362 protein-coding genes, 7 tRNA genes, 6 pseudogenes, 2 CRISPR repeat arrays and 1 riboswitch (2 of these 378 only partly in view) are annotated in these 461,373 nt (G+C 56.5%); of the genes and pseudogenes, 165 read left to right on the forward strand and 210 right to left on the reverse strand.

Features of this window, described 5'->3' with window-relative positions:
- On the forward strand, positions 1 to 717 hold the 3' portion of the coding sequence (locus ACI0FJ_RS16120) for a tetratricopeptide repeat protein (protein WP_424305017.1). Its footprint begins 57 nt before the window's first position; 717 of the gene's 774 nt are visible here — the last part of the coding sequence; the start codon falls outside the window, past its left edge; the stop codon is at positions 715 to 717.
- 648 nt (positions 718 to 1,365) lie between these two features.
- On the opposite strand, the gene ACI0FJ_RS16125 is transcribed toward ACI0FJ_RS16120, so the two are convergent.
- Positions 1,366 to 2,310, reverse strand: a complete 945-nt coding sequence (locus ACI0FJ_RS16125) for a hypothetical protein (protein WP_424305019.1) — start codon at positions 2,308 to 2,310, stop codon at positions 1,366 to 1,368.
- A gap of 306 nt (positions 2,311 to 2,616) precedes the next feature.
- A pseudogene (locus ACI0FJ_RS16130) lies at positions 2,617 to 3,831 on the reverse strand (IS5 family transposase); the annotation flags it as partial.
- Positions 3,832 to 4,292: 461 nt separating this feature from the next.
- Here ACI0FJ_RS16130 and ACI0FJ_RS16135 point away from each other — a divergent pair.
- Both ACI0FJ_RS16135 and ACI0FJ_RS16140 read left to right on the forward strand, forming a co-directional pair.
- Positions 4,293 to 4,901, forward strand: a complete 609-nt coding sequence (locus tag ACI0FJ_RS16135) for a TetR/AcrR family transcriptional regulator (protein ID WP_424305021.1) — start codon at positions 4,293 to 4,295, stop codon at positions 4,899 to 4,901.
- Entirely contained in the window at positions 4,898 to 6,268 is a 1,371-nt protein-coding gene (locus ACI0FJ_RS16140) for an MATE family efflux transporter (RefSeq protein WP_424305023.1), read from the forward strand. Before ACI0FJ_RS16135 ends, ACI0FJ_RS16140 begins: the two co-directional genes overlap by 4 nt.
- 62 nt (positions 6,269 to 6,330) lie before the next feature.
- Here the strand turns inward: ACI0FJ_RS16140 and ACI0FJ_RS16145 are convergent, their stop codons facing one another.
- A complete protein-coding gene (locus ACI0FJ_RS16145) occupies positions 6,331 to 7,461 on the reverse strand; it encodes an AAA family ATPase (RefSeq protein ID WP_424305025.1) in 1,131 nt (376 codons plus the stop codon).
- Between the two features lie 437 nt (positions 7,462 to 7,898).
- Between ACI0FJ_RS16145 and ACI0FJ_RS16150 the strand changes: the two genes are divergently transcribed.
- Positions 7,899 to 8,780 (forward strand): alpha/beta fold hydrolase, encoded by an 882-nt coding sequence (locus tag ACI0FJ_RS16150; RefSeq protein WP_424305027.1) that lies wholly within the window; start codon positions 7,899 to 7,901, stop codon positions 8,778 to 8,780.
- 239 nt (positions 8,781 to 9,019) lie between these two features.
- Here the strand turns inward: ACI0FJ_RS16150 and mdoH are convergent, their stop codons facing one another.
- From mdoH to ACI0FJ_RS16180, 6 genes are all read right to left on the reverse strand, one after another.
- A complete protein-coding gene (mdoH, locus tag ACI0FJ_RS16155; RefSeq protein WP_424305029.1) occupies positions 9,020 to 11,152 on the reverse strand; it encodes a glucans biosynthesis glucosyltransferase MdoH in 2,133 nt (710 codons plus the stop codon).
- Complete coding sequence (locus ACI0FJ_RS16160; protein ID WP_424305031.1) at positions 11,142 to 11,549, reverse strand: hypothetical protein; 408 nt, start codon at positions 11,547 to 11,549, stop codon at positions 11,142 to 11,144. The genes mdoH and ACI0FJ_RS16160 overlap by 11 nt, the downstream gene beginning before the upstream one ends.
- A 22-nt stretch (positions 11,550 to 11,571) precedes the next feature.
- A complete protein-coding gene (locus ACI0FJ_RS16165; protein WP_424305033.1) occupies positions 11,572 to 13,158 on the reverse strand; it encodes a glucan biosynthesis protein in 1,587 nt (528 codons plus the stop codon).
- A gap of 14 nt (positions 13,159 to 13,172) precedes the next feature.
- Positions 13,173 to 14,795 carry a glucan biosynthesis protein gene (locus ACI0FJ_RS16170; RefSeq protein ID WP_424305035.1) on the reverse strand — a complete coding sequence of 541 codons (1,623 nt, stop codon included), beginning with the start codon at positions 14,793 to 14,795 and terminating at the stop codon, positions 13,173 to 13,175.
- A 488-nt stretch (positions 14,796 to 15,283) separates the two neighbouring features.
- Positions 15,284 to 17,095 (reverse strand): methyl-accepting chemotaxis protein, encoded by a 1,812-nt coding sequence (locus tag ACI0FJ_RS16175; RefSeq protein WP_424305037.1) that lies wholly within the window; start codon positions 17,093 to 17,095, stop codon positions 15,284 to 15,286.
- 466 nt (positions 17,096 to 17,561) lie between these two features.
- A complete protein-coding gene (locus tag ACI0FJ_RS16180; protein WP_424305039.1) occupies positions 17,562 to 18,149 on the reverse strand; it encodes a hypothetical protein in 588 nt (195 codons plus the stop codon).
- Between the two features lie 289 nt (positions 18,150 to 18,438).
- On the opposite strand from ACI0FJ_RS16180, the gene ACI0FJ_RS16185 reads away from it, so the two are divergent.
- Together ACI0FJ_RS16185 and ACI0FJ_RS16190 are read left to right on the forward strand one after the other, a co-directional pair.
- Positions 18,439 to 19,263 carry a helix-turn-helix domain-containing protein gene (locus ACI0FJ_RS16185; RefSeq protein WP_424305041.1) on the forward strand — a complete coding sequence of 275 codons (825 nt, stop codon included), beginning with the start codon at positions 18,439 to 18,441 and terminating at the stop codon, positions 19,261 to 19,263.
- A 71-nt stretch (positions 19,264 to 19,334) separates the two neighbouring features.
- On the forward strand, positions 19,335 to 19,673 hold the full coding sequence (locus ACI0FJ_RS16190) for a tRNA-binding protein (RefSeq protein WP_424305043.1): 339 nt from the start codon (positions 19,335 to 19,337) through the stop codon (positions 19,671 to 19,673).
- A 64-nt stretch (positions 19,674 to 19,737) separates the two neighbouring features.
- On the opposite strand, the gene ACI0FJ_RS16195 is transcribed toward ACI0FJ_RS16190, so the two are convergent.
- From ACI0FJ_RS16195 to ACI0FJ_RS16245, 11 genes are all read right to left on the reverse strand, one after another.
- Positions 19,738 to 20,391 (reverse strand): nitrite reductase, encoded by a 654-nt coding sequence (locus tag ACI0FJ_RS16195; RefSeq protein ID WP_424305045.1) that lies wholly within the window; start codon positions 20,389 to 20,391, stop codon positions 19,738 to 19,740.
- 276 nt (positions 20,392 to 20,667) lie between these two features.
- The gene (locus tag ACI0FJ_RS16200) at positions 20,668 to 21,699 is read right to left on the reverse strand and encodes a hypothetical protein (RefSeq protein WP_424305047.1); all 1,032 of its coding nucleotides are present in this window, start codon (positions 21,697 to 21,699) and stop codon (positions 20,668 to 20,670) included.
- Positions 21,700 to 21,730: 31 nt separating this feature from the next.
- Complete coding sequence (locus tag ACI0FJ_RS16205) at positions 21,731 to 22,162, reverse strand: helix-turn-helix domain-containing protein (protein WP_424305049.1); 432 nt, start codon at positions 22,160 to 22,162, stop codon at positions 21,731 to 21,733.
- 2 nt (positions 22,163 to 22,164) lie between these two features.
- Entirely contained in the window at positions 22,165 to 23,892 is a 1,728-nt protein-coding gene (locus ACI0FJ_RS16210) for an ABC transporter ATP-binding protein (RefSeq protein ID WP_424305051.1), read from the reverse strand.
- Positions 23,876 to 25,789, reverse strand: coding sequence for an ABC transporter ATP-binding protein (locus tag ACI0FJ_RS16215; RefSeq protein ID WP_424305053.1), 1,914 nt, complete (start codon positions 25,787 to 25,789; stop codon positions 23,876 to 23,878). Before ACI0FJ_RS16215 ends, ACI0FJ_RS16210 begins: the two co-directional genes overlap by 17 nt.
- A gap of 49 nt (positions 25,790 to 25,838) precedes the next feature.
- Positions 25,839 to 27,200 (reverse strand): hypothetical protein, encoded by a 1,362-nt coding sequence (locus tag ACI0FJ_RS16220; RefSeq protein WP_424305055.1) that lies wholly within the window; start codon positions 27,198 to 27,200, stop codon positions 25,839 to 25,841.
- A 143-nt stretch (positions 27,201 to 27,343) separates the two neighbouring features.
- Positions 27,344 to 28,141: an outer membrane lipoprotein-sorting protein gene (locus ACI0FJ_RS16225; protein WP_424305057.1), complete on the reverse strand. Its 798-nt coding sequence runs from the start codon at positions 28,139 to 28,141 to the stop codon at positions 27,344 to 27,346.
- A gap of 74 nt (positions 28,142 to 28,215) precedes the next feature.
- Positions 28,216 to 29,133: a helix-turn-helix transcriptional regulator gene (locus ACI0FJ_RS16230; protein ID WP_424305059.1), complete on the reverse strand. Its 918-nt coding sequence runs from the start codon at positions 29,131 to 29,133 to the stop codon at positions 28,216 to 28,218.
- A gap of 315 nt (positions 29,134 to 29,448) precedes the next feature.
- Complete coding sequence (locus ACI0FJ_RS16235; protein WP_424305061.1) at positions 29,449 to 31,773, reverse strand: efflux RND transporter permease subunit; 2,325 nt, start codon at positions 31,771 to 31,773, stop codon at positions 29,449 to 29,451.
- Between the two features lie 93 nt (positions 31,774 to 31,866).
- Positions 31,867 to 33,882: a TonB-dependent receptor gene (locus ACI0FJ_RS16240; protein ID WP_424305063.1), complete on the reverse strand. Its 2,016-nt coding sequence runs from the start codon at positions 33,880 to 33,882 to the stop codon at positions 31,867 to 31,869.
- A 471-nt stretch (positions 33,883 to 34,353) separates the two neighbouring features.
- Positions 34,354 to 39,165, reverse strand: coding sequence for an AAA family ATPase (locus ACI0FJ_RS16245; RefSeq protein WP_424305065.1), 4,812 nt, complete (start codon positions 39,163 to 39,165; stop codon positions 34,354 to 34,356).
- A 310-nt stretch (positions 39,166 to 39,475) separates the two neighbouring features.
- On the opposite strand from ACI0FJ_RS16245, the gene ACI0FJ_RS16250 reads away from it, so the two are divergent.
- The gene (locus tag ACI0FJ_RS16250) at positions 39,476 to 39,820 is read left to right on the forward strand and encodes an MGMT family protein (RefSeq protein ID WP_424305067.1); all 345 of its coding nucleotides are present in this window, start codon (positions 39,476 to 39,478) and stop codon (positions 39,818 to 39,820) included.
- A gap of 9 nt (positions 39,821 to 39,829) precedes the next feature.
- Here ACI0FJ_RS16250 and ACI0FJ_RS16255 read toward each other — a convergent pair whose 3' ends face one another.
- From ACI0FJ_RS16255 to ACI0FJ_RS16265, 3 genes are all read right to left on the reverse strand, one after another.
- Positions 39,830 to 40,444, reverse strand: coding sequence for a LysE family translocator (locus ACI0FJ_RS16255; protein ID WP_424305069.1), 615 nt, complete (start codon positions 40,442 to 40,444; stop codon positions 39,830 to 39,832).
- A gap of 5 nt (positions 40,445 to 40,449) precedes the next feature.
- A complete protein-coding gene (locus tag ACI0FJ_RS16260; RefSeq protein WP_424305071.1) occupies positions 40,450 to 41,277 on the reverse strand; it encodes an AraC family ligand binding domain-containing protein in 828 nt (275 codons plus the stop codon).
- A 208-nt stretch (positions 41,278 to 41,485) separates the two neighbouring features.
- On the reverse strand, positions 41,486 to 42,643 hold the full coding sequence (locus ACI0FJ_RS16265; RefSeq protein ID WP_424305073.1) for an MFS transporter: 1,158 nt from the start codon (positions 42,641 to 42,643) through the stop codon (positions 41,486 to 41,488).
- A gap of 418 nt (positions 42,644 to 43,061) precedes the next feature.
- Here ACI0FJ_RS16265 and ACI0FJ_RS16270 point away from each other — a divergent pair, with 418 nt between their 5' ends.
- Positions 43,062 to 44,039 (forward strand): AraC family transcriptional regulator N-terminal domain-containing protein, encoded by a 978-nt coding sequence (locus ACI0FJ_RS16270; RefSeq protein WP_424305075.1) that lies wholly within the window; start codon positions 43,062 to 43,064, stop codon positions 44,037 to 44,039.
- A 24-nt stretch (positions 44,040 to 44,063) separates the two neighbouring features.
- On the opposite strand, the gene ACI0FJ_RS16275 is transcribed toward ACI0FJ_RS16270, so the two are convergent.
- Complete coding sequence (locus tag ACI0FJ_RS16275) at positions 44,064 to 45,071, reverse strand: BMP family ABC transporter substrate-binding protein (RefSeq protein ID WP_424305077.1); 1,008 nt, start codon at positions 45,069 to 45,071, stop codon at positions 44,064 to 44,066.
- Positions 45,072 to 45,344: 273 nt separating this feature from the next.
- Between ACI0FJ_RS16275 and ACI0FJ_RS16280 the strand changes: the two genes are divergently transcribed.
- The 5 genes from ACI0FJ_RS16280 to ACI0FJ_RS16300 are packed head-to-tail and all read left to right on the forward strand — an operon-like array spanning position 45,345 to position 49,560.
- Positions 45,345 to 46,424, forward strand: coding sequence for a phosphotransferase family protein (locus tag ACI0FJ_RS16280; RefSeq protein ID WP_424305079.1), 1,080 nt, complete (start codon positions 45,345 to 45,347; stop codon positions 46,422 to 46,424).
- Positions 46,425 to 46,433: 9 nt separating this feature from the next.
- Entirely contained in the window at positions 46,434 to 47,009 is a 576-nt protein-coding gene (locus tag ACI0FJ_RS16285) for an adenylyl-sulfate kinase (RefSeq protein ID WP_424305081.1), read from the forward strand.
- A 57-nt stretch (positions 47,010 to 47,066) separates the two neighbouring features.
- Positions 47,067 to 48,413 (forward strand): tRNA (N6-isopentenyl adenosine(37)-C2)-methylthiotransferase MiaB, encoded by a 1,347-nt coding sequence (gene miaB / locus ACI0FJ_RS16290; protein ID WP_424305083.1) that lies wholly within the window; start codon positions 47,067 to 47,069, stop codon positions 48,411 to 48,413.
- A complete protein-coding gene (locus ACI0FJ_RS16295; RefSeq protein ID WP_424305085.1) occupies positions 48,410 to 48,901 on the forward strand; it encodes a bifunctional nuclease family protein in 492 nt (163 codons plus the stop codon). Before miaB ends, ACI0FJ_RS16295 begins: the two co-directional genes overlap by 4 nt.
- Positions 48,902 to 48,903: 2 nt before the next feature.
- The gene (locus tag ACI0FJ_RS16300; protein WP_424305087.1) at positions 48,904 to 49,560 is read left to right on the forward strand and encodes a histidinol phosphate phosphatase domain-containing protein; all 657 of its coding nucleotides are present in this window, start codon (positions 48,904 to 48,906) and stop codon (positions 49,558 to 49,560) included.
- Positions 49,561 to 49,823: 263 nt separating this feature from the next.
- Here the strand turns inward: ACI0FJ_RS16300 and ACI0FJ_RS16305 are convergent, their stop codons facing one another.
- The 17 genes from ACI0FJ_RS16305 to ACI0FJ_RS16385 all read right to left on the reverse strand — a co-directional run bounded on the left by ACI0FJ_RS16305 (position 49,824) and on the right by ACI0FJ_RS16385 (position 66,993).
- A complete protein-coding gene (locus ACI0FJ_RS16305; protein ID WP_424305089.1) occupies positions 49,824 to 50,603 on the reverse strand; it encodes a hypothetical protein in 780 nt (259 codons plus the stop codon).
- Positions 50,600 to 52,729, reverse strand: a complete 2,130-nt coding sequence (locus ACI0FJ_RS16310) for a YjbH domain-containing protein (RefSeq protein WP_424305091.1) — start codon at positions 52,727 to 52,729, stop codon at positions 50,600 to 50,602. The genes ACI0FJ_RS16305 and ACI0FJ_RS16310 overlap by 4 nt, the downstream gene beginning before the upstream one ends.
- The gene (locus tag ACI0FJ_RS16315; RefSeq protein WP_424305092.1) at positions 52,726 to 53,757 is read right to left on the reverse strand and encodes a hypothetical protein; all 1,032 of its coding nucleotides are present in this window, start codon (positions 53,755 to 53,757) and stop codon (positions 52,726 to 52,728) included. Before ACI0FJ_RS16315 ends, ACI0FJ_RS16310 begins: the two co-directional genes overlap by 4 nt.
- A gap of 29 nt (positions 53,758 to 53,786) precedes the next feature.
- A complete protein-coding gene (locus ACI0FJ_RS16320; RefSeq protein WP_424305094.1) occupies positions 53,787 to 56,444 on the reverse strand; it encodes an SLBB domain-containing protein in 2,658 nt (885 codons plus the stop codon).
- A 4-nt stretch (positions 56,445 to 56,448) separates the two neighbouring features.
- Complete coding sequence (locus ACI0FJ_RS16325) at positions 56,449 to 56,856, reverse strand: hypothetical protein (protein ID WP_424305095.1); 408 nt, start codon at positions 56,854 to 56,856, stop codon at positions 56,449 to 56,451.
- Between the two features lie 54 nt (positions 56,857 to 56,910).
- Positions 56,911 to 58,215, reverse strand: coding sequence for a WcaI family glycosyltransferase (locus ACI0FJ_RS16330; RefSeq protein ID WP_424305096.1), 1,305 nt, complete (start codon positions 58,213 to 58,215; stop codon positions 56,911 to 56,913).
- Positions 58,215 to 59,057 carry a glycosyltransferase family 2 protein gene (locus tag ACI0FJ_RS16335; protein WP_424305097.1) on the reverse strand — a complete coding sequence of 281 codons (843 nt, stop codon included), beginning with the start codon at positions 59,055 to 59,057 and terminating at the stop codon, positions 58,215 to 58,217. Before ACI0FJ_RS16335 ends, ACI0FJ_RS16330 begins: the two co-directional genes overlap by 1 nt.
- A gap of 101 nt (positions 59,058 to 59,158) precedes the next feature.
- Entirely contained in the window at positions 59,159 to 60,355 is a 1,197-nt protein-coding gene (locus tag ACI0FJ_RS16340; RefSeq protein ID WP_424305098.1) for an MFS transporter, read from the reverse strand.
- Positions 60,356 to 60,396: 41 nt separating this feature from the next.
- Entirely contained in the window at positions 60,397 to 61,815 is a 1,419-nt protein-coding gene (locus ACI0FJ_RS16345) for a sensor histidine kinase (protein ID WP_424305100.1), read from the reverse strand.
- Complete coding sequence (locus ACI0FJ_RS16350) at positions 61,812 to 62,492, reverse strand: response regulator transcription factor (protein WP_424305102.1); 681 nt, start codon at positions 62,490 to 62,492, stop codon at positions 61,812 to 61,814. The genes ACI0FJ_RS16345 and ACI0FJ_RS16350 overlap by 4 nt, the downstream gene beginning before the upstream one ends.
- Positions 62,493 to 62,556: 64 nt before the next feature.
- A complete protein-coding gene (locus ACI0FJ_RS16355) occupies positions 62,557 to 63,186 on the reverse strand; it encodes a DedA family protein (RefSeq protein ID WP_424305104.1) in 630 nt (209 codons plus the stop codon).
- A gap of 29 nt (positions 63,187 to 63,215) precedes the next feature.
- Positions 63,216 to 63,608: a hypothetical protein gene (locus ACI0FJ_RS16360; RefSeq protein WP_424305106.1), complete on the reverse strand. Its 393-nt coding sequence runs from the start codon at positions 63,606 to 63,608 to the stop codon at positions 63,216 to 63,218.
- A 1-nt stretch (position 63,609) separates the two neighbouring features.
- Complete coding sequence (locus tag ACI0FJ_RS16365) at positions 63,610 to 64,215, reverse strand: tyrosine-protein phosphatase (protein ID WP_424305107.1); 606 nt, start codon at positions 64,213 to 64,215, stop codon at positions 63,610 to 63,612.
- 48 nt (positions 64,216 to 64,263) lie between these two features.
- Complete coding sequence (locus tag ACI0FJ_RS16370) at positions 64,264 to 64,806, reverse strand: hypothetical protein (protein WP_424305109.1); 543 nt, start codon at positions 64,804 to 64,806, stop codon at positions 64,264 to 64,266.
- Positions 64,807 to 64,819: 13 nt separating this feature from the next.
- Positions 64,820 to 65,572, reverse strand: coding sequence for an ABC transporter permease (locus tag ACI0FJ_RS16375; RefSeq protein WP_424305111.1), 753 nt, complete (start codon positions 65,570 to 65,572; stop codon positions 64,820 to 64,822).
- Complete coding sequence (locus ACI0FJ_RS16380) at positions 65,569 to 66,495, reverse strand: ABC transporter ATP-binding protein (RefSeq protein ID WP_424305113.1); 927 nt, start codon at positions 66,493 to 66,495, stop codon at positions 65,569 to 65,571. Before ACI0FJ_RS16380 ends, ACI0FJ_RS16375 begins: the two co-directional genes overlap by 4 nt.
- An 81-nt stretch (positions 66,496 to 66,576) precedes the next feature.
- A complete protein-coding gene (locus ACI0FJ_RS16385) occupies positions 66,577 to 66,993 on the reverse strand; it encodes a PepSY domain-containing protein (RefSeq protein ID WP_424305115.1) in 417 nt (138 codons plus the stop codon).
- Positions 66,994 to 67,457: 464 nt separating this feature from the next.
- Here ACI0FJ_RS16385 and recA point away from each other — a divergent pair, with 464 nt between their 5' ends.
- The gene (gene recA / locus ACI0FJ_RS16390; protein ID WP_424305117.1) at positions 67,458 to 68,546 is read left to right on the forward strand and encodes a recombinase RecA; all 1,089 of its coding nucleotides are present in this window, start codon (positions 67,458 to 67,460) and stop codon (positions 68,544 to 68,546) included.
- Between the two features lie 101 nt (positions 68,547 to 68,647).
- Entirely contained in the window at positions 68,648 to 71,296 is a 2,649-nt protein-coding gene (gene alaS / locus ACI0FJ_RS16395) for an alanine--tRNA ligase (RefSeq protein WP_424305119.1), read from the forward strand.
- 444 nt (positions 71,297 to 71,740) lie between these two features.
- Here the strand turns inward: alaS and ACI0FJ_RS16400 are convergent, their stop codons facing one another.
- From ACI0FJ_RS16400 to ACI0FJ_RS16420, 5 genes are all read right to left on the reverse strand, one after another.
- Positions 71,741 to 74,380, reverse strand: coding sequence for a PEP/pyruvate-binding domain-containing protein (locus ACI0FJ_RS16400; protein WP_424305120.1), 2,640 nt, complete (start codon positions 74,378 to 74,380; stop codon positions 71,741 to 71,743).
- A gap of 174 nt (positions 74,381 to 74,554) precedes the next feature.
- On the reverse strand, positions 74,555 to 75,265 hold the full coding sequence (locus ACI0FJ_RS16405; protein ID WP_424305122.1) for a hypothetical protein: 711 nt from the start codon (positions 75,263 to 75,265) through the stop codon (positions 74,555 to 74,557).
- 3 nt (positions 75,266 to 75,268) lie between these two features.
- Positions 75,269 to 76,528 carry a sulfite exporter TauE/SafE family protein gene (locus ACI0FJ_RS16410; RefSeq protein ID WP_424305124.1) on the reverse strand — a complete coding sequence of 420 codons (1,260 nt, stop codon included), beginning with the start codon at positions 76,526 to 76,528 and terminating at the stop codon, positions 75,269 to 75,271.
- A 66-nt stretch (positions 76,529 to 76,594) separates the two neighbouring features.
- Positions 76,595 to 77,008 carry a response regulator gene (locus ACI0FJ_RS16415; protein WP_424305126.1) on the reverse strand — a complete coding sequence of 138 codons (414 nt, stop codon included), beginning with the start codon at positions 77,006 to 77,008 and terminating at the stop codon, positions 76,595 to 76,597.
- Between the two features lie 302 nt (positions 77,009 to 77,310).
- A complete protein-coding gene (locus ACI0FJ_RS16420) occupies positions 77,311 to 77,724 on the reverse strand; it encodes a response regulator (RefSeq protein WP_424305128.1) in 414 nt (137 codons plus the stop codon).
- A 27-nt stretch (positions 77,725 to 77,751) separates the two neighbouring features.
- Between ACI0FJ_RS16420 and ACI0FJ_RS16425 the strand changes: the two genes are divergently transcribed.
- From ACI0FJ_RS16425 to ACI0FJ_RS16485, 13 genes are all read left to right on the forward strand, one after another.
- Positions 77,752 to 78,075, forward strand: a complete 324-nt coding sequence (locus tag ACI0FJ_RS16425) for a hypothetical protein (protein ID WP_424305130.1) — start codon at positions 77,752 to 77,754, stop codon at positions 78,073 to 78,075.
- A 121-nt stretch (positions 78,076 to 78,196) separates the two neighbouring features.
- A complete protein-coding gene (locus ACI0FJ_RS16430; protein ID WP_424305132.1) occupies positions 78,197 to 80,458 on the forward strand; it encodes a heavy metal translocating P-type ATPase in 2,262 nt (753 codons plus the stop codon).
- 240 nt (positions 80,459 to 80,698) lie between these two features.
- Positions 80,699 to 80,968, forward strand: coding sequence for a cysteine-rich small domain-containing protein (locus tag ACI0FJ_RS16435; RefSeq protein WP_424305134.1), 270 nt, complete (start codon positions 80,699 to 80,701; stop codon positions 80,966 to 80,968).
- Positions 80,969 to 81,077: 109 nt separating this feature from the next.
- Positions 81,078 to 81,440, forward strand: a complete 363-nt coding sequence (locus tag ACI0FJ_RS16440) for an Hpt domain-containing protein (protein WP_424305136.1) — start codon at positions 81,078 to 81,080, stop codon at positions 81,438 to 81,440.
- 449 nt (positions 81,441 to 81,889) lie between these two features.
- Positions 81,890 to 83,890 carry a diguanylate cyclase domain-containing protein gene (locus tag ACI0FJ_RS16445; protein ID WP_424305138.1) on the forward strand — a complete coding sequence of 667 codons (2,001 nt, stop codon included), beginning with the start codon at positions 81,890 to 81,892 and terminating at the stop codon, positions 83,888 to 83,890.
- Positions 83,891 to 84,029: 139 nt separating this feature from the next.
- On the forward strand, positions 84,030 to 84,341 hold the full coding sequence (gene rplU / locus ACI0FJ_RS16450; RefSeq protein WP_424305140.1) for a 50S ribosomal protein L21: 312 nt from the start codon (positions 84,030 to 84,032) through the stop codon (positions 84,339 to 84,341).
- A gap of 17 nt (positions 84,342 to 84,358) precedes the next feature.
- The gene (gene rpmA, locus ACI0FJ_RS16455) at positions 84,359 to 84,628 is read left to right on the forward strand and encodes a 50S ribosomal protein L27 (RefSeq protein ID WP_424305141.1); all 270 of its coding nucleotides are present in this window, start codon (positions 84,359 to 84,361) and stop codon (positions 84,626 to 84,628) included.
- A gap of 267 nt (positions 84,629 to 84,895) precedes the next feature.
- Complete coding sequence (locus tag ACI0FJ_RS16460) at positions 84,896 to 85,495, forward strand: NAD(P)H-dependent oxidoreductase (protein ID WP_424305143.1); 600 nt, start codon at positions 84,896 to 84,898, stop codon at positions 85,493 to 85,495.
- Positions 85,496 to 85,734: 239 nt separating this feature from the next.
- Positions 85,735 to 86,916 (forward strand): GTPase ObgE, encoded by a 1,182-nt coding sequence (gene obgE / locus ACI0FJ_RS16465; RefSeq protein ID WP_424305145.1) that lies wholly within the window; start codon positions 85,735 to 85,737, stop codon positions 86,914 to 86,916.
- Positions 86,917 to 87,171: 255 nt separating this feature from the next.
- A complete protein-coding gene (locus ACI0FJ_RS16470; RefSeq protein ID WP_424305147.1) occupies positions 87,172 to 88,221 on the forward strand; it encodes a class I fructose-bisphosphate aldolase in 1,050 nt (349 codons plus the stop codon).
- A 9-nt stretch (positions 88,222 to 88,230) separates the two neighbouring features.
- The gene (locus ACI0FJ_RS16475) at positions 88,231 to 89,061 is read left to right on the forward strand and encodes a DUF362 domain-containing protein (protein ID WP_424305149.1); all 831 of its coding nucleotides are present in this window, start codon (positions 88,231 to 88,233) and stop codon (positions 89,059 to 89,061) included.
- A 1-nt stretch (position 89,062) separates the two neighbouring features.
- Entirely contained in the window at positions 89,063 to 89,881 is an 819-nt protein-coding gene (zupT, locus tag ACI0FJ_RS16480) for a zinc transporter ZupT (RefSeq protein ID WP_424305151.1), read from the forward strand.
- Between the two features lie 79 nt (positions 89,882 to 89,960).
- Positions 89,961 to 91,337, forward strand: a complete 1,377-nt coding sequence (locus ACI0FJ_RS16485; protein WP_424305153.1) for an MBL fold metallo-hydrolase — start codon at positions 89,961 to 89,963, stop codon at positions 91,335 to 91,337.
- A gap of 107 nt (positions 91,338 to 91,444) precedes the next feature.
- On the opposite strand, the gene tmk is transcribed toward ACI0FJ_RS16485, so the two are convergent.
- From tmk to ACI0FJ_RS16500, 3 genes are read right to left on the reverse strand one after another with little or no spacing between them, the layout of a single operon-like run.
- Entirely contained in the window at positions 91,445 to 92,080 is a 636-nt protein-coding gene (gene tmk / locus ACI0FJ_RS16490) for a dTMP kinase (RefSeq protein WP_424305155.1), read from the reverse strand.
- Positions 92,056 to 93,084 (reverse strand): 3'-5' exoribonuclease YhaM family protein, encoded by a 1,029-nt coding sequence (locus ACI0FJ_RS16495; RefSeq protein ID WP_424305157.1) that lies wholly within the window; start codon positions 93,082 to 93,084, stop codon positions 92,056 to 92,058. The genes tmk and ACI0FJ_RS16495 overlap by 25 nt, the downstream gene beginning before the upstream one ends.
- A 53-nt stretch (positions 93,085 to 93,137) precedes the next feature.
- Positions 93,138 to 94,865 carry a uracil-xanthine permease family protein gene (locus ACI0FJ_RS16500; protein ID WP_424305159.1) on the reverse strand — a complete coding sequence of 576 codons (1,728 nt, stop codon included), beginning with the start codon at positions 94,863 to 94,865 and terminating at the stop codon, positions 93,138 to 93,140.
- Positions 94,866 to 95,061: 196 nt separating this feature from the next.
- On the opposite strand from ACI0FJ_RS16500, the gene ACI0FJ_RS16505 reads away from it, so the two are divergent.
- From ACI0FJ_RS16505 to ACI0FJ_RS16515, 3 genes are read left to right on the forward strand one after another with little or no spacing between them, the layout of a single operon-like run.
- Positions 95,062 to 95,844, forward strand: coding sequence for an amino acid ABC transporter permease (locus ACI0FJ_RS16505; protein ID WP_424305161.1), 783 nt, complete (start codon positions 95,062 to 95,064; stop codon positions 95,842 to 95,844).
- An 11-nt stretch (positions 95,845 to 95,855) separates the two neighbouring features.
- Positions 95,856 to 96,617: an amino acid ABC transporter ATP-binding protein gene (locus tag ACI0FJ_RS16510; protein ID WP_424305163.1), complete on the forward strand. Its 762-nt coding sequence runs from the start codon at positions 95,856 to 95,858 to the stop codon at positions 96,615 to 96,617.
- An 18-nt stretch (positions 96,618 to 96,635) separates the two neighbouring features.
- On the forward strand, positions 96,636 to 97,463 hold the full coding sequence (locus ACI0FJ_RS16515) for a transporter substrate-binding domain-containing protein (RefSeq protein WP_424305165.1): 828 nt from the start codon (positions 96,636 to 96,638) through the stop codon (positions 97,461 to 97,463).
- 239 nt (positions 97,464 to 97,702) lie between these two features.
- Here the strand turns inward: ACI0FJ_RS16515 and ACI0FJ_RS16520 are convergent, their stop codons facing one another.
- The 5 genes from ACI0FJ_RS16520 to ACI0FJ_RS16540 form a co-directional block, all read right to left on the reverse strand.
- A complete protein-coding gene (locus tag ACI0FJ_RS16520) occupies positions 97,703 to 101,395 on the reverse strand; it encodes a hypothetical protein (protein ID WP_424305167.1) in 3,693 nt (1,230 codons plus the stop codon).
- 250 nt (positions 101,396 to 101,645) lie between these two features.
- Positions 101,646 to 102,884: a hypothetical protein gene (locus tag ACI0FJ_RS16525; protein ID WP_424305169.1), complete on the reverse strand. Its 1,239-nt coding sequence runs from the start codon at positions 102,882 to 102,884 to the stop codon at positions 101,646 to 101,648.
- A gap of 137 nt (positions 102,885 to 103,021) precedes the next feature.
- Positions 103,022 to 104,314 carry a serine dehydratase subunit alpha family protein gene (locus tag ACI0FJ_RS16530; protein WP_424305171.1) on the reverse strand — a complete coding sequence of 431 codons (1,293 nt, stop codon included), beginning with the start codon at positions 104,312 to 104,314 and terminating at the stop codon, positions 103,022 to 103,024.
- A 274-nt stretch (positions 104,315 to 104,588) separates the two neighbouring features.
- Positions 104,589 to 105,428, reverse strand: coding sequence for a restriction endonuclease (locus ACI0FJ_RS16535; protein ID WP_424305173.1), 840 nt, complete (start codon positions 105,426 to 105,428; stop codon positions 104,589 to 104,591).
- Between the two features lie 308 nt (positions 105,429 to 105,736).
- Positions 105,737 to 106,789 carry a YeiH family protein gene (locus ACI0FJ_RS16540; protein WP_424305175.1) on the reverse strand — a complete coding sequence of 351 codons (1,053 nt, stop codon included), beginning with the start codon at positions 106,787 to 106,789 and terminating at the stop codon, positions 105,737 to 105,739.
- Positions 106,790 to 106,899: 110 nt separating this feature from the next.
- On the opposite strand from ACI0FJ_RS16540, the gene ACI0FJ_RS16545 reads away from it, so the two are divergent.
- Positions 106,900 to 107,787, forward strand: coding sequence for a LysR family transcriptional regulator (locus ACI0FJ_RS16545; RefSeq protein ID WP_424305177.1), 888 nt, complete (start codon positions 106,900 to 106,902; stop codon positions 107,785 to 107,787).
- A gap of 72 nt (positions 107,788 to 107,859) precedes the next feature.
- Here the strand turns inward: ACI0FJ_RS16545 and ACI0FJ_RS16550 are convergent, their stop codons facing one another.
- The 5 genes from ACI0FJ_RS16550 to ACI0FJ_RS16570 form a co-directional block, all read right to left on the reverse strand.
- The gene (locus ACI0FJ_RS16550; protein ID WP_424305179.1) at positions 107,860 to 110,202 is read right to left on the reverse strand and encodes a pyruvate formate lyase family protein; all 2,343 of its coding nucleotides are present in this window, start codon (positions 110,200 to 110,202) and stop codon (positions 107,860 to 107,862) included.
- A 60-nt stretch (positions 110,203 to 110,262) separates the two neighbouring features.
- On the reverse strand, positions 110,263 to 111,180 hold the full coding sequence (locus tag ACI0FJ_RS16555; RefSeq protein WP_424305181.1) for a glycyl-radical enzyme activating protein: 918 nt from the start codon (positions 111,178 to 111,180) through the stop codon (positions 110,263 to 110,265).
- Positions 111,181 to 111,367: 187 nt separating this feature from the next.
- Entirely contained in the window at positions 111,368 to 112,648 is a 1,281-nt protein-coding gene (locus ACI0FJ_RS16560; protein ID WP_424305182.1) for a TRAP transporter large permease, read from the reverse strand.
- A 144-nt stretch (positions 112,649 to 112,792) separates the two neighbouring features.
- Positions 112,793 to 113,308 carry a TRAP transporter small permease gene (locus tag ACI0FJ_RS16565; protein WP_424305184.1) on the reverse strand — a complete coding sequence of 172 codons (516 nt, stop codon included), beginning with the start codon at positions 113,306 to 113,308 and terminating at the stop codon, positions 112,793 to 112,795.
- A gap of 139 nt (positions 113,309 to 113,447) precedes the next feature.
- Positions 113,448 to 114,488, reverse strand: a complete 1,041-nt coding sequence (locus ACI0FJ_RS16570) for a TRAP transporter substrate-binding protein (protein WP_424305186.1) — start codon at positions 114,486 to 114,488, stop codon at positions 113,448 to 113,450.
- A gap of 2 nt (positions 114,489 to 114,490) precedes the next feature.
- Between ACI0FJ_RS16570 and ACI0FJ_RS16575 the strand changes: the two genes are divergently transcribed.
- The 7 genes from ACI0FJ_RS16575 (at position 114,491) to ACI0FJ_RS16605 (ending at position 120,714) form a co-directional block, all read left to right on the forward strand.
- On the forward strand, positions 114,491 to 114,844 hold the full coding sequence (locus ACI0FJ_RS16575; protein ID WP_424305188.1) for a hypothetical protein: 354 nt from the start codon (positions 114,491 to 114,493) through the stop codon (positions 114,842 to 114,844).
- A 503-nt stretch (positions 114,845 to 115,347) separates the two neighbouring features.
- Complete coding sequence (locus ACI0FJ_RS16580; protein WP_424305190.1) at positions 115,348 to 116,001, forward strand: GntR family transcriptional regulator; 654 nt, start codon at positions 115,348 to 115,350, stop codon at positions 115,999 to 116,001.
- 623 nt (positions 116,002 to 116,624) lie between these two features.
- Entirely contained in the window at positions 116,625 to 117,710 is a 1,086-nt protein-coding gene (gmd, locus tag ACI0FJ_RS16585) for a GDP-mannose 4,6-dehydratase (protein ID WP_424305192.1), read from the forward strand.
- A 29-nt stretch (positions 117,711 to 117,739) separates the two neighbouring features.
- Positions 117,740 to 118,669, forward strand: coding sequence for a GDP-L-fucose synthase family protein (locus tag ACI0FJ_RS16590; protein ID WP_424305194.1), 930 nt, complete (start codon positions 117,740 to 117,742; stop codon positions 118,667 to 118,669).
- A 7-nt stretch (positions 118,670 to 118,676) separates the two neighbouring features.
- Positions 118,677 to 118,895 (forward strand): glycosyltransferase family 2 protein, encoded by a 219-nt coding sequence (locus ACI0FJ_RS16595; protein ID WP_424305196.1) that lies wholly within the window; start codon positions 118,677 to 118,679, stop codon positions 118,893 to 118,895.
- A 102-nt stretch (positions 118,896 to 118,997) separates the two neighbouring features.
- Positions 118,998 to 119,777, forward strand: coding sequence for a class I SAM-dependent DNA methyltransferase (locus tag ACI0FJ_RS16600; protein WP_424305198.1), 780 nt, complete (start codon positions 118,998 to 119,000; stop codon positions 119,775 to 119,777).
- 634 nt (positions 119,778 to 120,411) lie between these two features.
- Positions 120,412 to 120,714 (forward strand): helix-turn-helix transcriptional regulator, encoded by a 303-nt coding sequence (locus ACI0FJ_RS16605; protein ID WP_424305200.1) that lies wholly within the window; start codon positions 120,412 to 120,414, stop codon positions 120,712 to 120,714.
- A gap of 193 nt (positions 120,715 to 120,907) precedes the next feature.
- On the opposite strand, the gene ACI0FJ_RS16610 is transcribed toward ACI0FJ_RS16605, so the two are convergent.
- A complete protein-coding gene (locus ACI0FJ_RS16610) occupies positions 120,908 to 121,318 on the reverse strand; it encodes a hypothetical protein (RefSeq protein WP_424305202.1) in 411 nt (136 codons plus the stop codon).
- Positions 121,319 to 121,434: 116 nt separating this feature from the next.
- Positions 121,435 to 121,510, reverse strand: a tRNA-Val gene (locus tag ACI0FJ_RS16615).
- 139 nt (positions 121,511 to 121,649) lie between these two features.
- Between ACI0FJ_RS16615 and rfbB the strand changes: the two genes are divergently transcribed.
- Together rfbB and rfbD are read left to right on the forward strand one after the other, a co-directional pair.
- On the forward strand, positions 121,650 to 122,666 hold the full coding sequence (rfbB, locus tag ACI0FJ_RS16620; RefSeq protein ID WP_424305204.1) for a dTDP-glucose 4,6-dehydratase: 1,017 nt from the start codon (positions 121,650 to 121,652) through the stop codon (positions 122,664 to 122,666).
- Positions 122,667 to 122,669: 3 nt separating this feature from the next.
- Positions 122,670 to 123,542, forward strand: a complete 873-nt coding sequence (gene rfbD / locus ACI0FJ_RS16625; RefSeq protein WP_424305206.1) for a dTDP-4-dehydrorhamnose reductase — start codon at positions 122,670 to 122,672, stop codon at positions 123,540 to 123,542.
- A 311-nt stretch (positions 123,543 to 123,853) separates the two neighbouring features.
- On the opposite strand, the gene ACI0FJ_RS16630 is transcribed toward rfbD, so the two are convergent.
- Positions 123,854 to 124,717: a YitT family protein gene (locus ACI0FJ_RS16630; protein WP_424305207.1), complete on the reverse strand. Its 864-nt coding sequence runs from the start codon at positions 124,715 to 124,717 to the stop codon at positions 123,854 to 123,856.
- 224 nt (positions 124,718 to 124,941) lie between these two features.
- Positions 124,942 to 125,018, reverse strand: a tRNA-Met gene (locus ACI0FJ_RS16635).
- A 420-nt stretch (positions 125,019 to 125,438) separates the two neighbouring features.
- Between ACI0FJ_RS16635 and ACI0FJ_RS16640 the strand changes: the two genes are divergently transcribed.
- The 3 genes from ACI0FJ_RS16640 to ACI0FJ_RS16650 all read left to right on the forward strand — a co-directional run bounded on the left by ACI0FJ_RS16640 (position 125,439) and on the right by ACI0FJ_RS16650 (position 128,767).
- Positions 125,439 to 126,254, forward strand: coding sequence for a helix-turn-helix transcriptional regulator (locus ACI0FJ_RS16640; protein ID WP_424305209.1), 816 nt, complete (start codon positions 125,439 to 125,441; stop codon positions 126,252 to 126,254).
- 218 nt (positions 126,255 to 126,472) lie between these two features.
- Positions 126,473 to 127,552, forward strand: a complete 1,080-nt coding sequence (locus tag ACI0FJ_RS16645) for an MBL fold metallo-hydrolase (RefSeq protein ID WP_424305211.1) — start codon at positions 126,473 to 126,475, stop codon at positions 127,550 to 127,552.
- Positions 127,553 to 127,564: 12 nt separating this feature from the next.
- The gene (locus tag ACI0FJ_RS16650; RefSeq protein ID WP_424305213.1) at positions 127,565 to 128,767 is read left to right on the forward strand and encodes an MFS transporter; all 1,203 of its coding nucleotides are present in this window, start codon (positions 127,565 to 127,567) and stop codon (positions 128,765 to 128,767) included.
- A 747-nt stretch (positions 128,768 to 129,514) separates the two neighbouring features.
- Here the strand turns inward: ACI0FJ_RS16650 and ACI0FJ_RS16655 are convergent.
- The 7 genes from ACI0FJ_RS16655 to ACI0FJ_RS16685 form a co-directional block, all read right to left on the reverse strand.
- Positions 129,515 to 130,651, reverse strand: coding sequence for an ABC transporter permease (locus ACI0FJ_RS16655; RefSeq protein WP_424305214.1), 1,137 nt, complete (start codon positions 130,649 to 130,651; stop codon positions 129,515 to 129,517).
- A 6-nt stretch (positions 130,652 to 130,657) separates the two neighbouring features.
- On the reverse strand, positions 130,658 to 131,788 hold the full coding sequence (locus tag ACI0FJ_RS16660) for an ABC transporter permease (RefSeq protein ID WP_424305216.1): 1,131 nt from the start codon (positions 131,786 to 131,788) through the stop codon (positions 130,658 to 130,660).
- Complete coding sequence (locus ACI0FJ_RS16665) at positions 131,788 to 133,872, reverse strand: ATP-binding cassette domain-containing protein (protein WP_424305217.1); 2,085 nt, start codon at positions 133,870 to 133,872, stop codon at positions 131,788 to 131,790. The genes ACI0FJ_RS16660 and ACI0FJ_RS16665 overlap by 1 nt, the downstream gene beginning before the upstream one ends.
- A 2-nt stretch (positions 133,873 to 133,874) precedes the next feature.
- Complete coding sequence (locus tag ACI0FJ_RS16670; protein WP_424305219.1) at positions 133,875 to 134,951, reverse strand: HlyD family secretion protein; 1,077 nt, start codon at positions 134,949 to 134,951, stop codon at positions 133,875 to 133,877.
- Positions 134,948 to 135,640 (reverse strand): TetR/AcrR family transcriptional regulator, encoded by a 693-nt coding sequence (locus ACI0FJ_RS16675; protein ID WP_424305221.1) that lies wholly within the window; start codon positions 135,638 to 135,640, stop codon positions 134,948 to 134,950. The genes ACI0FJ_RS16670 and ACI0FJ_RS16675 overlap by 4 nt, the downstream gene beginning before the upstream one ends.
- Positions 135,641 to 137,090: 1,450 nt before the next feature.
- Positions 137,091 to 137,954 (reverse strand): hypothetical protein, encoded by an 864-nt coding sequence (locus ACI0FJ_RS16680; protein WP_424305223.1) that lies wholly within the window; start codon positions 137,952 to 137,954, stop codon positions 137,091 to 137,093.
- Positions 137,955 to 138,220: 266 nt separating this feature from the next.
- Positions 138,221 to 138,520, reverse strand: coding sequence for a late competence development ComFB family protein (locus ACI0FJ_RS16685; protein WP_424305224.1), 300 nt, complete (start codon positions 138,518 to 138,520; stop codon positions 138,221 to 138,223).
- Positions 138,521 to 139,353: 833 nt separating this feature from the next.
- On the opposite strand from ACI0FJ_RS16685, the gene ACI0FJ_RS16690 reads away from it, so the two are divergent.
- The 4 genes from ACI0FJ_RS16690 to ACI0FJ_RS16705 all read left to right on the forward strand — a co-directional run bounded on the left by ACI0FJ_RS16690 (position 139,354) and on the right by ACI0FJ_RS16705 (position 144,036).
- Complete coding sequence (locus ACI0FJ_RS16690) at positions 139,354 to 140,493, forward strand: DUF362 domain-containing protein (protein ID WP_424305226.1); 1,140 nt, start codon at positions 139,354 to 139,356, stop codon at positions 140,491 to 140,493.
- A 471-nt stretch (positions 140,494 to 140,964) separates the two neighbouring features.
- Positions 140,965 to 141,399 carry a cytochrome c3 family protein gene (locus ACI0FJ_RS16695; RefSeq protein WP_424305228.1) on the forward strand — a complete coding sequence of 145 codons (435 nt, stop codon included), beginning with the start codon at positions 140,965 to 140,967 and terminating at the stop codon, positions 141,397 to 141,399.
- Positions 141,383 to 142,351 (forward strand): hydrogenase small subunit, encoded by a 969-nt coding sequence (locus ACI0FJ_RS16700; protein ID WP_424305230.1) that lies wholly within the window; start codon positions 141,383 to 141,385, stop codon positions 142,349 to 142,351. Before ACI0FJ_RS16695 ends, ACI0FJ_RS16700 begins: the two co-directional genes overlap by 17 nt.
- A gap of 29 nt (positions 142,352 to 142,380) precedes the next feature.
- Positions 142,381 to 144,036 carry a nickel-dependent hydrogenase large subunit gene (locus ACI0FJ_RS16705; protein ID WP_424305232.1) on the forward strand — a complete coding sequence of 552 codons (1,656 nt, stop codon included), beginning with the start codon at positions 142,381 to 142,383 and terminating at the stop codon, positions 144,034 to 144,036.
- A 117-nt stretch (positions 144,037 to 144,153) separates the two neighbouring features.
- Here ACI0FJ_RS16705 and ACI0FJ_RS16710 read toward each other — a convergent pair whose 3' ends face one another.
- The 4 genes from ACI0FJ_RS16710 to ACI0FJ_RS16725 all read right to left on the reverse strand — a co-directional run bounded on the left by ACI0FJ_RS16710 (position 144,154) and on the right by ACI0FJ_RS16725 (position 149,411).
- Entirely contained in the window at positions 144,154 to 144,783 is a 630-nt protein-coding gene (locus ACI0FJ_RS16710) for a CatB-related O-acetyltransferase (protein ID WP_424305233.1), read from the reverse strand.
- A gap of 503 nt (positions 144,784 to 145,286) precedes the next feature.
- Complete coding sequence (locus ACI0FJ_RS16715) at positions 145,287 to 146,606, reverse strand: HlyD family type I secretion periplasmic adaptor subunit (protein WP_424305235.1); 1,320 nt, start codon at positions 146,604 to 146,606, stop codon at positions 145,287 to 145,289.
- On the reverse strand, positions 146,603 to 148,750 hold the full coding sequence (locus ACI0FJ_RS16720; RefSeq protein WP_424305237.1) for a peptidase domain-containing ABC transporter: 2,148 nt from the start codon (positions 148,748 to 148,750) through the stop codon (positions 146,603 to 146,605). The genes ACI0FJ_RS16715 and ACI0FJ_RS16720 overlap by 4 nt, the downstream gene beginning before the upstream one ends.
- 124 nt (positions 148,751 to 148,874) lie before the next feature.
- On the reverse strand, positions 148,875 to 149,411 hold the full coding sequence (locus ACI0FJ_RS16725; protein WP_424305239.1) for a hypothetical protein: 537 nt from the start codon (positions 149,409 to 149,411) through the stop codon (positions 148,875 to 148,877).
- A 411-nt stretch (positions 149,412 to 149,822) separates the two neighbouring features.
- On the opposite strand from ACI0FJ_RS16725, the gene ACI0FJ_RS16730 reads away from it, so the two are divergent.
- The 4 genes from ACI0FJ_RS16730 to ACI0FJ_RS16745 all read left to right on the forward strand — a co-directional run bounded on the left by ACI0FJ_RS16730 (position 149,823) and on the right by ACI0FJ_RS16745 (position 156,980).
- The gene (locus ACI0FJ_RS16730) at positions 149,823 to 151,358 is read left to right on the forward strand and encodes a sigma-54-dependent Fis family transcriptional regulator (protein WP_424305241.1); all 1,536 of its coding nucleotides are present in this window, start codon (positions 149,823 to 149,825) and stop codon (positions 151,356 to 151,358) included.
- 528 nt (positions 151,359 to 151,886) lie between these two features.
- The gene (locus ACI0FJ_RS16735; protein WP_424305243.1) at positions 151,887 to 152,756 is read left to right on the forward strand and encodes a YkgJ family cysteine cluster protein; all 870 of its coding nucleotides are present in this window, start codon (positions 151,887 to 151,889) and stop codon (positions 152,754 to 152,756) included.
- A gap of 748 nt (positions 152,757 to 153,504) precedes the next feature.
- The gene (locus tag ACI0FJ_RS16740) at positions 153,505 to 155,628 is read left to right on the forward strand and encodes a diguanylate cyclase (RefSeq protein ID WP_424306586.1); all 2,124 of its coding nucleotides are present in this window, start codon (positions 153,505 to 153,507) and stop codon (positions 155,626 to 155,628) included.
- A gap of 299 nt (positions 155,629 to 155,927) precedes the next feature.
- Positions 155,928 to 156,980: an alpha/beta hydrolase gene (locus ACI0FJ_RS16745; RefSeq protein WP_424305245.1), complete on the forward strand. Its 1,053-nt coding sequence runs from the start codon at positions 155,928 to 155,930 to the stop codon at positions 156,978 to 156,980.
- Positions 156,981 to 157,006: 26 nt separating this feature from the next.
- Here the strand turns inward: ACI0FJ_RS16745 and ACI0FJ_RS16750 are convergent, their stop codons facing one another.
- Entirely contained in the window at positions 157,007 to 157,156 is a 150-nt protein-coding gene (locus tag ACI0FJ_RS16750; RefSeq protein ID WP_424306588.1) for a helix-turn-helix domain-containing protein, read from the reverse strand.
- A 587-nt stretch (positions 157,157 to 157,743) separates the two neighbouring features.
- Between ACI0FJ_RS16750 and ACI0FJ_RS16755 the strand changes: the two genes are divergently transcribed.
- Together ACI0FJ_RS16755 and ACI0FJ_RS16760 are read left to right on the forward strand one after the other, a co-directional pair.
- On the forward strand, positions 157,744 to 158,280 hold the full coding sequence (locus ACI0FJ_RS16755; RefSeq protein WP_424305247.1) for an AAA family ATPase: 537 nt from the start codon (positions 157,744 to 157,746) through the stop codon (positions 158,278 to 158,280).
- Between the two features lie 154 nt (positions 158,281 to 158,434).
- Positions 158,435 to 158,962 carry an N-acetyltransferase family protein gene (locus ACI0FJ_RS16760; protein WP_424305249.1) on the forward strand — a complete coding sequence of 176 codons (528 nt, stop codon included), beginning with the start codon at positions 158,435 to 158,437 and terminating at the stop codon, positions 158,960 to 158,962.
- Between the two features lie 25 nt (positions 158,963 to 158,987).
- Here the strand turns inward: ACI0FJ_RS16760 and ACI0FJ_RS16765 are convergent, their stop codons facing one another.
- The 3 genes from ACI0FJ_RS16765 to ACI0FJ_RS16775 form a co-directional block, all read right to left on the reverse strand.
- Positions 158,988 to 160,304 carry a sensor histidine kinase gene (locus ACI0FJ_RS16765; RefSeq protein ID WP_424305251.1) on the reverse strand — a complete coding sequence of 439 codons (1,317 nt, stop codon included), beginning with the start codon at positions 160,302 to 160,304 and terminating at the stop codon, positions 158,988 to 158,990.
- Positions 160,297 to 160,992 carry a response regulator transcription factor gene (locus ACI0FJ_RS16770; protein WP_424305253.1) on the reverse strand — a complete coding sequence of 232 codons (696 nt, stop codon included), beginning with the start codon at positions 160,990 to 160,992 and terminating at the stop codon, positions 160,297 to 160,299. Before ACI0FJ_RS16770 ends, ACI0FJ_RS16765 begins: the two co-directional genes overlap by 8 nt.
- A 63-nt stretch (positions 160,993 to 161,055) precedes the next feature.
- A complete protein-coding gene (locus tag ACI0FJ_RS16775) occupies positions 161,056 to 161,514 on the reverse strand; it encodes a Spy/CpxP family protein refolding chaperone (RefSeq protein WP_424305255.1) in 459 nt (152 codons plus the stop codon).
- 587 nt (positions 161,515 to 162,101) lie between these two features.
- Between ACI0FJ_RS16775 and ccsA the strand changes: the two genes are divergently transcribed.
- From ccsA to ACI0FJ_RS16795, 4 genes and pseudogenes are all read left to right on the forward strand, one after another.
- Positions 162,102 to 162,539 carry a cytochrome c biogenesis protein CcsA gene (ccsA, locus tag ACI0FJ_RS16780; RefSeq protein WP_424305257.1) on the forward strand — a complete coding sequence of 146 codons (438 nt, stop codon included), beginning with the start codon at positions 162,102 to 162,104 and terminating at the stop codon, positions 162,537 to 162,539.
- 90 nt (positions 162,540 to 162,629) lie between these two features.
- The gene (locus ACI0FJ_RS16785) at positions 162,630 to 162,992 is read left to right on the forward strand and encodes a hypothetical protein (RefSeq protein ID WP_424305259.1); all 363 of its coding nucleotides are present in this window, start codon (positions 162,630 to 162,632) and stop codon (positions 162,990 to 162,992) included.
- 62 nt (positions 162,993 to 163,054) lie between these two features.
- Positions 163,055 to 163,387 carry a hypothetical protein gene (locus tag ACI0FJ_RS16790; protein ID WP_424305261.1) on the forward strand — a complete coding sequence of 111 codons (333 nt, stop codon included), beginning with the start codon at positions 163,055 to 163,057 and terminating at the stop codon, positions 163,385 to 163,387.
- Positions 163,388 to 163,399: 12 nt separating this feature from the next.
- Positions 163,400 to 163,717 (forward strand): annotated as a pseudogene (locus ACI0FJ_RS16795) (peroxiredoxin family protein); the annotation flags it as partial.
- Positions 163,718 to 163,797: 80 nt separating this feature from the next.
- On the opposite strand, the gene ACI0FJ_RS16800 reads toward ACI0FJ_RS16795, so the two are convergent.
- The 4 genes from ACI0FJ_RS16800 to ACI0FJ_RS16815 form a co-directional block, all read right to left on the reverse strand.
- Positions 163,798 to 164,679 (reverse strand): methylated-DNA--[protein]-cysteine S-methyltransferase, encoded by an 882-nt coding sequence (locus ACI0FJ_RS16800; RefSeq protein ID WP_424305263.1) that lies wholly within the window; start codon positions 164,677 to 164,679, stop codon positions 163,798 to 163,800.
- A gap of 323 nt (positions 164,680 to 165,002) precedes the next feature.
- Positions 165,003 to 165,191 (reverse strand): hypothetical protein, encoded by a 189-nt coding sequence (locus ACI0FJ_RS16805; protein WP_424305265.1) that lies wholly within the window; start codon positions 165,189 to 165,191, stop codon positions 165,003 to 165,005.
- Between the two features lie 280 nt (positions 165,192 to 165,471).
- Positions 165,472 to 166,305, reverse strand: coding sequence for an alpha/beta hydrolase family protein (locus ACI0FJ_RS16810; protein WP_424306590.1), 834 nt, complete (start codon positions 166,303 to 166,305; stop codon positions 165,472 to 165,474).
- Between the two features lie 344 nt (positions 166,306 to 166,649).
- A tRNA-Ala gene (locus tag ACI0FJ_RS16815) sits at positions 166,650 to 166,725 on the reverse strand.
- Positions 166,726 to 166,958: 233 nt separating this feature from the next.
- Here ACI0FJ_RS16815 and ACI0FJ_RS16820 point away from each other — a divergent pair.
- Positions 166,959 to 167,048: transfer RNA gene (locus ACI0FJ_RS16820), tRNA-Ser, on the forward strand.
- Between the two features lie 640 nt (positions 167,049 to 167,688).
- Positions 167,689 to 169,162: a CRISPR direct-repeat array (repeat unit 28 nt; unit sequence TTTCTAAGCTGCCTACTCGGCAGTGAAC).
- A gap of 129 nt (positions 169,163 to 169,291) precedes the next feature.
- On the opposite strand, the gene cas6f is transcribed toward ACI0FJ_RS16820, so the two are convergent.
- The 7 genes from cas6f to ACI0FJ_RS16855 all read right to left on the reverse strand — a co-directional run bounded on the left by cas6f (position 169,292) and on the right by ACI0FJ_RS16855 (position 181,151).
- Complete coding sequence (cas6f, locus tag ACI0FJ_RS16825; RefSeq protein WP_424305267.1) at positions 169,292 to 169,855, reverse strand: type I-F CRISPR-associated endoribonuclease Cas6/Csy4; 564 nt, start codon at positions 169,853 to 169,855, stop codon at positions 169,292 to 169,294.
- 2 nt (positions 169,856 to 169,857) lie between these two features.
- Positions 169,858 to 170,883, reverse strand: coding sequence for a type I-F CRISPR-associated protein Csy3 (gene csy3 / locus ACI0FJ_RS16830; RefSeq protein ID WP_424305268.1), 1,026 nt, complete (start codon positions 170,881 to 170,883; stop codon positions 169,858 to 169,860).
- Positions 170,883 to 171,890, reverse strand: a complete 1,008-nt coding sequence (gene csy2 / locus ACI0FJ_RS16835; RefSeq protein WP_424305270.1) for a type I-F CRISPR-associated protein Csy2 — start codon at positions 171,888 to 171,890, stop codon at positions 170,883 to 170,885. The genes csy3 and csy2 overlap by 1 nt, the downstream gene beginning before the upstream one ends.
- Complete coding sequence (gene csy1 / locus ACI0FJ_RS16840; RefSeq protein WP_424305272.1) at positions 171,883 to 173,238, reverse strand: type I-F CRISPR-associated protein Csy1; 1,356 nt, start codon at positions 173,236 to 173,238, stop codon at positions 171,883 to 171,885. The genes csy2 and csy1 overlap by 8 nt, the downstream gene beginning before the upstream one ends.
- A gap of 33 nt (positions 173,239 to 173,271) precedes the next feature.
- Positions 173,272 to 176,565, reverse strand: a complete 3,294-nt coding sequence (gene cas3f, locus ACI0FJ_RS16845) for a type I-F CRISPR-associated helicase Cas3f (RefSeq protein ID WP_424305273.1) — start codon at positions 176,563 to 176,565, stop codon at positions 173,272 to 173,274.
- The gene (gene cas1f, locus ACI0FJ_RS16850; RefSeq protein ID WP_424305275.1) at positions 176,562 to 177,554 is read right to left on the reverse strand and encodes a type I-F CRISPR-associated endonuclease Cas1f; all 993 of its coding nucleotides are present in this window, start codon (positions 177,552 to 177,554) and stop codon (positions 176,562 to 176,564) included. Before cas1f ends, cas3f begins: the two co-directional genes overlap by 4 nt.
- A 359-nt stretch (positions 177,555 to 177,913) precedes the next feature.
- Positions 177,914 to 180,174: a CRISPR direct-repeat array (repeat unit 28 nt; unit sequence TTTCTAAGCTGCCTATGCGGCAGTGAAC).
- A gap of 794 nt (positions 180,175 to 180,968) precedes the next feature.
- Positions 180,969 to 181,151, reverse strand: coding sequence for a Fic family protein (locus tag ACI0FJ_RS16855; protein ID WP_424306592.1), 183 nt, complete (start codon positions 181,149 to 181,151; stop codon positions 180,969 to 180,971).
- A 423-nt stretch (positions 181,152 to 181,574) separates the two neighbouring features.
- On the opposite strand from ACI0FJ_RS16855, the pseudogene ACI0FJ_RS16860 reads away from it, so the two are divergent.
- Positions 181,575 to 182,789: pseudogene (locus tag ACI0FJ_RS16860) on the forward strand (IS5 family transposase); the annotation flags it as partial.
- Between the two features lie 111 nt (positions 182,790 to 182,900).
- On the opposite strand, the gene ACI0FJ_RS16865 reads toward ACI0FJ_RS16860, so the two are convergent.
- Complete coding sequence (locus ACI0FJ_RS16865) at positions 182,901 to 183,992, reverse strand: NADH:flavin oxidoreductase (protein WP_424305277.1); 1,092 nt, start codon at positions 183,990 to 183,992, stop codon at positions 182,901 to 182,903.
- Between the two features lie 309 nt (positions 183,993 to 184,301).
- Between ACI0FJ_RS16865 and ACI0FJ_RS16870 the strand changes: the two genes are divergently transcribed.
- From ACI0FJ_RS16870 to ACI0FJ_RS16890, 5 genes are all read left to right on the forward strand, one after another.
- Positions 184,302 to 185,681 carry a sigma-54 interaction domain-containing protein gene (locus ACI0FJ_RS16870; protein WP_424305279.1) on the forward strand — a complete coding sequence of 460 codons (1,380 nt, stop codon included), beginning with the start codon at positions 184,302 to 184,304 and terminating at the stop codon, positions 185,679 to 185,681.
- A 265-nt stretch (positions 185,682 to 185,946) separates the two neighbouring features.
- The gene (locus tag ACI0FJ_RS16875) at positions 185,947 to 186,288 is read left to right on the forward strand and encodes a hypothetical protein (protein ID WP_424305281.1); all 342 of its coding nucleotides are present in this window, start codon (positions 185,947 to 185,949) and stop codon (positions 186,286 to 186,288) included.
- Between the two features lie 77 nt (positions 186,289 to 186,365).
- Positions 186,366 to 187,940, forward strand: a complete 1,575-nt coding sequence (locus tag ACI0FJ_RS16880; RefSeq protein ID WP_424305283.1) for a flavocytochrome c — start codon at positions 186,366 to 186,368, stop codon at positions 187,938 to 187,940.
- 29 nt (positions 187,941 to 187,969) lie between these two features.
- Positions 187,970 to 188,443 (forward strand): cytochrome c3 family protein, encoded by a 474-nt coding sequence (locus tag ACI0FJ_RS16885; protein ID WP_424305285.1) that lies wholly within the window; start codon positions 187,970 to 187,972, stop codon positions 188,441 to 188,443.
- A 23-nt stretch (positions 188,444 to 188,466) separates the two neighbouring features.
- Positions 188,467 to 190,134 (forward strand): cytochrome b/b6 domain-containing protein, encoded by a 1,668-nt coding sequence (locus tag ACI0FJ_RS16890; protein ID WP_424305286.1) that lies wholly within the window; start codon positions 188,467 to 188,469, stop codon positions 190,132 to 190,134.
- A 298-nt stretch (positions 190,135 to 190,432) separates the two neighbouring features.
- Here the strand turns inward: ACI0FJ_RS16890 and ACI0FJ_RS16895 are convergent, their stop codons facing one another.
- Positions 190,433 to 190,684 (reverse strand): aldo/keto reductase, encoded by a 252-nt coding sequence (locus tag ACI0FJ_RS16895; protein WP_424306594.1) that lies wholly within the window; start codon positions 190,682 to 190,684, stop codon positions 190,433 to 190,435.
- A gap of 287 nt (positions 190,685 to 190,971) precedes the next feature.
- Here ACI0FJ_RS16895 and ACI0FJ_RS16900 point away from each other — a divergent pair, with 287 nt between their 5' ends.
- Positions 190,972 to 191,715, forward strand: coding sequence for an IclR family transcriptional regulator (locus ACI0FJ_RS16900; protein ID WP_424305288.1), 744 nt, complete (start codon positions 190,972 to 190,974; stop codon positions 191,713 to 191,715).
- 84 nt (positions 191,716 to 191,799) lie between these two features.
- Here ACI0FJ_RS16900 and ACI0FJ_RS16905 read toward each other — a convergent pair whose 3' ends face one another.
- The 3 genes from ACI0FJ_RS16905 to ACI0FJ_RS16915 form a co-directional block, all read right to left on the reverse strand.
- Positions 191,800 to 192,705: a dihydrodipicolinate synthase family protein gene (locus tag ACI0FJ_RS16905; protein ID WP_424305290.1), complete on the reverse strand. Its 906-nt coding sequence runs from the start codon at positions 192,703 to 192,705 to the stop codon at positions 191,800 to 191,802.
- An 84-nt stretch (positions 192,706 to 192,789) separates the two neighbouring features.
- Positions 192,790 to 193,677: a fumarylacetoacetate hydrolase family protein gene (locus ACI0FJ_RS16910; protein WP_424305292.1), complete on the reverse strand. Its 888-nt coding sequence runs from the start codon at positions 193,675 to 193,677 to the stop codon at positions 192,790 to 192,792.
- On the reverse strand, positions 193,652 to 193,831 hold the full coding sequence (locus ACI0FJ_RS16915) for a hypothetical protein (protein WP_424305294.1): 180 nt from the start codon (positions 193,829 to 193,831) through the stop codon (positions 193,652 to 193,654). Before ACI0FJ_RS16915 ends, ACI0FJ_RS16910 begins: the two co-directional genes overlap by 26 nt.
- Positions 193,832 to 194,340: 509 nt before the next feature.
- Here ACI0FJ_RS16915 and ACI0FJ_RS16920 point away from each other — a divergent pair.
- From ACI0FJ_RS16920 to ACI0FJ_RS16930, 3 genes and pseudogenes are all read left to right on the forward strand, one after another.
- Positions 194,341 to 194,569: pseudogene (locus ACI0FJ_RS16920) on the forward strand (IS481 family transposase); the annotation flags it as partial.
- Positions 194,570 to 194,643: 74 nt separating this feature from the next.
- Complete coding sequence (locus ACI0FJ_RS16925) at positions 194,644 to 194,919, forward strand: transposase (RefSeq protein ID WP_424306476.1); 276 nt, start codon at positions 194,644 to 194,646, stop codon at positions 194,917 to 194,919.
- An 11-nt stretch (positions 194,920 to 194,930) separates the two neighbouring features.
- Complete coding sequence (locus ACI0FJ_RS16930; protein WP_424306474.1) at positions 194,931 to 195,797, forward strand: IS3 family transposase; 867 nt, start codon at positions 194,931 to 194,933, stop codon at positions 195,795 to 195,797.
- Positions 195,798 to 195,967: 170 nt separating this feature from the next.
- On the opposite strand, the gene ACI0FJ_RS16935 is transcribed toward ACI0FJ_RS16930, so the two are convergent.
- The 5 genes from ACI0FJ_RS16935 to ACI0FJ_RS16955 form a co-directional block, all read right to left on the reverse strand.
- Entirely contained in the window at positions 195,968 to 196,759 is a 792-nt protein-coding gene (locus tag ACI0FJ_RS16935; RefSeq protein ID WP_424305296.1) for a dimethyl sulfoxide reductase anchor subunit family protein, read from the reverse strand.
- 2 nt (positions 196,760 to 196,761) lie between these two features.
- Positions 196,762 to 197,322, reverse strand: coding sequence for a 4Fe-4S dicluster domain-containing protein (locus ACI0FJ_RS16940; protein WP_424305297.1), 561 nt, complete (start codon positions 197,320 to 197,322; stop codon positions 196,762 to 196,764).
- 11 nt (positions 197,323 to 197,333) lie between these two features.
- Positions 197,334 to 199,580 carry a molybdopterin-dependent oxidoreductase gene (locus ACI0FJ_RS16945; RefSeq protein ID WP_424305299.1) on the reverse strand — a complete coding sequence of 749 codons (2,247 nt, stop codon included), beginning with the start codon at positions 199,578 to 199,580 and terminating at the stop codon, positions 197,334 to 197,336.
- A 35-nt stretch (positions 199,581 to 199,615) separates the two neighbouring features.
- Positions 199,616 to 200,170, reverse strand: a complete 555-nt coding sequence (locus tag ACI0FJ_RS16950) for a TorD/DmsD family molecular chaperone (RefSeq protein ID WP_424305300.1) — start codon at positions 200,168 to 200,170, stop codon at positions 199,616 to 199,618.
- A 117-nt stretch (positions 200,171 to 200,287) separates the two neighbouring features.
- Positions 200,288 to 201,622 carry a LuxR C-terminal-related transcriptional regulator gene (locus ACI0FJ_RS16955; RefSeq protein ID WP_424305302.1) on the reverse strand — a complete coding sequence of 445 codons (1,335 nt, stop codon included), beginning with the start codon at positions 201,620 to 201,622 and terminating at the stop codon, positions 200,288 to 200,290.
- A 72-nt stretch (positions 201,623 to 201,694) separates the two neighbouring features.
- Between ACI0FJ_RS16955 and ACI0FJ_RS16960 the strand changes: the two genes are divergently transcribed.
- Positions 201,695 to 202,114 carry a hypothetical protein gene (locus ACI0FJ_RS16960; RefSeq protein WP_424305304.1) on the forward strand — a complete coding sequence of 140 codons (420 nt, stop codon included), beginning with the start codon at positions 201,695 to 201,697 and terminating at the stop codon, positions 202,112 to 202,114.
- Positions 202,115 to 202,189: 75 nt separating this feature from the next.
- Here ACI0FJ_RS16960 and ACI0FJ_RS16965 read toward each other — a convergent pair whose 3' ends face one another.
- From ACI0FJ_RS16965 to ACI0FJ_RS16975, 3 genes are all read right to left on the reverse strand, one after another.
- On the reverse strand, positions 202,190 to 203,200 hold the full coding sequence (locus tag ACI0FJ_RS16965; RefSeq protein ID WP_424305306.1) for a GDP-mannose 4,6-dehydratase: 1,011 nt from the start codon (positions 203,198 to 203,200) through the stop codon (positions 202,190 to 202,192).
- Positions 203,201 to 203,393: 193 nt separating this feature from the next.
- The gene (locus ACI0FJ_RS16970; RefSeq protein ID WP_424306596.1) at positions 203,394 to 204,008 is read right to left on the reverse strand and encodes a transposase; all 615 of its coding nucleotides are present in this window, start codon (positions 204,006 to 204,008) and stop codon (positions 203,394 to 203,396) included.
- A 563-nt stretch (positions 204,009 to 204,571) separates the two neighbouring features.
- On the reverse strand, positions 204,572 to 205,471 hold the full coding sequence (locus tag ACI0FJ_RS16975) for a helix-turn-helix domain-containing protein (protein ID WP_424305308.1): 900 nt from the start codon (positions 205,469 to 205,471) through the stop codon (positions 204,572 to 204,574).
- A 144-nt stretch (positions 205,472 to 205,615) separates the two neighbouring features.
- On the opposite strand from ACI0FJ_RS16975, the gene ACI0FJ_RS16980 reads away from it, so the two are divergent.
- The 6 genes from ACI0FJ_RS16980 to ACI0FJ_RS17005 all read left to right on the forward strand — a co-directional run bounded on the left by ACI0FJ_RS16980 (position 205,616) and on the right by ACI0FJ_RS17005 (position 211,699).
- The gene (locus ACI0FJ_RS16980; protein WP_424305310.1) at positions 205,616 to 206,644 is read left to right on the forward strand and encodes a TRAP transporter substrate-binding protein; all 1,029 of its coding nucleotides are present in this window, start codon (positions 205,616 to 205,618) and stop codon (positions 206,642 to 206,644) included.
- A 63-nt stretch (positions 206,645 to 206,707) separates the two neighbouring features.
- Positions 206,708 to 207,211, forward strand: coding sequence for a TRAP transporter small permease (locus tag ACI0FJ_RS16985; protein ID WP_424305312.1), 504 nt, complete (start codon positions 206,708 to 206,710; stop codon positions 207,209 to 207,211).
- A complete protein-coding gene (locus tag ACI0FJ_RS16990; RefSeq protein WP_424305314.1) occupies positions 207,211 to 208,491 on the forward strand; it encodes a TRAP transporter large permease in 1,281 nt (426 codons plus the stop codon). Before ACI0FJ_RS16985 ends, ACI0FJ_RS16990 begins: the two co-directional genes overlap by 1 nt.
- 131 nt (positions 208,492 to 208,622) lie before the next feature.
- Positions 208,623 to 209,891: a Zn-dependent hydrolase gene (locus ACI0FJ_RS16995; RefSeq protein ID WP_424305316.1), complete on the forward strand. Its 1,269-nt coding sequence runs from the start codon at positions 208,623 to 208,625 to the stop codon at positions 209,889 to 209,891.
- Positions 209,888 to 210,961, forward strand: a complete 1,074-nt coding sequence (pyrC, locus tag ACI0FJ_RS17000; RefSeq protein WP_424305318.1) for a dihydroorotase — start codon at positions 209,888 to 209,890, stop codon at positions 210,959 to 210,961. The genes ACI0FJ_RS16995 and pyrC overlap by 4 nt, the downstream gene beginning before the upstream one ends.
- Positions 210,962 to 211,003: 42 nt before the next feature.
- Positions 211,004 to 211,699 (forward strand): orotate phosphoribosyltransferase, encoded by a 696-nt coding sequence (locus ACI0FJ_RS17005; protein ID WP_424305320.1) that lies wholly within the window; start codon positions 211,004 to 211,006, stop codon positions 211,697 to 211,699.
- A gap of 163 nt (positions 211,700 to 211,862) precedes the next feature.
- Here the strand turns inward: ACI0FJ_RS17005 and ACI0FJ_RS17010 are convergent, their stop codons facing one another.
- The gene (locus ACI0FJ_RS17010; RefSeq protein WP_424305322.1) at positions 211,863 to 213,050 is read right to left on the reverse strand and encodes an iron-containing alcohol dehydrogenase; all 1,188 of its coding nucleotides are present in this window, start codon (positions 213,048 to 213,050) and stop codon (positions 211,863 to 211,865) included.
- A 439-nt stretch (positions 213,051 to 213,489) separates the two neighbouring features.
- Between ACI0FJ_RS17010 and ACI0FJ_RS17015 the strand changes: the two genes are divergently transcribed.
- Positions 213,490 to 214,932: a DNA integrity scanning protein DisA nucleotide-binding domain protein gene (locus ACI0FJ_RS17015; protein WP_424305324.1), complete on the forward strand. Its 1,443-nt coding sequence runs from the start codon at positions 213,490 to 213,492 to the stop codon at positions 214,930 to 214,932.
- Between the two features lie 414 nt (positions 214,933 to 215,346).
- On the opposite strand, the gene ACI0FJ_RS17020 is transcribed toward ACI0FJ_RS17015, so the two are convergent.
- The 16 genes from ACI0FJ_RS17020 to ACI0FJ_RS17095 form a co-directional block, all read right to left on the reverse strand.
- Positions 215,347 to 215,919 (reverse strand): flavin reductase family protein, encoded by a 573-nt coding sequence (locus ACI0FJ_RS17020; RefSeq protein WP_424305326.1) that lies wholly within the window; start codon positions 215,917 to 215,919, stop codon positions 215,347 to 215,349.
- Positions 215,920 to 216,131: 212 nt separating this feature from the next.
- Complete coding sequence (locus ACI0FJ_RS17025; RefSeq protein ID WP_424305328.1) at positions 216,132 to 216,788, reverse strand: response regulator; 657 nt, start codon at positions 216,786 to 216,788, stop codon at positions 216,132 to 216,134.
- A complete protein-coding gene (locus tag ACI0FJ_RS17030; RefSeq protein WP_424305330.1) occupies positions 216,785 to 218,875 on the reverse strand; it encodes a GAF domain-containing protein in 2,091 nt (696 codons plus the stop codon). The genes ACI0FJ_RS17025 and ACI0FJ_RS17030 overlap by 4 nt, the downstream gene beginning before the upstream one ends.
- Positions 218,876 to 219,030: 155 nt before the next feature.
- A complete protein-coding gene (locus ACI0FJ_RS17035; RefSeq protein ID WP_424305332.1) occupies positions 219,031 to 219,570 on the reverse strand; it encodes a hypothetical protein in 540 nt (179 codons plus the stop codon).
- Between the two features lie 194 nt (positions 219,571 to 219,764).
- A tRNA-Phe gene (locus ACI0FJ_RS17040) sits at positions 219,765 to 219,840 on the reverse strand.
- A 123-nt stretch (positions 219,841 to 219,963) separates the two neighbouring features.
- A tRNA-Phe gene (locus ACI0FJ_RS17045) sits at positions 219,964 to 220,039 on the reverse strand.
- A gap of 65 nt (positions 220,040 to 220,104) precedes the next feature.
- Positions 220,105 to 221,025: a response regulator gene (locus ACI0FJ_RS17050; protein WP_424305334.1), complete on the reverse strand. Its 921-nt coding sequence runs from the start codon at positions 221,023 to 221,025 to the stop codon at positions 220,105 to 220,107.
- A gap of 231 nt (positions 221,026 to 221,256) precedes the next feature.
- Positions 221,257 to 222,177, reverse strand: coding sequence for a CBS domain-containing protein (locus ACI0FJ_RS17055; protein WP_424305336.1), 921 nt, complete (start codon positions 222,175 to 222,177; stop codon positions 221,257 to 221,259).
- Between the two features lie 97 nt (positions 222,178 to 222,274).
- Positions 222,275 to 223,354, reverse strand: coding sequence for an FAD:protein FMN transferase (locus ACI0FJ_RS17060; RefSeq protein WP_424305338.1), 1,080 nt, complete (start codon positions 223,352 to 223,354; stop codon positions 222,275 to 222,277).
- Positions 223,351 to 225,543, reverse strand: a complete 2,193-nt coding sequence (locus tag ACI0FJ_RS17065) for an RnfABCDGE type electron transport complex subunit B (protein WP_424305340.1) — start codon at positions 225,541 to 225,543, stop codon at positions 223,351 to 223,353. The genes ACI0FJ_RS17060 and ACI0FJ_RS17065 overlap by 4 nt, the downstream gene beginning before the upstream one ends.
- Before the next feature lie 27 nt (positions 225,544 to 225,570).
- Entirely contained in the window at positions 225,571 to 226,146 is a 576-nt protein-coding gene (locus ACI0FJ_RS17070) for an electron transport complex protein RnfA (protein ID WP_424305342.1), read from the reverse strand.
- 12 nt (positions 226,147 to 226,158) lie between these two features.
- Positions 226,159 to 226,875 carry an electron transport complex subunit RsxE gene (gene rsxE, locus ACI0FJ_RS17075; RefSeq protein ID WP_424305344.1) on the reverse strand — a complete coding sequence of 239 codons (717 nt, stop codon included), beginning with the start codon at positions 226,873 to 226,875 and terminating at the stop codon, positions 226,159 to 226,161.
- Positions 226,872 to 227,462, reverse strand: coding sequence for an RnfABCDGE type electron transport complex subunit G (gene rnfG, locus ACI0FJ_RS17080; RefSeq protein ID WP_424305346.1), 591 nt, complete (start codon positions 227,460 to 227,462; stop codon positions 226,872 to 226,874). Before rnfG ends, rsxE begins: the two co-directional genes overlap by 4 nt.
- Positions 227,455 to 228,441: an RnfABCDGE type electron transport complex subunit D gene (locus tag ACI0FJ_RS17085; RefSeq protein WP_424305348.1), complete on the reverse strand. Its 987-nt coding sequence runs from the start codon at positions 228,439 to 228,441 to the stop codon at positions 227,455 to 227,457. Before ACI0FJ_RS17085 ends, rnfG begins: the two co-directional genes overlap by 8 nt.
- An 8-nt stretch (positions 228,442 to 228,449) precedes the next feature.
- Positions 228,450 to 229,616 (reverse strand): 4Fe-4S dicluster domain-containing protein, encoded by a 1,167-nt coding sequence (locus ACI0FJ_RS17090; protein ID WP_424305350.1) that lies wholly within the window; start codon positions 229,614 to 229,616, stop codon positions 228,450 to 228,452.
- Positions 229,617 to 229,627: 11 nt separating this feature from the next.
- Positions 229,628 to 230,149, reverse strand: coding sequence for a cytochrome c3 family protein (locus ACI0FJ_RS17095; protein ID WP_424305352.1), 522 nt, complete (start codon positions 230,147 to 230,149; stop codon positions 229,628 to 229,630).
- Between the two features lie 747 nt (positions 230,150 to 230,896).
- Between ACI0FJ_RS17095 and ACI0FJ_RS17100 the strand changes: the two genes are divergently transcribed.
- Positions 230,897 to 231,025 carry a hypothetical protein gene (locus tag ACI0FJ_RS17100; RefSeq protein ID WP_424305354.1) on the forward strand — a complete coding sequence of 43 codons (129 nt, stop codon included), beginning with the start codon at positions 230,897 to 230,899 and terminating at the stop codon, positions 231,023 to 231,025.
- Positions 231,026 to 231,336: 311 nt separating this feature from the next.
- Here the strand turns inward: ACI0FJ_RS17100 and ACI0FJ_RS17105 are convergent, their stop codons facing one another.
- The 8 genes from ACI0FJ_RS17105 to ACI0FJ_RS17140 all read right to left on the reverse strand — a co-directional run bounded on the left by ACI0FJ_RS17105 (position 231,337) and on the right by ACI0FJ_RS17140 (position 243,697).
- Positions 231,337 to 231,615 (reverse strand): hypothetical protein, encoded by a 279-nt coding sequence (locus ACI0FJ_RS17105; RefSeq protein ID WP_424305356.1) that lies wholly within the window; start codon positions 231,613 to 231,615, stop codon positions 231,337 to 231,339.
- Positions 231,616 to 231,707: 92 nt separating this feature from the next.
- Positions 231,708 to 233,111: a tRNA uridine-5-carboxymethylaminomethyl(34) synthesis GTPase MnmE gene (mnmE, locus tag ACI0FJ_RS17110; protein ID WP_424305358.1), complete on the reverse strand. Its 1,404-nt coding sequence runs from the start codon at positions 233,109 to 233,111 to the stop codon at positions 231,708 to 231,710.
- Positions 233,112 to 233,261: 150 nt separating this feature from the next.
- A complete protein-coding gene (locus tag ACI0FJ_RS17115) occupies positions 233,262 to 234,263 on the reverse strand; it encodes a DUF4384 domain-containing protein (RefSeq protein ID WP_424305360.1) in 1,002 nt (333 codons plus the stop codon).
- Positions 234,264 to 234,274: 11 nt separating this feature from the next.
- Positions 234,275 to 234,784: a hypothetical protein gene (locus tag ACI0FJ_RS17120; protein ID WP_424305362.1), complete on the reverse strand. Its 510-nt coding sequence runs from the start codon at positions 234,782 to 234,784 to the stop codon at positions 234,275 to 234,277.
- Positions 234,785 to 234,982: 198 nt separating this feature from the next.
- A complete protein-coding gene (locus tag ACI0FJ_RS17125; protein WP_424305364.1) occupies positions 234,983 to 236,275 on the reverse strand; it encodes an HD-GYP domain-containing protein in 1,293 nt (430 codons plus the stop codon).
- Positions 236,276 to 236,415: 140 nt separating this feature from the next.
- A complete protein-coding gene (locus ACI0FJ_RS17130) occupies positions 236,416 to 238,329 on the reverse strand; it encodes a polysaccharide biosynthesis protein (protein ID WP_424305366.1) in 1,914 nt (637 codons plus the stop codon).
- A gap of 1,005 nt (positions 238,330 to 239,334) precedes the next feature.
- Positions 239,335 to 243,261 carry a DUF748 domain-containing protein gene (locus ACI0FJ_RS17135; protein WP_424305368.1) on the reverse strand — a complete coding sequence of 1,309 codons (3,927 nt, stop codon included), beginning with the start codon at positions 243,259 to 243,261 and terminating at the stop codon, positions 239,335 to 239,337.
- Between the two features lie 121 nt (positions 243,262 to 243,382).
- Positions 243,383 to 243,697 carry a hypothetical protein gene (locus ACI0FJ_RS17140; RefSeq protein WP_424305370.1) on the reverse strand — a complete coding sequence of 105 codons (315 nt, stop codon included), beginning with the start codon at positions 243,695 to 243,697 and terminating at the stop codon, positions 243,383 to 243,385.
- An 89-nt stretch (positions 243,698 to 243,786) separates the two neighbouring features.
- Between ACI0FJ_RS17140 and rlmD the strand changes: the two genes are divergently transcribed.
- Positions 243,787 to 245,154 (forward strand): 23S rRNA (uracil(1939)-C(5))-methyltransferase RlmD, encoded by a 1,368-nt coding sequence (gene rlmD, locus ACI0FJ_RS17145; protein ID WP_424305372.1) that lies wholly within the window; start codon positions 243,787 to 243,789, stop codon positions 245,152 to 245,154.
- A 730-nt stretch (positions 245,155 to 245,884) separates the two neighbouring features.
- On the opposite strand, the gene ACI0FJ_RS17150 is transcribed toward rlmD, so the two are convergent.
- Positions 245,885 to 247,171 (reverse strand): aminotransferase class V-fold PLP-dependent enzyme, encoded by a 1,287-nt coding sequence (locus tag ACI0FJ_RS17150; protein ID WP_424305374.1) that lies wholly within the window; start codon positions 247,169 to 247,171, stop codon positions 245,885 to 245,887.
- 23 nt (positions 247,172 to 247,194) lie between these two features.
- Positions 247,195 to 248,442, reverse strand: coding sequence for a dicarboxylate/amino acid:cation symporter (locus tag ACI0FJ_RS17155; RefSeq protein WP_424305376.1), 1,248 nt, complete (start codon positions 248,440 to 248,442; stop codon positions 247,195 to 247,197).
- A gap of 714 nt (positions 248,443 to 249,156) precedes the next feature.
- Here ACI0FJ_RS17155 and ACI0FJ_RS17160 point away from each other — a divergent pair.
- The gene (locus tag ACI0FJ_RS17160; protein ID WP_424305378.1) at positions 249,157 to 250,002 is read left to right on the forward strand and encodes a MurR/RpiR family transcriptional regulator; all 846 of its coding nucleotides are present in this window, start codon (positions 249,157 to 249,159) and stop codon (positions 250,000 to 250,002) included.
- A 278-nt stretch (positions 250,003 to 250,280) separates the two neighbouring features.
- Entirely contained in the window at positions 250,281 to 251,744 is a 1,464-nt protein-coding gene (locus tag ACI0FJ_RS17165) for a KAP family P-loop NTPase fold protein (RefSeq protein ID WP_424305380.1), read from the forward strand.
- 479 nt (positions 251,745 to 252,223) lie between these two features.
- On the opposite strand, the gene ACI0FJ_RS17170 is transcribed toward ACI0FJ_RS17165, so the two are convergent.
- Both ACI0FJ_RS17170 and ACI0FJ_RS17175 read right to left on the reverse strand, forming a co-directional pair.
- Complete coding sequence (locus ACI0FJ_RS17170) at positions 252,224 to 254,920, reverse strand: ABC transporter permease (RefSeq protein WP_424305382.1); 2,697 nt, start codon at positions 254,918 to 254,920, stop codon at positions 252,224 to 252,226.
- Positions 254,917 to 255,627, reverse strand: a complete 711-nt coding sequence (locus tag ACI0FJ_RS17175; protein ID WP_424305384.1) for an ABC transporter ATP-binding protein — start codon at positions 255,625 to 255,627, stop codon at positions 254,917 to 254,919. Before ACI0FJ_RS17175 ends, ACI0FJ_RS17170 begins: the two co-directional genes overlap by 4 nt.
- A 25-nt stretch (positions 255,628 to 255,652) precedes the next feature.
- On the opposite strand from ACI0FJ_RS17175, the gene ACI0FJ_RS17180 reads away from it, so the two are divergent.
- Together ACI0FJ_RS17180 and ACI0FJ_RS17185 are read left to right on the forward strand one after the other, a co-directional pair.
- Positions 255,653 to 256,327, forward strand: a complete 675-nt coding sequence (locus ACI0FJ_RS17180) for an arylesterase (protein WP_424305386.1) — start codon at positions 255,653 to 255,655, stop codon at positions 256,325 to 256,327.
- 27 nt (positions 256,328 to 256,354) lie between these two features.
- A complete protein-coding gene (locus ACI0FJ_RS17185) occupies positions 256,355 to 257,383 on the forward strand; it encodes a patatin-like phospholipase family protein (protein ID WP_424305388.1) in 1,029 nt (342 codons plus the stop codon).
- Positions 257,384 to 257,530: 147 nt separating this feature from the next.
- Here the strand turns inward: ACI0FJ_RS17185 and ACI0FJ_RS17190 are convergent, their stop codons facing one another.
- Both ACI0FJ_RS17190 and ACI0FJ_RS17195 read right to left on the reverse strand, forming a co-directional pair.
- On the reverse strand, positions 257,531 to 261,757 hold the full coding sequence (locus ACI0FJ_RS17190) for a PAS domain S-box protein (RefSeq protein WP_424305390.1): 4,227 nt from the start codon (positions 261,755 to 261,757) through the stop codon (positions 257,531 to 257,533).
- Between the two features lie 178 nt (positions 261,758 to 261,935).
- The gene (locus ACI0FJ_RS17195; RefSeq protein ID WP_424305391.1) at positions 261,936 to 262,454 is read right to left on the reverse strand and encodes a hypothetical protein; all 519 of its coding nucleotides are present in this window, start codon (positions 262,452 to 262,454) and stop codon (positions 261,936 to 261,938) included.
- A gap of 210 nt (positions 262,455 to 262,664) precedes the next feature.
- Here ACI0FJ_RS17195 and tpx point away from each other — a divergent pair, with 210 nt between their 5' ends.
- Complete coding sequence (tpx, locus tag ACI0FJ_RS17200; protein ID WP_424305393.1) at positions 262,665 to 263,177, forward strand: thiol peroxidase; 513 nt, start codon at positions 262,665 to 262,667, stop codon at positions 263,175 to 263,177.
- Positions 263,178 to 263,484: 307 nt separating this feature from the next.
- Here tpx and ACI0FJ_RS17205 read toward each other — a convergent pair whose 3' ends face one another.
- Together ACI0FJ_RS17205 and ACI0FJ_RS17210 are read right to left on the reverse strand one after the other, a co-directional pair.
- Entirely contained in the window at positions 263,485 to 265,407 is a 1,923-nt protein-coding gene (locus ACI0FJ_RS17205; protein WP_424305395.1) for a response regulator, read from the reverse strand.
- A 219-nt stretch (positions 265,408 to 265,626) separates the two neighbouring features.
- Positions 265,627 to 265,836, reverse strand: a complete 210-nt coding sequence (locus ACI0FJ_RS17210; RefSeq protein ID WP_424305397.1) for a helix-turn-helix domain-containing protein — start codon at positions 265,834 to 265,836, stop codon at positions 265,627 to 265,629.
- A 241-nt stretch (positions 265,837 to 266,077) separates the two neighbouring features.
- Between ACI0FJ_RS17210 and ACI0FJ_RS17215 the strand changes: the two genes are divergently transcribed.
- The 8 genes from ACI0FJ_RS17215 (at position 266,078) to fliS (ending at position 278,409) form a co-directional block, all read left to right on the forward strand.
- Positions 266,078 to 268,138 carry an acyl-CoA dehydrogenase family protein gene (locus ACI0FJ_RS17215; protein WP_424305399.1) on the forward strand — a complete coding sequence of 687 codons (2,061 nt, stop codon included), beginning with the start codon at positions 266,078 to 266,080 and terminating at the stop codon, positions 268,136 to 268,138.
- Positions 268,139 to 268,874: 736 nt separating this feature from the next.
- Complete coding sequence (locus tag ACI0FJ_RS17220) at positions 268,875 to 270,722, forward strand: 4Fe-4S ferredoxin (protein ID WP_424305401.1); 1,848 nt, start codon at positions 268,875 to 268,877, stop codon at positions 270,720 to 270,722.
- A gap of 349 nt (positions 270,723 to 271,071) precedes the next feature.
- Positions 271,072 to 271,875, forward strand: coding sequence for an electron transfer flavoprotein subunit beta/FixA family protein (locus ACI0FJ_RS17225; RefSeq protein ID WP_424305403.1), 804 nt, complete (start codon positions 271,072 to 271,074; stop codon positions 271,873 to 271,875).
- Between the two features lie 15 nt (positions 271,876 to 271,890).
- Positions 271,891 to 272,919, forward strand: a complete 1,029-nt coding sequence (locus ACI0FJ_RS17230; protein ID WP_424305405.1) for an electron transfer flavoprotein subunit alpha/FixB family protein — start codon at positions 271,891 to 271,893, stop codon at positions 272,917 to 272,919.
- A gap of 548 nt (positions 272,920 to 273,467) precedes the next feature.
- On the forward strand, positions 273,468 to 274,181 hold the full coding sequence (locus ACI0FJ_RS17235) for a LexA family transcriptional regulator (RefSeq protein WP_424305407.1): 714 nt from the start codon (positions 273,468 to 273,470) through the stop codon (positions 274,179 to 274,181).
- Between the two features lie 383 nt (positions 274,182 to 274,564).
- Entirely contained in the window at positions 274,565 to 275,440 is an 876-nt protein-coding gene (locus tag ACI0FJ_RS17240) for a flagellin (RefSeq protein WP_424305409.1), read from the forward strand.
- Between the two features lie 499 nt (positions 275,441 to 275,939).
- Positions 275,940 to 277,628: a flagellar filament capping protein FliD gene (gene fliD / locus ACI0FJ_RS17245; protein ID WP_424305411.1), complete on the forward strand. Its 1,689-nt coding sequence runs from the start codon at positions 275,940 to 275,942 to the stop codon at positions 277,626 to 277,628.
- A gap of 16 nt (positions 277,629 to 277,644) precedes the next feature.
- On the forward strand, positions 277,645 to 278,409 hold the full coding sequence (fliS, locus tag ACI0FJ_RS17250; RefSeq protein ID WP_424305413.1) for a flagellar export chaperone FliS: 765 nt from the start codon (positions 277,645 to 277,647) through the stop codon (positions 278,407 to 278,409).
- A 332-nt stretch (positions 278,410 to 278,741) separates the two neighbouring features.
- On the opposite strand, the gene ACI0FJ_RS17255 is transcribed toward fliS, so the two are convergent.
- The gene (locus ACI0FJ_RS17255; RefSeq protein WP_424305415.1) at positions 278,742 to 280,394 is read right to left on the reverse strand and encodes a SidJ-related pseudokinase; all 1,653 of its coding nucleotides are present in this window, start codon (positions 280,392 to 280,394) and stop codon (positions 278,742 to 278,744) included.
- A gap of 186 nt (positions 280,395 to 280,580) precedes the next feature.
- On the opposite strand from ACI0FJ_RS17255, the gene ACI0FJ_RS17260 reads away from it, so the two are divergent.
- Together ACI0FJ_RS17260 and ACI0FJ_RS17265 are read left to right on the forward strand one after the other, a co-directional pair.
- Positions 280,581 to 282,722: a methyl-accepting chemotaxis protein gene (locus tag ACI0FJ_RS17260; protein ID WP_424305417.1), complete on the forward strand. Its 2,142-nt coding sequence runs from the start codon at positions 280,581 to 280,583 to the stop codon at positions 282,720 to 282,722.
- 321 nt (positions 282,723 to 283,043) lie between these two features.
- Entirely contained in the window at positions 283,044 to 285,188 is a 2,145-nt protein-coding gene (locus tag ACI0FJ_RS17265; RefSeq protein ID WP_424305419.1) for a methyl-accepting chemotaxis protein, read from the forward strand.
- 99 nt (positions 285,189 to 285,287) lie between these two features.
- Here the strand turns inward: ACI0FJ_RS17265 and ACI0FJ_RS17270 are convergent, their stop codons facing one another.
- Positions 285,288 to 286,163 (reverse strand): flagellin, encoded by an 876-nt coding sequence (locus ACI0FJ_RS17270; protein ID WP_424305420.1) that lies wholly within the window; start codon positions 286,161 to 286,163, stop codon positions 285,288 to 285,290.
- Between the two features lie 350 nt (positions 286,164 to 286,513).
- Here ACI0FJ_RS17270 and ACI0FJ_RS17275 point away from each other — a divergent pair, with 350 nt between their 5' ends.
- The 6 genes from ACI0FJ_RS17275 (at position 286,514) to ACI0FJ_RS17300 (ending at position 292,962) form a co-directional block, all read left to right on the forward strand.
- Entirely contained in the window at positions 286,514 to 287,389 is an 876-nt protein-coding gene (locus tag ACI0FJ_RS17275) for a nitrilase-related carbon-nitrogen hydrolase (RefSeq protein ID WP_424305422.1), read from the forward strand.
- A 248-nt stretch (positions 287,390 to 287,637) separates the two neighbouring features.
- Positions 287,638 to 289,146: a YIP1 family protein gene (locus ACI0FJ_RS17280; protein WP_424305424.1), complete on the forward strand. Its 1,509-nt coding sequence runs from the start codon at positions 287,638 to 287,640 to the stop codon at positions 289,144 to 289,146.
- A gap of 108 nt (positions 289,147 to 289,254) precedes the next feature.
- Positions 289,255 to 289,563, forward strand: coding sequence for a hypothetical protein (locus ACI0FJ_RS17285; protein ID WP_424305426.1), 309 nt, complete (start codon positions 289,255 to 289,257; stop codon positions 289,561 to 289,563).
- Between the two features lie 33 nt (positions 289,564 to 289,596).
- Positions 289,597 to 290,394, forward strand: a complete 798-nt coding sequence (locus ACI0FJ_RS17290) for a hypothetical protein (RefSeq protein WP_424305428.1) — start codon at positions 289,597 to 289,599, stop codon at positions 290,392 to 290,394.
- Between the two features lie 413 nt (positions 290,395 to 290,807).
- Complete coding sequence (locus ACI0FJ_RS17295; protein ID WP_424305430.1) at positions 290,808 to 292,115, forward strand: EAL and HDOD domain-containing protein; 1,308 nt, start codon at positions 290,808 to 290,810, stop codon at positions 292,113 to 292,115.
- Between the two features lie 55 nt (positions 292,116 to 292,170).
- Complete coding sequence (locus tag ACI0FJ_RS17300) at positions 292,171 to 292,962, forward strand: 4Fe-4S binding protein (RefSeq protein WP_424305432.1); 792 nt, start codon at positions 292,171 to 292,173, stop codon at positions 292,960 to 292,962.
- A 168-nt stretch (positions 292,963 to 293,130) separates the two neighbouring features.
- Here the strand turns inward: ACI0FJ_RS17300 and ACI0FJ_RS17305 are convergent, their stop codons facing one another.
- Positions 293,131 to 293,688, reverse strand: coding sequence for a type I restriction enzyme HsdR N-terminal domain-containing protein (locus ACI0FJ_RS17305; RefSeq protein ID WP_424305434.1), 558 nt, complete (start codon positions 293,686 to 293,688; stop codon positions 293,131 to 293,133).
- 113 nt (positions 293,689 to 293,801) lie between these two features.
- Between ACI0FJ_RS17305 and ACI0FJ_RS17310 the strand changes: the two genes are divergently transcribed.
- The 3 genes from ACI0FJ_RS17310 to ACI0FJ_RS17320 all read left to right on the forward strand — a co-directional run bounded on the left by ACI0FJ_RS17310 (position 293,802) and on the right by ACI0FJ_RS17320 (position 295,366).
- Positions 293,802 to 293,878: transfer RNA gene (locus ACI0FJ_RS17310), tRNA-Pro, on the forward strand.
- Between the two features lie 211 nt (positions 293,879 to 294,089).
- Entirely contained in the window at positions 294,090 to 294,500 is a 411-nt protein-coding gene (locus ACI0FJ_RS17315; RefSeq protein WP_424305435.1) for a MarR family winged helix-turn-helix transcriptional regulator, read from the forward strand.
- Between the two features lie 215 nt (positions 294,501 to 294,715).
- The gene (locus ACI0FJ_RS17320; protein ID WP_424305437.1) at positions 294,716 to 295,366 is read left to right on the forward strand and encodes a CatB-related O-acetyltransferase; all 651 of its coding nucleotides are present in this window, start codon (positions 294,716 to 294,718) and stop codon (positions 295,364 to 295,366) included.
- 288 nt (positions 295,367 to 295,654) lie between these two features.
- On the opposite strand, the gene ACI0FJ_RS17325 is transcribed toward ACI0FJ_RS17320, so the two are convergent.
- The 8 genes from ACI0FJ_RS17325 to ACI0FJ_RS17360 all read right to left on the reverse strand — a co-directional run bounded on the left by ACI0FJ_RS17325 (position 295,655) and on the right by ACI0FJ_RS17360 (position 305,793).
- Positions 295,655 to 296,443 (reverse strand): hypothetical protein, encoded by a 789-nt coding sequence (locus tag ACI0FJ_RS17325; RefSeq protein ID WP_424305439.1) that lies wholly within the window; start codon positions 296,441 to 296,443, stop codon positions 295,655 to 295,657.
- Between the two features lie 156 nt (positions 296,444 to 296,599).
- Positions 296,600 to 298,657 (reverse strand): methyl-accepting chemotaxis protein, encoded by a 2,058-nt coding sequence (locus ACI0FJ_RS17330; protein WP_424305441.1) that lies wholly within the window; start codon positions 298,655 to 298,657, stop codon positions 296,600 to 296,602.
- An 834-nt stretch (positions 298,658 to 299,491) separates the two neighbouring features.
- The gene (locus tag ACI0FJ_RS17335; protein WP_424305443.1) at positions 299,492 to 300,352 is read right to left on the reverse strand and encodes a hypothetical protein; all 861 of its coding nucleotides are present in this window, start codon (positions 300,350 to 300,352) and stop codon (positions 299,492 to 299,494) included.
- 69 nt (positions 300,353 to 300,421) lie between these two features.
- Positions 300,422 to 301,870, reverse strand: coding sequence for an inorganic phosphate transporter (locus tag ACI0FJ_RS17340; protein ID WP_424305445.1), 1,449 nt, complete (start codon positions 301,868 to 301,870; stop codon positions 300,422 to 300,424).
- A gap of 12 nt (positions 301,871 to 301,882) precedes the next feature.
- Entirely contained in the window at positions 301,883 to 302,533 is a 651-nt protein-coding gene (locus ACI0FJ_RS17345) for a DUF47 domain-containing protein (RefSeq protein WP_424305447.1), read from the reverse strand.
- Between the two features lie 161 nt (positions 302,534 to 302,694).
- Positions 302,695 to 304,278 carry an SLC13 family permease gene (locus tag ACI0FJ_RS17350; RefSeq protein ID WP_424305449.1) on the reverse strand — a complete coding sequence of 528 codons (1,584 nt, stop codon included), beginning with the start codon at positions 304,276 to 304,278 and terminating at the stop codon, positions 302,695 to 302,697.
- Between the two features lie 389 nt (positions 304,279 to 304,667).
- Positions 304,668 to 305,303 (reverse strand): hypothetical protein, encoded by a 636-nt coding sequence (locus ACI0FJ_RS17355; protein WP_424305451.1) that lies wholly within the window; start codon positions 305,301 to 305,303, stop codon positions 304,668 to 304,670.
- 25 nt (positions 305,304 to 305,328) lie between these two features.
- On the reverse strand, positions 305,329 to 305,793 hold the full coding sequence (locus ACI0FJ_RS17360) for a CYTH domain-containing protein (RefSeq protein WP_424305453.1): 465 nt from the start codon (positions 305,791 to 305,793) through the stop codon (positions 305,329 to 305,331).
- Between the two features lie 116 nt (positions 305,794 to 305,909).
- Here ACI0FJ_RS17360 and ACI0FJ_RS17365 point away from each other — a divergent pair, with 116 nt between their 5' ends.
- The 4 genes from ACI0FJ_RS17365 (at position 305,910) to ACI0FJ_RS17380 (ending at position 310,562) form a co-directional block, all read left to right on the forward strand.
- Entirely contained in the window at positions 305,910 to 306,839 is a 930-nt protein-coding gene (locus tag ACI0FJ_RS17365; protein WP_424305455.1) for a LysR family transcriptional regulator, read from the forward strand.
- Positions 306,840 to 307,581: 742 nt separating this feature from the next.
- Positions 307,582 to 308,583: an N-acetyltransferase DgcN gene (gene dgcN / locus ACI0FJ_RS17370; protein ID WP_424305457.1), complete on the forward strand. Its 1,002-nt coding sequence runs from the start codon at positions 307,582 to 307,584 to the stop codon at positions 308,581 to 308,583.
- A gap of 99 nt (positions 308,584 to 308,682) precedes the next feature.
- On the forward strand, positions 308,683 to 309,660 hold the full coding sequence (gene dgcA, locus ACI0FJ_RS17375; RefSeq protein ID WP_424305459.1) for an N-acetyl-D-Glu racemase DgcA: 978 nt from the start codon (positions 308,683 to 308,685) through the stop codon (positions 309,658 to 309,660).
- A gap of 56 nt (positions 309,661 to 309,716) precedes the next feature.
- Entirely contained in the window at positions 309,717 to 310,562 is an 846-nt protein-coding gene (locus ACI0FJ_RS17380; protein ID WP_424305461.1) for a D-amino-acid transaminase, read from the forward strand.
- 123 nt (positions 310,563 to 310,685) lie between these two features.
- On the opposite strand, the gene ACI0FJ_RS17385 is transcribed toward ACI0FJ_RS17380, so the two are convergent.
- The 3 genes and pseudogenes from ACI0FJ_RS17385 to ACI0FJ_RS17395 all read right to left on the reverse strand — a co-directional run bounded on the left by ACI0FJ_RS17385 (position 310,686) and on the right by ACI0FJ_RS17395 (position 313,474).
- Positions 310,686 to 311,696 (reverse strand): calcium-binding protein, encoded by a 1,011-nt coding sequence (locus ACI0FJ_RS17385; RefSeq protein ID WP_424305463.1) that lies wholly within the window; start codon positions 311,694 to 311,696, stop codon positions 310,686 to 310,688.
- Positions 311,687 to 312,901 (reverse strand): annotated as a pseudogene (locus tag ACI0FJ_RS17390) (IS5 family transposase); the annotation flags it as partial. The pseudogene ACI0FJ_RS17390 and the gene ACI0FJ_RS17385, both read right to left, overlap by 10 nt.
- Before the next feature lie 123 nt (positions 312,902 to 313,024).
- Positions 313,025 to 313,474 (reverse strand): aspartate 1-decarboxylase, encoded by a 450-nt coding sequence (locus tag ACI0FJ_RS17395; protein ID WP_424305465.1) that lies wholly within the window; start codon positions 313,472 to 313,474, stop codon positions 313,025 to 313,027.
- 618 nt (positions 313,475 to 314,092) lie between these two features.
- Here ACI0FJ_RS17395 and ACI0FJ_RS17400 point away from each other — a divergent pair.
- The gene (locus ACI0FJ_RS17400; protein ID WP_424305467.1) at positions 314,093 to 315,235 is read left to right on the forward strand and encodes a tyrosine-type recombinase/integrase; all 1,143 of its coding nucleotides are present in this window, start codon (positions 314,093 to 314,095) and stop codon (positions 315,233 to 315,235) included.
- Between the two features lie 115 nt (positions 315,236 to 315,350).
- The gene (locus ACI0FJ_RS17405) at positions 315,351 to 316,373 is read left to right on the forward strand and encodes a virulence RhuM family protein (RefSeq protein WP_424305469.1); all 1,023 of its coding nucleotides are present in this window, start codon (positions 315,351 to 315,353) and stop codon (positions 316,371 to 316,373) included.
- 500 nt (positions 316,374 to 316,873) lie between these two features.
- Here the strand turns inward: ACI0FJ_RS17405 and ACI0FJ_RS17410 are convergent, their stop codons facing one another.
- From ACI0FJ_RS17410 to ACI0FJ_RS17455, 10 genes and pseudogenes are all read right to left on the reverse strand, one after another.
- Positions 316,874 to 319,999 (reverse strand): AAA family ATPase, encoded by a 3,126-nt coding sequence (locus tag ACI0FJ_RS17410; RefSeq protein WP_424305471.1) that lies wholly within the window; start codon positions 319,997 to 319,999, stop codon positions 316,874 to 316,876.
- A 349-nt stretch (positions 320,000 to 320,348) separates the two neighbouring features.
- Positions 320,349 to 321,563 (reverse strand): annotated as a pseudogene (locus ACI0FJ_RS17415) (IS5 family transposase); the annotation flags it as partial.
- A 104-nt stretch (positions 321,564 to 321,667) separates the two neighbouring features.
- On the reverse strand, positions 321,668 to 322,594 hold the full coding sequence (locus ACI0FJ_RS17420; RefSeq protein ID WP_424305473.1) for a hypothetical protein: 927 nt from the start codon (positions 322,592 to 322,594) through the stop codon (positions 321,668 to 321,670).
- 452 nt (positions 322,595 to 323,046) lie between these two features.
- Complete coding sequence (locus ACI0FJ_RS17425; RefSeq protein ID WP_424305475.1) at positions 323,047 to 324,705, reverse strand: hypothetical protein; 1,659 nt, start codon at positions 324,703 to 324,705, stop codon at positions 323,047 to 323,049.
- Positions 324,706 to 324,903: 198 nt separating this feature from the next.
- Entirely contained in the window at positions 324,904 to 325,722 is an 819-nt protein-coding gene (locus tag ACI0FJ_RS17430) for a LytTR family DNA-binding domain-containing protein (RefSeq protein ID WP_424305477.1), read from the reverse strand.
- A gap of 543 nt (positions 325,723 to 326,265) precedes the next feature.
- A complete protein-coding gene (locus ACI0FJ_RS17435) occupies positions 326,266 to 327,279 on the reverse strand; it encodes an ABC transporter ATP-binding protein (protein ID WP_424305479.1) in 1,014 nt (337 codons plus the stop codon).
- Positions 327,280 to 327,282: 3 nt separating this feature from the next.
- Positions 327,283 to 328,245, reverse strand: coding sequence for an ABC transporter ATP-binding protein (locus ACI0FJ_RS17440; protein WP_424305481.1), 963 nt, complete (start codon positions 328,243 to 328,245; stop codon positions 327,283 to 327,285).
- A 6-nt stretch (positions 328,246 to 328,251) separates the two neighbouring features.
- Positions 328,252 to 329,163: an ABC transporter permease gene (locus ACI0FJ_RS17445; protein WP_424305483.1), complete on the reverse strand. Its 912-nt coding sequence runs from the start codon at positions 329,161 to 329,163 to the stop codon at positions 328,252 to 328,254.
- Position 329,164: 1 nt separating this feature from the next.
- Positions 329,165 to 330,142 carry an ABC transporter permease gene (locus ACI0FJ_RS17450; RefSeq protein ID WP_424305485.1) on the reverse strand — a complete coding sequence of 326 codons (978 nt, stop codon included), beginning with the start codon at positions 330,140 to 330,142 and terminating at the stop codon, positions 329,165 to 329,167.
- 90 nt (positions 330,143 to 330,232) lie between these two features.
- Positions 330,233 to 331,855: an ABC transporter substrate-binding protein gene (locus tag ACI0FJ_RS17455; protein WP_424305487.1), complete on the reverse strand. Its 1,623-nt coding sequence runs from the start codon at positions 331,853 to 331,855 to the stop codon at positions 330,233 to 330,235.
- Between the two features lie 291 nt (positions 331,856 to 332,146).
- On the opposite strand from ACI0FJ_RS17455, the gene thrB reads away from it, so the two are divergent.
- The gene (thrB, locus tag ACI0FJ_RS17460) at positions 332,147 to 332,659 is read left to right on the forward strand and encodes a homoserine kinase (protein WP_424305489.1); all 513 of its coding nucleotides are present in this window, start codon (positions 332,147 to 332,149) and stop codon (positions 332,657 to 332,659) included.
- Positions 332,656 to 333,258, forward strand: a complete 603-nt coding sequence (locus tag ACI0FJ_RS17465) for a hypothetical protein (protein WP_424305491.1) — start codon at positions 332,656 to 332,658, stop codon at positions 333,256 to 333,258. The genes thrB and ACI0FJ_RS17465 overlap by 4 nt, the downstream gene beginning before the upstream one ends.
- Before the next feature lie 209 nt (positions 333,259 to 333,467).
- On the opposite strand, the gene ACI0FJ_RS17470 is transcribed toward ACI0FJ_RS17465, so the two are convergent.
- Positions 333,468 to 334,013, reverse strand: a complete 546-nt coding sequence (locus tag ACI0FJ_RS17470) for an NYN domain-containing protein (protein ID WP_424305492.1) — start codon at positions 334,011 to 334,013, stop codon at positions 333,468 to 333,470.
- A 327-nt stretch (positions 334,014 to 334,340) separates the two neighbouring features.
- Here ACI0FJ_RS17470 and ACI0FJ_RS17475 point away from each other — a divergent pair, with 327 nt between their 5' ends.
- Together ACI0FJ_RS17475 and ACI0FJ_RS17480 are read left to right on the forward strand one after the other, a co-directional pair.
- The gene (locus ACI0FJ_RS17475; RefSeq protein WP_424305494.1) at positions 334,341 to 334,847 is read left to right on the forward strand and encodes a cache domain-containing protein; all 507 of its coding nucleotides are present in this window, start codon (positions 334,341 to 334,343) and stop codon (positions 334,845 to 334,847) included.
- A gap of 521 nt (positions 334,848 to 335,368) precedes the next feature.
- Positions 335,369 to 335,932 carry a GNAT family N-acetyltransferase gene (locus ACI0FJ_RS17480; RefSeq protein WP_424305496.1) on the forward strand — a complete coding sequence of 188 codons (564 nt, stop codon included), beginning with the start codon at positions 335,369 to 335,371 and terminating at the stop codon, positions 335,930 to 335,932.
- Here ACI0FJ_RS17480 and ACI0FJ_RS17485 read toward each other — a convergent pair.
- Positions 335,847 to 336,986, reverse strand: a complete 1,140-nt coding sequence (locus ACI0FJ_RS17485) for a glycosyltransferase (protein WP_424305498.1) — start codon at positions 336,984 to 336,986, stop codon at positions 335,847 to 335,849. The two genes, ACI0FJ_RS17480 and ACI0FJ_RS17485, sit on opposite strands and share 86 nt — an antisense overlap.
- Positions 336,987 to 337,189: 203 nt before the next feature.
- On the opposite strand from ACI0FJ_RS17485, the gene ACI0FJ_RS17490 reads away from it, so the two are divergent.
- Positions 337,190 to 338,773: a glycosyltransferase family 2 protein gene (locus ACI0FJ_RS17490; RefSeq protein WP_424305500.1), complete on the forward strand. Its 1,584-nt coding sequence runs from the start codon at positions 337,190 to 337,192 to the stop codon at positions 338,771 to 338,773.
- Positions 338,774 to 339,234: 461 nt separating this feature from the next.
- Here ACI0FJ_RS17490 and ACI0FJ_RS17495 read toward each other — a convergent pair whose 3' ends face one another.
- The gene (locus ACI0FJ_RS17495) at positions 339,235 to 339,396 is read right to left on the reverse strand and encodes a hypothetical protein (protein ID WP_424305502.1); all 162 of its coding nucleotides are present in this window, start codon (positions 339,394 to 339,396) and stop codon (positions 339,235 to 339,237) included.
- A gap of 252 nt (positions 339,397 to 339,648) precedes the next feature.
- Between ACI0FJ_RS17495 and ACI0FJ_RS17500 the strand changes: the two genes are divergently transcribed.
- Positions 339,649 to 339,966 (forward strand): hypothetical protein, encoded by a 318-nt coding sequence (locus ACI0FJ_RS17500; RefSeq protein ID WP_424305504.1) that lies wholly within the window; start codon positions 339,649 to 339,651, stop codon positions 339,964 to 339,966.
- Between the two features lie 115 nt (positions 339,967 to 340,081).
- Here the strand turns inward: ACI0FJ_RS17500 and ACI0FJ_RS17505 are convergent, their stop codons facing one another.
- The 5 genes from ACI0FJ_RS17505 to ACI0FJ_RS17525 form a co-directional block, all read right to left on the reverse strand.
- Complete coding sequence (locus ACI0FJ_RS17505) at positions 340,082 to 340,357, reverse strand: DUF4911 domain-containing protein (RefSeq protein ID WP_424305506.1); 276 nt, start codon at positions 340,355 to 340,357, stop codon at positions 340,082 to 340,084.
- Positions 340,354 to 341,424 (reverse strand): M24 family metallopeptidase, encoded by a 1,071-nt coding sequence (locus ACI0FJ_RS17510; protein WP_424305507.1) that lies wholly within the window; start codon positions 341,422 to 341,424, stop codon positions 340,354 to 340,356. Before ACI0FJ_RS17510 ends, ACI0FJ_RS17505 begins: the two co-directional genes overlap by 4 nt.
- Positions 341,425 to 341,629: 205 nt before the next feature.
- Positions 341,630 to 342,712, reverse strand: coding sequence for a glycosyltransferase family 4 protein (locus ACI0FJ_RS17515; RefSeq protein ID WP_424305509.1), 1,083 nt, complete (start codon positions 342,710 to 342,712; stop codon positions 341,630 to 341,632).
- Complete coding sequence (locus tag ACI0FJ_RS17520; protein WP_424305511.1) at positions 342,709 to 343,317, reverse strand: phosphatase PAP2 family protein; 609 nt, start codon at positions 343,315 to 343,317, stop codon at positions 342,709 to 342,711. The genes ACI0FJ_RS17515 and ACI0FJ_RS17520 overlap by 4 nt, the downstream gene beginning before the upstream one ends.
- A gap of 73 nt (positions 343,318 to 343,390) precedes the next feature.
- On the reverse strand, positions 343,391 to 344,494 hold the full coding sequence (locus tag ACI0FJ_RS17525; RefSeq protein WP_424305513.1) for a glycosyltransferase: 1,104 nt from the start codon (positions 344,492 to 344,494) through the stop codon (positions 343,391 to 343,393).
- Between the two features lie 51 nt (positions 344,495 to 344,545).
- Here ACI0FJ_RS17525 and ACI0FJ_RS17530 point away from each other — a divergent pair, with 51 nt between their 5' ends.
- From ACI0FJ_RS17530 to ACI0FJ_RS17550, 5 genes are all read left to right on the forward strand, one after another.
- Positions 344,546 to 344,758, forward strand: coding sequence for a hypothetical protein (locus ACI0FJ_RS17530; protein WP_424305515.1), 213 nt, complete (start codon positions 344,546 to 344,548; stop codon positions 344,756 to 344,758).
- Positions 344,759 to 345,145: 387 nt separating this feature from the next.
- On the forward strand, positions 345,146 to 347,125 hold the full coding sequence (locus tag ACI0FJ_RS17535) for a HAMP domain-containing methyl-accepting chemotaxis protein (protein WP_424305517.1): 1,980 nt from the start codon (positions 345,146 to 345,148) through the stop codon (positions 347,123 to 347,125).
- A complete protein-coding gene (locus ACI0FJ_RS17540) occupies positions 347,100 to 347,648 on the forward strand; it encodes a chemotaxis protein CheW (RefSeq protein WP_424305519.1) in 549 nt (182 codons plus the stop codon). Before ACI0FJ_RS17535 ends, ACI0FJ_RS17540 begins: the two co-directional genes overlap by 26 nt.
- 139 nt (positions 347,649 to 347,787) lie before the next feature.
- Positions 347,788 to 349,185 carry a sigma 54-interacting transcriptional regulator gene (locus tag ACI0FJ_RS17545; protein ID WP_424305521.1) on the forward strand — a complete coding sequence of 466 codons (1,398 nt, stop codon included), beginning with the start codon at positions 347,788 to 347,790 and terminating at the stop codon, positions 349,183 to 349,185.
- Positions 349,186 to 349,555: 370 nt separating this feature from the next.
- Positions 349,556 to 351,967, forward strand: a complete 2,412-nt coding sequence (locus ACI0FJ_RS17550) for an acetate--CoA ligase family protein (protein WP_424305523.1) — start codon at positions 349,556 to 349,558, stop codon at positions 351,965 to 351,967.
- 195 nt (positions 351,968 to 352,162) lie between these two features.
- Here ACI0FJ_RS17550 and ACI0FJ_RS17555 read toward each other — a convergent pair whose 3' ends face one another.
- Positions 352,163 to 353,356, reverse strand: coding sequence for a pyridoxal phosphate-dependent aminotransferase (locus ACI0FJ_RS17555; RefSeq protein WP_424305525.1), 1,194 nt, complete (start codon positions 353,354 to 353,356; stop codon positions 352,163 to 352,165).
- A gap of 687 nt (positions 353,357 to 354,043) precedes the next feature.
- On the opposite strand from ACI0FJ_RS17555, the gene argF reads away from it, so the two are divergent.
- From argF to ACI0FJ_RS17580, 5 genes are all read left to right on the forward strand, one after another.
- Positions 354,044 to 355,063 (forward strand): ornithine carbamoyltransferase, encoded by a 1,020-nt coding sequence (gene argF / locus ACI0FJ_RS17560; RefSeq protein WP_424305527.1) that lies wholly within the window; start codon positions 354,044 to 354,046, stop codon positions 355,061 to 355,063.
- Between the two features lie 191 nt (positions 355,064 to 355,254).
- Positions 355,255 to 356,628 carry an APC family permease gene (locus ACI0FJ_RS17565; RefSeq protein WP_424305529.1) on the forward strand — a complete coding sequence of 458 codons (1,374 nt, stop codon included), beginning with the start codon at positions 355,255 to 355,257 and terminating at the stop codon, positions 356,626 to 356,628.
- A gap of 59 nt (positions 356,629 to 356,687) precedes the next feature.
- On the forward strand, positions 356,688 to 357,791 hold the full coding sequence (gene aguA, locus ACI0FJ_RS17570) for an agmatine deiminase (protein ID WP_424305531.1): 1,104 nt from the start codon (positions 356,688 to 356,690) through the stop codon (positions 357,789 to 357,791).
- Positions 357,792 to 357,804: 13 nt separating this feature from the next.
- Positions 357,805 to 358,743 (forward strand): carbamate kinase, encoded by a 939-nt coding sequence (arcC, locus tag ACI0FJ_RS17575; protein ID WP_424305532.1) that lies wholly within the window; start codon positions 357,805 to 357,807, stop codon positions 358,741 to 358,743.
- Between the two features lie 233 nt (positions 358,744 to 358,976).
- Entirely contained in the window at positions 358,977 to 360,026 is a 1,050-nt protein-coding gene (locus ACI0FJ_RS17580) for an AraC family transcriptional regulator (protein WP_424305534.1), read from the forward strand.
- 159 nt (positions 360,027 to 360,185) lie between these two features.
- On the opposite strand, the gene ACI0FJ_RS17585 is transcribed toward ACI0FJ_RS17580, so the two are convergent.
- The 5 genes from ACI0FJ_RS17585 to dctP all read right to left on the reverse strand — a co-directional run bounded on the left by ACI0FJ_RS17585 (position 360,186) and on the right by dctP (position 364,807).
- Positions 360,186 to 360,896 (reverse strand): Mpv17/PMP22 family protein, encoded by a 711-nt coding sequence (locus ACI0FJ_RS17585; RefSeq protein ID WP_424305536.1) that lies wholly within the window; start codon positions 360,894 to 360,896, stop codon positions 360,186 to 360,188.
- Between the two features lie 3 nt (positions 360,897 to 360,899).
- Positions 360,900 to 361,646 (reverse strand): FadR/GntR family transcriptional regulator, encoded by a 747-nt coding sequence (locus tag ACI0FJ_RS17590; RefSeq protein ID WP_424305538.1) that lies wholly within the window; start codon positions 361,644 to 361,646, stop codon positions 360,900 to 360,902.
- An 81-nt stretch (positions 361,647 to 361,727) separates the two neighbouring features.
- Positions 361,728 to 363,002 carry a TRAP transporter large permease gene (locus ACI0FJ_RS17595; protein WP_424305540.1) on the reverse strand — a complete coding sequence of 425 codons (1,275 nt, stop codon included), beginning with the start codon at positions 363,000 to 363,002 and terminating at the stop codon, positions 361,728 to 361,730.
- A gap of 9 nt (positions 363,003 to 363,011) precedes the next feature.
- Positions 363,012 to 363,503 carry a TRAP transporter small permease gene (locus ACI0FJ_RS17600; RefSeq protein ID WP_424305542.1) on the reverse strand — a complete coding sequence of 164 codons (492 nt, stop codon included), beginning with the start codon at positions 363,501 to 363,503 and terminating at the stop codon, positions 363,012 to 363,014.
- 245 nt (positions 363,504 to 363,748) lie between these two features.
- Positions 363,749 to 364,807 carry a TRAP transporter substrate-binding protein DctP gene (dctP, locus tag ACI0FJ_RS17605; RefSeq protein ID WP_424305544.1) on the reverse strand — a complete coding sequence of 353 codons (1,059 nt, stop codon included), beginning with the start codon at positions 364,805 to 364,807 and terminating at the stop codon, positions 363,749 to 363,751.
- Between the two features lie 174 nt (positions 364,808 to 364,981).
- Between dctP and ACI0FJ_RS17610 the strand changes: the two genes are divergently transcribed.
- From ACI0FJ_RS17610 to ACI0FJ_RS17630, 5 genes are all read left to right on the forward strand, one after another.
- Positions 364,982 to 365,212 carry a hypothetical protein gene (locus ACI0FJ_RS17610; RefSeq protein ID WP_424305546.1) on the forward strand — a complete coding sequence of 77 codons (231 nt, stop codon included), beginning with the start codon at positions 364,982 to 364,984 and terminating at the stop codon, positions 365,210 to 365,212.
- Positions 365,213 to 365,505: 293 nt separating this feature from the next.
- Positions 365,506 to 366,489: a phosphoglycerate dehydrogenase gene (locus ACI0FJ_RS17615; protein ID WP_424305548.1), complete on the forward strand. Its 984-nt coding sequence runs from the start codon at positions 365,506 to 365,508 to the stop codon at positions 366,487 to 366,489.
- Between the two features lie 50 nt (positions 366,490 to 366,539).
- Positions 366,540 to 369,035, forward strand: a complete 2,496-nt coding sequence (locus ACI0FJ_RS17620; RefSeq protein WP_424305550.1) for a 2-oxoacid:acceptor oxidoreductase family protein — start codon at positions 366,540 to 366,542, stop codon at positions 369,033 to 369,035.
- 116 nt (positions 369,036 to 369,151) lie between these two features.
- A complete protein-coding gene (locus ACI0FJ_RS17625) occupies positions 369,152 to 371,215 on the forward strand; it encodes an acetate--CoA ligase family protein (protein ID WP_424305552.1) in 2,064 nt (687 codons plus the stop codon).
- 367 nt (positions 371,216 to 371,582) lie between these two features.
- Complete coding sequence (locus ACI0FJ_RS17630) at positions 371,583 to 372,467, forward strand: universal stress protein (RefSeq protein ID WP_424305554.1); 885 nt, start codon at positions 371,583 to 371,585, stop codon at positions 372,465 to 372,467.
- A gap of 94 nt (positions 372,468 to 372,561) precedes the next feature.
- On the opposite strand, the gene ACI0FJ_RS17635 is transcribed toward ACI0FJ_RS17630, so the two are convergent.
- Positions 372,562 to 374,028, reverse strand: a complete 1,467-nt coding sequence (locus tag ACI0FJ_RS17635) for a 30S ribosomal protein S1 (RefSeq protein WP_424305556.1) — start codon at positions 374,026 to 374,028, stop codon at positions 372,562 to 372,564.
- A 116-nt stretch (positions 374,029 to 374,144) separates the two neighbouring features.
- On the reverse strand, positions 374,145 to 374,912 hold the full coding sequence (locus ACI0FJ_RS17640; RefSeq protein ID WP_424305558.1) for a sensor histidine kinase: 768 nt from the start codon (positions 374,910 to 374,912) through the stop codon (positions 374,145 to 374,147).
- 217 nt (positions 374,913 to 375,129) lie between these two features.
- On the opposite strand from ACI0FJ_RS17640, the gene thpR reads away from it, so the two are divergent.
- Positions 375,130 to 375,765 carry an RNA 2',3'-cyclic phosphodiesterase gene (gene thpR, locus ACI0FJ_RS17645; RefSeq protein WP_424305560.1) on the forward strand — a complete coding sequence of 212 codons (636 nt, stop codon included), beginning with the start codon at positions 375,130 to 375,132 and terminating at the stop codon, positions 375,763 to 375,765.
- Here the strand turns inward: thpR and ACI0FJ_RS17650 are convergent.
- Positions 375,743 to 376,222: a flagellar assembly protein FliX gene (locus ACI0FJ_RS17650; RefSeq protein ID WP_424305562.1), complete on the reverse strand. Its 480-nt coding sequence runs from the start codon at positions 376,220 to 376,222 to the stop codon at positions 375,743 to 375,745. The genes thpR and ACI0FJ_RS17650 overlap by 23 nt on opposite strands.
- Before the next feature lie 347 nt (positions 376,223 to 376,569).
- On the opposite strand from ACI0FJ_RS17650, the gene ACI0FJ_RS17655 reads away from it, so the two are divergent.
- Positions 376,570 to 377,016, forward strand: a complete 447-nt coding sequence (locus ACI0FJ_RS17655; RefSeq protein WP_424305564.1) for a universal stress protein — start codon at positions 376,570 to 376,572, stop codon at positions 377,014 to 377,016.
- 257 nt (positions 377,017 to 377,273) lie between these two features.
- A complete protein-coding gene (locus tag ACI0FJ_RS17660) occupies positions 377,274 to 377,915 on the forward strand; it encodes a flavodoxin family protein (protein ID WP_424305566.1) in 642 nt (213 codons plus the stop codon).
- 221 nt (positions 377,916 to 378,136) lie between these two features.
- On the opposite strand, the gene ACI0FJ_RS17665 is transcribed toward ACI0FJ_RS17660, so the two are convergent.
- The 9 genes from ACI0FJ_RS17665 to ACI0FJ_RS17705 all read right to left on the reverse strand — a co-directional run bounded on the left by ACI0FJ_RS17665 (position 378,137) and on the right by ACI0FJ_RS17705 (position 389,766).
- Positions 378,137 to 378,808 carry an ATP-binding cassette domain-containing protein gene (locus tag ACI0FJ_RS17665; protein WP_424305568.1) on the reverse strand — a complete coding sequence of 224 codons (672 nt, stop codon included), beginning with the start codon at positions 378,806 to 378,808 and terminating at the stop codon, positions 378,137 to 378,139.
- Entirely contained in the window at positions 378,805 to 379,560 is a 756-nt protein-coding gene (locus ACI0FJ_RS17670; RefSeq protein WP_424305570.1) for an ABC transporter permease, read from the reverse strand. The genes ACI0FJ_RS17665 and ACI0FJ_RS17670 overlap by 4 nt, the downstream gene beginning before the upstream one ends.
- Positions 379,557 to 380,615, reverse strand: coding sequence for a hypothetical protein (locus tag ACI0FJ_RS17675; RefSeq protein ID WP_424305572.1), 1,059 nt, complete (start codon positions 380,613 to 380,615; stop codon positions 379,557 to 379,559). The genes ACI0FJ_RS17670 and ACI0FJ_RS17675 overlap by 4 nt, the downstream gene beginning before the upstream one ends.
- Before the next feature lie 31 nt (positions 380,616 to 380,646).
- Positions 380,647 to 382,686, reverse strand: coding sequence for a TonB-dependent receptor (locus ACI0FJ_RS17680; RefSeq protein ID WP_424305573.1), 2,040 nt, complete (start codon positions 382,684 to 382,686; stop codon positions 380,647 to 380,649).
- Between the two features lie 14 nt (positions 382,687 to 382,700).
- Positions 382,701 to 383,594 (reverse strand): ABC transporter substrate-binding protein, encoded by an 894-nt coding sequence (locus ACI0FJ_RS17685; protein ID WP_424305575.1) that lies wholly within the window; start codon positions 383,592 to 383,594, stop codon positions 382,701 to 382,703.
- Positions 383,591 to 384,349, reverse strand: coding sequence for an ATP-binding cassette domain-containing protein (locus ACI0FJ_RS17690; RefSeq protein WP_424305577.1), 759 nt, complete (start codon positions 384,347 to 384,349; stop codon positions 383,591 to 383,593). Before ACI0FJ_RS17690 ends, ACI0FJ_RS17685 begins: the two co-directional genes overlap by 4 nt.
- Positions 384,346 to 385,056, reverse strand: coding sequence for a GTP-binding protein (locus tag ACI0FJ_RS17695; RefSeq protein WP_424305579.1), 711 nt, complete (start codon positions 385,054 to 385,056; stop codon positions 384,346 to 384,348). The genes ACI0FJ_RS17690 and ACI0FJ_RS17695 overlap by 4 nt, the downstream gene beginning before the upstream one ends.
- Positions 385,057 to 385,489: 433 nt before the next feature.
- On the reverse strand, positions 385,490 to 386,470 hold the full coding sequence (locus ACI0FJ_RS17700; protein WP_424305581.1) for a helix-turn-helix transcriptional regulator: 981 nt from the start codon (positions 386,468 to 386,470) through the stop codon (positions 385,490 to 385,492).
- Between the two features lie 209 nt (positions 386,471 to 386,679).
- Complete coding sequence (locus tag ACI0FJ_RS17705; RefSeq protein WP_424305583.1) at positions 386,680 to 389,766, reverse strand: MASE3 domain-containing protein; 3,087 nt, start codon at positions 389,764 to 389,766, stop codon at positions 386,680 to 386,682.
- A gap of 456 nt (positions 389,767 to 390,222) precedes the next feature.
- Here ACI0FJ_RS17705 and hisC point away from each other — a divergent pair, with 456 nt between their 5' ends.
- The 6 genes from hisC (at position 390,223) to ACI0FJ_RS17735 (ending at position 395,993) form a co-directional block, all read left to right on the forward strand.
- Positions 390,223 to 391,323 carry a histidinol-phosphate transaminase gene (gene hisC / locus ACI0FJ_RS17710; protein WP_424305585.1) on the forward strand — a complete coding sequence of 367 codons (1,101 nt, stop codon included), beginning with the start codon at positions 390,223 to 390,225 and terminating at the stop codon, positions 391,321 to 391,323.
- The gene (gene cmk, locus ACI0FJ_RS17715; RefSeq protein WP_424305587.1) at positions 391,320 to 391,997 is read left to right on the forward strand and encodes a (d)CMP kinase; all 678 of its coding nucleotides are present in this window, start codon (positions 391,320 to 391,322) and stop codon (positions 391,995 to 391,997) included. The genes hisC and cmk overlap by 4 nt, the downstream gene beginning before the upstream one ends.
- A gap of 50 nt (positions 391,998 to 392,047) precedes the next feature.
- The gene (locus ACI0FJ_RS17720) at positions 392,048 to 392,335 is read left to right on the forward strand and encodes a DUF1844 domain-containing protein (protein WP_424305589.1); all 288 of its coding nucleotides are present in this window, start codon (positions 392,048 to 392,050) and stop codon (positions 392,333 to 392,335) included.
- A gap of 126 nt (positions 392,336 to 392,461) precedes the next feature.
- Complete coding sequence (gene argC / locus ACI0FJ_RS17725) at positions 392,462 to 393,514, forward strand: N-acetyl-gamma-glutamyl-phosphate reductase (protein ID WP_424305591.1); 1,053 nt, start codon at positions 392,462 to 392,464, stop codon at positions 393,512 to 393,514.
- Positions 393,515 to 393,523: 9 nt separating this feature from the next.
- Positions 393,524 to 394,777 (forward strand): EAL and HDOD domain-containing protein, encoded by a 1,254-nt coding sequence (locus ACI0FJ_RS17730; protein ID WP_424305593.1) that lies wholly within the window; start codon positions 393,524 to 393,526, stop codon positions 394,775 to 394,777.
- Between the two features lie 163 nt (positions 394,778 to 394,940).
- A complete protein-coding gene (locus tag ACI0FJ_RS17735) occupies positions 394,941 to 395,993 on the forward strand; it encodes a hypothetical protein (protein WP_424305595.1) in 1,053 nt (350 codons plus the stop codon).
- 221 nt (positions 395,994 to 396,214) lie between these two features.
- Here the strand turns inward: ACI0FJ_RS17735 and ACI0FJ_RS17740 are convergent, their stop codons facing one another.
- Entirely contained in the window at positions 396,215 to 396,880 is a 666-nt protein-coding gene (locus ACI0FJ_RS17740; protein WP_424305597.1) for an NAD(P)/FAD-dependent oxidoreductase, read from the reverse strand.
- 633 nt (positions 396,881 to 397,513) lie between these two features.
- Between ACI0FJ_RS17740 and ACI0FJ_RS17745 the strand changes: the two genes are divergently transcribed.
- The 10 genes from ACI0FJ_RS17745 (at position 397,514) to ACI0FJ_RS17790 (ending at position 408,204) form a co-directional block, all read left to right on the forward strand.
- Complete coding sequence (locus ACI0FJ_RS17745; RefSeq protein WP_424305599.1) at positions 397,514 to 398,380, forward strand: hypothetical protein; 867 nt, start codon at positions 397,514 to 397,516, stop codon at positions 398,378 to 398,380.
- A 231-nt stretch (positions 398,381 to 398,611) separates the two neighbouring features.
- Entirely contained in the window at positions 398,612 to 399,343 is a 732-nt protein-coding gene (locus tag ACI0FJ_RS17750; RefSeq protein ID WP_424305600.1) for a Tfp pilus assembly protein PilF, read from the forward strand.
- Between the two features lie 141 nt (positions 399,344 to 399,484).
- Entirely contained in the window at positions 399,485 to 402,427 is a 2,943-nt protein-coding gene (locus ACI0FJ_RS17755) for an NAD-glutamate dehydrogenase domain-containing protein (protein WP_424305602.1), read from the forward strand.
- Between the two features lie 87 nt (positions 402,428 to 402,514).
- Complete coding sequence (locus tag ACI0FJ_RS17760; RefSeq protein WP_424305604.1) at positions 402,515 to 403,606, forward strand: hypothetical protein; 1,092 nt, start codon at positions 402,515 to 402,517, stop codon at positions 403,604 to 403,606.
- 47 nt (positions 403,607 to 403,653) lie between these two features.
- Positions 403,654 to 403,992, forward strand: coding sequence for a cupin domain-containing protein (locus ACI0FJ_RS17765; protein ID WP_424305606.1), 339 nt, complete (start codon positions 403,654 to 403,656; stop codon positions 403,990 to 403,992).
- A 49-nt stretch (positions 403,993 to 404,041) separates the two neighbouring features.
- Positions 404,042 to 405,232, forward strand: a complete 1,191-nt coding sequence (locus tag ACI0FJ_RS17770) for a substrate-binding domain-containing protein (protein WP_424305608.1) — start codon at positions 404,042 to 404,044, stop codon at positions 405,230 to 405,232.
- A gap of 9 nt (positions 405,233 to 405,241) precedes the next feature.
- Complete coding sequence (locus ACI0FJ_RS17775; RefSeq protein WP_424305610.1) at positions 405,242 to 405,532, forward strand: hypothetical protein; 291 nt, start codon at positions 405,242 to 405,244, stop codon at positions 405,530 to 405,532.
- A 247-nt stretch (positions 405,533 to 405,779) separates the two neighbouring features.
- Positions 405,780 to 406,409 carry a hypothetical protein gene (locus tag ACI0FJ_RS17780; protein WP_424305611.1) on the forward strand — a complete coding sequence of 210 codons (630 nt, stop codon included), beginning with the start codon at positions 405,780 to 405,782 and terminating at the stop codon, positions 406,407 to 406,409.
- 233 nt (positions 406,410 to 406,642) lie between these two features.
- Positions 406,643 to 407,776: a pyridoxal-phosphate-dependent aminotransferase family protein gene (locus tag ACI0FJ_RS17785; protein ID WP_424305613.1), complete on the forward strand. Its 1,134-nt coding sequence runs from the start codon at positions 406,643 to 406,645 to the stop codon at positions 407,774 to 407,776.
- A 77-nt stretch (positions 407,777 to 407,853) separates the two neighbouring features.
- Positions 407,854 to 408,204 carry an STAS domain-containing protein gene (locus ACI0FJ_RS17790; protein ID WP_424305615.1) on the forward strand — a complete coding sequence of 117 codons (351 nt, stop codon included), beginning with the start codon at positions 407,854 to 407,856 and terminating at the stop codon, positions 408,202 to 408,204.
- Between the two features lie 3 nt (positions 408,205 to 408,207).
- Here the strand turns inward: ACI0FJ_RS17790 and ACI0FJ_RS17795 are convergent, their stop codons facing one another.
- Positions 408,208 to 409,437, reverse strand: coding sequence for a PP2C family protein-serine/threonine phosphatase (locus tag ACI0FJ_RS17795; RefSeq protein WP_424305617.1), 1,230 nt, complete (start codon positions 409,435 to 409,437; stop codon positions 408,208 to 408,210).
- 199 nt (positions 409,438 to 409,636) lie between these two features.
- On the opposite strand from ACI0FJ_RS17795, the gene ACI0FJ_RS17800 reads away from it, so the two are divergent.
- Together ACI0FJ_RS17800 and ACI0FJ_RS17805 are read left to right on the forward strand one after the other, a co-directional pair.
- The gene (locus tag ACI0FJ_RS17800) at positions 409,637 to 410,227 is read left to right on the forward strand and encodes a peptidylprolyl isomerase (RefSeq protein WP_424305619.1); all 591 of its coding nucleotides are present in this window, start codon (positions 409,637 to 409,639) and stop codon (positions 410,225 to 410,227) included.
- Positions 410,224 to 410,886 carry a histidine phosphatase family protein gene (locus tag ACI0FJ_RS17805; protein ID WP_424305621.1) on the forward strand — a complete coding sequence of 221 codons (663 nt, stop codon included), beginning with the start codon at positions 410,224 to 410,226 and terminating at the stop codon, positions 410,884 to 410,886. The genes ACI0FJ_RS17800 and ACI0FJ_RS17805 overlap by 4 nt, the downstream gene beginning before the upstream one ends.
- 149 nt (positions 410,887 to 411,035) lie before the next feature.
- Here ACI0FJ_RS17805 and nhaA read toward each other — a convergent pair whose 3' ends face one another.
- Positions 411,036 to 412,397 carry a Na+/H+ antiporter NhaA gene (gene nhaA, locus ACI0FJ_RS17810; protein WP_424305623.1) on the reverse strand — a complete coding sequence of 454 codons (1,362 nt, stop codon included), beginning with the start codon at positions 412,395 to 412,397 and terminating at the stop codon, positions 411,036 to 411,038.
- Positions 412,398 to 412,768: 371 nt separating this feature from the next.
- Here nhaA and ACI0FJ_RS17815 point away from each other — a divergent pair, with 371 nt between their 5' ends.
- Positions 412,769 to 413,614 carry a hypothetical protein gene (locus tag ACI0FJ_RS17815; RefSeq protein WP_424305625.1) on the forward strand — a complete coding sequence of 282 codons (846 nt, stop codon included), beginning with the start codon at positions 412,769 to 412,771 and terminating at the stop codon, positions 413,612 to 413,614.
- A 111-nt stretch (positions 413,615 to 413,725) separates the two neighbouring features.
- Here the strand turns inward: ACI0FJ_RS17815 and ACI0FJ_RS17820 are convergent, their stop codons facing one another.
- Positions 413,726 to 414,730: a M20/M25/M40 family metallo-hydrolase gene (locus tag ACI0FJ_RS17820; protein WP_424305627.1), complete on the reverse strand. Its 1,005-nt coding sequence runs from the start codon at positions 414,728 to 414,730 to the stop codon at positions 413,726 to 413,728.
- 254 nt (positions 414,731 to 414,984) lie between these two features.
- Between ACI0FJ_RS17820 and ACI0FJ_RS17825 the strand changes: the two genes are divergently transcribed.
- From ACI0FJ_RS17825 to ACI0FJ_RS17840, 4 genes are all read left to right on the forward strand, one after another.
- The gene (locus ACI0FJ_RS17825; protein ID WP_424305629.1) at positions 414,985 to 415,713 is read left to right on the forward strand and encodes a CerR family C-terminal domain-containing protein; all 729 of its coding nucleotides are present in this window, start codon (positions 414,985 to 414,987) and stop codon (positions 415,711 to 415,713) included.
- Positions 415,714 to 415,779: 66 nt separating this feature from the next.
- The gene (locus ACI0FJ_RS17830) at positions 415,780 to 418,272 is read left to right on the forward strand and encodes a TolC family protein (protein ID WP_424305631.1); all 2,493 of its coding nucleotides are present in this window, start codon (positions 415,780 to 415,782) and stop codon (positions 418,270 to 418,272) included.
- Positions 418,265 to 419,419: an efflux RND transporter periplasmic adaptor subunit gene (locus ACI0FJ_RS17835; protein ID WP_424305633.1), complete on the forward strand. Its 1,155-nt coding sequence runs from the start codon at positions 418,265 to 418,267 to the stop codon at positions 419,417 to 419,419. The genes ACI0FJ_RS17830 and ACI0FJ_RS17835 overlap by 8 nt, the downstream gene beginning before the upstream one ends.
- Positions 419,416 to 422,460 (forward strand): efflux RND transporter permease subunit, encoded by a 3,045-nt coding sequence (locus ACI0FJ_RS17840; protein ID WP_424305635.1) that lies wholly within the window; start codon positions 419,416 to 419,418, stop codon positions 422,458 to 422,460. The genes ACI0FJ_RS17835 and ACI0FJ_RS17840 overlap by 4 nt, the downstream gene beginning before the upstream one ends.
- A gap of 72 nt (positions 422,461 to 422,532) precedes the next feature.
- On the opposite strand, the gene ACI0FJ_RS17845 is transcribed toward ACI0FJ_RS17840, so the two are convergent.
- The 9 genes from ACI0FJ_RS17845 to ACI0FJ_RS17885 all read right to left on the reverse strand — a co-directional run bounded on the left by ACI0FJ_RS17845 (position 422,533) and on the right by ACI0FJ_RS17885 (position 433,158).
- Positions 422,533 to 423,764 (reverse strand): IS3 family transposase gene (locus ACI0FJ_RS17845; protein ID WP_424297970.1). Its coding sequence is split into 2 segments (ribosomal slippage): positions 422,533 to 423,410 and positions 423,410 to 423,764, totalling 1,233 coding nucleotides; the frame shifts between segments, so codons are not numbered across the junction.
- Between the two features lie 147 nt (positions 423,765 to 423,911).
- On the reverse strand, positions 423,912 to 424,505 hold the full coding sequence (locus ACI0FJ_RS17850; protein ID WP_424305637.1) for a redoxin domain-containing protein: 594 nt from the start codon (positions 424,503 to 424,505) through the stop codon (positions 423,912 to 423,914).
- 4 nt (positions 424,506 to 424,509) lie between these two features.
- Positions 424,510 to 425,160 (reverse strand): TlpA family protein disulfide reductase, encoded by a 651-nt coding sequence (locus ACI0FJ_RS17855; RefSeq protein WP_424305638.1) that lies wholly within the window; start codon positions 425,158 to 425,160, stop codon positions 424,510 to 424,512.
- Positions 425,153 to 426,001, reverse strand: a complete 849-nt coding sequence (locus tag ACI0FJ_RS17860) for a 2-oxoacid:ferredoxin oxidoreductase subunit beta (RefSeq protein ID WP_424305640.1) — start codon at positions 425,999 to 426,001, stop codon at positions 425,153 to 425,155. Before ACI0FJ_RS17860 ends, ACI0FJ_RS17855 begins: the two co-directional genes overlap by 8 nt.
- 9 nt (positions 426,002 to 426,010) lie before the next feature.
- The gene (locus ACI0FJ_RS17865) at positions 426,011 to 427,735 is read right to left on the reverse strand and encodes a 2-oxoacid:acceptor oxidoreductase subunit alpha (RefSeq protein ID WP_424305642.1); all 1,725 of its coding nucleotides are present in this window, start codon (positions 427,733 to 427,735) and stop codon (positions 426,011 to 426,013) included.
- 301 nt (positions 427,736 to 428,036) lie between these two features.
- Positions 428,037 to 428,549, reverse strand: a complete 513-nt coding sequence (locus ACI0FJ_RS17870) for a ferritin (RefSeq protein WP_424305644.1) — start codon at positions 428,547 to 428,549, stop codon at positions 428,037 to 428,039.
- 499 nt (positions 428,550 to 429,048) lie between these two features.
- A complete protein-coding gene (gene nhaB, locus ACI0FJ_RS17875; RefSeq protein WP_424305646.1) occupies positions 429,049 to 430,671 on the reverse strand; it encodes a sodium/proton antiporter NhaB in 1,623 nt (540 codons plus the stop codon).
- Positions 430,672 to 430,850: 179 nt separating this feature from the next.
- Complete coding sequence (locus tag ACI0FJ_RS17880) at positions 430,851 to 432,650, reverse strand: SLC13 family permease (RefSeq protein ID WP_424305648.1); 1,800 nt, start codon at positions 432,648 to 432,650, stop codon at positions 430,851 to 430,853.
- A 46-nt stretch (positions 432,651 to 432,696) separates the two neighbouring features.
- A complete protein-coding gene (locus tag ACI0FJ_RS17885; protein ID WP_424305650.1) occupies positions 432,697 to 433,158 on the reverse strand; it encodes a universal stress protein in 462 nt (153 codons plus the stop codon).
- 936 nt (positions 433,159 to 434,094) lie between these two features.
- On the opposite strand from ACI0FJ_RS17885, the gene ACI0FJ_RS17890 reads away from it, so the two are divergent.
- Positions 434,095 to 436,182: a S16 family serine protease gene (locus ACI0FJ_RS17890; RefSeq protein WP_424305652.1), complete on the forward strand. Its 2,088-nt coding sequence runs from the start codon at positions 434,095 to 434,097 to the stop codon at positions 436,180 to 436,182.
- A gap of 78 nt (positions 436,183 to 436,260) precedes the next feature.
- Here ACI0FJ_RS17890 and ACI0FJ_RS17895 read toward each other — a convergent pair whose 3' ends face one another.
- The 7 genes from ACI0FJ_RS17895 to ahbC all read right to left on the reverse strand — a co-directional run bounded on the left by ACI0FJ_RS17895 (position 436,261) and on the right by ahbC (position 443,949).
- On the reverse strand, positions 436,261 to 437,592 hold the full coding sequence (locus ACI0FJ_RS17895) for a sigma-54-dependent transcriptional regulator (RefSeq protein WP_424305654.1): 1,332 nt from the start codon (positions 437,590 to 437,592) through the stop codon (positions 436,261 to 436,263).
- Positions 437,589 to 439,007, reverse strand: coding sequence for a sensor histidine kinase (locus tag ACI0FJ_RS17900; RefSeq protein ID WP_424305656.1), 1,419 nt, complete (start codon positions 439,005 to 439,007; stop codon positions 437,589 to 437,591). Before ACI0FJ_RS17900 ends, ACI0FJ_RS17895 begins: the two co-directional genes overlap by 4 nt.
- Before the next feature lie 217 nt (positions 439,008 to 439,224).
- Positions 439,225 to 439,911 carry a ribulose-phosphate 3-epimerase gene (rpe, locus tag ACI0FJ_RS17905; protein ID WP_424305658.1) on the reverse strand — a complete coding sequence of 229 codons (687 nt, stop codon included), beginning with the start codon at positions 439,909 to 439,911 and terminating at the stop codon, positions 439,225 to 439,227.
- A gap of 31 nt (positions 439,912 to 439,942) precedes the next feature.
- Complete coding sequence (locus ACI0FJ_RS17910; RefSeq protein WP_424305660.1) at positions 439,943 to 440,401, reverse strand: AsnC family transcriptional regulator; 459 nt, start codon at positions 440,399 to 440,401, stop codon at positions 439,943 to 439,945.
- Positions 440,402 to 441,595, reverse strand: coding sequence for a heme b synthase (gene ahbD, locus ACI0FJ_RS17915; RefSeq protein WP_424305662.1), 1,194 nt, complete (start codon positions 441,593 to 441,595; stop codon positions 440,402 to 440,404).
- A gap of 71 nt (positions 441,596 to 441,666) precedes the next feature.
- Positions 441,667 to 442,644: a porphobilinogen synthase gene (gene hemB / locus ACI0FJ_RS17920; RefSeq protein WP_424305664.1), complete on the reverse strand. Its 978-nt coding sequence runs from the start codon at positions 442,642 to 442,644 to the stop codon at positions 441,667 to 441,669.
- A gap of 69 nt (positions 442,645 to 442,713) precedes the next feature.
- Complete coding sequence (gene ahbC, locus ACI0FJ_RS17925; protein ID WP_424305666.1) at positions 442,714 to 443,949, reverse strand: 12,18-didecarboxysiroheme deacetylase; 1,236 nt, start codon at positions 443,947 to 443,949, stop codon at positions 442,714 to 442,716.
- A gap of 604 nt (positions 443,950 to 444,553) precedes the next feature.
- Here ahbC and ACI0FJ_RS17930 point away from each other — a divergent pair.
- Positions 444,554 to 447,298, forward strand: coding sequence for a molybdopterin-dependent aldehyde oxidoreductase (locus ACI0FJ_RS17930; protein WP_424305668.1), 2,745 nt, complete (start codon positions 444,554 to 444,556; stop codon positions 447,296 to 447,298).
- 102 nt (positions 447,299 to 447,400) lie between these two features.
- Complete coding sequence (locus ACI0FJ_RS17935) at positions 447,401 to 448,564, forward strand: iron-containing alcohol dehydrogenase (RefSeq protein WP_424305670.1); 1,164 nt, start codon at positions 447,401 to 447,403, stop codon at positions 448,562 to 448,564.
- A 33-nt stretch (positions 448,565 to 448,597) separates the two neighbouring features.
- Here ACI0FJ_RS17935 and ACI0FJ_RS17940 read toward each other — a convergent pair whose 3' ends face one another.
- Positions 448,598 to 448,795: a hypothetical protein gene (locus ACI0FJ_RS17940; protein WP_424305672.1), complete on the reverse strand. Its 198-nt coding sequence runs from the start codon at positions 448,793 to 448,795 to the stop codon at positions 448,598 to 448,600.
- A 407-nt stretch (positions 448,796 to 449,202) separates the two neighbouring features.
- Between ACI0FJ_RS17940 and ACI0FJ_RS17945 the strand changes: the two genes are divergently transcribed.
- Positions 449,203 to 451,431, forward strand: coding sequence for a sigma-54-dependent Fis family transcriptional regulator (locus ACI0FJ_RS17945; protein ID WP_424305674.1), 2,229 nt, complete (start codon positions 449,203 to 449,205; stop codon positions 451,429 to 451,431).
- 36 nt (positions 451,432 to 451,467) lie between these two features.
- Here the strand turns inward: ACI0FJ_RS17945 and ACI0FJ_RS17950 are convergent, their stop codons facing one another.
- Entirely contained in the window at positions 451,468 to 452,577 is a 1,110-nt protein-coding gene (locus ACI0FJ_RS17950) for a sirohydrochlorin cobaltochelatase (protein WP_424305676.1), read from the reverse strand.
- 178 nt (positions 452,578 to 452,755) lie between these two features.
- A riboswitch (cobalamin riboswitch) is annotated at positions 452,756 to 452,938 on the reverse strand.
- 244 nt (positions 452,939 to 453,182) lie between these two features.
- Here ACI0FJ_RS17950 and ACI0FJ_RS17955 point away from each other — a divergent pair.
- Both ACI0FJ_RS17955 and ACI0FJ_RS17960 read left to right on the forward strand, forming a co-directional pair.
- Positions 453,183 to 453,743: a cysteine hydrolase family protein gene (locus tag ACI0FJ_RS17955; RefSeq protein ID WP_424305678.1), complete on the forward strand. Its 561-nt coding sequence runs from the start codon at positions 453,183 to 453,185 to the stop codon at positions 453,741 to 453,743.
- Positions 453,744 to 453,954: 211 nt separating this feature from the next.
- Positions 453,955 to 455,775 (forward strand): S1C family serine protease, encoded by a 1,821-nt coding sequence (locus tag ACI0FJ_RS17960; RefSeq protein ID WP_424305680.1) that lies wholly within the window; start codon positions 453,955 to 453,957, stop codon positions 455,773 to 455,775.
- Here ACI0FJ_RS17960 and ACI0FJ_RS17965 read toward each other — a convergent pair.
- The gene (locus ACI0FJ_RS17965) at positions 455,753 to 456,283 is read right to left on the reverse strand and encodes a DUF2269 family protein (protein WP_424305682.1); all 531 of its coding nucleotides are present in this window, start codon (positions 456,281 to 456,283) and stop codon (positions 455,753 to 455,755) included. The genes ACI0FJ_RS17960 and ACI0FJ_RS17965 overlap by 23 nt on opposite strands.
- 153 nt (positions 456,284 to 456,436) lie before the next feature.
- Here ACI0FJ_RS17965 and ACI0FJ_RS17970 point away from each other — a divergent pair, with 153 nt between their 5' ends.
- Both ACI0FJ_RS17970 and ACI0FJ_RS17975 read left to right on the forward strand, forming a co-directional pair.
- On the forward strand, positions 456,437 to 457,450 hold the full coding sequence (locus ACI0FJ_RS17970) for a MerR family transcriptional regulator (protein ID WP_424305684.1): 1,014 nt from the start codon (positions 456,437 to 456,439) through the stop codon (positions 457,448 to 457,450).
- A gap of 94 nt (positions 457,451 to 457,544) precedes the next feature.
- Positions 457,545 to 458,186 (forward strand): lytic transglycosylase domain-containing protein, encoded by a 642-nt coding sequence (locus ACI0FJ_RS17975; RefSeq protein WP_424305686.1) that lies wholly within the window; start codon positions 457,545 to 457,547, stop codon positions 458,184 to 458,186.
- 35 nt (positions 458,187 to 458,221) lie between these two features.
- Here the strand turns inward: ACI0FJ_RS17975 and ACI0FJ_RS17980 are convergent, their stop codons facing one another.
- Positions 458,222 to 458,917: a TVP38/TMEM64 family protein gene (locus ACI0FJ_RS17980; protein ID WP_424305688.1), complete on the reverse strand. Its 696-nt coding sequence runs from the start codon at positions 458,915 to 458,917 to the stop codon at positions 458,222 to 458,224.
- Between the two features lie 162 nt (positions 458,918 to 459,079).
- Here ACI0FJ_RS17980 and ACI0FJ_RS17985 point away from each other — a divergent pair, with 162 nt between their 5' ends.
- Positions 459,080 to 461,050, forward strand: a complete 1,971-nt coding sequence (locus ACI0FJ_RS17985; RefSeq protein ID WP_424305690.1) for a molybdopterin biosynthesis protein — start codon at positions 459,080 to 459,082, stop codon at positions 461,048 to 461,050.
- A gap of 117 nt (positions 461,051 to 461,167) precedes the next feature.
- On the opposite strand, the gene ACI0FJ_RS17990 is transcribed toward ACI0FJ_RS17985, so the two are convergent.
- Positions 461,168 to 461,373 carry the end of a carbohydrate kinase family protein gene (locus tag ACI0FJ_RS17990; RefSeq protein WP_424305692.1) on the reverse strand. 724 nt of this gene lie beyond the right edge of the window, so only the last 206 of its 930 coding nucleotides appear in the window; its start codon lies off the right edge, out of view; it ends in the stop codon at positions 461,168 to 461,170.

Raw genomic sequence — 461,373 nt, forward strand, 5'->3', positions numbered from 1 at the left:
ATAGGAATTATCTGGGGATTTAGAAAGGAACTAAAAAATCTTCTTGAATCTTTAGGTCGGGTTGAAGTTGCTGGTGCTGCTTTCCAATTTGGCGATAAGAAAGACACTCTCCGCTCGTATATGCTATTGTCTGGTACTTTGGTAGATGTTTTATCCCAAACTGAAAGAATAGAACATCTGGCCAAGCTTTTGACTTCTGTTCAAGTGGAGTACTTGGGGCAATTTGCTTTGAAATACACAAAAGAGTTGCCGCAAAGTGAGTGGAATGAAGAACTTTTAAAGAATATAGCATTTTTATTGTTGCGGTTTGGCAGGTATCCGCAGGCAGTTCATATATGCGATATCCTTTTAAAGGAAAGACCTGATAATTTAGAATTGCTGAATATAAGAGGATTAGCACTCATGACTTCAAGGTCAGATGGGCCTATTCTACAAGCAAGAGAATTGTTTAAAAAGCTTGTTTCTAGGTATCCAGAGTTACCATATATCAGGTTTAATTATTCTCTTGCATTGTCATTGGCTGGAGATATAGACATGTCTTTGCGAGAAATGGAACGTGTAATTAATGATGGGTATTGGAAAGAGAAAGGAGATTTACTTTCTGACCCTTTATTTCTTCCTGTAAAAGAAAAGAAGCCTGATGAAGTAATAGAGTTAAGTGGTTATATCAATAAACTAAAGGAGAAGTACTTTTCTGAAATGAGTGGGTCCGTATAATTATTTTTGACTTTCTACAATTATTTGTAATGAATTTTGTATTTGTTAAGTTAGTGCAGTTTGTCTTTTTGAATATTACATATTAATCCTCCTCCCATTCGCCACGTCCAGCAGGGCGTGGCGCACCTGCTGCTCACAAGTTGCAATGCAGCCTGCAAGCCTATGGCGCAAGGGCGTTACCTCACCTGCCTTGGTTCGAAAAGGCGGCAAAGACTTCTTTTGAGATACCTGCGGCCCCTTCGTGCCGGAGGGGGAGGGGAAGGTGCCGGAAACAAGCGGGGGAACCGGGCGCGTTGACCGGGTTCCCCCACTGTTTCTGGCGAAATATCAAAACCTAGACTTGGCAACTGGGTAAAGGGATACCACGACTTCTATTTTTCCCACATCCTCCTTACTCTTCAATGCGCGTTCGCGCATTGTGCTTGTGCCTCTCTCTACCTGCCGCAGTAACGCAGTTAGCACAGAGTTTTCATCGCCCTGACGCAGGAAGCAGGCACGTTACCGAACTTGCCCAATAGAGTTTCTTGCAAAACACTAATTTATAATATGGGAATAAAAGATAGAATAGATCGTTATCTGAACTGGAGAAGTTCTGCTCAATACCGTCCCGGTATTCCTACGGACGAAATGAATTTACCGGACGGGCTACTAAACAAAAATATCAATGCTGGGAGCAGCACTACCAGATTCTGCAGCGCCTGAAGCCTCGCCCTGATGTGCCCCCGCTGTGGCTGTAGCTCCAGTTGTTCCAGATGCTCCCGATACTCCAGATACTGAATTCGACTGCGCAGAAGCGGCATTCTCGGAAACAGCTTTCTGCTGGGCGGCAATGGTGCCGTCGGCTGGGGCTGGCGCCTTCTCTCCAGAAGCAGCTCCCTGCACGGAGGTATTATCGCCGCTTTGTTGTTCGCCGGACCCACTTTTGCCTTGGTTGTTCTTCTCCTTAGTGGCTTCAGCCATTTTATCGATGGCTTCCTGCACCGTTGCCTGTGCACTATCCGCAGACGATTCCTCGGTGCCTTCGGCTTTTTTTTCGTTCTTTTCTTCTGTTTCCTCTTCAGCCTTGTCCAGCTCTTCCTTGGCATCTTTGCTGATTTTCTTTGAGACGACGTGGTCTAACTTGCTTTCTATCTGCCGGGCGACCGCTTCCAAAGGTTGGCCTGCTCTCAGGCTGTAGATTGAGTTTACAAGCACACCTTGCATTTGCGTTGCAAACTCGTTCTGCATCTTGAGGCTGTCGAGCTGGCCCTTCAAATATTTGGATTGTTCTTTGGCTTGATCTGCGAAAAGATTCGAAATGAGGCTGCTGTCTTTGTCTGCATAAGCACCGATCAGCGCTTCTTGGAGCGCTCCCGCGGTGGTTTGCGAATAATCCGGAACGCATGAATGGAGCAGCGCTGGGAGCGAAACCGTTAATGTGTTCCTCTTTCCTGATGATTCGTCTGTATTCGAGGGGAGGTTTTCAGATTTCCGGGCCGGTGCGTTTTTTTCAACACCATCCTCAGCCTGCGCTTTCTGGCCAGGTATATTGAAAGTGAATGCAGAGCTGCTCGATGCTCCGAATGTAATTCCACTGGCTTGGGAAATTGACATCAATATCCTTTCGCATAAAGCGCGTGATGCTAGGCCAAGTTGGGCTGTGTCAGTATAATATATCGGACATGTATTCTGGAAACTTTATGCTTTTTTATATATTTTCTGTTAATATCTTGCAGAAAAAAATGCTTCTTTTGTAGAGAAATTGGTAACGAAGGCAGGCGGTTAAACAACATTTAGATTGTTATTTAGTCAGGCCTGAAAAACCCGTTTCAGCTTCTACGCCACATTTTCCGCCAGCCGTCGGCTTGAGTCTTTGCCGAGGAGCAGAAACGCCAAGAGCGCAAAAAACTCTCCGATTTTCCGCATCCACTTCCTGAAGTTGAACGCCGCTGCGGCCATAAACAAGTTAATGGCGTCGCCGACCGCGCCCTTGAGATAGCTCCGGGCCATGCGGTGATCGTGTTTGAGATGGCCGATCACCGGCTCGATAGCCGCCCGACGGCGGAAGCGGAGCCGCGCCATAAGGCGCTGGTACGGTGTGTCCTTCTTCTTCGGAGGCTTTGGGATGAGGATTTGCGTGTCACCGACCTGATTCAGGCCCCTGTAGCCTCGGTCGCAGATCGCCATGGACGGACAGACCCCGGTGACCTCCCAACACTGTTCGAGGACATCCGGCAACGTATGGCCGTCGTAGACGTTCTCGTTGAACGACATCGCGCCGACGATGATACCCGTAGTTTTTGTGACCGCGATGGACGCCTTGCGCCCGAACTCGTACTGCTTGTGCGCTTTACCCTTGGAGATGCAGAGAATATCGGGTTCGTGTAGGCTGTAGACCTTATTCTTGTCGCTTCGTTTCTGGTCCTTGACCCGCTCGTACAGGTCAAGTCGCTCCTGGTGGCGGCCCAGGGCTTCGCCCGGCAATTTGCGCCGGAGTTCACGGATCAAGGCACCAGCCATTGTCCGCATCTTCCTCGCCTTTTTGGCCATCTTCATCCGTTTCAGCCGAAGCTTGGGGAGCGTGCGCTTGAAGCTGCGGCGTAGACCGACGCCTTCGCTGTCCGCGATCTTACGGCAGCCCTCGATGACTTTGGTCAAAAGCTTCAGGTCGGTAGGAAAGGTTACGTTCTTTTCCTGGACCGTGGTATCCACCGTGATCTCTCGTTCTTTGGCGTCATCACCGTGCAGTTCCACGGAGACCTCGAAAATCAGTCGTGCCCCGTCCTCGCCAATGCGCTTGCGGAAATAGATCAAATCCGTGGGATCGCAAGGCAGCTTCCACTGGAACTCGGTCATACCGCAAAACGCCTGGTAGTAGGGATTTTGCGTCCATGCCTCCACGACCCGTTCGTCGCTCAGATTCTCCAACTGCTTGAGCAGCATCAGCCCGACCATTAGCCGGGGCGGCTTGGCTGGCCGACCTTGGTCGCTGTAGAGTCCGGCGAACTCCTCCTCGAATCGCCCCCAGGGAATTCTCCTCGCCAATTGAAGGAGCGGAGCCTTCGGATTGAGCTGGTCCAGAAGGTCTGGGTAAAGGAACGTACCCTGCGGCTGTTTTTTGGGTTTTGCCCTCATGATTCTCCCGCCATTCGCTGCATCATTTCGACCGGTTTTATACGAATTCACAACGTTCTCTGGTCGAAAATACTACATTGTACAAGGAGAATTGTTAATAAAAATCAATCCACTAGAGATATTTCAGGCCCGACTATTTAGCCGGTCAAAGGCTCACTCTGCACTTTTCTCCAATTTTCGTCGCAAGCAACCTCAACATTTTTCCCACTCGCCACGTTCCCGGAATTGAGCGGCGTGGCTGCGGCGGACAAGGTGCAACACAGCTTGCGATTCCGTGGCGCAAAGCCATTTCCTCCCATCACTCTTCGATTTCATTTTTCAGGATAACCTCGGGTTCCCCCCTTACCACGCGTTTCGGCATCCTTTTGCTGCTTATCGGCCTTCACTCCTTTTTATCTGGACAGGGGATGCATAAAATCATATTTACCTAGCGGTCGCTAGCTAGTTTTTTAGGAGGCATCATGTCGGAACTCTCTGGAACCAAATTGCGAATTGTGGATTGCTCCATCGAGCTTTTTGCACACAATGGCTATGGTGGTGTATCCGTGCGAGATATCGCCGCTGCTGTGGGTATCAAGGATGCCTCTATTTACAGCCATTTTGCCAGCAAGGGCGAAATACTGACCACCATCTACAATATGATGCGCGAAGTGTATCTTGTGGACAATCCCGATGCAGAGGCTCTGGACAGGATTCTCGTCCAATGCTCTCCTCTCCGCTTTACGGAAATTGGATTCCAACGCTTCAAAAAACGGCTGTCCGATCCCAAACAGGCCAATATCTTTTTGATTTTGCAACGCGAAAAATACAACGACTCCCGCGTGGCCTCTGTGTGGCGCGAGTATTTGACATACTGCATCGAATATATGGCCATGGTCTTTTCCAAGATGATCGAGAAAGGCTGGATAAGATCTTTGGATACAAGGCAGATGGGTGCGTCGTACATGCTTGCCGAAATGATGCTGCGCGAAGAATATGCCCATTGTCTTGCTTTGGGGCAAAGCACTGCTCCGACGGAAAAGCGTATCAAAGAGCATAATGAGTTTTTTCTGGGGTTGGTCTCACAATGAACGATTCTCGTACGCAAAGGCTGTGTGAAGAAAGGATCGGTTCTCTGCTGGTTCAGTACGCGGGACCGGCTATTGCAGGCCTGGTGGTTTTCGGCATCCAGACTTTGGTGGGCAATATCCTGGTGGGCCGATACCTGGGAACATTGGCCCTGGCGGGGTACACGGTTGCCAATTCCGTTGCCATGGTTGTGCTGGCCTGTGGGCTGTTGCTGGGCACCGGATCTTCAATCCATATTGCAATGCACCTGGGGGCGGGAAGAAAGGCTGCTGCCCAGGACATTTTTTCAGCGGCCTGCTTCTTGTGCGTGTTGGGTGGGGGCGGGCTGAGCCTTTTGGGGCTGCTTTTTCTGAGGCCCATGCTTATTGCATTTGGTGGTGCTGGCGACGTGTTGGCAGCGGCAACGGATTTCACCTGGGTGTTTCTGCTGGGCTGCTGCCCCTTTCTGCTGAATATGGTTTTTGGCCATGCGTTGCGGGCCACGGGCTATCCAATGAAAGCCCTTGTTGCGAACTATCTGAGCCTTCTTTTGAACATCGGCCTCATGCTCCTGTTTGTCTTCGTCTTTTCCCTGGGGCTGGAAGGCATTGCCGGTGCAAATATTCTGTCCTCCCTGGTGATATTCCTCTGGCTGACCGGACATTTTTGGGGGCGGGGAACCGTGGTCCGTATACTGTTGAACGGATTTCGGCAAAAGGGGCAAAGCATCCGGGCCATATTGAAAACCGGTTTTCCCACGTTTGCCCGGCAAATTCTCATGCCGGTAGTCGCCATCCTTTCCAACCATATTGCCATGTCTCTTGGAGGCGAGGCCGCTGTGGCCGTGAAAGGGGTGGTGGTGACGACCTATTTTTTCCTCATTATGCCGGTCCAGGGGATTGGAATGGGTATGCAGCCCATCGTCAGCTACAATTTTGGGGCGGGAAAAATAGCAAGAGTTCTGCGTGTCGTCCGGCTGGGGCTTGTGGGCAGTTGCGCCATCTGTTTGGTGGAAATGCTTCTGGTGCTTCCTTTTCGTGAGCGCATCGCGGGCTTCTTTTTGGCCGGGCAGTCTGGGCTGACGGCATCGGCCGGCCTGGGGATACTTCTTGCCCTGAGTGTGTTCCCCATTGCAGGCGTTCAGTATATCGGCATCAATGCCTTCCAATCCATGGGGCGGGAATCCCTGGCCTTGGCGGCCAGTATTTCCCGTTCCTTATTGTCCGCCGTGCTTATTGTCGTCCTTTCCTCTTTTTGGGGGATGAACGGTCTGTTCGCTGGCGGGGCTGTATGCGATCTTGTCATGGCTGTGGTCATAGGCGGGCTGCTTTGGGTGCAACACAGGAAGGCCCGTTCTTCCGGCCCGGCCGTCTGCCCGCAACGGACCTGAACAATGAGCCTGGCGTGCTCCGGCCAATGCCATAGCGGCCTGTATCAGGAGAGTGGGGCAGCTTAGAACGTCCGAACCAACCACTCCCGGAACACCGGATCAACCAACCTCCATTCCCCCTGCTCATCCTGCTCAATAATATCCTGGTTCGCCAGGTGCTTGCGGGCCGCCTGCACCCCGCCGAGCGAGAGGCCGTGCGCTTGCAGAAAAGCACTCGCCGTTATCTGGGCGGTTGCTTCCTTTGCAATCCCGCGCAGCAACTTCAGCTGCCCGGTGCTGATCCCCTGAATTATGGCCTGATACCCATAGCGTTCGTTGGCGAGCAGGGATTCGTAGGCTGTCGCCATATCCTCGACAGTGCAATTGTCTTGGCACTGCTCAAAGGCCCGGTAGGCCAAGGCCTGAAGATAATAGGGATAGCATTCGATTTTGCGGACAATGGCGAGGGCGGCATCTTGGGAGCACTGCTTCCCGGCCCTGCGGAACTGCTGTACGACAAAATCCACGCACTCGCCTTCGGGCAGGGGAGCAAGTTCCATCATGGTTGCGCTTTGATAGAACGGCCTGCCCTTGTTGGTGAAAATATCCAGCAGCACGCGCCGTCGGCTCCCCAGAAAAATATACGAGGCCTTGTGCCGCTGGATGTGTTCGCGCAGCATTGCCTCAACGCGGGGCTCCTTGATGTCCACAATGTCCTGAAATTCATCCAGGGCAATGCAGACCAGAAAATCCTCTTTTTCCAGGAACGCGCCAACCTCTTCCAGAACTTCTTCCAGCGCTTCGAGGGGAGGGATGTTGGCCCTGACCAGTTGCACGCCGATGGAAATCGACCCCGTGGCCGAATCAATGGACAGGTTGACCTGCAGGGAGGGGAAATGGGCCAGCCACCGTTTGCCCTTGTCGAGCAGGGACTCGTGTTCGTGCAGGCCGGTGATAATGGCTTTGGCCAGCCTGTGGACCATGTCCTCCACCGAGACAAGGCGCATGAACTGCGCGTAGATGACGCAGATGCCTTCGGCCCGTATCTGATGCTGCACCCGGGTTACCAGCGAGGTCTTTCCGTAGCGCCTGGGCGCGAAAAGGACGACGTTCATACCGTTGCGGGCATGCCCGGCCAGTTCCCTGAGTTCGCGGGCACGATTGCAAAACGGCTGGTCCGGCTCCAAGGTGTCTGTATGAAAAGGATTTCTCATGGTTATTGTTTTTAAATTATTGAAAAACAATAGTCAATGGAGAAGCAGGTCGAGGTCGAACAAACGCTCCCAGGGGGAAGGGCCTTGCGGGCGCGGAAATCCAGCTTTGGCTTGTGGTTGGGGGGGCAGCACCATGTGCGCCTGAAATTAAAGTTATTGCATTCCAATTATTAAAGGAGAACAGTTAGTTCCGATTTGTATGCCGGTTAAACAAGCGTCCGCGGGCGCTCTCTTTATTGTAGAATGCCAAAGAAATATGGGAATAGGCTGAATTGTAGGGATGTTGGGAGCAGGTTTTCCTCAGAGAGGATTCTTTGAGACCCTGCTGGGCGGCGAGTTGGTTATTTTTCTTTTCATTTTATCCATCTGTTCCAGCTGGCGAATTGCCGAAGCTGTGTTTGCGAAATGTGGATGCTTTTTGAAAAGGAGTTTTATCCATGGCTCAGGTGAAAGCGAATGGAATTGAGATTGAATACGAGACCTTTGGCGATATCTCGTCATCTCCTATTTTGCTGATAATGGGAGGCGGAAGCCAGCTGATTTATTGGGATGCCGGATTTTGCGAAGAGCTGGCGGAGAAAGGGCATTTGGTGATTCGGTTCGACAACCGTGATGTTGGCCTGTCGACCAAGTTCGAAGAAGCAGGCGTTCCCGACATGATGGCGGCAATGAACGGCGGGGCTGTGGGGCCTGCGTACACACTGGAGGACATGGCAGACGATGCCGTCGGTCTGCTCGATGCCCTTGGTATTGAGAAGGCGCATATCTGTGGGGCTTCCATAGGCGGGATGGTGGCACAGACTGTGGCGTATCGGCACCCAAAACGCGTTCTGAGCCTGACCTCCATCATGTCCAGCACGGGAAATCCTGACCTCCCGCAAATAAAGCCGGAAATTCTGGCCGAAGTATACAAGCCCGTTCCCGATGATCGCGAGGCGTATATCGAACATCAGGTGACCATGTGGCGAAAGATCTGGAGCCCCGGTTTTCCTTTTGAGGAAGATCGGTTGCGCACCCTGGTGGCCGAAAGCTACGATCGTTCGTACTATCCGCAAGGCCTGGCCCGTCAAGGTGCGGCAGTCCTTGCCCATGGCTATCAAAAGGACGCAATTGCCTCCATCACTGCTCCGACGCTTGTTATCCACGGCGATATGGATCCGTTCATGCCCGTGGAAGGAGGCAGGGAGACTGCGCAGCTGATAGCCGGGGCGAAGTTGTTGATAATCAATGGAATGGGGCACGACGTTCCCCAGGATGTCTGGCCGAAAATAGCCGCGGCCATGGCCGAGCACACACAGCAGGTTGATGCTACAATCTGATAGGTATTTTCTGAATGCGCGGAGTTTTCAACGCCCTGACGCGGGAAGCGGGCGTGTTGCCCGAGTTCCCCCACTGTTTCTGGCATAACGATGCGCGTTCGCGCATTGCGCGTGCCTTTCACAACCTGCCGTACTAACGCCACCCGCACGAAATCTTTAAGTTGGCATTCCACTATTGCCTTTCAATTATTGAAATTCAATAGCCAGCTTCCAAAGCTTATTTCCAACGTCATTCCCCGCTAAAACCGCACACCCCACTGCCGCACCAGCTCCACTTCAGGCAATCCCCATACCTCCCGATGCAGCGTGCGCATCCTGGCCGGATCACCCAGCAACACCAGTTTTTCCTCGCTGCCCAGGGCATCCGGGCCTTTCTGCAAAGCGCGCTCAACCAGTCTGTCGCGTTGTTCGGCAATGGCTGGGGCAAGAGAGCGCTCCGTGCCAAGGCCCCGGCAATGCAGGGCGTTCAGACCGGGATCGACCACGGCGCGGGCAAACCCGTGTTCACGTACCATACCCAGCGGCACAGGCATGTTTTCCAGTTCTTGGGCAAAGGCGGTAACGTCGCGGATTTCCTTTTCCGGCACGGTCTCCTCGGGTATGAGTAGCATTTTGTGCCGTCGCAGCCACAGGCCGATGCTCCGGCGGCTGGTGATGACGGAGATGGGTGCAGACAGCACCACGGGCAGAACAATGGGCGAAATCCACCAGAAAAAGGTCGGGGCATATACCCAGGTCGAGCCGCCCCACAGCAGGCCAAAAAACATGCTTCCGCCGTGATAGCGCAGGGCATCGCCCCAGGTGGTGCTGCTGTCGTCGCGTTGCTGCGATCCCCAGCCGATCTGCCTGCCCAGCATGGTGATGAATACGAACTTGCTGTGCGAAAGCATGCGGATGGGGGCCAGAAACGCCGAGACCACGACTTCCAGCAGAATGCTGAGAAACAGGCGTATGGGCCCGCCGAAATGCCGGGACTGCCTAGTTTTGCAGACCAGCAGCAGGTAGCTGAGAATCTTCGGGAAAAAAAGCAGCACTGCCGTGGTGCCCAGCAGGGCCATGGCCCACATGGGCTCCCACACGGGCCAGACCGGAAAGAGCGACTTGGTGGCGGAAAAATAGACCGGCTCGCTCAGGGCCAGCAGCAGGGCTTCGGCCGTGGACAGGGCCAAAAACAGAAACCACAGCAGGGCCGAGGCATAGCTCATGGCCCCGTTGAGGAAAAGCACCCGGTGGGCCGGAAAAAGGCCTTCGGTAAAGAGCAGGCGCAGGTGTTGCAGGTTGCCCTGGCACCAGCGGCGGTCGCGCTTGAGTTCGGCCAGCAGGTTGGGCGGGGCTTCCTCCCAGCTGCCGTCCAGGTCAAAGGCCAGCCATACGCCCCAGCCTGCGCGCCGCATCAGCGCGGCTTCCACAAAGTCGTGGCTCAGGATGTCGCCGCCTAGGGGGGGCTTGCCCGGCAGTCGCGGCAGACCGCAATGCTCCATAAAGGGCTTGATGCGGATGAGCGCATTGTGGCCCCAATACTGGGCGTCGTTGAATTGCCAAAAGTGCAGCCCGGCCGCGAACATGGGGCCGTACACGCGGTTGGCGAACTGTTGCACCCGCCCCAGAAAGGTGTCCCGTCCAAAACAGGACGGCGCGGTCTGCAGAATGCCCACATCGGGACGGCGCTGCATGATGTCGACCATGCGGGTCAGGGTGGCCCCCTTCATCACGCTGTCCGCGTCAAACACCGCCATGTATTCGTAGTCGGCCCCGTGCCTGCGGCAGAAGTCGGCCACGTTGCCGCTCTTGCGCTTCAGGTTCACCTTGCGCCGGCGGTAGAAAATCTGCTCTTGCGCGCCCAGTTCGCGCACCAATTCGGCCCAGGCCGCTTCTTCTTCCAGCCATTTGTCCGGGCCGTGCGAGTCGCTCAGAATGAAAATGGCGAATTCGGATGCGCGTCCGGTTTCGAGCAAAGACAGGTACGTGGCCTTGATACCGGCCATGACGCGCGGAGTTTCCTCGTTGCAGATGGGAAAGAGCACGGCTGTTCGGGCCGGGGGAATATCGCCCGGTTCGGCTCCAAGCGTCGCCCGGCTGACCGCGAAACGGTCGTAGCGGCGCAGCAGGCTCAGCCCGCCCATGAGCGCGGTCCAGAATCCCACGGAGATCCAGGCGAACAGAATGGAGTAGACCAGCACTATGGCGGTTTCCAGCGGCGTGCCGCCCTGGTGCGGCAGCACCGAGCCCACGTAGGCGGCGGCCGCGGCGGCAGGCACCACGATGAGCAGGGTCAGCAGGGCCCGCCGCTTGCGCAGGGAGCGCTTCCAGGGCTTTTTGTACGGCGTTTCCGGCGGGGTGACGTACGAGGCGTTGCTGCGGCTATGCGACATAGTCTGCGCCCCATTGCGCGGCCAGGGAGAAGAACAGGGTCAGGGCCAGCAGCGCGGCCAGAAGAAGCAGGAAAAGCGCCTGGCTCCAGCGGGATGCGCTCCGCGCCTTGGCGTGCGACTCGGTCTGGGGGCGGCCCAGAACGGCAGTCGGCATGTGTGCCCTGCACAGTTCGGGATGCAGAGGCGGAAACAGGCTGGTGTCCGGCTCGGGCAGACGGGAGTGCAGCAGGGCCAGCGCCTGTTCGGTTCCAACACCTTCCGCTCCTTCGGCATCGTCTTCGGGCAGATCGCGCAGTACGGAAAGGGCCAGCTCCAGCCGCTGTTTTGCACCCATGGGGTATTGGCGCAGGTAGTCGTACAAGCGGTCGGCTATCTGCTCCTGGCCCTGTCGTGTCATGTCCGGGCCTGTGCCGGATGGCTTATTGCGGGATAAAGGCATAGTTCCATGTTTCCGTCAGAACTTTGTCGTTGATGCGCAAAAAGGCGCGCAGGGTCACGGGGGCTATTTTCTTGGGCAGCACAAAATCCATGGGAGTGGAGGCTGCCTCGCTCCTGACCGTGAAGGTCAGCCGCCAGCCACCGCTTTCCGGGTTCTTGACCACTTGCAGGTCGGTAACCGAAACACCGGGGCCGCTGGTGACCACGGCCTCCACCTTGGCAGGTGGCTGGAGCAGGTGCAGGGCCTTGCCCATGAAGTCGATGACGTAGCGCTGTGTTCCGCGGGCGGGCCGCATGGCGCGCGTGGCGGCCACATACCCCAGGGGCGGATGCTGGTTGGGCCGTCCGCTCCACTCCAGCGTGTATTCATAGTGCATGGGCTGGCCCACGGGCCACGCCTTGGACGGGGTCCAGAACACCACGATGTTGTCGTGAATGTCTTTGTTCGATGGAATTTCTATAAGTTCCAGATGGCCTTTGCCCCAGCGTCCCTTGGGGGTGACCCACAAGTCGGGCCGCTGCCCGAAGCGGGATTCCAGGTCTTCATAGTGATGGAAGTCGTCATCCCGCTGGATAAGGCCGAATCCCTTTGGGTCGTCAGCCGCAAAGGTGGCGATGCGCAGCGTATCCGGGTTTTCCAGAGGCCGCCAAAGCCAGTGATTTTCGTCTTCGGCTATGAGCAGTCCGTCCGAGTCGTGCACTTCGGGGCGGTAGTCGTCTATGGGGCGCGGGCTGGTGTTCTCTCCGTACAGGAACATGCTGGTCAGCGGTGCCAGCCCCGGTTTGGCAACGGAGGTGCGCAGAAACAGGGTGGCCGTCACGTCCATGGTGGTGGGGCTGCCGGGGCGGAGCACGAACTTGTAGGCCCCGGTCAGGCTTTTGCTGTCGAGCAGGGCGTGGATGGTCAGGGTCGTGCTTTTCCGGGCCGGGTGTTCAATCCAGAATTCGCGAAAGTAGGGAAACTCTTCCCCGTCGGGGTGGCCCGTGTTCAGGGCCAGGCCGCGTGCGGACAGGCCGTAGCGTTGCCCTTTGGCCACGGCCCGGAAGTAGGTGGCGCCCAAAAAGGCGGCCACTTCGTCGGAGTAGCGGTCGGAATTGAGATGCGACATGACCCGGAAACCGGCATAGCCCATCTGGGGCGTCATCTGCCCGATAATGTTGTGGTTCCTGCCGTAGTCGAAGTTGTTCACATCAAAGGGCAGTTTCTGCACCTCTCCGCCGGAGACCAGATTGATGGTTACCGGAGTGTTGTAGAGCATGCCCGGATGGAACAGCTGGATCTTGAACGGCAGGTTGCCTTTGGCCCAGATGGTCCGTTCCTTTTTGAAGGTGATGTCCTGCCACTCCTCCTGGCTCAGCTTGCCCAGGGCCTCGGGAAAAGGCTGGGGCGGCTGAAAGGGCTGCTTGCTCAGTTCCTTTGCCTTGTTCTGCACCACGGAGGCCGAGAACGTCGCCGCCAAAGCCGCGGCAGGCAAAAGAAGAAGGCAGGACAAGATCAGCGCCGCAAACCCGATAACCTGGCGCGGACGCGGCTTCTTGGGGGAAAGCGCGTGTACGGATATATTCATGATACTCCGGTGATCTATTGCAAGTGTCCCGCATTGAACAGCTGGCGCTGGTCGGGAGCGGGCGGTGCCCACTGGTACAACCATGTTTCGGTCAGGGGCTTGCCGTCGGCTTCCAGACGCAGGCGCAGGTTCAGCGGCGTGCGGCTGTTGTCGGGCGGCACGATGTCGAACTGCACCCTGTACCCGTCGGATTGGGGCTGGGGACGCACGGAGGCCATTTCCACCTGTCCAGCGGAAGCGTCGATGACGGCCTTCACCTCGGTGTTGGAGGCAAGGTCGGGCAACGGGCCGCCCGTAAAGTCCACCACAAAGCGCCTGCTGTAGTGGGTGCGCTTTTTACCCATTTCGCCGCCCAGTCCCGTGTAGGTATTCACCACATAGGCAAGGTCGCCGGGCAGGGGCGGCCGGGTGCCCCAGGAGAGGTTGTAGCTGTAAAGCAGCTCCTGGCCGGGCCGGACGGGTTTGTCCGGATGCCAGAAAGCCACGATGTTGTCGAATGTTTCGTCCAGGGCCGGTATTTCCACCAGCTGCACAGCGCCCTTGCCCCAGTCGCCCAATGGTTCAATCCACAGGCCGGGCCGTTTTTCGTAAAACAGGTTCAGGTCCTGGTAGTGGTCGAAGTGCATGTCGCGCTGGAGCAGCCCGAATCCCCTGGGATTGTCGTTGCGGTAGGCATTGAAGGCCAGTCTGTCCGGGTTGGCCAAAGGCCGCCAGACCCATTCGCCGTTTCCGGCGTGCATGGCAAGCCCGTCCGAGTCGTGGATTTCCGGCCGCCAGTCGTAGTCGATGCGGCGGTCGTTTTCCCCCACCATGAACATGCTGGTCAGCGGGGCCACACCAATCCGCTCTATGGCCTTGCGCGGATAGACAGCGGCATCGACCTTCATACGCAGGGTCTTGCCGTAAAAGATGTCGAACTTGTAGGCACCGGCAACGCTGGGCGAATCCATAAGCGCGTACAGCGTCATGGAGTCGCTGCCGGGGGCCGGTTGCTCGAGCCAGAAATGGGAAAAGCGCGGGAACTCCTCGGGCCTGGGCAGGCCGGAATCCACGGCCAGGCCACGTGCGGAAAGGCCGTACTGCATGGTGTCGCCCACGGCGCGAAAATAGGTGCCCCCCAGAAAGGAGACCACGTCGCGGGTCCAGTCGTTCTTGAAGTACAGGCGAAAACCGGCATAGCCCAGGTTGGCGGGCAGGCTGGCTCCGTCCACTCCGGAGTCTCCGTAGCGGAACATGGTCGGATCGTAGGACAGGTCGCTCACCGTGCCGTTCTGCACCAGGGAAATGGCCACCGGCGTCAGAAAATAGCCGCCGCGGTGAAACAGCTCCACCCGGTAGGCGGATTGTTCGTTTGTCCACACGGCCCGGCTGCGGTCGAAGGTGATCTGCTGGTATTTGTACCAGCTCAGATCGCTCAGGGAAGCGGGCAGTTTGGTGGATGGCTTTTGATAGGGGACGGATGCCAGATGACGGGCGTATCCCTTGAGCCGGGCGAAATCAAAGCCCGGAGCGTTCAGGCCGGATGTTTTGGCAAAAGAGGGAGTACCGGTGCCGATGGTGGCCGACACCGTCAAAAGAAGCAGGAGAAAAAGTCCGACGGATCGCGCCAGGCGTTGGTTCGAATACAGAGGGGGCATATTTTTTTTCCTTCAATAAGGGTGTTGCGGGAAAAATCCCGGCATGTTTCGCGACCAGCTTCATATCCCCCTCGTGCAGCGACAGCGGCTTGCATGAATGCAGATGGTCGTCGGAAATCATGGAGCACCTTTTGAGTTTACTATAACAGCAGAAAAATAACATTCTGCTCAACAAATATTAAAGAATACGCTTTTTGGTTTTCAAATACGAAACGGAAGATTTGTCAACTACGGTGCCTTTGTTGCATTTATCCGGTTTTTGAATGTGTATTCTGCGACTTTGAACGGCTTGCATGTTTTTTGTGCCTGCATAAGATTGTTAGTGATTATGTACGCTTGCAGGAATCATGCATCCAGGCTTTTTGTCGGGAAAAAAACGGGGCGGCGCACCCGAAATCGGGATGCGGCCCGAACGGATGCGGTCTGGACGGGAAGGGGAAGACCGGCCCTTCCGCGGGGAACGGAAGGGCCGGGGAAAGAGGCGTGGATCAGGCGCTGTAGGACTTCATTTCCTTGATAAGGCCTTTCAGTGCCTGGATCTGGCGGGTCAGTTCCATGACTTCGGCGCTCGAAAGCTTCATGGCATCGGCGGTTTCCGAGGATATCCTGTTGATGCTGCTGACACTGTCGCTGATCTGCTCGCTGGCTGCGGACTGCTCTTCGGAGGCAGTGGCAATGGACATCACCTGCGAGGTGGCCGTTCCCACCAGGGAGACGATTTCCCGCAGGACATCGCCGGATTCGTTGGCCAGCTTGGTGGCCTGTTCAATGTTTTCCGTCGTATGCTCCACATTGCGGATATTCTTGTGCGTGCCTTCCTGGATGGCGCTGATGGCGTGTCCGACCTCGTTGGTGGCGGACATGGTCTTTTCCGCCAGCTTGCGCACTTCGTCGGCAACAACGGCAAAACCGCGTCCGGCGTCGCCTGCCCGGGCCGCTTCAATGGCGGCGTTGAGCGCCAGCAGGTTGGTCTGGTCGGCAATATCGGAGATGACGTTCATAATCTGTCCAATGCCCTCGGCCTGCTGTCCCAACTGCCCCATGTCTTCCTTGATGGTGTGGGATTGGCGGGAGATTTCGTTGATGCTGGCAACGGCCCTGCTGACCACTTCCGCACCGCCTTCGGCCTTTTCCCGGGCCTGATCCACGGCGCTGGATGCATGGCTGGCGTTTTGGGCCACTTCCAGCACGGTGGCGTTCATCTGCTCCATGGCTGTGGCGGTTTCAGCCACCTGGCGGGCTTGTTCCTCGGCACCGGCACTTGATTGGTTGATCTGTACCGAAATATCTTCCGAGGCCGCGGTAACGGTTTCGACCACAAGGGCAAGCTGGTCGGCCACCTTGAGGATTTCGTTCGTCATTTCACGGGAATGGGTATTGGCTTCTTCTGCCTTGCGGGTGGCTTCCTCGGCTTCGTGCGCCTTGTTGCGGGCGTCCGTCTCCTTTTGCGAAAGAGAGACGAGGTTTTCCTTGAGCGCGGCGGCCATATGGGAAAGCGACCGTTTCAGATTGCTGAGCTCGTCTGTTCCGTTGGCAACCAGTTGGACGTCCAGGTTGCCGGAGGCAATGCTTTCGGCCGCATCAGTGGTTTCGCGCACCCGTCTGACGATGCTGCGCGAGATGACAAGGCTGATGGGCAGGAGAAGCGCCAGAAACAGCAGAACAGCCACAACGCCTTCCACGATGATGGCCATATCGCCCTTGGAGCGCATTATGTCCTCAATCCCCTTGGCCTTTTCATCCAGGTTGTCCACATAGACGCCGGTTCCCAGCCAGTAGTTGGTGCCGGGAATCATCGTGGCATACCCTATCTTGGGCACGGGGTTCGACTTGCCGGGCTTGTCCCATTCAAAGCTGACAAAGCCTCCGCCGTTTTGGGCCGCCCTGGCCAGTTCGCGGACAGAGTAGACTCCGTCCTTGCCATGCAGGTTTTTCATATTTTTGCCCTGCATGGATGGGTTGGTGGGGTGGGCGACATTGATGGTGCCGTCGTAGATGAAAAAGTAGCCCGAGGAATCGTCCTCGAAAAAGATATTTTTGATGGATTTGCGCAGGATATCTGCCTGCTGGGCTTTGTCGGAGACACCCTGCACGGATATTGCCAGTGCCTGCGCCAGCGAGTCCGTAGTGACTTTGATTTTTGTCCTTTCGGCGTCAACCATCAGCTTGCTGGCTTCCTGAACCCCCGTGCTGGTGAGTTCGTACGAGGAATATATCCCCGTGGCAAAGATGATGGCGGCGGCAAACGTGGAAATGAAAAAAAGCAAAAGTAGCTTGGCTCTGATTGACAACGTGCTCATGGAACCCCTCCCTGCCATGCCTGATATCAGCGTGGCTTTCGAGCAGATATTATACTATTTTTATGGACAATAGCGTGTTGGTTATCACGTCGCTTGGGAACAACAACCTGAGGATGGTAAGAGTTTAAGAAGGTTCCTACTAAGTCCGGTTTCTTGACTTGGCAAGAGCGAAATTGAGGAAAACTTTTTATAATATACCAACTGATGATGTATTTAAAGTATATTTATTGGGGTGAGTCGAGTGGGAAGAATCCTTTAATAAAAAGGACCTTACAGCAACACTATTCTTGGGATAGCTTTTGTTTTTTCAGTATGTTGCAAATTCAGTAGGTAAAAATGAGAGCCGCCATGGCGGATGACTGTGCCGGAGCCGGGAACAACCCGTTTGGACAGCATTGCGGCATGTCTTTTAGGCCTTGGGAGGGAAGGCGGCTGGCGTTTCTAGTGGCAAAGAATGACCGATGGCCTACGGCATCCACTCCACGATGGCGCTGGCTGGGCGGCTGGCCTTCCACTGCATAAACTCCTTGGTGTCCCGCACACCGTAGGCAATGACGGCCTGGTAGACCTCTATGCCCAGGACCTGCGCGTCGGCGGGCAGTTCATGCTTGATGGTCAGGATGGCTCGGCGTGTTTCCGGCGTCAGGACTGCCGCAATGCGGTCGGCCACCTTTTCGAAATATCCATCGTATTGCGAGCCTCTGAGGATGTGGATTAGGTCGATCTGCCATTCCCGGTCGTCCCTGTCCTTGTACCAGGCATGCCATTCCAGACATTTTTCATCGGTTTCCAGCAGATTGGCGTATTGTATCCGCAATATGCGCGGGTTTTCGGCCATGCGGGCCATGGCGGCGAAGCTGTCCGCCAAAACAAAGTTGTCGGAATAGATGTGAAAGTCGATGTCCAGGCGGTCCATGAAGAGGCCGGTCCGCAGGGAGCCGACCAGATTCGCCGTGGCTCCGAACTGCTGCCAGATTTTTTCGATAGCAAGCTCCCGAATGATTTCCCGGGCCATACGCTGGTTTTGTTCGGAAATGGCAAGGAGGTCCTGCATCGGCTTTTTCTCCTGGTGACGTCGACAAGTTGTGGAATATGGCAACAGTACGATCAATCCCGCTAAGTTATTCGGCACAAAATGTCCAGAAAACAAAAAAAGCGTCGCCAGATACGGGCTGTACAGCCGGTGTGGACGAAGCAGGGCATCTGGTGCACCATGGCTCATGGTCCTGTTGCCACGCTTGGGAACGCCCGGCGCGACCTTGCAATCGGGCAATCGGGCGACCTTGCGAATGGGCAACCTTGCAAATGGGTAAACTGCATCTGCCGGACACTGCGGTGATGTTATGACTATCGTCTATCCACCTTCTTTTGCGCCGGGGCTGGATATCCTCTCCTGCCGTGACGGCCACGGGTTCGACCCGCATCTGCACGAGGGCTACGTGCTCTGGCTCAATTCCGAGGCCGGGGAGCAGTTCAGCGTACGGGGCCATTCCGATATTCTCCAGCCGGGCAGCATCAGCCTTATCGAACCGGGTGTCGTCCACTCCAACCAGCCCTGCGATCCGTCCCGTCGTCATTTGCGCAGTTTTTATTTTGGCAGCGAATTTCTGGACGCCCTGGCCGGGCGCATGGTGGAGGGCGACGGCCTGCCCCTGCTGCGCCCCGGAGTGTGCAGGGACGCGCGATTGACCGCGCGGCTCGAACGGCTGCACGAGCACCTTTTGCCGCAGCCGGGAGGTGTTCCGCCGGAAAGTGCCGAAGAGGATGTTCTGGCTGTTTTCGCTGAATTGTTCGCGCGCACGGCTGGGCTGTCCGTGCCCACCGAGCCCACGGCAAAGGACTGGCGTCTGCACCGGGTGGAAACATACCTGCGCGACACCCTGGACCGTCCGGTCCGACTGGCAGTTTTGGCCGAACTGGCCGGATGTACGGAATTTCATCTTATCCGCCTGTTCCGGCGGCACAAGGGCATGTCGCCCCACGCCTATCATTTGCAGCTCCGCCTGGAGCATGCCCGCCATTTGCTGGAGCAGGGACACCCCATTTCCGTTGCGGCCCAGATGGCCGGGATGTGCGATCAGAGCCACCTTACCCGGGCATTTCACAGGCGCTACGGCCTTACACCCGGTGAATATGCAGCCCAACGTGGGAGCCGGGGCAAGGGGTGATGTCAATTTTATTCAAGACGCTGGCGGAAGGCCGGGCTAACTGGACGGAAACAGAACGCAAGGAGAGGACTATGGATACCATCACCTGGAATGAATTCGAAAAGGTCGAGCTGCGCGTGGGGCGGGTTGTTTCCGCCGAAGTGTTCAAGGAGGCGCGCAAGCCCGCCTATGTGCTGCATGTGGATTTTGGAGAAGAGATCGGTATTCGCAAATCCAGCGCCCAGGTAGCCGCTCTGTACACCCCTGAAGATCTGGTCGGAAGGCTGGTGGTGGGGGTGGTGAATTTCCCGAAAAAGCAGATCGGCCCCTTGATGTCGGAATGCCTGGTTACAGGCTTTGCAAACAAGGACGGGGATATTGTTCTGTGCACCCCGGAACAGGATGTGCCGTTGGGCGCGAAACTGTGCTGACGTGAGCATTTCGGTCGTCCGCCTGTATTTGGTCTGGCGGACGACCGGTTCAAGACATTGCGTTTTATTTCAAGGCGTCCAGCAGGGCGTCTTCACCCAGACGGGCAATGGTGGCCCGGGTGCGTTCGCGCTTCTTGCCGTTTTCGCGGTAGAAAATCAGAGCCTTGCGTAGAAGCTCCAGAGCCTCTTCCGAAGACAGCCCTTTGCCCAGCACTACGCCGGGGCCCGCATTGCGTGTGGCTCCGCCGCCGAACATGACATCCCAGCCCTTGGGGCCGCCAAGCAGGCCGATATCCCGCACATAGCTCATGGCACAGGCCGTTTTGCAGCCCGAGACGCCGCTCTTTACCTTGTAGGGATAGGGACCGTTTTCCTTGACCAGGGCCAGGATTTTTTTGCCTATCTCGCGGGTTCTTTGCTGGCCCAGTTTGCATTGGGCGGCTCCGGGGCAGACCGAAACTCCGGGAGGGGCCTTTTCCACGGACACGCCCAGGGCGGCGGTAATTTCGTCCAGCTTGTCTGCGGGCACACCTTCTATGTTCATGCGCTGGCCGGTTGTGGAGCACAGGGAAGGTAGGTTGTATTTCGTCATGACGGCCGTGATGTGTTGCAGGTCGGCCAGGTTGAGTTCGCCCTGGGTGAGGCCCAGGCGCAAAACGTATGTTCCGTCACGCCGTTCAATGGGCATGAGCAGAAGTTTGGAAGAATCAGTAGCCATATGGATACTCCTCGGAGGCGGGCTCCGAATTGGGGGTAGTAAAGAGAGATGAGCAGACGGTCGGCGAATGCCGCAGATTGATTACAAAATTTAATCAGACTGGCAGCTCAAAACGTGCGAGAGAAGAAGTGCCAGCGGACTGGAAAAAAGTCCAGCGTGTCTGAGGGGTTTTGAGGGGGGGATACGAAAACAGGCCGGGACGGACGCGCAACAACGTGTCTGCCCCGGCCTGTATGTTTGGGAAGGGTTTTGCTCAATTGGGAGTATGCAGTCAGGCTACCTGACCTGTCGGGCCAGTTCTTCCAAAGATTCCTCAATGCCCAGCTCTTGGAGGAGTTCCTCGTAGAATTGGGGTGGTTCTTCCAGGTTGGCGTAGTATTTTTCCAGGGCGTCTTTGTCCAGGTCGCCTGCGCGCACCTGGGCCGAGAACTCGTGGTCCATGTAGCTGGACACGTTGTTGATTCGGGCAAGTGCGGCCATGAGCTTGAGCAGGCGGCAGCCCGAGGCGATATAGTGTTTGGGAACAAAGCTGGTGATGGGCTTCCAGTCCAGTTCCCGCCGGGCCACCTCCATGATGTGCCGGGGCTGGTAGGGCAGATACAAAAAAGGATACTCGATGGAGCAACCCGGCGCGGTATCGGCGGTAAACTTCGGCAAAAGGTGGCTGTCCGGATGTTCTGCCGCCTTTTTTTCAGCCTGGTCAAAGAGGTAGCCGATACGCCCCTGGATGGCCTCCTGTTGGCGGATGCGCAGTTCGTCGGTCTCTATGGCTTTGGTTTTGCCCATGCCGGAAAGCTGCTCCGGGTTGTAGCCCACAAAGACCGCAGGAATTTCCAGGCCGAGCGCGATTTCCACGGCCGTGTCCAGCAGGTATTTGCCGCAGTACAGGCATATCTGGCCGAATCCCTTGTCCATGAGGCCGGGGCTGGTGACCAGAAAACGGTACAGGGCGTTGCGCTCTTGCGGACGGGCCCGGAAGAGCATGTGGGGCATGTCCAGCCTGCGGGCGATGTCCGCCGCATTCTCGAAGGTATCCGCATATTCAAAGCCGTTGTCTATGGTCAGTCCCAATACGTTGAGGCCCATCTCCTTTTTCAGCAGGTGGGCCAGGAAGGCGCTGTCCTTGCCACCGCTCATCATCACCAGGGCTTCGTATCTATCGCCGGTTTTAAGGGCATCCACCCGTTGCGCGAACTCGGCGCGCAGACCGCCCCAGTCGCGCTGTACCGGTTTGTGGTTGCGGCACAAGGGGCACAGTCCGTTTTCGTCCAGAGTCAGGCGTGGGTCGCGTCCTCCTGCAGCATGCATTTGTTGCAGCGGCGCGAGGTGTATTCGTACATCAGCAATGCTCCTTGGGGCGTGCGGTGGTTGGTTGGGCTGGCCGTTTTCGGCGGAGTTCGGCAAGAAAAACGCGCGGGCAGATGCCGAAATGCAGGCTGAAGGCCCGGCTGAACGAGGGCAAACTTTCATACCCCACGCTGAAGGCCGTGTCCGTCACATTGGCCCGGTTTTCGGCCAGCAGGCGGCGGGCTTCCTCCAGGCGCAGGCGGCGCAGATAGCCGTAGGCGGTGGTGCCGAACAGGCGATGGAACCATTTGTTCAGCAGGGGGTGGGACAGCCCCACCTGCCTGGAAAGTTCCTGCAGGCAGGGCGGGGAGGCCAGGTTGTCCCTGAGTATGCAGGCGGCCTTGCGCACCGCCGCAGCCTGGAACGTGCGCAGAGGGTCTGCGTCCGGCGGTTGAGGGCGGGGCGCGGGGAAATCCGTTTGCATGGCTATCTCCGTATTTTCCATCCCTTGGCGCGTTGCTGCAGGTTCCAGAAGGTGGCGAACCGCCCCTGTTGTTCCATCAGCTGGTCAAAGTCGCCCTGCTCGGCAATGGCCCCGTTTTCCACAAAAAGAATCCGGTCCGCATGGCGGATGGTGGAGAGCTTGTGGGCAATGACGAAGAGGGTCTTGGAGGCAGTCAGGGCGGCAAAGGCCTCTTGCAGCAGCCCTTCGTTTTCCGGGTCCAGCGAGGCCGTGGCCTCGTCCAGAATAACGATGGGCGCGTCCTTGAGAATGGCCCGGGCAACGGCAATGCGTTTTTTCTCGCCCCCGGAAAGGGTGGCCCCGCCTTCGCCAAGCACGGTCTGGTAGCCGCGGGGCAGGCGCATGATGAAGTCGTGGCAACGGGCCGATTTGGCCGCCGCAATCACGGCTTCCTCGGGTGCTGACGGATCGCCGAAGCGGATGTTGTTCAGGATGGTGTCGTGAAAGAGATGGGCGTCCTGCATGACCATGGAAATCCGTTCCAGCAGGGCTTCCGGATCCACGTCGCGGACGTCGTGCCCGCCCACCAGCACCCGCCCCGAGTCTGCATCCCAGAAGCGGGAAATCAGGTTGGCTATGGTGGTCTTGCCCGCGCCGGACGGTCCCACCAGGGCGGTCATGCTGCGCGCCGGGGCCTCGAAGCTGACGCCCTGGATCACCTCGCGGTCGCCGTATCCGAAGTGGACGTTTTCCAGCCGCACTCCCAAATCAGCATCCGGCAGTTCGGCAATGCTTCCCTTTTGCGGCGCCATGCGCAAAATGTCCCGGATGTTTTCCGCGGAGTTGGCAAGGTGGCGCACCATGGAAAAGTACGGGGCAATGCCCATGACCGGCTGGTAGAATTTGAGGCTCATGATCATGAACAACAGCAGAACGGGCAGGCTCACTTGGCCGTCACGCAGCATGTCGGTTCCGAAAAGGATGAGCAGCACAAAGCCGAGGGCCGCGATGCAGGCGTAGATTTGCGAGACCGGTTCGATGTGTGCTTCCAGTGAGATGCAGCGGTCGCGCAGGGTGCAGAGCGATCCGTCCAGCCGGGAAAAGGATGTCCCGGTAAGGTTGAAGGATTTTATGGTGCGGATGCCCCGGATGTATTCCAGCACCCGCGAGGCCGCGTCGCGCCGGGAATCCAGCATTGCCACGCTCTTTTTTTCCAGAGCCCGGCGGGAGGCGTACAGGAAGTACAGGGCCGGTGGCACGGTGATGACCAGCAGCACGGTCAGGCGCAGGTTGATGAAGGCCAGAAAGACCGCCACGATGAGCGGCAGGGCAATGCAGATGACGAACTTGTTGTACATGTTGGAGGCGGCCAGCTCCACGTTGTAGACGTCCAGCAGCAGGGTTTCGGCCCTGTGGCCTGTTTCCCCGGAGGTGAGAAAGCCCAGGGGCAGCCTGCGCAGGTGCTCGCCCAGGCGCAACCGGAGTTGCGCGCCCGTGGAATAGGCGAACAGGCAGGAGGCAACCACGGAACGGACCGCGCACCAGGCCTGTGCGCCGAACAGCAGAATCATGAGGCCGATGTAGGGCAGCATGTCAAGCAATCCGGCCCGGTTTTCCAAAACCGCCGCAATGACCATGTAGAGCAGGAAGAGCGGGGCTCCGGCCAGCATTGCCTCCACAACCGCGAAAACGGTCGCCTTGTGGAACGAGCCGATGTCGTCCCTATTGAATTCCTTAAGCAGACTGCGCATTGCAAACCTCCCCTGTGCCAAGGTCCTGTGCGTTGGCGTCCTGTGCGTTGGCATCATGTTCCGGGATCGTGTTCCGTGCCGCCAGGCTCCAGCCGGAGGCCTGGGTCTGGACGTCCCACATCCGCTGGTAGAGCGGGCAGTTTTCCAGAAGTTCCTGGTGCGAGCCGGTTCCGGCAATGAAGCTGCCTTGGGTTGTTTGGGGCGCGTCGGAGCCTTGCGCGGTGCGGTCGAACACCACCAGGGCGTCGGCTTCGGTCAGGGCCTGGAGCCGGTGACCGATGACGATGACCGTCTTGCCCTGGAGCAGTTCGCCCACGGCTTCCTGAAGCAGGGCCTCGTTTTCCGGGTCGGCATAGGCCGTGGCTTCATCCAGAATAACGATGGGGGTGTCGCGCAGTACGGCGCGGGCAATGGAGATCCGTTGCCGCTCCCCGCCGCTGAGGGGCACGCCGCCGTCGCCGACCACGGTGTCGTAGCCGTCGGGCAGGCGCATGATGAAGTCGTGCGCCCTGGCCTTGCGGGCTGCATCCATTATCTGTTCCCGGCTGGCTTCGGAGCGGCCCGCCCGGATGTTTTCCAGCACGCTGTCCGTAAACAGAAACGTGTCCTGAAAAACAAAGGAAACCATATCCATGAGCTTTTCCGGGGCAATGTCACGCACGTCCACGCCGCCGATGCGTATGGCGCCCTGCTGCACGTCCTGATAGCGCGAGGCCAGCGTTGCCAGGGTGGTCTTGCCCGTGCCGGACGGGCCGACAAAGGCGGTCAGGGTCTTGGCGGGCAGGCGCAGGCTCAGGTTGCTGAACAGCGGGGAGGTTGCGTCATAGGCAAAGGTGACACCATCGAACTCGATATCGAAGGTCTGGGGAACGCTCGGCTGGTCGGGGTGCGAAAGGACGGGCGTCTGCATGACTTCTTCGATGCGCTGGACGCCCAGGCTGATTTCCTGGAGCTTTCCGGCAAAGCGAAGCAGCCGGTCCAGCGGCACGGCGTAGCCCACCGTGAGCATGAGGAACAGAATCAGATCGGCAACCGTGAGGCTGTGGCGGGAGAGCTGCACCAGGGCGGGCGGCAGCACAAACAGAATGCCAGCGCCCAGCATGGTTCCGAACAGGGCGTAATACTTGCCGGAAATGCGCGACCAGTCCGAGACCACATGTTCGAAGCGGCGCACCGAGTCGCGAAAGCGGGTGAACGACTGCACGGTCTGGTTGAAGGCTTTGATGTCCATGATGCCTTGCACGTATTCCACGATGGTGCTGTTCATGGTGGACATGCTGTTGTGGAAATCGTTCATGCGTCCGGCGCTTTCCCGGAACATGAGCACCTGGCAGAGCACGGCCAGCACCAGGGGGATGAGGGCGGCCAGGGCCAGGGGCCAGTCCAGCCAGAAGAAAAGTCCCAGGGTGAGCAGCGGGGTGGCGGCCGCCGCGCACAGGTCGGGAATGTGGTGGCAAAGCAGGGTTTCGATGCGCTCCACGTCCTCTATCATCACTTTTTGCAGGTTGCCGGAGGTGCGCTGCGAAAAGAACAGCATGGGGAGGCGCCCCATGTGTTGGGCGATGTTGCGGCGGATTTCGCACAAGGTGCCGTATCCGGCACGGTGGGCCAGGGTTCCGGCCCGCCAGCGGGCAAAGGCCCGTCCGGCAACCGCAGCCAGGGCCAGCAGCGCCAGGGGCCACACCGAGGCCACGTCCGAGGGAGGCGTGGCACCGGAAGGATGCGTATTTGAGGAGCCCATGGAGCCCATGGAGCCCATGCAGGCCAGGACCACCAGGTACATTATATAGTATGTGGCCAGGTCCAGAAGGGAATCCAGTATGGAAAACGCCCCGGCCCATGCCAGGGTTCTTTTGTGCGGGCCTGCGAGCTGGAGGATACTTCCTAAACCGCTCATACGGTCGCTCCTTGGTTTTGAGTTGTCCGAACTCCGGCCAGGGCCGGATTCAGAAGGAGTATTTGACCTTGCAGTAGATCATGTCGTTGTCGCGGAACTGGCCCAGAACCGAGTCCGCATCCCCTTCCCAGAGGATGACTCCGCCGGTCAGTTCCCAATGGTCGTCCACTTCGTATTGAACGTAGGCTTCCGTGGACAGGCCTCCGCCGTTGAAATAGACGGTTCCCTGCACGCCCGTTTCCAGGGCCGTGTCCAGAAATTTGTCGCTTACCTTGAAGGTCATGCCGTCGGAAAAGTCGCGGCAGGCCGCCCCGGAATCCGATCCCGGAAGAAGTTCCACAAAATACTGGCCGTTCAGGTAGAGGTTGCTGAAAAAGGTCCAGTCCAGGCCGACCACGGCCTGGACGAAATCCGCCTTTACCAGGCCGTCTCCTCCTGCTTCGTATTCCGCGGTGTTGTGCGGCGCGGCGGGAAAGACCGTATCCGGCTTGTAGGCCACTTCGCCGCGCACCGTGCCGCTGGAAAGTCCTTTGGCGAAGTTGAACCCGTAGGCCGTAAAGTGCGGATGCAGCGCCTTGTAGGTGATGATTCCTTCGGTCTGCTCCCGGGAATAGACCGCGTCGTTGGCGTACCCCTCGTAATAAAGCAGGGAGAGGTCCCAGCCAGAGGCCGTGACCGTGGCCCGCAGGCCGTATTCCTGGCCGTCGGGCGTGTTTTCGTCCTCCAGTTCGGCCTGTCCGTTGTCCACAGCCTGGCGAATGGCCCGTACTCCCGCAGGTTCCCATGGGCTGTCCGTGAGTGGCGGCTTGTTGACCTCGGCCATGGGCAGGAACACGCCCTCCAGGGTAATGCCCGGCCGCTGCACCACGGCCTGCAGCAGCGGCACCGACCTGCGCCGCAGGCTGCGGGCGTTGGCCACGGGGTCGCGCTGATCCACAGGGTTGAACAGGTCCATGGGGTTGATGCCGTCGCCCGTGCCCCAGCGCACCACCTGCTGTCCGGCCACAAGGTCCAGGTAGGAGGTGTCCAGGGACAGGTAGAGCTTGTCCACGCGGGTGTGGGTCTGCTCCTCCTGCTGGTCGCTCCATTGGGCCACGGCCGGGTCGAAGTCCGCGTCGGCCGATCCGAAAACCAGCAAAGAATGCATCTCCGCGGAGGTTTCCAGGTGCAACCGCTGGCGAAAGGAGAGGACTTCGCCCCGGTCCACTCCCACCTGGGTTCGGGACTCGGCATAGCCGCCGAAATACAGGTCGTAGGCTGATTCCTTTTCGTCGGGCATGGCCTCGGTCAGGTCGAAGTCCATGCCGTCCATATCGAGCGGAACGTCTTCCGCCATGGCCCGCGGCAATGGAGCGAAAAAACAAAGCAACAGCGCCAGGCCTGCAAGCCAGGCCGCAAAATATCGGGGCATGGAGTCTCTCCGGTCAGGGCCGAGGGCCGGTGGATGTCATTTGCTGTGGCATTGGGGCCCGTTTGTTTCGGCAGTGGCCCGAATTGGCGCGATCATCATTTTTTCCGTATCTGCGCATCACATCTTTTTCTTTTTGGCGGGGCCTAGCGGGGCAGGTTGCTCTGTTCGAAAAACGTGTCGGGAAGCCCGGTGTTGTATTGGATGTCCGCAATCTGAACCAGGGTGCGGGTCTTTTTGCGCGGCGTTTGCATGATCATGCGGGTGTGGCGCCAGATGCCGTCTTTTTCCACAAAGCCTCCGTAGCGGGCGGTTTTCAGCAGCTTTCCCCGCTTGTCGTAATAGTCGATGCGTGCGGGCAGGTGGATGTCCTGCCGTACCCAGGCCACACGTTTGGAATACCCGGTATCGGACAGGTCCACCGGGACATACTCCACAACCCAGCAGTCGGTGCCGTCCATTTTTTCGGTGCGCAGCAGGGTTTGGCTGTCGTCGAGCACGGAGCGCTTTTCAATGTCCTCGTTGGCCATGTCGCTGCGCATGAATGACCCGGTTTTGCCGCCGCCGCTGATGCGCCGCACCAGGTTTTCCGAAGGCATGAACACCCACATGTCGTCCTCGTGTTGGGGCGCGTCCCAGCTCCAGGTGAGGTAGCTGGTGTTGCGAATGTCCGAGGGCGCCAGAAAGCGGATCAGGCCGCGTTCGTCAGGCGGGAATTTTTTGGTGAACATTTCCATCTTGCGGGACAGTTTGGCGCTGCCCCGTTCTATGACCATAAGCATGGTCTGGCGTGCGTCGCGGCTGGAATCGGCCTTGTCGATCAGGATGGCGATGTCTCTTCCTGTAAGCTCGGAAGACGCGGCTGTATCTGCTGCTGCGGCGGCGGGGCCGATAGGGATAAGCAGGCAGAACAAAAGGAATATGAAGGACGTGAGTTGCGGCATGGTTTTCTCCGTGTTTGCAGCCAACTGGCTTTACACACAAGAATACCTCCGCTGAGCGGACTATGCTGTCGGTATCAGGCCAGGTTTGTACCTGTTTCGGTCAACACGGAATGGATGGAGGCATGGCAGCTTTTGGGCGAGATCCCGAACTGCCGTTTAAAGGCCCGGCTGAAGTGGCTGTGGTTGGAATAGCCAATGGCAAAAGCCACTTCCGTCACGTTCATTTCGCCGCTTGCCAGCAGGGCCTTGGCCTGGTTCAGCCGGTAGGTTTGAAAGTAGGAGAAGATGGACTGCCCAAAGGTGGTGCGGAAAGCGCGTTTAAGGGAGCTTTCGCTCATGCCTACCTGCCTGGCGAGGTCCGTTATGGTGGGCGGATTGGACAGGTCCTGCAAAAGTAGTTCGCGGGCCTGCTCCGCCTTGTGCCGGGCCGGAACGCAGGGGCAATGCGGTGTGGAGGGCAGCAGGGTGTGGCGCGAGACCTCGCCCAGCAGCAGGCCCAGCCCCTTGCTTTCCAGGTACAGGCGCTGCAATCCGCCTTGGAAAGGGCAGTGCATGATGTCTCGAAGCAGCATCCGTGTTTCCGGGGTCATGGGGGCCACGCCATGGTAGGGCAGGCCGGATTTTTTGCAGATGCTGTCCATGAATTCCGGGCGTAGGTCGTTGATGTTTTCTTCCACGAATTGCAGAAAACGCTCCTGCCGTACTTCCAGATCCAGCCAGAGGGTGCGCCCGGCTTCCACTCTGGCATCGATGGCGGTTTCGGGCGCGTGCCAGATGCCGGATATTCCCGAGGTGATGGTGGCGGTGGAGCGGTTGGACTCCATGCGGGTGGTCATGCCGCCTTCCAGGCAGAAGGAGCAGCCGATGTTGCCGCCGGGCGAGTTGAAGCGCAGATGGACGTCCTCCGCTGTGTTGAACTCCTTGAGTTCCACACGCAGTCCTTTGTCCAACTGGTGGCGAAAATGTGTTGTAAGCGGCGGATTTTTAGTCATAATTCTTTGCGTGTAATTATTGAACTTGATAATCAATGTCAATACAAGAAGTGCTGTGAAATTGACAAAAAAACAGGCCGACCGCAATAAACGGTCGGCCTGAAAACGCTGCTCGTGTCGCGCTTGTTCTCTTCGCGCCATTAAAAATGGAGCAGTACGCGCGGCACGCTGCATGACGGGCTATGCCCGTCATGTACCACCAGAGGCGGCGTGAGCGGACCAGAAAAACGAGGTTTTTCTGGTCGCGTTCCTCCACAAAATACCAAGACGCATTGTGTGGACTTCAAGCAGGAGCAAGGGGAGACGCATCCCCGCTCAGGCGTTTTTTCCCTTTCCCAACGGTTTGAGCAGCATGAGCAGGGCGGGCGCAAAGATAAGGTCCGCCACAAGTGCCCATAGAAAGGCAAAGCCTGCCAGAATGCCTATTTTGATCCATCCCACCATGACCGAGCAGGCCAGAACCAGAAAGCCCAGGGTAAGCGTGAGCGTGGTGAACATGATGGGCCGTCCCACATCCTTGATGGTGCGGCGGATGGCTCCGGCATAGTCGCGGTCCAGGTCGAACTCGCGCCGGAAGTGGACGAAGAAATGGATGGTGTCGTCCACGGCAACGCCGATAATCATGGCGCTGACGCTCATGAGGATTGTATCCATGTAGATGCCGGTAAAGCCCAGCAACCCAAGGATCATGAACACGGGCATGATGTTGGGGACCATGCTGATGAGCCCCATGGGGATGGAACGGAGGGTGATGATCATGACCACGGTGATCATGGCAAAGGCAAGGGCGATGCTGCGGCTCTGGGCCGTTGCCATGTTGTCGTTGAGGGTCTTGGCAATATCCACAAAGCCGGTGGTGGTCACCTTGACCCCTTCCGGGAACAGCTCCTCGGACAGGGCCGCCTCCTTGTCCATCAGTTCGCGGGTCTCGGACGACCCCAGGGTGCGCGTCTGAAGGTTGATGCGGGCGGTGGAGCCGTCGAAGCTGACGATCTTGTCCATCTGGTCGCCGCCGGACATTTCGTACAAGGCCAGATATTCGGGTACGGCTGCCTGTTTGTCCGGCAAGGTGTTGAATTTTTCGTCGTCGCCGTGCAGGGCGCGGCGCATCTTTTTGAGCACGTCCACCACACTGAAGCTTTTGTGGACCAGCGGGTCCTGCTCCATGGCATCGGCCAGCTGTTCCATGCCGTGCAGCACGGCCAGGTCCTTTATGCCGTCGGGACGGCCCGTATCCACCACTATTTCCAGGCCCGTGGAACCGGCCATGCGGTTGTCCACGTAGTCCACATCCTGGCGCAGGGGCACCCGTTTGGTCAGGAACTTGGTGGGGTTGGACTCCACCTGCACCAGAAAGGAACCGCCCACACCCAGGGCCATAAAAATAACGAATGCGACCATGACCATGCGGGGCCGCGTAGTGACCAGCCTGCCCAGGGCATCCAGAATTTTTTCGGGGAGCACCATTTCGCGCGTGGCCCAGCCCCGTTTGGGACGTTCTTTTCCAAAGGAGTAGAACACGGGCACCAGCACCATGGTCAGTACAAAGGCGTAGAGCACGCCCGCCGGGAGGTACACGGCCAGGTGCAGAAACGGCTTGATGGGAGCCGAACTGAAGGCGAAGAAGCCTATGGCCGTGGTCAGACTGGTCAGCAGGCAGGGCAGTCCCACCCGGCCCATGGAATGCAGCAGCGCGTCTTTGCGGGATTTGCTTTGCGAGGCATGGTGGTTGTAGTCGGCAATGGCGTGCATGGCGTCGCCTATGCCCACGCAGATGAGCATGACCGGCAGCCCGATGATCATCAGGTCCAGATCAAAGCCGATAAGGGCGATGGTGCCCAGGGTCCAGAAAAAGCTCAGGGTCACGACGATGACGGGGACGAGCACCCCGCGCAGGGAGCGGGTGAAAAGGAACAGCAGGATGGCCTGCACCAGAATGCACAGCCCGAAGAATTTGGGCGTTTCGCTCCCGGCCACCTGGTTGTAGCGCGTTTCAAAGATGGGATGGCCCACCACGCGCAGGTCCAGCCCTGCGTACTCCGGTTTTTCCAGCACCTGGAATACGGCCATGGCGACCTGCGTGGACGGGGGCGGTACAATGTGTCCTTCCGGGTACTTTTCCAGTTCGATGAGAATGCCGGCGGCCTTGCCGTCTTCGGATATGTAGCGGTTGACGAAGTCCTTTTCCTTGAGCGCCAGGGCCTGGCGGCGGTCGGCCTCCTGCGCGTTGGCAGGCATGTCTTCGAGCAGTTCCTGGATGAAGACGGTGTCGGCACTGGCCGAGATGTGCTCGGCATTGCCCACCCATGTAAGGTCGCGCAAATAGGGGACGGTCCGTTCCAGCTCTTCGGACAAACGTTTGATCACCGCCGCGTTTTCGGGTTTGAACACGCCGTCGGTCTCCACCAGAATGTAGACGAACTGGTCGTTGCCGAACGAGTCCTTGAACGCGTTCAGCCGGTGCATGGCCGGGTCGTTGTCAAAGAACCAGATTTCAAAGGATCCGTTGAACTTGAGCGAGGACGAGCTGGCCATGAAAAAGGCGGTCAGCAGAATCACGCCCAGCAGGGCGAGCCAACGGAAGCGGATGATACCCGCGGTGAGCCGCTCGAAAAAGGCGATGCTGGAATTACGATGCATGTATGTAACCTCGTGGCATGTCGGGAGTGGACCGGGGAACGGGCGGAAGGGGCTGGATGCAGCGTGCATGCACGCTGCATCCAGGAGTTCATGCTAAAAGAAGTGGTATGTAACGTTCAGCCCCAGAGTGAGCGGAGCAGTGGCCACGGCATAGCCTCCGCCAAAGGCGCCTTCGTAGTCGTACCGTTCGTCAAAGAGGTTGGTGGCGAACACGTACACATCGGTTTTTTCAAATTCCCATCCCACCTTGGCGTTGACCGTGGCATGTTCGGGAATGGTGCATTCGTTGGAGCTGTCCAGATAGACCTTGGAGCTTCCCAGAACTTCGGCGCGGGCGAACAAGCCCGAGCTATGGCGATACTGTGCGCCGCCGCTGTAGGTGTAGTCCGGCACAAAGGGGAGATGGTTGTCCTTGTGGTCGCCCAATGCGTCCGTAAAGTTGCCGTAGCGCATGTGGGTGTAGCCTAAGGTTCCGAACAGTTCCAAAGACGGAATGGGGAACCAGCTGATTTCGAGCTCGCCGCCCCAGGCCTGGGTGTCGCCGGAGTTGGCGGTGTAGGGCATGGGCATCATGCCGTTCATCACGTATTGCTCAACCTGGATGTCTTGAAAATCGTTCAGAAAGACTGCGGCGTTCACTTTGAGGGTTTTGTCAAAGAAGAAGTTTTTGGAACCCAGTTCGTAGGCCCACATGGTTTCCTCATCGAACTCGTACTGCCCGGACGGCGGGGAGTAGCTGTTGAATCCGCCTGCGCGGTAGCCGCGCGATACCGTGGCGTAGGCCATGTTGTTGTCCGTAATCTGGTATTCGAGGCCGGCCTTGGGCGAGAAGGCGTTCCAGGTTTTGGTGTCGTCAAATGGCTCGCTGTTGAATTTCGTGGTGTAGGTATCCATGCGCAGGCCGCCGATAAGGCTCAGACCACCCCATACGGGATACTTGGCGTGGGCAAAGGCGGAGTACGTATCAGTTACGTCCTTGGTTTCCGTAGCCGCGCCTGAAGCCACATATTCGTACTGCACCTTGCGGTCATATTTGTTCAGGTAGGCGCCAAGCAGAAAGCTTGCCCCGTCGTCGTCCTGGTAGTTCAGGCGGAGTTCCTCGCCGATGTCCGAGTACTTGTCGTATTTGTGGGTTTCCCATCCCTTCATGGTGGAGAAGTCGTAGTCCACCTCGTAGTCGGCGTTTGTGTAGCGGCGCGAGGTGATGGAGGTAAGGGACCATTCGTCCGTGAAGTCATATTTTACGTGCAGGGCCTGCTCGTCGATGGACGAACGGTTGTAACCTGGTGTGTCGGTATTGACGTGGCGGTTATCGTCCGAAGGCCAGGCATACATGGAAAAGGAGCCTTCGTCGTATTTGAGCAGGGAGGCCATGAGGGTGATTTCGAGCTGTTCCGTGGGCGTCAGGCGCAGTGTGCCGCGTCCGGAAATGTTGCCCTGATCGTCCACCAGGCTGTCGTCATAATCGTTGTGAATCCAGCCGTCGCGCCGGTAGCCGTCCACGGCCAGCCCCAGGTACATCATGTCCTTGATGAGCGCGCCGGAAATGTCGCCCTTTGCATGGAACATATGTCCGCTGCCCACTTCCATGGTGGCCTTGCCCGACGGATCATTGCCCGGCTTTTTGGTGATGATGTTGATGACGCCGCCTTCCGTACCGCGCCCGTAGAGTGTGCCCTGCGGTCCGCGCAGCACTTCGATGCGTTCGATGTCGTAAAGGTCGGAAACATACCCGAGGTTGGAGGTACATGGCACATCATCCACATACAAGGTGACGCTGGAAATATTGTTGTGCGGGTCGGAGCGTACACCACGCATGGTGGGAAAGTTGATGACGTTCATGCCCCCGGTGTAGAAGCCGAGGTTGGGAACGCGCAGCCCGAGATCCTGGACAAAGTTCATGTTGGCGTCGTTAATCTGGGTATCATCAAAGGTGGAAATGCTGGCCGCTGTTTTTTGCAGGTCGGTTTCGCCCTTGGTAGCCGTCACGACGACGGCGTCCAGCCTGGTGCTGTTTTTCGACGCATCGGCGGAGGCGGCCGCCAGACCCGTCTGCGGCAGGGCCAGTATGCAAAATAACGCAAGGAAAAGTGATCGCCAGGAGGACATGAGCAAGCTCCCTGAAATGAATTCTGTTGATGGTTTGTGCTGAATACCGTTGCCGTGTGCTGTCTGTGACGAATATGATTATGATAACGCTAATCAATATCGATTGAATCAAATACGTTCATTTCTCATTCCGTACTGCCCGAAGCGGGTCAAATTTGTTCCTGAAGCGGTCAGGTGGAATCGGTTTGAAAATACAGCGACCGTGCAAAGCACTCCGGGGGCGATATCCGGTGCGGCCATGGCACAGGTTTCCTCGGATATCGGTCTTCCGTCAAAATGCAGCAGTCTTGGGGAGGAGGTGCAAAGGCCGAAGGAATCCGCAGGTCTGGAAAGGCCCTGCCCCAATGCTTTGAGCACGGCTTCCTTGTTCAGGGGCGGGCCTTGTGGGGAGCTTCAAAGGAAATGTATGGTTTTACGGTGTGTGGTTGTTTTTGGGGAGGGAATTAATTGAACAGCTGCAAAATTGCGCTGTTATGAGTTGCCGGATAATTCAGCCTTGAGCCGTTGCCGCAGCAGGGTCTTAAGATCCTCAAAATCCACGGGCTTGGCGATGTAGCCGTTCATGCCTCCGGCAAGAAAGCGTTCCCGGTCTCCGGACATGGCGTGGGCGGTCATGGCGATAATCGGTATATCCGCCAGCCTTTCTCCCGCAGCTCCTTCCCGGATGGCCCGTGTCGCTTCCATTCCGTCCATGCCGGGCATTTGCACATCCATCAGCACCAGGTCCACTTCATGTTCTGTCAGGGCCTTCACGGCCTTTTCGCCGTTGTCGACCGTATGGATCTGGCAGTTGAGTTTTTCCAGCATCCTTTTCATGGTCAGCTGGCTGATGCGGTCATCCTCGGCCAGGAGAACTCTCAGCCGTTCATTGGAAGCCTCGGGAGAAATTTCGTAATGTTCGGTAGCAATCGGAACCGAAGCCTGAACGCAGGGAATGTTGACGTAAAATTGCGTGCCCTTGCCGACCTCGCTGGATACGGCAATCGCTCCCTTCATAAGGGAGACGAGTTCCCGTGATATCGCCAGCCCCAGCCCTGCGCCCTGAAAGCGCCGTTTGGAATCGGCTTCGGCCTGGGTAAAGGCTTCGAACAGGCTCCCCTGCTTGTCTTCCGGGATGCCGATGCCCGTATCCGAAACCGTGAACAGCAGCCTGGGGACGACGGCATATGTGGCGGGGATAAAGTCGGCTTCCAGCATCACATGGCCGGATTCCGTAAACTTGATGGCATTGCCGAGCAGGTTGCTGATAATTTGTTGCAGGCGCAGAGCGTCTCCCAGCAGGGTGCGGGGGATGTCCGGGGCAATTCTGGTCCGCAGTTCAAGTCCCTTTTGCCGGGCAACCGGGGAATACAACTGGGAAATGCCACCGATCATCTCGAAGAAATCATAGGGTTCCGGGTTCAGGTCCAGACGGCCGGCCTCCACGCGGGAAAGGTCCAGGATGTCGGAAAGTAGGCTGGTCAGCCGACGGCTCGATTGCAGGGCGATATCGGCACATTCCTGCTGCTCTTGGTTCATGGAAGTGAGCAACATGAGCTGGAGCATGCCGATGATGCCGTTGAGCGGCGTACGGATTTCGTGGCTCATGTTGGCCAGAAACATGGACTTGGACTTGCTGGCGGCCAGGGCTTCCTCCTTGGCCTGGATAAGGGCGTGTTCCGCCCGTTTGCGTTCCGTAATGTCCTCGACCATGGGCAGAAAATACAGGGGGTGTCCCTTCTGGTCCCGGATGATGCTGACAACCACCTTGGCCCACACTTCTTCCCCGTTTTTGCGCAGATAGCGTTTTTCGAGTCGGTTCGTGTTTTGCATCCCTTCGGTCAGGGAGCGGACAAGGTCGATGCTTACGGACACGTCGTCGGGATGGGTGATTTCGTGGAAGTGCATGGCGACAAGCTCCTCCTCCCCATACCCGATGAAATGGCGGAATGCCTCGTTGACGCGTACGAAGCGCAGGTTTGGAGAAAGAAGGGCCGCGCCAATGGGCGACCTGTCGAAAGTGAGGCGGAAACGCTCCTCGCTTTCGCGAAGATCTTCTTCGATTTTTTTGCGGTGGACGATTTCTTCCCGGAGCCTGGCTGTGGCCTGCACCAGATCCTGAGCCTGGCGTTCCGCAAGCTTGCGCTTGGAAAGCTGAGTTATCTGCTGTTCCTTGGAGCGCAGCACGGAGAGTTGTTTTTTATGCAGGTCGCGGAGCATTTCAGGGGCAATTTTGAATTGGGTCCTTTCGGTGACCATATCCGTAAAGCGTCGTTCCACGGCGTGGGTTTTGGCCGTGGCACCCCAAAAATCATAATTGCTGTAGGCCCGCTGCCAGTATGTCAGGGCCACCTGATCCAGCCCGCGTTCTTCCCAGAACAAGGCGGCTTTTTCGTTGGCCACGCCTTTCCATTGGAGAAAACCGCCCTCCCGGGCCGAATCGATCGCCTGTTCATAAAAGGTGCCCGCCTCCTGGAACCGGCTCTGCATGCGGGCCTGTTCAGCTTCCAGAAGTTGCAGCTTGAACTTGTAGTTGGCCGGGCAATGTTCGGCCCAAAGGCGGAATCGCTCGATGATTTGCGTCAGCTCGCGCAGCCGGTCAGAATTGTTTTCTTCCTGGTCTGCAAAGAGCGAGGCGTAAATAAGTGCGCGGGTGAAGAGATGTTCGGGCCAGGGGAGCAGCCCCTGCAGACCGACCGTGTATATGATTTCGTCGGCCTGGTCGGAAAATTCAAGGGCGCGTTCATATTCGTTCATGACGAACAGCTGGAACGAGCGCAAGACCTTGTAGATGCAGACCACCTGGATGTTCCCGCTGGACTGCACCCTGTGCAGAAAATCGGCTTCCCAAGTGGCGCTGCAATGGGCAAGACCAACATCCTCGGTCAGTTCATCCATGATGTGGATGCTGGCTTCGAGCAGATCTATGGCCCATTGATTGTAGCGGGTCCGGCTGAAGTTCAGGGATACGTCGGTTTCGTTGCGCAGCCGCGGCAGGGGCATTCCCTGAAAAAAACAGCAGTACATGTTGTGGCCAAAGGCGTAGGCCGCGTACTGGAGGTTGCCGAAGCGGGAACCGATCTCGTAGGCGTCGGCATAATCCCGGCTGCTCAGGCTGAGATGGTTGAACCAGTGGCGGGCGGAGCTTCCCATCATCAGAAAAAAGACGCTCTTGTCCGAGGGCGAGTCAAAGGTCTGGGTCATGAGTTGTTCGGCAAGGTCGGAGAATGCGCCTGCCGTGGCAAAGTCGTCCGCCACCCAGATGAGAAGTCCGGCAAGGGCTGTGTGGCTGTAGCCCACTTCGGGCATGTTGCCGTAGCGCAGGATGAGGTTGACCACTTTGGGTACCAGCACCGACCATAATCGTTGGTGCGAGCGGTAGCAGGGCGGCCCCATGGTGATGAGAAGCTGGGTGGCCTTGCGCATTTCCGGATGGCGCATGATAGGCATGTCCGCATACGAAGTTACGGGACGCTCTTTCAGCGTAGTGCGAAGCGTCTTGAGCTCCATTTCGAGCCTGGCCTGGTAATCGTCCTCCGGGAGGTTTATTCCCAGGGCCTGCAGGCCGCTGCGACCAGCGGAAATGGCCTCCGGATAGCGTGCCTGCAGCGTATACTGGACAATCATAACCCGTTGCGCCTCGGCCTTTTCCAACGGAGTGGTGGCGTGGTTTATGGCCTTTTGCAGCAGACTTTCAGCCAGCTTCTTGCTTCCTTCCAGAAATTCGCTTTCAGCCCATTCCAGGTGCAGGGCCATGGTCATGGCATAGTTGGTTTCCCATGCCTGCTCGGTTTGGCCTGCGCTCTGCAACAACTCCCCGGCCATGCGGTGGAACTGCAGCGCGGCATTGTAGGCTGTGGTGGCTACAGCCTTGCGTGCCGCCCTGATGTTCAGTTCCAGCAGCCGCATTTTGTCCTGGTCGGTTGTTATGAAGCGCTGGCCTGCGTTCATATGCGAGGTTATCTCGAACAGGTGTTCGTCCAGCTGGGTGCTGTCGTAATTTTCCAGAAGCGTCGTCCCTATGGCCAATCGGACCTTGGGCTCGTCTTCCTTGGGGATCAGCCCGTGGGCGGCTTTCTGAATGCTGTCGTGGGCGAATTTGAAAATATCGACGGACTTGTTCGTGTTTGCGGCAGCAGCCTCCGCATAGGGCGGAACCGTAAGAAAACCCTTTTGCAACCCGGGGGAAAGCAGGCTGAGGCATTCGGATTTGCCGCGTCCGCTGACGAGGGACAGATCGGCAAGGCTGAAGGTGTTGCCGATGCTGGCGGCCAGGAAAAGAAGCTCCTGAAGCGGCGCGGCATAGTTGGCAAAGCGCTGGGCAAAAAGGTTGCTGATGGAATCCGGAAAAGTGCCGGTATCGGAGGTCTCGTTTTTCCAGCGCCATATTCCGCCCGGTGCGGACGGCTCCGGTGTCGGATCATACCGCAGCGTGCCCCTGGAGTGGATGAACCCCAGCAGAGCATGCATAAAGAAAGGGTTTCCCCTGGTCCTGTCGTAGATGATGTCGGTCAGCTGCTGCAGGTCCGCCACCTTGGGGGCAAGGGCGTCCCGTATGAACTGTTTCACGTCGCGTCGGCCAAGGGGGAAAATTTCCTTGCTTTCTATGCGTGGGTTCAGGATGTGCATCTCCTGAAGCACCGCGGCAAAGGGATGCGTCTCGTCCACTTCGTTGTTTCTGTAGGCCGCAACAATCAGGACGTATTCCAGATTTCCCGTGCCGAGCAGCCTGAAGAGTTCCAGGGATGCCGGATCGCCCCATTGCCAGTCGTCGATGAACAGAACGACCGGATGGTCCGGTTTGCAGAAGACCTTGAAGAAGTTGTGGAAGATACCATGCAGTCTGTGGCGGGCCTCGATGGGGCTGACCATGGTCACCGGGGGCTGTGGGCCTATGAAAGCTTCGAATTCCGGGGCAATTTCAAAGAGCAGACGCCCCAGGTCGCCGACGGCTTCCAGAAGTTCCTCTTTCCATTGGGCCTGCATCTCCGGGGGCTGGGAGTAGAGTTGCTGCAACAGTATTCCCATTACCTGCCGGAAGGCCGAGTAGGGTATGTTGCCCTGGATTTGGTTGAATTTTCCCTGGCAGAAGAACCCGTTGCGTTGGAGTGTGGGCTCTTCCATTTCCATCACCAGGGAGGTTTTTCCCACGCCGGAAGGGCCGGGGATAAGCAGCAGTCTGCCTGGTCCCGAACATGCCTCCTCAAGAATTGCCAGCATCTCTCCCTTGAGCTTTTCACGGCCGTACAGCCGTTTGGGCAGATGCAGCTCTTTTTTTATGTTGTCTGGCAAGTTCTGGTTCACCGTCCGGTTCCTCTTTCTGGCTTGGGCGGTGTATCGCAGGGGACCCCGCAAACCATATGTTTTCCCGACGTGTTGGAGGGCATTGTCCACTTGTCGCACAAGTGAGTTTGTGAAAACCTACCCGAAAAAAAAGCCAAGAGCTAGCCAAGATAGGAAGAAAGTATGGGACTGGCACTTATTTTTTACACAGGGCGGGAACTTTGTATCTGATTGGAGTGCTGATAAGGGAATTTTCCCGGCAGTGTGCGGGGCTGCCCAGGTACTTGCCCAATAAGACCCGCACCGGGAACGAAAAATCGGAGGAAAGCGCGTGGCGCAAGGTGAGTTTACACAGCGGGCAATGCGGATAATACGGGCCATTCCCAAAGGGCGGATAGCGGCCTACGGACAGGTGGCACGGCTGGCGGGCAGTCCGCGAGCCGCCCGGCAGGTGGTGCGTGTGCTGCATTCCTGCTCGGAAAAACATGCTCTGCCCTGGCATCGCGTGGTGGACAGGAACGGCCGGATTTCATTGCCCCCCGGACGGGGCTTTGAAGAGCAGTGTACATTGCTGCGGGCCGAGGGAGTCGTTGTGGATGAAGACGGCGCCATCAGCCTGGAGCGCTTTCAATGGCGTCCCGGACCGGAGGAAGATTTCGGCTGCGGTGAAGGATGAACCGGGGAATCAGCCCTGTGGGCCGAACATCGGCAGGTACACCTGTTGGTAGGCCATGTCGCAGGCCACAAGGACGAGCAAAAGGCTCATTATTTTGTTCAGCACATTGAAAAACGTGGGATTGGCGATACGCCGTCCAACCACGGCACCCATGGCCGCATAAAGGGTGGGAGCGCCGAACCCCAGCAGCCCGAGCAAGGCGGACCAGATGGCAATGGAGCTTCCGGTGATGCCGCTCCGGGGAAAGAGCACCGTGGTTACGGGAAAGACCACCATAAAGGCCTTTGGGTTGAGCAGCTGCATAAGCAGACCGTCCACGAACGTCAGGCGGGAGGAGTTTGTATTCTGAACGTTCAGCGTTACGGGGGCGGTTGCCAGCTTGGCGGCAAGGTAGAGGATGAAGGCGCAGCCGAGGATGCCTATATACGGCAGCATGGCGTGGGAGATGATGGTGGTTCCTGCGTAGCCGACAAGCGCGAACCAGAAGGAAAGAGCGCAGGCCACGCCAAGGGAAAAGGGGACATGGGCGGTAAGCTGCTTTTGCATGCCGTTGTTCAGGCTCAGCAGGTTGACCGGACCGGGCGTATACATCACGCCGATGGAAAAAGTAATGATTTCAAGCATGGGAACTACTCGGCTATCTGCTGCTGGTATTGTTTGGGTGTGATTCCATAGGTCCTTTTGAAGTGCCGGTTCAGATGGCTGGCATCGGCGAAACCGCACATCTGGGCCGTGCGGCTTGCCGGAGTGCCGCTTCCGATAATTGCCCGTGCCTTGTTGACCTTGCAGTTCAGGACATACTGATGCGGGGTGATGCCAAACTGCCCCCGGAAAAGGCGGATGAAGTGGTACTTGGAAATATGGGCCACGTTGCAGAGGGCATCTATTGAAATATCCTGTTGCAGGTTGTCGTGGATATACTCCCGCACCTGTTGCAGCGCCTTGTCCTTTCCCCTGCTCCTTGCGGGCTCTGTCGATTTTCCCGTACGCCGGGCAAACCAGGTGGCGATCTCATAGATATGCAGTTCTTTTTCCAGCCGGGAGCTGCCCTTGGTGGTCATGCACCGGGCAAGGGAGAGAATCTGTCTTTTGAGTGCTTCATCGTGGAGCAATGTTCCCGAAATTCGCGGTGCCGAAAGCTCCGGCCCTTCCGGCGCGTTGATGAGCGTGCTGATTTCCCGGGGATGAATGTACAGCATGACGTACTTTAACGGGGCGCTGGTGCCCGGATTGCCGTCGTGCACCTCCTCGGGATTGAACAGGATGATGTTGCCGGGTTTGCTTTTGAAATGGCTTCCCAGGCAGCGGAAGTCCTGGAGTCCGGAAAGGGTCACGCCCAGGGCGATTTCTTCGTGCGCGTGTTTTTTATAGGAAAAGTCGTTCATCTCCGCATTGAGTACGGTGACGCCTGGAAGATGGCGACTGCCCTGAAATATGAAGTGATTGTCCTTGGTCATGGTTTTTGATCCGTTCGTTTCCAAAAAGATAGGGCATTTCAGGGCGGAAATCTTGAACAAAGTTGCGGAATGTGCGTGAGGGGGAAAAAGGGGCGGAAAGCGGGAATTGCCTTGTGCCCCGGGGGAAAATCTGCGGCCTTGCAGCCCTCCGGCTGGTGGTGCGACCAGACCGGAGGCTTGAGGGCCGGGAGCTGAAGACCGTTATGAATTATGCTTGTTGTTGTCTGGCTTTGGCTATCTGGCCGGGAATGAACAGGCAAAAGACCAACGAGGCCGCGCTCAGTGCCGTACCCCCCATGAATATCCAGGACGGATGGATGCTCCAGGCAAGCCCGCCCAGAAAGGGAAGAAGTACCGCGGCGGTGTGGTTGATGGTCCCCCCGGTCGCCATGGACGAGGCGATATCCTTGGGCTCGGCGATTTTTTGGAAAAAGGTGTTGATGGCAATGGTAAAGCTGAAGACGAGGTGGTCTACAATATACATGGACGCAACCAGCAGTTTGCTGTCGCTGAAGGCGTAGCAGCTGAAAACCACCAGCAGAACAAGGTATTCCAGGGCAAGCACGTTGCGTTCGCCAAAGCGGTTTACGGCCTTGCCCACCAGGGGATTGACGATGGTGGCGATGATGTTGTTCAGCACGAACAGCCCGGTGACCTCCTGGATGGTGAAACCGAACTTGGTGATGAGCAGAAAGACCGCAAAGGCCACGAATATCTGGCGACGGGCACCGGCCAGAAAGGTGAGCGTGTAGTAGAGCCAGTATTTCTTTTTCAGAAACATCTTCTTGTTCTGGATGGGGACGTCCTTTTCCTTGGGCCCGGGCCTGAGGGAAAAACCGATGATGCCGAGGCATACCACCAGAACGCCCAGCACCAGATACATGCTTGTGTAGCCCATGAATTCCGAACAGCCCAGGATGACCAGGCCGATGAGGATGTTGGCGATTGCGCTGACACCCTTGAGCTTGCCCAGCACAATCGGTGCCTGGTGCAGGTTGAAGTACTGCAGTGTCAGGGACTGGTTCAGGGTCTGGTAGAAGTGAAAGCCGGTGGACATGATCAGCGTGGTGATGACCAATCCCCAGAAGTGCGGGAAAAGTCCGGTGGCGGCTACGCCTATGCCCATGACGCCGACGGAAAGAGCGGCCAGTTTACGCTCCGTGATAAAGGGCAGCAGAAGTACGATGAGCATGCCCATCAGCCCGGGAACTTCACGTATGGACTGGATTGCCCCCATCTGTTCTCCGCTGACGTGGCCAATTTCCACGGCGAAGTTGTTGAACATGGTGCGCCAGCCCTGCAGCCCGAATGCTGTTGCTATCGCTATAAGAAAAAGGAAAAGGTACATGCGATTTTTCAAAGTCATAACTCTATCTGCCTTCTTGAACTTTCTTCAGTGAAATTGGAATGAAGTCTGGCGGGAACCTCTCCGAAAACTCTCAGCTCTGCAAAGCAGGGCTGCCGGGCTTTGGGAAAAAGGCATCCCATGCGGTAAAATCCCTTGAAACAATGTGCCGAGAAGGTCGCTTTGCGAACTGGTAGTGTATGGAAAAAACAGACACCGGGTAGCACAGGCCTTGGGGCGGGTGGGCTGCTGTTGCAGCCAGTGGACCAAAATCGCCAATACACCGTGCTGGGAGCAAGGGCAAGAACAGAATGCATCATATCTACGGCAGGTTGAGAGATGCTTTTTAACTATTGTTCGATACTCCGAAGTGAGAGGGAATTGTATTGTCCATAGGCTTGAATGGCTGGTATCGAGGTGGGGAAAGAAGGAGTTTTTCGTGAATGTTCCCAAAAACACTGCGGTGCAGAAAGACCTGGATGCGATCCGTTCTGTTCTCGCGGGGCAAATTTACCGGTGGACCGAAAAGGAGCACCGTCTTGAAACCGAAGTTCCAGGGCTGATCCTGTTCCGGCACGAACAGCCCACAGACCCTGTAAGCGTCATGCACGAACCAAGTGTCTGTCTTATTGCCCACGGCTCGAAGCGGGTCATGCTGGGGGACGAGGAGTACGTGTACGACGCCAACAACTACCTGCTTACCTCGGTGGGGCTGCCGGTCATCTCCACCATCACCGAGGCCAGCCCGGAGGAACCTTTTTTGGGGCTGGTGCTGCGCATCGAATTGCGGGTTGTGACGCAGATGATGGTGGACAGCAACCTGCCCATGCCCGGAACGCGCAAAGCCGGGCGCGGACTTTTGGTGAGCAGTGTCTGCAGGTCGCTGCTCGATGCCTTTCAACGGTTGATAGGTCTGTTGGATCAACCCGAGGATATCCCCATTCTTGCCCCGCTCATTCAAAAGGAAATTATCTACCGGCTGCTCGTGGGAGGCCAGGGCCCCCGCCTGCGCCAGATCGCCTCGGCCGGGAGCCACGGGCATCAGGTGGCCTACGCCATAGAGTGGATGAAGAAAAATTATTCCAGCCAGTTCAAGGTGGAAGGGCTGGCCCGTCAGGCAGGCATGAGCACTTCCACGTTTCACCACCATTTCCGGGCCATGACCGCCATGAGCCCGCTGCAATTCCAGAAGTGGCTCAGGCTGCAGGAGGCGCGGCGGCTTATGATTGCGGAAAATTGTGATGCGGCCAGTGCGGCCTTGGAAGTGGGCTACGAGAGCCCGTCGCAGTTCAGCCGGGAGTACAAACGGCAGTTTGGCGCGCCGCCCCTGCGCGACATCAAGAACCTGAGCCGCATGGGCAAGGATGGGGGCCTGGAAGAGAGCTTCCGGGGGATGCGGACAACCACCAAAAATTAAGCGCTCACCAAATGTCCGGGGCGGTTACTGCGGACAGGTATTGTCCGTCACGTAATCGTGCACCCGGATTTCCCCCATGGCTATTTTGCTTTTGATCGCAGCGATGCGTTTTCTCATTTCCGGGGAAACGAGCGGCGCATTGTTTTCGTCAAAGGCCAGTCCCACCGCGTCCTGAGTAACGCCGAAATATTTGATGTTGTCCCGCCATATTCCGCGTCTTGCCTGCATCAGAGCGGCATAAACAACCTGGTCCGTGCGCTTGAGCATGGATGTGAGCACATGGCCGGGGAAGAGTCCGTTCTGGTTGCGGTCCACACCTATGCCCAGCTTCCCTCTTTTGGCTGCGGCCTCCAATACGGCCGGGCCCGCTCCTCCCGCGGCCTGGTAGATGACGTCCGCGCCCTGATCCATGAATTTGTCGGCCATGGCGGCCGTGGCATTGCCGTCAAACCAGGCGTCCTTGTACGACCCTGTAAATCCCGTCAGCACATCAATTTTTGGGTCCACGTATTTGGCCCCCTGCCTGAAACCGCAGGCAAAGCGCCGCATCAGCGGTAAGTCGGATACGGAAATAAAGCCTATTGTGCCGGATTTGGACGCCATGGCTGCCAGCGCCCCGGCCAGGAACGATCCCTCGTGCTCCGCGAAATTCAGGGAAAACATGTTGGGCTCGTCCTTTACCGTGCCCATGACCACGAAGCGGGTCTTGGGGTACTGGCGGATAAAGGGAAGAAGGTCCTTCACATGGTTTCCGTACAGCAGGAACACGGGCGAGTAGCCTTGGGCGCACACTTTCTGCACGCATTGCATGTAGATATCCATTGCATTGGACGTGAGGATTTCCTTGCACGGTATGCCGGTCTTTCGGGCGAAGAGCGCGACGCCTTCGTGGACGGTCAGATTGAAGGAATTTGCCTGGATATCCCCCTGGTAGATGACCACCGGACGAAAAATTTCGGCATGTGCCGGGAGCGGAAGGGTGGTTGCGAGAACACAGGCCAGGAGAGATGCAAGCAGTAAGGTCCGGAGCATTGGGTAATCCTTTTGCGGAAGAGTTTTGTCTTCATAGCAGGAGTTGCCAGGAAATCAACCGGCGGGATTTTCTTGCCCAAGAAAATAATACCCGTTTTTCCCTGCCCCATGCAAAGTGGAAATTAAAAAACTGTCCTTGGGTATGCAGTCCTTTATCTGTTATTCTGAACTCATCTTTGATGGACAATGCGCGCTGCATTTGGGGATTTGCGGACTTTCAGGCTGGCGAGAGGGCGGATGGCGAACCGTAATTAATGACCGGAGGATACCGAGGTGCTGGAACTTTCCTTCGAAGTCTTGGCAAAATACGTGCGAAGTGCTTTTGACGGAGCAGAGCTTCTGGATGCCGGAGATATCGGTTCCCTGGATGAACAGGGCATGAAGGGGTTCGGCTACGGCAAACCCGTGCGCCTGCGTTTCAAAAGGAACGGACAGGTGGAAGAAGCCGTGCTCTCCGTGATGAAAGGCGATAAATACGGCCACCAATACTATTGGGACAGAGCCCATGTACTGCTGTTCCAGTACGAGACGAGCGCCCGCCTGGAACGCCACGTCCGTCCTCTGGGCGTTGGCTATGTGAACCAGGGGGGGAACCTGGTTCCTCTGGATGGCCCGCAGGAATTCTTCATCGTCAATGAAAAGCTGGAAGGCTACGACTATTTTCGGGACCTGGACCGCATACGGGGTGGCGATTTCCGTGACTCGGACGTGGAAATGGCCCGCGAGCTTGCCCGCTGGCTGGTCCGCATCCATAGGAACAAAAAGGACGAGCCCGATCTGTACTACCGGCGTATCCGCAACCTCATAGGCGCGGACGAGTGCATCTACGGGTTGATCGACGAGGCCTTTCCGTCGCCGTTTGAGTTCTTTTCCGCCGAGTGCTTCCGCGCCCTGGAAAAGCGCATAGTGGATTGGCGCTGGCGGTTGAAGAATATGACCCATCGTCTGAGCACGGTGCACGGGGATTTTCATCCCTGGAACGTGCTGGTGGACGGCGAAGGCGGCTTTAGGGTGCTGGACCGCAGCCGTGGCGAGTGGGGCGAACCCGCGGGCGACGTGGCCACCATGGCCATCAACTATCTGTTGTTCGGCCTGTACGACAAGCCCCGCCTGAGCGGCCCGTTCGAAACCCTCTACAAGGCGTATTTCGAGGAATACCTGGAGCAGAGCGGTGACGAGGAGGTGCTGGAGGCCATTGCACCGTTTTTTGTTTTTCGTTGTCTGGTCATTGCCTCGCCGGAGTGGTATCCGGATCATCCCCCCCAGGTGCGCAAAGGGCTGCTGAGCTTTCTGGTCAATGTGCTGGAAGACAGCCATTTTGATTGGAAAAATGTGAACAAGTACATGAGATAGGCTGGGTATATGCGAAGCAAAGGATGGGCGTTGTGGTTCACCGGGCTGCCCGGATCGGGGAAAAGCACCCTTGTGGATGCGGTACGGCGGGCGGTCGATCCCATGCAGGAGCGCACGGTGGTTTTGCGCATGGACGAACGGCGCAAAGCGTATTTTCCGTCGCCGACCTACAGTGAGGCCGAACGCGAACAGGCCTACAAGATGTTCGTGGACGAGGCTGCGTTTTATGTGCTTTCGGGCAAAGGGGTGTTCATGGACGCCTCGGCCCACAGGTTGAGCATGCGGCAGAAGGCGCGCGGGCTTATTCCCCGTTTTGCCGAGGTCTACCTGCGCTGCAATCTGGACACGGCCATGCAGCGGGAAGCGGGCCGTCCGGAAGGGGCGGTTATGGCGGGCTTGTACAGCAAGGCGCTAGAGCGTAAAAGAACGGGCCGTCTGGTCAAGGGACTGGGCGAGGTCATTGGTGTTGACGTCCCGTTTGAAGAGGACCCTGCCGCCGAATGCGTGGTTATGGCCAACACGATGACATTGGAAGAGGCCCGGGATTATGTCCTGGAATTTCTCTTGGGCTGGCTTCCCGGGTAATCCGCCGTCCGCGTGCGGCTTCCGGGAGGAGCGGTCGTTTTTTACAGCGGGCGAATAATGCAATTTCACATCATCACCTTTGGCTGCCAGATGAACGCGGCGGACTCCACCTGGCTGTCCCGCGCGCTGACCGCCATGGGCTGGGAAGAGGTTTCCGAGGAAGAGGCGCAGGTTTTCATCCTGAACACATGCAGCGTGCGGGAGAAGCCTGAACAAAAGGTCTACAGCCAGCTGGGACGGCTGCGCCCCCTGGTGGAGCAGCATCCGGGCGGCTTTGTGGCCGTGGGCGGCTGCGTGGCCCAGCAGGTGGGCTGCGAGTTCTGGAAACGCTTTCCCTTTGTGCGGCTGGTCTTCGGCACCGATGGCATAAGCAACGCGCCCCAGGCCATGGCACGCCTGGCCCAAGCGCCCGATCTGCGCATCAGCCTGCTCGATTTTTCCGAATCCTATCTGGAACGCGAGACTCCGGAATACAAGACAAAGGCTCCGGCCCAGGCCTTTGTGAACATCATGCAGGGCTGCGACAACTTTTGCGCCTACTGCATCGTCCCCTATGTGCGCGGACGCCAGAAATCGCGCAGCAGCCAGGAGATACTGGCCGAGTGCCGCACCCTGGCCGAGGCCGGAACCCGCGAGATAACCCTGCTGGGCCAGAACGTGAACTCCTACGGCCTGGACAAGTCCGGCGACGGCACCTCGTTTGCCGAACTGCTGCATCAGGTTGCGGCCATAGACGGTATAGACAGGCTGCGCTTCACCACTTCGCACCCCAAGGATATTGCCCCGGAAGTCATCCGCGCCTTTGGCGAACTCCCCCAGCTCTGCCCCTATCTGCACCTGCCCCTGCAATCCGGCTCGGATAAGATTTTGGCCAGCATGGGACGCAAGTACGATACCGCCCGGTATCTGGATATTGTGGACCAGCTGCGCAAGGCCCGGCCGGACATTGCCCTTTCCACGGACATCATTGTGGGCTTTCCCGGCGAGACCGAGGACGATTTTTCCCGCACCATGGAAATGTTGGAACGGGTACGCTACGAGGGCAGCTATTCCTTTAAATACAACGACCGGCCCGGTGTGCGCAGTGTGCGCATGGCCGGCAAAGTGCCCGAAGACGTCAAGTCCGAGCGGTTGGAGCGTTTTCAGACAGCGCAGAACGCCATTACCGAGGAAATCCATAAAAGCGTGGAAGGCAGCCGGGCCGAGGTCATCCTGGAACGGCCCACGCGCAAGCCCGTGGAAGGGCTGCCGGGCTGGACAGGCCACGACCTGTACAACCGGGTTATCAACGTGCCTGTAGGCGGGCAGATTGCTTCGGCGGATTTGACCGGGACCCTTGCCCATGTCACAATAGCCCGAGGCAGAAGACATTTTCTGATTGCCAACCGGATGGAAGAATTATGATCGACATGAGCGTGTTCGGGCTGGCCCTGGATGAGACCTCACAGGTCCCGGTGTTGATTCTTAAAAGCGACCGGTACAAGAGGGTCTTGCCTATCTGGATTGGAGCCATGGAAGCCATGGCCATATCCATGGCGCTCAACGAGATCAGTCTTCCCCGTCCCATGACACACGATCTGCTGCTCAACGTGGTGAGAGATTTGGGTTTTTCCCTCAATTCGGTGGATATTATCGGGCTGGACGAGGGAACCTTTTATGCCGAGCTGGAGGTCTGTTCGGAAACCGAGGTGCGGCGTATCGACGCCCGGCCCTCGGATGCCGTGGCCCTGGCCATCCGGTCGCAGGTGCCCATACGGGTGGCGGCGGAAGTGCTGGAAAAGGCCGGGCAGGACGAACGGGCCTACGACGGCCTTGGCGGGGAACGCAGTGGTGAGGACAAGTGGGACGACATTCTGAAGCAGTTCGACCCCAAAAACAAATACAAGATGTGACCATGATAGATCTGCACACCCATTCCACCTTTTCCGACGGTGAACTCATTCCCGCGGAGCTGGCGCGGCGCGCGGCAGTGGCCGGATACAGGGCGTTGGCCATTACCGACCACATCGATCTTTCCAACATGTACCACACCATAGAAAACGTGCGGCGCCTTACGGACAAGTACTCGCCCTACATGGGCATCGATTTGTTCGCGGGCTGCGAGGTGACGCACGTGCCGCCCGGACTCATCCCCGACACCATTGTCGAGGCCCGCAGGGCAGGCGCGCAGATTGTGGTGGTGCACGGCGAAACCATTGTGGAGCCTGTGGAGCGTGGCACCAACCTGGCTGCCATTGAAGGCGGCTGCGATATCTTGGCCCACCCGGGGCTGATAACACCCCAGGAAATGGAACTGGCCGCGGAAAAAAACGTGTACGTGGAAATCACCACGCGCAAGGGCCACAGCCTGACCAACGGGCGCGTGGCAGCCATGGCCCGGCAGTTCGGCACCAGGCTGGTCATCGACAACGACGCGCACGCCCCCGGCGACCTGATTTCCGCTGCCTTGCGCAAGGCAGTTGCCCTGGGCGCGGGGCTCAGCGAGGAGGAATACCTCCAGGCCGAGGCCAATTCGCGGGCTTTGGTCGAGGCCATGGTTGCACGCCTGTAATTTGAAAGGCTGCTGAAAAAGGCACGCCAGCTTCGTTGTTTCAAAAAACTCAAATCCTCGCGTATCGGAACATACGCGTCGGCCTTGAGTTTTCCTTACGCCTCGCTTTCATACCTTTTTGAGCAGCCTGCAATATTGGGCTTAATTGCAAAAATAAACCGACGTGTACCCGAAAATACGCGTCGGTTTTTCTTTTTCTCGCGTCCGGATATCTTGTAATTCTCTTGTCTTGATCAACAGATTTTGGCTCAACAGCCGTTGCTTTACCGGGATTTTTCGGAATTTACTTTCATATTGCCTACCATCCAGATTCGCCATTCGCGGGCCTTTTCTTCCAAGGCCTTTTTTTGTCCGGAATCCAGGCAGCATCCTGGCGGCGGCTGCCCGGCTTGCGCGGGCAAGGGGCCGGAGGCGACGATAACCGTCCGCAGCGGTGCGGGGCCTTGTTCATCCAGCACATAGGCGCTGACTCCTCCCACCATGCGTCCGTTTTCCAGTCCGAAATAGACCAGCATGCGCAGGCTGCACCCGTCCAGGAACAGGCTCTGCCGGTCATAGGCATAATAGGGCCGGTGCAGGGGCGGGGCGATGTTTGTGAAGCCATGGGTCGAGTGCTGCCGGACCATGAACAGGGACTGGCCGTTTGGCCCCTGCCAGAGCATAGCCCCGGATACGCTCTTTGCACGGAAGGTCGGGTCAGGATGGAACCCTTCGGGCGGGCTGAAAGGCCCGTGTTCTTCACCCGTTGCCGAGGCGTCCTCCTGCGTCCCGTGGTCTGTTTTTTCCGCTGCCATGCGCCAGCCCCGGCTTTGCATGCATTCCTCAAAGGCCGGTTCCCACAGCCCCCATACTTCGCGCCGTCCGAAGCGCGACGCCTCCTGCGCCCGCGTATGGGCAATCTCCCCGCAATCCTTGCGGTCCAATGCCAGCTGAAATTTGCCTGCCGTGGCGTGGGTCCATTGGGGCTGCGGCGTACAGCCCGGCGTGAACAGGCAGAGCAGGGCTGCCGACAGGAGGAGAGCGGCTACGTGGTTCGTGGTCATTGCCGCATTTCCCCCAAGGTGTGGCGCAGGCGTTGGGGCAGGTTTGCGTCGTCCGAGGGAAAGAGGCTGCGCGGCTGGCGCACGGTCTGGCCCTGGTCGCGGATAAAGCCGCTCATGGCGTAGGAAAAATAGCCGGGCGTGTCGTGGGGCATAACCACGGAAAAGGGCACGCGGATAAAGATGCCCTTGTCGCTGTAGTCCCGGTTCTTTTCCGATGAAAACACGCTGGTGTCGGTCACGGTCCACCACACACCCACGGTGACGTGGCGGAAGGTGCGCCGCACTTCCAGCCGTCCGCCCCAGTCGCCGCCCAGGAACCGGCCCAGCTTGAGGCCCGCATCCACCCCCATGCGTGGCCAGAGTTGCGTATACAGGTTGAGGAACAGCGTGCAGTACGGCGAACTGTCGTACAGGCCCAGCAGGCTGTCCGGGTCGCGCTTGCGCACCAGCTCGCTTTCCAACCCCAATCCGGCCCGCCCGTTGTTTACAAAGCGGAAGACCTCGGCCCCCACTCCGGCAAAAGCGGATTCAAAATAGCCCACGGACAGGCGGCCCGTGATGTCGGCGGGCAGTTCGAAAATCTGGTCGTAGGCCAGCACGCTCAGATTGGTTCCATAGCCTTGTTCGTAGGCCACGGTATCGGTGCGCACCGGGTCGGATTCCAGCGGGGGAAAGCGCAGCGAGGAATAGTCGTTGTACAGCACGGTTTCCAGTTCGCCCAACAGCAGGCCGCCGGGCAGCGGCTCGTACCCGGCCCGGGTCTGGAGCAGCATCTTGCTGTGCAAATAACCGCTGCGGTTGCCCAGAAAGGTGCGCAGTTTGGGATCGACTTGCAGAAACCAGGGCGATTCATCCACTTGGGCCTGGGCTCCGGCTCCGGGGAGTTGCAGAAATTCGCCCCGGTGGGCTGAACCACTCACCTGCAATGAGGCAAAGGCCAGAAAGCCTTCCTCGTCCAGGCGGCTTTCCAGATAGGCCCGCAAATGGGCGCGTCCGGTGCGCAGGCTCAGGCGGATTTGGCCGTTGGCCTTCAGGTTCAGGAAAAATTCGCTGATGCGCGGCGGGCACAGACTGTCGGCCAGCCTCCCCAGCCGTGCCAGGGCGCGCGTGTCGGACAGGTAGCGCGAGTTTTCCGCCTCTATCCATATGGCGCTGTTCGCCACCCGGCAGGCGACGTCTTCAAAGCCGTCCGCGCCTGTCTTCCGGGCCACCATATGGGCCAACCCATTGTTGTTGGTCTGCGTCGCCTTCCACCGCTCCTTTTCCAAAGGCTCCGGGTCTTTTTCCTTTTGCCAGGCGAACACTCCTTCGGCCTGGAGGGGCAGGGTCAGCGCGGCCCCAACGGCCAGGTCGTCCCCGTGTTCGGCCACGGCATACAGGGCCAGCGGCTCCCACGGGCGCACAACCAGCCCGGCATTGAAGGGCAGGCCGTCGTTTCCGTGCCCGCCATCCCGGTCGTTTCCATACAGCAGGGAGCGGCGCAGGGACGAATATTCGCCAAAGAGGGAGACGTACCTGTTCAGCGGGTAGCTCAGTCCGGCAAAGGGGCGGGTGCGGCGCATGGGAGAGGAGAACAGGATGTTGCCCTGCCCCCGCGTGTCGTCGCCCGCCAGCACGCCTTGGGCCAGCCCCAGGGAAAGATCGGCCCCGAACAGCTGTTTTCCGGCCACGATGTAGCGGGTGGGAAAGAGGCCGGTGCCAAAGGCGTCGTGAAAGCCCACGGCCACCTGGGGCAGCAGGTCGGTTTCGGGCAGCAGCACCAGCTTGGCACCCGCGGCCCGGTCCCGGTAGTTGCCGAAGCCTTCGCCGGGAAAGCCCTCTATGGTTTCCACTTCGGTCAGCGTGGCGCTTACCTCGGCCCGGTCGAACAGCCCCAGCCCCGCGCTGAAGACCCGGTAGGGCGAAGCATAGCCGTATCCCAAACGGGCCGACCAGTCGGGCAGCACCCTGGCCGTGGGCGTTTCCCACAGTCCGGAATAACCGAACAGCGAGGGTTGCGGCGGCGTGTCCGCAGGCACGGCAGGGCCGAACAGCTCCAGCCCCTGGGCGTTGCGGGGAGAGAACAAAAGACAGGCCGGGAGCAGGCTCAGGAACAGAAGCAGGAAAAGAAGACTCTGGCAGATCATTCGGAAGCGGATTTTTTCAGAGCTTTCGGCCGGGCCTGCAGTGAGCTCCGGTCCGTCAGTCCTTCCCGAAGCAAGGCCAGTCCGCAGGCCGCGAACAAGGCAACCAGAAAGGCGACCGCAGCCACCCTGATGCGGTGGGGGCGGTCGGCCAGTACAGGCAGGGAGGGCGTGTCCATGAGTTTGAAGTCCACTTCCTGGCGGGCTTCCTCGGCCCGTGCCGCAGCCAGCCGCAACCGCAGTTCCAGATGGACCTTGCGCGCGGTCAACAGGTTGCGCTGGATCACCATGCGGTCGGTTTGTCCGTTGGGCGTGGCTTTTTCCCAGCGGGAAAGATCAGCCTCGGCCCTGGTGCAGAGTTCTTCCAGATGGCGACGTTCCCTGCCCGCGTCGCTTATGTATTCGTGTTGCAGGTAGCGGCTGAGCAGTTCAATGGTTCGGCCCAAAAGGGCCTGCGCCCTCTCCGGCGTGTCGGCCAGCATGGTCAGGTCGATGACCGGCTGCTCCAAGCGCGGAACCGCCTGAAAGATGGCACCCAGCCGGTCTTCCTGCACGGCCAGCTCCAGGCTCGGCCTGCCGCCTCTGCCGCTGCCCAGGGAGCGCCGAAGCCCCAGAACCAGACGGTCCAGCGGGGCGCGGTAGAGCAGGGGCAGCAGATTTTCCGCCGGGATGATGCGCCGGGCCAGGGCCGCGCTGTGCAGAAAGGCCAGGATGGTCTGTTCCTTGTATTTTTTGTTCTCTGCCGGAAGCAGCCGTTCCAGCAACCCGGCCGAGGTGGACGTTCCGTCAACATCCAGGCGCGTGGTCTTGGGTATGAGCAGGCTTGCCCGCGACTGGTAGGCCGTGGGGATGAGAAACGTGGCGGCAAAGGCCAGCAGGGTGGTGCCGAGGGTGAGCAGGCCGATGAATGTCCGGTGGCGCAGCAGGGCCTGGAGCACGAGGCGGGGGGCGGTTTCCGCCAAATCGTCGGGAGAGGCCTCGGCCTCCCGTAAAATAAAGACTTTGGATGGATGTTCCTGGGGTATGGGCATGGCGTTTCCCGGCAATTGCACCGTGTGGGTTAGAGAAGCGCCAGTACCACTCCGGCGGTGGTGGCGATTTTGAAGGTGATGTCCGCAATGCCCTTGACCAGGCGGAAGTAGGGGACGCGGTCCAGGTCTTCCGGCACCACCAGGGTGTCGCCGGGCATGAGTTCGCCCGTGCTGAAGCGTTCTCCCGTCTTCCTGACCGTATGCTGGGAAAAGACCTCGCCGTTGGCGCGCAGCACGTACATGTGTTCGTCGTCCGCGTCTGCCGTGGGGCCGCCGCTCTTTTCCAGGGCGTCCTGCACGGTAAGCCCCGGCTGAAAGAGCAGGGAGTTGGGCGAATAGACGCTGCCCACCACGCTGACGAACGAGGGCTTGCCCGGAACCGTCAGGCTGTCGCCGTCTTCCAGTACAAAGTCGTAGCGGCTTCCGGCAAAGGATTGCAGGTCGGTCAGCCGGATGATGACCCGGCCCGTGGCCTTGACCGACTTGAGCCGGTCGAAAAAGACCTTCATGCCGGTCAGGGCGGATTTCGCCCCTTCGGCCTCCTCCATACTGGTGGCGGTCTGGGCCTGTTCTGCCAAAAGGCGGTTGGCGCTTATTTCCAGGTCGCGCACCAGCCGGTCGATGCTCTTTTGCTGTATTTCCCTGGCCCGTTGCGAGGTGAAGATGGCCCCGTAAAAATAGGCGTCGTCCGTAAAGCCTCCGGCCCGGCGCAGCAGGTCGGAGAGCCGTTCCCCGCGCCGAATGCGGTAGGGGCCGGGATAGGCCACCTCGCCCTGTATATTGGCCTGCAAAAAGGAATCGGAATCCTTGATGCGCGGCACAAAGACGGTGTCGAACGGGTCCAGCCGGAAGTTGCGGTCGGTTTTCAGCCGCAGGGTATGAAAGGTGGTGCGGGCGGTCTGCCCGGAAAGCACCTTGCGGGTAAGCTCTATGCGGTCGGGGTTGGCCCCGAAGCGCAGGCCGCCGCCCATGGCCAGCAAATCCACCAGGGTGATGTCCGGAGTGTAGTCGAAGGTGCCTTCCTTCCACACCGCGCCTTGCAGGGTGACGGTCTGGCGGATGCCGAACTCTTGCCGCGAAAGAATTGTTATCTGGTCGTAGGGTTGGAGCGCGCAGTCGAAAGTGGACTTCAGCAGGCGCGCCAGGGGAAAGGTCCGCACCCTGCGCCGGGTGGTCTGGGCGTCGTAGCGGGTCAGCAGTCCGAAGTCGGTAATGGCGTCGGGCTTGAGCTGGTCCGGGGAGTTCAGAATGTCGGACAGGCGCAGGCCGGGTTTGTAGCGTAGAACTTCCGGCGTCCAGACGTGGCCGTCCAGCCGGACCACTTCGGCCATGCCCCGTCCGGCAAAGCGGATCACCAGCAAATCGCCGTCACGCACCAGCGGATCGGATGCGGCTTTGGGGCTGATTTCCTGCGTTCTTTGTGTTTCCGGCTCTTCGGGGGCGGGAATATCCTGAATGCGCATGGCCTTGCCCTGAACAAAACGCAGCAGGTGCAGGCGTGAGGCAATCCCCTGCGGAAGGGTGTTGCCGGACATGTTCAGCAGGTCGCGCACCGTGGCATTGCCGCGCAGTTCGAAAATTCCCGGCTTGCCCACGGCACCAGCCACGGCGGCTGTGGGGCCGATGCGGTGCACGAAGATGACGTCCCGGTCGTGCAGAAAGGCGTCTCCTTTTCTGTTGCCGGAAAAGAGCAGGTCGTAGAGGTCCACCGCAGTGTTTTTCTGTTTTTCCCCTGCCTGCCGTTTGAGTTCGATGCGGCGCAGACTGCCGCTTTTGCGCACGCCGCCAGCCGCATACAGCCCGTCCATGAGCGTGGACATGGCCGGAACCACGGTAAGCCCCGGTTTTTCCACTTCCCCTACAACGTATACGGCAATGGGCCGCAAGCGGGTGAGGGAGGCGCTGACCTCGGCTCCGGGCAGATAGCGGCGGATGGCGTTGCGCAGAACAGATTCCGCCTGGTTGTAGGGCACGCCTGCCAGGGGCACGGCTCCCATGCGCGGCAAAAGGATGCGCCCGTCCGCGCGGATGGCGGCTTCCGTGTCCAGCCCGCCGTTTTGCGAGGTGACGGCTATGCGCAGGCTGTCTCCGGGGCCGAGGGGATAATCGGGCGGCGGAGGCTGGGGCGGCAGTGTTTTGCGTACATGTTGGGCAAAAAATTCATACCCGAACTGCTGGAGCTTTTCAGCCGACCGGCTGCCGTACATGGTACGGTACAATTTTTCCAGCGGAGACGGGGGAGGCTGTGCGTGCGAAATTTGGGGGCGACGGGCGGAGACGGCGGACGTGGCATTGGCAGCCGGAGGAAAAGGCTGTGGGAATTTATGCGGTTGCTGCAGCCCGGAAAGAGCGGCCCTGATTCTTTCTGCCTGTTCTGCTCCGTCTCCATCTTCCGTCAGCCCCATGTCGTCCGGTAAAAGCCCCATGCCGTCCTGTACCGATGTCTGCCCGGACAATACGGGCGGAAGGGAGTCCGGTGGGGCCGTCAGTGCGGTGGGAGAGGTGGTTTCGTAGTATTCCGGGAAGTTGCCGCTCGGGGCGCTCGGGGCGCTCGGGGCTCCCGGTCTTGCCACCATTTCCTGGGCGCTGTTCGGTTCTGTAAAGGGCGATGTGCTATCCGTGGCGTACACCGCAGACACAAAAAGAAAGAGCATGGCCAGAACGGTTACAACACGGAGCAGTCGCATCGGCCTATTCCCCGTGTCCGTGCCCGTGCCCGTGGCCGTTTGGATCGCTGGGCGCTTCGGCGGCTCGGTACATGGCATCGGCCAGCGGCTTGCTGGACATGGCCGACCCAAGACCTGCTGCCGCTCCAGCAATGCCCAGGGATATGGCGGTTGTGGCAGTGCCCGATCCGGTCGGCGTCATCCGGCTGGAGCTGGTATTGGGCTGCGGAGTTCTTTGGCTTTCCGACTGTTTCTTTTCAGTGGCATCGGGGAAGAGCAGCTGTTCTGCCCTGGCCGGACGCACTCCCGCAAGCGGCACAGGCAGAAGCGAAAGCACGAAAAAAAGCAGGAGGGCGTGAGAAAACCTCCGGGCGATCAGTCGCGACGGCAGCAGGAGAGGGCGCGAGAGCGAGGATGAGGAGGTACGAGTCACACTGAGTTCCTTTAGGTGGGGCACAAGGTATGCGAAAGACAAAAATAAGGCAAATTATTGCCAGAATTGCCAGGTGCTGGAGCGGGCGACTTGCAGCAGGCGCTGCTCCAGTTCGGGAAAGATGCGGCGGGGGTTGGCCGTGTTCAAAGCGGCCTGCCGCGAGTGAGGATTGCGTCTGGGCAGGCTGTTCAAAGCCTCGAGTATGGCAAGAGACATGGCCTGCGTACTTTCACAGCTGCAATGCACTGCGCTGTGCGGGAGTGTATCGGTCCAGTGGTGCAACGGGCCGTCTGGCTGGCTGGCGACCACCAGACTGCCGCCTGCGGCCAGGATGTTTGCCAGACGCGAGGGATGGCAGAATGAATCCGCGCCTGGCCGGAGCATGACCAGATGCAGATCGGCCATGGCAAGCAATGCGGGCAGTTCCTGGTCCGGCACTGTTGGAAGAAAACGGAGCCCGTAATCGGTTTGCGGATACGAGGAGCCAGAACGCTGCCCAGAACGCTGCCCAGAACGATGCCGGTCGAATTCCGGGCCGCTGCCCACTGCCAGCAGCACCACTTTTTCCTTTGCCAGCCTGCGGCCGACGTCGTGCAGCAACTCGCCCCCCTGCTTGCGTCCCATGGTTCCGGCGTACAACACAATGCGGGCGGATTGGGGGAACCCCCACTTTTTGCGGTACGCATCTCCAAGGGACCGCAGCGTGTCCAGGGGGGCAAGGCAGGCTTCGTCCGCCGGATTGGGGAACAGGTACAGCCGGTTCACCGGCAAGCCTGTATTTTCCAGGCGCTGCATCATGTGCGGGGCAATGGTGCTGACCAGATCGAAGCGTTGCATCAGCCGTTTTTCGAACCGCTCCGCCATGTTGGCGAGATGCCCGGATACAAACCGGGGCCAGCTGGAAAGGGCACGCAGCGCCCCGGATTCAAAATCCTGCACATGCAGCCAGGAGACGGCCCCTGCGCGCCGGGCAAAGTCCAGCACGGCAGGGGCGCAGGCCAGGGTGGGGGCCACGGTCCAGATAATATCCGGCTTCCAGGCAACGGCCTGGCGAAGTGGTCTTTGGCAGGTGGCCCCGAACACGGCACTGGCTGCGAACCGCCGCAGAAAACCACGGGTGGAGCGCAGCCCTGTGGGGCAGTGAACGGTCTGCCCGTGGTTGAAATCCCCGCTCCAGCCACGCGGGTTGAAGCCCTCCCAGACCCGGTGCTGGGGAAAATGGGGCACGGCGGCAATGGCCCGCACCTCGTGTCCCAAGCCACGCAGGGCATTGGCGGTGCGTACGGTATAGCGGGCGCAGCCCATGGTTTCCGGGGCGTAGTTGTACCCGCAGAAAAGAATGCGCAGGTGGTTGGCCATTACCGGTTCTCCGGGGAGCTTGCGTGGTATTTGCCGCGGCCTTCCCAGGTATGGAAAACAATCATGCATTCGTAAAAAAAAAGCAGCAGAGCATAGGTCAGGCCGGGGCGTCCGTCTAGAAATCCCCTTTTGACCACGTACTGCCAGATGAATTTGACCAGGGGACGGGCCGGGAGCCGCTGGTAGAGTCCCTTCTGGTGTCTGCGCCGTTCCTGCACTGTTTTGCCGAACAGCGCGGTTGCCAGCCTGGGAGCGAAGTCACCGGAGGTTTCGTTACGGAGAATTTCCCTGGCTTCCAGTCCGGCGTATGCGGCGTGGCGGGAAAGCCAGTGGGCCAGCCCCTTGGAAAAGGGCTGGTGCAGCAGCGGGGCATCCAGCTGCCCCACACTGCCGCGCACATGCGTCACCGGGTTCACCAGACGGGAAAAGCAGACCCGTTCCGGCCTGTACAGCCGGATGTAGCTCGGTGTGGACTGGACGTGTCTCAGGCGGCGGCCCATGAAAAAATCGTGGCGCGGCAGGCGGTAGGCGGCATGGTCTCCCGGCGATTGCACTGCCGCAAACATGGCTTCGATCAGCTCGGGCGTGGGACGTTCGTCCGCGTCTATCTGGAATATGAAATCATGGGCAAAAGGCAGGTTGGCAAGTGCCCAATTGAGCTGGGACGACCAGTCGTCCAGGGGGCGGGTGGCGACATGCGCGCCGAAGTCCTGTGCCATGGGCACGGTTTGGTCGGAAGATCCGCTGTCCAGCACATGAATGTCATCAAAACGGACCAGACTGCGCAGAAGCGGAGCAATATTTTGTTCCTCGTTCAGAGTCAGGATCAGCACGGATATCATAGCATTTCGGCGTAATATGGAAATTTAATGCCGTATTGCACGGCTTGCGTCGGAAAGCAAGGAACAATCTTTGAACTCGTGTCGCCAGTGGGGCGATAGCCTTAATTGGCGTGGTCAAGGCGGGGGAAAGTCAAAGCGACTACCACGGCAACCAGGGCGAGTGCTCCGCCCATCAGGAAAGGGGCGCGCGGGCCGATCAGGTCCCAGGCGAGCCCGGCAGCCAGGTTGCCGAGCAGCGAGAGCAGGCCGGTGAGCATGAGGAAGAAGCCCATGGCCGTGCCCCGGCGCTCCATGGGCAGGGTCGAAGCTATGATGGCCTTGCCCACTCCTTCGGTCAGCCCCATATACAGGCCGTAAACCGGAAAGAGCACCCATATCCAGGCGGGACCGGACAGGGCGAAACCGAAATAGGTCAGGGCGTAGACCGTCCAGCCGCCAAGCATGATCCGCCAGCGCCCCACGCGATCGCTGACGATGCCTGCCGGATAGGCCGTAACCGCATAGACAATGTTGAACAGAACGTAGGCCCCTATCACGTGGGTATCGCTGAAGCCCAGGTCCCGGGTCCGGAGCAGGAGCAGGGCGTCGGTGCTGTTGGCCAGGGCGAAGAGGCATAGCAGAACCAGGGCGCGCCAGTAGGAGGAGGGTAGCCTCCGCAGGGACTCGCGCAGCGGACGGCGTGGCGTTGTGGTCCCCTTTTCCCAAACCTTGTCCTTGAGCCGGAAGGTGAACCAGACCGCGATCAGACTCGGCAGCACGGCCAGCAGGAATATGGTCCGGTACGCCCCGGGCAGCAGCGCCAGGAGCCCCATGGAGAGCGACACACCCACGACGGCCCCGGCCGTGTCCATGGCGCGGTGGAACCCGTAGGCCCTGCCGGCGATGGACGGGGGCGCCGCGTCCGCGATCATGGCATCCCGCGCCGTGGTGCGCAGTCCCTTGCCCGAGCGGTCGATGATCCGCGCGGCAAAGACCACGGGCCAGGAAAGGGCAAGGGCGAGCAACGGCTTGGACAGCGCGCTCAGGCCGTATCCGAAACGGACAAACGGGGTGCGCTTCCCCATGCGGTCGCTGTGCCAGCCCGAGGCGCCCTTCATCAGGCAGACCACGGCTTCGGCCGCGCCTTCCATGGCCCCGAGTACCGTGGCCGGGGCCCCGAGCACCGAAACCAGGAACAGGGGAACCACGGGGTAGACCATTTCCGAGGCCACGTCGGTGAAGAAGCTGACCCAGCCCAGGGTTCGGATGGAGCGGGGGAGCAACGGTTCGGGGCCGGTGTGTCGGAAAAGGTGTCTCACGGTTATTGGCATCCGGTTGAAATATGAACGCGGCTTCCTCGTCAGGCCGGGGTGGACATGCCGGGGGCGCCGTGCCGCGGCAGGGTCACCGTGACCGTGGTAAGCCCCTTTGGGCGGTTCTCGAAGGTTATCGTGCCGCCGTGCAGCTCCACGATCCGTTTGACGATGGCCAGCCCCAGGCCGGACCCGCCGTGTTGTTGTGACCTGGATTTCTCCACCCGGTAGAATTGTTCGAATATGCGAGGGATATCCTCGTCCGGCACGCCGGGGCCGGTGTTGGCCAGGGTGACGGTCAGGTTCGAGCCGGACAGCGTTCCGGCGACGGACACGCTGCCACCCTCAACGTTGTATTTGACGGCGTTGTCCAGGAGGTTGGAGAACACCCGGGTCAGCTTGTCCGCGTCGCCCTCCATGTCCAGCCGGTCCGGCAGGTCCGGCAGGTCCGTGCGCAGGACAATGCCGCGAGTCTCGCCCAGGAAGCGGTAGTCCTCGACCAGCGTCCCCAGGATGAAGGTCAGGTCCACAGGCTCGCGGACCGCCACGGCCTCGATCTCCAGGGACGACAGGTCCAGCAGGCTCTTCACCAACCGGTCCATGCGCAGCACCTGTTCGGTCATCCGTTCGTGGCTCTCGGCCTGCGGGTCCGGGGTGCCGCCGCCCGTGCCCGAACGGATGGCGTCCAGGGCCAGTCGCATCATGGTCAACGGTGTCTTGAGTTCGTGGGAGGCATCGGCCAGCAGCTTCTTCTGCCGCAGGAAGACATGTTGCAGGCGGTCGAAGACGTTGTTCAGCGTCTCGGCCAGGGTGTTGAATTCGTCGCGCTCGCCGGTGACGGGCATCCGCCTGTCCAGGTGCTTTTCGCTGATATCCCGCGCCTGGTCGTTGAGTTCACGGATGGGGCGGAGCATCAGTCCGGCCAGGAAATAGCTGATAGCGGCCAGCAGCAGGACGGAAAAGGCCAGTCCCCCGGCGACGCCGGAAATAGTCTCCCCGATTTCGTCCTCCAGATGCTCCACCGTGCGGCCCGCGCTGGCCAGGTATTGTTTCCCGTCTTGGGAAAAGGCGACGGTGTACACGCGAAAATCGACTTCTTCCCGTTCCTTGTCGCGTCCTGCCGCGTCCTGCCCTCCGGCAACGGCGGAGACTGTTCGGCCCCGGCCCGCATGCGGCGCGTCGATGCGGTACGCCCGGGCCAGGTCGGATCGGTAGAGGACCTCGCCCGAGGCCGGGTCCCTGACCTCCAGCCAGTAGTGGTCGCCGTCCGGGACACCGGGGCCGCCCTCGCCGGCCTCTCCGGCCACGACCGCCTGGGCGACGCGCGTACCGGCGATCTTCAGGTCCGAGTCGATGAGCTGGAAGGGCTGCTCTACCATCTCCCAGAGGATAATGCAGGAAAAGACCAGGCTGGACACGAATCCGGCCGCCGTTATCAGCAGGGTGATCTTCATCCGGACCGTCATGGCGTCTCGTCCTTGACGATGTAGCCCACGCCCCGGATGGTCTGGATGACCGAGCCGTCGGCGTCGCCGATCTTTTTCCGCAGGTTCTTGATATGCACGTCCATGAAGTTGGACATGCTGAAGGGATCGAAGGCGTCGCCCCAGACGTGTTCGGCGAGACTGAACCGGGAGACGGCCCGGTTTTTGTTGTAGAGGAAGAACTCCAGGATGGAGAACTCCCTGGCCGTCAGGTTGAGCGGCTCTCCTGCCCGGGTGACCACCCTGCTTACGGTGTCCAGGCACAGGTCGCCCGCCCGGAGCGCGGCGCCGGACTGTCCGCCGGAGCGCCGGAGCAGGGCCCGGACGCGCGCCAGCAGTTCGTCGAAGGAAAAGGGCTTGGCCAGGTAGTCGTCCGCGCCCAGGTCCAGCCCCTTGATCTTGTCGTCAATGTCGCCCTTGGCCGTAAGCATGAGCACCGGGGTGTCGTCGCCTTCGTCCCGCAGGGCGCGCAGGACCTCCAGGCCGCTCAGGCCGGGGAGCATGACGTCGAGGACGACCAGGTCCACGGGTGTTGCGAACAGCTTGTCCAGGGCCTCCTCCCCGTCCAGGGCGGTCTCGACCATGTACCGCTGTTCCTCCAGCCCCTTTCGCAGCTGGTCCAGCAGGGTCTTTTCATCATCGACGATCAGTATGCGCATGACGGTATCCTGAACCAAAAAAACAGATTGTACAACAATGCGGGCGACAAAAACGGGACGGATGTCAGACGTCGGTCCGCTGTTCCGCGTCCCGGTTCCGGCAGCCCTTCCACCACTGCCGGTAGGCCAGCAGGATGGCCGCGCAGAAGGCGACCAGCCCCAGGGTGGCCCAGTGCAGGTTGCGCAGGACCATCTGTTCGTTCTGGCCGAACCAGTAGCCCAGCCCGGCCAGGACCAGCACCCAGATTCCAGAGCCCAGGACTGTGGCCGCGCAGAAGGCCGGAAAGTTCATTCGCGCCAGCCCGGCCGGGAGGGAGATGTACTGGCGAATGACCGGCAGCAGGCGGCCCGTGAAGGTGCTGATGTGCCCGTGGCGGGCGAAAAAGCGCTCGGCCCTGTCCAGGGACTCCGGGTTGACCAGTATGCGGCGGCCGTGCCGCTCGAAGAACGGCCTGCCCAGCGTCAGGGCCAGCCAGTAGTTGAAGACCGCCCCCACAAGGCTGCCCAGTGCGCCGCAGAGAATGACCATCCCGATGTTCATTCTGCCGCTGGCCGCCAGGTAGGCGGCGGGAGGGATGACCACCTCGCTGGGGAACGGGAACAGGGAGGACTCCAGGGCCATGAGGACCACGATTCCGGGATAGCCCCAGTGGCCCACCACGGCCAAGATCCAGGCAACGGCTTGATGTATCATGTCGGACGGTTCCTGTTGAAGGTCTCCGGTTAAAGACGACTGCCAAAGCGGTAGCCGCACCGGCCGCCGCATTTTCCTACCTCGTCGATGTCCCGCTGGTCTATGGGAAAGACTTGACAGGAGCGCGGGCGGCACACGCCGTAGGCCACGCACCGTCCTTCCCTGGTCAGCAGCGGGCAGGTGAAGAGCATGTTGCAGCAGAAGCCGCATTGGCGGCATTCGCCCTCGCGTGCCCGCAGCTGTGTGCGGACGTACTCCTTGCGGAAGTGAACAAGACAGAAGCGCCGGGTCTTTCCCGCGGCGTGCAGGAAGACGCGTGACGCGGCCACCGGCCGGATAAGGAGGACGTACAGGCGGTCGAGCAGCATGCCCGCGACCGCCCGTACATCCTTCCGGCGCAATTCCTGGGGAATGAAGGACATATCAGAGCTCCTTGTGGGCCGATGGCAGGATGCCGGATTCCACGGCACGGCCTTCGGCGGGGTTCCAGTGATCGAAAAAGTCGTCCAGAACGGTGGTCGGCCCCACGGGCATGTGCCCGTAGCGCAGGGAGAGCTGCCTGCGCGCCTTGGAGGCGGGCGTGCCGTCGATCGTTGTCTTCCACAGGGCCGCGGCCAGGCCGGAGCGGTCCGCCCCTGCCTGGCAGTACAGCAGAACCGGGCGCGGGGCCATGGCGAACAGCTCCAGCAGCTCGCGCATCTGGCGGGGCGAGGGCGCGCGGGTCGCCCCGATGCCGCCGAAGTCGAAGTGCCGGATGCCCAGCTCGCGGGCGGTGGCGGTCTCTTCGCAATACCAGGCTTCTTTCGGCCTGTGCCCGCGCAGATTGATGATGGAGCGGATGCGGTACTTGCGGGCGTAGTGCGTCAGCTCGTCCCGGTCCAGCTGGGCCGAGCGGTATGCCTCGCCGGCCGTTATCGCATGGAAGTTGCCCTGTTCCTCAAGATACCAGACGCGCGCCGCGAACAGGATCGCGAGTACGCCGAGGGTGCCCGCGACCGCGCGTAGGAATGATTTTCGTCGGAATGTCATGTGGACCTCGCTGTAGCTATATATGGTTTTCGGTGGCGGCCCGCCGGTTCAGCCGTGCCGGGCGCGTTGCCGCCGCTTCAGAACGAAGAACAGGGCCAGCAGGGACACGGGCACGCCCACAGCCACCGCCGTCACCCGCCCGGCCTTGAGCATGGGCTTCGGCCGGACGTGGAACTGGATGGTCGGGCTGGTGTAGACCCGGTTGCCGCCCCGGTCGGTGACACTGACGATTACACGGTAGTCTCCGCTCTTGATCAGCCGCATGGGCCAGTCGGTACGCAGAGGCTTGCCCGGTTCCAGGGTCGCCCCGGCCACGGCCTTGTGGGCGCTCCAGTCCTCCAGGTCCATGGGCTGTTCGTTGCCCTGGTCTACCTCGACCAGACTGACCCAGGCCACCAGCCCCTGAATGGGGTCCTTTTCATTGTTGGTTATGGTGCTCCAGAACCGCAGGTGATCTCCCATGATCGGCGACGCGGGGTTAGCCGCATCGGGACTCAGGTTTAGGGTCACCGGGGGCGGTGCGGCCGCGGCGGCCGTGGCGAGCAGAAGGATCGCGGCCACGGCGGAAAGCAGGGGCTTGTGAATCTTCATGGTGCGCTCCCTTTTAGAAGTTGGCCCTGGCGGTATTGCGGCGGGCCAGGAGCAGACAGAGGACCAACCAGGCCGCGACCAGGAACAGACGGAAGACCTGGGCCGAAAATGGGTCGCCGTCGATGATCACACTGTCTAGGGTGTTCAGGGCCCCGGCAAAGGGATTCACGGCGTCCAGAATTCGTCCGACGGCCGAGCTGCGGAGGCTCGGCCCCACCACCAGCGGGCTGGCGGCCAACATAAGCAGTGTGACCGTGCCGAGCAGCGAGGTCATGACGCTGCCTGTGCGGGCGGACAGGGCTAGGGCCAGGTACCCGAAACCGAGGACCACCGGCGTGCCGAACAGGGCCAGGTAAAGCAGGGCGGCCCCGAGGTTCTGGCCGTTCGCCCCCACGGCCCAGAGATAGGGCACACTCATGGCGTACATGACGCCCCAGGCCGCAAGCATGCCCGCCGCCTTGCCTTCGAGCAGGCCGCCGGGCCGCACCGGGGCGCAGAGCAGCGGCACCAGCGTGCCCCGCTCCCTTTCCCCGGCGTACCCGTCGCTGCCCTGGATGGCGGCCAGCAGAGACCCGGCAGCCAGGACCGTTCCAGCCATCATGTAGACCACCTGGGCGTTGTCGAGCAGGCTCAGTTCGGTGTTGCTGACTAGAAGCAGGCTGAAAACAGAGAGTACCGCGCTGAATGTCGTCAGCCAGAGGATGCCCCGGCGGCTGAGCAGCATCTGCGCGCTTTCCTTTCTTGCTATGGTTATGGCCGTGTTCATTGCCTCACCTCCTGCGCCGACGGCCCGTTTTGGCCGGTATGGCGCATGTACAGCGCTTCGAGGTTGGAAGCCTCGGAGCGGATTTCCTGAATTTTCCATCCCCGCCGCCACAGTTCGCCCCAGAGGTCGGAAACGTTTTCCGACCGGGTACCCACGCGCCACCAGCCGTTTTCGTGGCCCAGGACCGTGACCCCGTCCGGCAGGTTAGAGAGGTTTGGTTCGGCCTCCAGGCGCAGGCGGTGGCTCAATCCCCGGACCGTTTGCGACAGCAGTTCGCCTATGGCCCCCTCCACGCGGGTCCGGCCGCCCTCGATGATGCCGATGCGGTTGCACAACCGGTCCACGTCGTCCAGAAGATGGGTGCACAGGAGCACCCCGGCCGCGTTGGTCCGGGCATACTCCACAAGCAGGTCGTGGACCTCGCGCCGCCCCTTGGGGTCGAGCCCGTTGGTCGGTTCGTCCAGGATGAGCAGCCGGGGGTGCGGCAACAGGGCCCTGGCCACGGCCAGGCGCTGTCGCATACCACGGGAATAGGAGGCGATGGGTTGCCCCTTTTTCGCGGGCAGACCGACCCTTTCAAGGAGCGTGTTCAGCTCCCCGCCCGTCGGAACGATGTCGTAAAGGAGTGCGTACCAGCCGAGATAGTCGGGCGCGGTCATCCATTCGTAGAATCCGGCCTTTTCGGGCATGACGCCCACCTGCCGCCGGATGGGGATGGGGTTCTCCGCCGGGTCGCCGCCCAGAATCCTGACGTGGCCGCCGGAATAGGGGCGCAGCCCCAGCAGGGCGTATATGGTGGTGGACTTCCCGGCGCCGTTGGGCCCGAGCAGGCCGTAGATGTCGCCGGATTCCAGATGCAGGTCGATGCCGTTGAGCACTTCCTTTCCGTCGATGCCCAACCGGGTGTTTTCCATTGTGATCATAGTAATTACCTCGCTGGACGACCGTGGATGCGTCCCGGCTCGCTCTGTAAGGAATATGGGCCGGGACGCGGGGGCGGGAGATTATTCTTCGCTTTCGTGGCCTTCCCGTTCGTCATGTTCGCGGTCTTCGTCTTCATGGTCGTGCCGGTCGGCCTTGTCCTTGTGCAGGGCCAGCACCTTGCCCGACCCGGCGTCGATCTTCATGTCTGTGACGGTCTGGTCCTGGCCGACGACCTCGACGCTGTAGACCAGGAAGCCGTCCTCTTCGTCGAGTCCGGCCTTGAGGACCCGCCCCGGTACGGCGTTCACGGCGTCCTGCATGGCCTGGTTCAGGGAAATTTTGGCCATGTCCGGATACGCGGCCTCGGTTTGTTCGGGGACCGGGATGGTCCCCCTGATGCGCTGTTCGTGTTCGGACTTGGCGAAACCCACGCCTACCGTGACCAGACCGATGATCATGGCTCCGCTTCCGATGATGGCTATCAATTGCTTTTTCATATTGCCTCCTGTTGTCGATACGTTGTGGCAGTGGCGCCACCATGGCGGTGGCAAACCGTTCCTGCCGTTCGAGGTCAGAATACGGAGGGAATCATGAAGGGAAGATGAAGGAAGATATGGGCCGATGTGGAAAAATAAATATCTGCATGGCATCGTGTTACGTTTGATCCCTTTCATTAAATGAAATGAATCTTGTCGATGGCGTGTGTGAAAAAATGTGTAAAACCATTTTGGAAATAACCGAAAGTCATTTTGAATCACCAGAAATCGACAAAAAGTAAGCCCCTGCCATATATGAAAAATACGGCAGGGGCTTACTTTTTAAGAAACGTGGCGGGCACTTTTGTTCTTCCCGTAGTCCCTGCGTTTTGGGGCTTTCCGGGCCGGGAGTTCGCTGGCCTGTTGCCGGGCTATGGTCTATCTGGTAAGCAGGTTAACCCGATAACATTCTCGTGAGGTATTCCATGGCCAAACGTCCGGCACCCAACCCAGAAGACATGCGCCGCGAGGCGCTTTCCACCGCCCTGACCACCATTGAACGCAAATGGGGGCTGGGATCGGTAATGAAACTTGATGATTCCGCCCATGTGGCCATTCCCGTCATTCCCAGCGGTTCCATTGCCTTGGATCTTGCATTGGGAGTCGGCGGCGTGCCGCGTGGTAGAGTCATCGAAATTTACGGTCCGGAGTCCAGCGGCAAGACCACTCTGGCTTTGCACATTGTTGCCGAAGCCCAGAAAACAGGCGGAGCCGCCGCCTTCATCGACGCCGAGCATGCGCTGGATATCAAGTATGCCAGACGCCTGGGCGTACAGACCAACGATCTGCTCATTTCCCAGCCCGACTACGGCGAACAGGCCCTGGATATCGCCGATATGCTGGTGCGCTCGGGTGCCCTGGACGTCATCGTCATCGACTCGGTCGCCGCGCTCATTCCCCAGGCGGAACTGGAAGGCAACATGGGCGACATGCAGGTGGGCGGACAGGCGCGGCTTATGTCCCACGCCCTGCGTAAACTCACCGGCTCCATCCATAAGTCCAACACCTCGGTCATCTTCATCAACCAGATCCGTATGAAGATCGGCACCATGGGCTACGGCAACCCGGAAACCACCTCCGGCGGCAATGCCCTCAAATTCTACGCCTCGGTGCGTATGGACATCCGCAAGATCCAGACCCTGAAAAATCAGGACGAGGTCTACGGCGGCAGAACCCGCGTGAAGGTGGTCAAGAACAAGGTTGCCCCGCCGTTCCGCGAGGCCCAGTTCGATATCCTCTACGGTGTGGGCATCTCCCGTCCCAGCGAATTGCTGGACATGGGTGTTGAGGCCAACATCGTGGACAAGTCCGGCGCGTGGTATTCCTATGGTTCGGAACGCCTGGGCCAGGGCAAGGAAAACGTGCGCAGCTTCCTGCTGGAAAATCCGGATATCATGGAGCAGATCGAGCACGACTTGATGGTCCACCTCGGCGTAATCGAACCTCCCGCCGAGGAGAGCGTTGAAAACGCGGCCAAAGAAACTACCGACGTTGAAAAAGACGAGAAAGAATAGCCAGTACCAGTGGAACCGGGCCGAGTATGCCGCTACCCTGCCAAGTGTGGAGCGGGCGGTGGCCAACGCTCGCCTTTTCTGATTCGCAAAGGAGTCGTTTGATGATTACCGCCAATGAGATTCGTAACAGATTTCTCGAGTTCTTCCAAAAGCAAGGTCACGAAATCGTCCGCAGTTCGCCGCTGGTTCCCAAGGATGACCCCAGCCTGTTCTTTACCAATGCGGGCATGGTCCAGTTTAAAAAGACCTTTCTTGGGCAGGAAAAACGGCCCTACAAACGGGCGACCACATCCCAGAAGTGTTTGCGCATCAGCGGCAAGCACAACGACCTGGAAAACGTGGGACGCACAGCGCGGCACCATACTTTTTTCGAAATGCTCGGCAACTTCAGCTTTGGCGATTACTTCAAGGCCGAAGCCATCCGCTTTGCCTGGACGTTCATTACCGAGGAACTCAAGCTGCCCAAGGACAAGCTCTACGTCACCATCTTCACGGATGATGACGAGGCCGAGCAACTTTGGCTGAGCGAAACCGACGTGGCGCCCGAACGCATCTACCGCCTGGGCGAGAAGGAAAACTTCTGGTCCATGGGCGACACAGGCCCCTGCGGCCCCTGCTCGGAAATCCACATCGACCAGGGCGAACACATGAGCTGCGGCCCCGGCTGCGGCCTGGGCAAGTGCGATTGCGATCGCTTTCTGGAAATCTGGAACCTCGTGTTCATGCAGTTCGACCAGATCGAACCCGGCAACCGCGTTCCCCTGCCGCGTCCCAGCATTGATACGGGCATGGGGCTGGAACGCATAGCCGCTGTCTGCCAGGGCGTGTTTTCCAACTACGATACCGACCTGTTCCAGGAAATCATCCAGTTCACCGCCAAGATGGCCGGGGTGAAGTACAAGGAAGAGAACGACGACGTGGACACCGCCCTGCGGGTCATTGCCGACCACTCCCGGGCCGCGACCTTCCTGCTGGCCGACGGCGTGATGCCCTCCAACGAAGGCCGGGGCTACGAACTGCGCCGCCTCATCCGCCGCGCTCTGCGTTTCGGCAACCTCATCGGCCAGAAGGACGCCTTCCTGTACCGCGTGTGCGATACCGTCATCGGCGCCATGGGTGATGCCTACCCGGAAATCGTGGACAAAAAGGAATTCATCCTGAGCAACGTCCGCGAAGAAGAGGAACGCTTCGGACGCACTCTGGTAAAGGGCTTGGAAAAGCTGACCGAAGAGCTGGACCGCATGGTCGAGGCCAAGGAAAAGGTTGTTTCCGGCGAGTTTACTTTCAAATTGTACGACACTTTTGGTTTTCCTCTGGATATCGTCCGCGACGTGGCCGAGAAAAAAGGTTTTCCCGTGGACGAGCCCGGTTTCAATACCTGCATGGAAGAACAGCGTCAGCGCGCCAAGGCCAACTGGAAAGGCAGCGGCGAAATCGATCTGGGCGCCCAGTTCAAGGCCCTGCTGGAAGCCGGTGTGACCAGCACCTTTGTGGGCTACGACAGCCTGAAAGCGGAAAGCAAAATCCTTTCCCTCATCGATGAGGAAGGAAATTCCGTGGACAAACTGGCTCAGGGCCAGGGCGGTTTTGCCGTGTGCGCTGTTACTCCGTTTTACGGGGAATCCGGCGGACAGGCAGGCGACAAGGGGCAGATTTTCAGCATGACCGGCAGCGCCGATGTGCTGGATGCGCTCAAGCCCGCGTCCACCCTGACCATGCACAAGATATTCGTGAACGAAGGCGATCTGGCCAAGGGCCAGGACGCCACCCTGGAAGTGGATGAGGAATTGCGCACGGCCTCGGCCCGCAACCACACCACCACCCACCTGCTGCACGCCGCATTGCGCCAGGTTTTGGGCGCGCACGTCAACCAGGCCGGTTCCCTGGTGGGCCCGGACAGGCTGCGTTTCGACTTCTCCAACAATTCGCCCATGACCGACGAGCAGATTCTGGCTGTCGAGGAACTGGTCAACAAGTCCATCATGGCCGACGCGCCCGTGGACTGCCAGATCATGAGCCACGACGCGGCCATGGAAAAAGGCGCAACCGCGCTGTTCGGCGAAAAGTACGGCGACGAGGTTCGTGTGGTGGAAGTTCCCGGATTTTCCATGGAACTCTGCGGCGGTACGCATCTGGCCCGCACCGGGCAGGCCGGTTCCTTCACCATCTTTTCGGAAACCGGCGTTGCTGCCGGTGTGCGCCGCATCGAGGCTGCCACGGGTGCAAACGCCATGGCCGCTTTCCAGGCACAGCGCGCCGAGCTGGACTCCACAGCCAAGCTGCTCAAGTCCAAGCCGTCCGAAGTGAGCGACAAGGTCAAGGCCCTGCAGAAAGAGGTCAAGGCCCAGCTCAAGGAAATCGAAAAGCTGCAGGCCCGGCTCCTTTCCGGCGAAAGCCGCAGCCTGATGGACGAGGTGGAGGAGATCGGCGGTATCAAGGTGTTGGCCGTCAAGGTGGACGTGCCCAGCGTGAAGGTGCTGCGCGAACAGATGGATGACATCCGCTCCAAGATGTCCTCCGGCGTCGCACTGCTGGCCGCACCCCAGGACGGCGGCAAGGTCATGCTCATCATGGCCGTGTCCAAGGACCTGCACGACCGCTTCACCGCGCCCGGCCTGATCCGCGAAATCGTCACCGAAGTGGGCGGCACGGGCGGCGGCGGTCGTCCCGACCTGGCACAGACCGGTGGCTCGGACAGCAACGGCATTCCCAAGGCCATTGCCAAGCTCAAGGCCATCATCAAGGGCTAACCCGTAAGGGCTGGTCACTGGAAGAAATCACCCGGGGGAAGGATTCGTACCTTCCCCCTTTTTTTTACCGCGAAGGACGGTGCAGCCATGGCTGGGCCTCCAGCGGCCAGAGGCGCTGCCTCTGAACTCCGCCGGGGGAGCAGTGCTCCCCCGGACCCCCTATTCTCCATTGCGCATTTTCCACGCAGCAGGGGAGCAAAGCTCCCCTGCTGCGTGGAAAATGCGCAATGGAAACGGCCCAGGCTGCCGAGAAAAGTCCTAGAGCTGTGTTGTTGCGAAAACGCCTTGCTCTAGGACTTTTCTCGGCAGCCTGTTTTTTTTGAGCCGTTACGCAATTGATAGAATCCTCCCTTTCCCCCAATAATAAAAGTTTTAGGAAAAGGAGGGGGTGTGGGGGAGGAAATAACCCTTTTTCAAAAGGGTTTTTCCTCCCCCGCGCTTCTCTTAATTCACTTCTTTCTTTTCTTCCTCAGCAGCCAGCAATCCCTGGATATCTTTATCCATTTTGTTGCGGTAGTTGGCAACGGATGTGCTGTCTTTCATAATCATATCGAGTTGGCGGGTATGGGTGATGAGATAGCCGAGGACTTTGAGGCGCTGCAGCATGTAGGCTTGTTCAAAGCCTTCCAGCCGGGCGAGTGCGTTGTCTTCGCGCAGTATGGTGGCGAAGCCGAGGTCTTCGAGTATGGAGGCGACAAACTCCACGCGGCGTCTGCGGCGGTCGAAGTCTGCCGCTCCGCCCTGAAAGCGGAAGGTGGCGTAGTTTTCCGTGGGGCGCTCGCCTATGAGGCTTTCCACGGAGCAGAAATGGTAGCCGAAGCGCGACTGCAGGCTGCAGAAGTTGCGTGAGATCATAAAGTAGTTGCGCGAGGTAAAGGACGAGCCTGCCGCGGGTTCCAGATGAGGGTTGATGGTGGATTCGAGCAGCACGGACATGAAGCCGCGCGCGTTGATGGCTGGGGGCCCGTCCCAGGGGATGGCGACCATGCCGTCCCAGAGCGAGAGCATGGGCAGGGAAGTGATGTTGAAGAGGCGGACAAGTCCGTCTTTTTTTTCGTCCTCTTCCGGGGTGAATCCGTCGTCCAGATTGATAATCCAGAACTGCATGGGGTTTTCCACAAAAAGCTGCCGTGCCGAGTGCTTGGGAAAGCGGCAGTTGCGGCCCACGCTAAACATCTCCAGCACGGATTTTTCGTGGCAGAAGCGTGTGATGTCGTGCAGGGTCTGGCAGTGCATGGGCCGAAAATCAGCGGATTCCGGGTTCAGCAGGTTGAGCGGCGTGATGTGCTCCATGGCGCCTTCCAGGGCCGTGTGCACCGGGCTGCCCTGCATGAGATGCGGCTTGGGTCGTGACGCCGCGGCAATGATGTTTTCATCACAGCCGTCCAGCACGCGTGCGGCGTCGGCATCCACGGTCACTTCCTGATCCAGCCGCAGAGTGGAGAGGGCGTCGCCCAGACCGAATACGGCGGGCACGCCGAATTCCCGGGCCACACTGGCAAGATGGCCGGTGATGCAGCCGCGTTCGCAGAGCAGGGCGGCGGCCCGGTCCAGAAGCGAGGCCAGCTTGGGTGTGGCCTGGTCGGTCACCAGGACCGCGCCTTTGGGAAAGGTAAGCTGGTCCATGCTCTTGCGTACCATGCGCACAGGTCCGCAGGCGGCTCCGGGGCTTGCCGTAATGCCTTTTTCCAGCAAGATGGGGCGGGAGGGTGCGACTTCCTCGAAAGAACGCGAGCGGCGCAGCAGCGGGCGGCATTGCAGCAGGTAGAGGTTGCCGCTGGGGCCGAAGGCCCATTCAATATCCTGGGCCGACTTGAAATGGTGTTCCAGAGTCAGGGCCAGACGGGCCACCTGGCGTATCTGGTCGTCGTCCAGGGAGGGCTGGTTCACCTTGTCCTCGGTCACGACTTCGCGGCACAGTCCTTCTTCGGGAAAGCAGCAGAACTGCTTGTCCTTGCGCACCACCCGGCGGTCCAGAATATAGAGTTCGCCCGAGGCCGAAGCCTGCCGGTCCACCACGAACTGGTCCGTGTCCACGCTGCCGTCCACCACGGCCTTGGGCAGGCCCCATACCGAATTGACCAGCACGGCGTTGTCCACCGCATCCACGGGGCTTGCAGAGTAGGCCACTCCGCCGCTGACCGCCTGGATCATGTGCATGCAGCCCACGCACATGGCCACGTCGCGGTCCAGGATGCCGCGGTTCATGCGGTAGGTCATGCCCGGCACGCCGTACTTGCTGGCGACAACTTCCTTGTAGGCATCCAGAAGACTGTCCGGCCCCACGTTGAGAATGGACTGGTATTGTCCGGCAAAGGAGGCGTCTGCGCTGTCCTCGCCCAGGGCGCTGGAGCGCATGGCGACGTGATGGTGGCTGCTTTGGCTGACTAGGGCGTGGTAGCGCTGCATCATCTCCTCGGCCAGGTCGGGCGGAACTTCGGTGCTCATTATGAGCTGGCGCAGCTGGGTGCTGAGCCGGACCATGGAGTCTGCAGAGTCTTTTTCGCAGGTCTGGATACAGCGTTGGATTTCCGGTTCCAGCTCGTTGTGTTCGATGAAACGGTAGTAGGCCGCAGCCGTGATGACGAAGCCGTGCGGGGTGCGCAGTCCCAGCGCGGTTCTGGCCTCGCCCAGGGTGGCCATTTTACTGCCCGTAAGCGGCGCGTGCGAGGCGTTCATCTCGCGGAAAGGTATGGTGAGGGGCCCTTCGGCGTGGATTGCCTCCGGGCTGGTGTACGGGGTTATCTGGGCCTGGATTTCCTTGAACCGCGCCATGAGGTTGGGATATTTGTCCGGCGCGAGTTCGTTGAGCTGGCGGATGATCTGGAACACCTGGGCGGCCACGCCCGTTACCTGGTTGCGGACAAAGGACATGCCGAAAGGAGCCAGCCCCTTGCGTGCCTCTTCCATGGCGGCCATGTATTCCAGAGCCTTGTTGTTGGCGGCCAGCAGCAGGCGGAAGTGGTGGTAGCGGGCTTTGAACGCCGCCCGGAGCGACTCTGCGGATTCCGTTGGTTCGTCGTTGTTATCCGCATCGCTCGGGCTAAAGAGCCATTTTATCCATTCCAGCAGTTTCAGGCCCATGAGGTCTCCAGATATCGGTTGCAGTCCGCATGCGCGCATTGGGTGTTTGCCGGAAGATGCGCGGACAGGGAGTGGAACCGGAGCAACTGCAAGGTCCAACAGGACAGCCTGCCTGCAACTGCGCGGTCCGGACGCTCCGGACCACGCAGTGCGTTTGTCAGTCGCCTAGGATGGTTACATTTCCTTCTTTTTGCCCTTGGTCATCTTAAGGCCGATGCCCTCGAACAGGAAGAAAATGGCAAACCCCCACCACATTGTATAAACGACATAGAAGATCAGTGCGAACGCCAGTATTCCTGCACGGTCACCCGCGTGCTGCGGCGAGACGCCATAATAGTTATACGACAGCTCAACTCCGCGTTTGACCACTTCGGAAACCAAGGCTGCTTCCTTGAACTTCTTTTGTCCCTTCAGTCCGTTTTCAAGGCCCTTGTAGAACTGGGACCAGACGTACATGACCATTTTCGGGTCCATGCCGTACCTGGACTGCAATTCTTCGCCCTTGTTGTAGAACATGTCCAGGGAGTCCTGCAGGGTTGCGGCAAGCAGGCTGCCCAGGTCGGCCTTCACGTTGACTCGTTCTCCTGCTTCGCTGGCGCCTGCTCCTGCAACGTCCAGGACATGTTTGACCTTATCTGCATAGTCCGGATTCTTGAGCTTTACGTTAACGTCGATGCTGTTGCCGTTCCAGGCCGTAACCTGTTTTTGCAGCCCGGGGATGTACTCGGAGAGCGACCCCTTGGATATGGAGTTGAACAGCGCGTCCGAGGCATGGAACGCGTTCTGGCCTCCGAACGAGGGGGTGAACATGTACGCGAGCGCTATGAAGAACGTCACGGTGAGCAATGAGCCCCAGGTAAAATGTTTCTTGTCTTGTATAATCATGGCTCAGCCCTCCTTGAGTCCACTGAGATTCTTGATAAACGCGCCTATGACCCAGAAGCCGAAAAAGCCCACGGCAATGAAGAAGCCGAAGTTGCCTATCTGGGTGAGGAAGTTGCACACGCCGGGGCTGAGGCTGAGAATTTCCATCTCGGTGAGCTTGCCAGGCAGTGCGAACAGGCGGTTTACGAAACCGGCAAGGATGGCCGTGGCGTAGAAGCCGCGGATGTAGATGCCGGGAACGACCTTGGTGGTCAGCGCGCCAACCTGGATGCCCACGAGCGAACCGAGCAGCATACCCATGGCCAGGGTGTAGAAGATGAAACCGTAGATGGCGTACTGGGTGATGGAAGCGTACCCAGCCGTGAAGATGATCTGGAGGATGTCCGTACCAACGGTGGTGAAGGACGAAACGCCCAGGATGTAAACGAACATGGGGAAGGTGAGGAAGCCGCCGCCCACGCCCATGATGGCTGCCATGAAACCGACCACCGCGCCGCACAGGGCCACGAACAGGCCGGATATCTTCTTGCCGCCGGGCACCAGATCCTGGTCAAAGGGGATCATGGGCGGAATCTTCATGCCCTGCAGCTTGGCGGGCAGTCCTTCGCCGCTGCTTGCCGGGCCGCCGTGGGCGTCGCCGCCGCCACCGGCCTTGCGCTGCTTCATAAAGTCGGACATGGCATAGATGCCCAAAAAGCCCAGCAGCACCACGTAGATGACGCTGATGAAGGTATCGGACAGCACGGGGTTGGCTTCGTACAGGGCGCGGTTTATGACGCCGCCGCCCGTAACCCCTATGCCCGAACCAACCAGAAAGGCCACGGCCAGCCCCACGGAGACGTTGCCCAGCTTTTTGTGCACCGTGGTGCCCATGATGGCCTTGGCAAAGATGTGGAAGAGGTCGGTGCCGACCGCCAGAATACCCTTGATGCCTGCACTCATCAGTGCCGGGGTGATGATGAATCCGCCGCCCGCGCCGATACAGCCGGTAATGAGCCCGGCGCACAGGCCGATGAGAATGGAGACCAGAAAGATGCCCGGAGTGTAGAATGCCGGGCTGTAGGCTTTTTTACCGCCCAGAATGTCGGGCAGTTGGTCGGCTGCCACGGCCACGGAAAAGAGAATGGCGGGCAGCGCAAGTGCAAGCAGAATCAGGAGGCGTTTCCGGCTCCTGAGAATGCTCAGGGATGTTTCCAGGTCCCACCTGGCGTATGCCTGCGCAGAGGCATACATCATCTGGTAAAATTTTCGTCCTGCGTTCATGGTATTCTCCCCTGTTGATCCTGCCGCGGAGGCGGCTTAACGGAGAGACCGCAGGAACGGTCGGAATCAGGAAGGCACTTCGCGCTTTCGCTGCTCTATACGCTCTTCCTGCAAACGCTTCTTGGCGTGCGCATCTTCAATCTTGTAGACCATCTCTTCGATGTCCGTCGGCTTGAGAAGATAATCGAACGCTCCCATTTCCATGCCCTGTACCGCGGTTTGCGCGTCGGCATGGCCGCTGAGCATGATGACCTCGACCAAGGGGTATCGCCTCTTGATCTCGCGCAATACGCTCAGTCCGTCCATTCCGGGCATGCGGACGTCGAGTACCACCACGTCCACTTCGTGCTTGTCCAGAAAGGCGAGTCCCTCTTCGCCCGAGGTCACGGCCTCCGCCCCTACCTGACGGCGTCCCAAACGCTTCACAAGGGTGGCGAGGAAGTCTTTTTCATCGTCAACAAGCAATACCCTGGGGTTCATCCGATCACTCCATGACAGACAACGATTCCGATGTGGTCCGCAAGCTCCTGCTGAAAAGCGGCTTGCGGTCCGGGCCGCAACCACGGAACTGCCGAAAACCCGATTCGACAGTCTTCTTGCGACCGATACTACATTGCAAAACACGGTTTCGTCCATGATTCTGAAGAGCTCAACGCTTTCAGTCAATCCGGTCCTTGTCCGTGTTTTGTGCGCCGTGCCGGGCATTTGCATGCTCCGTACGTTCCAAACAGTCCCACGTCTCCCAATGAGATTCCCAAAATAACTTTCCATTGCCTTGCCGGTCATGTCCCGTCTCCCCAATCAGGCACGCCGCCCATCAGTTGTTGTGCCGTACCCTTCAGCCTGTCCATGCTGCCGTTCTTGACGACCAGCACCATGGGGGCCTTGCTGTCCGACGCATCATACGATGGAGAAAACGGATGCTCGTCCGTTCGCCAGGAGTGCACCACGATCGGCAGATCGGGATGTTCCTCGCGTATACGTTCCAGTAGTCCGTCGCCATGCCTGTTGGGGATGTCCGGGTCCAGGACCAGGAGGTCCACCCGGGGTTCCTGGCGCAAAATGCGAAAGACCTCCCACCCGTCACCGGCAAGCAGCACACGGTACCCTTCCGTGGCAAACTCTCGGCCCATAAATTCGCGTATCCGCGAATTGCGGTCGCCGATCAAAACGGTGACAGAGGTGCTTTTACCCATATTTGCTCCAGATTTCCCGTAGTGGATATGGTAAAGTTTGCTAAAGCCGTGCCAGAATCGTATCGAAGAACATATTTTTTAACGTCTTGTGATTTCTATGTTTTTTCTGCGGGCAGGCTGTGCGCGGCAGCATGGAAAATAAGAATGCGTCAGTCGTCTTTACAAAGTGTAAAAAAAGCTGACACCTGCACAATATCCGGACAGGGAAAGGGGCTGCTTTCGGACCGTACCAGCCTTGACGTTGCAGGTTCGGGTTCTTATGATAATAATTCTCAAAACGGCATGGGTTTTATGCACGTATTTGGGGAATCAGCAACCGCCCGATGGCTTTTTCCGCGTTTGGCCGTATAATGGAGTTCCTACGGCTGATTCAGAAAAATATACGAGTTTGCAAGGACGGCCCTGATGAGTGTTCCTCGCATGGCGAGGGTGCTGTGCATTTTCGAATTCTGATGAACAAAAGGTCGTAACCATGAAAAAGCGTCTGGAATTGAAAATAGATGGAATGCACTGCGCGGCGTGTTCCGCGCGCATAGAGCGCGTGGTGGGCAAGCTGGACGGCGTGGATCTGGCCCGTGTGAACCTAGCCACGGAAACGGGCGCGGTAACGTTCGATTCGGATAAGCTGGATACGGAGCAGATTTTGTCGGCCATCGGCAAGCTGGGCTTTACCGGCAGCGAGGCCGAAGGCGTGACCGAACGGGCCGAGAAACGGCGTGAAGAAGCCTTGCAGCGGCTGGACAGCATGCGCAAGGCGCTTATTCCCGCGTTCGGCTTTGCAGTGCCGCTGCTTATTCTTACCATGGGCCACATGGTGGGCATGCCACTTCCGCAGTGGCTCGACCCGCACCATTCCCCTGCGGCATTTGCCCTGGCCCAGGTGGTCCTGACCCTGCCCGTGGTCTGGACTGGCAGAAATTTTTACATCTCCGGTGTTCCCGCCCTGCTGCGGCGCGGACCGAACATGGATTCGCTTATCGCCGTGGGCACGGGCGCGGCCCTCATCTACAGCCTGTGGAACACCCTGCTTATTCTGCTGGGCAGCAATCCCGTGGCCCATGCCATGGACCTGTACTTTGAATCGGCAGCCGTGCTTATCGCGCTTATTTCCTTGGGCAAATACTTTGAGGCGCGCTCCAAGCTGCGTACGTCGGACGCCATTACCAAGCTCATGGAGCTGGCCCCGGATACCGCCACCCTGGTTACGGAAGACGGGGTAAAGAAGGTTCCGGCCGCAGAGCTGCAGCCCGGGGACAAGGTCCTTGTGCGGCCCGGAGAGCGGATTCCCATTGACGGCGAGGTTGTGGACGGACGTTCCAGCGTGGACGAGTCCATGCTGACGGGCGAGAGCATGCCGGTTTCCAAGGACGTGGGCGACCGGGTGACGGGCGGCACGCTGAACAACACGGGCGCTTTGACCGTTGTCGCCCAAAGCGTGGGCCAGGACACGGTTCTGGCTGGCATTGTCCGGCTGGTGGAGCAGGCGCAGGGCGGCAAGGCTCCCATTGCCAATCTGGCCGACCGCATCAGCTATTACTTTGTGCCCACGGTCATGGCGCTGGCCCTGATTTCCGGGCTGGCCTGGTATTTTATCGGCAGCGCGGATCTTTCGTTTGCTTTGCGCATTTTCATCTCCGTCATGGTCATCGCCTGCCCCTGCGCCATGGGGCTGGCAACGCCCACTTCCATCATGGTGGGCACGGGCCGCGGCGCCCAGCTGGGCGTCCTGGTCAAGTCGGCCGAGGCGTTGCAGACCGCGGAAGAGGTGGACACGGTGGTCTTTGACAAGACCGGCACGCTCACCGAGGGCCGTCCCGCCCTGACCAACGTGGAAGTGGCCGAAGGCTGCGGCCTTACGGAGAACGACGTGGTGCGCTTGTGCGCTGCGGCGGAACGCTCCAGCGAACATCCCCTGGCCCAGGCCGTGGTGCGGGGGGCGGAGGACAGGGAAATATCCCTGCCTCCGGTCGAGGATTTTCAGTCCGAACCCGGAAGGGGCATTCAGGCCGTGGTCGAGGGACGCCGTATTGCCGTCGGCAACCTGGACAATGCGGACGCCCAAAAGCTGGAAGGGCTGGACAGCGGCTGGACCGAACACACGGCAACGGCCTTTGCCGAAGAGGGCAAGACCGCGCTGTACGTGGGCGTGGACGGCAAGCTGTGCGCCATTCTGGCCGTGGCCGATACGCTAAAGCCCACTGCGGCGGGAGCTGTTGCCGACCTGAAGAAGATGGGGCTGGACGTGATTATGCTGACCGGGGACAACGCGGTGACGGCTCGGGCCATTGCCCACGGCGTGGGGGTGGACGAGGTTGTGGCCGGTGTGCTGCCCGATGGAAAGTCCGACGTTATCGAGCGGCTGCAGGGCGAAGGCTGCAAGGTCGCCATGGTGGGCGACGGAGTCAACGATGCTCCGGCCCTGGCTTTGGCCGATGTGGGCATGGCCATGGGCTCGGGCGTGGACGTGGCCATGGAGTCCGGCGACATGGTGCTGATGTCTTCCAACGTGGAGCAGGTGGCTACCGGCCTGCGGCTGAGCCGGGCGGTGATGCGCAATATCCGGCAGAATCTGTTCTGGGCCTTTGCCTACAATATAATATGTATCCCCGTGGCGGCCGGTGTGCTGCACATTTTCGGCGGGCCCACGCTCAATCCCATGATTGCCGGAGCGGCCATGGCAATGAGTTCGGTTTCCGTGGTCGGCAACGCGCTGCGCCTGCGGGCATTCAAATAAAACATCAGTCTGCCCCGGCGGGGACGATGTATCCGCCGGGCGTTCGGCTTTCGCCAAAGCCTCATTAGTGAGTGCTATATTTTTATATAGACAAACCGTACTGTTGTTTTATAAAGTTTTTTTTTATTCTGTTTGTGATATGGTGTTCGTTGAAGATAACATGTGGTGTAGATATTGTAGGGATGCATCTCTTTTCTGTTTTTCTTTCCTTTGTTTACACCTCTTGGTATAGCCCGTCCCATGAAAAATAATCATCGCTATTTTTGTAATTCGGAATGCGAGTATTTCCCATGCCACAAGGGGCTGGACCCGTCCGAGTTCAACTGCCTGTTTTGTTTCTGCCCCTTGTACTTTTTCAGCGATTGCGGCGGTGATTTCTCTCGCACGAAGCAGGGAGTGAAGGATTGTACTGGGTGCACCAAGCCACATGGGCCGGGTGGATACGACCATGTAATGAGACGGTTGAAGCTATATTTTCAAAAATATAAAAATGAACAGTCATTTAAATAAGTTTTTATGAAGACACTTTTTTATGGTAAAAGTTTTAAAAAAAGCTTGGCATTTGCATTCATTAATGTATTGTATAGTCATTCAAAATAACTAACCGGGCTGGTGGAGCATGGAAAATCTGTCTGACGAGTCCCCTTCGGTTCTCGATATCGACGCGCTTATGACCAGGGTCGATTTCGACAAGGAATTCGCTGCTGATCTCATGCGTTTGTTTTTGGAGGATGGTCCCAAACGGGTCGAGGCCCTCAAGCAGGGGTTGTATGCACAGGACCCGCAGCTGGCGGCCAAGTCCGCCCATTCTCTCAAAGGCATGTCCGGAACCCTGTGTGCGCCGGAGCTGATGAATACCGCCCTTGAGATTGAAATGGCCATCAAGGAAGAACGTGAAAATGATCTTGATGCCTTGCATTTGCGCATAGAGAATCTGACCTCACGCCTGCTTCAGGAAATCAACGACTGGCTTAAGCAATAGCAGGTCCGGGGGGCCGATGAAGCCCCGGCATCGTTGTTTTACAAAGCTCTCCTCTCGTGCCACCTCTTGCGCCGCCTCTCGCTTTATAGAAAGGGGTGGTTCTGATTCTTCTCCCGCGCCTATGGTTTTGGGGGATCCCGTCTTTTTGAACAGCCCCACAGTCTCCTTGTGTTGAGGCCGTTGCATGAGGCCGCAAGCTGCTCCGACAAGCGTTTGGCAACATTGTTGCTTGGCCTATTCACGTCCTCTCGTATTTCTGATTACGCATACACCCAGGAGTTTTTTCACTTCGTTTCCGTATCTCTTGGGGCAGCCTGACAGACTGGCCTTTGGAGCGAATCCGCCACCAGGGCACAAGAACTCCTTTGTAATTTTTTTTTTGCATTGAAAAAGCTCTGAATTGCGTTAAAAGAGTAAGTAAGAAAGAGTCCGGATTCCTCGGGGGGGGCATGGACCAGGAACATCTGCAAAACATACCACCGTACGGCAAGGCGAAAGCTTTGGTTGTGGCCGACGAGGCCGTGGACCGCGGCCTCATAACGCCGGTGCTGGCCGAGTATGGATTTGTGCCCTGCGTTTTTTCCGAGGCTGCCCAGGCCCTGGCCGCACTGCGCGAGGATACCTACACGCTGGCGGTCATCGATGTCGATGCGCAGAACAGCAACGGGTTCGGGCTGGCCCGGGAAATCAAACAACGCTCGCCGCAAACAGGCATCATCTTCATCACCGGGCGGGGTGTGTTTGAGGATGCGGTGGAAGCCATCCGCATCGGGGCCTACGACTACCTGTCCCGTCCCTTCTCGCGGCATGAAATGGCCATGGCCGTTCGCCGCTACCGCGAGCGGTTGCGGCTGGAGGACTTGGCCTTTCAGGCCCAGCTCCAATACGACCATCTGGTGCAGAACATTCCCATCATCATCTTTTCGCTGAACACCGTCAGCTTTCGCCTGGAGTTCATCAACCGGGCAAGCTACGCCGTGCTGGGCTACCGGCCGGACGAGGCCATTGACGAACCGGGCTGGCTGCTGCGTGTGGTCCACCCCGAAGACAGGGACATGGTAACCTGCGCGCTTCGGGAAAGCCCGGTCTGCGATGAAGGGTTTTCGTTCCAATGCCGTATGCGGCACAAAAAAGGCCATACCGTGTACGCCATTATCCGCAGCATGCCGTGCACTCCCGGCCTTGCCTCCCGAGAAGGGGAGCTGGTGGACGGGGTTATTCTGGACGTCACCGAACGGGTGATGCTGGAGCAGACCCTGGTGCAGGACGAAAAGCTCAAGACGCTGGGGGCTATTTCCGCGGAAATGGCCCACGAAATCCGCAACCCACTCATGTCCATAGGCGGGTTCGCCCGCAGGCTGCGCGATCAATCGCACGAATCCATGGAAGCCGACATCATTCTGCGCGAGACGCGGCGGCTGGAGGCGCTGCTCGACCGCATCAACGAATACATGCGGCCATTGCGGGTCTTCCGGCAGGCCTGCTTATGCCAGCGGGTGCTGGCGGAATGCGCCAACCTTCTGTACCCGGAAATGCAGGCCGCGCAGGTAAGGGTGGAGCTGGCCCTGGACGGCGATTTGCCGACCATTTTTGCGGACCCGGACATTTTGGGGCAGGTCTTCCTTCATATTATGACCTATGGTGTGGGCGTCATGCCACCGGACACGACAATGGAGATTACTGCCTCGGGCATGCTGGACATGGTCGAGGTCGGCTTCCGCTATCCGCTCAAGGAAGCGGTGCAGCTGGACCCGGACCGCATCTTTCTGCCGTTTGAAGAAGGGGGATACGCCGGACTGCCGCTCAGCCACCGTCTGGTCAAAAGCATGGGCGGCACCCTCACCTGCACACAGGGAAGGCGAAACGCGAATTTCGTCCTGACATTGCCGCGCGAAACCGGGCCTGCGGAAAATGTGATGCGCGAATTGGACGGCATGACCCCGGACCTTGTTCCCGGCTCCGGAGCGAGAGGCGACTACAGCTTTGAAGGACGGCTGGAACGGGAATGGCACAGGGCGGTGCGCGACGGTCGGCTGATGGCGGCGCTTATTATTGATGTGGACCGTTTCGAGGCGTATCTGGGCAAGTACGGGCGGCGGCAGGCCCACGACATGCTGGAATCCGTAACCGGTGCGCTCGGCTCCATCCTCACGCGGCCCGGCGATTTTTTCGCCAGTTTCGGGAGCCAGCAATATACGGTTATTCTGCCCGATACGGACGAAGCCGGGGCCGTGTACATGGCCGAGGACATCCGAAAAGGCATTGCCGAGCTGGATATTCCTCATGCCCGCTCCGATGTGGCTCCACACGTTACGGTCAGCGTGGGTGCTGCCTTTATGGCGCCCTGCAACGGGGAAAATGCCGTGGAGTTGCTTTCGGAAGCAAGCAAGGCGCTTTTTATTGCCAAGCAGCTGGGGCGGGACCGGGTTTATGCAGCCGGGCCGTCATAATCGGGAAATCTGAGCGCCTTGGTTGAAAATTCTTTTGCAAGGTCAAAAAGCGCGGTATGGAAAACTCTTTCTAAAAAAGAGGTTGACGGGATTCGGAAGATGGCTTAGGAATCTCCTTCCCATTTTGTGGAGGAAAAATATGTTTGCTATTGTCGAGACCGGTGGAAAACAGATTAGAGTAGAAGAAGGCCTGCGCTTTGACGTGGAGCGTCTTGATGGCGAAGTTGGCAGCGAGCTGACTTTGGACAAGGTGCTTCTCGTGAACGCCGAAGGCGACGTCAAAATCGGCCAGCCTTATGTAGATACGGCAAAGGTCACCTGCGAAGTGCTTGATCAGAAGCGCGGTCCCAAGGTGGTGGTGTTCAAGAAACGCCGTCGTCAGGATTCCCGTGTGAAGACCGGCCATCGTCAGGAACTTACCACGTTGAAGGTCAAAACCATCAGCGTGTAGCTCAAGGGGGCATCAGTATGGCTCATAAAAAAGCAGGCGGCAGTTCCAGAAACGGCCGCGACAGCCAAGGACAACGACGCGGTGTAAAACGCTTCGGCGGTCAGAGCGTACTGGCCGGAAATATCCTGGTGCGCCAATTGGGCACCAAGGTTCACCCCGGTTCCAATGTGGGCCTGGGCAGGGATTTCACTTTGTTCGCTCTGGTTGACGGGGTTGTTCGCTTTGAAAAATACAAGCGCAACAATCGCATCAAGACCAGGGTACATGTGGATCCTGCTGAAGCGTAGATATTTCGCTATTCCGACGATTCAGGGGTAGAGAGCGTTGCTCTTTACCCCTTTTCGTGTTTCCCTTCGCCTTTTGGATTCACTATAGGTAGAAAGGACGTCAGATTGGCAGTAGTGTCAAATCTGACCGGCTGCTCAAAACAGTACGAACAACGGTTTCTTGCCGGGAAAAGAGTTCGGGCTTACGCGCGTTCAGAAGACGCGCAGGACTGAGTTTCTTGAAGCGACCATGTTTCCATGCCTTTGCAAGCAGCCTGGAGAAGCGAAATGCATATTTCCATTATTCTTGCGCATCCCGACCCGAAAAGTCTCAACCATGCCGTAGCTTTTGCCGCCCGCGACACCTGCCGGGAGCTGGGGCACGACGTTGTGCTGCACGACCTGTACGCCGAGGCGTTTGATCCGCTGCTTCCGGCCGGGGAAATCCCCAGGGACGGAAACGTGGACGCCTCCGTCGCCCGTCATTGCGAGGAAGCGGCCCGTGCGGACGGCTTTATTATTGTGCATCCCAATTGGTGGGGCATGCCTCCGGCTGTACTCGTAGGCTGGGTGGACAGGGTGATTCGACCGGACGTGGCCTACCGTTTTGAGGAAAGCGACGGGGGCGAGGGCGTTCCTGTGGGGCTGCTCAAGGCGCGTACCGCCCTGGTTCTCAACACCTCGAATACGGCCGAAGAGCGGGAAAACAAAATTTTTGGCGATCCTCTGGAACGAATCTGGAAGGATTGCATCTTCGACCTGTGCGGTGTGCGGGATTTTCACCGCAGGATGTTCCGTATAGTGTGCACTTCCACGGCAGCAGAGCGTGCTGTCTGGCTGGAAGAGACCCGGCAGGCGGTGGCCGCCTGTTTTCAGGCTGCTGGCTGAGGCGCGGGGCTCCCGTGGCTTTGGTCTTTTGAAGCGGCCTGCGACCTGAACTTCAATTTCGCGCGGTTGCCGCAGTCACGTTCCGTGAACGGATTGCGGCAGGCGTGTTTTACAACATGGCTGGCCTTGCCCGCCATGCAACGCCCAAATGGCGTGAGCGGCCTGAAAGAAATTTTTTCGGGCGCGCTGTTTTCGCAAAGCGTGCAGATGCGTTTTGCGGTCCCATACAGGAGTAGATCATGCGTTTTGTCGACGAGGCGAGAATCAAGGTGGCTTCCGGACACGGCGGACACGGCTGCATGTCGTTCCGGCGCGAGCGGTATGTGCCCAAGGGCGGCCCCGACGGCGGCGATGGCGGCCGTGGCGGCGATGTTATCTTCAAGGTGTCGCCCAAGCTGCTGACCCTTTACGATTTTCGTCTCAAGCGGGGCTACCGGGCCGAGAACGGACGCCCCGGAGAGGGCAGCCAGAAATACGGCAGGGCAGGCAAGGACCTGTTTTTGGAATTGCCTCTGGGCACCCTGGTCTACGAGCTGGATGAGGAAACCGGCGAAAAGACCCTTATTGCCGACCTGAACAGCTTGGACAAGGAAGTTGCCATTGTCCAGGGCGGCCGCGGCGGCAAGGGCAACCTGCACTTCAAGTCGTCCACCATGCGTGCCCCCCGTTTTTCCCAGCCCGGAGAGGACGGGGAAGAAAAGGTGCTCATGCTGGAGCTCAAGATAATGGCCGATGTGGGTCTGCTGGGCCTGCCCAATGCGGGCAAGTCCACGTTCATTTCCGCAGTCAGTGCGGCCAAGCCCAAAATTGCGGCCTATCCCTTTACCACGCTGACGCCGAACCTTGGTGTCATTCAGGACGATTTCGGGCGGCAGATAGTGATTGCCGACATCCCCGGACTGATCGAAGGCGCGCACGAAGGGCTTGGGTTGGGCCACAAATTTCTCAAGCACGTGGAACGCACCCGTTTTCTGGTGCACATTCTGTCTGCCGAGGACGTGGACCTGGATGACCCGTTTGCCGGGTTCGACATGCTTAATGAAGAGCTAGAAAAGTTCGATCCCGAACTGGGCAACAAGCAGCAGATTCAGGTGGTGAATAAGCTCGACCTGATGGATGACGCCGAGGTGGAGCGGTTGCGGGAGGTTGCAGAAAAGACCGGACGCAGCGTGCTGTTCATGTCCGCCCTGAACAATCTGGGTGTGGATGAAGTGATGGCCGAAATATGGCGCATGGTGCATGGCACGGATGAAAACGCGCCCATGCTTTCCGGCGGTGGTGCTTCCGATGTCCCGCTCTCGCCCGAAGAAGATCCTGTGAGCGCGGACATTGCGCTCGAGGACATTGCTGCTGGGGATGTCGCAGCCGAGGACATTGCAGCCGAATCAGAGGCCACTCCCGAGGACGACCGTTTGGAATAGCGTCGGTTTTCCGCCCCGTCCCCGCCGGGTTGCACGGTTAGGGATAGGTTTTTTCCCTTTTGCAGCCGCACTTTGTAGGCAGTTGCACTCCCGGCCAAGAAAATGGCTGGAAATTCACACATATTATGCTAGGTTTCGTAGGAATCTCTGATTCTTCGGGACCTGGCTTTTTTTTGGGTGGCATTTTTTTATCTGCTTTCCCGCCAGGTTCCTCCGCATTCCGCTAACAGGGGCACAACCCCAAGGGAGTGAACCATGATTGACGTTGCATCGATTTTGGGAGACGAAGGCGAATATCTTCTCGAGCATGTCTGCACGGGAATTCCCAAGCAAAATCTCCATCTTCCCGGACCGGATTATGTGGACAGAATCTACGTCCAATCCGACCGCAGCCCCAACGTGCTGCGCAACTTGCAGCATATGTTCGATCACGGACGTCTGGGCGGAAGCGGCTACCTTTCCATTCTGCCTGTGGACCAGGGCGTGGAACATACCGCTGCTTCGTCCTTTACCCCGAATCCTGATTACTTTGATCCGGAAAACATCATCCAGCTGGGGCTGGAAGGCGGCAGCAGTGCCGTGGCCTCCACCCTGGGCGTGCTTGGCGGAATGAGCCGCAAGTACGCGCACAGAATTCCCTTTGTGCTCAAGATCAACCATAACGAGCTGATGACCTATCCCAACAAGTGGGACCAGATTCTGTTCGCCAGCGTCAAGCAGGCCTTCGACATGGGCGCCGTGGCTGTTGGCGCCACGGTCTATTTCGGCGCGGCCGAGTGCTCCCGTCAGCTGCGCGAGGTGGCAACCGCTTTTCAGTATGCGCACGAGTACGGGCTGGCGACCATCCTGTGGGCCTATCTGCGCAACCCGGCCTTCAAGAAGGATGGCACCGACTACCACGCGGCCGCCGACCTTACGGGGCAGGCCAACCATCTGGCAGCAACCGTGGAAGCCGACATCGTGAAACAGAAGCTTCCCCTGAACAACGGCGGTTTTACGGCCATTGGCTTTGGCAAGACCGACCCGCGCGTATACAGCGAGCTGTGCAGCGACCACCCCATAGATCTGTGCCGCTGGCAGGTGGTGAACTGCTACATGGGCCGCGCCGGGCTGATCAACTCCGGCGGCGGATCGGGCGATAACGATCTGCGCGAGGCCGTGCGCACTGCGGTCATCAACAAGCGGGCAGGCGGCATGGGCCTCATTTTGGGGCGCAAAGCCTTTCAGCGTCCGATGGCCGAAGGCGTGGAGTTGCTGCACGCCGTGCAGGACGTCTATCTGGACGGAGGCGTGACCGTGGCGTAAGCTTGGCGCATGATGAAGTCATGTTCCCGACGCGGCAATGTGCAGCCCCCTGGACCGGGGCTTGCGGAGGTGGCGGAAATACCCTTTGAAAGTTATGGGCAAAGTGTGGCCCTGGCCATGGACGCGGCAGGCGCTGCCAACGTCCTGGCCGGGCACGGGAGTTTTCTGCTCAAGCCCAACCTGGTGAACAGCTCGCCACCTCCCGTAACAACGCCCCCGCAGCTTTGCCGGGCGGTTATCGACTATATCCACGCACGGATTCCCCATGCCCGCATCATAATAGCCGAGGGCTGCGGTGATCCGCACATGGAAACAGGCGCTGTCTTCGGCATGCTTGGCTACCGGGAACTGGCCGAACAAACCGGCGCGGAACTGCTGGACCTGAACCAGGCCCCGGTGGTGGAGCGCAAGACCCCGGACCATGAGGTCTTTCCCACCATGCACCTGCCCGAGGCGGCTTTCAGCCATTGCCTGATCTCTTTGCCCGTGCTCAAGCGCCACTCGTATGCGGGCATAACCGGGACGCTCAAGAACATGATGGGCTTTGCCCCGCCCGACCATTATTCCGGGCGCGGAGGCTATTGGAAAAAGTCCGTCTTTCATCTGCAAATGCACGAGTCCCTGCGCGACCTCAACCGGCACATCCTGCCGGATTTCACCATAATGGACGCGACCGTGGGCATGGTCGAATACCACCTGGGGGGACGGGTCGAACCGTACGGCCTGCTCCTGGCTTCGGCAGACGCCTACGCCCTGGACTGCCGCGCCGCCGAACTCTTGCACATCGCACCGGAAACCATAGGGCACCTGCACCGGACCCGCGAATATATGGGGAGCTGAAGTGGAAACGAGCGTCATACTCACGGCCTTCGGGCTGACCGTTCTGGCCGGACTTGCCACCGGCGTGGGCAGTGCCCTGGCCTTTTTCGCCAAGGAAACCAACACCAAGTTTCTGGCGTTGTCCCTGGGGTTTTCCGCCGGGGTCATGATTTACGTCTCGTTCGTGGAAATCCTGGTCAAAGCCCGGACCTATCTGGAAGCATCGCTGGGCCATGGTCCCGGTTCCTGGGCCACGGTTCTTTCGTTTTTTGGAGGCATCGGGCTCATTGCCATCATCGACAAGTTCGTGCCTTCGTTCGAGAACCCGCACGAGGTGCACCGGGTGGAGGAAATGCAATGCAAGCTGGAACCCTGCACCACGGATAGCGGCAAGCTCTACCGCATGGGCATGTTCACGGCCATTGCCATTGGCATACACAACTTTCCCGAAGGTCTGGCTACGTTTACCGCCGCCCTTACCGACCCCTCCCTTGGCATCGCCATTGCCGTAGCCATCGCCATCCATAACGTGCCCGAAGGCATCGCCGTGTCCGTTCCCATCTACTATGCAACCGGGGACCGGAAAAAAGCCTTCTACTATTCCTTTCTTTCCGGCCTTGCCGAGCCGGTGGGGGCGCTGGTTGGCTTCGGGCTGCTCATGCCTTTTCTCAACGACACTGTTTTCGGCATTCTGTTTGCCGGAGTGGCCGGCATCATGGTCTTCATTTCCTTAGACGAGCTTTTGCCTGCAGCCGAGGAGTACGGGGAGCATCATCTGTGCATCTATGGGCTTATCGGGGGAATGGGGCTCATGGCATTGAGCCTGCTTCTGTTTATTTAAGGGAGTTTGTACTTACAAATAATTCTTATTTGTGGCATGGTGACCTGACAACGGAAATTGAAACGCTGGAGGTGTACCCGTGTTTTTCAAGCAGATCATGGTTCCTGGCATGGGATGTTACTCGTACGTCATCGGCTGCCCCGCAGCCAAAATCATGGCCGTGGTGGACCCCAAACGCGACGTGCGCGATTATTTGGATATTGCCCGTGAAGAGGGCATGAAAATAACCCATATATTCAATACCCACGTCCATGCCGACCATATTTCAGGAGATCAGGAACTTCGTTCGCAAACCGGCGCACAAATCCACATCCACGAGAGTGCGCCTGTGGACTACCCGCATACGCCACTCAAGGAAGGGGACGTCTACACTTTTGGCAGTGCCCGCATGGAAGTGATCCATACGCCGGGCCACACGCCCAACTCGGTCTCGCTGCTGGTGACAGACACCATGCGCAGCCAGGACCCTTGGATGATTCTCACCGGCGACCTGCTGTTTGTGGGCGACATCGGACGGCCCGACCTGCCTGGAGCGGAAATTCTGGACGAGCAGGTGGCCAACCTTTACGACAGCCTCTACAACAAGCTGGCAAAATATCCGGACCATCTGGAAGTTTTTCCTGCGCACGGCCAGGGATCGCTGTGCGGCAAGGGCATGAGCTCCAAGGGGAGCTCGACCCTGGGCTACGAGCGGCACGCCAACCCCATGTTGCGGTTCGCGGATTTCGATTCCTTCAAGGCCTCGGTCATGGCCGAGTTTCCCGCGCGGCCCAAAAGTTTCAGCCACATCATCAACACCAACTTGAAGGGCGCGCCCCTGCTGGTCCGCTGTCCTGTGGACCAGGCCATGAACCCGGACCGGTTCGCGCAGGAGATTGAAGCGGGTGCCGTGGTCATCGATACGCGCGACGCCGCGGCCTTTGGTGGCATGCATATTCCCGGCAGCCTGTCCATCGGCTTCGAAAAGCAGATCGCCAACTGGGTGGGCATGGTGGTGGAGCCGGGCTCGCACCTCCTGCTGGTGGTCAACGGCACCGAGGACTACGAACGCATGACCACCATCCTGCACCGCATCGGCTACGACGATGTGTACGGGTATTTGCTGGGCGGCATGCAGTCGTGGGTTTTCAGCGGCAGGCCCGTGCGCAGCCTGCCCCAGGTTTCGGTGGTCGATCTGGCCGAACGGCTCAAGAGCGGCAATATCCGTCTGGTGGACGTACGCACCCCGGCAGAGTTGAAGGGCGGCATCATCAAGGGCGCCGAACACCACTCCCTGGCCGATGTGCTGGACAACGGGCTGGATATTGCGCCGCACGAAAATGTGGTGGTCTACTGCGGGTCGGGCTATCGGTCCAACATTGTGGCCAGCAGTTTACAGCAGAACCACTGCTGCAATGTCAGCTCCCTGGCGGGCGGTGTGTTTGCCTGGACCAGTGCGGGAATGGATTTAGAATAAGGTAATAAAAAAGCCGGACCGGAAGCAATGTTCCGGTCCGGCACAAGTTTTCATAATTCGTTAAACCCAATCCTGCAGCCTGCTTAATTGGGCTTTCTGCTGATTCGCTATTTTTCGAGAAAAGCATCCAAATGCGGTTTAATTTGAGCGAAAACCTCGTCGGGCGTCTGTGCGGCATCAACCACGCGGAAGCGGTCATGGTGCAATCCGGCCCAGGTAAGGTAGCCTTCGCGGATGCGCTTGTGGAAGTCCATGGCCTCGGCTTCAAAGCGGCCTTCCTCGCGTGACTTACACTCTGCTGCATTGCGCGCCAGAGCCCGGCGCAGGCCGATTTCCGGGTCCAGATCCAGCAAAATGGTCAGGTCGGGCCAGGTTCCGGCCACAGCCACTTCGTTGAGCTGGTGCAGCAGCTTGGGGTCCAGCCCGCGTCCGTAGCCTTGGTAGACCACGGTGGAGTCGGCAAAGCGGTCCGAGATGACGCATTTGCCCTTGTCCAGGGCCGGGCAAACCACGGTTGCCACATGTTGGGCGCGGTCTGCCAGGTACAGGAAAAGTTCTGTTTCGCCGGTCAGGTCGCGGCTTTCCATGTGCAGCAGGATGGAGCGCAAATGCTGGCCCAGACGGCTGCCGCCGGGTTCCAACGTAAGGACACATTCCCGGCCTTTGGAAGCCAGGTAGTCCATGGCTTTTTTTATCTGGGTGGTCTTGCCGGTGCCTTCTATCCCTTCAAAGGTAACAAACATTGGCTGGGTCCTTTGGTTTGCTTGCGTTCGGTGTCGTTGCCGGGAGTCTTCTGGGGTTTGAAGAGAAAACGCTCCATGGACCGGACATAGGGTGACCAGTCGCCCTGTTCGGCGTCGTCGGCAAAGGATTCATTGTAGGTCTTGAGCTTGGAATCGATCATATCCGCAAAGTGCAGGATGAGGGCTTCCGAGGTCTTGGGACGCTTGGGCGAACCAAAGGCCAGCTCTCCGTGGTGGGCCAGAATGCAATGCTTGAGGTGCAGGGCCAGTTCCGGACCCAGGCTTTTGGATTTGTTCAGAAACGGGGTAAGCACTTCCAGCCCTATCTGGATATGTCCCAGCAGGCGGCCCTGGTCGGTAAAGTCCTGTTCCAATCCGCCCGTGAGTTCCCAGGCCTTGCCCAGGTCGTGAAAGGCGGCGGCCGTAAGCAGCACGTCGCGGTCCAGGTCGGGGTAGAGTTTGGCCAGCTCCAGGCTTACCCGGGTAACGGCCAGGGTGTGTTCCAGCAGGCCGCCCACATAGGCGTGGTGAATGGCCTTGGCACCCGGCGCGGCCAGCAGCTTGGCGCGGATTTCCTCGTCGCCCAGAACCTTGAAGCACAACGTCTTCCACGGTTTGTGTTGGAGATGTTCGCGCAGCAGGTCTTCCAGCTGCTCCAGAAGTTCGTCCGGTGGCGGGTCGCTTATGGGCACCAGCTTGGAAAGCATTGCCGGGTCCGGGTCGCCGTCAAAGACGTCCAGGCTGTTCACCGTCAGCTGCAATTGGTCGCGGTAGGTCCCGGCCTTGGCGTTTACGCTCACGATCATGCCGCCAAGCAGGGGCGGCACGCTCAGGCTGAGCGGACTCCATATTTTTGCTCCCACGCTGCCCGTGGCGTCGCGCAGGGTAAGGTTCCAATATGGGCCGTTGCGGGATTCGGCCTGTCGGGCGTCGGCAACGGCATAAAGTCCGTCTATGGTCTGTCCGTCCTGTATATCCTGAATATTGGTCGTAGCTTGCTGCATGCGCACTCAATAGCGTTTTACGAAGGTCCCTGCAAGGCGCGGAATCCATGCGGTTATCGAATCGGAAGGGTGAATTCTATGTAGGTTCTGCCGGAAATGGCGGCCTGGCTCACATTGCCCGCAACCTTGGCCAGCAGGTACAGCCCCAGTGCCTTGGGTTCCACATTCAGCCGCGCCCTGCGTATTGCCGTGGCCAGGGTTTCGTCCATGTCCGCGGCTGTGGCCCCGCATTCCGCAATAATATCCAGCCTGCCGTTGCCGCGCCGGATGGTGATGGTGACCACGGGGGAGGAGGCGCGTTCTGCGGTTTCGATGAAGTGCATGAAGACCTCTTCGCAGGCCAGGGTGAGAAACGAGGCGGCCCGTTCGGAAAGGGCGAAGTCTTCGGCGGCTTTGTCGGTTACCGCAACCAGTCCGGGCAGCATGTCGAGTTCGGCCCTGCCCTTGAACACATGGCGGCGGCGGAAGTCCAGGCGCATCAGGGCGCTCAGGAAAAAGGCGCACATGCCGCCCACGGCCGCGCCGTTGGTGGCGAAGGGGCGCAGGTAGTCGGGAATGAGGTTGGGGAAGAACAGGCCGTATTGGGTGACGATTCCCGCGCACAGGGAAAGGCCGATCATCAGCCCCGACTTGAAATTCAGGGAATCGCCCGCCGCCATCTTCATGCCCGTGGCAAACAGATGGCACACCAGAATAACGCCCGTGGCGCCCAGCACGGGCGCGGGCATGTCCACGGTCAGGGCCGTGAACTTGGGGCTGAGCGCCAGCAGAACAATGATGGCAGCGCCGAAATAGGCCACCCGGCGCGAGGCCGAGCCGGTCATCTGCAGCATGGGGATGTTGGGCGTGTGCACCTGATTGGGGAGGGCGCCTATCAATCCGCAGGCCACCTTGCCCAATGCGTCGGCGTAGAGCCCGCCCTGCAAACAGCCGTAGTCCGTCTTTTTGATATTTGGCCGGGAAACGCGCTGCACGGCCATGGAATCGCCCGTGTATTTGATGGATTCGGCCAGGGTGGCGACCACAAAGGTGAGGTAGAGCACCAGATGGTCGCTGGACATGGAGAACTCCACTCCGGGCCAGTGGCCGGACGGCAGCCCGAAAAACGGCTCGCTGATTACATCGTTCAGCTTCAGAATGCCGAACATTCCCGAGGTGATGTAGCCCGCGATGATGCCTATGGGGATGCACCACATGCGCAGCCGCTTGCCGCCGAAGAATTCCTGCAAAAGAATGGTGGCGGCAGTGACCAGCCCCACCAGCATGTAGGCGGGCGACCCGCACAGCGGGTCGGTGCTCTGGCCCGTCCATGTGCTCATGGCGTGTTTGAGCATGCCCACCACGGCCAGCATGATGACCACGCCGCCCACCTGGGGGGTGACGATTTTGCGCAGAAAGTGGAAAAAGTAGCCGAAAAGGAATTGGAAGGGCGCGGCCAGCAGCACCATGCCCGCCATGAGGGGAAAACCGCCCATGCCCACGGCCATGGAGGCCGAGGAAAGGTACGCGCCCGAGGTACCCATGAACAGCACATGGCCGGAGCCGAACGGACCGATGCGCAGGGCCTGCAGCACAATGGAAAGGGCGCAGCACAGGGCCGTGGTAAAGGTTACAAAGGTTATTTGCGCGGCAGGCACGTTGTGCACCCGGCCTATCATCACCGGGATGAGGGCAATGCCGCCGTACACCAGAAGCACGTGCAGGAAGGCACGCACCAGGGTCTGCCTCAAAGGCGGGTGGTCTGCCGGACCGTAGACGACTTCGCCATATTGTTGTGGCATGGTGTACTCGTTTGTGCGGATGCGCGTTGCGGGCCAATGGAAAACATGCCGTAACCCTCATTTTACGCGGGCGTATACGTATTGTCCATGCATGTGTCTATGATTGCGGCTGCAAGGCGCGGCAACTTTCATTTCCGGAAAAAATGTGTACACTGCAAACTGTATTGCAACGTCCTACTCCTAAAACGGCTGCTCCATGAAAAACAGACAGCGCCCCCTCACAGATATCATCCGCTTTTTGGCCTTTTCACTGCTTCTGGTCGTGCTGGCCGTATATGCCTCGGGCCGCATCGAGTACCCGTGGCAGTGGTACCGCGTGCCGCGCTATCTTTTCACCATGGAAGACGGCCACTTCCTTGCCGGTCCTTTGCTGGACGGGCTGGCCGTCACCCTCAACGTCACCTGGATAAGCCTTATCCTGGCCTTTGTCATAGGCCTTACCACCGCGGTTTTCCGGCTCTCCCCATCCTATGTGGCCCGGCTGGTGGCCCGCGTGTACCTGGAAACCATCCGCAACACGCCGCTGCTTATCCAGATCTTTTTCATGTATTTCGTGCTCGCGCCCGTGCTGGACATCGGCCGTTTCACCTCGGCCGTGCTGGCGCTGAGCCTGTTCGAGGGCGCCTATGCCTCGGAGATATTCCGGGCCGGAATCGTTTCCGTGGACAAGGGCCAGTGGGAGGCCTGCCACAGTTTGGGGCTCACCACGTTTCAGGCCTATCGCCATATCATTCTGCCCCAGGCCATAAAGCGCATCATCCCGCCCCTGACCAGCATTGCCGTTTCCCTGGTAAAGGACTCGGCCCTGGTCTCCACCATTGCCATCTACGATCTGACCATGCAGGGGCAGGTGATTGTTTCCGAAACATTTCTCACTTTCGAGGTCTGGTTCACCGTGGCCGCAATATATCTTGTACTGACCACGGCCATGTCCCTGGCCGTCAACATGCTGGACCGCAAACTGGGCGCACCCGCCTGAAATACTATACTATGAATACCAACGATAACGCCGAAACGAACAGCCCCATCATAGTGGCTGAACATCTGCAAAAGACCTTTGAGAGCGGCGTGCTTGCGCTGGAAGATTTTTCCCTGAGCGTGGACCGCAGCGAGGTGGTCGTCATCATCGGGCCGTCCGGTTCGGGCAAGTCCACCTTTTTGCGCTGTCTTATCGGGCTGGAAGAGGTCGATTCCGGCTCCATTGTCATCGACGGCGTGCCCCTGGACGACAACAAGGCCAACCGCCTGGAAATCCGCCAGGAAGTGGGCATGGTCTTTCAGCACTTCAACCTGTTTCCGCACAAGACCGTGCGCCAGAACATCGATCTGGCCCAGATTCTGGTGCGCAAGAAGAGCAAGGAAGAGGCCTCGGCCACCACAGAGGAACTGTTGGACAAGGTCGGGCTGCTGGACAAGGCAGATACTTTTCCCAACCATCTTTCCGGCGGCCAGCAGCAGCGCGTCGCCATTGCCCGCGCCCTGGCCATGCGGCCCAAGGTGATGCTCTTTGACGAAGCCACCAGCGCGCTGGACCCGGAAACCATCGGCGAAGTGCTGGACGTGATGAAAACCCTGGCCGGAGAAGGCATGACCATGGTCGTGGTGACCCACGAGATGGGCTTTGCCCGCGAGGCCGGAGACCGCATAGTGTTTATGGAGAACGGACGGATTGTGGAACAGGCCACGGCCGACTGTTTTTTCGACAACCCGGAACAGGACCGGACCCGGCTCTTTCTGAGCCAGATACTGTGACCCAACGGAGGTTCCCCCATGCGTCGCAACATTCTTATCTGCACCGTGGCGCTCGTCGCCCTGCTTTTTACGGTCAGTATTGCTTCCGCCAAGTCCCTGCAGCAGGAACTGGTACAAGAAAGCACCATTGAACAGATCTTTCAGCGCGGTACGCTCAAGGTCGGTTTTTCCACCTTTGTACCCTGGGCAATGAAGGACAAGAACGGCAAGTTCATCGGCTTTGAAATCGACGTCGCCACCCGTCTTGCCAAAGACATGGGCGTGAAAATCGAGTTTGTGCCTACCAAATGGTCGGGCATCATCCCCGCACTGCTCACCGGCAAGTTCGACGTCATCATCGGCGGCATGGGCATACGCCCGGACCGCAACGCCAAGGTCAACTTCACCATTCCCTACAACTGGACAGGCATGTCCATTGTGGCCAACCGCGCCAAGGCCGGAGCCAAGAACACCATCGAGGCCTTCAACAATCCCGACGTGGTTATATCGGCCCGTCTGGGTACTTCCGCTGCCAAGGCCGCCAAGAAGTACATGCCCAAGGCCACCTTGCGCCTCTTTGAAGAGGAAACCCAGGCCATTCAGGAGCTGCTGAACGGTCGGGCCGACGCCATGGTCGCTTCCGCGCCCCTGCCCGAAAAAATGGCCGTGCTCCACGCCAAAAAGCTCTATCTGCCCCTCAAAGGCACCTTTACCAAGGAGCCCAACGCCTTTGCCATCCGCAAGGGCGACGTGGACACCCTCAACTACTTCGACAACTGGATTCGCGTGGTCGATTCCGAAGGCTGGCTCCAGGAACGCTACCACTACTGGTTCGAGACCTTGGATTGGGAAGATCAGCTGAAGTAAGCTGATTTAAGAGGCGAAAAAGGGAAGAGGGGGAAGAAGCGGGGCGCTGCCCTGTACCCCGCCGGGGGCCATGATGGCCCCCGGGCCCCCGCATTACGTAATACGCGCTACGCACTACGCATAAGGCCCTTGCCGACGGACATTGTCCGTCGGCAAGGGCCTTATGCGTGGAGAAAATTTCTCTTTCTTGTGTGTGTAACATGAGTACAGCGTGATTAAATTTCCCTGATGTCTCGCTCTTAATCTTTTATCAGCATGTTTTTCGAAGAGTCGTTTCGTATATCTATGACAAGGTTTGCCATAGATGTAATGTAGTCTGACAATTCAGGATTATCAAAGTTAGTATCAGCATGTAGTTGCATTACTCTACTAACTAGACTCCCAAAACAATCAATGCTGACATTATCCCAATATTTTTCAATATCGTCTCTATCAAATATTTTGTATCTTCTCGCAATTAATTCTAAATTTTTTATCAAAAAGACATTGCACCAAAGCTCATGGATGTTCGTAGTTGAATTATCATTTAAAATTGCATTGATTTTACGTACGCGCTCTTTTGGAGTGCCTTCGTATACTGCATTTATAATATGTTCAGGTATAATAGACTGCATCTGAGTTTCAAAAAGCCTATAAAAGGCTTGAGCAAGCTTGCCTGGACTGCTTTGAGTCATCCAAAGAGGCCGATTCTTTCTTAATGATATAATTAATGCTTTCTTTCTATAACTTTCTATGTCTTTTCTTAAAATATCGATAAAATAATCATCATATGCTAATGGACTGACAAGAACATAAAGTAAATTTATAAGGTCAATAATGCTTGAAGGTTCTATTGCCGCTGTATTCGCGTGTCTTAATAGTGTATAAAGTTTTTTCAGAACAAAGTATTCTTCAGTGCTAATTTTATTTTTATCGAAAAAAGAATAGCATATATTGGTAAGTAAAAGATGTGCATGTCTAGCTTGCTCCATCCCCTTTAATTCAGGCAAATTTTGTATGTATGTACATATATTTTTATCAACAGAAGCCTTGCAATTGGTGAAATATTTTTCCAACAAAGGAAGTCGATATATTTTTGATAAAAGATATTTTTCTTCACCCGTGATGAATTCTTCAATTCTCTTTGCAATTGACTCTTTTCTTTCATCTAATAGAATATCTAGAGAAAGAAGTAAGTACTTCGCTTCTATGTATTTTCTTTGATCATCTTCATTATGTCTTTTTAAATTTGAGAAAGCTAAATGTATTTTTTTTGAAATTTCTTTTGCCAAAGTTATATTTTTGTTTGAAAAGAGTGACTGTGCTAAGAAAAAGTCACTAATGATATCATCAATTGAGTCTTCAGAGTTGTTAAGACGATTTCTATTTCTATTTATGTATTTTCTAAATAGCTCTTTAGTCACAAATTTGGCGTCATCACTAAAATTACTTATTATAAGATGGTTAAAAAAAATATTTTCAGTATAATCTAATATTTTTTTTGAAAGATATTGTTGAATAAAAGAGTATAAAAGTCTTGTTGGTTTATATGTAAATTTAACATATATTGTAGAATTTAAAGAAATATTTTCCATATAAGACTCTATGTTAAAAAAAATAGAAAGTGGAGAATTTGTATTATTGGTAGGTTCTAGTGAAGATAAAATAAATTCTTTTTCCAATTTTTCACATCTATCAAAAGGTTTTACGTTGAGCAAAAATTTACCGGCGTAAAGTTCGACTATTTTTGCAATCTGCCATAACGAATTTCCAGATAGTATGAAAATAATTTCCCTGAACTTCGTGTCAATTTTTTTAAGTATGCTTGGAGGAACGTATTGACCGCGATCTAAGTGAACATCAAATTTTAAATGTCTAAAGATGCTATTAGTCAATTCAACTATTTCTCCGTCTATTGTACATATTGAATCGTAGTACATGTCGTGTGAAACCGTCTTTGAGTTTGAATTGATACGGTATATTTTAAATATTTCAGCTAAAAGAATCATACATATAATATTTGACCATAAAGCCGCCCAACTACTTTTTCTTTGTGAGTATTGTTGGGTTCCTTTGAATATTTTTTTTGCAAGGATGGTAAAACTTTCGAAGGCGTTGATCCTAGAAATTTGAGATACTAGGTTTATTTGCATAAATGTTGATATATTGAAACCTCCTGATAGAGTTGGTAGCTCTCTCAAAAACTTCAGAACCTCAGATACATGAACCTTCTCTTCGGGGGATAAGTGTGAAAAAGTATGGGTTATCCCATGTTCTAAAATTGCTTGAAAATAAGTTTTTCCATATAAATAATTATACAAGGTTAAATCCATATCATTTGGCATAGACTGTATGAAGTCAATCGTAGTGTCATTTTTAAAAATTGTATAAAATAAAGATAATGAATTGTCCTCATTACTATTGGATGTGTGTGCAAGATGCTTAAAAGTCTCTATGTCAGTGTTGCAATATAGGATCATGCTGTTTAAGATACCTATTGGTATACTTTTTGAGTACTTTGTAAGTAAGCATGTCATTAATTGTGAGTAGTAATATGCCAACTCCGGATATCCACTATTCACAACATTTTCCTGTAAGGCCAGCAAAGCTTTAATTAAATTTTCGGTGATGACATGCTCATTAAATATTGTTGCTTTTTTTATACATAATTTAAGAATGTGAGAGCAGTATAAACATGAATAAGCGGATTTTAATCCATCCTCCAATAGATACAGTAACCAAAAAAAATAAAACGAAAGTTTGATGTTTTTTTGCATTTTTTCTTGTATGCACAACTGAATGTGTTTATCAATATATGCATCCCTTGAATATCCAAATCGGTAGAATAAAGATAAAAACCTATCGCTTGACTTTAGTTCTTTAAAAAGACGTTTTATTTCTTTTTTATTTGTTTTTGGCAATGCTTTTTCAAGAAGCGATGTGTTAATAAGATTTATTTTGTCTAAAGTTATTAATTCAAATTGATTTAGACTTAGTTCTTTATGCTGGTTCCCTGCTCCAATTACCATGAGGTTTAAAAGTGCCCAAGGAGTCCAGGCATGCATCCCAAAATCTAAATTGAAATCTGAGATCATTTCGTAAGTTTGAATATCTTGTGGCGAAGGGGAGGATTTGTCTTCAAGTTCCTCCGCATTTGGGATTAGGCGAAAAAAATTAGGGCTAAATTTTTCACACAGGCGCATTCGCATTTGTCCAGGGCACGAGCTAAAGCTTACAATTGTTATTTTGTAGTAAAGAGATAGCGAACCTACAGTCTCGAATATAAGTTCGAATTCTTTTTCTGATAAATCTTCAACATTTTCAATAACTAAAAATATTGGTGCGTTTTTAGATGTAATTTTTTTGTTCAGTATTTTCTTTGCAATATGAAATGAATTGTCTTTTACGATTTCGTTTATCACTTGAAATTTTTGCTTGTATTTATTATTTGCTTGTAAATAATAAATGCAAGCTGGAACAGTTAAGGCCACTGCATTAAACATTAATGGGTATAATGCATAATCGCGAGATGCTTTTACCCAATCACTTAATGAATTTATTGTATATATGTTATCAAGTTTCATTTTTATAAATATTGCTAAAGAAGAAAAAAATAGCATTAGGAATATATATGCTATTTTTTGAATTATGGAGAATGATTTAAGTTTAATGCGCAAGTATGGAAAAGGTGCTGAGAGTATATCTTGTAGTATCGAGTAAGTTAGCGAGCTAAAAGGGGCCATTTTTGCATTAAAATTTTTTATGCAAATTATGTTTTGGTGTGTTTTAGATTCATCGATTATTTTTTTACATATTTTTTGAAAAAAAAGTTTTGATTTTTTATGGGGTGTTGAAAAAAAAACATTGTGGTTTATTCTATGCTTATATCCATTTGTGATGGTATTTATCAATATGTTTTCGTTTATTTTTATAAAATGGTTGTATATATCCATTTGAAGTCTCCTTTTAAATAATTAAAAATAATAATTAACAATTTGCAAGCCGGTGTTGGTATTTTAAAATGAGTTTTTTTGTCTTGTAGATTGATGATTTAATTCTATAGTTAAAATAGGCTCAACGGCCACTGGTTCCTGTCTTTTCTTGTTTTAGAAATTTGTGTATGAAATTTATGGGCTTGAATTTCGTCCCTATCAACAGATGAAAAAACACCATGGCCTTATGTCCCACCTTCTCTATCCCCCCTCACTTATCCATCAGCGCAAAAAACGGCGACAGCAGCAACAACACCCCGGTGACAGTAATAATCCATGTCTGCATGCCCCGGTATTTTGCCAGCGCATCCACTTTGTAGACGAGCAGCACCGGGATGAAGCAGCCGATAATGGCGAAAATCGGGCTGCATATGCTGGTGAAGTAGAGGATGGGGAAGTCCACTATGGTCGCGGTCCAGCCGAGCAGCACGATAAGCCCCACCACTCCGGCGGAGAGCTTGCCCATGTTGACCGATTCTTTGGGCCTGTCCCCCAGGAAGAGGTTCATATACAGCCCCACACAGGCCTCGTGCAGCCCCAGCAGCACGCCGAAAAACGACGTGGTCACGGCGCAGATGTCGATGGTCACGCCCAGGGCGGGCACCAGGGTTCCAGGGATCACCTTCACCAGTATGGCAAGGAACGACGTATTGGCTACAAAGGCATTGTAGGCGTCTTGGTGCGTGATGGACATGGTGCAGGAAAAGGCGAAGAAAAAGACCACTCCGGCCAGAATCAGAAAGGCGCGGGTCATTATCTGCATGGCCTTTTGCCGGGCAAGCGCCACATCCTCGTACTCGGAGCGCACATACACCACCATGGGGCTCAGCGACTGCAAAAACAGTATCGAGGTCATGGCAAAGGGCAGGGTGACGATGGTCTGGCACAGCATTTTGCCGATGGACGTGATATCCTTGATGTTGTCCACATCCCATTGCGGAATGATCAGCACGGCGAGCACGACCAGAGATGATAAAATGACCACGACCAGCACCTTGGACAGGTTGAAGAGCAGAGTCTTGCTGGCAAACGCCAGGAACACCAAAAAGCCGATCAACGCCAGTGCATAGAGATGGTTGGTGGAAAGCAGCCCCTTGGTAAGTCCCGCCGCCTGAATGTACGAGGCGCTGTCGTTGGTCACGGTCTCGCTGTACACGCACAGCCATATCATAAGCATCACAAAGTAAATGATGCCCAGAATGGCCGCAGCCTTGCTGCCCAGGTATTCGCGGATGGTCGTTGTATAGTCCGAGGCATCGCGCGATTCAATAAGCGTGTTGATGTACATGCGCTGGAACAGATACAGCGCCGGATAGGCCAGCAGTATGGCCAGCAGAAATGTCCACAGCCCGACCAGCCCGGCCTGGATGGGCAGGAAGACGATGCCTGCGCCAATGCCCATGCCGATGTTTACAGCCACCCATCCCCAATCCTTGGAAGTCATTTTCATGTGCGCGCCCTTTTTGGTGTGTCCGGTTGTGAAAACACGTCGCGTGGCATCGGACTGGCTCCCCGAGAGTTTCTAAGGTTCCCCGGGTTTTCGGGGGAGGAGCCGGTCGTATAGTCGGTGGTTGCGGCTGCCGCGCGTCAGGACGTCATGATCTTCAGGATAATTTCATCCGTCTGCTTCATTCCGGTGCTGGCAAGCTCGCCGATATTGCGGATGGTGGCTTCCACATCGCTGCCCACAATCCCGTCGCCGCCGTGCAGGTCCTTGTTGTATGAGGCCAGGGTGGCGGAATCAAAGGCCGCGTAGATGCCGGTGGCTATCTTCATGGCGCACGACGGCTTGGCGCCGTCGCAGATGATGCCGGAAATGTTGCCCAGGGTGTTGATGATGGCGTGGGCTACGGTCGCTTCGTCCTCGCCCAGCAGAAAGGTGACGGCACCGCTCACCCCGGCGGCGGCGCACATGGCCCCGCAATAGGCGGACAGGCGGCCCACCTGGGTTTTGATGTGCACGGTGCACAAGTGCGACAGGAAAAGCGCGCGTATCAATTGTTCGTCGGAAAAACCCTTCATGCGCGCAAATTTGATGACAGGCAGGGAGGCGGTCATACCCTGGTTGCCGCTGCCACTGGTGGTCATTACCGGCAGGGGGCAGCCGCTCATGCGGGCGTCGCTTCCAGCCGCTGCATAGCTGGCGCAGCGGTTGCGGATGTCGTCGCCGTAGATTCCCTGCTTGATGTTCTCCAGGATGCTGCTGCCGATGTTCACGCCGTAGACGTTCTGCAATCCCTCGTCCGCTATGGTGCAGTTCAGTTCGATGACCTGCTCGAACAGCGGCCGGATCAGCTCTATATCAATGGTCTTGGCAAGGTCGTAGATCAGCTGCACCGACAGGATGGAGCGGTCCTCCTGGGTGGTGTTGAAACTCTCCGGGCTGAACCCGCGGTCCAGAAGCACCTCGCCGTCCTTGACCACTTTGGTGAGGTTGGTGTGCAGATACTGCACTTCCACCAGGGCGCTTTTGTCGCCGGAAAAAGCCTCCACGCGGACGTAGAGTTTCACCGGGGTTTTTTCGTGGATGGTCTCGAAGGTGGTGGTTTTCAGATACTCGCGCACCTCCACCATGTCCTGGTCCGTCACCTCGCTGATGACCATCAGATCCTTTTTACAGTCTCCGGCCACAATGCCCATGGCCGCGGCCGTTTCAATGCCGATCATCCCGCCGCTGTTGGGCACCACGACGCTTTTTACGTTCTTGATGATGTTGCCCGAAACAAAAATCTTTACGCGCTCGGGGAGTTCTCCCAGCACCTCTTTGGCCTTGGCAGCCACCAGGGCAATGGCAATGGGCTCCGTACATCCTTGCGCCGGAACGATTTCCTCATGCAAAATTTTCAGTACTTTCTCTGTGGTGTTCTTATCGATTTGCATTATTTCCCCCCGAAGTAGTTCCAATTTTCGTTGTAATGTGAAGTGCGGCGACTATTTCTGTCACGCGGTTTCAGTCGGGTTCATTATTCTGTGAAGATTCGTTTACAAGGGCAATGTGTCATACCATGATATGCTTTATATGCACTCATATCGTTTGTGGGCACAACAAAAAATCATGGGTCCGATAAATATCACGTGAGAATGGCTTGTATGAAAGAACGTATCGTTGCCGAATTTCTTTTTGGTCCCAGGTATGTTGTCCCCTTTTTCAGTCTTAAATCTTCTGAAACCACTGCGTATCCACTTCAACCTCTTCAACCATACGCACATTCACGCCCAGCCGCAGTTTCTTGAGCATTTCCACAAGGTCGTCGCCTTCAATGAGGTCAATGGGCGAGGCGCCGTCGCGCGTGGCTTCCTTGGTTGCCTCCCGCGTAAAGGTCCCGGTGGTGATGAACAGTCCCTTGTCTGCCCGGCCGACCATGGCCCCGCGGAAATCCCGTATCGCGCCCGGTCCCACAGTGCCTTTGTAGCGTTTGCACTGGAAAACCACGTGGTAACTGAGCACGTCCTGAATCTTCACAATTCCTTTGCCGTCAATGCCGCCGTCGCCCGATTGGCCCGTCACCTCCACCTGCACAAAACCGATTTCGCGGAGGATGCGCTTGGTGAGCCGTTCAAACGCGCTGGGGTCCAGCGCCAGGATGGTCTGGTGCATTATTGTTCGCCAGTCCCTGGTTTTCGGGAGGGCTTCCGGCGTTTCGTCTATTGCCTTTTTCTTGGATTTTTTGGACACGCCGCGCACAGTCTGGACAATCTCTTCCGGGTCCAGCCGCATGCCGCGCTGGTACTTGTCGGTGAATGCCCAGACCCCGCGTTCCGAGTTGTCGATAAGCCCGAATTTTTTCAGGTAGGTCCTGGCCCAGGCCAGACGGTACTCGACTTCGGTTTGGCTGGATTTGTCCGGGTTGTGCGGGTGGGAAGTGATGCCTTCCGGGAGATCGAGGAGCTGGATAACTCCTTCGGCAATTTCCAGGATGGTTCCCGACCCGCCGAGTTCATCAAGGGCTCTGACCGTGGGAACCATCATTTCGTGGTATTGAGGTATGTTCATTTGTATCTTTGTAGTATGTTGGCAAGAGTACGTTCACTGTACGGATTACACGTCGCTAGATCAATCTATCTGTTGTTTCGGGGCGCAGTATAGCGTCAGCTTGCATGTGCTTTGTGAAGCGAAACAGAAGAAAGCGCAGGCGGTGAATGCTCATTTTTCTTTGCCACAATAAAACAGACCCACGCCATAAATGACGTGGGTCTGTACAGGATAGCCCCGGACATGGGCTGTGGAACTATTTGGCTTTTTGAATAATCCTGGCAGGATCGCTATCTCAACACACTCATAAGAAGGATGTCCCCGCTGGTTTAGGCCGCCAGAGTCGTAACCATCCGGGTAATCCAATAGCCGCCCACCATAAGCCATACGGCGAGTATCCCGGCCAAGAGAAACGGCTTGGGTCCGACAACGCGTACCTTTTCCATGCTGGTTTCCATGCCCAGGGCACACATGGCCATGGTCAGGAAAAAGATGTCCAGCGAGTTGATGAGGCTCACAAGGTATGCGGGCAAAATTCCAAGCGAATTGATGCAGATGCAGACCACGAAGAGCAGGGCGAACCAGGGGAACGACTTTTTCCTGTCGTCGTCTTCGTTATCCAAATCCTTATCCGGGAAGCGGTTCAGAAACGCTCCCAGGCCAAGGAGAAGCGGGGCCAGCAGCACAACGCGCATCATCTTGACGATGACCGCCACGTTGCCGGCCTGGGTCGAAACCGCGTTTCCCGCCGCCACGGCATGCGCCACCTCGTGCATTGTGGAGCCTACCCATATTCCGAAGGTCGAATCGGTCAGGTTCAGCAATCCGCTGCGATACAGCAGGGGATAGATGAACATGGCGACGGTACCGAAAACAACAACCGTCCCGACGGCGATGCTGCTTTCGTGCGGTTTGGCTTTAACCACTGGTTCCACGCCCAGCACAGCTGCGGCTCCACACACCGAGCTTCCGGCCGCGGTCAACATGGCAAGCCTTCTTGGCATTTTGAAAATTTTGGTGCCTATCAGTGTGCCACCTATGAACGTGCAGGCCACGATGAGCACGTCGGCCATGATACCGGGCATTCCAACGGACGCCAGGTCCTGAAGGGTGAGGCGGAATCCGTACAGCACCACGGCAGTGCGCAGCAGCGTGCCCGAGGAAAAGAGGATTCCGGGCACCCATTGTTCGGGCAGATGCTGGCGCAAGGTGCTGCCGTAAAGCATGCCCAGAACAATGCCTATAATCAGCGGGCTTATGCCTGCGACACTAATAAAAGGCAGCGAGGATATTTGTGATGCTGCTGAAGCAAACAAGGCGACAAAAAGGACGCCATTGACAATTTTTGGTGTTTGAAAGTGATCAAGGGTAGCAGTAAACACAAGTAAATCCTCCATTATTGTTAAGCACGTAGAGAGGAATAAATCAGGTATGAAATTTGAACAAACGGAACTGTCTTGTTATTTCGACAACTATATGTGATCAATCTGGTATGAACATCAGGTCACTTGAAATATTTCTGGCCCTGGCCCGTACACCGAACATGCGTGATGTTGCGGCACGGCTGTTTCTTTCGCAGGCCGGGGTTTCAAGCGCTTTGCGAAGCTTTGAGACCGAACTGGGCGTGGAACTGTTCGACAGGCTCGGCCGGGGAATCCGGCTCAACGAGAAAGGGCGTATGCTGGCCGCGCGGCTTGCCCCGCTGTACCGGCGGCTGGACGAGAGCATTCATCTGGTCATGGCCGACACCATGGTGGGGGACGTTAAGCTGGGCGCGTCCACAACCCTGGCCGACCACGTGCTCCCCCAGATTCTCTACGACTTCAAGATGCAGCACGAACTGGTCAATATCGCCTTCGAGTCCGCCAGCACTTTGGAAATAGTCAAACGTGTGGAAAGCGGCGCCCTGGATATGGGATTTGTGGAAGGGCTGGTGCACGACCCCAAAGTGCGCACCACCCTGCTGCGCGAGGAAGAGCCGGTGGTGGTGACCTCGGACAGGAAATTCGCCGAGGCTGGGCCGTATCCCATCGGCGAGCTGATGGGCAAAAAGTGGCTTATCCGGCAGGAAGGCTCGGGCACCCGCGAGACCTTTCTGATGGAAGTGATGCGCCGGGGGCTTTCACCGAACATCTTTTTGGAATTCAGCAACAACGACGCCATCAAGACCGTGCTGCACAACGCCGGAACGCTTGCCTGCATTTCGCCCATGGTGGTGGATACCGAGCTGAAGCATGGGGATTTGTTCGTGGTACCGATTAAGGATTTGCGCTTTTCCCGCCCGTTCATGCGCGTAATGCACAGCGACAAGACCCCTTCGCCGCTGTTGGAAAGCGTGACCGAGGCGGTTTTGGGAACCCTTGCCCAGCAGGGCGATTAAGGCGCGAGGGGGAATGCTGGAGAAATTTCCCGCCGGTTCCGATGCGTACACATCAGAACCGGCGGGTTAAAATCAGATGGCTGCGTGTTCGGTACGTTTGATGATCTCGTCCTGGGTTTCCCTGACCAGACTGGTGAAGTAGGCGCTGAAACCGGAGACGCGAACCACAAGGTCCTTGTGGTTTTCCGGGTGCTGCTGCGCATCCAAAAGGGTGGCGCGGTCAACGACGTTGAACTGGATTTCGCCGCCGCCCTGTTCCGCATAGGCCTGAATCAGCAGGCGCAGGGCCAGCTGGTGGCTCGGCTTGTCAAAGAATGACGGGCTGAACTTGATGTCCAGAACCATGCCGTTGGTGGCTGCGGAAAGGTCGGTCTTCAGCAGGGAGTTGATAACGGCGGTGGGACCGTTCACGTCCTTGCCCTGCACCGGAGACACGGCGCTTGCCATGGCCTCGCCCCGGCGTTTGCCGTCGGGCAGCGCGCCGGTGTTGATGCCCATCTTCACGTGGTCTTCCACGGAGTACAGCCCCATCTGCCACTTTCCGCCGCGCGGGTTTTGCATGCCCTTCACAACGGTGTTGGCCGTTTCCACCAGCTCCGCCATGATCTTGTCCACGGAGTCGATATCGTTGCCGAATTTTGGGCAGTCGTGCTGGATGGCTTCCAGCAGTTCCTCGTGGCCCACAAAGTCGTCCCGCAGGGCGTTGCGGAAGTCTTCCATGGTGTAGCGTTTCTGCTCGTAAACAAGGGTGCGTATGGCGGCCAGGGAATCCACCACGTTGGGCAGCCCGCACAGGTTCACGGCGCTGTTGTTGTAGATGGTGCCGCCTGCGGTAACGTCCATGCCCTTTTCAATGCAGCCTTCCATGAGGGTGGAGAGAAAGGGGGTGGGATAGAACTTGGGCAGGGCCACGTCCAGCCTGTTGATGGACGTCATGGTGAAGTTCAGCTGGGCCTTGAGTTCGTCCTTGTACCAGTTGAGCAGCGCGTCGAAGCTGTCCAGTTGGTCCAGACGGTTGCCGGTGAACACGGGGAAGGTGTTGTCCGACGTGCCTGTATTCTCCAGGGGGATGCCCTTGTCCACGGCATTGCCGATGATTCCGCGGGAATCCTCGCAGTTGCACTTGCCGTCAAAGAGCATGACTTCGAGAATTTTGCCTACGTTCACGCGCAGGGCTTCGGTCTTGCCGTATTCCCTGCCGGGGCAGCCCATTTCCACACAGCCCACAAGGGCGTAGTTGACGGCGTCTTCATGGCTGTGCCCCATGGCTTCCTTGGCCTGGATGCAGAAGTCGTCGATGAAGATGGCGGGCAGGCCGATGCCGGTTTGCAGCAGGGCCACGCTTTCCTCCCACAGGTCCGCAGGCATGGACTTATGATAGCGCAGGCACAGAAGAGGCTGGTCGTACAGGGTCTTGCGGCTGGACTGCAGCATCATTTTTGTCAGCTCGTTGGAAACGTAGTTGCCCTGTTCGTCCAGGCCGCCAAGGGTGATGTTCTGATAGCCGTGCAGGGTGATGCCGAATTTGATCCACAAGGCATCGAGAATATCGGCCGCTTCCTCCAGGGTGATGGTTCCGTTGTCCAGATCGTTTTGGAAGTACGGGTGGAGGTACTTGTCCATGCGTCCGAAGGAAAAAGAGGCGGGGAAGCCTTCCGCATAGAGCATTTCGTGCGTCAGCCAGATAAGCTGGATGGCGTCAAAGAACGTTCTGGCGGGGCCGTGGGCAATGTGGCGCAGGGATTCTTCCATCTTTTCAAGGTGCGCCTTGTATTCCGGGTTCCGCGTCTTCAGCTGGAGCGCGTTGGCATAGTTTGCATACCGCTCAATGTAGGCGGAGGCGGCTTTTTCGCAGATGAGCATGGACTGCAGATGAACCTGCTGTTCCTTGTCCGCTGTTTCCAGTGCGGTTTCCGTCTGCTCTATCAATCCGTCATAGCCGGTTTTGATCAGCCGTTCGTAGCCTGGGATGATGTGTCCTGTTTCCCAGTGCTTGTAGAGCCATCTGGAAACGCAGCGGGCAAACGTGCGCATTTCCTCGGCTTCTTTGGAATCCTCGGCAAAGCCGTTGGCAATGCGTCCGGTTTCGGCTTCTTCCATGGTGTCTATGCCTGCCGGCGGCCTGTAGAGCGGGTCGTAGTCGTCGGGCAGGTTGAAGGGAAACGACGGCTTGTAGGTATAGCGGTAGGCAAAGCCCGCCAGAATGTCATGTTCGCAGGTGAGGATCTTCTTGTTTTCCAGGAAGTTCTTGAAGCCCATTGCGATCTGAATGCTTCTGTCCTGATCGGCGAAGTCGGCAAAGGCTTCCTCGTAATGGGGGCGCCTCTTGGGGATTTCCGTCCGGTCGTAATAGTCGTGCCTGCGGTCGGCTATAACCTTTACGCGGTCGCTTAAAGTTACCTCTTGTGCTGCCATGGTCTTATCCTTCCATTAAAAGAATGTTTCTCGCGATATATGGTCAACCGGCCTTCCCGCTCAGGAAATCCTGGCGTTGAGGCCCAGCTGAAGATAGCAATGCAGAGCCTCTTCCATGATCTCGTCATGGGGGGAAGCGTACTGCGCATAGTCGTATGCAATGCCGAGGGCGTCGTACTTGCCCACCCCGTAGGTGTGGTAGGGGAGCAGTTCGACGAGCCCGGGGCGGGAAAGGGAGGCGATGAACCGTGCAATGCGCTCCTGTTCCTGCAAATCGTCGTTAAAGGAGGGGATTACGGGAACGCGTATGGTGTATTCCGCACCCGCCGCGTCGAGTTTGCGCAGGTTTTCCAGAATCAGTCCGTTCTCCACCTGTGTCCAACGTTTGTGCAGGGCGCTGGTAAAGCACTTCACATCAAACAGAAAGAGCGAGATATGGGGCAACACCCTGTCGTAGTTTGCAAAAGGAACGTTGCCTGCGGTGTCGAGCGCCGTATGGATTCCGTCCTCGCGGCACAGCCTGGCTGTTTCGCGGATGAAGTCGGGCTTCAGCGCCGGTTCCCCGCCGGAAAAGGTCACGCCGCCACCGGTCTTGAAATAGGCCCGGTCCTTTATGAGTTCCAGGAACAGTTCGTCCGGTTCGTACATCCGGCCAATCAGCTTGAGGGCGCTTTTCCGGCAGACCGAAGCGCATTTTCCGCAGGCCTTGCACAGGGCGCGGTCGAAAATGTGGGTGTCGCCTTCCAGGCGCTGGGCACCGTTGGGGCAGACCGCCACGCACTTTCCGCAGGATGCGCAGTTTTGAGCCGCAAACTGCAGTATGGGCGACATATTCAGGCTTTCCGGATTATGGCACCAAGCGCAGCGGAGGTTGCAGCCCTTCATAAAGACCGTGGTGCGAATACCCGGTCCGTCATCCAGGGAAAAGCGTTGTATGTTGCTGACAAGCTCGGGGGCCATGGAATGTTCCTTTTTCATTGATCTCGTAGCCGCTATTATTCCAGCTGGTATATCAGTTGTCAACAAAATCCACCTTTCTTCCCCGCAAAGAATTTCTTGTGTTTGCGGGCGGGCTGTATGTCGTAATGTACTGAACTTATGCGTATTGTCCGCCAGCGAATGTTGAGCAAACGCTGGCGGATCGTATGTGCCTGCGTATATCCCGTTAGTTGAACAGCGACGGAATAAACAACGATATGGCCGGGATGTAGGTCACCAGCAAAACAACAACGATGTTTGCCACCAGGAACGGGAGTATGGCCCGGCTTATCTTTTCCATGGGCGAACCCGAAATGATGGATGCGGCAAACAGGCAGCAGCCGACCGGCGGTGTGGCAACACCGGTGATGAGGTTGACGCTCATGAACAGACCGGCCTGCAGCGGATCGATATGCAGCATCTGGAACAGCGGCATGAACACGGGCGTGACGATCATGATGGCGGGGATGCTGTCCATGAACATGCCCAGAACAAACAGCAGCAGGTTGATCATGATCAGGATCTGCCATTTGGCGGCAGAGCTTTCGGCAAGCATGCTGGCAAAGAGCTGGGGCGCCTGCTCGTTGGACAGAGCCCAGCCGAAAAGGGCGGCCGCGGCAATGATGATGGACACGCTGCCGGTTTCCACTGCCGATTCCTTGATAACGCCGATGAGCCGCTTGAAGGTAAGTGTCTTGTAGGTGAACATGGCGATTATTGCGGCATAGAATGCCGCAATGACAGCCGCCTCGGTGGGGCTGACAATGCCGAACATGATGCCGCCCAGAACGATGAGGGGCAGCAGCAAGGCGAGTATGGCTTCCCGGACAATGGTCACCTTTTCCGAAAAGGCGATATCCTCGGTGCGCTGGGGAAGGTCGTGTTTGATGGCGTGGAATTTGACCACGGCCATTTGCGACAGGCCGACGAGCAGCCCTGGAATGGCACCGGCAAGAAACATGTCGCGGATGGAAACCTGGGCAATGGAGCCGTAGATGATGAACATGAGGCTGGGGGGAATAATGGGGCCCATGGTGGAGGAAGCGGCCGTGACGGCTGCGCTGAACCTGCGGGAGTAGCCCTTGGAAACCATGGACGGGATAAGAATGGAGCCGATGGCGGTGGTGTCCGATACGGCTGTGCCGGTGATGCCGCCAAAAAGCATGCTGACCACGATGTTGACGTAGGCGAGGTTGCCTTTCACCTTGCCGACGAGCATGTCCGCAACCCGGATGAGCCTGTCGCTGATGCCTGCCTCGGCCATGATCTTCCCTGCCAGGATAAAGAAGGGAATGGCCAGCAGAACAAAGGAGTCGAAGGTTCGCAGCAGGCGGACGATGACGATGTTCATGGGCACGTCCACGCCTATGTAATAAATCAGCGTGGAGGCAAGCAGGGCGAACGGGATGGGTATCCTGATCGCCATCAGGACAAAAAACAATATGATCATTAGAATGATGAATAGCATGGTTGGTGTCGCGTCCGTTAAGTTCGTTGAATTAAAAATGCAGCAGTACATGCGGCACATAACTTGGTGGGCCTAGCCCGCCATGCGCCGCACAAGGCGGCGGTCATCCGCAAAATACGTATTTTGTATTTTGCGGACATCACGCTAGATGCTCTTCCTTCTTTTCATGGCAGCCAGCTGCTGAAAAATATAAAGAACCATGATGATGGCGAATGCCGGCACGACAAGGTAGACCACCCCCATAGAAAGCCATGGGATGATGGGCGGATGCACCTGCCACATGGATACAACGTGCTCGTATCCATACACCGTCAGGATCGCACAGAGAAAAAGCATCACACCGTAATGCAGCAAGTCGAAAATTACTCTGGTCTTTGCGGACACGCGTTCGTAAATCATGTCTATCTGCGCATGTCCGCCTTCAAGATATGAAACAGCAGTGCCGAGAAGCACTATGTGGATATAGGCATATCTGGAGACGATGCTCGACCAGGAGATGGGGGCGTGGAATGCATATCGAAGCACGATATTGAGGCCAAGGATAAGCCCCATCCCAATGAACAGGAGCAGCATGTAGGCGTTGGCGATCTTTTTGGCCAGCTGGACGACATTTTCCAAAATCCCGTTGGATTCTTCGCTGTTGTATTTGCTTATTTCCATTTCTCGCCGTCCTCGAACGTTTTGGGGGATCTTTTCCGGAAGACCTTTTGGGAGGTTGCTGGGAAGCTGCGGAAAACTCTTTTGCAGCGCCCCCTATGCAAGAGGGCGCTGCGTATCGTCATGCAGATTCGTCTCTGGATTACTTCTTGTACGCTTCAGGCATTCTTGTTTCGGGGTCCAGGTACTGGATTTCGTTGTACCATTTTTCCCACTTGGGGTATTTTTTGAACCATTCCGTGTACACTTCCTGTGAAGCTTCCTTGAAAGGCGTGGTGTCGGGGTAGGTGATGGTGCTTCCGGCTTTCTTGGCCTTGGCAATGGCGGCGTCTTCACGCGCATACTGCCAGGCATCGGTCAGCTCGATGGCTTCGTTGGCCACGGAGCGGACAAGCTCTTTTTGTTCGGCGGAAAGCTTGTTCCAGGTAACCGGGGAAATGAAGAGCACCTTCTGCGTCCACATCTGCTTCAGGATGGCGTAGTTGCTGACAACTTCGCTCATCTTGAAGATATCGTTGCAGTAAACGCCCATGTCGTCCGCATCCACCAGGCCGGTCTGCAGGGAGGTGTACAGTTCGTCCCAGTCCGTAGGGGTAACGGAGAAGCCGAACTTCTTGTAGATGGACACAAACAGGGGGTTCTGCATGCAGCGGAGCTTGACTCCCTTGGCATCGGCAATGGAATTGATGGGCTTGGTGCTGGCAATGGCGAAGCCGTTGCAGTCGGAGTAGATGCCCAGGGCGATCATGCCCGTCTTTTTCTCAAGACCGGCCAGAATGTTTTTGACCACGTCGGACTGCCGAGCCACCATGTAGTGGGCGTGGCTCTTGAACAGGTAGGGCATCTGAAGGAACTGGATGTCTTCGTCGAAACCGGCAATGTGCCCGGCGGAGTTGGTGTCCATGTCCACGGTGCCGGATTTTACAAATTCCATGGCTTCGGATTCGCTGTGGGTCAGCGTGCCGGGGTAGATTTTAACCTTGATGGCGCCGTTGGTCTTTTCTTCGATAAGCTTCTTGAATGTTTCGCCAAGCAGCTGGTCCGCATCGTAGGCATTGTTCTGGTGCGAAAATTTGATGGTGACGGTGTCGCTGGCCTGGGCGGGTGCAGCGGCACTCAGCACGACCATGGAAAACATTGCCAAAAGACAAATCGCTTTGGTGCACATTTTTGCAGCGGGCATAATTGTTCATCCTCCTTCGTAAACCATACGTTGAAATTGATCCCAAAGGCAGCTGCATTTCGTTTTTCGAGCTGTTCTGGGATTTGGCCGGAAGCACGCAATGCCCAAAAAAGATCTTGTTACATCTGCTTCGGCCTGTTGCCGGGGGCTTGGAGAGTGGACAACCGCTCTTTCCGTTGCTTGTCGGTTTCCCAGCTGTTGGGCGATTTGCAACGGTGGCACAAGCGGGTGGCCCTCTCTCTGGTCAAGATTTCGGAAAAACAACTCTTTCTCTTTTCTTTGACCGCTTGTCGCTGCCGAACCTGTTGCTTTTTTTCTCGTTTTTCGGCGTCGACGACTTTTGGAATACCAACTAGTACACCAGTCGTCAATGTGGATATTAAACAAAAATGAAAATTAAAAGAGAAAAATGCGGGGATATTTACACATAATATAACGTTTTAGAAAAATGAGTCGGGCTGATATGGGGATCTCCGCAAGTTTTTATTCAAAAAAATCAAATTCAACAAAAGCAGGGAAGGTCGTGATTTGAGCCTGGAGCTTGCTATGAAGGCCCACTTTGGATATTTTCCTCAATATTTTGTTCGTTGACGGGATAGTTTTTCGGTTGCACCCGTATATTTTTTCTCCGAAATATAGGGATGTGAAATATGGGCCGTGTCCACCTTTGAGGGCATAACCGTCCTGCCTGTTGCCGATTGGCAAACAACGGTTTCTACAGTGTGTTATGTTGGTGGTCTGTGCGATTGCGCCGGGCTGAAAGAAGATCGGATTATGTATTTCTTGCCATGTGGGCCATGTGCTGCACTTTGGGCAAGCTAATACCAAAGGTAGTTACAAAACGGTGGCAATACGGGTTATGACCAAAGATAAGCAAAGAGTGTACGAGGCGCTGAAGTATAGGATCATCACCCAGGAGCTTGCGCCCGGGGCGCCCCTTAAAGACAAGGATGTCATGGAGGAGTACGGCATTGGCCGTACCCCTTTGCGTGAAGTCTTCCTGCAGCTGCAAAACGAAGGGTTGATCAAGCGTGTGCCGCGTTCGGGAACCTGGGTTGCGCCCATGGATTTTCGTGTTCTCCGGGAAGTGACGGAAATTCGCGTGGGGCTGGAAGGGATGGCGGGAGAGCTGGCCGCCGAGCGTATCACGGAAGCGCAGATTAAGAGTTTGGAAAAAATTATCGAGGAAGTGGACGGCCTTCGCGAGCAGAATGCGATGAACGTGGGCGTGCACCTGAAATACGAAGGAGATTTCCACTCCGTGGTGTACGCATCCATCGGCAACCCCCAGCTGGAAAAACTGCTGCGCGACTACCAAGGCATGGGGGCCAGATTCTGGCATTCGCTCTACTTCAGCCACGAGCACTTGTCCGTGCTTTTTGAAGGGCACCGCGCCCTGCTGGAGAGCCTGAAAAAACGGGACAAGGTGCAGAGCAAAAAGATTGCCGAAGACCATGTCCGCGAGGTGCTGGACGTGGTGGACCAGCACTGTTCCGGCTGGACCCAGAAATAGGGGAGGCAAGCCGGAGTCGCCCTGTAGGCGGGGTTCTGCGTTTTTACCCTTTTTTCTGCTGTCCTAAAAAATACTGAAATTTTATAGAGTTGGGATTCTGCTGAAAAAAAGGGTTTTTGAGAGAATTGTACCGCCAGCCTTTGTGTGGGCAGCGTTGGCAGCATTTGGGATCTCGTTCACTGCCGCGCAGGCAGCTTAGAAAACAACCGCGGTAACGCCGGGGATATCCTGTTCACTGCCGCGCAGGCAGCTTAGAAATTTGTCGTCCCGCACAATCTCAATGCCGAACTGTTCACTGCCGCACAGGCAGCTTAGAAAAAGTGCTTATGAAACCGCTCTGGCCGCAGCCAGTTCAGGCAGCTCCCCAAACACGCCGAGTGGCCTGACCAATCGGTTTTTTCGTTTACTCGCTTATCAATTACAGCGGCCATGTAATTTACTTGCCCCATGAAATCTCGTATCCTGCCAGGGCGTGAAGGCTTTTGTTTGCAATGGGTTTGCCTTGCCATGGCAAAAAGATGTGAACGGAAGCGGTTTTTCCCTTCAGTTGCGCAACATTTGGCCGATAAATAGTTCACGTACTCGGGCTATACTCGGATTAACGATCCAACCTCTGGAATTTCATGGCTAAAAAAGCTCTCATCAGCGGGATTACCGGACAGGACGGCGCGTACCTGGCAAAATTTCTCTTGGAAAAGGGCTATGAAGTCCACGGCATCAAGCGCCGCTCCTCCCTGTTCAATACCCAGCGCGTCGACTCCTTTTACCAGGGGCCTCACGTCAAGGACCGCAAGTTTTTCCTGCACTACGGCGACCTGAGCGATTCCAGCAACCTCATCCGCCTCATCCAGCAGATTCGGCCCGACGAGGTCTACAATCTCGCGGCCCAGAGCCATGTCGCCGTATCCTTTGAACAGCCCGAATATACCGCGGAAGTTACCGGGCTGGGCGCATTGCGCCTGCTCGAAGCCATCCGCCTGCTGGGGCTGACCAAAACCACGCGGTTCTATCAGGCCTCCACATCCGAACTCTACGGGTTGGTGAGCGAGTCTCCGCAGACCGAAGCCACGCCGTTTCACCCCCGTTCGCCCTATGGCGTTGCCAAGCTCTATGCCTATTGGATCTGCGTCAACTACCGCGAGGCCTACGGCATGTATGCCTGCAACGGCATCCTGTTCAACCACGAATCCCCGGTGCGCGGAGAAACATTTGTAACCCGGAAAATCACCCGCGCCCTGGCCCGCATCCGCCTTGGGCTGCAGGACAGGCTGTATCTGGGCAACCTGGACGCCAAACGCGACTGGGGACACGCCAAGGATTACGTCAAGGCCCAATGGCTCATGCTGCAGCAGGAGCAGCCCGAGGACTTCGTGATTGCCACCGGCGAGCAGCATTCCGTGCGCGAGTTTGTGGAACACGCCGCGCATGAGCTGGAAATGGCCATTACCTGGAAAGGATCGGGAGTTGATGAAAAGGGCTACGATCCGGACGGGAAGTGCATTGTGGAAGTGGCTCCGCACTACTACCGGCCCTGCGAAGTGGACAGCCTGCTGGGCGATGCGTCCAAAGCCAGGGAAAAGCTTGGGTGGACGCTGGAAATTTCCTACGCGGAAATGGTACGGGAGATGGTGCAGGAGGACCTGAGAGAGGCGGACCGGGAAAAGCTCTGCCTGGACAACGGCTTCGAGACCTGTCCCCCCCAGGAATAGCTGTAATAACAACGTCTGCAAGCGATACCATGGAACAAGACAGCAAAATTTACGTGGCCGGTCATCGCGGGCTGGTTGGTTCGGCCCTGGTGCGGGCATTGCACAGGCAGGGCTACGACAATCTGGTGTTATGCACGCACGCGGAGCTGGACCTTTGCGACCAGAAGCAGGTGCGCGATTTTTTTGACTGCGAGCTTCCCGACTACGTCTTCGTGGCCGCTGCCAAAGTGGGCGGGATACTTGCCAATTCCACATATCCTGCGGAGTTTATCACCACCAATCTGGCCATTGCCACCAACGTAATCGAGACCTCCTGGCGCAGTGGGGTAAAAAAGCTGCTCTTTTTGGGCTCTTCCTGCATTTACCCCAAACACGCGCCCCAGCCCATGACCGAAGACTGCCTTTTGACAGGTCCGCTGGAGCCCACCAACGAATGGTACGCCATTGCCAAGATTGCCGGGCTCAAGATGTGCGCGGCCTACCGTCGCCAGTACGGGTTCAATGCCATCAGCGCCATGCCCACCAACCTGTACGGCCCGGAGGATAATTTTCATCCGTCCGGTTCGCACGTTATCCCCGGCATGTTGCGCAGGTTCCACGAGGCCAAGCTGGCAAATGCCGCACAGGTCGCGGTGTGGGGGGATGGCAGTCCGTTGCGCGAGTTTCTGCATGTGGACGACCTGGCCGACGCCTGCCTGCACCTGATGCGGGTCTACGAAGGGGAAGAGTCCGTCAACGTGGGATCGGGAGTGGAGCTTTCCATTCGCGAACTGGCGGAAATCATCGCGGACGTGGTCGGCTTTACCGGAGAGATTGTTTTCGACACCACCAAGCCCAATGGTATGCCGCGCAAACTGCTCGATATTTCCAAGCTGCGGGCCACCGGCTGGGAGCCGAGCCGGGAATTCCGGCAGGGGCTGGCCGATACCTACCGCTGGTATGTGGAACATGGGGAGTAACCAAGCCATGACCGATACAGCCCAACGCCCGTTGATTTCCGTGGTGGTGCCCACCTACAACCAAGCCGAGTATCTGGGCGCGTGTCTGGATTCCATCTGGTTTCAGGACTATCCGAACATCGAGATCATCGTGGACGATGCCCTGCGCCTTTTGCGCGAGTTTCGTCTGCCCGATTACAGCTGTTCAGGAAGATGGGGTTGTTCGAAGGGGCAAGTTATCCTGTGAGCGAACGTTTGGGAGAGCGTGGTTTTCACCTGCCCAGCGGCCTGACACTCACGGACGACCAAATCGTTCAGGTAACCAACGTGCTGAAAGAGGTTTTGAACGTTGAGCGCATTTGAATTTTCCGCAAAATTTTATGACCTGCTCTACGAGGGCAAGGCGTATCGTAAAGAGGCCGATTATATTCACGCCCTGCTCACAGCACACGACGCGGGACATTTGGTGCTTGAGCTTGGCTGCGGGTCTGGCGGCCATGCCACTCACCTTGCAGAGTACGGGAGCACCGTCACCGGAGTGGATATGTCTGCCGATATGCTCTTGCGTCTGGCTGCCAGGGCCGAGCACTTGCCGGAGAAAATTCGTCATAGGATCTCTTGGCAGCAGAGCGATATCAGAACCTTTCAGCCTGAGCCAATACACGATTCCGTAATCTCCGTTTTTCATGTGATGAGCTACATGACAACGAACCAGGATTTGAATGCAGCTTTCGCCACTGCGAATCGTGGGCTTGTTCCTGGCGGATTGCTTGTTTTCGATTGTTGGTACGGACCGGCCGTTCTGACACTGGGGCCAGAAAAAAGAGAAACCACCAGGGAAAACGAATCGTGGTTTCTAGATAGGAAAGTTACCCCTGTGCATCGTCCCAACGACGATGTGGTCGAAGTCCATTATGACTATATCGCTCGCAATAAGAAAACGGATGAGGAAAGTAATTTTTCCGAAGTGCATTGCATGCGGTATCTCTTTCGGCCAGAAGTGGAAAATTTTTTGAACAATAACGGATTCAGCCTGATTTCTTCCCATGAGTTTCTGACCGATAACGAACTTTCCTGCGAAACCTGGACCGCCTGTTTTGTCGCCAGAAAGCGTGGTGGCGGAAAATGATGGAGGTTGTCTTTGATTACCAGGCGTTCGCCTGTCTGGAGTACGGAGGCGTTTCCCGTACTGTGGCGAGCAAGTTTGGGCATTGACACAGTTGCCGAAGGTGAATGGTAGCGTCGTGGCGCCAGTGTACCGCAACAGGTATCTGCACGAGTTTTCGGAAAAAGGAATGGGGAAAGTCTATGGCTGTTTTAAGCCCTACGCTTCTGGGGGGCTTCGTGGAAAGCTTCGGTAGTGCAGCGACAAATTTGCCGAAACTATCCGCAATCCTGATGTGATTCAGGAAGCCTACCCAACATTGTTTGCATCAGCCAAGGGGAAGGACCGGTGAGTGGTTGTGGTGCACGATATGATCCACGAGCTGTACTCCGGTTGCGCCATCCCGATGCTCGTACTGCAGAGGCTGAAAAGGCCGCGTTGTCCCGTGCAGATCACGTTGTTTGTGTGTCGGAATAGTTTTTTCGCCCAAGTATCGGCGGAAGCGTGACTTCCGCACTCGGATATCCTGTTGCCAGGAGTAAAGCACCCCCTGGTACTTGGTTGATGTCTTGGGTGTTGTATTTGATCGAATACATGCTTTTGACTTTCAGCTTCCACCGCTTTGTTTGTATTCAATCGAATACAAATAAATGCAGTCATGAACCCAACAAAAATTGATTCCGCAGCCGTTCTTGGGCAACTCATCCGATCCCAGAGAAAAAAGCATGGGCTCTCCCAACAGGAGGTTGCCGACTATTCCGGAGTTGGACGAATTTTCGTCGTGCATCTGGAGCAGGGAAAGCCTTCCGTTCATCTGGAAAAGACCCTGGCCGTCTTGACCACGCCGGGTTTGGATTTGCACGTTCGAGACAGGGAGGCGTTGTCAATGAAGACGCTGAATGTTCACCATGATAGGGTGGCTGCCTCGGCCCATAGAACGCTCCAAAACCCCAAATCCTGAAAATGGGGAGAAACGGCGGCTAGGGGCACGTTTGTTGGTAGTCCCCAAATCATGTCGAACTGAGCGTTCATCGTTTGTCATTCTCCCGCGCTACAGGGACTTTCTCAACGTTCTCAGCATTTCGAACGCCTTGTTGGTCCGCAGGGCGGGTTGAAGCAAGGGATGCGACAGGGCCACAGAACCTTCGATCCAGTCAAAGGAATCCGCATAGTTGGGACGTTTTCCGGCGCAATACTCCGAGCGCATCCACTGCCAGAGCAGGCGCGGCGAGATGGGGCGGGTCGTCAAACCGTGAGAGATAGAGCGTGTGCCTGTCAATGTCGCGTGTGACGTCGGAGCCGTTGGACATCCTGGTCTTCAAATAGCTCTTGTGCGCCTGCCCGTACGTGACCTTGTCGTTCTGGTCGGGATCGACTCCTCCGCTCAATTGCTTTTGGAGTTCTATCTTGCGGGCGGCGGCAACGGCGGGTGAGCAGCCTTCCTTTCGAGTGCCTACCTTGCGCCGCAGCCATTTTCCGTTCCGGTTCTGGACGAGCGCGTAGTAGGTGGTGTCGTGCTTGCCTTCAGAGGCGTAGATACCTGGAAGTCCGGGGAGTGTTTTCATGGGGCGGAAGATATCACCCGTTGCCACTCATTGTAAAATTATTGTCAAAATCTTTGACAACGGTTTTTGACAAAAGAAAAACCCGGCCGTAACCGACCGGGTTTCTTTGTTTTTCGTGGTGGGCGATACAAGACTTGAACTTGTGACTTCCACCGTGTGAAGATGGCACTCTACCAGCTGAGTTAATCGCCCAAGGAGAGTGTCTTTAATATCTTTTACTCTGCCATGCAAGAAGAATATTGTTTTTTCTCCCGCGATTGCCGCAAACCGAGAATTCTTTTACACTCTCGGAACTGAATGAGAAATTACTTCATATTTTCAGGGGGATATAATGCAGATTCTGGTTACAGGCGGATGTGGTTTCATTGGGGCCAATTTTATCCGCCGCATATTGGGGCGTCACGCCGACTGGCGGGTCGTCAATCTGGACAAGCTCACCTATGCCGGGAATCCCGACAATCTGAGCGGCCTGCCGCAGGAACAGGCTGAAAGGTATACGTTTGTTCAGGGCGACATCGGCGACCGTGAGCTGACCGAAGGGCTCTTCGAGGAGCACCGCATCGACGCCGTGGTCAACTTTGCCGCCGAAAGCCATGTGGACCGCTCCATTCACGATCCGGCTCCGTTTTTCCAAACCAACGTCATGGGCACCCAGGCCCTGTTGGAGGCGGCGCGCGCCAAAAAAATCGAGCGGTTCGTGCACATCTCCACGGACGAGGTCTACGGAACCCTCGGCCCGGATGGCAAGTTCGTGGAAACCACGCCCCTTGCCCCCAACTCGCCGTATTCGGCAAGCAAGGCCTCGTCGGACCTGCTGTGCCGGGCATATTTCGAAACCTACGGCTTCCCCGTGCTGGTCACCCGCTGTTCCAATAACTACGGGCCGTACCAGTTTCCGGAAAAGCTCATCCCTCTCATGTACCTCAAGGCCAGCGCGGACGAACCACTGCCCGTGTATGGCGACGGGCTCAACGTGCGCGACTGGATTTACGTGGATGATCACTGCAAAGGCGTGGAACTGGCCCTGCTCAAGGGCAAGGAAGGCCAAGTCTACAACTTCGGCAGCGACGGCGAAAAGAACAACCTCGAGGTTGTCACCACCATTCTGGACATCCTGGGCAAGCCCCACAGCCTCATCAGCTTTGTCAAAGACAGGCCCGGCCACGACCGGCGCTACGCCATGGGCTACGGATTTGCCCAGCGCGAGCTTGGATTCGAGCCGGAATACGAATTCGCCAGCGGCATCCGTGCGACCCTGGATTGGTACCGCGCCAATGACGAATGGATGGCCCGCGTGCAGGACGGTTCCTACCGCACCTTCATGGACTCGTGGTACAAGGAGCGTTAAGCCATGGCATCAGCAAAAAAAGTCCTCGTGCTGGGCGGGAAAAACGGCCTGCTGGGACAATCCATATGCAAGGAACTCACAGCCAACGGGTGGAACGTCTACCCTGCCGGGCGCAGCGACTTCGACCCCTTTGACCAGGCCGCCCTGGCCGATGTGCTGGAGCGCGAAGAGTGCGACGTGCTCATCAACACCGTGGCCTACACCATGGTGGACAAGGCCGAGGAAGAAGAGGAGGCGGCCTATCGCCTCAACAAGACCCTGCCGCAATGCGTGGCCCGTACATGCAAGAAGCTGGGCGTGCTCATGGTGCATTTTTCCACGGATTTCGTGTTCAACGGCAAAAAGGACACGCCTTACTCGCCCGAAGACGAACCAGCCCCGGAATCCGTGTACGGCATGAGCAAGCTGGCGGGAGAACGCGCCCTGCTCGACCTTGAATACGAGAAAATCCTTATTATCCGTACGTCCTGGCTGTTCGGGCCGGGCAAGATGAATTTTGTCCAAAAGATTCTTCAGCTGGCAACGGAGCGTGATGAGCTGACCGTGGTCGCCGACCAGATCGGTTCACCTTCCTATACTGTGGACCTGGCCGCCAATACGCGGCTGCTGCTGGAACACGATGCCACCGGGCTGTATCACCTGGCATCGAGCGGCAAAGCCAGCTGGTGCGAACTGGCTGCCGAAGCCGTGGAAGTGGCCGGGCTTACCTGCCGCATCAAGCCTATTTCTGCCAGCGAATACCCGCAGGCGGCAAAACGTCCGTCCAACTCCATCCTGGACCTCAAAAAATTCATAGAGCTTACCGGAGTTACTCCCCGGCCCTGGTCGCAGGGGCTGCGGGACTATATATTTCGGGACTTGCAAATTACAGAATAGCAGGTTGTGGATAAAGGCACGCTAGCTGCGTTGCTTCGAAAAACTCAAATCCTCGCGTATGGAAGAATACGCGTCGGCCTTGAGTTTTTCTCCCGCCTTGCTTTCGCACCTTTCTCCGCAACCTGTGAAATCTAATTGCCATAAATTCAATCTCTTGTGAGTATTTAGTTTGTGAGAATAGCGCGTTAGCATCGTTGCCCCAAAACTCGAATCCCAGACACAAAAAAGCCCGTATGCCTTTTGGCACACGGGCTTTTTTGTGTCTGGTGGCACTCCTTGCAGAGTGGGCAAAATCAGCCGTCTTCTCCTGCTCAGTAAACCTTTCGCTTGGCGATGTTGCCGCCGAGTACGCTGAAGGTGTTTTCCACTATGAAGATAGCCTGCGGGTCGATGTCAAAGACATACTGCTCAAAGGCGCGCAACCTCAGGTTATCCGTAATGGAATAGACCATGCCCACTTCCTGGCCGGTGTAACCGCCCTTGGCGGGAATGATGGTGGCGTGCAGCCTTTTTTCCCGCGTCAGGAAATGAACCATCTCGTCGGTTTTCTTGGTGATGATGCGTACGGCTTTGCGCTGGTTGAACAGGGAGAGCACATACTCCGTCACCACTGCCGTGACGAACAGCATAAGCAGGGAGGCTATTATTTTGTCCGGGGTAAAGCGGCTGAGTGCGAACAACATGACGAGTGCGTTGACCGAGAAGTAGAACACGCCGAAACGCAGGCCGTATTTTCTGTTCAAAATGATGGCCAGCACGTCAATACCGCCACCGCCGCCGTAGCTGCGCAACGTGATGCCGCAACCGGCGCCCATGATGGCACCGGATGACAGGGACGCGTAGATTTCGTTGCGGATTCCCAGGTCCAGATGGATATAGGCGGTCATTATTGTAACCGCAGTCATGGCAAAAAGATTCAGGAAAAAGAAACGCCTGCTGACGCTCCGCCAGGCCACAAGAAACAGCGGCACGTTCATCAGAAAATAGCATACGGGCAAGGACAGAAAGGGGGCACTGTTTACCGTAACCACTGCCAGGCCGTACAGTCCGCCGGGTACGAAATTCTGATCCGCGGCTATGCCTTGATAGCCGAGAACATAGACAAAGGAGCCAAGGGCCAGGAGAAAGACATTCCAGGCCAACGAATCTGAAACGTTGCGTATTTTGGTGTCCATGGGCGGAGATGGTAACTTGCTTTGTAGTGACATGGAACCCGGATTGGCAGAAAATTTTTTTGGGGGATTGTGGCCAGGCAGAAGAGCCGGAGGCGCTGCCTCCGAACCTCCGCCAGGAGGCGACGGCCTCCTGGACCTGCGATCATGCATATCGCTGGAATTGGGAGATGAACCTAAAAAAAAGGACCTACAAGTCTTGTACCTGTAGGTCCTTAATATTTTCTTGGTAGCGGGGAGAGGATTTGAACCTCTGGCCTTCGGGTTATGAGCCCGACGAGCTACCGTGCTGCTCCACCCCGCGTCGGAGAAAGAGGTTCTATGCTTGTCGGCATTCGTTGTCAACAGGTTTGATCTTTTTTATTGTCCGAGGCTGAAAAAATATGGAATTGATGAAGGCCATGGGAGGAGGCTGGGGTTTTTAGGATAAGCCAACCTGCCGGATTGGGGAGCTTGTCCGCCGCTCTCCATAATAAAAGTTTCTGGAAAGGGGAGCGCGAGGGGGAAACCTCTTGCAAGAGGTTTCCCCCTCGCATTTCTTTCTTTCTTTCTGCCCCTACGTTGACGCCGTATCACGGAGAATTTAAGGTTTCAGTTCGTGGGCTCAAGCCCTACTCATCCTTTTTTACCGGGATGCCCGATGCCGCTAGCGCAAATTGTTTATCCAAAAGCTCCTGTTGGAGAAAATGACCGGAAAATTTCAGTCCGCCCCGGACTTGATTTGATGCTGGGGAATTTTCGGCTTAACGAACCTGCCTTCTTTCGTTTTTTGTCCAGCGGAGAAACGTGCGAACTGGCCTTTGTCCTTTCTGGTACTGTTTCCCACCAGTTTTCAGACCAGATACAGGATATTGTCGTGCCGCCCGGCCATGCCGCGGTCTGGAATTCCTCGCCCAGAGAGGTGCTTCACGAATGCCGGGCCGACGAGAACATCCGTTTCGCCTGTATCAGCATCCGGCGAAACCTCCTGGCTGCCTTGCTTGAGGAAGAGACCGGCGGGCCATTTCCGTTTACCGGCGGAATGGCGCAGGAGAGCACCCCTTGCCGTGTCGTCCGCATGAATGCCCCCATGCAGTCGGTGGTGCGGCAGATTTTTTCCCCGCCCTACAACGGATGCGCAGGCAGAATTTTTCTGAAAGGCAAGGTGCTGGAGCTTCTTTCACACACCGTGGCAGGTGCGTGGGGAGACGGGGGATGCTGGTCCGATTATATCCGCCCCCAAATCCGCCAGGCCCGTGAAATGTTGCTGAAGGCGATGGTTTCGCCTCCCTCGCTGGAGGATTTGGCAGCCCATGTCGGCCTGAGTGTGACCTCCCTTACCCGCGGATTTCGAAGCGCCTACGGCGCTTCAGTCTTTGGATTTCTCAGGACGGAACGTCTGGAAAAAGCCAGGACGCTCCTGGAGGCGGGGGAAATGAACGTGACGGAAGTTGCCTACTCCGTGGGATTTTCCAGCCCCGCCCACCTGACGCGCCTTTTTGCCCGTTATTTTCAGATTACTCCCAGCCAGTTCCGCAAGGGATTTCTTGAAAAAAAATAGCCTGATGCCTGCAATGTTTTCTGCGTAGGCCCCTGTCTGTTTTTTCTTTTCATTTCCCATTCTTTTTTCTGTGCCCCCGAAAATGACCGGCGCGGACAAAAATACGCCCGGTGCATGCAAGCGCTGCCATGGGAAAGCTGCAATGTGTTTCGTACACGCCCCAAACGTGGGCGAAGTAAAGCAAACACAACCGGATTTTATATCCGGGGGAGATTCCCATGACGACGACCCGTCGTATTTTTCTCAAAGCCCTTGTCGGTGCATCCATAGCGAATATTCCCGGTTCCCTTTTCAGCCTTGCACCTCATACAGCGCAGGCCGCCATGGCTCCTGCCGATTTTGGAGAGGTCCGGGGGCTGACCATCCGTTGCGTGTCCGAGGTAGGTTGGTTTGATACGCAAATTATCGGGGACGATGTGCGCAAAGCCGGGGGCATGTTCACGGACCAGTACGAAATTCCTTTTTCTGCCGAGAATGCTGCTGGCTACAGCGCCCTGCTTCTTCTGGAAGCTCTGGATGGCACTGAGCACAGCTATCTTCTGGATACAGGGTGGAGCACAACCTGGATGGACCACGCCTTTGCCAAAAGCGGGGTGGACGCCATGCTGGAAAATCACGGGCTCGACGGCCTTATTGTTTCCCATGATCACAACGATCACTTTTGGGGCATTGAAAGCACGCTGAAACTTTGGCCGGACATCCCCATCTATCATCCCTCCACAATGCAGGCCAAAAGTTTTGAACTGCTCGACGGCGCGGATTTCTCCTCGCTTTCCGGCAATCCGCGGAACCGTTTTCCGCATTTCGGGCAGAGAATTCCGGTGTACCCGAATGAATTGTGCGTTCCGCTGCCGGGACTCGCCATTGCCATGTTCGATGTGAACATCCCCCTTGGCGTACGCGGGGAAAGCGTGGTGTACGTCAAGGTGAAAGACAAGGGATACGTCGTCATTACCGGATGCGGACATCCCGGCATCGGTACACTTATTGATTTCGCGGCCAACACCTTTGCTGGCGGCGACCAAATGTACGGCTGCTACGGAGGGCTACACATTGCGCCCTTTGAAATGTGGCAGCCGGAAATGCAGCTGAGCATCGATAAAATACAAGCGTCCGGGATGCAGAAAGTCGCTTGCAACCATTGCACAGGCAGGGTTTGGACGAAAAAAGCGCTGGAGCAGGGAATTCCCATTGTGCAGGGCACGGACGCGTTCCGAAGCTACGACCGGATTGTTAAAAACGATCCCGGCACAGGCGCGAATCTGTACATCGGCAACGGCGACCACGTCCGGTTCTGAGGGGGGAACGATATGAAAGCCCTTTCTCTTTCCCGCTTGGGATCGTTCGGCCTGGAAAGCCGGATAGTGCTGATTGCCACGCTTGTGCAGTTCGTCAACGTCATGGACTTCATGATGGTCATGCCGCTGGGGCCGGATATTTCCAAGGCTCTGCCCGTGACCAATGCGGATATTGGGCTGATCTGCGGTTGTTATACCCTGGCCGTGTCCTTTTCCGGACTGGTGTGTTCCAACTTTTTGGACCGTTTCGACAGAAAGCATGTGGCGCTTGCAGCAGTTGCCGGGCTGACCATAAGCACCATTCTGGCACCTCTTGCCCAGGGGCTTTGGAGTCTGGTTTTTTATCGGGTTCTGGCCGGTTTGTTCGGCGGCCCGGCAGCAGCCATAGCACTTACCATCACCACAGACGCGGTGCCCCCGGAGCGCCGGGGCCGCGCCCTGGCCATTGTGATGGGAACCTTTTCCATTGCGGCAATCGTGGCGCTTCCGTTCGGTTTGGAGCTGGCAAGGGTTGGCGGGTGGATGTGCCCGTTCTACGTCATTTCCGGCGCAGGCCTGCTGGTGATGGGCGTTATCCTGGTCTATATGCCGTCCATGACCGACCATAAAAGGGCGGGCAAAACGCGCGGATCATTCATCAAGCTGGTCCGGGACAAGGCAAACTACATGGCGCTTTGCATGTTCGGCTCGTCCAAATGCTCCTCGTTTCTGATCATCACCAACATTTCCGCATTTTTTCAGCTGAACAGGGGCCTGCCCCGCGCGGAACTGAGTGTGCTGTATTTTGCGGCAGGTGTTGTAAGCCTTGTGGCCGTACAGATTGCCGGACGGCTGAACGATCGGGTTGGGCCGATAGCCCTGAACATCGTGACCACGGCATTTTTGGTGGCATTCATTGCCGACGGATTCATGCACCTCAACGTCACGCCGCTTCTGGTCATCTTTGTCATGTTCTCGGCTCTGGTCTGCATGCGCGATGTCTCGGCTGCGGCGGAAGGCTCCAAGATCCCGCAACCCTACGAGCGGGCGTCCTTTATGGCCTTGATTTCTTCGGTGCAGCATTTCGGCAACGGCGTTGGAGCGCTGATTTCCTCGGCCATTTTGACCACGTCCGCGGACGGAGCTTTGGTGGGGATGGCGGTGGTGGCGGGGTTGTCTATAGTATTGGCCTTAATCCAGCCTATAGTATTGGTGAAGTTGGCCGCGCGATATTGATTTATGGCCGCGCGATTTTTGCCCTCGGCTTTGTTGCATTTGGTTTCGCTTCGCATCTGGGCTGCTGAAAAAGGCACGATAGCTGCGTTACTGCGAAAAATTGAGCTCGCTCGTGTACAAAAAAAGTACATGTCGCGGCTCAATTTTTCTGGCGCCTTGCTCTCGCACCTTTTTGAGCAGCCTGCGAAGTCGGGATGGGCAAAAGAAAAGTCGCGATTGATGTCCTCGCTTGCGAAACCAAATGCGCCTTGCCGGAGAACAAAACTTACACGGCCATGGGAGGAGTCTAAGATTTAATAAGGTAAGCCAGCCAGCCTGCTGGATTGGCCTTAAAAGCTGATTACCCCCCCATAATAAAGGTTTCTGGAAAGGGGAGCGCAGGGGGAGAACCTCTTTCAAGAGGTTTCAGGCTGTCGGGAAAGGCCTGATAGCTGCGTTGCTGATTGATGAAGGCCGCGTGATTTTTGCCCTCTGCTTCGTTGCATTTGGTTTCGCTTCGCGGGCCGTATTTACATATACTGTCCTCGCTTGCGAAACCAAATGCGCCTTGCCGGAGAACAAAACTTACACGGCCATGGGAGGAGTCTAAGATTTAATAAGGTAAGCCAGCCTGCCTGCTGGATTGGCCTTAAAAGCTGATTAACACCCCCCATAATAAAAATTTCTGGAAAGGGGAGCGCGAGGGGAAGAACCTCTTTTAAGAGGTTTCCCCCTCGCATCTCTTCTCTTTTCCCATCTTTTCCCCCCCTACTCCAAATTCTTCCTGAAATTCATTGCAGCGAGGGCGATAAAGGCCACGGCCAGGAGGCATTGCCCGATGACGGGTCGGACGAGGTCTTGGAATCCGACGCCTTTGATGAGCACGCCGCGCAGTATTTCCATGTACCAGCGCAGGGGGTTCAGGTAGGTGGCGTACTGCACGGGCACGGGCATGTTTGCCACGGGGAACATGAACCCGGAGAGCAGTATGGAGGGCATGAGGAAAAAGAAGGCGGTGAGCAGCGCCTGCTGCTGGGTGCGGGCGCTGACCGAGATGATGAGCGCAAGCCCCGTGTTTCCGGCCAGGAACACGCCGCTGAGGACGTAGAGGGTAAGCCAGCTTCCTCGGACCTGTATGTCGAAGATGATCATGGAGAGGAAGAGCATGACGGTCATGAGGATGTAGCCGATGATGATAAAGGGCAGGCACTTGCCCAGAATGAATTCCGAGCCGCGGATGGGCGTGACCATGATCTGCTCTATGGTGCCTATTTCCTTTTCGCGCACAATGGCGATGCTGGTCAGCAGCAGGGTGACGACCACGAGCATGACCGCTGTAAGGCCGGGCACGTAAAAGTATTTGCTCTCCATGTTCGGATTGAACCAGGCGCGGGGCGCAATGGAGACGTTGGAAACGGGTGCGCCGGGTGGGCGGAGTCCGGCGCGGTCCATGCGTCGGGCAAGCACCTCGGCATTGAAGTTCTGGACGATCTGCATGGCATAGCCGTTGACCAGGGCGGCGGAGTTGGAGTCCGTACCGTCGGTGATGACCTGCACGGCGGCGGTGCCTCCGGATATGATGTCTTTGGCAAAGCCGGGCAGGATGACGATGGCGGCGCGTGCCTCGCCCGTGTTCATGGCGTGGTTGACGTCTTCGGGCCCTTGGGCCACTTCGATGACCTTGAAATAGTGGCTGCCCGTGAAGCGGGAGAGCAGTTCGCGCGACTGCGGGGTGTGGTCGCGGTCCATGAGTATGGTTTCCACGTTGTCCACGTCCGTGGTGAGGGCAAAGGCGAAGACCGTGAGCTGAAGCACGGGCGCGACAAAGATGATTATCCGCATTTTCGGGTCGCGCAGGAGTTGCAGGAACTCCTTGACCAGCAGGCGGCGGAGGCGGAGCAGCATGTTTTTTTACTCCAGTTTGAGTTTCATGCGTTTGTGGCACAGGGCAATCATTATGGCCGCGTACAGGCTCAGCAGCAGGGCATTCAGCCAGAGGATTTCCAGGCCGATGCCCTTGAGGTAGATGCCGCGCAGGATGGTGATGAAGTAGCGGGCCGGGATGATGTAGCTGAGCAGCTGGATGGGCCGGGGCATGTTGGCAATGGCAAAGACGAATCCGCTGATGATGAGCGTGGGCATGTAGCTGCCGATAAGCGCGGCCTGGTTGGCCAGCACCTGTTTTTTGAGGTTGATGCTGATGAGCAGGCCGAAAAAGAGCGCGCCGGTAAGGAATATGGCGGCCATGGCAAAGAGCAGCCCGGCATTGCCGCGTATGGGCACGTCGTAGATCCACTGGCCCATGGCAACGGATATGGCGACGTCGAACATGCCGACCACAAAGTGCGGGGCCACCTTGCCCAGCACCAGCTCGGGCACGCGCACGGGCGTGCTGATGAGTTGTTCCATGGTGCCGGTTTCCCATTCGCGGGCCACGGTTACGCTGGTGAGCATGGCGGCGATAACCACCATGACCACGGCGATGATGCCGGGGATGATGGAGTTCTGGCTGCGCATGTCCTGGTTGAAGAAGGTGCGCCCGTCCAGACGCACGGCCGGGGCCACATGGCGGCCTGCCAGTTCGGCGCGGCGCAGGGTGACGTTTTGGTTGAATATCTGGCCCACGGCTTCGGCGTAGTTCAGGGCCAGACGCGCGGTGTTGGCGTCCGAGCCATCGGCGACCACCTGTATGGCGACCTCGCGGCCCGAGGCCACGGCCTGGGCAAAGTCGCCTGGAATGACCATGCCCAGTACGGCGCGGCCCCTGGTCAGGTCGCGGACAATGGGGTCGTAGCCTTCGCAGGTGCGCACGTCGAAATAGGCGGAGCCGCGCAGCAGGCTGAGAAATTCGCGCGAGGCCTGGGTCTTGGACTGGTCCCAGACCACGGTGGGCACGTTGCGCAGGTCCAGGCTGAGGGCGTAGCCGAAGATGAGCACCAGCATTATGGGAATGGCAACGGCCATTACCAGACTGCGCCAGTCGCGCAGCACGTGCAGAAATTCCTTGCGGGTTATGGCCAAGAAACGCCGGAAGCTGAACATCAGACAGCCTCCTTATGTGTGGTTTGCTGCCCTTTCTCTTCAATTCTGTCCGCTTCTTCTATGAGCGACACAAACACGTCCTCCATGGACGGGGTGATGCGGCGCAGCCGGTCCAGACGCATGTCCTGCTGTTTAAAGGCTGCACGGATGTCGCGTTCGGCGGCATCGGCATCGTTGCAGACCGCGTGCAGGCCCGCGCCGAACAGGGCGGCTTCGCGTACCGAGGGCAGGGCAGTGATGGTGTCGAGCATGTTCTGGGGCTGGGCGCAGCCGATATCCACAATGACGTCGTGCATGCGTTCGGTCTTGAGGCGACCGGGCGAGCCGAGCGCGATCATGTTTCCCTTGTAGATGAGGGCCACCCGGTCGCAATATTCGGCCTCTTCCATGTAGTGGGTGGTGACGAACACGGTAACGCCCCGTGTGCTCATGTCGTGAATCAGGTCCCAGAAGGTGCGGCGGGCCACGGGATCGACCCCGCTGGTGGGCTCGTCCAGAAAAAGGATGGGCGGTTCGTGCAGAACCGAGCAGGCAATGGCCAGCTTCTGTTTCCAGCCGCCCGAGAGCGTCCCGGCCATGTCTTTTTCGTGCCCGCTCAGGCCGGATAGACGTATGGCCCATTCGCGCCGACGCTTCAGATGGTCGCCGGACAGACCGTAGATTCCGCCGTAAAAGTCGATGTTCTCGCGCACGCTGAGGTCCTCGTACAGGGAGAACTTCTGGCTCATGTAGCCGATGCGCTGCTTGACCTCTTCCGGGTCCTTGCGGATGTCGAATCCGGCCACCACGCCCGTGCCGTCACTGGGCGGGAGCAGACCGCAGAGCATGCGGATGGTGGTGCTTTTGCCCGCGCCGTTGGGGCCGAGGAAACCGAAAATTTCACCGCGCGGCACTTCAAAGGAAATGTCGTTGACCGCCACGAACGAGCCGAAACGCCGGGTCAGGTTTTCCACGCGCACGGCCATGCCGTTGTCAAAGGTTTGGGCGGGTGTGCCCGAAGATTCCGCAGCATCGGCTTGGGAGTCGTTCAGGGAGGTTTCCGGCACCGCTTCCGGTGTCTTTTTCCGGCTGACCATGCTCAGAAAAATATCTTCCAGGGAGGGCGGTTCGACCTCCAGCGAAACCACGGGGATCTTCGCCTGCTGCAAGGTCTTGGACAGACCGGGCAGCGTGGCTTCCGGTTCCGGGCAGGAGATGTGCAGGCTGTTGCCGAACAGGGCCATGTCGCCGAGTGCAGTGGAGGCGGAGGGAGTTGCACCCTGGTCCGACCCACTGTTGGGACCACTGTCGGGGGCGGAATCGGATTGAGTGCATATGCCTTTCAGCAGTTCGCGCGCCCGGCGCATGTCCTGGCTGTTGTGGCCCTGCAGCTTGATGATGCCGCCCGGCGTCTGGGCGCGCAGTTGGTCCGGGGTGCCATGGGCCAGCAGTCTGCCATTGTCCAGCAGGCCCACGCGGGTGCAGCGTTCGGCCTCGTCCAGATAGGCGGTGGTCACCAGAATGGCCACGTCCTGCTTGAGCAGGGTGTAGAGAATTCTCCAGAAATCGCGCCGGGAGACCGGGTCCACTCCATTGGTGGGCTCGTCCAGCAGCAGGACCTTGGGCGTATGGATAAGGGCGCAGACCAGTTGCAGTTTCTGCTTCATGCCCCCGGAAAGGCGTCCGGCCTGGCGCTTCTTGAAAGGCCGCATAAAACTGAAGTCGAGCAGGTCGTCGATGCGTTTCTCCCGACCCTTGCGCGGCTCGCCGTAAAGGTCGGCGTACAGCTCTATGTTTTCCTGCACGGTAAGGTCCGGGTACAGGGCGAAGCGCTGGCTCATGTAGGCAATGCTTTCCTTGACCTCGCGGTAATTTTTCCGGGTATCGAATCCGGCCACGCTGGCCGTGCCCTCGTCCTGGTCCATAATTGCGGCCAGCATGCGCAGGGTGGTGGTTTTGCCCGCGCCGTCCGGCCCGACCAGTCCGTATATTTCACCGGGCCGCACCTGAATGTTCAGGTCCTGCACGGCCTGGACGCCGGTTTCCGGCGGTCCGAAGCGCTTGCACAAACCCTGGGCGTGTATGGCGAATTCCTCGGTGACCATGTTCAGTTTCCGTTGTTTTTCGGTGCGGTCCCGTTGTTGGATGTATCGTACAGGTCAAAGCGGATACGGGCGTCCGCGGGCATGCCCGGCTTGAGCAGCAGGTGGGGATTCTCCGTGGTTATCTTGATGCGATAGACCAGCTTGACCCGTTCTTCAAAAGTCTGAACCTGCTTGGGCGTGAACTCGGCCTCGGAGGCTATGAACGTGACCCGGCCCTGAAAGACGCGGTCCGGGTAGGCATCCGTGGTTATTGTCGCCTTCTGCCCCAGGTGCAGTTTGCCCAGCTGGTTTTCCGGCACAAAGCCGCGCAGCCAGATGTGGGAAAGGTCGGCCAGCTCCACCACGGGCGATCCCGCGTTGAGGTATTCGCCGGGCTCGGCGGCCTTGGTCAGAACCGTTCCCGTAACCGGCGAGGTCAGGGATGTGTATTCCAGGCGGCGTTCTGCCTCGCGCAGGGCCTCGCGGTTGGCCGCAACCTCGGCCCGGGCCTGTTCTATCTGTTCCACGCGGAAGCCTTCCTTTTTCAGGCTGAGGGCCTGGCGGGCGCTCTGCACCCCGGCCTGGGCAAGATCGTATGCGCTCTGCGCGGTCTTGAACCGGGTGGAGTAGAGTTCGGCTTCCTGCTTGCTCACCACCTTTCTGGCGAACAGGTCGCGGTAGCGGTCGTTGTCCGCGCGGGCCTGTTCCAGCTCCGACGCGGCCTTTTGCACGTCCGCCCTGGCCTGGGAAAGCGCGGCTCTGGCTTCCTTTATTTCCTGATTGCGGCTGCCATGTTCGAATTCGTCCAAGGCGGCCTGGGCGCGGTTCAGGTTGGCCTGTGCCTTGGCCTCGGCCAGTTCCTGGTCCGTGGGGTCCAGAAGGGCGATAAGCTGGCCCTGGGTAACGGAATCTCCCTCATCCACCAGCCGTTTGGTCAGGCGGCCGGGAATGCGAAAGCTGGCCAGGACGCCGGTGACCTCCATGTTGCCGGAAAGCAGAAGCTCGTCGGGATTGGTGTTGGTTTGGGAGCGCAGCTCAAAATACCAGAGCGCACCGCCTGCCAGAAGAACCAGCAGCAGGATGATGGCTATTTTCTTCATTGTTGTTCCTCCGGCAGCGTTTGTAATTGGGATGCGTTGCCCGAAGCGGTTGCGGAAGTGTGTGCAGAAGCGTCGGGGGACTGGCTGGACAACATCATATCATACAATTGGATGATGTGGTCGGCCATGTCGTCCGGGTTTACGGGCAGCAGGCCGTCGTTGCCTTCCAAGGTACGGGCGCGCGTTATCATGGGAGTGACAAGGCTGGAAAACATGAGCCCGGAGACGATGTTGAGGTGCGCCAGCAGGGGATTGAAGGGCGTTTTTTCGGTTTCGTCGTTGGAGAGAACGCTCAGCGTGCAGCGCAGCACCCGCATGATGGCGCGCAGCACGTTTTCACTCATGTTCACCCCGCCGGTTGCCAGCTCGTGCAGCATGATGCGCGGAAAGGGCGTTTTTTCGGAAAAGACATGTGCCAGCAACCGGATAAGACGCTGGAGCCGTTCGGAACGGGTGCCCTGCATGGCCTTTACCTGTTGCTCCAATGTCTCGGCCAGCGGCTCGAAGTGGTGCAGCAGGAGCGCCTCGAACAGGGCTTTTTTGTTGCCGATGTGATAGTAGATGGCGGCCTTGTTGACCCCGGCGGCCTGGGCAATGGCATCCATTTTGGCTCCTGCGTAGCCCTGGCGGGAGAAGACCAGGGAGGAGGCTTCTATAATGCGTTCTCTGGCTGGAATATTTTTGTTCATGATGGGTCCGTTCGTCTTAACTGAAAGGTTTAACCATTTGATGTAACCAAACGGTTAAACCCCATGGTTACATGTGTCAAGAGGGAGCCATATAAAAATAATGCCCGGCAATGAAAATACGTCGATGCGTGTAATCACTTTGAAAGTAAGGAGAAATAATTAAAAAGCGCGTGGGTGTTCAAAACGCTGCTGCAGAAAAGGGACCCGGAATGCGGTGCACTTCCGCATGCCACTTGAGTTGATTTTTTTGAGCCTACCGCAAAGCTGTCGACTTTATCCTTCTTTATTTGACAGATAGGCGGATAAAACGACACTCTATGCAATGCCGGATTTAAAATATGACTTCTATGGGGGCATTCGTTTTCATGGTTTTTTACTATGTACTTCTGCCGTCTTGGCAGGTTCGGGCGGAGGCATAATCGACGAGCACTATGAGTGCTTTAATGACCTGCTTGGAAACGCTCAGTGATTGGCAACATTCTTGGCACTCGCCCATTATATAGGCATATTCAAGAGGCCCAGACGTGTTTTATTTAGAGACCCGTTTCGCCATATGATGGGGGGGAATGGGAAGTGTGTATTCTTAGCTATTGGCATGTTTTGTGCTTTTACTCGTGATGAAAAGCACTGAACTCAGAGGAGGAAAAATGAACTCTGCTCAAATCAAATCCGTAATTTTTTCGGCCGCATTGATCTTGGTCATGGTGTCTCTGCTGACTGTGCCTGCGTTTGCCGGAAAGTTGAGTATTATGAATACGGACCAAAACAATCCGTATCTAGTTCGGTATGAGGATTTAACATTTGGCTCTACTAGTCATCAGGTAATGTGCGTAAGTCCGGGAGAGTCTACGTTTGTTGATCGGCTTATAAACGCATACACGTGGATAGCTGTTGTGCGTTCAAAATGCCCATGCAGTTCCTTTGGTACAGCAGGACACTGGGGCGAATGCTACGGAGAGGATGTTGTGGAGTATACGGTCAGCGGAACCCCTACAGCTTTTCGAAAATTTGTCGTCACAATAGCGGATGGCCCAACCGCAATTATCGCTGAACAAAAATAGTGGCATCAAGTTCTTGATTATTTGAAGGAACGTTGATTTATCTTCTCCCTTCCCATGGCAATACCAAACTTATGCTCTGTAACGTGATTTTCCTGTACCAAGCAGAAATCTCCTTTATACCCTGCAACCTGACTATTAAAACAGATACAAATCAGCTTCTGCTTCAAAAAGACTGCTTTTGCGCTGAAACATGCGGCTGCATAGTCCCCGCCAGTACCCCGGAGACCTCGCACAAACGGATTTTGTATGGATATACAATGCCGAACCGTTTGGTGTGATCGTCTTGCTACAAACAAAATACCCGACAAATCGTTTTCGGGAGTACAGAAACAGGATGCAATGGCGGGGGAGGGGGATAGCCGGAACAGCCGGATTTGGCAGAGACGCGGCTATTCGTTCTCGCGGGCCTTGGCCATGGTGAGACGATGCATTTCCGTATGCCACTTGAAGGAAAGGTCGGCCATCAGGGAAAAGGCGTTGGAGCAATCCACCACTGCCCATTGCAGGTGGCGTCCCTTATCGGTGAAAATCCATTTTCCTTCTTCCATGAACTGCAACCCCACGTCTTTGCGTCCGGGCAGGGGGAGGGCCATGTCGTTGCGGAAAATGGCCGAGAACCACAGCTCCAGCAGGCCGGAGTTGTTGGGGCCTTCCACCTGCAGGTTGATGATGCAGCGCTGCCCCAGGCGAAAGAGCTTGTTGATCTGCCTGTCCGTAAAATTCAGGTTGCCCACGCGGATGCCGCCGCAGGAGATGTTCACCAGCCTGGGAAGGTCGCGCCCCAGTTCTTCGGGGATGGTCACTATCGGTTCGCCCAGGACTTCCATTGTGGACGGCAGGCCAGACTCCGGCATGGACCAGATTGTCGCGGATTTGAGAGTGTGGGGCGGCAGGGATGTACGCAGGGAACCGCGCCGGGAAAAACTGTTGAGCATGCGTGGAAAGTCTATCCCCAAAATGTGCCGTCCTTTTTTGGTGGTGCCGACGCGCGTGACAGGGGAAGTGAAATTGTAAAAAAACTTTTCGCCTTTGACGGTCTTGGTCAGAAAGCACTCGACTTCGCGTCCCACGAGCTTTTTATCCAGCCGCAGGGTGGAGGGCGGGTCAACAAAGAGTTCCGTGTCCGTCACTTTGACGATGAGACACGATGCCAGCTTGTTTTTAAAGTATCCTTCCTTGAGGCGTAGATCGAACTTGTTTTGAAAGTCTGCCGTCTCCTCAAGCAGGGCTCTTATTTCCTTGGCATTTCTCATAGTCGAATCGCTGTTCCGGGATTTCTTTCGAACGCGAGTGGTTCTTGGGGCACCTTCCCCCTGTGTACGTGTGGGGTGGCATGCGCAGTCTCCAGATGTCCACCAGGCGGACAGGGAATAGTATGCGGTATCATTTTTTCGCGGAAACTACCTTTGTACGGATGGCTGGCGGCCAAAAGCGGGGGAGGCCCCACAAGGCGTTGCCAAGGGCAGATTTCCGTTGTTCCCGGAGCGGGGCTTCAGCACATATGCGCAGCGCCGTAGGTTCAGACGTTTTCTCCCTTTGCATACTTGGGGTTGGATCGCACCTTTTGGATGGCGACCCGCAAAGCCGCCATGATTTCTTCGTCGTTGACGCTTTCGCTCAGCACAATGGTCCCTTTCTGCTTGTACCTGGGCGGCAGGCAGTTCAGAGCCAGGGCGTAAATATCCTGAATATCCAAGGGGTCCGGGTCGTACTCCGGAATTTCCTCAAGCGCGCTTATGAGCTTTCGGGCAACCCTTGCTTCATTCTTGTTTTTTACCGAGCCAAGAAGATTGTTGATTACCTCTTCATAGCTTTCCATGGCGAACCTCCTCAAAGAACACTAACCCTTGTCTGTTATGTTGCCATGCTTCAAGGTGCAAAGCAAACATCTTTGACGAAATCGTATGATTTTTAACACGGAATAAAATCCGCTGGGCTGCATGCACAAAGGATTTCTGCGTAAATAGGCCAACACCGGCAGGCCGGGGCGTAACCGGGTGGATGCGGCCAGAGGGATGCGGCCAGAGGGATGCGGCCGGATGGATGCGGCCGGGCGGCGAAAAAAGACCATGTGGCAGATTGCCTTTTTTTAGTTGTTTTCTTGCCTGTCTGTCGTATCAGGCAAGAAAAAGAGAGGAATATGTATCCCTTTCAATTTGAGGCAGGGGTATACAATCGTAGTGCATACCGGCAGAGAAAAGCGCTGTATCGGCTGGTGGTTTCATTCCTGGAAGGGAGGATTTGACCAATCCTTGCCCCTCTCCGTATACTCCATCCGTTCATCAGGAGTTACCGATGGATTGCCGTGTGTTCCCCCAGACGGGGAATCCGGCTATACCGTGGGAAGAGCAACCACAGCCTGCCCTGCCCCTGCGATATCGATACCGCAGGATTGAATATGTGTATGGATTTTGCCGGAACAGACGACGAACTGGCGCGACAACAATCTTTGGCGCTGGCGCACAACCCATTGCAATGTGGAATGCGCTTCCTGCCAGGAAAAATTGTCCGTTCCAGGTTCCGGTGTGGAAAATAACGAGAAAGGCCGCAGCGTGTTTGAAGTGTCATCGTCTTGGGGTATGTTCTCTTGCGACCAGGCGTGACCACCAGGGAGCCGCTGCGAACGGCCATGAAATACCCGAGGGGAGAACAATGGAAAAATCAAATGTCTTCTTTACAGATTTCCGTACAAAGGCGTTCGGCGACGGACTGCCCACCAAGCTGAAAAATTTGATTCGCAAGGCGGGAATCGAAAATTTGGATATGGATGGCAAGTTCGTTGCCATCAAGATGCATTTCGGCGAGATGGGCAATATCAGCTATCTGCGCCCCAACTACGCCAGAGCCGTGGTGGATGTGGTCAAGGAGCTGGGAGGCAAGCCCTTCCTTACCGACTGTAACACCATGTATCCGGGCAGCCGCAAGAACGCGTTGGAGCATCTGGAATGCGCCTGGGAAAACGGCTTTACTCCGCTTACCGTTGGCTGTCCGATCATCATCGGGGACGGGCTCAAGGGCACGGACGACATTGCAGTGCCCGTGGAAGGGGGCGAATACGTCAAGGAAGCCAAGATAGGCCGTGCTGTCATGGACGCGGATATCTTCATCAGCCTGACGCACTTCAAGGGCCACGAGATGACCGGCTTCGGCGGCACCATCAAGAATATCGGCATGGGGTGCGGTTCACGCGCCGGAAAGGCCGAGCAGCACAGCAGCGGGAAACCCACCATCGTGGAATCGAAATGCCGCGGCTGCAAGCTCTGTTTGAAGGAATGTGCCAACAACGGCCTGAGCTTTGATCCGGAAACCAAGAAAACATCGGTCACCGAGAATTGCGTTGGCTGTGGCCGCTGCCTTGGCGCGTGCAACTTCGACGCCATCGTCTTTAAAGACAGGGCGGCTATTGCCGACCTGAACTACCGCATGGCCGAGTACACCAAGGCCGTGCTGGACGGGCGTCCGAACTTCCACATTTCCCTTATCGTGGACGTTTCCCCAAACTGTGACTGTCATGGGGAAAACGACGCGCCCATTCTGCCCAACCTTGGCATGTTCGCTTCATTTGATGCGTTGGCCCTGGACCAGGCCTGCGCGGATGCCTGTCTCGCAGCCACTCCGCTGCCCGGCAGCCAGCTGGCCGAAAATATGGCCAAAGCCGATTTTGTGGACCACTGCGACCACTTTTCCAATTCGCGGCCCGAATCCGAATGGCGTACCTGTCTGGACCATGCCGCTAAGATTGGTGTGGGGTCTCGCGAATATGAATTAATTAAGGTGAAAACCAGAAAATAGTCTGGCGTTTGTGATAGAGAGTTAAAAGCTTCGGGACGGCTGCGGGATGTTCCCGTGGCTGTCCCGAAGATATACGTTCCGGTGTAAAGGCTGGCGGGCTCCCGAAAGGGGCTTGTCAGCCTTTTTTTATGGGGTGCCCTTGGCCCGTTTTGGGGAGCCCCGTCTTCTTCTGCCGTTGCGCCGTCTGCAACGACTCTTTCTCCTTCTCTTGTTTTGTCCTGCCTGTCTGCGAATGCAACGCATCATTGGAGCGGGAGGCGCTGCCTACTGCATGTGTGTTGCAGAGACTCTGGTGTTTTAACGTGGCGCTCTCTGGCAAAGGGGCTGGTGCATGGGAAAACATAGCATTGAATATGATTTTTCAATTCGTGCTACGTGTGTTCTCTTATAATTTTACGATCAGATATTTACATCCGCATGATTTTATGCGTTAACATGAGCTAATACCATAATCTCATTTTGGAGGTGGGCATGGTCCGAAAACTTTACCTTGTCCTGATAGCGGCCTTTATCGTCGCCATCACCACTGTTGCTGCAATGGCGTTCAATGTTCCGGATGCCATTGTTCTGGAACGCCCTGAAAACAACAAAAAATTGAATCAGTGGGTGGGGCCGGTCAAGTTCCCGCATGGATTCCACGCCGTTCGGCAGGCCTGCAGGAACTGCCATCACAAGGAAACCGATGCCGACCTCGGCAAATACGTTGCCTGCAGGCAATGCCATACGGATGACGACCCGAACAACATCTCCGGGTTTTACAGGGCCTGGCATTCCGAGGGTCCTCCCAGCTGTCTGGGCTGTCATACGCAGATGCGTACCAGGGGCGGCAAAAATCCCGTCGGCTGCACTTCCGCCTGCCACAAGCCCAAAGAGTCGCAAGGAGCAACACATGCCAAACGGAAATAAATTCGACGCAATGAAAATGTTGGCCGGAGAAGGCAAGGACATCTCCCGTCGCGACCTGCTGAAATTCTGTGGTGTCATGGCGACGTTTCTCGGCATGGGGCCCGCCTTCGTACCCCAGATTGCCCATGCCCTTACCACCAAGAAACGACCCTCCGTGGTCTACCTGCATTGTGCCGAGTGTACCGGCTGTACCGAAGGCCTTCTTCGGGCCTACCAGCCTTATTTTGATGAAATCATCATGAACACCATATCCCTGGACTATTGCGAGACGATCATGGCGGCTGCGGGAGAAGCAGCCCATGCCGCTCTGGAAAAGGCGCTGCATAATCCGGAAGGATTCATCTGCGTCATCGAAGGGGGCATCCCCACCTATCATGGCGGGGAATACGGCAAGGTGGGCGGGGAAACCATGTTCCAGCTGTGCGCGCGGGTGGCATCCAAGGCCATTGCCACCATCGCCATGGGTACCTGCGCCTGTTACGGCGGGGTACAGGCGGCCGCGCCCAATCCTTCCGGGGCCAAGGGCGTCAACGACGCGCTGAAGGCCGTGGGAGTAAGCGCCATCAACATTGCGGGATGTCCGCCCAATCCCATGAACTTTGTGGGAACCGTGGTGCACCTGCTCACCAAGGGCATGCCCAAGCTGGACCAGTGGAACAGGCCGACCTTGTTCTACGGCGAAACCGTCCATTCCCGCTGTCCGCGCCAGGAGCATTTCAACAAGGGGGAGTTCGCCCTCAGCTTCGACAGTCCCGAAGCCAAGAAGGGCTGGTGCCTTTACCAGCTGGGGTGCAAGGGGCCGTATACCTACAACAACTGCCCCACGGCGCTGTTCAACCAGGTGAACTGGCCCGTGCAGGCCGGAGCCCCCTGCATAGGCTGCAGCGAGCCCAATTTCTGGGACGACTATTCCCCGTTCTTCCGTCCCATCATGGACGGACCGAAAAGCTGATCCGCCCGTAAGGAGAGAGGAGAACCCGCATGAGTAAAATGAATACAGGCAAGCGCTTGATCATTGATCCGGTGACGCGCATCGAGGGCCACCTCAAGGTGGAGGTGGAACTTGAAAACGGCAAGGTCAAAAACTCCTGGGTAGGCTCTCAGCTTTTCCGGGGGCTGGAGGTCATTCTCAAGGGCCGTCCGCCCGAAGACGCGCCCCTGTTCACCCAGCGCACCTGCGGCGTGTGCACCAATACCCACGCTTTAACCAGCATCCGGGCCATAGAGGACGCCTACGGCATCAAGGTTCCGCCCCTGGCCCAGCTGCTCCGCCATCTTATTCTGGCAACCCTCATCATCCACGACCATCTGGTGCACTACTACCATCTGCACGGGCTGGACTGGATAGACATGGCTTCGGCTGCCGGGGCCGATGCGGTAAAGGCGGGCAAGCTCGTGGCCTCCACCAGCAACCGCAGCGACGACCCGTCCGAGCTTTTCATCATCCGCAAGCGCCTGAAGGAATTCGTGGCCTCCGGGCAGCTCGGCTTTTTGGAAAACGCCTATTTCCTTGGTGGAAACAAGGCCTACCGCATGACGCCCGAGGAAAACCTCATCATGTCCGCGCACTATTTTGAAGGGTTGCGCATCCAGCTGGAACTGGGCCGCGCCATGGCCCTGTTTGCCGGAAAGAACCCCCATGCGCAGTCCATGGTGGTGGGCGGCATGACCTGCTACGACAGCCTGAACAAGGACGTGCTGGCCCAGTTCCTCCATATCTGGGAAAAGACCAGCGAGTTTGTGAACAACGCCATGATGCCGGATGTTGTGCTTATGTCGAAACGTTTTCCCGAGGCGTTTACCTACGGCAAAACATCCAACTTCTTTTCATTTGCCGACTTCTATGACCCGAAAACCGGAAAAAACCCGTACTTCACCTCGGGCGTGCTGTGGAAGAACGACTTCAAACGCTTGGAAAAGCTGGATATCGACCACATCGAAGAGCACGTAGCGCACAGCTGGTACAAGGGCGATTTGGCTCACAAGCCCTACGACGGCGTCACCGAACCGCTCTACACAGGCTTTGAGGACAAGGAAAAGTACTCCTGGACCAAGGCGCCCCGCTACAAGGGAGAGTCCATGGAGACAGGGCCGCTTGCCCGGCGCATGATCGCCTATGCCAGGGGCGAGAAGGAAACCAAGGCCATGGTTGATGGCGTGTGCAAGGATGCCGGCGTGAAGATGCCGCAAATGTTCTCGACCATGGGGCGGACCATCTGCCGCGTGGTGGAAACGGCCATGCTCACCAAACGCATGAAGGGCTGGATAGACGAAACCAACGAGCGCGTGGCGTCCGGTGACGACACCATCTATCAGAAGTGGAAGCCGCGCGACGGCAAGGGCGTGGGCCTGTGCTGCGTAACCCGCGGCGGGCTTTCGCACTGGATACGCATAAAGGGTGAAAAGATCGAAAACATCCAGCTGGTGGTGCCCTCCACCTGGAACCTGTCCCCCAGATGCGCCGCCGACAAGCAGGGTGCGGTGGAAGAGTCGCTCATGGGCTGTCCGTGTCCCGATCCGGACCGTCCTGTGGAGATTCTGCGCACGGTGCATTCGTTCGACCCGTGCATTGCCTGCGCGGTTCATTTTGTGGACAAGCGCGGCGGCACCGTGTTGAAGAAGGTCAACATCTCGTAATAGCATCCATGTCCGACACGTTCGGGCATGGCAGTATGTTTACGAAATCCCCGGGCAGCCATGTGGTTGGCCGGGGATTTTGGTTGTTTTTCGGAGGGCGGAAGGTTGTGAAAATGGTTATTGCCCGAACGCCTGGCGCAAGGCTGCAATGTCGCCCATCAGCAGGGCAAGGTTGCCCTTGATGCGTTCCTCGGGCCAATCCCACCAGCGGATTTTTTCCAGCAGCGCGATATCCTCGTCGGCAAACCGCTTCTTGATCTGCTTTGCCGGAGAACCGGCCACCACGCTGTAGGGCGCCACGTCCCTCGTCACAATGGCCCGCGACCCGATCCTCGCCCCGTCGCCGATGGTCACACCGGCCATGATAAGGGCCTCGAAGCCTATCCATACATCGTTTCCCACAACAATGTCGCCCTTGTTGTCCCAGCTGTCATTGATGGGGAGTTCGTGGTCCCACAGATCCCTGAAAATGGCGAACGGATAGTTGACGCAGGACTTTGCCTTGTGGTTGCCGCCGTTGAACAGGAACTTGGCGCCGTGGGCTATGGAGCAGAACTTGCCGATGATCAGCCTGTCGTTGTTCAGGACAGGGTAGTGGTACAGCACGTTCTTTTCCTGGAACTTCCGCGGGTCGTCAAAGTCGTGGTAGTAGGTGTATTCGCCCACTGTGATGTGCGGGTTGGTGACTGCTTCGCGAAGGTTGCAGGTGTTGTTGTCGCCGGGGCGGGGGAAGATGGGCTGAGGCATAACATTCTCCTTTCAGGCTGCTGAAAAAGGCACGATAGCTTCGTTGCTGCGAAAAAATTGAACCCGCTCGTGTACACAAAGAGTACACGTCGCGATTCAATTTTTCTGGCGCCTTGCTCTCGCGTCTTTTTGAGCAGCCTGCGGGGTGGTCCCGTGTGATTTTTGCCCTCTGCTTCGTTGCATTTGGCTTCGCTTCGCGGGCCGTATTGAATATACTGTCCTCGCTTGCGAAACCAACAGCGCCTTGCCGGAGAGCAAAACTTACCCGGCCATTAAATTGGGCAGTTCTACGAGCGTAAAAGTTTCTGGAAAGGGAGTGCAAAGAGAAAAACTCTCACGTCATGCGGCTGAAAACGACACGCTCGCTTCGTTGTTTAAGCAGCCAGCGAAATTGGATGTAATATTAAATTTGTCGTCAAAGTCTGAGAATACCTTTTTCCGTTGCCTGTCAACCGGGAAAGGTATTTTTATGAAAAGGGCCGCCGTCTCTCCTTGGCCGCCTCTTAATCCGCTTCCCGGAAGGCTTCGTCCAGCCCGCGGATGATGGGGGCCAGAAAATAGGAGATGAGGGTGCGTTGGCCCACGTTCATCTCGGCCGAAAGCTGCATGCCGGGGATAAGGCGGAAGCGCATGGGGATATTGCGCAGGTCCAGTTTGTCGATGCGCACCTTGGCGCGGTAGATCACGCTTTCGCCGGACTGTTGCAAAAAGGCGTCCGGGCTGATGACCGACACCGTGCCCAGCACCACGCCGTGGCGTTGGAAGGGAAAGGCCTCCAGCTTCATGCGCACCGGTCCGCCGGTCTGCACGCGTCCGATATCCTTGGCCGGAATTTCCACGTCCGCCTCCACGGTTCCACCGCGCGGGGCAAGCACCATCAGCGCTTCGCCTTCCCGAGCCAGCGAACCCGCGGCCATGTCTGCCACTTCCTGCACCACGCCGCTACGCGGGGCACGTAGCACGACCATTTCGCGGATGCGGTCGGCCTTTACCTGGCGTTGGTGGATTTCCTCCAGTTCCTGGCGCGCATCCACCAAGGACGAAGTCAATTCGGCCCGGTAATTTTTTTCCTGGGCGGACAGTTCGGCTTTGGCCTTTTTCAGCTGCTCCCCTGTCTGGACCGCAAGGTCCCCGGCTTCGGCGATTTTTCGTTCCACAACCCGCCGGTCTTCCCTGGCTTTCAGAAATTCCAGCTTGGAGCACATCCTTTTCTGGTACAGGTCGTGGTAGGATTCTTCAATTTCATTCAGGCTTTGCAGGGAAAGGCGCAGCCGGTTCTGTTCGTCCGCGCAGGCCTGGATTTTTTGGCGCAGGGTGTCCACCTCGTTTTTCAGCCCGGCGAGTTTGGAGTGCTGCAAGGCGATACGCGCCTCCATAAGCCGCACCTGGCCTTCCACCAGGGGATTGTCCGAGGGCGGCACGGACTTTCCGGCAAGTTCGGCCTCGATGCGCTGGGCAAGGGCCTGCAGATATTCCTCGCGGCTGGCTATTTCCGCGGCATCGGCTTCGGAAAAGGTCGGGTCCAGGGAGGCCAGCACCTGCCCCTTTTCCACCACGTCGCCTTCGCGCACGTTGATGGAACGGATAATGGCCGATTGAATGGGCTGGATGACCACAGGACGCTGGGCCGAAACAATGCGTCCCGGCGCGGTGACCATAATGTCCACCTTGCCCACACAGGCCCAGGCCACGGCAAAGGCGATAAGCCCCAGGATGAAGAACAGTGCCGCCCTGGCCGCAAAGGGCACCCGGCTGTCCATTATCTGCACCGCGTCGGGCAGAAAGGTCAGTTCGCTTTTTTTCAAGGCCCGTACGGAACTCATGCCGCCTCCATTCCCCGTGTCTGCTTTTCCCACAGGTTGCGGTAGGTGGGGGAAACAAGCAGCAGTTCGGTGTGGCTGCCAAGGGCGGTGATGCGCCCGTTGTCCATCACCAGTATACGATCGGCCCGGCGCAGGGTGGAAAGCCGGTGCGCCACAATGATCATGCTGCGCCCCTGGGCGATGCGTTCCAGGTTTTCCTGAATGCGGTACTCGCTTTCCGGGTCCAGGGCGGAGGTGGCTTCGTCAAAGATGATCAGGCCGGGGTCTTTCATCAGGGCCCTGGCAATGGCCAGCCGCTGCTTTTGTCCGCCCGAGAGGTTGGCCCCGTTCTCGTCCAGAATGGTTTCGTAGCCCTGCGGAAGCTTGCGGATGAACTCGTCGGCTCCGGCCAGTTTGGCCACTTCCACAATGTTTTTGAAGGACGATTGGGGGCGGGCCAGGCTGATGTTCTCCCGTACCGTGCCGTGGAATATGAAGTTTTCCTGCAAAACCACCCCGATGCTCTGGCGCAGGTGGGCAATGTTCATCTCCCGGATGTCCACGCCGTCAAAGGCTATGGTTCCCTGCTGCACGGGGTACAGCCCCTGGATGAGCCGGGTGAGGGTGGTCTTGCCCGACCCGCTGCGGCCCACCACGCCCACCACTTCGCCGGGGCGGACATCCAGGTTTATGTCGTCCAGGGCCGGGGTCTCGCCCGCGTTGTAGGAAAAGTGCAGCTCCCGTATGGACAGGCCGCCGCGAATCTTGGGCTTCATTCCCTTGCGTTCCAGGCCGTGCTCGGGCCTGCGGTTCATTATTTCGCCCAGCATGTTCACGGCCAGATGGGTCTTCTGGTACTCGTGCACCAGCTCCACCAGGCGGATGAGCGGCGTGGTCACATTTTGCGAGAGCATCTGAAAGGCAATGAGTGAGCCCACGGTCATGGTGCCGTCAAAGACCGAATTGACGCCTATCCAGATGACGCAGACCGTCATCAGCCGTTCCAGGGTTTTGATCATGGCCTGGCCCGCGGCGGCCATTTTTTCCACGGAAAAACTGCTGGAAACGGACGCGGCCGAGACCTGCTCCCACTTGCGGTTGCGCGACGGCTCCAGAGCCAGGGACTTGACCGTGTTCATGCCGGTGATGGTCTCCACCAGCAGTGCCTGCCTGCGTCCTTCCGCATCGTAGAGTTTGAGCAGCCTGTTGTAGAACGGCCGCAGCAGGCTGCCGATGCACAGGGCCGCGGTAAAGGCAAAGCCCAGCACTATGAAGGTCAGCTTGGGGCTGTACAAATAGAGGATGGGCAGAAAAACCAGCAGGGCGGTGGCGTCCAGGGCGGTTTCCAGCATGTTGCCGGTAAGAAATTCGCGTATCTGCTCCACCTGCTGCATGTGTTTGACCACCACGCCCGCAAAACTGCGTTCGAAAAAATCCAGCGGCAGTTTTACCAGCTTGGCAAAGGTGCGCATGGACAGGCGCAGGTCTATGCGCGAGGTGGCAAAGCGCAGCATGTATTCGCGCAAAAACCGCAAAATGCCCTCAAACAGCACGGCCCCCACAACGCCTATGCCCATCACCTGCAGCGTGGTTTCCGCATGGTGGGCCAGCACCCTGTCCACCACGTTCTGAAAATAGAGCGGGATGACAAAGCCGAGAAAATTCAGGACCAGCGCGACCAGGGCAACCTGGGTGAAGATGTTTTTTTCCAGCAGCACCTGGACGCCGAACCACAGCAGCCCGAATTTTTTTTCCTCTTTTTTGCGGATGTTCTTGAAAAATATGATTTCCCCGGTCCAGATGGCTTGCAGCTCCTGTCGGGTGAAGAACTGCATCCCCTTGGACGTGAAGATGGCCAGCTGTCCGTTTTTGGGGGAGTCTTCAGTTCGGAAGCCGGAAAAGACCGCGGTGTCGCCGGTTTTGAGTATGCCCAGGGCGGGCCAGGCGGCAGCAAAGGCATGCAGGCGTTTCCAGGGGACGCGGCGCACGCCGCACCGGAAGCCGTGTTCCGAGGCCATGCGCAGAAAACGGGAAACCGCGACCGTATCGCCGGAAAGAGCATATTCCCGGCACAGTTCGTCCGCATCCGTATCCGTGCCGTGGTGCCGCAAAATGGCGGAAAGGCTGGATACGGCAGCAATGTTCAGCCTTTTGGTTCGGGACATACGGCCTCTGCTTTGCGTAATGGTGTCTTGGGGACTCGGGAGGTCGGGGCACATCCCGGAGGCCGCTACGGACCTCCGGAACATGCCCGCAGGTTACGCTCTTACAAAACTTGGCAGTTTCTGATCAGCTGGCCAGGAATTTCAGATTCTTTTCCTTGGTTCCGGAGACGGAACTGGAGGTTGCCGACGCACTCAGGGCGGTGTGGTCGCGGTAGGCCAGGGACTGGCTTTTCGAGGCGCTGGCAACGGAGCCGGACTTGACCGAATCGACCAGGTCCTTGGCTTCGTCGACGATACCGGCCACCTGGTCGTAGTATTCCTTGCCTTCCTTGTAGGTTCCCGCTGCCCAGTTGCTGGCTGTCTTTATCTTGCTGGCGGTCCAGGACGCGGCCGTGGAAACGGTGTTGCCAACCCAGTTGGCGGCGGTTTTGGCTTTGCCGAAAGCCCAGGAAGCCGCGGAGCTGATGGTGCTGGATGTGAGTTTGGTTGTTCCGTCCTTTACGCTTTTCACAAAGCTGGAAGCCGTGGACACGGTGCTGCTGATAAAGGAAGAAGCCTCCTTGTACTTCTTGGAAACAAAGGATGCTGCGGTGGAGTACGTTTTTTTGGCAAAGGACTTGACCTGGGAAACCTTTTTCTTGAGCCACGAGAATAAGCTCATCTCCATTCTCCTTTTGTAGAAATTGATGCATTTCCGGCGAATGCCGGGCTCCTTTGCCGTATACAAAGCACTCCCTGTGCCATAATCATAACAATTTGTTTTTATATAATTTTTTAAAATTGAAGCAGATCTTTTCAAGCTGATATTTCAGTATGAAAATTGATTTCAGCAGAGGTTTACGATATTTGGGTAATCGGCAAGAATGCTTTTGTATTGCCGAGACAACAGATAAATTTTCTTTTGAAATAATTTGGTACGCAGATTGCGTTTGCATTTTTGTCTGTAGTTGCCTTCTTTCCGGATTGGGCTGTGATTGGGACGGGGACCGATTTGAAAGAGCAGGAGGGTCTATAATCCTGCTCGTTAAAAGCCGATCCGAAATATCTCCAACTGTCTTCAAAGGATCAGCAGATGCCGTACGTCAGTTTTCTCAAGGAACTTGCCGGAGAGATTTCCATCCAGGAATTGCAGAAACGTTTTCTGAAACTTGTTTTGAATCTGCAAAACGTGGAGCGCGGTTCCATATGGATACGCAAAGGGGATGTGATAGAGTGTGTTGAGGCCGAGGGTGTGGAAAAGCACAAGATACTCGGCATGCAATTGGATATGGAAAAAAACAGCCTTGTCCGGTGGGTGCTGGAAAACAGGGAAATGACCATAGCCGAAGGCGGCGTGGACAAGCGGCATTATGCGGGTGTTGAAGACGATTTCAAGCTCAAGAGCAAGCTTATCCTTTGCTTTCCGCTGTTTCTTTCAAGCGGCGAGATATACGGGGTTTTGCAGGTTATAGACACCAGCTCGCAAGGGGCGCGGCTGAACCTGAAGCCGGAGCACATGAAGATATTGCAGGACATGGTGGACATAGGTTCCATTGCCCTGTCCAACGCCCTTGTCCGGGACAAGCATCTGCAACGGGTGGAACACCTTACCCGCACCATAGATTCCATGTATACCGGGCGTTTCATCCACGGAGTGAGCCGGTCTTTCAGCAAGGTGCTGGAACTTGTGGACAGCTACGCCGCCACCGACTACCCGGTGCTCATCTACGGGGAATCCGGCACGGGCAAGGAGATAATTGCCCGCGAAATCCACCGCCGCAGCCGCCGCAACACAAAAAACATGCTCATCCAGAACTGCAGCGCCATTCCCACGCACCTTCTGGAATCCGAGCTGTTCGGCTACGTGAAGGGAGCTTTTACAGGGGCTTCGCAGAACAGGGCAGGCCTTTTGGAAGCAGCCAATGGCGGCACCGTGTTTCTCGATGAGCTTGGAGAGATGGAATACGGGCTGCAAGCCAAGGTGCTCCGGGCGTTGGAAGACAACATCATCAAGCCGCTTGGTTCGCCGCAGAGCCGTAGAATCAACCTGCGCATCATCTCAGCCACCAACAAAAACCTGGAAAAGGCCATTGCCTGCGGGGAATTCCGGCAGGATTTGTTCTACAGGCTGAACGTCCTGCCTGTTTCGCTTCCGCCACTGCGCCGTCGCCGCGAGGATATCCCCTTTCTTGTGGAGCATTTTCTCAAGCGCGAATCCGAGTTTATGAAGACTCCGCGCAAAACCCTCACAGCTGAAACCATGCGCAAGCTGTGCGCCTACCGCTGGCCCGGAAACATCCGCGAACTGGAAAACTTCATCCGCCAGCTCATGGTGATTTGTCCGGCAGAGACCGTGGAGCCGGGCCACCTGCCGACCTACATTCTGGAAAACAAATGGGAGCAGGTAGCCCCGTTCGACCAGGCGCGGGAAAAGTATATTTTCTACAGCGAGGAGAGCCCGCGTTCCACAATCAACATCGACGGCATGTCCTGGGCCGATATGGAACGGGTCTATGCCGAATTCGTGCTTGAAAAGACCGATGGAAACATCTCCCGCGCGGCTCGGCTGGCGAATCTGAGCCGGTCGACCTTTGATTCCCGACTATCCCGCCTCCAAATTAAGAAATGAAGGCCATGTGATTTTTGCTCCCGGCGGCGTTGCATTTGGTTTCGCTTCGCGGGCCGTATTGAAATATACTGTCCTCGCTTGCGAAACCAAATGCGCCTTGCCGGATAACAAAACTTACCCGGCCACGTAATTCGGCTGTTCTTTAAGAACAAAAGTTACCTGCCGTAGAATTGGGCTGTTCCCTAATAATAAAAGTTTCTGGAAAGGGGAGCGCGAGGGGAAAACCTCTCGCGTCAGGCGGCTGAAAACGACACGTTAGCTGCGTTGTTTCGGGAAATTCAAATCCTCGCGTATAAAAGAATACGTGTCGGCCTTGAATTTCCCTCACGTCTTGCTTCCGCATCGTTTTGAGCCGCCTGCGAGTCTGTTGTGTTGTAGTATTGAGCATGGAGGTTTTTCCCTCGCATTAAGCGGCTGAAAAAGCCGCTGATTGCCATCGTAAAAACGCATTGACAAGCGGAGCCTTGTACCTGATCAGTCTATGACGGGGGAAACCCTTCATACTATAGCAGAGTTCAGAGGTGGCCGATGGTCTCTCGTTCCTCTTCCCGCGGTCCGCGTTCCAAGGCGGGCCGAAAGTGTTCTTTGCGACGCACCCGGAAAATCGGTGTCTGCAATCCCGCGCAGGCCGCGTTGTCTCCCGAGCTACAGCACGAGGCTCTGACCTCCCGCATCACCCAGGAATGCAGGGATGCCTTTGTAGCGGCTCTGCGTCCGCCGTTGGCCGAGGCCCTGTACAAGGTGGTGCGCGAGTCGTTGGACAAGTGCGAGCAATTGTTTGGCGAGCTTGAACTGGACCCACCCCTGGCCTGCAAGCGGGGCTGCATCTCCTGCTGCTACAATCAGGTGGTGCTCTCCGAGCCGGAAGCTCTGTACCTGGGTTTTCATCTGCTGGAAACGCAAACGCCCCAGCAGCTCCGGGAACTGCACGCGCGGGCGGGCGAACTGGTGACGGCGCTGGAAGGAAAAACCATGCAGGAAATCGGCATGGAGCGTCATCTTCACACCTGCCTGTTTTTGCAAGACGGCACCTGTTCCGTCTACCAGGCGCGTCCCCTGGTCTGCCGCGGGTGGAATTCCGTAAACGCGGACATGTGCCGCTACAGCAACCAGACCGGCGATGCCCTTGCACCCATAGAAAACCATGCACTGCCGCGGTTGCTGGCGGAAAGCATACGTACCGGCCTTTTGTGCGGTGCCAACGATCTGGGGCTCGAAGCCGGCTACATGCTCACAGTGCGGGCGGTCTTTCTTTTGCTGGAAGCGGGCCAGGGAGATTTGGGGCGGGGATTGCTTGAGTTTCTTGACTCCTGGTTGCGGGGGGAATCGTTCTTTTCTAGCTGGCGGGGGGCTGGCGGCTCAAAAAAGCACGTTAGCGGCGTTGCTGCGAAAAATTGAACCCGCTCGTGTACACAAAGAGTACACGTCGCGATTCAATTTTTCTGGCGCCTTGCTTCCGCACCTTTTTGAGCCGCCAGCGGGTGAAGACCGTGTGATTTTTGTCTCTGGCTTTGTTGCCGGAGAGCAAAACTTATCCGGCCATGTCATTGGGCTGTTTCTCTAGAACCCCGATTACCTACCGTATAATTCTTGTATTTTTTTAAGCACAAAAGTTTCTGGAAAGGGGAGCGAGGGGGAAAATTCTTGCGTCATGCGTCTGAAAAAGGCACGTTAGCGGCGTTGCTGCGAAAAATTGAACCCGCTCGTGTACACAAAGAGTACACGTCGCGATTCAATTTTTCTGGCGCCTTGCTTTTGCACCTTTTTGAGCCGCCAGCGGGTGGAGGGCCGTGTGTTTTTTGTCTCCGGCTTTGTTACATTCGGTTTCGCTTCGCGGGCCGTATTGAAATATACTGTCCTCGCTTGCGAAACCAACAGCGCTTTGCCGTAGAGCAAAACTTACTCGGCCGTTAAATTAAGCTGTTCCTTAAAATCAAAATTTCCCTTCCGTAGAATCAAGCCATTCATCAAAAATAAAAGTCTCTGGCCGAGTTTCCCCCTGAAAGAATCGGGCGGAGAAAAAACGTATTTTTAACAAAAAGTAGAAAAGATATCGTCGAACGCGTTTTTTTCTTATACTCTAGAGCAAATTGAGTTCGAGTTGCAGGTGAACAGCCGACCGAATGCGGAGGTTCAAAAAAAATTGATGGATTCTTTTTTTGTTCCCACTTTTCGTCTTAAAAGGACATTTCTTGCATTTGTACTCGCAGTTGGTTGCTTGTGGGCATTGCCTGCGGGAAATTATGCCGCTGATCAGCCTTCGGGGCAGGATAAGGAGCCGGTCAATATCCTGTTTTTGGATTCGTATTCCCCTGCAATGCCCTGGTCGCAGGCTTTTTTGAAAGGACTGGTATCTGCCCAAAAAAAATCGGAGCGTCCTATTGAGCTGTCTGTTGAATATCTCGACAAAGCCAGGATGCCGGATGGGCTGACATCTGCCGAGTTTTATGCGTACCTGAAGAAAAAATACCGGAACACCCACTTTGCAGGCCTTGTCGCCAATTCGAATTCTGCCACAGCCTTTGCCAAGGAGTATGGAAACGCCCTTGTGGGAGATGCGCCGAAAGTCTCCTATGCATCCGAGAAAAGTGCGGCATTTACGGATGGTCCTACATTGTTTTCCTTGTGGGGTAATTTTGAGCAGGCTGTAAAGGAAACAACCAAGTTGGCTTTGGAGCAAAACCCGCAAGCCCGGTCCGTCTTTCTCATTGAAGGCAATAACGAAGACAGCCGCGAACTGGTCGGTATGTTGCGCAAGCGTTTTGAGACGACCACGGATCTTCCCGTCCAGGTTGTTTCACAGTTTTCTCTTGCGGAGCTGAAAAAGCGTGTAGCCGGATTGAATAAAAGGACCATCGTCTTTTGTTCCATCATCTGGTCCGATTCTACCGGAGCCCGCTTCATCCCAAGACAAGTTGCTGCGGAACTTGCCGCAGTCTCCCCCGCGCCTATTTATACTTTTTGGAGCCCTTTTATTGGCTCTGGAATTATCGGCGGCCACATGCTCGACAGCAATGTTGTAGGGGCACAGCTGATGGTTGCTCTTTTGGATTATTTAAAGAACGGTCATTTTGAGGACTCGTACAACACGCTCCAGACATATTTGGATTGGGATGCCATGCAACGTTATGACATCAATGCAGACACGGTGCCTGCCGGTGCGATTGTCATTAACAAGCCTCCAAGCCTTTGGGGCGAATACTATGAAGTGATAATTGAAATAGGAATAGCTCTGGCCCTTCTGATGCTGAGTGCCTTTGTCTGGGGGGCGAAAGTAGCGAGACTGAACAGCAAGTTGCGCCATAGCCGGGATACGCTCGAATTACGCGTTGCAGAGCGGACTGCTGAGCTCCATACCCTGAATAAGGATTTGTCCGATAGTGAAGCTCGTTTTCGTTCGCTTTCCGATGCATCGTTTGAATGTATTTTTATTACCCGTAATGGAGTGGTCCTCGAAGCAAACAGAGCTGTTTATGACATGTTTGGATATGAACAAGATGAATGCATTGGTATGCTTGGATCGGATATGGTTGCACCTGATTACAGAGATGATGTGATGAACAATATGTTATCAGGTTATGAAGAACCTTATGAATCGTGCTGTTTACACAAAGATGGAAGTGTCTTTCCTGTCGAGATACACGGTAAGATGTTTTTGTACAAGGACGAGTGGACAAGAGTTACGGCTATTCGGGATATTACGGAGAGGAAAAAGGCAGAAGAGGCTTTAAAAGACGCAAATAAGCAGCTGGAGAGACTGGCGTTGCAGGATGGGATGACTGGAATTGCGAACCGCCGCAGTTTCAATATGAAGATGGAAAATGAATGGCTCAGAATGTCGAGGGAGAGGAAACCATTATCCATATTCCTTTTTGATGTGGATTTTTTTAAACTGTATAATGATACATACGGGCATCAGGCTGGCGATGTTTGCCTCCAGGAGATTGTCAAAGGGGCACTTCCCTTTCTGAAGCGCCCCGGAGATCTGTTTGCCCGGTATGGCGGCGAGGAATTTGTCGCCGTACTTCCGGATACCGATGGAGAAGGGGCGGCTCACCTGGCAGAACAGGTACGGAACGGGATTTATGAACTGAAAATTCCCCATGATGCTTCGAAAATTTGTGAGTATGTGACGGTGAGTTGCGGAGTTGCTTCCTTGGTTCCTTCGGAAGCCACGACACCTGAGGATTTGTTGAAAGCTGCGGATAAAGCCTTGTATGAGGCAAAGGAAGCAGGACGCAATAGGGTGGTTCTGAAAATTTTGGACTAGATTTTGTGTCAATTTGCCCATAAGGCATCTCGGGAAAGTCTTTTTCATTCCGCTTGGTTGGGGGATTGTGGACACCTTTGTCCGGTATGTGCATCAAAAAATACAGCCACTATCCTTCCATCCGTGTAAAATACCGTCTGTATAACGACTTCTACAAACACCTTCCTTTGTATTCACGTTCTTTCACGTGCATTTTCATTGACAAGGGACCCTCTGCTTGCCCTGATGAATGGGAAAAACAGGTGGCTGAATAGGCGGTACTCCCTACGTCTTCGCCCAAGAGCTACAGGAGCCTCTGAATGACTGTTACAAGACTTCTTGCATCATTTGTTTTTATTTTTGTTGTGTTTTTGGCTTTGGGCCCGGTTCACAGCATAGTTGCAACGGAAACAGTGAACCGGCAGGCCGAAAAAGCCATGCTTCCTGTCAGCGAACAGGCCAGAGAATTCATCGCCACTACCAAGGCAGCTCCCCTGGATGGCCCGCTGACAACACAACAAGCCGAACAGATGCGGCAGAAGATAGCGGAAGGCAGTAAGGGGCTGACATTGCTGGCCACACACCTGCAATGCACGGTTTCGGATATGCAGGTCGGCGGGGTAAAGGTGGTTCGGGTGGCGCCCAGAGGAATATCGCCCGAACAGGAAGACAGAGTTGCGCTTTATATTCACGGTGGCGGCTATGTTCTCAAGTCCGCCTTGGACATTACTGCGCTGCTCATGGTCCGCCAACTCAACATGCCGGTCTATTCCATAGAGTACCGTCTGGCCCCGGAGCATCCTTTTCCTGCCGGGTTGAACGACTGCATGGCCGTGTACAAGGCTTTTGAAGAACGCATGCAAGCTAGGAAGGTTGTTGTTTTTGGCGGGTCTGCCGGAGGCGGGCTAGCTCTTGCCATGCTGCTGCAGGCCAAAAAGGAGGGGCTTCCCATGCCCTCGGCCGTGGGACTGTTTTCGCCCTGGTCGGACCTGAGCCGCACGGGCGACAGTTACTATGCCAATGAGGGACGCGATCCTGTTTTGAGCTGGAAAGGCAATCTGGAATTTTTCGCATCCGCTTATGCGGGCAAGGCCAACCGCAAGAACCCGCTGCTGTCTCCCATCCATGGCACATACGAGGGCTTTCCGCCCACCCTTATCATCACCGGGACGCGCGATCTTTTCCTGAGCAACAGCGTGCGCCTGAGCCGCCGCATGCAGCTTGCCGGAGTGGATGCCGAACTGCGCGTATGGGAAGCCATGTTCCATGGATTCGATCTGATGCCCGACCTGCCCGAGGGCAGGCAGGCCCGTCGGGAAATGGCGGAATTTCTCATCCAGGCCGGCAAAGTGGAGCCGCAGGCCGCCCAATAGGGCACTTTTGTTATCTGCTTTTCCGGTTACGCACCGGGGCCGATGTCGAACTCCTGCTTGAACCGTCTGGAAAAGGAAGCAGCCAAGGCGTACCCGCAGCGCATGGCAATGTCTTCCAGGGATGTGTTTGTTTCGGCAAGCAAGGCCCGTCCCTTGAGCAGCCGCCATTGGGCCAGGTAAGTTGATGGGCGTCACACCGACCAGCCTGGAGAATCTGTCGGCAAAGCGTGCCCGGGAGATGCCCGCGTGCGAAGGGGTTCGATTGTCCAGCCTGTGCCGGGGGCGTTGTGAATGGCCTTGAGCGCCTTGGACACGTTGGGGTCCTGCAAAGGCCGCGATAAATCCTGCCGAACCGTGTCCTTCCTGCTGCCCGTTCGCTTGGGGCTGTCCCCTGACCGCCTGCAAAAAAACAATCTCGATCAACCTGCTCAATACCCCGGTTTCGCCGGGTGCCTGCAATTCCGCATGGGGGACTGAGGACCTTGGCTCCCACTGCCCTTTGATTGATTCGCTTGCCCGTAACCAACGGGATATCGTCCTGCGGGGGGGCCTTGTTTTTCACCCTGTTTTAGGCAATACTTTTACACCTTCAAGTGAAGCCGCTTTTTTGTATATCTCTTCTTTTTTAAGCCTTTCATTTCCATTTCATCCCACGACTTTTTTCAATCTCTTGTTGCGCCGCAAGGCAAGGCTTGCAGCTCTCGTCTTGCCGTCGGCAAATCTTGGTTCACTCTCGCAAATCAAAACAGGGGCGTATCTGACCATGACAAATTATATTGTTCTTACCGGGGGCCCTGGCTCGGGGAAAAGTACGGTTCTCGAAGCATTGGGACGACTTGGCTACAATTGTTCGGAAGAAACAGGGCGGAAAATCATACGCCAGGAACTTGAACACTCGGGCCATGCCTTGCCCTGGCAGAACAAACAGGCATTTCGGGACAGAATGTTGGATGAGGAACTCCGGGCCCATGCATTGCATCGCCACCACAGCGGCCCTACTTTTTTTGATAGGGGAATCATAGACACGTATGGGTATTCACTTCTCGAAGGCCTGGAACCAACGCATGCGTTGCTTTCCAGCTGTTCCTCGCTTCGCTACGGGCAAGTGTTCATTTTTCCGCCCTGGAGGGAGATCTTCATACAAGATGCAGAACGGAAGCAGGACTTTGCCGAGGCACAAAGAACATATGAGGCAATGCACAAGGCGTATGGCGACTTCGGGTATGAGCTGATTCGGGTTCCGTTTGCCGCGGTCGAGGAGAGAGTCCGGTTCATTTTGCGCGAACTCGATGGAAAGTGAGCAGATCCCCCAAGCCGGGGGCGTTTGGCTTTTGGGAGGCGGTGCCTGGAAAAAGCCTCGCCATGGTTGTGGATAGCCATGGCGTGTTTGCCAACCCTGCGGTAAACACGTGCCGGTAAAGAGTTGCAATATCAACCCCAGAGAAGGGCTCCCCATGAATACCACGCTCGTGCAATGCACGTTTGAGTCGCATGCTGCATCCATTCTGGATATTTTCAACGAAGCCATCGTCAATTCAACCGCTCTGTATGATTACAAGCTCAGGACGGGCGAGAGCATGGCAGGGTGGTTTGAAACGAAACGAGTCAACAGATATCCGGTTATCGGCCTGGAAAACGAGGAAGGAATTCTTTTGGGATTTGGCAGCTACGGCACGTTTAGGGCTTGGCCTGCCTACAAGTATACAATCGAGCATTCCTTGTATGTGCATAAGGACTTTCGCGGCCAGGGGCTGGGGAAAATCCTACTGCGGGGGCTGATAGAAAAAGCCGGTGAAAACGGATTTCATGCAATGGTTGGCGGGATCGACGCGCAAAACGCCGGAAGCATTGCCCTTCACAAGAAATTCGGCTTCGAGCATGTAGGCACGCTGCCTCAGGTCGGCTTCAAGTTCGGTAAATGGCTCGACCTGGCTTTTTATCAGCTCTTACTCAGCACCCCTGCCTGCCCCAACGAGGACTAGGGGCAGAGCCGACCACCCAATGTGCTCAACTGATATTCTGGCGGGGGAAGACTATGCGGAACACAGTTCCCACGCCCAAGGAGCTTTCCACTTCCATACGGGCTCCGTGGGATTTTATGATTGCCTGGCAGAGATAAAGCCCCAGACCATAGCCTCCCGTGGTACGGGTGCGCGATTCGTCCACCCTGTAAAAGGGGGCGAAAAGATGCTTCATTGATTCTTTCGGGATGCCTATGCCGTAATCTTTGACCACGATGCTGAACCCGTCGTCTTCTTCCCGCAGGGATATTTCAACTGGGGCACTGTCCGGGGTTGAATATTTGATTGCGTTGTCCAGCAGGGAGCCCAGGGCCATGGTCATCCTGTCCAAATCGATCATTGCCATGACAGGCCTTTCGGGGATGTCTGATGAAATCCCGGGGGGCTGGTCCCGGTACCCTTCCGTAACCTCGGCAACAAGTTGGGCCATATCCGTCTGCCGTGTGCTGAGGGCATCGATTCCATGATGCATTTTCGCTGTTTCCAGCAGCGAGGTGATCATGGCTTCCATTTGCCGTACATCGTGCTTGAGAGCCGAAGTGTCGACCTCGCCTGTGAGCATTTCCAGCCGGAGTTTGAGGCGTGTGAGCGGGGTTCGCAACTCATGGCTTACCCCGAGAAGCAAATCCCGCTGGCCCATCACAAGGCTTTCCAGTCGAAAGGCCATCTGGTTGAAGGCTTCGCACAGCTCTCTCAGTTGTCCCGAGCCTCTCGTCTGCACACGCGTATCAAGCTCGCCGTCCCCGATATATCCGGCCCCTTCGGTCAACCATTCAATGGGCCGAAGAAGAAACCGTAATATAAGATAGACGACCAGCATGATCAGGCAGGTGCTGATGAGGGAGTATATCCCGAATTGCCACAACGCGGACCGCTCTGCCTTGGTGGAAAACAAGTCAAAGGTCAGAAATTCATTGGGGGCAAGTGAAACACGCAGCCTGTAATTTTCATGGAGGTTGAGTATTTCAATTCCATCCTGGCTGAAGCGCGGTGCGAGGAACCGCGCTGGAAATCGTTTTTCTGTTTCGCCCACCACCCAGGGTGTTTTTCCCGTATAGGTAATGCGCATGGGACGTTGGCGGGCAAGGGCTTCGGCCTTGCTCCTGTCCGGCGGGGAGCCTACCAGGGTGGCAAGGTGGCGGGCATACTGCAGCAAGCCCTGGTTCAACGTGGTGTCGTGTTCACGTTTCTGGGTGCTGTAGAGGTGCATGGTAACGCCATTGATGGCCAATACCCCAAAAATGAGCACCAGTGCCAACTTCGTGAACAGGGATTGCCTGACCTTTCGGCAAACTCTAGCCATCCACGCTTCCTCGCCCGATAAAGACATAGCCGGTTCCCCATACTGTTTTGATGTATGTGGGAACCTTCGGGTCGTCGCCAAGCTTCTGTCGAATACGGCTCATGGTGATATCTATGGAGCGGTTGAAGGAGTCGCTGTCCAGACCTCGCAGCTCCTGCATAAGGTCGTCCCTGCTGAATATCTTTCCCGGGGTGCGGGCCAAAATGGCAAGGGCGTTGAATTCGTTGGTGGTCAGGCCAATATCTTCCCCATCAAGCACAACCGCACGGGCTTCGAAGTCGATGCGAAGAGGACCGAACTCCCCTATTTCATTGATCGTGGTATTTTGACTGCGCCGCAGGATGGATTGGATGCGGGCAACGAGTTCACGCGGTTCAAACGGTTTGGGCAGGTAGTCATCGGCACCGAGTTCAAGGCCTGCCACCCGGTCCATGACATCACCACGTGCAGTAAGCATGATGATCGGGACCTGGGAGGTTTGGCGAATTCGGCGGCAGACCTCGAAGCCGTTCATTCCGGGAAGCATGACATCCAGAATGAGCACGTCGGGAGAAAGGGATTTGAAGGCGTTCAGACCTGCTTCGGGCTCTCCTTCGGAATGGACGGTATAGCCGAATCCGCCAAGATACTCTTTCAGGAGTTGCTGGAGATCGGCATCATCTTCGATGACCAAAATGGTATTTGCCATTCTTTCCTCGCGTGATGTGAGAAGGGAGTGTGCCCAACAGGGCACACGTCGTAATCCAAGGTGCTAAAAGCTGCCGTGCCAGCCCTTTCTGCCATGGTCAAGAATCAGTTGGGCCAAAGCTTCTTTTTGCTTCTGCGTCAGCTGTGCATGAAAAAGGACAAAATCATCTTTCTCTTCTTTCATGATAGTGCTGAAGAGGTGCATGCGTTCCTTCATTAATGCCGCCATACTGTCCATGTCGAGGCGTGGTTTGCGAACTTCATCAGCCATTTTTTCACGCAGCGCTTCCACCTGGGGGCGTTGTTCAACCATCCTGGCTGCTATTTTTTCAACCATTGCCTTGAACTGATCACGCTGCTCGTTCGTCAAATCCAGCCTGTCTTCCGCCTTGTCCGCTACATATTCGATAAAATCAGGGTTGATTTTATTGCCGTCGAAAGGTCCCTTCATTGCGGAAAATTTCGTGCAGGCACCAACCACGGCAACACTAGCCAGTATACCAAGAACCAAAATCCTTTTCATCTGTTCCTCCACGTCGGGGTCTAAAGATGATTTTCGTCTATCGCAAACAAGGGGGCAGGGCTTTTCTCACCTGCAACGAAGTGTATCCAAATGTATCTAACCCCCTGAAACAACTTGTTACATCTCGTTGCAATTCTGAGATGAACTTGGGGTTGGTTTGGGTCATGTTGCCGTATCGTCGCTTTGAAAGCGGCTTTCACCAAAGGAGGTCATAGTGGGAAAAGAAAACAACAGACCCGCAATGTCGTGCGACACCTGCAAGCTGCGAAAGAAAGCTGAGCAGGCGCCATCGTCGTTTCTCGGCAGGCTGTGGATATGGCACACCGCTGTGTGCCCCGGGTGGAAAAAATACGTGAAAACGTTGCGCGCCCATGGAGAGAATCCCCCCGCCGTGGGATCTCGTCGCGGGGTTTGGAAGTCGTAATGGGTGTTTTTGTAGCCACGGCTTTTCTGACGGGAATCCTTGGAAAGGTCGCACACAGGATGTGGTTGCGTAAAAAAAATGTAGTCACGAACGAGTCCGGGACTTTGGGCGAAGAGAAAAAGCCCGCTGGGCAGCACGGACGTTCAGCAAAGAAGAGATAGCCATGCAGGTCCTTTTACCTCTTCATATCATTGTTTGTTCTCTGGGATATTTGTTTTTCGGAGTCACCTTTGTAACCGCCTTTATCTATCTGAAGCGGGAAAGGACGATTAAGGCAAAGGCGTGGAGATTGGGCCAGACGTTTCGCCATAGCCTCTATGAGCTGGACCGTTGTCTCTTCGCCTCCCTGGCTGTTGGTTTTGTCGCCATGGGGCTGGGGCTTTTCATGGGCGTGATTCTTTATGAAGCCAAGTATGGGTTTGTTGATCTGACTTCGCCCCGCATACTTTTTCCGGCCGTGATTTGGATTTTCTATCTGTTGATTTTGGCTTTCAGACTGCTGACCGGCCTGCGCGGTAAAATTCCTTCGTATATGGCTGTTTATGGTTTCCATGCAGTGGCCATGTCTTTTGTCCTGGAGCTTTATCTGGCGGCAGCCTGAAATGGCATTGGCCCTTGAATGCCCGCCATTGCGCACACCATGGCAATGAAAATTTTCCGTAACTCCAACAACATGCAAAGGAGCAAAAAAATGAAATCAGTAGAGCAATCCGTTCTTGAAGCCTTTGATACAATGTGGGGATTGTACCCCGAACCCGTGATGCTTGTTCATGCCAACCGTGATGTTCTGGCGGTGAACCAGAAGGCAAAGGATTCGGGTATCTCCGAGGGCATCAAATGCTTTTCCTTGTACCCGCGCGACCGAGTCTGCCCCGGCTGTCTGGCCAATAAAATGCTCAAGTCCGGCGAAGCCCAACGCAAAGTTGCCGTGAGTCCCCAGAACGGCGGGTGTGTGGACGGTTACTGGATTCCAGTCAAAGGCTTGGATGATGTGTATGTCCACTTCGGCAACGACATCACGGATTACGCCAAGCCGGAACTGCTGGCTGGGTAACGTACCGCAAGACCATCATAAACTTCACTCGGCCCCGGGTTCGAACTGAAAAGCCGAAACGCATGGACGCATTTCTCTTTGCAGAACGACTGGTGTCGCTCCCCTGGCTTGATCTGCATCGTAAGGCGGCATTTCAACGTAGGCGGGGCCGAGTGATCCCCAAAGGCCATCTCAAGCTTCGGGACGTGCAGGTTCCTTTTCCTGTGAAACAGGAACGCGCCTGCAATGGTACAATGTGTGAGCACCAGGCAATAAGGAGCAGAATCATGCGTGTACGGGCGAACGAAATCGCGCCGGATTTCAATCTGGCGGATATTCATGGGCAATTCGTCTCTCTTTCGCAATTCCGAGGCAAAAGAAACGTCCTGCTCGTTTTCAACCGGAGTTTTGTTTGACCTTTCTGCCGCAGGCACATGGCGCAGTTGCGTGATGAAGCGAACAAGCTGGCGGAAAAGAACATCGAAGTTTTGGTCATCGGCCCGGAAAAACAAGCAGCTTTCAGGAAATACTGGGAAAAGGAATCCATTCCTTTTATCGGTTTGCCCGATCCCGAAAATACGGTCTCCAAAAGCTACGGCCAAGAAGTCAAACTCCTCAAGTTCGGTCGGATGCCAGCCCAGATGCTCATTGATACCAAAGGCATCATCCGCGCTGTGCATTATGCCAGCTCCATGGCCGACATCCCGGACACCATGGAATTCATCAAGGCGCTTGGAAATGAATAAAGGGGACTGACTGTAAATAGGGCGGTGCACGCGTACTTTCGTACCATCCTGCCTCAGCTTGCCCTTGGGCTGGCTGTCAGTCAGGCGTTGTCTCCCTGCCCGTGCGTGCTGGCATATGCAGCTTCCCACCCCACAATGGCCTTTTTGCGAGGAGATCCCCATCGATACTGGTGGATCTTGCCGGTTTTGGAAATGACTCTGTGACAGGGGATCAGAAAGGCAACCGGGTTGATGGCAATGGCGTTGGCAACGGCGCGGGATGCTGTTGGGCGGCCCATATATTCGGCAATATCCTGGTACGTTGCCATACTCCCAAGAGGAATCTGCAATAAGGCCTTCCAGACATGGATCTGGAAATTCGTCCCTTTGACCAACAAGTTGAAAGGGCGGGCTTGCCGTGCCCCTGCCAGGGGGAACAGCTGGCTGGCGAGAGGTGCCACTGCCTGGGGATTTTCTTTGAAGAGTGCTCCCGGCCATGTTTCCATAAGCCGGTCGAGAGCGTCCTGCCTGCCATCTTGAACAAAGCCCAGGTGACATATCCCTCGTTTGGTGAACGCCAGCAGACATTCCCCAAACGGAGAGTCGCAAAATCCATACTCAATTGGAAGCCCGGCACCATGTTTTTTGAACTCCCCAGGAGTCATGGCTTCGAATGTCACAAACAAATCATGCAACCGGCCTGGGCCGGAAAGGCCCGATTCCAGAGATGTTGCCAACAGACTTTTGGCCTCGGCCAGTTTTTTCTTGGTGTGGTCCAGCGTGAGAAACTGCAAAAACTGAATGGGCCCGATTCCAGCCCAGCGTTTGAAAAGACGGTTGAAGTGGAATTTACTGAGCTGGACACTCTCTGCGATGTCATCGAGAGATGGCCTGGATTTGAAGTTTGCATCAATGAAGTTGATGGCTTGTTCAATCTTGGCGTAGTCGTTGGATTGTTGTGAATGTCTCTTGTTGGCAGCCATTTTTGCCTCCTCCATGAGAGATAACCAACCCAATCCCAGCTGACCACCCGAATATTGCTATGAAGGGGAGCAATATCAGGTTGGTTTTATTTCGTGGGCCAACGATACTCCACGACACTGCCACTGCGATAAGGAAGAGCAGGCAGGGGGCAAAACCACATCAAGACCGAAACAGGAACGGCAGAACGCCAAACCATGTATTTGGGGAGACTGCCAACCCCGGGACAAAAAAAGGCGACCGAAGGGGCCGCCTGCAGTGCACCTCGTCAAGAGCGGCGAGTTTCAGGTGAATACTATATCTGTACACTCTTTCTGTTTGCAGATTATTTATTATACACCGTGGCCTTTAGGCTGAACGACATGGGATACTTGTCCACGTTGTATTGATAGCGATAGAGCCCCTTGTCCTCGACATGCTCCATTTCTCCGGAATCATAAAAATTTTCCGTGAATTCATTCAAGTGTTTAATATGCAGCCCGGCCGATGTTAAAGCATTTATAATGTCAGACATGGTATGCATCCAAAAATACGACGTTACCCCATGTTTACATTCGGATGCATACCCGCCAATGCAATCATCCACATCAGGCTCCTTCCCGAAATATGGATTTGTTCAAAAGTATGATTCCTTTCCCCGCTATTGTCCTTCCCAGCGCCTTACCAAGGCTCACATCCGTTTCACCGGCAGGTTCACCAAAGAAAAGGCCCGGTTGGTAACATGCCGACCGGGCCTTTCGGAAAATAGAGTGGCGGGGCTGGGGGAATTGAACTCCCGGCCTCCTGAAAGCCATTTAATGTCCCAGGGAGGCGTTCAGGAAGGCGCAGATTTCCTTGTTCATCTCTTTATGAAATTCTGCGCGATCAAAACCCTTTGGATCGTGTGCCGGAGCACCGACGATTTTTTTCCTCTCTTCAGGAAACGGCGAAAGGAACGAGTAGTGCCCTGCATTTTTCACCTCGATATATCGGGGCGGTACTGGCAGTTTTTGTCTGATGGACTCGGCATGGTAGGGGAAGCGAAGAATCTCATCCTTCTCGGCGCGAAATATCAAAACAGGGACCGTGACCATGGACAGCGATTTGGCATCACGAAACAATATGCCAACAGGAGCCATCAAGACCGCCGCCTTGATCCTTGAATCACGAAATACCCCTAAAGGATCATCACTCTCTGCCTGGTCATTCGAGGACATGCGCGACAATCTTGTGCGGGTGCTTTTTGCTTCTCCGCAAAAAACAGGATCGTCGCTTTGCTTGTCGCAATACGCATCAAGGCCCGCCATATCAGCCATTCCCCCAACCAGCGCCAACGCCGTATAGCCTCCGGCGGAGTGCCCGATGACGCCGATTTTCGTGTCATCAACAGCGTCCTTGTATGCGGCGTCTTTCAAAATCCAATCCAGCACAGCCGAAACATGACGGGGACGATTGACCCAATTGCTTCTCGTCCCTCCCGCAGAGTTATCCATAAAATTATTCTTCGGGTGCAGGAGCGAGATGACCATATACCCTCTTTCTGCCAGGTAGAGGGCCGTGTCGCGGTGGCCCAGATGGCTCCCCTGATTGCCGTGCGAAATAACAACCAACGGATGCTTTCCCGCTGTTATGGCCGCATCCTCGGCCACTTCCAATGTATATGGTCCAAGGACCTTCCGGTGCGTTGCAGCCGAAGTGGGATACCAGAGAATCCCCTTCATCTCACTTTTGGTCGGAGTGTATCCAACTGAAAAGATGTGGATACCCACATGGGAAAGCGCGTCACTCCCCAACGCCTTTGCAGGAAACAGAGGCAGCAACAACAGGGCTGCCAGAACCAATATACGCATGACCATCTCCTTTCCGGGGAGCAGGCGGGCACTCCCGTGACACAAAAGCCTGCCGCCATTCGTCTCATGTCATATAGTATCTTGGGGGATATTCCACGAAAAAAGGCTTGGAAGATGTTCTTCCAAGCCTTGATTTTCTTTGGTGGTGGAGCTGGAGGGAATCGAACCCACGGCCTCTTGAATGCCATTCAAGCGCTCTCCCAACTGAGCTACAGCCCCACGCCGTTGGAGAAGTGCTTTTGCCCCAAACCAGTGTGCTTGTCAACAATGTTTTTTAAAAAAATATTTTTTTCTTTCACCGGCAGGCCAGACAGGCCGGGAATTGCCCGTAATTATGTAATTATTGGAAAAGGGCGGCTTGGCATCTTTTTTTCAGAAGATGGGGGGATTGGACACCTCAGGATATACTTGAATTGCCTGCCGCTTTCGACTACATGAAAAATCCATCCTGCGGAGAGGTGGCAGAGTCCGGTTTAATGCGGCGGTCTTGAAAACCGTTGATGGGAAACCATCCGGGGGTTCGAATCCCTCCCTCTCCGCCAATAAAATCAATACATTACATTCTGTTTTAGCCTTTTTGTCTCCACTTTTCCTTTTGTCAAAATCCTCGCCTGTCCCCACTCTGTCCCCATTTTTTTGATGAAGTCGTATGAACCCAGGTGTTCACTTCTTCTCATTGTGTCGTCTGTGGGGCTTTCGTATTAAAGTTTTGTCTCGGATTGCCGGGGTAATGGACTGGTCCAGAGAAAGGGAGGGCGAAAAGGTCCCGACTGTTTCCCGTGCTTCATGGTATCCTGACTTTTCCAGAAAGCCGTCATCATTATAGATAGAAAGATGCTTTAGGTGCATTCTTTCCAGTCTGTGATTGGCAAAGAATCTTTTTTCTCGGATGGCGCCCTTGGCCAGATCGTGAATGCACCAGATATTGAGAGCAGGGGATTCATTTTTACCATTGGCTCCATGACGGAACATACGTCGATTGCATTCCTCCAGAATGTACCGGAGATATTTTGCAAAATGTGTTTCCAATGAAAACTCCCTCTTTTGATTTGTGAATATATGTGAGGGAGTTTCCCGACAAATGGGTTGGCAGGAAGGTGTGTTGGGAAAAATCGCTGAGAATTTTGATTTACGGACAGTTTTTGTGAATTGGATGACCTTCGAGCATATGAGATAATTAGCTTTCTAAGCTGCCTACTCGGCAGTGAACCTGTACGGCAAGCTCCACACCGCCCTTCACCATTTCTAAGCTGCCTACTCGGCAGTGAACAATGAGAATACCCGGCGTATACGTTGAGATTATTTCTAAGCTGCCTACTCGGCAGTGAACATTCATACGCCGGCAGAAGGTATAGCACCCGATTTCTAAGCTGCCTACTCGGCAGTGAACTGATCCGAATTACAGGCGGAAACTTCAGGAAATTTCTAAGCTGCCTACTCGGCAGTGAACACTTCGGGCGCTGCGGTAATATCCGCGCCATCCTTTCTAAGCTGCCTACTCGGCAGTGAACGTGCTACGCGCTCGTTCCGCTCCCCGTACTATTTTCTAAGCTGCCTACTCGGCAGTGAACACGGCGGGCGACACCCTTGACGAATTGCTCAATTTCTAAGCTGCCTACTCGGCAGTGAACTAGTTGCTCTGGTGTGTAGTTCATGGCTCAGTTTTCTAAGCTGCCTACTCGGCAGTGAACATATTTTCATACCTTCTTCAATCAGGTCCCCTTTTTCTAAGCTGCCTACTCGGCAGTGAACTTACCAGCGCTTGCAAGTCGCGCAGCACACGCTTTCTAAGCTGCCTACTCGGCAGTGAACTCCGCTGAAAGCCCTGGGGAAGCGTTGATACGTTTCTAAGCTGCCTACTCGGCAGTGAACGTTGGTTTCCGCAGTCAATACGCTGACAAACGATTTCTAAGCTGCCTACTCGGCAGTGAACTCCGTCAGCGGTACGGTGGTTGTCGTATTCGATTTCTAAGCTGCCTACTCGGCAGTGAACGGTGAGCAGGTGCAGATCACTCTCTTCTGTCTTTTCTAAGCTGCCTACTCGGCAGTGAACTTTCCACACAACGCAATTTCAATTATCTGTCGTTTCTAAGCTGCCTACTCGGCAGTGAACTTTCCACACAACGCAATTTCAATTATCTGTCGTTTCTAAGCTGCCTACTCGGCAGTGAACCGTGCGTAGCGTCCGAAACCCGTTTTTCGACCTTTCTAAGCTGCCTACTCGGCAGTGAACTTCGTCGGCAGCCATTGAGTCGATCCGTTCTTTTTCTAAGCTGCCTACTCGGCAGTGAACGCTTACCTGCGGCTGTCCACCGGCTCCATACCTTTCTAAGCTGCCTACTCGGCAGTGAACGGAAGGCATGTTTGGCAGTGCATACCAAACCATTTTCTAAGCTGCCTACTCGGCAGTGAACCGAGTACCCTACTCCCCTTTGGTACGTCTGCTTTTCTAAGCTGCCTACTCGGCAGTGAACTCTATCATTCGCTAGTATGGGCGCCGTCTGGTTTTCTAAGCTGCCTACTCGGCAGTGAACAAGGCGCGTACTCATTCCATCACCTGGGCGGTCTTTCTAAGCTGCCTACTCGGCAGTGAACTCTCCGGCTACGGATGTGGCCGTGCCTGCAAATTTTCTAAGCTGCCTACTCGGCAGTGAACTAGACGGAAAAAGCTGCAACCATAGCCATTGCAATGGTTTTCGCCATTCTTCTCCTAAAAACCCTTTTTTTAGCCCAAATTGTAACCCATTGAAATTACGTTTACTTTTTGGGCCTTGTTGGAAAAGGGTTAAAACCAGGGAATGGAAGCCTTCCCACTCAGACCATATGCCGAGAATGTCCCCGTGGAGGGGGCAGGCTGCAATGCGCCGTGGCTGATAAATAGCTTGAAGCGTTGCCCGGTACTTGCGCTCTGCACACTAATGTAGGGCAGTTTTGTCTTTTGTGCGATGGTGTCGGGAATCCGCTGTCTGGCTTCCTCTTCACTTACGCTCTGGCGTTTCATCAGCCTGCGCCGCAGCCGTTCCGGGCTGCTTTTTACCTGCACGCGGCGGACAACCCTATGCTGCACACCTGTGGGTGTGCTTGAAATAGAGCCTGCCGAGGCATAGTCATGCAAGCGCAGCATCCACCGCGTCGCCATAAGTGCTTCCAGTTCGTTTTTGCTGCCATGCACCCGGATGCATTGGCCCAGGCTGTGTTTTTTTTCGTCCACTTCGGGAAAGCTCACCCCTATGCCGCCTGTTTTCAGCGCGGCAAGTTGAAGGTGCAGCTTGGAATACACGGTGTTCAGTATGTGCGCGTCCGCCAGTTCCGGCATGGGGAGCACGCAGATATCGATGTAGCTGTCCATGGCTAGGAATCCTTTTCTCCGAACACGCCGCCGCGGATAAGCACCGCCATAACGTAGTGCTGGTTTTCCAGGGTAGGGGCTTTGTCCTTGAGCACCCATCCGTCCAGCAGATTGTAAAAGTCCTGTTTTTGCTGCGGCTGGCGGCATGCCTTGCCCTGAGTGGTTACGGAGCCGTAAGGTTCCACGGCTATGGGGCCCAACTCCGCAGCCTCGGGGTGCCAGTCGTCTATGGTGCGGAGGGCGTTGCCGATTTTTTGGGAGTGCATGCCCGCCACGTCGCTCACCATGTAGAGTGTCCTGCTTTTGCTCCCGCGTTCGCGGTCCAGGATCAATTCCTGCGACGGAAAAACTTCCTGTCCGGCACCCATGCGGCAGAAGGCCGTAACTTCAAGCAGTGCGTGGGCGCTGCCGGAAAGGCCGGATTCTACCACGGTGGCAAGGTCGTCGAGGCCCGTGGCAGCAGGGGTGTCATAGGCAAATTCGCGCAACGGAAGGTCGAGGCTGTTGAACGTCCAGGTGTTCTGCGCCTTGCCGTCAACCAGATGGCGAACCTCAACTTCCACGGATTCCGCGCCAATGCGGTTGCGCCACAGAAAACGGCCATTAGCCAGATTGTAGGCATACCGTTTGGCCAGAACGCCAAAGCCGTTGGATTCCACATATCCGGCCACGGTCTGCTGCAGTTTTTCCTGATAGTCCGCATTGTTGCATGCAGAAGGTGCGCCAACTCCGCCAAGAACACGAAGGGTGAAGCGGGCCACAAGCGTATCCGCGGCAGGCGGCAGGGTTGCTACGTCCACAGTTTGCAGATTGGGCTTTTCTATCTGCGCGTCCAATTTGGCCGGGTCCTGTTCGTTGGCTTTGAGCCTGTTGGAAATGGTGCCGCGTACGGATTTTTCCCGTACCGCAACAGGCTGCCATTTATTGGAGTGGGAGCGGTCTTCCCAGTCCACGGAAAAAAACAGGGCGTCCGACGGGTCCAGTTTACGTTCAAAAGCCAGAACAGATGCGGTCTTCAAGGTAGCCATTATGCACTCTCCTCTTCTGTTTTTTTCAGGTCGGCATACATGTTGCGGCAGCAATACAAGCCTGTTTCTTCATCCGTATGGGCGAACCACAGCAGTTCCCCCACATCCTGCAAACGGTGCGGGCCGATCCATTGGCCCATGGAGTAGACGCTTTCCACAAAGCGAAACGGGGTGGAGGCGTCGCGGGCATTGAGCACGTCGCCGGGCTGGTACAACTCGGAGATGGCTGTGTAGCCCACGGGGATGGGAACGAGCCAGCCGTCGCGCTTGTCCCGTTGCCATTCTATGGTCTTGGTGACGGCTCCGGTCTTTTCGTTTTTTTCTTCCACTTCCACAGCGCGGGAATTCCAGCGGGAAAGGTCCAGCCATGCGTCCAGCAGCGAAGCGTCCGGGGTATGGCTGCGCAGTTGCCGTACACGTTCGGCAAGCAGGTCGTCGCGGGAAACCAGAGCGAATCCCGGGAGAAACCGCCGACGCTCCTTGATAAATTGGGCTTGGCGGTTATCATCTTCGGCCAGCCCCATAAACCGTGGCTCCTGGCTTTTGTAGCGCGGCGGAAGGATGGTTCCGCCCGCCACACGCATGGTGGCAAGGGCATCCTGTATGGTTCGCAGCAGCGTATCCTGGTGTTTGTCGGGGAAGTCGTGAGGGGCTCCTTCGTAGGCCAGCAGCAGGGAAACATTCATGTGGGCGCGGCCTTCCTCCACAATGGGCGCGGTTTTGCCCTTATGGTCCAGCGGATTGCGGGTGAGGTGAAAGGTGTGCTCAAAATTTCCCTTGTGCACCTGGGGGGCAAAGTCGTGGCAGACAACGCCCATGCCCTTGAACTGCACGTCCTCGAATTTGGATTCCCTGGCTTGGCACTTGCGCTGCAAGGCCCACATACATCCCATAAAGGCGGTAATGGAGGGAAAGCCCCAGGTGAAGGAGGAAGAAATGCAGTTGGCATTTTGTATCCGCAGGCGGGGCAGCACCAGGATACCGTCGTATTCCGGTAATTCAACCATGGCGGTCCTCCTTTGGCCCATCGAGTTCAAAGACCAGCCGACTGTGCGGATAACTGATGATTTCCTTGAATTCATCCGACCAGAATATGGTTTCAACGTCGCCCATGGGCAGTTTGTCGCGCAATTGGCTGTTGAGCCACTGCCCGAACCGTTTGGCTATTTCGTCCAGCCAGTCGGGGTTCTCCCGTTCGGCGGCAAAGTTCGGGTCGAGTTCGGCTCTGCCCGGATCGACCAGCAGTTTTTCAACGGCGGGAAGCTGGCATTCCGGGGCAGCGGTCCATCCCGGCTCCAGTCTGAGCAGCCTATCCACGTACAAAATGAATTCGCCCACGATGGAATCGATGAATTCATCCCGCGTGTTTCGGGCCTGCATATTCTTTGGAGGATCGGATTCCAGAAACCTTTTAAGTTTGCCGACCAGGGTTGCGCATTCCCTTTGTTTGCCAAAGCGGGTGAACAGGGAGGTGGTGCCTTTCAGCGGTTGGAGTTCCCGGAGGGTCCACCTTGGAGGACGCGAGTCCAAAAGGTAGTTTGTTCCGCGGCGTTCGGCATTAAGCTGACTTACATTTTGGGGTTTTGTTCCACCCAATTTCAGTACTGCCAAGTAACTATAGTCGTGTATAACGTAAGAGGAGTACTCCCCTTTGCTTCTCGCTTTTCTTGCTTTTTTAGCTTCATCACTGCCTCGGTCTTCCTGCAGGCGTTCATGGACAACTTGTGCCAAGGAACTGGGATAGAGTGGAGAGAGCAAGTGGTATTGTTCGTCATCGCAAGGATCATCACCTGTGAGCCAGTAGATTTGTTTGGCCAGTGTGTGGGACACAGGTGGGGTTGCTTCCCACAACGCATTTACGGCGTTGAATATTTGTGGGCCGAGATTTGTTCCCAAAGCTGCTTTAAGGTCGGGGTTCTGCTCCTTGGTCCAGTCCAGCAGCGTCTTCCCCTCGACGCGAACTCGTAAAAATCTTGCATAACTACTGAGTCCGGCATCCCGAGCGATATCCAGTGGATATCCTTTTTTTAGGTGGCAACTTCCTAGGACTGGCAGGCAGGGCATGGATGCTGGGTTGCAAAAGATATTTGTACCCTTTGCCTTTGAATGTATTCCTTTTAAAGTATGAGTCCTAACCTCCATTTTATTGGCAACCGCAACAAATTCCTGAAGCCATGTCTCAAGATTGATTCGTTCCAGTAACTGTTCTTTCGTCAGTTTTTCCTTGAGATTTTCTTTTGGAATATCCCCCCGTTGTTTATTGTATAGCTTACTTAGGGGTTCTGGCTTTAAGGTTGCTAAAAATTCCTCCATAGCCCTTTTGAATCTCCTTTGCCGCGTATCTTGTTCGTCCATACACACCTCCCACGGTGGTTGTATGTTCTGTCCTTAGTCGTGAAATATGTTGAACCCCAGCAGCGGGTGGAACCACCACCCGTTTGTGCTTTCTGGAAGCGTCACCAGGCCGAAGCGCCGGGCACAGGTTTCCAATTCCATGTCCAGCTCGTCGGCCAGCTCTCGTAAAGCCTGCATATAATCGGTTGCGCCCCAGGGGCTGACGCGCACGCCGGTGCAGACCTCATCTTCCAGACGGTGGTTTCTTAGCTCGTCGGAAACATTTTGGGATTGGCCCCGGTGCGAGAATACCCAGTGCAACGTGTAGTCTTCGCCGTCCTCGTCAGGCTTCAGCCAGACGTCCACTTCTTTTCTTGTCTGTTTTCGAAAAGGATATTTCCATTGAAGCATCCCACTGAGCATGCTTTGCGGCACATCCCAGCAGGAGTAGGCGCCCACGTCCTTCTTTTTTATCTTGTGCATGAGCTGTTGCAGACTGGAATGCTCCAGATCCACAAGGCTTGAACGTGGGGCCAGATTTTCCCGCGCGACAATGCGCGGCTGCGCGTCAATGGTTTCGTATTCTGCCGAGGCCAGGAGCTGGTCCAGATCGTGGCTTTTCAACTTCTTGTCGATTGCATTTGACTCGAAACCTGGGCGGCAAAAGGCGGTCTCTCCTGGCTTTTCCAAGGCTTTTACATTGGTGTGCAGCAAGGCGATGTTGACCTTGTCCCATGGCTCGTCGCGGTGGCGTCGGATGCGTCCGGCAAGCTGGATGATGGAACGCATGGAGGACGGCTCCACCACGGCCCAGTCGAAATCCAGGTCCCTCCCGACTTCAGCCACCGGCGAGGCGAGAACTATGAAGATTTGGTCCTGCTCGGGGCACGCGTCGATGGTTTGGCGTATGTCAGGCTGGTCGAACACGGCCAGGGGATCTTTGCGGTTGAGCACTCTGTCCAGCCGTTGTTCTATGGCGGAACGGAGCAGCAGGGGGAATTGGGAGTGGTAGACACATAGATGGATGCGCACGCCCTCGGGCGCGCCCAGGGAAAAGAGCTTTTGGGCGATGTCGTACAGGGGACCGATATTAGCCATGCGCACCAGTCCAAAACTTATCCGTTTGTTGCTGTGCGGGTCGGGGCTGGCGTTGTTTCGGTGCAGGGACTGGGCGGTCTGCATGATGGTGGCGGCAAAGGCCGTGCGGATATCCTCGCCGTTTGTCTCCACACGTACGATTTTTCCCCGCCGCCGTACCGGAGCCTTTTGCAGCTGGGCACGGCGCTTTTCCACAAAGGCCGCGTGGTGCTCCTGAAAGTCTTCTGACGAGCAGTCGTGGCCTGTGCAGTGGAACTCGTCTATCCACAAGCAGCACACCGGCCGCAAGCAGCACGCCGGAAGTTCCCGGTCGGTAGCCTCCCCCTGGTTGTGCTGGAAAATCCGGCGGCCTTGCCTGTAGGCCATGAACATCCCCTCCACCAGTGATGGAGGAAGCGTGGCCGACGAAATAAGCACCCGGCTGCCCGACAGGCCCGCCCAGTAAACCAGACGAGTTACGGCGTGCAGGTCCTCGATGCCGTAGTCGTCCAGTTCGTCCAAGACGAGATCGCCACTAAGCAGGCGTAGCATGGGCGCGAGCTGATGGCCGCCGCGCAGGCTTTCCGTGGCCGGAACAAGGTGGTCTATGGTGCATACCAGCAGGGGAGCCAGGAGCAGATTGCGGGCGTGCGGATTGTCCAGCAGGTGGTGCATGCCCGGCAAGGCGTCCGGGTTGCCTTCAAAGTGCACATAGCTGTTGTCGGGCATGAGGGAGCCGGAGGATTCGCTTCCACTTTCCTCGGCCTTTTGCTGGTAATGGTCGAAAAGTTTGCGGCTGGCGGTACCACCCACGCGGATGGCAACTTCGTCTTCGCCAAGGCCCAGTAATTTGCGGAACTCGCGGCCCGTCTGCAACGTCAGCGTACGCAGGCCGAGGGCGAAAGCGCAGCGCATGCCCCTGGATTCGTCCGCCAGGTTGTGCATGATGCGGCCATTGCCCAGGGTCTTGCCGCAGCCGGTGGAGGCCATGTTTACAATAAAGGCCCCTTGCTGTGCACTGCGCACGCGTACGGAGGCGGCCAGGTCGCCGGCCCTGTCCTGCCATTGGAATTTTTTGATTGCCGTGCGTTTGCGGAACAGTTTGTGTTGGGCCAGGCGTGGCAACTCCTCTGCAACGCGCGGCAGCATGCGTGCCGCGCTGCGCCCGAACCGTTCCACGCCCAGAAGATGCTCCTCCAGGGATTGATCCGTATGGCCTGCCTTGGTGTTGGCGTACAGGGCGGGCACGGGCTTCCTGGTCATTTTGCTGGGGAGGCTGGAAAAACCGTGGTCGGCCAGCATGAGGCACAGCCGCGAAAGGTGCATGATGTAAGGATCGGTCAGGCAGGATTCGCGCTGGTTGTTTGGAAGACGCAGGGCCTCTTGGGCCAGATGAGTGGCACGTTTGCGCCACGACTCCCATTGATGCGGCAGCCCCTTGGCAAAGGTCCAGTAGGGGGCGCTTTCTTTGGAGCCGGGAAATGGGGCGGGGAGAGGTTCGTTCCAACCGGCCTGGATCCAGTCGGGCATGTTTTTCAGAAGGCTAGTTCCTAGCTTCTTGTCCTTGTTGTCTGTTTTGTTTTGTTTGGGCAGGCGGTGGTGGGAAACCATAAGCCAGCCCACAGCCCTGGCAAAGGGCGGCAATGATTCGAAAGGCAGGGCTTGCTTATCGCTCAAGTCCGCAGCCAGGGGGGCTTTCCAGATCTCGTCATCGGCGGAAATGGCCGCGAGCCGTTTAAGCCATTGTTCGTCGCCTCCGTCCCTGGCCTCTATGTCGGAGTTGCCGTCTCGAACAAACGCGGCAAACAGGCAGAGGGAAATCCACTCGTGGCGGAAAAGGTTGCGCTCCATCCTGGGCGTGCGAAGGCGTTTCTGGAAATCCGCATTCGCCTTGCCGAAGTCGTGGAACAGGGCAGCCAGACCGACCAGCACTTTGATGACCGGCAGGCTGTGCCAGGTGTTTTCGTCGTCGGCTCGGAGGATATCCCGCTCTGTCGTGTCGGTGGGAACAGCTCCCACCGCATTGAACCGCCGGGCATTGCCGACAATCCATATAAGTTCGGTGCGGCCGTTTTTTTTCAGCCAGTGGCAGGCCACGGCCGTATTCCTCCGGGCGGTCTTGCGCAACAGCTTGCGGAGGGTATCCAGCCCGTTTTTCGTTATGGGCGTCTGCCAGGTTCCCTCGCCACGCCGTTCGGCAAACTGATCGAGCACTCTCCTGGTTTCAACAATCGCACGGCCGGAACACTGGGATACAAGCAGTACGTTCATGCCTGCGCCACCCAGGGGTTCTCGGAGATGGCCTTGAGGGAGTCTATCATGTAGTCGAGGGCTTCCGAGCGCATGAGATTTTCAATGCATGTCTGGCGAAATTCCTGTTCCGAGTCGCCCCGCATGGAGGACAGAAACGCCTGTGGCAGTATGAGTGCGTCTTTGACAAGGTCTGCGGTATCGAACACCAGCCCGCCCCGACGCGTTTTGCCGTGCAGAACGGAAAGGCCGTGCGGAAGACCGAGCACCCAGGTGGCGGTCGCGCCCAGCCCGTAGGCGAGATAATTTCCATGGTCGAGGAAACGGTTTGCCGGGTCCATCCCTGCGCCGCGTTTGACACGGCTGAATTCGCCGTATCCCGTTGCCTGGGCGGCAAGTTTGTAAAGTGCTTTTGTCAGGCGGCCTTCCTCGGTCAACAGGGCTTCCACATCCGGTGCGTCCAGGACATGCTGTTCCGACTGCTTTACCAGCTTTACTAAGGCGTCCTGCGCAATCTCAAATCCTTCCCTGGTTGCATCGCGTCGTGCCCACTCCCGGCAAAGATACTCCAGCCGTAGTGTTTGCAATTTGCGGGCAGCCTGAAGCCGCAGCTCCTCATCCATCCAGAATTTGACCCACGATTGCAGATATTGGGTCGGCCGATATTCGCTTTGCGGAGAGAACCAGGCGACTTCGATGTCGAATTCGTTGGCACTGTACAGCGGGGTGCCGCCTGTTCCGCAGAATCCGACCAAGACTCCGGCCTTGGCCAGTTCCCGCATGGCAGCCTGTGTTATGGAGGTGCCCATACCCAGCAGAAGGGTGGTTGTGTTTGCTATGGGAATGTTCCAGTACATGGAGCGTTTTCCCTGCTCGGTCACGTATTCCACCCGTCCACCGTTGACGAGCACCCGGCATTGCTCAAGGTAGTAAATATTTGCTCGTTTGGAGTGCAGGATTGTTTTGAGATCGGATGGAGAAAATGGCTTGGTGACTTTCTGTTTGTCCATGAAAGGTCTCCGTTTTACTTCGCGCTCGAATGGGAAAAGTGCTTTGATACGGATTTGAGCTGGCAGAGGTGTGTCGTGTTCTATTGGCTGAGCTTCACCTCGCAGAATGGGCAATGGTAAACAAGGAAAGACTTTGTGTCGATAGTCATGCCGATTGAGTGGAAGAGGTTATGCGATTGGATGGCTTTTTATTGCAAGGGGTTGGCTTTAAGGTGAAGAGGAAAGGAAAAATTGGGGAGTGCCTGGTCGGATAAAGCCCGCACTTTTTGTCGCAAACGGTCTTTCGAGCCTGGTCATTTCAATAAGTTTTTGGGAAAGGGCCGGGGCAATAACACGTTCTCGTCTGGCGCGGCCTCAAATTCTTAAGCTGCCTATGCGGCAGTGAACACGGCAAACGCCTGGACCCGTGAGCAGTGGCGTTTCTAAGCTGCCTATGCGGCAGTGAACTTGGGACAGTGCTGGCAGTGTTGGGACTGATATTTCTAAGCTGCCTATGCGGCAGTGAACACATATTTTACCTTCTTAGTTACGTTCTTCTGTTTCTAAGCTGCCTATGCGGCAGTGAACCCCGCCATAAACAGTCGGTAGTTAATTCGATTTTTCTAAGCTGCCTATGCGGCAGTGAACTGCAGGTTACAACCCCAGCACTCCAAGGGCCAGTTTCTAAGCTGCCTATGCGGCAGTGAACTACCTGGGTTTCCCGGTGCGCTCTTCTGTAAATTTCTAAGCTGCCTATGCGGCAGTGAACTCAGGCCAATGCTTTGAAGCGGGCTATTGATGCTTTCTAAGCTGCCTATGCGGCAGTGAACACTGTGAAAATTGCGGCGAGGAATTCGATGTATTTCTAAGCTGCCTATGCGGCAGTGAACAGTTTGTGCACCATCTGTATAAGTGTTTTAATTTTCTAAGCTGCCTATGCGGCAGTGAACAGCTGTGTGCGGCATGGATGCCAAAGGGGATATTTCTAAGCTGCCTATGCGGCAGTGAACGAACAGCAGCCGCCCCAGCAACCCGGCACCGGCTTTCTAAGCTGCCTATGCGGCAGTGAACCGTCATGGAGTTGTGACCCGTCCGGATGATCATTTCTAAGCTGCCTATGCGGCAGTGAACATCACGTCGCTCTGGTCTGGCGGCGGGGATTGTTTCTAAGCTGCCTATGCGGCAGTGAACGGCGACTCCAACGGGTACTATTCCGAGGCTGTTTTCTAAGCTGCCTATGCGGCAGTGAACGCCACCGCGTACCCATAATGCCGCAGCAGTGCTTTCTAAGCTGCCTATGCGGCAGTGAACAGGGTTGTGGCCAGCGCCCGGTGGTCGTCGTCTTTCTAAGCTGCCTATGCGGCAGTGAACGGCGAAAGGGATGAGATCAAACAGGCGTTTGATTTCTAAGCTGCCTATGCGGCAGTGAACGGCGAAAGGGATGAGATCAAACAGGCGTTTGATTTCTAAGCTGCCTATGCGGCAGTGAACGGCGAAAGGGATGAGATCAAACAGGCGTTTGATTTCTAAGCTGCCTATGCGGCAGTGAACGTTGCCCCCCTTTCCGTCCACGGCTTCCATCTTTTTCTAAGCTGCCTATGCGGCAGTGAACACGCGATGAACTGCAAACCAAGCTGAAAGCCCATTTCTAAGCTGCCTATGCGGCAGTGAACGTTTCCGTTTCCCACGGCACGGTGGCGCGTGTGTTTCTAAGCTGCCTATGCGGCAGTGAACAGCCAGGAGAGACATGGGTGCATCCCACTACATTTCTAAGCTGCCTATGCGGCAGTGAACGGATAGACGCGCAATCGCCAGGATTGCAGCTATTTCTAAGCTGCCTATGCGGCAGTGAACGAAAAAAGAGTTGACCCTGAACGAGGCATGGAATTTCTAAGCTGCCTATGCGGCAGTGAACACTTCGGCCCAAGCGACGCATACAGCCATTGCATTTCTAAGCTGCCTATGCGGCAGTGAACGGGTACAAAGCTGACGGGGCTGAGCTATGCATTTTCTAAGCTGCCTATGCGGCAGTGAACGGCCACCAGCCTGGACCAGGGCTTCCACCTGGTTTTCTAAGCTGCCTATGCGGCAGTGAACTCGCTGGACGGTTTCACCATCGGTGCCCGGCTTTTCTAAGCTGCCTATGCGGCAGTGAACTCCCAATTCCCCAACCTGGCGTCCGTAGAGTTCTTTCTAAGCTGCCTATGCGGCAGTGAACTGTCTTGGTGTGCGTGTACGCCCAGGGCGGGATTTCTAAGCTGCCTATGCGGCAGTGAACATATAGACAAAAAACGATTTTCTTTTTTCTTCTTTTCTAAGCTGCCTATGCGGCAGTGAACTCTCACAACGTTAACGAGATGGAGTCTCACATTTTCTAAGCTGCCTATGCGGCAGTGAACACAACTAAAATCAGACATGTATAATGGAATTGTTTCTAAGCTGCCTATGCGGCAGTGAACTATGGGGCGAAAGGTGAGAACTTATGGGGCGAAATTTCTAAGCTGCCTATGCGGCAGTGAACATTTATGAGTGGACAGTAGCTTGTGTGCTCCTTTTCTAAGCTGCCTATGCGGCAGTGAACTTGATTGTAAAAGACTTTCGTGCATTTCTTGATTTCTAAGCTGCCTATGCGGCAGTGAACTAGACGGAAAAAGCTGCAACCATAGCCATTGCAATGGTTTTCGCCATTCTCCTCCTAAAAACCCTTTTTTTAGCCCAAATTGTAACCCATTGAAATTGCGTTTATTTTTGGGGGCTTGTTGAAAAAGGGTTAAAACCAGGGAATGGAAGCCTCCCCACTCAGACCATATGCCGAAAATGCCCCCGCGGAAGGGGCAGGCTGCAATGACCGAGGCATACAAACAGCCTGAAGCACTGTCCGGTGCTTGCGCTCTACATGCTAATGTAGGGCCGTTTCGCTAGCAAATGGACTAATCTTTTTCGATAAAGAGCGTTAGTTTTTAGAGCTGTCTGCCCAGTTAGGTGTAACCTCAGAGCAGTAGCGCCAAAGGATTATATCTACAACGTGGTTAGCCATTTCATTTTTTATACTCAAAAAAATAACAAGTTTATCTATGGAGTGCAAGATTGCTTTGAGTTTGAATGGAGGAATGGCTTGGTGACTTTCTGTTTGTTTATCAAAGGGCTCCGTTTTACTTCGCGCTCGAATGGGAAAAGTGCTTTGATACGGATTTGAGCTGGCAGAGGTATGTCGTGTTCTATTGGCTGAGCTTCACCTCGCAGAATGGGCAATGGTAAACAAGGAAAGACTTTGTGTCGATAGTCATGCCGATTGAGTGGAAGAGGTTATGCGATTGGATGGCTTTTTATTGCAAGGGGTTGGCTTTAAGGTGAAGAGGAAAGGAAAAATTGGGGAGTGTCTGGCCGGATAAAGCCCGCACTTTTTGTCGCAAACGGTCTTTTGAGCGGCCGACTCTATTGTTTTTGCACCCACTGCCGTCCCTTTGAGGTCAGCCGGTATTTTTGTAAGCGGCTGTTGGGCTTGTCGGGAATGGTCATTTCAACAAGTTCTTGGGAAAGGGCCGGGCTGAGATAAAGCTCTCGGAATGATTTTCTGTCGCGGAGTTGGAGAGCGTCCTGAATCTCTGCCCGTGTCATCTCGTTTTGCAGTACGAGCAACAGCCGGTCTACTTGGGGGGTGACTTGGGGGGGGTGACTTGGGGGGTAGAGACGAGGAGCGCATTTCGAATCATACTGAGCATGAATTTTATGAAAGGTGCGCTGTCAGCCGCCTGTAATTCCCTCGTTCATGCGCTCTAACGTTATTTTCATCCATTTTCAAAACTTCTGAAAACTCCCTGAAACTCCCGAGTTTTGTACGCAGATTTGCGGATAGGGCGCTTATTCTTCAAACTCCCTATCCGCATACAAATCAAAGTGCTATTTAGTCGGGCCTGAAATATCTCTAGTGGATTGATTTTTATTAACAATTCTCCTTGTACAATGTAGTATTTTCGACCAGAGAACGTTGTGAATTCGTATAAAACCGGTCGAAATGATGCAGCGAATGGCGGGAGAATCATGAGGGCAAAACCCAAAAAACAGCCGCAGGGTACGTTCCTTTACCCAGACCTTCTGGACCAGCTCAATCCGAAGGCTCCGCTCCTTCAATTGGCGAGGAGAATTCCCTGGGGGCGATTCGAGGAGGAGTTCGCCGGACTCTACAGCGACCAAGGTCGGCCAGCCAAGCCGCCCCGGCTAATGGTCGGGCTGATGCTGCTCAAGCAGTTGGAGAATCTGAGCGACGAACGGGTCGTGGAGGCATGGACGCAAAATCCCTACTACCAGGCGTTTTGCGGTATGACCGAGTTCCAGTGGAAGCTGCCTTGCGATCCCACGGATTTGATCTATTTCCGCAAGCGCATTGGCGAGGACGGGGCACGACTGATTTTCGAGGTCTCCGTGGAACTGCACGGTGATGACGCCAAAGAACGAGAGATCACGGTGGATACCACGGTCCAGGAAAAGAACGTAACCTTTCCTACCGACCTGAAGCTTTTGACCAAAGTCATCGAGGGCTGCCGTAAGATCGCGGACAGCGAAGGCGTCGGTCTACGCCGCAGCTTCAAGCGCACGCTCCCCAAGCTTCGGCTGAAACGGATGAAGATGGCCAAAAAGGCGAGGAAGATGCGGACAATGGCTGGTGCCTTGATCCGTGAACTCCGGCGCAAATTGCCGGGCGAAGCCCTGGGCCGCCACCAGGAGCGACTTGACCTGTACGAGCGGGTCAAGGACCAGAAACGAAGCGACAAGAATAAGGTCTACAGCCTACACGAACCCGATATTCTCTGCATCTCCAAGGGTAAAGCGCACAAGCAGTACGAGTTCGGGCGCAAGGCGTCCATCGCGGTCACAAAAACTACGGGTATCATCGTCGGCGCGATGTCGTTCAACGAGAACGTCTACGACGGCCATACGTTGCCGGATGTCCTCGAACAGTGTTGGGAGGTCACCGGGGTCTGTCCGTCCATGGCGATCTGCGACCGAGGCTACAGGGGCCTGAATCAGGTCGGTGACACGCAAATCCTCATCCCAAAGCCTCCGAAGAAGAAGGACACACCGTACCAGCGCCTTATGGCGCGGCTCCGCTTCCGCCGTCGGGCGGCTATCGAGCCGGTGATCGGCCATCTCAAACACGATCACCGCATGGCCCGGAGCTATCTCAAGGGCGCGGTCGGCGACGCCATTAACTTGTTTATGGCCGCAGCGGCGTTCAACTTCAGGAAGTGGATGCGGAAAATCGGAGAGTTTTTTGCGCTCTTGGCGTTTCTGCTCCTCGGCAAAGACTCAAGCCGACGGCTGGCGGAAAATGTGGCGTAGAAGCTGAAACGGGTTTTTCAGGCCTGACTATTTATCTGTAAACACAGCACAATAATTCCCGTCATCATGCCTGCACTTGGAGCAGTGCACACATTTGGCTTTTTTCCGGTCCCCTTCTTTCCAGCGTTTGAACAGGTCCGGTTCTGCCAGGAGCGGGCGGGAGAGGCCGAAGAGTTCAATCTCCGTTTCGTTCAGTATGGATTCGATATGATCCGGTTGTGACAAGCCGCCCACGGTAATGACCGGGATATCCACATCGCGGCTGATGATGGCGCCATATTCGGCAAAGTAGCCCTGTTTTTTGAGCTCATGGCCATCAAAAAATTCACCGGCCATGGATTTCGCCTTGCCGTGGATGTTGCCGGAAATCTCCAGGCCTTGAACGCCCATTTTTTCCAGCTTGCTACATATGATCCTTGTTTCATCAAAGGTCAGTCCGCCCTCAAAGAACTCACTGGCGGTGAGCTTGACCAGAATCGGGTAGTCTGCACCTACTTCTTTGCGCATGGCGTCGTATATCTCAACCATGAAACGCATGCGGTTTTCCAATGATCCGCCGTATTCATCGGTGCGGTTATTGTAATACGGACTCAAAAACTGGTTGATCAGGTAGGTGTGCGCTGCGTGGATTTCAACCCCATCGAAACCGGAGTCCTTGGCCCTTTTTCCGGCAGCGGCAAAAGCTTTGATGATATACCTGATGTCATCCTTGGTCATGGGCTTACCGCAGGTGCCAGTGCTTCTCTCGGGAACATCACCGGGCGCGAAGATGGTTCGTTTGCCCACGTTGTAAGTCGTTTTGGTGCCGCCATAGGCAATCTGGAGGATAATTTTGGAGCCGTGTTTGTGTACTATGTCAGTCAGTTTGCGATAATCGGCTATGAAAAGATCATCGTAAATGCCCATCATGCCATGGTTGGGTTGCTCTTCAACCACCACATTGGCGTACCCGGTTATGATCAGCCCCACTTCGTTTGCAGCCAGAGTTTTGTATATCTCGTAAAGTTGGGGAGTCATGCGCCCGTTTTCTGTGGTCATGTTTTCCCAGGTGGCACTGCGGACCAGCCTGTTTTTAAGAGTCAACGGGCCGAGTTTACACTTTTCAAAAAGAGTCTTCATTTCTATTCCTAATATGAAGTTGTTAGAATCAAAACTTTACAGTAAGATGTTACACTTTGATTCTTGGTTTCGGAATAACGATTGCATTAACTATGCCTGGTCCTTGACCCAGATTTTTTGCTTTCATCGAAAAGAATAAACACCCAATGAAGAGCCGATATGGAAACCCCGGACCCTGATCAATTGAATATAGCCGATGTGTTAAAACGCATTGATGAAGTGCATGATAAGGATCTTCGATGCCTCCTTAGAACCACACTGGAAGCTGTTCAACGGAAGCTCCAGAAAAGTACCAATGAACTTTATCGCTTGCGTTTAAATCTGGAGAATTCATTTAACAGCATTCCGGATGCGATTGTCACTGTGGACGAGGGGATACGCATCCTTTCTGCCAACGCGGCTTTCCTTTCCTTTTATGGTGGCATTCTGGCTGACTACAAAGGGAGGACTTTTGATCAGTGTTTAGGCAAAAACTCCGCGCCATACACCAGCGTAATCCGCCAGACTCTGGAGCTGGGCAGGTTGACCTCCCATTTTCGGGTGAATACGACCACCCCCGATGGCAAGGCTTGCAAGCTGGAGCTCAACGCTGCCCCCTTACGCACCGGAGAATATGGCTTTGGTGGTGCGGTACTGGTTATTAAGGATATGACAAGTACCGCGGCTCTGGAGCGGCAACTTGAAGACCGCAAGCTGCTCAACAACATGGTCGGGAAAAGCGACTCCATGAAAAGGGTTGCCACTCTGGTGCACAGCCTTTCGGATATTGCCACCACAGTGTTGATTACCGGGGAGTCCGGCACAGGCAAGGAACTCGTGGCCGACGCCCTGCACTATACCGGGATCAGGGCAGATAATAGAATTGTCAAAGTAAACTGTGCCGCTCTTTCGAAATCATTGCTGGAAAGTGAACTTTTCGGCCATGTGCGCGGAGCCTTTACCGGAGCCAGCCGCGATTCCGAAGGCCGGGTTGCCGCAGCCGAAGGAGGGACTCTCTTTCTGGATGAAATCGGCGATCTCCCTCTTTCTATCCAACTAAAACTATTGCGTTTTCTCGAAAACAAGGAATACGAGCGCGTAGGCAGCACCAAGCCGCATAAAGCCGACGTACGCGTTGTGACCGCCACAAACGCCGACTTGATACGCAAAGTTCGTGACGGCTCCTTTCGTAAGGATCTGTACTACAGGCTCAATGTATTCCAGATTGAAATGCCCCCCTTGCGCGAACGCAAGGAAGATATTCCTTTGCTGGTTGAAAGTTTCATCACTCTTTACAACAATGAACTGGGCCGCTCAATTAAATCCATCTCCCCGGAATTCCTGGATACGCTCATGCTGTACGACTGGCCGGGCAATGTCCGTGAACTGCGCCATTGCATCGAATACGCGTCCATTTTGTGCCGGGAAGAAATGCTGCAGTGCGTCCATCTTCCGCAGAATTTCAAGGATAGCTGCAATTGCCTGTCCGCCTCCTCTATGCCGCAACCGACACCGGAACAGCTGCCCCCATCCACGCTCGGAACGGCTGTCAACGAGACATCGGCAAAGCGATGCAGTTTTGAGAAGCAAAAGGTACTCGATGCACTTGAACAGGCGGGCTGGAAAAAGGCCCGGGCAGCCCGTATTTTGGGCATCAGCCGCCCGACCCTTTACCGTTGGATGAAACGAGCCGGGATTGCCGAGCAGTAAATCCGTTACAGGGTAACTTTTCACTTTTCTGGAGAGTCACATGCCGTTACATAATTAGTGTAACACTAAGGTGTAATATATACTGTTACATAAACTGTAACTTTACATGTTGCACATTCCACGTCGTGTGAATTATGTAACAAAGTATGGTTTATGCAAAGACCGTTTGTAATTACTTTTTTAAATTACCCATTTAAAACAGAGACATATGCTCATCTTAAAATTGTGGCACGCGAACTGCTATGGAGCCACAGGAGCTTAAACTATGACTCTTAACAGATGTAAGATGCTGACTCCCGACCAATACGAATCCCTGCTTGAAGAAAGCATGGGCCTACTGGTTGTGGGGTATCTTTCGGAGGACCTGATCTCAAGCAGGCAGATGCAGATTCTTGCGGATTTTGCACTCTCGGCTACCAAACGGGTTACCTGTGCGATCCTTAATCCTGCATACAGTTCATACTTTGAGAAGAACCTGAAGTTGGATGGAAGCCCAACTTTTTTGCTTTTCTTCGCCGGAGTGGAACAACGCCGTTTTCTTGGATCAGCCGACTTCGAAGACCTCAGCGAGCTTACCAGTGGACCTGCGGGTGACGTTGCCCTGTAATCATGGGGAGGACTGCGGCAACTGAACGGTGCTGTCCACTGAGACGTAAGAGTGCAATTTTAAAGGAGATGAAGTGTATGCCTGATTCTATGGGTGCAAAAGGTAAAGCAGCTATGATGTCCCGTCGTAAGCTGCTCACCAATGGAGGCGCCATGGCGGCTGGAGCTGTCCTTTTCGGTGCGACCGGCAGTCTTGCCAGTGAAAAAGCCCCTTCGGTCCGTTCCCAACTGCCGACCACAAAGTGGGACAGTGAGTTCGACGTGCTGGTTATCGGCAGCGGTTTTGCCGCTTTGTCCGCAGCCATTGAAGCGCGCCGCAAGGGCCTTGATGTTATGGTCGTTGAAAAAATGCGCGTGCTGGGCGGCAACTCCTGTATCAACGGCGGCCTTTTTGCGGTGGCAGGCAGTGAACTGCAAAAAAAGGAAGGCGTTACAGACAGCATTGAAAGCATGGTCAGCGACATGCTCAAGGCAGGTCGCGGCATCAACCATGTTGAAATAACCAGAACGATCGCCGAAGGCTCCATAGATGCCTACAATTTCGTTACCCAGTGCGGTGCTGTATTCAAGCCCAAACTTTCATGGCTCGGCGGGCACTCCGTAGCCCGTACCTACCTGTCCCACAATGCTTCCGGTTCCGGCATTGTCCGCCCACTGGTGGATACCGCCCGTGCTGAAGGCGTTGTCCTGCGCACCGGTTGCAAAATGCTGGAGTTCATCGTCAACGACGACGAACGCATTGTCGGTGTCCGCGTTCGCGACGGGTATCGTTTCCCGGACGAAGAAAGTGGACAGATCCGCATGTTCCGCGCCCGCAGAGGAATAGTCCTGGCCACTGGCGGCTTCAGTCAGGATGCCAAATACCGTGCTGCTCAGGACCCCCGTCTGGCTGGCAAGATCGACAGTACCAACCAACTCGGTGCAACAGGTGAAGCCATGCGCGCGGCCTTTCGTGCCGGGGCCATTCCCGTACAGATATCTCTCATCCAGCTCGGCCCGTGGGCTTCTCCGGACGAAAAGGGATTCGGTGTTGCCTCCATGTTCAACATCCAGTCCGGATTCCGCTACGGTGTCATGGTTGACCGCTCCAACGGAACCCGCTTTGTAAATGAACTGGCTGACCGCAAGACCCGCGCCGATGCCATGCTCAAGAAAGTAGATGCCAACGGCAATCCCGACTACCCGATCATTATCGTCGACAGCAAAGGCGCAGAAGCCTGCCCAACTTTGGAGCGCTGCCTGAAATACAAGGTCGTGCACGGTTTTGATACCATCGAGCAGTTGGCGAATTTTTACAAAATCCCGGCTGCCGGGCTCTCCGAAACCGTCAGCAACTACAACAAATACGTTGCGGACAAGCACGATCCCGAATTCGGCAAACCGCTCAGCACTGCAATTCCCATCAGCAAAGCGCCTTTTTATGCCGTGCGCGGCTGGCCCAAAGTGCATCACTGCATGGGCGGCGTCGAAATCGACGTAAAAGGCCATGTCCTTCATTCCCAGAACTTCGAGCCTATCAACGGCCTTTATGCCGCAGGCGAAGTAACCGGCGGTCCCCACGGGGCAAGCCGCCTCGGCAGTTGTGCAATCACCGACTGCCTGGTCATGGGACGTATCGCCGGCAACAGCGCTGCCGGCAATGAACCGAGCTAATTGATTTATAGATACAGAAGGGCAATATCATGACTAAAAAAACATATGTCGCTTTCGGGGCGATTTTACTTCTGTTTGCATTGGGAATTTTCCTTGCGCCCCACGTACTGCGCGCACAGGATAAGGCTGAAAAAGAAAAGAGTGTTGCCGAAATTGATATGGAGCAGCACAAGGCCAAACAATACACTATCGACATTATTGACAATGTCGTCTTTGGCAAACTTCCAGTCAAAAGCTACCACAAAAAGGTGCACCAGAACGGTGCCAACTGTGAACTTTGCCACGGCGTGAAAACACCCACGGCACCGCCGGATACCCGCAATTGCGCCAACTGCCACGGCACTCCCGAGGATGTCGCCAAGCGCACTGAAAAACTTGACCCCAATCCTCATAACTCCCCGCACTGGGCCAAGGAAATCCCCTGCGACACCTGTCATAGAGAGCACGGTAAATCGGAGTTTTACTGCAAAAATTGCCACCACTTTGATTACCTGGTTCCCTAAGACTTAATCAGGAGGAATTTCGCATGGTTATTAAGCAGGCTTCTGTCTGCCTGGTCTTGACTCTTGCCATATTTATGGCCGGAGTAGTCCATGCAGCGGACGATACAGCCGCCCAATCAGAGCAATTATACTCAAAGGCCGCCCAGTTGCGCCAAGGTGCGCTGAAGCAGAATGAGAAATGCTTCTCCTGCCATGGTAGTGCTGATATTACCACAAAATGGGTAACTGACCGGGGCCGCGCTCTTCAGTTGCATGTTGATGAGGTGGACTACCGCAACTCCGTGCATAGCGGGCAGAATTGTCAAAGTTGTCACGAAGGTGCAACTGAAGACGCTTTTGCGAGTGCACCCCATAAATTCAAAAACAAAAAGCCCATGGACTGCCAGGCCTGCCACGGCGAGTACTTCAAGGATATCTACGAGCAGGTTGACCGCAGCTACCATACCAAGGCCATAGTTAAGAAGGGCAAGGAATTCAGCTGCGCATCGTGCCATGATGCGCATACTTTCCATCTCCCGAACAGGACCGAAGAAATAGCCTCAAGTGTTGCTGAGACAAATGAACGCTGTTTCAGGTGCCACTCCGACCTTCGCGGCTACGAGAAACTGACCGACAAAAAACTGCTCGACCAGAAAATGGGCCACTGGTTTCTGCCCAACAAGGAAAAGCATTTTGAATCCGTCAGTTGTGTCTCCTGCCACGGCGGCAAGGAAGGCACTGAAGTGCATGTGATCATGGAAGTGAAGGAGACAAAGGTAGACTGCGAGAGTTGTCATTCCAAGTCCTCCGCCATGATCAACAAACTCAACAAATACCGCAGTGAACAGCGCTCCTTTTTCATGGTCAACAAGGGGCTCTTCGACGACGCGGAACTGCAAAAGAAAAACGGCGAAGCAATCCAAGCCAGCATGGGCGCAGCAGACTCCGTACTCGGCTTCATGAACGCCCGCCTGCTGGATGACAAATACGTTATAGGCGTGACCCAGACTCCGTGGTTGAACACTCAGTTTACCCACATTCTGATTGCGCTCTTGCTTCTGATCTTAGTACACGCGGCCTTACGCATGGCAGGCAGAAAAGCTGTCCACACCGGCGGTAAGACTGTAACCATGTTCCCCCTTGTGATCAGAATATGGCACTGGATCAATGCGGCTCTGTTTGTCATCCTTATTGTCAGTGGATTTGCAATGCACTTTGGGGGAGGCATTCCCTTTGAGTCTGCGCAATCCACCCACGCATACTTTGCACTGGGACTTGTTGCACTCTGGATATTGTACGTGCTTTATCTGCTCCTGAGCGGGCAGCTTAAGCAGTATCTGCCGCGTGCGGATTTTATTTCCGCAAGCATTGCCCAGGCCAAGTATTATATGCTGGGCATTTATAAAGGGCAGGAGAATCCCGCTGGACATGATCCTGCAAAACGTCTCAACCCCTTGCAGCAGAGTGCCTACCTGCCAGTGCTGTTTGTGCTCTTCCCGGTACTTATCGCATCCGGACTGGCCCTGTTTATCCCTGACATTATTCCCCCCGAACTGATGGGCATGGAGGGCAAGAGGTGCGTATCACTGGTGCACACCGGAGCGGCATTCCTGATGGTTCTGTTCATCGTTCTACACCTCTACCTTTGTACCACGGGAGAGAGCATCTTTGCCCTCGTCCGCAGCATGGTAACAGGTAAGATGAAAAAATAACGCTACCCATAATATACCACAGGACAGGGCTTTTACCTGTCTTGAAAGGCAGGGGGTGGACCGTGAGGTTCAGCCCCTGCTTTTTAGTTACACAGGAGAGCGCATCGTATCTGAACAAAAGAAAGCCCCTGACACTTCAGAGGCTTTTTTTGTGCGTTTTACGTTGTCTCTTTGCATGCGTTGCCATCCGCCTGGAAGAGCAGATGAAAGCGCACCTGGGGTGAACTGCCAGCCTGTGCCCGCCTTGCTGTGCGCAACACCTTGGCCGGCTGTTATGCTCGCTGTTCATGTTCGCCGTTTACTCGTTATCTGGGATAAGCTTGAGCGACGACTGCGGGTAGCGTTCTCCGGTGTCGGGATATTTGGCAATAATCCCTTCGATTTCTTGGACATCCTCACCGGTCAGTTCAATGTCGACAGCCTTCGCGTTCATTTCCAGATAGTTGCGCCGCTTTGTTCCGGGGATTGGAATGATATCTTCCCCCTTGGCCAACAGCCATGAAAGGGCAAGTTGCGCCGTATTTATTCCTTTGCCGTACAGGCTCGCCAGATCGTTGCCGGATTATCCCAGATTTCATTCTTTTGTCCCGCCGGTAGCGGGGGAGGAATTTCCTTACAGCCTGATATGGCATCCCCGGGCGCAGGACGACAAAGGACATATGTGGTTGCGCAATCTCATAGCACAGGTGGGGGAGGGTATTGGGCAGGAGCCCATATAGCGGATGGTGTTCCCTGGCTTCCTCTCTTTGTTATCCGCTTGCCTATTGGGGCCCCTTCTCTTAAACTTTCAGCTTAGATTTCAACGGGCTTTGGCCCTCAAAACAAGGGCGTCCGTATATGTCCACGGTCTTCGGAAAAGCTGTTTCCATCCTCAATTACCTTGCGCAAACAAACTCGCCCTGTGGCGTGATGCAGATTTCCCGTTATCTGGGCATACCCAAGGCTTCGGTCTCCCGTCTCCTGAGTTCGCTTGCCGAGTACAATCTGGTCATCAAGGGGCGCAACGGGCTCTATCAAATGGGCCCCGGTTCCATGTTCTGGGCCACCGCCTACAAGTCGCAAAAGGGGCTCAGCGAACTTTGCCTGCCTTATTTATATGAAATCGAAAAAGAAAGTGGTGAGTCAGTCAATCTGTTCGCCCATGAGGACAAGCGTCTTTATTACCTGGAGCGCATCCAGTCCCAACGTCCCGTTACTACCCAGTTCCAACTCGGCCAGCAGCCGCTCTTCCATTGCACGGGCGGGGGAAAGGCCGTGCTCATGGCCCTGCCCGAAGATGAGCTGGAGGAATATCTTTCGCACCCGCTGGAACGGAAGACGCCCAGCAGCGTGGTGGACCGGGATGAACTCAAGAAGCAACTGCGTAAATTTCGTGAACAGGGCTACAGCGAGGAAAACGGCGAGCACGAGGAGGGAATCCATTGCGTGGGCGTCCCGCTTCTTGACGGCAGGGACTATCCGGTCGGCGCCATCAGCATCGTGGCCGCCAGTTATCGTTTCGATGATGAGAAAGTCGCCAAGTCTGGCGAACTGCTCGTCCGGTTAGGCCGGGAAATATCCGCCAAGCTTGGCAGGCTGTAGACCGTTCGTTCAGCCCCCCCCAAAAAAAAGAGCCGCCCTCCGAATGTCCGGAAGGCGGCTCTTTTCTATGGGAAGGTATGGAGGTTAAATTAAGGTGAGAATTTCCGGGATGATCTTTTCAAGCTTTGCCTTGGACTCTTCGCGTTGCGTCTGTTCGGCGGCGGAGAGTGGAAGCATTCCCGGGCCCATGGGGAGCCCGCGTACTTCCATGCCCAGGCGGTAGCCTTCCGGGAAAGGCAAGGAGGCCATCAGGGAAACGGCACTGTTAACGGCCAGTTGCAGCCTGAGTCCCTTTTCCATGTCGCCAGCCTTGTATGCCGTGTAGATGGCAACCATGGCCTCGGGCAGCACGGCGGAGGTGGCGGTCATGCAGCCGTCCGCGCCCACGCACAGGCAGGGGAACAAGGTCTCCTCGCGTCCGGTGAACAGGGCGACGGGATGATCACTCCTGTCCTTGCGTGCCTTGAAGTTGAGGAAGTCAACCATGCTTCCGCTGGAGTCCTTCATGCCGATGACCTTGGGCAGGGCGGCCAGGTACTCCACGTTGTCGTAGGTCAGCGGGCGGGCGCATGACGGGATGTTGTAAAGGACCGCAGGCAGTGGGCTGTTTTCTATGATGTATTCTTCCCACGCCTGGACCGAGGCCGGGGAAGGGCTGAAGAAGAAGGGCGGCGTGACGACCACGGCCTGGCAGCCAAGACCTGCGGCGTGTTCGGCTAGGCGGACGCACTCGCGACAGTCGCCCGAGGGGACGCCAGGCACTACGGGAACACGTCCCGCAGCCTGCTCGACCACGATATCCAGGCAGCGGCATTTGGTCTCGTAAGACATGTACACGGCTTCGCCCGTGCTGGAGAGCACGAACAGGCCGTCGAGGCCACCGTCAATGCAAAAATCAACGAGCTTGCGCAAGCCGCCCTCATCGACATCACCGCTCTCGGTGAACGGTGTGGGCATTGCCGGGTAAATTCCTTTCAATTCGAAAGCCATTGTATTGCTCCTTTTCTGCGCTACGAAGAGTGCCTTCTGTGTTGTGTTACGTGTTCGGGCTGTGTGCCGCTGTTCGCGGCTCGATCAACCGACCCGTACGGTCAGGCTGCCAATGCCTTGCACCCTGCATTCGATGGTGTCACCGGTTTGCAGGAATTGGGGCGGATTCAATCCCATGCCCACCCCGGACGGGGTGCCAGAGGCGATGATGTCGCCCGTGTGCAGGGTCATGCCGCTGCTGAGGCTGGCAATGAGTTCGTTGATGTTGAAGATGAGCATGTCCGTCCGGGACTGCTGGCGCAGTTCGCCGTTGACGATGCAGGAGATGTCGAGAGCGTGCGGATCGGTGAGTTCGTCGGCCGTGACCACGCATGGCCCCATGGCTACAAAGGTGTCCAGGCTCTTGCCCCGATACCATTGGGCATGCAACTGTTGCAGATCCCTGGCGGAGACGTCGTTTATGATTGTGTAGCCGAAGACATGGCCCAGCGCGTCGTCGTGTGCGATGTCGCGTCCTTCCCGGCCGATTATCACACCCAGTTCGGCCTCGTAGTCCAACTTCTCGGTCAGGCTGGCGTGGCGTTCGATTACCCCATTGTGGCCTTTGGGGGCGGATACCCGTTTGGAAAAATAGATAGGTGCCTTGGGCAACTCGTAATCGGTGCTGAAGGCGCGGTTGGTCTCGTTGACGTGTTCCTTGTAGTTCAGTCCCACGCAGATGACGTCGTGGCGGGTCTCTTCAAAGGGGGGAAGCAGAGTCACGGAATCCGGGGACAGTGGAGTGTCCACCGTCTTTTCGGCGCGGGCCGCCAGATCCGCCAGGCGGTCGAAATCGGTACCGTAATGATTAATGAGGTCCTGCATGGTCCCGACTTCAGCCGGGAGGACCGAATGGAGCGGCAGGATGCCGCCGTCCTTGGTCTGCAGGCCGAGACAGGCTCCATTTTCAGTGGCATAATTCAAAAATCGCATTGAACAACTCCTTGGGGACTTGGGATGTCTGTGGGAATGGGGAGACGTGGTTGCAGAAGCGGCTGATGACTACGTGGTTGATGCAGGGCAGGTCGGCCTTGACCTTCTTGCCTTCGGCCCGCGCGGAACCTTTTCGAGGAGTTCCCTGCCGCATTCCTCGACGCTCTTTCGGCCATTTTGCGGGCCATCCATCCGGGGGCCTTCTCCATGGCGCCGAGGGTGCCGCCGTCTTTCCTGATGGGTGCCCCTGTATGGTTGACCCTATTCAGGCGGCAAGTCCTTCTCAACCGCAACTCATATACCATTTTTGTTCCGTATATTGAAACTGTGTTTCATATTTACGACATGCTTTATCGTAGTGCTTCGCATGAAGCCGTTCGCCCGTTAAAGACATTCGCCATTTAAAGACATGCGCCCGTGTTGCTCGAGCTAGACCCGCATATCCCTCCTTTCTCTGCAACTCAATTTGCGGGTGAGATCCGGCGCATCCACCGGTCTGTCAGCATACCAAGTGTTCCATTTATTGGAACAAGGTTCTCTTTTATGAAACATAAAGTCTGCTCCTCCTTGCTGTCAACTGGTTTTGCCTGATTTCGCACAGACTTAAATACAAGAAAGAAGTATTATGAAAACGATCTGTTAGGGGTATACGGGAGGGCTACAGTGGACACGTCCTTTGTGGGGACACTCAAGGGCATGGACAAGGTGCTCCTGCAGTAGGGGCATCAACTGCCACAGCCGTTACGCGTGAGCAGGGTGTACACCAACAAGCTGCCCGTCACGGTGGTGCACGTGCTTAACGGGGACGTACTGCCGTATTTCCAGGGGGCACGGTGCAAAGATCGACAGAGTTCTCTCAGACAATGGGCGTGAGTTCTGCGGCAGGCCGGATTGAAGTGCCCTATAGATGACGGACACGAACCGAGAGGTTACTGTTCGCTCCAACAGGAGAGCATAGTGGCACGTATGAGATATTCAAAAGATTTCAAGTTGTCAGCGGCAAAGCTTGTTGTCGAACAAGGGTATTCCTTTTCTGAGGTTGCACAGCAGCTTGGCTGTAGCGGCTGGTCAGTTCGTGATTGGGTTAGAAAGTATCGTGCAAGTGGCGAACTTTCTCCCAGAGAGGAAAGCACGTCAGCTGCCAGCGATTATGCCAAGCTGAGGGACGAGAATGCCCGCCTGCGCATGGAGAATGAAATTCTAAAAAAGGCAGCGGCGTACTTTGCAAAAGAGTCCCTGTAAAGTACGCGTGGATCGCAAAGCAAAGGGGACATTACCCGACGAAGGTTCTTTGCAAAGTTCTGTCCGTCAGCAGAAGCGGCTATTATGCGTGGGCAAGGCGAAAGCCCGGTAGACTGGCGTTGAAGCGGCAGCTGGTCCTTGCCGCAGCACAGAAGTCGTATCACGCCAGTAGGGGAATTTACGGCTATCGCAAGGTGCATATGGACGTCGTGGAGCAGGTTGGGTTTTGGTGTTGCCCGGAGACAGTGCGGCGGGTGCTGGCGGCTGCTGGACTGCAGTCCAAGTTGAAGCGAAAACATCGTTATCCCTGTCAAACTGGACCGAATCCGCCTGTGGCTGAAAACCATCTTTCACGACAGTTTTTAGCCTCGGCACCGAATCAGAAATGGGCGTCGGACATTACGTATATTCCGACACGAGAAGGCTGGCTGTATCTTGCTGTTACTCTGGACATGTTCTCCAGACGCGTGGTGGGTTGGGCAATGTCGGAACGCGTGGACTCACATCTCGCCTGCAAGGCTCTGACAATGGCCGTTAAATCCAGATCCCCCAAAGCGGGATTGCTCCATCACAGCGACCAAGGCTGTCAATACACCAGCGAACTGTATAGAAAAGCCCTGAGTCAAAATGGAATGGTTTGTAGCATGAGCCGCAGGGGAAACTGCTGGGACAATGCCGTTGCAGAAACGTTTTTCAGCAAGCTGAAAAGGGAATGGGTAAATTGGAGCAGGTACCAGACCCGCTCCGAAGCCAAACTGGATATCTTCATGTTCCTGGAAGGATTTTATAACAGGAAACGGCGGCATGCCGGAATCGGTTATAAAAGCCCGGTGGAATATGAAAACATCCACCAGGCTAAAAGTAACGTAGCGGACTAACCTCTCAGAGAATGTCCATTTTTTATATGGCACTTCATTGCTCTATGATAATCAAATTTGAAACAGCTGTTTTGTGGTCCAACAAAGCTCCATTTCGTTACTGATCGCATCTCACAAAGGTGGGCAGGGGAAGGGAGCGGTGGAGGACCGCTCCCTTCGAGCAAGGTGGATTAATAAAGGCCACCCATATTTGTCGCCGTATGGAGTGTATCGACAAAGAACCCGGCGCGACCGATAAGTTCGCCGATGAGGACGAGGACCGGAAGCCATACGGGGATGTGCTTGGACTTCCAAATGACCGCAAGGCTGACTCCCAGGATAGCGAGATGTGCCCAGTAGAAGCCGGAGGCAAACCACGCCTCGCCGGTCATGTGCATAACCGTGCCGCCGGAGATCCAGACGCACGGGGCCACCAGGTAGAGGACCAGGCCGACCACGAGAGCGCCGGTGAAGATGCGGGCCATGAGAGGTTGCAGTTTACCACTCGCGAACCAGCCGCCAAATCCTGAGCCGAGGATGACGGCGGAGGTCAGGAAAAAGGCAGTGGGCAGTGCGTTGTTGAGGGCAGGCAGCGCCGGGGGCGCATAGGTCATGCCCGCCGAGCAGATCACGCCGAGGCCGAGGATGGCTCCGAGCCAGGCCAGTGAGGCCTTGCCGCCCATGCCTGAGACCAGCACGGCAATCGTGGCCACGCCCATGAACAGACCGGCGAAGAGGACTTCTCGGCTGAGCCAGGCCGTACCGAGATGCACCAGGGCCGTGGGCGCACCCAGAGGATGACCGAGGTGGAACAGGGAGCCTAACAGTCCCACCATCATGAGGCCGGCGATCAACATCCATTCTTTTCTGGCGTCGGTGGTGGTGCCGCCGGAAGTAGTGCGCACGACGCGCATCATGGTCAGGCCGATGGCGGCTTGGGACAGAACGGTAAACAGTACAAGTGGTAATTCCATGGATTGCATGTCTACCTCCTCACTATTTTGGGCATTTTCGGCAGGATGAACCGGGTCGACGGATTGAGCTCCTCCATCTTGGGGTATCCCGCAGGGTATTGGATTTGATTGGTCTGCTGTGTGTCGGCCAGGTCGATCAGTTGCAGGGCCTTGGTCGGGCAGGACTGTACACAAACGGGCTTCAGGCCCGCGTCGAGCCGCTCGTGGCAGAAGCTGCACTTCTCTGCGCGCTTCTCCACAGGGTTGTACTTCGGAGCGCCGTAAGGGCAGGAGCGGATACAATTGCCGCAGCCGATACATTTCTCCTGATGGTGGACAACCACGCCGTCTTCCTCACGCTTGGTGTAGGCATTTACCGGACAGACGTTGAGGCAGGCCGGATTCTCGCAGTGATTGCAGGCTAGGGAAAGAAACGCTCGCTCGCGGTGCGGGTAGATTTCCTCGGACAGCGGATAGACCTGCCGCCAGATGATTCCCTCGACCTGATGGTAATAGTTCCGGCAGGCCATGGCGCAGGTGAAGCAGCCGATGCACCGCTCGGTATCAACCAGAAACGCATATTGCTTTTTCATTGTCACGCTCCTTAGACCCTTTCGATGTCGGCGAACTGGTCATGAATGGCCACGCCGGGGGCACCGGCCTTGTACGCGCCCATGTCGGCGGATTCGTCGTCCACGAGGTTCTGGACGTTGAAGCTCCACCCCTTGCCGAACCATGCCTCGTAGATGAGCAGGCAGTTCTCGGCCACGTTGTCGGTCAGTTTGACCCTGGCCTTTTCCTCGCCCACCTTGTTGAAGACGCGGACCATGTCGAGGTCGGCGATGCCCTTCCCGGCGGCAGTCTTGGGGTGCATGTAGACGAACGGCTCCTTGTTGTACTCCTTCATCCAGTCAAGGTTGACGAATTGGGAGTGGATGCCGAACTTGGTATGCGGTGTGAGCAGGCGGAATTTGTCGTACTCTTTACGCCTTTCCTTGAATTCCGGCAGTGCCTTGTGTCCGTGTTCAGCACACAGCTCGGACTTGAATTCGTATTTGCCCGAGGGGGTGCCGAACTTCTTGTCGTGCCATGATGCGGAGGAGGCCAGCTTGGCCTTGATTGGGCCCTTTTGGAGCTCCGTCCAATCCTTCATGCCGAAGAGATCGTAGATGCCCTGGTTGAATTCTTTTTTCGTCCATTCCTTTCCATCGATCTTGGTGGGCAGAGTACAGGAGCCGGGCGAGAGTTCGTTCATCTTTTTGGACAGGGCCGCGCCAATTTCGAGATTGGATTTCGCCTCATGCATGGGCTTGATGGCCTGTTCGTTGATGCTGAGCCAGTAGTGCCAGTAGGAGGCGTTCACGGTCCATTCCTCGAACAGGGTGGTGACCGGCAGCACGATGTCGGAATTGGCCACGGTCTCGGTGAAGAACTGTTCCACGGAGACGACCATCTCGAGCGTGTCGAATGCCTTTTCCAGTTTTGGCCTGTCAAAGTCCTGGGCAAACGGGTTCTTGCAGGAGATCCACATCATGCGGATAGCCGGATCCTTGGTGTCCAGAATGGCCTGGGCCGTCTTGTTGATATTTACGGTGCGGTCGGAGTAGCTCGTCTTCTGATCTTCGGCCATGTGGAATTCGCCCTTCATGGCCTCGCCCACGTAGCCCACGGAACCTTCGGGCTGCTTCTGGATGAAGGCATTGTAGTTGAATCCCCAGGTTTGCAGGTGCCCGTAGCGGGCGCCGCCGCCTACTTTGCCCACGTTGCCGGTCATGGCGACCAGGGCATCGATGGAGCGGACGGACGCGCCGCCGTTGGTGTGGCGCTGCATGCCATATCCTATCCAGATGGTGGCGGGGTCGGCAGTGGCGAATTCCTCGGCAACTTCCATTATTTCCTGCGCCGGGATGCCACTCTGCTCGGCGGCCCATTCAACCGTCACGTTGTCGCGCAGATAGTTGGCGAATTCATCAAAGCCATGGGCGTAATTATCGACAAAGTCGCGGTCGACCAATCCCTTGTCCAGGATGTGCTTGGCCATGCCGAGGGCCAGCGCGCCGTCGCTGGCGGTCTTGGTCTGCCAGTAAACGTCGCCCTTGGCTGCGGTCTGGGTAAAGACCGGGTCGATGACCACGACCTTGGCTCCGCGACGTTGGGCCCTTTGGATGAATTTCATGGTATGTACAGAACACCAGGCGGGGTTGGCGCCCCAGATGATTATGTATCGTGCCTTGACCATGTCCTCGGGATCGTTGCACCACATGTTGCCCAAGTCATAGTTCTGGGCATCAATGCCGGCGGGCCAGCATGGGGTGCCCACGAAACGGGTGGTGTAGCCCAATGAAGACATCAGGCCTTCGACTCCGTAATTGGTGATGCCGAAGTTGCCGGAATATTTTGTCATGCCAAGACCCAACAGGCTGCCGTCACGCTCTTTGAGCTCCATGATCTTCTTGGCGATCATGTCCATGGCTTCATCCCAGGACACCCGGCGCCACTTGCCGGAGCGGCGGCCGTCCTGGACCATGGGATACTTGATGCGGTCCGGACTGTAGGGGCGGCGGGTATAGGAATACCCTTTCACACACAGACCGCCGTCGGTGAAGGTGGATTCGGGTGCACCTTCGATGAACTGGATGACACCGTCCTTGACGTAGGTCTTGATGCTGCATGTGTCGTAACAGTTTCTGGGGCAGGCGTTACGGAATACCTGGTAATCGCCTGCGTTGAACGCCGCAGCTTCGGCGGTGCCGGGCACAAGCAGTTTGCAGGGCAGCATGGCGGCAGCGCCTGCCACCACGATTCCTTTCAGGAACCCGCGCCTGCTCAGGGTGTTTTTTGCATCAGCCATTTTTTCCTCCTCTCAATCTTCGTTGAAAGTTTCCCTTACTCTTCAGTGCAGCCCGTTTCGGCCCGTGCCGATTCGAGCCACATGGTCAGAGCCTCCACCGCCATGAGAACCGGTTCGCTTACATCCTTCTGCTTCCTCACAGCCGCGGCAAAATGGGGAATCCAACCGCTCAAGTGGTCGCCGATGAACCACGTCCGCAGCAGCCCGGTGGCTTCGTCCTCGGTGCTCATGCTGCCGAGTGCCGCGGCGGCGTCCAGTTCATAGGCGAGATGGTCGTCGGGTGTGGCGTTTTTATTGGGGACCTCCAGGCCGAGGGCGCGGTAGGCGTCCCGCACTTCAAGCGTGGCCTTACCCATCAGCAGCGGTTCCTCTGCGTAAGCGGAGGCATACAGCGGTGCCGGGATGGCGGCCGGGCCGACGAACAGCCGGTTGAAGTCGTATTCGACCTCACGCCAGTCCGCGTCGGTATCGATGGACAGGTTGAAATATCGGCTGATGCTGGAAGAGGACTTTTTCAAATCCTCGGCATCCACCGATGCGAAGAAGTCCCGGAGAGCAGGCGCCTGTTGGGAAAATAGGGTGTTATCCATAAATTAGATTCCTCCACTAACCAGAATACTGATTCCACTGTAGAATAGTATTATTTTTGGGGAGGCGGGATAACAGACGGGAAAATGGGGATAGAATGGGTATGTCTAACTACCCAGTCAGAAGGGGGCTCCATGGGTCTTGAGATGGGCGTAAAGGCTGACGCTCTTGCCGTGCAGGCCGAGCTTGCGGCGGATGTTTTTCCTGTGAGTCTGGACGGTTTCGAGGGAGATGTTGAGGCTTCCGGCTATGTCCTTGGAGGGATATCCGGCCTGGATGAATTGGCACACGCGTGTTTCCATGTGGGTCAGTTTGAGCAGCATCGGGTCGGAGGCGGAGCTGCCGGGAGCCAGGCGGACCAATTGATCCTTGGCTACGGTGATATAGCCCTTGCGGATGGCGGCGTCCTCTTCGTTTTCGATCCTATCCAGGGCGGGGATCACCTGATTGTTGACCTTGGCCGAGACCTCGTTGAGCAGCTCGTCCCGTTCCTTGTCAATGCTTTGCAGCACGTTGCGCAAGGTGATGTTCATCTCCTCGAGCTGTTCCTTTTCCTTGCGCAGAGCCTCGGTCCGTTCGGATACCACTCGCTCAAGGGTTTCACGCTGAACGGCATGAGCAGTGACGTTGGTCAGCATGATCATATACTCGTCGCTGGCCATGCTGACGTTGCCGATGGGCGTGATCTGCATGCGGTAAACAACATCTTCGCTGAATGGACTCATCTCGCAGGATATGCCGGCCGGATAGTATTTGAGGAGATCTTCGATGGATTGTCCTTCCATGGAAAGGACCTCCCAGACGGGCATGCCAAGTACGGCCTTTTCGGAAATCACTTCCTCAACCGTCTTGTTGACGCTGGTGACGGTGCCGACGCTGTTCACCACCATGATGAGATCGGATGTCGAATCCAGTATGTTCTCGTAGCGGCACTTTTCCAACGTGATGAGTCGATTGGCCTCGTCCAGTCTTTGGGAGGCGATATCGGGCAAGGTTTGGGTCCAATCTCTGACAAAGAGCACTTCCAGCGCGTCGCCGTACAATTTGAGAAGCCGCCGGGCCTGCACCTTGCTTTCGTAGGAGCCTTCCAGTTTTTCGATAACATCGATGAGGCTGTGAATGAAGGTTTTGAAACAGCCGAGATACATGTCGGCCGTGATGCCCCGCATACGATGTCGTCGGGCCGATTCGATCTGGCGCTGTCCCCAATCATCCTCGTGACGAATGAGCCATGAAAAGTCCGGAGCTGTGATTCCCTTGTCCCAATGCTGCCGCATCGGTGTCAGGATGTCGTTAAGGGCCAGCAGACAGTCATCCCGCTTGGCTGTAGTATGTTCAAGATATCCGGCATGTTCCATTCGGATCGACCAGCGTTCGAGGAAAAACTCCTCTTCGTTCACCAGCGCTTCGATCATGTCCCAGGGATGCATCTGTTGTTTGTTTCGACGTTTCACGGCTTCTCCCCACAGTCTACCCAGTGGCTACCCAAGCCTTGCAATATACGTCGTCTGGCTTATTATCAAGGTATGAAAAACCACACTTGCAACAAACCCACCCCCATGCTTTTCGGTCTGCTCCTGTTTGTCGGAGTGATTCTTTTTGCTGGTTCTGCCTGGGCGACATGGCATAGCGGCCCGGTGGCGGATGCCGAACTGAACGTTGACGGTGAATTGCGAACCGGTCAGCCGGTCTCGGTCCTCTTCGATCTCAAGGGGTACACAATTCCCAACGGATCTTACACGTCCATCAACGTTCGATTCGCGGCAATGCCCGAAGGCCCCGAGCCCAAGGTCCAGACTGGTTATCCCAGAACAATACTGGTTTTCCGTACCCCCGGCACCTATCGAATCACCTTCATTCTCAATGAGGTCAGCAAGCCAAGTTGTGGGGGGGTGGATGCCAAGTTGTTGATGGAAAAAACTATCGAACTTCAGATTGCAGAATAAGAGCTGAATGACTCATGCCTCCACCAGCTAACCCCAACCTCAGCGGGACCGAGCTCTAACTATCATTCATCACCTCTAACGAATCAAAAACGACTTCTTTCGCTGAACCTGTTCACGCCAGTAATTAAGAAGATCCCGCATCGTCTGTTCAAAGGGTATTTCCGGCTTCCAACCTGTAACTGCCTTGAATTTTGTTGTGTTTGGAACTTGCAGATCAGCATCTATCGGGCGTAGGCGCTCTTGCTCTGTTTCGACCTGAATATCCTTAACCGAAGACATTGAAAGAAGTGTGTCCAACATCTCCCTGATAGAGCAGGTATATGTTCCGCCTATGTTATAATAGGCACCGGCAACAGGATTGACTGTCACCAGCATATAATACGCTCTGACCGCATCGCGTACATCAGCAAAGGTGCGAAGGGAGTTCAGATTACCTGTTTTAACAACAGGCGGAATCAGTCCTGCCTCTATCATGGCTATCTGTTTAGCGAATGTAGATTCCGCAAAAACATCACCCCTTCGCGGCCCTGTATGTGTAAACATGCGAGTTGTCATAACCTGCATATCATAGGCTTCAGCATAATGACGTCCAAGCAAATCAGTTCCGACCTTGGAAATGGCATAAGGAGACGCTGGATGAAATGTACATTCCTCATCAATGGGTAGTTTTTCCTTGGAAACACGTCCAAAAACCTCTGATGAAGCACACACATGGGTTATGGCTTTGATCTTATTCTTCCGTAAAGCCTCAAGCACATTTGCTGTTCCTTGGATGTTTGTTTCCAACGTATCCAAAGGTGAATCAAAACTAGTCTTGGGGTAGCTTTGCGCTGCGAGGTGAAAAACATAATCTGGTCTGGCAGTCACAACAGCTTCATGAATTGAAATATAATCACGCAAATCCCCGTAGACCAATTGAATGCGATCCTTGTTATTTATACGAGAAAGCAGATGATCAATATTATCCAAAGGACTACGCCATCTGCAAAGTCCGTAGATTTCCCAATCCGTATTTTTAAGAAGATAGTCAGCAAGATGCGAACCGACCATGCCCGTAATTCCTGTTATGAATGCTCGCTTAGTCATATGAAAATCTCACAATAAAAATTAATAGACACAGCCGCTCATTAGAAAGTCCTAATCATTCCGAGTCCAATAGCGCAAATTTATGCGGATATCCGGCAATATTCAAATCCAATGTTTCACCATTAAAACGCAAACGGAAAAAGGGGTTACGGTTTTCACCGTAACCCCTTGATCTTCAGAGTTAAGAGGACAGTCACCTATCTTTCTTCTTGGGACCGGGCTTCTGAGGTCGCACATCCTTTCCGAGCACGCGCTGGAGCCGGTCAAAGAATGCTTTGTCGCCCAATGGTCTGCCGGTCCGGCTATGTTTTTGGATTGCTTCCTGGTCTTCGGGACTGATGGAATCTGAAAGAAAGCTTTTCCAGTTTGGTATTCGGGAAAGGAGGGGAGCCACCTTGACCACGAGATCGTCCTTTGTGGCAAGGTGAGCCCTGGCGCTGCTCCATTTGTATTCCGAAGGATCGCCGACCATGCCAGCCCGGACCGGGTTGAGCTCGATGTACCGTGCGGCCGCAAGAAGATGGGCCTCATCCATGACATATGAGGCAAACCTTGCCTGCCACAAATGGCCTGTCCACCCCTCTCTCTTGTTGATGTGCGCCGTGTAGCGCTTGTGCGTCTGCCCAAGAGCAAGGCGCAACCCCGATTCCGTGGCTGGCACGAGGATAAGATGCACATGGTTGGTCATCAGGCAATATGCCCACACCTCCACGGCATGCTCCTCACACCGCTCCCGCAAAAGATCAAGGTATCGACAGTAATCGTCCTCGCAGAAGAAAGTGGGCAGACGACGATTTCCGCGCTGGATCGCATGGTGTCAATAAGTAGGTGACAGTCCCTATAATTCCTATAATTCCAAAGTCTTTGGTTCAAGGATCAATGATTCCCAGTTGCAATACAACGTTTTCTAACGTGAGTGATATGTTAAAAAAAGAGTACCTCTTGAGCCACCGGAATTCATCCACGAAATCCTAGACAGAGAATTTGGGCCCCTCACATCCCAAGGCCGCCCATTCAACCAACCTGGAATACCTTTAATCCTTTCTGTCCAAAATCCAGAGATAATCCCAAAAACACGCCCACCCCCTTAAACATTTCCCCTAGCCCGCTCTCCATATAAGATGGTAGGAAACGACAATGGCAATTCCCATCATAAATGGGGCCATTGGCGGCTTGTAACCGGGCAGGAATCAATCTGCTTGGTCTGGTGGGGCGGGAAAAGCCGTTCCGTAAGCGCGTGAGCAAATTGCCCGGGCACAGGCCGGGGGGCCATGGGGGGCCAGACTATCGGACATCTGGCCCGCTACATCTTAGTACAGATTATTACAGAGGCTGCCCATGTCGTGTGCGTATCGGAAAGCGGAAGATGGCCTACAGGCCGAGAGTCTCGAAAAGGTACTTGGCCGCGCGTTCGCCTTTCAGGCTGCGTTCCCACAGCTGGAAGGTCAGGTCGTTGTGCAGGCGTACCGACTCCGGGGCCGAGGAAATGGTTGCCACGCCGATGCGGATGTTGGCGAACGAGCCCAGCTTGTAGGGGCTTACCGCAACCTCGGAATGTTCGGCCTGTTTGAAAATCTGGAAGCTGGCACCCGGGGCGGAGTCCACCAGCACGCCGATCTGCACGCCCATGGGCTGTTCGTACAGCAGGCTTATGATGTTCACCACTTCGTCTTTGGCGGCCTGCATCCGGTCTGCCAGATTCACTCCCTGCGGATTGCTGCATCCGATGAACCCGGTTTTATAAAAGTATTCCAGCTCGGCCGCCGAGATAAGGCTGATGATGTGGGGCTTGCGTTCCTGGAAGCTTTTTTTGCGGGCTTTCAGGATTTTCAGAATCTTCTCAATTTCGAGAATGAACTGGTCGCGGCCTTCCACATCGTGCGGAATGCTTTCGGCCAGCACGTCGGCAAGGATGGTGTCGTAGCGGTCCGTGGTCAGCAGGTAGGAGATGGGACCGAACAGAACGCTCAGCTGTTCCGCGGTTTCCTCCAGCTGGCGCATGCGTTCAAAGAACCCCAGGGCGGAGGAGAAGTATTCCACTCCCACGCCAAGGAGCGATTCCAGTGAAACCTGGAGCAAATCCGCAATTTTTCCCAATACATCCACGCGAATGGGCTGGCCGGACTCGTAGCGGTAAATTGCGGCACGGGATATGCCTGTACTTACGGCAACTTCTTCGGGAGTGAGATTTTTGCCGATTCTGTATGCTTTCAGGCGTTCGCCAAGGTGAGCGATGGCGTCAGATTGAGAGAGAGTATCATTTTTGCTCATGGTTTTAAGTTTCTACAAAAATGTTCACTTTGAGTCAAGATTTTATCAAAAATGATATGCGTCTCAAAAATGAGATAATTTTCTTGACTTGGATTGACAGACTGGTAGCGTACCGAAACTTCATCATTATGTAGGAGAATTAGGATGAAATCGTTAAATTCCGTTTCCCGAAAGATTGTCGGTTTGGCTCTGGTCGCGCTGCTGGTAGGTATGGGTGCCACCGCGCAGGCTGCCACCTACGTGGCGAAAATAGGTCACCTGGAATCCGCCCAGCAGTCACGCAACACCCTTCTGGTAAAGGTTGCGAAACTGGTCAAGGAGCGCACCAACGGTGACGTGGAATTTCAGATTTATCCCCAGGGCCAGCTGGGCGGACAGCGGCAGATGAACGAAGGCGTTCAGCTGGGCGCCATCGAGGGCACCATTGCCCCGGCCGCGTTTTTGGGCGGCTTCAATCCTCTGGTTTCCATCCTGGACGTGCCGTACCTGTACCCGGATGACGACGCCCGTTCCCAGAAGCTGCGCGAAAGCAAGTTCGGCAAGATGCTGCTGGACAGCTTTGCCGACAAGGGCGTTGTCGCCATCACCCTCTGGCCCAACGGCCGCAAGTGCTTTTCTTCCAACAAGCCCATCTCCACCATCGACGACTTTGCCGGGCAGAAGTTCCGCGTCATGGATTCCAAAATCCTGATCGAACAGTTCAAGGCTCTGGGCGCTTCCGCCGTAGCCCTGCCGTTCAGCGAACTCTACACCGCCCTGCAGACCGGCGTTGTGGATGGCGAGGAAAACCCCCTCGATACCATCCAGCGCATGAAGTATTTTGAAGTGCAGAAGAACTTCGTCATTTCCTACCACGGCCTGATGGAGGACTTTGTCCTGTTCAACCAGATGTGGTGGGAAAGCCTGCCCGAGAAGTACCGCACCATCATCACGGACGCCTTTCTGGAAGTCATCCCCGAGCTGGTTGCGCACAAGGCCAAGTCTGTTCAGGCGGCTCTGGACGAAATCAAGTCCCACGACGTCAATGTCGAGGTGCTTACTGCCGAGCAGAAAGCCAAGTTCCGCGCCAAGATGTTCCAGCCTTCCATGGACGTGTTCCTGTCCCAGACGGGCGACGCGGGCAAGAAGCTTTATGACGTCTACACCGAAGAATACAACAATATAATGAAGTAGCTGCGGCTGCTTGTAACCGAAAGTGTCGATTCCGGGTGCGCCCGGATTGTTCTGGAGAAGACAATGTTCCTTTTGAACGCACTGCGAAAAATTGAGCGGATTTTTCTCGTAACGGTGTTCTCGCTCATGGTCATCATGTTCTTTCTGAACGTGGTGGCCAGAGAGGTGGGAGGCCCCATTTCGAACAACCTCTCCTGGATAGAGGAAGCGGTCCGCCTCATGAATCTCTTTTTGGTTTTCGGCGCGTTGGGTCTTGCGCTGGAGCGCGGCATGCACGTCGGAATCGACACTTTCAGAGACAGGCTCCCGGACGGGCTCAGAAAGCCCCTGCTGAAACTCATAGACTTCGGCGGCCTGTGCTTTTCGGTCTATCTGGTCTGGCAGGCGTGGATACTGGTAAGGTTCGTTTTGCGAACCAACCAGATAAGCCCGACCCTCGGCATCAAAATGGGCTGGATATACATGGCCCCGGTTATGGGTTTTACCCTGCTGGGACTGCGCTATCTGCTCAGCCTTACCGGCTTTATCAACCGGTTTGATCAGAACAAGTCCGAGGAGGAGGCGTAATGCTTGCCGTCATTGCCCTTATTGCGGTGGTCCTGCTGTTTGCCGGGTTCGAGATGTTTCTCGTGCTGGGCGGCCCCACACTGCTTATCAAAGCGTCTTTTTACCCCAGCATCCCAAATCCGGTCATCATTCAAAAGCTGGTCGGCGGTATCAACCACACCACGCTGCTGGCCATTCCCTTTTTCATTCTGGCCGCCCACCTCATGGGCTCCGGGCAAATCGCCAAGCAGCTGACCAACTGCGTCCGGTTGCTTATCGGCCGCACTCCCGGCGGCGTGGGCCATACCGTCGTGGGCGGTTCCATGGCCTTTGGTTCGGTCTCGGGCTCCGCACCTGCCACGGTTGCCGCCATGGGCGGCATGCTTTACCCGGAAATGCGCAAAAGCGGGTTTTCGGAAAAGTTCAGCCTGGGGCTTATTGTTTCCAGCGCGGAAACCGCCCTGCTTATTCCGCCCTCCATTACCTTCATCATCTATGGCTGGATAACCGGCACCTCCATTGCCAAGCTGTTTGCCGGCGGCATTGCCGTGGGGCTGTTCCTGGGCCTGGCCTTTTCGGTCATGGTCTGGCTGGAAGCCCGCCTCAAGGGCATTGCCCCCAACGAAAAAACCTCGTTCCGCGAAAAGTGGGAGGGCATCCGTTCCGCGGGTTGGGCGCTGGGCATGCCCGTCATCATTCTGGGCGGCATCTATTCCGGCTTTTTCACTCCTACCGAGGCCGCAGCGGCAAGCGTTGTCTACGCGGTTTTCGTGGAGGCGGTGGTCTACCGGGAATTCACCTGGAAAAAGCTCTTCGACGTGGTGGAAAAGAGCGCCGTTGCCACGGCCATTATTTTCGTTCTGCTGGCCGTTGGCGGGCTGCTCTCCTTTTTCGTCACCCTGGGCCAGGTGCCCACGCACATCACGAACTTTCTGCACGCCGCCAATGCGGGGCTCATCACCTTCCTCATCTTCGTCAACATCTGCTTTCTCATCGCGGGCATGTTCATCGATCCCAACTCGGCGCAGCTCCTTCTGGTGCCGCCGCTTTTCCCGGTCGCCCAAGCATTGGGGGTCGATCCGGTCCACTTTGGCATGATCGTCACCCTGAACATCAGCCTGGGCATGATAACACCGCCGTTCGGCCTGGATATATTTGTGGCCGCGTCCACGCTGGGCAAGCCGGTTATGACCATCATCAAGGGGGTCTGGCCGTTCGTGGTGGTGAACATTCTGGTGCTGCTGGTGGTTACCTACGTGCCGGGGCTGTCCATGTTTATTCCCAATCTCATTTTCAACTGAGCCGGTCGCCCGTTTCGGACTGTGTGCGCGCAATGGGCCCGGGTTTTCCCGGAATGGGGTGAGCGTTTGGGAGCAACAATGCCTTGCCCTTTGCGGGGCGGTAAATGTCTTCAGATTGTTGGGAGTCGCGGATGTCTATGACCACTGAATTTGCAACATACGCGCAGAAATTGTTCGACGATGTCGCGCAGCTGGGCACCGATACCCTTGGTGTCAGCCGTCCCGCCTACTCGGCCACGGAAACCCGTGTGCTGGAATATCTGCAGCGGGAGGCCCAAGCGCACGGCATACTGACCATGCGGGATGCGGGCGACAACCTGCTTTTTTCGCTCCCCGAAGAGGCCGAGGCCGAACGGTTCGTGCTGGTCGGCTCGCATGTGGACTCTGTTCCCCAGGGTGGCAACTACGATGGTCTGGCCGGAGTCGCGGCCGGGCTGTTCTGTCTTATCAAGGCGCGGGAAGAGGGCAGGCGCTTTGCCCGGCCCGTGCGGGTCATTGCCATGCGTGCCGAGGAAAGCCACTGGTTCGGCCCCTGTTACATCGGTTCCAAAAGTCTGACCGGACAGTTGGGCAAGGCCGAGCTGGCTGCCAAACACCGGGAGGACGGCCGTACCCTTGAAAGCCACATGCGCGATCTGTCCATAGACGTGGATTCGATTCTGGCGGGCAAGCCGCTGCTGTGCATGGACTCGGTGCTGGAATACATCGAGGTGCACATAGAGCAGGGCCCCATGCTGGTTGAGAAGCGGCTCCCCGTGGCCGTTGTTTCGGGCATACGCGGCAACTTCCGCCACAAGAAGATTACCTGCATCGGCGAGGCGGGCCACTCCGGCGCCGTGCCCCGCGCCTACCGTCACGATCCCGTCTTTGCCCTGGCCGATCTGCTTTCGCGCCTGGACGACAGCTGGCTGACCATTCTGCAAAAGGGCGACGACCTGGTGCTGACCTCGGGCATGGTCGCCACCGACCCGCAGACCCATTCCCTGTCGCGTATTCCCGGCAAGATCACCTTCAGCTTCGATTGCCGCAGCCAGTCCGACACGGCTCTGGAAGGAATGCGCGTATTGCTCCGGGAGGAAATGGAGCAGGTGGAGAACACCCGCCGGGTGCGCTTTGAGCTGGACGAGGAAATGTCCTCGGCACCGGCCCTTATGGCGGAAAGCGTTATCCAAAGCCTCCGGAAGGCCATGGTCCAAACCGGGCTGGAACCGTTTGTCATGCCGTCCGGCGGCGGACACGATGCAGCCATTTTCGCCAACGCGGGGGTGCCCAGCGGCATGATTTTTCTGCGCAACCGCAACGGTTCGCACAACCCGGAAGAAGCCCTTGATATGGCGGATTTTCTTTTGGGTGCGGAAGTTTTGTACAACCACCTGACGGTGACGGGGGGAGCGGCATGAGCACAACCAGACTGACCATACGCAGACCGGACGACTGGCATGTCCATTTTCGCGACAACGACATGCTGCGCGCCGTGGCACCATGCACCGCACGTCACTTCGGCCGGGCCATTGTCATGCCCAACATCGTCCCCCCGGTAACGACCACAGCCTTGGCCGCAGCCTATCGGCAGCGCATACTTGACGCTATTCACGAGGCCATGCCCGGCGACAGCCGTTTTGAGCCGTACATGACGCTCTACCTCACCGAGTCCACCACACGGGAGGAGATCGTACGGGCCGCGGCCTCCGGATTCATCAAGGCCGTGAAACTTTTTCCAGCGGGCGCAACCACCAATTCCGAAAACGGCGTCCGCGACATGGATAAGGTCATGCCCGTGTTCGAGCAGATGGTCGCATCGGGGCTGCCCCTTTCCGTGCACGGCGAAGTGGCCGATGCCGAGGTGGACATTTTCGACCGGGAAGCGGTATTTATCGACCGGGTTCTGGACCCGCTCAGGAAACGTCTGCCGGAACTGCGCATCATTCTGGAACACGTTACTTCAGCCGTGGCCGTGGACTATGTGCAAAGTGCCGGGCACAATCTGGCCGCCACCATCACCCCGCACCACCTTGTACTCACCCGCAATGCCATGCTGGCGGGCGGCTTTCGGCCTCATTACTATTGCCTGCCCGTGGCCAAACGGGCAGAAGACCGGAGCGCGGTGCGCAAGGCCGCGGTTTCCGGCGACGCACGCTTTTTCTTTGGGTCGGATTCGGCCCCGCATCCGCGGCAGGCCAAGGAATGCGCCAAGGGCAGCGGCGGCATCTTCAATGCCCCAACCGCTCTTTCCTGCCTGGCTGGCGTGTTCGAACAGGAAGGCAAATTGGAACACCTGGAATCGTTTGTTGCCCTGAACGGCCCGGCCTTTTATAACCAGCCAGCAGCTACGGACCGAATCACGCTTTTCCGCCAGGAACAGCCCCTTGAATTTCCCCATCGGATACCGACCGCAGATGGCCCGGTCACTGTATTCGATCCTGGCTTTCCCCTCCACTGGCAGGTCGAAGACCATGGCGAGCCAGAGTGAGACGGACGGTAGATACTTTTTAATCAACAAACGGAGTTGAAAATGTTTCCTAGCACTTTCCCCCCCCGGGAATTGATGGCCGAAATGACGGCAAAGATGCTGCTTGAGATCAAGGCCGTGCATTTCCAGGCCGACAAGCCCTACATGTTCACTTCGGGCCTTGCCAGCCCCGTGTACATAGACTGCCGCAAGCTGATTTCCTACCCTCGCATCCGCAACACGCTGATGGACTTCTGCGTGTCCATTCTGCTGCGCGATGTGGGCTTTGAACAGTTCGACGCCGTTGCCGGTGGCGAAACCGCAGGCATCCCCTTTGCGGCCTGGATTGCCGACAAGATGAACATCCCCATGCAGTACGTGCGCAAAAAGCCGAAAGGATTCGGCCGCGACGCCCAGATTGAAGGCGATATCTCCGAAGGACAGCGTGTGCTGCTGGTGGAAGACCTGACCACGGACGGCGGCAGCAAGATCAAGTTCTGCGAGGCCCTCAGGCGGGCCGGAGCGGAGGTACACGATGCCTTGGTCGTTTTCTATTACGATATGTTCAAGGAAACGCGGGAAAACCTGCAGCACCACGACCTGCGCCTCCATTGGCTGGCCACATGGTGGGACGTTTTGGACGTGTGCAAGGAAAACAACTACTTCGACACCAATACCCTGGGCGAAGTCGAATCCTTCCTGAACGAACCGCTGGTCTGGTCCGGCAACCACGGCGGATCGACCGAAATTGCCAAATAGCTTTTTATAAGGCTGTGCAAAGAATCAAAGCCCCGGATGTCCTTGGTTGGACGTCCGGGGCTTTGTTTTTTGAGGCATCTGCCGGGAGAAGAGGGGGCGCCGAGGCGGCCGAGCGGACTCGGCCCCTGGCAGACGGATGTATCCCCGGCAGTTTATTTCAGGGCTACAGCGCCGAGCGCAGTACGCCGACAATGTCGTCCATGGTCATGGCCGGACGGGCCAGCAGGCGGCCTTCGTTGTCGTGCGCCACAAGCGCGGCGTCCTTTGCGTATTGTTCAAACTGGTCGTCGCCAATGCCCACTTCCGAAAGGTGGGTGGGGCAGCCGATGTTGCGCAGGAATTCCTCGTAGGCGTCAATGGCCTTGAGGCCCAATTCCAGGTCGTCCTTTCCCTCTGTGGAGAAACCAAAGACGCGCTCGGCAAATTGGGCAAAACGCTGGGGGCGGTGTTTTGCGGCAAAGCGCATCCAGGCCGGACCCACGATTGCCAGCCCCGCACCGTGCGTGATGTCGTGGTGGGCGGACAGCGCGTGTTCGATCATGTGCATGGGGGATAGCGTGTTCACACCGGCCTGGACCCAGCCGTTGAGCCCCACGATGGAAGCCCACTGCACCTGGGTGCGGGCTTCCAGGTCGCTGCCGTCGGCCACGGCTTTGCGGCCATATTCCATGGCATTGATGATGACGCCTTCTGCCCATCGGTCCTGAATGGGGGTTCCGTCAATGCCGTTGAAGTAGCCCTCCATCACGTGGGTGATGATGTCGCACACGCCGTAAGCGGTCTGGTCCTTGGGCACGGTCAGGGTCAGTTCGGAATCGACCAGGGCGACCTTGGGAAAGAGGGCGCTTGTTTTGACAAACGACTTCACCTTGGTTTCCGCATTGGAGATGACCGCGCCGCCGTTCATTTCCGAGCCGGTAGCCGCAAGGGTGGGCACGGTGATGATGGGCAGGGCTTTGGTGGGGATGTGCCAGTCGGCCTGTCCATGGCCGATAAGGTTCCAGGGATCGCCATCATACAGAACAGCCGCGGCCATGACCTTGGAGGCATCCATGGTGCTGCCGCCGCCCAGGGCAATGATGACGTCGCAGCCTTCTTCGCGGGCTATCTTGGCACCGCGCGTCACGGAGGTGATGCGCGGGTTGGGTTCCACGCCGGAGCATTCCGCATAGGTGATACCGGCCTTTGCAAGGCTTTCCACGGCCTTGGCAAAGGTGCCGCTGCGTTTGACGCTGCCGCCGCCGGTAACGATAAGGGCTTTCTTGCCATATTGGCCGACAATCTCTCCCAGGCGGGAAAGGACTCCGGCACCGAAGACCATCTTGGTGGGGTTGTAAAATTCAAAGTTCATACGTTGCCTCCTTGGGCGATGTTCCCGAAAAAAAGGACGTCGCCAGAGTTGAGTAATGTTTTATTTTGTAGCTTTACTATACTGCTTTGCGAAAGAATGGGTAGAATGATTCTCTTGTTTTGTTGCCTGATCGTCCGGAAGTGGCATGTGGTGGCCCCGGTATTGTATTGCCAGCCAACAGAGGTGTTGGCAACACGCCTGTTGGCGTTTCTGCCGGGCCTGGAAAGAACTTCGGAGGGCGGCAAAAAGCCCGCTGTTCTTTATTTTCATCGTTTGCACCACAGTTTGCGCTTCAACTCTTGTACGGCTTTTGTTACAGAAATAGCAAAACATAACATATTGTGTGTTTTCCGTTGGGACGACATCGGGCGCACAGTACTTTGCGGGCTGGAACGGGCAAGTTCGGGGAAGCGCGTTTTACTTCATGCAGGGGTGCGAGATGGGCGACAGTTCCTACGAGAATATCTGCATCTTCCACATTATGGACGGCCTGCGCGACGGCCTGTCGCATTTTTCCGGCCCCAGCCGGGTGGCGCTCATCTATTCCATGAACGAGGGCGACCCGCTGCGCATCTACGATCCGCAGGGGCTTTTGGAGGGCCATGAGCCGCGGCTGCGGGAATACTACCTGGAATCGGACGCCTGGAAGGAAAATCTGGCCGACTCGGACGGTCTCAACCTGCCGGTTTTTATCGACGATCCCGCCCTGCAACTCTCCGGTCTTATTGCCTTTGGCGGCAGTGCGCCCGCCTTCAGCTACCAGATGTGGTTCACGGAGCACCATCCCGATATGTGTTCCATAGGCCCCACCAAGCGCTGGCTGGAGAACGGCGTTATCCTGCTGGTGCAGGACATGGCCGCCAGCAACATTCTGCGCATCGGCACGTCCGGCTATGTGCTGCAAACCTATGCCACGCACGCGGTACGCGACCATATTGTGGACGAGCGCGCCCGCCGCATGGGGTTGGACACCTATTTGCGCATCTTTCCCATTCTGGATGCCGTGCTGGCCATATCCAAGACCCCGGAAGAGGGCTTGTGGCCGCGCGGCAAGCTGGTCTTTGTGGAACCACGCGAGATAGACCAGATTCATTTTCTTACGCGCTTTCCGCCCATGCAGCAGCCCCTGCTGGAAAACCACAAGCACGTGCGCAAGCTCATGCAGTCCGTGGAAAATTCCAACCGGCGGCTCATTTCGGACGGCAAGAGCATCATCGGCGTTGCCAGGGGCAAAATGCCCGACTATCGCGTGGTGGCGGACTTCCGCGGCGGCTACGGATTTTTGCGGCTGGACACCGACTTCATATGCAGCTTCTACGACGGCGGATTCCATTCCTCGGACCGGCGGGCCAACCTGGTGCTGGTGGAGGAACTGCTGCTGGAAGTGGAAATGGAACCTGCGCGCCGCTACAGCCTGTTCAAGATCATCAACGGGCTGGTGAACAGCGCCCGCGACCGCAAGCACGGCTGCACCCTGGTCATCGACCCGCACACCCCGCCCATCTTTCTTTCCGGCCAATCCCTGGAAACACCGCTGAATCTGGACAAGCCCCATATTCTCGATCTGGCAAAGTCCCTGGCAAAAGTGGACGGTGCCCTGCACATCACCACAGACCTGCTTCTGCACGGTTTTGCCTGCCTTCTGGACGGCCCCTGTGTGCCCGGCGAGAACAACGCCCGCGGCGCCCGTTTCAATTCGGCCCTGCGCTTCACCTCCAAGCAGCCCAAGATTATCGTCGTAGTGGTCTCCTCGGACCGTCCCGTGTCCATCATCCAGGGCGGCGTGGAGCTGAATGCCCGCTGCGAGTGGCGCACGGCCACGGCCTGTTCCGCCACTCCGCCCACGCTTACCCAGTGGCTGGAGCTTGTTTCCGGGGAATAACGGCGCGAGCAGACAGGCTGTCCAACGGCAGGCTGTCCAACGGCCACCTTTGCAATCCCTTGCCCATGCGCGCGGCCGCGGCGCGGTTCTTCACGTATTGGCGCGGGCTGCTGTTTTTTGTGTTTTGCAGGTCTTCTCTTTGGAAAAAGCCCCATAAAAGGCGAGACCCCTGTGGGCCGATGCTGGTCGGGCCACAGGGGCGGTGTGGAAGGCGAATGGGTGGATATCCGCCTTTGGTTGGGAACCGGGGGGCTGGTGATCGTTATCAGAAGACGCTGTTGAAGTGGTTGCGTCTTGCTGCAACGATCGGTGGGGATATAGAAACCGGACTGTGATGTCTCTCTTGGATCAGCCCGGGTTAGGTGGCTTTTTTCTCTGGGGCGAACATGGACCTCGTGTTGTCGCTCCTGCCTCTTAAACCGCGTTTTTCATGGCCTTGCCCTCATTCCAGGGCACACCGATTTCCTCGCCCAGGGACCAGTACTTCACACGCTGAAAGTCGAACAAAATGGGGTCGGCCTTGGCATAATCGATCTTTCCGTCCTTCAGCACGGCATCATCCGCATAGGTCTGCACCACTTCTCCCACAAAAACATCGTGGGCATCCATTGCAAAGGTCTTCTTCAGGCGAAGCTCCATGCACAGCGGACATTCCGCAATCATGGGGGCTGTTTCGAGTTCCCCGTAAAAGGTTTCGAAAAGCTCGGACTTGTCTGTGTTGCGTCCGCTGACAAGGCCGACAAAGTCGGTAACAATAAGCATCTCGCGGGACGGAATATTTATGCTGAAGGTTCCGTTTTCAATGATACCGGGAGTGCTGTAGTGTTTCCTGTTCAGGCTGACGGAAAGATACATGGGCTTGCCATGGTTCATTATGCCTACGTGGGCAATGGTCAGCCAGTTGGGGCGCCCGTCCACCTGGGTTCCAACGATGGTGGTCAACGAGGGATACAGGGCGCTTACAGGGCCGAGCTGCGTTTTATGCATGCCGTAGACTCCTTCCTCCTGCCGTATGCACGTACAGGATCATTATCTTGTGATGTCACATTAGGGCCGGAGCGGAAAACGCACATCAGCAGGAAGGTGGAATTGCGAAGGGGGGATTACTCAGTCAATGGTCGCAGAAGAAGTACGACAAATGTCGTAGGCGGGCTTTGTGTGGCAGTAATTTGCCGGATTGGACTGTTTTTGACGAGACATTAGTCGTCCAGCGATGCCAATCCCTCGCGCAGGGCGTATAAGGTGGCTTCCACCCGGTTTGCCAGGTGCAGTTTGGAAAGGATGCTCGTCATGTGCGTACGCACGGTGGCCTCGCTGACAAAAAGCTCTTCGGCAATGGCCTTGTTGCTCTTGCCCGTGGCAACCAGCTTCAGGGTCTGCAATTCACGCGGCGTGAGCGGGTCGGGGGTGGGCTTGGCAGCAACCTGGGGCTGGGCAAGTTCGGTAAGCACCTTGCGGGCAATGTCCGGCGCCAGCACGGGTTCGCCCCGGTGCACCTTGCGGATGGCCTCCAGCAGGTCGTCCGGCGAGGAGTCCTTGAGCAGGTAGCCCATGGCTCCGGCTTTTATGGCCGGGAAAATCTTGTCGTCCGTGGCAAAGCTGGTAAGGGCTATGACGCGGCTTTGCAGCCCCTGGTCGCGCATGACGCGGATGGCCTCTATGCCGTCCATGACCGGCATCATCATGTCCATGAGCACAATGTCCGGCTGCAGCTCGTCGGCCTGCCGCACGGCTTCCTTGCCGTTGGCCGCCTCTCCCACCACTTCCATGTCGTCAAATCCGGAAAGAAAGGTTCGCAGGCCTATGCGCACGATGTTGTGGTCGTCCACCACAAGCACTCGGATGGTATTGTTCACGGTGTGTCCTTCTGGGGCGGTATGGGGGCCAGAACAAGGATGGAGGTGCCCTGTCCCGGAGAACTCTGAATGGTTACTGTGGCGGAGATGCGCTCGGCCCGTTCCCGCATGCCGCGCATGCCGATTCCGCCCGAGGGCACGGACTCCGGTTCGAAGCCGACACCGTTGTCCACAATGTTCAACGACACGGCATGGTCGTCGAAATGTAGCTGCACGTCTACCTGTTCGGCCTGGGAGTGTTTGGCCGTGTTGTTCAGGGCTTCTATGGCAATGCGGAAGAGCTCTTCCTCCAGATGGGGCGGAAGTCGCCGTTCCCGGCCTTCCACATGCAGCTCGGGGTTGAGGCCGGAACGTCCTTCCACAGAGTTGAGGCGCGACTGGAGAGCCCCCACAAGGCCTTCGCTGGAAAGTTCCGGGGGATGCAGGTCAAAGATGAGGGTGCGCATGTCGCGCATTGCCTGCCTGGTCATGCAGCGCAGGGATTGCAATTGGCCGGACGCCCCTTCCAGCTTGCCTGCCTGCAGGGAGCGGGCTGCCGCGTCCGCGCACAGGTTGGCGGCATACAGGGCCTGGGTTACGGAGTCGTGCAGTTCGCGGGCCAGCCGCTGGCGTTCCCCGGCCACGGCCAGCATTTCGTTCTGTACGGCCAGCCGTGCGTTGCGCAGGGCAAGCACTGCCTGCGTCCCGAACAGCTCGATGATACGGATGTCTTCCTTGTCGAAACCGGTCATCTTGTTGAAGACCAGAAGCAGCCCCATTTTTCGTTCCCCGCCCACCAGCGGTACCACGGCAACGGTCTGGGTGTCGTCGCTGCGTTCGGCGGGCGGCAGTTCGGCCTGGGCGTCTTTGATGATGACGGACCTGCCCTTGTTGAACAGTTCGCCATAGCGGCTGGAGTGTCGGCCAAAGGTGTGCATGGGCGGCAGGGGGGAGCCGGTGCCGTGCGCCAGGTGGAGAACCCCGCTTTCGAACAGCAGGATGGCGCTGCCGGTTCCGCCGATGATCTTCCGTGTTTCATCACAGATAAGGGTGAAAACGTCGCGAGAAGCGTTTTTGGGGCGTTGCAACAGCCTGTTGGCTACCCGGCGCAGACCTTCGCTTTCGCGCAGCCTGTTTTTGGTGCGCTGGGCGCTGGCTGCATTCTCGATGGCCATGGCGAGGCTGTTGAGAATGGCCTCCACCTGGGAGGCGGTTTCCTCGCTCATGGAATAGCAGGACAGGCGCGAGGAGAGCAGAGCAGCGCCAAGCATGTTGCTGCCGTTGCTTATGGGGAAAAAATTCAACCAGCCCGAGCGGATGGCTTCCGGGATTTGGGCGGCGAAGAGGGTGCTCTCCGGGGTGCGGGGGCTGAAACCGAAGCTCTTTCCGTTGCGCATGCGTATCTGTGTGCCGTCGGCGCACAGGCGGAGGCCGGCGATGGACCGTCGGTGGGTTTCCGAGTCGTATCCCCATGTCGCCCTGGGCATGAGAGCGCCCGATTCCGGCTCTACCAGAAAAATCGTACAGCAACCGTTTTCCACGGTTTCGGCCAGGGCCTGGGCCATGCGTTCGAGCACCGTGTCCGGGTCCAGCGCCCCGCTGATGGTCCGGGAGACCTTCAGCAGACGTTCGTTGCAGTCGTGTTCCGCCTCCAACTTGTGCAGCAGCATGTCGGAGTAGCGTTCGGCAGACAGTACGACCATGTCGTTGTAGGCCCGGTCGAATTCGATGAGTACTTTGTTGAGGTAAACGGCGTCGGGAATCTGCCGCCGCAGGGCATCGACCAGGGCGGTTCTGGAGAGCATCATGGCCTGGACCACACCGCGCACGGGAATGCCCTTGCCCAGCTTGTAATGGGCGGTTCTGGAAAAATAGTCTTCCAGCCGGTCCTGGGTTCCGTGCGTCAGAGTGTTGAGGATGGTCACCAGCGTGGGACCTACCAGGTCTGCAAGGGCTTCGTCGGAAAGCCCGGCATACCAGTGGGGCTGGTGCTCGCGTAGGAGTGCTGCGTATTCGGCTATGGCCCGGGGCATTTCTTCACGAAGGAGAGGCAGGGCTTCCTGCAGGTGTGGTCCCGGGAGCGTGTTTGGGGTGGCTTCTCCCAACATGGCTGCTCGTATGTCCCGACGGCAGAAGCCGTGGGCGGGTTGAATGTTTTTTTGAGTGTACGGGATAATCCACCGGAGTGCATCCGACAAAAGGATGAGAAAACCGGTGCAGGCCAAAGGAGGGGCTATGGGCCGGTCCTTCGGGGGCGGCCCTTTCATTTTGTATGCTTCGCTAGAAGTTCTTTTGCCTTTGGTAATCTAGCTTTGACGCTTGCGACTCTCGGACTTGCGGCATGGTTGGCGATATCTCTTCCGGGTATAAGCCCTTTTTGTTCGACGTTTTTCCCCCATTTCTCCATTGCGGATATCAGTTGTTCGCACGTTTTGACCTCAAGGGCATAGTCCTTTTGTTTTCTAGCGAGAATCGCGACCCTTTCAAAATAATAGGGTGCTGGGGCTTGGTCCCAGTCCGTTTTTTCACTCGCGTTCATTTCGGCTTGGACACATTTCAACATCATTGGAAGATCGTGCTTGTGGCTCGTGGCGTAACAAAACGTTGGCCGATCGTTAACGGTTGCTCCGATTGAGTTTAAAGGTGGTTCTTCATCAAAAGCCTTTAGGGCATCTTCAAGGCTGCCCCTAATACACTGATTGGATTCATCAGAACTATCGTAACTGTGGGAGCTTGGTTTTGATCTTATTCGCCAAAGCCAAACGACCATGCACACAAGCAAAAGGATTAGTACCCCGTACATACACCCTCCCTTTTTATTCTTTGATAGCAGGGCATCAAGGGGGCGACAACACGGGTGGAGTGCCTATTAAGATCAAAGCTTATTCAACGGGGGCCGCTGAAGGTACTTTTTTCTTTAAATGGGGGACAGATGGGGGACTGAACAGGGGCACAGAAAAAAGGCTCACAGATGGTTCTATAAGCCTTTGATTACTATGGTGCTGGGGAAGAGAATTGAACTCCTGACACGGGGATTTTCAGTCCCCTGCTCTACCGACTGAGCTACCCCAGCACTGTTCGAAAAAAGTCTGTTGGTCAGACAACACCTGGAGTCCGTTTTATACGTCCCAACTGCCCGACCTGAATGCGACAAAAAAGGCTTGCGTCCGTTAAAACGCAAGCCGTTGTTTGCAGATGGTGCTGGGGGAGAGAATTGAACTCCCGACACGGGGATTTTCAGTCCCCTGCTCTACCGACTGAGCTACCCCAGCACCGTTCGAGAAAAAGGCTTTTATCTGACCTACCATTGGTTGGCAAGTGTTTTTTTAAATTTTTTTTATTTTGTTGTTTCGCGCAGGGCAATTTCCCCTATTTCGGCGAATAATTCCTGGTCGCGTATGATGCCGACGTATTCGCCTTGGTCGGATACCAGAATCCGCCGCAGGCCCTTGGAAAACATCTCTTCGGCCACTTCAAACAGGCTGGCGCCCGCTTCCACGCTTTCGTTGTGCGGGTCCATTACAGATTCCACACTGATGTCGAGCAAATCTTCCACCTGGCGGGTGAAGACCCCGCGCCAGAAAAACTTGCGCCATTTGGCCGTATCCGCGCACTGGGGCATGGGCTTGCGACCGTGGCAGTTGTGCAGGGCGGCAAGCAGCTCATGGCATGTAAGGTAGCCGATGATGCGTTCTGTTTCGTCCAGCACCAGAAGCGACCGGCGGCCATTGCCCTGGGCAAGTTCGTCTTCGGGAATGGCGCGGTTGTGCTGCAGCAGTTTTTGAAACGCCTCGCGTACTGTGCAGTCCTTTGTGATGCTCGTGTATTTGTTTACCGGAATCATAAGTTCCACGGCCTGCTTTTCACCCATCCAGGCCAGGCTGTTGGCCACGGAGGCGTAGGCGTCGTAGATACGTGATATCAGGTAGGGAATGTCGCATGGCTTGGTCAGATAGTCGAATGCGCCGTCATAGACCGCGTCGATGACGCTGTAGGTGTTGTCGTGGCCTGTCAGCATGATGACCGCCACCATGGGATGGGTTTGCTTGATGACATCCAGAGCCGCGTTGCCGTCGCTGCCACCCATGTCCACGTCCAGTACCACCACGTCCGGTTCTCGGTCACAGATGGATGCCAGGGCACTTTCGCCGTCACAGGCAGTGTCCACTTCAAATCCCTCGCGTTCCAGAATCTTGGCCGTCGTCAACCGGAAGGCGGCCTCATCATCCACCAGAAGCACTTTTATTATATTTTGCATAGCATTTCTCCTTGCCGGATGGCTCCACGAACTTTGCACGGGCCGTGCCAGATGCGAGAGGATGCAAAATCGCGCAATGAAAAAGATATCTTTTTTGCGACATAAAAAGCGGTACGGCCCGGCTGCCTGCCATGGCAACCGGGCCGTACCCGAAGGAGAGATGCACTACATTATGTATATGAGCGGGGAGTGGGTGAACGAGGAGTAGGAGGAGGTGGTGCGAAAGGGAAATCAGTTGGAATGGGAGGCCAGGAAGATTTCTTCGATTTCGGCCAGAAGTTCATGGTCGCGGATAATGCCTACGCAGCGGCCGTTTTCCTTGACGAGCACGCGGGCCAGATTGCCGGAAAGCATGATCTCGGAAACTTCCTGCAGGCTGCATCCGGCATCCACGGTGGCTTTGTAGGTGGACATCAATTCTTCCACCGGACTGTCCATGATGTTCCCCAGCTGCCTGGTAAAGAGACCGCGCCAGAAGTACTTTTCCCACCTGGCGGTGTCCTGGTTCTGGGGGCGCTGCTTGCTGCCGTGGCTTTTGTTCACGGCGGCCAGAAGCTCATGGTAGGTTATATAGCCCTGAATCTTCTGCTCGTCGTCGAGCACCAGCAGGGAGCGGATGTCGCGGCTGGGATTCAGGTAACTGGTTCCGTCGTTGTTTTTGCCCAGCATGATGCTGAAGGCGTCGCGTACGCTGGTATTCAGACAAACGCTTCTGTATTCGCGCAGAGGAACCATGAGGTCCGCTGCCTGTTTTTCGCCCATCCAGCCCAGGCCGTTTGCCACGGCGGTGTAGGCATCCTGAATGCGCGAAACCAGGTACGGCATATCGCAGGGTTTTGCCAGGTAATCGAAGACGCCTTCATAGGCGGCATCCAGAACGCAGGCCGCATCGGCCTGTCCGGAAAGGATGATGACCGCCACCATGGGGTGGTTGTGCCGGATGGTCTGCAGGATGCTTTGGGATTCTTCGGATGCGTCGGCTTCGGGGTCCAGAACCATCACGTCGGGTTCGCGGACGCCGAGGCGCATAAGGGCGTCTTCGCAGGAGGCAACGCTGTCCACGTCGAAGCCTTCCTGGGCCAGAGCCTTGATTGTATGTGTACAGGAGGCTGCTTCACTGTCCACAAGCAGCACGTTGATTTTCGAGTTCACTTTCCCTCCCTACCTCTGGGAGTTTTAAGGTTGATATAAAAAAAACTCCGTTTTGCGAGATTTTAACATGCGTGTATCTCGCAAAACGGAGTGCGAATCATGTATTGCGCGACGGCCAACGGAGGGTGGAAGTCACCCCCATGTCGGCGGCCATAAGATACCCATTCCGTCCGGGCAGGGAATTAAGCAGGGAAATCCCCCGCCGCGGACCTAGAATGAGAACCGAAGTCGACAGGGCATCGGCTTCCATGACCGAAGGGGCGGTCACCGAAGCGCTTACAATCTGGGATGGCGAGGTGCCGATGGTAGGATCGATGATATGATGGCGGGCTCGATCATGCGGGTCAAAGATCTCATACCCGCCCGAAGTGGCCACCGCGCCGTAGCGAAGCGAGATGACGTCGGGGCGATGTCCCTGCTTTTTGGGATCTTCAACGGCAATGACCCATGGGCGTTGCATATAGCGGCCCTGCGATGCCCGTATGTCCCCTCCGGCATTGATCAGATGGTCGGTCACCTCGTGGGCGCGCAGGATGGAGGATGCGCGGTCCACGATGTATCCCTTGGCGATACCGTCCAACGTGATTCCCATGCCCTGTCTTTCAAAGCGTATAGTACGCGGGGAAATACGGACTGCATTAGAGTCCACCATTTCAAGAGCCTCCTTGATGAGGCCTTGGTCGGGGGTTGCTGGGCTGCCAGAGGCAGCATTCTCTTCAAATGCCTGTACCAGGGGCAGAACGCTCATGTCGAAAGCGCCGTCCGTGGTTTTATGGAAACCGGCTCCCACCTGTGCGACGGTAACCAGTTCCGGGTCGGGATGGTTGAGCACGCCCTTGCTGTTGAGCCAGGAAAGGGGCGTGTCCGGGTTATGCCTGTCCAGTATGGCTGTCAGGCGGCTTATCTCGGAGAAAGCGGAATCAATGGCCTCTGCGGCCTGATCGTGCGAGGAGGCGATAACGGTCATGGTCACAAAGGTTCCCATGGCCACGCGCGTATCCTGCACGCGTACCGGCCCCTTGCCCGTTACGGCGGCCAGGGCGTTTATCGGTCCCAGAAGCGTGGCTCCGGCCCCCAGGGCCAGCCCCATCTTCAGAAAACCGCGCCTGTCCGTATGGTCGGCGCCGGGTTTGGAAGCAGCCGGGGAAAAGGGCTTCATGGTTGTTGAAGATTTCATGCGCAGGCCTCCTTGGCCGTATCCTTGGCGGATGCTGCGGACTTGGCTTCCGCGGCTTCCTTGGCAGCTTTTTGGGCGGCGATTTCCTCAAAGGTCAGCACGTCCGGATCGTTTGCGTATTCACTGCCCGCGTCGCTGTCGTAGCAGGTCAGGCCGCAGTGCAGGCAGCGGCTGGCTTCCTTGACGGCGTCGCAAAGGGTGATGGGCAGGGTCACTTCCTTGGTCATGGAGTGCTTGCGCACATCAACGGGAATTTCCTGCTCCTTCACGCGGGGAATGGAGTAGGTGACCTTCATGCCCTTGAGGATGGATTCGGGAATGACCCGTTCCAGCGGCGGGGCGGAGAAGCGACGGACCTTGCCTTCCGTGAGCAGCGTGTGGATGGAACGTGCGGCGCGGCGTCCGTCGGCCACGGCGTCCATCACCAGGGAGCGGCCCAGGCGCAGTTCGCCACCGGCGAAAACATGGGGCAGCGAGGTCTGCATGGTGGCCTTGTCCGCTTCCACCGTGCCCTGCTTGGAAACCTTGAAGGGGATATTGCCTTCGGCGTCCTTGAAGCATTCCAGCTCGGGCCAGCGTTCCAGGCAGACGACCACCAGGTCGCAGTCCACGCTTTGCAGTGTGTCGGGCACGGAAAGGATGGGGCCCGAGGCCTTTTTCTCGTCCTTGTACTGGACCTGTTCAAAGTCCACCCGGACCACATTGCCGTGTCCATCCTGGTGGAATTCCACGGGCCGCGTCTGTTCCATTATCTCTGCGCCCGCGGAAGTGGCGTGTTTGATGTCGGTCTTGTTGGCGCTCATCTTGCGCTGGATGTCTTCGGCCAGAACCACGACACGGGAGGCACCCAGGCGGATGACGGTACGGGCCGTGTCCATGGCGGCGTTGGTTCCGCCCACGACCACCACGGTCTTCTCGTGCATGGAGCTGATGTGTACGCCGATTTCGCCCAGGAACTGCACACTGCCCATGACATTGCGGCCGTCGCCGCCGGGAATGTCGAGGGAGGGGGTGTGCCATGCGCCCGTTGCCAGAAAGACGGACTCAAAGCCGTCTTCGGCCAGGCTTTCCAGGGTGAAGTCTTTGCCGAAGTTCATAAAGGGGCGGTATTCAACGCCAATCTCCAGAATTCCGTGGATTTCCCATTCCACCACGTGGTGGGGCAGACGGAATTCGGGAATGGCGTAGCGCAGCATTCCGCCGGGTTCGGCGTGGGTATCGAAAAGTACGGGGTGGTGTCCCAGACGGCGCAGGAAGTAAGCACAGGAAAGGCCTGCCGGGCCTGCGCCCACAATGGCCACGCGGTGGCCGGTGTCCGGGTTGCAGTCCAGGGGCACGTGCTGGCCTGACTGCATTTCCCATTCCGCCACAAACTTCTGCAGCGTGCTGATGGCCACGCCGGAATCGAGAATATTGCGGCGGCAGATCTGCTCGCATGGGGCGGGGCAGACGCGGCCCAGAATCAGGGGCAGCGGGTTGCGGCTCTTGACCGTCTGCAGGGCGCTGGCAAGACGTCCTTTCTTGAGCTGATGGACGAATGTCCGCACATCCACCTGGATGGGACATTTCTGCATGCAGGGGGCCAGGCAGTCCTGCGTCTTGTTGATGTGCAGCAGGTTGGCGCTCAGGCCGCTGATGCGGATGGCGCCGGTGGGGCAAACCTCCGTGCACTTGCCGCAGGAACGGCACAGGGTCTTGTTGACCACGGGCAGGTTCTGCTCATCAAGCTGCAAGGCGTCGAAGGGGCAGGCGCGCACGCAGGTGCCCATGCCGATGCAGCCCAGGCCGCAGGATTTTTCGCCGTAGTAGAGCATGGCCTCGGCGCGGCAGTCGTGAATGCCTTCGTAGGCGTATATGGTTTCGGCCCGGTTGCCGCCCGTGCAGATAAGCTCGGCAACTTCGGGTTCGCTGAAATCAACACTCATGCCCATGACCTTGGCAATGGCTTCGGCAATTTCATTGCCGCCGGCCACGCACAGGTCGGGCTTGGCCTTGCCGGCAACCACGGCCGCCGCCGCAGCTCCGCAGCCGGGCAGGCCACAGCCGCCGCAGTTGGCGCCGGGCAGGCAGGCTTCCACCTGGGCGATGCGCGGGTCTTCTTTTACGTACAGCGCCTTGGACGCCGCGGCCAGAACCGCCGCAGCAGTGAAGCCCAGGGCTATGAGAACGATGACTGACGTTGTTATCATGCTAGCTCCCTATCTCATCGAAGTCGGTTATGCGGCCATTCCCTGAAAGGCCATGAAGGCCAGGGACATGACGCCTGCCAGAACCAGGGCCACCGGCACGCCGCGGAACGGGGCCGGAATGGGGGCGGTGTCGAGCCGTTCCCTGATCGAGCTGATGATCAGCAGGGCCAGGGTGAAGCCCACGCCGGAGGCGACGGTGTACACCAGGGACATGGTGAAGCCGTATTCGCTCCGCTGGCACATGATGGCCACGCCCAGAACCGCGCAGTTTGTGGTGATGAGCGGCAGAAACAGGCCCAGCGATCTGTAGAGCGGGGGAATGACCTTGCGCAGGAACATTTCCACGAACTGCACAAGGGAGGCGATGACCAGGATGAAGACGATGGTCTGCAGGTAGCCGATGCCCGAGGGATTGAGAATGTAATGCTGTATGGGCCAGGTTATGGCCGTGGACATGAGCATGACGAAGATGACGGATGCGCCCATGCCGAGGGCCACGTCCGTGGATTTGGACGTGCCCATGAAAGGACAGGTGCCGAGATACTGCACCAGAACGATGTTGTTGATGAATATGGCCGATATGACCAGCAGCAGGTAATCCATGTCTTTTTCCTCCTACCGGCTTGTGGATTGCGAGGCCGAGTGCGTGGACGAGCAATTGCCTCCGCCGTTGCCGCATATGCCGCACTGGCCGCATATGTCGGCCGAGATGTCTTTGGGTTCCTGGTTGGTGCGCCGGGCGTACCAGACATTGAAGCAGTTCATGCCTGCCAGGATAAGCCCCAGGCAGATGAATGCGCCGGGTGCCTTGACCATGAAGGCGAAGGGCTTGAAACCGGCCCACATCACGTAGTGGCCGAACAGACAGCCCGTGCCGAGCAGTTCCCGCACGCAGCCCAGAAAGGTGAGGGACAGGGTAAAGCCCAGCCCCATGCCCAGGGCGTCGAGCAGGGAGTAGAGAACACCGTTCTTGGAGGCAAAGGCCTCGGCCCGGCCCAGAATGAGGCAGTTGACCACGATGAGCGGAACAAAGATGCCCAATTGCTGGTAGAGCGGGTAGGTGTAGGCCTGCATCAGCAGTTCCACGGCCACAACCACGGAAGCGGCAATGACGATGAAACAGGCGATGCGCACTTTGGCCGGGATGAGCTTGCGCAGCAGGGAGATGATGACGTTGGACATGACCAGCACGAAGATGACGGCCATTCCCATGCCCAGGCCGTTTTCAGCCTTGGAGGTGACGGCCAGGGTGGGGCACAGGCCCAGCAAAACCCTGAATGGGGGCAGTTCGTCCCAAAGTCCTTTGGAAAATTCCTTCCATGCACGGTTCATGATGCATCTCCTTGGGGCCAGGTCTTGATAATTTCAGGCTTGAGACGGGTGTAGAGCTTGGCCGCCTTTTGCACGGCCGCCATGACTCCGGTGGTGGAGTAGGTAGCGCCGGTTACGCCGTCGAGGTCGCCGTCCTTGCTGCGCACATCAAGCTTTTTCAGACCGTGGTTCTTGAATTGGCTGGTAAAGGACTTTTCCAGAATACGGGTACCGATGCCGGGGGTTTCCGTCTGCGTGGTAACGCCGATGCCCACCAGCTTGTCCGTGGCGGGATCGAAACCCACCATCAGGCCGATGTCACCGGAATATCCCGGAGCAAAGGCTTCAAAAGCAATGCCCGTCAGTTTGCCTTGGTCAAAGGCGGGAAAGACCAATATTTCCGAATCGTCCAGTGCGAACGGCTTGCGGTCGGCAATGGGATCGTTATCGCGTTGGGTCAGCACGCCCAGCAGGGCGGGGCCCTGGACGTACGTCAATACCTGGGATTCTATGCGTTGGCGCGTGGCTTTCTTGAGCGTGGCCAGGCTGTAGCCGGACACGCCGCAGATGAGGGTGAGCACCACCAGCATGCGCAGTGTCTCACGCATGGTACACCTCGCGGGTAAAAGGTACGGGACGGATGCGGTCCAGCAACGGGGCCAACAGGTTGGCCAGCATGACGGCAAAGGGGGTGGCATCGGGATACACGCCCCAGGTGCGGATCATCACGACCAGACAGCCGCCGATGAATCCGTACAGGAGCATGGGCAGTCGGCCGCAGGGGGACGAACCGCTGTCCGGTGCCAGAAAGAGCGCGCCCAGCAGGGTGCTGCCCGTAAGTACGTGAAAGAGAGGATCGGCCGTGGTCTGCGGATAGATGACGTGGAACAGCCCGGCCATGGCCAGCACGCCGACCAGAAAGGCCAGGGGGATGAAGGGACGCAGCATGCCGCGCACCATGAGGAATATCCCGCCCAGAATGAGGGCACCGGCCTGGGATGCGCCGATTCCGCCCAGCTGGTTACCGGCCAGAAAGTCCAGGTAGCTGAACTGGGAAAGCGTGTGCACGCCGTAGAATTTGAGCTGTGCCAGGGGGTAGTTCAGGCTGGAAGCGGCCAGGGACAGGTCGATGTCCATGACGCCGGGCCAGGAAACCGTGAGCACGGCCCAGGCCAGAACAACCGGGTTGATGGGCGACTGTCCCAGCCCGCCGAAAACGGCCATGCCCAGGGAGACGGCAATGGCCGGGCCCAGCAGGGCCAGCCACCAGGGGGCGGTGGCGGGCAGCAGGAAGGACAGCAGCAGGCCGATGTACAGCGCGCCGTAGTTGTCCACGTCCGGCTCCCTGTGCATGAGGCGGCAGCAGCCCCATTGGGTGAGAACCGCGCTCAGACCGCAGGTGGCCACAACCCGCAGGGCGGGCAGGCCGAAGTAGTATGCGGCCATTACAATTGCGGGCAGCAGGGCCAGAATGTGGCAGAACATGAATTGCCGCAGCGTCCGTCCGCTGCGCCAGTGCGGCGCCGGTCCTACGGTCAGGAGGGTGTCGCGTTGGGAAAAAGGCTTGAGGATGATGGTCGGTGTCATGGCATTCCCTATTCAGCGCTGGCGTTCTGTGCGCGTTCGAGCAATTGCCGTTTGGCAAAACGCAGGTAGTGTTTCAGGGGACGGTTCACCGTGCAGTGGTAGGCACACAACCCGCAATCGAGGCAGGAGTACAGACCGGCCTTCTCGGCCTTTTCAAACATGTCGTACTCCGCATAGCGGGTTATTTCGTTGGGCCGCAGCCTGGCCGGGCAATGCAGAACGCATTCCCCGCAGTTGATGCACGGCGTATCCACAACGGGCGGGAACTGATCACGCTTCACCACGAATATTCCGCAATGGCGGCGTCCGACACCGTGCTCCAGGTTGTAGATGGGCCAGCCCCGCATGGGGCCGCCCAGCACAACGCGGTCGCCCTTGCCGTATTCGAGTCCCGCAGTTTCCAGAACTTCGTGCACCGGCATGCCCAGGGGCACGTAGTAGTTGGCGTTGTTCACGGTGATGACGGTGTGGTCCAGGGGCAGGCCGGTTTGCGCGACCCGTCCGATGAAATACAATTCCTTCAGCCCCAGAACGGCCACACTTCCCTTGAAATTCTTGCCCATGGCCTTGTCGGCCAGCAGAGGGGCAAGCCCTTGCGGGTAAACCGGCTTGACGGCAATGGTCTTGCAGTCCGCAAAGGTTTTGCTCGATTCGTCGGCTGCGAAAAAACAGGAAGACGGCTGCACCACGCGTCTTGCAATGCGCAATCCGGCTTCCACAATCTCGCGGCAGTCGTTGTAGAGCTGGCCGTAGACCATGATGCCGGGTTCGGGATTGAGGCCGTTGACGAGCAGCACATCGGCTTTGCGCACCGGGCGGGTGTCTATGCCCAGGTTTGCCAAAATGGTGCGCAATTCCTCTCCTTCCGGCAGGGTGCTTTCGGTGAGCAGGTCTATCTTTTCGACGGTTTCGGCTTCCTCGCCCTCTTGCGGGGGAGTCACCTTGATGCGGATATAGCCGACATCCACGGAGGTAATTTTACCGGTACAGGGAGAACAGAGGCTTCCGCCGTGTTCTTCCTGGTGCGTGGCCAGGCGGGTGCCGCGCACCACCTTTTTGCCCCGTCCGATTTCCGGCGTGTAGTTATTTACCCACAGCACAAGCTCGGAGCCGGGTGCAATCTCCGTCAGCGGCTTGTCCGTTTGGTGCTTCAGGGAAAAATCTATTTTGTTCATTGTGTGCTCCCCTATTTTGCGTGACACGAGGAGCATTCGTTGTCCTGGTAGGGACCTGCTCCCATATCGCGATGGCAGCCCATGCATTGGGCGTGGAAGGCGTCCATCCGGGTGGGGATGGATTCCATATCCGGCTTATCTTCATCCGGCATGGAACCGGGAGCCGCATTGATGTCCGGCTGCTCGGAGTGGCAGCGCAGGCAATAATCGTTGGACGGGAAGGCGTACCTGTGTTCGGCCGCAAATTGAGCGTCGAACTCCTTGGGGTGACAGGTGCCGCAGGCCACCGGATGGGCAGGATCCCCCGCATCTTCGTGGTGACAGTCCGCGCACTCGGCCCCATAGTCTTCGGCGTGGGCGGCATGGGTGAAGATGACACGGCCCCCTCCGTTGTCGAGGAGAATGCGGGGCGGAATGTCGGCGGAACTGCCGGATAAGCGGGAGCCGAATCCTTCCGGCAGGAGGTAGCCGGCAAGAGCTACAACCCCGAGAAGAATACAGACTGTTCGGATAATGGTGTATTTGGCTTGCACGTGGATATCCTTGGGCCATTCCTGGGAGTTGAATGTTAAAACGGCCTATATGCGAAGATCACCGAATTCCCCAATGTCTTGAGAAATATTTCACTTGCCAGCAGAGACGACGGCGCATGAACCTTCGGATGATCACTCGATACCGTGCAGCGTCTTCTTCTGCACGTTATTAGGTTAGCAACGGACGTGCCATTGTCTCACTACACAACCAAGTGATTGAGAAAAATCGATTGGTTGACTAATCAATGCGGGCCATTTGCCATATGGTCAACAATGCGTCAAGTTGACCAAAGGTTTGTTCGGAAATCCGACCTTGCATTTTTATTTTTTAAAAACAGCTGGTTACGTTTGCTCGTGAAATACGCAAAAACAGCTGGTTCGTATTCTGTTTTCAATATGCAATACCGTGGGAGGCCTGCTGGGCCGTCATTTTGCGAGGGATAAGGAAATTGTTGCGCAGTGATGTAAAAATTTTTTTTGCGCAATGCAATTTTTTTTAAATTATCATGCGAGATGGGGTTCTTGCTTTTTCCCGGGAAAGGACGTAAAGCCCCATTTCCTCCAACAGCGAAGGCCTTTTACAGCCCCAACAGACGACGCTACTCGCGTCCGCTACGCACTTGGAGTAATGCGGAGCACTGCTTGTGCAGTGCGGCCGCCATGGCGGGACGGACCCGCCTCGTTTGGGACAACCTGAGAGGGTTGTTGTCCTGAACGCGGATAAACACGAACAGGAGTTCATTTCTGATGGACGTTTTAATAATTCCCCAGAAGGTTGCTGGTCTGCTTTTGAGTGTGGTCAACGGACTTCTGGGCGGCGCGTTGGACCCGATTTTGGAAAGTCCTGAAAAACGGCAGCGTCCGGGACTTCTTTAAAAAAGGCGACAACACGCCACAATGCCGGATAGCCATCCGGCAGAGCACAGACCCTGTACCGGGAAGTGCTAAAAAGCCGACGGAGATTCCGTCGGCTTTTTTTTATGCCGGTTTTCAATGTCTGCTGAGAATGGTGAAAAAAGGCATACTCCAACCACACAAGGCACTAAAAAAGTCCGCGGGGTCATGGCGCCATGGGGGGCGATGGTTGAAAGGCTATGATAGAAAATTGATCGGGTCGGCGATGGTCCAACCGTCTTGATGGATGGGGTATCTTGTTGAAATTTTTTAGGTAATGAGCGGATAAACTCTCAGCCTTGATGAAGTTCGCGCAAATGGGCAATCACCTTTGCGCGCAGTTCCAAACTACAAACCTTGTCGTCCACTTCAAAGGCTTCGGGGTCGTCGGATTCGGCCATCATGCTGAGGCATTCGTACACGCCGACAAGCCCAGCCTGAGACTCGCTGTTCAAGGTTCGTAGCATATCGATAAGCAGTTCCGGCGGGTCTTCTCCCAAAACAACAACCATTCCCTGGTCGTTAAAGTCGAAATCGAAATACTCCAAAAGAAATGCGGCCATGTCCTGCATTGGCGCGTCACCTTGCCCGTGTTCGGGGTGTCTGAAATTTGCATTTACGCTTCGCGACTAATTTTTACGTAAACAGCCGCATCGATCAATGATTATTTTCCTATGCAAAATCGTGAAAAAATTCTGTCCAGAACATCTTGGGGCGCAATTTCACCGGTTATTTCTTCCAGAATGGCCGTCGCGCTTTCCAGGCGCACGCCCAGAATGTCGTAGGGCAGCTCCGCGCCGATATCGTTGCTCAGCTCTTCCAGCTCGCTCAGGGCGCGTTCCAGTATCTGGCTTTGCCGGGCGTTGGGCACCACGCGGGTGTCCTGCTCTTTGGCTTCCGTGCCCAGCATGGCCGCGATTTTGCCTTCCAGAGCGTCCAAACCCGCTCCTGTTTCAGCGGATATCCGTACCATGCGGGAAGGGCCGCCTGCAGCCTTTGTGAGCTTTTTCTCAATGTTTTCGCACGAGGCTTCAGGCAGGTCCGTCCGGTCCATCTTGTTGCAGACCGCCAGGACTTTTTCCGGTCCATGCGAACAATAAAGGTCGATATCCTCGTCCGACAGGGGCGCGGCGGCATCGATGACCAGCAGGATGAGGTCGGCGTCGGCCAGCAGACTCAGGGAGCGCCGTACACCTTCAGCCTCCACAGCATCGTCTGCCCGGCGCAGTCCCGCCGTGTCCACCAGGCGCACGGCCATGCCTGCCAGATCGACCTGTTCTTCTATGAAATCCCGTGTGGTTCCCGGTACGTCGGTTACGATGGCCCGGTCGCGTCCGATGAGTGCGTTGAGCAGGCTGGACTTGCCCGCGTTGACCCGTCCTGCCAGGACCACAAGCGCGCCTTCGCGTTGCAGACGGGTGCGGGCAAAGGCCTGCACCAGGGTTTGTATTTCCCTGCGCACCGAGGCGATTTGGTCTGCGAAGTCGTCCAGGGGCAGGCATTCCACGTCGTCTTCGGGGAAATCCACGGCCAGGCAGAGCTGGGCCCTCAAGTCGGAGAGGCTTTCACGCATGGCAGCGACCTGACGCCCCAGCGTGCCTTCCAGCCGTTCGGCGGCAGCCATGGCCGCGCCGCTGGTGGGCGCGTCGATCAGTTCGGCCACGGCCTCGGCCCGGCTCAGGTCCATGCGTCCGTTCATAAAGGCCCGGTAGGTGAATTCGCCCGGACCTGCCGGACGTATTCCGGCGGAGAAAAGGGATTCCAGCACCAGCCGGAGCACGGCTGGCGAACCGTGGCAGTGCATTTCCAGCACATCGTCGCCGGTAAAGGAATTGGGAGCAGGCATGTAGACGACCATGGCCTCGTCCAGCAAGGTGCCGTCAGCTGCATGCAGATGGCCGTAGTGCAGCCTGTAGGGATCGAAATCCTTGAAATTTGGGCTGACGGAACGGAACATCCCGTGTCCTGCCTGGCGGGCAAGGGGACCGCTGATGCGGATGATTCCCACGCCTCCGCGTCCCGGCGGGGTGGCAATGGCGGCTATGGTGTCGTCGTGTGTTGGGTGCATGTCTGTTTTTCCGTTTGCGTCATTACAGGGCGGCCCAGAAACGAGCCTGCTGGCCGGGGCGAAAGAAAGAGGTCCGCCATGTGGGATAAGTCCCGAGACATGGTGCGGAAAGCCCGTCTGTTTTTTCCTAGGGCCTGTGGGGGCCTGTGGTTATGGTTCCGTGGAAATATCCAGGCTGGTTTCGTAAAATTCCACAGGTTCCTGGCTCCGCCGGACTGCATCGGCCCCCTGTTCGGGGCGGGCCGGAACCAACCGGATGCTCCGGGTGCTCCGGGCCAGATCCTCGGGCGTTTCATCAATGACCAGAATACCTGAATTTTTTGTTGTCCGCACTGTTCCAAGAGGACCGGTTCCGGCAAAGAGCATCACCTTTTCCCGCCCATACGGGGGAATGACCTTGAGGTCGAAGCCGTCTTCCAGGTCCGGTACCCGGTAGACCACGCCGCCCTGAAAGCGGTTGGCGTGGCGCATGGGATTGGGCAGAAGCTGGATGAGCCGGCCTGCAACGTCCTTGTAGGCCAGCAACGCGTAAAAGGGTTTGTTGCCCTTCAGGTAGACGCGAACCACCTCGCCGCTACGGTAGCTGTCCTTGTCTGTCCAGAGGCGGATTGTCAAGGGGGCTGCGGGATCTTCCGGCAGGGAGCCATGGAGATTTTTCCCGGAAGCCTCGGGGACCACCTCGGCGAGAATGCGCGTCCGGTAACATTGTCCGGCTGTGGGGTCCTGGTGCCAGGCGCTTTCCAGCACTTCCAGCACCCGCACATCGGCCCGGGCGTAGGAACGGATGAGGTCTTCACGCAGAACGTTGTCGCGCACGGTTACCGACGAGGAAATATGGCTGCGGACCAAACGCGCGGCCTGGTCCCGGGCGCGTTGCATGGCGGTATCGCGGGTCTGGCGACGCGACGCATCGTCTCCCATGCAGGCCGTGCCTTCGGCCCGGACAATGGAAGAGGGCCGCTGCATTGCTTTGCCGGGTGCGCTGCCCTCCTGCGTTGCTTCAGCCGTGGTGGAACCGAACGCGATTGCAAACGTGACTGCAAAGGCCAGGGGCAGGCAAACCAAAAGTGCCCGAAAAACTCTCCCTGCCGAGGGCGCGGTTCGTGTGGTCAGCCCGGTGCGTACGGCCCGTGGGAATGCAAGCCAGAACACTACCCTGTCCGTCAGTCGGTAAAGTAGTCGGCTGGCAGTGCCTTGCGGACTGCACCTTCGGCCCAGTCGGCCAGCTCTTTGGAAATCTTGGCGCGCATCTCCCGGGCCGATTCCGGGGCAAGGTCTGCGCACAAACTGTACATCAGCTTTCCGCGGCTTGAGCCCCGCGAGGGCAGGTCCTGGCGGTCTATGTGGCAGGCCACGAGCTGGGATGCCAGATAGTCGCGGTAGGCCGAGCCGAAGTCCTGCAGTTCCTCGTTGCAATAGCCGCGGTAATAGTAGGCCGTGGCCTTGTGGCTGAGGTTGCGGTCTTTGAGGATGACTTCGGTATAGTAGGGAAGGGCGTCGTTGATGCGGCCTTCCTTGCGCAGGGCATTTGCCCGGTCATAGTCGGAATCCGCAGTGGTTGTTTTGGATGCACAACCGGCGCCCAGAAAGGCCAGGAGAAGTACGGCGATAACTCCGAAAACGAAGGGCTTTTTGTTTGTTCTGCGGGTAAAAGGCGGAACAATATTGCGCATGTCGTGTCTCCAGATGGTTCAGGTGCGTCGAAAAAACTGCTCTACTATAGCCTGCCCGTGGCTGGATGCAAAGGCCGGAAAGCAGGCCGAAAAGCATTTCAGGTCGGTCCGGTGGGACGGCTCCATTCCGTCGGCCAGCAGCCGTTGCCCTGGGGAAAACGTTGTTTTGAATGTCCGTTTGCAGCCGGAACAGCCCTGCTATTCGGCAGGCCCTTCTCCGGGGGTGTCTACAAAGTAGTTGAGCTGCGTTCTCGGATTGAGATAGCGGAAAATTTCCGGTGGCAGCTCGTAGGGAGCGATGCTCCGGACCACGTCTAGTTCCGGGTCCTCCTCCATTCCGAAGATGATGGCTTCGTCTTTGGGGATTTCCGGGTCGTAGATGAGCAGGGACGGCTTGAGCGGGTTGTCCGGATTGACCGCAATGACGATGGCAAGAACGTCGTTGGACAGCTGCACGATGGTGCCGGGAGGGTAGATGCCGATGCAGCGGATGAACGAGGAGAGCACGTTCATGTCCAGAAAGTTTTTCTGCTTGGCAAACATGTAGGACAGGGCCTGATACGGGGTCAGCGCCTTGGCTTGGCTGGGATTGTTGACCAGGTTGTCGTACATGTCCGCAATGGCAGCGATGCGGGCGGAGAGCGAGATCTTGCTGCCGTTCAGCGCCTTGGGATAGCCCTTGCCGTTCATGCGTTCGTGGTGCTGAAAGATGACCTTAAGCGCTTCGTTGGAAAAGGTCTTGGCCTTGAGCGCGATTTCCACACCGTACTTGGGATGCAGGTGGATGATCTGCAGCTCCAGCTTGGTGAATGGCGGCGGTTTGCGCAGAATTTTCTTTTCTATGCGGCATTTGCCCACGTCGTGGAACAAGGCTCCCATGCCCAGGTCCTTGAGCTGTTCCGTGGAGAATTTCATTTCCTTGCCTATCATGAGGGCGAGCACCGACACGTTCAGGGCGTGGAAGTACATGCCCTCCTCGGTGGCCTTGGATTCCATGAGGTGGACCACGGCGTCGGTTTCGTCCATGAATGTGGCGACCATTTCGTCCACCAGCTCGTGCGCCTGTTCCACAGCCTGGGTGGAACCGCTGATGATGCCGTTGAGCATGGTGGGGACGTTGGCAATGCTCTTCTGGTATTTTTCCTCGCAGCGGGCAATTTCCTTGCGCTTGGCCTTGAGTTTTTCAATGCGCTGCTGCTTGATCTTCCACATCTCCTCGGTGGCCGGGTCTTTCTCCGCCTTTTCCTCTTTGGGCTTCTTCTTCATCTGGGCCGGCTTCTGCGAGCTGGGCAGGGCGTCGCTTTTGGAGGGGACGCAAATCACTTCCTCTATTCCGGCGTCGCGAAGCATCTGTATCTGCTGGACGTTTTTGATCTTGAACCGGTTGAAAAGAAAAGGATGGTTGAACCACAGGCTTTCCATCCTGATGAAAACACCCGGTTTGAGCTGGTCGATATGTACCCGGTACTCGGGGATATTGAATGTGGGCATGAAGCAGCGCCTTAATTTTCAACTATTCATTTCGAAGGGAACAACATCCTAGCGCAGGAAGAAGTAGGAGTCACCTCAAGGAGAGGAAAAAAAGTACGATCGGGCAGTCATAAAAAGCGCTCCCTGCTTGCCGCTTTATTTTAACATTTGAAAATACTGGTATTTTCTTCCGGCGTATATTCGGGGACCATTTCCACCAGCTTTTTCTTTATGCCCCGATTGTTGAAATCGCGTGCCAGGGCAAGAAGTTCGTCGATGCGCGCATCCAGCCAGCTTTCCAGCTCCGCCCGGGTGGCGTGCCCATACCAGGGGCCGTCCGCCCGCAGCTCCATGATTTTCCCGTGGGTGGTCTCAACAACATCTTCGCCCTCGGTGATCAACTCCTCGTAGAGTTTTTCCCCGTCGCGCAGGCCGGTGAATTTTATGGTGATGTCCCTGTCCGGGTCCTTGCCGGAAAGGCGGATGAGGTCGCGCGCCATGTCCGCTATTTTTACGGGCTGGCCCATCTTGAGCAGGAACAGCTCTCCCTGCCCGCCCATGGCACCGGCCTGCAGGATAAGCTGGGAAGCCTCGGGAATGGTCATAAAATAGCGCGTTACTTCCGGGTGGGTCACGGTGACCGGGCCGCCCCGGCGTATCTGTTCCAGAAACAGGGGGATGACCGAGCCTGACGAGCCGATGACGTTGCCGAAACGCACGGCCATGAACTTGGTGGGGCCGCCGATGAGCGATTGCAGGATGATTTCCGTAACCCGCTTGGAAGTGCCCATGACGTTGGTGGGGCGAACCGCCTTGTCTGTGGAGACCAGAACGAACCGCTCCACCTTGTGGCGAACGGCAGTGCGCATTACGGCCCGGCTGGCCACGATGTTGTTGGTTACGGCCTCCCACGGGTTTTTTTCCAGCAGGGGGACGTGTTTGTAGGCGGCCGCGTGAAATACGACCTGCGGCTTGTGTTCGGTAAATGTTTTTTCCAGCAGCTTCTGGTCCTGGAGCTGGCCGAGCACGGTCAGGTAGTTTTCAAAGCCGTGGCCGTGGTGCAGCTCCATCTGGATGGAGTAGAGGTTGAACTCGCTGGAATCGAACAGGATAAGCAGCTTGGGTGCAAAACGTATGATCTGGCGGCACAGTTCCGACCCGATGGACCCGCCGCAGCCCGTGACCATCACGACCTTGTCCGTGATGTAGCCGCTGATGCGTTCCGTTTCCAGGTCCACCTGCTCGCGGCCCAGCAAGTCCTGCAAATTGACGTCGCGCAGGGCCTTTACGCTGACCTTGCCGTCGATGAGCTCGCCCAGGCTGGGCAGGGTGCGGTAGCGCAGCCCGGCCTGTTCGCACTGCTCCATCATGGTCCGCATCTCGTCGCCCGTGGCCGAAGGGCGGGCAATAAGCACTTCCTCGGCATTTTCCTGGCGGGCAAAGTCGGCCAGCTTGGATATTTCGCCCAGCACCGGGGTGCCGTGGATCAGGCGTCCCCATCGGGCCGGGTTGTCGTCCAGAAAGCCCACGGGCAGATAGCCCAGGTTCTGCTTCAACATTTCCCGAAGAATCTGCTCTCCGGCCAGTCCCGCGCCCAGAATGATGATGCGCTTGCCCTGCCGGGGTTTTCTGACCAGATGCAGCAGGTCGGCTCCAAAGCCGCGCAGTGAACCGGCTTCGAAATAGCGGCGGATGCCGAGGCGCAGCCCGGTGGTGAGAAAAATGGTCAGCAGGCAGTCTATGAGAAAAATGGAGCGGGGAAAGTCGCTGAAACCGCGCACATACAGGATGACCGCCACCAGCACCAGGGAGGCCGCACCGGCCGCCTTGCCCAGGTTCAGCAGTTCGTAAAAGCTGGTATAGCGCCACATGCCCCTGTATTGGCCGAACAGAAAGTAGATTCCGCTTTTGATAAGGACAAAGAGCGGCAGAACCGTGAACATCTGGGCCAGAAAGAAAAACTCAGGCGTGAATTCAAAACGCGCCAGATAGGCAAGACAGACGGAAAAGGCGAACAGGATGGCATCGCCGGAAACCATAAGGTAGAAATTCTTGTTCCTGAATTGAGCTTTCATTAACGGCCTTGGTGAAGTGAGTTGGAATACGGTTCCCCGGCGCTGTGTCCCATTTTGGGGAGGGGCATTGAATCCATTGCGTCCGGTCCGGGTTGCTGGAAAAAAGCACGATAACGTTGTTGCTTCACAAACTCAACTTGGTGTCTTGCTCTCGCACGCTTTCCTGCAGCCCGGGAAGAAAGAAACATAATAAGGCCTTAGTTCTCGTAATTTCTTTGGGCAGCCTAGAAAATATGAGTTTGCAGGGAGAGTCTTTGTGCTGTTTCGATATTAAAAATTTCTGGAAAGGGGAGCGCAGGGGAAGAACCTCTTTTAAGAGATTTCAGGCTGCCGGGAAAGGTCCAATAGCTTCGTTGCTGCGGTAAAAATAAAGTCTCTCGTGTACTTGAAGAGTACACATAGCGATTTATTTCCCCTTACGCCTTGCCAGACTGACGATAAAGGTACGATAGCGGCGTTGCTTCAAAAAAAACAAGCCCTTGCGTATAAGGAAATACGCGTCGATCTTGTTTTTTTCTTGCGTCTTGCTCTCGCACTCTTTTTCGTCAGTCTGGAAGAATTAATTGTGTTGTCTTATCTAGTTGAATAAAAATTTCTGGAAAGGGGAGCGCAGGGGAAGAACCTCTTTTAAGAGGTTTCAGGCTGCCGGGAAAGGTCCAATAGCTTCGTTGCTGCGGTAAAAATAAAGTCTCTCGTGTACTTGAAGAGTACACATAGCGATTTATTTTCCCTTACGCCTTGCCAGACTGACGATAAAGGTACGATAGCGGCGTTGCTTCAAAAAAAAAACAAGCCCTTGCGTATCAGGAAATACGCGTCGATCTTGTTTTTTTCTTGCGTCTTGCTCTCGCACTCTTTTTCGTCAGTCTGGAAGAATTAATTTGTGCTGTCTTATCTGATCAAATTAAATAATAAAAATTTCTGGAAAGGGGAGCGCGAGGGGAAAACCTCTTTAAAAAGAGGTTCTTCCCCTCGCTCATTCTTTATTTCCTCCACCCTACATCATCATTTTAGGGACATTTCCACGCGGCTGCGCACGCCGCCCTTGATGCGGGGCGGCACGTCGGCGCGCGTGTACTTGAGGAATATCCGTTTGCGGTCGATGTCTGCCTGGCCGATGAGATAATCGCGCACCACCTTGGCCCGAGTCTGTGCCAGCTCGGACAATTCCTCCGGCGTGGGCAGCATGGTCTGCACCAGCATTTGTTCCATCTGCTCTGGCGTCGGGTCTTGCACTTTTTCCTGTTCTTTCAGGGCCGACTTGGAAAAGACCCTTTGGACGAGCCTGGCTCGGTCGGGGCCTTCTATGGTGACAATTTCGCCGTTTTCGTCGGTGCCGTTTCCGCCCCGCAGTTTGTCCAGGTGCCGGGTCAGACGTTGCCTGCCGATGGCTGCTGCGTCCTTGTCCGGATCGATAAAGCCGTTCACCACCATTTCCAGGCGCGGTCGTTTCTTCATTGCCTTGCCCAGTTCGGTGAGGTTACCAATGTCCTGCTCGGACAGCTTGTTGCTGCCCGGCACGAACTCGACCACGCTGATTTCGTCGCCGCTGCCAGCCAGGCCCACAATATTGCCCAGCAGGTTGAAGGGCGAGGTGACGATATTGCTGAACAGGCCGATGATGGCCCGCATGATCATCTTGCCCAGGCGGAAGTCGGGATCATCGAGGCGCCCCTTGATGGGCACGTCGATTTCCATGTCGCCGTTGGAGTCCTGCAGCAGCGCCAACGCCAGCTTGATGGGTACGTTGGCCGCGTTGGGGCTGGCCACGTGGTCGCCAAGGGAGAAGCGGTCCAGCTGAAAGATGTTTTCCGCGTTCAGCACTTCCTGCTGAATGGTCATGCTGGTGCGCCCGTGCAGTTTGCCTGTGGCCACGGGGTAGGCCAGACTATCAATAGTATAGGGCGAGAGCGCAGGCAGGTTGAAGTTGTCGATGGTGACCTGCAGAACCGTGTGCACGGCCCGTTCCAGTGGGTTGGCCTCGCCTTCGACATTGAAGGGAGCCTGTCCGTCCACCAGGGCGTGCATGTTGAATATGGAATGGGAACCGGGCTCCAGGGAGAAGCGGTCCATGCGGCCCGTGAATTCGTCCACTGTCAGCGCAAAGACCGGGGCGACGCTGTGGTCGGTAAAGCGGAGCTGTCCGCCCTGCAGCGTGGCATTGGTTATGAGCATGGAGGCGAAGGCCCGTTCTTTAGGCTGGGCCGGTACTACGTTTGGTACAGTTGCATTTCCCATTGTCAGGGGAGCGGGAGAGGCGGCAACGGCCTGCGTTGCATTTTCCGCAGCGGGCCGGGTGGCGTTGTCCTTGCCCGGAAAGAGCTGCGAAGTGTTCATGCTCCCGTCTTTCAGGCGGATGAGGTCGGCCTTGGGCCCCTGGATGGTCAGAGTGCCGATGGACAGAGTGCGCGGGAGCTGGGCAAAGGCGATGCGCGTGGCGTTCAGGCTGTCCAGCGTCGCCAGCTGCTTGCCGTCCACGGTATAGGCTTTGGCATTGGAGAGGACGACGTCGCCGTTGAATTCAATATGCGGTTGCGCCGCGTCGCCCGTGGCATTGTCTGCATTCTCCGGCAGGTGCAGTCCCAGCCGCATGTTGCGTACGTTCAGCAGGGAGAGGGTGGAGAGCGGAACATCCGGGGAGATGTGGCTGGTCTGCATGTCCTCCACGTTCAGCCCGCCCTTGAATTCGATGTCCAGCCCCGGAGCCTTGCCCTTGCTGTTTTGGCGCAGGTCGTAGTTGCCCGTGATGTTCAGGTCGCCCTGGCTGAGGCGCAACCCCGCGTCTTCGGGAATATACCCGTTGATGATATCCAGGGCCAGTTTGCTCAGGTCCAGGTCGCCCTGCACGGCCAGCGGGGCGGGATGCACATCGGCACCGGCCTTGAGGCCGCCCTTGCCGTTGATGCGCATGGCCGCATTGACCCGCATGGTCTGGGACAGGTCCGAGGAAATGTCGCTGACCTCGATGGTCAGGGGCGCAAGGCGGATTCTCGCCTTGCCGGGCGCGGCACGGTCGCGGAAGGTGAGATCCCAGTCGCGCAGGGCAACGGAATCCACGGTTGCGTTGAACGGACCGGCTTCTTCTTTTGTGGCGTTGGGTGTGGCAGCGGGCGCAGTGGCCGTAGTCTCTTTTTCTGTCTGCCGGGTGAACAGCCGGACCGGATAGATGGAGCCGTCCTTTTCCCGGATAATCTGCGTGGTGGCGTTGGCCAACAGGATGTTGGCAATGTGCAGCTGCCTGCCCGTTACGTCCATATCCATTCCGGAGAGCTTGAACTCCGGCAGTTGCAGCACAGACGCCCCTTTTTTCCCGCCCCTGGGATCGGACAGATGGAGCGCGTCCACCGTGGCCGTGGCATTTTCAATGAGAATCCGGGTGGCATTGCCAGTGGAGATGAAAAGGCCGGAATGCAGTCCTGCCTTGCCCGAGTCCACATGCACCGGGGAGAAGGCGGCATAGTACGGGGCATAGCTGGAGATATCCATGTTGCTGGCCGTGATGGTGGCGTTCATGGAAAACGGCAGGGGAGAAAGGTGGCCCTGTATTTCCAGATGTTCGTTGGGCAGACGTTCGTTGCCCGGACGTTCGTTCGGGCCCAGCCTGAGTGCAGCCTGGAAAGAGGCGGGCGAGCCTTGGGCCAGTGTGAAGTTGCCGACCCCGATGTTCAGGTCGCTTATGGTCTTTTTAAAGGTTCCCTGCCCGGAGTCGTCGGCAAAGCGGATGGTTCCGTCGCGCAGGTCCACGGCGTCCATCACCAGTTCCAGCTTCACTTCCGGGGTTTTGTTTTCTTTCGTCTGTGCGGGGCCCAATGCTTCCAAAGGCGCGTCCGAAGGCGCGGGCGCAGGCGCGCCGGCGTCGATGCCAAATGGTTTGGTGAACCGCGTAACAAGGTCCAGCGTGCCGTTGGCGTCGCGGTGCAAAGCCACATACGGCTTGTCCAGGCTGATGGCGTCGAATTGGAAGATGCGGAGGAGCGGCCAGACCTTGCGCAGGTCCAGGTCCAGCGCGGAAAATTTCAGAAACGGATCGCCCTGCAGCGGGCTGAGGGAAAAGTCCTTTACCGAGGCGTTGCCCTGGAAATACAGCACGGGCTCAACCTTGTCCGTGCGTTCGAAAACCAGTTCGAGATTGCTGGTAAAGGTGCCCTTGTCCAGCTTCATGGTTTGGGCCAGGGGCAGATATTTCCAGTAGTCGCGCAGGTCCAGCGCGGCCAGTTTGATGTCGAATTCCGTGTGCCTGGAAGTTTCAAACGGAAGTGTCTTGCCTTCCAAGCGAAAGGGGGTACCGTTGAGCAGACCGGCAAGATAGGGCTTGGTATAATTTGTTATGTATTTTTCCAGGGTGGAGGAAAACGGCACCCTGGCTTCCAGGTCGGACAACACATGGTGGGCGCCTACCACTTGGTTGTCGAACTCTATGCGCCCCTTGTCTATGGCGAAGTTTTCCAGCAACCAGGGGAAGAGTTTCCCTTTCTTTTCTTTTTTCTCGGGCGCAGCCGTTTGCGTGGCGTTCGTCTGGTCCGGGGCAATAAGGTCGGAAAAATTGTATTTTCCCGGTGCATTCAGTGCTATGTGGACATAAGGTTCTGTAAAGCTCAGCTCCTGCACATAGGGGCCGAGGATGAACAGCGAATACGTGGACATGTTCAGATACAGCTGGCCCATGGAAACAAAGGTGGCGTTGCCCGTGGGTTCCTGCATCCTGAAATTGGTGACGGTGGCGGCAAGGGTAAGGGGGTTGAAGTCCAGGCGTTCGATGGTGGTCTGGCGGTGCGTTGTCTCGGTGAGGGTTTTTTCCAGGTAGCCCCTGGCAATGGGACCTACGGCGAAAAATCCTACGATGGTGTACAGTACGAACAGGATTCCAACGATAATCGCGCCTTTCCAGGCGGTGTGCAGCGTGCGAAATTTGGCGAGAAGCGAACCGTTCATAGGTGAACCTTCCATGAATATTTTTCTTGAACCATCCGTTCCGGTGCGGACGCAGATAGTTTCTTATACACTGCCTCGGGCTGCCGATAAAGGTCGGAGAGCTTCTTTGTAGCAAATCCGCCTAAATTTTTTTGCGTTGCAGCTCGGCTTTGTTTTCGTGAAATTCCCCCAGGTCGTAGAGGCGTATTTTCGTGCTGCGGGGGAACTCGCGGCGGAGTATTTTTTTCAGGGCCTTGTCCAGCTTGCCCAGAGGCACGCAAAAGCGTTCTTGCGCAAAGCCGTTTTCAATAATAAGCACGGAATCCCGGTCCCCGTCCTGGCGGACCAGGACGACCGAGCGGTCGCGCTTGTAGGTACGCATGTCCAGAGCGTGGCCCACCGGTAGCCCGGCCATACGTTCCTGCACTGTGCGGATGGCGTTGGTCTTGTCTATCATATATACGTAAGCCTACGCCAACCCCATTACGAAATAAAGCGGACCGTCCGGGGCCTTGCCCTGCGGCCGCATCATCCAAGGAGAAAATTATGTCCACGCCGAAACCGCAGTTGAAACCCGGCGATATTATAGATTGTACGGCCGATGCTTTGGCCACGGGCGGAAAAGCCGTATGCCGCGTGGACGGATTGGCCGTTTTCGTCCAAGACGGCCTGCCCGGTCAGAAGATGCGCGCCCGCGTGGAAAAGGTGGGCAAGCGCTTTGCCGAGGCGGTCATGGTCAAGACGCTCAGCGAACCGGACCATCCGGCCGAGCCGTTCTGTCCGCACTTTGGCGATTGCGGCGGCTGCCGGTGGCAGCATCTGGATTATCAGCGTCAGCTGTACTGGAAGCGCCGCTTTGTGGCCGACAGCCTGCAACGCCTGGGCGGCCTGGACTGCGAAGATTTGGTGGAGCAGACCATACCGTCGTTCGACATGCAGAATTTCCGCAACAAGATGGAGTTCGCCTTTTCCGACCAGGGCCCGGCCCTGCATCTGGGGCTGAAGCGCCGTGGCTCGGAACTGGTGATGAACGCTGAGCATTGCAAGCTGATGCCGGAGCCTGCCATGGATATTGTGCAGACCGTGCGCGAACACTGCCGGGCCTCGGGCCTGCCAGCCTACGACCGGACCAACGGGAGCGGCGTGTGGCGGCACTTGGTGCTGCGCCGCAACCAGCGGGGGCAGTTTCTGGTGCATCTCATTGCCGGAAAGGGCGGCAAGCTGGACCAGGTCATCGAGCCGTTGGCCGAGGCCCTGCTGGCACGGTTTGACGACATCAGTACCATTACGCTGGGTATCCGCTCCCGGCGCGACAAACTGGCCCAGGCCGAAGAGTCCTTTGCCGTGCATGGTTCGGGATTCATTTTCGAGGAAATGGACGGGCTGCGTTTCCGGCTGGTGAGTGATTCGTTCTTTCAGACCAATACGCCCACGGCACAGCAGCTGTATGCCCAGGTGCTGAACATGGCCGACCTGCAAGGCAGCGAATACGTGCTGGATCTCTTTTGCGGCGTGGGCTCCATAGCCTTGCAACTGGCCCGCCACGCCGAAGAGGTGAGCGGCTGTGAAATTTCCAAACAGGCGGCGCGCGACGCCAAGGTGAACGCCAAGGCCAACGGCCTTGACAACTGCAAGTTCGTGGCAGGCGACGTGCTCAAGCTGCTGAAGAACGAACGCCGTCACCCGGACGTAATAGTCACGGACCCGCCCCGCAGCGGCATGAAGCCCCAGGTGCTGGAACGCATCATGGAGCTTGCCCCCCGGCGCATTGTGTACGTGTCGTGCGACCCGGCCACGCTGGGACGCGACAGCCGCATCCTCTCGTCCAAGTATACACTCAAAAAGGCCGTGCCCGTGGACTTGTTTCCGCATACGCCACATGTGGAGACGGCGGCGTTGTTTGAGATGAACTAAGTTTTTTAGGCGGCCTATAAAGGCCTGATAGCTGCGTTGTTGAAAGAAAGTCAGACCAGAGGCGCTGCCTCTGGACTCCGCCAGGGGCATGATGCCCCTGGACCCACGTTTTAAAGGGGGAGGAGACTTTTAGTTTTTACGGGGTAAACGAAAAATTTAAACCGTGCGTCCATCCCTCGGGCGGATGTTGAATGTCCCACGCAAAGGCCTTTTATTTGCCACGTCCCCAAGAATTGGGGCGTGGCATAACTGTGGTGTTAAAATTTGAAATGCAGCCTGCGAACCTATGGCGCAAGGGCCCTATCTCACCTGACCGGGTACAAAGAGGCGGCAATGACGTATTGCCAGATACCTGCGGCCCCTTAGGGCCGGAAAGGGAGGGGAAGGTTCCGGAAACAAACGGGGAAACCGGGGCCTTTCCGGGTTTCCCCACTGTTTCCGGATAATTCGACGTGCCTGTGTTTGAAAACTGCCCGAAGGGACACCATGGCTTATGTTAGTCCCACATCCTCTTCTCCAGACCGGGATCGTACGCTGCGGCGCTGTGGCAACACAAACCATAGCACTTCAAACTTTTGCAAAAGTTTCCTCCTCCCCCACATGCCTTTTCCCCTTCGTTTTTCCTTAAAAAAGTAAGGCCCCCCGGAGTTCCAGGGGGCCTTTTCCATGAAGCGGAAGGGGGGAGGGGAGAAGGGAGAAGCTTTCTGCAAAACCTACAGAGGGTTTGCTCTTACTTTTGTTTTTTTATCAGCTCGGCAGTGATGCGCAGAAACTGGTCCACATCTTCCACTGTATGGCAGTGGAATGGGGAGATGCGCAAAGTGCCTTCCAGACCGAAGGAGTCGAGCATGCGTTTGGAATAGAGGCTGGAGGCCACGCGTTCGTATACGGTTACGTCCATTTCCGCATATTTTTCAACTGCTTCGGCGCATTCCAGCCCTTTGATGGCACAGGCCACGATGAAGTCCCGGGTGCTGAGGTCGGGGTAGTCGAGAAAAACCTCCACACCGTCCATGTGGCGCAGTCCGGGAAGTTCCGGGGTGCCTTCCAGCAAGTGCTGCATCAGTGCCCGCTCGTGCTGGGCGATTTTTTCCATGCCCAGGGCAAATGCTTCCCGACGCATGTTCTTTTTTTCAAACTGCTCGCCGATCCAGCAGACATGATCCACAATGGCGGAAACACCTGCATACTGTGCCGGTGCGGGACTGCCCAGCTCCCATTCGCCCGCGGGCTTGGCAGCCAGCTTGTGGTGGGGCAGGGATGCGAAACGGTCGGACACCCAGCCGACACCGAGCCCGCGCAGGCCGCAGAACTTGTACGGGGCGAAGTTGATGGCGTCCACCGGGGTTTTCTGCAGGTCCACCAGGCCGTGGGGCACGTGCTGAACCGCATCCACAATGATGTACAGATCGGGCTTCTTGGCTCTGGCCTTGGCTACGATCTGTTCGATATCGAGGATGGAGCCGGAGATGTTCGAGGCGTAGATGACGCTGAGAAAACAGGTGTCTTCGTCCACCAGGCCAACCACTTCGTCCACGTCCACGCCGCCGGTTTCCGGATTGGTCTTGGCAACGCGGAATTCCCGGTTTGTCTTCTCCGCATAGTATTTTGCAGAGTCGTAGGCAGAGGGATGTTCAAGCGCTGTGGTTACGATGTTTTTTCCCGGCAGATTTTCGGCAGCAACGCGGGTCATCTCGTAAATGACCTGCGAAGCCGTCAGCATGGTGATCACGCTGCCGCCTTTCGCGTTGAGCATGCAACGGACGTCGTTGATTCCCTTGTCGATAACCGAGTTCAGGTAATCTGCGGTCTTGCTGGTGCGTTCCGGGCAATCCCCGATACGTTCCATGTGAACATAGTCCTGTTCGGCCTGCTTCAGAGTGAAGGAGCCGCCAGCGTTTTCAAAGAAGAGACGTTTGGTGCCGGTGTAGTCTTCATCGACCCAGTAGAATTTTTCTTTGATGGCTTGGGAAAGAGCTTCAGGAAACAGTTCCCCTTGGGGTGTGTGTTGCAACATGTGATCGTCTCCGTTGTTTTTAATTACGCCTGGCTCTGGGGCTGATCTTGGGCTGGGACGATTATTTCGTCACCTATCATATGGTCGGTACTTGCAATGCACAGGGTCGATACCGCATCGCCAACGACGTTCAGCGTGGTGTTGCACATGTCGAAGAGGCGGTAGACACCGGCAATGAGGCCCATGATTTCCAGGGGAAGATTCATGAAGGACAGAAGCACCATGGTCATGACGATGCCGCCGCCGGGGATACCGGGGGAGCCCATGGCAATGACAGAGCCAAACAGAACCAGATAGATTTGCTGGGCAAGGGAAAGGTCTATGTTGTAAATCTGGGCCACGAAAGCGACAGCCATGGAGTAATACAGCACGGCTCCGTTCATGTTGATGACCGTGCCCAGCGGAATGGTGAATTCGGCGAGTTCGGCACGCACCTTGAAATCGTCGGTCATTGTCTTCAAGGTCAGGGGCATGGTTCCCGCACTGCTGGTGGTGCTGATGGTCATTACCATGACCTTGCCCATGTGGCGGAAAAAGTCCTTGATGGAAACCTTGCCGATGAGGCGCAGCATGGGAATGTACAGACAGACCATCACCACGAGTGCGGCCAGGTACAAGGCGCCGACCAGCTTGCCCAGGGGGCCGAAAACTTCAAGACCGTATTTGCCGACCGAGCAGGCGATAAGCGCCGCCACACCATAGGGGGAAAGTTCCATGACCATGCCGGTGATGCGGATCATGAGCTTGTTTCCCTCGTCGATGAATTTTTTCACCGTGGAAACGCTGGCACCGAGTCCGGTGATGGCTGTGCCCAGGAACAGGGCGAAGATGATGATCTGAATGAGTTTGCCTTCGGAAAAGGCCTTGAAGGGGTTTGTGGGAATCATGCTGAGGATGGTGGAAGCAAAACCAGGCGTGGTGGCCGAGTGCGACACGGTACCGGCGCCTGCGAGGCTTTCCAGAGTGAATCCGACCCCGGGAGAGAAAATATTTGCGGCAGCAATGCCGATAGCCGCACAAATCAGCGTTGTTCCGACATAATAGAGAAGAACCTTTCCACCCATTTTTTTGAGTTTGGTTATGCTCTCAATACCGGAAACACTGCTGGCGATAGAGAAAAAAACCAGCGGAACCACAAGCATTTTGATGAGGCTGAGGAAAATATCGCCGACAAGTTTGATTGCCAGTATTTTTTCCTGAAAAATTAAGCCGAGCACAATGCCGACGGCAAACCCAATGAACACTTTTCCAGCGAGCGAGACCTTTCTCATGAATCCTCCAGATGGTGACGTTAACTATCCTGACTTACACGTATATGTTGACTCCTTATGGATCATCCCTCTAACTATTGTTGAGTCGTCGACTTTTTGTTTTATTATTGAAGACAATTCGACATAAACCATGACCCGTGCTTTTAGTCAAATAAAAAAATGCCGTATCCTTCCGACGTTATTGAATACTTTTTGTGGTGAAGATCTTGTTGCGCAAAGGATAGTTGTTTTTGGTAAGATATTCGCAAAACATGTGTTTTTATTTTGCGAATATCCACGAATTTGAAAAATACGCCTCCATGCCGGGCAATCTGCTTTGGACTGTTTACAGTGGCTCGCCCAGGCCAGACAGCGCTGTATTTGTTGGTCTTTTTTGTCTGTGGAGTTCTTGGGCACGACACGCGCTGCCTGTATACACTGCAAACAGAACTTGAGAGGACCGGGGGAAGGTTGCAAGATGAAGAAGAACGGTAGGCGCCGCACCTCGCGCAATGCATATTGGAAATGCCGGAATCCAATGGTGAAAATATTTTTTCGGAACCCAAGAGCAGTGCTCTCTCGGATCAGCACCGAGGAATAATCTGTATTGAATTTGCTTTTTACGCTAGACTATGCAGGTGTTCCTGCCGTTCCTTGTAACTTCATGTTCTATACCAAGTGTTTTTTGTTGGTAAGGAGCACGGACCTGCCAATGGAGATATTATGAGTACCCGATTGGAAGAAAAAATAAAAAAAGCAAAGCTGACAAAAACAGAGCGCATTATCGCTGAGTTCATTCTGAATAATAAAAACAACATTTGTTTTTTGACAGCCACAGATATTGCCAAGCAGACAGGTATAAGTGACTCGTCCGTGATTCGGCTTTGCCGTACTTTGGGGTATAAAGGCTATATTGATTTGCAGCAGGACATGCAGCAGCAGGTTTTGCAACAGATGGGCAGCAGGCAGGATGCATTGCTGTCACCACTTGAAAAACTTGCACTTCCAAAAGAGTACGATGGCAACGAACTGATGCAAAAGCATTTGAGTTCATCTATAAATTGTATAAAAAGTTGTATTGGCACATATGATCAGAACAAATTTGATACCATCGCGCAAATTATTCTCAACAGCCGCAATAAATACATTACCGGATTTCGCGGGTGTAAAAGTTTTGTAAGCTGGATGGCCTTGTTGCTTGGGCAAATGACGCCAAATGTCATCCGCAACATGCATGGCGATGCAGATGCCTTGGAAACCATGCTGGACATCAGCCAGGAAGATTGCGTGGTTCTTTTCAGTTTTCACCGCTACTCCCGTATGGCTCTGGAAGTCGCGGCCCTGACACAGTCCGCCAAGGCCAAGCTTATTGTCATCACCGACCGCATGACGGCTCCGGTGGCGAATAATGCAGATGAAGTCTTGGTGGTGCAGACGGATGGTGTCAGTTTTTTCAACTCGCAGATAGGGACCATGTTCGCGGTTGAACTGCTGCTGGCTACTGTGGAAAAGCTGGGCGAAACACCGAAAGGACGGCTCGAGCTGCTGGAGAAGCATCTTGCGAGTACGGAATTGTACTAACTAGGCTGCCGATAAAGGCCCGATAGCTGCGTTGTTGCAAGAAATTTGGCCCCTCGCGTATCAGGAAATACGCGTCGCGACCAAATTTCTCTTACGCCTTGCTCTCAGACCTTTCTGGGCAGCCTTGCTTTAGCCCCCCTCCTTGATTGAAAAGGGACAGAAAAGCTTATCCATGGCGAATCAAGAATTATTCAACGCTGCCTAAACTTTCTTTGCATGGCCTGCCTGTCAGGTTATAACTATCTCACTACAAAATAGACTTACGGGAGGGCTCAACGGTGTTTCGTAAAAATAAGCCGCTCGAAGCCACCTCAGATGATCCTTTTAAAGAGGATAAATTGGGGCGTGAGGAAAATATTATCGCTTTAGTTGAGATAATGAAGGATGTGCAAACGCCATTGGTTATGACCGTGAGCGCGGATTGGGGAAGTGGCAAAACTTCTTTCATTCGCATGTGGAAGGCTTATTTGGAATCCCAAAAACACCCATGCATTCTCTTTAATGCATGGGAGCATGATTTCAATAATGAGCCATTAGTGGCCTTTCTTGGTGAAATATACGAATTTATGGATGCAAATCCAGCCAACAAATTCGAGCAAACAAAAATCTTGCTGCGGAAGGCAGGGCCAAAAGTTTTAAGCGCCCTGACGAAAATTGCTGCAACAGCAAAATCTTATTTTCCCGTTGATATCTCTCCTGGCGTTCATGTCGGGTTGGCAGCCGCAGAAATAACTACTGAGAATCTCTCTGAGTATTTTGATCTGATTTGCAGTAGGCACGGAACTTTGAAAGAGCAGCTAAAAAAATTCAAAGAATCACTTGAATCGTTCGTTCAAACGGCATGTGAAAGTGGACACCAGGCTCCTTTTTATTTTTTTGTAGATGAGCTGGACCGCTGTGAACCATCATATGCCATTCAACTTTTGGAAACAGTCAAGCATCTCTTCAGTATTCCAGGCATTGTTTTTGTTTTGGCTGTGGATAAAAATAAGCTTGGGGATATGGTAAGAGTCCGATATGGAGGTTTCAGCAATGAAGAAGATTCCACACGTTTTGCAGATGGGTATCTTAGACGTTTTGTAGATGTTGAGTATGAAATACAAGAACCTAGTATTGAAATGTTCATCGAATATCTTACTGAAGATGTTTATGCTCTCACAGATAATAATGATTTTAGACAGTTTAAGGATAGGTTCTATAATTTTATAAAGCTGTTTTTTGAGAAGAGAAAAACTACTTTGCGTGATGTTGAAAATTTTTTTGTTCGTTCATACCATGTTTTATTTTATTCTAATAAAGAAGATGTTTCGCATGTTAATGGTAAGTTTTGGATTATTAAAAATGAAAAATGTAGTATGGAAGATCATGAGTTTTGGAGTTATCCAATAGAGATATATATTGCCGTGTGTATTATTAATGTCTTTTATCCGGAAAGATTTAAGGGGCTTGTACAAGGAATAAACAAGCCACGAGACCAGCCTCGGATGCTTTTTGTTGAACAATTTTATGAGTCTTGTATCGCTATAAAAAGTTATATGAACAGTGGAAATTTGAATTTGTTTCCAACGTCCTCTGATGATGACTTTATGGATTTAGTAAAAGGACTGTGCTTAGTCGAAGGCAATAGATTGTATCTCGATAAGAAACCTCTTTTTCAAGAATTATGTAGTTGTATAGCTCTTCTCGATTCTTTCTCTTTTTTGGAAAAGGAGGAATTTGGGGACAAGGACGCTGTGACATAAGCTTTCCATGGGGGTTGCCTTTGGCCCCACGTTTTAAGGGGGGGGCGACTTTTAGTTTTTACGGGGTAAACGAGAAATTTAAACCGTGCGTCCATCCTTCGGGCGGATGTTGAATGTCCCACGCAAAGGCCTTTTATTTGCCACGTCCCCAAGAATTGGGGCGTGGCATAACTACTTCGCAAAACTTGGCAATGCAGCTTGCGGAACCTATGGCGCAAGGGCGTTACCTCACCTTACTTGGTACAAAGAGGCGGCAATGACTTTCTGCCAGATACCTGCGGCCCCTTAGGGCCGGAAAGGGGGGAGAAGGTTCCGGAAACAAACGGGGAAACCGGGGCCTCTCCGGGTTTCCCCACTGTTTCCGGATAATTCGACGTACCTATGCTTGAAAACTGAACGAAGGGACACCATGGCTTATGTCAGTCCCACATCTTCCTTTCCTTTCTTTTCTTCTTTTTTTCTCTCTCCCCCATTTCCCCCTACTCATTCCGCAATGCAGCCATGGGCTTGCGACGCAGCACCCGAAACATGCCAGCCATTCCGGTGGCAAGGGTTAGTGCCATGCCTGCCAGGGCAGTGGGCAGGGTAACGGCTGGGAGTGGATGAAAGGTGGCTCCGAGCATGCCGGAGATGATGCCCCAGGCGGCCAGGGTGCCGAGAATTGTGGCGGTGATTGCGGCGGCGGCTCCCAAAAGCAGGTTTTCGTACACCAGGGAGAGGAGCACATCCATGGGGCTTGCCCCCAAAACGCGCATCACGGCGGCATCGCGCAGGCGGCTTTCCAACCCGGCGCGCAGGGAACCGGAAAGCACGAGCACACCCGCGAACAGGGCGGTGTAGGCTATAAGGCGGACTGCCAGGGAGATGTTGCCCAAGACCGAGGTGACGGTGTTGAGGACCTCGCGCATGTTGATGGACGAGACATTGGGGAACTGCCTGCTGACTTTTTCAAGAAGCGGCGCTTCGGCCTTGGGATCGGCATAAACCGCGGCAATGTGGGAAAGCGGGGCGTCCTCCAGAAAGCCGGGCGCAAAGACGATGGAAAAGTTCATGCGCAGGGAATCCCACTGGACTTCCCTATAATTGACCACGGGCGCAGTGGTTTCGCGTCCCAGAATATTGATGGTGAGGGTGTCGCCCAGGCCGATGCCCAGGGCTTCGGCTATGTCGCGTGTAAGGGAAATCAGCGGCGGCCCGGAATAGTCCTTGGGCCACCATTTTCCAGCCACGACCCTGGAGTTCGGCGGCACGTCCGCGGCGTAGGTCAGGCCCCGGTCTCCGCGCAATACCCAGCGATGGCTGGGCGGGATGTCCTCCACTACAGCTGGCTTGCCTTTAATGCGCATGATGCGTCCCCGGATCATGGGGCTTTGCTCAATGTCGGTAACGCCGGGAACGGCCAGGACCGTCTGCCGGAAAGGGACCACCTGATTATTCTGGATGTCGATGAAAAAGTAGGACGGGGTGCGTTCGGCCATACCCACGGCGACTTCGCGGTGAAAGTTGGAGGTGACCAGATTGACGGCCACCAGGGCGGTAAGGCCGAGGCCCAGGGCCAGCATGACACGCACGGCAGAGCTGCCGGGCCGGTCCAGACTGCGCAGGGCCAGGGCCAAACGCGGGCTTCCCTTGGGGCGGAATATGCGGCTGACGCGGCGCAACCCCTGCCCGGACAGGGTGAAGACGAGCATGGACGCGGCCGAGGCAAGGCAGAACCAGAGGGTGAGCCGGGCCGAGGGTGTGACCAGCAGGGCATAGCCCGTAAGCAGCACAACGCCGCAGGCAATACTGAACAGGCGGGCGGCGCGGGGATTTTTCCACTGGCGTTCCCAAAATGTGGTTTGGCCGGACAGGGCGTTTGCCGGAGTTGGGCGCGTATGGTCTGTATAGCCCCGGAAAAGCTGGGCGGGCGAGGTGTGCGCGGCCCGGGTAAGGGGCGGCAGACTGAAAGCCAGGGCGGTTGCCAGGCCGAAACCCACGGCCTGAAGCATGGGCAGCAGGTGGAGCGAGGCATCCATGCTGGGAAAAAAGGCCTGGATGGCGCTGGCGGCAAAGATGGGGGCCGTGCCGCCTATGATCGCACCCAGCAGGGAACCGACCAGGGCAATGGCCATGACCTGAGAAAGATAGGCGGCAAAGACCGTGGCAGTGGACGAGCCAAGGCATTTCATAACCGCAATGTGCTGCATTTTGGAGCGCAGATAGGAATCCACGCCGCGTCCCATGCCCACGCCCGCAATGAGCAGGGCGGCCAGCCCCACAAAGGTGAGAAAGGTGTTCATGCGTTCGGTAAAGGTGCGCACCCGTGGCGAGGCCTGGGTAAAGGTGCGGACCCGCCAGCCTGCTGTGGGAAAACGGTTTTCCAGCTCCTTGGCAAGAACGTCCGGGCTTTGAGAGCCCGCGGTGTGGGGCATGTCCAGCCGCGCCCAGTGGCGGACCAGACTGCCGGGCATGACAAGCCCGGTGGCGTTGAGGGCGTCCAGGGTGATGAGCAGACGCGGCCCCAGGGTGAAGAGCGAGGCCGAACGGTCGGGCTCGCGCCGGATGAGCGCATTGATGCGAAAGATGGCATTGCCCACGCGGATGGAGCGGCCCACGGGATTTTTGGGCAGGCCCAGCTTGTCGGACAGGGCCGGGTCCACGGCGGCTCCGTAGACGGTTGTGTCGCTGTTTTGCCGGGGGGCAAGGGGGGCAAGGGCCTGGGCCAGGGACATGTCCGGCGTCAGCAACACCGTACCGGCCAGAGGATAGGCCTTGTCCACGGCCTTGATTTCCGTAAGCGCGGTCTTTCCAGGTAAATTGGATGAATCGGGTGTGTCAGCCGGGGCATCGGTTGAGCTGTTGGGGGCGGCTTGTTCTTCCGCTGTGCCGGAATCATTCATGGCAAAGGCCATGGCCCGCATGGTGGCTATGTGGCTGACGCGGCCTTGGGAGCGGAGAAAGTCGAGTTCGTCGTTTTTGATGGGCAAAAAGGGACGGCTAACGGAAAGGTCGCCGCCCAGCAGGGATTTGGCGTCGCGCCGGATGCCGGATTCCACCGAGGCCGAAAGGGAACCGACCGCGGAAATGAGTCCCACGCCCAGGGCAAGGCAGGCCAGAAAAACCCCGAAACGGCCCAGCCCGGTACGCATCTCCCGGCGCGCCAGACGCAGCGGTACGGGCAGGGCGGAGTTCATGCGGCTGTCTCCGTTGCCTCTTCCAGATGGCCGCCGGCCATGCGCAGCCGCCGCGTGCAGCGTGCGGCCAGGGACGGATTGTGCGTTACCAGAACCATGGTGGTGTTTCGTGCCGCGGCAAGGGTGAAGATCAGGTCCATGACCATGTCGCCGGTTGTCTCGTCCAGGTTGCCCGTGGGTTCGTCGGCCAGCAGGATTTCCGGGCCGGGGGCAAAGGCGCGGGCCAGGGCCACGCGCTGCTGTTCGCCGCCGGAAAGCTGGCCGGGGTAGTGGTCCATGCGTTCCTTGAGACCCACGGCGGCCAGAGACTCGGCAGCGGTCCGCATGTTGTCGTCAACGTTGCCCCGCCGGGCCAGCTCCAGGGGCAGGGCCACGTTTTCCAGGGCGGTCATGGAACCTATAAGATGGAACGACTGGAACACGATGCCCACGTGCGCGCCGCGGAATCGGGCCAGGCCGGTTTCGTCCATGGTGTCCAGGCGCTTGTCCGCAATGGTCACGCTGCCGGAGGTGGGGCGTTCCAGCCCCGAGGCCACCATCAGCAGCGAGGTCTTGCCAGCGCCGGAAGGGCCCATGATACCTACGCTGTCGCCGCGCCGGACCGCGAGGTCCACGCCGTTGAGGACGTTGACGGGTCCGGCACTGCTCTGTAGTGTCAGAAAAATGCGGGAAAGTCTGATGGCGTCGGCATCCGTCGGTGTGTTCACTTCCGTCTCCCGTTGCAGGATCCATATGAAACGACTGTTTTCTTTTCTTGTCTTCTTCTACCTGATTTGTACGGGGTTCCCGACCATGGCGCAAGCCGACATGACGACCATCGTAGCGTTTGGCGACAGTCTCACCGCCGGGTGGGGACTGCGCGCCGGACAGGCCTATCCCGATGTTTTGGAACGTCTGCTGCTGGATTCCGGCAGGGATGTGCGGATCATCAACGCCGGGGTTTCCGGCGACACCACGGCGGGCGGACTCTCCCGGCTGGGCTGGGCGCTGCGGGACGAACCCGACCTTGTCATCCTCTGCCTTGGGGCCAACGATGGCCTGCGGGGGCTATCCACCCGGCTTATGGAGTCGAACCTGGATTCCATGCTTTCGCGGCTGAAATCGGAAAACGTGCCGGTTATCTTTGCAGGCATGATGGCACCGCCCAATATGGGCCACGGCTATGCGCGCCAGTTTCAGGGCGTGTTCGACCGGCTTGCGGAAAAGTATGACGTGGCCGCGTATTATCCGTTCCTTTTGGAAGGCGTGGCCGGAGACAAGTCGCTCAACCTGCCCGACGGTATTCATCCCAACGAGCAGGGCGCGGAAATCATAGCCAAAAATCTCTTTCCTATAGTAAGCCGTATTGTGGATGAGCTACAGAACAAGGCGTCCAAAACAAAGGCGGCTGCGGACGGTTCGCAGTAGGCCAACATCTTTTTCAAGGCGGTTTGTATGGGCAACGACGGGAACGTTCATCCGGTTCGCGCTACCGAATCCGATGAAGCGGGGTGGGACTTCGAAGCCATTGACCAGAATTCCGCGCAAGCGATTCCTTCGGAAAAGAAAAAACGCAACCCTCCGGTCCGCAAGAAAGATCCCGGTCGTCCGCGTGTGGGAGTGGTGCTGGGCTCGGAGGGCATAAAGGCCTTTGCCGCGCTTCCACTCATCGAGGCCCTGCAGAGCGAGAACATCCAGGTGGACCTCGTTGTCGGCTGCGGAGGCGGCGCCCTGCTTGCCGCCCTGTGGGGCGCAGGCTACGACATGCGCCAGATTTCCAGCCTGTTTGCCAAGGCACACGCCAAAGAGCTGTATTCCGACTACGACATCAATGCCATTATGAGCATCCCGGACGAGGAAAAGGGCCGCTTCCATCTGGATAGCGCCATCCTCCGGCCGCACGGGTTGCAGCGCGTGTACGAGGCCATCTTCAAGGATCAGGACATTTCCTCTCTTTCGCACCGGACCATGCTGGTCACCACGGACGCCATGAGCGGTCGGAGCGTTCAGCTGGAATCGGGCAATCTGGCCCAGGCGGTCTATGCCAGCGGTGCCATGTATCCTCTTATGCCACCTGCCAGGATCGGCGGCAGGCTGCTCATGGACGGCGGATTCCGCTCCCCGCTCCCGGTCTTGCAGGCGGTGCGGGAAAATATGGATGTGATTATTGCCGTGTATTTCGAGGACGCGGTGAACCCGGAGCCGTCGGGCTTTGCGGAAAGCTTTCTGAACACGACCAAGATGTACCGCCGTTCGCTCATCCAGAGCCAGCTGCCCATGGCCATTTCCATGCACTATTATGAAATAATCCCCGTGTACGTGACGTACAACCGGCCGTTGCAGATATGGGAAGCCGAGCGCATCAAGGAGATCATCCACTTGGGGCGGTTGGCGGTGCAGGACAGGCTGGGCCTTGTAAAGGAGGCCATACAGCAGTTTCCCGAGTGCGGGCTGCTGCCGGGAGGCGGGGCCGCAGGGGCGTAAGACGTCTGAGGGAAAGAGTGTTTCCGGTTCGTTTGGGAGCGCGCCGGATTAGATCACCGGGCCTGATCACCGGGCGTGATTGCCGGATTTGATCACCGAAGGTCTGTGTCGGATTTGTACGCAGTCTTGGGGCGGCTGGGAGGTGTGTCAGGCCGTAGGGCCGGTTGCCAGATACTCCTGCATGGCCTGAACCGCCATATCCAGTATCTGTGGCAGGGATCCGTGAATTTCCAGGGCCTTTTCCACCTCGTCCTGTTTCAGGGCTCTTTCCATGTTCCGGGCGGTAATGCACAAATGCGTGGCCGATACGTTTCCAGCCGCTCCGGCAAGGGAATGGGCAAACCGCAAGGCCGTGGAAAAATCTTCTTCGCTCAGGCTGCTGTTGAGATCGTCCAGATAGTTATCCGACACACTGATGAATTTTTCCAAGACCTGACTGAACAGGTCGTGGTCGTTGTCGAATCGCTTCATGGCGTCGTCCAGGTCCAGACTGGGCGGTTCTTGTGCATCGTCGGTGATGGAGCTTGAGCAACCGGCGAGGCCAGCTTGGCCGAATTGAGCGGTCGGGCCGGATTGGGCGGATTGGAGTGCAGGGCGAACATGCTGCCCTGCGTGTTTCGGCTTGCGGGCCGTGCGGGCCACGATCTCGTTAAAAGAATTCCGGTCCACGGGTTTGGGGATGAAACCCAGCATCCCGGCTTCAAGGCAGGCGTCCTGTTCCGTGTCCTGGGCGTGGGCGGTCATGGCGACAATGGGCGGAGCCGCATCGTTCAGCATTTCCCGTATGCGCCGGGTGGCCTCCAGGCCATCCATCACGGGCATGCGCACGTCCATGAGTATGATATCGAATTCCTGTCCGCCTTTCACTGCCTTCAATGCTTCCAGACCATTGACCACCACGTGCGGGACCGCCCCCGCCGACCTGAGAAATCCCCGTGTAACCTTGGCGTTCACATCGTTGTCCTCGGCCACAAGAACGCGCAATCCCTGCAGGGGCTTGTCCGGTGGCGCGTGGGGCGTGGGCAGCCCGTCCCCGGCACCTTGCTGCGTCAACAACAGTCTTTCCGCGGATTTTACGAGCACGGAGGGCCGAACCGGCTTGTCCAGGTAAAAACCTCCCGGGATTTCCCCGGTAGCAGTCCTGTGGGACGGAATGCCAGCCATGATGATGGGCGTATGGGAATTTTTCAGGCGCTTGGAGGCAACACGGGCCAGCTCCTGGGGCGGGGCCTTGTATGGCGCGCGCACGTAGAGGAGGTCGCAGTCCAATTGGTGGGGAATGTCCGTGGGCAGGGCAAAGGCCGCAGTGCGCATACCTTGTTTGAGGAAATGCAGTTTGGCCGTTTGCCGCGAAGTATCCAGCGGATCGACAATGCAGATTTTTTTTCCGGAAAGGGTGCTGTTTGGCGCGGAAGTCCTGCTCGTCCCCAAAGGAAAAGGAATTTCAAAGAGAAAGGTGCTTCCCTGGCCGGGGACGCTCTCTGCCCAAATTTTTCCGCCAAGGCCGACTACGATGTTTTTGCAGATGGAAAGGCCCAGTCCGGTTCCGCCGAAGTTGCGGGCAATGGAACTGTTTTCCTGGGTAAAGGGCTTGAACAGATCCCTTTGCGCTTTCCATGGTATGCCGGGGCCGGTGTCCTGCACGGAAAACCGCACCGTGCAGGTAGTCTCGTCCGAGTGTACGGTGGAAAGTCGGAGGACCACCTGGCCTTTTTCCGTAAATTTGAAGGCATTGGACAGCAGGTTCTGCAAAACCTGGTGCAGGCGCAGCGGGTCGGAGAGGACATCATCGGGCACGTCCGGGGAGAGGTCGAGAAGGAACTCCACCGGCCGTTTCCGCGTCATGTTCTGAAACATGACGGCGGCTTCCTCGGCAATGGCGCTGGGCGAACATTCGATGCCCTCGAATTGGAGCTTGCCCGCCTCTGCCTTGGAAAAATCCAGGATGTCGTTGACCAGGAGCAGCAGGTTGCGGGACGACGACTTCATAATGGAAACAAGGTCGGTCTGCCGGGGCGAGAGATTGGTGTCTTCGAGCAGGGTCGCCATGCCCATGACGGCATTGATGGGGGTGCGTATTTCGTGCGTCATGTTGGCCAGAAAGGTGCTCTTGGCGCGAGTGGCGGATTCGGCCTGGTCCTTGGCTATCTTGAGTTCGGCCGTGCGCATGCGGACGCGTTCTTCCAGGGCGTCGTTGGCCCGCTGCATTTCCTCCTGGTGCCGTTTGCGTTCAATGCCCAGTGCCGCCTGGTCCGCGGCCGCGGCCAGCAGATCCGCATCCTGCGGCGAGTAGCAGTTGCGGGTATGGTAATTTTGAACCGCCACCGCACCGATTGTCTTATCCCGCAGCCGCAGGGGGGTGCCCAGCCATGTCTGCGGCACTGTTCCGACAAATCTGTCTGCATTGTCGCTGGTCAGAAGAAGCGGTCGGGTGGAACGGATGACTTCCAGGGCCGCCGATTTCTTGTTTGACGTGGAGATATGGTTCACCAGTTCAAATTCGGTGTCCATTTCATCGACAAAATACGGGAAGTACAGGCTGTCGTTCTTTTCATCCACCAGGGCGATGAAGAAGTTTTTGGCATAAATGTAGCGGGCCAGGGTTTTGTGGATGGCGGCATACAGGCTGTCCAGCTTGTCGTCGCTTTCCATCACCTCGGCTATCTGGAGCCGTACGGCCATGGTGAATTCGCGCATTTTGCGGTCTGTGATGTTCAGTGCCAGCCCTTCTATTGTCCGGCTTCCGCCGTCCGGCGAGGCAACCAGCCAGGCCGATATGGAAACCCAGGTGCGGGCGCCGTCATACCGGGTTACGGGGACCTCGTACTTGGAGCAGGTACCGTTTACCCGGAGCGCTTGGAGAAAATTGCGGCCGTCGTCCGGAGACTCGAAAACGTCCAGAATGGACGGCATGTAGTTTATGAATGTTTGGGGATGGGAAAAACCGAAGAAGCCGCACATGGCCTTGTTGGCGGAAATGAATTCTCCCGATTCCGTGGCAACGAATATTCCTTCAAGTGCGCTGTCCACCAGCCCTGCATATTTCTGTTCGGCATGCGCAAGGTTTTTTTCGGTCTCGCGCAGCACGGTGACGTCAAAGGCCACCCCGCCAACGCCCTTGGTAACGCCGTCGGCCTGGATGGGAAAAACCGTGGTCTGGAAAAAGTTGGCCTTCCCCTTGGTGTCGGACTGCACGGTAACAGTATGTGGTTTACCGGTTTGCAGAACGAGGCGATCATTTTCCCTGATGGTGGTGATCAGGGGCTCCGACCAGAACTTCTCGTCTGTTTTTCCACGCAGTTGGTCGAGCGAATCCTCCATCTGGGTCGAGTAGTACTTGTTGATGAACGTGTAGCGGCCTTGCAAATCCTTTATAAAAGCCAGTCCGGGGATGTTGTCCATAAAGGCGTTGAACATGGACTGGCCGTGGCGGAGTTCATCTTCCTGCCGTCTGCGTTCTATGGCCAGGGCCGTCTGTTCCGACACGGCGGTCAGCAGGTCTGCCTCGCGTTTGGAAAACTTCCGGGGGTCGGTGTAATGCTCCAGCCCAAGTACTCCTTTTACATGGCCGCGAATGCGCAGGGGAACCCCAAGCCATGACTCGGCCTTATGGCCGAATCGCACGGTGCCACTGGTATTGAAGAACTGTCGTATTTCCTTGCCGTCCATCAGCAGCGGTGCGGCACGGCGGATGACCTCGGCGGAAAGGCTTGGTGCTTCGTCGGCAAATATATCAAGAAGCGTTACAGGCGGATCGCCGTTGTCCGAGGAATAGACAATGGTCAGGGTATCGCGTCTGTCATCGTACAGGGCCAGGAACATGGTGTCGGCCATGATGTGCTGCAGCAGCAGCGTGTGGATCTTTTTATACAGCGACGGCAGATCCATGGTGGAGCTTACGGCCTGGGAGATGCCCAGCATTATGGCCGCCGCGCGTTCGGCATGTCTGCGTGGGGTAATGTCGCGGGCCGTGCTCATAATGATTGGCGGGGCAGCGTCTTTGAGCCGCTTGATGATGTATTCCACGTCGAACAGCCTGCCCTGGGCGTGTTGAACCTGTGCTTCTCCGCGTACGGTTTCTCCCTGCATAACCAGGGCAAGCTGGGCTTCGATAAGGGAGCGGGAGCTTTCCTGCCAAAAATAATCGGCGTTTTTACCGACGATTTCGTTCCGGGGATAGCCGGAAAGTTGGGTGGCGGCCTCGTTGCAGTCCACGATGATGCCATCCCGGATAAGGACGGTGGCGTCAGGGTTGTATTCCAGAAGGGTGGGGATAAGGGCCGAAATAGTCCGTTCGTCGAACGGAGGAGGACATACCTGTTCTCGGTCCGACAAATCATCGGCCCGGGATGATATGGTATTCGGTCGTTTCATAATAATATTTTGTGAATCTTCTAGATTAAGCTTTTTTATAGCAAGATAACAGGCTGAACTCAATTATTATTCGTTGAGATAGTCTTTTCTCACTCTGGAAGAAACCATAGCAGAAAGGTGGGAGAAAAGGATTCTCCGCGCAAGAGGTGGGAAGAACAGGAGTTGGTAGCGGCTTGCTCTAGTTTGTGGTCTGATCGGCTACGCGAAAATGATTTTTGAATCTGATCAGCGCAATGAAAACGTAGGTGAGGTAGAGCGTGGTGGCCAGCGATGTTCCCGTGGAAAGGGAAAAGGCCAGCGAATTGGTATTCACCATGTAGATCATCTGAAAAATAGTCAGGAACATGAGCATGGTGGCGTTGCCCAGCCAGATGATGCTGGTGGCGAGATAGTCCATGGTGTCCTGCAGTTTGTCCGGGGCCAGCCAATAGTCGCGGTTGGGAAGAATTTTGAGGTAGCGTGTCGGCAGCTTGTGGATGAAGAGCCCGCAGCAGATGAAATACAGGGAACCCAATATGAGGACCAATACGTCGATGCCGCCCATGGCCGCTTTGGCGAGCGTGGTGATTGGTTTTCCATAGGCATCGGACTGGGTGACGACCTTGGCCGGAAGCTCGGGGAAAAATATGACCAGCTGGCACGCCCCGGCCAGAACGATGACGGCGAAAACGATAAATCCCATGCGTTTGGTGCTCATGGACGTGCACATACATTGCCCTGTACGTTGGGGTCAACGGGAAAAGGCGTAAGGCGATTGCCCGTGCTCCCTGACTTGCAGGGAAAGGTCATTCTTTCTTTGCCGCAAGGTGGATTGTCGCCGCGGGCATGTTTGTGTTATGTTGCAATGTGGGTACTCTTTGAAAGTAATATTTATTCCCATCAAATAAACAAACCTAAGGAGATCTCCATGGCTTCTGAAAGAATTACTACTATGGGTGGCGCACCTCTTCATCTGGAAGGAACCGAACCGACCGTCGGTGCACCGGCACCCGACTTCACCTGCGTGGCAAACGACATGACCGCGAAGGGCATGGCCGATTACAAGGGCAAGGTGCTGCTTATCGCCTCTGTTCCGTCGCTGGATACTCCTGTGTGCGACCTGGAAACCAAGCGCTTCAATGCCGAGGCTGCTTCCCTGTCCGAAGACGTGCAGGTGCTGGTCATCAGCATGGACCTGCCCTTTGCCCAGGCAAGGTGGTGCGGGGCGGCAGGCATAGAAAACCTGGAGACCCTCTCCGACCACAAGGAGGCCGCTTTCGGCAAGAACTGGGGCATGCTTGTCAGTGAACTGCGTCTGCTGGGCCGGGCCGTGTTTGTAGTGGACCGGGAAGGCGTTCTGCGCCATGCGCAGATTGTGCCGGAAATCGGAAACGAGCCCGACTATGAAGCCGCGCTGCGGGCAGTGAAGGACGTTATTTAGTCCGGGTTCTTCAGGCTGCTTGCCCCTCCTGTTTGGTAAAACGCATGGCGGGCTATGGTCACCATGCTGGCTGCCGCGTGGACGGCTCCTTTTATGAAGCGGGTCTTGCGGGCAGGGCACGAGGGCTGACACCCCAGTCTGCTACCGTATACAGAGCATAAAAAAATCCGGGGAGGTTCTGCACAGGACCTTCCCGTTTTTTATGGCAGCCGGGCAGGGCGTTGCCACTACGCCAGGCAAAGGCCCCGGACATATGCTGACAGATGTTGACAGATGGTGTTTGGGGAGGGCTAGTAAATGGGGCTGATCATCCGGCCTGAATGTGCAGGTGCATTTCGTCGATGGTCCGGCTGACGGCTTCCTTGAGAGGGGCCGTGAGGTTCCGGACGTGCGCCATGTCGTGGCCGTCGGCGGCGGACGCGAGCTTGCCCGCTATTTCTCCGGCGGCAACCGCACCGGCATTTGCCGAGGCCCCTTTCACGGCCATGGCAAAGTGGGAAACCGTTTCCAGGTCTTCCTCTTCCAGAGCCAGGTCCAGGGCTTTGACCTTGGCGGGAACGTCCTTGGTATAGGCCTTCCAGACATCGAGTATGAGATCCCTGTCGCCGCCCAGACGGTGCATGGTGCCGCGAAAGTCTATATAGGAGCCGTCGGCCTGCGAACCGAATGCGGGCATGCGCGCCCCGCTCAGCGCGGCACTTATGGCGTCGTGCAGGCCTGCTGAGGAAATGGGTTTGGACAGAAAAACATTGACCTCCAGATCGTCCAGGCTGAACGTGGCTTCCTCGCGCGAGTGGGCAGTCATAACCACTATGGGCAGATCCGCAGCGGTGCCCGGTACGTGCCCGGCCCGAATCTTCCTGATGGCTTCCAGCCCGCTCATGACCGGCATCTGCAGGTCCATGACCACGACGTCGAAGTTTTCCTGGGCAAGAATATCCACGCATTGCCGACCATTTTCCACGGCAGTGACGCTGTGGCCTCCCTTTTCCAGAAGACGCTGGGCCAGCCGCCTGTTGGTGTAGTTGTCCTCGGCCACAAGAATATTGATGTCGGCTGGCGCCTTGCGCGTCTGCTGTACAGCGCACTCGGTTGTTGCCGTTTGGGCGTTTCGCCGAAACGCTACGGTAAAGGTAAAATTCGTTCCCTTGTTTTCCTTGCTGCTCAGTTCCAGAGTGCCGCCCAACATGCGGACAAGCTCGCGGGATATGGCCAGCCCCAGGCCTGTGCCGCCGTGTTTGCGGGTAAGGTAATTTTCTGCCTGGGTAAAGCTTTCGAAAATCTGCGTACGCTTTTCGCCGGGAATTCCCACCCCGGTATCCGTGATGCTGAAGTGCAGGAGGATTTTGCTTGGTGTGCATTTGGCGCACGACACATGCAGGGCCACACTTCCCGATTCGGTGAATTTTACCCCGTTGCCGACGATGTGATAGAGTACCTGCTTGAGCTTGCCTGCATCTCCTATGAGCGCGTCCGGCACGTCATTGTCTATTTTCCAGGTAAAGTTGATGTTTTTGGTACGGGCCTGAAATGTCAGGGCATTGCAAGTGGCATCCACGGCTTTGCACAGGCTGAACTTTCGTTCGGACAGGGTCAGGTCTCCCGACTCCATGGACGAAAAATCGAGAATGTCGTTGAGGACCGCCAGAAGGGAGGACGCGGAGTCCTTGACCATAATCAGGAATTCCCGCTGCTCTGCGTTGAGTTGTGTTTCCAGCAGCAGGTTGGACATGCCTATGATGCCGTTCATGGGCGTGCGGATTTCGTGGCTCATGTTTGCCAAAAAGGAACTCTTGGCAAGGCTGGCCTTTTCCGCCTCCATTTTGGCGGCCTTCAGTTCCTGCTCCAGCACATGCTTGTTCAAGGCCACTTCTATGGTCGAGTGCAGCTCCCGTTCCTCGAACGGTTTGACCAGATAGCCGAAGGGCATGGCGTTTTTTGCCCTGAGCAGGGTTTCCTCGTCGGAATACGCGGTAAGAAAGACAACGGGAACATCGAAGATTTCATGGATATGTTCGGCAGCCTCAATGCCGTCCATGTCGTCCTTGAGGCGAATGTCCATGAGCACGAGGTCGGGATACGTTTCTTCGGCACCCGTTATGGCTTCGCGGCCGGAAGCGGCAACGGCTACAACCTCATAGCCCAATCGGGTGAGCGTATGTTGTATGTCCAAGGCGACGATTCGCTCGTCGTCCACGACCATTATTCGGTTGGGTGTGTCTTTTTGCATTGGAGATTGTATTTTAATTTCTTACAACCATACGAAAAAAAGAGGATATTGAAAATACGTAAGTTTGGGCAAGGCGTAAGAAAAAAATGACGCGGAAATTTGGGGTCGGTGGCGTCTTTCCCCGTGCAGTCTGCCTCCCAGGCCGGAGGTCGCGTCTGCCGTCGGACAGCAGCGCAACCAGACCGGGTGGAAACTATGGACGGAACTCCGGGGGAAGACTCAGCGCATGCGGCAGGAACTTTGGCTTCCCGTCTGTGCCATGCGCTGGCGGCTGAGCCACTGCTCCGCATCGCGCGGAAGTACGCGCCAGATCCCGTCCATCTTAAAGGCCGGGAAATCCTTGCTGTTGATCCATTTGTACAATGTTTTGCGCGAACAGCCCAGCTGTTCGGCAATATTGTCCAATCCGGCGATGACCATCTTGCTCATGAAAAACTCCGTTACTGAGGTTGATGTCGTGCATTTGGATTCCCGGTGGCTTGGCTGCAATATATACTTGGTATGCGAAGATAGTCAAGCAAATGAGTACATATAGTTTTTAGTACGTGATATACGTATTTTAAACAGGACTTTGTGAGGAAATGGGCGAAGATTGACGCAATCTAGTGTTTGAATTAATCCCTAAACGCAAAAATCCGAATTGGAATGCACGGAAAAACAGGAAGTACGCATGGAAAAACTCAAGACTCTGCCTGGCGACGACGTCCGCCAGATAATGTGGCGATTTGCTGACCGCTTCGATATCCAGATGGCCGTGCAGTCGGCCCGCTCCATTGCCCGGAGCACTGTAGCCCGCATGGTGGGCGACGGAGTGCGCAAATCGCACGAATGGAACGACGCCAAAGCCGAACTTCTTACTGCTTTCGACAACTCCGGCCTTACAGCCCTGTTTATGGACCCGGCCCAGGGCGGCTTTATCGAAGGCCCCAAAAATATGGCCCTGGCCCTGGTTGCCTTCGAGCTTTCCTGGGTTGACGGCGGCGCAGCCACCTGCAGCCTGGCCAACAACCTGGCCCTGGCTCCCATCCACGAAAAAGGCACACCGGAACAGCGCAACGAATTCATGAGCAAATGCGTTCCCGGCCAGTCCGGCGACGAGCGCGGAACCTGGCGCGGCGCTTTCGCCCTTACGGAACCGCTGCCCTATGTGGGCGTTGATACCGGCGTGCTGGGCGGCAGGATGCGCATCGAGAGTTGGGAAGACGGCCAGGAACCCATGCTCAAGATTGAAAAACGCGGCAGGTTCATCACCAATATGGACTTTGCCAACTATATAACAGCTGCCGTGGAATCCGACGACGAACGCATCAAGGGGTCCTGCATGGTCATCCTCACCGAGGAAGATCCCGGCACCTTTGACCGTGGCGCACCTACCCTTAAAATGGTGCATCAGCTTTCCTCCACCCGCGACCCGGTATTCAGCCTGACCATTCCCGCCAGCCGCATCATCGGCGGATACGATGTGGTGGACGGCGTTATCGTGCCCAAGCACAGCCACAGCGAAGTCATTGCATCGGTTTTCCACCGTACGCGCATTCCCGTGGGGCTTATGACCTCGGCCAAACTGCTGTCCGCAGTCGAGCCTGTCATCCGCTACCATCGTCAGCGTTTCCGCGGCGGCGACGCCTCCCAGGAAGGCTCTCCCCGCTACGACCTCGGCCTGCAGCAGAAGGAAGATGCGCTGCAACGTCTGGCCGACGTCTGGGCAAGCGGTGAAGCCGGAGCCTCGCTCGGATTCGGAGCGGCCCGTCTGGCCGACAGCTTCGATCCCATCGAGCGGGCCAAAGAGAAACATTTCCAGGAGTTGGGCGTTGCCGGGCCGCGGGCCCAGTTCAGCGCCCTGCGCAAACGGGCCAAGGACGTGCTCGAATTCGTGGACATGGAATTTGCTCCCGAAGCCGAACGCGACGCCGCCCGTTACAGCGAACTGAGCAACGACACCCTGGTTCAGTTCTCCTACATGGAAGCCCTGGCCGGTGTGCTCAACCCCGGCTGCAAGCTCTGGAACACCGGAGTGGGCGGAACCATGATGCGCGAAGCCGTGGCCCTTATGGGCGGATACGGCATTACCGAAGACTGCCCCGGCTTCCTCTTTCATAAGTGGACCGACTCGCAGCTTGAAGCCACCTACGAAGGCCCCGAAGCCGTGCAGCGTCGCCACCTTACGGCTACCATGATCAACGACGTCTTTCTGGCGGTGTTCGACAAGTGGACTGCCCAGCTTGAATCCATGGCCGGTCAGGCCCCGGAAACCGGAGCAAAAGCCCTGGCCGCGGCCATGAAGCTTTGGCGTTTCACCCTGGATGCCATGCGCAAGACAAAGGACGCCAACGGGCGCAAGCTCTATCATTCCAAGCGTCAGGGCGTGACCTTTCCTCTGGCCGATGCCCTCTGCTGGCTGATCGCCGCACGCTTTTTCATCATGGACGTGCGCGAACTTCAGGAAAAAGGGCCCCTGAACCCCGTTGTCGCCGAAGGACTGGAAGGCACGCTGGCATTCTTTGCCGGACTCGCCGCCACCCAGGCCGCACGCAGCGCCGGTGAATCCAACCGCATCTGTGCCGAGCTGTACTATGGTTTTCTGGACCAGGCTCCGGAAGCCGCCGACCAGTTCGACAGCCTGCGCGCCCAGGCCGACCGCGCCATGGCAGGCGTCCGGCTGGCAAAGGATCAGGCCGCCGATGCACTGACCGGCGTGATGATTCCCGAAGCGCTCGATTATCCGATGTAATTAGGCAGGCTGCTCAGAAAGGTATGGGAGCAAGGCGCTAGAAAAATTCAAGGTCGATGCGTATTTTTCGATACGTGAGGATTTGAATTTTACGCAGCAACGAAGCTAACGTGCCTTTATCAGCAGCCTGGGGGACGTTGTCCCCCCGAGCCCCCCTACCAGGAGGCAACGGCCTCCTGGACCTGCGACTTTTAAAAACGGCTGCCGCGCACAAGCGCATACGCTTGCACACGGCAGCCGTTTTTAAGGTAGAGGGGGAAAACATGAATTGTTTAAGTAAACGCCAGCGAAGCGATATTTAAATTTAGGAAAGGGAGCGCGAGGGGAGAACTCGATTATGGACCGGATACGCAAAGGACGTTCTTGTCCTTTGCTTTTATCGGCTCCGCCCCGGTCATGCGTCCTGTATGGCATGTGAAAAAAGGTAGCGGTTGTTGTGTAGCAACCGGTCATAAAAAATAAAAGTTTTTGGAAAGGGAGCACGAGGGGAGAACCTTTTTTGTGGACCGGATACGCAAAGGACGTCCTTGTCCTTTGCTTTTATCGGCTTCGCAGAAACGTGGTTCTGCTTCGCCTCGCGGGGCTCCGCCCCGGCCATGCGTCCTGCATGGCATTTGAAAAAAGGTAACAGTTGTTGCGTAACGACTGGTCATAAAAATAAAAGTTTTTGGAAAGGGAGCACGAGGGGAGAACCTTTTTTCAAAAAGGTTTCCCCTCGTCCTAAAAGGAATGCCTTATGAGTGAACGGCAACGGATGGATGTTGACATAGCGTGTGTAGGTTTTGGTCCGGCCATGGCTGGATTTCTGACCACGTTGACGCGCGGCATGATGCGCGAGGATGGCACTCCTGTGGCTGAGAGTGCGTCCATGCCGGGCATGCCGCCCCAGGTCATTTGTTACGAGCGTGCGGACGATCCCGGCTTTGGGGTTTCCGGCGTGGTGACCAAGGGCCGCGCCATCCGCGAGTCGTTTCCGGACCTGGACCTGTCGCAGATTCCCATGGCCTGCGAGGTCAAGGAAGAAAAGGTCGTCTACCTGCTGGACCCTGTGGGCGCGAGCCGCCGGAGCACGCTGGTTGGCGTGGCCGACAAGCTGCTGGGCGCGGTCGGTTCCATGGTGGGCGTAAAGGACCATGCGTTCGAGCTGCCCTATGTGCCGGAGTTCATGAAAAAAGAACCCGGCATTGCCATGTCCATTGGTCAGTTTACGCAATGGGCCGCCGGGCAGGTGATGGGAACGGGCATGGCGCAGGTGTGGCCGTCCACCCCGGTAGCCAAGGCCATTATTGAGAACGGCAAGGTTGTTGGCGTGCAGCTGGCCGACCAGGGCGTGAATAAAAAGGGCGAGCCGGACGCGGGCTACATGCCCGGCATGGACATCCACGCCGCACTGACCGTTGTGGGCGACGGCCCTGTCGGCCCGGTGGGCAGAGGCATCGATCAGGAGCTGGGCATGCCCCTGGGCACCCACCGCCAGGAATGGGCCGTGGGCATGAAGATGGTTGTGGACCTGCCCGAGGACTGTACATTGGAACCGGGAACGGTTCTGCACACTCTGGGGTATCCCGAGCCTGAAATTTTCGGATTTTTGTATGTCTATCCCGGCAACGTGGCCTCGCTGGGTGTTTTCATTCCGTCCTGGTTTGATTCGCCTGTGCGCACCAGCTACCGGTATCTGCAGCACTGGATGCAGCATCCCTATCTGTGGAAGCACCTCAAGGGCGGCACCATGCGCAGCTGGGGTGCCAAGTCTCTGCAGGAGGCCGGACGCCAGGGCGAACCTCTGCTGGCTGGCGACGGCTATGCCCGCATCGGCGAAGGTTCCGGCTCCACCAACGTGCTGACCAACTCGGGCGTGGACGAAGCCTGGGCTACAGGTTCCATGCTGGGTGAGTCCGTTCTGGAGCTGTTGGAACAGGGCAAGCCCTTCACCCGCGAGAACCTGGAGGAAACCTATGTACAGCGCCGTCGGGAAAGCTGGGTGGGCCGGGAATCCGAAGTTGCGGAAAACGCACGCGACGGGTTCCAGCGCGGTTTTGTGCCCGGCGTTCTGGGCATGGCCCTCACGGGGCTGAGCAAGGGCAAGTTCAACTGGCCCGGCAAGCTCAAAAAGGTCTACGAGCGCATTCCTTCCGTGGAAGAATATTACCGGGGCCGCATTTCCAAGGCGCGTATCGAGGAGATTCGTGCCGAGTGCAAGTCCAAGGGGCAGCATCTGTACGACGCGCTCATGAACGAAGCGGGCTGGCCCCAGATTGAATACGACGGCCAGCTTTTGGTATCGCATCAGGACGCGCTGCTCATGGGCGGAAAGGTCCAGGCCGCACCCGGATATGCCGACCATGTGGTTTTTGTGGACCCCGACCGTTGCCGTTCCTGCAATGAAAAAGTATGTATTGAAATCTGTTCCGGGCAGGCCATTACCATGAACCCGGAAGACGGCGTCCCGCTTTTTGATCGGGAAAAATGTGTCCATTGCGGCGCGTGTCTGTGGAACTGCAGCAAGCCGCACCCCACGGACCCGGAACGGACCAACATCGAGTTCCGCGCCGGTGCGGGCGGACTGCATTCTGCCGAGAACTAGAATTTATGAGCAGGGGGCGCTGCCCCCTGCACCCCCGCCAGGAGGCAACGGCCTCCTGGACCTGCGACTTGCATCCGGCTGCCGTTGCAGCCGGAATGCAGGCAGGGCTTTGAAAAAAGTTAGGACTGTTATTTTACAGGCTGTTTAACCGGCTTCGCAGGAACGTGGTTCTGCTTCGCCTTACGGGGCTACGCCCCGACCATGCATCCTGCATGGTTTTGAAAAAAGTTATGACTGTTGCGTTACAGGCTGTTTAACCGGCAAAAGTTTTTGGAAAGGGAGCGCGAGGGGAGAACCTTTTTTCAAAAAGGTTTCCCCTCGCCCCGCCTTTCGATGGAGACCGACCCTTATGAGTGAATTCCACATTGTAGTATGCGCGGGCATGGTACCCGACCCGCTGCAGACCTTGGAGCCCATGCAGGTTCCGGGCGGCGGATATGGCTTGAAAAACGAGATGATGTTGCCTGCGGTGCTCGACCCCTGGGCATGGCATTCGTTGTTCGAGGCTGCGAACCTGGCCAAGAACGTGCCGGGCAGCAAGGTCTGGCTGGTAACGCTGGGCCCCAAGGCCAAGTTGCAGCAGGTTATGATGACTGTTGCGCAGAAGGCGGCATTCCAGCTGGTTGTGGTGGACGGTCCTGCGGGCGGATTCACCGAGGCGTTTGACGTGGCCGAGGCTCTGGCCGGTGCCATTGACGGCATTGCCGACCTGGACAAGTCCAAGCTGCTGATTTTTGGCGGCTGGCAGTCGGCTTCCCGCGGCGCAGGCGCAACCCTGCAGATGGTGGGCGAGCGTTTGGGTGTGGTCAATCAGTTCCAGGGCGTGGACAAGATTACGCCCCAGGCTGATGGTTCGTTCGAGGTTATGGAGCGTGTGGAAGGCGGCAGCTATCAGATTTCCGAGTGCCAGGGCGCACCGGCTGTTCTGGGCTGGGCCACGGGCAATCTTCCCGAGCCTCCGAACAACCCGCAGATAGGCATGCAGAACATGCAGAAGATCATGCCCGCCATGCAGCAGGCAAAGGCTGCCACTGTGGGCGCTCCGCAGTTTCAGAGCGTGGAACTGCCCAAAACCAAGCGGGAGACCCGCGTGGTCAAGGACACGCCTGTGGATGACATCGCGCGCGAACTCGTGGAATGGATTCGAGCCTAGGTGAGGTACGACGATATGGATAAGATTTTATATATTGCGGCAGTGGAGCAGGACGGCGCATTGTCCAAGACCTCTTTGGAGGCGTTGGGTGCCACAACCAAGCTGGCCGGAGAGCTGGGCGCGGACTTTGACGTGGCCCTATTTGGCAAGGACGTGCAGGCGGCTGCCGACAGCCTGGCCGGTTGCGGCGCACAGGCTGTGCTTGGCGTAAGCGGTGAAGAATTTGCACAGGCCCGTTATGGAACAGACGCTGCGGCCATGCAGGCTTTAGTTGTCGAATCGGGCGCCACTGTGGTATTGGCTTGTGCAGATTCGCGTATCAGCCGGGTTGCTGCGGGGGTTGCGCAACGCCTGGGAGGTCGTGTAGATACATTCTTAACCGACATTTCTGGTGAGAATGGCCAGGTCAACGCCACGCGCTGGTTTTACAGGCAGCGTATGAAAGGCGTGCTGACGCGTACCGAGCGTCCGTGGGTGCTTACCATAGCCCCGGGCAGCTTTGAAGCGGCAGCGACCCAGCCAGGACAGGCCGATGTAAAGACCGTTGCGGTGGAGCTTCCGGGCGATGCCGTAAAGACAACGGTGAAGTGCATCCAATCGCCTGATGCGGACCAGCAGACCATCCGCCCCGACGCGGAACTGCTGCTGGTGGCCGGGGCTGGATGGACCAAGAAGCAGGACGGCGCGGTGCGTTCCGGAGACGCGGAAACGCTTATCCTGTCGTTCCTGAACAATACAAAATGTTCTTTGGGCAGCAGCAAGTCGTTGGTGGACATCAGCGGCGAAGGCGAGGCGGTGCTTTCCTTTATGAGCCACCTGCACCAGGTGGGCCAGACCGGGGCCACGCCGCGCCACAAGAAAGGGCTGGCCACATGCTGCCACGGCGAAGAGCCGCATGTTGTGGGCTGGCGTTTCATTACCGAACGCAGGGCGGTCAACACCGACGCCAACTGCGGATGGGCCCAGGGCAAGGCCGACGTGCTTTACGTTGCCGATGCCTTTGCGGTCATGAACAAGGTGAACGAGCTCTTGTCCGGCGAGTAAGTTCTGCGACTAGGGCGTTCAAGAGAGAGGGCCGTCTCCATCGGGGAGGCGGCCTGTTTTTTTGCCCAAGTGGCTTCGCAGCCGTTCTCTGCAGGGGGCGCGATGTTGGGGCGAGCGCGTAACAGCCGGTCTCTCGTCAAGCGGGTTTTCGGGCCACGGCTGTCAGCCTGCTGCTCTGGTGGAGCTTTTCGTTGGTGGCGCAAAATGTTGCATTGCTTGCAGGTGGACGTTCACTAGTGATTTCAACCGGCGCTGTTGTGGCAAAGGCATTGCCGTGGCTGGGCCGTCTGCCAATGGGGGAAGCTGCAGTAACTTGCTTTTATTTTCCCATGGCGTGTGTGGCGCGACTGGTGTGAAGAACGGAAAAGGACGTTGTACTGTATGTTTTCCCACGTACTAACGATGTTACTTGACAAATGTGTCCGCATTTTCTTGACGTTGTACAAGGGATCTGCCAAGATATAAAGGTATGAGATTATCGTCATCCGGCATTGCCGAGATGTGGTGGCGGGGGGCCGCCATGTGATGCCGGGCTGCAGGGGGCACATATGAAATCCAATCTTCCGGAATATGAGATGAAGGGCTTTGAGGTTACAGACATTATCCGTCGCATGATGTTTGCGACGCAAAGTCGCAACCAGGCGGAACTGGCCGAACGCCTTGGCGTGCGCCGAGCGGCCGTAACCGATGCCAAGCGCCGCCAGGCCATTCCTTCGGACTGGTTCATGCGCATCGGCCGTATGTTCAGCGTAAATCCTCTTTGGCTGGAAACAGGTCTGGGGTCCTACGGCCTGAGCGAAGAATCGATAATTGCCGAATCTCCCGGAGCGTACAAGGCGGACGAGTTCGCCTATGTTCCCAAGGTGTCCGCCGTGCCGCGCATGGGGCCGGAAGGTCTGGAAACCGACGAAGAGGTGGAGGATTTTTATGCCTTCCGCCAGCAATGGCTGACCCGCATCAGTATGGGAAGCATTTCCGCCCTGCGGCTGATGGCGGTTGCCGGAGACAGCATGCAGCCGACTCTGTGGGACGGAGACACGGTTTTGGTGGATCAGAGCCAATGTGACCCGGTTGCAGGCAAGATTTACGTCATCGGCATTGACGACGGTATTGTGGTGAAACGGGTTGAGAGAAGGCCTGGAAAGCTGGTTCTGATAAGCGACAACCACGCACTGTATCCTCCGCTGGAGATTAATCTCGACGAATCCGCCAACGTGCGGGTGATAGGCCGGGTTATCTGGATGGCGCGGGAAGTGATGTAGCGGGCCTGTCGGCAGGGAAAGCCATCTTTTGCAGGTGGTCCGTCCGGGGACGGTGGAAAATCAGGGGGAGACAAGCGCATAATGCGGGGCGGATTTCGTCCCGTTTTTTATTTGGTTTTGCTGCCGAGTGGATGATGTTGAGGAAAAATTAATGGGCCACAGGCCCTTTTTTTTGAATCATGCACGCTGTGTTTTATTTTTTATATGCAATATCAATATGTTATACTTATTTTCTGCAAGAATAAAAAAAACCACTTTTTTTCTAAAGTTTTTTCCCTACTGGACGATGAGGCAGTCAACGGTGGTTCATTGAAACAAAAGGTCCCGTTTATTTTGGTACTGCCGGCAAGGAAGCCGGTAATTACTTCAAGGAGGAAGTACAAATGGCAATGGTAATTAATCACAACATGATGGCGATGACTGCGACTCGGAACTTGAACTCTGCGTACAACGCATTGAGCACGTCCACCAACCGCCTGTCATCTGGTCTTCGCATCACCTCGTCTGCTGATGATGCCGCCGGTCTGGCTATTCGTGAATTGATGCGGGCCGACATCACCGCAACCAACCAGGGCGTTCGTAACGCCAACGACGCTATTTCGCTGATTCAGACTGCTGACGGCGCGCTCGGCGTCGTCGATGAAAAGCTCATCCGCATGAAGGAACTGGCCGAACAGGCTTCGACCGGTACTTACAACTCCACGCAGAGAGGCATCATCGACTCCGAATACCAGGCAATGGCTTCGGAAATCACACGTATCGCCAACGCAACGGACTTCAACGGCATCTATCTGCTCAACGGCAACCTGTCCGGCACGCACAGCGGCTCGGGGCTGGTTTCCACCGGTAAGCTGAAGGTCCACTTCGGTTCCGGCAACGATTCGTCGGAAGACTACTACCACATCGAGATCGGCAACTCCACGGCTTCCGCCCTGGGTGTCGGTCTGGCTGCCGGTAACTCCATCTCCACTCAGGAGCTGGCGCAGAAGTCTCTCGACAAGATCAATGCAGCCATCGTGTCCAAGGACAAGATTCGGGCAAATCTGGGTGCGATGCAGAACCGTCTGGAAAACACCGTCACCAACCTCCAGATCCAGGCTGAAAACCTGCAGGCCGCAGAATCTCAGATCTCCGATGTGGACGTTGCCACGGAAATGACCCAGTTTGTTCGCAACCAGATCCTCAGCCAGTCCGCAACTGCCATGCTTTCCCAGGCCAACAGCCTGCCCAGAATGGCTATGCAGCTCATCGGCGGCTAGTAGGTTCCCTGTTCGCACAAAGTTTATGGACAACCGCGAGGCCCGCTTCGGCGGGCCTCAGTTTGCTGAAAACGGCAGTATAACGTCGTTGCTTCAAAGGATTCAAATCCTCGCATATGAAGAATACGCGTTGTTTGTAATTTCTTTGGGCTTGAATCCTTTTTTGTGTTTCGCTCTCTGATTTTTTATTTGCCGCTCTCCTTTTTTTATCAGCCGTCTTGCTTCCTGAAAACGTCCTCATCCTGCCGGATGACGTAATATTTCTATTTTTTCAGTCCCTGCCGTTTCGCCTCATTCCGACAAAATTACCAGTAGGCCGTAAATAAATTTCATATGTTGCCGATAAGATAGGTATGGAAATCATTCACTTCTCGCGCAAAACGCGCCCTGAGCGGCTTCCGACAGGAGGCCACGCTGGAGTGAACAGGTTGGCATGTATTGTGCTTTCCATCCAGGTGCAAGGTTCCGTTAGGAAATTAATGCCTGGGAGACAAACGTAATGAGCAACGATCTGGGTAGCGATCAGATTTCTGGAGGTATCCACTTTACGGGGCTTGGTTCCGGAACGGACTTCGATTCCATTACCGAGCAGCTCCTCAAGGTTGAGGGCATCCAGAAGAAACGCATGGAAACGTGGCGTGCTTCTTGGGAAACCAAGATGAAGGCCTTCGACGAGCTCAACACCACCATGGTGGAGTTGAAAAGTACCCTGCAGAAATTGGATACTCCTGAAGAATTTGTGGAGAAGGCGGTTTCGTCCACAAGCAGCACTGCGCTTTCGGCCACAGCCGACGCCGATGCCATGGAAGGTTCGCATTCCATCGTCATCGGTTTGCTGGCGGAAAACGAAGTGCGGATCAGTGCGAATTACTATACTGCGGAAGATGCGATCTTGACCTCCAACGGCGGCCAGTTCGTCTATACCTACGACGGCAATACCGTGACCGTGGACGTTGCTTCCAATACGACTCTTGAAGGCCTTGCCAACCTCATTACCCGAGATAGCGACAACCCCGGCATACGGGCGGAAGTCGTGAAAATGGCCGACGATGTCTACAGGCTCAGAATTCTCGGGATGGACCTTGGCAGCGACCATGAGATTTCCATTGATGGTTCGACGACCCTGACGGGCTTCACTTCCGACGCCGTCCCCCGAATGAAGACGGCGCACGACGCTTTGGTGAATGTGGACGGCATCAACTATCTGCGTGATACCAACTACATTACCGACATTATTCCAGGGGTTAAGCTGACCCTGAAAAAAGCGGACGTGGGCGAGACGATCAACATTACGATCACTCAGGATAAGGAAACCATCAAGGAGAACATCAAGGCCTTTGTGGACAAGGTGAATGAGATACGAACGGCCCTTCAGAAGTTGACGGAGGTTGACAAGACGACGGGCAAGGGAAGTTTGCTGACAGGCAACTATGGCCTGCAGATGATTGAAAGCAAGCTTGAAAACGTTACAGCAGTGTCTGCAATTGGTTTTCTGCCGTGGGATAAATCCACCGGACAGGGAGACTACTACTCTACGCTCGCCCAGCTCGGTATACTTACCGATGCCGATTCCGGTTCCGCCACCAAAGGCTTGCTGGTTATTGATGAGGAAAAGCTCAAAGATGCACTGGACAACCACCTCGACGCTGTAGCCGATCTTTTTTCCGCCAATTACGAAGGCGTCAGCGATTCGGACAAGTTCATCTTTGGTTCATTGATCAAAGGCACCACCCAGGCCGGATCCTATGATGTCCGTTTTTCCATCTCGGGTGGAGTTATGCAAAGCGGAGCCACCATTGGCGGTTACCCTGCAACGTACGATTCCAGCACCAAGGAACTGACTGCTGCGGATGGACCGGCCAAAGGTATGTCCATCCGGATAACAGACTTTTCCGACACGACCGACTATAAGGGAACCATCCGGGTCAAGCTCGGCAAGGTTGGCGAGATGGTTGAAACTCTTGGTGAGATGACCAACGAGAACGACGGAACCCTTAAGGTACTGGAAGACAACTATCAGGACATCATTGATGGCATTGATAAAAAGATAGACCGTGAAGAACGCCGCCTCTCCTCTATGGAGAAAACCCTCAAGATGAAATGGGCGCGGCTGGAAACAACGCTGGGCAAGTACAACAGCATACTGACACAGCTGCAAAGCCAGATTTCTCAATTGACCAAAGGATAACCCCGGGGGATGATTTATGAATAATGCTGCCCAAAAATATTTGCAGACTCAGGTTGCAACAACCACACCGGCGGATATTCTGATTCTGCTGTATGACGGGGCCATCAAGTTTCTCAAAAGGGCTAAAATCAAAATTCAGGAAGGTGATGTCAAGGAAAAGGGGATTTTGATTGCCAAGGCCCTGGATATCATCAACGAACTGCAGTGCAGTCTGAACAAGGATAAGGGCGGCGCGCTGGCCGATAATCTGAACAACCTGTATTTCTACTGCAGTGCCCAACTTCTTACGGCAAACCTGAAGCTGGATACGGAACTTGTGGACAGGGTCATAAAAATTCTTGGAGAATTGCGTTCCGCATTTAACGAAATCAAGGGGACCGCTCCCATGCCCGAAGCAGCACATCCGGCCAGGGGCATGGTCTCTCCCGGCCGTGGTCCTGCGCCCGGTTCGTTTAAGACCGGCCTGGGGCAAACCGGCTTTGGGAAACCCATGGCAGCTCCGCAGAGCAGCCCGGCCTCTCCGTTGCAGACGGCACAGCCGGTCCAGCCCCGTCAACCAAGCCAGCCAAGTACGGCAATCAGCCAACCGGCACCCGTTCCACCTTCTGCCCAACAGTCGGCAGCCGGACAGCCCGTACCCGCAGCGCAAGCCCAGGGAACGGAACAAAGACAGGATAACCCCGCTTCTTCGCAACCGGCAGAGGCATCCCAGCCGGTTCCGCCAGCGTCCGTTCATAACTTCCGGGTTAAGCGGGGGATGGCGGCGTATATGAAATCTTAGGGGTTAGGCTGCTGAAAAAAGCACGATAGCTTCGTTAGTTCCTGCCAATGGAGGAGCTGAAAATGGCCGAATAACTTCGTTGCCGCACAGAATTCAAATCCTCGCGTACAGAAGAGTACGCGTCGGCCTTGAATTCTGCTTGCGCCTCGTTCTCTGCCATTTTGAACTCCTCGCAGAGTGAGTCTGGTACAGAAAAGTCAAAAGAGCACAGCAGTATTATTCGTAAAAAAATTAAGGCCGATGCGTAGATCTATGCATCGGCCATTTATTGCTCTCTTGTACGCACGTTTTTTTGTGATTTTCTCTTGGGTTTCCCCTGTCCCGACGGGTATCTAGTCCTTTGAAGCTGCTCGTAACGTACGTTCGGACGTCGATTCTTTCCATACTCGGTCCAGTTCGGTCATTACATCGGGGATGTTGACGGCTGCGTAGCGTCCGGCGCAGGCCAGCCCCACGGACGAAGCCGTGAACTCCACCAGTTCCGGAAGCGAGATGGGGCGGTTGAAGCCGCCCAGGTGGGGGCCTGTCAGGATGGTCACGTCCTCTTCACCCCGCTGCATTGCGTCGATCTGTTTCCTGGAAAATCCCCGGCTGGTCAGAAAATCGGCAAATTCCAGGTCCGTCATTTCCATCTGGTCGTCCACCCGCAACTCTTCGGCCATGTGCCGGTCCACGCCCATTTCATCTATCATGCGGCTGCACAGTCCCGGCAGGTCGAAGCCGGAAGGAAAGGGAATGTCGTGTTGGGTGAATCCCTTGTAAAATCCCTGGTGAATAGCCTTTATCGCCTTTTGCAGCAGGTCGGCATCAAACAGGTGGCGGGCGTCCACCGGGCTTCCATCGTCATTCTGTCCGACGAGCCTGGGATTTTTCGCCCGAAAATAGCTTCCCGACACCAGCAGCAGGCTGAGCATGGCCGTTCCCATGGCATGGTACAGGCTGATGCCCTGCCCCCGGTGGGGTTCGATGTGTTCAAAGTCGCGCAGCCCCGACGCGCCGAAGTTGGGATGTCGGCATGAAGCCAGCCACTGGTCGAGCCTGCCCAGACGATGCCATTGGTAGGCCCCGGCGTCCCTGCGCCGTCCCTGCTGCACCCGGTTGTGAAACAGGGGGATGGGGGCGGTGTGGGTCAGCCCCAAAGACATGAGTCTGCCCATATGCCGGGCGTTCCGCCCCATGATTTCAAGAAATTCGGAAGGCCCCGGCAGCCTGCCTGGGCTCTCGTCGTTGGGATAGGAAAAATAATTCTTGCCTGCCGCATAACATAGTACCCAGCCCTCTGGGTGAAGTGCCTTTCCTGTGGTGCCCGGTAATACCCGTACAATATCCAGCGGTACGGGAATCCCCATGGTCCCGGAAAAACTGTCGGACATGGCATGCAGCCGTTCCATCCAGGCCGCCTCGCGGCGCAGGCAGTCCACGGATTCCCCGGCGCGCAGAAATTTAAAGGCCAGCAGTTCATCCGGTTTCCAGTTGTGCGCAACCATCAGGGTTCTGCCCAGCCATTCGGAATTGTCGGCGTTGCCCTGGTGGCGGGCGATCAATTCGGACAGGGAACATTGCGCAAGGGGGGAAAGCGGGTAGGGACGGCAGTCCGTGCATTCCGGCAGGCCCATGTCCAGCTCTCCCAAAACCCGGGCCACGGCCAGCCGCACTCCTACGGTTCCCCCAAAACAGGAGCGCAGCAGGGTTTTCAGGGCCAGCCGGGAAATTTTTTCCGAAGCGTCGGGGTGCAGAAAAACACACAGCCCCTGGGCTGCTTCGCGGTAGACATAGCGCGCATTCTTTTGCCGGTCGTGTTCGGCGGTTTCCAGAACGCGGGCAAACGCGGCAACATATTTTTCGGGGTGGTCGCTGTCCGGCCCGGCTTCGCGCGCCAGTTCGCGGACCCGAAGGTAGGTTACCGTGAAATCAAGCCCGGTAACGGTAAAGCGCCCGTCCGGCGGCTTGAAAACACGGTCGTAAAGTTCTGCTCTGCCATTCATGGACCCCGGCTACACCAAAGATACACCCCATGCCAGAACTAATTCCCGCTACGGCCCATTAAAAAAGGAAAAGTGTGGTTGAAGTCTTGGAAAAATGCAGCCAATATAAGGCATCTTACTGGAGTTGCTCATCCGGATGGGATTTGGCTGTACCGGGAAAACGTCAAACCGAGAAGAGGCTAGCAAATGTATCATCTTCCTTCCATCCGAGTGAAAATCGGTGTGTACTCGGGTGTTCTTCTTTTGTTGTCCATGTTGGCAGTCATTGGATACGCAACCTATGTAGCCCGCCAGGAGGCTTTGCAAAACGCAGTGCATCAGGCTCGGGATGCCACCGTGGTCGAGTCGCTGCAAATCAGGGTCCGCTTTGAGGCGGGGTTGGACGCAGCCCGTGCCACGGCTGCGGCATTTGAGGGAATAAGGAATATTCAGTCCCAGCCTTCTCGTGAGGTCGGCACGCAGATTCTCAAAAATGTCGCATCCAGTTCCGATGACTTTCTCGGTGCCTGGACCACTTGGGAACCGAACGCATACGACGGCAAAGATGCCGAGTTTGTAGGCACCAAGGGGCACGACGCCACCGGGCGCTTTCTTCCGTATTGGAACAAGGTCGGCGGTATGCATCTGGAACCGTGCAACTCGTACGACAGTCCGGGGAATGACGACTGGTACAAGAAACCCAGGGACAGCGGCCAGGAAATGGTCATGGAGCCCTACAGCTACGATATTGGCGGCAAGATGACCATGGTCGTCAGTCTGGCCGTGCCTGTGAAAGTAAAGGGGAAAAGTGCCGGGGTTGTGGGCGTGGATCTGGGAGCTGGTTTTCTCCAGAAACTCAGCGATTCCATGACCGTGTTTGACGGCAAGGCCCGTCTGGTCCTGTTCAGTCCGCAAGGTGTCATTGCCGCCATGACGGGGCGCGCCGATCTGGCGGGCAAGCCGCTTTCCGAAGGCATTGCCGATGCCGACCAGATGCTCAAGACCGTAGAAAACAATGAGGAATTTCAGGATTTCTCCGATGGCGCCTTGCGTCTGGTGCTGCCCATGAGTTTTGGCAAGGCCGATCAGGTGTGGGGAATCGCCATTTTTGTTCCCGAAGGGATAATCTTTGCCCATGCCAGCGAAATGGCCTGGAACCTGTCTCTTATCGGTCTGCTGTGTCTGGCTGTCGCCCTGGTGATTCTGATATTTCTGGCAACCGTTCTTTCGCGCCCCATCCGCGAAACCGCAGGAGCCATCCACAATATTGCCGAAGGGAATTTGGATATTCGGCTTGAGCCGCGCGGGCGGGACGAAGTGGCGGCCATGCAGGAAGCCGTCAATATCATGGCTGGCAGGCTCAAGGACAATATCGAGGAAATCGAGACCCAGAACCGGTTGGCGCAGGAAAAGACTCTTCAGGCGGAAGAGGCGACAAAAGCCGCCGAAGAGGCACGGCAGATGGCCGAAAAGGCCAGAAGCGAGGGCATGCTCCAGGCCGCCCATAAGTTGGAGCGCATTGTGGAAGGCGTTTCGGGTGCTTCCGGGGATATTTCCCGGCAGGCCGCGGATGTCCTGTCCGGCTCCGAGCACCAGAAGGACCGCATAACCCAGACCGCCACGGCCATGGAAGAAATGAACGCCACGGTGCTGGAAGTGGCCAGAAGCGCAGGAGAGGCCGCGGAACAGGCCCGGCAGGACAAGGAAAACGCCGAGGAAGGTTCCAGTGTGGTCAACCACACCGTTACGGCCATTGCCGGGGTGCAGAAAAAGGCCGAATCCCTCAAGGAGAATATGAATTCCCTGGGCGTACAGGCCGAATCCATCGGCAACATCATGACCGTTATCGATGACATTGCCGACCAGACCAACCTGCTGGCGCTCAATGCAGCCATTGAGGCCGCTCGTGCCGGTGATGCCGGACGTGGATTTGCCGTGGTTGCCGACGAAGTGCGCAAACTCGCGGAAAAGACCATGAATGCCACCAAGGAAGTGGGCGATTCCATCCGTTCCATTCAGAGCGGCACGCAGTCCAATATCGAGGCCATGGACACGGTGGTTTCCGACATTGAAGAGGTGGCGGAATTCTCCCAGCGGTCGGGCAAGGTGCTGGAAAACATCGTGGAGGGAGCGGGGATCTCCGCCGGACGCATTCAGAGCATTGCCACGGCGGCCGAAGAGCAGTCGGCCACGTCCGAGGAAATCAACCAGTCCTTGGAAGAGATCAACTCGATTGCCGGCGAGACAGCCGCAGCCGTGGCTGAAACCGCCGAGGCTTCCGAGGGCCTGGCGAAACAGGCGGCGGAGCTGCAAAAGCTGATCGAGGAGCTCAAAAGAGAAGCCGAATAAAAGAATTGCAAAAATATAAGCGGGTTGAGACCGCACAAAAAAGGAAAGCATGCATGTGCTTTCCTTTTTTTATTGCTGGGAAGGGGGCAAAGGCTGCGGATGCAAAATTTTGATTGTTTGTCTTGGAAAGAGAGAAAAGAGAAAGGTGGTTCGCATATGCGAACCTTTGATGTGCTCGCTTCTGTTGGTTGACCATATAAACGAGTGTGGCTAGCTGGTTTTGATCTTTCAAGAAGGTGTATTTTTACGAACTTGTAATTGTTTTTTCCTATCTGTTTATCGAACATTATATGCAGACCGGAACGAAAGGGGATTTGGCGCATGTATACGCTTCCATCCGTAAGATCAAAGATTGTATGCTATGCAGGCACGCTGCTCGTGTTGGCCATGCTGGCTCTCATTGGTTACGCCGTTCATATCACCCAGGGCACGGCCTTTGAAAATGCCATGCGGACCGCCAGAAATGCGGCGGAGATAGAGGCATTGCGCGTGAAAGTGCGTTTTGAAGGGGGCCTGGATGCGGCCCGAACCATGTCCAACACGTTCGGAGCTATCAAGAAAGCCTCTCCCGAGCCTTCCCGCAAGGAAGTCATGGAGATCCTCAAGCAGGTCATACAGCAGCAAAAAGACTTTTTCGGCTCTTGGTGCGTGTGGGAACCGGATGCCTTTGACGGCAACGATGCCGCTTTTTCCGGACAGCCGGGACATACCGGGACCGGTCGTTTCGTCCCCTATTGGAACAAGGTGGGCGGACTGCATATGGAAGGAACCGGCGATACCCTGGACAAGCCGGGGCAGGATGGTTGGTATACGGGACCGCGTGATTCCGGGAAGGAAACCGTTCTTGAGCCCTCCGTCTATGAAATAAACGGGGAAAAAACCATGGTCGCCAGCCTGGCCGTTCCCATCCGTGCCGGAGGAAAGGTTGTAGGGCTTGTGGGTGTGGATCTGAGCGCCGGATTCCTCCAGCACATTACCGACAGCATTGAGAGCTTTGGGGGCAAGGCCTCCATGATCATGTTCAGCGACTCCGGGGCCGTGGCCGCGGCAACCGGACACAGCGAGGCGGCAGGAAAGCCTCTTGCCGACCTTACCACCCATGCCCGGGAGATGCAGGACTCCGTGAAACGAAACAAGGAGTACCATGTCTTTGCCGACGGGGCCTTGTCGGTGGTCGTGCCGCTCTCTTTTGGAAAATCCCCGCAGGTTTGGGGCGTTGCGGTTTCGGTTCCCGAAGACGTGATCATGGCGGACGCCAGAAGTCTGGCCTTCCGGCTGACCCTCATCGGCGGTTTATGTCTTGTCCTTGCCCTTGGCGTCATGTTTTTCCTTGCCACTGTGCTTGCCCGTCCCATTCGCGAGACGGCAGGAGCGGTCAACAGCATTGCCGATGGCAATCTGGATGTGCGCCTGACGCCCAAAGGGCGTGACGAAGTGGCGGCCATGCAGGATGCTGTCAATGTCATGGCAGGCAGGCTCAAGGACAATATCGGGGAAATCGAGACCCAGAACAAGCTGGCCCAGGAAAAGACCCTGCAGGCGGAGCAGGCCATGCAGGCCGCGGAAGAGGCCCGGCAAATGGCCGAGCAGGCCAGAAGCCAGGGAATGCTCCATGCTGCCCAGCGGCTGGAAAGCATTGTCGGAGAATTGTCCGGCGCGTCCAATGAAATTTCCAGCCAGGCTGCCGAGGTCCAGTCCGGATCGGAACAGCAGAGGGACCGCATCACGCGTACAGCCACGGCCATGGAAGAAATGAGCGCCACGGTTCTGGAAGTGGCCAAAAGCGCCAGCCAGGCTGCCGAGCAGGCCCAGCAGGACCGGGAAAACGCCCAGGAAGGCTCCGAGGTGGTCCATCATACCGTCACGGCCATTACGGGCGTGCAGGAAAAGGCCGAATTGCTGAAGGAAAACATGAATTCCCTTGGCGAACAGGCTGAATCCATCGGCAACATTATGACTGTTATCGACGATATTGCCGACCAGACCAACCTGCTGGCACTCAATGCCGCCATCGAGGCCGCCCGTGCCGGTGATGCCGGACGTGGATTTGCCGTGGTTGCCGACGAGGTCCGCAAACTGGCGGAAAAGACCATGAATGCCACCAAGGAAGTGGGGGCGTCCATCCGTACCATTCAGGACGGAACCCATTCCAATATCAAGGCCATGGATACCGTGGTGCAGGATATTGAAGAGGTGGCCGGGCTTTCCAAGAGTTCCGGCAAGGTGCTCGAAGAGATCGTGGCCGGAGCCGAAGTTTCGGCCGGGCGTATCCAGAGCATTGCCACGGCTGCCGAAGAGCAGTCGGCCACTACCGAGGAGATCAACCGCTCCGTGGATGAGATCAATGTGATTGCGGGCGAGACGGCATCTGCCATTGCGGAAACCGCACAGGCCTCCGACGGTCTGGCCCGGCAGGCTACCGAGCTGAAGCAGCTTATAGATGAGTTGAAAGCCGAGGCCTGCTAGGTAGGTTGTCCAACTACCGCCACCCATGCACAAACAAAAGCCCCGCTGCCGCATATATGCGACGGCGGGGCTTTTTTTAACTGTCAGAGCCCTACGGACTTAGGCGCCAATAAGCTGCATGGCCATTCTGGGCAGGCTGTTGGCCTGGGAAAGCATGGCGGTAGCGGACTGGCTGAGGATCTGGTTGCGGACAAACTGGGTCATTTCCGTGGCAACATCCACATCGGAAATCTGAGATTCTGCGGCCTGCAGGTTTTCAGACTGAATCTGGAGGTTGGTGACGGTGTTTTCCAGGCGGTTCTGCATTGCACCCAGGTTTGCGCGGATCTTGTCCTTGGACACGATGGCGGCATTGATCTTGTCGAGCGCCCCCTGCGCCAGCGCCTGAGTGGAGATGGAGTTGCTGGCAGCCATGCCGACGCCCAGGGCGGAAGCCGTGGCATTGCCGATCTCGACGTGGTAGTAGTCTTCCGACGAATCGTTGCCGGAACCGAAGTGGACCTTCAGCTTACCGGTGGAAACCAGCCCCGAGCCGCTGTGCGTGCCGGACAGGTTGCCGTTGAGCAGATAGATGCCGTTGAAGTCCGTCGCGTTGGCGATTCGGGTGATTTCCGAAGCCATTGCCTGGTATTCGGAGTCGATGATGCCGCGCTGTGTGGAGTTGTAGGTACCGGTCGAAGCCTGTTCGGCCAGTTCCTTCATGCGGATGAGCTTTTCGTCGATAACGCCGAGAGCGCCGTCCGCGGTTTGGATCATGGAAATTGCGTCGTTGGCATTGCGGACGCCCTGTGCGGTGGATGCGATATCGGCCCGCATAAGTTCGCGAATAGCCAGACCGGCGGCATCATCAGCAGACGAGGTGATGCGAAGACCGGACGACAGGCGGTTGGTGGACTTGCTCAATGCGCTGTACGCAGTGTTCAAGTTACGGGTCGCCGTCATTGCCATCAAGTTGTGGTTGATTACCAGAGACATTGCCGTTCCTCCTTGAAATAAAGTGGCTTCCTTGCCAGTGGAATTGTGTCCGGCCGTTTCCCCGGGGGCCTTTGAAATGTCCTCCCGGCCGGGCAAAAATTCCGCCTTATGTTCTTACTGATCGACCGCTCAAGCGAATTTCTTTAGGGACGTTTGAAATTTTTGAAAAATTAATTTGAATGTCCCAATCCGCGGCAGCTTGCCCAGACTCAATGACCAGGGCCGCAGCCTTACCGGCAAAGGGCGGCTTGACGCGCAAGGACCGGGACGGTACTTGCCCTAAAGTCGACATTCAGGCAGGACCTCGATGATCCGGACGTTCATTCCAAGACCAAACAGGATGGAAAATCATGCAGTTAGGAGTCTGTCAGACCCCGGTTCTGACGTCGCTTGAAACTGTTCGCGAATATATTGATGCTGCCGCGTCGGCCGTACCGACAGCCATGAACACCCCTGGCATCCCCGGCACCCCCGGCACACCGGACGCAGCAAGTACACCCGGTGGCCCCACTCCCGGCCTGCTACTTTTCCCCGAACTTTTTTTCGGCGGGTTCGATTACGCAAATATCGCACTGTGGGCATCCCGCGCTGGCGAGCTGAGAAACATATTTCAAGAGTGTGCCGATGCCCACGGCGTTGCACTGGCGGCCACGCTCATGGAACCCGCCGGTGAGTCTGCTCCCTCTGCACAGGGGCCGTTCAATTCCCTCTATTTTTTCGCGCCCCGGCAGAACGGCATCCCCGCGGGCGGGCAGCGCATCTACAGCAAAATCCATCTTTTCCCGGCAGGCGAGCATATCCATTTTCAGCCCGGCAGGCCCGAATTCTCGCCCGTTACCTGGGAGGGTGTGCCCATAGGCGGCTGCATCTGCTACGATCTTCGTTTTCCTGAAATTTTTCGTACCCAGGCCTCTGCCGCCCCGGATATTTTTGTGGTGGCCGGGCAGTGGCCCGCCTCCCGCGTGGCGCATTGGCAGATTCTTCTGCGGGCCCGCGCCGTGGAAAATCAATGCTATGTATTGGCCTGCAACGGGGTGGGGCCGTCGTCCCTGGGAATCCTCGGCGGCCACTCCTGCCTTGTGAATCCGCAGGGGGACGTGGTTTTCGAGCTGAACAGCGAAGCGGGTTCCGCCTGGGGGGCGTACAATGCCGACGCCGTGGCCCAGGCCCGCAAGCTGGTTGCCTCGCGCACCAGCCCGGTTTTGGAAGTGCGGCCCCGTTCTTGATCTGTTACGGTCCGCAGGCTAGATTGGTTGCGGAACACAACGGTTCCGTCAACGGCTTCGGCCGGATGCACACGCCGCGATATCCCCATGGGGGGCGCGCCGAGGCGTGAAAAAAAGACGAGACTATCCGAGGCTGTCCGGCCTGGTTCCACCACTCCGGACGGTAAAGCAACGAACCGGCGTGGCCGACGGAATGCGCAAACGCGTTTCCAACGCCGCCGGGGAACACCAACACGGGAAATGTTTGCATGAAGATTACCTGCCCTGAATGCGGCTTCAGCCGCGAGGTGCCGGAAGACAAGATACCTTCCTCCGCACTGCGGGCCACCTGCCCCAAGTGCGGTGTCAAATTCACCTTTCGCAGGCCCGAACCCGAGTTTATTTTGGACGATGGCGATCCCGCCGAACCGGAAACCACTTCGGCCTGGGAAAAGCCGTATGAGGCCGCCCGCCCCGCCCGTCCCGCCGAACCTGCAGAACAGGGCCAGCAGGCCGCAGACCGGGAAGAGGAAGCCGGCAGTGCAGAACATGGGGACGATGCCGAATACGAATCCGCCTACGCCCGCCATTTGCGGAAGCTGAAAGAAAAGGGGGCCGCCCACGGTTCTCCCGTGGATCTGCTCGACGAGACGGTCAGTGAACGCAGGGTTGCTTCTCCGGAAGCGGACGAATCTACCGAGGTTTCGGAAGAGGGCCATTCCCAACAGGAGGAGTCCCGGAACTCTGGGGCCTCCGGGGGAAACGGCTTTTCCAGAATCACCCAGGGGCTCGATCCGCTGGACTCCGGAAAAGGGGACAGGCAGGGCCAGTCCGGCCAGTCCGGCCAGTCCGGCCAGTCGGGAAAGTCGGGAAAGTCCGGAAGGTCCGGACAATCCAGTCAGGCGCGCGCTGCACAGGAAGATTCCCAGCCCGATAAACCTGCCAACGGCACCCCCGCCAACGGTAATCCTGAAGACATCTGGCAGAAGCTGGAATCCATGGACATGCCCGGTGAGGATGGCGACACTCCCTCCTGGCAGGGGAAGGCATCGCAGCATACTGCTGCTGGGCAGGAGCGGGGCCGCGCGCACGACCGTGGCTACGAACAGGGCAACAGGCAGCAGGCTGATTCGCCTTCTGCGCACGGCAGCCAGGATACCCCTGTTGTGGACGTGCCCTGGGAGCAATTGAACCGTTTCGGATTTTTCAACGGCCTGTTCCAGACCATCAAGCGGATCATGTTTTCGCCCTGGCTGTTTTTTGAAACAATGCCCGTGCGGGGCGGCATGCTGCGTCCTCTCATCTTCTACATGCTGATCTATCTGTTCGAGACCTTGTGCCAGTACGCCTGGGATACCGCCGGGTTCAGCACCGCGTCGCTGTTCAACGGGCCGGATATGATGGGCGAGGAAACGTTTTTACCTGCCAACATGGAAGCCCAGCTGCTGCTGTTCGTCTACCCTATCATTTTTGCCGGACTGCTGTTTGTGGGGGCCGGAATAAACCATCTTTTCCTGCTGGCGGTGCAGTCGGGAAAGGCCGGGTTTGAAGGCACGTTCCGGGCGCTGGCCTACAGCAGCGCGCCCATGGTGCTTTCGGTCATTCCGGTGGTCGGGCCGCTTCTCGGCGCGGTCTGGAGTTTCGCCATCACATTCATTGCCTTTAAAAATGTGCACAAGACGACTTTTGTGCGGGTTATCATTGCGTTTATGCTTCCCCTTGTTATTCTGGTGGGCATGTCTTTGCTGGTGGCAGTGGGGGCGAATCATTCGGTATGACACTTGCAATAACTCCTGGCAGGTAACACCTCCGGCTTCGTGCCGGAAAAGCGGGCGCAGACTATGTGGACATGGTTGCGAAAGCTCTGGAAAGGGCGGGAAAAGGCTGTGGAATCAGCTCCTTCCGGCACGGACGGTGATCAGTCGAAACCGGTTGACGTTCTGACCCAGGCCGGAGAAATCGTGGAATTGTCCCGATTGGCGGAAATGCTGCATCCGGAAGATGACGAATTTCTGACGCGCATACGTCGCATCCGTTCGGAAATGAGCGAGTTGCAGAAGCTGGCTGCACGTCCGGAATTCCGCAAAATCTCCGGGGAACGGCTGCGCAACCTGGACAAGGGCATGGCCCTGGCCCGCAAGCAGTTGCTGGATGTCGTCAGGCATGCGCCTGCCCCTACGTCCACGCTGCAATAGGCGGTGTTGCCACAACACACCAGGAGATTTCGTATGCGCCGTTGTGCAGTTGTTGTTTTGTTTGTTGTGGCCGCAGGGCTGGCCCTGTTGTCGGGCTGTACCCATGTGGAACCCGGACTGGGCGGCACATCCATAGTGGACCTGGACCAGACGTCGGTGCTGAGCGCCCCGGCCTGGTACGTCCATCCCACGGATTTTCCCAAAGCCCCCCTGAACGCCCTGTTCATTCCCCTGGTCGTCACCGCCGATGTTGCCAACCAGCGTCTGGCAGGCAACGAGGTGATGCGCGCCGTCTGGCAGACATGGATGGGCATGGAGGTCTTTCAGGGGCAGGACTTTGACTCTACCGCATATTACCGCGACGCCAGATCGGCAGTCATCCTGGGGCGCAAGGCCGGGGCCGACCTCGTCGTCACCGGGGAGATCAGCTATTACCTGCCCGGCGCCCAGGGCTCCGATTCCGCCATCTCCCTTCGGCTGGACGTGTACGACACCCGTACCGGCAAGCTTATCTGGTCCGGTTCGCAGGCGGGGCGGCTGGAATACATCATGGACAAGGACTACGTGGTCTTCAAACGCAAGATACGCATGCCCGACAGCCCCATGCATGCCCTGGTCTCGTCCATTGCCCGCAGTTTGGGAACGCCGGTTCACGCCTGGACGCACCGCTACCTGCAGCCCGTAACGCCGGAACAGCCCCGGCCGGACAGCCAGCAGGAACAGCAGGTGCCCGGACATACCCCGCCCCCCAATGCTTCTGGTCCCGATGCGTCCGGCCCTAATGTTTCCGGCCCCAATGTTTCTGGACAGGCACCTGCCGGGACAATGTAGCCTTTGCCGCATGATGGGGCCTGCCAAAAAAATGAAGTGTGTGCCCCATGCTATTTCCTCCCCTTTAAGGATTGTATGATCCTTGGAGGGGATTTTTTTGCCTCGGTGCCCACAGAAAAGTCGTTAAAATTGGGAAAGAGTTGTTTTATCGTGTATTTTCAGTTAGATGTGGATGCGCTGTAGGTGCGAACCAGGCCCCGATTGCCCCAATGTATTGGTTGCCTGATGTCCTGGCCGCGTACGTGCTTGCCCAGAGCTCCGGCGCGGGAAGCCGCTGCAGTCCTGGTGTCCTGGCCGGGTCGGGGGGTGCGGGGCGGGATGAACGGATTGCAGGTTTGCCATTTCCTTTGGGAGAGGATAAAAAAGCGTACAAGAGCCAGTGAAACCGTAACAAATAGTTGCCTGAGGCCTGCATGACTGAAACGCCTCTGTATGAAGACATTTTTATTGCCCGCCAGCCGATATTCGACGGCGCTCTCAAATTGTGGGGATACGAGCTGCTCTACCGGGATAGCGGGACCGCACAAAGTGCTGATTTCAGCGACGGGCTGGCCGCTACAATGGAAGTCATTGCCAATGCGACGCTCTGTCCGGATTCCGGTTTCGACCTGGCCAAGGTGATGATCAATTTTCCGGAGCGGGCCATTCTTTCGGGCATGCCCAGAGCGCTTCCGCCTGCCAGCACGGTGATTCAGCTGAGCGAAACCAGCGAGGCCTCGGATATTCTGCTCGACTGCCTGCGCAAGCTCAAGTTTGAAGGCTATACCATTGCCATAGACGACTACGAAGCCCGGCCCGGCCGGGTGGCTCTGGTGGGGCTGGCCGATATCGTCATCATGGATATTTCCACCCGTCCCATGGCGGACGTCGCGCTCTTCATAAAAGAGCTGCGGGCCGCGCGTCCCGACGGACTGCGCTTTTTGGCAAAGAAAATCGAGGACCACGACAGGCAGCGGGTGGCCAAACGGCTTGGCTTTGATTTTTTCCAGGGATTTTTCTTTCAAAAGCCCAAAACCGTGGCCGGACGCAAAATTTCCACCAACGAAATCACCCGTCTCAGGCTCTTCGATATCATCGAGCAGGACGAGCCCGACTTTGAATCCCTGGCCAAGCATATCGAGTCTGATGTTTCCATCAGCTACAGGCTGCTGACCTTTCTCAATTCGGCAGCCTTCAGTTTTGCCACGGAGATCCGCTCCATTCGTCAGGCCGTGGTTCTGGCCGGATGGGTGCAAATACGCAACTGGCTGCGGCTTATCATCCTGACAGACCTGGCTCCTTCGGACAAAACCATGGAGCTTGTCTACCGTTCCACGCAGCGGGCCCGGTTTCTGGAAAGTGCGGCCGCACTTACTCCGTACAGCACCCGAAAGGACGAGTTGTTCCTGATGGGGCTGTTCTCGCTGCTGGAAGGGCTTTTGGACACGGAAATGTCCGCCATTGTGGACCATCTTCCGTTGCCTGCGGATGTTACCGGAGCCTTGCAGGGCGAGGACAATGAATTTTATTTTTGGCTTCGTCTGCTTAGTGAGATTGAAACCGCCGCCTGGGACCAGACCCGCGACACTGCCGTGCTGCTGGGGCTTGATCCTGTAAAGATTCCGAGCATCTATCAGGAATCCATCGGCTGGGCCAACTCCTTTTTCAATCCGCCTCCTCCTTCCGAAGAAGAGGAGGAGAGCGCCGAAGACGACTCCGATTCCGACTCTGAAGATTCCTGAAGCTCAGCCATTTGTGGCTTCTACTTTCCCTTCTACAAAAGCACAGGAGAGAGTTATGATCTGCAATCCACATTCTATGATTTGTTTTTCCCCCACAGATACCACACGGCAGGTGCTTCAATCCATAAGCCAGGGTCTTGGCTCGAATACCGGAGAACAGTTCGATATCACCAAAGGCGCTGGCGAACGTCTTTTTTCCGCGTCGGACCTGGTGCTGATAGGTGCGCCTGTGTACGCGGGAAGGGTGGCCCCACTGGCGCTGGAACGGCTGAAGAATTTCAAGGGCACGAATACCCCGGCGGTTTTGGTTGTTTTGTACGGCAACCGCGCGTTTGAAGACGCCTTGCTGGAAATGAAGGATTGGGCCGTGGAGGCCGGATTCGTGCCTGTTGCGGGTGCCGCCTTTATTGGCGAGCATTCGTACTCTACGGAAAAATCTCCCATTGCCGTGGGGCGTCCCGACCGGGAAGACCTGGACCAGGCCCGTGCCTTTGGGGAAGCCGTGCGCGGCAAGCTGCTGATGCTGGATACTCTTGAGGAGCTTGTTCCCCTGGAAGTGCCGGGCAACAGCCCCTACCGCGAGGTTGTGCACAGTGCTCCGGTTGCCCCGGCTGTTTCGGACGATTGCACCGCCTGCGGCGTGTGTGCGGATTCCTGCCCCAGCGGGGCCATTACCATTACGGAAACCACATCCACCACAGAGGCGGCAAAGTGTATCCGTTGCTGTGCCTGTATACGGGTGTGCCCTGAAAATGCCCGGCAGCTGAACGCTCCCAACGTATTAAAGGCCAGAGACTTTCTGGTATCCAAACATAGTGATCGCAAGATTCCGGAATCCTTTATTTAGTCCGGAATTTTCGCAGCGTACAGGTCTTGGGCCTGAAAAAGAAAACGCATGGCGGTGCATTCTCGCCATGCGTTTTTTGTTGGGTAGGTTTGCCTGGGGAGAGGTGGCCGTTACTGAAAGATCGCTCGAACCTCCCCGTGAAATTGGGGGGCGAAATTGGGGGCGCTGCTACTTGGGTATGGGGCAGCAGGTTCCTTCGCAACAGCTGGTAAGAAATTCGCTGTAGGCATAGAGGATGCGTTCCTCGGCCTGGCGGCGTTTGCCTTCCATGGGCGGGAAGGTGCGGCCCTGGGCCATTTCCTTCAGGTCGGCATAGTGCGGAATAGCGTCCATGCCGCGGGCCAGAATCTCCCCGCTGAGAACATCCAGAAGTATGGCGTCCTTGGTGTCCGTGGCAATGGCAAGCGGGGCGGGTCCGCCTTCGATAAGCCGGGCAGCGGCCACGGTTTCGCGGTCGTAGGTGCCGGGCATTCCCGAACAGAAAATAAGCACCAGCAGCGGTGCGCCTGCGTCGTCGTAGGCAACCAGGTCCACCACGCGGCAGTAGGGTTCATCGTCCACGTTGACGTACACGCCCACCTTGGAGGCGAGCCTGTCCTTGGGATAGCCCCGCTCCTGCACCATCATGCGTGCCAGAGCCTGCCGGATTTCCTCATACGTGGTTTCCGGCACTTCCTCGCCCGTCAGATAATCGCGGATGGTTCCGCCCAAATTTGTTTCGTGCATATTTTTATGTATAGGTCCGATACGGCCTTTACGGAAGAGGACGAAGGATATAAATTTTCATAAACATGGCACTTGCCTGCGGCTGTGTTTTCGAGTAGCAAAACAATCCTCGTCGGGGCGTGGCGCAGTCTGGTAGCGCGCCTGCTTTGGGAGCAGGATGCCGGGAGTTCAAATCTCTCCGCCCCGACCACATTGCATAGAAAAGGGACAGGTTAACGCCTGTCCCTTTTTTCGTGGAATTTTGCGGGCTGTTCTTTTTGTCGGGGAAGAGGCTACGGGCGGTAACACCCGAAAAAATCAAAGGAAAGATCGCGGCCACAAAAGAGTTGACGAAACGTTATTTTCTTTTTAGATACTTGATCTATCAAATATATATCAACAATAAAACAAGGATATCTCAAGTGAGCAGCGAAGATACCATCATAGCAATAGCCATTGTCCAGGCGCGCATCCTGAAAAAAATAGATCAGCATCTCTCGGTACACGGGATCAGCTTTACCGAGTTCATGGTCATGTATTTTCTCAATGAAGCCGCGAACAAGACAATGCGGCGGATTGATTTGGCCGAGAGCATAGGGCTGAGTGCTTCAGGGGTAACGCGCCTGGTAAACCCAATGGAAAAAAACCATTTGGTAATCAAGGAAAGCAATCCCCGTGATGCACGGGTAAGCCTGGTCAAGCTTTCCGATACCGGGGCCGAGCTTTTCCAGGATGCCTTGGTCACCTTCAGACAGAGCGCGGATTCAATCCTGAGTCCGCTCAATGACAAACAGAACGAGACGCTCTTCAACCTGGTGGGGAAACTCTTGTAGGCGACACTTGAACGAGCCGCTTTTTGAGCCGCGCCAGGGCAAGGAACTTTTTTCCCCACCGGCCATCTCAGCAGCCTGCCGCCCTCTGCTTTAATATGCTGGCCGAGGGGCTGGCAGGTGTGGCAGATCGTTTTTGTGCTCCCATTCCCACACTTATCCCTTCCGTTCCGGGCAAACCGGACAAACCGGGCAAACCGGGCAAGGAGAAAATATATATGCTTGACCCGACAACGAAATATCCCATGATCATGCCGGATGGTACTGTTGTTCGCAGCGTCGTCAACCTGAACCAGGTCATCGACCATCCGCGAATGGAGATAGGCGAGTTCAGTTATTACTCCAATTTCAAGGAACTGGAGGATTACGCGGCTGAAATCGCGCCCTATCTCTTCCCTCTGAGCCTTGAAAAACTCGTCATCGGCAAGTTCGTTCAGATGGCTCACGGCGTCCGCTTCATTACAAGCACGGCAAACCATAATACGAGCGGCTTTTCCACCTATCCCTTCAACAACTTTACGATGACGCCGGAGACAACCCGGGAAGACATTCAGGCCATGTTCCAGATACCTGGCAGAAAGGGGGATACCGTGGTGGGAAATGATGTGTGGATAGGCATGGACGCCACCATCATGCCCGGAGTCACCATCGGCGACGGTGCCATAATCGGCAGCCGTGCCGTGGTTACCAGAGACGTGGAACCGTATACCATCGTGGGCGGCAATCCCGCCCAACCGATTCGGAAACGGTTTGATCCGCAGACAATCGAGAGGCTTCTTGAAATTCGTTGGTGGGATTGGCCCGTGGACAAGATCATCGCGAATACTGAGGCCATTACCGGGGCGGATATCGCAGCTCTCGCGGGGTAGCTGGCTCGACTCGGGGGTGGCAAATGCGGCACCAGACCATCAGGGGGACAAACGACGGCAGGGGGCGGGGACTCAAGCTAAGAAACAAGGGGGACGGTCAGCTGGGAGTGGGCTGCTGGGGGTGCGAAGCTCTTTGTTCCGGCTACATTGCATAAAAAAGGACAGGCGTACGTCTGTCCTTTTTTGTGGGAGTTGTAATCATTCCGTGTGTGGCTAGTGTCAGGTATGTACTATCTCTGCACAGCTTTGGAAATATGCAGGCCATGTGTTCAACATCGTGGCAAAATATCATTCTAAGAACATGCTTGTATGTTCACGTATAAAATTAGCAACTTCAGGGCGATACTTGGATAGCTCTTCAAACATTTCTTGAATGAAAGGAGCCACCCAATACTGTGAATTCTCTGGTGGAATCTCGCCGAATTCTAAATAGTCAACGTAATCATTTGAAGACAGATAGTGTTCCTTTATATACGATATATATGAAAAATGAAGAAAAAATAAATATTTAATATCGTGCATGACCTGATCAAGCAAACTACATCTCTTTTCAATGTATATCTCATTGTCGTTAAGAAGTATGTGCTTATAATAGTTATAATGTAAATGATCATTGCATCTATCTCTAATTGCTTTATATGTTTTATAAGAGCCGATAAGCACTTCATTCGCTTTTTTCATATCTGAGCACTGTAGAATATACTGTGACATATCTTTAATACCTGGAAGCTTTGAGTGCCCATTAATCCAATTATTAATTTGATCAACAACAAGATTTTCAACACTAAAATGATGGTCTAGGTAAATGTTTGAGTAAATATTAATGATTACAGAGTCACTATATTTTCTAACTAAGGCCCAAGCATCGTTTATCCTACCATTCTTCAGCGTTTTGTGAATTGAATCAATGGTCCCCGCCAAAGATGAGAATGTGTACGAATCAATATTCGCAATTGACTGCGTTCCCGGAGACACCCAGCGGAAAACACTTAGGGCCCACTGTTTATAAAACACAGTGTATTTCTCAAGATCATAAAATACTTGATGATTTTTGTATTCTAGAGAAGTTACATGCATCCCAATCTCCTATGCACATCTGTAATATTATAGGTATTAATTCATTTAATATGTAAAATCGTCATTTTTACTGTGATTAGTCAATGGTGATACCAATAAAAAAGCGGCTGCCTCAAAAGAAGCAGCCGCTTTTTGTGTATCTCTAGATATTCGGGCCTAGCTGTTTTCGCGCTGCATGTTCTCGACCAGTTCCTTGAGTTTCATGGCCTGCGAGGCAAGGTCCATGACTGCCTTCGAGGACTGGCGCATGGCAATGTTGGTCTCTTCCGAGATGCGGTTGACGTCTTCAACGGAGCGGTTGATCTCCTCGGACGTTGCGGTCTGTTCCTCGCACGCGGTGGCGATTCCCTGAATTTTGCCGGAAACATCCCCGGAAAGGGCCACGATGCTCGAAAGCGACGTGTTGGCCTCCTGGGCCTTTCCTATGAGTTCTTCAAGCATGTTGACGGTGTCCGTCACCTGGGACGAACTTTCCTTGCTGCTGCTTTGAATGTCGGAAATGGATTTCCCGACCTCCTGGGTCGCCTGCATGGTTTTTTCCGCCAGCTTCCGAACCTCGTCGGCCACAACCGCGAAACCGCGTCCGGCATCACCCGCACGGGCGGCTTCGATGGCTGCGTTCAGGGCCAGCAGGTTGGTCTGGTCCGCAATGTCTGAAATCACTTCCATGATCGAACCGATCTTTTCCGCACCGTGGTCGAGTTGGCCCATATCGCGCTGAAGTTTTGAAGATTGCTCACCAACGGCCTGGACGCCCTTGATGAGTTCGGCAACCGTGTTTGCTCCGGATTGGGCATTCTCTTTGGCATCGTCCGCCGTGTGGGCGGCCTGGTCGGCGCTCCTGGCAACTTCCAGGACCGTGGCCGTCATTTGCTCCATGGCGGTGGCGGTTTCGCTGGACCGCTGGGACTGCATTTCCGCACCGCGCGAGGCCTGTTCCGTTTGGGCAGAAATTTCCTCGGACGCAGTGGAGATGATCTCCACGATCCCCTGAAGCTGGCTTGCGGCATGGAGCATGCCTTCGCGTTTGGCGCTTTCAGCCTTTTTCATGGCCTCTTCGGCCAGCTTGGTTGCCTCTTGGGCCTTGTTGGTTTCAATCTCGGCCTGCTTGGCATGTTCGTGGGCCTGGTTGATGTTCGACTGGAGCGTAATGAGCATTTCCTTGATAGCCAGGTGCAGGTCGAGCAGTTCGGCTTTGAACAACGAATCCTTGGGCACATCCTTGTTGTCTGCATTTCCGGAGGCGATCGCTTCCGCCACTTTGGCAATGAGGCGTACCGGCTTGATGATGAGCGACCCGGACAGCCAGGAAATGGCAATGACAAGCAGGATAATGGCAATGGCGGAAATGGCGGTACTGCTGTACGCCAGGGAAACGAGCGGAGCGTATACCAGATGGGCTTCCTTGCTGATGCAGATTCTCCATTGGGTGCCGGGGATGAGCGAGACGGCTGTGATTCTATCCTTGCCGTTGAAATAGTATTCCAAAACGCCCTGGTCCAGGGCCATGAGCTGGGGGCCGAAAGACGTGTCCCGCACATTGACCTTCATGGCGACTTTGGGGTTGGCATGGGCCACGACAAGGCCTTCACTATTGATCATGTAGGCATAGTCGGAATCGGTTTGGTCTATCTTGGTTATATAATGCTTGGTGAGGTGTTCCATGTTGATGGCCACAGAAAGCACGCCGACAATGGAACCTTGGTTGGCAACGGGGGTGGCGATGACGAATGTGGGAAGGCCCGTGGATTTATTCTTTAAAATGCGGGAATGGACGGTTTTCCCCTTGATCGCCTGTTTGAAATAATCTCTGTCCGCAATGTTCACCTTGTTGATATAGCGGGAGTCGGAACCGGCGATGATGTCGCCTTTGGGGTCCGTCAGCAGGGCATTGTCGATGAAAGTGTTTTTGCTGGTGTAGGCGGCAAGTTCCTTGCTCGCTATTTGCCGGGCGTTTTGCATTTCGGGGGACGAATCAAAGGACTCCCTGAATATTTCCAGCTTGCTCCATATCTCGATAAGGCCGTCCAGTTCGGTAAGCAGGCTGTTGATGCCCCGAGACATGTAGATGGCTTCTTTTTGAGATTCTTTTTTAGCGGAGGACAGCAGTGCCTTGCTGGCGAGCCTGTAACTGCTGATTCCGGAAATAGCCAGGGCGGCTATAATCAGTATGACGGAGGGAATAAGAAATCTTGATCTGAGAGACAACTTCATCTGTTTCTCCAGGTGCGCCAAAAGTTAGGGGTTGCGAATGTCCTTAAACTTTGTTGGATATGGTGCAACTTTCATTGAACTAGGCTTGTTGTGGCAGAATTGTGTGTTGAAGCTTTTTTTCAATGCGGTGCTTTTTGTGTTGCATCCATTTTTTTTTGTGGATTACGACTTGTATTTTATTTGTCTTTTATTATTTGATCATGCGGATTGGTAGCATGTACGATGAAATAAATATGTTGCATACAGTATTTATGGAGTGAATTTTGCTGTGTATTTTGCATAAAAAAAGAGGTTTGCAATGGTGTACTTTAGTGTGAAGTCCCTCTTGTGTAGTTTAGAAGCCTCACAGGCGATGGTTGGTGGAAATTTACTCCCTTAAAAATAATATTACGAGTTTTTTCCGGAGGTTGTAGCAAACTAAACCTTTAGTCTATAAATCAATATTTTTCAAGTTTTGTTTGTATTAAATGCAGTATTCGTAGTTTTATGGCGTATTGCTGTAATAATTATCTATATTATAAAAATTCCAAAATAGGAACTGTTATTTCACAAGATAAAGAAGCAGAAGCTGAATATTTTTCCAAGTATCTCAAAGAAGGGAACGAAGCGTTATGTCCCCGCTGAGCCCCCAAATGAAAGAAGCCAACAGTGGTTGAAGCGTTTTCTGGTGTGCATTGGGTCTCCGCGCAAAAGGGATGTGGATGTATGGGGGCTGTCTGCCCAGCGTGAATTGGTATTGGGCAAAAGCATTTCGACAAACCAAGGCCCCCTGTGCATCCGCTCGCTGCAGGGGGCCTTGGAGGTTCCGAAAAGGGAAGGAGAGCCGTTGGACGGTCAGTTTTTTGCGGCCTGAAAAGTCAGTTCCGTTTTAGAGGTTCCCGGATCGGCGGCAAGCAGGTTCCGCGCTTTGAGCTGCGAGGAAAGCCAGACGTCCTTGGCGTTCAGAGACGGTCTTTCAGTCAGGTCACCGTCAAAACCTATCTCAGCCAGATACGGCTTTGCCCCGTCGTGAAGCGTCCATACCTGGAGTTCCACCTTCATGCCCTTGTACGGTCCTTCGGCCGCAGTTCCCTTGAAAATGAGCATGGTCGCGCTGGGCGTGCGCATGAGGGGTGAAATATTGGCGTGGTCGCGCAGAGGAGCAGTCAGGTTGTAAACAGCCTGGTTATGCCCTTTGAGAAAGGCAAGGGCGTCTTCGGGCGTCATGGCGTCCAGGTTGAAATCCTTGCTTGGGATGGGCGTATCCACGGCAAACGAGTACTGGTCCTGCCCGAAAAAGGAGTCGATTTCCCCTTCGGTGCCGGGCAGCAGCCTATCGATTCTGGCAAGGTTGCTGCCGCGCGACTTGAGCGTGATTTTGGATTTTTTGGGCTTGGCAAGATCGAAGCGGACCCGCAGTACCTTGCGCTGGCTTTTCAGGAAGCGGTCTTCGGTGTCCACGTAAAAGCCGCGTTTGAGAGACGGCGTGTTTTTCCAGGTGATGAAGGCCATCTGCTGGAGGAATTCCGGAGCCAGATTTCCGGAAGCGTCCAAAGCGCCGGACGGGTCCAGCTGGTAATGGTATTCTATGGCTTTCAGATCTTTCTTTTGGGCCGTGGGGGAGGCTTCGCTTGCCTGTGCCAGTGCCGCAGTGGAAAATACGAGGAGCAGAACCGCAAGAGAGACTGTACACGCCGTAGCCGCTGTCTTTTTCATACGATGTACCTCATTGTTGGAGAGTCCTCTTTGGGTATGCAACATACCCTGCCCGTTTACGGAATTGTTCTACGAAGTTGTTTTTTCCCATGCCGCGTATAAAACGTCGGCTGTCTTCTGTATCGTGTTTTTCTGCATTTCCGCCTTGGCCTGCACCAGCTTCTGCAACGCCTCTTCCAATTGCCATCTGTGGAAGAAGTTTTGCCCGGCCAAGACGTTGAGGTCCTTTGGGGGCAGGGGGCCGGTCTTTTTCAGCACGTTCTCGAGTTCCGGGGTAAAGCGGATGGGCGCCAGCCGACACGCCTGCATGATGCGGCCTGTATCTTCATGCGAAAAGGCGCGGACCGTGTCCAGGCCGTTCTTGAATTCCCTGGCGGATGCAAAGGTCTGCCCGCGCAATGCCTCCAGGCTGTGCACGTCGACAACCGGGGCCAGCCGTTCCACTGCCGCATCCGTAATCCGGTAGCTTTCGGGGCGGTATGTCTGCTGCATGAAGACGTTTTGCAGGAAGAACAGCGAAACAAAGCAGATGACCGCGGCAATGACCGGCGTAACCGCCCAGCTGCTGCAAATGGCACCCACGGTCCGCCAGCGGATGCCGCGTCCGCCCTTGAGCAGCCCGATGCCGATGACCGCACCCACTATGGCCTGCGAGCTGGACACCGGCACTAGCGGAATGGGCGGAAGTCCTATGGATACAAAGGCGTTGCTGAGCCCTTGCGAGGAGAAGATGGTCAGCACCAGCGAGTGCGAGACCACCACGATGAAGGCGGCCACGGGGGAGAGCTTCATGATGCCTCCACCGCCCACGGTCATGATGACCTTTTTGGAGTAGGTGAACACCCCGGCGGCAATGGCCAGCCCGCCCAGGAAAAAGAGCTGCTGGGCCGCGGTGAGCGTGAACAGGTCGAAGACGCGGATGGGGCTCAAGTGGGAAATGGGAACAAAGACCCCCATGACCGTGGAGATGTTGTTGGCCCCCAGCGCGTAGGAACCGAAAATACCGGCCAGCAGAAGCCCCATGCGTGTGAAGTGGTCCTGCTGCAGCATGTGCGGTTTGCGCCACATGATGAACCTGCGGCAGGCAATGTACATGACCATGGAAAAGCCCGCGGAAAGGATGGGGCAAAAGACCCAGGTGGAGAGAATCTTGGTGAGCGCGCCGTAGTCGATGAGCGAGCCGGAAAAGAGGTTCCAGCCCACGATGGAACCGACAATGGTCTGCGAGGTGGAGACCGGGTAGCTGGCCTTGGTCATCAGAAACATGGTGATGGCCGAAGACAGGGCCACCATGAACGCACCGGCCAGGGCGTTGACCGAACCGAGCTTGCCCAGGGTCTGCGTGGCTCCCGCTCCGCTGACCACCGCGCCCAGAATGACGAAGACGCTGCACCAGATGGCGGCCGTGCGGAAGCGTATCATGCGGGTGCCCACGGCCGTGCCGAAGACGTTGGACATGTTGTTCGCGCCAAGGGACCAGCCGAGAAAAAGGCCGCTGGAAAAGAAAATGGATGACATGTTCCAGGCCCCTTACAGCGAACGCTTGATGACGTAGATGGCGAGTTTGTCCGCCACGTCCTCGGCCTTGTCCGCAATCTTGTCCAGTTTTTGGGCAAAGCTGGCGAGCTGCATCCTGTGGCTCAGGCGGAGTTCCTTGTCGTGAAAGATTTCCCGTTGCAGTCGGGAGACGGTTTTGTCGCATTCCTTTTCCCAGTGCGACACCTTGTGCATGTGGTCCGATACCGAGGAGAGGTCCTTGAAAAAGGCCCGGGCCGAACGCACGATGGCTTCGGCCGTTTCCACCACGTTGTCGATGAGTTCCAGCATGCGGGCGTGGAATTTCTGCGGAATTTCCGGCCCTTCTATCTCGAAACGCCACAGGGCTCCCTTGAAGCCGCCAAGCAGGTAATCCATACTTTCCAGCAGTTCCAGAACGTCGCCCCGTGACTCCGGGATAAGGGTCTTGGTGTAGAGCTTGGTCTCTATGTCGCGCCGCAGATCGTCCCCCCGGTGTTCCTTTTCCGTGATGTTGGTCAGTTGGGCCATAAGCCCTTCCATGTCTCCGGTCAGGTAGGCGTGCGCGCCGGATTTGAATATCAGTCCTGCCTCACTGATCTGGTTGAGAAAGTCGTCGAGCTGACGTTCGATCTTGATGCCGGTTTTTAAAATGCTGATTCCCATGATGTCGATCCGAGAGGGTTGAAGGTTGCAGAGAATGGGCTTTCCGGTTCCGGGCGTAAAGACGCGCGGCACAGCTTGCCCGTTATGGCTGCGGGCCTGGATGGCGGCGGAAGGAGGTGCGGAGGGGGGCAACCCTCCGCACTCGATGAGTGAGAGGCCAACTACCAGAGTTTGCTGTCGAATCCCATCAGGGGCATGACGTACTGCACCCAGGGGATGAGACATAAAAGCACGACGGTTTGCATTGCAACGCCGTACTTGAACGATTCAAAGCTCGAATAGTGGTTGGTGAGGTAACAGATTGTTGCGGGCTTGCTGTTGAAATACAGGACGTAGACCTGGTTGATCAGAAACGCCATGGGCAGGGCAAAGCCCAGCACGTCCCATCCGAAGTTTTCGGCAATGCCGATGATGATCGGAAAGAATATGATGGTTCTGGCCGTCTTGCTCTGGTTGAGGATGGACGAGTAGTTGAACAGCACGGCAATGACCAGGAAGACGAGCAGCTTGTTGGGGTCGCCGTTCAGCCCCATGGCATCGAACAGGTTGTTGATGCCGATACCCACGATGTTGGTCTTCTTGATGCCGCCGCCCAGCACGTACGCACCAAAGCTGAACATGAGCAGGTGCCAGGGAATGTCGGTCTTGTTCCAGTCGATGACGCCGATCTTGGGCAGGTTGGAGAAGGACGGCATCAGGCAGAAGGCGGCACCTGCCAGGGCCACGACCGTGGCGCTCAGGCCGTGCAGTTTGTCCGTGGCCCAAAAGGCGAGAACCAGCAGAAAGATGACCGCAGCCTTGATTTCATCCAGGGATATCGGCCCCATGCTGTTCAGTTCCGCGCGAAGGCGGTCGAGTCCGCCGTCAATGGACGGGTAGTTTTCGTCGCCCCGAACCGGGAAGATGATTCGTGTGCCCACCAGCCAGCCCAGCACCAGCACAATGAAGGCCAGGGGCGCCAGGGCTATGAACCAGTCCATGTAGAAGATTTGGGCCCCGGCACCGGCCAGCATGCTGGCGGCCACCAGGTTGGCGGCGGAGCCTGTCATGTATGCGCTGCACGATACGTTGATGCCGAGCAGGTTCTGCAGCACCAGGTTTTTGGCAAAGTTGTTGCGGCTGTCCCCCCCGGTTGCGCCGTAAATGGCGCTGATGACCATGAATATGGGCATCAGGAGAGCGGCTTTTGCCGCGGTGGCGTTGATGAACGCCCCCAGAATGAGGTTGAGGATGAGAAAGGTCCAGAAGACCGGCGTTGCATGATGGCCCGCCTTGAGGATGAACTTCAGGGCCAGCCGTTTGGCAAGGCCCGTGGCCACCAGCATGCTGGCCAGGATAAAGCTGGCCACGTTGAGGATCATGACCGGGTGGCCGAAATAGGCGTAGGCTGATTTTTCCTTGAGTATCCCCGTCATAACCACGGAAATGATGAGGAAGAGGGACGTAAGGTAGTTGGGAATGGCCTCGGAAATCCAGAGGATGAGCGAAGCGCCGAAAATGCCGAGCATGGTGTAGCAGTGCGCGGCAGGAACCTTGGTTTGGGTTGCGAAGGAATCGATAGGGAACATCTGGAAGTGAAAGACGCAGAAGAAAAGCACGGCCAGAGGCACGCCGATTTTCTTGATGACCTGCATGATGGGACCGGCAGGCAGGGTCGGCAGTTTCTCCAGGGAGTAGTTTCGCATGTCCAGCGGATCAAAGGAGTCGCATGCGGGCGCAGGGGACTTGTCGATGGGGACGTTCATTTCTTTCTCCTTCCCTGCGGCGGAGGCCGGAAAACGACCGTCGCAGGCTGCTGACATAGGCACGGTGGCGTCGTTGCCTCGAAAAAAGCCAAATCCTCTCGTATGGGCAAATACGCGTTGGCCTGGAATTTTTTTCGCGACCACAAAGCTTTTGGCTCTCGCACCTTTTTTTGAGCAGCCTGACGGATCGGACTTTGTGATCTTTCTGCTGCCTATCGGGATACCGGCCGGCAGCTCTTGCTCCTCGTGTCGCGTTCGTTAAATCCGCATTGTTATACATGCGGTAGAACAAGCGGCACGTCACATGGTGGGCCTGGCCCGCCATGCACCGCCAAATACGTAGATGTATTTGGCGGACATCACCCTAGATACCTCCTCGGCAGATGTACCTAGGCCATTCCGATGACGCTCTTGGCGGCTTTCAGGTAGTTCACGTTGGCGAACGACTCGATTTCCAGAGCTTCAATGGCTTTCTTCATTCCCTCGTAATCTTCGCTTTCGCAGCAGGCGGTTTCCAGCACGGCACCGTTGAATTCGATGATTCCGTACTCGCAGATAATATCGTTTACTGAGAAGCCGAACCGTTTCTTGTAAATGGATACGGCGGCCAGGGAGGGATGCGCTTTGACGATGGCAATGAAGTCGTCAAGGCTGTATTCGTCCTTGTCCAGTTCCACGCTTGCCTTCATGTTTTCCAGGATGGTGGCCACTTCCGCCTTTTTCACCGGAAACTGGAATTTTCCCCGGGGCTGAAAGATTTCGTAGCCGTTTTCGGTTTCTCCGACTTTCGTCTTGATGTCGAGCAGCCCGTCGCGGACCTTGACGTTGGCTTCGTTTGTTTCCGTGGAAAGGAAATATGTTTCACGGCTTTCGCGAACCTTGAACAGCCTGGCCTGCGCCTTCCACATGGATTTCTTGACGATATCCAGGATTCCCTGTCCGAACACACGGAATTCCGCTCTGGGGACAATCTTGGCTGCGTCTTCGGCGGAGGTGGCCTTGTTGGCTTCGAATACGTTTGTCATGTGCGTGCTCCTGTAAACGGGCTTTCTACCAGGTTGTGTAGGGGTGGTTGACGAGATTGGAGTTGAAGTAGCGGGGATCGCCGGTCACTTCCTCACCTACCCAGGAGGGCTTTTCGAACTGCTGGTCTTCGCTGGGCAGTTCGATTTCCGCAACCACCAGGCCTTTGTTGTCGCCGAAGAATTCATCGACCTCCCAGATGAAGCCGCCGAATTCGATCTTGTATCTGGATTTTTCAATGAGGGGCTTTTCGGCGAGGTCGTCGAGCATGGCCGTGCATTCATCAAAGGGAATCTCGTATTCGTATTCCACGCGGGTGGCCCCGGTGGTGATGCCCTTGATGGTCAGGAAGCCTTTGTCGTTGATGGTGCGCACGCGGACGGTGCGTTCCTTGGCGCTGTTGAGGTATCCCTGGCGGTAGTGGGTTCCTTTGGCCAGCTCGCGCCAGTCATCGCCGACAAGCAGAAATTTGCGTTCGATTTCTTTTGCCATGTTTTCTCCGGTTATTTTTCGGGTTGCATTGTGTGCATTCAACTTTCTGTTGTCTTAATGCGGATCGATGGATAAAAACAAATGATATATAAACATTGTAAATATAACTTGAAGTTATGAATGAAACATCACTGAAGATATTCGCAGCCATCTGCGAGACAGGCAGCTTCACCAAGGCGGCCAACGAGCTTTTCATCACCCAGCCCGCGGTAAGCCGCCATGTGCAGGCGCTGGAACATCATTATGGTGTCACCCTGTTCGAGCGGCGCGGCAGAAACATCTTTCTGACGGCCAACGGTGAAATCCTGCGCGACAAGACGCGGGAGCTGTTCACGCTGCACGACGAGATAGAAGGGCTGTTCAGCGACATTGTGGAACTGCGGCGGGGAAAGATAACCATCTGTGCCTCGGCCACGGTTGCCACCTACATGCTGCCCTCGGCTGTGGCGGATTTCTGCAGGCTGTATCCCGGCATTCAGGTGGAGCTGGTTTCGGGAAACACCCATGAGGTCAAACGGATGGTGGACGAAGGGGAGGCGGATGTGGGGTTCGGCGGCAGCGCCGGGGTGGAACGCAAAAGCATTCTCAAGGCTCCCATCCACAAGGAACGGCTGGTCATCGTCGCTCCTGCCGGGTGCGACCTGTGCGGCAGGGAGGTTGTGAAGCCTGAGGACATGCTGGGATACAATTTCATCTGGCGGGAAAAGGGCACGCAGACCCGGCTTTACGTACGGCGTTTGTTCAAGGATACCCATATGCCGGAGCCCAGCATTGTTGTCCGGCGTGTTGCCACGGCAAAGAAGTTTGCCCAGCTGGAGGGGAACCTGACGGCCCTGCCATATTCCGTGGTCCGCAGGGAAATCGACGACGGACGGCTGGAAGTGCTCAATGTACAGGGCTTCGACTTCCTGGTCCGCTTCAATGCCTTCATCAATGCCTTTCGCAAGCCCGGCACGGCGTGCACGGCCTTTTTGCGTCATCTCGCCAACAGTGATGTGTTTACGGATTCCGCCTCCCTGAAAAGCCTTCTGGAACCGAACAGGTAGGCTGCGACAGATGCTCTGGCAAAGGCAGTAGATAATGAGAGGCCGGGAAGCAAGGTAGGCCGCGGACTATGGGCCAGCGTGAGCGTGTGTTTTGCTGAATAACAAAAATGTTAACTGCGACAAGTACGTAGTTCCACCCAATTTATAATGCCACACAAAATACAGTTCTGTATGCAGTGGTCTCGTCTTTTTTCTCGTTTCAAAACTCCTATTCTGTACTTTGCTATGTCTCGAAAGCCACGGTCTATGCGGCTTTTCGAGGTGTGCCCCCCAGCCTTCACTTTCCGCCCGATTGAACTCTGTCTGTTTTTGGCTTCTATAAAAAAATGAGGCTTAATTTTTTCCGTTTGACTATGTTTTGTTGGAAGTATATTTCCGATCGGAGAAAAATTTGAAGATAATTTACACGAAAGTGAAAACAATCTTGCCTGGTTTACATTTACGTAAAACTCCGGGTGAAATTTTTCAGCCATGCAGGTGGAACTGTGTTTGTTCGGGTTTCGTTTTTTCTTCCTCTTATTTAATAAAATAAGCAGGTTGTGGAACCTGAAATAGAAGAACACTTCTTTGCGCCCTGTTGCGGAGCCATCTGGCATGTAAATTGATCTGTCATTGTTCCAGTCCGCCGGACAGCCGCAAGGCGGGGCGGAAGGTCGGCCGCAATGCCTGTGCCGTGGCGGATCGGCCGCTGGAACAAAGAACATAACCAATCAAACGGATTTGGATTACGGAGAAGCAACCCATGTTTGAAGCCCCTTATCTTCTTTTTCTTGGAGAGGCCCCGGACGCTCTGGCAGCAAAGATGGCTCAGGGTATTCAGGACTGGAGGCCCGAAGCCGTGGCCGGACAGTTTCGTATGGAAGGCTGCAAGGCCGACCTGGGCATCAAAGACCTGACCATCAAGGAAGCCGCGGCCGCTGGCGTAAAAACCGTGGTCGTATGTGTGGTCAACCGCGGCGGCATTATTTCCGAAAGCTGGAAGTCCATTCTGGTGGAAGCTCTGGAAGCCGGAATGGATGTCGCTTCGGGCCTGCACAACCTGCTGCGCGACGAGCCCGATCTGGTGGCTGCCGCAGAGCGTAGCGGACAAAAGCTGCACGACGTGCGTGTGCCCTCCGTCAAATACCCCATTGCCAACGGCAAGAAGCGTACCGGCAAGCGTTGTCTGGCCGTGGGTACGGACTGCTCCGTGGGCAAAATGTACACCGCCCTGGCCATTGACCGGGAAATGAAGAAGCAGGGCATGAAGTCCGACTTCCGTCCCACCGGCCAGACCGGTATCCTCATCGAAGGCAACGGCGTGCCCCTGGATGCCGTTATCGCCGACTTTATGGCTGGTGCCATCGAATGGTTGACGCCCGACAACGATGCCGACCACTGGGACGTCATCGAAGGCCAGGGCAGCCTGTTCCACGCCTCCTACTCCGGCGTGACCATGGCTCTGGTGCACGGCGGACAGCCCGATGCCCTGATCCTGTGCCACGAACCCACCCGCGAACATATGCGCGGACTGCCCGACTACCAGCAGCCCTCCCTGGAAGACCTGCGCGACGTTGCGCTGCGTCTGGCCCAGGTGGTAAACCCCGCCTGCAAGGTTGCCGGTATTTCCATCAATACCCAGCATATGGACGAAGCCAAGGCTCTGGCCTATCTGAAGGAAGTTGAAGACCGCATGGGCGTTCCCACTGTAGATCCCTACCGTCAGGGCGCAGGACGTCTGGTCGCGGCTCTGGCCGAGATTTAGCATATATATGTGAGCGCCCCTGGAAATTGCATTTTCAGGGGCGTGGTCCTGAGCACAGTCCATTGCGTATTGTGCAGACAACACACGAGAAGGTTTGCAATGAAAGTTTCCGCATACAAGGACGTCTTTCCCCTGGCCCAGGTGTTCACCATTGCCCGCGGCTCCCGGACCGAAGCGGTGGTGGTGCGTGTGGTCATCGAACACGACGGATGCACGGGAAGAGGCGAATGCGTGCCCTATGCCCGCTATGGCGAAAGCGTGGAGAGCGTGATCGACCAGATAGAAAGCCTGTCTGTTTCCGGCTCCGTGCCGCTTACCAGGGCTGCCTTGCAGGCTGCACTGCCTCCCGGCGCTGCGCGCAACGCAGTGGACTGCGCCTTGTGGGATCTGAATGCCAAGCAAACCAATATGCCGGTCTGGAAACTCGCCGGGCTGAGCAAGCCGGGACCGGAAATAACCGCTTTTACCCTCTCTCTAGCCACTCCCGAGAAAATGCAGGCGGAGGCAGCCAAGAATGCCTTCCGTCCGCTGCTTAAAACCAAGCTCGGTGGCGAAGGCGACGTTGCCCGCATAGAGGCGGTGCGCAAAGGCGCGCCCGATGCCCGCATCATCGTAGACGCCAACGAGGGATGGACCCCGGAAATGTACCGGAGCCTGGCCCCGGTGCTGGTTCGTCTGGGCGTGGAAATGGTGGAGCAGCCCCTGCCCGCCGGAAAGGACGACGCCCTGCTGGATATGGAACGCGTCCTGCCCGTATGTGCCGACGAATCCTGCCATGATCGCAACTCCCTGTCCGGACTCCGCGGCAAGTACGACATGGTCAACATCAAATTGGACAAGACCGGCGGCCTTACCGAGGCGCTGGCTCTGAGGGAAGAGGCCCTGGCCCAGGGCTATCAGGTGATGGTCGGCTGCATGGTCGGTTCTTCCCTGGCCATGGCGCCTGCCGTGCTGGTTGCACAGGGCGCCACCGTGGTGGACCTGGACGGTCCGTTGCTGCTGGCCGAGGACCGGCCCGAAGGGCTTGTTTACGACGATCTCGGAGTCCACCCGTCCACAAGCGGGCTGTGGGGATAAATCCATGCCCGCCGAGCCGAGGTGGGCTGTACCTAGCAAATATATCGAGGAATGAAATGAGCCGTATAGTTTATGTGAATGGTGAATATGTGCCCGAGGAAGAAGCCAAGGTTTCCATTTTCGACCGTGGTTTCCTGTTTGCCGATGCCGTGTACGAAGTAACGGCCGTGTTGGACGGAAAAATTTTGGAATGGGAAGGCCACGTCAACCGCCTGGAGCGTTCCCTGGGCGAGCTGGGCATGACCATGCCCGTTACCCGCGACGAACTGCTGGAAATCCACCGCGAGCTGATACGCCGCAACACCCTGGATCAGGGCGGCATCTATCTGCAGGTCACTCGCGGCGTGGCCGACCGTGATTTCGCGTTCCCCAAGGACACGCCCGAAACCCTGGTGCTCTTTACCCAGGCCCGTAACCTGACCGATCCCAAGGACGGCATCAAAGTTATTTCCGCGCCCGACATCCGCTGGCAGCGCCGTGATATCAAGACCGTGCAGCTGCTTGCTCCGTCCATGACCAAGATGCTGGCCAAAAAAGCAGGCAAGGACGACGCCTGGATGGTGGAAGACGGCTACGTCACCGAAGGCACCTCGAACAACGCCTACATCGTGACCGAAGACGGAACCATCGTGACCCGCAACCTGTCCAACTCCATCCTGCACGGCATTACCCGCGCCGCTGTCCTCAAACTGGTTGCGGAGCAGGGCATCAAGCTGGAAGAGCGTCCCTTTACGGTTGAAGAGGCCAAAAAGGCCAAGGAAGCCTTTTTTACAGCTGCCACCGCCTTTGTGTGCTCTGTGCTGGAAGTCGACAACGTGACCATTGGCGACGGCAAGCCCGGTCCCATTGCCACGCGATTGAACGATATCTACATCGAAGAAGCCAGAAAGGCCGCCATCTAACGGCCCTTGGTTTTTGCAAGTAATGAAGAGCGCCCCGGACCATATGTCCAGGGCGCTCTTTTTTTGTGGATGGGAGTAATCAGATAGTCCTCAGGGCGCCGAGGCCCTGTGCAGAGTCATGCACTATGCCAGTACCAGAGCCTCCGCCACATCGGCGGTAGTGCCGACGATCTGGACGTCGGCGGCAAAGTCGTCGGCTGCTTCCGTGGACATGGCGGCAAGCTGCGTGTTCACGGCTGCGGTGCGTACGGTGTCCGCGGACGATGCGGCAGTGGGAATGTAGGCCGCCACCACGTCCGCCAGGTTGTAGACTGCGCCGTTGGACTGGAAGGCCAGGTATTCCACGGACTGGGTCGTGAACCAATCCTGGATGATAAAGCCGTCCGTGCCGTTGGAGCTGGCAATGATCAGGTTTGTCCCGTTCTTGCCCACCTGGATCTGGCTTACATCGCTTGCCACGTAGATGTAGTCGTTGCCTTCGTTGGCCTGTTCACGAACCTGATCGGCCTGTATTCCCGCGGAAAGAACGTAGATGTCGTTGCCCGCCCCACCAGCCAGCAAGTCGTTCCCGGCTCCGCCCTGCAACTCGTCCTGGCCTTCCTCGCCGAACAGCGAGTCGTTGCCGGAACCGCCAATGAGCACGTCGTTGCCTGCGCCACCGGCTAAGATGATGCCCTGGTCCGCTGCCCGCATGGTATCGTTGTATGCGGTTCCGCTGATCTGTTCTACATTGGTTACGGTATCCCCGGCAGCGTCGCCCTGGTTGGCGACCGCACCGGTCAGATCCAGCAGAATTCCGGCAGTGGCAGTATGGTACGTAAGGACATCATTTCCGTCGCCGCCGTCGATGGAGTCCGCACCTGCGCCGCCGCACAGAATGTCGTTTCCGGCGTCCCCGTACAGCGTGTCGTTGCCTTCCTCGCCGTAGATGAGGTCGTTTCCGTCGCCGCCGTTTACCGTATCGTTTCCGGTTCCCGCATAGATGGTGTCGTTGCCGGTCTGCCCATAAGTAGTCAGGCCTGAAAAACCCGTTTCAGCTTCTACGCCACATTTTCCGCCAGCCGTCGGCTTGAGTCTTTGCCGAGGAGCAGAAACGCCAAGAGCGCAAAAAACTCTCCGATTTTCCGCATCCACTTCCTGAAGTTGAACGCCGCTGCGGCCATAAACAAGTTAATGGCGTCGCCGACCGCGCCCTTGAGATAGCTCCGGGCCATGCGGTGATCGTGTTTGAGATGGCCGATCACCGGCTCGATAGCCGCCCGACGGCGGAAGCGGAGCCGCGCCATAAGGCGCTGGTACGGTGTGTCCTTCTTCTTCGGAGGCTTTGGGATGAGGATTTGCGTGTCACCGACCTGATTCAGGCCCCTGTAGCCTCGGTCGCAGATCGCCATGGACGGACAGACCCCGGTGACCTCCCAACACTGTTCGAGGACATCCGGCAACGTATGGCCGTCGTAGACGTTCTCGTTGAACGACATCGCGCCGACGATGATACCCGTAGTTTTTGTGACCGCGATGGACGCCTTGCGCCCGAACTCGTACTGCTTGTGCGCTTTACCCTTGGAGATGCAGAGAATATCGGGTTCGTGTAGGCTGTAGACCTTATTCTTGTCGCTTCGTTTCTGGTCCTTGACCCGCTCGTACAGGTCAAGTCGCTCCTGGTGGCGGCCCAGGGCTTCGCCCGGCAATTTGCGCCGGAGTTCACGGATCAAGGCACCAGCCATTGTCCGCATCTTCCTCGCCTTTTTGGCCATCTTCATCCGTTTCAGCCGAAGCTTGGGGAGCGTGCGCTTGAAGCTGCGGCGTAGACCGACGCCTTCGCTGTCCGCGATCTTACGGCAGCCCTCGATGACTTTGGTCAAAAGCTTCAGGTCGGTAGGAAAGGTTACGTTCTTTTCCTGGACCGTGGTATCCACCGTGATCTCTCGTTCTTTGGCGTCATCACCGTGCAGTTCCACGGAGACCTCGAAAATCAGTCGTGCCCCGTCCTCGCCAATGCGCTTGCGGAAATAGATCAAATCCGTGGGATCGCAAGGCAGCTTCCACTGGAACTCGGTCATACCGCAAAACGCCTGGTAGTAGGGATTTTGCGTCCATGCCTCCACGACCCGTTCGTCGCTCAGATTCTCCAACTGCTTGAGCAGCATCAGCCCGACCATTAGCCGGGGCGGCTTGGCTGGCCGACCTTGGTCGCTGTAGAGTCCGGCGAACTCCTCCTCGAATCGCCCCCAGGGAATTCTCCTCGCCAATTGAAGGAGCGGAGCCTTCGGATTGAGCTGGTCCAGAAGGTCTGGGTAAAGGAACGTACCCTGCGGCTGTTTTTTGGGTTTTGCCCTCATGATTCTCCCGCCATTCGCTGCATCATTTCGACCGGTTTTATACGAATTCACAACGTTCTCTGGTCGAAAATACTACATTGTACAAGGAGAATTGTTAATAAAAATCAATCCACTAGAGATATTTCAGGCCCGACTAATGAAAAAAGTATACCCTGAGTCGGCGTCCTGCCCCACCTCATAAAGAAAGTGATTTTCAATCTCATCAAAAGGTGAAAATGGCAGGACATTGGGAACAATGGTCCACAAATTTTCCGGAGATGCCACATATTCCGTGGCGCAAACAATGACAGGGTCCCCTTTCTGGCATGTTCGAGCTGCCGCCCCGTTGATTACGCAGCACCGAGAGCCGGGTTCTCCGTATATCACATAGGTGGATATTCTATGTCCGCTGTGCTTGTTCCATATGTACACAAATTCCAGTGGAAAAATTCCCGCTTTCCGGCAGATGAGCGGGTCGAGGGTAATAGAGCCGTGGTAATCAAGCTCGCAACCCGTCACATGAATTCCATGAAGTTTGGCTCGCACTATTTTTATCATTGGCCGCACCTTTTCTGCAAACAGGATGATGGACATTTTACACGCAAATCAGACTCCAGCCCGATGGCCTCAGTCAGCATAATGTTTAAGCGGTACAGACTGGTGCCTCTTCAAAAGTGGACGTTAATCAAAAGACACAAAAAACACATACTCCCAAATGCTTTTTTTATACCCAGGACGCTCGGATTATAGATATGCCACCCAAAAACGCACCTCCAAATGCCAGGCTATAACATGTCCCATCCTGAAAGATGGTGCCAACAAAAGGGTCTATTTATGGAGGTGGAGGAGCACAAATGGGAGACAGGGAGGATACAATACGGGCCCAAATTGAGGAACAACAAAAAAACAGGATGCCACAGCTCTTTTAAAGAAAGACTGTAACACCCTGTATTTATTGCTGGTACCGGGAGAGAGACTCGAACTCTCAAGGGCGTGAACCCGGCGGATTTTGAGTTCTGTTTCGGGTTGTTTTTTCGAGCTTAATCCTGCCGTAACATCTTTAATTCACAGAAAAACTCTCTTTAACCCAGCTTATTTGATTTTCCCCATAATTGCCTTAATTTGGGGAACCTTGTGGGGAATAATATGGGGAATAGCTCCCTCCCCTTCCGCCTGAGATGCACCAGCTGAGATAAGGAGACCGGTCTCGAAATGGCTGCCCGTCAACGACACAAAACCACGTACAAGGGTGTGTTCTTCATCAACGGAAAAGATCCTGCCACGGGAAATACCGACCGAATCTATTATATCCGGTACTACAAGAACAGAAAGCTCGTCGAGGAAAAAGCCGGACGCCAACTCCGGGACCGCATGACGCCAGCCAAAGCCCATCGGTTACGGGTTCTGCGCATTGAGGGAAGGCTTGATTCCAATGAGGAACGGCGTGAAAAGGTCCGGGCCGAGCGTAACAAAATGACCATCGCCCGAATCTGGGAAGCGTTTTATGACGCCAAGCAGGAAAACAAGAGTATACGGGACGACCGCAACCGTTGGCGGAAATACCTTTTAAAGAACTTTGGCAACAGAATGCCGGAAGACCTGGTCACCACAGATGCGGACAGACTCCGGCGCAAGCTTCAGGATCTGGGCCTTGCCCCCGCAACCGTGCGGCAGGGGCTTGTCCTGCTCAAACGCATCATCAATTTCGGGGCCAAACGCGGTCTGTGTCCGCCCATCAATCCGGGCCAACTATATTTTGAAATGCCTCGGATCAACAACATCAAAACCGAAGACCTCAGCCCCAAGCAGCTTGCCGCTCTGTTGGACGCCATAGACGCCAGCCCTCATCGCACCGCAGCCAACGTCATGCGTGTGGCGTTGTATACAGGCATGCGCAAGAATGAAATTTTCAAATTGAAATGGAGACATGTGGACTTTGAACGCGGCTTTATCCTGCTCAAGGACCCCAAGGGGGGAATCGACCAACGCATTCCCATGAACAATGCCGTCCGAGACGTTCTGGAGAACCATCCCCGTAAACAAAGCGAATACGTCTTCCCAGGGCGAGACAACGGTCCCACAAGAGACCTGCGCATTCCCCTGCGCCGCATTTGCGACAATGCCGGACTCCCCGAAGACTTCCGCCCCATGCATGGTCTTCGGCATGTCTTCGCTTCGACACTGGCCAGCTCGGGCCAAGTGGACATGTACACGCTGCAACGGCTCCTTACCCACAAAACACCATCCATGGTCCAGCGATACGCCCATCTGCGAGATGACGCCCTTATGCGCGCCAGCGAGGTGGCCCAGGATGCATACCGCAAGATGACCCGACGCGCCGGGGAACGAAGGTAGACACCGGGCCGAAAATTGAAGAATTTACTTTGCGGAACGGAAGCGCACGCAGACATTGCCTGAAAACTGATTTTCAATTCGCCTAGCAAAAACGAGACTGGGAGGTTGGCCGGATATGGACAAAGAAAAAGGCTTAACGCCACTGGATGAAACAACAGAATTTCTTCTCTACACTGCGCCGGGCGGCAAGGTGAAGGTGGAAGTCTTTGTCCGGAATGAGAACATCTGGCTTCCCCAAAAAAGGATTGCCGAACTTTTTGGCGTCGGCGTTCCTGCGATATCCAAGCACCTGAACAATATTTTTGCATCGGGAGAGCTGGATGAGAACTCAGTTGTTTCCATTTTGGAAACAACTGCCGCAGATGGTAAGAATTACAAGACAAAATTTTTCAACCTGGATGCCATCATATCCGTCGGCTACCGGGTAAGCTCCTCCAAAGCCACCCAGTTCAGAATATGGGCGACAAGCAAACTCAAGGAACTGCTCATCAAGGGATTCACCCTCGATGACGAGCGAATGAAAAACGGACGTTTTTTCGGAAAAGACTACTTCCGCGAGCTGCTTGAACGTGTCCGTTCCATCCGGGCAAGCGAGCGACGCATCTACCAGCAAATTACGGATATCTTCGCCGAATGCAGTATTGACTACGACCCGAGTTCCGAGACCACCAGAAATTTCTATGCCCATGTGCAGGACAAATTCCATTTCGCCATTACGGGCAAGACAGCCTCGGAGATCATCCATGACCGATCCGATGCCAACAAGCCCTTCATGGGGCTGACCACTTATAAAAATGCACCCGACGACAGGGTGCTTAAATCCGATGTCGTGATAGGCAAGAACTATCTGTCCGAAAACGAAATCAGACGGCTTGAGCGTACGGTGTCCGGCTTCTTCGACTATATCGAAAACATCATTGAACAAAGGACCACGTTTACCATGGAAGCCTTTGCCACCAGCGTGAACAAATTCCTGGAGTTCAATGAATACAAAGTGCTTGATGGATTCGGCTCAATATCCAGAAAGCGGGCAGAGCAAAAGGCCTTTGCGGAATATGAAAAATTCAACAAAACGCAAAAGATAGAATCGGACTTCGACCGGCAAGTGAAAAGGATTTGGGGAAAGCGGAAGGAGTAGGTGGAAGGAACAGAAATATCCTGCGTAGTTTTAAGATATTCCTCTTACACACTTTCAAACACTTCTACAGAATTTTTTTAAACCGACACCTGCTTGTTGCTTTAAAAAAAAAAAGGACTAAAACAGCTCATGCAAAAGTGGCCCAGTGGGGCCGTTAAAACCACGTCTGAGCTTGTCAGAATGCACGTAAACAATTCTTTGACTCAAGGCTATATTAAAGGATGGTTGATTTTCTTAGGCCAAGGGGCTTGTGCAATTGCTCCTGACTGCTTGCGTTCTTTTTGGGCGTCCCCAAGGGAATTTGCCTCCCCCTGTTGCCGGCATTAGAGAGCATGAACTACTTCAAATAGTTTAAGCATGTTGGGTTGTTATCTTATTTTAGAGGTGTCCAGCGCTCCAGAGATTACACAGGTTTTGTGTCCAGATTTGTGCCCAATGTCCATTTTTTATACGGGGCTTGCCCATCGTTGGCACATCGTAGGCGGCAGGAAAAGCGATTTTTATCGCGCGTAGAGTACGTTGTCGATAATTTCTGCGACCTGATCATCTGAAAAGTCATGTTCCCGTAGGAGCTTGCCGTACTCCTTGAGGGCTTGGGCAGCCTTCGCCGGTTTATTAAGCAATGTTAGCAAGGTGTACTTTTCTCGCAGTAAGGAGTCGTCCAATGGTTCAAGGTCCAAAGCTTGTTCAATAATGTCCAGAGCCTTCGGGCAATCGTTGCAACGTTTTAGCAGCATGGCCCACTGCAGAAGCGTTTCTGGCAGCCATTCCAAGGTGTTGTCGCCGAGTGATTTGGAAAATTTTGGAGTCAGGAAAGAGGGGCCCAGCCAATGAGCCATTTCAATAAATTTAGTATGTGCTTCCCAGAATCTCTCGACGGTAAATAAAGACTGCCCTTGTTTCCCCAGTTCCACTGCTTTTTGTTCGTGGGTCACGCAATGTGGGAGGGACAGTGTCTTTTGTTGAGTCACAACATGATGCTTGGCCATTTTTTTGCCGAACATTTTTGAAAAATCTGCACGTGCCCTTGAAAGCATAGCGTCAAAACGCCCTTCCGTTTCGTCGTCATCATCGTTCGGCCAAAGACTTGTACGAATTTTTGAAGTGGTGAGTTTCATGGCGGGAGAATCCGCAACGAGAGCCAAAATTCTTTTTAGGCGACCGGGAATCTTTTCGGCTGAAAATTCTTTGTCCCCCATGCGAAGCCGCATCGGCCCAATGTTATCAATATGCAACAGGGGGATAACTGTCCCATCATCCAGGATGTCGCATTCGAGCCGTTCGCGACTAAGCAGACGAGCCGTTTTCTCATGCAATTTATTTTTTACGGCAAAGGGAAGCACTACCTCCATAATCTTCGGAGACAGGCCGAAAGAATGTAAATTTTCAAATCGCTCCATCAACTGTAGAAAACTCGAAACGTCTTCCTTGGCACGCCGGGTATCCTCCTGGCGTATGCGCATAAATGCTCGGTAAGCATAGGCAGTTGGTGTATGGTAGATGGCTGGAGACCGTAATACCTTGTTAAAAATTCTTTCAGCTTTGCTCGTTTCGTCTGCCAACACCAGAGCGCAGGCTGTGAGCATATGGGTAAGGTGAATGAAGTATCCCCCACCGTTATGGGCCCGGCTACGCAATGCCTGATGCATTGCTGACTTCATTTGAGGGAAATTACCGAGGTGGGCATTGGCCAACATTTCATAGTGGCAGAATTGGGAGAGTATATGCGGTGTGTTTGCTTGCTGCTCTTTCTTTTTTCTTTGGAGCATAGAAAGAATTTGTTCGTACTCGCCTTTGCTGAGATAAAGGTCCGCGTCCCATATCGCAAAGAATGACTCAAAATATGTATTTCTGATAAGAGGTGCAAACAAAAGAAACGACGCCTCTTTTACTTTCTCATAAGCAACAAATGCACCACTCATCAGTACAAAATTTGCCTGAACAAAATATAGGGAAAATCGTGTGACAATACTTGTGACAGGATTATTTGCATTTGGGAAAACAAGAGAGATTTTCTTTAACCCGGCGTTTATGTTTCCATCAACACCATCAATAAGTATTCCAGGAAGAAAAAGATGCGTGTCGATATGCTTTGTTGATGGACTTGATATATAGTGACTTAAATTTAAATAGTATTTTGCCTTATTGATGTCTTTTTCTTGGTATACAGCTCCTAGTATCAAGGCCTGACAGACCTTTGCAGTCATTTGTGGTGAAATGACATCTTGTATTTCCTTAAAATAAGAAACTGCTTGTTTTATGAATATGGATATATTTTTAAAATTCGGATTATGCATTACATTGTATACTATATAAAAAGAGAGTGCTGCGAGTTCGCCGTTTCTGTCCTCTTTCTTACTAAATTTTTCAAGAGCTTTAAGTATGTATTGTATCCCCTCTTCTTTGTAAGAAGAAATCATTATGGCGCCAATTGAATAGGCAATCCATGGATAGTCAAGTTGTATTTGGGGTGGGATCTCCATAAGCTCTTTTGAAAGAGGTTCATGATACCAAAGAAGAGGAGACATCTCTGCATATTTTTGCAGCGCATCATCAATGGCATCCCAAGCCTCCGCACGGCGGTAGCATGTAAGGGCTAGCTCTATATGGCCGAGTTCAAACAGCCATGTTCCCGCACCAACGAGAAAATTTTTGGTGGCATTTGAAGAAGTAAATTTTTTTAATTCTTTTCTGATATAGTCCTGGAAAAAATGATGTAACCGAAAAACAACCTGTCTCCCCTCTTTTCTTTCGTATACAAACATTTGGTCTTCGGCCAATTCCTTCAGCCAGGGAAGGCCTTTCGTCATTCCAAGATCCTGAATCAGAGGGGTGGGAAGGTCATTGAGCAAAGAAAATAGGTAGACGATTTCTTTTTCTTCATCCTTGAGTCCAGAAATCAGATCGGAAAAATAGGACGCTAAAAGTTCTGGTTGATCTTGTCCTCCACCACCGGCGGAAATCCAATTTCGTAAAAGTGTGAGACCTGTGACCCATCCCTCAGTCATATCCATCAATCTGTTCAGCTGTGTCTGTTCTATCGGGATGCCCCATTTCTCCAGATAAAGTAACGCCGCTTCTTCCCTGCTGAAGGCAAGCAATTCGTTGTCAACTTGTATTACTTCCGAATTTCGGAACAGAGGGGCGTTGTTGAGTGTCAGCGTTTTGCGGGAAACAACGGCATAGGTGACGAAATCGGGAGTTGCATCAACAATCCCGCGTAAGAGCTGAAGGCTTTCCGGTGAACCATCCAGTAGGTGGGTGTCATCAAAAACTAAGGTAATTGGGGAGTGCTGTGATTCAAGGTAAGATTTGATGATCTGCGGAACAAAGAGCACAAGTTCCACTGAAGAAATAGTCTCCAATACTAAAATGTCGGACAGAGCGGAGTGGGGGCTAGATTGATAAGTTATTGCTTGGAATATTTTTTTTGCAAGTACATGCGGTGAGTCGTTTTCTGTGCAAGTCACCCATGCAAAGGGATGAGCCGAATTTTCCTCAAATTGCCTGATCAGTATTGTTTTTCCCTGTCCTGCCTGCGCCTGAACCAGCAAAACCTTGTGTTTTGTCTGAAATACTAAACGGCAATCTTCAATAATTTTGGTGCGATATATTTCTTTTTTCAATGCTATTTTTCCTTTTGATCCCAAATGTGGCTTTGCTTCTTTGCGTAGTGTGGACTGAAGGTTGGAGCGTTGCGCTATTATTACTACATATTCTCATGCAATTATTGACCGCAGGAAAGGTAAATCAATAAGATCCTTTGGAATCTAAAAGTAAGAAGTTTGTAAGGTTATTTCAATACACTTTTTAAGCAGTATTAAATTTTTTTATTGTCTTTTTTTATCAATTTTCAATAGTTAGTCAGGCCTGAAAAACCCGTTTCAGCTTCTACGCCACATTTTCCGCCAGCCGTCGGCTTGAGTCTTTGCCGAGGAGCAGAAACGCCAAGAGCGCAAAAAACTCTCCGATTTTCCGCATCCACTTCCTGAAGTTGAACGCCGCTGCGGCCATAAACAAGTTAATGGCGTCGCCGACCGCGCCCTTGAGATAGCTCCGGGCCATGCGGTGATCGTGTTTGAGATGGCCGATCACCGGCTCGATAGCCGCCCGACGGCGGAAGCGGAGCCGCGCCATAAGGCGCTGGTACGGTGTGTCCTTCTTCTTCGGAGGCTTTGGGATGAGGATTTGCGTGTCACCGACCTGATTCAGGCCCCTGTAGCCTCGGTCGCAGATCGCCATGGACGGACAGACCCCGGTGACCTCCCAACACTGTTCGAGGACATCCGGCAACGTATGGCCGTCGTAGACGTTCTCGTTGAACGACATCGCGCCGACGATGATACCCGTAGTTTTTGTGACCGCGATGGACGCCTTGCGCCCGAACTCGTACTGCTTGTGCGCTTTACCCTTGGAGATGCAGAGAATATCGGGTTCGTGTAGGCTGTAGACCTTATTCTTGTCGCTTCGTTTCTGGTCCTTGACCCGCTCGTACAGGTCAAGTCGCTCCTGGTGGCGGCCCAGGGCTTCGCCCGGCAATTTGCGCCGGAGTTCACGGATCAAGGCACCAGCCATTGTCCGCATCTTCCTCGCCTTTTTGGCCATCTTCATCCGTTTCAGCCGAAGCTTGGGGAGCGTGCGCTTGAAGCTGCGGCGTAGACCGACGCCTTCGCTGTCCGCGATCTTACGGCAGCCCTCGATGACTTTGGTCAAAAGCTTCAGGTCGGTAGGAAAGGTTACGTTCTTTTCCTGGACCGTGGTATCCACCGTGATCTCTCGTTCTTTGGCGTCATCACCGTGCAGTTCCACGGAGACCTCGAAAATCAGTCGTGCCCCGTCCTCGCCAATGCGCTTGCGGAAATAGATCAAATCCGTGGGATCGCAAGGCAGCTTCCACTGGAACTCGGTCATACCGCAAAACGCCTGGTAGTAGGGATTTTGCGTCCATGCCTCCACGACCCGTTCGTCGCTCAGATTCTCCAACTGCTTGAGCAGCATCAGCCCGACCATTAGCCGGGGCGGCTTGGCTGGCCGACCTTGGTCGCTGTAGAGTCCGGCGAACTCCTCCTCGAATCGCCCCCAGGGAATTCTCCTCGCCAATTGAAGGAGCGGAGCCTTCGGATTGAGCTGGTCCAGAAGGTCTGGGTAAAGGAACGTACCCTGCGGCTGTTTTTTGGGTTTTGCCCTCATGATTCTCCCGCCATTCGCTGCATCATTTCGACCGGTTTTATACGAATTCACAACGTTCTCTGGTCGAAAATACTACATTGTACAAGGAGAATTGTTAATAAAAATCAATCCACTAGAGATATTTCAGGCCCGACTAAATAGTTGACATCAAAAATATTTTTTCCGTTTCCCACTGCAATACTTGAACGGCTGATCCGATTCACGTTGATAGTGTTGTTTCCGCTTCCCAAAAGCATTTTTGTGCCATCACCAAGTCTATCAAGGTCGACCTTGTTGTCTCCGTCTCCCATATCAATGTTGGACTTCAGAACAACACCACCCTGCAGGCTGTCGTTTCCCCCCCCTGCGTTGATAGTGTTTCCAATGCTAGCCCGCGCCAGAATAATTGTATCGTCGCCGTCGCCGCCGTGAAGGGTGGCGTTGTTGGCAAAGTTGATAATGGTGTCGTTGCCTGCACCGCCGTCCACTTCGGAGCCTCGCAGGTTGATGAATATATCGTCCTTGTCCGTGCCTGCGAATGTGTCGGATTCGTTTTGGCGCACGGTCTTGTTGCCTGCCGCATCGTATACGTGGGTTTCGCCGCTTCCCCGATAGGTTACGGATATACCGCCGTCTTCCAGGTCGGTGATGCGCGCATCATCGCTTAGCTCCAGTTCCAGGTGCAGCCCGCTGGCAGTCGTAATGGCTGCCATGTAAGTGGATTGAGGACCTGCCACAGAGCGTTTTACGTTCACGCTCGTTCCAGAAGAAGATGTCGTTTCCACTTTTTCATTTGGGTTGCAGGCGGCAGAGCCGTAGCTTTGCATCGACTCTCCAGCGTCCGTTCCTAAACAAGACGAAGGTCTTGCTTCTTTTTCGTAGAGATATGGATCGCAGCCGCCGTTCTGGTCCAGTACGGCAAGGAAGGTCTTCTGGAATTCCTCTGTGGCCGTGCCTATATTCTGCGGGAGGCACCCCTGGCAGTCAGATAGTTTCCAAGTGCTTATAAGATCGCTGAGCATCTGGTTGTTGGCGGCTGTAATTCCCTGCATGTCGGACCTCCTGCGATGCATGGCTGCTGAGTGGATGCATCTTTCTTGACTTGAAATATTTGCCTACCAGGAAAAAATACCGGACAATAAAATTTCATATTGCTTAATGATAATTCTGTAATTGTAGTATATTACAATGTCTTGTGCTGGCTCGCTTCTGAACTTAAAAGCTTTGTTGTATCGGAATATGCATTTTTTGAGCCCAGAAGATAAGGCGCCCAGAAGATAAGGCGCCCAGAAGATAAGGGCTCAAAGAGATAAGGAGCGGAAGAATGGGCACAGCAGGATTCTATTGTCCTGATGCCAGTCTAAGACGCAGCGAAGTGTTCAGCCGGGAACAGTCTTTTTATCCATATTCATGGGAGAAAGAGGGGTGACGTTATAGACTGTGGAGCAAGGGGCAGTCTCCTGTGGAGTCAGGGGCAGGGGCGTTGAACTCCTGCCCCTGCCGTTCACCGGTCCCGGACAACAAGCCTGAAGCGTGGAATCTGCAGCAGGTCGAAGCCGATGACGACACACTTTTTTGTTTTTTTCTTGAGCGAGCGTATTTCGGTTTCGGGGAGGACGTGCGTAACAACCACATCCTCCCGGATGGTTACCGGCCGCAGACGCTCCTCCACATCCGCCTTGGACACCCAATTCCCCATGCTCTGGTTCGTGGATGCGAGAAATCGTCTCAGCCCCTGTACCAACTCAATGATATCCGGCACCGGTGTCGGGGCAGGAGTGCAGACCATCCTGGCTTCCGAGAGCAGGTCGTTCTGTCCGGGACTGTCCTGATAAAAGCGGAAAGAGTTGAGGTCATGGTCGGCAGCCATAGATCGCAATTGGTCCAGGGTGAGCCGGGCCACCCCAATCTCGGTATCTGTCCTGATGTTTTTTTCGAGGCTTCCCCAGAGAAAGCGCTGCTTCTCGGGCGACAATGCCCCGATTTCATTGAAGATGAAAAAGCTGGTCATACCGTCCAGCGATGCATGTTCCGAACCGGGGTAATAGCTGAAGCCTCCCTCCTGTGGAATGTAGTATTTTTCGCAGTTGGCCCGAATGTGCTTTTTGCACAGGGCTGTGGCTCTTTGCAGTTCCGCCGGCGGGATGTCCTTCCACAAATACCGCGTCAGCAGCCGCAGGCTTTTCAGAGTCTTGAGGTTCCATTCGTGCATCCAGGCCAGGTTGTCATCCGAGGGCGGGGCCTCCGAGAGCGAGTCCAGGGTGGAATTGATAAGCGGCCCCGTGTACCGCAGGGGAAATTCCGCGTGGATGTCGTTGCCTTCCCTGTCCCGAAACGCCTTGAGAATGGACGACGTATTGTTCAGGTCCAGCTTGAGCAGTTTTCCGGATGGGGATTTCGGTCCCCACAAGCCGGTTTCCGGGTCCTGCGCATCATAAAACCATTGCAGCACAGCATGTTTCCACTCGGGGGAGAAATGGTAGAGGTTGTTTTTCTCTATGAGTCTTTCGGCATCCTCGGATTGGTAATGGGCCTCATCCCTGGCCAGGCTGAAGATGTCCCTGGCCAGATGGAAGGACGTCTGCGGCATTTTCGAAGCGATACGCCCAACCGTTGAAACGTCCTGCAAAAAGGCGAGCACCTTTTCCGGCGTGTTGATCTGGTCCAGATATGCCAGCCGGTACCGGAGCGTAACCGGTTTGCCAAGCTGCCGGGACAATTTTTCTATGTGTGTGAGCACGTTTTCGGTGGGGCCGTGATAGACGCACATGGGATAGGCGTCGCTGATGAATGCCCCGGTGCGCGGGTTCTGTTGGGCCAGATAGAATTCCAATTCCTCCTGCGTGGAGCCGAAGACGGGCAGCTTGACCAATCCCTCCCTTGTTCGCAGTTGATCGTAGTACTGGTTGAACAGTTCGAACGCTTCGGCCCAGTGTCCCTTGTCCCACAAATAGCTTATGCCCTTGAGCCGGTACTCGAATTCCGACATGACATAATTTTGTGCCTGGAGTTCCCGGTTCAGTTGGAACATCTCCTTCAGCCGGGAATTGAATTCGTACGCCCCGATGGAGACGAGCATTAGCAGGCAGAAAAACAATAGCAGGAGAGCCGGGAGAATCTTTCCTGGGAGAACAGGCTTTTTCCGTTTCGTGGGTCTCGTCATGGCAAATCCTCGTTGGTTTTTGGGGGATATCTGCGGCAAACATGACGGAGCTGCCCGCACAGAACAATACGCATGGGCTCGAAATAACAGGAATTGTCCTGAGATGTACGGATTTGTCCCAAATGGTGCAGGAGGAACGCGAAAAGGTCGGCTGAGACCGGCACACGGAAGGGTGCCAGGGGGAGGGAGTGTCTTGACTTATTGGGCGGACCTGCCGCCGACCTTGTTTTCCAGGAAGGAGAGAACGGGGGAGAGAGAGTTTCGGCTGATGGGGACCAGAAAAAGGTCGCCGCAGAGTCTGACGAAATAACGCCTGTCTTTTTTGAGCAGACCGGAGACGTGGTCGGGATTGACGATATGGGAGCGGTGGGTTTGCAGAAACATGCCCGGAGGCAGTGCTTCCATGGCCTCGTTGAGCGACATCCGGATGCAGGCCCTCTCATGGTTCTGCCCCTCCTGATAATGAACATCCAGGTAATGGCCGCAAACCGTGATGTGGGTGATGGCGGACGGCACAAGATGTTTTGTCAGCCCGGAAGCGACAATGGGGAACGAAACCTCGTTTTCATGCCGGTCAGCGGTTTCATCGTCCCGTTGTTTTACCTTGCCCAATTTGATGTTCAACTGCTCTATCAGGGTTTCAATGACTGCATTTTTGTGTTCGAGGCGCAGAAAAACGCAGGAACCCAGCAGGGCATAGGGGAGATGCCGCCAGTAATATCTCCAGAACCATGCCTTTTGAATGTCGTAGATCTGCTCCTTGATGCAATACAGAATTCCCAACCCCAGAGAGTAGACAGCCAGGAAGTGCAGAAAGGCATGCCAGTAGCGCACTTGAAGCGGTTTCCGCCGCAATTTTGAGGTCATAACGGCGAACAGCCAGGCAAATACGATGGCGGTGCAGAAGGAAAAGGCGACAAGAAAGAATTCGACTATGCCCTTGATGATTTCGTGAGGCGGGGCCGTGTATTCGAATACCGCAAAATAAAAGACGGTAAAAATGAAAAAAAACTGCACAGCGAATCTGAGGGGACTCGTGTTGAGAGATATTTCAGTGCAGAGGAACGATTTGATTCTTTTGGTAAGGTCGATATGCATTTGGCTAGGGCACCCGGGGCTTGCGTCCGTTGTTTTCGATTGCTCTCAGACTTGTGCTGCGGACTCAACTAAAATTTAGCTGGAATATGGTGAAAATGTAAGCTGGAATTTAAGGCTAAAATGAGGGCGTGAGCTTGTATAGGCCTTGCGATTTTTGTCCTCAGCTGCGTTGCAGCAGGAGGTGCCGTTTCGCGGTGCGTATTGGCTTATACTGCCCTCGCTTACGGCACCCTGCTGCGCCTTGCTGAAGGCCAAAACTTACAAGGCCTCGGAAGAAGGTAGGGGATTGGAAGTCTTCAGAGATTGCCGAAGAGAAATTTAAGTCAGAAATTTAAAGCGTAAAAAGTTCTGGAAAGGGGAGCGCGAGGGGGAGAACCTCTTTCAAGAGGTTTCCCCCTCGCTGCAGCCAAAACCGCACTTTTACAATGAAGGCTGGCGCGAAAATCGCGCAGCCATCATCTGTTATATCCGCCCCTCTTCCACCCCATGACACGCCACCAGTGAGCCGGAGGCGCGTAGGTGTTGTTTGGGTATTTCCGTGCGGCAGCGTTCGTTGGCGTACGGACAGCGTCCGTGGAACACGCAGCCGGTGGGCAGGTTGATGGGCGAGGGCACGTCGCCTTCCAGCTTGATATGCCGGAAGCCTTTGGCGCCCAGGCGCGGAATGGCGGAGAGCAGCGCCTTGGTATAGGGGTGGCGCGGTTGCTCGTACAGGTTGCCGGTTTCGGCCAGCTCGCACAGGGACCCCAGGTACATGACGGCCACGCGGTTGGAGATGTGCTCCACCACGGAGAGGTCGTGGCTGATGAACATATAGGTCAGCCCGTTTTTATCCTGAAGTTCCATGAGCAGGTTGAGAATCTGTGCCTGGATGGAGACGTCGAGCGCGGCAATGGGTTCGTCGGCCACGATGAAATCCGGGCCGACGGCCAGGGCGCGGGCAATGGATATGCGCTGGCGCTGTCCGCCGGAGAACTCGTGCGGGTAGCGGGTGCGCCAGGCCGGGTCCACGCCCACCTGTTCCATAACATGGGCAACGCGGTCGGCGACTTCGCTTGGGGTGATGCCCGGGTTGTGAAAGCGGATGGGCTCTTCCAGGGTTTGGCTGACGGACATGCGCGGGTTGAGCGATGCATAGGGGTCCTGAAAGACCATCTGCATCTTGGCCCGGTAGGGCAGCATCTTGGACCTGGAAAGGTTGTCGATGCGTTTCCCCTTGTAGTGGATTTCTCCGCTGTTGGGGGCGTACAGTCCCATGACCGTACGGGCCAGGGTGGATTTGCCACAGCCGGATTCACCCACCACGCTGACGGTCTCGCCTCCCATGATGTCGAAGCTTACGTCGTTGACAGCCTGTACAATGGCTTGTTTGCGGATGATCTTCCCTCCCTCGAACTTGAGCTGCTCGAGCAGGGAACCGGATATATCGAAGTGTTTGACGACGTTTTTCAGTCGCAGGAGCAAGGTGCTTTCCATGGGCTAGTCCAACAGGTGGCAGGCCGCCATGCAGCCCGAGTTCTTAGATGCCAGGAGCGGCGCTTCGTTCATGCAGATGCCTTCGCACATGGTGCAGCGGTTGTTGAACGGGCAGCCCTGCGGAATCGTGGTCAGGTTGGGCATGACGCCCGGAATCTGGTTGAGCCGTCCTCCGCGCTGGGCATTCTGCGGCAGCGCGGCCAGCAGCCCCTTGGTGTAGGGGTGCTGTGGATTGGAAACCAGCTGGGCAGCGGGGCCCATTTCCACAATGCGTCCGGCGTACATAACCGCAATGCGCTGCGTCACCTGCGAAACCACGGCCAGGTCGTGGGTGATGAGGATGAGCCCCATCTGTTCGGATTCGCACAGCTCCAGCAGCAGTTCCATTATTTCCGCCTGGATGGTCACGTCCAGAGCCGTGGTCGGTTCGTCCGCAATGATCAGCGAGGGCGAGGTGAGCAGGGCGATGGCAATGACGATGCGCTGGCGCATGCCGCCCGAGAATTCATGCGGGTACTGCGTGAGCCGCCTCCGGGGTGCGGGAATCTTTACCTTGGACAGCTTGTCCATGGCGATTTCCTCGGCTTCCTTGGTGGAGATGTTGCGGTGCGCCTTGAGCGTTTCAATCATCTGGTGTCCCACGGTGAGCACTGGGTTGAGCGTCATCATGGGGTCCTGGAAGATCATGGAGATGCGGTTGCCCCGGATGTGGCGCATCTGTTCCGAGGGCAGTTCGGGCAGGTTTTTGCCGTCGAACATGACCGAGCCGGAGGAGATGAATCCGGGTTTGCTGATAAGATTGATGATGGCAAAGCCGGTGACGGATTTTCCGGCGCCCGACTCGCCCACGATGCCCAGACGTTCGCCTTTGTCCAGGGAAAAGCTGACCCCGTGCACGGCGGTCAGTTCGTCATCGCGCAGCTTGAATTTTACGGTAAGGTCGTTGACTTCGAGCAGACGTTGCATGGTGCCTTACCCCTTGTAGAGCTTGGGGTTGAGGAAGTCGCGCAACCAGTCGCCCAGCAGGTTGATAGCCAGGATGAGGACGACGAGCGAGATTCCGGGAAACAGGGTAATCCACCACGAGCCGCTGAAGATGTAGTCGAAGCCGGACTTGATGAGCGACCCCAGGGAGGGGCGCGTTACGGGCATGCCCAGGCCAAGGAAGGACAGGGCGGCTTCGCTCATGATGGCGTTGGCCACCTGCACGGTGGAGATGACCAGAACCGGCGTGAGCGTGTTGGGGAAAATGTGCCGCCACATGATGCGTCCCGGACGCAGGCCGATAACGCGCGCGGCTTCCACATATTCCTTTTTCTTTTCCGCAAGCACCGAGGCGCGCACGGTACGGGCATACTGTGGCCATTCCGCAAAGCCGATGACGATGATGAGCAGGGGCACGGCGTATTGCTCGTAGCTTGCCATGCCAAAGGCGGATTGAAAGATGGCCCCGAAAAAGATGGCCACCATGTAGGTGGAAAATGAGAGCTGCACATCCGCTAGCCGCATGAGAATGGTTTCCAGCTTGCCGCCGAAGTAGCCCGATGTAAGCCCGACGAAGATGCCGATAAGTGCCTGGAGAATTACCGCTCCAAAGCCGATGATGATGGAGACGCGCATGCCGTACAACAGGGTGGAGAGCATGTCGCGGCCCTGTGAGTCGGTACCCAGCGGAAAGTCGGCACCGCCGCCATGCATCCATACGGGCGGTGTTTCCGCGTTCATTATGTCTATTGTGGCGGTATCGTAGGGGTTGTGTGGTGCAATGACCGGGGCGCTGAAGCTGACGAAGAGCAAAGAGACGAGCACCACAAAGCTGCCCCAGGCCATGGGGTCGCGCAGGAAGCTGTAGAAGAAGTAGGAGTCGATAAAACGTTTGATCATGCTACTTTCTCCCCGCCACGCGAACCATGGGGTTGACCACCCCGTAAATGAGGTCGACCACGGTGTTGACCACCACGAAGATCGCGCCCACGAAAACCAGATAGGCCACCATCAGGGAGGTATCGGCCCGTTCCACGGATTCTATGAACACGGAGCCCATGCCCTGCCATTGGAACACGATTTCCGTAAGAATAGTGAAGGCGATCATGATGCCCAGCTGTACGCCGCCCACGGTGATGACCGGCATGAGGGTGTTCTTGAAGGCATGTACCAGAAGCACACGGGCGGGACGCAGTCCTTTTGCCTGGGCGAATTTGACGTATTCGGTTTCCAGGGTTTCCTTCATCTCGGCCCGGATAAGGCGGATGAACAAGGGCAGCATGATGGAGGAGAGCGCGATACTGGGCAGTATCAGGTGCCTCAGACCGTCGCGCGTAAGCAGGCCGGTTTCCCAGAAACCGCCCACCAGCACTGTTTGGCCTCTCCCGTAGGAGGGGAGCCAGTGCAGCTCCACTGAAAAAACGTAAATGAGCAGGATCGCCGTAAGAAAAACCGGGATGGACACCCCGACGATACTGCCCCCCATACAGAGGCGAGAGAACCAGTGGTTGGGTTTGCAGGCGGAGAATATCCCCGTGGGAATGGACAGCACCACGATGATGACGGCGCTGCAGAAGACCAGTTCCAGCGTTGCCGGGGCCTTCTTGAGGATAACCTCCATGGCGGGCTTTTTGTAATAGAATGACTGCCCCAGGTCGCCGTGTGCGGCCTTCTTGAGAAACCTCACCCATTGGACAGGCAGGGGGTCGTTGAGGCCGAGCTTGTCGGCCAACTCCATCCTCTCCTGCTTGGAGACTTGGATGCCGGTGATCTCGCGGAGCGGGTCGCCGACGGACTGCTTGATGGCAAACCCGATCACGCTGATAGCCAACATGACAAAGAACGCCTGGGTAAATCTTTTTACTATAAATGCTAGCATATATGGGGTTGGTTTTTACGCAAACAACGGGCCGTCCCGGAGTGGGACGGCCCGTATTATTTGCGTTGTTTCACATGGGCTTGGGGCCCTTTACTTCATGTTGAGGTCGCCAAAGTAGGGGAAGTTCATCACGTTGACGATCTTGTCGGCATTCACCAGCTTTTCGCTGCCGGCCCAGGAGAGCATCTGCCAGTGCAGGGGAATGAATGCGGCGTCGTCATACAGAATCTTTTCGACTTCCTTCAGCATGTCGGCGCGCTTGGTGAGGTCGGTTTCCGACTGGGAAGCCAGAACCAGCTCGTCCACCTTGGGATTGCAGTAGGTGCCGGAGTTGTACTGGCCGTAGCCGGTTTCCGCGTTGATGCACATCACCAGGTACTCGGAGAAGTTGGCCGAATCCTCGGTATCCGAGTGCCAGCCGATCATCTGGATGTCGGCAACCTTGTTGTCGAACTCGTTCCAGTACTGGGCCTTGGGCATGGTCTTCAGTTCAACAGTGATGTTGATCTTCTTGAGCATGGAAGACACGGCTTCGGCAATCTTGAAGTCGTTTACATAGCGGTTGTTGGGAGCGATCATGGAGCAGGTGAAACCCTTTTCGTAGCCTGCTTCCTTCATCAGCTGCTTGGCCTTTTCCAGGTCGTAGCGGGGTACGCAGGCTTCGTTGTAGCCGTCGTAGCCCTTGGGGCTCTGCTGCCCAGCCACGGTGGCGCGGCCCTTCATGATGGTCTGGACGATGCCCGCGTTGTTGACCGCGTTGACAATGGCTTCGCGGACCTTCTTGTTCTTGAATTCGGGACGGCGGGTCTGGTTCATCTGGAAGGTGATGATACGGGTGCCGGACATGGTGAACAACTTGACGCCTTCGGTTTCTTCGATGCGGTCAAAGTCGTTGGGCGGCACAGGCATGATGAAATCCACGTCGCCGGAGAGCAGGGCGGCCACGCGGGTGGCGTCGCTCTTGATGGGGGTCAGGATGATTTCGTCGATGTTGCCGCTATTGTCTTTGTCCCAGTAGTCGGCAAAACGTTCAAGCACCCACTTCTGGCCCGGATCGTACTTAACAACCCTGTAGGGGCCGGTGCCGGATTCGTTGAAGTTGGCATAAGACCAGTCGGTCTTGTTGAGGGCATCCTTGGGCTTTCCTTTTTCATCCGTCCCCTGGTAGAACTGGCTGTCCATGGGGAAGATGTAGGTACACATGTTCAACAGCAGGCCGTAGGGCTTCTTGGTCTTGATGTCCACGGTGTAGTCGTCCACGACGGTGACGCCTTCAAACGGCTCGTACAGGCCCTTGAAGTCGGGGCTCTTCTTGAGGCGGTCGAAGGTCCAGACCACATCCTTGGCGGTAAATTCGTTGCCGCTGTGGAACTTGACGCCCTTGCGCAGATGAAAGCGCATGGTCAGGTCGTCAATGCGTTCCCACTTTTCGGCCAGGCGGGGTTCGAATTGCATGTCCTGGGTCCAGCGGAGCAGCGGGTCGAAAACCATGTGCGAGTATTGCAGCATGGCACCGGAAAGCTGTACATGCGGATCGAGAGCAACAGGGTCGGCGTCCATGGCAAGGCGGAATACGTGTTTGCCAGTGGCAGCCTCGGGAGCGGTTTGAGCGGCTTCCTGTGCGGGAGCCTCTTTTTTTGCTTCTTTCTTTTCTTCGCCGCATGCAACCAGTATCAGGCTGAGTGCGGCCAACAGCAGCAGTAGACGTTTCATCCTAAACCTCCGGGTTGTGAAATTCGAGCAGGGCCATTGCCCGCTGGCCCGATAACGGCCTTGTGTCGTTTTTGCTTGATCCTTTCCTTTTAGTAGCAAAAGAGAGACAAAATCAAGTCAGATGTTTATTAACGAATAAATTCACAACAGAAAACGAAATTCTTTATGTTGGAAAAGGTACATTAAACCGAGTTGTTACAGGTATAAAATAGTATAGTCAAATCTATTTGTAATTTGTTTGGCAAATCGTGCCCCTTTACAAAAAAGGCTTCAGACCTCATGAAGACATCCATGACACTCAATGATTCATCGTGCATAATTCTCATCGGCATGGCCGGTGCGGGAAAATCCACTTTGGCCCCTTTGCTGGCGCAGCGTCTCGACTGGGAACATATGGATACGGACCGGCTCATCGAGTCGTGGTTCGGGCGGCCGCTGCAGGGCATCCTGGACGGCTGCGGGCCGGACAAGTTTCTCAAGCTTGAAGAGCAGGTCGTTTCCCGGCTTGCGGCGGCACGTTGCGTGGTCTCCACCGGGGGCAGCGTGGTCTACTCCCAGCTGGCTGTCAATCGGCTGCGGATGCTGGGCAGCATCGTCCATCTGCATATAAGCCTGCCGACTTTTCTCGACCGGGTGGGCAAGGCCGACGACCGAGGTTTCGTGGTCCGCCCCGGATTGAGTCTGGAAGACGTGTACAACGAACGGCAGCCCTTGTATCAGGCGGCGGCAGACCTTACCGTGGCAACCGATTCCTGTGCTCCGGACGAGTGCGTGGACCAGATAATTTCGGGACTTTCCTTATGAAGCGACTGACGAGCCAGGCAGCCTTCCGCAAGCTGGAAAAACTGTATGCGGACATGGTTGCCGAATACGATGCAGTCTGCGCCGTGCTGGGCCATACCTGCAAGGACTGTAGCCAGAACTGCTGCACCAGCTATTTTCAGCACCATACCTACATTGAATGGGCCTTCCTGTGGGAGGGGCTCAATGCGTTGCCCCAAGACAAGCGCGCAGTGTACGAAGAACGTGCCAAAGCCTATGTGAAAAAGGGCAAGGCCATGCTGGCAGACGGCAAGATTCCGGACAGCATGTGTCCGCTCAACGACGACGGCCTGTGCGGGATGTACCGCCATCGTCTGATGATCTGCCGCATGCACGGCGTTCCCAATTTTCTGGTCCGTCCCGATGGCCGACGCACCGTGTTTTCCGGGTGCTGGCTCAGCCAGGAGCTGACCCGGGGCAAGGACCCCAAGGACATCCCCTACGTGGACCGCACGCCGTTGTATCGCAGGCTGGTGGCATTAGAGCAGGGCTTTCTGGGCACCCGGTTCAGAACACTGCCCAAGGTGGACCTGAACCTGGCCGAGATGATTCTGGCCGGTCCTCCCCAATTGCGGGCATAGCCTTGCGGAATATGGTGGGCATGGCCCGTCATGCGCCGCCGGAAGTGGCCTGAGCGAACCTGAAAGTCATACTTTTCCGGTCGCGGTCCTCCACAAGATACGAGGCGGAAACGGCAGTTGAAAAGGCTGCCGAATACAAAAGAAAAAGCCTGGAACATTATGCTCCAGGCTTTTTGTGCATTATGGCGGAAATCCTCCGGGCAAGGGGCTCAGAACGTCATGCGCTCGGCCGCTCTGTCCAGAATCGGACGGATGTCCCGGACGTCCCAGGCAATGCGGCGGACGTCTTTGGCCACCATGTCCGCCTGGAAGAAGAGGATGCATTTGATGCCCTCGTTGCGCAGTTCCTCCAGCAGAGGGGCATAGTCTCCGTCTCCGGCGAACAGGAACAGATAGTCGGGCTGGAGCTTCATGCACAAGGTCAACGTTTTGATCATCAGACGTTGATCGTCACTTTGTTTGTAACCGCTTTTGGTATGTTCGCTTCGTTTGGCCGGGCAAACGATGACCCGGGCGCCGTTCATTTCCAGCGCCCACTTTTTGCCCTCAAACCGTCCTTCGTTTTCGGCCACAGCCTCGGGAGAATCGTTTTCAGGAACCTTTTTGGGCAAAGTAACCAGAATTTCCTTTACATCTGCCGACAATTCTTCTTTGAGAATGGAATGAATTTCTTTAATGGGAAAATGAGGCAGGCCTGCATCCCAGGCGAGACGTTCGCTGGGAGTAAGGTCTATAGCAACTACAATACTTGGCATTCAAATCTCCTTAATTACTGGAAGCACTCACTATTTCAATGAGTATGTCCTCTGTGGAAGGCTGAAGCTTACTGGAAATGGACGGATTGGCAAGGGTTAGTTTGCACTAGGAAGTACGAACTGACCCGGAGTCAGTTTTGTGCAGCTGGAGCGCGCGTGGTTGTATTCTTTTTACGAAGAAAGTCCCTGCAAATGGAACGTCGAATTATCATATCTGGAAACGTCGAGTTTCGGAATAATGCGAAGCCTTCGCACAGCACCACTGCTCTTATTGAATGGAAAAAATTGTTCACCCGCACCCTTTTTGTGCCCCAAGGGAGTTTTATGATGGGTAAAAGCGCGTGCCTTTCTCTTTTGTGTTTGGTGATTCTTCTTTGTACCGGCAACGCTTTTGCTCGGGATACGGCGACTGCCTCGGAAGTGATGGACAAGGTGAAAGAGGCTGCCGCTGTTCTGTCCAAGACCGGACGTGACGGGCTACAGCAATTTCAGGACGAAAAGTCCCAGTGGGTATGGAAGGACACCTATGTGTTCGTCTTCGACTGCGACAATCTTACCATGCTGGCAAACCCGGTCTATCCGGACTTGGTGGGAAAGCGGCAGGCAGGCCTTGTGGATAAAACCGGCAATTACTTTTTCATCGGTTTTTGCGATGCCATTGAAAACAGTCCCAACGGACGGTGGGTGGAGTACTGGTGGCCGGAGAAAAAGGGGCAGGCGCCCAAACGCAAGCTTTCCTTTGTAATGCAGGTGCCGGACAGGGATTTCGGCGTAGGTGGGGGCATCTACACCGATGCCGAAACCGCAATGGATCTCAATACCGACCTTCAATAGCAGAACAGGGATCCCCCAAGGCAAAGAACAACATCTGCGATATTCGCCTCGGCAGGTGGAACAAAATATTTGTCGGATGACAAAAATATAATAGGAAAAATATCTTTTCTGCCACAAAGTGGAGATACGGAGAAAAAGTTCTCTGTTTATGGAGCACCCCACATCCATCCATACACCTCCCATCCCAAGCGGGGACGGTCATTGTGATCGTCCCCGCTGCCTTTCCCAGGCTGCTGAGAACGGCACGTTAACTGCGTTGCTGCAAAAAATTCAAACCCTCGCGTATGAAAGAATACGCGGCGGGCTTGAGTTTTTTTTGCGCGCCTTGTTTCCCCTTCTCAGCAGCCTGGCTTTATTTTGTCATTAGGTCGTTAACGTAGCCTGGTTGACTTGCTAATCTGGCAGTCGGCAGCATTCCAGGTTGGACTTTTTCATCCCTTTGGGACTAAGAACTTTCGTCGTTTCCCAAGCAATCGATTCATCGTTCCGACTCCGGCTGCAAAGCCGGACTGCGAGGCATCATGTGCGAATCCATTGTGTTGCAGACGGGGTTCACCCGAGGATTGGACCAGAATGTCCGGCAGGAAGTGCTCACGTTGTGCGCGGCTGCTTTTGGCGAACCCTTTGACGCCCTTTTCAGCCTGCTCCCCCCGGACGGGCTGCATGTGTTGGCCCGTCTGCAATCCCCAAAGGATTCTGACAACGGGCAGCTTGTCGGCCATGCCGTTGCCACGCCGCGCATCTTCTACGTGGATGGTGGAGAACCGGTGCGGGCGGCGTACGTGGATGCCGTTGCCACGTTGCCTGGCGTGCAGGGAAGCGGCGTTGGGAGCCGGGTTATGCGGCGGCTTATGGACGAGGCGTCGAAAGACTACCGCATCGGCGGACTGAATACCTTTATTCCCGACTGGTATGGCCGCATGGGCTGGGACGAGTGGTTGGGGACATACGCATTGGACGAAGACGGCGAGATTACTCCTTCCTATCCCGAGGGCCACGTTATGATTTATCGCTTTGCCCATTCGCCGCAGCTGAACCGGAGCGGCCGTCTTGTGGCGACGTGGCGTCCGGGAGGCGGCTGGTAAGGCCAAGTCTGGCCAGCTCCCGTTCAAACACCGCGGCCTGTTCGTTCTCTCCCCGTGCCTTGAAAAAAACTATGTGGTCCTGCAGCACGTTGCGTTTGAATGCTGTATTGTTCTGCATGCCTGCGTGCATGGCCAGCAGATCCTCGGCCGACTCCAGAATATCGGTGCGGCCTGCTGTTCTCGCCAGCTTGTGCAGGGCCACGGCGTTTTCGACGCGTGGAAAAAACATGTTCTGCCAATAACGGATGAAGACCGCCTCATCCCACGACTGTGTCTGTTCCAGCATGCTCCCCAACATCTGGTAGCCTTCTTCCCAGAGGATATGGCGTTCGACCGCTTCCCACAGTCGGAGCAGGTTCCTGCCGTCCCAGTTCGCAGCCATGAGGCGTTTCGAGGTGGCTTGCGTTTCTGCTATAAAGATATGGGCGGGCCTGCCGAAACGGATTTCCATACCCTCGACGGTGGCATGGTCGTATATGTCGGGGCGGATGTGGCTGCCGCACCGCTGTTTGAATAATGAGAAATTGTGGTTTTCCGTGGGGCTTCCTTTGCGGGACATGCCCTCGTAATGCACAACCACGCTTTGGGGAACGCTGTGCATGGTCAGGCCGCGTTTGTCCAGCTGGCAGCAGAGGTCCAGGTCTTCGCATCCGTTTTTATAGCCGGGATGAAATTCTCCGCATTCTTTAAAAAGGGCCGTGCGGATGAGCAGAGCGGCTCCGGTAATGGCCTGCAGACTGCGCTGCTTCTTGGCCAGGGGATGGTCGGCCGGGATGCGGTTGAACAAGTGGGCAGCTCCGCAACCAACGTAATACGTCACGCCCAGATGCTGCACCCGGTTGTCCGGAAAGATTAAAAGTGGGCCCACTGCCCCTGTTTTCGGGGTGCTCTCCATGGTGTCCACCAGGGGAGCAAGCCATCCCGGTCTGACCTGGGTATCGTTGTTCAGAAAAAGGACATAAGGGGTCGTTGCCTGTTGTGCGCCGAAGTTGCAGGCAGGGCCGAAGTTTTGGTTTACCTCGAATCTGTGATAGGCGAATCTGTCCCCGAACAATGTTTTGCCAAGGGCGGGACACTCGTGGGGGGGCCGAGGAGGCGTTGTCCACAACGCTGACATTGTACTGGAAGCCATCCCCATGAGCACGAAGGCATGGAGACATTGTTGCGTCAGATTCCATTTGCTGAAAAGCTGTATGCCGTATCTCCTCAGATTGAATATTCGAGAGTGCCATAGAATCCATGGAAGTTTCATTTTTTTTGTCAAGATATAGTGCCAATGCGTACTTCAAGTCCGCCCAGGTTGTTCTCGGGGGCGAAGCGGCCAGTGACAGGCCCCCTTTGCAGTGCTTGCAGCTGGGGATGGAATTGCTGCTTGCCGCCCATCTGGAGGCCCCGTTCGATGGAAGGCTGGCCCAGGTCATATTGGGGCTGGACCAAAGGCTTTCCATGGTGCCCGCTCCTTTGCGCGAGGGGTTGATGTTTTTGTCGGCCATATGGAAGGCCCGCGAAAACCAGGGGGAAGACAAGTACCTCCGGCGGCTGGAAGAAAAAGGCCAGGTGGACCGGATTTTGGAGTATGCGCTCTCCCGTCGGGAAAAAGCACCGGAAGACGTGTTTTGGCTGGACGTCCTGTGGCGGCATCGGCGGGGTTGTGACGAGTGGAGGCGCTGGGAGGATGCGTTTACCGCCACTTCCACATGTCCGGGGTTCCTGCTGGAAAGGGCCAGGGCCGAGGCGGTCTGCGCCAGGGGAGAGCACAAAGACGAAGCAGCAATTTTTCAGTCCCTGGCCGCAGTGTATGGAGAGTATGTGGATGTGCGCCTGGGCTGCGCTTTGCAACGAGCCGGAGAAAGGGACGAAGCCGTACGCGCCTGGAGCCGTGGGCTCGAGGCGTTCCCCTGGAACGGGTTCATGGCGCTCCGGCTTTTCGATGTGCTGACGGGCCGCGCCGACGAAGTAGTGCGGACGGACGCACCCTGTGCCGTGCTGCTCTACTCCTATCGCAAGCCGGAGCTTTTGGACGCGACTCTGCGCAGCCTGCACGAGTCGGACCTGGGAAATGCCCGATTGCTGGTGCTGGATAACGGAAGCGGCGATACGACCCCGGACATCGTGGATGGCTGGGTGGAGCGGTTCGGCGCGGACCGCATGCGGAAAATGGTCATGCCGGTGAATATCGGTGCACCGGCGGCCCGGAACTGGCTCATTCAGGAAGTGGCAGGGATGAACTGCGACGACGTCGTGTTCATGGACGACGACGTAAGTCTCTCACCCGACTGGCTTGGACGGCTGCGGGCAGCCCAGACCAACTACCCGGACGCCTCGGTCTGGGGCTGCAAGGTCGTGGACCATGATGCTCCGTACAGGATGCAGTCCGTGGATTACACCTTTGACGCCAATGGTATGGAAAATTTGCAGGTGTATGCCGACCATCTGTTCACCATTGACGACGGTACATACGACTACATGCGCCCGTGCACCTCGGTGACCGGCTGCGTGCATCTGTTTCGAGCCCAGGAGCTGCAAGCCAACGGCGGCTTCGACATCCGCTATTCTCCCTCGCAATACGACGATGTGGACAGAGACCTGCGGCTGGTTCTGCGTGGTGGACATGCCGTGTACACCGGGCATATGGCCGTGCGCCACAAACGCAGCAGCGGAAGCCAGGCCCAGTTGGGCCGCGCGGCGCGGGGCAGTGCCGAAGGGAACCTGATAAAGCTGAACAGCCGTTTTGATGCAAAAGAGGTGCAGAAGATCAATTCGGCCATACATGCTTTGCGGGAGGGGGACGTTCAAAGCAAGTTCGAATGGCTGTCCAGGCGACTGAAAAAGTCACGATAGCTTCATTGCTTCAAAAAATTCAAACCCTTCCAGGCAACTGAAAAAGGCACGTTAACTGCGTTGCTGCGAAAAATTGAACTCGCTTGTGTACAATAAGAGTACACGTCGCGATTCAATTTTTCTGGCGCCTTGTTCTCGCCCTTTTTTGAGCTGCCTGGGGAATCGGCTTGATAATTGGAGGCAAAAAGTAAGAGAAGCTGTCGGTGGGGTGACTGTTGGACAAAGCACTATAACTGCGTTGCTTCAGCAACCTCAACTCCTGGCGTATGGAAGAATACGCATCGGCCTTGATTTTTCCTCCCCCCTTGCTCTCCCACCGTTCTCACCAGGCTGGTTGGCTTTATCATTGCTCGAACAAGCAAAAGGCACCAGCTGGAGGGCTGGCAACTGAAAGTGGGCCCGGCGATAACCGTGCCCACTTTGTGAGTCTTATGGTCGGTCAAAAGGGCGTGGGGCGTTGATCAATTTTTCTTAAGCCGTTCCGTCGGGATGGTTTGTTGCTGGGCCGTTTCCGGTTCCGTCCTGGGGACCTGTTCCGCCAGAGCCAGTGCCGTCACCTGGGCCATACCCCCCGCCGCCGTTTCCGCTTCCACTTCCCGAACCGGAACCGTCGCAATCTCCATTGCCTCCGCCTGAACCACCTCCGTTACCCCCTCCACCTCCGTTACCTCCCCCGCGAGCAAGGAGAACTGGAGAGGAGGAACTTGGGGCAAACGAAGCAATGCCGTCCAGTTTTGTTGAGTCCAACGAAGCGGCGTTGGCAGGAAGAGTGGACAGGCATGCCAAAACGGCAAACACGGACGCCAGTGCATAAATGGATGTTTTCATTTTTGAGCCTCCTTGGGGGACTATAGGCTCGATGGATGGAAACAACATTGATCCTGATCAATAATTTGACCAATTTTTTATCGGGAATAAAAATGAGTTTTTCCCCACCATCGCATTATCTGAAATTAACAACGAATAGAAAAGTTGTTCCTCCATTGCTTTCACTCACTCCCAAGAGTGAGCCTCATGGAAGGCACAGCAAGCCGTTTGCATGTGGAGAGTCCAAGACCGGAACCGTGGTGATCCCGACGGTATCCCGCGGACATCCGGGAGAATGGCTTGAAAATCACGTTGTGTCGAAGAAGGATGGCGGCATGGGATGGAAGGCCGTTGAAAAAGGCACAATAGAAGAGACAACACTCTGACATGCCGCCATGTGCGAACTGAAGTGGGGAAAAGGGCGCAGCCGAGCTTGAAAACCACGTTTTCCAAGCTCGCGGAGCACCCTTGCCCTTAAAAAATTGCAGAAAGCCGTCTATCTCAGGGCGTAGGAAAGCCCGGTAGTACCTTGAAACGGATTTCTCCGGAGATAGCTTGCAGCGCTTTTTCAAGGGCTTGTCTGGCGCCGGGGGCGTACACGATTTTGAGCACGGCCCGGCGTTTGTCGGCTACTGTAAAATAGGAAAGATTATCGTAGCCTTCCAGAAGAAATTTGAACATGGCCACCTTGGAGGCGTCCAGTTCCAGGTATAAACGGTTGGATCGGACCGGAACCTCAGTATCGGTGGCTCCGGTCTCGTTTCGTGGAATGTTCATAATGTCTCAGCGCCGTCCTCTGTGATGAGCAACATGTGCTCCCAACGGATGCCGCCCCATTCAGGGTAGTACAGCCCCGGTTCGATGGTTATTATCATGCCGGGCTTGAGCACGAATTGACGTGTCGGCCCAAGGCTCGGCGGTTCATGTGTTTCCAAACCAATACCGTGTCCCAGTGCATGGGTAAAGTATTCGGCACGGCCGTGTTTTTCAAATACCGCGTTGGCAGCGCGATAGGCCTCGCTTACGGTCAGCCCCGGCCGCAGGATGTCGATGGCGGCCCGCTGTGCTTCCTGAACAATTTCCAGGGTCGTGCTGAACCTTCCGCTGGGGGTGTCGCCCACCCACAGGGTGCGGGTCTGGTCCGAACAATATTCGTCCAGGCGGCAGCCCATGTCCACCAGCACCAGATCGTTTTCCCGTACCTTGGTATCGCCGGGAATGGCGTGGGGCAGGGCCGCATTGGGGCCGACCCCGACGATGGTCGAAAAGGAGAGGCCGCTTGCGCCGTTGTTGCGATAGAACTGCTCTATCTCCCAGGCCACTTCCCGCTCGGTCTTTCCGGGCTGAAGGATCTCGGGCAGGGCTTCGCAGCAGGCATGGTTCAGGGCGCAGGCCCGGCGCATGGCCGCTATTTCCACTTCGTCCTTGTACAGCCTCTGCTCTTCCACAAGTCCGTTGGTGGGTTTCAGTTCCAGTCCCTTGCCTATCTGGTGCCAGGTTGCATAGCACAGCCCGGTTTCTTCAAAGCCGAGGACACCGGACATCTTGTCCCTCAGAAAGTCGTTGATGTCCTTGCCCTTGGGCATGCTGTACAGATGGATGAAGTTTTCCGGCCACAGCCGTTTGGCAGCATCCCAGTAACGCGAGTCCGTCAGAAGCCAGTCGTCGCCGGATGCCGTGATCAGCAGCATGCCGGCGGATTCGTTGCATTGGGGGTCGTGCAGCTCGAAGCCGCTCAGATAAAAGCGGTTGGCCGCATGGCTCACCAGCAGCGCGTCCAGGTTTTCTTCACGAAGTTTGCGGCGAAGTTTTTCACGACGTCGCGTGCAAACGCTCATATCCATTGCCTTCTCCGATTTTGTGAGTTTGAAGCCTGTAAAATTTGTTGTTTTGCCCAGGCTGCTTCAAAAAACACGGGAGCTTTGTTGATTCAAAAAAAATCAACCCCTCGCGTATGCAGGAACACGCGGCGGTTCTGATCTTTTTACGCGCCAGCAAATTATCGGGGCCGCACATCCTGAAGCTGCCTGCCCCATGCGGACGTTGGAATCAATTTCCCCCGTAGGCATATCCTTTGCGCAAAAGCAACGAGCTGTAAAGGGATTCCAGCTTATCCAGCTTGTGTTGCAGCGTGTAATGCGCGGAAAGTTCCCTTGCCCGGCGGGAGAATGTTTCGCGTTCTTCGGGGTGCTCGTACAGGCGGCGCATGGCCGCTGCCATCTCCTGCGGCTTGTTGGGGCGCACCAGAATGCCAGAATCGTCCATGATTTCCGGGATGCCGCCCACCCTGGTGGAGAGGATGGGGAGTCCGCACATCCAGGCTTCCAGCAGGGTGTTGGGCAGGCTTTCGGACAGGGAGGAGATGACGAACACGTCAAAGACCTGCAAATAGTCCGACACATGGTTCTTGCGTCCCAGGCATACGGCCCGTCCTTCCAGCCCCAGTTCGCGGATAACATCTTCCCATTGGGCCGGGTCCGCGCCGATGAGGAACAGCCGCGAGTCTGGCAGGTCTGCCTGGGCATAGGCCTTGAGCAGGGGGTCGAAGCCCTTGACCGGCTTGTTGTTGCCCACGGTGCCGAAGACCAGGCCGGCAAAATCGTCCATGCCGAGTTCGGCCCGGACTTCTTCCCTGGTGCGCTGTGGCGTGCCCCGGTCGTCGGGAATACCGTTGTAGATGACATGCCGCTTGGATTTGGGCGCGCCGATGCGGCCCAGAACCCTGGAGCAGGCCTCGGAATTGACCGTGATGGCGTCCAGCCCTGGTGACCAATAGGGCAGCGGGTTGCCCGGACGGTAGATGACGCCCCGGTTGATGAGGGTGGCTATTTTCCGTTTCCGCCACAGCCAGCCCCACCAGGTGAGCAGCTTGCACGCCTTGTTGTGGAAGGCGTGAAAGACCACGGGCGTCTGCGGAGCGGGCAGGTGCGATTCTATGAATGCGCGCCATTGTTTGTGGGATTCGGGCAGGCGTATCCAGCGCAGGTCCGGTTCCAGCTCCGGAAGTTCGCCGTCGTGGGGGATGAAAAAGGTCACGTCGTGTCCGCGTTCGGCCATGCCGCTGGCAATGTATAGTGCCTGACGTGCGCCCCCGCTCTTGGAGCCGGAAGAGGTGATGTAATGGATGTTCATGCGATGCGGTCGGGTTGGGGGTGGATTTCGGGCCCGGCCCAGATGTAAATGATCAGCCCGGACAGGCTGCCGATGAGCCAGCCGAAAAAAACGTCACTGGGAAAATGTTTTGCCAGGTAGATGCGGGTAAAGGCCACCAGTGCGGCCACAAGGCCCAGACCCAAAGAGAGAAGCGGGGAGCGGTAGCGCAAAGCCAGGGGCAGAACGCAGCCGGTTATTTCGGCAGTGTGGCCCGAGGGGAAGGAGTTATGCCCGCCGTCCAGGGAAAAGGGCTGGAACAGGGCGGTGCCCCGGCCCACGTCCGGCCGTGCCTTGCCGATGAAGATTTTGACCGCGCGTACCAGCAGGGCGCAGATTGCCAGTTGTACGACCAGAAACCGGGCAATGAAACGTTTGCCCGCCTGCCGTGCGCCAAGTTCCTTTATTCGCAGGGAACGCACCAGGATGACGGCGTACCATACATATATGGCCGGAGCGCCCCAGGCGGAGATGATGCTCATACATGTGTGGAATCCGGGATGAAGATAGCGGTGCTCCCTGAAAAAGAAGAACGACTGCGTATCCGGGCCGCATACGGCGAGCACCGTGCCCAGCATGAGAAGCATTGGCAGCGAACACAGAAACCAGTGCAAAAGAAAACCGTCGCGTTTGATAAATGTCTCCTTGCAACCGGCGGAATTAAAAAAGGCCCTTGCTGTTCAGCGACAGGCGCATGCGGTGCTGTTCCGCCAGCAGCTCGAACCATTGGGCGGCTTTTTCAGCCTGGGTATCGATGTGAAATTTGCTTCGGCATGTGCGCCAGGCCAGCTTTTTCCAGGCATAAAGGTCGCTGTCTTCGGCCTCGAAGACCCGGCGCAGCGGTTCCAGAATGCTCTCGCCCTCGTGGCGGAATCCTGCCAGCAGAAAATCGAGCTGTTCCGGCCATACTTCCAATACGCCGCCGACCACCCGGGATACGGGAACCAAACCTTCGGCCATGGCTTCCAGCAGGGTGTTGGGCAGGCCCTCGGAACGCGACGGCAGCACGAACACGTCGGCCTTGCGCAGATGGTCGCGCACGTTGGTCACAAAGCCGTGCCAGATCAGCTTGTCGGAAATCTCCAGCCGGTCGGCCAAAAGTTTGAGCTCGCTTTCTTCATGTCCTGTGCCCAGCACATGGCAGCGGAAGTCGTGGCCTTCGCGGGCCAGTTTGGCAAGGGCCTGCCACAGGTCGGCGTGTCCCTTGTCCGCATTGAGCTGGCTGGTGACGATGAGGTGGAGCGGGTCGCGCAGTTCGTCCGACGGACTCGGGGCAGGGCGTTTGCCCGTGTGGATGACCTTGATTTCGTCCGGCGAAAGATAGGGCAGGTTGTCGAGCAGTCCGTCCTTGATGAATTGGCAGGGAACCAGAATGGCCGGTTTCACCCAGCGATGCAGTTCGCGCACTTTGAACATGTTGCGCATATCGCCGGGCAGTCCCACCCGATGTACTACGGGAATTTTACACAACTTGGCGGCCACGCCTGCCGTGCGCATATCCTTGCCCACATTGGCGACCAGCAGTTCCGTATTGCGCTGGCGGAGCAGCTGCATGAAGCGGCGTACCAGCAAGGGGTTGAAGTCGAACCCGAACCCGCATTCCATGGCATCAATGTTCAGGGCGCGGGCCTTGTCCAGAAAAGGACCGGGCCGGGACACGATGAACGGGTTGTGCCCATGCTCCCTGAGCCACGAGGCCACGTCCAGGGTCCAGGTCTTTACTCCCCCCCAGCGGCGGGTTGCATTGACGAATGTAATGTTCATGTCGCACGCTTGTCGTGTGTTTTATGTATTATTTCGGGTAGTTCCAAAGCCATGTGTCGTGCCGCTGCGGGACGTCTGTTCCGGTGGGCCCGTCTGGAGCGAGCCATAGCCTACCGGGAGGTGAAGAGCAATCGGGAATGCGAATTCTTCACCGGCAAGGCCCTGCCTGTACTCGCGCAGGACGAACCGCCGTCATCTGGACGGACCGCCGTTATCGGGGCGACCATCGTATTCATGGTATGCGGCCGTCGGAAACAGGGATAGCATCATTTCATAAGGCGAAAGCTACGTTCCCAAACTGCCGAGGTCAACACCTTGCCAAAAGCCGTTCTTTTACAGTGGCTTGAAAAGCCTGTATGGCAGATTCAAGTCAGAAAACAAAGTGGCACTTCCCAAAAAAAAGTTAGCTACTCTAATCCCCTGGTGTGGCATGACAAAAAAATGTAAATACCAGATGAATTGTTCTAGAGTCGAATGATTAAAGCCTTAATATCTAATTGTCTTGGCCCTGAAAAATTGTAACTACCTACCAGACTTTTTGTGGTTGCGGTCCTTAAAAGGTTCAGCTTCGTACAGCGTGTTGGGAAAAACGTGTATTCGATCGTTTGAAACCTTTCGGTAATCAATAGTGCATGCAAAGGAGGAGGGACAATGAGTAAACTGAAACTGGGCCACAAGATAGGCGGGGGCTTCGCTTTCGTTCTGCTGCTTACCGTCCTTATGTCCGGTGTCTCCTGGGTGGGCCTGAAAAGCGTGGCCCACAACGTCGATCAGGTGAATAATTTGGACGACGCGGTAAAGCACATGTTTTCAGCCCGCATGCAGGTCCTTTATTTTATGCTGCAAAAGGACCCCAAATATATTGATCTCTTTGATAAGCAGATTCACGCGGTTATGGACTGCGCGCAGAACGTCATTGACAAGCTTCCTGCAAACGATCCGCTACGCGACGAAGTTCAGAAAATACACGATTCGGCCAATGAATATAATGACTCCCTGAATAAATACGCAGGACTGGAAGTAGAGAAAGACGGTACCATCAAGAGCGCGGTCAAACAGGCCGCCCTGCTTGAAAAGGCCGTGGAAACGGCGTTGGTCCACTACAAGGGGCTTGCCATGCAAGACGGCCAGACCGGCATGGTGCCGCAGGCCGTTGTGAGCTCCTACATCAGCGTAACGGGCATACATGCCCGGTTTCTCAATGTCCGGGGGCTGGCCAAAGACTACATCATGTTCGGCCGCGAAGATGATATGGACAAGGTGAAGGCGGAACTGGATGCAATCTGCGCAGAGTCTGACCAGCAGGGAGCGCTGGCTGCCACGTCCGGGGAAAAGCAATATTTTGAGCACATCACCCGTGCCTGCGTTGATTACGAAGGCGCGATCAACCAGTATGCCCAAAAAAATCTGGCTCAGAAAGAGCCGTTCCAACGCATGCTTGGGGCTGCAGAGGTTGCGCTGAAGAGCAGCGAACGCACCGCCGAGACCCAGACTTCGGCCATGTTTACGGCCATGTCCTGGGTTGAGCGTCTGGTGATGGGCGGTTCGGGCGTTGCACTGGTTGTGGGTATTCTGCTGGCCTGGTTCATTACGCGCATCATCGTGCGGGCGGTTCAGGAAGGAGTTGCGGTGGCCCAGTCCCTGGCCAAGGGGGATTTTCGGGTGGATGTGGACACCAGCCGTGGTGACGAGCTGGGAACCCTGGCCCGGGCATTGGAAAGCATGATCGAACGCCTCAGCGGCGTGGTGGCCGAAGTGCGCGGTGCGGGAGAAAACGTTGCCGCAGGCAGCGAAGAGCTTTCCGCCTCGTCGGAGAACGTTTCCCAGGGCGCTTCCGAACAGGCGGCGTCCGTGGAAGAGATTTCCTCGTCCGTGGAAGAGATGGCGGCCAATATCCGGCAGAACGCGGCCAATGCGCAGCAGACCGAAAATATCGCCACCCGTTCGGCGGACAATGCCAAGGAAGGGGGCAGGGCCGTCAACCAGGCCGTGGAAGCCATGCGCAATATTGCCGAGAAGATTTCCATTGTGGAGGAAATTGCGCGTCAGACCAACCTGCTGGCCCTGAACGCGGCCATCGAGGCGGCCCGGGCCGGAGATCACGGCAAGGGGTTCGCAGTGGTTGCCGCCGAGGTCCGCAAACTGGCCGAACGCAGCGGGCAGGCGGCTTCTGAAATCAGCGAGATGTCGGCTTCCAGCGTCAAGGTGGCGGAAGAGGCCGGGAACATGCTGGGGGAAATGGTGCCGGACATCGAAAAGACCGCCAGCCTGGTGCAGGAGATTGCGGCAGCCAGCAACGAACAGAACAACGGGGCCGAGCAGATCGCCAAGGCCGTGCGCCAGCTCGACACCGTGGTGCAGCAAAACGCGGCCTCGGCCGAAGAATTGGCCTCGACATCCGAGGAATTGTCTGCGCAGGCGGAACGGATGCAGGCCACCATGGATTTCTTCCGTCTCCGGGACGGACAGCATAGCACCGGTGCGGTAAAGGCTCTGCCCAGCGCGGCAAGGGCGAAGCCCAAGGCCGCTTCCACTGCTCCGGCAAAGGGCGACAACACGCCCGCTCCGGTCGGCGGCGTCAAGATCAACCTGGAGGACGATGTCGATGACGAGCAATTTGAACGCTTCTAAAACGGATGACGATCTGAACAAAGAGCGAAATAACGATCTGTCGCAGTATCTGACCTTTATTCTGGACGGCGAGATATTCGCCTTTAGTGTGGAAACGGTGCGTGAAGTTGTGGAGGTGCCACCCATAACGCGTATTCCGCAGGTTCAGGAGCATATGCGGGGCGTCATCAACCTGCGCGGTACGGCCGTGCCGGTCATGGACCTGCGCCGCAAATTCGGGATGGACGTCTGCGACATCACCATCAACAGCTGCATCATCATCGTCTCCGCAGGGGATGATGGCGAGGCCATGGGAGCCTTGGTGGATTCCGTGTGCGAGGTTGTGGAGATTTCCGCCTCCAGTGTGGAACCTCCGCCACGCATGGGCACCACCGTAAACAACCAGTTTATGCGTGGTATGGTGCAGGTGGGCGAGAACTTCTTTATTCTGCTTGATGTGGAGCGGATTTTTACCCAGGGAAATGGCGAAGTAGCCATTGAAAGCGATTTGACGGCCATGGAAGCCATGGCTGGCGATGCCTAGTGATATCCTCCCGGACAAGGCCGTGGCCTTGTCCGGGAGTCTTCGTCATACTTGACATTATTCTCAAAAAGACACACCCAAGCCAGAGACCCGCGGCGTTGTGTTGAAATCGTGTGCTCAAGTGGATATAAAGGGACCTATGTCAGGAAATACTGTTCTTTTCGTTGCACCTCCCGTTTCAGTTGCGGAACATTTCAATAAGCTCAAGGATTTGGGCTTTGAGGTGGGCGTGGCTGAAAACCTGAGCGGAGCGAAAGCCTACATAGAAAAGAAGCCCGCCCTGATTTTATCCAAGGCGCGTATTCCCGGCTATCGGGTCGAGAGCCTTCTTGGTGTTTCCGCAGAAGCCATGGGGAACTTTCCTCCCATTATCGTGTTTACCGATTCGGGCACCCCGGAGGAAGCCAAAAAGCTCATGGAGCTGGGAGCCGCCGACTACTGGCTCGAACCCCTGGTCTGGGATCGCCTCGAAGCCGCCCTGCCTGTCCTTGAGTCCGAACAGCCAGAGCCCGCCGAACCTGCTCCGGCTGAAAAAAGCGTTCGTCCGCAGGCCGCCCCGGAAATCATAGGCAAGCATCCCGCCATGCTGCGCGTTCTTGCCCTTGCCCGGCAGGTTGCCCCCAGCAAGGCAACGGTCCTTATTTCGGGCGAGTCCGGAACAGGTAAGGAAAAATTCGCCCGTTTTCTGCATGTCCAGTCCGACCGCGTGGGACAGCCTTTTGTGGCCATCAACTGCGCCGCCTTGCCCGAACATTTGCTGGAAAGCGAACTTTTCGGCCATGAAAAAGGCTCGTTTACCGGCGCCATCAACCGCAAGCTGGGCAAATTCGAACTTGCCCACGGCGGAACCATTCTTCTTGACGAAATTTCCGAGATGGAGCTGGGGCTGCAGGCAAAACTTCTGCGCGTTCTTCAGGAAGGCGAGATAGACCGGGTCGGCGGCGTGGATACGGTCAAGGTCGATGTGCGCGTTCTGGCCACCACCAACCGCAATATCGAAGAATACGTACAGGAAGGGAAGTTTCGGCAGGACCTTTTTTACCGCCTCAACGTCATTCCCCTCAAGCTTCCCTCTTTGAACGAACGTGGAGAGGACGTCATCCTGCTGGCCACGCACTTTGTAAAAAGTTTCTGCAAGGCCTACGGCCTGCCCAAACTCGATTTTTCTCCCGAAGCCCGCAAATGGCTTTTGGAATATGAATGGCCGGGCAATGTGCGCGAACTCCAGAACCTTATGGAACGCGCCGTGCTTCTGGCGGGCGGCGGTCCCATCCAGACCTCGCATTTCCTGCTCGATCCCGATTCCTGGCAGCCGGAAAGCCTTCAGGAAGAGCCGCAGACGTCATCGGAAGCGGCCCAGGGCGTGCACCTGCCCGACGACGTCATCCGCTTGGAAGAGATGGAAAAGCTTATGATCATCAAAAGTCTGGACAAGACCGAAGGCAACCGCACCCAGGCCGCCGATCTTTTGGGCATCTCCGTGCGCACCCTGCGCAACAAGCTCAACGAGTACCGCAAGCAGGGGCTGGAACTGTAACCCTCTGTTTTGCTTTGGCCTGCTGTACTGAACGCACAGGGCCATGCCTTTTTCTCCTGCCTCTTTTTCTGGAATCTCTCCGTATGTCAGCCTTGTTTCCGCTTCCCGCAAGTGTTCCACGGGCAAAGGCCGTGGTGGCTTGGCTGGTGCCCACAAAAAAACAATTGTAAGACTTTATTCCCTGTTTTTACCGGAATTATGCATAAAATGCCGGCCTTTTGGGGAATGACGTGTCTGCCATATCTTTAGGAAATCCATGTAGTATAAGGATTATTTGGTGGAGAAGGGGATTGACATAAGGTCAGACCTTTAATATTTCACGGGACATGGCATTTGTACCTTGAGACACCTACTACCGGGAAGGATCAAAATGGACGTTCAGAGCTGTGTTCCCATTGATTACGAAATCATTACGTCGCTCTTTCGTACCGCGCAGGACGAGGGCCGCGATTTTCTGTTCGAATATGAAGTCTACAATCTGCTGGGCCATTCCGGGGCTGAAACGCCGCCCAAGTGCATCCTCATTCCGCGCGGAGGACGTCCATCCGACGATGAACTGCTGGCCCTGCCAGGGGAAAGGGTCGTGCTCAAGATCGTCTCCCCCACCATCATCCACAAGACAGAGGTGGGCGGGGTGCGCATCGTTCCCAAAACTCCGGACAAGATCCGTTCCGCCATCCGGCGCATGCTCTACGAAGTGCCGGAAAACTACGCCACCATGATCAACATGAATCCGTCCCATGCGCCCGAGGCGTATAAGGGGCTGGCGGGCGATGCCCTTGTTGCGGCCATTCGCCGCGACCTCAAGGGCGTGCTGCTGGTGCAGTTCATGCCGCCGGATTCCTCGGCATTCGGCAACGAACTCATTGTCGGGCTGCGGTATACCCGCGAATTCGGCATGGTGGTTTCCGCGGGGCTTGGCGGCACGGATACCGAGCTGTACGCCGAACGGTTTCGCAAGGGGCAGGCCATTGTTGCGGCATCGTGCGAGCTGACCAATGGCGATGAATTTTTCGAGCTGTTCCGCAAGACCATTTCCTACAGAAAACTGGCCGGCCTTACGCGCGGGCAGCGGCGGGTGGTCACGGACGAGCAGCTGGTGGAGTGCTTCACCTCGTTCATAGAGATGGGCCGTCATTATTCGCCCCTGAACCCGGACGCCGAATTCGTGATCCGGGAGATGGAAATCAACCCCTACGCTTTTACCGACTACCTCATGGTGCCCCTGGACGGCATGTGCAAATTCGGTAAACCCGGCGCACGGGAAAACCAGCGGCCCGTGGCAAAGATAGACAATCTGCTGCACCCGCAGAAGATCGGTGTTATCGGGGTTTCGACCACACGGCGGAACTTCGGGCGCATCATTCTGGATAATATCCTGGCCGAGGGCTTTCCCAAGGAAAACGTCTGCGTATTGCGCGACGGCGTGCAGGAAATCGACGGCGTCCGGTGCTACCCCTCCCTGGAAGCCCTGCCCGAAAAGCTTGATCTGTTCGTGGTGGCTGTAGGCGCGGCCCAGGTGCCGGAGCTGGTGGACGAGGTCGTCCGCCTGGACGCGGCAAATTCCGTGATGCTCATCCCCGGTGGCATGGGCGAGACCGAAGAAAGCCAGGAGCGCGCCGCCAAGGTGATTGCCGCCATTGACCAGGCCCATGGTACGGACCACGGCGGTCCCGTGTTCCTTGGCGCCAATTGCATGGGCGTGGTTTCGCATCCCGGCAAATATGATACCTGGTTCATCCCGGAACAGAAGCTGCCCAAGAACAGGACAGCGGTCTATCACCGCGCCGCCCTGGTAAGCCAGTCGGGCGCGTTTATGCTGCACCGTTCCAGCCAATGCCCGGAAATGAATCCCGCCTACATGATTTCCCTGGGCAACCAGACCGACCTGACGCTGGGGGACATGGTTAAATACTTCAGCGGTTCCGGTCAGGTGGATGTTATTGCCGTGTACGCGGAAGGGTTCAACGACCTGGACGGCCTGGAATTCTGCCAAGCCGTGCGCCTGGCTGTGCTGGCTGGAAAGGATGTGATCTTTTACAAGGCTGGGCGCACTCCGGAAGGCAAAAACGCCACCAGCGGTCACACGGCCTCCCTGGCTGGAGACTACATGGTCTGCGAATCCTGCGTGCGCCAGGCCGGAGCCATTGTGGCCCGCAATTTCACGGAATTTCAGGATCTGATTCTGCTGGCCGAAAATCTGGCTACCCGGACCATACGCGGCAACCGGCTGGCCGCGGTAAGCGGTGCGGGATTCGAGGCCGTGGGCATGGCCGACTCCATTGATTCCGACGATTACCAGATGGCTCTGGCCCATTTTGGCGAGGCGTCGGTAAGGGAAATCACCAAGATTCTGGATGCGAAAAAATTGAGCGGGCTGGTCACGGTGCAGAATCCGCTGGATATCAACCCGTCTGCCGACGATGAAGCCCATGCCGTCTCCGCGGACATCCTGCTGGATGACGAGGGCGTGGATGCCGTGGTCATCGGCCTGGACCCGCTTTCCCCGGCAATGCACACGCTGTTGGAAACAGACGTGCCCACCTTTGCCATGGATGCGGAAAACGGCATTGTTCCTCTGCTTACCCAAGTGGTCAGCAAACACGACAAGCCTGTGGTGGGCGTGATCGACGGCGGGCGGCTGTTCGATCCCATGCGTGACGCGCTTATTGCCGGGGGCATTCCGGTCTTTCCGGTCTGCGACCGGGCCGTAGCCGCTCTTGCCCTGTACATCGAAGGGCGGCTCCATGCCGACTCTATCCGTTCTGGAGTTGTTTTGTAGCCGTACTGGACGCAACGTACCCAACGTACCTAACGTACCGGCGGAAAGAAAAAACGTCCTGAAATAGAAACTGCCTTACAATACAAATCGCCGGCCCAATGCATTTCAAGGAATGCGCTGGGCCGGCGTTTGTATTGTATTCAAAAGGAAAGAGCTTTTTATAGCACTCCCTTTGTTCGTCGGTAGGCTATGGGGCTAGGCGGTCGCCTTTTCCATGGCGCGCTTGAAACCGGGCGCGGACCGACGGATGATTTCCTCGCTCAGGCAGAAGGAAAGACGGAAGTAGCCGGGATACTGGAAGCCGGTTCCGGGGACGCCCAGGATCTTCTCTTCCATGAGCTTGGCGCAGAATGCCACGTCGTCTCCGCCCGGAGCCTTGACGAAGAAGTAGAACGCGCCCTTGGGCATGGGATATTCATAGCCTGCCGCGTCGAGCACTTCGGCCATGGCCTTGCGGCGCCTGTCGTAGATGGAGATGTCCACCTGCGAGTCGATGGCTCCCTGCATGAGGCGCTGGCCCAAAGTGGGGGCGTTGATGAAGCCCAGGAAGCGGTTCGCCATGGTCATCACGCTCAGCAGCTGTTCCTTGCCGGGCATTTCGGGGTTGACCACGATGTAGCCCACGCGTTCCCCTGCCAGAGCCAGGTTTTTGGAAAAGGACGAAGCCACGGCGCTGTAGGTGTAGGCCTGCAGCACGGAGGGCACTTCCACGCCGTCGAAGGCGAGAAAACGGTACGGTTCGTCCGCCAGCAACAGGATGGGACGCTTGCGGCCTTCGCTCTTGCGGGTCAGCATTTTGCCCAGCTCTTCGAGCTGTTCCTTGCTGTAGACCACGCCGGTGGGGTTGTGGGGCGAGTTGATGAGCACGACGCAGGTCTTGTCCGTAATGCCCGCCTCGATGGCTGCAATGTCCAGGGTGAAATCACCCGGGGTGCTGTCCACCTTTTTGAGCACGCCGCCGTGGGTTCCCACGTATGCGCCGTAGTCCACAAAGACCGGTGCAGGGCAGATGACTTCATCGCCGGGATTGAGCACGGCACGGAAAAAGACGTTCAATGCTCCGGCCGCTCCGCAGGTCATTATCAAATCAGATCCAGCGACCTTTACGCCCTGTTCCTCGGTCACCTTGTGGCTGAGGGTCTCGCGTACATCGGGAAAACCGAAGTTGGGCATGTAACCCAGGGCAAAGGGCTTGTCCGCATTTTCCGCCAGCTTGAGCATGGTTTCCTTGATGGCTGCTGGCGGCGGAAGATCGGGGTTGCCAAGAGAAAAATCGCAAACTGCATCCTCGCCGTATTTTTTCTTCAGCTCGATGCCCGCTTCGAACATCTTGCGAATCCACGAGGAATTTCCCACGTACGCCGACATCTCATCGGATACTAATTGCACGTACGGCTCCTTTGTTTCTTGTATTTGTTGGCACATTTCGAGATTTGACGGGTGTTTCCAAAGCGGCGGCATATGTCATCCATTGTACCGCACGCCCGGCTCTATCCGCCTGTCCGCCGGGCGGCATGTCCGAAAAAAATTTTACGGATCGGCCCGCGGATGCGAGCGATCCGGTTTTCTGCCGGAAGGCCGGTTCGTCCGGTTTACGCAATGCGCACTTTCAAGGCAAGACCCTGGGGTGGCGGGCGGGTTTTTCCGGATGGAATAAGGAAAAAAAGATGGACGGAAGATGTGGCTTGTAAAGGTAATTTTTTGTCTTTTAAAAGCAATTTAGAAATTAACATAATTGTCCGTCGGGCAAAACGCTCCCGGTTGGCAATACCTTGCCGGCATATGAGTAATATCTTGTTATTTGGGGATTAATTCCTGATAAGCCCAGGCTTGGGGGAAAATTCGCAGCCAGTGCATGGAAATGCGTCATTGGCCCGTGGAGAGGCGCAAGGTAGTGATAACATGTGGAAAAGACGATTTTTCTACGGCTTGTCATCAAGTCGCAATTATTTGTCCTGGAAAAACAAGCCAAGGGTTTAAAATAAGATTGTAATGGCTATGAAACAAAAATGCCGCACCGGGGCTTTGGCGAGCGTGTCCGGTGCGGCGCAATACACAACCTATCAGGAGGTTTTCATGCCCAAAAACTTGATCCATGAGTATGACCATTCCCGACAGGAAATTCGTAATGTACTCGAACTGATCCGAATTCTCAAGGCCGCAGACAAGAGCGGGTGCACGCCCCAGCTTTTGAAGAACGCCTCGCTCGGAATGATTTTCGAGGAACCGTCCACCAGGACCCGCGTTTCTTTTGAGGTTGCCATGGAAAAATTGGGCGGGCACGCCCTATACCTCAAGCCCGGTGAAATCCACCTGGGCGAGCGCGAATCCCTTTCCGACACGGCCAAGGTGCTGTCCAGAATGTGCGACGGCCTCATTGCCCGCTGTTGGAAGCATGAAACCATCCTGGGCCTGGCCGAACATGCCACCGTTCCGGTCATCAACGGGCTTACGGACTACAACCATCCCACCCAGGCCGTGTGCGACGCCTTCACCATGTGGGAGCATCTCCCCGAGGGCAAGAAGCTGGAAGACCTGAACGTCACGTTCATCAGCGACGCCACCAACGTTTGCAGTTCCACCATGTTCATCACCACCATGCTCGGCATGAACTTCACCCATGTGGCGCCCAAGCGTTACCAGGCGCCCAAGGAATGGGTGGATATCGCCCGCAGGCACGCCTACGGGGACGCACGCATCACCATCACCGACAACATCGACGACAGTGTGCGCGATGCGGATATCATCTATACCGACCTGTGGTGGTGGTGCGGACAGGAAGATGAAATTCCCGACCGCCGCAAGGCCTTTATGCCCGATTACCAGATCACCATGGACCTTCTTGCCAAGGCACCCGCCCATTGCAAGCTGATGCACTGCCTGCCCGCTTCGCGCGGTGTGGAGGCCACGGACGAGGCTCTGGATTCTGAAAAGTCCATCATCTTCGACCAGGCGGAGAACCGCATGCACACGCAGGTGGGGCTGTTGGCCTGGCTGGTCTGGCCGGAACTCAAGAAGGCCAGGGAGGCCCAGAAAGTCTGGCATGAAGGACGGGTGCTGGAGCACCTGAACGCCAGCGGATGGGCGGACCGGTGAAAAAGCCGTACGCAGTGGACTGAACAGAACTGTCCGGCGTATCGCAAGCCGGGCGGACACTGTTCCCTACGGGCGTGGCCCCGGCGCTTCGGGCGGATGGTTCTACGGACGAATCCGCCTTCGGGGCCATGCCTCTCAACGGTAAGGGGCCGTGAGCCGTCTCGCGGACCCGCCATACGGAGGTTCCTTTCATGGCTGAAAGTGAAAGAAAATCAATGGGCGTTATCGACCTGACCCTGTTTTCCGTCTGCGCAGTACTGGTCATCGATACACTCACGGCTTCCGCGTCCATAGGCCCTTCCTCCATCACCTGGTGGCTGGTCACTTTTATTTTGTTTGTCGTGCCGTATGGCATGATCTCCTCCGAACTGGGGACCGCCTGGCCCGGAGAGGGCGGCATCTACGACTGGGTCAAGCGGGCCTACGGGGACCGCTGGGCCGTACGCACCACCTGGTTCTATTGGATCAACGTGGCCTTGTGGATGCCCGCCGTGTACATCATGTTCGCCGGAATGTTCAGCCGTCTGTTCGCCCCGAACCTGAGCCTTTGGGCCCAGATAGGCATAGGGATCGGACTCACCTGGATTACGGTGTGGTTCTGCAACATTTCCGTGGATGTGGGCAAACTCATTCCCAACCTCGGGGCCGTTGCCAAGGTCGTCATCATCCTCGTGCTGGGCGGCGGCGGATTCTATCTGGCCAATTCGCAGGGCATGGCCAACGAAATCACCCTGTCTTCCATGATTCCTTCCCTGGATTCCGGGCTGGCCTTTCTGCCGGCCATTGTCTTTAATCTCATGGGCTTCGAACTGGTCGCCTGCATGGGCGACGAAATCCGCAATCCCAAGCGGGATACACCCCGGTCCATTTTTGCCGCGGCCGGAACTGTTACGTTTCTCTACATTCTCGGGACCATTGGTATTCTGATGGCCCTGCCCGTGGAAGACATCGGCCTGGTAGGCGGCATTGTGGACACGCTCAAGGTCGTGTTCGGCGAATCGTCCAGCCTGGTCTGGATCATAGGCACCCTGGCCCTGTTCACTTTCGTCACCAACATGGTGACCTGGTGCATGGGAGCCAACCGGGCTGCGGCCGAAGCCGCTACCGATGGCGAGCTCCCGGCCCTGTTTGCGAAAATCAATTCCAATGGCGCGCCTGTCGGTGCCAACATCATCACCGGCATGGTCTCGTCCGTGGTCATGGTCTGCTATGGCTTTTTTGCCGCAGGCAACGACGAATTGTTCTGGACGTTGTTCGCGTTTTCTTCGGTTATCTTCCTGTTTCCCTATTTGTTCATGTTTCCCGCGTTTCTCCGGCTGCGCCGTACGGAACCCGATGCCCACCGGCCCTTCAGGGTTCCCGGCGGCAAGGGGGTTGCCCTGTGGTGCACAATCGTTCCCAGCCTGTTCGTTATCCAGGCGGTCATTCTGTTTATCTTCCCGGATCTTCCGCTCGGCAAGGTGGACTGGAGCTATTCGTTGCCCGTTCTTTTGGGCATAGCCCTGACCGTCGGTGTCGGCGAGGTCATCGTCAACCGGGCGGCATCCCAGAAGAGGGCTGCCTAGAAGCTGGGCGAAGAACAGAGACGAGTACATAGACTGAACAACATAATGGAGAAAATATCATGACAGCTACATATACCACTACTCCTCGCGAAGACGGCTTCCGTATGCCCGGCGAATTTGAACCCCACGATGGCTGCTGGCTTATCTGGCCGGAGCGTCCCGACAACTGGCGCTGGGGAGCCAAGCCCGCCCAGGAAAGTTTTGCTGCCGTGGCCGCAGCCATTGCCAAGAGCGAACCGGTCCGCGTGGCCGTGTCCACGGCCCAGTATCAGAATGCCCGCCACATGCTGCCCGATGACGTGCAGGTGGTGGAGATGGCCACGAACGATTCCTGGGTGCGCGATTGCGGGCCGACCTTTGTAATAGACGACAAGGGCAACCGCCGCGGGATAGACTGGGACTTCAATGCCTGGGGCGGCCTGCACAGCGGCCTGTATTTCCCCTGGGACCTGGACGACCAGGTGGCCGGAAAGGTTCTCGAATTTGAACGTGCCGGACGCTACAAGGCGCCCATCGTGCTGGAGGGCGGTTCCATCCATTGCGACGGGGAGGGCACGCTTCTGGTGACCGAGGAATGCCTGCTGCATCCCAACCGCAATCCCGACCTGAGCCGTGAGGAAATAGAGCAGGTGTTGCGCGATTACCTGAACGTGGACCGCATCATCTGGATACCAAATGGCGTGTACAACGACGAGACCGACGGCCACGTGGACAACCTGTGCTGCTTTGTCCGGCCCGGCGTGGTGCTGCTTACCTGGACCGACGACGAGAACGATCCCCAGTACGCCATTTCCAAGGCTGCCAAAGAAGTGTTGGAAAACGCCGTGGATGCCAAGGGCCGCAAGCTGGAAGTGCACACCATCCATCAGCCCGGCCCCATCTTCATCAGCGAGGAGGAATCCCGGGGCGTGGACGCGGTGGACGGTACTTTGCCGCGTGTGGCGGGCGACCGTCTGGCCGGCTCCTATGTAAACTTCTACATTGCCAGCTCGCGTATCGTCTTCCCGTTGCTCGATGCAAAGTGGGACGAACAGGCCAAAACCAAGCTGCAGGAGCTGTTTCCCGAACGCGAGATTGTAGGCGTGCCTGCCCGCGAGATTCTTTTGGGTGGCGGCAACGTTCATTGCATCACCCAGCAGGTTCCGAAGCCTCAGGTCCGCTAGAGGGGTGGCACGCATGCGAGTCATCGTAGCTTTGGGCGGAAACGCCCTGTTGCAGCGGGGACAGGCCATGAATACGGAAACGCAGCGCGCCAACGTGCGCGTTGCCGCTTCCGCGCTGGCAAAGGTCGCGCAGTCTCACGAATTGATAATCAGCCATGGCAACGGCCCGCAGGTGGGGCTTCTGGCCTTGCAGGCGGAGGCGATGAGCGAGACGCCCGAGGACTGGCCGCTGGATGTTCTCGGCGCGCAGACCGAGGGGATGATCGGCTATCTCATAGAGCAGGAAATGGGCAACTGCCTTCCGCAGCGCGGGTTTGCCACCCTGTTGACCCAGGTACAGGTGGATGCCGAGGACAAGGCCTTTGCCGATCCTGAAAAATTCATCGGGCCGGTCTACACCGAAGCAGCGGCCCGGGAGCTGGCCGAGAAACACGGTTGGGCGGTCAAGCCCGACGGCGAGTATTGGCGGCGGGTTGTTCCTTCGCCACGGCCCAAGCGGATATTTGAACTGGATACCATTAAAATCCTTTTGGAAAACGACATCATCGTCATTTGCGCCGGGGGAGGCGGAATTCCCACCATGTACGGTCCGGATGGCAACCTGCACGGCGTGGAGGCGGTGATTGACAAGGACAGGCTGAGTTCGCTGCTGGCAAAGGAACTCAACGTCGACGTGTTCGTCATGCTGACCGATGTGCGCGGGGTGTACACGGACTGGGGCAAGCCTGGTGCCTGCCCGCTCCGTTCCATTTCGCCCGCGGACCTGGAGGCCTACGATTTCGCTTCCGGTTCCATGGGGCCGAAAATCGAATCGGCCTGCGAATTTGTCCGGGCCACGGGCAAGCGGGCCGCCATAGGCTCCCTGTGCGATCTGGAAGATATCGTGGCCGGAAAGGCCGGAACCAGTGTCGTTCCCGATTGTCCGGAGCCTGTCTGGTATTCCGTCCCGTAATGCCCTCATACACCCTTCCGTTCAGCCTTCCTTGAACGGCGGCCTGCGTCCCCAGTCATCTTCTGGGGGACGCAGGCCAGGGTGGAGGACGGGAAAACCAGCAAGTCCAGTTTTCCCGTGCCGTTTTTTTTCTTCCCTTTGCGGAAGTCGCGGACGTTGTTTCGCAGGATGGCGTGTGTATTGCCAATCCTCGCATATGGTGTTCTGATAGCCCCATGTTTCGGAGCAACAGCATGAAACCGAGCACCCCGGACGCCAGAGCCGCACGACATCTCAATGCCTCCGGAATGAGAACCTTTCCCATGATCCGGGGAGCTGCCGCCGCGGGGCTGACCCGTCTTCTGGGCAGGGATTCCACCGAGGAAGTGCTGCGCAAGCTGGGCCTTCCACTCAAGATGGTCGAGGACAGACACCAGGAAATTCCGCTTTCCCTGTTTCTCGAACTGCTCAATCATGTGGTGGAGGTTACGGGCAACGACGCGCTCGGCTTGCAGCTGGGCGTGCGCAGCACCTTGGATCAATTGGGGCTGCTCGGCTACATAATGCGCAATTCCACCACTCTGGTCGCGGCATTGCGCCGTCTGGAACGCTTTTATAATTTTCATCAGCAGGGCGCGCGCATCTTTCTCAAAACCGAGCCGGAACACATTCTTCTCGGATACGGCATTGTGGCGTCCAACACTCCCAACCACAGACAGGACGTGGAAATGACCATTGCCAGCTGTTTCGCCTTTGTGAACCAGCTGGTGGACGATTCCGTGTACCCGAAGCAGGTTTGGTTTGAACATGCCGAACCGGAATCCAGTACGGCGCAGCACCGTCTCTTTCGTTGTCCGGTCCTGTTCAACCAGCCGCTCAATGCCCTGCTGTACCGGCACGATACCTTTTTGCGTCCCGTGCCCGGGGCGGACCAGCGCTTGTTGTTGATCCTCGAGGACTATATGGGGCGCATCCTGACGGAACTGCCCGACGACAGGGATCTGCCCGGCATTGTGGAATATCACGTTTCCAACATGCTGCGGGGCGGGTCGCCGGACATGGCCTCTGTGGCCCGGCTGTTGGGCATGTCGCAGCGCACCCTGTGCAGGCGTCTGGAAGAATATAATTTTTCCTTCCGCGATATCGTGGCCAACACGCGTATGCGCATAGCCATGGAGTATCTCCGCGAGTCCAAACTTCCTATTACGGAAATAGCTCTTCTGCTCGGCTACTCGGGCCCCAGTTCGTTCATCCACGCCTTCCAGCGCTGGACGGGCGACACGCCCAACGCCTATCGAAAATAGTCGCAGCTCCCTTTGTCTCCCTGCTGGCCTTTTTCCGGCAACGCGTTTGTTATCAAAGACAATCGTGCCTGGGTTTTGCTTCACGCAGCAAAAAAAAACGACCCCGTCCGGGGCCGTTTCAGGCTGCCAGTTTGAAGCAATGGGATGGAGAGTTGCTCTTTATTGGGGTGCCCTGGACAGGTTTTCGCTGCTGTTTGCGGATTGAGCTGCAAAGGAAAGGATAACACCCAATGCTATGCCGAGGATGGCGGCAAACAATACCCGCAGATAGGGAGGCAGGAGGAATGTTATGGTGTGGGCCGGAATCCACCAGAAGATGATTGTTTTTTTGAAAACAAACCCCCACATGATATCCCAGTCTATTTCACGGAACATCTGGGGCATGTTGGGCTTGGTTGTAAGGTAGCGCACCACGGAGCCTCCTGTGTGGGCAATGTGGTTGTCGGCAATTTTATGCAGCACCATCATTACAGGAGCCCAAACAAGGTTCATGGTGGCGCTGGTGGCAAACGCCAGCACAATGGACATGAAGCTCAGCGAATCGCCGGGCTTGGTTTGTGCGCCAAAGGTCTTGAGCAGGGGCCATGCGCCCGATGAAAAAATTGTGAACGCGATGTAGATTCCCATACCGAGCACGCCCCAGGTGACGGCACGGGCCAGCACGCCAAAGCCGCGCTTGTAATAGGAACCTGTCTTGAGCCGCAGGGCCAAACATTCTCCGAATGTAGCCAGAATGGCAAACTTGACGAAGCTGGAGAAGTACGGCCAGGTTTTGGTCCAGGCTTTGAAGGAAGCAATGGCCCCAGGCTTTAACGCCAGGGCGACCAGAATGACCATGATGGCTATTACGAGATAGTCTTTTTTCTTCATGTCTTATTCTCTGAGGTTTGAATTCGCCACTTCCCGAAATTTTTCTTCGAGCTTGCACATTTCGCGTTTCAGCTCGGCCACATGAATGAACATACGTTCGTATGCGTCCTGGGCCGAGTGCGAGGCTATGGCGTTGAATATGGATTCATGAAACGAGTCATCGTGTATGTCTTGGTCCAGATCGACGAGTGTGTTGATGAACAATTGCGTGAATTTCATCATTGCGCGCATGTTCATGGCAAAATAGATATTTTTGCTGCACACGGCGATGTAGTTGTGGAATTCCGACGCATGCTCAATGGCAATAGCGCGATTCGGCGCCGAGGCGGTTTTTTCAAGAAGACGGGCAAAAGTACGGATTTCTCCCGGCGTGGCGGACATGGCCGCTGCTCTCGCGCATTCCGGTTCTATGATCATACGTGCGTTGCACAGGTCGGCAACCGGCATCTGGCCCATGGAAATGAGATCTCCGAGAAGCTCCCCCGCTTTGGAGCTTTGCAGGATGTCCTTGACAAACGTGCCGCCTCCTACACCGCGTTTGGCTTCCAGGTATCCCTGTGCCTTCAGCACTGTAAGGGCTTCCCGAACCAACGGACGGCTTACGTTCAACTGTGTTGCAAGTTCTTCCTCTCGGGGAAGCGCATCGCCTACCTTGTAGGTTTGCAACAGAATTTCACGCTTGATCAAGGCAACTACATTTTCAAAACGTCTGCTTGTCTGTTTCTTGGGGGAACTGTTCTTCTTATTCATATGTCCTCGTTATCTTGAAAAAACTGCTTTTATCAATGGTTGGTTAAGGAGGGCACCGTTGTCTGGTGTCCCTCCCAATTGTTAGTTCAGAAAATTGGGAAGCCATAACGACAACCACGGTATGTATGTCACCATTATGAGGCAGATGCCGCACATGATGAGAAAAGGTAGAACAGCCGCGGCTATGTACGTCAATGGTTTCTTGGTCAATCCCATGGAAACGAAAAGGTTCAGTCCGAATGGAAAGGTCAGGAACCCAAGCTCCACGTTGCATATCATGATAATACCAAACATGACCGGGTCGATGGCGAACATGTCCAGCATGGGTTTGAATATAGGCGTCAGAACCAGAATTGCCGCCACAATATCCATGACGCAGCCGATGAACAGCAGCAGAACATTGACCATGAGCAGGAACAGGTACTTGTTGGATACAATGCTCCCGATGAACTGGGCAGCCTGCATGGGCAACTGTTCACGGGTAAGCAGCCAGATGAATGGCATGGCGCAGGCGATGATGAACAACAGTGCCGATGAAAGCACGGCGGACTGCACCAGAATGTTTTTGAATTTGTTGAGGGTCATGGATTTGTAGATGAATATTTCTACGAACAGGGCGTAAATAACCGACACACCGGCAGCTTCCGTGGGGGTGAATATCCCGCTGTAAATGCCGCCGAGTACAATGATCGGCATAAGAAGCCCCCAGGATGCCTTGCCAAAAACAAGGAGGGTTTCTTTCCAGGAGTAGACTGTTTTAGCGGACCAGCCGAAGCGCTTGGCAAGGATGATGGCGTAACCGCCGAAAAAAAAGACCCGCAAAAAGCCCGGAACAATACCGGCCATAAACATGTCGCTTACCGAGGTGTCTCCGACCATTGCGTAGAGAACCATGGGAATGGAAGGCGGAATGAGAATGCCCAGTGTGCCCGCGCTGGTCAGCAGGCCAATGCTGAACTTTTCATCGTACCCGGCCTTGACCAGTGCCGGTATCATGATGCCGCCGATGGCGATAACAGTGGCCGGGCTGGAGCCGGAAATTGCGGCGAAAAACATGCAGGTAAGAAGACCGGCCAGGGCCAGGCCGCCGGGAATTCTGCCGGTAATGGCCTTCATGGCGTCCACCAGTACGGTGGCAATGCGCCCCTCGGCCATGATGTTCCCGGCCAGGATGAAGAAAGGAATGGCCAGAAGCAGAAAGTTGTCCAGGCCGTTGAAAAGTTGCTGGACCAGTGTGGTCAAGGGCATTCCCAGAAAAAAATAAACTGCGCCAGCTGTCGTGGCCAAAACAACAATTCCAATAGGTACGGACAGTGACAGCAGAATAATGAAGGAGAGTACGAGGAAAATTTCCATGCCTGCCCCCTAGTTGGCCGCAGCCGGATTTATTGCCAAACGCAGGGACTTGACGGCTTCGCGCAGAAAACGCCATCCGATGACAATAGTAAAAATAAGGATGGGCATGTAGGCGACCCACATGGGGATTCCAAGGGATGCCGTGCTCATTCCGTATTTGGCGAGCTTGGTGACCAGTTTGTAGGCCTGATACGCCACTACAAACATGATGAAGGCGCTGAAAAGGTGGGCAAAGGTCTGAACCACATGTGTAATGCGATCTGGCAAAAAGTGGATGACCGCATCCATGGTAAAGTGTGCTCCGAACTTTACGGCAAGTCCGGCTCCTGCAAAGGCTGCGAGTATGGTGAGGTACCGCGAGCCCTCGGCCATCCAGTCGAAGGTTAGGCCAAAAAAGTAGCGGGTAATAACCTGAAAGGTTGTTGCTAGTGCCAGAATGAGGAGTATCCCGCCTACGGACAGTTCCTCAAATAGCTCGAAATAATTTTTTAACTTTTCCACCGCGCATCTCCATAAACGGGTAGTGGTGCCAAATTACACTCCAACACCACAACCCGATGGTTTCATTACGCCGCCCGAAGTAGTGAACCCGCTGCGGACGGCGTTGGAAAATCCCCCTGCATTCCATCTTCCGTGGTCCCAGCTTTTGTGTTTCCCGGAAAAATCCCCTTATTTTTCCGGGAAAAGCGGGCGGCGTTATGGCTGTAGAGAGGGTGCTTCACTGGTTTCCATCTCGTGTATGCAGGCTATTTGTTGTACTGCGCGATTTTATCCTGGATCATGTCGAAGTAGGACACGCCTGCGTACTTTCCATACTTGGGATTGTTGGGAATTTTTCCGCACTCCTTGGCATATTTGGTCCAAACATCTTTCTGCGTTGCCTGAAAAGCCTGGCGCTGTTCCGGGGTAAGGTCGGCTATGGTGCATCCTTCTTCATTTACAGCCTGTGCTTCCATGGCTTTCCGGATTTCGTTGTTTGCTTTCCAGTTGGTTTCAACACCCAGCTTGGCACCGGCTTTGAGTATTTCTTTTTCCTTGTCGGAAAGTCCTTCCCAAAGGTCGCGGCTTACCAGTTTGAAAAGGCAGGTATAGGCGTGTCCACTGCGCGTGAAGTATTTGGCTACTTCGGAGAACTTCATGGCGACGGATGTCGGAATGGGGTTGTCCTGCATGTCGATGACCCCCTGCTGCAGGGCCGTGTAAACTTCGCCAAAAGGCATGCCCATGGGGTTTGCGCCCATTGCGCGGAATCCGTCGAGAAAGAAGGGGGATTCGATGACGCGAACCCGGATGCCTTTCATGTCCTCAGGTGTAACAACGGCTTTTTTCGTACATTCGAAGTCGCGGGTTTCGTTTTCGCTGTACCCGATGTGCACCAAGCCCTTCTCCAAAAGAAGGTCTCCGTATATTTTTGTGAAGTCCGGGTCGGTAATCACCTTGTGAGCCACTTCTTTGCTCGGCCACATGAAAAACAGATCTAAAAGTCCGACCTGCGGGATCAGATTGCTCAGCGTGCCGGTTGTGCAATCCATCATGTCGAGCAGGCCGAATTGCGTCTGCTCCAGCATGCTGCGCTCGGAGCCAAGCTGGCTGAGCGGAAATATTGCTATTTTGATTTCCCCGTTTGTTTTTTCCCGGACATAATCGGCCATTGCCACGGCACCCTGCTGATGCCCCTGAACGAATTTACCCACCTGTATTGGGGCCACATGCCCGTATTTCCAGTCCTTTTGAGCGAAAGCCGTTCCTGAGGCCATCACCGCCACCGCCACTACAACCATCACGAAGAACACCCGTCTCAGCATTACTTGCCTCCAACTGGTAAAGGTTTAACTTAAATGCCTATTTCTTCGGAAAAAACCATCTAACCTACTGAATTATTGGTTTTGGTTAGGTCATACCTTATGGTCAAAAAAGTCTTTTTGCAATAATATTTATCGAAAAACTCGCTATGCAAAGTAGATATTGGAAAATGTAGCTTGATTTTATTGTATTTTTTTGAAGATGGTATTGGTTTTTTCATTTTTTATCTTCCTTTGCTTGACATAAAAGTGCGTGAAAGCCTAAAAGTCTTACCAATAGGCTTACTTTTTGCGAAAAAAAATAAATTGCCAGCTCTAAAAAAGAGCAGATGTGTGGAACTACATTTTATTCAGGCAAGATTTTTTGGGGTTGAAACAGCTGAGATGGCGGAAAAACATGCTTTTTGATGCTCGGTGTGCTCCGAGTCTAACTACCAAATATTATGAAGAAATAAAGACTTTATGCGGAAGAATGGCTGCATTGGTCTTACGTTAGTCGCATCCGCTGGAAGAATATTGGTACGCGTTGATTTCACATGAAAATGCAATGTTGTTTTGGGCCAGAAATATGTTTGACTTTTTATGAAACAAGCTTTTTCCGGGAGCCTGAGCCGAAACAAACCTCTGCCGCTGCATGGGAAGGGCAAGCAAGAAAATGCCTTTGTGTGTTCTGCACTTATAAACGGTTGTAGGAGGAAGGTATGTCGAAGAAAGTGGTTTTCATTGAAGCGGCACCGTACTGCGCCAGCAGTGAAGACGGACTGGACAAATTGCGTGAAGCAGGCCTGGAAGTCATTGACCGCCGCGGGCAAGGCGTCGATTCGCCTGGCGTTATGGATGATCTCCGCAAGGCCGACGTACTGCTGAACGGCAACGACCTGAAAGTGACGGCCGATTTGCTGCAGGAACTCCCCAACCTCAAGATGATAGGCAAGTACGGCGTTGGCCTGGATATGGTGGATATCCCCGCTGCCACGGAACGCAAAATTTTGGTTTGCAATTCTCCCGGTTGCAACAGCCAGGCTGTTGCCGACCAGACCATGGGAATGGTTTTGGGATTGCTGCGGAAGATGCCCAAGGGCGACGCGAGCATGCGTGCCGGAGAGTATAACCACATCGCCTTCTGCGGCCTGGAAATTTGGAAGAAGACTCTGGGACTTATTGGTGTGGGCGCCATTGGCCGTGCCGTGGCCATGCGGGCAAGCGGGTTCCGGATGCGCATCCTTGGCTACGATCCCTACTGGCCGGGGGAAGTGGCGGACATGCTGAACATCGAACGCGTGCAGGACTGGCGGGAAATGCTGCCGGAAGTGGATATCCTTTCCCTGCACTGCAACCTTACCGCAGACAATGCCAAAATGCTGGGGACCGAAGAGTTCAAGGCCATGAAAAAGACCGCTGTTGTGGTCAATGCCGCGCGTGGTGAACTTATTGACGAGCAAGCCCTGTACGAAGCGCTCAAGAGCGGTGAAATAGGCGGCGCGGCAATCGATGCCTGGACAAACGAACCGCCTACTGGGTCGCCGCTGCTCACCCTGGACAATGTTTTGGCCATGCCTCATTCCGCCGCGTTTACCGTGGAATCCTTCTACAACATGGACATGCGGGTCACGGATCAGATCATCGATTTTTCAAAAGGTATTCAGCCTCAGCCCACGGTTAATGGCATTGCCATAAAAGGATAATATATCCTCCTGAGATATAAAGATTCTTCACCATATAAAGAGAGGTTTTCATGAATCCGGTAAAAAAAATGTGCCAGGCCCCCAGTGACCATCCAGAAGTTTTGCAGGGCAACATAGCCTTTGCCGTAGGTTGTGTACGCGCAGGCATTCACTGTGCCGACGGATACCCCGGAACTCCCAGTTCTGAAGTCATCGACAAGGGGCTTTCCCAGGTGCAGGACCTTATCGACGTTGGCTGGTCTGTCAGCGAAGCCACTGCCGTGGGCGTGGGGCATGGCCACAGCCTGGCCGGTCGCGACTGTGTTGTGACCATGAAGATTCCCGGACTGATGCAGGCTGGCGATCTGGTCACCAGCGCATCTTTTTTTACTCAGGACCGCGGCGTGCTTATCTACTACGTGGCCACGGACTTCACGCCCAGCTCTACCCAGCATGTGCTTGATCCCCGCTATCTTTTCAAGAGCTGCTTCCTGCCTGTTTTTGAACCGCGCAATCACCAGGAAATGCATGAAGCCGCTTCCATAGCCGTGGAAATAGGCCGCAAGTTCAATACTGGGGTGGTCATCCTGCCCAGCGGTGTGCTCTGTCATAGCGAAGGCCTGGTGCGGCTTATGCCCGAACAGTCCCGCGAACCAGTGGCTATGCCGGACAACCTGCATGCCTACAACTGCCTGCCCCCGCTGACGCGTGCCAATTATAACAAAATCATGTCCACCCGTTTGCCCGCAATGATGGAAATGGTGGAAAAGAGTCCTCTCAATCATTGGATCAAAGGCTCTGGCAAACGCGGCCTCATCGTGTATGGCCCCAATGCCATGTTTGCCAAGGAAGTGAAGCAGCTTTACGAAAACGATCTGGACATCCTTTCCCTGGCCTTTACCAACCCGCTGCCCATAAACCTTATCCGCGAATTTTGCGGGTCCATCGAAGGCGACGTGTTTGTCATCGACGACGGATATCATTTTGTGGAAGAGGAAATCCGCCAGAATGGCATCAAGGTTGTGGGAAAACCCGAGTTCTCGCACGAAACAGAATGGAGCCCCGCATCCATTGCCGAATTCCTGGGCTATAAAATCGTCAAGAATGGCAGCAAGACCATGCCTCCGGCCCGTCCGCCCATGATCTGTGCCGGCTGCCCCTATCGGCTGTTCGGCGAAATCGCAAATTCCATGATGAGCAAGAAGCAGCTGGAAGTGATCTTTGGCGATATCGGCTGCAACTCTCTGCTTTATTTCATGAATGCCATGGATACCGGTGTTGCCATGGGAGCCAGCGAAAACAAGCGCTGCGGTTTTGTTCTTTCCAAGCCGGAGATGGCTTCCAAGTGCATCAGCGTTATTGGCGACAGCACGGAATGTCACAGCGGTATGGACGGCACCAGAAACACCGTTTTTCGCAATGTGCCCGGCGTAAAGGTTATTCTGGATAATGAATGGACAGCCATGACCGGCGGCCAGCCTTCGGCTTCCTCCCCCGTGAACCTGGCAGGAGAAGACTGCCGTTTCAACCTTGCCGACGCGGTACGCGCCCAGGGCTGTGAAGTCATTGAAGTGAATGCCTATGATTACAAGGGAATCCGCAAGGCTCTCAAGGATTCTCTCAAGGCTGCCGAGGATGGAGCATTCACCACCATCATTATTCAGGGCACCTGCATCCGCAAGGTTCCCCGCGAAAAGTTCGGTCAAAAACTCACTGTGGATGCTGAAAAGTGCAAAAAATGCGGCATGTGCAATATTTGTCCTGGCATCGTGGTGGGTGATGACGGCGTTCCACAGTTCACCAACCTGTGCACGGGCTGTGTTTCCAATACTCCGGCCTGCATGCAGCGCTGTGCAGTGGGAGCCATTCAGATTGTGGACGGCCCGGTAGAAAAGGCCAAGTCCACGGTGTCCATCCCTGATGCGCCCGAAACGATTGAAGAGCCGAGTCTGGAAAAAAGCACTTTGCCCAAACGTTTGTCCGTTGCCATTCGGGGCGTTGGCGGCCAGGGCAATCTGTTCTTTGGACGTGTGCTTACAAAGCTTGCCTTCCTGAGCGGATACAGTGATTCCAACGTGGTCAAGGGGGAAACGCATGGCATGGCCCAGATGGGCGGCCCGGTTATTTCCACCTTTGCCTGCGGTGAAAGCCTCAGCCCGGTTTTGGTGCCTGGTAGTGTCGACTGCCTTGTTTCCATGGAGATGAGCGAAGTCTTCCGTCCCGGATATCTCGAACTTCTGAAAGAAGGCGGAACAGTGGTTCTGGCCAAAACTTCCATCATCCCCGCAGGCATGGATCCGGCCTTGTACCCGAGTCTGGATTCCATCAAGGCCGAACTGTCCGGCTACAACGTGGTTGTAGTGGATGTGCTGGAACAGGCCATTGCCCTTGGTGACTCCTCCGGACGTTGCGCCAACGTGGTTATGATGGGTGCCATGAGCCGCATCACACCTTTTAATGCCTTCCCCGAGCAGTACTGGCAGATGGCCATCAAGAGCCTCAGCCCCAAACCGGCCATCTGGAATCTGAACTACGCAGCCTTCCAGGCTGGTGCCGAACTGATGTAAAGCAAGAGTGTCTGAAAGCCGTTGCGCCGCCATTGGCGGCGCAACGGAAATTGGGCAGGCGGCACTGCTTTTCCAGTGCATCTTTTTCGGGACATCACCAAAGAGGAACTTACATAATGCTCGATCTCACACTGACTCCCAAAAGCATTGCGGTCATAGGCGGTAGCGACGACATAGGCAAACCGGGCGGTAGGATTTTGTTCAACATCAAAAGCCGCGACTACAAAGGGCAGCTTATGGCCGTAAACCCCAAAAGCGATGTGGTGCAGGGGGTAAAGGCTGTGAAGTGCGTTGCCGACCTGCCCGAAACGCCGGACCTGGCCTACATTGCCATTCCATCCAAATTTGTGCGCAAGAGCCTGGAAGACCTGGCCGCCAAGGGCGTGAAAGCCGTGGTCATTCTTTCCGCCGGTTTTGGTGAGCTTAGCGAGGAAGGAAAAGCCGAGGAAAAACGGTTGAAGGACATTGCCGACGCCAACGGCATGCTGCTGCTCGGCCCCAACTGCCTGGGCGTTATGTCCACCGAACTGGCGGGAAAGTTTGCCGGGATACTTCCCCTTATGGCGGAAGACGGCGTTGATTTTATCAGCGGTTCCGGTGCCACTGTGGACTATTTGGCGGAACAGGCCACCAAGCGTGGCCTGGCCTTCAACTCCTTCATGACCGTGGGCAACTGTGCACAGACCGGGGTGACCGACCTGCTGGGGCTGTTCGACCAAGCCTACAATGAAAATTCATCTCCCGTAAAACTTCTGTACATGGAGTCGGTCAACGATCCCGAGCGTCTTGTCGGCTATGCCAAAAGTCTGGCTGCCAAGGGCTGCCTTCTGGCCGGAATCAAGGCCGGAGCAACCGAGGCGGGACATCGGGCCGCGGCCAGCCATACAGGCGCGTTGGTTTCCAGCGACACCGCGGTTCAGGCCATGTTCGACAAGGCCGGAATTGTTCGCGTGCAGTCCCGGTTGGAGCTGATAGATGTGGCCTGCATCATGAAGCTGGCAAAAGACAAGCTCGATGGAAAGCGGGTCTGCATTGTTACCGACGCGGGCGGTCCTGGAGTCATGCTGGCTGACGAACTGAACCGCAGAGGGATCGAGGCCCCGGTCCTCAAGGCGTCCACGCAGGCCCGTCTTGAAGAGGCCCTGCTGCCCAGCTCCGGGTTGTCCAACCCGGTGGACTGCCTGCCTGCCAGGACGGCAAAACATTTTGAGGATATCTTCAGGATTGTTTCCGAGGAAGAGGCCGACACAATTGATTATTTTATCGTCATGCTCGGCGATTCCGGCCTTTCCGATATCAGCACGATTTATGATGTGATCAGAAAGGCCATGGATGAACTTCCTGTTCCTGTTTTTCCGTCGTTCTGCACTTCGGTTACCTCTGCGAAAGCCCTTGAGAAATTTACCGCGGCAGGCAAATGCTATTTTGAAGACGAAGTCTCCCTGGCCCGAGCCTTGGGCCGCGTTGTCAACCGCCCGCGTATTGCCGAGACATCCAAAGAGCTTCCCGGCTACGACCGTGACCGCCTCAAGGCCGTTATGGACGGCAAGACCGGTGTGCTCGATGGTGCCACTGTGGCCGAGGTACTGGCTGCGGCGGGGCTTCATCTGCCCGGTCAGCAGACCGTGAAGACAAAGAATGATCTGCAGGGCGTGGCCCAAACCATTCCCTTTCCCTGGGTAATGAAAGTGGAAGGCCCACTGCACAAGACCGACGTGGGTGGGGTAAAGCTGAACATTACTGATGCTGCCCAGGCCGAAGTTGTTTACGACGAGCTGATGGCTCTTCCCGATGCCGTGGGCGTGCTTGTCCAGCAGATGGTGCAGGGCACCGAGGTTATTGTCGGCATCAAGCGGGAGGAACCGTTCGGCGCGCTGACTGCCTTTGGCTTGGGCGGAATATATGCCGAGGCGCTCAAAGACATCCAGTTCCGTCTGGCTCCGCTTGCCAAGGAAGAAGCGCTGGGAATGATTCAGTCCATTGCCGCGTTCCCCATCATCAAGGGCGTGCGCGGCGAAGAAGGGTTGGATATGGACCTGCTTTCCGACCAGCTTATGCGTGTGAGCTTTCTTGCCGCTGATTTTCCTCAGATTGTGGAAATGGACATAAATCCTCTGAAGGGGAGCGGTTCCCGACTGTACGCAGTTGATGCCCGAATCATCTGCGATTCAGCCTGCTGAAAATGGTACGATGGCTTTGTTGCTTCGGAAAACTCAAATCCTCGCGTATATAAGAATATGCGTCGGCTTTGAGTTTTCCTTGCGCCGTGCCTTCGCACTGTTTTGAGCAACCTGCGGAGAATATCCCCCCATTATCCCATCCTCCCCGCACTCTCCCCACACTCTCATATACGAGCGCCGTTACGCGGCGCTCTTTTTTTCCTATCGGCTTGCCTTTTTACGGCAAAGCGTTTGTAATCAGAGATACTCGTACAGGATTTGTTTTTTCGGATGGAGCGTACTCCGGTCTGTTTTGTTGTGCGGACGGGAAAAGAGCGACAGCGGTTGTTCATGCCGGGGAAAACAGGGAAGGGGTTCTGGAATGAAAATGGAAAAGCATCTCTTGCTGGCTATTTCGGATGAGATTTCAGCCTCGTATTCGTTGCGGTTCGTCAAAGGGATGATTGGCGATTTCCATTCCACCCGCCTGACCCTGCTCTATATTGCGCCGCGTGCGCAGCATTGGAATCTGGGCACGCAGGAAATGCATCCACCCCCCAAGGTGGCCGATGAGATTACCGGTATCAAAAACTCCAGAGGCGGGCAGGCGCTCCATCAGGCCAAACAATGGCTTGTGGATTACGCAGGGTGTGTGCCGGATATGGTGGAAAGCAAAATCATCACCTCGCGCAAGGGCACGGTTCTGGAAATTATCGACGAAGCCCGCTCCGGACTTTACGACGCCGTGGTTCTGGGACGCCGGGGCTATTCCTGGTTCGAGGGGCTGTTCGAGAACAGCGTGGCCCACTCCATTTTGTGGGAGGCCATCGACTTTCCCCTGTGGATATGCCGCAGGCAACCGCTGGAGCCCAACCGCAACGTGCTGCTGTGCATTGATGGCTCCGATGCTGGCACGCGCATGGCCGACCATGTGGGGTTCATGCTCGGCGAACAGGACCGGCACAAGGTGACGATTTTTCATGTGGCCGAGAAAAAGCAGCCGTTTGGGGACAAGGTGGATGAGATATTCAACCGTGCCGATAAGATACTGAAGGAGAACGGTCTTCCCGAGGAGCTTATCGAATTCAAGGCCGTGCGTTCGGGCAATATTGCCAAGGCCGTGGTGGCCGAGCAAACCCAGGGACAATACGCGGCCATTGCTCTGGGAAAACGGGACGATGCTCCGGCACGCATGGAAAACATCTTTCCCAGCTCCTTGTGCATCCGGCTGTTGCGGATGGTGGAGAACACCGCGCTTTGGATCGGGAAGTAGGGCGAGTGCGCCCAGCCCTTTTCCAACAAAAAGAGGCCCGATTCATGCGAACCGGGCCTCGGAATTCTTTTAACTGTGTTTTGGCGGTACCGGGTTATTTCTTTTTGGCTTTCATGGCCTGCTGAAGTTTTTCCCCGAGAAGGCCCATGGGCTTGGAGTCGGAAGGCTTGTTGTAGCGTTTCCAATCCTTGTTCTGGCTTTCGCCTTCTTCCTGCCCTTCCAGGCCGAGGGTGACCTTGCGTTCGTTCGGGCGAATCTCGGTGACCTTCACCTTGATGGGATCGCCGGGAACCATCTTCTCAAAGTCGCCCGCGTTTTTGGCGCGCGCATAGCGCGACTTGGGCAGCAGCCCGGTAATGCCGGGAGCCAGGGTGATGAAGATGCCGAATTGCTCGCGTTTTTCCACCGTGCCGTCCACCATCTGTCCGACGGCGAAGAGTTCGGCAACATCGCTCCAAGGATCGCCTTCGGCAGCCTTGATGCTGAGGGAAATACGGCGTTTTTCCGTGTCCACATCCTTGACCGCAACCATAAGCTCGTCGCCGGGAGAAACAATTTCTTCGGCTTTCATAACGCGCTTGGTGTAGCTCATCTCGGACAGGTGGACCAGGCCTTCCAGGCCGGGGGCAAGTTCGATGAATGCGCCGAACGGGGCAATGCGGGTAACCGTGCCCTTGACGTGTTCACCGGGCTTGATGAATTCGGGCAGGTCGTCCCAGGGATCGGTCATGGCCTGCTTCATGGAAAGGCTGATGCGCAGCTTGCCCTTGGCGTCCTGCTTTATTTCCAGGATCTTGGCGCGCACGGTCTCGCCGGGCTTGAGTATGTCGCCCGGATCGTCCACCCGGCCCCAGCCGAGTTCGGAAACATGAACCATGCCTTCCACGCCGGGTACCAGTTCCACGAACGCGCCGAACGGAGCCAGCCGTACGACCTTGCCTTCGGCAATGGCGCCTTCGGATACGGAGTCCACAAACGAGGCCGCGGCTTCTTCCTGCTCGAGCATGAGCAGTTCGCGCCGCGAAACAACGATGTTGCGTCCGTTTTCCTCAAATTTGATGATGAGGAACGGCAGGGTTTCCCCCACAAACGCTTCGGCGTCTTCCACAAAGTGGTTGTCGATCTGGCTGATGGGGCAGAAGACCCGCCGCTTTGCCATCTCCACATTAAAGCCGCCCTTGCAGGTGCCGCTTACTTTGCCTTCCACCGGAACCTTGGTTTCGTAGGCCTCGCGAAGAATCTCGACGCCGCCTTGCCCGGAAAGGGCTTTGGAAAGTTTGATTTCGCTGGCCGATGTGGCGGTGACGTACAGTTCCACTGTGTCGCCTTCCGCTATTTCGGGTTTGCCTTCCTCGTCGAGGAATTCTTCCAGCTCGGCAACGCCATCCACTTTGCTGCCGGTTTCCACGTAGACGTTGCTCCCGTCCACGGAAATGACCCGGCCCGAGATTTTGTCGCCGACCTTGATGTTGTCACTCATGCCAGCTTCGTATGACTCGAAAAGCTCGGCAAAGGTTTCATTTTCCGCGGGGGTGCCGTTGGTGTCTTGGTTTTCCGGCATGAAAGTCGCTCCTTTAAACAAATGCATAACCAATCTATAAGCCGCCTGCATAGCCGAGAACCGGCTTGGAGACAAGCACCACAAGGGGTATCTCGGGAAAAAATTTTAAAATGTCATTAATTTATGTCCTGCGAAGGAAGCGGAAAACGAATATGAGCCCGTGTTCCGCTGGTCTGTGGGGAGAGAGTGAATTGCGACTGGTATTTGGCTGCAATCTGGCGGACTATGGCCATTCCCAGCGATTCGGAGCGCTCTGCCCGCTCTTGGGAATCTGCCGAAACGTCCATGTCCATCCCCTGTCCGTTGTCGGTTACATACAAATCCAGATACGGGCCGTTTTTTCGGCAGACAATGCGGATTTCCCCATCGCGGTCCGGAAAGGCATGTTTGCAGGCATTTGTAACCAGCTCGTTGAGCGCCATGCCCATGTCCACGGCCATGGAGGATGGAATTATTATTTCTGGCGCTTCCAGATACAGTTCGAGAAGAGGGCCCCCGGAATTTTCATCGTCAGCGGCCGGGGTGGCCGACTTTATTCCCATGACGGCCCGCAGGGCTGTTGTCAGTTCTTGGAAATAGGCGCCCAGGTCGAGGCAGGCGCCGTGGTCGCTGCGGCTGAGCGTGTCGTGCAGCCGGGTGAACGTCGTAAGCCGGGCCTGGGCCAGCTGCAGCGCCGTTTTCACTTTGGGATGGTCGGCCTGCTGGGCCTGCAGGCTGATGAGGCCTGCGATTATCTGGAGGTTGTTTTTTATTCTGTGATGCGCTTCTTTGGACGAAAGGCAGAAGTTGGCCTGCGGCTGGGAAAACGATGCGCAATCCTTGCCCAGATGGGAAAGAAATTCATGCTGCCGAAGAAGCAGTTTGTCGGCGATGGGCAGGGGCATTTGTGTTTCCTGTTGGGGTGGGCCGGCCCGGAGAGCATACCATTGCCTCCCCCCTGGGAATCCCCAGCGGAGCCGGACGGTCGAAAGCGTTTCACTGTATTGCTTTTAAGTATTGCGAAGAGTGCCCCTCCGTCAACCGGCGCGGGGACTTTTCCTTGGTATAATGCAGACAAATCCACAGTTGCCTGGACCGCGCGTCAGGAAAGGGGAGGAAAATATGGGGACACAGAGTGTGTACCGGCTGTTCATCGGCATTTCCATGGGGGAAGAATGTCTGGAGCGTCTGCGGGAGTTGCGTTCCCGGCTTGCGGACCGCCTGCCCGATTCCTTCCGCTGGGTCCGGCCGGAAAACTGGCACATTACATTGCGGTTTCTTGGGGACACCCCCTGCGACCGGCTGGATTTTTTGCAGGAGGCTTTGGCCGGGGTGCGGTTTGAAACCTTTCTGCTGCAGCCGGGGGGCGGAGGTTTTTTCCCCAGCCCGGCCCGGCCGTCGGTCTGCTGGGTGGGGGTGCGGCGTGGGGTCGGGGAGTGCACCCGGCTGGCGGAATGTATCAATGCGGCCCTGGTTCAGGCTGGGTGGTCTGGCGGAGCCGGGGAGGGTACACCGGCCAAGCCGTTTAGGCCGCACCTCACCATCGGGCGCATGGGGCGCGGTGCGCACAGCCACGGCGCAAAAAAAGGCCCCTGGGCTGAAATAGCCAGGGACCTTGAAATGCTGAAGTGGCCGGAAGTGCCTGTGGACCGGTTCACCTTGTGGCGGAGCGAACTGGGACCGGGGGGCCCCAGATATACGGCATTGTTTTCCTGCACCGCGCAAGGCGCGTCTCTTACAGGTAATCGCCCCGGTTGAACTTGATGGTCTCGGTAACGGTCATTATTTCCAACTCGTCGACCATGGCCTGCAGACCGGGTTCCTTTTTCGCGTCGGGCATGGACTGAAGACCGGATTTGAGGTCCTGCACCTGATCGCCGATGCGCTGGAGCGAATTGTAGGCCTGACGCAGGTCAGTTTGTCCTGTCGATCCTTCCAGCTGACCGGCATACTTTTCCCATTCGTTCAACAGGGTATCCATTTGGTCCATGACCTCTTGCTCCGCATTGGAGGTTGCCACCTTGGGGGCCTGTACCTGAAGCAGGGGGTTTATCCCCATCAAAGGAGGCGGCGCTGCAATCTTTGCCGTCTGCTGTGCGGAACCCGATTCCTGGGCCAGTACATCTTCAAAAGAAGCACCCTGAGGAGTCATTCCGGCCTTGCGCCGTTGCTGTTCCTCTATTGTGGGTTGTAACTGATCCGGACGTATTTTCATGGCTTTCTCCCGGCTTCTGTTTTGTTCTGGACAAAGCAAAAAGCCTGCCAAATCTGTATTTTTTGTAGCGCCCCGAAATTCCATGCTTTTTTATAAAAGCTGGGGGGAAACAATTTCCGCCGGGCGTCTTTTGGCTACCTCATGGGGTGTAACATAAGGATAAGGCAGAAGAAATACCTTGTCTATGCCGGGCCCCATACCTATTATATAGGTGTTCTTGGAAGTGGTTTCGGTTGATCGCCGTATTTCTTTAGGTTTGCGGCAAAGTTCGCCGAGCTGGCGGTACGAGTTGACCAGCCATTTTCCCCGGGCGTAGGGCTACGGGTGGAAACAAAGGAGAAGAACATATGGTCACCATCAAGAAGATTTTGGTCGCAGTGGATTTTTCGGAAGTCAGTCCCAAGGTGGCAGAGTACGCGTCTACTCTTGCCAGCAGTTTGGGGGCGGAAATCGTGTGTCTGTATGTAGCGCCGTCGTTGTCCCAGTATGTGGGCTTTCATGTCCCGCCCAGCTCCATTGAGAGCTTTGTGAAGGAAATCGTTTCCGGTGCGGACTCCAGCATGGAGAAGTTCCTGGAGGAACACTTTGCCGACACGACAGCCAAGGGCGAAGTGGTTACCGGATACGCGGCCGAGGAAATCCTCAAGGCCATTGAAAAGGACAAGGTGGACCTGCTGGTGATGGGCACGCACGGCCGCAAGGGCATCGACCGCATGCTGTTCGGTTCGGTGGCTGAAAAGGTTGTAAAGAGCGCCAAGTGCCCGGTCTTTACGGTGCGGCCAACCGTCGAATAAGACGCATTTTCATTGCGCCTGTCTTCGAAGACGGCCTTTGGAACTTTTGAATAGTATTTCCCCCTGTCTGCAGCCTCCAAGGCGATGCGGGCAGGGGGATTTTTTTGTGCTTTTGCCGGTTGTTCCGGGCTGGCTTGTTGCAAGAACGGCGTGAACGTCGGTGTGCGCTTCTTTCCCATTCCAATTTCTGCTGCATTCTTTTTGAACCTGCCGACCGTGGGGAAGATGCAACTTTTGCATTCTGTTTGGGCGTGGATTTGACTTCGTTTTTCGGAACCATGTATCTTGTGCAAATGAATCCCATACCGAAAATTTTGGGCATTGAGGGCAGTCCGCGCAAAGGCGGCAATTCCCACCATCTGCTGCGGGCGGTGCTCAAGGGCGCCGAGAGCCGGGGTATCACGACGCACAGCGTGCATTTGCGCGACTACCGCTACGAACCGTGCGTGGGCTGCGAAAAGTGCCGCAAGGATAAAATCTGCACGCGCTTTCTCGACGGCATGACTCTGCTTTACCCGGAAATACAAAGCAGCCGGGGCCTTGTGCTGGTTTCCCCGGTGCACAACTACAATGTAACGGCCTGGATGAAGGCCTTTATCGACCGGCTCTATTGTTTTTATGAATTTCAGGACACCAGGCCGCGGCAATGGGCCAGCAACCTTGCCGGACAGGGGCGAAAAGCCGTTATCGCCGCTGTTGCCGAGCAGGAGTGCAAAGAGGATATGGGGTTTACCCTGGATGCCATGCGCAGGCCGCTGGAGGCATTGGGATATGTTGTTGTCGCTGAAATTCCGGTGCTGGGAATTTTTGATCGTGGCGGAGTCACGTCGCATCCCGAAGTGCTGGAAAAGGCGGTACAGAGCGGCGTCCGCTTGGCGCACGCTCTGCACGGCGAGTAGACGAGAAGCATGGGCTCTGGCAGCGACCGCCATGCCCGCTCAAAGTGATCGCTTGAAGTGACCGCTCTAAGTGTCCGGGCAAACGTTTGGGCGGCCGGACAATCCTTCTCATTTTGAATACCCCTGCAAGAGTATCTTGCAGATGAGTAGTTCCCAAATGAGCGTCTTGCAGATGCGCGTCTTGCGGCGTGAAGGCAGCCTCCATACTTTTCTTATTTCCACTACATAGTCGTGGCAATGGCGTACGATGCCTTTTCCAGTTCCCTTTCTTTTCGCATGGCCGCTTGTGTTTTTTCTTCAAAATCCAGGCGGATGGGGCGCTGATCCACCCGCACCACCCGGCAGTTCACGTCCGCCAGCCGCCGTTCCTGGTGGCTGACGAGCAAGAGGGCTCCCCCACTGGTCCGGCATTCTTCGGCCAGGCGGCTGACCGTCTCCTGCCAGCGGTCGTCCAGAAAGGCAAAGGGCTCGTCCAGCAGCAGAATGCGCGGGCGCACGGCAAAGGCCCGTGCCAGGCTCAGCCTGCGGCGCATGCCCCCGCTCATGGCGGGCGGTCGCTGGTCCGCGGACAGCCCGAATTCACCCAGCCAATGCCGGGCTATTCGGCGTGCTTCGTTTCCTTTTTCCTCCAGAACAAGCAGCAGATTTTCCAGGGCGCTCAGCCAGGGCACCAGGGCGTCGTCCTGAAAGGCGCAGCCCACACGGGTGGAATCCAGGCGCACCCGGCCCGAGTCCGGTGCCAGCAGCCCGGCGGCTATTTCCAGCAGTGTGGTCTTGCCTATGCCCGAGGGGCCGCACAGGCACAGGGCCTCGCCCTTGCCGACATGCAGGCTGACATTGTTGAGCAGCAGGGTTTTGCCCACGGCGTGGCGGACATGTTCGAGCCGGATCATGCGCCCTCCCGTATGCGGTTGGTGTAGGTTTTGGCAGCCTCGCGCAACGGGGCAATGACGGCCAGTTCCAGAAAAACGCCGAACAGCACCACGATGCTGGCCCAGGCAAAGAGCCGGGGGATTTCCAGCATGCGGTAGGCCCAGAAGATGCGCGCGCCCACCCCGGAGCCGGAGCCCAGAAATTCGGCCACGGCCGTGACCTTCCAGCTGGCCGCCGCGCCGTACGACAGCCCGGCCAGCACATAGGGCACAAGACCGGGCAGGACAATGCGCGCCAGAATGCGCGGCCGCGGCACCCGGTACAGCCGGGCCATGTCGAAGAGCCGCTTGTCCAGGGTCATCCGTCCCTGGGCAATGTTGGCGAACAGCGGGGGAAAGACCGTGGCAAAGACCACGGCCACGGGCACGATGGTGCCGGTTCCGGCCCAGACCATGAGCAGGCTTATCCACAGCACGGGCGGGCAGGATTGCAATGCCGCCACCAGCGGAGCCAGCAGGCGCATGGTCAGGGGGCTGCTTCCGGCGGCCACGCCCAGCACCAGGGCGCAGACCAGGGAGGCGGCCAGCCCGACCAGTCCGCGGAAAATGGTGATGCTTACCGTGGTCCAGCAGGCGGGATCACCCATCAGGGTCATCAGTTCCCTGCCCACCTGGGGCGGGCTGGGCATGAGGGTGGTGCCGAAGGCCAGGGAACAGGCTCCCCATACGGCCATGACCAGACCGAAGGAAACCGCAAGAGGCAGGTATTTCACCGGACGCCTCCGAAAAATCCTTCGGGCAGGGCTGTGGTTTCCTTGGGATAGATCATGCCCAGATAGGTTTCGATCAGTGGCCGTGCCGCCTTGGCCGAGCGTACTCGGATGATGTCGCGGGACAGGGACTTGCGCACCAGCTCCGGGGCTATGAACGTGGCGAATTCCTCGGGCAGTTGGGCCAGCCCCTGTTCCGGGTGGGCCAGCAGTGGTTTTTCCTCGGCCAGCAGCGCGGTACTCAACCGTTTTTCCAGGCCGGGATAGCGCTTCAGGGTGCGGGTGTTCACGGCAATGCCCGCCAGGGGGAGGACCGGCTCTCCTCCAGTCATTTTGCCGTATTCTTCCTCCACTCCGCCCACCACGCGCAGGGCGGGGTTTTTTTCCAGAAGCAGGGTGACCATGGGCTCGGGCGCGAGAACCAGGTCCAGGCTGCCGCGCAGGGCTTCCAGGGAGAGCTGTTTGGGTTCCAGCGGCTGGTAGGCCAGCCTGGGGCCGCCGTGGGCTTCCAGAGCGCGCATTACAGCCACTCCGGGCGATCCCGGCGGCGTGGAGGCTATGGGCTCATTGGCCGGGATTTTTTTCAGGTCGGCAAAAGTGTGCACGTCCGGACGGCTGCTCAGAAAAAAGAATTTCCGCCAGCCCGTCACCACCAGAAGGCGGACCGGAGCACCCAGCCGGGCGGCCTGGGCAAAACCGTCCACATGGCCCACCCATATGTCTCCCTTGCCAGCCAGCAGCAGGCCGCGCAGATCGGCCAGGTTTTTCCAGTAGTGGATTTCCGGGGCAAAGCCGAGGTCCTGGGTTGCCAGGGCGCTCCACAGCGGCATCTGCGGCGTGGTGGCCTGGCCCGTGGTGTAGACGGAAAGTATGGGCCTTTCCGCCGGAGTGGCTTTTGCCTGACTTTCTGAATTGGCCTGATTTTCTGAACTGGCCAGACTTTCTGAACTGGTCTGGCTGGCCGAATGGGGGCGGACCGCCCGTTCCGTGTGCAGAACGGCCAGTCCACCCCAAATGGCGAGAGCCAGGATGATGAGCAAAGGGGCAATGCGTTTCATGCAATCTCCGAATGCATGGTAAGAAGGGACGCTAAAAACTTATGCGGTAGGTCAGGGCTAGGTTGAAGCCCGGCTCCATCAGTTCCACGCCGCGCGAATTGGCCAGATAGTTGTGATAGCGTTCGTCCAGGATGTTGTTGGCCACCAGGGCGATCTGATGGTGCAGCTTTTCCCAGTCGAAATCATACCCGGCGGCCATGTTCATGGTCATCCAGCCGTCTGTCTTGGCAATGCCGTCGGGCACTTCGTCCTGCTGTGCGGCCCACGGGGTTTCCAGGCGGGCCCAGAAACCGTTGCCCATGGCGTATTTGAGGCCCATCAGGCCGTTGACCGGGGCAATGTTGCGCAGCGGCTCGTCTTTCTCCTCGTCGCGTCCCACGCACAGGGCCAGATTGCCGTACAGGTTCCAGTGCGGGGTTATGCTCCAGTCCGCTTCCAGTTCCGCCCCGTAGATGTGGGCTTCGCCGATGTTTTCCATTTGCAGCAGCGTGGGGCTTACCAGGGATGAGGAGATGTAGTCGGTGATGAAGTTGGCATAGGCCGAGGCCGTGGCCCGTACGGTTTCCGTGGTGTAGTGCAGGCCGTACTCAAGGTAGTAGCTTTGTTCTGGGTCCAGGTCCGGGTTGCCCAGGGCGGTTACGCCCCCGCCCAGCTGCAGGTCCTTGAACCGCTCCATGATGTCGGCCGCGCGGTAGCTGGAAGCGGCCAGCAGGGTATGGGACCAGGCCGGGGCCGCCTGCCAGGTGAGCCCGGCATGGGCGTTCCAGCCGAGGTCCTCGTGGGTTCCGGCCTCGTAAATGCCGTATTCCTTGTTGTCTATTTCTATGCGGTCCAGCCGTCCGCCCAGGTTCAGGGTAAGTTCCTCGGTCAGGCTCCAATCGTCCTCGGCAAACACGCCCATGGAGGTCTGGGTGGTGTTGGGCGTGGGCTGGTCGTCAATGGCCCGGCCATTGAGCAGATATTTTGTGCGCTTGGAGTTCATATTCCAGTTCCAGGCGTCCACCCCGGCAAGAAGGGAGTGCGCGCCGAACTCGAACTGCGCCTGCAGCTTGCCGCCCAATGTTTCGTGGTTGGCGCTGGGGTTGATGGACTTCATTATGGGAGCGGGATTGCTTATTTCCACGCGCCGGTCGTTCTGCATGAAATAGAGGTTGAGCAGGACTTCCTTCACCACATCGGAATTTGGCGTGTAGATGCTGTTCATGCTCAGCATCAGGTTGCTGCTGCGGGGATAATCCACCGGGGCAGTCTGGGGCATGGTGGAGGAACCGCCGGGAATGCCCACGTTGGTGGCTTCCATGTTCATTATCTGTATTTCGGTGCGGAACTCGTCGCTGGGGCGGAAGCCGGCGGCAAAACGAAAGTACTGGTCGTTGTAGCTGCTGTTGTCCACACGTTCGGAATCACCCGCGTAGTAGTCGTCGTGTTCGCGCAGGGCACCGGAAAGCTGCATCCAGATGTTCTTGCCGTTGACGCCGCCGCGCACGTATCCGTTGGGGCCTTCGGGATTGCTGACCCATTCGCCAATGCCTTCACCCGTGGCTTCCCAATCGTCGGAAAAGTGGCCGTGTTTGGTGATGATGTTGATGACGCCGCCGATGGAACCGGAGCCGTACAGGGCGCTGATGGGCCCTTTGAGCACTTCCACCCGTTCTATGTCCATGGGATTGATGAAGCCGAGGCGGGCGTTGATGTCGGTTGGCGTGTTCACGCGCATGCCGTCGATGAGTACCACCACGGATGCGCCTGTAAGGCCGCGAATATTTATATCCTGGCCCCAGGGGGAGTCGCCGGTGCGGGATATGCCGGGCAGGCGTGCCAGGGCGTCGGCCACGCTGTTGTGGGGTTCCAGCAGGATTTCCTGCTCATCCACCACGCCCACGCCGCCGGGCGTCATGGAGAGCGAAGTGGCCGAACCGCGGGCCGACACAACGACCTTGTCCAAAGTGACCGGGGTTTTGTTCGTATCTTTCATGTTGTTTTGGGTGGCCTGGGCCAGAGACGGCGCCGGGGCGGCAAGGGCCAGAAGCAGTGCGAAAGCGAGCACGAGTGTGTAGTTGGATTTCCACATGAAATTGTCTCCTGTTATGCAGGGGAGGCACAAGGGACGGAACTTTCTAATTGGCCCAATTGGGACAAGACATCCCATCCGGGCCAGAACAGTTTTCCATCGGCCGCCTGCATCTCTGCGAACCAGGGCACCCCTTGGATGACCGGGACAGTGTAACCATTTTCTGAAACGTAACACTGGTACTCCATGGAAAGCATGTAGTCCAGAAAATTGTATACCTCTGGTGCCGCATTTTTATGAATACATGCTACTATCGGCACGACCCATGCCCCGGACTTTGGCCAGACCATCTTCCCGCCGTTGTTTCGGAACGTTTTGCTGAAAGCGGGAATGGTAACCCCGGCCTTGAATGTGCCCGCGTCCACATGTTTGTTGATGTCCAACGGGGTGTAGCTGGTATTTTTGTTTTCCATGACGGTTTGGGCGGCCTTACCGCAGGTCGCGCCCATGACCGTGTCGAACAAGTCGGGGAGGGGCGTATCGTGTGGTGGCACGGCCACGTGGTGGCAGATGTCCTCGCGGCAGAGGTCTGTCCAGTCCGTGATGGGCGGCGCAAGGTCGGCGCGCGAGGCAATGACGAAAGGCACGGCAGTGACCACACGCAGATAGGGCGATGGCTCGCCCAGCCCGATGGCGGTCAGCTCGCGGCGCATGGGCGGGAGGCTTTCCGGCATGCGGGCGAAAAGGCCCTGCTCCTGCAGGCGCAGGATGTTGTGCACGAACTGCGGGTAGGCAGCCACGGACAGGGCGGGGATTTCATCCTGGCCGAACCGTGTTGCGAACTCCTGCATCTCCGCGTGTGTCTGGGGCGGGATGAGTTCCAGCGAGGGAAACAGGCGGCCCAGGTCCTGGGCGGTTTTGCGCAGGATGTTGGGGGCCACGGCCAGGTAAACGTCGCGGCGGCTCATTGCAATTGCTCCGTATGTTCAAGGGTGCGGCCCGCGCGCAGAATGTCGCGGGCGTTCAGCAGGGATTGGTCCATGCGGCGCAAAAGGTCGGCGCATTCCTGTTCGTCGGGGCTGGACGGGATGCGCAGGTGCATGCCCCCGTTGCGCATGACCAGACGGGCGTCGTTCATAAGCATCAGCACCGGGTCGTGCGTGGCCGAAATGACGATCTTCTGGCGTCCGGCCAGGGTCTGCATGGCCTTGAATTTGTCGATGCCCGCGTTTTCTATTTCGTCGATGAGCACCACGGGCGCGTCGGACAGCAGGGCGATATCGGCGATCATCAGGGCGCGGGACTGGCCGCCGCTGAGCACCTGCAACGGCATGTCGCCGCGGATGGGTTCGCCGCACAGGGTATTGGCCGTGTGCAAGAGGGGATCGCACAGGGCGTTTCCGTCGCGTCCCCGGCTTTCGGCGTGCATGAGGATGAACTCCCGCACCGAGGCGTCCATGACGAAATTGGTTTTTTGGGAGAGCGTTGCCACCAGCCCGTTGACCGGTTCTTCCTGTACTTTGCCGTTGATGAGCACCCGGCGACGGGAGCGGGTGTCCGCGTTGGCAAGCTGCTCGATGTCGGAGAGCAGTTCGCTTTTGCCCGATCCTGTGGGGCCGACCAGGGCCAATGACTGCCCCGGTTTCAGGTCCAGGCCGGGGACCGCCTCGGGCTGTCCGGTCTTGTCGTTTCCAGCCATAATGCGGATATGTTCGACCATCATGAGCCCACCTCCGCGAGCAGGAGTTTTTCCACGTTGCCCGATTGAAAGGCTTTGCCAATGCGGGTTTCGCCCGTGCAATAGGAGCAGATGGACGCGGGCATGGAGTAGCGCAAGCGGTGACCAGACATGTCAGCCATGTTGTGGGCCTGCGGCCACTGCCCGTACAACCGCTGCAAAAGGAGCACGCCGGTTCCGGTCAGCCCGTTGACGTGCACTACGCGGGCCTTGGGATTGACCCGTGAAATGGTGTGGGCAAAGACTTCCTTTTCCGCCTGGGAGACAAGGTCGCTTTTGGTGACCACCACCACGTCGGCCAGGGCAAGGGCGGGGCCCATTTTGCGGGGCGCGTCCATGCCGCCGAGATTGTCGATAACAGTGAGCGCGGGCAGCCCGGTGACGTGCGGGGCGCAGCGGTAGCACAGCCCTGCGGTTTCTATGAACAATACGTCGGCCCGGTTGTCCGCACCCCAGGTGCAGGCTTCTTCCAGATTGGAAACAAAGTAGTGGTCCGGGCAGAGGTAGTCGGACAGTCCCTTGATGGCCGGAATCCCCAGACGTTCCCGATAGGTACGGTCGTCCGTGGTGCCCAGTGTGTCGAATTTGACAGCAGCCGGGCGCAGGCCGTCGCGTTGCAGCGCCCGGGCCAGATGCAGGATCACCGAGGTCTTGCCCGCGCTGGGTGCGCCAGCCACAGTGAGTATTTTCATGGCGAATCCCTCATGTATGAAAATGAAAGGCATTATCGAACAGAGCGGATGCGTTTACGTGCAAAGGCTTTTGCTCCGGTCCGCTCCGGCACAAGGGAAATAGCCCGGACCTGTGGCTTCAACTACCCCTCGGCGGTTCCATTTTGCTCCTGGAGGGGCAGGGCGGTGCGAGATGTGCAGTAAGTGCGTGAGGAGCGGGCCGGAAAAGCTCCTTGGGAAGGGGGCGCTGTAAAAAAATCGTACGGGAGAGATTCCACGGTGAAATTCCATGGTGAAATTCCAGGGGGAAAATTCCAGTTGGCACCGGGATTCCACACGGTTGGAAGTGGTATAACACCAGCTCAATGGACGCCTGCTTTGGGAGCAGGATGCCGGAAGGATTGTTAGGAAACATGGAAGGGCCGTGTTTCCCCGCTTCGAATGAAGCTCCCGCTCAGGTCGTATGGTAGGAGTGCGGGCGTCCGGTGTGGGCTGCACGGAGCAGAGCACTGGGCTTGATGCCGTGGTGGGTTTTAAAGGCCGCGCTGAAGTGGCTGATATTGGTGTAGCCTATGGCTGTTGCCACCTGGCTTACCGAGGCGTCGCTTTCCATGAGCAGGCGGCGGGCGTGGTCCATGCGGTAGGCACGGTAATAGCCGTACACGGTCTGACCAAACAGGGCCTTGAAGCCGCGTTTGAGTTTGGTTTCGCTCACTCCTACAAGTCTTGCCAGGTCGCGCAGGCTGGGCGGGGATTCCAGGTCACGCACCAGCACACTCCGGGCCTTGTTCAGGCAGCCTATCTCGTAGGAGCTGAAGCGTGTTCCTTGGGAATCTGCCGGGCGCAGGGCCAGCATGTGGGAAAGCAGCTCCAGGGTTTTGCTTTTAAGGTACATGATGCGGGCCGCGTCGTTGAAAGGGCAGTTGGCAAGCTGGGTGGCGGCCACAAACTGGTCCGGGGTCATGGACCTGCCCAGGCAGGGCATGGTTTGCGGCGGTTCTGTCAGGACATTGCGCAACCTCTCTGGCAGACGGTCGGTTTCATTGCCCAGGGCAATGCGCAAAAAAGCGGGCTGCAGCACGATATCCACCCAGCGGTGCACTGAGCCGGGCCGCAGGCGAAACATGGTGGCTTCTTCCCGCAAGTGCCGTATCTCCACACTGCCCCGGCTCCGGTCGAAGTCCTCCTGCCCATCGGCAGTGGACACGCTTTCGCCCTGAAGCACAAAACTGAATCGAAGCACCTCGGTGTCGAACTCCATCCTGATTTCTTCGGGTGTGTTTCCGGACTGCTCCCAAAAGCAGACGGCCAGGTCGGGGCGCAATTGAAGGGCCGTGGCCGGGCATTGCGGTCCGGCCACCAGAAATCCGTCGTCCAGCAGCGGACCATGGGAAAAGGCGCCGCTGTCGCAGTCTGTATGTACTGTCATCCGCATGGTTTTACCCTCAGGAAGTCTTGCCAGTGCGAGTTTTTTGTCCGCAGGGCAACATCGATGGTACGACATTAATGAAAACGATAATCAAAGTCAAAATAAAAAGTGAAGAAAAACGAGAGGATGTGCAGATACGGATCAATTCCGATTTGCAGTAGAGGGCAGATAAAAATCCTGCCGGAAAGCCGGTTCCTCGCCCAGGGCTTGGAGGGCTAGTGGATGCGGCAGGTCCGCAGGGCTTCCAGGGTGTTGTGGATCATTTCCCGGACGTCGTTCACGCAGTCCAGGTTCTCGTCGTCGTCGGCAAGCAGCGCCGCAGCCCTTGCGGAAACCTCGCGCACTCCGCTGGCGCTGAGCAGTCCGGCCAGCCCTGCCAGTTCGGCCACCAGCCTGTGCAGGTCGTCCCGCTTTTTGCTTTCCAGGGCCTTGAGAAGATTTTTATCCAGCTCGTCAAGCTGATGAGTGAAGGTTTCCACCAGTCCGGGCAGCAGGTGACACTTGCCGTCGAAACGGTTTTGGAGTTCGTTGTTGTCCAGCAGGTCGTGGGAAACGTTTTCCAAACAGTCCAGAAGGCTGTGAGCGCCCTGGAACCGTTCGTCCAGAACCTTTTCTATGGTGGAGTAGAGTTCGTCGAACTGCACGGGCTTAGAAACATACCCGTCCATGCCCGCAGCCATGATGCGCTCCCGGTCGCCCTTCATGGCAAAGGCGGTCAGGGCGATTATGGGGATGCCCACATACTCCTCGGCACAGGAGCGGATGGTCTGCGTGGCTTCGATGCCGTCCATTTCCGGCATCTGGATGTCCATGAGAACAAGGTCGAACGAGTGGCGCTTGAGCTGCTCCACGGCTTCCAGTCCGTTTTTGGCAATGACCACCTTGTGTCCGGCCTCGGTGAGAAATTCCTCCATGAACATCTGGTTGACCATGTTGTCTTCGGCCAGAAGAATCTCCAGCTCCGTGGCAGACAGAGGATGCTCCGGCGTTCTTTCCTTGCTGGTAAAGGCCCGACGCAGGGTTTCCTTGGTATTTTTGAAACAGACGGTAAAAAAGAAGGTGCTGCCCGTGCCCGGTTCGCTGACCACCCAGATGCGCCCGCCCATGAGTTCGGACAGGTTTTTGGAAATGGCCAGTCCCAGCCCGGTGCCGCCGTGCTGCTTGGAGTAGCTGGCGTCGAGCTGGCTGAATTTTTTGAACAATCCGTCTATTTTGTCCTTGGGGATGCCAGACCCCGTGTCCGTGACGGAAAAGAGGATTTCCATGCCGTCGCCCAAATCGGCGGCCAGATGCGCCCGGACCTTGATGCTCCCCTTGTCCGTGAACTTGATGGCGTTGGACACAAGGTTCTTGACGATCTGGGCAAGTCGTTCCGGATCGCCGTGCACTGCTTCGGGCATGCCCTCGGGGATCTCCAGCCGGAGGTCGAGGCCCTTGTCTTCGGCAATGATGTGAAACGGGGCAAGGGTTTTTTCCATAATCCCCACAAGGTCGAAGTCCAGAGGCTTGAGCTCGAATTTGCGGGCTTCGATTTTGGATAGGTCGAGAATATCGTTGATGATGGTCAGCAGGGAGGTTGCGGAGTCGGTGATCATGTCCACGCATTGGCGCTGTTTTCCCGTCAGTTCGCTCTTGTTGAGCAGCTCCACCATGCCCAGAATACCACTGATGGGGGTACGGATTTCGTGGCTCATATTGGCCAGGAACTCGCTTTTTGCCACGTTGGCGGACTCGGCGGATTCCTTTGCCTGGCGCAGTTGCTGCTCCAGGTTGCGGAACTGGGTGACGTCGCGTCCGACCATGAGTACGCTGCGCACCGTATGGTCCGAGCCGAACTCCGGGGTCAGCCGCAGGTCCATATGGATGTTGCCGTAGACCGTCTCAAGCTCCTGCCCCAGGACGGCTTCCTCTCCCGATTCAAAGACGGCTCGTAGGGTTTCGGCGTATTTTTCTTTATCCAACCCCTTGGGAAGTATGGTTTCGAAGAAAGGCTTCCCAAGAAAATTCTCGGCATTGACTTCAAAGGCCCTTTCCACTGCCGGGTTCATGTACTGGCGCCGGAGTGCCTGGTCGTAGCGAACAATGTAATCGGGAGAATTGTCCACCATGCCGATGTACTTGGTTCGCTCGTATTCCAGTTCTCGCATGGCCCGTTTTTCCTCGCTCACATCCATTACAATACCTTCATACAGCGGCACGCCATCGGTCTCGGGCACCCGCTTGACGTACATGCGGGCGTCGAACCATGTGTTGTCGCGTCGGCGGAGCCGCAGTTCGTGTACCTGGTAGTGTGCCGCCATGGAGAGCGAACGCAGCATGGTTGCCCGGCATTCCGAGGTTTCGTACATCTGCAGGGAGATGTCCTTTACCTCCCGTACCATCTGCTCGGGCGAGTCGTAGCCCATTATCGTGGCGCAGGCTGGGTTGGCTTCCAGGTATTTGCCGTCGGCAGAGGAGCGAAAAATTCCCATGGGCGCGTGGTTGAAAATGGAGCGGTATTTTTCCTCGGCATTTTTAAGGCGATGAAAAAGGGCGGCATAGGGGCGGGCAAGCCCGGTCTGGATAAGCGCTTTGTAGAGAAAGAAATAGGCCGTGAGTTTGGTGAGATGGCCGAGGATATTGGGCAGTCCGTAGACGCTGGTGTACAAAGTGAAAAAGACTTCGGAAATGGTGCTGAACAAAAGAAACAGCAGCAGATAGGTGACAATGTACGGGTGGAATTCGCTGCGCGCCATGTAGATGCGGAGTATGGAGGCCAGAAAAACAACACAGAAGATGATTTCCGACCATATCTTGAACGGTGTCATTCCTATTTCCGGCCTGTAGCAGGAGGGGAAATAGCCGGTGAAGACGAGGGCGAGCAAGCCGAGGGTTGTTGCAAAGAACACAAAGAATATTTTGATGGCCGGAGCCTTGCGCCGGAGGAATATAAGCCCCCCGAAGATTGCCCCAGCCAGCAGACTGCGCCCCACAAGCCAGAGCTGGGTTGCCAGTTCCGGTTCGTTGTATCCGGGGAAAATATTCATTCCCTGATAGGCCAGCGTGTGGAGCAGATCCACAAAACCAACGAAGACAAAGCCGATGCCAAGGGTTAGCAAGTAGCCGTTATCTATGATGGACTTTGTGTTCCAGGCCACAAAGAACGTGCCCAGGGCTATGGCCACGCTGAACAGCTCGACCACTGAATGGAAAAGCAGAAAACTGATAGCATTCAATGCGGAGATTGCCGCCAGACTGACAAGCCAGACTGCAATGGCAATGAAGACTTTCGGATGGTCTGTGGACGAGTTGGTATGGAGCATGGCCGGAATCTAATATAGAATGAATGGCTATGCAACTCATAGGGGAATCTCTAGTAAGTTCTTTTTTCTTTTTTCAAAATGGTTCCTCAAATGGAAGTTCATAGCGATAAGGGGAATGAGTTGACTCATATTCTTTTGCTGGGGCGAATTGGGGGATAAGTTAATGCATTAAGTGGGATACGGTATGCGCTCTACCAGTTCCGGCAAAGGGGGGTTGGTTCTACTCAACAAGAGGTTGCAACAGGAGTGTTCAATTTCGCCCCCCTGTCTGGAAGGCTGTGGGAACCCATTTAACAGGAAAACATGATTTTGCAGCTTGTTTGGAACGCATTCCCTGGTTGTTCTGCGGTTGGTCTGCAAAATTGAAGAGGCCTGTCTTTTCCGGGAATCCTTCCCTCGTCCTCTTGACCCCTGTACGCTTTTGGCCCAAAACAATTCTTTTCCGGAGGAAATACCATGAGAAACGTCAAGGATGTGCGGGAAGTCATCCCGTCTTTCAAGGCATATAGCGCCGGCCTGTCCATTGGTGAAATCAAGGAACGGTACGGGCTCAATAATATCATCAAGTTGTCCAGCAACGAAAACCCCCTGGGAGCATCCCCGCTGGTGCAAAAGGTGGTGGTCGACCATGCGGACGAGGTCTTCAGATATCCCCGTGTGGAAACCCCCGGTCTGGTACGGGCCATTGCCGAAAAAGTCGGCGTGCCCGCGTCCAGAATCGTGGCCGGAAACGGATCGGATGATATCATCGACATGGTTATCCGCATCAAGTGCCGCCCCGGCAAGGACCACATGCTTGCCTTCGATCCCTGCTACAGCATGTATCCTCTCCAGGCCAAACTGTGTGGCGTGGAATACCGTAGCGTGCCGCTTGATGAAGATTTCGGTTTTTCGCTCGACAAACTGGCCGACGCCGCGGATGAAAATACGGCCATGGTTGTTCTGGTTACGCCGGACAACCCGTCCGGTCTTTCCATCACGGCCGACGAAATTGAAGCGTTTGCCAGCAAGCTGCCGCCCCAGGCCCTTCTGGTGGTGGACGAAGCCTATATAGATTTTGTCGATTCCTATGAAAAATATTCCGTTGTGCCCCGTCTGGACCGTATGCCCAACACCTGCGTGATGCGTACCATGGCCAAGGCCTACGGGCTTGCCGGGCTGCGCCTGGGCTACGGAATAATGCCCGAATGGCTGGCCGACTACACCCTGCGGGTGCGTCTGCCGTTCAGCGTGAATATCCTGGCCGAGTACGCAGGCGAGGCAGCCCTGAAGGACGAGACCTTTTATAAGGAAACAGTGCGGGTGGTCGTGGAAGGCAGAAAATATTTCACCGAGCGCCTTACCGCCCTGGGCTGCAAGGTCTGGCCGTCGCAGACCAACTTCGTGATGTTCAAACCGCCCATGGATGCACTTGTTCTTTTTGAAAAGCTCCTGCAAAAAGGAATCATTGTACGTTCTCTGGAAGGCTATGACAGACCGGATCTCATTCGCATGACCATTGGAACGGAGAAGGAAAACAGGGCTGTGGTCGCTGCCCTTGAGGAGTTGCTTGCATGAGCGAGAAATGTCGCATCGTGACGTTGGACGGTCCTGCCGGTGTGGGCAAGACCACCCTGGCAAAGCGCGTGGCCCAGGCCATGGGCGTGGCTTACCTGGATACCGGAGCCATGTTTCGCGGCGTGGCCTGGACTCTGGGGGAAGGTTCCTGGGAATGGGACGAGGAAAGGCTTTCCGCCGGACTTTGTGACCTGGATTTCAGCCTGCAGGGGCAGGGCATGGACTCGGAGCTGCTGCTCAACGGGGAGCCTCTCGACCCTGCAATACGTACGGAAAAGGCAGGCTTGTGGGCCTCCAATATCGCCACACTGGGTACGGTGCGGGCATTCCTCAAGCAGGCGCAGCAGGCCATTGGCCGCGACGTTTCCCTGGTTGCCGAGGGCCGCGACATGGGCACCGTGGTTTTTCCCGATGCCACGGACAAGTTCTTTCTTGATGCCAGCGTCGAGGAACGGGCCCGGCGGAGGTATTTGCAGCTGCAGGGCTTGGGCGAGAATGCGGATCTGGATGAGATTTCCCTGCAGATCAAAATTCGTGACGCCCAGGACCGCAACCGTCCCATTGCGCCGCTGCGTGCGGCTGACGACGCCGTGACCGTGGATACGACGGGCATTGGCGTGGACGAGGTCTTCAGCCGGATCATGGAACAGATTCGGAAAAACGAAGCGCAATAGTTTTTTACGGTGTACGCGCCAACAAGATTATTTTTTTCAAGGAAACGATCATGAGCAACGATACAAAAGGCGGATGCGGCTGCGAAGGCCACATCATGCCGGAAGCAACCTTTTCCACCTTTGTCCTTTCCCTGTCCTCCTCTGCTATGGTACATTTGGGCGAGGTTCCCGCACCGGAAACCGGCCGCATTGAGACCAACATGCATCTTGCCAAGCATACCATAGATATTTTGTGCATGCTCAAGTGCAAGACCCAGGGCAACCTGGACGAGACTGAAAAACGTTTGTTGGACGATATTTTGTACGAACTGCGCATGAAGTTTGTGGCCAACGGCTGAACCTAGGCCGACCGGCATCCGAACATGCCGGTACAGAGGCAGGAACACCATTTTTTGGGAAAAAACAAAGCTGTCCGCCTGAACACGGAAGCCGTGCGGACGGCGTGCAATTACCTGGATATACGGATGAAAGACATCAAGGCTGGACTTGTCGGCGTTACCGGTTACACGGGCATGGAAATGGCCCGGCTTCTCGCAACCCATCCGAGCATGCGTCTCGTACGCGCCACCTCGCGCAGCCAGGCTGGCGCGGTGCTGGGGAATCTTTTTCCCGGACTGCGCGCAACCGCCTGTGCCGATGTGCAGGTGAGCGTTCCCGAGGCCGATGATCTGGCCCGGAACTGCGACGTGGTTTTTCTGGCCGTGCCCCACGGCGCGGCAATGGATTTCGCAGCCGAGCTGCTCAAGGCCGGAGTGCCCGTGGTGGACCTTTCCGCCGACTTCCGCCTGCGCGATCCCCAGGTATATGCCCAGTGGTACGGACAGGAGCACCGCCATCCGGAACTGCTTTCCCAGGCAGTGTACGGCCTGCCCGAGATCAATGCCGAAGCCGTGGCAAAGGCCAAACTGATCGCCAATCCGGGGTGCTATCCCACGTCGGTCATCCTTGGGCTGTATCCGGCCCTGAAGAATGGCCTTGTCCATACCTCGGACATCGTTGCCGATTCCAAGTCCGGGGCTACCGGCTCGGGCCGCAAGGCTGCCGTGGGCTCGCTGTTCTGCGAAGTGTCCGACACCTTCCGGGCCTACAATCTGGGCAAACACCGCCATACTCCGGAGATAGAGCAAGAGGTTTCCCTGGTTGCGGGCGAGGACATGCGGATTTCCTTCAATACCCATCTGCTGCCTATCAACCGGGGCATCCTTTCGACCATCTACACCAAATTGACACAGGAACGCACGGTCGAGGACATCCACGCCCTGTACACCGATTTTTATGCAGACGCGCCGTGGGTGCGCGTACTGCCTTTGGGTGAGCTTCCCGAAACCCGCTGGGTCCGGGGAACCATGTTCTGCGACATCGGGCTGGTGGTCGACCCACGCACCAACCGCCTGCTGATTGTCACAGCCATCGACAACCTGTGCCGCGGCGCAAGCGGGCAGGCTTTGGCCAACGCCAATCTTGTCTGCGGGCTGCCTTTGCAGTCCGGCCTGGATTTCGCGGCCTTGGCCCCCTAAACAGAGCCTATGCAGCAGCCTACGTATCCCCCTACCACAGAATCTTTTTTTCTGGCACGTCAGCCCATTTACGACGTGGGTATGAACATCTGGGGCTACGAGCTGCTGTACCGGCAATTCGACAATTCCAATGAAGCCCAGGTAGGGGACGAGGATGCCGCCACGTCGCAGATCATTGTGGACGGGCTGGGTATTGCTTCCCATGGTCTTTCGTCGGATTTGCGGATTCTGATCAATTTTCCGGAACAGCTGCTTTTGCAGGATGCCGCCTTTGCTCTGCCTGCGGAGCAATGCGTGGTGGAAATACTGGAAACCGTGGAACCCTCGGAAACAGTGGTCAAGGCACTGAAAAGGCTGCGTGCGGCCGGGTACAGGCTGGCCATGGACGACTACACGGGCGATCCCAAGTTCTATCCTTTTCTGCGCCTGGTGGATTACATCAAGGTGGACGTGCTGCAGCTGGACAGCATCCGGCTGCGTTCCGTTGCCCAAGGGCTCAAACGCTACAGGAGCATGCTCCTGGCCGAAAAGGTCGAAAACCTGGACGTTTTCAGGCAATGCAAGGAGCTGGGGTTCTCGCTGTTTCAGGGCTATTTTTTTTGCAGGCCGGAAATGCTCTCCGGCAGAAAAGTATCCACAAGCCAGCTTGCCAAGGTGCAGCTTCTGCACCATCTGAGCCTGCCCGATTACGACGTGGCCGAGCTGAGCACCCTGATAGCCGCGGACCTGTCGCTTTCCTACAGGCTGCTGCGCTATATCAACTCCGCCTCTTTCGCACTGCCCAACAAGATCGACTCCATCCAGCAGGCCGTGGTGCTGCTGGGACGGCTGCAGCTTGTACAATGGCTGCGCGTGGTGGTCCTGGCGGATATTTCTGCCAGCAGCCTCACCAGCGAGCTGGCCTATACCTCGGCCAAGCGGGGCAAGTTTCTCGAACTGCTGGCCGAAAATGAGCCGTGCGTGAAATGCCGGGCCGAGTCCATGTTCATGCTGGGGCTTTTTTCCCTGCTGGATGCCTTGCTGGGCGCTCCCATGGCCGAGCTGCTTAAAGAGCTTCCTTTGGGGGACGACATTGTTCAGGCCCTTTCCGGGGAAAGGAACAACATGCGTATTTGGCTGGACATGGTTATTGAGCTGGAAAAAGGAAATTGGCCGAGATTGGAAAACCAGCTGATCGACCATGGACTCGATCCGGCGCGGGCTGCCCGCTACAATGCCGAAGCCATGGCCTGGACCGCAGACATTTTCGGCAATCTTTCCTGACCCCTCCCGCCCCCTCCAGACCGCGGAAAACGGGCCGTTATATGGCCGTTATCTCTCTGCGAAAGCCCTGTGGATGCGTTGTTTCTTTGGCAGACAGTATTGCATTGACAGGGATGGTGTGTCATTATTCGTACATGATCATGCTGATCTCTTCGGAGGTTTTGTGACACCTCCGGGAATTCATACCCCATATTCCGCCTCGGGAAGAACTGCCGGTCTTTCTTCGGAAATGCACCCCTCGCTTCAGGTTGGCGGCATGCCCCCCGGAATTGTTCTCGACGAGATTCTCGGCATCTTGTCCCGTTTGCGTTCTTCAGGTTCTGTTTTTGACGAAGAGCAGGACCAGAGCCGTGCAGACGCCGCAGACACCGCAGACGCCGCATACAGCGGGGACGCAGATGATACGTCGCAGGGCTTTGGCGGAACGCCTGCCGGAGAATTGTTCGGCAGGGCATTCCTGGATACTCTGCGGCTTTTCCGTGGGGAATATCCGGGCTACCAGGCCTGCAACACCCTGTACCACGACCTGGACCATACCCTTTCCGTTACCCTGGCCATGGTCAGACTGATGCACGGCGCGTCGCTGGCTGGAACAACCTTCAGCCCCGGCTGGCCGGAAATGGGGGTGCTGGCCGCGCTGTTCCACGACATCGGCTATATTCAGCGGGATGACGACAAGGAAGGCTCGGGTGCCAAGTACACCGTCGGCCATGAGGAGCGCGGAGTCGCCTTTATGACCGAATACCTGGCCGACGAAGGGTTTTCCCGCCAGCAGCTTGAGGACTGCGGTCAAATCATTCGCTGTACGGATCTTTGGATCGATATCGAGGCGTTGGATTTCCATTCCGAGGAAAGCCTTTTGCTGGGCCATATGTTGGGAACGGCGGACCTGCTGGCCCAGATGGCGGACCGGCGGTACCTTGAAAAACTTTTTTATCTCTACCGCGAGTTCTCCGAGGCCGACATTCCCGGTTTTGATTCGGAACTGGACCTTTTGCGCAAGACGCACAGTTTTTACGAACAGGTGGCCCGCAAGCGTCTGGAAGAGGATTTCTCCAATGTGGCGGATTTTCTGACCGTCCACTTCAACGATATGGGCAAGGCCAACCCCTACGAAGCGTCCATACAAAGCAATCTCAAGTACCTGCAAAAGGTCCTGGAAAGCTGGCAGGAATCCTTCAAGGATTTTTTCCGCCGCAGCAATATGCCCCGCTAAGGAATATGGGGTCCGCAGCCCGCGAAACTCAATCTTTTCTCCCCGACAGCCTTTTCGTGCGTCTTCAGAATTTTTCTCTGAATGGCCTGGGATATGGGCGCGGGGTCTTCACGCCCATATGGCCCGGGGCCCGGACCGGCCTTGCGCATCTGCGGGATATTTTCCCTTTGCGGTGGATTGCGGTGGGCGGCCCCGGTTATCCGTTTGGGGATGCGTTTGGGCTATTCGGTTGCAGCCAGGACACCTTGGCGAACAGCCTTTATGCCCACACGTTGGACAAGGCGGGCCGTGCGTTCGCGTTTGCGGCCGTTTTCCCTGTAATACTCCACCAGACGCTGGACAATGGCCAATGCCTGTTCACGGGACGTTTCTTCAATGATGACGTCGCCCTGGCGGACACGGTTGCCTGCATTGCCGCCAAAGGTCACGGTCCAGCCTTTTTTGGTGCCTATCAGGCCGATGTCGCGCACATAGCTTTCGCCACAGCACAAAGGGCACCCGGACACGCCGAACTTGAGTTTGGCGGGCATGTCCACACCCTGAAACATCTCTTCCACTTCCAGCCCCATCCTGAGGGAATCCCGCACTCCGAGCCGACAGACCGAAGTACCCGGACAGGCCTGCACATAGTGGACGCACATTTCCACGGCGCGGCCCACGCCCGTTCCCAAACGTTCCCAGATGGCTTCAACGTCTTCCTTGCGCACACCCACCAGGGCGATACGCTGGCCCGAGGTGATTTTTATGGTGGGGATGTCGAACTCGCGGCTGACCTCGGCGATTTTTTCCAGCAGTTCCGGGGTGAGCAGCCCGGCGGGAGTTCTGGGAACAATGGCAAAGGTTTCCTTGTCGCGCTGCAGGATGGCGCCGTTGGGAGTTTCGGACATTATCTCTTGTTCTCCTGTTCTTTTTTTGTTGGGCCCGCACCCCTCCGGGAGGTCCCGGCGTGCGGAGCATGTTTCGGGGTGTTTGCCACAGAGCGGGGCGGAGCGCCAGCCGGGCATACCCGTTCCCCTTTGTCTCGGGGCAGTGGCATTTGTGTGTCGTTTGCAATGTCGGTTCGCGGAAGTTGTTTTTTGCGGTAAGGAGGTGGGTGCCTGCCATGTCTTTTATGGCCGCTGCCTTGGAGGGTGCAGGCGACGAAGCAAATGGAACCTGGAGAAAAACTGGCCCGGAAAATGGCTCTGTAATTGATACCGTAAGTCAGTAAATCCTTGCACACATCGAAAAAAAAAGAAAAAACAAGACGAAACTGCTATGTGCAGTTGTCCCCCTTGTCCGCCTTGTACGGGGGGGAGCCGACGCCGAGGCGAAACTGCGTGTCTCATCCGCCCAATTCGCTTTATTATAATAATGGAGTGGGACACGCGGCCGTGCCATGGTGGCACAGCCTGCCATGCGCCATCAGAAACGGCGTGGGCCAACCTGTAGACCGCGTTCTTCAGGTCGCGGCCTTTCACAGAACATGGTTGCTGTTCTGTGAGCATCACACGAAAGCCACTGCAGCGGAGGGCGAATACATGGCGGCCAATTATCTCGGATTGTTCCTGCTGAACAAAGGTGTCATTACCGAGCAACAGCTCTTGGAAGGCCTTGAATACCAGGAACGGACCAACCAGCGTATCGGCGGCCTGGCCATTGAAGCCGGACTGATGAGCTCTGACGACACCGACCAGATATTTGACCGGCAGGCTTCGGACAACCGGCGCTTTGGCGAAATTGCCGTGGCCGAACGCATGCTCAGCAGGCATCAGCTGGACGACCTGCTCTTTCGTCAGCGTGTGAACAACGTCTACCTGGGCGAGGCGCTTTTGCACCTTGGCTATCTTGATGCGGATTCCTTTTCCGACCTGATGGATGAATATTACACCCTGGAACGGGAGCGCTCCCAAAAGGTTTCCAACATTCTGACGAGCATTGAGGATTACAAGGTGGTTCTTTCCATGATGGAGGCCGCCAAGAAAATGTTCGTCCGTTTTGTGGACCGCAACGTCAAGCTGCTTCCCGGTGGAGAATTTCCGCAGGCAGGAACGAACAAGCAATGCGTCCGTTTTACCAGCCGGATAAAGGGCGAGTGTGTTCTGGCCTTCAGCTTTCTGTTCTGTTCCGCCTCTGTGGAACTGCTGGGGGATATCAGCTTGAATGAATCGGCACCGTCCGACACCGTCTGCACGGAGAACAAATTTTTTCAGATTCTCGAAGGTTACCTGCGCGCGGCTTTGAAGGATCGCGACTGCGTTCTGGAAAGCTGCAATGTGGAGGAAGTGGCCTGCGAGGAGTGGAATACCCTGCAGCCGAGCGACATGGCATTGAACATGGTGACGCCGGACGGACGGCAGGTCGCGGTTCTTGTCAGCCGCCCCGAGTGCAGTGTCTGCAACGGCTGAAGGATTCTGTTTCTTTGGCAGCGTGGCGGTGTAACGTGGAATGTATGCTTTGCTGCCCTGGGTGATATGTTAAGGTCTGCTGGCGCAGGCACCGGAAACGCTTACGGCATTGTGCTGTTTTGTTGCGGTTCGGGTGCAGGTGAAGTAAATATATGGTAATGGGTGGTCCCTATTCTTTAGATGTGAACAGCCGGGGAAATTATGGCATCGCATGCCACCGGAAAAAATACCATGGAATATACAATAGTCCATGGTGCCTTTTCTTCCGAAGTCAGCTCTACAGCCGGTTTCGGGGCGACGAAGAAGCGCATTAAGAACAAGGTCTACGTGTACGCGGAACAGCGTAGCGAAGATACCGTTGCGGTTCAGTTCATCAACGAGAACAATGTTCCTTCCGGCCCACTCAAGGAAGTCGGGTTTGAAGATTTTATTGCCACCTACGTTCCCGAACCCGAATTTTATCACCAGAGTGTTTTCCCCGCATTGCGCGACCTGGGCAAGACCATAGCCAAGGCCGAGCGCTACCGTAAGAATGCCAAGCTCTACAGCTCCGAGATGGAGTACAAGAACGCCCTGCGCGTGGATGAGGAGAACATCCGGGCCACCTTCGGGCTGGGGCTCGTCTATTTGGAGCGCGAAGACAAGGATATGGCCGATATGGTTTTTCGCCGGTTGAGCCACCTGGAAGCGGCCTTCAGCGAGGAGCACAAACATCTTTTCAACGAGTTCGGCATAAAACTGCGCAAATCCCATATGTTCGAGCAGGCGCTGATGTTTTATTCACGGGCTCTGGATTTGGGACACGGGGACGAAAACCTCTATTACAACATGGCCCGGGCGTCGTTTGAAAACGGCGAGGTTGATCCGGCCTGTGAATTTTTAAAGGATGCCTTGGAGATCAATCCGTGCTTTGAAGAGGCCATCCAGTTTCAACGTTTTTTGAACAAAAAAGTAAAATCCTGACCACGGTTTTTTCCCTCCAGAACAGTTTCTTACCGCTTTTGCCGCTTTATAAAAATCAAAAAACCTCTTGTTGACTGAGAATGCGAAGGTGGGCACAACGTAATAATCCGGCAAACCTATCAGCGTTCGAGGAGGCTTGATTTGGCCAGCGACAAGAGGCCCGATTTCGGACGGATGCTCTCCCGCGTCCGGCACGACTATGGCGAGGCGGCAAAACAGATAGCGCCCTGGTTTTACGAAAATCTTCCTGAATATTACTTCCGTACGCACGGCAAAGAGGAGCAGGCCCGCCATCTGCAGGCGCTCATCTCCTGCAGGCTCACCGGCGATGACCAGACCGTGGTTTTGCAAAGCCCGTGCGGCACCGCATTCACCTACATCACCCCTGGAAAATGGATCAAGGAACTGCTGGATATTCTGGATCGTTTCACACCCCAGAAAATCCAGACGCTTCGTATCATCACCAGCAAGGACGACAAGGTCCGCATAAGCGATGTGTACATTGCGCCGCAGGCTTCCTGTGCCGTGCGTGGCGGGGCCTACAGGCGGGCCGTGTGCCGGGTGGGGCAGGAGGCGGAATTGTCGGAAGCCGAGCGCAAGGAGTTTTCGACCTTTCTGCGCTCCGCATCCCAGGACTATGTGGACAAGTTCGAACTGCGCAGGGCGTTGCGCCATTTTGCCGCCTACAAGCGGTTGCGCGGCGGCGAATCCGTGGAAGCCACGCTGGAACCCGGCTTTGAACCCGGCGTGGAGCGCATCTGCCTGAACATGGCAGCGCCGCCCAAGTCCGGCGTGCTGCAGCTGGCGGTGCGCATCCTGGCGCGCCAGGCCATCAACATAGACCGCGCCTATGCCGATATTTTCGATGATGGCGAGAGCGAATATCTGATGGTCAGTTTTTACGTCCAATGCAGCGAAGAGTGCCTTACGGAAAGCTCCGAGCGCTGGCAGGCGGTACGCGATGAACTGTGCATGACCAAATGGAAGGCCCCGCACGGCCTGGATCTTCTTTCCGACCGCGACGGCTGGCCCATGCGCCGCGTCATGTTGCTGCAGGCCATGTGCGAGTTCGCCCATCAGTTCCTTATCAAGGTCGATCTGTACAAGTTCGCCTCGGACCGTATCGTGGCGGCAGCCCTGAACAATCCGACCATGGCGGCCAAACTGGTGCAGTGCTTCGAGGCCCGCTTCGAGCCGTATCCCAAGGCGGGCGACCGCGAAGCCGAGTCGGCGGAGAACGCCGTGCTGGACGCCATCCGGGAGCTGCCAAGGGAAGACGAGCGGAGTGTCTTTTCCACCATGCTCAAGTTCGTGCGCCACACCCTGCGCACCAACTATTTTCTGGAAGACCGGTTCGGCCTGTCCTTTCGTCTCAATCCCGAGTTTCTCGACGAACCCATCGACGGGGAAAAGCCGTTTGGCATCTACTTCTTTCACGGCCCGCGTTGCCTGGGATTTCACGTCCGCTTTCGCGACACGGCCCGGGGCGGCGTACGCTTGGTGCCCACGGATTCGCAGTCGCGTTTCGAGTTGGAATCCAACCGGCTGTTCAACGAAGTCGCGGCCCTGGCCCGCACCCAGCAGGACAAGAACAAGGACATTCCCGAAGGCGGTTCCAAGGCCGTGCTGCTGCTGGGGCCGGAAGCCGACCGGGATTTGTGCGTCAAGAGCATGGTGAACTCCTTCCTGGACCTGATTGTCGTCGGACCGGACGGCAAGCCCCTGCCGGGGGTGCGCGACCATCTGGGTGAACGGGAGATCATCTTTCTGGGGCCGGACGAGAACATCACGCCGGAGCACATCAATTGGATTGTGCGCCGGGCCGGGGAACGGGGCTACGACTATCCGGCCGCCTTCATGAGTTCCAAGCCGGAAACCGGAATAAGCCACAAGCAATACGGCGTGACCAGCCTGGGTGTGATCGTCTTCATGGAAGAGGCCCTGCGTTTCATCGGCATCGACCCGGAAACCCAGTCGTTCAGCGTTAAGCTGACCGGGGGGACGCGCGGGGATGTGGCTTCCAATGCCATGCTCATCCTTATGAACCGCTACGGCAAAAATGCCCGTATTCTCTGCGCCACGGACGGCCATGGCGCGGCCTATGATCCGCAGGGGCTGGACCATGACGAACTGCGCCGCCTGATTGCCGCGGAAGTGGGCATCTCCAATTTCGATCCCGCCAAGCTGTCCGGTGGCGAGTCCCTGGTGATTGCCGCGGACAAGCCGGAAAACGTGCGTATCCGCAACCAGCTGCACAATACGGTCAGCGCCGATGTGTTCATGCCCTCGGGCGGTCGGCCGGACACCATCAACATGGAGAACTGGGAGAACTTCCTTGGAGTGAACGGGGAACCTTCCAGCCGCATCATCGTGGAGGGGGCGAACATCTTCATTTCCGCTCCGGCCAGGACCGAGCTGGAAAAGGCCGGAGTGCTCGTCATCCAGGGCTCCAGCGCAAACAAGACGGGCGTCATCTGCTCTTCGTATGAAATTCTGGCCGGGCTCACTTTGAGCGCGGAAGAGTTCAAGGCCATACGCCGCAGGTTTGTCGCCGAGGTGCTCGATATCCTGGCCGTGCGCGCCAGGGACGAGGCCCGGCTGTTGTTCCGGGAGTACAAGCAGTCCGGCGGAAAACGGCCGCTTACTCCCATTTCCCACGACATATCCCGGGCCATCAACGACCTGGCAGACGGAGTTGCCGCCCATTTGGAGGTGCGCGGAGCCGACTTTTTGGAAAGTCGGTCCATGCGCGAACTCATCCTGGCCTATTGTCCGCCGGTTCTGGCCAATGAATACAGGGACCGTATCTTCGAAAGGGTACCCGCACGCCATCTGCGCGCGCTGCTCGCCCATTTTATCGGGGCGCGCATCGTCTATTCCGAGGGCCTTCGCTGGGTGGACACGGTCACGGAAGTCAAGGACGTGCAGGATGTTGTTCTGGCCTATATTGAGCAGGAAAAGCGGGTTGCCGCCATGTGCGCACGCCTTGCCGCCAGCCGTTTGGCCGATAAGGACGAGCTGGCCCGTATTCTGCGGGCTGCCGGGCGCAAATATCTGACCATGGAAAAACTCGGGCTGGAGTGATATACTGTCGGCCTGAATGTCCTGAAAACAACGGTTGTCTGGGGGGAATGTTTCCCCCGGCGGCCGCAAACGAACAGGAGGGTCGATATGGCGGAAACTCCAACCTTGAATACTTCGGACGAGCGCCTTCGGGAGCAGGCGGAAAAGGTGACGGAAGAGCGGCGCAAAGCCGGACTGGAAGGCCTTACCGGGGGGCTGGAAGCCATTGTCGTCAACTGCCAGCCTGAAAATCTCCGGGCCGCGGTGGATGAATTTCTCGGCACCACCGGCCTGTCGTTCGATAGCGCGTTCGAGGACGACCATTTTACCACCTGCGTGCTCAAACTTGATGGCAGCGCGGATTTTCTGGTGCGTTCCCGCAAGTCCGGGGAAAATCCTTTTCGTCCCTGGAACAAGGGGCCCAAGGCCAATCCTCTGCCCGATACCCGGCTGGAGACATTCATCTACAAATGCCGCGACGTGCGGGAGTACCACCGCATTCAGAGCGAACTCGGGGTAACGTTCCTTACGGACGGCGTGGTTGAAACGCCGAATTTTCTGTATGTGGAAACCACTCCCTCCGCTTATACCGGCAATTCACTGGGCTTTATCCAGTGGTTGGACAAAGAGGGGGAGTACGCGGTTCCCGGGGCTTTCGCGCTGGATTGGACCTTTGCCAAACCAGATCTTGCCTATCTGGACAACATCTCCTACCTTGACCACTCCGCAACGCGGGTCCGCGCCCAGGATCGGGATCCGGCCATACTTGAATTCATGCGTCTTACCAGCTACAGGTTCGAGTTCGCCATCTACGTTGAATCGCTCAACTCCATTACCAACGTGGCGAGACTGTCACTTGACGATTACGCGCAAGTGTTTACTTCTGGGATCAAGCCTTTCGAAGGCCTTGCCGAATCCGGACCCACGGAGAAGTATATTTATAATTACGGAACACGGGTTCATCATATAGCGTTTCAAGCAGAACACATCGAGGAGACGTACGAAGGACTCGCAAAGAACGGAATGGATTTTCTGGTGGAACTTGTCGGCTCGCCCGGGGAAGGGCTGAAGCAGACATTTTCCCAGCCGAGTCCGAATACGCTCCTCGTTCATGAATATATTCACAGGTATGGTGATTTCACCGGGTTCTTTACCCAGGATAACGTCACCGAATTGACCCGGGCGACGGACAAACAATAGTCCGCGCCTCTTACTCGTGTTCAGATTGTATCAAGGACAAGGACTCCATGGAAGAATTCAAGAATGTATTGCGTCGGGATATTCTGATACAGACCGACGATGTTCGTGTGGTCGAGATGACCCTGGAGCCGGGAGACACTACTCCTTGGCACAATCACAGCAATGTGACGGAAACCCTCGTATGCCTTGACGGCGAATTGGAAATCGAACTGGAACGGCCCACAGGCGGGGCATTGCTGCTGCCCGGAGACCGCACACCCATCGAGGCGCAGCGGGCCCATCGGATTATATGCACGGGCGACAAGTCCTGCCGCTTCTTCCTGGTGCAGGGGGTCGGTCCGTACGACTTTGTGCCCGTGGAGGAAAACGAGTCGTCCGAGGGCTGATGCCTTTGGGGCGGGCTCTGTTTATGGGCCCGCCCATGGCGGATATTTCATGCACTTCACCCGAAACATTCTTCGGAACCTGCCCCCATTTGCTGCCGTAGCGACACGGCTCGCTGCGGTGTGTTGTGTTGTGGCCGTCTTTGGGCTGGCCGTTTTGGGTCTGGTCGGATGTGCTGGACATGGCGCTGGTCTGGGCACCGGGCCTGGCTCTTCCATTCCCGGAACTTCCGGTGTTGTTTCGGGCAAGCCGCGCTACGCCATGGTCGCCAAGCTGGCTGGCAATCCATATTTTCGCGAGGTCTGCGCAGGTGCAAAACAGGCAGCCGAAGAGCTCGGCGTGGGCTTCACCTGCCAGGGGCCGGAAAAACAGGATGCGGCAACACAGGCCCGGCTGGTCGGGCAACTCCTGCAGGACCACATCCAGGGGCTGGCCATTGCCGCGGACGACGGGCTGACCCTTTCGCGCGTGGGCAAAAAGGCCCGCAAGGCCGGTCTCAGCGTCGTCAGTTTCGACTCCCAAGTGGACGAAGACGCAAGAACCCTGCACATCAGACCGGCACAACATTCCCTCCTCTCGTTTGATCTGCTCCATCTGGCCCAGATGGTTGGCGGACCCCATGCCACCATTGCCATCCTGGCCGGCGGCCCCAAGGCCTCGGACCAGAAAAAGCTTGTACGGCGGCTGCTCAACCTTATGGAGCGTCCGCCTTTTTTGGGTTTGCGCTGCCTGAACGTGGTTTACGGGTACGATACATTCCAGCAAAGCTATGATGAGGCAGCGGATCTCATCAATGCCAATCCCGATCTCCAGGTGCTTGTCTGCACCACGCCCATGGGGCTGCAGGCTGCGGCAAAGGCCGCGCAGGACAGCCTCCGTCTGGTCAACAAAACAGCGGTCATCGGCGTGGGGGCCGCGCCTTCCGTTATCCAGGCCGTACATGAAGGCACCGTGCCCTGGGTCATCTACTGGCCGCCGCACGATTTGGGCTATCTGACGTTGTACGCCCTGAATGCCGTGTATACCGGCCAGACCGACGGACATGCCGGACAGACGTTCCGGGCCGGATGTCTTGGAACGTTTCGCGTAGAGGAGGACGGCTTCGTCATTATGGGCCGTCCGCAGATATACGACTGGGAAAATATTGATTCTCTCAACCTGCGTAGCTCCAGGCGTTCCTGTTCCCTGCCCGGCGAACAGGATTCCAGCCACGCGTCCACCCCGAACCTCCCCCAACAATAGGAAGGCTCCATGATGTTCCGTACTGCATTTGCCGCGTCTCTTCTTCTTTTGGCTGTCGGCTGCGGCCCCACCTGGGTCAACCCCACCTACACGGACAGCAGGGCCATGAGCAAGGCTTTCGACAAAGCCAGCAGCTACTGCAAGTCGCAGGTCGAAATGCAGCTGCCCAGAATTGCCAACAACGAACGCGATATGGGCAACAACTACATTGTCGACGAGGTCGAGGACTACGACATGGACGAGCAGCGCCAGGGATTGTACGAATCCTGCCTGAAGAGTGCTGGCTGGGTTCGCAAGTAGCCACTGTTTTTCCGGAAAATTTGAGCGGTCCCTTCGTGGTGAAGGGGCCAAATGTCAGGCGAACTGTCAGGCGAACTGCCAGGCGAACTGCCAGGCGAACTGCCAGGCGAACTGCCAGGCGAACTGTCAGGCGAACTGTTAGGGCGAACTGTCGGTGCAAAATGCCGTTGTTGCGCCTTCGGTCCAGGGTGTTTCGGACCGGGTGGTGCAATGTGGCGGCCGTAATACAGGCGTAAGGGAGCGGGATATGCGTATGCGGATTTGGATTGTATGTCTGCTGGTCTCTCTGGGACTGGCCGGTTGCGGCGGAACAAGAAATTTCGAGCTGAAATCCCTGGCCGACTTCGTTCCCCAGGCGGGAGCCGGGTTCGACCTGCGGGTGAAGAACTACGACCTCATCAACGGCGGCGGCTCGCCCCAGACCGAAGACGCCTTGGTCATGCCCTTTGAGCGCGAAGGCATAAAGGTGCTGGAATCGTTGGGCTACAAGTATGTGGCAGGCGGGGACGGCGCTCGGTATGTCATTGAGGCCCATCTCATCAGCCTGGACCCGACCAACCAGATGATCGGCGACATTGAAGACAGCGCTTCGGACTGGCTTTCTCCGGCCTATTCCCCCTGGGAGGGGTACGCGGTGCCCGCCTTCTCGTACGTCCAGGTGGGAGGAGCCTCCAGCCTGCATCCCGAGGGCTCGTACTGCTCGGACCGGCTGCACCTTGTGGTGCACGACCTGCAAAGCGGCAAAAAGGCCGTGCTGTATTCCGGGTCGTGGAAGGGGCAGAGCAAGGAAGTTCCCAACTGCCCGGTTTCGGCCTGTGCTCCGTATCTCGAATCCATGCTTGTGAACAGGCTGGGGCAGGTTTTCGACAAGCAATAGCAGCCTCGGCAAAACCGTCTGCCCAATCGTCTGGCCAACCTTCTGGCAAAACCGGCTGGCCAACCGCCTGGCCAACCGCCTCGGGGCCGCAGCAGCCGCTGCAGGCAGAAGCTCGCCAGCCATGGGCTTCTGGACATTTGTCGATGAACCATACTATACCCATACAGGGACCAAGCCCCCCTCTGAACGGCTGGTCCCTTTTTTTCCCTTATTCTTCGAGAGGCGGTACGCGCATGAATCCTACTGAATTTGTAGATCTCACATTGATGATCACCGGCCCCACGCATCTGCGTGAGGAAGTCCGCCGGGCGGGTTCCCTGCCCGAATTTGGCCACCGCGACTCGGAAGGGGCCAAGCGCTTTGTCCCCATCATGGAAAATTTGAAAAAGATTGCCCGAACCGAGGACTACGAGCCCATTTTATTCAACGGTTCCGGCACTACCTCCATGGAAGCGGCCATGCGCTCCCTGGTGGGGGAGGATGAATGTGTCTTGAACGTGAGCGTGGGCGCGTTCGGCGAGCTTTTCCACAAACTTACCCGTTTCAACGGCAAGGATGCGGTGCTTCTGAAGTTCGAACCCGGAAAACCCGTGGACCTGGACGTGCTGGAAGACGCCCTGGCAGAGTACGGCCCGACCGTGGTGACGCTGACGCATAACGAAACATCCACGGGCGTTGTCAACGACATCGTCCCACTGTGCGCCCTGGCGCGCAAGTTCGGGGCAATGCCCATTGTGGACGGTGTGAGCATTTTCGGCGGCGCGGACATCCGTTTGGACGAGGCCGGCCCCGCCATGTACTGCACGGCCACGCAGAAAAGCCTGGGACTGCCTGCCGGGTTCGGCATCGGTTTCGTCAGCCAGGAAGCCCTGGAAAAGGCCCGCAAGGTAGACAACCGCGGATACACCACGGACATTCTTTCGCAGGTGGAAAAGGCCAGGGTAAACCAGACCCTGACCACGCCCAACACCACGCTGCTGAACCAGATGGCCCTGCAGCTGGATTATATAGTAAACCAGGAAGGCATTGCCGAACGGTTTGCCCGGCACGAGGCCATGCGCGATCAGACGCAGGCCTGGCTGGAATCGGTGGACGGTGTTGATCCGTTTGCGGAAGAAGGTTTCCGTTCCCCCACGGCTACCGGCGTATCGGCCCCCGAGGGCATGGATTTCGAGTCGCTCAAGCGCCTCAAGGAAAACATGCGGGCCCGTGGGTATTTGTTCGATCCCGGCTACTCCAAGCTGAACAAGCGTCAGGAGGAAGCGGGCAAGCGGCTGTGTTTTCGGATAGGGCATATGGGTGATATCAGCCCGGAAATGCTGGGTGAATATCTCAAGGTGCTGCAAGAGGAGCTGGCAAAACTGTAGTTCCTTTTTTCCGGGGCCGCCCGGCCTGCGTACTTGCGGCATGTAACGCGGAGAGCGAAACAGGCGAGGAGTAGACGATGAGTGTCGACTTTTCCAGACAAGGCGGTATCCTTTTGGCGGTTATTGATGAACCTGAAGTGGACTACACCAACTGCGCCGGAATCCGGGACCAGCTTCAGAAAGCGGCCCAGGAGGAAGGCGTGGACAAGCTCGTTCTGGACCTGGAAGACGTTGGTTTCATGGACAGCAAGGCCATAGGCGCCCTGGTTGCGGTAAACAAGGATATTCAGGGGCGGACCGGAAACGCTCTTATCCTGTGCGAGCTGCACCCCTACGTGAAGAAGATTATAAGCGTGGTGACGCTGAACACCATCTTTCAGGTGTACGAAAAACGGGAGCAGGCACTGGCTGCCGCTGCGGGCGATTAGCCCCTAGAAATCCCGATTGGGCGGAAGCCCGCAAACAACGACATCCCCCACATCCCCGCGGACCTCTTGGTTTTGCGGGGATGTTTTTTTGGCGTGGCGGAAGTCGGAACGCTGCACGGCCAGCACGGCGACGTCGTCGTTGACGACTCCCCCGGAAAAATTGAGCGCGGCATGGACCAGGGAGCAGATGAGCACGCCGGGAGGGGATTCCTTGTTCAGGGACTTGAGCATGTGTCCTTCCCCGAACATCTCGCCGTTGCGGCGCAGTTCGAGCAGCCCGTCGGTGAGCAGCAGCAGGGTGTTGCCGGGCAGAAGCTTTCTGGTGACGCCCTTGCATTCAATACTCGGCAAAATGGCCAGGGCGGGGCAGGTGGCGGTAATCACCTCGGTACGATCCTTGGCCACGATGTATGTGGGCGCGTGGCCGGCGGAAATGAGGTGGACATACTGGCGCGTGGGGCTGACGCATGCGTAGACCATGGTGACGTACATATCCAGCCCGCCGGAATCCATGGTTTCGTACAGGATGGAGTTCATGCGGGTAAGGCGTTCCTCCAGCGGATGGGGCGAATGGGCAAACGACGCCAGCAGCCCCTTGCACACCGCCATGAGCATGGCCGATGACGTGCCGTGGCCGGAAATATCGCCCATAACCAGGTGGACTTCCTCGTTTTCTTCCCAGGCATCGTAAAAATCGCCGCCCACGTCGTCGTGCGCACGGTACAGGGCGTTGGTGGTCAATCCCTGAAAGTTGAAACTGCGGGGCAGCAATTGTTTCTGCACGTGGCGGGCAAGGTACAATTCCTCGGACAGGCGCTTGCTGCGTTCTTCCAGCTCGCGCGTCATGGAGGTCATGCGGTACAGGTTGCGGAGGCGGGCCAGAAGTTCGGCCTTTTGGTGCGGCTTGGTCAGCACGTCGTTTGCTCCGGCTTCAAAGGCCTGCACACGCAGGTCGATGTCGCTGGAGGTGCTCAGAATAAGGATGGGGAGTTCATCCAGCGCATAGTCCCGGCGGATGGTGCGGACCAGCTCCAGACCGGCCATGTCCGGCAGGTAGAAATCCAATATGATCAGCTCGGGACGGGATTCCCGGATGGCCTGGAGTGCCTGTTCCCCGGAATCGGCAAAGACGACCCGAAAGCCCATTGATGGAGAAATCTGACGCTCCAGCAGAATCCTGGTGCTCAGGTCGTTGTCCACCACAAGGACATGCTTGGCTGGCACTGAGGACATGTAGGAAAACTCCGAGGTTGCCTTGATCTTTGTTTAATGTAGAAGATTGTCTTGCGAATACAATGATATTTCGTCTTTGTATATGTTCGTTGTTTTATTCGTCTGGTGATCGCCCTTTGGTGGTTTGAAGACCGGGAGGGCGGATGCGGAATCATACCGCCGTATTTGCGGCGGACATTCATTTTTGCAGAGGAAAGATATGAAACGTATTGCTTGTCTTGTTCTGGCGTGTTGCCTGCTTGTTCCCGCTTTTGTTCAATCCGCCCGTGCACAAGCGAACAATCCGAAGGTTGTTCTGGAAACGAGCATGGGAAAAATTCTGGTGGAATGTTTTGCGGACAAGGCACCAAAAACTGTGGACAACTTTCTGCAGTACGTGCGCGAAGGCAAATACGACGGCACGATCTTCCATCGGGTGATCAGCGGATTCATGATCCAGGGCGGGGGTTTCACCCCCTCCATGCAACGGGTGCAGACCCATCAGCCCATTGCCAACGAAGCCCGGCTCGACGTGCCCAACAATCGGGGCACCCTGGCCATGGCCCGGACAAACGAGCCGCACAGCGCCACCAACCAGTTTTTCATCAACCTCAAGGATAACGACTTCCTCAACTTCACCTCCGCCACGCGCAACGGCTACGGGTATTGCGTGTTCGGCAAGGTGCTGGACGGCATGAATATTGTGGACAGGATCGCCTCGGTGCCCACGCAGTCCGCAGGGCATTACCGCGATGTACCCACCACGCCCGTGGTCATTACCAAGGCGTATGTGATGGGGGATGCCAAGTGAGCCAGGAGCCGCTCATCTGGGGCATTCGCCACGGCCAGAGCGTTTCCAATGCGGGGATGGTGACGGTAAGTCCCGCAACCTCGGCTCTTACGCAGCTGGGGCGGATGCAGGCCGAGGCCCTGGCCGAGCGGTTCGAAAGGTTCGAGCGGCCACCGGATCTTATTGTCCATTCCGTTTTTGTGCGTACCGTTCAGACGGCGCGTCCCACCATGCGGCGTTTTCCGAATGTTCCCGTGGAAGTCTGGCCGGTGCAGGAATACACCTATCTCGATTCGGAGCTTTATGCGGGAACCACATCCGAGGAAAGGCGTCCGGCCATGGAGGCCTATTGGAAAAGGTGTGATCCACATTATCTGGATGGCGATGGGGAAAGTTTTGTCCACGCCATGGAACGGGCCAACGAGGTTCTTGAGAGGTTTCAGGCCATCAAGGGATTTGCCGCGGTGTTCAGCCACGGCAAGTTTCTTCGGCTGCTTTCCTGGATGCTGCTGACCGGCCACCGTGAACCCACGGCAAAGGCCATGCGCCGCTTCGGCGCGTTTCGGCTGGCCGCCTACCTTCCCAATGCCGGTGTGTGGGCCGTGCAGCCGAACGGAGCGGGCGGCATGGTTTTCGGTGGGTACGACGTGTCCCATCTTCCCAAAAAAATCCGCAGCTGACGGAAGGGTGGATCGTTCTGTTGGAGGTGCGTGCTTTCAGCCGAACGATCACCTTCTACGTTCTCAGCCGTCATTTTCCGTCATTTTCCGCTATTCTCCGCCAGCCTTTTCACATTTTTCCTTTTAATACGCCCATCCAGCTTGATTGTTCAGCTTTCTGGCAGTGCGGAACCGTTGCCCGCACTGCGCAGGATGAGGAATCCCCCCACTCCGGCCAGCAGGGAGGCGCACAGGATGGCAAACTTGGCTGTTTCCAGGGCTGCGCCGTCGCCCGGCAGTGCCAGGTTGGCAATGAAGATGGACATGGTAAAGCCTATACCCGCCAGCCAGCTGGCGCCGTACAGATGGCGCGTGTTCATCCCCTGCGGCAGGCTGGCCCAGCCCAGGCGTATGGCCAGCAGTGCGCCCAGGGTTACGCCGATCTGCTTGCCCACGATGAGACCTCCGATGATGCCCAGGGGGAGGGCGTCGGCAAGTCCGGGAAGCATGCTCCCGGAAATCTGAACGCCTGCATTGGCCAGGGCGAAAATCGGCATCACCATAAAGGCCACCCAGGGGTGGAGCCCGTGTTCCAGACGGATGAGCGGGGCATCGGCTTTTTTGCAGGCTATTTCCAGCTCGTGCAGGGCTTCCAGCTGTTTCTTGTTGTTCAGGATGCTCCTCGCGGGAATGTGGTTTTTTTCATAGCGGTCTATGAGCAGCCGGGCCCAGGCCGAAAAGTCCAGATCGGGGCAGGCGCGCGCCGGGATGATCATGGCGCAGACCACCCCCGCAATGGTGGCATGGATGCCGGATTTGAGCACGCAGAACCAGACCACGGCGGTTATCACCAGATAGACCTGCGTGGCGCGCAGGCCCGAGAGGTTGAGCACGGCCATGCCGATGACCAGGGCTGCGCCCGCTGCCAGGTATACCAGGGAGATGTGCGAGGTGTAGAACAGGGCGATAACCAGCACCGCGCCGATGTCGTCGACAATGGCGACCGCCGTGAGAAATACCTTGAGGCTGACCGGAACCCGATCGCCCAACAGGGCCAGAATGCCCAGGGCAAAGGCGATGTCCGTGGCCATGGGGATTCCCCACCCGGCAATACCGGGCTGGCCGTGGTTGAGCAGGGCGAAGATGAGAGCGGGCACAACCATGCCCCCCACGGCCGCGGCCACGGGAAGGGCGGCGGCGCGCAGGGAGTTGAGTTCCCCCACCAGGACCTCCCGCTTTATTTCCAGCCCCACCAGAAAGAAGAAAATGGCCATGAGGCCGTCGTTGATCCAGAGTATGAGAGGCTTGGAAAGCGGGGTTTCGCCCAGCCCCACACTCAGGCGGGTATTCCAGAGCGCGTCGTACAGAGGGGCCCAGCCCGAGTTGGCCCAGACCAGGGCCACGGCCAGGCAGGCCATGAGCGTAAAGCCGCTGGAGGCCTCCACCTCCATGAACTCCCGTATGGGGGAGAGAACGCGCTCGATGACCGGCGGTTCCCAGAAATCGTGTCCGGATTTATTGTTGGAAGACATGGCGGCTCCTTGTGCGCATGAAATAAAACGGAAAACCGTGGTGGTTGTGCTTTTGTTGCAAACACGGCTAGGAGTACGAATACCATAGAGATTGCGGGATTTGCAAAAGGTTGCCCGAATCGTAGACAACTGCACGATAACTGGGCTGGGGCAAACGTCAACGTATTCTTCTTTTTTTGTCGGCCTGGGTACGGTTTTTTCGGTGGCTGGCCGGAAAAGACGGTGTATTCGTTCTGTAATGGGGAGTTTGGGATATTTGTTTTTACGCGAGTTCGGCATACTCTGAACGTGCTCTGTGTACCTGCTTTGTGATACACCGGGGATAGATTGGGCCTGTTTTTCTTTTTCACCTTCTGCGGAGAGTCTTTCCTATGAAAATATACGAAGCTGCCACCTATATGTTCGACCCCCTGCATGCCTTTTGGGAAAAAAAGGAAGTACAGCAGAAAGTGGCCGGGGGGCTGATGATGGTTTTTCTGGCCTCCCTGGTGGGGATAGAGTTGAACCGGCAGGGGCTTCTGCCCCCGTCCTGGGCCGCTGTGGTGCCGACCCGGCATTTCTACGCGGTGGACCTCGCCTTTACCCTGGTGCTGATAATGGAGGTGATAGGCCTTATTTTCGTGCTGCCCTGTTCCGTATCCAAAGCCGTGGCCAAGCAGTTGGAAATACTTGCCCTTATTTTTCTGCGCGAGTCGTTCAAGGAGCTTGTGGTACTGCCCGAGCCGGTCACACTGGCCGGAAATCTGGACACGGCCTGGAATATCCTTGCCGATGGTGTGGGCGCGTTGATCATCTTTTTGCTGCTGGGAATCTATTCGCGTGCCATAAGGCAAACTGCGGTCATGAGCGGTGAGACCCGGTACAAATTCGTGGCTTCCAAGAAAATGGTTTCCCTGGCCCTGGTGATAGGATTTGCCGGGTTGGGAGTGTACAACGGGCTGCTGGTTCTGCAGGGGCAGAAGCCGTTTCATTTTTTCGAAGCCTTCTACACCGTGCTTATTTTCAGCGACATCCTGCTGGTCCTCATCTCCCAGCAGTTTTTGCCGTCGTTTCATGCGGTGCTGCGCAACTCGGGCTATGCGGTCTCAACCCTGCTGTTGCGTCTGTCCTTGACGGCGCCGGGCTATTACAACGTCATTATCGGGGTGAGCGCCACCCTGTTCGCCCTGAGCCTGACCCTGATTTACAACAAGTTTTACGCAAGCCCCGAAGATTGAGCCCAAAGATTGAGCCCGAAGATTGAACAGGACGTCTGAACCGGACGCCTAGCCGGACGCCGGGCGAAAACGGTCAGCCCAATCTTTTCATAATCGACTGGTCCGTGCGCATTATTCCAAAGCCAGGCCGTAGAGCACGCCTGCCACCCCCTGGGTGGCTTCAACCAGCCGTTTGGCGTCCAGTGTCTCTGGCGTGTCTGAGTCCTTGTGGTAATGCGGATTGCGCAAAGGCCCGGTATCCGTGGCCAGAACCGTGGTGTAGCCCATGTCCGTAAACGGCCTCAGGTCGGAATAATAGGGCCAGCTGCCCCAGCCCAGGGCGGCGGTGCGTACGGGCAGGGGGCTTTTTTCGGAAAAGTATTGGGCAACTACGGGCAGAATGGCTTTGTTGTTTTTTCTGTTCAGGGTGACAAAGGCCAGAAAATTGCCTTTGTCCGTGGCAAATTCGTTGAGCACGGTGGAATTCTGGCTGGCCGGAGCGTCGGCATAATATCCCACGCTGTCCACAACCAGAACGGCATGCACTTTTTCCCGTTGCGTCCGCGCCTGCCGTGCCCGTCGCACAGCGCCTTTTTCCTTGCCGCGTCTGCCCGGCAGTTCCTCGTTGACCGTAAAGACGAAGCGCAGGCTGCGCTTGAAGTTTTGCAGCTGGGCCAACCGGGCTATTTCCAGCAGAGCGGCCACGCCCGAACCGTTGTCGTCCGCGCCGGGAGTCTGTTTCACCGTATCGTAATGGGCCACCGCCACAACGGATTCGCGGTAGTTCAGCCCTCCGTGTTTGACCACCTCTATATTGGTCACCTGCTGCCCATGGCTGGGAAAGGCCTCCTGCTGCACAGAGTACCCCATGGCCCGCAATTGGGCGCCGATGTAGTTTGCGGCGCGTGTCAGCGATCCCTTTTTTTCCAGACAGCGCGGGCCGATGGCGACCAGGGCCTTTATGTGGGCCTGGAGCCGGGCACTGGTGTTGAAGCCTGTTTGCGGGTCGTATTGCAATGCCCCGTTCTTTCGGGACGAGCAGGCCGGAGGGACCACCATGCAAAGGGCGAGACACAGCAAAAGAATCTTTGAATGGACATGGAAACGGGCGAAAAGGCGGGCAGGGTTGGTCTTCATGCCTTTGTGTACCTTAGCGGCCGGGGAAAGCAAATAAGACCAGGCTGCCGACAAAGGCACGACAGCGTCGGTGCCTGAAAAAACTCAAGGCTCGTTTTCGCATTTTTTGAGCAGTTTGGCAGAATGAAATGTGTAATCAATCTGATAATGTAATGATTGAATCGAATATTTCAAACGAATGATTGACTAACTCCGGCGTTCGATTTAAAGGGGGAAAATAGTAAAGCGTAACCTACGAGGACGGAGAGAAAACTATGGAAAGTGCCCGTACGGACGTAATTTCCCGCAAGGAAGGCCAGAAATCGCCCGATTCGGAACAGCAGAACGCACGCGGTGAGGAAACCCGCGCACGCATTCTCAAGGCCGGATTGCGGCTTTTCGCCTTGCACGGCTATCATGGAACCGGCATCCGCACCCTTGCGGCGGAGGCAGGGGCCAATGTGGCGGCGGTCAACTATCATTTCGGCAGCAAGCAGGGGTTGCTCGACTCTGTGGTGGACGAACTCATCACCAGCGTCCGGGCCCTGGCCGACCCGCTCATCGAGCAGTTGGACAAGACCATTGCCGCCTCGGGCAACGACAGAGTGGCATTGGCTCGCGGCACCAAGGTGCTGATACGCGCCATGGTCCAGGCCGCACTTGTCTATGAAGGCTGCGACTGGGACACCATGCTCATCCAGCGCGAATCCCTGCAGCAGTCCCCGGTCTACACTCGTATTTACGACGGGTATATCTACGAAATCCATAATGCCATGTGCCGTCTGGTGGCCGCGGCAACGGACAAGCCGGTGGGAACGTCCGAAAACACCATCACCTCCCATGCCCTGCTCAATCTGTGTCTCACCTGGGGCATGTGCCGCGTTGACGTGCTGCGCAAGCTGGGCAGGGAAGACTACGGCACAGAAGGGGTGAGCATGGTAATGGAGGAGGTCGCCCTTATGGGGATTCGCCTTCTCGGCCTGCCCGATCCAGATAAAAAGTAGCTGTTTTTTTTGAACAGAATTTTCGCAAACGTTTTCAGCAACATTCAAATCTGCAAGGGGTTCCGCATGGATTCCGTATCACGCAGGGCGGAGGGGCTGGGCTTTTCCTTGCGTCGGAACGTCCTGGCATTTCTGGCGCTCTGGATGGTCTGCGGTGTTTTCTTGTGGACCGCGGCCGCCAACACGGCTTGGGCAGCGGTGGCGGAGAAGGCTCCGCACGAAGATAAGCGGGTGGTCGTTGCCGTGGTTTCTGACGGCCAGGGCCCGTTTCTGGACCGCTACATGGCGCAGGTGCGCGAGGAATTGGTGCGGCTGCTGGGCCGGGACCGGCCCATTGAATTTTTGCGCAAGCCCGATTTCAGCGCCGGCTGGACCATGGACGGAGCACGGCGCAGCCTGGAGGCGGCCATGGCCGTTCCCGGTGCCGACGTGGTGCTGTGCGCCGGACTGCTGCCCACCTTGTATGCGGCCCGCCTGGAGGTGGACCTGCCCGTGCCCGTGGTGGCCGGATTTTATCTGGACCAGGAAACGCTTTCTCTGCCTGTCTCCCAGGACCTGCGCTCCCTCAAGAAGAATCTGAATTTCGTCTACATCCCCAGACATATGCGGGATGATTTCCACAGTTTCGCCCGGCTTATCGGCAAAGGCCCCATCCTTGCCCTGGCCGATGCGCGCCTGCTCCGGGCCGTGCCCGGAATTGTGGGCCGGTTTTCGGAAATAGCCGCGAGCGAAGGGCTGGAACTGGGGACATTCGGCATGGCCGGGTCGGCGGACAAGGTGCTTGCAGCCCTGCCGCCCAACGTGCGCGGCGTGTACCTTACCCCGGCCTTTTCCATGTCTGTCGAGCAATGGCAAAAGCTCATCAACGGCCTCAACGACCGCAAAATCCCCACCTTTTCCCTGATGGGGGAGGAGGACGTGAAGCGCGGTGCGCTGGCCGGGGGGCTTCCTGCCGTGGAACAGCGCACGGCCCGCCGGGTCGCGTTGCATATCCAGCAGATACTGGACGGAGCCTCGGCCGAAAGCCTGCCCGTGGATCTGCCCGTGCACATGAAGATTTTTCTGAACATGGAAACGGCCCGGACAATCGATTTTTCTCCTCCCTACGACATCCTCATCGATGCCCAAGTGGTGGGCGCCACCTGGCAGCCGGGGGACAAGGGAGCGCCGCTGGATCTGGACACGGCCATGCACATGGCCGTGAACGGCAACGTGGACATGACCCTTTCCCGTCTGGCAACTCGTCAGGCCGGGGAAAGCAGCGATGCCGCGGCCAGCCCCATGCTGCCGCAGGTCCATGCCGTGGCCGGATACAGCCAGATAGACCAGGACCGCTCCACCACCAACCAGGGGCGGGTGCCGTGGGCCAAGACTTCGGCCGGGTTGCAGCTGCAGCAGATGATTTTCGACGACTCCATCATCAGCCGTTATAGGCAGGCCCGCCGGTTTCTGGAAAGCGCCCGGCTGGACGAGAGTGCCCGGCGCGAGGACGTCATGCTTGCGGCCGGTCTCAACTACCTCAATCTTTTGGTGAGTCGGGCCATGACCCGCATAGACCGGGAAAATCTGCGTCTGACCGAGGACAACCTCAAGCTGGCGCGGGTGCGCCGCACCGTGGGTGTGTCCGGCCCGGAAGAGGTGTACCGCTGGGAAGCTTCCCTGGCCGAGGCCAAAAGCCGTTACATACAACGCATGAGCGACGAGGCCGACGCTCTGGCCCAGCTCAACCGCGCCCTTGGCGTGGAGCAGGACAGCCGCTGGGATGCCGAGCCCATAGGCCCCAAGGCGGCGGGAAGGTACTTTCTGGACGGACGTCTGGTGGGAGCGGTGCGCAATGCCCGCGACATGGCACGGGCACGGAGTTTTTCCCGCCAGGTGGCTCTGGAACGCTACAGCATCAAATCCCTGCAGCAGCGCATCGAAGCACAACAGCTGGCCCTGGAGCAGAACGAGCGCAGTTTCTACCTGCCGAAAATAGGGGCCAGTGTGGAGTACGAGCATGCTCTGGACACCAAGCGTTCGGGTACGCAGGACGCCCTGCAATCCGCCTATCGGGCCGAGGACGACACCTGGGCCGTGGGCCTTCGTCTGACCCTGCCTTTGTATGAGGGCGGCGGCAGGGTGCAGGCCACCCGTCTGGCCAAGACGCAGCTGCGTACCCTGGAAGCCCGGCTGGACAGACTGCGCCAGATTACCGAGGAGGAAGTGCAAAAACGCATCAACGCCCTCTACCATTCCTGGCCCAATATCGACCTGACCGCCCAGGCCGCCGAGAGTTCGCGCCGCAACCTCAAGGTGGTGCGCGACAAGTACACGCGGGGCAAGGCATCCATACTGGACCTTTTGGACGCCCAGAACCAGGCCATCAAACAGGAGCAGAACGCGGTCATTGCCGTGTACTCCTTTGTGGCGGACATGCTGCGTTACCAGCGCGCCATTTCCTGGATGGAGGCGGACCGCACCCCTGCCGAACGCCAGGCTTTTGTTCAGGCCATGCACGAGGCCATGACCGCACCCGTTGCCGCAAACGGCGGGCCCAAGGAGATTTCCAATGAGTAGACGTTGTTCGGCCCGTATCCTTTTGTATGCAAGCCTGCTGGGGTTGCTTTTTCTTGGCGGCTGCAAGGGGACGGACAAGGAGCCGGAAGCGCGCAAGCCCCGTCCGGTGGTCACGTTCAAGGTGCGTCCGCCCCTGGAAACCCGCAGCCGGGTATTCACCGGCGTGTCCAAGGCGGGCATTGAAACGCAGCTCAGCTTTCGCGTGGGTGGGGAGATCGAAAAACTGCCCGTCAAGGTGGGCATGCGCGTGCGCCGCGGCGACCTTATCGCCCGGCTGGACGACAACGATTACCGCCTGCGGGCCAAGGAGGCCCAGGCCGGGCTTGCCCAGGCCGTGGCCGCGTTGAACAAGGCCAGGGCGGATTACGAACGGGCCCGATACCTGTACGAAGCGGGCAACGTGAGCAAGGAATCCCTGGATACGGCCAGGGCAGGGTTCAAGTCCGACGAGGCCTTGGTGGAAGCGGCCCGCGAACGGCTGGAGCTGGCCCGTACCCGCATCCGCTACACCACGCTCAAGGCCCCCATGAGCGGCGCCATTGCCGAGGTCCCGGTGGAAGTGCACCAGACCGTGCAGGCCGGGCAGTCCATAGCCATGCTCACGGGCGGCGGCTCCATGGAAATCACCGTGGGCGTGCCCGAGTCGCTCATCGGCCGCATGCGCAAGGGCGACGCGGCACGAGTCTCTTTCAGCGCCATCCGGAACCGGGTTTACAAGGGCCGTGTGGTGGAAGTGGGCGTGGAGTCGCGCGGTCTGACCACCTATCCCCTGAAGCTGGAAATCATGGATGACGATGGGCGCATCCTGCCCGGCATGATCGGCGAGGTGCGCCTCGAACTGCCGCCGCGCACTTCGGACGGGTATCTGGTGGTGCCCTCCCAGGCCGTTGCTTCCTCTTCGGACGGCGAACACTACGTCTGGGTAGTGGAAACCTCCGACAGCACCGCCGAGCACACTGTCAGCCGGCGGGAGGTGGACGTGGCCGGGCTGAGCGAAGAGGGCATCATGCTGCGCACCCCATCGCAGGTGCACCCCGGCGATCTGGTCGTGGTGCGCGGAGTGCACCGCATCAAGGACGGACAAAAGGTGCTGCTGCTTGATGCGCCCCAATCCAAGCACGACACCAATCCCGGAGCCGAGCAATGAGCCCCACCCGCTGGTGCATCGAGAACAACCGGACCTTCGCCCTGATCATCCTGGCCATAGCCTTTCTGGGCATCGGCACCTACCAGAGCATCTCCAAGCTGGAAGACCCGGATTTCACCGTGCGTATCGCCGTTATAAGCACCGTGTTTCCCGGCGCGTCGCCGCAGAAGGTGGAAGAACTGGTCACGGACAAGTTGGAGGAGAAAATCCGGGAAATAGCCGAGCTGGACTATGTGGAGTCCCGTTCCATGAGCGGCGTCTCCCTGATCTACGTGCACGTCCAGGAACGCTTCATGGACATGAAGCCCATCTGGGACCGGCTGCGCAACAAGGTGGACGACGTGCGCCCGAGCCTGCCGGAAGGCGTTTCCGGCCCGTACGTCAATGACGAGTTCGGCGATGTCTTCGGCATTGTCGCCGCCATCACCGGGGACGGCTACTCCTACCGCGAGCTCAAGGACGTGGCCGACGATGTGCGCGACGAGCTGCTGCGGGTGAAGGACGTGGCCAAGGTGGAGCGCCACGGCGTGCAGGACGAGCGTATCTTTGTGAATTTTTCCAATGCCCGGCTGGCCGAACTGGGTGTGTCCCCGGCCTTCATCATGCAGACGCTGCGGCAGCAGAACGCCATTGCACCGGGCGGCAACGCCCTGGTGGGCACCGAACGGGTGGTGGTGGAGCCGACGGGCGAATTCAAGAGCCTGGAACAACTGGCAGGAACAAGCATCAGCCTGCCCGGCAAGGCGCAGAACATCCAGCTGAAGGACATTGCCACCATAGAGCGGACCTTTGTGGACCCACCGTCCGAACTGACCCGCTTTAATGGAAAGCCCTGCCTGATGCTGGCCGTGAGCATGGCAAAGGGCGGCAACATCGTGGAGATGGGCAAGCGGCTGGACGCCACGCTCAAGGACATCCAAGCCCGCATGCCCGTGGGCATAGACTTCAACTATGTTTCCTACCAGCCACGGTTTGTGGACCAGGCCATCGGCGATTTCATGGTCAACCTGTACGAGGCCTTCGGCTTTGTGGTGGTGGTCATGCTGGTCTTTGCCGGCCTGCGCACTGCCCTGGTCGCCGGGCTGCTCGTGCCCATGGCCATTTTCATGTCCATTGCGCTCATGCCGTTTTTCGACGTGGTCATGCAGCGGGTCTCCATTGCCTCGCTCATCATTGCCCTGGGCATGCTGGTGGATAACGGCGTGGTGATCAGCGAAAATATTCTGGTGCGCCTGGGGCGCGGCGAGGACCGCATGAAGGCCGTCACCGAGGCGGCAACCAATCTGCGCATGCCGCTGCTGGCCGCTTCGCTGACCACGATATTCGCCTTCATGCCCATTGCCACGGCCAAGTCGGAGACCGGGGAATACTGCCTCTCCCTGTTCATCGTCATCACCCTGACCCTGCTTTCAAGCTGGGTGCTTTCCCTGACCTTTGTGCCGTATCTCTGCTTCTACGTGCTCAAGGTCAAACCCACCACGCAGGAGTTCAAGGGCTTCTTTTATTCGCTTTACCGCGGCTTTCTCAAGCTCTGCCTGCGCCACAGGCTTGTCTTTGTGGTTTTGGTGGTGGGGCTTACCGCCTATTCCATGTACGCCTTCCGGTACATTCCCAAGATATTCTTTCCGCCCAACGACCGCGAAATGGTCGTGATAGACTTCTGGCAGCCTTATGGAACGGACATCGGCGTTACCGTGGAGCGGGTCGGCCAGCTGGAACATTTTCTGATGGACCAGCCCGGCGTGGTTTCCGTGGGCACCTTTGCGGGATACGGCGGCCCCCGCTGGTATCTTGCCATGAACATTGAACAGACCCACCCCAACTACGCCTTTCTGGTGGTGAACACCGAAAGCCTGGCCGATGCCCACGCTCTGCTGCAATCGACCCGCAATTTCGTGGCCGGGCATCTGCCCGACACCAGGGCCGACGTGAAGATGCTGGAAATGGGACCGCCCGTGGGCGCGCCCATTCAGATACGCCTGTCCGGCAAGGATATGGACAAGCTCTTTGCCCTGCGCGACAAGATAGAGGACGTGCTGGACAAAACCTCGGGCGTTACGGACATCTGGGACGACTGGGGCGAGTGGACCAAGAAGCTGGTGGTGGACGTGGACCAGGAACGGGCCAAACGCGCCGGTATTTCCAGCCAGGACATTGCCATGTCCCTGAACACCCAGATTTCCGGCATGCCCATCACGCAGTTTCGCGAGGGGGACACGCTCATTCCCGTGGTGTTCCGTTCGGAAAAGCAGGAGCGGGAAGGGCTGGACAGGTTGGACGACCTCAACGTCACCTCCTACCAGAGCGGCAAGAGTCTGCCCCTTTCCCAGGTGGCGGAAACGCGCATGACCTGGCAGCCGGGCAATATCCGCCGCCGCGACCAGACCCGGACCCTGACCGTGAAGGCCACTGTCTCCGGGCGGTTTGCCAGTGAAATCATGGAGGAAATCCGGCCGAAGATCGAAGCGCTGCACCATTCCTCCCAATGGCCCGCAGGCTATGGCATCCATTTTGGCGGCGAGGACGAGGAGGCCCAGAAGTCCCAGGCCTCCATCATGGCGGGCATGCCCCTGGCCATGGCCTTCATTCTGGTTACGCTGATGAGCCAGTTCAACTCGGTGCGCCGTACCCTCATCATTCTGCTGACCATACCGCCCATGTACATCGGCATCACCTGGGGCATGATGCTTTCCGATTCGCCTTTCGGTTTCATGGCAATGCTGGGCATGATCAGCCTTATGGGCATCATCATCAACAATGCCATCATTCTTATCGACGCCATCGAGCGCGAGCGGGAACGTGGGCGGGAGCCTTACGAGGCCCTGGTGCTGGCCGCCCAGAAACGGCTGCGTCCCATCCTTATGACCGCCTGCACCACGGTTATCGGCCTTATTCCCCTGTCCTTGCAGGGCGGGGAAATGTGGCGGCCCATGGCCAACGTCATCATCTTCGGCCTGGCCTTTGCCACGGTGCTGACTTTGGGCCTTTGCCCGGTGCTGTACAGCCTGTTCTTTAATGTGCGGGAAAAGCCGGAAGGGTAGATTCGCTTCCGCCATGCAGCGTCTGAAACGTGAGGCGTCCTAACTTAGGTTGACGTTTTTTGAAGGTTTCACTCAGGCTGTGGGGCTAGCCCCACAGCCTGATTCGTGTACATCGTTTGGCGTTCTCATTCCCAGGCTGAGATGTGGCCGTTGTGAGTTGTATATCTCAACGGATTCCCTCACCAGAGTATTGAGTTCCGCAAAGTCGTTGCATTTGGCAAACATAAACTCTTGCTTCAGAATACCATTCATCCGTTCCGCCAGGGCATTTTGATAGCAGTCATAACCATCTGTCATGGACGGAACCATTCCGGATTGTTGGAGCTTTTTCTGGTAAACCGAAGAAGCGTATTGGAGCCCTCGATCTGAGTGGTGAATCGTATTCACCTTCCTTCGCTTATTTTTGACTGCCGCGTCCAGTGCTTTGGTTGTGCTTTCCGCTCCGAGATCCCGACTCACGTTGTATCCCATTATCTTCCGGCTGAATGCATCTGTAACCAGCGAAAGGTAACACGTTTGCTCGCGTGTCTTTACGTAGGTTATATCGCTTACGAACACCTGCTCAGGACATTTGGGCTGAACATCTTCCAACAGATTGGGATGTTTTTTTAGCCAATGTTTCGAGTTGGTTGTCTTTGTGTAGTTCTTTCTTCGCTTGATGAGCATGTGCTCTCGCCGCAGCAGCGAAAACAATCCATCACGTCCGAGCTTGATTCCCTTTGCAGAAAATGCGTCCTTTAACAGGTAGTACAGCTTTCTGGTTCCAAGGCGGGGCATCCTGGCCCGCACGTTCAGGACCATGTTTTTTGCCTCCTGAGACATGGCTTCTCGTGCATCATGGCGTTTTTCAGCCTGATACACGGACTGCCGACTAACCCCGAGCTGCCTGCAACAAGCAGACAAGCTTATTTGTCTTTCTTTCTGAAGACTTCGTGCAGCTCGGGGGTAAGTTTTTTTCTTATTGAAGTCCCAAGCTCGCGGTCGGAAATCTCAATCATTTTATTGAGAAGCATGGTCTTGATCTTTTCTTCCTCAAGCTCTTTCTCCAGCCGCTTGATCTTCTGGGCCGGTGTTTCTTTGGCTTTTGGGGCTTTGCGGGAATGTACCATGGGCCTGCTCCAATCAAGGGTGCCGTGTTTTCTGAGCCACTTCAGCACAGTGCTTCGCCCTTGAATACCATAAAGAGCCTGAGCCTGCTTGTACGTCATCTCGCCTTTTTCAACCTGGGCCACGACGGACAATTTAAAGGCCATCGTGTAGTCACGCTGAGTTCGCTTTACTCGCTGTTTTTCTTGAGCATCCATAAAATAGGTCCTTTGGGTGTCAACCTATTTCAGGACGGGACAACGTCAAGAAAAAGGCCGCTTCGAGGGAGTTCGAGGCGGCCTTTTTTTGTCTGTGGGAAAGGGAAAAGTGGGGTCACTGGCCCCTGGCGTCACTGCCCCCTCGCTTCATTGGCTTTTGGCAATGGCGTCCAGCGTGTGCAGCAGCCGTTCCAATTCGGGCTTGGCGTTGATGTCATGCACCTTGATGTCGCGGATGACGCCCTGGGTGTCGATGATGATTTCGGCACGTTCCGCCATGCCGTCCGAACGCAGAAGCCCGTAGCTGGCTGCCACCTTGCCGTGGGGGTAAAAGTCGGAAAGCACCTTGAACCACACCCCGCCCATTTCGGAGGTCCAGGCGTACTGGGTGGGCGTGTTGTCCACTGTAATGCCGAGAACCATGGCATTGTCGGCCTTCAGCAGCTTTTCGGCCAGGTTGTAGCCGGGCCATTGCTGGGAGCAGACCGGGGTGAACGCCGCGGGCACGAACGAAAGAACCACGTTGTCTTTCCCCCGGAAATCGGACAGGCGCACGGTTTTCCCCGTGATGTCGGGCAGGGCGAAGTCCGGGGCCATCTGCCCCACCTGCACCTTGATGTGGCTGTCCGTGGGGGTGAGTTGTCCCGGATCGTAGATATTGGTTACTTCGGCCTGTGCGCTGCCGGAGAGCAGCAGAAGCAGGCAGAGCGCCACTGGGACAAAATGAAAATATCTGCGCACTCTTCTACTCCTTTAAATGATCGCGCACGGCATCCAGAAGCTTGTCCATGGTTTTGAAACTGCCTGTATGTTGCCATATCAATTTGATTTTTTTGCCGTTTTTTTTCAGCAGGACATACGTGGGCGTTCCGGGAGAGCCGAAGCTGTCATAGAGGGCGTACTCGGGGTCCAGCACCATGGGATGGCGCAGGTGGTACTTGTCGCGGAAGAGGTTGACCTCGAATCTGCTGTTGCCCACGCCCACGGCCAGAAAGACGACCCGGTCCACCAGCGGCGGGCTGGACAGTGCGTCCCAGGCCCCGCTGAACCGTGCGGCTTCGGCCTGGCAATGGGGGCAGTACACATTGAACAGCTGCAGCAGAATGAAACCATCCCGCAGGTCGGTGATGGTGAACTCACCATCCGTCTTCAGCCCCAGGTATTCTGCCAGATGCTTTTCTTCGGGTACCTGGAACTTTTGCTGGGCAAGGGGAGTTCCCGCCCCGGTCCGAGCGGAATCCGGGACGGGCGTATGCTCTGGTTCGGCCGCAAAGGCGGAAACCGTTATGCATCCCGCCCACAGAATGCAGAGCGGGAGGCACAACAGGAGGCACGACCGGGCCGCGCTTAGGGCCGCACGCAGGGCCGTGGCATGGTTTTGTCGTGTTTTATGCATAACTCATAAAGATTTTGCGCAGGGCCTCTTTGTCCGGTTCCTGCCGCGCCAGAACAGTCGGCTCCACAGGAAGACCTTCGAAAAAGCTTGGCCTGTCGTTGGTGTACAGAACGCCTATGGGGATGGCGTCGCCAAACTCCTGGGCCTTGTGCATGGCCGCTTCCCAGTTTGTGGGATCGTAGCTGTCGTCCAGCTTGTAGCAGCGTTCCTTGTACCAGCCATGGGTATTGACCTTGTTGAAGGAGACGCAGGGCTGCAGAATATCCACCATGGCAAAGCCCTTGTGCTGCACTGCCTGGGCAATGAGTCCGGCCAGGTGGTCCACTTCCCCGGCAAAGCCGCGCGCCACGAAATTGGCGTGCATGGTCACGGCCACGGCCACGGGATTGAACGCCATGGAGGGCGCGCCGAAGGGCTGGGTCTTGGTTTTTTGCCCCTGGGCCGTGGTCGGGCTGGCCTGCCCTTTGGTCAGTCCGTAGATCTGGTTGTCGTGGGCCAGCATGGTGATGTCCATGTTGCGCCGCAGGGCCGCCAGAAAGTGGTTTCCGCCTTCGCCGTAGTGGCAGCCGTCGCCGGATACGGCAATGACCTCCAGCTCGGGGTTGGCCAGCTTTATGGCCTGGGCCGAAGGCAGGCTGCGCCCGTGCAGGCCGTTGTAGCCGTTGCAGAGCAGGTAGTGGGGCGTTTTGGCCGCCTGCCCGATGCCGGAGACCAGGCAGAATTGATGCGGGTCCAATTCCAGCTGGGCCAGGGCCTTTTTCAAGGCCTTGAGGATGGAGAAGTTGCCGCATCCCGGGCACCATGCAGTTTCGAATTCACTGTATTTTTCTATCTGGGACATTGCAACCTCCTACTTGTTCAAAGTCTGGTGCTCTTCCAGACGTGTGATGTCGTTGAGGATGTAGCGGGCGGTAAAGGGCAGCCCGTCATAGCGAAGAATCAGCTCGCGCGGGGGAAAGCCTGTTTCCTTGCGGACAAGCCCCGCGAACTGCCCGGTGCTGTTGCCCTCCACAAAATAGACCTTTCCTGCCGAGGTCAGCCTGTCCATGAATTGGGCCGGGTCTATGGGATAGACCTGGCTGAAGTGCAGCACCCCTACCTTCTGGCCCTTGCCGCGCAGGATGCCCATGGCTTCCAGACAGGCGCCCATGGTGGAGCCCCAGCAGACCAGAACCCGGTCCGCATCTTCGTCGCCGTAATAGTCCGGGGCAATGGTGTCCGAGAAGACGCCGCACATTTTGCACATGCGCTTGTCCTGTTGGCGGATGCGCACGTCGTGGTCTTCGGTGATGTGTCCCTGGTCCGTGTGTTCGTCCGAATCGGCCAATACTAGGGCTTCGGACAGGCCGGGGATGGCCCGTGGGGAGACGCCGTTCTCGGGCTGGCCATAACGGGCATAGGAGGAAGGATCGTCGGGGATCATCTTTGGACGGGTCACGGGCGGCAGCTTGTCCGGGTCAAAGGGGACCACGCCGCGGAAGCTGTCCGCAAGGTACTGGTCCGTAAGCACAAAGGCCGGGCTTTGGTGTTTTTCCGCCTGGTCAAAAGCCCTGTGGGTCAGGTGAAAGCATTGCTCCACATTGCCGGGCGCATAGACCATGCGCGGGAATTCGCCGTGTCCGGCATGCAGCACCATGTTCAGGTCGCCCTGTTCGGTGCGGGTGGGCAGCCCTGTGGCCGGTCCGGGGCGCTGGGCAATGGCGACCACCACGGGGGTTTCGATCATGCCCGCCAGGCTGATACCTTCGCACATCAGGGCAAAGCCGCCGCCGGATGTGGTGACGATGGACCGTGCTCCGGCATAGGAGGCGGCCACGGCCATGTTGATGGCGGCGATTTCATCCTCTGCCTGCTCGGCAACCAATCCTGCCTCGCGGGAATGTTTGATGAGGGTGAGGGCCACGGAAGTGCCGGGCGTCATGGGGTAGAAGGAAAGGAAGTTGCAGCCCGCGGCCAGAGCGCCCAGGGCAATGGCCTCGTTGCCGTTCAGCACCAGATGGGTGCCGGTTTTTTCCGGCGGGGCTGGACATTCGAAAAGGGACTCGTGCTTTTCCTTCCACTCGGCGGCGGCGTGCAGCACGTCCAGATTCTGGCGGACGACGTCCTCGCCTTTTTTGCCAAAGGTCTGGGCCAGCAGTTCTTCCAGCACGCTCATATCCGAGCAGACAACCGAGGCCAGAACGCCGAGGGCCGCGGTGTTGAAGAACAGGGGCTTGGGCGCGAGTTCCTTGAACGGAACCTTGAACAGACGGGGCAGGCTTTTGGAAAGGTGGTTCTTTTCGGCCACGGCCTCGTCCAGCACCACCACGCCGCGTTTGGAAAGCTTGTCTTTAAACAGGTCTATGGTTTCGGGGGCCAGGGCCACAAGCACATCCACGGTTTCGCGCGGGGAAAGCACGGGGTAGGGGCCAAAACGTATTTGAAACGTGTTGTGTCCGCCCCGGATGCGGGACATGTAATCCTGCGTAACGTGTACTTCATAGCCAGTGCGCACCAGGGCTTTGACCATAAGTCCGCCTATGGTCGCCAACCCTTGGCCGGCTTCGCCTCCGATTACGATATTGACGTCGGACATGGAACCTCCGGATGACGTTTGGTAGGAGGTAAGCTGTTGGTGCCTTTGTTAGAGCGGGCACCAGTCGGGCCGGATGTTCGCCACATGGCCGGATGTTTCCCGATTACTCGGGACGGCTGCATGTGCAAATGGTTTTGTTCGGCCCCTGCGCTACAGCGCTGGGAAGCGGCTGCTTACCTACAGACCGTTTACGGGGACTGTCTGTAAGACTACCACAATGCGAAATGAGGTAAAGGGGCAGGTGTGAAATACGGCAGGCAAGAAGGGCCGGGCGCCAGATGCCGCCCGGCCCGTAAAGTATCTATTGGGCTGCGGGAGCGGGCCAGGTGAATACCCGGGCGCCCAGTTCCTTGTCCATCATGTACATGCCGCCGCCGTCGCCTACCATCTTCAGCTTGCTCACGATTTCGCCGAAGCTGCCTTCTTCCTCCACCTGCTCGGCAATGTACCATTGCAGGAAATTGGCCGTGGCGTGGTCTTTGAGTTCGTGCGCCAGATTCATGAGATTGTTGATCTTGGCGGTTACTTCACCCTCGTGGCGCAGTCCGTCTTCGAAAACCGCCAGGGGAGATTCCCAGTCGCTCTGCGGGGCTTCGACAGTTTGCAGGATAACGCGTCCGCCTGCCGAGTTGATGTAATCGTACATCTTGGTGGCGTGGAAAAGTTCTTCGCCAGCCTGATTTTTCATCCACTGGGCAAAACCGGTCAGTCCCTTGTCCTCGAAATATGCGGACATGGACAGGTACAGATAGCCGGACCAGAATTCCCATTTCAATTGTTCGTTGAGAGCTTCCGCCATTTTTTCGCTGATCATAAGGGACTCCTTTATTGTTTTTCGCTGACGGCCCTGTGGCCCTGTGGCCGTGGAAGGCTTGAGTGAGTGTTCCTATTGGATACCAGTGTTGTTTCCTACTATCAAGGTAGGTAAACAGGCAAACGTCATCTGGCCGGAACGTTGTTTGGCCCGCAACGTCGTCTGCCCCGGAATTTCGTTTGACCTGACGGCGTTATCAAAAGCTTTGCTGTCGCAAAACATTGCGTTCAGGCCATTTTTTGTGGCCTCCGGCTGTGGGCAAACATGCCGGGGAAACATGCCGGGGAAACACGCCGGGGAAACATGTCCCGGCCAATTCTGCCACATGTGTGAAACCAGCAGAGCAGCACGTATCCATAAGGGTAAAAGATAGGTATTCGCAGCGATTTGGCAAGAGGAGAGAAGGGATGTTCAGGCAAAGAAAAAAAAGGACGGGTTGCCAAATCCGCAACTTTGGCAACCCGCAATGCGTTAGTCTTGGACAGACATTAACACCATATTAGAGAAGATAGTACACTGCGGCCAGTCCGGTCAAAGACATGGTGATGGTGTACGGCAGCGCCAGCATGACCATCCGTCCGTAGGAAAGGCGGATGACCGGAGCCAGGGCGCTGGTGAGCAGGAACAGAAAGGCTGCCTGCCCGTTCGGGGTGGCCACGGAGGGGATGTTCGTCCCTGTGTTGATGGCCACTGCCAGCTTGTCGAAGTGATGCATGATGGGACCAACCTGTGCGGCAACGGCCTGAGGCAGTGTTGCCAGTACGTCGGCACGCGCCACATGGGCATCGGTCAGCTTGTCCATAAGGGCCTGGCCGGTCATGCCGATGCCGGGAATGGCATCCAGAACGTGGACGAAGTGCATCTTGGTCTCGGAAATGTAGACTGTGGCCACAAATACGTTGTCTGAAATGGAGGAAAGAATGCCGTTGGCAATGTAGTAGGCAACGAGCTGGCTCTGCCCCTTGAGGCTGAGCACGAAACCGATGATAGGTGCGAACAGCTGTTGGGAATGAATGACGGCCACAATGGAGAAAAAGACGACCAGCAGTGCGGTAAAGGGCAGCGCCTCTTCAAAGGCATGGCCCAGGCGGCTTTCTTCCACCACGCCGGTCAGGGATGTCAGCAGAATGATGACGGAAAGACCGATAAGGCCGACGGCGGCGAGGTGCAATGCCAGAGCCACAACCAGCCAGATGCCTGCACAGGCCTGGATGATGAGCTTCACCTTGCCCGCATCGCCCTGTTTTTCTTCCAGTTGAACTGCGGTTTCAAGGAGGAAGGAGCGGATATTTCCCGGGAGTTGGAACCCATAACCAAACAGGTGGAATTGTTCCACGGCCAGGCAGGTCAGCAGGCCGACAACCAGCACGGGCATGGTTACGGGCATGGCATGCAGGAAAAAGGGCACAAAGTGCCAGCCCATTTCACCACCCACCAGCAGGTTTTGCGGTTCGCCCACCAGGGTGCACACGCCACCCAGGGCCGTGCCCACTGCGCCGTGCATCATCAGGTTGCGCAAAAAGCCGCGAAATTCAAGCAATTCCGCCCGTTTGATCTCCTGGACCGCATCGTCATTATTGAGGTCGTGACTATCCGTTGCGGAGTGGCCGGATACATAGCGGTGGTAGACGTTGTAGAAACCGAAAGCCACGGCCATGATAACCGCGGTTACTGTGAGGGCGTCGAGAAAAGCGGAGAGAAAGGCACCTGCCAGACAGAACAGCAGGGCGATCATCTTTTTGGAACGGATGCGTACCAGGATGCGGGTAAAGGTGAACTGCAGGAAGTCCTTCATGAAGTAAATGCCCGCAACCATGAAGATAAGCAGCAAGATGACTTCGAAGTTTTTGTTTGCTTCGTGATAAATGGTCTCGGGGCTTGTCATACCCAGAAATACGGCTTCAATAGCCAGCAGCCCGCCCGCGGGGAGGGGGTAGCACTTGAGGGCCATGGCCAACGTGAAGATGAATTCGGCAATGAGTGCCCAACCGGCGATGAACGGACCGGCAGTGAACATGAGGATTGGGTTGAGAATGAGAAACCCCAGAATGACTTGCTTGTACCATACCGGGGCGCTACCGAGAAACGTCTGGACAAAGGTTTTAGTAAGTGAAGTTTTCATTTTCGCCTCGTTACAATGTAAACAGGAAAGCGCCACATACGAAAAGCGCAACAACGCGGATCGTATTTCGTGGCGCACCAATGGGTTACGATGTTACTGTGTCTCGTTTGCGTCAAGCTTCATTTCGGGGATATCAAAAAAAACGGTGCCGATTGGAATTCGGCACCGTTTTACCGTTTTTAGTAAAAGGTCATGAGTGCGGCGATCATCACGACCATGTAGATCACGGTCATGCCTGCGCCGCTACGGACGTAGTCTATGGTACGGTATCCCCCCGGACGCATGATCAGAGCGTTCACCTGATGTGTCGGCAGGACGAATGTATTGGACGCCGCGACCGCTACAGTCAGGGCGGCCACACGCGGATCGACACCCGCGTTGATAGCCATGTTCATGGACAGTGGTACAAGCAGTACTGTCGCGCCCACATTGGATGCCACCAGCGTGAAGAACGAGGTGAGAATGCCGATGACCGTAAGCAGCAGCACGGGCGAAGGCGTGCCTAACGCCGCCATGATGGTATCGGCAATGAACTTGGCCGCGCCCGTATTTTCAAAGGCCATGCCCAGGGGGATGAGCCCGCCCAGCAGGAATACGGTCATCCAGTCCACGGACTGGTAGGCCTCGTCGATGGTCAGCACCTTGGTAAGCACCATGCCCAGCGCGCCCGTAAGCAGGGCAATGGAAAGCTGGACGTGGAAACCGAGGATCATGACCAGCGAAATGGCCAGCCACATCAGCGCAACCTTTGCCTTTTCCGTGCGCAGCAGCTCGCCCTTGACGCTTTCCGTAAAGACCAGGTCCGGCAGTCCCTTGAGCATGTGGAACATTTCCCAGCGGCCGTGCAGCAGCAGGGCGTCGCCGGAACGGATGACAATGTCGCTCAGTCCGGAAACAAAGATCTTGTCGCCCCGGAAAATGGCCAGGGGAGAGACCTGAAAGCGTTTGCGGATGCGCAGCTCCCCCAGTGTGGTGTCCACCAGCTCGGAGCGCGGCGTGACCAGCCCTTCCATAATTCCCGCGTTGTTGGGCGAGAGTTCCTCGGCAAAGGTGGTCAGTTCCGGTTGCAGGGCCCAGCCCATGTCTTCGGCCAGGTGCTCCACGAATTCCTCGGGACCGACCACCACCAGATGGTCGCCCGCCATGATGGTTTCGTCGGATTCCGGGGCAAAGATGTGGACCTTTCCGCCATCCCGGGCAATGGCCACTAGGGTACAGAAGTAGATGGGCCGCAGTTCCAGGGCGTGCAGCGGATCGCTCCGCTCCCAGTTGGTGGGAACGTGCAGCTCGAACATGGAACCCACATTGCTGTAGGTATGGGCCAGCACAGAGGACATGGGGCCGGAGTTTTCATCCTCGGCCCGGTTGGGCAGGATGAACCTGCCAAAGATGATGAAGTAGGTAAGTGCGGCCGCTACCAGCACCAGGCCCACAGGGGTGACGCTGAACAGGCCGAAGGGTTCGTAATGGGTGCCGCCCACGACCATGAGGTCGTTGAGCAGAATGAGCGGGCTGGAGCCCACCAGGGTGAGACAGCCGCCGATGATGGCGCAAAAGCCCATGGGCATGAGAAGCCGTCCCACGGGCACGCCGGTTTGGTTGCCAATGCGTTTTGCCGCCGGAAGGAAGAGTGCGGCGGCTCCGATGTTTTGCATGAAACCGGAGATGATGGCTACGGTTCCGGAGATGAGCGTCATTATGCGGGATTCGCTTTTGCCGGAAAATCGCAGGATGACGCGGGCCAGGGAGTTCATCACGCCGGTTTTGTCCAGCCCGGCGCCTATGATGATGACGGCAATAATGGAAACGACCGCGTTACTGCTCAGGCCGCTGATGGCCTGTTTGGGGGTAACGAGGCCAAGCAGGGGAAGAATAACCATCATTATGATGCCAACTACATCTACCCGGACCCACTCGAAGATGAACAGCAGCACAGCGAAGAGGAGCACGGCCATAACCGTGATGATTTCTGGGGTCATGTATAATCCTTAGCGATCGTGAGTCTATTCGTTGCAGGCGTGCGGCCTACTTGGCCCGCAACGTGGCCCGGGTGTAGACGGGGATGACCTTCTTGTTTTTGCACACGGCGGCGGCGTCGTCCATAACATAACGGAACGTGGCGTCTGCCTGGTACATCTCGTCAATAACCTTTGCCTCGGCTCCCTGGCGCACTTCGTGCGCAAAGTGCAGACCTGCGGCATTCGCCTTGGTCTCGAATCGCTGGATGTTGGTCCGGGCGGTAACCTGGAATTCGTCGTAGCTGGTTCCCTTTTCGTCGAGGTTCAAAGCAACCAGGGCACTGCGTGTTTTGCAGGCCATGTCGATGGCGTAGTTGATTACGCCGCTGGAAAATTCATTCCCTTTGCACACAACAAGAATTTTGCATTGCGGGCGCTCGGCCCGTTGCGTTTTGCAAACGTCCTCGGCAAGAGCAGTGTTTGTGGTGGGGGAATTGCCTCGTGTGAATCTCTGGAAGAATGTCTTCATAGAATGATCTCCTGACTTTCCCGAAAGGTACTGTTCGTGGCCAATAACCCAGGCCCCGACATTACACGTATTGCAGTTCGCTGCAGCCATCCCATCGTAATGCTTGTCCATCCATCCTTTCATGCTATTTAACAGAGCCATGTCTCACTCCCTTTGCGGTTGGAGGTTTTGCGCTGCTGTCACGCCGGGATGTTGAAAAGGCCCATTGCAGGCTTTTTCAAGACAAGACCGCCGACCGACTCGGCGACTAATCTTGGAGCTTTTTCCGCTTTTGAAAAAGCTCCGGCGGACCTACCCAGGGCCGCCTCAGACCGTGTTTGCGGTCTGTTAACCCACCCTTTGAAAATCAAAACGCATGCCAAAAAATGAATATTGCGGAACGTCTTGTAAACACAGGCTTTTCGCTTTTTTTGGGAAAAAGATGGGGAAGGGGCGATTGCACATTGCAACATGAAACGATGTTTTTTGCAGGTTTATGTAAAGTAGATGTTACAGAATGCAACATAGAGAGGCCTATTTACGCCGTTTTTAGGAGGAAAAGGAGGTGGCATTGGGATTTATGCCACCTGCATACTGGCGATAAAATAAAATAATGCTATAAAATATCATTAAAAAACAGTATCTTATTTTGAAAAAGTCGGGTTGGTAAGATTTGTGTGGCAAAAATGTAGGAAGAAAACCATTGTGAAAGGCGTATGTTACATTTTGCAACCTTAACAGGCCAAATCCCGCATGGTACATTACCTCCCGGAGATTACCCTGCATTGCATCCGAGGGCCGCGGCGGATCGGCCCAACCACCGTCTTTTTCCATCGCGACGTCAGCTCCGGGGGAAAGAGGTCTGCGCATTGTAGGGCGCGGACATGGGAAGGGCCCCGAGCTTCTTCCGGCAAGCAACAGCGAATTTTGCGGCCAGCACGAGGGAGGCGACCTTTTATGAGTTGGTTCGGTCTGGGAAGAAAATCTTCGTCCAAGGAACCGGTCCTGCCGGAAAACGCGCCAGCGGGTGAAACCCCACCGGAGGCCGGGCAGGCCCCCAAAGCGGCCCCGCCCTCGGATCGCGACATGCTCCGGGAGCGAGTGGAGTCCTCCGGGCTGCCGACGGAAATCATGGAAACGGCACGGGCCGAGTGTGAACGTTTGTTCCATGCCGATCCATCTTCGCCCGAATACGCCATTGGTTTCAATTATCTCGAATTCATCCTTTCCCTGCCCTGGACGACCACGACCAAGGACGATCTGGACATCGGACGGGCCGAGGTGTTGCTCAATGCGCGCCATTACGGCCTGACCCGCGTAAAGGACCGCATACTGGAATTTTTGGCCGTGAAGAATCTGCGGGGCACGTATACGCCGCACATTCTGCTGGTGGATGACGAGCTCATTGCCAGGGAAAACCTTTCCATTGTCTTTGAGTCGGACGGCTATGACGTAACTGCCGTGGGCAATGGCCTGGAAGCCGTGGAAGCCATGGAAAAGCAGCCCGCGGACATCGTGGTTTCGGACCTGAAGATGGGGGGCATGGACGGCCTGGAACTGCTGGGCGTGCTGCGCAAACGCTGGCCCGACACCAAGGTCATCATGCTGACCGGATACGCCACGGTAAAAACCGCCGTGGCCGCCATGCAGCAGGGCGCGGACCAGTACCTGGGCAAACCCGTCAACCTGACCAAACTGCGCGGCCATGTGCAGGACCTTTTGGAGGAAAGCCGCAGGGCCCAGCATCTGCACGGGCCTGTGCTCTGCTTCACCGGCCCTCCGGGCACGGGCAAGACGTCCATAGGCCGGGCCATTGCCGAGGCCATGGGCCGGGAGTTCTTTCGCCTGAGTCTGGCCGGACTGCGCGACGAAGCCGAACTGCGCGGCCACCGGCGCACCTATGTGGGGGCCATGCCGGGGCGGATTTTGCAAGGGCTGCAAAAGGCCGGTTCCCGCAACCCGGTCATCATGCTCGACGAGATGGACAAGATCGTTCAGGACTTTCAGGGCGACGCCACGGCCGTGCTGCTGGAGCTGCTGGACCCGGAGCAGAATGCCGCTTTTGTGGACCATTATCTGGGCCTGCCGTTCGATCTGTCCGGGGCGTTGTTCATCTGTACCGCCAATATGGTGGAGCGGCTTCCGGCCCCGCTGCGCGACCGGTTGGAAGTGATAGAATTTTCCAGTTACACCCGGAATGAAAAATACGAGATCGCCTCGCGCTATCTGGTGCCCGAGCAGCTGCAGCAGCACGGGCTGGATGAAAAGGTGGTGAACGTGGCACCGGAGGCCATTCGGGCCATCATTACCGAGTACACCCGCGAGGCCGGTCTGCGCGGCCTGCGCAAGCAGCTCGCCTCCCTGTGCCGCAAGCTGGCCCGGCAGGTGCTTTCCGATGGCGGTTCGTCTGTGGCGAACGGCAATGTGGACGCGGCCATGGCGCGCAGCCTTTTGGGGCCTGCTCCGTTTGCATCGAATACGGCCCGCGACGCGGCCAGGGTGGGCCTGTCCACCAGTCTCGTCTGGACCGAGAACGGGGGGGAGATCATCTTTGTGGAAGCGGCGCGCATGCAGGGCAACAAACAGCTGTTGTTGACAGGTTCCCTGGGCGAGGTCCTGCGCGAATCCGCCCAGACAGGGCTGAGCTACATCCGCAGCCATGCCGGGGATTACGGCATCAGCCCGGATTTTTTCGAAACCTCGGACATCCATGTTCATATCCCGGCCGGAGCGGTCAGCAAGGAAGGGCCGTCCGCCGGAGTGTCCATCACCCTGGCCCTGCTTTCCCTGCTTACCGGGCGGCCAGCCCGGCAGGACGTGGCCTCCACCGGGGAACTCTCTCTGCTGGGCGAGGTGCTGCCCGTGGGCGGGGTGCGGGAAAAGCTCATGGCTGCACAGCAGGCCGGAATAGGCGTGGTTATTCTGCCCAGGGGCTGCGAATCCGTGCTGGCGACCATAGAGGACGAGGTGTTGCGGGAGCTTGATGTCCGGCTGGTTTCGGACATGCGCGAGGCTGCGGAGATTGCGCTCATGCCGTCGGCCTGATGCCCAAGCCAACGTATTTGGGGAAGACCGGGACCTGAAAAAACGGTTTTCAGGTTCGCCATCCGTTCGGCGTGGTCCTTATTCCAGATTGTACTTTTTGATTTTCCGCCACAGGGAAACGCGGTCGATGCCCAGAATGTGGGCCGCCTGTTTTTTGTTACCGCCCGAAGCGGCCAGAACCTTGCGGATGTGGGCCTCTTCCAGCTCTTCCAGTGACGGGAGCGGGTCTTCATCCTGTGTGGTGCAGACGTCGGCAGGCAGCAGGTCGGGCGTGAAGGCGGTTCCCTGGCCCAGGGCCAAGGCCCGCTGCACGATGTTTTCCAGCTCCCGCACGTTGCCGGGAAAGGGATAGCGCATCAGGATGTCCAGGGTGTCCTGGTCTATGGACGTCACGGTCTGGCCGGGCTGGCGGTGTTTTTCCAGAAAGTGGCCTATCAGGATGGGAATGTCTTCCCTGTGGTCGCGCAGTGGGGGGGCCTGCAGGGTGACCACGTTGAGCCGGTAGTAGAGGTCCTGGCGGAATTCGCCTTTGTCCACCAGCTCCTTCAAATCGCAGTTGGTGGCGGCTATCACCCGGATGTCCACGGAAATTTCCTTTGTTCCGCCCACACGCAAAAAGTTTCTTTCCTGCAGCACGCGCAGGAGTTTCACCTGCATGTTCAGAGGCAGTTCGCTGATCTCGTCGAAAAACACGGTGCCGCCGTCGGCCACCTCCAGTATGCCCTGCTGGCCGCGTTGGGCTCCGGTAAAGGCCTCTTTTTCGTGGCCGAAGAGTTCCTTGTCCATAAGTTCGGCCGTGAAGGTGCCGCAGTTGATGGCCATGAAACGCTCGTCGGCCCGCTGGCTGAGCTGGTGGATGCCTTGGGCCAGAAGCTCCTTGCCCGTGCCGGTTTCGCCCTGGATGAGCACGTTGCAGTCCATTTGGGCCAGTTGGCGCACGGTCTTCTTGAGCTGGGTGTAATCGTCGCTTTGGCCCACCATGGGAAAATCTCTCTTGCCCTGGGCAATGATCCTGCGCAGGCGCAGGACTTCCTCGGAAAGGGCCTGCTGTTCCAGGGCCTTGGCCACCTGAAGCCGCAGTTCGTCCAGGTCCAGAGGCTTGGCAATGTACGAGTGCGCGCCTTTCTGCATGGCCTGCACCGCGCTGGGAACCGTGGCGTGGCCCGTTACCATGATGACCATGGTGGAAGGGTGGCGCGCCCTGGTCCGTTCCAGCAGGTGGACGCCGTCGGCTCCGGGGAGCATCAGGTCCGTGATGACCAGTTCGTACCCGTTTTTTTCAATCTCGCGCAGGCCTTCTTCTGCCGAAGCCACGGCCCGGACGTTGTAGCCCTCGGCCGAGAGCACCAGCACCAGATTTTCGCGGGCTATGCGCTCGTCTTCCACAACCAGGATGGAGGGGGTGCTCATGCCGTTGCTCCGGCGGGGAGGGGCAGGCGGATGAAAAATGTGGTGCCCTGTCCCGGCTTGCTTTCCACGCGGATGGCGCCCCGGTGTTTCTCAATGATGCCGTAGACGATGTACAGGCCCAGCCCCGTGCCCTGACCGACTTCCTTGGTGGAAAAGAAGGGATCGAAAATGCGTTGCAGGGTGTCCGGGGACATGCCCGCCCCGGTATCGGCAATGGATATGACGGCATCGTTTTCCACCTGCCTGCCGTGGATGTCTATGGCCCCTTCGTTGTCGCCTATGGCCTGGGTGGCGTTGATGAGCAGGTTGATGAAGGCTTCCTGCAGACGTTGCTGGTCCACGTTCAGGACCAGCTCTTCGGGCACATCCACGTTCAGGGCTATTTTTGCCCCAACCTGGCTGGAGACCAGCCGCACCGCACCATTGACCACCGAGCCCAGAGTGCAGGGCGCGGGGGCGAAATCCTGATGGCGGGAAAATTCCAGCAGTCCCTTGACGATGTCCCTGGCCCGCAGGGTTTCCTGCAGGATGTTGCCGGTCATTTTGTCGGCAAACTCACCGGCATTGGTGTTGTTTTGGGCCAGCAGCTGGACCGAGGTGGAAATGTTGTTGAGCGGATTGTTGAGCTGGTGGGCAATGCCCGAGGCCAGGGTGCCGATGGAGGAGAGTTTTTGCGCCTGCACCAGCTGAATCTGGCGTTTTTGCAATTCTTCCACCATGGAGTTCAAAGCCACGAAGACCTGTTCGATCTCGTCATGGGCATTGGTGATGGGCAGTGGAACAAAGGTGCCTCTGGCGATTTGGCGGGTGGCTTCCTGCACTTTGCCCAGCGGCCGCAGAATACTTTTGGTGACGAACAGGACCAGGGCAAGGACCACCATTGCAATGGTGGCCATGGAAGTGATGAGGGTGAGGCGGAGCTTGCGGTTGATGCCCAGCACGCTTTCGCGTTCCGACTCTGCAATGGCCCGCGAATATTCCACGATGTTCTGCCCTGTTTCACGCAGGGCCTGGGCTGCGGGATGATTTTCCGCAATATCGCCTTTTTCAAAGGCGGCGTTGATTTCGGACAGATGCGCGCCGTAGGCTTCGAGTCCGCGGCGCAGGGTTTCGCCCTGCTGCCTGCCCAACGGCTTGCCGATTTCCCCGTACAGGTTGTTCAGCACGGTCATGGCCTGTTCCAGATTGCTCCGGCCCAGGGAGAAGAGCGCTGTATCGTGGTAGAGAAAGAAGTTTTTCTCTTCGCGCCGGACTTCAAGAATCAGGTTGCGCAGGTCGTCCACGTGTTCGACCAGGGTCACTTCCCGTTCGAGCCGATTGATATTGGAAAGGGAAAGCAGGGCAATGCCGCCAAAGGAAAGCGTGAAAATGACAATGCCGAGAATGATGGTCTGTCTGAGATTCGGTTTGACCATGCGAGGCGTCCTTTCGGTCTGATGGCGGCAGGAGAGAAGGATGGGCCGGAGGCTGGTGGAATCTCCCGCCTTGTGTCGCCGTCAACGGTATGAGCGGTCAGAAATCACATTTTTCAGGTGCGCAGTCCTCCGCAAGGTGCATGGGCGAATTGTGCGGACATCCTACTTGTTTTGCAAAGCGGGGAACCGGACAAGTCCGCCTCCCCGCATTTCAATGCTACATTCCGTCCTGGGCAAAGCGGTTGTGCGCCAGGAACTCGAAAAGTTCGCGCCGCTTGTCGTAGGGCGGAAACTTGAAAAAGGCGGAACCTGTCACCAGTACGTCCGTGCCCGCGTCCACCAGATCGGCCACGTTTTCCGGCGTAACGCCGCCGTCCACCTGGATAAGGGCTTTGGAACCTGCGGCCATGATCATTTCTTTGAGGTCGCGGATCTTCTGCAGGGAGAAGGGGATGAACATCTGCCCGCCAAATCCGGGGTTGACGCTCATGACAAGCACCATGTCCAGCTGGGGCAGCAGGTATTTGATGGCCTCCGGGGGGGTGGCCGGGTTCAGCGCCACGCCGCACTTTACGTTGAGGTCGGAAATCTGCGTAACCACCCGTTCCAGATGGTTGGTGGATTCCGCGTGCACCACCAGCATGTCCGCACCCGCGTCAACGAATTCCGGAATATAGCGCTCGGGCCTGTCAATCATCAGATGACAATCGAAGAACAGGGAGCATTCCTTGCGCATGGCTTTGATGACAGGCGGGCCATACGTGATGTTGGGTACGAAATGGCCGTCCATGACGTCCAGATGCACCCACTTGAGTCCGCCCGCTTCCAGTGCTTTGACTTCTTCGGACAGGCGGCTGAAGTCGGCGGAAAGCAGGGACGGAGAAAGAATGATGTCTTTGCTCATGCGTGAGAAAACCCCTCGAATTTTGAAATCATTATGCTTTTTGATCTTTCATCTTGAAGTCCACCTTGATCTTGTACATTTTTTCCGCAGGCAGGTTCAAGACGTGAATTCCTGTTTTTTCCGTTATTTCCCGGAGACGTCTGGCAACGTATTCCTTGGACTCTCCAATGTAGGTGAACCATACATTGTAGGTGTGACGTCGCTGATAATTGTGGGTTACGCCCACATGCCGGTTGATCTCCGCGGCGAACGCCTCTACCTGGTCCTCGGGGACGCGGGCCGCGCACAGCGTGGAGTGCCAGCCCAGTTTGGTGGACTGGAAATTGGCTCCGATGCGGCGGATGAGGCCGCTATCCTTGAGGGCGCGCACCCTGGCAAGTGTTTCGGCCTCGGTAAGGCCCACCTGTTCGCCAACCGCGGCATAGGGGCGGGAAACCAGGGGAAACCCGGACTGTATGATGTTGAGTATGGCTGCGTCGGTGCTGTCCATCTATTTATCCTTTTTCGATTCCAGCAATTGGGCCTTTTTCGGCTGGTAGGAGCACAGGGGTTCCTCTTCCAGGTAATGGCCGCGCATGGTCTGGGCGCGGGCGCGGCATCCGCCGCATACACGCTCGTATTCACATACACCGCATTTGCCTTTGTAGCAATCCGGGTTGCGAAATTCATTGAAAGGAACCGACTTGCGCCAGATTTCCGGGAACGGGGTTTCCTTGGTCTGTCCACAGTCCAGGTCCAGGTAGCCGCAGGGCTGCACCTGCCCGGTATGGGAAATGAAGCAGAAGCCCACGCCGCCCAGACAGCCGCGGCTTACGGCATCCAGGCCGAAGTTCTCGAAGGTGACGGGAATGCCGTCTTCCTTGGCCCGCTGCCGCAAAATGCGGTGGTAGTGCGGGGCGCAGGTGGCCTTGAGCTGCATGTCCGTGGTCTTCTGAAAATCGTAGAACCAGTTGAGCACGTTCTCGTACTCGTCGGCGGAAATGACCTGGGCCCCGAGTTCCGAGGCGCGGCCCGTGGGCACCAGCAGAAAGATGTGCCAGGCCGATGCGCCGAGGTCTTCGGCCAGGTGAAAGATGTCCTTGAACATGGACAGGTTGTTGCGCGTAACCGTGGTGTTCAGCTGAAATTCGATGCCCGCATCCTTGAGGTACTGGATGCCCTGCATGGATTTTTCAAACGCGCCGGGCACGCCGCGGAATTCGTCGTGGTTGGCGGCGTCGGCCGCGTCGATGGAAATGGAGCAGCGTTCTATGCCTACTTCCTTCATCAGCCGTGCGGTTTCGGGGGTGATGAGCGTGCCGTTGGGAGCCATGACGCAGCGCAGTCCCAGCGATTTGGCATGGCGGACCAGTTCCGGCCAGTCCTTGCGCATAAGGGGTTCACCGCCCGTGAATATGATGATGGGGTTGCCCACATCGGGGAAGGTGTCGATGAGCGCCTTGGCTTCCTCTGTGGTCAGCTCTCCGGGATAGGGCTCCAGATGCGCCTCGGCCCTGCAGTGCTTGCAGGCCAGGTTGCAGGAGCGGGTGATTTCCCAGGCAATGAGGCGGCAGGCGGGCGAGCCGTCTTCCAGTTTCATCACGGGCTTTTTTTCGCTGCCCGGATGGCCGTGGGGGTGGCCTTTGGCATGTCCGCCAGGATGTTCTGCGGGATGCCCGCTTTGGGCATGGGGGTGTTGGTGCATATGTCAGGCTCCGCCCCGTCCTCCCGGCCCTCCCCGGCAGATGTGCGGGGGGAGGGCGGAGGCAGGGGAGGTTATTTTTTGTTCAGCAGTTCCAGCGCCGTTTCCGTAAAGTAGGTCAGGATGATGTCCGCCCCGGCCCGCTTGATGGCTATCAGCGATTCCCACATGACCTTTTCCTCGTCTATCCAGCCAAGCTGTCCGGCGGCTTTGATCATGGAGTACTCGCCGCTCACCTGATAGGCGGCAATGGGCGCGGCAAAGTTGTCGCGCAGGGTGCGGATGACATCCAGGTAGGCACCGGCGGGTTTGACCATCAGCATGTCCGCGCCTTCCAGCATGTCGGCCTCGGCTTCGCGCAGGCCTTCCCTGGCATTGGCCGGGTCCATCTGGTGCGACTTGCGGTCTCCGAATTTGGGTGCGCCTTCCGCGGCTTCGCGGAACGGACCGTACAGGGCCGAGGCGTATTTGACCGCATAGGACATGATGGGAACGTTGGTGAACCCTTCCAGGTCCAGAGCCTCGCGGATGACGGCCACGCGTCCGTCCATCATGTCGGACGGGGCAATGATGTCGGCTCCGGCCCGTGCCTGGGACACCGCGGTTTTGGCCAGCAGTTCCAGGGTGGGGTCGTTGACTATCTCTTCGCCCTGCACCAGGCCGCAATGGCCGTGCGAGGTGTATTCGCAAAGGCAGGTGTCGGCCACCACGCACAGGTCGGGATGCGCATCCTTGAGCGCCCGCATGGCCTGCTGCACAATGCCGTCGTCGGCATATGCCTGGGAGGCTTGCGGGTCCTTGTGGGCCGGTATGCCGAACAGCATGCAGGAGTTCATGCCGTTGTCCACGGCCTTGCCCACCCGTTCCAGCAGTTTGGGAATGGAAAGCTGGAACTGCCCCGGCATGGAGCTGATGGGCTTGGCGAACGACGTGTCGTCCGTTTCCGCCACAAAGTAGGGCATGATCAGATTGCGCGCTTCAATGGAGGTTTCCGCCACCATGCTGCGTATGGCGGGTGTCATGCGCAGGCGGCGTCCTCTGAAAAAATCCATGGTGTGCTCCTCGAATTCGCGGCACGCCGCAAACGTATCCGCCGCAGCGGACGTTCGCGGGCGTCGGATTTAATCGTCGCAGGCGCAGGCCTGCTGAGCCAGCGTGCCTTTGCTGATGACCGGTTCGCCTGCAATTTCCTCGTCTGTGAGGTAGCAGGCCGGGTCCTGTGCCCATATGTCGCCGTAGAATGCCTCGGCGCGCGACCGGAAGTTGCCGGCGCAGATGTCCAGAAAGCGACATTTGGTGCAACGGCCCTTCACGTAGGGCTTTTTGTTCTTGAGCTTGTGCAGCAGTTCGATGTTCGGGTCGTCCCAGATTTCCGAGAACGGACGTTCCAGCACGTTGCCGAATGTGTGGTGGCGCCAGAACTGGTCGGCATGGACCTTTCCGTCCCAGGAAATACAGCCGATGCCGCGTCCGGTGCTGTTGCCCTCGTTCCAGGACAGCAGTTCCAGCACTTCCTCGGCGCGTTTGGGATCTTCCTTGAGCAGGCGCAGCCAAACAAGGGGGCCGTCCGCGTGGTTGTCCACGGTCAGGACTTCCTTTTCATTGCCCTTGTCGAACTGGGCCTTGGTCAGGTCGATGATCTGATGCACCGTGGCGCGGGTTTCCTCGTGGGAGAGGTCTTCCTTTATCAGTTCGGAACCGCGTCCGGAATAGACCAGGTGGTAAAAACAGATGCGGGGAATTTCCAGATCTTCGAGCACCTGGAACAGGGTGGGGATTTCCTGTGCGTTGCGCTTGTTGATGGTGAAGCGCAGCCCCACCTTGAGGCCTTCGGCCTTACAGTTCTCTATGCCTTGGATGGCTTTTTTATATGCGCCGGATACGCCGCGAAAGCGGTCGTGGATTTCTTCTCCGCCGTCCATGGAAATACCCACGTAGGAAAGGCCGACTTCCTTGAGTTCCTTGGCCTTTTCGCGGGTAATCAGGGTGCCGTTGGTGGAGATGACGGCCCGCATGCCTTTGTCCGTGGCGTGCTGGGCAAGTTCCACCAGGTCCTTGCGCACCAGGGGTTCGCCGCCGGAAAAGAGCATGACCGGCGCACCGTAGGCGGCCAGGTCGTCAATAAGGGCCTTGCCCTGTTCGGTGGAAATTTCATCCTTGCCGTCCGGGTCCACGGCCTGGGCATAGCAGTGCACGCAGCGCAGGTTGCAGCGGCGGGTCGAGTTCCAGACCACCACCGGTTTCTTGTCTTTGGAAAATTGCAGCAGATGCGACGGCAGCTTGCCGGATTCGCGGCCATAACGCAGAGCATCCGAGGGTTCCACGGAACCACAATATAGTTTCGATATACCTATCATGTAAGAATGATTCCTCCCGAGAAGTTTGGAGTCCGAGGCATAGCACAAAGCGATTTGGTTGAACAGGGCCGGGCGTGCGGGCGGAAAAATCATCTTTCCTTATATTTCCTACTGGTTTGGTCGTTAACTGGTGAGTCGGAAAAAAGTTCAGTATGGGGCGGCTGTTTTTTTATGGACCGCACAAGAGTTCAAGAGGGAAGGGCGGCGTGTTTCGAGTGTAGTTGGGGCTTTTCAGTGATTGCTTGGTACGGATTGGAAGAGTTGTGGCACGTGTTTGGTTCGTTCCGGTGCTGGTTCGGTAAGCAGATCGCACTCCGAGTCTCTTCTTTTTTTCCTCTGTCCGGGAACCTGCTTTGCCGCATTGCATGCACAGAACAATAGAAACAGAAGGGCAGGGCGAGGTGTAAAGGGGGAGCATTTTCCTGTTAACAGGTGGGGCCATCTGTTAACCCCGCTCTTTACATGTAAAGGCAGAATGAACACGGGCCATGAAGTTGTAAAGGGGCGAATACATGGTGAAAAGTACGTACTTTCAGGTGGTTATACGCAATGGAACTTTATGGCACGCCATTTGCCTTTGAAGTTGCAAAAAACGGAGTACGCCATGAGTTCATTGTTGCAGAAAGAATTGTACATCAATGGAGTTAGAACTTCAGTTGTATCTTCCCCAAAATCCACTCTGGCCGAGGTGCTTCGCGAACAGCTGCATCTTACGGGAACAAAGGTGGGATGCGGTGAAGGACAATGCGGAGCCTGCTCCGTCATCCTTAATGGAAAGGTCGTCCGCTCGTGCATAACCAAAATGAAGCGGGTTCCTGATAAATCGAACATCACAACCATTGAAGGCATTGGCAAGCCCGGCGACATGCACCCGCTGCAAAAGGCCTGGTCCACCCACGGTGCGGCCCAGTGCGGTTTTTGTTCGCCCGGTTTCATTGTTTCGGCCAAGGGCCTTTTGGATGTCAACGACAGCCCCACCCGTGAAGAAGTACGGGGCTGGTTTCAGGAGCACCGCAACGCCTGCCGGTGTACAGGGTACAAGCCGCTGGTCGATGCGGTCATGGCTGCCGCCGAAGTGATGCGGGGCGACGCTCCCGAGGACAGCCTGGAATTCAAAATGCCCGAAGACGGCCGGATTTGGGGCTCGAAATACCCCCGTCCCACGGCCGAAGCCAAGGTGACCGGCACGCTGGACTACGGCGCGGACCTGGGGCTGAAAATGCCCGAGGATACACTGCACCTGGCTCTGGTACAGGCCGAGGTCCACCACGCCAATATTTTGGGAGTGGATACGTCGAAGGCCGAAGCAATGCCCGGCGTGCATGCCGTGCTCACAGCCAAGGACGTGCAGGGCAAGAACCGCATTTTCGGTCTGGTGCAAAGCCCGTATCACAAGGGCGACGGCTGGGAACGGCCCATCATCAACGACACCAAGGTTTTCCAATACGGCGACGTGGTGGCGGTGGTCTGTGCGGCAACCTATGAGGAAGCCTGCGAAGCGGCCAAGAAGGTCGAAGTACATCTTGAGCCTTTGCCCGCCTACCTGAGTGCTCCGGAAGCCATGGCCGAAGATGCCATTGAAATCCATCCGGGCACGCCCAATGTCTATTTCACCCAGCCGCTCATTAAAGGGGAGAACACCGCTCCCATCTTTGACCGGGACGACGTGGTTGTGGCGGAAGGCAACTTTGTCACCAGCCGACAGCCGCATATGCCCATCGAACCGGACGTGGCCTTTGCCTATCACGACGAGGACGGGCTGCTGCATATCCACAGCAAGTCCATTGCCGTCCACCTGCATGGCTTCATGATTGCCGAAGGGCTGGGGCTGACTCCCGACAAGATAGCGATTGCCTCCAACCCCATGGGCGGCACCTTCGGGTACAAGTTGAGTCCCACTTCCGAAGCCCTGGTGGGCGCCGCGGTCATGGCCACCGGCCATCCCTGTCTGCTGCGCTACAACTACCGCCAGCAGATGATCTATACGGGCAAGCGTTCGCCGTTCCACATCAGCGCGCGCATGGCTGCGGACAAGAAAACAGGCCGCATCCTGGCCCTGGAACACGACTACTCCGTGGACCACGGCCCCTATTGCGAAATGGGCAGCGTGCTGACAGGCCGCGGAATCCAGTTCATTGGTGCCGGGTACGACATCCCGAGCATCCGGGGCATGGGCCGCACCGTCTGCACCAACCATGCCTGGGGCGCGGCGTTCCGCGGCTTCGGTGGGGTGCAGTCCGTATTTGCCGGGGAAACCCTGGTGGACGAATTGGCCTACTCGCTGGGAGTGGACCCGTTGGAATTCAGGTACATCAACTGCTACCGCGAAGGCTCCACAACGCCCACCGGAGCAACGCCCGACGTTATTGCCCTGCCGCAGCTTCTGGACGCGCTCCGGCCCCGCTACAAGGAAGCCTGCAAGCGTACTGCCGAGGCCTCGACCGATGAAATCAAAAAGGGCGTGGGCATTGCCGTGGGCGTGTATGGCGCAGGTGCCGACGGCGTGGATACGGCTGAAGTTTTCATCCAGTACGATCCGGACAACGGCGTAACCCTTGGCTGCTCCTGGGAAGACCATGGGCAGGGGGCCGACATCGGCGCAGTGGGCACCACCCACGAAGCCTTGCTCCCCATGAAGATTCCGGCAGACAAGATCCGTTTCAGCTGGCCGGATTCCGCCAAACAGCCGCCCGCAGGTCCCGCTGGTGCGTCGCGTTCCCAGGTGGTTGTGGGCAATGCACTCAAGGCAGCCTGCAAGGCCATGCTGGATACCCTGAAAAAGCCCGACGGAACCTATATGACCTATGATGAGGCCATGGCTGCTGAAAAACCCACCCGGTTCGACGGCACCTACTCCTCCCCCGGCAGCGTCTGTGATCCGGAAACCGGGCTGGGAGAGCCTTTCGTCAACTGCATGTACACTATCTACATGGCCGAGGTTTCGGTGGAAATCGCCACTGGCAAGGTCAAGGTGGACAAGATGTCCTGCGTTGCCGACCTGGGTTCCATCAACAACCGCCTGGCAGTGGACGGCCAGATATACGGCTGCATCGCGCAGGGCATAGGCCTGGCCCTGAGCGAGGATTTCGAAGACGTGAAAAAACACTCCACCATGATCGGCGGGGGCTTTCCCTACATTGAAAGCATACCGGACGACATAGAGATTGAATACTTTGAAAACAACCTGCGTGACCATGGCCCCTTTGGGGCATCGGGAGCCGGTGAAGGCCCCATGGTCAATCCCCACATGTCTGTCCTCAATGCCATCCGCAATGCCTGCGGGGCCCGGATATACAGATTACCGGCAATTCCCGAGAGAGTGCTGGAGGCTTTGGGAGAAGTGCAATAATGCGCGGGGGCTCCGTCTGCGGGCGGAGCCCTGCCGCAGAACACATGGTTTTGGTTGGCGCCCTTCAAGCTTACGTAATCTTTTAAAGAAACGAGGCGAGCTATGATTACTGCGTTCCAAATGGCAAACATGATCTTTACCGGAGCAGGCGCACTGGAAAAGCTTCCCGAAACAATCAAGACGCAGGGATTGAAAAAGCCCCTTATTGTGACCGACATCGGGATTGTCAAAGCGGGGCTGTGCAAAAAGGTCGAACAGATCCTTGAAGATTCGGGCATTCCGTATGCGCTCTACACCGAAACTGTTGCCAACCCCAACGAGAAGAATGCGACGGATTCCTTTGCTCTGTATACAAAGGAAGGGTGCGACTGTCTTATAGGGCTTGGCGGCGGAAGTTCCATGGATGCAGCCAAGGCATGCGGAGTTTTAGCTACCAGCGGCGGCACCATAGACCAATACCGTGGCATGGGCATGCTCAAGGCTCCGCTGCCGTTCTACATCGCCATTCCCACCACGGCGGGTACCGGCTCCGAATCCACCTGTGCCTGCGTCATCACCAACACCCAGGAAGATCACCATTGGAAGATGGTTCTTCTGGACGGTCGTCTGCTGCCCGACGTGGCGATCATCGATCCGCTCCTCATGACCGGACTGCCCGCAGCCATCACTGCCTCCACAGGCATGGATGCCATGACCCACGCCATAGAGGCCTACATCTCCATAGGCGCCATGGAATACAGCAACGCCATGGCCCTTGGCGCCATCAAGCTCATCTTCAAGTATCTGCGCAGGGCCGTGGGCAACGGCAATGATGTCGAGGCTCGGGAAAAAATGGCTTATGCCCAGACCATGGCCGGAATTGCCTTCAGTAATGCAGGATTGGGTCTCGTCCATTCCATGGCCCACCCCTTGAGCGCGTTCTATAATTTCCCGCATGGTTTCGCCAATGCGGTCTGCCTGCCCACGGTGCTCAATTACAACAAGATCGTCTGCCGCGCGAAGATGACGGATATTGCCAGAGCCAGCGGGCTGACCGACCTTGGGACCTTCCCGGAAGATGCCGTGTGCCAGGCGGTCCAGCGCCTTAACGACGATGTGGGCATTCCCAGAACCATCACGGAAGTGGCGGCCATGGTGGGAGCAACCGTCGATGCCAAGGATATCGAAGCCCTGTCGCAAGATGCCCTGAACGAAGTTTCCACCCCTACAACTCCAAGAATACCAACCCTGAAGGAAGTCATCGGGCTGTATAACAGCTGCTGGTAACCGTCGGAACTCCATCCCACTCTCGGGGACGGATCATTCGTGGTCCGTCCCCGTACGCTGTGTACGGCGGGAGCTGCCCGGCATTGTTTTGCCGAAGGATATCTTGATCATGGAATTCGTCGTCTTTACGGGGGCGGCCATCATCTCATCCGGATTCGTCATGTTGCCGAGAGCGTTGTAGTGGGGCTTTGTTTTCAAAAAGACCATCCCCTTTTCCGGATTCCTGTACATACCATCACCTTTCTGCTTCCTCCCGAAGTGAGGGTGCTGTTCGCCGCAGCCTCAAGAGTGCCCCTGCTGCCGTCTGGGAATTTTGGAAAAGACCCTTTCATGCCGCGGCCCTGAAGTTCATTTTTATGCCGCGGCCCCGAATGAACTTCGGGGCCGCGGCTTATGTTTATTTTAGCGTATATGCTAATAATATCAGCTAGATCCCCATGTGAATTTTAGGACTTACCTTGCCGACGCTCTCCTCTCGTCGTACACTCAACAGAATATCAAAGGCGATTTTATGCCATCTTCGAGCGATGCGATCGTTCAATTGGGTGGGCTGCTTCAAAAAGGTGCACGAACAACTCCATTGCGCCCTGTCGGCAGCCAATTCTGCAGCTACTCTGACAATCCGGTAGGAGTGAAGTATGTCCTCTTCCGCCTCCGCACGCGACAGCAGACCCGTTGAAAAGTTACAGGAAGACTGTCCAGATGGTTGCGCTGGTCTGGACGCGACCGAATTCTACAGCGACTTTTCCGTCCCTGGTACCTCCCACTCGCTGTTCTGGAAAAAAATCTACGATGAACGCAGGCAATTTCACAGGGGAGAGCCTGCCCAGTTCACGGCCATCAGGCCCCACATTCTCCGTTCGTGGAAACGCTCTCGCGCTGCCAAAGCACCGTATCGCGGGCTGCCTTCGGTTCGCCTGGGGAGCGCGGATCTGGAACGGATTATCGACCAGAACGAATTTTTCCTTTCCACGGCAAAGCCCATCATGGAAGAGCTGCTGGACAACATCCATCCCACAAGCAACTGTATAATTTTGACGGACACCAATGGTGTGTACCTGCACACCCTGGGTGACGACATGGGGGCCGGGCGCAGGGCAAGCAGCCCTTTGCGGGGGCTGGTAGGCAGCGAAAACATAGAGGGCACCACTGCCATGGGCCTTTGCCTGGCAGAAAAGGCGTCCACCTGTGTTTTGGGCTGTGAACATTACAACCCGTATTTCGACAGCTGGTCCTGTGCTGCCGCGCCGGTGTTCGACTTTGAAGGCAATCTGGTCGGAAGCCTTTCCATGACCATGGAGCGCGACAGCTTCAACCACCACACCTTCGGGCTGATCATTTCCGCAGCCAAGGCGGTTACGGAGCAGATGCGCCTGCGCCATCTGCTCCGTGAGACGCGGACCATAATGGATCTTCTCGGCGAAGCCGTGGTGGTGCTGGATGCCGCAGACCGCGTGCGGGTGATGAACCACTATGCCAGGCGCATGTTTCATTGCGCAGAGGATGTGGCGGGAAAACCATTTGCGGACTTTGCCGACGTGGTGGGGGAGGATGATCTTTTCGAGTCCGAGCAAATAGTCAAGGACAGCGAATGCTCCCTGCGGCTGGCGGACGGCACGGCCCTGCAATGCGTTTATTCTTCTTCCCCGCTTCCGGAAGGGGGCATCTGCCTGACGCTTCGGGAAAGCCGCCGTGTGCACAAGCTGACCAACCGGATTACGCGGGCCAAGGCCGTGTACAATTTCAACGACATTTTGGGTGAGTCCCGGAGTATGCACAAGGCGCTGAAAATGGCGCACAAGGCCAGCGAAAACTCCATGACCACCCTTATTTTGGGGCAGAGCGGCGTGGGCAAGGAACTGTTTGCCCAGGCCATTCACAACGCCAGCGACCGGCGCGACCAGCCCTTTATTGTCATCAACTGTGGCACCATCCCGCGCGATTTGGTGCAGAGCGAACTTTTTGGATACGAGGCGGGGGCGTTTACCGGGGCTTCGCGCCAGGGCGCACCCGGCAAGTTCGAGCTGGCCGACGGGGGCACTCTTTTTCTCGACGAAATCGGCGACATGCCTTTGGTTGCACAGGTCAATCTGCTGCGGGTGTTGCAGGAAGGGGAAGTGACGCGCGTTGGGGGCAAGCGTTCGCGGCAGGTGAATGTGCGGGTTATCGCGGCCACACACCGCAACCTTACACAGGCGGTGCAAAACGGCACATTCCGCAACGACCTGTTCTACCGGCTCAATGTGCTGGTTATTAATGTACCGCCGTTGAATTACCGCCGTGGGGACGTCCGACTGCTGGCCAATTTTTTCCTGCAAAAGATTACTCCCACACTGGGCAAGAGGCTGGATGGGTTCAGCCCTGGCGCCATGCACTGTCTGGAAGCCTACAACTGGCCGGGGAATGTGCGGGAACTGGAAAATCTGGTGGAGCGCACAGCCGTGATGGCCGACGGGCCTCTTATTCGTCGGGATGATTTGCCGTCGGAAATTTGGATGGCCTCGTCGGGGGAAAATTTGGGCGAAGATTTGGGGGAACCGTTTGGGAAGCCTGTGGGTTCGGCGGTTCACGAGCCTTTTTGTGGACCGGTTTGTGGGGCGGATCTGGAGCCAGCTGCCGGGCTGTTCGCCCCGCAGGTCGAAACCGCCACACAGCCCGACATCCAGCCCGGCGGGCTGTGGGAAAGCAGGACGGAACCTTTGGAGGAGTCCAACCACAGCAGGGAGAGAAGGCGCATTATCCGGGCCTTGCATGCATCGAGCGGAAACGTCAGTGCAGCGGCAAAGGAGGTGGGAGTTTCCCGCGTTACCTTTTATGCGCACCTCAGGCGGCACGGTTTGTCGCTGGATTCCTTTCGCGAGGAATAATTTCTCGGAAGCGTTCAGCCGACTTTGGCCAGTGCGCTACCCCTTTTGCAAGGCGGCCACGGCCTTGGCCAGATGGTCATGCCAGATGTCGCGGAAGGCCTTGTGTTCCAAAGATCCGGTGGTGACGGGCATGACCTCCAACCCCATGGAGGAAAGGACCTGTTTCCAGGCCTGGGCCTTGTCGCCGAACATGTCCACCTGCACGTGATGGCCGGGCAGACACATGAAGGGCACCAAAAAAACGCGCTGCACGCCCTTGTCGAGGAACCGCTGTCCTATTTCCGCCGGACCGTTCCTGTCCATGAGCGTACCCATGGCGATGTTGGGTGCGGTCCGCATCAGCAGATTTTCCAATGCCAGATAAAATGCATGGCCCTGGTGATAGGTGCCGTGTCCCACCAGGATGATTCCGTCGTTCGCCTCTGTCTTGGGCAGTAGGCTGTGCATGATGATTTGGGCGGTGCGTTCCATGTCTGCCATGGTCTGCATGAGCGGCGCGCCAATGGTCACTTTGGTCAGCCCCTTGCGTGGGTGGACCATGGCCTTTGCCTGCTGCACGGTCCATTCGTATTCCACGCCCGGTACGGTGTGCACGGACTGTACTGCCACATGGCTGAATCCGTCGTCGACCATCTGCGAGAGGGCTTCGGCTACGGACAGGTGTTCCATGCCTCGCGCACGAAGTTTGGCCCGTATGCGGTTGGCCGTGAAGGCCCAGCGAACGTCCATGTCCGGGTAGGCTGCCCGGACTTCTTCTTCGAACAGATCATAATATTTGTGGGTGTGCGGCAGTGCGCAGCCAAAGGCCGAGAGCAGGATGCCGTGTTTGCCGGTGCGGGGTTTGGGGACGCCGCCGTGGTGATGATGGTGGGAATGATGACAATGTTCGTTATGCTGATTGTCGTGATCGTCGTGACCGTGGTGATCATCGTGCTCGATGTGGTCATGGTGGTCACGGTGAGCATCGTGATCGTGGTGATCAGGGGCATTCCCGTTATGGTGATGCTGGTGCCCGTGGTGGTGTTCTTCATGGTCATGGTTATGGTCATGGGCATGACCATGGCAACATGTGCCGCTGGCTGCATCGTGCGCACTATGTTCTTTGGGAGCGGCTTTTTTCCGGGGCTTGTGGGGTACTTGGGGCATGGTGTCTCCTTGGGGCAAGCAAAGGGGAATCCCCCAGATTGGTCCAAATGGGCACAGGCCATTACAGGACGTTAGGGAGCAAACAACAATATATTCGAAACTGGTTCGTATATGGCGCGCGGGGCCGTTTGGACCACGCCTGGCGAATTCCGTCTGAAAAGCACTCCCGCTTTTCCTGGCGGAGAAGGTGTTGTTGGCAGGTCTCCTGGCTTGTGAGTCAATGACGATTTCCAGGTCTTCCCGAGTTTTCGGTGACCAATGGCAGGGGAAATTGTCTCTTCGCTTACAGTTGCGGGGGCAGCGCTGGTTTTTCACCAGCTTCCCTGTTTAACCCTACGGGACCAACAAAAAAATGGATATATTGGGGGACATGGAAAGTCAAACCGGGGCGCGCAGGATTTCCAAAAAAGAGTAGGCAGGCTGGGGCGGTTTTTCTATACTACAGAGGTTGATTTTGTGTGTTGCGGTTGTTCAGGTCGTTCATCATACGAGTTAACTCAACCCTCTTCTTTTTCTTATAAACAACGTCATGGAAACTGTCGGACGATCAGAAAGATCGACTCTGTCTCATGTTGTATGAATAATAAACCAGATGGAGATGAAATATGGGCTATACACCAGATGCAAAGACAGCGCTTATTGTGATGGATGTGCAAAAAGGATTGGACGATCCTATTTTTGGAGAAAGAAGCAATCCAAAGGCAGAAGAGAACATCTCTCGTATAATCTCATTTTGGAGGAAGGAAAAACGTTCTGTAATTCACATCCAGCATTGTTCTGTAAATCCAGACTCACCACTTCGCCCAGGCCAACCTGGATTTGAGTTCAAGCCGGAAGCAGAGCCCATTGCAGGGGAGCCAATCTTTCAGAAGTCTGTGCACAGTGCCTTTATTGGTACAGATTTGGAATCGTATCTCCGGTCTGAAAATATTGAAAAAGTCGTTATCATAGGCTTAACAGCAGACCAATGTGTGTCAACAACCACGCGTATGGCGGGGAACCTTGGTTTTGATGTCTTGCTTGTTTCCGACGCCACAGCAACATTCAATAAAATTGGTCCGGATGGCATAGAATATAGTGCTGAAATAATTTTAGCTGTGAATTTATGCAGCTTGCATAAGGAATTTTGCGAAGTCATTACGACCAAGCAGTTATTGAGCGCGTAGCGGCGGCGAATCGATCGTTTCAATCCGACGTTCTTTTTTGCAGCGTTTCGGGATCAGCGCATCTGGACCGGCGAATCTGGACCGGCGAATCTGGACTGGGCGCGAGGAAAGGCGGGCAGGAGAAGGGAATAGGGCAGGAGATGGCAATGATACCCTGTCCCTAAATCGGCAATAGATTGACGTGTTTCTTTTGATACGTCATACCGGGAGCATGCGAAATCGAGCCCTCCTGTTTCTGCTCTGCTGCGTCCTGCTCTGCACCGCCTGCGGCAAGTCCCATTATGCCACGGAACAAGGCGTCGACCTCAACGCGTACAAATACGTTGTGGTGGCCGACCGCAACGACGACCTGATGCTTGCCATGGAATTGGAGCGGATGTTCGGCGGCATGGGGTTCGAAGTGATCAGCGTCTATAGGGCCGATGCCCTGCCCATGAAGGAACGGTCCAAAGTGCTGGTGCTGAATTCGCGTACCATCGCCATGGAGTGGGAGGCGCGGGCCCAGGTAAGGCTGCTGGATTACGTGGACAAGCGTGTGATCTACCGCGGCGAGGCCGAGTACGGCGGCGGCTTTCTGGAGCCGCGCGACCAGGCCGTGGAGGCAGTGCGCAAGGCGCTGGGCGGCGTGTTCGAGCTGTACCAGGGCTATTCGCCCGAGGCCCAGAAAAGCAAGGACCGCCTTCTGGCCGGAGAGTGGGAGAACATAGACCGTTCGCGCCAGGACTTGGAGCGGTATTTCGACGAGCACCTCGGCACTCTGGACAAGGTGGAAGGCATCTGGACATCGTGGGACGATGCCTGCCAGGTGGCGGTCTTTTCCTCTTTTGTACCGGACAAGCGAGACTTTGTGGGGATTGTTCTTTCCTCTGATCTGCCCGCCTGGCAACCCGGCGACGTCATGCTTAATTTCAAGCGTACAGCCTACGACAACGCCTACACCGGCAAAATGGCCTGGGCAGACAAGGCCGTAACTGGCGGTACGTTCATCATCAACAAATATGGCGTGCTGGAATTCCGTTCCACAGATCCCTACTCGGGCCGGGGCACGGCAACCCGGTTCATCCGCATCTACCCGCGTGATTTTGATAATGAAGATGGAACCACCCCTGCCGTGTCGGGCAGCGGCTTTCTGCTGGATGGCTCGGGGATTGTGGTTACCAACAACCATGTGGTGGAGAAAAAGGGCCGGATAAAGGTCCGCTTTTCCACGCTGGATAAAACTTTCACCGCCCGTGTGGCGGCCCGCGACGTGCGCAACGACCTTGCCCTGCTGCGCCTTGAAAATGCCGGACCCGCACTTTCCGGGCTGGGTACCCCGCCGTTCGGCTTTGCCCGCCCAGGAGAAGTCCGGGTGGGGCAGGAGCTTATGACTGCGGGCTTTCCCCTGCCGTCCTCCCTGGGCGGAAGCTGCAAGCTGACAACCGGCGTGGTCAGCGCTCTTTCCGGCCCATCGGACGAACCCAACACCATGCAGGTCACCAACCCCATCCAGCCGGGAAACAGCGGCGGGGCGGCCATCAACCGTCAGGGCAACGTGGTTGGCGTGGTTGTTTCCTCGCTCAATTCCAAGCTCTTTTTGAACCGCCTCGGGGTGGTGCCGCAAAACGTCAACTACTGCGTCAAAGTGGAATACCTGCGGGCCCTGGCGGCCATGGTTCCGGGTGCAACGCAGGCCATGCAGCGGCGGGCCGATTTGTCCGCACTCAGCCTGGAGCAGCTCTTCGACCGGGTGGTTCCCTATATGGTGCAGATTCTGGTCTATACGGGAAAAAACAAAGAGGATGGGCCGCGCATGTCGAATATGCCGCGCATGCCGCGTATGTCCGGGAGCCGGAACAAGGCGGCAATGGAGCCCGATCTGCGCCGCGCCTCGGATCAGCCAGGGCTGGAAAATATTTCCAATGGCGTGGACGTACCCGGCAATCCGGCGGAGAAAAGCCCGCGCGACTCGGAAATCATGGACGGGTTCCCCATCCCGCAGGACGGCGGATTTCAGGAAGGGCGGTCGCTCAGGGCGCCTTCGTTGTTTTAAGGCCGAATTTCTCGAATATTTCGGAAAGTCGGGGCTTGAATATGGTGAGCCAGACCAGGGCGAGGAGCGCGGCGGCTTGCAGCACCACCACAACGCTGTTCATGGTGTGGGCGTGAATGTAGTCGGCATTGCGCAGGGCGCTCAGGCGCATGGTGTCGGAAAGGCGCTCGGCCTGATCCAGCCAGGGCACGAAGTAGACCATGCCGAACAGAATAAAGCCGATGTTCATTATCCATTTGATGATGATCCAGCCGTGGCGGAAAAATCCCCACTTGGTGCCCACCGCAAAGATAATTCCCGTAATCAGACAGCCGAGCGCGCCGGGTGCGACCACGAAGTCGTCGATGATCTTCATGCACAGGTCGCGATAGTGCAGCTCGTCGCCCGTGGTCGGATTGAGGACGAACTGAACCACAACCAGGGCGGTTGCCGCGCCGCCCCATAAGCATGCCGCAAATATGTGGGCGGTTTTCAGCCACTTGAGCGCGTTTCCCTTGAGTTCGACCATGATCGCATCCTTTGGTTGGCGGGGAGGTGGTTAATTCATACACTTTTGCCTATCTCGGGGCCAGCGTTGTAAAGACGGCAGGGCCGAAAATAAACAAAAAATGTCGGTCTCCACTCCCTTTGCAAATGTTGCGGGGCCGGGTACACTGGGCGCATGGACGATCTCTCGCGCTATAAAACCTACAAAATTGGTGAAGCCGCCCGCCTTTTGGGGGTGAAACCGTATGTTTTGAGGTTTTGGGAATCCGAATTCGACCAGATCGACCCCATCCGCAAGGCTTCGGGCCAGCGTGCCTATACGGAAGAGCATTTGCGCATCATCCGGCGCATCCAGTATCTGCTGCACGAAAAAGGGCTGACCATTGAAGGGGCCAAGAAGCAGCTGACCGAGGATAATCGGGCCGGGACAATGCGCGACATCGAGCGCGAACTGCTGAACATGCGCGATATTCTGCTGGGCCGTATTCCCCTGGAAGCTCTGGGCGACACGTCGGGTGATGCGCCGGGTGATGCGGCGGGTGATGTGCCGTGTGATGTGTTGGACGAAGCCGACGACGAGCTGGAGCCAGCCGAGACTCTCCCAGACGAAAATATTTTGGATGAGGATAATCCGGTCGAAAATATTTCTGACGAAGCCACTGAGGAAACCTATTTCTCCGAAGACGAATATGTGGAATCGGAGGCTGGGGACGCCGAGGCCCAGTGGCAGGACGCGACGTACGGCCAAGAAAATATATATGGTATGAAAGAGACCTCCCACACGGACGAGGATTCTCCCGCCCAACCATATTTGTCCGAGAACTCGGAAGCATCTGCTGTCTCCCCGTATCCGCCTGACCCGTCGGGCCCGTCCGATACGCCACCCGCATCCTGCACCAAGACTGCAACAGATTTTATGGGACCGCTCCTGCCCGGCGTCTATCCCCTTGCCTTCAGAAAGCCTGCTCCTGTGGAGTATGATTTCACACCGTCTGCGGAGGTCGAACCTGCAGATGACGATATGGACAATGCCGAGCCATCTCTCGTTCTCTCCGAGCCGTCGGCTCATGCCAAGGCCCAGGAAGCCGAGGCCCCGGAAGTCGAGTCCGGGCCAGCTCAACCCTCTGGACAGGACAAATCGTCCGAAGCCTACCGCTATTCCCTGTCCTTGATCCAACCTCCCGATTAAGCGTATATTGCCCCTCTAAAGTTTTTTGGCCCATGCGTCCGATACGACGAATGGGGATTTTTGCGATTGTGCCCAACCTGTTTCCGGAAACGTGATGGCGAAGATTTTCCGTTATGCAGCAGCTCTGCTGGCCGCCTGCCTGGCGGTAGGTAGTGTTATGGTGCGTCCTGCGGGGCTGGCCATGATGCTGCCGGGAATGCATACGGGCAGTGCCTTTAAAATGGCGGCGGAACACCGTTATCTTGTTGTCTCCCCCGAGGTGCGGGAGGAGCTTGCCATTCCCTTTGAAGGGCCGGTCATGGCCAACGGACCATTGGCCCGCAGCGCCAGGGAGGCATCCGGAGAGACCGGCATCCCCGCAAGGCTTCTGTGGGCCATTGCCATGCACGAAAGCAGCCTGCATGCCTGGACCGTGGGCGTGGCCGGGCGGCCCCATTATTTCCGCGACAGGGAGCAGGCCCGGATGTTTTTGGCCAGCCTGCCGCGCAATGCCAACTTCGATATCGGGCCCATGCAGATCAACAGCTTCTGGGTACGCCGCCTGAACGTGAACGCAACCAGCCTGCTGGACCCCACCACAAACTTCACCATTGCCGCGCGTATTCTGCGCAAGGAATTTCACCGCTACGGCAAAAACTGGAAGGCCCTGGCTGCCTACCATGCCGGTGGAGGGTGCATCACTCCGCGCGGTCGGCAGTATGCCCAAGAGGTCTTGGAACTGTACCAGGGCTTGTAAAAAAAATTGGAACCCCAGTCTGTTTGCGGACGCTGCTAGGCGTCTGTCTGTTTTTTCTTCACCATTCCCATGATTTTTTTGGTCGCCAAAGGAAAAATTCCCAGCAGGGCAAAGGATGCCAGGATGCCGGGAGAAAGAATGCCGGAAAGGGATTCGAGCTGGCCGAGCTGCGCCCCGGCATTGAGGTAGACCACGGTGCCGGGAAGCATGCCCAGCTGGGAGACCCAATAAAATGTGACCAGCCGCATTTTCGTAAGCCCCATTACCAGGTTGATGGCGAAAAACGGTATGGCCGGGATGAGCCGCATGGTGAAAAGATAAAAGGCGCCTTCCTCGGCAATGCCTTTGTCCACGCGGTCCAGCAGATGGCTGAACCGGTTGCGAACAACGTCGCGGAACAGGTAACGGGCCAGCAGGCAGGCCAGGGTTGCGCCTATGGAGCTGGCAAAAGACACTACCAGCAGGGCGGGCCAGAAGCCGAGCAATGCGGCTCCGGCAAGGCTGGCAACCAATGCTCCCGGCAGGTTCAGGGCCACCATGGCGATATAACCGAAAAAATAGGCGGCCAGAACCGCTGCCGTGTGGCTGGCGTACAGCGTTTGAAAGGTCTGCTGCGAGGATTTGATGTATTCAAGGGTCAGGTAGCGGTGCAGCCCCAGGCCGAAGAAAATCGCGGCCAGCGCCAGAACTCCAACGGCCAGGGCGAGTTTGCGTAGTGTTTGCCGCGTCATGTGCTCTTCCTTTTGCTGGTGTCAAAACGTTTGCCGGGCGTACAACGACAAGATATCACAAAAGACGTATGGACACTGCAAGGGATGCCTGATTTGAAATTTACGTGGTAATTACGCATTTTTGAGTTTTCGTGTTTCCTTTGAAGAATGCAAGGAGTCTTTATGGAACGCAACGTATATCTCAAGACTATCCCCATGGAGACAGCACTCCGGCGTCTGAAAGAAGCCTTGGACCGCGAAACCCTGGTAGGTGTTGAAACCCTGCCTTCCCACAAGGCTCTGGACCGGGTCACGGCCGGAGCTGTCTTTGCCCGTTCGTCATCTCCCACCTACCATTCCTCGGCCATGGACGGCATTGCCGTGCGCGCCCGCGAAACATTCGGAGCCCGGGAGGACGAACCGCTGCGGTTGGAAAAGGACAAGGATTTCGTCTGGGTGAATACGGGCAATCCATTGCCGCAGGGGATGGACGCGGTCATCATGGTGGAGAATCTCATAGAGGTGGGCGAAGACCTGGAAATAGAGGCTCCGGCCTTTCCCTGGCAGAACGTGCGCCGCATCGGTGAAGATATCGTGGCTACCGAGCTGATCATACCGCGCCATCGCGTGCTTACCGAATTCGACCTGGCCGCCTTGCTGACCGGGGGAATTTTCGAAGTGGACGTGTACGAGTCCGTGCACATGCGGGTCATTCCCACCGGCGACGAAATTTTGGATTTTACCCTCCATCCGCGGCCCGAACCGGGGCAGGTTATTGAAAGCAACTCCGTCATGCTCTGCGCCATGGCCCAAAAACGCGGCGTGATGGCCGAACGTGTGCCTCCGGTGCCCGACTCTTTGGACGCCATAGAGGCGGCGGTACGCAAGGCTCTGGACGACGGGATACAGGTGGTGGTCATCGGGGCGGGGTCGTCGGCAGGAAGCAAGGATTTTACCCGGGCGGTCATGGAGCGCGTAGGCACAGTGCTGGTGCACGGCGTGGCCGCCATGCCCGGCAAGCCGAGCCTGCTTGGCGTGGCCGAAAACGGAGCCATGCTGGTAGGCGCGCCGGGGTATCCCGTCTCTTCTGTCATCTGCTTTGAAAAGCTGGTTCTGCCCCTGTGCGACTGGCTTGTGCGGCGTTTCGATACCCAGCGCGAAACCCTGCCCGTGGTGCTCACGCGCAGCGTTCCCTCAAAGCTGGGGCGCGAGGAATTTGTGCGGATGGCCGTAGGCCGGACCGGCAACGCCTGGGTGGGCACGCCGCTGGGCCGCGGTGCCGGTATGATTTCCAGCCTTACCAAGGCGCAGGCCATGGCCTGCATTCCCTCCTACAGCGAGGGAGTGGAAGCGGGAAAAACCATCACTGCCGAGCTGCTGGTGCCGCGGCGCATCCTGGAACAGACCCTGGTCTGCGTGGGCAGCCACGACAATACGCTGGACCTGCTGGCCGACGAACTCATGGAGGGAAGGATTCTGGCCGAAGGCGATGATTCCGCCATTTGTCTGGCATCCACACATGTGGGGTCCATGGGCGGCATCATGGCGCTCAAGAACGGCTCCGCCATGTGTGCGGGCGCACATTTGTTTGATCCGGAAAGCGGGGATTTCAACTTTCCGTTTCTCAGAAAATACGTGCCGGAAATGCGGATAGTGGCCGTCAATCTGGCTATCCGCCACCAGGGATTGATCGTGCCCAAGGGCAACCCCAAAAATATCCGGGGCATCCACGACCTCGGCCGGAAAGACATCTGCTTCATCAACCGCCAGCGGGGGGCGGGCACGCGTATCTTGTGCGACTACCACCTGAAGGAGGCGGGTATCGACCCGTCCAAGGTGCAGGGATATGGCAAGGAAGAGTTTACCCATATGGCCGTGGCCGTAAACGTTCTTACCGGCGCGGCAGACTGCGGAATGGGCATCATGGCCGCAGCCAGGGCGTTGGACCTGGACTTTGTGCCGCTGGCCCGCGAACGCTACGATATTCTTATTCCCTGGCAGTATATGGACGATCTTAAAATAAAGGCCCTGATCAACCTGATCCAATCCGAAGAACTGCAGGCCAAGATAGAGGCGCAGGGCGGGTACGAGACCACCCTGACCGGGCAGATCATGCACGAGGGGTATGGCTTGAGGGGAAGCCTGGAAAAATGATTTTCCTGCGCAGCGACCAAGTTACCGCCAGGCCGTGAGTAGGGTTTCCCACACAGAAAAAGCCCCCGCCAGGTTTGTTCCGACGGGGGCTTTTCTTTGTTTACGCTTTTAAAAAAACTAGCCGAAGTTGGCGGCGTAGCGTTTCCAGAATTCGTCCTGGGTATAGCTCTGGCCCTGCGGCTCGCCCTGCTCCACGCAGTAGACTGCGGCCACGGAACCGATCTGGCAGGATTCTTCCAGCGATTTACCCGTCACCAGTCCCTTGATGACACCGGCCCGGAAAGCATCGCCCGCACCTGTGGGGTCTTTGATGACCTCGGCCT

It is taken from the genome of Desulfovibrio sp. 7SRBS1, assembly GCF_049723905.1.
Lineage (GTDB): Bacteria > Desulfobacterota > Desulfovibrionia > Desulfovibrionales > Desulfovibrionaceae.

Coding starts and splice junctions, on each gene's coding strand:
- ACI0FJ_RS16125 (WP_424305019.1), bottom strand. CDS start 2,310: ATGTCAATTTCCCAAGCCAGTGGAATTACATTCGGAGCATCGAGCAGC.
- ACI0FJ_RS16135 (WP_424305021.1), top strand. CDS start 4,293: ATGTCGGAACTCTCTGGAACCAAATTGCGAATTGTGGATTGCTCCATC.
- ACI0FJ_RS16140 (WP_424305023.1), top strand. CDS start 4,898: ATGAACGATTCTCGTACGCAAAGGCTGTGTGAAGAAAGGATCGGTTCT.
- ACI0FJ_RS16145 (WP_424305025.1), bottom strand. CDS start 7,461: ATGAGAAATCCTTTTCATACAGACACCTTGGAGCCGGACCAGCCGTTT.
- ACI0FJ_RS16150 (WP_424305027.1), top strand. CDS start 7,899: ATGGCTCAGGTGAAAGCGAATGGAATTGAGATTGAATACGAGACCTTT.
- mdoH (WP_424305029.1), bottom strand. CDS start 11,152: ATGTCGCATAGCCGCAGCAACGCCTCGTACGTCACCCCGCCGGAAACG.
- ACI0FJ_RS16160 (WP_424305031.1), bottom strand. CDS start 11,549: ATGACACGACAGGGCCAGGAGCAGATAGCCGACCGCTTGTACGACTAC.
- ACI0FJ_RS16165 (WP_424305033.1), bottom strand. CDS start 13,158: ATGAATATATCCGTACACGCGCTTTCCCCCAAGAAGCCGCGTCCGCGC.
- ACI0FJ_RS16170 (WP_424305035.1), bottom strand. CDS start 14,795: ATGCCCCCTCTGTATTCGAACCAACGCCTGGCGCGATCCGTCGGACTT.
- ACI0FJ_RS16175 (WP_424305037.1), bottom strand. CDS start 17,095: ATGAGCACGTTGTCAATCAGAGCCAAGCTACTTTTGCTTTTTTTCATT.
- ACI0FJ_RS16180 (WP_424305039.1), bottom strand. CDS start 18,149: ATGCAGGACCTCCTTGCCATTTCCGAACAAAACCAGCGTATGGCCCGG.
- ACI0FJ_RS16185 (WP_424305041.1), top strand. CDS start 18,439: ATGACTATCGTCTATCCACCTTCTTTTGCGCCGGGGCTGGATATCCTC.
- ACI0FJ_RS16190 (WP_424305043.1), top strand. CDS start 19,335: ATGGATACCATCACCTGGAATGAATTCGAAAAGGTCGAGCTGCGCGTG.
- ACI0FJ_RS16195 (WP_424305045.1), bottom strand. CDS start 20,391: ATGGCTACTGATTCTTCCAAACTTCTGCTCATGCCCATTGAACGGCGT.
- ACI0FJ_RS16200 (WP_424305047.1), bottom strand. CDS start 21,699: ATGCATGCTGCAGGAGGACGCGACCCACGCCTGACTCTGGACGAAAAC.
- ACI0FJ_RS16205 (WP_424305049.1), bottom strand. CDS start 22,162: ATGCAAACGGATTTCCCCGCGCCCCGCCCTCAACCGCCGGACGCAGAC.
- ACI0FJ_RS16210 (WP_424305051.1), bottom strand. CDS start 23,892: ATGCGCAGTCTGCTTAAGGAATTCAATAGGGACGACATCGGCTCGTTC.
- ACI0FJ_RS16215 (WP_424305053.1), bottom strand. CDS start 25,789: ATGAGCGGTTTAGGAAGTATCCTCCAGCTCGCAGGCCCGCACAAAAGA.
- ACI0FJ_RS16220 (WP_424305055.1), bottom strand. CDS start 27,200: ATGCCCCGATATTTTGCGGCCTGGCTTGCAGGCCTGGCGCTGTTGCTT.
- ACI0FJ_RS16225 (WP_424305057.1), bottom strand. CDS start 28,141: ATGCCGCAACTCACGTCCTTCATATTCCTTTTGTTCTGCCTGCTTATC.
- ACI0FJ_RS16230 (WP_424305059.1), bottom strand. CDS start 29,133: ATGACTAAAAATCCGCCGCTTACAACACATTTTCGCCACCAGTTGGAC.
- ACI0FJ_RS16235 (WP_424305061.1), bottom strand. CDS start 31,773: ATGCATCGTAATTCCAGCATCGCCTTTTTCGAGCGGCTCACCGCGGGT.
- ACI0FJ_RS16240 (WP_424305063.1), bottom strand. CDS start 33,882: ATGTCCTCCTGGCGATCACTTTTCCTTGCGTTATTTTGCATACTGGCC.
- ACI0FJ_RS16255 (WP_424305069.1), bottom strand. CDS start 40,444: ATGCTTGAAATCATTACTTTTTCCATCGGCGTGATGTATACGCCCGGT.
- ACI0FJ_RS16260 (WP_424305071.1), bottom strand. CDS start 41,277: ATGACCAAGGACAATCACTTCATATTTCAGGGCAGTCGCCATCTTCCA.
- ACI0FJ_RS16265 (WP_424305073.1), bottom strand. CDS start 42,643: ATGACTTTGAAAAATCGCATGTACCTTTTCCTTTTTCTTATAGCGATA.
- ACI0FJ_RS16275 (WP_424305077.1), bottom strand. CDS start 45,071: ATGCTCCGGACCTTACTGCTTGCATCTCTCCTGGCCTGTGTTCTCGCA.
- ACI0FJ_RS16285 (WP_424305081.1), top strand. CDS start 46,434: ATGCGAAGCAAAGGATGGGCGTTGTGGTTCACCGGGCTGCCCGGATCG.
- miaB (WP_424305083.1), top strand. CDS start 47,067: ATGCAATTTCACATCATCACCTTTGGCTGCCAGATGAACGCGGCGGAC.
- ACI0FJ_RS16295 (WP_424305085.1), top strand. CDS start 48,410: ATGATCGACATGAGCGTGTTCGGGCTGGCCCTGGATGAGACCTCACAG.
- ACI0FJ_RS16300 (WP_424305087.1), top strand. CDS start 48,904: ATGATAGATCTGCACACCCATTCCACCTTTTCCGACGGTGAACTCATT.
- ACI0FJ_RS16305 (WP_424305089.1), bottom strand. CDS start 50,603: ATGACCACGAACCACGTAGCCGCTCTCCTCCTGTCGGCAGCCCTGCTC.
- ACI0FJ_RS16310 (WP_424305091.1), bottom strand. CDS start 52,729: ATGATCTGCCAGAGTCTTCTTTTCCTGCTTCTGTTCCTGAGCCTGCTC.
- ACI0FJ_RS16315 (WP_424305092.1), bottom strand. CDS start 53,757: ATGCCCATACCCCAGGAACATCCATCCAAAGTCTTTATTTTACGGGAG.
- ACI0FJ_RS16320 (WP_424305094.1), bottom strand. CDS start 56,444: ATGCGACTGCTCCGTGTTGTAACCGTTCTGGCCATGCTCTTTCTTTTT.
- ACI0FJ_RS16330 (WP_424305096.1), bottom strand. CDS start 58,215: ATGGCCAACCACCTGCGCATTCTTTTCTGCGGGTACAACTACGCCCCG.
- ACI0FJ_RS16335 (WP_424305097.1), bottom strand. CDS start 59,057: ATGATATCCGTGCTGATCCTGACTCTGAACGAGGAACAAAATATTGCT.
- ACI0FJ_RS16345 (WP_424305100.1), bottom strand. CDS start 61,815: ATGACGGTCCGGATGAAGATCACCCTGCTGATAACGGCGGCCGGATTC.
- ACI0FJ_RS16350 (WP_424305102.1), bottom strand. CDS start 62,492: ATGCGCATACTGATCGTCGATGATGAAAAGACCCTGCTGGACCAGCTG.
- ACI0FJ_RS16355 (WP_424305104.1), bottom strand. CDS start 63,186: ATGATACATCAAGCCGTTGCCTGGATCTTGGCCGTGGTGGGCCACTGG.
- ACI0FJ_RS16360 (WP_424305106.1), bottom strand. CDS start 63,608: ATGTCCTTCATTCCCCAGGAATTGCGCCGGAAGGATGTACGGGCGGTC.
- ACI0FJ_RS16365 (WP_424305107.1), bottom strand. CDS start 64,215: ATGACATTCCGACGAAAATCATTCCTACGCGCGGTCGCGGGCACCCTC.
- ACI0FJ_RS16370 (WP_424305109.1), bottom strand. CDS start 64,806: ATGAAGATTCACAAGCCCCTGCTTTCCGCCGTGGCCGCGATCCTTCTG.
- ACI0FJ_RS16375 (WP_424305111.1), bottom strand. CDS start 65,572: ATGAACACGGCCATAACCATAGCAAGAAAGGAAAGCGCGCAGATGCTG.
- ACI0FJ_RS16380 (WP_424305113.1), bottom strand. CDS start 66,495: ATGATCACAATGGAAAACACCCGGTTGGGCATCGACGGAAAGGAAGTG.
- ACI0FJ_RS16385 (WP_424305115.1), bottom strand. CDS start 66,993: ATGAAAAAGCAATTGATAGCCATCATCGGAAGCGGAGCCATGATCATC.
- recA (WP_424305117.1), top strand. CDS start 67,458: ATGGCCAAACGTCCGGCACCCAACCCAGAAGACATGCGCCGCGAGGCG.
- alaS (WP_424305119.1), top strand. CDS start 68,648: ATGATTACCGCCAATGAGATTCGTAACAGATTTCTCGAGTTCTTCCAA.
- ACI0FJ_RS16400 (WP_424305120.1), bottom strand. CDS start 74,380: ATGGGCCTGAAACTGCTGGAATGGATAAAATGGCTCTTTAGCCCGAGC.
- ACI0FJ_RS16405 (WP_424305122.1), bottom strand. CDS start 75,265: ATGATTATACAAGACAAGAAACATTTTACCTGGGGCTCATTGCTCACC.
- ACI0FJ_RS16410 (WP_424305124.1), bottom strand. CDS start 76,528: ATGAACGCAGGACGAAAATTTTACCAGATGATGTATGCCTCTGCGCAG.
- ACI0FJ_RS16415 (WP_424305126.1), bottom strand. CDS start 77,008: ATGAACCCCAGGGTATTGCTTGTTGACGATGAAAAAGACTTCCTCGCC.
- ACI0FJ_RS16420 (WP_424305128.1), bottom strand. CDS start 77,724: ATGGGTAAAAGCACCTCTGTCACCGTTTTGATCGGCGACCGCAATTCG.
- ACI0FJ_RS16425 (WP_424305130.1), top strand. CDS start 77,752: ATGGTAAAGTTTGCTAAAGCCGTGCCAGAATCGTATCGAAGAACATAT.
- ACI0FJ_RS16430 (WP_424305132.1), top strand. CDS start 78,197: ATGAAAAAGCGTCTGGAATTGAAAATAGATGGAATGCACTGCGCGGCG.
- ACI0FJ_RS16435 (WP_424305134.1), top strand. CDS start 80,699: ATGAAAAATAATCATCGCTATTTTTGTAATTCGGAATGCGAGTATTTC.
- ACI0FJ_RS16440 (WP_424305136.1), top strand. CDS start 81,078: ATGGAAAATCTGTCTGACGAGTCCCCTTCGGTTCTCGATATCGACGCG.
- ACI0FJ_RS16445 (WP_424305138.1), top strand. CDS start 81,890: ATGGACCAGGAACATCTGCAAAACATACCACCGTACGGCAAGGCGAAA.
- rplU (WP_424305140.1), top strand. CDS start 84,030: ATGTTTGCTATTGTCGAGACCGGTGGAAAACAGATTAGAGTAGAAGAA.
- rpmA (WP_424305141.1), top strand. CDS start 84,359: ATGGCTCATAAAAAAGCAGGCGGCAGTTCCAGAAACGGCCGCGACAGC.
- ACI0FJ_RS16460 (WP_424305143.1), top strand. CDS start 84,896: ATGCATATTTCCATTATTCTTGCGCATCCCGACCCGAAAAGTCTCAAC.
- obgE (WP_424305145.1), top strand. CDS start 85,735: ATGCGTTTTGTCGACGAGGCGAGAATCAAGGTGGCTTCCGGACACGGC.
- ACI0FJ_RS16470 (WP_424305147.1), top strand. CDS start 87,172: ATGATTGACGTTGCATCGATTTTGGGAGACGAAGGCGAATATCTTCTC.
- ACI0FJ_RS16475 (WP_424305149.1), top strand. CDS start 88,231: ATGATGAAGTCATGTTCCCGACGCGGCAATGTGCAGCCCCCTGGACCG.
- tmk (WP_424305155.1), bottom strand. CDS start 92,080: ATGTTTGTTACCTTTGAAGGGATAGAAGGCACCGGCAAGACCACCCAG.
- ACI0FJ_RS16495 (WP_424305157.1), bottom strand. CDS start 93,084: ATGCAGCAAGCTACGACCAATATTCAGGATATACAGGACGGACAGACC.
- ACI0FJ_RS16500 (WP_424305159.1), bottom strand. CDS start 94,865: ATGCCACAACAATATGGCGAAGTCGTCTACGGTCCGGCAGACCACCCG.
- ACI0FJ_RS16505 (WP_424305161.1), top strand. CDS start 95,062: ATGAAAAACAGACAGCGCCCCCTCACAGATATCATCCGCTTTTTGGCC.
- ACI0FJ_RS16510 (WP_424305163.1), top strand. CDS start 95,856: ATGAATACCAACGATAACGCCGAAACGAACAGCCCCATCATAGTGGCT.
- ACI0FJ_RS16515 (WP_424305165.1), top strand. CDS start 96,636: ATGCGTCGCAACATTCTTATCTGCACCGTGGCGCTCGTCGCCCTGCTT.
- ACI0FJ_RS16520 (WP_424305167.1), bottom strand. CDS start 101,395: ATGGATATATACAACCATTTTATAAAAATAAACGAAAACATATTGATA.
- ACI0FJ_RS16525 (WP_424305169.1), bottom strand. CDS start 102,884: ATGAAAATGACTTCCAAGGATTGGGGATGGGTGGCTGTAAACATCGGC.
- ACI0FJ_RS16530 (WP_424305171.1), bottom strand. CDS start 104,314: ATGCAAATCGATAAGAACACCACAGAGAAAGTACTGAAAATTTTGCAT.
- ACI0FJ_RS16535 (WP_424305173.1), bottom strand. CDS start 105,428: ATGAACATACCTCAATACCACGAAATGATGGTTCCCACGGTCAGAGCC.
- ACI0FJ_RS16545 (WP_424305177.1), top strand. CDS start 106,900: ATGAACATCAGGTCACTTGAAATATTTCTGGCCCTGGCCCGTACACCG.
- ACI0FJ_RS16550 (WP_424305179.1), bottom strand. CDS start 110,202: ATGGCAGCACAAGAGGTAACTTTAAGCGACCGCGTAAAGGTTATAGCC.
- ACI0FJ_RS16555 (WP_424305181.1), bottom strand. CDS start 111,180: ATGAAAAAGGAACATTCCATGGCCCCCGAGCTTGTCAGCAACATACAA.
- ACI0FJ_RS16560 (WP_424305182.1), bottom strand. CDS start 112,648: ATGCTATTCATCATTCTAATGATCATATTGTTTTTTGTCCTGATGGCG.
- ACI0FJ_RS16565 (WP_424305184.1), bottom strand. CDS start 113,308: ATGGAAATAAGCAAATACAACAGCGAAGAATCCAACGGGATTTTGGAA.
- ACI0FJ_RS16570 (WP_424305186.1), bottom strand. CDS start 114,488: ATGCCCGCTGCAAAAATGTGCACCAAAGCGATTTGTCTTTTGGCAATG.
- ACI0FJ_RS16580 (WP_424305190.1), top strand. CDS start 115,348: ATGACCAAAGATAAGCAAAGAGTGTACGAGGCGCTGAAGTATAGGATC.
- gmd (WP_424305192.1), top strand. CDS start 116,625: ATGGCTAAAAAAGCTCTCATCAGCGGGATTACCGGACAGGACGGCGCG.
- ACI0FJ_RS16590 (WP_424305194.1), top strand. CDS start 117,740: ATGGAACAAGACAGCAAAATTTACGTGGCCGGTCATCGCGGGCTGGTT.
- ACI0FJ_RS16595 (WP_424305196.1), top strand. CDS start 118,677: ATGACCGATACAGCCCAACGCCCGTTGATTTCCGTGGTGGTGCCCACC.
- ACI0FJ_RS16605 (WP_424305200.1), top strand. CDS start 120,412: ATGAACCCAACAAAAATTGATTCCGCAGCCGTTCTTGGGCAACTCATC.
- ACI0FJ_RS16610 (WP_424305202.1), bottom strand. CDS start 121,318: ATGAAAACACTCCCCGGACTTCCAGGTATCTACGCCTCTGAAGGCAAG.
- rfbB (WP_424305204.1), top strand. CDS start 121,650: ATGCAGATTCTGGTTACAGGCGGATGTGGTTTCATTGGGGCCAATTTT.
- rfbD (WP_424305206.1), top strand. CDS start 122,670: ATGGCATCAGCAAAAAAAGTCCTCGTGCTGGGCGGGAAAAACGGCCTG.
- ACI0FJ_RS16630 (WP_424305207.1), bottom strand. CDS start 124,717: ATGGACACCAAAATACGCAACGTTTCAGATTCGTTGGCCTGGAATGTC.
- ACI0FJ_RS16640 (WP_424305209.1), top strand. CDS start 125,439: ATGCTGGGGAATTTTCGGCTTAACGAACCTGCCTTCTTTCGTTTTTTG.
- ACI0FJ_RS16645 (WP_424305211.1), top strand. CDS start 126,473: ATGACGACGACCCGTCGTATTTTTCTCAAAGCCCTTGTCGGTGCATCC.
- ACI0FJ_RS16650 (WP_424305213.1), top strand. CDS start 127,565: ATGAAAGCCCTTTCTCTTTCCCGCTTGGGATCGTTCGGCCTGGAAAGC.
- ACI0FJ_RS16655 (WP_424305214.1), bottom strand. CDS start 130,651: ATGCTGCTCCGCCTCCGCCGCCTGCTGGTCAAGGAGTTCCTGCAACTC.
- ACI0FJ_RS16660 (WP_424305216.1), bottom strand. CDS start 131,788: ATGTTCAGCTTCCGGCGTTTCTTGGCCATAACCCGCAAGGAATTTCTG.
- ACI0FJ_RS16665 (WP_424305217.1), bottom strand. CDS start 133,872: ATGGTCACCGAGGAATTCGCCATACACGCCCAGGGTTTGTGCAAGCGC.
- ACI0FJ_RS16670 (WP_424305219.1), bottom strand. CDS start 134,951: ATGAAGAAAATAGCCATCATCCTGCTGCTGGTTCTTCTGGCAGGCGGT.
- ACI0FJ_RS16675 (WP_424305221.1), bottom strand. CDS start 135,640: ATGAACAAAAATATTCCAGCCAGAGAACGCATTATAGAAGCCTCCTCC.
- ACI0FJ_RS16680 (WP_424305223.1), bottom strand. CDS start 137,954: ATGAGAAATGCCAAGGAAATAAGAGCCCTGCTTGAGGAGACGGCAGAC.
- ACI0FJ_RS16685 (WP_424305224.1), bottom strand. CDS start 138,520: ATGGAAAGCTATGAAGAGGTAATCAACAATCTTCTTGGCTCGGTAAAA.
- ACI0FJ_RS16690 (WP_424305226.1), top strand. CDS start 139,354: ATGGAAAAATCAAATGTCTTCTTTACAGATTTCCGTACAAAGGCGTTC.
- ACI0FJ_RS16695 (WP_424305228.1), top strand. CDS start 140,965: ATGGTCCGAAAACTTTACCTTGTCCTGATAGCGGCCTTTATCGTCGCC.
- ACI0FJ_RS16700 (WP_424305230.1), top strand. CDS start 141,383: ATGCCAAACGGAAATAAATTCGACGCAATGAAAATGTTGGCCGGAGAA.
- ACI0FJ_RS16705 (WP_424305232.1), top strand. CDS start 142,381: ATGAGTAAAATGAATACAGGCAAGCGCTTGATCATTGATCCGGTGACG.
- ACI0FJ_RS16710 (WP_424305233.1), bottom strand. CDS start 144,783: ATGCCTCAGCCCATCTTCCCCCGCCCCGGCGACAACAACACCTGCAAC.
- ACI0FJ_RS16715 (WP_424305235.1), bottom strand. CDS start 146,606: ATGAGTTCCGTACGGGCCTTGAAAAAAAGCGAACTGACCTTTCTGCCC.
- ACI0FJ_RS16720 (WP_424305237.1), bottom strand. CDS start 148,750: ATGTCCCGAACCAAAAGGCTGAACATTGCTGCCGTATCCAGCCTTTCC.
- ACI0FJ_RS16725 (WP_424305239.1), bottom strand. CDS start 149,411: ATGAGCTTATTCTCGTGGCTCAAGAAAAAGGTTTCCCAGGTCAAGTCC.
- ACI0FJ_RS16730 (WP_424305241.1), top strand. CDS start 149,823: ATGCCGTACGTCAGTTTTCTCAAGGAACTTGCCGGAGAGATTTCCATC.
- ACI0FJ_RS16735 (WP_424305243.1), top strand. CDS start 151,887: ATGGTCTCTCGTTCCTCTTCCCGCGGTCCGCGTTCCAAGGCGGGCCGA.
- ACI0FJ_RS16740 (WP_424306586.1), top strand. CDS start 153,505: ATGGATTCTTTTTTTGTTCCCACTTTTCGTCTTAAAAGGACATTTCTT.
- ACI0FJ_RS16745 (WP_424305245.1), top strand. CDS start 155,928: ATGACTGTTACAAGACTTCTTGCATCATTTGTTTTTATTTTTGTTGTG.
- ACI0FJ_RS16755 (WP_424305247.1), top strand. CDS start 157,744: ATGACAAATTATATTGTTCTTACCGGGGGCCCTGGCTCGGGGAAAAGT.
- ACI0FJ_RS16760 (WP_424305249.1), top strand. CDS start 158,435: ATGAATACCACGCTCGTGCAATGCACGTTTGAGTCGCATGCTGCATCC.
- ACI0FJ_RS16765 (WP_424305251.1), bottom strand. CDS start 160,304: ATGGCTAGAGTTTGCCGAAAGGTCAGGCAATCCCTGTTCACGAAGTTG.
- ACI0FJ_RS16770 (WP_424305253.1), bottom strand. CDS start 160,992: ATGGCAAATACCATTTTGGTCATCGAAGATGATGCCGATCTCCAGCAA.
- ACI0FJ_RS16775 (WP_424305255.1), bottom strand. CDS start 161,514: ATGAAAAGGATTTTGGTTCTTGGTATACTGGCTAGTGTTGCCGTGGTT.
- ccsA (WP_424305257.1), top strand. CDS start 162,102: ATGCAGGTCCTTTTACCTCTTCATATCATTGTTTGTTCTCTGGGATAT.
- ACI0FJ_RS16785 (WP_424305259.1), top strand. CDS start 162,630: ATGAAATCAGTAGAGCAATCCGTTCTTGAAGCCTTTGATACAATGTGG.
- ACI0FJ_RS16790 (WP_424305261.1), top strand. CDS start 163,055: ATGGACGCATTTCTCTTTGCAGAACGACTGGTGTCGCTCCCCTGGCTT.
- ACI0FJ_RS16800 (WP_424305263.1), bottom strand. CDS start 164,679: ATGGCTGCCAACAAGAGACATTCACAACAATCCAACGACTACGCCAAG.
- ACI0FJ_RS16805 (WP_424305265.1), bottom strand. CDS start 165,191: ATGTCTGACATTATAAATGCTTTAACATCGGCCGGGCTGCATATTAAA.
- cas6f (WP_424305267.1), bottom strand. CDS start 169,855: ATGGACAGCTACATCGATATCTGCGTGCTCCCCATGCCGGAACTGGCG.
- csy3 (WP_424305268.1), bottom strand. CDS start 170,883: ATGGCTACCTTGAAGACCGCATCTGTTCTGGCTTTTGAACGTAAACTG.
- csy2 (WP_424305270.1), bottom strand. CDS start 171,890: ATGGTTGAATTACCGGAATACGACGGTATCCTGGTGCTGCCCCGCCTG.
- csy1 (WP_424305272.1), bottom strand. CDS start 173,238: ATGGACGAACAAGATACGCGGCAAAGGAGATTCAAAAGGGCTATGGAG.
- cas3f (WP_424305273.1), bottom strand. CDS start 176,565: ATGAACGTACTGCTTGTATCCCAGTGTTCCGGCCGTGCGATTGTTGAA.
- cas1f (WP_424305275.1), bottom strand. CDS start 177,554: ATGGACAAACAGAAAGTCACCAAGCCATTTTCTCCATCCGATCTCAAA.
- ACI0FJ_RS16855 (WP_424306592.1), bottom strand. CDS start 181,151: ATGACACGGGCAGAGATTCAGGACGCTCTCCAACTCCGCGACAGAAAA.
- ACI0FJ_RS16865 (WP_424305277.1), bottom strand. CDS start 183,992: ATGAAGACTCTTTTTGAAAAGTGTAAACTCGGCCCGTTGACTCTTAAA.
- ACI0FJ_RS16875 (WP_424305281.1), top strand. CDS start 185,947: ATGACTCTTAACAGATGTAAGATGCTGACTCCCGACCAATACGAATCC.
- ACI0FJ_RS16880 (WP_424305283.1), top strand. CDS start 186,366: ATGCCTGATTCTATGGGTGCAAAAGGTAAAGCAGCTATGATGTCCCGT.
- ACI0FJ_RS16885 (WP_424305285.1), top strand. CDS start 187,970: ATGACTAAAAAAACATATGTCGCTTTCGGGGCGATTTTACTTCTGTTT.
- ACI0FJ_RS16890 (WP_424305286.1), top strand. CDS start 188,467: ATGGTTATTAAGCAGGCTTCTGTCTGCCTGGTCTTGACTCTTGCCATA.
- ACI0FJ_RS16900 (WP_424305288.1), top strand. CDS start 190,972: ATGTCCACGGTCTTCGGAAAAGCTGTTTCCATCCTCAATTACCTTGCG.
- ACI0FJ_RS16905 (WP_424305290.1), bottom strand. CDS start 192,705: ATGGCTTTCGAATTGAAAGGAATTTACCCGGCAATGCCCACACCGTTC.
- ACI0FJ_RS16910 (WP_424305292.1), bottom strand. CDS start 193,677: ATGCGATTTTTGAATTATGCCACTGAAAATGGAGCCTGTCTCGGCCTG.
- ACI0FJ_RS16915 (WP_424305294.1), bottom strand. CDS start 193,831: ATGCGGCAGGGAACTCCTCGAAAAGGTTCCGCGCGGGCCGAAGGCAAG.
- ACI0FJ_RS16925 (WP_424306476.1), top strand. CDS start 194,644: ATGAGATATTCAAAAGATTTCAAGTTGTCAGCGGCAAAGCTTGTTGTC.
- ACI0FJ_RS16935 (WP_424305296.1), bottom strand. CDS start 196,759: ATGCAATCCATGGAATTACCACTTGTACTGTTTACCGTTCTGTCCCAA.
- ACI0FJ_RS16940 (WP_424305297.1), bottom strand. CDS start 197,322: ATGAAAAAGCAATATGCGTTTCTGGTTGATACCGAGCGGTGCATCGGC.
- ACI0FJ_RS16945 (WP_424305299.1), bottom strand. CDS start 199,580: ATGGCTGATGCAAAAAACACCCTGAGCAGGCGCGGGTTCCTGAAAGGA.
- ACI0FJ_RS16950 (WP_424305300.1), bottom strand. CDS start 200,170: ATGGATAACACCCTATTTTCCCAACAGGCGCCTGCTCTCCGGGACTTC.
- ACI0FJ_RS16960 (WP_424305304.1), top strand. CDS start 201,695: ATGAAAAACCACACTTGCAACAAACCCACCCCCATGCTTTTCGGTCTG.
- ACI0FJ_RS16965 (WP_424305306.1), bottom strand. CDS start 203,200: ATGACTAAGCGAGCATTCATAACAGGAATTACGGGCATGGTCGGTTCG.
- ACI0FJ_RS16975 (WP_424305308.1), bottom strand. CDS start 205,471: ATGAGCAAAAATGATACTCTCTCTCAATCTGACGCCATCGCTCACCTT.
- ACI0FJ_RS16980 (WP_424305310.1), top strand. CDS start 205,616: ATGAAATCGTTAAATTCCGTTTCCCGAAAGATTGTCGGTTTGGCTCTG.
- ACI0FJ_RS16985 (WP_424305312.1), top strand. CDS start 206,708: ATGTTCCTTTTGAACGCACTGCGAAAAATTGAGCGGATTTTTCTCGTA.
- ACI0FJ_RS16990 (WP_424305314.1), top strand. CDS start 207,211: ATGCTTGCCGTCATTGCCCTTATTGCGGTGGTCCTGCTGTTTGCCGGG.
- ACI0FJ_RS16995 (WP_424305316.1), top strand. CDS start 208,623: ATGTCTATGACCACTGAATTTGCAACATACGCGCAGAAATTGTTCGAC.
- pyrC (WP_424305318.1), top strand. CDS start 209,888: ATGAGCACAACCAGACTGACCATACGCAGACCGGACGACTGGCATGTC.
- ACI0FJ_RS17005 (WP_424305320.1), top strand. CDS start 211,004: ATGTTTCCTAGCACTTTCCCCCCCCGGGAATTGATGGCCGAAATGACG.
- ACI0FJ_RS17010 (WP_424305322.1), bottom strand. CDS start 213,050: ATGAACTTTGAATTTTACAACCCCACCAAGATGGTCTTCGGTGCCGGA.
- ACI0FJ_RS17015 (WP_424305324.1), top strand. CDS start 213,490: ATGGGCGACAGTTCCTACGAGAATATCTGCATCTTCCACATTATGGAC.
- ACI0FJ_RS17020 (WP_424305326.1), bottom strand. CDS start 215,919: ATGCATAAAACGCAGCTCGGCCCTGTAAGCGCCCTGTATCCCTCGTTG.
- ACI0FJ_RS17030 (WP_424305330.1), bottom strand. CDS start 218,875: ATGTTGGGAGAAGCCACCCCAAACACGCTCCCGGGACCACACCTGCAG.
- ACI0FJ_RS17035 (WP_424305332.1), bottom strand. CDS start 219,570: ATGTACGGGGTACTAATCCTTTTGCTTGTGTGCATGGTCGTTTGGCTT.
- ACI0FJ_RS17050 (WP_424305334.1), bottom strand. CDS start 221,025: ATGCAAAATATAATAAAAGTGCTTCTGGTGGATGATGAGGCCGCCTTC.
- ACI0FJ_RS17060 (WP_424305338.1), bottom strand. CDS start 223,354: ATGAAATCTTCAACAACCATGAAGCCCTTTTCCCCGGCTGCTTCCAAA.
- ACI0FJ_RS17065 (WP_424305340.1), bottom strand. CDS start 225,543: ATGATAACAACGTCAGTCATCGTTCTCATAGCCCTGGGCTTCACTGCT.
- ACI0FJ_RS17070 (WP_424305342.1), bottom strand. CDS start 226,146: ATGGATTACCTGCTGCTGGTCATATCGGCCATATTCATCAACAACATC.
- rsxE (WP_424305344.1), bottom strand. CDS start 226,875: ATGAACCGTGCATGGAAGGAATTTTCCAAAGGACTTTGGGACGAACTG.
- rnfG (WP_424305346.1), bottom strand. CDS start 227,462: ATGCGTGAGACACTGCGCATGCTGGTGGTGCTCACCCTCATCTGCGGC.
- ACI0FJ_RS17085 (WP_424305348.1), bottom strand. CDS start 228,441: ATGACACCGACCATCATCCTCAAGCCTTTTTCCCAACGCGACACCCTC.
- ACI0FJ_RS17090 (WP_424305350.1), bottom strand. CDS start 229,616: ATGAACAAAATAGATTTTTCCCTGAAGCACCAAACGGACAAGCCGCTG.
- ACI0FJ_RS17100 (WP_424305354.1), top strand. CDS start 230,897: ATGGACGTTTTAATAATTCCCCAGAAGGTTGCTGGTCTGCTTTTGAGT.
- ACI0FJ_RS17105 (WP_424305356.1), bottom strand. CDS start 231,615: ATGCAGGACATGGCCGCATTTCTTTTGGAGTATTTCGATTTCGACTTT.
- mnmE (WP_424305358.1), bottom strand. CDS start 233,111: ATGCACCCAACACACGACGACACCATAGCCGCCATTGCCACCCCGCCG.
- ACI0FJ_RS17120 (WP_424305362.1), bottom strand. CDS start 234,784: ATGCGCAATATTGTTCCGCCTTTTACCCGCAGAACAAACAAAAAGCCC.
- ACI0FJ_RS17125 (WP_424305364.1), bottom strand. CDS start 236,275: ATGCCCACATTCAATATCCCCGAGTACCGGGTACATATCGACCAGCTC.
- ACI0FJ_RS17130 (WP_424305366.1), bottom strand. CDS start 238,329: ATGAAAGCTCAATTCAGGAACAAGAATTTCTACCTTATGGTTTCCGGC.
- ACI0FJ_RS17135 (WP_424305368.1), bottom strand. CDS start 243,261: ATGAACGGTTCGCTTCTCGCCAAATTTCGCACGCTGCACACCGCCTGG.
- ACI0FJ_RS17140 (WP_424305370.1), bottom strand. CDS start 243,697: ATGATAGACAAGACCAACGCCATCCGCACAGTGCAGGAACGTATGGCC.
- rlmD (WP_424305372.1), top strand. CDS start 243,787: ATGTCCACGCCGAAACCGCAGTTGAAACCCGGCGATATTATAGATTGT.
- ACI0FJ_RS17150 (WP_424305374.1), bottom strand. CDS start 247,171: ATGTTGCAACACACACCCCAAGGGGAACTGTTTCCTGAAGCTCTTTCC.
- ACI0FJ_RS17155 (WP_424305376.1), bottom strand. CDS start 248,442: ATGAGAAAGGTCTCGCTCGCTGGAAAAGTGTTCATTGGGTTTGCCGTC.
- ACI0FJ_RS17170 (WP_424305382.1), bottom strand. CDS start 254,920: ATGAACTCCGCCCTGCCCGTACCGCTGCGTCTGGCGCGCCGGGAGATG.
- ACI0FJ_RS17180 (WP_424305386.1), top strand. CDS start 255,653: ATGAAACGACTGTTTTCTTTTCTTGTCTTCTTCTACCTGATTTGTACG.
- ACI0FJ_RS17185 (WP_424305388.1), top strand. CDS start 256,355: ATGGGCAACGACGGGAACGTTCATCCGGTTCGCGCTACCGAATCCGAT.
- ACI0FJ_RS17190 (WP_424305390.1), bottom strand. CDS start 261,757: ATGAAACGACCGAATACCATATCATCCCGGGCCGATGATTTGTCGGAC.
- ACI0FJ_RS17195 (WP_424305391.1), bottom strand. CDS start 262,454: ATGAGCACCAAACGCATGGGATTTATCGTTTTCGCCGTCATCGTTCTG.
- tpx (WP_424305393.1), top strand. CDS start 262,665: ATGGCTTCTGAAAGAATTACTACTATGGGTGGCGCACCTCTTCATCTG.
- ACI0FJ_RS17205 (WP_424305395.1), bottom strand. CDS start 265,407: ATGCAAAAAGACACACCCAACCGAATAATGGTCGTGGACGACGAGCGA.
- ACI0FJ_RS17210 (WP_424305397.1), bottom strand. CDS start 265,836: ATGAGCAAGATGGTCATCGCCGGATTGGACAATATTGCCGAACAGCTG.
- ACI0FJ_RS17215 (WP_424305399.1), top strand. CDS start 266,078: ATGGAAAAACTCAAGACTCTGCCTGGCGACGACGTCCGCCAGATAATG.
- ACI0FJ_RS17220 (WP_424305401.1), top strand. CDS start 268,875: ATGAGTGAACGGCAACGGATGGATGTTGACATAGCGTGTGTAGGTTTT.
- ACI0FJ_RS17225 (WP_424305403.1), top strand. CDS start 271,072: ATGAGTGAATTCCACATTGTAGTATGCGCGGGCATGGTACCCGACCCG.
- ACI0FJ_RS17230 (WP_424305405.1), top strand. CDS start 271,891: ATGGATAAGATTTTATATATTGCGGCAGTGGAGCAGGACGGCGCATTG.
- ACI0FJ_RS17235 (WP_424305407.1), top strand. CDS start 273,468: ATGAAATCCAATCTTCCGGAATATGAGATGAAGGGCTTTGAGGTTACA.
- ACI0FJ_RS17240 (WP_424305409.1), top strand. CDS start 274,565: ATGGCAATGGTAATTAATCACAACATGATGGCGATGACTGCGACTCGG.
- fliD (WP_424305411.1), top strand. CDS start 275,940: ATGAGCAACGATCTGGGTAGCGATCAGATTTCTGGAGGTATCCACTTT.
- fliS (WP_424305413.1), top strand. CDS start 277,645: ATGAATAATGCTGCCCAAAAATATTTGCAGACTCAGGTTGCAACAACC.
- ACI0FJ_RS17255 (WP_424305415.1), bottom strand. CDS start 280,394: ATGAATGGCAGAGCAGAACTTTACGACCGTGTTTTCAAGCCGCCGGAC.
- ACI0FJ_RS17260 (WP_424305417.1), top strand. CDS start 280,581: ATGTATCATCTTCCTTCCATCCGAGTGAAAATCGGTGTGTACTCGGGT.
- ACI0FJ_RS17265 (WP_424305419.1), top strand. CDS start 283,044: ATGTATACGCTTCCATCCGTAAGATCAAAGATTGTATGCTATGCAGGC.
- ACI0FJ_RS17270 (WP_424305420.1), bottom strand. CDS start 286,163: ATGTCTCTGGTAATCAACCACAACTTGATGGCAATGACGGCGACCCGT.
- ACI0FJ_RS17275 (WP_424305422.1), top strand. CDS start 286,514: ATGCAGTTAGGAGTCTGTCAGACCCCGGTTCTGACGTCGCTTGAAACT.
- ACI0FJ_RS17280 (WP_424305424.1), top strand. CDS start 287,638: ATGAAGATTACCTGCCCTGAATGCGGCTTCAGCCGCGAGGTGCCGGAA.
- ACI0FJ_RS17290 (WP_424305428.1), top strand. CDS start 289,597: ATGCGCCGTTGTGCAGTTGTTGTTTTGTTTGTTGTGGCCGCAGGGCTG.
- ACI0FJ_RS17295 (WP_424305430.1), top strand. CDS start 290,808: ATGACTGAAACGCCTCTGTATGAAGACATTTTTATTGCCCGCCAGCCG.
- ACI0FJ_RS17300 (WP_424305432.1), top strand. CDS start 292,171: ATGATCTGCAATCCACATTCTATGATTTGTTTTTCCCCCACAGATACC.
- ACI0FJ_RS17305 (WP_424305434.1), bottom strand. CDS start 293,688: ATGCACGAAACAAATTTGGGCGGAACCATCCGCGATTATCTGACGGGC.
- ACI0FJ_RS17320 (WP_424305437.1), top strand. CDS start 294,716: ATGCTTGACCCGACAACGAAATATCCCATGATCATGCCGGATGGTACT.
- ACI0FJ_RS17325 (WP_424305439.1), bottom strand. CDS start 296,443: ATGCATGTAACTTCTCTAGAATACAAAAATCATCAAGTATTTTATGAT.
- ACI0FJ_RS17330 (WP_424305441.1), bottom strand. CDS start 298,657: ATGAAGTTGTCTCTCAGATCAAGATTTCTTATTCCCTCCGTCATACTG.
- ACI0FJ_RS17335 (WP_424305443.1), bottom strand. CDS start 300,352: ATGAAAAAGACAGCGGCTACGGCGTGTACAGTCTCTCTTGCGGTTCTG.
- ACI0FJ_RS17340 (WP_424305445.1), bottom strand. CDS start 301,870: ATGTCATCCATTTTCTTTTCCAGCGGCCTTTTTCTCGGCTGGTCCCTT.
- ACI0FJ_RS17345 (WP_424305447.1), bottom strand. CDS start 302,533: ATGGGAATCAGCATTTTAAAAACCGGCATCAAGATCGAACGTCAGCTC.
- ACI0FJ_RS17350 (WP_424305449.1), bottom strand. CDS start 304,278: ATGAACGTCCCCATCGACAAGTCCCCTGCGCCCGCATGCGACTCCTTT.
- ACI0FJ_RS17355 (WP_424305451.1), bottom strand. CDS start 305,303: ATGACAAACGTATTCGAAGCCAACAAGGCCACCTCCGCCGAAGACGCA.
- ACI0FJ_RS17360 (WP_424305453.1), bottom strand. CDS start 305,793: ATGGCAAAAGAAATCGAACGCAAATTTCTGCTTGTCGGCGATGACTGG.
- ACI0FJ_RS17365 (WP_424305455.1), top strand. CDS start 305,910: ATGAATGAAACATCACTGAAGATATTCGCAGCCATCTGCGAGACAGGC.
- dgcN (WP_424305457.1), top strand. CDS start 307,582: ATGTTTGAAGCCCCTTATCTTCTTTTTCTTGGAGAGGCCCCGGACGCT.
- dgcA (WP_424305459.1), top strand. CDS start 308,683: ATGAAAGTTTCCGCATACAAGGACGTCTTTCCCCTGGCCCAGGTGTTC.
- ACI0FJ_RS17380 (WP_424305461.1), top strand. CDS start 309,717: ATGAGCCGTATAGTTTATGTGAATGGTGAATATGTGCCCGAGGAAGAA.
- ACI0FJ_RS17395 (WP_424305465.1), bottom strand. CDS start 313,474: ATGTCCATCATCCTGTTTGCAGAAAAGGTGCGGCCAATGATAAAAATA.
- ACI0FJ_RS17400 (WP_424305467.1), top strand. CDS start 314,093: ATGGCTGCCCGTCAACGACACAAAACCACGTACAAGGGTGTGTTCTTC.
- ACI0FJ_RS17405 (WP_424305469.1), top strand. CDS start 315,351: ATGGACAAAGAAAAAGGCTTAACGCCACTGGATGAAACAACAGAATTT.
- ACI0FJ_RS17420 (WP_424305473.1), bottom strand. CDS start 322,594: ATGCAGGGAATTACAGCCGCCAACAACCAGATGCTCAGCGATCTTATA.
- ACI0FJ_RS17425 (WP_424305475.1), bottom strand. CDS start 324,705: ATGACGAGACCCACGAAACGGAAAAAGCCTGTTCTCCCAGGAAAGATT.
- ACI0FJ_RS17435 (WP_424305479.1), bottom strand. CDS start 327,279: ATGGAAAGCACCTTGCTCCTGCGACTGAAAAACGTCGTCAAACACTTC.
- ACI0FJ_RS17440 (WP_424305481.1), bottom strand. CDS start 328,245: ATGCAACGTCTGCTCGAAGTCAACGACCTTACCGTAAAATTCAAGCTG.
- ACI0FJ_RS17445 (WP_424305483.1), bottom strand. CDS start 329,163: ATGATCAAACGTTTTATCGACTCCTACTTCTTCTACAGCTTCCTGCGC.
- ACI0FJ_RS17450 (WP_424305485.1), bottom strand. CDS start 330,142: ATGCTAGCATTTATAGTAAAAAGATTTACCCAGGCGTTCTTTGTCATG.
- ACI0FJ_RS17455 (WP_424305487.1), bottom strand. CDS start 331,855: ATGAAACGTCTACTGCTGCTGTTGGCCGCACTCAGCCTGATACTGGTT.
- thrB (WP_424305489.1), top strand. CDS start 332,147: ATGACACTCAATGATTCATCGTGCATAATTCTCATCGGCATGGCCGGT.
- ACI0FJ_RS17465 (WP_424305491.1), top strand. CDS start 332,656: ATGAAGCGACTGACGAGCCAGGCAGCCTTCCGCAAGCTGGAAAAACTG.
- ACI0FJ_RS17470 (WP_424305492.1), bottom strand. CDS start 334,013: ATGCCAAGTATTGTAGTTGCTATAGACCTTACTCCCAGCGAACGTCTC.
- ACI0FJ_RS17475 (WP_424305494.1), top strand. CDS start 334,341: ATGGGTAAAAGCGCGTGCCTTTCTCTTTTGTGTTTGGTGATTCTTCTT.
- ACI0FJ_RS17480 (WP_424305496.1), top strand. CDS start 335,369: ATGTGCGAATCCATTGTGTTGCAGACGGGGTTCACCCGAGGATTGGAC.
- ACI0FJ_RS17495 (WP_424305502.1), bottom strand. CDS start 339,396: ATGGAGATTGCGACGGTTCCGGTTCGGGAAGTGGAAGCGGAAACGGCG.
- ACI0FJ_RS17505 (WP_424305506.1), bottom strand. CDS start 340,357: ATGAACATTCCACGAAACGAGACCGGAGCCACCGATACTGAGGTTCCG.
- ACI0FJ_RS17510 (WP_424305507.1), bottom strand. CDS start 341,424: ATGGATATGAGCGTTTGCACGCGACGTCGTGAAAAACTTCGCCGCAAA.
- ACI0FJ_RS17515 (WP_424305509.1), bottom strand. CDS start 342,712: ATGAACATCCATTACATCACCTCTTCCGGCTCCAAGAGCGGGGGCGCA.
- ACI0FJ_RS17520 (WP_424305511.1), bottom strand. CDS start 343,317: ATGCTTCTCATGCTGGGCACGGTGCTCGCCGTATGCGGCCCGGATACG.
- ACI0FJ_RS17525 (WP_424305513.1), bottom strand. CDS start 344,494: ATGAACATTACATTCGTCAATGCAACCCGCCGCTGGGGGGGAGTAAAG.
- ACI0FJ_RS17530 (WP_424305515.1), top strand. CDS start 344,546: ATGTGTCGTGCCGCTGCGGGACGTCTGTTCCGGTGGGCCCGTCTGGAG.
- ACI0FJ_RS17535 (WP_424305517.1), top strand. CDS start 345,146: ATGAGTAAACTGAAACTGGGCCACAAGATAGGCGGGGGCTTCGCTTTC.
- ACI0FJ_RS17540 (WP_424305519.1), top strand. CDS start 347,100: ATGACGAGCAATTTGAACGCTTCTAAAACGGATGACGATCTGAACAAA.
- ACI0FJ_RS17545 (WP_424305521.1), top strand. CDS start 347,788: ATGTCAGGAAATACTGTTCTTTTCGTTGCACCTCCCGTTTCAGTTGCG.
- ACI0FJ_RS17550 (WP_424305523.1), top strand. CDS start 349,556: ATGGACGTTCAGAGCTGTGTTCCCATTGATTACGAAATCATTACGTCG.
- argF (WP_424305527.1), top strand. CDS start 354,044: ATGCCCAAAAACTTGATCCATGAGTATGACCATTCCCGACAGGAAATT.
- ACI0FJ_RS17565 (WP_424305529.1), top strand. CDS start 355,255: ATGGCTGAAAGTGAAAGAAAATCAATGGGCGTTATCGACCTGACCCTG.
- aguA (WP_424305531.1), top strand. CDS start 356,688: ATGACAGCTACATATACCACTACTCCTCGCGAAGACGGCTTCCGTATG.
- arcC (WP_424305532.1), top strand. CDS start 357,805: ATGCGAGTCATCGTAGCTTTGGGCGGAAACGCCCTGTTGCAGCGGGGA.
- ACI0FJ_RS17580 (WP_424305534.1), top strand. CDS start 358,977: ATGAAACCGAGCACCCCGGACGCCAGAGCCGCACGACATCTCAATGCC.
- ACI0FJ_RS17585 (WP_424305536.1), bottom strand. CDS start 360,896: ATGAAGAAAAAAGACTATCTCGTAATAGCCATCATGGTCATTCTGGTC.
- ACI0FJ_RS17590 (WP_424305538.1), bottom strand. CDS start 361,646: ATGAATAAGAAGAACAGTTCCCCCAAGAAACAGACAAGCAGACGTTTT.
- ACI0FJ_RS17595 (WP_424305540.1), bottom strand. CDS start 363,002: ATGGAAATTTTCCTCGTACTCTCCTTCATTATTCTGCTGTCACTGTCC.
- dctP (WP_424305544.1), bottom strand. CDS start 364,807: ATGCTGAGACGGGTGTTCTTCGTGATGGTTGTAGTGGCGGTGGCGGTG.
- ACI0FJ_RS17615 (WP_424305548.1), top strand. CDS start 365,506: ATGTCGAAGAAAGTGGTTTTCATTGAAGCGGCACCGTACTGCGCCAGC.
- ACI0FJ_RS17620 (WP_424305550.1), top strand. CDS start 366,540: ATGAATCCGGTAAAAAAAATGTGCCAGGCCCCCAGTGACCATCCAGAA.
- ACI0FJ_RS17625 (WP_424305552.1), top strand. CDS start 369,152: ATGCTCGATCTCACACTGACTCCCAAAAGCATTGCGGTCATAGGCGGT.
- ACI0FJ_RS17630 (WP_424305554.1), top strand. CDS start 371,583: ATGGAAAAGCATCTCTTGCTGGCTATTTCGGATGAGATTTCAGCCTCG.
- ACI0FJ_RS17635 (WP_424305556.1), bottom strand. CDS start 374,028: ATGCCGGAAAACCAAGACACCAACGGCACCCCCGCGGAAAATGAAACC.
- ACI0FJ_RS17640 (WP_424305558.1), bottom strand. CDS start 374,912: ATGCCCCTGCCCATCGCCGACAAACTGCTTCTTCGGCAGCATGAATTT.
- thpR (WP_424305560.1), top strand. CDS start 375,130: ATGGGGACACAGAGTGTGTACCGGCTGTTCATCGGCATTTCCATGGGG.
- ACI0FJ_RS17650 (WP_424305562.1), bottom strand. CDS start 376,222: ATGAAAATACGTCCGGATCAGTTACAACCCACAATAGAGGAACAGCAA.
- ACI0FJ_RS17655 (WP_424305564.1), top strand. CDS start 376,570: ATGGTCACCATCAAGAAGATTTTGGTCGCAGTGGATTTTTCGGAAGTC.
- ACI0FJ_RS17665 (WP_424305568.1), bottom strand. CDS start 378,808: ATGATCCGGCTCGAACATGTCCGCCACGCCGTGGGCAAAACCCTGCTG.
- ACI0FJ_RS17675 (WP_424305572.1), bottom strand. CDS start 380,615: ATGAAACGCATTGCCCCTTTGCTCATCATCCTGGCTCTCGCCATTTGG.
- ACI0FJ_RS17680 (WP_424305573.1), bottom strand. CDS start 382,686: ATGTGGAAATCCAACTACACACTCGTGCTCGCTTTCGCACTGCTTCTG.
- ACI0FJ_RS17685 (WP_424305575.1), bottom strand. CDS start 383,594: ATGAGCCGCCGCGACGTTTACCTGGCCGTGGCCCCCAACATCCTGCGC.
- ACI0FJ_RS17690 (WP_424305577.1), bottom strand. CDS start 384,349: ATGATGGTCGAACATATCCGCATTATGGCTGGAAACGACAAGACCGGA.
- ACI0FJ_RS17695 (WP_424305579.1), bottom strand. CDS start 385,056: ATGAAAATACTCACTGTGGCTGGCGCACCCAGCGCGGGCAAGACCTCG.
- ACI0FJ_RS17700 (WP_424305581.1), bottom strand. CDS start 386,470: ATGCGGATGACAGTACATACAGACTGCGACAGCGGCGCCTTTTCCCAT.
- ACI0FJ_RS17705 (WP_424305583.1), bottom strand. CDS start 389,766: ATGCTCCATACCAACTCGTCCACAGACCATCCGAAAGTCTTCATTGCC.
- hisC (WP_424305585.1), top strand. CDS start 390,223: ATGAGAAACGTCAAGGATGTGCGGGAAGTCATCCCGTCTTTCAAGGCA.
- cmk (WP_424305587.1), top strand. CDS start 391,320: ATGAGCGAGAAATGTCGCATCGTGACGTTGGACGGTCCTGCCGGTGTG.
- ACI0FJ_RS17720 (WP_424305589.1), top strand. CDS start 392,048: ATGAGCAACGATACAAAAGGCGGATGCGGCTGCGAAGGCCACATCATG.
- argC (WP_424305591.1), top strand. CDS start 392,462: ATGAAAGACATCAAGGCTGGACTTGTCGGCGTTACCGGTTACACGGGC.
- ACI0FJ_RS17730 (WP_424305593.1), top strand. CDS start 393,524: ATGCAGCAGCCTACGTATCCCCCTACCACAGAATCTTTTTTTCTGGCA.
- ACI0FJ_RS17740 (WP_424305597.1), bottom strand. CDS start 396,880: ATGTCCGAAACTCCCAACGGCGCCATCCTGCAGCGCGACAAGGAAACC.
- ACI0FJ_RS17745 (WP_424305599.1), top strand. CDS start 397,514: ATGGCGGCCAATTATCTCGGATTGTTCCTGCTGAACAAAGGTGTCATT.
- ACI0FJ_RS17750 (WP_424305600.1), top strand. CDS start 398,612: ATGGAATATACAATAGTCCATGGTGCCTTTTCTTCCGAAGTCAGCTCT.
- ACI0FJ_RS17760 (WP_424305604.1), top strand. CDS start 402,515: ATGGCGGAAACTCCAACCTTGAATACTTCGGACGAGCGCCTTCGGGAG.
- ACI0FJ_RS17765 (WP_424305606.1), top strand. CDS start 403,654: ATGGAAGAATTCAAGAATGTATTGCGTCGGGATATTCTGATACAGACC.
- ACI0FJ_RS17770 (WP_424305608.1), top strand. CDS start 404,042: ATGCACTTCACCCGAAACATTCTTCGGAACCTGCCCCCATTTGCTGCC.
- ACI0FJ_RS17775 (WP_424305610.1), top strand. CDS start 405,242: ATGATGTTCCGTACTGCATTTGCCGCGTCTCTTCTTCTTTTGGCTGTC.
- ACI0FJ_RS17780 (WP_424305611.1), top strand. CDS start 405,780: ATGCGTATGCGGATTTGGATTGTATGTCTGCTGGTCTCTCTGGGACTG.
- ACI0FJ_RS17785 (WP_424305613.1), top strand. CDS start 406,643: ATGAATCCTACTGAATTTGTAGATCTCACATTGATGATCACCGGCCCC.
- ACI0FJ_RS17790 (WP_424305615.1), top strand. CDS start 407,854: ATGAGTGTCGACTTTTCCAGACAAGGCGGTATCCTTTTGGCGGTTATT.
- ACI0FJ_RS17795 (WP_424305617.1), bottom strand. CDS start 409,437: ATGTCCTCAGTGCCAGCCAAGCATGTCCTTGTGGTGGACAACGACCTG.
- ACI0FJ_RS17800 (WP_424305619.1), top strand. CDS start 409,637: ATGAAACGTATTGCTTGTCTTGTTCTGGCGTGTTGCCTGCTTGTTCCC.
- nhaA (WP_424305623.1), bottom strand. CDS start 412,397: ATGTCTTCCAACAATAAATCCGGACACGATTTCTGGGAACCGCCGGTC.
- ACI0FJ_RS17815 (WP_424305625.1), top strand. CDS start 412,769: ATGAAAATATACGAAGCTGCCACCTATATGTTCGACCCCCTGCATGCC.
- ACI0FJ_RS17820 (WP_424305627.1), bottom strand. CDS start 414,730: ATGAAGACCAACCCTGCCCGCCTTTTCGCCCGTTTCCATGTCCATTCA.
- ACI0FJ_RS17825 (WP_424305629.1), top strand. CDS start 414,985: ATGGAAAGTGCCCGTACGGACGTAATTTCCCGCAAGGAAGGCCAGAAA.
- ACI0FJ_RS17830 (WP_424305631.1), top strand. CDS start 415,780: ATGGATTCCGTATCACGCAGGGCGGAGGGGCTGGGCTTTTCCTTGCGT.
- ACI0FJ_RS17835 (WP_424305633.1), top strand. CDS start 418,265: ATGAGTAGACGTTGTTCGGCCCGTATCCTTTTGTATGCAAGCCTGCTG.
- ACI0FJ_RS17840 (WP_424305635.1), top strand. CDS start 419,416: ATGAGCCCCACCCGCTGGTGCATCGAGAACAACCGGACCTTCGCCCTG.
- ACI0FJ_RS17855 (WP_424305638.1), bottom strand. CDS start 425,160: ATGCATAAAACACGACAAAACCATGCCACGGCCCTGCGTGCGGCCCTA.
- ACI0FJ_RS17860 (WP_424305640.1), bottom strand. CDS start 426,001: ATGTCCCAGATAGAAAAATACAGTGAATTCGAAACTGCATGGTGCCCG.
- ACI0FJ_RS17865 (WP_424305642.1), bottom strand. CDS start 427,735: ATGTCCGACGTCAATATCGTAATCGGAGGCGAAGCCGGCCAAGGGTTG.
- ACI0FJ_RS17870 (WP_424305644.1), bottom strand. CDS start 428,549: ATGATCAGCGAAAAAATGGCGGAAGCTCTCAACGAACAATTGAAATGG.
- nhaB (WP_424305646.1), bottom strand. CDS start 430,671: ATGAAAACTTCACTTACTAAAACCTTTGTCCAGACGTTTCTCGGTAGC.
- ACI0FJ_RS17880 (WP_424305648.1), bottom strand. CDS start 432,650: ATGACCCCAGAAATCATCACGGTTATGGCCGTGCTCCTCTTCGCTGTG.
- ACI0FJ_RS17885 (WP_424305650.1), bottom strand. CDS start 433,158: ATGAAGACATTCTTCCAGAGATTCACACGAGGCAATTCCCCCACCACA.
- ACI0FJ_RS17890 (WP_424305652.1), top strand. CDS start 434,095: ATGAGTTGGTTCGGTCTGGGAAGAAAATCTTCGTCCAAGGAACCGGTC.
- ACI0FJ_RS17895 (WP_424305654.1), bottom strand. CDS start 437,592: ATGAGCACCCCCTCCATCCTGGTTGTGGAAGACGAGCGCATAGCCCGC.
- ACI0FJ_RS17900 (WP_424305656.1), bottom strand. CDS start 439,007: ATGGTCAAACCGAATCTCAGACAGACCATCATTCTCGGCATTGTCATT.
- rpe (WP_424305658.1), bottom strand. CDS start 439,911: ATGAGCAAAGACATCATTCTTTCTCCGTCCCTGCTTTCCGCCGACTTC.
- ACI0FJ_RS17910 (WP_424305660.1), bottom strand. CDS start 440,401: ATGGACAGCACCGACGCAGCCATACTCAACATCATACAGTCCGGGTTT.
- ahbD (WP_424305662.1), bottom strand. CDS start 441,595: ATGCACCAACACCCCCATGCCCAAAGCGGGCATCCCGCAGAACATCCT.
- hemB (WP_424305664.1), bottom strand. CDS start 442,644: ATGGATTTTTTCAGAGGACGCCGCCTGCGCATGACACCCGCCATACGC.
- ahbC (WP_424305666.1), bottom strand. CDS start 443,949: ATGATAGGTATATCGAAACTATATTGTGGTTCCGTGGAACCCTCGGAT.
- ACI0FJ_RS17930 (WP_424305668.1), top strand. CDS start 444,554: ATGAGTTCATTGTTGCAGAAAGAATTGTACATCAATGGAGTTAGAACT.
- ACI0FJ_RS17935 (WP_424305670.1), top strand. CDS start 447,401: ATGATTACTGCGTTCCAAATGGCAAACATGATCTTTACCGGAGCAGGC.
- ACI0FJ_RS17940 (WP_424305672.1), bottom strand. CDS start 448,795: ATGTACAGGAATCCGGAAAAGGGGATGGTCTTTTTGAAAACAAAGCCC.
- ACI0FJ_RS17945 (WP_424305674.1), top strand. CDS start 449,203: ATGTCCTCTTCCGCCTCCGCACGCGACAGCAGACCCGTTGAAAAGTTA.
- ACI0FJ_RS17950 (WP_424305676.1), bottom strand. CDS start 452,577: ATGCCCCAAGTACCCCACAAGCCCCGGAAAAAAGCCGCTCCCAAAGAA.
- ACI0FJ_RS17955 (WP_424305678.1), top strand. CDS start 453,183: ATGGGCTATACACCAGATGCAAAGACAGCGCTTATTGTGATGGATGTG.
- ACI0FJ_RS17960 (WP_424305680.1), top strand. CDS start 453,955: ATGCGAAATCGAGCCCTCCTGTTTCTGCTCTGCTGCGTCCTGCTCTGC.
- ACI0FJ_RS17965 (WP_424305682.1), bottom strand. CDS start 456,283: ATGGTCGAACTCAAGGGAAACGCGCTCAAGTGGCTGAAAACCGCCCAC.
- ACI0FJ_RS17970 (WP_424305684.1), top strand. CDS start 456,437: ATGGACGATCTCTCGCGCTATAAAACCTACAAAATTGGTGAAGCCGCC.
- ACI0FJ_RS17975 (WP_424305686.1), top strand. CDS start 457,545: ATGGCGAAGATTTTCCGTTATGCAGCAGCTCTGCTGGCCGCCTGCCTG.
- ACI0FJ_RS17980 (WP_424305688.1), bottom strand. CDS start 458,917: ATGACGCGGCAAACACTACGCAAACTCGCCCTGGCCGTTGGAGTTCTG.
- ACI0FJ_RS17985 (WP_424305690.1), top strand. CDS start 459,080: ATGGAACGCAACGTATATCTCAAGACTATCCCCATGGAGACAGCACTC.